410 protein-coding genes and 6 tRNA genes (1 of these 416 only partly in view) are annotated in these 444673 nt (G+C 65.1%); 234 read left to right on the forward strand and 182 right to left on the reverse strand.

The window, feature by feature from the left end; translation table 11 throughout:
• Positions 1 to 164 precede the first annotated feature (164 nt).
• On the reverse strand, positions 165 to 518 hold the full coding sequence (locus ACSQ3Q_RS01820; RefSeq protein ID WP_436132735.1) for an antibiotic biosynthesis monooxygenase family protein: 354 nt from the start codon (positions 516 to 518) through the stop codon (positions 165 to 167).
• Between the two features lie 74 nt (positions 519 to 592).
• Positions 593 to 2305 carry a GMC family oxidoreductase gene (locus ACSQ3Q_RS01825; RefSeq protein WP_436132736.1) on the reverse strand — a complete coding sequence of 571 codons (1713 nt, stop codon included), beginning with the start codon at positions 2303 to 2305 and terminating at the stop codon, positions 593 to 595.
• 277 nt (positions 2306 to 2582) lie between these two features.
• Between ACSQ3Q_RS01825 and ACSQ3Q_RS01830 the strand changes: the two genes are divergently transcribed.
• The 5 genes from ACSQ3Q_RS01830 to ACSQ3Q_RS01850 all read left to right on the forward strand — a co-directional run bounded on the left by ACSQ3Q_RS01830 (position 2583) and on the right by ACSQ3Q_RS01850 (position 7628).
• Positions 2583 to 3710 (forward strand): MlaE family ABC transporter permease, encoded by a 1128-nt coding sequence (locus tag ACSQ3Q_RS01830; protein WP_436132737.1) that lies wholly within the window; start codon positions 2583 to 2585, stop codon positions 3708 to 3710.
• Between the two features lie 147 nt (positions 3711 to 3857).
• Entirely contained in the window at positions 3858 to 4757 is a 900-nt protein-coding gene (locus ACSQ3Q_RS01835) for an ABC transporter ATP-binding protein (protein WP_436132738.1), read from the forward strand.
• Complete coding sequence (locus ACSQ3Q_RS01840; protein WP_436132739.1) at positions 4757 to 5725, forward strand: MlaD family protein; 969 nt, start codon at positions 4757 to 4759, stop codon at positions 5723 to 5725. Before ACSQ3Q_RS01835 ends, ACSQ3Q_RS01840 begins: the two co-directional genes overlap by 1 nt.
• 103 nt (positions 5726 to 5828) lie before the next feature.
• Positions 5829 to 6533 (forward strand): ABC-type transport auxiliary lipoprotein family protein, encoded by a 705-nt coding sequence (locus ACSQ3Q_RS01845; protein ID WP_436132740.1) that lies wholly within the window; start codon positions 5829 to 5831, stop codon positions 6531 to 6533.
• Positions 6534 to 6845: 312 nt separating this feature from the next.
• On the forward strand, positions 6846 to 7628 hold the full coding sequence (locus ACSQ3Q_RS01850; protein WP_436132741.1) for a hypothetical protein: 783 nt from the start codon (positions 6846 to 6848) through the stop codon (positions 7626 to 7628).
• Positions 7629 to 7717: 89 nt separating this feature from the next.
• On the opposite strand, the gene ACSQ3Q_RS01855 is transcribed toward ACSQ3Q_RS01850, so the two are convergent.
• The 3 genes from ACSQ3Q_RS01855 to ACSQ3Q_RS01865 form a co-directional block, all read right to left on the reverse strand.
• Entirely contained in the window at positions 7718 to 9103 is a 1386-nt protein-coding gene (locus tag ACSQ3Q_RS01855; RefSeq protein ID WP_436132742.1) for an NAD(P)/FAD-dependent oxidoreductase, read from the reverse strand.
• Positions 9104 to 9288: 185 nt separating this feature from the next.
• Positions 9289 to 10743 carry a DUF1501 domain-containing protein gene (locus ACSQ3Q_RS01860; protein ID WP_436132743.1) on the reverse strand — a complete coding sequence of 485 codons (1455 nt, stop codon included), beginning with the start codon at positions 10741 to 10743 and terminating at the stop codon, positions 9289 to 9291.
• Between the two features lie 22 nt (positions 10744 to 10765).
• Positions 10766 to 12775 (reverse strand): DUF1800 domain-containing protein, encoded by a 2010-nt coding sequence (locus ACSQ3Q_RS01865; protein WP_436132744.1) that lies wholly within the window; start codon positions 12773 to 12775, stop codon positions 10766 to 10768.
• Positions 12776 to 13134: 359 nt separating this feature from the next.
• Here ACSQ3Q_RS01865 and ACSQ3Q_RS01870 point away from each other — a divergent pair, with 359 nt between their 5' ends.
• Together ACSQ3Q_RS01870 and ACSQ3Q_RS01875 are read left to right on the forward strand one after the other, a co-directional pair.
• Positions 13135 to 13353, forward strand: coding sequence for a CsbD family protein (locus tag ACSQ3Q_RS01870; protein ID WP_226446469.1), 219 nt, complete (start codon positions 13135 to 13137; stop codon positions 13351 to 13353).
• An 82-nt stretch (positions 13354 to 13435) separates the two neighbouring features.
• A complete protein-coding gene (locus tag ACSQ3Q_RS01875) occupies positions 13436 to 14017 on the forward strand; it encodes a hypothetical protein (RefSeq protein ID WP_436132745.1) in 582 nt (193 codons plus the stop codon).
• Positions 14018 to 14205: 188 nt separating this feature from the next.
• Here the strand turns inward: ACSQ3Q_RS01875 and ACSQ3Q_RS01880 are convergent, their stop codons facing one another.
• Together ACSQ3Q_RS01880 and creD are read right to left on the reverse strand one after the other, a co-directional pair.
• Positions 14206 to 14583 (reverse strand): hypothetical protein, encoded by a 378-nt coding sequence (locus ACSQ3Q_RS01880; protein ID WP_436132746.1) that lies wholly within the window; start codon positions 14581 to 14583, stop codon positions 14206 to 14208.
• Positions 14580 to 16082 carry a cell envelope integrity protein CreD gene (gene creD, locus ACSQ3Q_RS01885; RefSeq protein WP_436132747.1) on the reverse strand — a complete coding sequence of 501 codons (1503 nt, stop codon included), beginning with the start codon at positions 16080 to 16082 and terminating at the stop codon, positions 14580 to 14582. Before creD ends, ACSQ3Q_RS01880 begins: the two co-directional genes overlap by 4 nt.
• Before the next feature lie 237 nt (positions 16083 to 16319).
• On the opposite strand from creD, the gene ACSQ3Q_RS01890 reads away from it, so the two are divergent.
• Positions 16320 to 16694: a phosphopantetheine adenylyltransferase gene (locus ACSQ3Q_RS01890; RefSeq protein ID WP_436132748.1), complete on the forward strand. Its 375-nt coding sequence runs from the start codon at positions 16320 to 16322 to the stop codon at positions 16692 to 16694.
• 57 nt (positions 16695 to 16751) lie between these two features.
• Here ACSQ3Q_RS01890 and creC read toward each other — a convergent pair whose 3' ends face one another.
• The 5 genes from creC to ACSQ3Q_RS01915 all read right to left on the reverse strand — a co-directional run bounded on the left by creC (position 16752) and on the right by ACSQ3Q_RS01915 (position 22202).
• Positions 16752 to 18239, reverse strand: a complete 1488-nt coding sequence (gene creC, locus ACSQ3Q_RS01895) for a two-component system sensor histidine kinase CreC (RefSeq protein ID WP_436132749.1) — start codon at positions 18237 to 18239, stop codon at positions 16752 to 16754.
• Positions 18240 to 18318: 79 nt separating this feature from the next.
• Entirely contained in the window at positions 18319 to 19677 is a 1359-nt protein-coding gene (locus tag ACSQ3Q_RS01900) for a hypothetical protein (protein ID WP_436132750.1), read from the reverse strand.
• Between the two features lie 123 nt (positions 19678 to 19800).
• Positions 19801 to 20496, reverse strand: a complete 696-nt coding sequence (creB, locus tag ACSQ3Q_RS01905) for a two-component system response regulator CreB (RefSeq protein ID WP_436132751.1) — start codon at positions 20494 to 20496, stop codon at positions 19801 to 19803.
• Between the two features lie 148 nt (positions 20497 to 20644).
• Positions 20645 to 21280 (reverse strand): MarC family protein, encoded by a 636-nt coding sequence (locus ACSQ3Q_RS01910; RefSeq protein WP_226446489.1) that lies wholly within the window; start codon positions 21278 to 21280, stop codon positions 20645 to 20647.
• Positions 21281 to 21446: 166 nt separating this feature from the next.
• Complete coding sequence (locus ACSQ3Q_RS01915; RefSeq protein WP_436132752.1) at positions 21447 to 22202, reverse strand: SDR family oxidoreductase; 756 nt, start codon at positions 22200 to 22202, stop codon at positions 21447 to 21449.
• Between the two features lie 169 nt (positions 22203 to 22371).
• Between ACSQ3Q_RS01915 and ACSQ3Q_RS01920 the strand changes: the two genes are divergently transcribed.
• Positions 22372 to 23061 carry a dienelactone hydrolase family protein gene (locus ACSQ3Q_RS01920; RefSeq protein ID WP_436132753.1) on the forward strand — a complete coding sequence of 230 codons (690 nt, stop codon included), beginning with the start codon at positions 22372 to 22374 and terminating at the stop codon, positions 23059 to 23061.
• A gap of 181 nt (positions 23062 to 23242) precedes the next feature.
• Positions 23243 to 24169, forward strand: a complete 927-nt coding sequence (locus ACSQ3Q_RS01925; RefSeq protein ID WP_436132754.1) for an amidohydrolase family protein — start codon at positions 23243 to 23245, stop codon at positions 24167 to 24169.
• Positions 24170 to 24265: 96 nt separating this feature from the next.
• On the opposite strand, the gene ACSQ3Q_RS01930 is transcribed toward ACSQ3Q_RS01925, so the two are convergent.
• The 3 genes from ACSQ3Q_RS01930 to hemB all read right to left on the reverse strand — a co-directional run bounded on the left by ACSQ3Q_RS01930 (position 24266) and on the right by hemB (position 27319).
• Positions 24266 to 25051 carry a DUF72 domain-containing protein gene (locus ACSQ3Q_RS01930; protein ID WP_436132755.1) on the reverse strand — a complete coding sequence of 262 codons (786 nt, stop codon included), beginning with the start codon at positions 25049 to 25051 and terminating at the stop codon, positions 24266 to 24268.
• A gap of 66 nt (positions 25052 to 25117) precedes the next feature.
• Positions 25118 to 26251 (reverse strand): magnesium transporter CorA family protein, encoded by a 1134-nt coding sequence (locus ACSQ3Q_RS01935; protein ID WP_436132756.1) that lies wholly within the window; start codon positions 26249 to 26251, stop codon positions 25118 to 25120.
• Between the two features lie 60 nt (positions 26252 to 26311).
• A complete protein-coding gene (gene hemB / locus ACSQ3Q_RS01940) occupies positions 26312 to 27319 on the reverse strand; it encodes a porphobilinogen synthase (RefSeq protein ID WP_436132757.1) in 1008 nt (335 codons plus the stop codon).
• 523 nt (positions 27320 to 27842) lie between these two features.
• Between hemB and ACSQ3Q_RS01945 the strand changes: the two genes are divergently transcribed.
• From ACSQ3Q_RS01945 to ACSQ3Q_RS02045, 21 genes are all read left to right on the forward strand, one after another.
• Positions 27843 to 28271: a CopD family protein gene (locus ACSQ3Q_RS01945; protein ID WP_436132758.1), complete on the forward strand. Its 429-nt coding sequence runs from the start codon at positions 27843 to 27845 to the stop codon at positions 28269 to 28271.
• Positions 28272 to 28288: 17 nt separating this feature from the next.
• Positions 28289 to 29383, forward strand: a complete 1095-nt coding sequence (locus ACSQ3Q_RS01950; RefSeq protein ID WP_436132759.1) for a VanZ family protein — start codon at positions 28289 to 28291, stop codon at positions 29381 to 29383.
• A gap of 44 nt (positions 29384 to 29427) precedes the next feature.
• Positions 29428 to 29787, forward strand: a complete 360-nt coding sequence (locus tag ACSQ3Q_RS01955) for a (2Fe-2S) ferredoxin domain-containing protein (RefSeq protein ID WP_436132760.1) — start codon at positions 29428 to 29430, stop codon at positions 29785 to 29787.
• Between the two features lie 97 nt (positions 29788 to 29884).
• Entirely contained in the window at positions 29885 to 30541 is a 657-nt protein-coding gene (locus ACSQ3Q_RS01960) for an alpha/beta hydrolase (protein ID WP_436132761.1), read from the forward strand.
• A gap of 98 nt (positions 30542 to 30639) precedes the next feature.
• Complete coding sequence (locus ACSQ3Q_RS01965) at positions 30640 to 31809, forward strand: D-alanyl-D-alanine carboxypeptidase family protein (protein WP_436132762.1); 1170 nt, start codon at positions 30640 to 30642, stop codon at positions 31807 to 31809.
• Positions 31810 to 32191: 382 nt separating this feature from the next.
• Positions 32192 to 32569: a 30S ribosomal protein S12 gene (gene rpsL, locus ACSQ3Q_RS01970; protein ID WP_007851137.1), complete on the forward strand. Its 378-nt coding sequence runs from the start codon at positions 32192 to 32194 to the stop codon at positions 32567 to 32569.
• A 169-nt stretch (positions 32570 to 32738) separates the two neighbouring features.
• The gene (gene rpsG, locus ACSQ3Q_RS01975; RefSeq protein WP_005798541.1) at positions 32739 to 33212 is read left to right on the forward strand and encodes a 30S ribosomal protein S7; all 474 of its coding nucleotides are present in this window, start codon (positions 32739 to 32741) and stop codon (positions 33210 to 33212) included.
• A gap of 153 nt (positions 33213 to 33365) precedes the next feature.
• Complete coding sequence (gene fusA, locus ACSQ3Q_RS01980; protein WP_436132763.1) at positions 33366 to 35468, forward strand: elongation factor G; 2103 nt, start codon at positions 33366 to 33368, stop codon at positions 35466 to 35468.
• A 222-nt stretch (positions 35469 to 35690) separates the two neighbouring features.
• Positions 35691 to 36881: an elongation factor Tu gene (gene tuf / locus ACSQ3Q_RS01985; RefSeq protein WP_436132764.1), complete on the forward strand. Its 1191-nt coding sequence runs from the start codon at positions 35691 to 35693 to the stop codon at positions 36879 to 36881.
• Positions 36882 to 36908: 27 nt separating this feature from the next.
• Entirely contained in the window at positions 36909 to 37220 is a 312-nt protein-coding gene (gene rpsJ, locus ACSQ3Q_RS01990) for a 30S ribosomal protein S10 (RefSeq protein ID WP_005796953.1), read from the forward strand.
• Positions 37221 to 37434: 214 nt separating this feature from the next.
• Positions 37435 to 38109: a 50S ribosomal protein L3 gene (gene rplC, locus ACSQ3Q_RS01995; protein WP_436132765.1), complete on the forward strand. Its 675-nt coding sequence runs from the start codon at positions 37435 to 37437 to the stop codon at positions 38107 to 38109.
• A complete protein-coding gene (rplD, locus tag ACSQ3Q_RS02000; RefSeq protein WP_010467171.1) occupies positions 38109 to 38729 on the forward strand; it encodes a 50S ribosomal protein L4 in 621 nt (206 codons plus the stop codon). Before rplC ends, rplD begins: the two co-directional genes overlap by 1 nt.
• Positions 38726 to 39040 (forward strand): 50S ribosomal protein L23, encoded by a 315-nt coding sequence (rplW, locus tag ACSQ3Q_RS02005; RefSeq protein ID WP_010467173.1) that lies wholly within the window; start codon positions 38726 to 38728, stop codon positions 39038 to 39040. The genes rplD and rplW overlap by 4 nt, the downstream gene beginning before the upstream one ends.
• Positions 39041 to 39042: 2 nt before the next feature.
• Positions 39043 to 39867, forward strand: coding sequence for a 50S ribosomal protein L2 (rplB, locus tag ACSQ3Q_RS02010; RefSeq protein WP_010467175.1), 825 nt, complete (start codon positions 39043 to 39045; stop codon positions 39865 to 39867).
• A 10-nt stretch (positions 39868 to 39877) separates the two neighbouring features.
• Entirely contained in the window at positions 39878 to 40153 is a 276-nt protein-coding gene (rpsS, locus tag ACSQ3Q_RS02015; RefSeq protein WP_099739882.1) for a 30S ribosomal protein S19, read from the forward strand.
• 9 nt (positions 40154 to 40162) lie between these two features.
• Complete coding sequence (rplV, locus tag ACSQ3Q_RS02020) at positions 40163 to 40495, forward strand: 50S ribosomal protein L22 (protein WP_005796970.1); 333 nt, start codon at positions 40163 to 40165, stop codon at positions 40493 to 40495.
• 15 nt (positions 40496 to 40510) lie between these two features.
• Entirely contained in the window at positions 40511 to 41395 is an 885-nt protein-coding gene (rpsC, locus tag ACSQ3Q_RS02025) for a 30S ribosomal protein S3 (protein WP_436132766.1), read from the forward strand.
• 2 nt (positions 41396 to 41397) lie between these two features.
• The gene (gene rplP / locus ACSQ3Q_RS02030; RefSeq protein WP_007847799.1) at positions 41398 to 41814 is read left to right on the forward strand and encodes a 50S ribosomal protein L16; all 417 of its coding nucleotides are present in this window, start codon (positions 41398 to 41400) and stop codon (positions 41812 to 41814) included.
• A gap of 16 nt (positions 41815 to 41830) precedes the next feature.
• Positions 41831 to 42025 carry a 50S ribosomal protein L29 gene (rpmC, locus tag ACSQ3Q_RS02035; RefSeq protein ID WP_008906429.1) on the forward strand — a complete coding sequence of 65 codons (195 nt, stop codon included), beginning with the start codon at positions 41831 to 41833 and terminating at the stop codon, positions 42023 to 42025.
• Positions 42026 to 42034: 9 nt separating this feature from the next.
• The gene (rpsQ, locus tag ACSQ3Q_RS02040; protein ID WP_024813780.1) at positions 42035 to 42304 is read left to right on the forward strand and encodes a 30S ribosomal protein S17; all 270 of its coding nucleotides are present in this window, start codon (positions 42035 to 42037) and stop codon (positions 42302 to 42304) included.
• 283 nt (positions 42305 to 42587) lie between these two features.
• Complete coding sequence (locus ACSQ3Q_RS02045) at positions 42588 to 43094, forward strand: peroxiredoxin (RefSeq protein ID WP_436132767.1); 507 nt, start codon at positions 42588 to 42590, stop codon at positions 43092 to 43094.
• A gap of 81 nt (positions 43095 to 43175) precedes the next feature.
• Here ACSQ3Q_RS02045 and ACSQ3Q_RS02050 read toward each other — a convergent pair whose 3' ends face one another.
• Together ACSQ3Q_RS02050 and ACSQ3Q_RS02055 are read right to left on the reverse strand one after the other, a co-directional pair.
• Positions 43176 to 43667 carry a GNAT family N-acetyltransferase gene (locus tag ACSQ3Q_RS02050; protein ID WP_436132768.1) on the reverse strand — a complete coding sequence of 164 codons (492 nt, stop codon included), beginning with the start codon at positions 43665 to 43667 and terminating at the stop codon, positions 43176 to 43178.
• A gap of 48 nt (positions 43668 to 43715) precedes the next feature.
• Positions 43716 to 44402, reverse strand: a complete 687-nt coding sequence (locus ACSQ3Q_RS02055) for a cytochrome b/b6 domain-containing protein (protein WP_436132769.1) — start codon at positions 44400 to 44402, stop codon at positions 43716 to 43718.
• Between the two features lie 281 nt (positions 44403 to 44683).
• On the opposite strand from ACSQ3Q_RS02055, the gene ACSQ3Q_RS02060 reads away from it, so the two are divergent.
• Positions 44684 to 45139: a c-type cytochrome gene (locus ACSQ3Q_RS02060; protein WP_436132770.1), complete on the forward strand. Its 456-nt coding sequence runs from the start codon at positions 44684 to 44686 to the stop codon at positions 45137 to 45139.
• A gap of 309 nt (positions 45140 to 45448) precedes the next feature.
• Here ACSQ3Q_RS02060 and ACSQ3Q_RS02065 read toward each other — a convergent pair whose 3' ends face one another.
• Positions 45449 to 45952: a peroxiredoxin family protein gene (locus tag ACSQ3Q_RS02065; RefSeq protein ID WP_436132771.1), complete on the reverse strand. Its 504-nt coding sequence runs from the start codon at positions 45950 to 45952 to the stop codon at positions 45449 to 45451.
• A gap of 168 nt (positions 45953 to 46120) precedes the next feature.
• On the opposite strand from ACSQ3Q_RS02065, the gene ACSQ3Q_RS02070 reads away from it, so the two are divergent.
• The 6 genes from ACSQ3Q_RS02070 to ACSQ3Q_RS02095 all read left to right on the forward strand — a co-directional run bounded on the left by ACSQ3Q_RS02070 (position 46121) and on the right by ACSQ3Q_RS02095 (position 52097).
• Positions 46121 to 46666, forward strand: coding sequence for a hypothetical protein (locus ACSQ3Q_RS02070; RefSeq protein ID WP_436132772.1), 546 nt, complete (start codon positions 46121 to 46123; stop codon positions 46664 to 46666).
• On the forward strand, positions 46663 to 47934 hold the full coding sequence (locus ACSQ3Q_RS02075; protein ID WP_436132773.1) for an MFS transporter: 1272 nt from the start codon (positions 46663 to 46665) through the stop codon (positions 47932 to 47934). Before ACSQ3Q_RS02070 ends, ACSQ3Q_RS02075 begins: the two co-directional genes overlap by 4 nt.
• Positions 47931 to 48383 (forward strand): PTS sugar transporter subunit IIA, encoded by a 453-nt coding sequence (locus ACSQ3Q_RS02080; protein ID WP_436132774.1) that lies wholly within the window; start codon positions 47931 to 47933, stop codon positions 48381 to 48383. Before ACSQ3Q_RS02075 ends, ACSQ3Q_RS02080 begins: the two co-directional genes overlap by 4 nt.
• Positions 48352 to 48621 (forward strand): HPr family phosphocarrier protein, encoded by a 270-nt coding sequence (locus ACSQ3Q_RS02085; RefSeq protein ID WP_436132775.1) that lies wholly within the window; start codon positions 48352 to 48354, stop codon positions 48619 to 48621. Before ACSQ3Q_RS02080 ends, ACSQ3Q_RS02085 begins: the two co-directional genes overlap by 32 nt.
• A gap of 210 nt (positions 48622 to 48831) precedes the next feature.
• Positions 48832 to 50601: a phosphoenolpyruvate--protein phosphotransferase gene (ptsP, locus tag ACSQ3Q_RS02090; protein WP_436132776.1), complete on the forward strand. Its 1770-nt coding sequence runs from the start codon at positions 48832 to 48834 to the stop codon at positions 50599 to 50601.
• 257 nt (positions 50602 to 50858) lie between these two features.
• Positions 50859 to 52097: an MFS transporter gene (locus tag ACSQ3Q_RS02095; protein WP_436132777.1), complete on the forward strand. Its 1239-nt coding sequence runs from the start codon at positions 50859 to 50861 to the stop codon at positions 52095 to 52097.
• A 110-nt stretch (positions 52098 to 52207) separates the two neighbouring features.
• Here the strand turns inward: ACSQ3Q_RS02095 and ACSQ3Q_RS02100 are convergent, their stop codons facing one another.
• The 6 genes from ACSQ3Q_RS02100 to ACSQ3Q_RS02125 all read right to left on the reverse strand — a co-directional run bounded on the left by ACSQ3Q_RS02100 (position 52208) and on the right by ACSQ3Q_RS02125 (position 56787).
• The gene (locus ACSQ3Q_RS02100) at positions 52208 to 52846 is read right to left on the reverse strand and encodes a class I SAM-dependent methyltransferase (protein ID WP_436132778.1); all 639 of its coding nucleotides are present in this window, start codon (positions 52844 to 52846) and stop codon (positions 52208 to 52210) included.
• A gap of 111 nt (positions 52847 to 52957) precedes the next feature.
• Positions 52958 to 53791, reverse strand: a complete 834-nt coding sequence (locus ACSQ3Q_RS02105; RefSeq protein ID WP_436132779.1) for a DMT family transporter — start codon at positions 53789 to 53791, stop codon at positions 52958 to 52960.
• A 204-nt stretch (positions 53792 to 53995) separates the two neighbouring features.
• A complete protein-coding gene (locus ACSQ3Q_RS02110) occupies positions 53996 to 54718 on the reverse strand; it encodes an AraC family transcriptional regulator (protein ID WP_436132780.1) in 723 nt (240 codons plus the stop codon).
• Between the two features lie 31 nt (positions 54719 to 54749).
• Positions 54750 to 55730 (reverse strand): lipoyl synthase, encoded by a 981-nt coding sequence (gene lipA, locus ACSQ3Q_RS02115; protein WP_436132781.1) that lies wholly within the window; start codon positions 55728 to 55730, stop codon positions 54750 to 54752.
• A 24-nt stretch (positions 55731 to 55754) separates the two neighbouring features.
• Positions 55755 to 56453, reverse strand: coding sequence for a lipoyl(octanoyl) transferase LipB (gene lipB, locus ACSQ3Q_RS02120; protein WP_436132782.1), 699 nt, complete (start codon positions 56451 to 56453; stop codon positions 55755 to 55757).
• A 13-nt stretch (positions 56454 to 56466) separates the two neighbouring features.
• Positions 56467 to 56787 carry a YbeD family protein gene (locus tag ACSQ3Q_RS02125; protein ID WP_436132783.1) on the reverse strand — a complete coding sequence of 107 codons (321 nt, stop codon included), beginning with the start codon at positions 56785 to 56787 and terminating at the stop codon, positions 56467 to 56469.
• A 276-nt stretch (positions 56788 to 57063) separates the two neighbouring features.
• On the opposite strand from ACSQ3Q_RS02125, the gene ACSQ3Q_RS02130 reads away from it, so the two are divergent.
• The 9 genes from ACSQ3Q_RS02130 to ACSQ3Q_RS02170 all read left to right on the forward strand — a co-directional run bounded on the left by ACSQ3Q_RS02130 (position 57064) and on the right by ACSQ3Q_RS02170 (position 64273).
• Positions 57064 to 57537, forward strand: a complete 474-nt coding sequence (locus ACSQ3Q_RS02130; RefSeq protein WP_436132784.1) for an ATP synthase subunit I — start codon at positions 57064 to 57066, stop codon at positions 57535 to 57537.
• A gap of 19 nt (positions 57538 to 57556) precedes the next feature.
• Positions 57557 to 58435 carry a F0F1 ATP synthase subunit A gene (gene atpB, locus ACSQ3Q_RS02135; protein ID WP_436132785.1) on the forward strand — a complete coding sequence of 293 codons (879 nt, stop codon included), beginning with the start codon at positions 57557 to 57559 and terminating at the stop codon, positions 58433 to 58435.
• Positions 58436 to 58498: 63 nt separating this feature from the next.
• Entirely contained in the window at positions 58499 to 58768 is a 270-nt protein-coding gene (gene atpE / locus ACSQ3Q_RS02140; protein WP_007847749.1) for a F0F1 ATP synthase subunit C, read from the forward strand.
• A 34-nt stretch (positions 58769 to 58802) separates the two neighbouring features.
• Positions 58803 to 59273, forward strand: a complete 471-nt coding sequence (locus tag ACSQ3Q_RS02145) for a F0F1 ATP synthase subunit B (RefSeq protein ID WP_007847746.1) — start codon at positions 58803 to 58805, stop codon at positions 59271 to 59273.
• Positions 59274 to 59283: 10 nt separating this feature from the next.
• Complete coding sequence (locus ACSQ3Q_RS02150; protein ID WP_436132786.1) at positions 59284 to 59826, forward strand: F0F1 ATP synthase subunit delta; 543 nt, start codon at positions 59284 to 59286, stop codon at positions 59824 to 59826.
• A 42-nt stretch (positions 59827 to 59868) separates the two neighbouring features.
• A complete protein-coding gene (atpA, locus tag ACSQ3Q_RS02155) occupies positions 59869 to 61422 on the forward strand; it encodes a F0F1 ATP synthase subunit alpha (RefSeq protein ID WP_436132787.1) in 1554 nt (517 codons plus the stop codon).
• Between the two features lie 18 nt (positions 61423 to 61440).
• Positions 61441 to 62307 carry a F0F1 ATP synthase subunit gamma gene (gene atpG / locus ACSQ3Q_RS02160; RefSeq protein WP_436132788.1) on the forward strand — a complete coding sequence of 289 codons (867 nt, stop codon included), beginning with the start codon at positions 61441 to 61443 and terminating at the stop codon, positions 62305 to 62307.
• Positions 62308 to 62342: 35 nt separating this feature from the next.
• Positions 62343 to 63773 (forward strand): F0F1 ATP synthase subunit beta, encoded by a 1431-nt coding sequence (gene atpD / locus ACSQ3Q_RS02165; RefSeq protein WP_436132789.1) that lies wholly within the window; start codon positions 62343 to 62345, stop codon positions 63771 to 63773.
• 83 nt (positions 63774 to 63856) lie between these two features.
• Entirely contained in the window at positions 63857 to 64273 is a 417-nt protein-coding gene (locus ACSQ3Q_RS02170; protein ID WP_409778031.1) for a F0F1 ATP synthase subunit epsilon, read from the forward strand.
• Positions 64274 to 64324: 51 nt separating this feature from the next.
• Here the strand turns inward: ACSQ3Q_RS02170 and ACSQ3Q_RS02175 are convergent, their stop codons facing one another.
• From ACSQ3Q_RS02175 to ACSQ3Q_RS02200, 6 genes are all read right to left on the reverse strand, one after another.
• Positions 64325 to 65164 (reverse strand): hypothetical protein, encoded by an 840-nt coding sequence (locus ACSQ3Q_RS02175; protein ID WP_436132790.1) that lies wholly within the window; start codon positions 65162 to 65164, stop codon positions 64325 to 64327.
• A 190-nt stretch (positions 65165 to 65354) separates the two neighbouring features.
• Complete coding sequence (locus ACSQ3Q_RS02180) at positions 65355 to 65648, reverse strand: DUF4148 domain-containing protein (protein WP_436132791.1); 294 nt, start codon at positions 65646 to 65648, stop codon at positions 65355 to 65357.
• A 95-nt stretch (positions 65649 to 65743) separates the two neighbouring features.
• A complete protein-coding gene (locus ACSQ3Q_RS02185; RefSeq protein WP_436132792.1) occupies positions 65744 to 66031 on the reverse strand; it encodes a DUF4148 domain-containing protein in 288 nt (95 codons plus the stop codon).
• 417 nt (positions 66032 to 66448) lie between these two features.
• Positions 66449 to 66997, reverse strand: a complete 549-nt coding sequence (locus ACSQ3Q_RS02190) for a TPM domain-containing protein (protein ID WP_436132793.1) — start codon at positions 66995 to 66997, stop codon at positions 66449 to 66451.
• On the reverse strand, positions 66997 to 67959 hold the full coding sequence (locus ACSQ3Q_RS02195) for a TPM domain-containing protein (protein ID WP_436132794.1): 963 nt from the start codon (positions 67957 to 67959) through the stop codon (positions 66997 to 66999). The genes ACSQ3Q_RS02190 and ACSQ3Q_RS02195 overlap by 1 nt, the downstream gene beginning before the upstream one ends.
• Positions 67960 to 68000: 41 nt before the next feature.
• Positions 68001 to 68600, reverse strand: coding sequence for a LemA family protein (locus ACSQ3Q_RS02200; RefSeq protein ID WP_436136916.1), 600 nt, complete (start codon positions 68598 to 68600; stop codon positions 68001 to 68003).
• A gap of 219 nt (positions 68601 to 68819) precedes the next feature.
• On the opposite strand from ACSQ3Q_RS02200, the gene ACSQ3Q_RS02205 reads away from it, so the two are divergent.
• From ACSQ3Q_RS02205 to ACSQ3Q_RS02215, 3 genes are all read left to right on the forward strand, one after another.
• Positions 68820 to 69269, forward strand: a complete 450-nt coding sequence (locus ACSQ3Q_RS02205; protein ID WP_436132795.1) for a YybH family protein — start codon at positions 68820 to 68822, stop codon at positions 69267 to 69269.
• Between the two features lie 66 nt (positions 69270 to 69335).
• A complete protein-coding gene (locus ACSQ3Q_RS02210) occupies positions 69336 to 70385 on the forward strand; it encodes a YheT family hydrolase (RefSeq protein WP_436132796.1) in 1050 nt (349 codons plus the stop codon).
• On the forward strand, positions 70378 to 70944 hold the full coding sequence (locus ACSQ3Q_RS02215; RefSeq protein ID WP_436132797.1) for a DUF2946 family protein: 567 nt from the start codon (positions 70378 to 70380) through the stop codon (positions 70942 to 70944). The genes ACSQ3Q_RS02210 and ACSQ3Q_RS02215 overlap by 8 nt, the downstream gene beginning before the upstream one ends.
• Positions 70945 to 71023: 79 nt before the next feature.
• Here ACSQ3Q_RS02215 and ACSQ3Q_RS02220 read toward each other — a convergent pair whose 3' ends face one another.
• The 4 genes from ACSQ3Q_RS02220 to ACSQ3Q_RS02235 form a co-directional block, all read right to left on the reverse strand.
• Entirely contained in the window at positions 71024 to 71884 is an 861-nt protein-coding gene (locus tag ACSQ3Q_RS02220; protein WP_436132798.1) for a c-type cytochrome, read from the reverse strand.
• Between the two features lie 328 nt (positions 71885 to 72212).
• Positions 72213 to 73634 (reverse strand): efflux transporter outer membrane subunit, encoded by a 1422-nt coding sequence (locus tag ACSQ3Q_RS02225; RefSeq protein ID WP_436132799.1) that lies wholly within the window; start codon positions 73632 to 73634, stop codon positions 72213 to 72215.
• On the reverse strand, positions 73627 to 76782 hold the full coding sequence (locus ACSQ3Q_RS02230; RefSeq protein ID WP_436132800.1) for an efflux RND transporter permease subunit: 3156 nt from the start codon (positions 76780 to 76782) through the stop codon (positions 73627 to 73629). The genes ACSQ3Q_RS02225 and ACSQ3Q_RS02230 overlap by 8 nt, the downstream gene beginning before the upstream one ends.
• A 13-nt stretch (positions 76783 to 76795) precedes the next feature.
• A complete protein-coding gene (locus ACSQ3Q_RS02235; protein ID WP_436132801.1) occupies positions 76796 to 78103 on the reverse strand; it encodes an efflux RND transporter periplasmic adaptor subunit in 1308 nt (435 codons plus the stop codon).
• A gap of 180 nt (positions 78104 to 78283) precedes the next feature.
• On the opposite strand from ACSQ3Q_RS02235, the gene ACSQ3Q_RS02240 reads away from it, so the two are divergent.
• The 21 genes from ACSQ3Q_RS02240 to ACSQ3Q_RS02340 all read left to right on the forward strand — a co-directional run bounded on the left by ACSQ3Q_RS02240 (position 78284) and on the right by ACSQ3Q_RS02340 (position 99140).
• Positions 78284 to 78949 carry a TetR family transcriptional regulator gene (locus ACSQ3Q_RS02240; protein ID WP_436132802.1) on the forward strand — a complete coding sequence of 222 codons (666 nt, stop codon included), beginning with the start codon at positions 78284 to 78286 and terminating at the stop codon, positions 78947 to 78949.
• A 72-nt stretch (positions 78950 to 79021) separates the two neighbouring features.
• A tRNA-Arg gene (locus tag ACSQ3Q_RS02245) sits at positions 79022 to 79097 on the forward strand.
• 83 nt (positions 79098 to 79180) lie between these two features.
• Positions 79181 to 79266: transfer RNA gene (locus ACSQ3Q_RS02250), tRNA-Tyr, on the forward strand.
• A gap of 65 nt (positions 79267 to 79331) precedes the next feature.
• A tRNA-Gly gene (locus tag ACSQ3Q_RS02255) sits at positions 79332 to 79405 on the forward strand.
• Between the two features lie 61 nt (positions 79406 to 79466).
• A tRNA-Thr gene (locus ACSQ3Q_RS02260) sits at positions 79467 to 79541 on the forward strand.
• Between the two features lie 74 nt (positions 79542 to 79615).
• Positions 79616 to 80806 (forward strand): elongation factor Tu, encoded by a 1191-nt coding sequence (gene tuf, locus ACSQ3Q_RS02265; RefSeq protein WP_436132764.1) that lies wholly within the window; start codon positions 79616 to 79618, stop codon positions 80804 to 80806.
• 18 nt (positions 80807 to 80824) lie between these two features.
• Positions 80825 to 80900, forward strand: a tRNA-Trp gene (locus ACSQ3Q_RS02270).
• An 89-nt stretch (positions 80901 to 80989) separates the two neighbouring features.
• On the forward strand, positions 80990 to 81376 hold the full coding sequence (gene secE, locus ACSQ3Q_RS02275) for a preprotein translocase subunit SecE (RefSeq protein WP_436132803.1): 387 nt from the start codon (positions 80990 to 80992) through the stop codon (positions 81374 to 81376).
• Positions 81373 to 81969 (forward strand): transcription termination/antitermination protein NusG, encoded by a 597-nt coding sequence (nusG, locus tag ACSQ3Q_RS02280; RefSeq protein WP_436132804.1) that lies wholly within the window; start codon positions 81373 to 81375, stop codon positions 81967 to 81969. The genes secE and nusG overlap by 4 nt, the downstream gene beginning before the upstream one ends.
• A 153-nt stretch (positions 81970 to 82122) precedes the next feature.
• A complete protein-coding gene (gene rplK / locus ACSQ3Q_RS02285; RefSeq protein WP_007850051.1) occupies positions 82123 to 82554 on the forward strand; it encodes a 50S ribosomal protein L11 in 432 nt (143 codons plus the stop codon).
• Between the two features lies 1 nt (position 82555).
• Complete coding sequence (gene rplA / locus ACSQ3Q_RS02290; RefSeq protein ID WP_436132805.1) at positions 82556 to 83254, forward strand: 50S ribosomal protein L1; 699 nt, start codon at positions 82556 to 82558, stop codon at positions 83252 to 83254.
• Positions 83255 to 83491: 237 nt separating this feature from the next.
• Positions 83492 to 84016, forward strand: coding sequence for a 50S ribosomal protein L10 (rplJ, locus tag ACSQ3Q_RS02295; protein WP_092746154.1), 525 nt, complete (start codon positions 83492 to 83494; stop codon positions 84014 to 84016).
• Between the two features lie 39 nt (positions 84017 to 84055).
• Positions 84056 to 84430: a 50S ribosomal protein L7/L12 gene (gene rplL / locus ACSQ3Q_RS02300; protein ID WP_436132806.1), complete on the forward strand. Its 375-nt coding sequence runs from the start codon at positions 84056 to 84058 to the stop codon at positions 84428 to 84430.
• 339 nt (positions 84431 to 84769) lie between these two features.
• Positions 84770 to 88882: a DNA-directed RNA polymerase subunit beta gene (gene rpoB, locus ACSQ3Q_RS02305; protein WP_436132807.1), complete on the forward strand. Its 4113-nt coding sequence runs from the start codon at positions 84770 to 84772 to the stop codon at positions 88880 to 88882.
• Positions 88883 to 88903: 21 nt separating this feature from the next.
• Complete coding sequence (gene rpoC / locus ACSQ3Q_RS02310; protein ID WP_436132808.1) at positions 88904 to 93139, forward strand: DNA-directed RNA polymerase subunit beta'; 4236 nt, start codon at positions 88904 to 88906, stop codon at positions 93137 to 93139.
• Positions 93140 to 93285: 146 nt separating this feature from the next.
• On the forward strand, positions 93286 to 93867 hold the full coding sequence (locus ACSQ3Q_RS02315; protein WP_436132809.1) for a LemA family protein: 582 nt from the start codon (positions 93286 to 93288) through the stop codon (positions 93865 to 93867).
• Between the two features lie 158 nt (positions 93868 to 94025).
• Positions 94026 to 95354 carry a 16S rRNA (cytosine(967)-C(5))-methyltransferase RsmB gene (rsmB, locus tag ACSQ3Q_RS02320; RefSeq protein ID WP_436132810.1) on the forward strand — a complete coding sequence of 443 codons (1329 nt, stop codon included), beginning with the start codon at positions 94026 to 94028 and terminating at the stop codon, positions 95352 to 95354.
• Positions 95296 to 95970 carry a DUF4390 domain-containing protein gene (locus ACSQ3Q_RS02325; protein ID WP_436132811.1) on the forward strand — a complete coding sequence of 225 codons (675 nt, stop codon included), beginning with the start codon at positions 95296 to 95298 and terminating at the stop codon, positions 95968 to 95970. The genes rsmB and ACSQ3Q_RS02325 overlap by 59 nt, the downstream gene beginning before the upstream one ends.
• A gap of 47 nt (positions 95971 to 96017) precedes the next feature.
• Positions 96018 to 98273 carry an ATP-binding protein gene (locus ACSQ3Q_RS02330; RefSeq protein ID WP_436136917.1) on the forward strand — a complete coding sequence of 752 codons (2256 nt, stop codon included), beginning with the start codon at positions 96018 to 96020 and terminating at the stop codon, positions 98271 to 98273.
• A gap of 43 nt (positions 98274 to 98316) precedes the next feature.
• A complete protein-coding gene (locus ACSQ3Q_RS02335) occupies positions 98317 to 99000 on the forward strand; it encodes a response regulator (protein WP_436132812.1) in 684 nt (227 codons plus the stop codon).
• A 64-nt stretch (positions 99001 to 99064) separates the two neighbouring features.
• Positions 99065 to 99140, forward strand: a tRNA-Phe gene (locus tag ACSQ3Q_RS02340).
• 404 nt (positions 99141 to 99544) lie between these two features.
• Here the strand turns inward: ACSQ3Q_RS02340 and ACSQ3Q_RS02345 are convergent.
• A complete protein-coding gene (locus tag ACSQ3Q_RS02345; protein WP_436132813.1) occupies positions 99545 to 100867 on the reverse strand; it encodes a type II toxin-antitoxin system HipA family toxin in 1323 nt (440 codons plus the stop codon).
• Positions 100867 to 101376: a helix-turn-helix domain-containing protein gene (locus ACSQ3Q_RS02350; protein WP_436132814.1), complete on the reverse strand. Its 510-nt coding sequence runs from the start codon at positions 101374 to 101376 to the stop codon at positions 100867 to 100869. Before ACSQ3Q_RS02350 ends, ACSQ3Q_RS02345 begins: the two co-directional genes overlap by 1 nt.
• A gap of 238 nt (positions 101377 to 101614) precedes the next feature.
• Between ACSQ3Q_RS02350 and ACSQ3Q_RS02355 the strand changes: the two genes are divergently transcribed.
• From ACSQ3Q_RS02355 to ACSQ3Q_RS02365, 3 genes are all read left to right on the forward strand, one after another.
• The gene (locus ACSQ3Q_RS02355; protein ID WP_436136918.1) at positions 101615 to 102823 is read left to right on the forward strand and encodes a DUF1624 domain-containing protein; all 1209 of its coding nucleotides are present in this window, start codon (positions 101615 to 101617) and stop codon (positions 102821 to 102823) included.
• A gap of 43 nt (positions 102824 to 102866) precedes the next feature.
• On the forward strand, positions 102867 to 103619 hold the full coding sequence (locus ACSQ3Q_RS02360; RefSeq protein ID WP_436132815.1) for a DUF4198 domain-containing protein: 753 nt from the start codon (positions 102867 to 102869) through the stop codon (positions 103617 to 103619).
• Positions 103620 to 103761: 142 nt separating this feature from the next.
• Complete coding sequence (locus ACSQ3Q_RS02365) at positions 103762 to 105024, forward strand: Hsp70 family protein (protein WP_436132816.1); 1263 nt, start codon at positions 103762 to 103764, stop codon at positions 105022 to 105024.
• A gap of 183 nt (positions 105025 to 105207) precedes the next feature.
• Here the strand turns inward: ACSQ3Q_RS02365 and rsmI are convergent, their stop codons facing one another.
• Complete coding sequence (gene rsmI, locus ACSQ3Q_RS02370) at positions 105208 to 106170, reverse strand: 16S rRNA (cytidine(1402)-2'-O)-methyltransferase (protein ID WP_436132817.1); 963 nt, start codon at positions 106168 to 106170, stop codon at positions 105208 to 105210.
• Between rsmI and ACSQ3Q_RS02375 the strand changes: the two genes are divergently transcribed.
• The 3 genes from ACSQ3Q_RS02375 to ACSQ3Q_RS02385 all read left to right on the forward strand — a co-directional run bounded on the left by ACSQ3Q_RS02375 (position 106170) and on the right by ACSQ3Q_RS02385 (position 108228).
• On the forward strand, positions 106170 to 106580 hold the full coding sequence (locus ACSQ3Q_RS02375) for a YraN family protein (RefSeq protein WP_436132818.1): 411 nt from the start codon (positions 106170 to 106172) through the stop codon (positions 106578 to 106580). The two genes, rsmI and ACSQ3Q_RS02375, sit on opposite strands and share 1 nt — an antisense overlap.
• A gap of 368 nt (positions 106581 to 106948) precedes the next feature.
• Positions 106949 to 107551: an SIS domain-containing protein gene (locus ACSQ3Q_RS02380; RefSeq protein ID WP_436132819.1), complete on the forward strand. Its 603-nt coding sequence runs from the start codon at positions 106949 to 106951 to the stop codon at positions 107549 to 107551.
• On the forward strand, positions 107548 to 108228 hold the full coding sequence (locus tag ACSQ3Q_RS02385) for a BON domain-containing protein (RefSeq protein ID WP_436132820.1): 681 nt from the start codon (positions 107548 to 107550) through the stop codon (positions 108226 to 108228). Before ACSQ3Q_RS02380 ends, ACSQ3Q_RS02385 begins: the two co-directional genes overlap by 4 nt.
• Before the next feature lie 229 nt (positions 108229 to 108457).
• Here the strand turns inward: ACSQ3Q_RS02385 and ACSQ3Q_RS02390 are convergent, their stop codons facing one another.
• The 4 genes from ACSQ3Q_RS02390 to ACSQ3Q_RS02405 all read right to left on the reverse strand — a co-directional run bounded on the left by ACSQ3Q_RS02390 (position 108458) and on the right by ACSQ3Q_RS02405 (position 112441).
• Entirely contained in the window at positions 108458 to 109372 is a 915-nt protein-coding gene (locus ACSQ3Q_RS02390) for an NAD(P)-dependent oxidoreductase (RefSeq protein ID WP_436132821.1), read from the reverse strand.
• A 122-nt stretch (positions 109373 to 109494) separates the two neighbouring features.
• Positions 109495 to 110631 (reverse strand): PilT/PilU family type 4a pilus ATPase, encoded by a 1137-nt coding sequence (locus ACSQ3Q_RS02395; RefSeq protein ID WP_436132822.1) that lies wholly within the window; start codon positions 110629 to 110631, stop codon positions 109495 to 109497.
• Positions 110632 to 110704: 73 nt separating this feature from the next.
• Complete coding sequence (locus ACSQ3Q_RS02400; protein ID WP_436132823.1) at positions 110705 to 111340, reverse strand: cyclic nucleotide-binding domain-containing protein; 636 nt, start codon at positions 111338 to 111340, stop codon at positions 110705 to 110707.
• A 57-nt stretch (positions 111341 to 111397) separates the two neighbouring features.
• Positions 111398 to 112441: a type IV pilus twitching motility protein PilT gene (locus ACSQ3Q_RS02405; RefSeq protein WP_226446631.1), complete on the reverse strand. Its 1044-nt coding sequence runs from the start codon at positions 112439 to 112441 to the stop codon at positions 111398 to 111400.
• A gap of 37 nt (positions 112442 to 112478) precedes the next feature.
• Between ACSQ3Q_RS02405 and ACSQ3Q_RS02410 the strand changes: the two genes are divergently transcribed.
• The gene (locus ACSQ3Q_RS02410) at positions 112479 to 113186 is read left to right on the forward strand and encodes a YggS family pyridoxal phosphate-dependent enzyme (RefSeq protein WP_436132824.1); all 708 of its coding nucleotides are present in this window, start codon (positions 112479 to 112481) and stop codon (positions 113184 to 113186) included.
• Between the two features lie 175 nt (positions 113187 to 113361).
• On the opposite strand, the gene ltaE is transcribed toward ACSQ3Q_RS02410, so the two are convergent.
• The gene (gene ltaE, locus ACSQ3Q_RS02415) at positions 113362 to 114429 is read right to left on the reverse strand and encodes a low-specificity L-threonine aldolase (protein WP_436132825.1); all 1068 of its coding nucleotides are present in this window, start codon (positions 114427 to 114429) and stop codon (positions 113362 to 113364) included.
• A gap of 218 nt (positions 114430 to 114647) precedes the next feature.
• On the opposite strand from ltaE, the gene ACSQ3Q_RS02420 reads away from it, so the two are divergent.
• The 3 genes from ACSQ3Q_RS02420 (at position 114648) to ACSQ3Q_RS02430 (ending at position 120713) form a co-directional block, all read left to right on the forward strand.
• On the forward strand, positions 114648 to 117932 hold the full coding sequence (locus ACSQ3Q_RS02420; RefSeq protein WP_436136919.1) for a carboxyl transferase domain-containing protein: 3285 nt from the start codon (positions 114648 to 114650) through the stop codon (positions 117930 to 117932).
• Between the two features lie 267 nt (positions 117933 to 118199).
• Positions 118200 to 119342 (forward strand): aminotransferase class V-fold PLP-dependent enzyme, encoded by a 1143-nt coding sequence (locus ACSQ3Q_RS02425; protein ID WP_436132826.1) that lies wholly within the window; start codon positions 118200 to 118202, stop codon positions 119340 to 119342.
• Between the two features lie 51 nt (positions 119343 to 119393).
• On the forward strand, positions 119394 to 120713 hold the full coding sequence (locus ACSQ3Q_RS02430) for a DUF445 domain-containing protein (protein ID WP_436132827.1): 1320 nt from the start codon (positions 119394 to 119396) through the stop codon (positions 120711 to 120713).
• Positions 120714 to 121179: 466 nt separating this feature from the next.
• On the opposite strand, the gene ACSQ3Q_RS02435 is transcribed toward ACSQ3Q_RS02430, so the two are convergent.
• From ACSQ3Q_RS02435 to ACSQ3Q_RS02465, 7 genes are all read right to left on the reverse strand, one after another.
• Positions 121180 to 121614: a hypothetical protein gene (locus ACSQ3Q_RS02435; RefSeq protein ID WP_436132828.1), complete on the reverse strand. Its 435-nt coding sequence runs from the start codon at positions 121612 to 121614 to the stop codon at positions 121180 to 121182.
• Between the two features lie 121 nt (positions 121615 to 121735).
• Positions 121736 to 122497 (reverse strand): hypothetical protein, encoded by a 762-nt coding sequence (locus ACSQ3Q_RS02440; protein WP_436132829.1) that lies wholly within the window; start codon positions 122495 to 122497, stop codon positions 121736 to 121738.
• A gap of 150 nt (positions 122498 to 122647) precedes the next feature.
• Positions 122648 to 124156 carry an FAD-linked oxidase C-terminal domain-containing protein gene (locus ACSQ3Q_RS02445; RefSeq protein ID WP_436132830.1) on the reverse strand — a complete coding sequence of 503 codons (1509 nt, stop codon included), beginning with the start codon at positions 124154 to 124156 and terminating at the stop codon, positions 122648 to 122650.
• Between the two features lie 165 nt (positions 124157 to 124321).
• A complete protein-coding gene (locus ACSQ3Q_RS02450) occupies positions 124322 to 126349 on the reverse strand; it encodes a UvrD-helicase domain-containing protein (RefSeq protein ID WP_436132831.1) in 2028 nt (675 codons plus the stop codon).
• A 169-nt stretch (positions 126350 to 126518) separates the two neighbouring features.
• Entirely contained in the window at positions 126519 to 127424 is a 906-nt protein-coding gene (locus ACSQ3Q_RS02455) for a LysR substrate-binding domain-containing protein (RefSeq protein WP_436132832.1), read from the reverse strand.
• A 19-nt stretch (positions 127425 to 127443) separates the two neighbouring features.
• Complete coding sequence (gene purU / locus ACSQ3Q_RS02460; protein ID WP_436132833.1) at positions 127444 to 128298, reverse strand: formyltetrahydrofolate deformylase; 855 nt, start codon at positions 128296 to 128298, stop codon at positions 127444 to 127446.
• 251 nt (positions 128299 to 128549) lie between these two features.
• Positions 128550 to 129347 (reverse strand): ChaN family lipoprotein, encoded by a 798-nt coding sequence (locus ACSQ3Q_RS02465; protein WP_436136920.1) that lies wholly within the window; start codon positions 129345 to 129347, stop codon positions 128550 to 128552.
• A gap of 244 nt (positions 129348 to 129591) precedes the next feature.
• Here ACSQ3Q_RS02465 and ACSQ3Q_RS02470 point away from each other — a divergent pair, with 244 nt between their 5' ends.
• Together ACSQ3Q_RS02470 and ACSQ3Q_RS02475 are read left to right on the forward strand one after the other, a co-directional pair.
• Entirely contained in the window at positions 129592 to 131562 is a 1971-nt protein-coding gene (locus ACSQ3Q_RS02470) for a type IV pili methyl-accepting chemotaxis transducer N-terminal domain-containing protein (protein WP_436132834.1), read from the forward strand.
• Entirely contained in the window at positions 131559 to 132302 is a 744-nt protein-coding gene (locus tag ACSQ3Q_RS02475; protein ID WP_436132835.1) for a response regulator, read from the forward strand. Before ACSQ3Q_RS02470 ends, ACSQ3Q_RS02475 begins: the two co-directional genes overlap by 4 nt.
• Positions 132303 to 132348: 46 nt before the next feature.
• Here the strand turns inward: ACSQ3Q_RS02475 and ACSQ3Q_RS02480 are convergent, their stop codons facing one another.
• Positions 132349 to 133455 carry a helix-turn-helix transcriptional regulator gene (locus tag ACSQ3Q_RS02480; protein ID WP_436132836.1) on the reverse strand — a complete coding sequence of 369 codons (1107 nt, stop codon included), beginning with the start codon at positions 133453 to 133455 and terminating at the stop codon, positions 132349 to 132351.
• A 442-nt stretch (positions 133456 to 133897) separates the two neighbouring features.
• On the opposite strand from ACSQ3Q_RS02480, the gene ACSQ3Q_RS02485 reads away from it, so the two are divergent.
• The 16 genes from ACSQ3Q_RS02485 to ACSQ3Q_RS02560 all read left to right on the forward strand — a co-directional run bounded on the left by ACSQ3Q_RS02485 (position 133898) and on the right by ACSQ3Q_RS02560 (position 155044).
• The gene (locus ACSQ3Q_RS02485; protein ID WP_436136921.1) at positions 133898 to 134344 is read left to right on the forward strand and encodes an IPTL-CTERM sorting domain-containing protein; all 447 of its coding nucleotides are present in this window, start codon (positions 133898 to 133900) and stop codon (positions 134342 to 134344) included.
• A 195-nt stretch (positions 134345 to 134539) separates the two neighbouring features.
• Positions 134540 to 134902 (forward strand): hypothetical protein, encoded by a 363-nt coding sequence (locus ACSQ3Q_RS02490; protein ID WP_436132837.1) that lies wholly within the window; start codon positions 134540 to 134542, stop codon positions 134900 to 134902.
• Positions 134903 to 135147: 245 nt separating this feature from the next.
• Positions 135148 to 136437: an MFS transporter gene (locus tag ACSQ3Q_RS02495; protein WP_436132838.1), complete on the forward strand. Its 1290-nt coding sequence runs from the start codon at positions 135148 to 135150 to the stop codon at positions 136435 to 136437.
• 28 nt (positions 136438 to 136465) lie between these two features.
• Positions 136466 to 137875 carry a NarK family nitrate/nitrite MFS transporter gene (locus ACSQ3Q_RS02500; protein WP_436132839.1) on the forward strand — a complete coding sequence of 470 codons (1410 nt, stop codon included), beginning with the start codon at positions 136466 to 136468 and terminating at the stop codon, positions 137873 to 137875.
• A gap of 70 nt (positions 137876 to 137945) precedes the next feature.
• Positions 137946 to 141764: a nitrate reductase subunit alpha gene (locus ACSQ3Q_RS02505; protein WP_436132840.1), complete on the forward strand. Its 3819-nt coding sequence runs from the start codon at positions 137946 to 137948 to the stop codon at positions 141762 to 141764.
• Positions 141761 to 143293: a nitrate reductase subunit beta gene (narH, locus tag ACSQ3Q_RS02510; protein ID WP_436132841.1), complete on the forward strand. Its 1533-nt coding sequence runs from the start codon at positions 141761 to 141763 to the stop codon at positions 143291 to 143293. Before ACSQ3Q_RS02505 ends, narH begins: the two co-directional genes overlap by 4 nt.
• Before the next feature lie 3 nt (positions 143294 to 143296).
• On the forward strand, positions 143297 to 144004 hold the full coding sequence (gene narJ / locus ACSQ3Q_RS02515) for a nitrate reductase molybdenum cofactor assembly chaperone (RefSeq protein WP_436132842.1): 708 nt from the start codon (positions 143297 to 143299) through the stop codon (positions 144002 to 144004).
• Complete coding sequence (gene narI, locus ACSQ3Q_RS02520) at positions 144001 to 144765, forward strand: respiratory nitrate reductase subunit gamma (protein ID WP_436132843.1); 765 nt, start codon at positions 144001 to 144003, stop codon at positions 144763 to 144765. The genes narJ and narI overlap by 4 nt, the downstream gene beginning before the upstream one ends.
• 16 nt (positions 144766 to 144781) lie before the next feature.
• Complete coding sequence (locus ACSQ3Q_RS02525; protein ID WP_436132844.1) at positions 144782 to 145687, forward strand: peptidylprolyl isomerase; 906 nt, start codon at positions 144782 to 144784, stop codon at positions 145685 to 145687.
• Between the two features lie 14 nt (positions 145688 to 145701).
• Positions 145702 to 146409 carry a carbonic anhydrase gene (locus ACSQ3Q_RS02530; RefSeq protein WP_436132845.1) on the forward strand — a complete coding sequence of 236 codons (708 nt, stop codon included), beginning with the start codon at positions 145702 to 145704 and terminating at the stop codon, positions 146407 to 146409.
• Between the two features lie 538 nt (positions 146410 to 146947).
• Complete coding sequence (locus ACSQ3Q_RS02535) at positions 146948 to 150556, forward strand: LAGLIDADG family homing endonuclease (protein WP_436132846.1); 3609 nt, start codon at positions 146948 to 146950, stop codon at positions 150554 to 150556.
• A gap of 43 nt (positions 150557 to 150599) precedes the next feature.
• On the forward strand, positions 150600 to 151919 hold the full coding sequence (locus ACSQ3Q_RS02540) for an NnrS family protein (protein WP_436132847.1): 1320 nt from the start codon (positions 150600 to 150602) through the stop codon (positions 151917 to 151919).
• 25 nt (positions 151920 to 151944) lie between these two features.
• The gene (locus ACSQ3Q_RS02545; RefSeq protein ID WP_436132848.1) at positions 151945 to 152628 is read left to right on the forward strand and encodes a nitroreductase family protein; all 684 of its coding nucleotides are present in this window, start codon (positions 151945 to 151947) and stop codon (positions 152626 to 152628) included.
• 54 nt (positions 152629 to 152682) lie between these two features.
• Positions 152683 to 153096: a ribonucleotide reductase subunit alpha gene (locus tag ACSQ3Q_RS02550; RefSeq protein WP_436132849.1), complete on the forward strand. Its 414-nt coding sequence runs from the start codon at positions 152683 to 152685 to the stop codon at positions 153094 to 153096.
• A gap of 7 nt (positions 153097 to 153103) precedes the next feature.
• A complete protein-coding gene (locus ACSQ3Q_RS02555; protein ID WP_436132850.1) occupies positions 153104 to 153703 on the forward strand; it encodes a hemerythrin domain-containing protein in 600 nt (199 codons plus the stop codon).
• Positions 153704 to 153955: 252 nt separating this feature from the next.
• Positions 153956 to 155044 (forward strand): AbrB family transcriptional regulator, encoded by a 1089-nt coding sequence (locus tag ACSQ3Q_RS02560; protein ID WP_436132851.1) that lies wholly within the window; start codon positions 153956 to 153958, stop codon positions 155042 to 155044.
• A gap of 100 nt (positions 155045 to 155144) precedes the next feature.
• On the opposite strand, the gene ACSQ3Q_RS02565 is transcribed toward ACSQ3Q_RS02560, so the two are convergent.
• From ACSQ3Q_RS02565 to ACSQ3Q_RS02575, 3 genes are all read right to left on the reverse strand, one after another.
• The gene (locus ACSQ3Q_RS02565) at positions 155145 to 155444 is read right to left on the reverse strand and encodes a BTH_I0359 family protein (RefSeq protein ID WP_436132852.1); all 300 of its coding nucleotides are present in this window, start codon (positions 155442 to 155444) and stop codon (positions 155145 to 155147) included.
• Positions 155445 to 155820: 376 nt separating this feature from the next.
• Complete coding sequence (locus tag ACSQ3Q_RS02570; RefSeq protein ID WP_436132853.1) at positions 155821 to 156993, reverse strand: DUF3108 domain-containing protein; 1173 nt, start codon at positions 156991 to 156993, stop codon at positions 155821 to 155823.
• 20 nt (positions 156994 to 157013) lie between these two features.
• On the reverse strand, positions 157014 to 157796 hold the full coding sequence (locus tag ACSQ3Q_RS02575; protein ID WP_436132854.1) for an IclR family transcriptional regulator: 783 nt from the start codon (positions 157794 to 157796) through the stop codon (positions 157014 to 157016).
• Between the two features lie 102 nt (positions 157797 to 157898).
• Between ACSQ3Q_RS02575 and ACSQ3Q_RS02580 the strand changes: the two genes are divergently transcribed.
• Together ACSQ3Q_RS02580 and ACSQ3Q_RS02585 are read left to right on the forward strand one after the other, a co-directional pair.
• Positions 157899 to 158912 carry a fumarylacetoacetate hydrolase family protein gene (locus tag ACSQ3Q_RS02580; protein WP_436132855.1) on the forward strand — a complete coding sequence of 338 codons (1014 nt, stop codon included), beginning with the start codon at positions 157899 to 157901 and terminating at the stop codon, positions 158910 to 158912.
• A 323-nt stretch (positions 158913 to 159235) separates the two neighbouring features.
• A complete protein-coding gene (locus ACSQ3Q_RS02585; RefSeq protein WP_436132856.1) occupies positions 159236 to 160213 on the forward strand; it encodes a Bug family tripartite tricarboxylate transporter substrate binding protein in 978 nt (325 codons plus the stop codon).
• 105 nt (positions 160214 to 160318) lie between these two features.
• Here ACSQ3Q_RS02585 and ACSQ3Q_RS02590 read toward each other — a convergent pair whose 3' ends face one another.
• The 3 genes from ACSQ3Q_RS02590 to ACSQ3Q_RS02600 form a co-directional block, all read right to left on the reverse strand.
• The gene (locus tag ACSQ3Q_RS02590; protein WP_436132857.1) at positions 160319 to 160870 is read right to left on the reverse strand and encodes a hypothetical protein; all 552 of its coding nucleotides are present in this window, start codon (positions 160868 to 160870) and stop codon (positions 160319 to 160321) included.
• Between the two features lie 57 nt (positions 160871 to 160927).
• Entirely contained in the window at positions 160928 to 161341 is a 414-nt protein-coding gene (locus ACSQ3Q_RS02595; RefSeq protein WP_436132858.1) for a VOC family protein, read from the reverse strand.
• A gap of 141 nt (positions 161342 to 161482) precedes the next feature.
• The gene (locus ACSQ3Q_RS02600; protein ID WP_436132859.1) at positions 161483 to 162505 is read right to left on the reverse strand and encodes a zinc-binding alcohol dehydrogenase family protein; all 1023 of its coding nucleotides are present in this window, start codon (positions 162503 to 162505) and stop codon (positions 161483 to 161485) included.
• A gap of 222 nt (positions 162506 to 162727) precedes the next feature.
• Between ACSQ3Q_RS02600 and ACSQ3Q_RS02605 the strand changes: the two genes are divergently transcribed.
• The 6 genes from ACSQ3Q_RS02605 to ACSQ3Q_RS02630 all read left to right on the forward strand — a co-directional run bounded on the left by ACSQ3Q_RS02605 (position 162728) and on the right by ACSQ3Q_RS02630 (position 167984).
• The gene (locus tag ACSQ3Q_RS02605) at positions 162728 to 163696 is read left to right on the forward strand and encodes a LysR substrate-binding domain-containing protein (RefSeq protein ID WP_436132860.1); all 969 of its coding nucleotides are present in this window, start codon (positions 162728 to 162730) and stop codon (positions 163694 to 163696) included.
• A 182-nt stretch (positions 163697 to 163878) separates the two neighbouring features.
• Positions 163879 to 164208: a hypothetical protein gene (locus tag ACSQ3Q_RS02610; RefSeq protein ID WP_436132861.1), complete on the forward strand. Its 330-nt coding sequence runs from the start codon at positions 163879 to 163881 to the stop codon at positions 164206 to 164208.
• Positions 164209 to 164211: 3 nt separating this feature from the next.
• Positions 164212 to 164565: a hypothetical protein gene (locus ACSQ3Q_RS02615; protein WP_436132862.1), complete on the forward strand. Its 354-nt coding sequence runs from the start codon at positions 164212 to 164214 to the stop codon at positions 164563 to 164565.
• A gap of 185 nt (positions 164566 to 164750) precedes the next feature.
• A complete protein-coding gene (locus ACSQ3Q_RS02620; protein WP_436132863.1) occupies positions 164751 to 165914 on the forward strand; it encodes an iron-containing alcohol dehydrogenase in 1164 nt (387 codons plus the stop codon).
• Positions 165915 to 166011: 97 nt separating this feature from the next.
• The gene (locus ACSQ3Q_RS02625) at positions 166012 to 166692 is read left to right on the forward strand and encodes a type 1 glutamine amidotransferase domain-containing protein (protein WP_436132864.1); all 681 of its coding nucleotides are present in this window, start codon (positions 166012 to 166014) and stop codon (positions 166690 to 166692) included.
• 218 nt (positions 166693 to 166910) lie between these two features.
• Positions 166911 to 167984 (forward strand): alpha/beta hydrolase family protein, encoded by a 1074-nt coding sequence (locus tag ACSQ3Q_RS02630; RefSeq protein ID WP_436132865.1) that lies wholly within the window; start codon positions 166911 to 166913, stop codon positions 167982 to 167984.
• Positions 167985 to 168294: 310 nt separating this feature from the next.
• Here ACSQ3Q_RS02630 and ACSQ3Q_RS02635 read toward each other — a convergent pair whose 3' ends face one another.
• Positions 168295 to 169197, reverse strand: coding sequence for a LysR family transcriptional regulator (locus ACSQ3Q_RS02635; protein WP_436132866.1), 903 nt, complete (start codon positions 169195 to 169197; stop codon positions 168295 to 168297).
• Between the two features lie 185 nt (positions 169198 to 169382).
• Here ACSQ3Q_RS02635 and ACSQ3Q_RS02640 point away from each other — a divergent pair, with 185 nt between their 5' ends.
• The 5 genes from ACSQ3Q_RS02640 to ACSQ3Q_RS02660 all read left to right on the forward strand — a co-directional run bounded on the left by ACSQ3Q_RS02640 (position 169383) and on the right by ACSQ3Q_RS02660 (position 175072).
• Positions 169383 to 170111: a pirin family protein gene (locus tag ACSQ3Q_RS02640; RefSeq protein WP_436132867.1), complete on the forward strand. Its 729-nt coding sequence runs from the start codon at positions 169383 to 169385 to the stop codon at positions 170109 to 170111.
• 145 nt (positions 170112 to 170256) lie between these two features.
• Positions 170257 to 170949, forward strand: a complete 693-nt coding sequence (locus ACSQ3Q_RS02645; RefSeq protein WP_436132868.1) for a hydrolase — start codon at positions 170257 to 170259, stop codon at positions 170947 to 170949.
• Between the two features lie 160 nt (positions 170950 to 171109).
• On the forward strand, positions 171110 to 173011 hold the full coding sequence (locus tag ACSQ3Q_RS02650) for an amidohydrolase (protein ID WP_436132869.1): 1902 nt from the start codon (positions 171110 to 171112) through the stop codon (positions 173009 to 173011).
• 14 nt (positions 173012 to 173025) lie between these two features.
• Complete coding sequence (locus tag ACSQ3Q_RS02655) at positions 173026 to 173424, forward strand: DoxX family protein (protein WP_436132870.1); 399 nt, start codon at positions 173026 to 173028, stop codon at positions 173422 to 173424.
• Positions 173414 to 175072 carry an MFS transporter gene (locus ACSQ3Q_RS02660; RefSeq protein ID WP_436132871.1) on the forward strand — a complete coding sequence of 553 codons (1659 nt, stop codon included), beginning with the start codon at positions 173414 to 173416 and terminating at the stop codon, positions 175070 to 175072. Before ACSQ3Q_RS02655 ends, ACSQ3Q_RS02660 begins: the two co-directional genes overlap by 11 nt.
• A gap of 44 nt (positions 175073 to 175116) precedes the next feature.
• Here ACSQ3Q_RS02660 and ACSQ3Q_RS02665 read toward each other — a convergent pair whose 3' ends face one another.
• The 3 genes from ACSQ3Q_RS02665 to ACSQ3Q_RS02675 form a co-directional block, all read right to left on the reverse strand.
• Positions 175117 to 175536 (reverse strand): Hsp20/alpha crystallin family protein, encoded by a 420-nt coding sequence (locus tag ACSQ3Q_RS02665; protein WP_436132872.1) that lies wholly within the window; start codon positions 175534 to 175536, stop codon positions 175117 to 175119.
• A gap of 50 nt (positions 175537 to 175586) precedes the next feature.
• Positions 175587 to 176024, reverse strand: a complete 438-nt coding sequence (locus ACSQ3Q_RS02670) for an Hsp20/alpha crystallin family protein (protein ID WP_436132873.1) — start codon at positions 176022 to 176024, stop codon at positions 175587 to 175589.
• A 290-nt stretch (positions 176025 to 176314) separates the two neighbouring features.
• Positions 176315 to 178447 (reverse strand): molybdopterin-containing oxidoreductase family protein, encoded by a 2133-nt coding sequence (locus tag ACSQ3Q_RS02675; protein ID WP_436132874.1) that lies wholly within the window; start codon positions 178445 to 178447, stop codon positions 176315 to 176317.
• Positions 178448 to 178602: 155 nt separating this feature from the next.
• Here ACSQ3Q_RS02675 and ACSQ3Q_RS02680 point away from each other — a divergent pair, with 155 nt between their 5' ends.
• Complete coding sequence (locus tag ACSQ3Q_RS02680) at positions 178603 to 179751, forward strand: ABC transporter substrate-binding protein (protein ID WP_436132875.1); 1149 nt, start codon at positions 178603 to 178605, stop codon at positions 179749 to 179751.
• A gap of 146 nt (positions 179752 to 179897) precedes the next feature.
• On the opposite strand, the gene argE is transcribed toward ACSQ3Q_RS02680, so the two are convergent.
• On the reverse strand, positions 179898 to 181070 hold the full coding sequence (gene argE, locus ACSQ3Q_RS02685) for an acetylornithine deacetylase (protein WP_436132876.1): 1173 nt from the start codon (positions 181068 to 181070) through the stop codon (positions 179898 to 179900).
• Positions 181071 to 181146: 76 nt separating this feature from the next.
• Here argE and ACSQ3Q_RS02690 point away from each other — a divergent pair, with 76 nt between their 5' ends.
• The 5 genes from ACSQ3Q_RS02690 (at position 181147) to ACSQ3Q_RS02710 (ending at position 186706) form a co-directional block, all read left to right on the forward strand.
• Complete coding sequence (locus tag ACSQ3Q_RS02690; RefSeq protein ID WP_436132877.1) at positions 181147 to 182358, forward strand: M20 aminoacylase family protein; 1212 nt, start codon at positions 181147 to 181149, stop codon at positions 182356 to 182358.
• Positions 182359 to 182467: 109 nt separating this feature from the next.
• Positions 182468 to 183565 (forward strand): M14 family metallopeptidase, encoded by a 1098-nt coding sequence (locus tag ACSQ3Q_RS02695; RefSeq protein WP_436132878.1) that lies wholly within the window; start codon positions 182468 to 182470, stop codon positions 183563 to 183565.
• Between the two features lie 265 nt (positions 183566 to 183830).
• Positions 183831 to 184118 carry a hypothetical protein gene (locus ACSQ3Q_RS02700; RefSeq protein ID WP_436132879.1) on the forward strand — a complete coding sequence of 96 codons (288 nt, stop codon included), beginning with the start codon at positions 183831 to 183833 and terminating at the stop codon, positions 184116 to 184118.
• 39 nt (positions 184119 to 184157) lie between these two features.
• Positions 184158 to 184862 carry a response regulator transcription factor gene (locus ACSQ3Q_RS02705; protein ID WP_436132880.1) on the forward strand — a complete coding sequence of 235 codons (705 nt, stop codon included), beginning with the start codon at positions 184158 to 184160 and terminating at the stop codon, positions 184860 to 184862.
• 200 nt (positions 184863 to 185062) lie between these two features.
• A complete protein-coding gene (locus ACSQ3Q_RS02710) occupies positions 185063 to 186706 on the forward strand; it encodes a tannase/feruloyl esterase family alpha/beta hydrolase (protein ID WP_436132881.1) in 1644 nt (547 codons plus the stop codon).
• Between the two features lie 66 nt (positions 186707 to 186772).
• On the opposite strand, the gene ACSQ3Q_RS02715 is transcribed toward ACSQ3Q_RS02710, so the two are convergent.
• A complete protein-coding gene (locus tag ACSQ3Q_RS02715; protein WP_436132882.1) occupies positions 186773 to 187762 on the reverse strand; it encodes a tripartite tricarboxylate transporter substrate-binding protein in 990 nt (329 codons plus the stop codon).
• Positions 187763 to 187801: 39 nt separating this feature from the next.
• Complete coding sequence (locus ACSQ3Q_RS02720; RefSeq protein WP_436132883.1) at positions 187802 to 188968, reverse strand: mandelate racemase/muconate lactonizing enzyme family protein; 1167 nt, start codon at positions 188966 to 188968, stop codon at positions 187802 to 187804.
• 108 nt (positions 188969 to 189076) lie between these two features.
• Between ACSQ3Q_RS02720 and ACSQ3Q_RS02725 the strand changes: the two genes are divergently transcribed.
• Entirely contained in the window at positions 189077 to 190000 is a 924-nt protein-coding gene (locus tag ACSQ3Q_RS02725) for a LysR family transcriptional regulator (RefSeq protein WP_436132884.1), read from the forward strand.
• A gap of 91 nt (positions 190001 to 190091) precedes the next feature.
• Here ACSQ3Q_RS02725 and ACSQ3Q_RS02730 read toward each other — a convergent pair whose 3' ends face one another.
• Entirely contained in the window at positions 190092 to 190472 is a 381-nt protein-coding gene (locus tag ACSQ3Q_RS02730) for a tautomerase family protein (RefSeq protein ID WP_436132885.1), read from the reverse strand.
• 95 nt (positions 190473 to 190567) lie between these two features.
• Here ACSQ3Q_RS02730 and ACSQ3Q_RS02735 point away from each other — a divergent pair, with 95 nt between their 5' ends.
• Positions 190568 to 191425 carry a LysR family transcriptional regulator gene (locus tag ACSQ3Q_RS02735; protein WP_436132886.1) on the forward strand — a complete coding sequence of 286 codons (858 nt, stop codon included), beginning with the start codon at positions 190568 to 190570 and terminating at the stop codon, positions 191423 to 191425.
• Positions 191426 to 191450: 25 nt separating this feature from the next.
• Here the strand turns inward: ACSQ3Q_RS02735 and ACSQ3Q_RS02740 are convergent, their stop codons facing one another.
• Both ACSQ3Q_RS02740 and ACSQ3Q_RS02745 read right to left on the reverse strand, forming a co-directional pair.
• Positions 191451 to 192017, reverse strand: coding sequence for a DUF922 domain-containing Zn-dependent protease (locus tag ACSQ3Q_RS02740; RefSeq protein ID WP_436132887.1), 567 nt, complete (start codon positions 192015 to 192017; stop codon positions 191451 to 191453).
• A gap of 14 nt (positions 192018 to 192031) precedes the next feature.
• Positions 192032 to 193669 carry a wax ester/triacylglycerol synthase family O-acyltransferase gene (locus ACSQ3Q_RS02745; protein ID WP_436132888.1) on the reverse strand — a complete coding sequence of 546 codons (1638 nt, stop codon included), beginning with the start codon at positions 193667 to 193669 and terminating at the stop codon, positions 192032 to 192034.
• Positions 193670 to 193829: 160 nt separating this feature from the next.
• Here ACSQ3Q_RS02745 and ACSQ3Q_RS02750 point away from each other — a divergent pair, with 160 nt between their 5' ends.
• Entirely contained in the window at positions 193830 to 194084 is a 255-nt protein-coding gene (locus tag ACSQ3Q_RS02750; protein WP_436132889.1) for an acyl-CoA-binding protein, read from the forward strand.
• A gap of 86 nt (positions 194085 to 194170) precedes the next feature.
• On the opposite strand, the gene ACSQ3Q_RS02755 is transcribed toward ACSQ3Q_RS02750, so the two are convergent.
• Complete coding sequence (locus ACSQ3Q_RS02755) at positions 194171 to 195403, reverse strand: CaiB/BaiF CoA transferase family protein (RefSeq protein WP_436132890.1); 1233 nt, start codon at positions 195401 to 195403, stop codon at positions 194171 to 194173.
• Positions 195396 to 196328: a hydroxymethylglutaryl-CoA lyase gene (locus tag ACSQ3Q_RS02760; protein WP_436132891.1), complete on the reverse strand. Its 933-nt coding sequence runs from the start codon at positions 196326 to 196328 to the stop codon at positions 195396 to 195398. Before ACSQ3Q_RS02760 ends, ACSQ3Q_RS02755 begins: the two co-directional genes overlap by 8 nt.
• Before the next feature lie 165 nt (positions 196329 to 196493).
• Here ACSQ3Q_RS02760 and ACSQ3Q_RS02765 point away from each other — a divergent pair, with 165 nt between their 5' ends.
• Positions 196494 to 197234, forward strand: coding sequence for an IclR family transcriptional regulator (locus ACSQ3Q_RS02765; protein WP_436132892.1), 741 nt, complete (start codon positions 196494 to 196496; stop codon positions 197232 to 197234).
• Positions 197235 to 197388: 154 nt separating this feature from the next.
• Positions 197389 to 198477 carry an ornithine cyclodeaminase gene (locus ACSQ3Q_RS02770; protein ID WP_436132893.1) on the forward strand — a complete coding sequence of 363 codons (1089 nt, stop codon included), beginning with the start codon at positions 197389 to 197391 and terminating at the stop codon, positions 198475 to 198477.
• A 297-nt stretch (positions 198478 to 198774) separates the two neighbouring features.
• Here ACSQ3Q_RS02770 and ACSQ3Q_RS02775 read toward each other — a convergent pair whose 3' ends face one another.
• The 3 genes from ACSQ3Q_RS02775 to ACSQ3Q_RS02785 are packed head-to-tail and all read right to left on the reverse strand — an operon-like array spanning position 198775 to position 201082.
• Positions 198775 to 199497: a nitroreductase gene (locus ACSQ3Q_RS02775; protein ID WP_436132894.1), complete on the reverse strand. Its 723-nt coding sequence runs from the start codon at positions 199495 to 199497 to the stop codon at positions 198775 to 198777.
• A gap of 24 nt (positions 199498 to 199521) precedes the next feature.
• Positions 199522 to 199932, reverse strand: a complete 411-nt coding sequence (locus ACSQ3Q_RS02780; RefSeq protein ID WP_436132895.1) for a polyhydroxyalkanoic acid system family protein — start codon at positions 199930 to 199932, stop codon at positions 199522 to 199524.
• Entirely contained in the window at positions 199925 to 201082 is a 1158-nt protein-coding gene (locus ACSQ3Q_RS02785) for an aminopeptidase (protein ID WP_436132896.1), read from the reverse strand. Before ACSQ3Q_RS02785 ends, ACSQ3Q_RS02780 begins: the two co-directional genes overlap by 8 nt.
• A 276-nt stretch (positions 201083 to 201358) precedes the next feature.
• Between ACSQ3Q_RS02785 and ACSQ3Q_RS02790 the strand changes: the two genes are divergently transcribed.
• Entirely contained in the window at positions 201359 to 202006 is a 648-nt protein-coding gene (locus ACSQ3Q_RS02790) for a DNA-3-methyladenine glycosylase I (RefSeq protein ID WP_436132897.1), read from the forward strand.
• 60 nt (positions 202007 to 202066) lie between these two features.
• Positions 202067 to 202426, forward strand: coding sequence for a hypothetical protein (locus ACSQ3Q_RS02795; protein WP_436132898.1), 360 nt, complete (start codon positions 202067 to 202069; stop codon positions 202424 to 202426).
• Positions 202427 to 202468: 42 nt separating this feature from the next.
• On the opposite strand, the gene ACSQ3Q_RS02800 is transcribed toward ACSQ3Q_RS02795, so the two are convergent.
• The 5 genes from ACSQ3Q_RS02800 to phnF form a co-directional block, all read right to left on the reverse strand.
• Entirely contained in the window at positions 202469 to 203674 is a 1206-nt protein-coding gene (locus ACSQ3Q_RS02800) for an MFS transporter (protein WP_436132899.1), read from the reverse strand.
• Between the two features lie 62 nt (positions 203675 to 203736).
• Positions 203737 to 204162 (reverse strand): arsenate reductase (glutaredoxin), encoded by a 426-nt coding sequence (gene arsC / locus ACSQ3Q_RS02805; RefSeq protein WP_436132900.1) that lies wholly within the window; start codon positions 204160 to 204162, stop codon positions 203737 to 203739.
• On the reverse strand, positions 204159 to 204821 hold the full coding sequence (phnN, locus tag ACSQ3Q_RS02810) for a phosphonate metabolism protein/1,5-bisphosphokinase (PRPP-forming) PhnN (protein WP_436132901.1): 663 nt from the start codon (positions 204819 to 204821) through the stop codon (positions 204159 to 204161). The genes arsC and phnN overlap by 4 nt, the downstream gene beginning before the upstream one ends.
• Positions 204818 to 205540 (reverse strand): DUF1045 domain-containing protein, encoded by a 723-nt coding sequence (locus ACSQ3Q_RS02815; RefSeq protein ID WP_436132902.1) that lies wholly within the window; start codon positions 205538 to 205540, stop codon positions 204818 to 204820. The genes phnN and ACSQ3Q_RS02815 overlap by 4 nt, the downstream gene beginning before the upstream one ends.
• Entirely contained in the window at positions 205530 to 206312 is a 783-nt protein-coding gene (phnF, locus tag ACSQ3Q_RS02820; protein ID WP_436132903.1) for a phosphonate metabolism transcriptional regulator PhnF, read from the reverse strand. The genes ACSQ3Q_RS02815 and phnF overlap by 11 nt, the downstream gene beginning before the upstream one ends.
• Before the next feature lie 75 nt (positions 206313 to 206387).
• Here phnF and phnG point away from each other — a divergent pair, with 75 nt between their 5' ends.
• From phnG to ACSQ3Q_RS02880, 12 genes are all read left to right on the forward strand, one after another.
• Positions 206388 to 206897, forward strand: a complete 510-nt coding sequence (phnG, locus tag ACSQ3Q_RS02825; RefSeq protein ID WP_436132904.1) for a phosphonate C-P lyase system protein PhnG — start codon at positions 206388 to 206390, stop codon at positions 206895 to 206897.
• Positions 206894 to 207565 (forward strand): phosphonate C-P lyase system protein PhnH, encoded by a 672-nt coding sequence (phnH, locus tag ACSQ3Q_RS02830; RefSeq protein WP_436132905.1) that lies wholly within the window; start codon positions 206894 to 206896, stop codon positions 207563 to 207565. The genes phnG and phnH overlap by 4 nt, the downstream gene beginning before the upstream one ends.
• Entirely contained in the window at positions 207556 to 208680 is a 1125-nt protein-coding gene (locus ACSQ3Q_RS02835) for a carbon-phosphorus lyase complex subunit PhnI (protein WP_436132906.1), read from the forward strand. The genes phnH and ACSQ3Q_RS02835 overlap by 10 nt, the downstream gene beginning before the upstream one ends.
• Positions 208677 to 209603, forward strand: a complete 927-nt coding sequence (locus tag ACSQ3Q_RS02840; protein WP_436132907.1) for an alpha-D-ribose 1-methylphosphonate 5-phosphate C-P-lyase PhnJ — start codon at positions 208677 to 208679, stop codon at positions 209601 to 209603. The genes ACSQ3Q_RS02835 and ACSQ3Q_RS02840 overlap by 4 nt, the downstream gene beginning before the upstream one ends.
• Positions 209600 to 210061, forward strand: coding sequence for a GNAT family N-acetyltransferase (locus tag ACSQ3Q_RS02845; protein ID WP_436132908.1), 462 nt, complete (start codon positions 209600 to 209602; stop codon positions 210059 to 210061). The genes ACSQ3Q_RS02840 and ACSQ3Q_RS02845 overlap by 4 nt, the downstream gene beginning before the upstream one ends.
• The gene (gene phnK / locus ACSQ3Q_RS02850; protein WP_436132909.1) at positions 210058 to 210846 is read left to right on the forward strand and encodes a phosphonate C-P lyase system protein PhnK; all 789 of its coding nucleotides are present in this window, start codon (positions 210058 to 210060) and stop codon (positions 210844 to 210846) included. The genes ACSQ3Q_RS02845 and phnK overlap by 4 nt, the downstream gene beginning before the upstream one ends.
• Positions 210843 to 211562, forward strand: a complete 720-nt coding sequence (gene phnL / locus ACSQ3Q_RS02855) for a phosphonate C-P lyase system protein PhnL (protein WP_436132910.1) — start codon at positions 210843 to 210845, stop codon at positions 211560 to 211562. Before phnK ends, phnL begins: the two co-directional genes overlap by 4 nt.
• Positions 211559 to 212713, forward strand: a complete 1155-nt coding sequence (locus tag ACSQ3Q_RS02860; protein ID WP_436132911.1) for an alpha-D-ribose 1-methylphosphonate 5-triphosphate diphosphatase — start codon at positions 211559 to 211561, stop codon at positions 212711 to 212713. Before phnL ends, ACSQ3Q_RS02860 begins: the two co-directional genes overlap by 4 nt.
• A 102-nt stretch (positions 212714 to 212815) precedes the next feature.
• Positions 212816 to 213679, forward strand: a complete 864-nt coding sequence (gene phnC / locus ACSQ3Q_RS02865) for a phosphonate ABC transporter ATP-binding protein (RefSeq protein WP_436132912.1) — start codon at positions 212816 to 212818, stop codon at positions 213677 to 213679.
• A 60-nt stretch (positions 213680 to 213739) separates the two neighbouring features.
• On the forward strand, positions 213740 to 214684 hold the full coding sequence (gene phnD / locus ACSQ3Q_RS02870; RefSeq protein WP_436132913.1) for a phosphonate ABC transporter substrate-binding protein: 945 nt from the start codon (positions 213740 to 213742) through the stop codon (positions 214682 to 214684).
• A gap of 27 nt (positions 214685 to 214711) precedes the next feature.
• The gene (gene phnE / locus ACSQ3Q_RS02875) at positions 214712 to 215518 is read left to right on the forward strand and encodes a phosphonate ABC transporter, permease protein PhnE (RefSeq protein ID WP_436132914.1); all 807 of its coding nucleotides are present in this window, start codon (positions 214712 to 214714) and stop codon (positions 215516 to 215518) included.
• A gap of 24 nt (positions 215519 to 215542) precedes the next feature.
• Entirely contained in the window at positions 215543 to 216106 is a 564-nt protein-coding gene (locus ACSQ3Q_RS02880; RefSeq protein WP_436132915.1) for a phosphonate degradation HD-domain oxygenase, read from the forward strand.
• 48 nt (positions 216107 to 216154) lie between these two features.
• Here ACSQ3Q_RS02880 and ACSQ3Q_RS02885 read toward each other — a convergent pair whose 3' ends face one another.
• Positions 216155 to 216616, reverse strand: a complete 462-nt coding sequence (locus tag ACSQ3Q_RS02885) for an Lrp/AsnC family transcriptional regulator (RefSeq protein WP_436132916.1) — start codon at positions 216614 to 216616, stop codon at positions 216155 to 216157.
• A gap of 97 nt (positions 216617 to 216713) precedes the next feature.
• On the opposite strand from ACSQ3Q_RS02885, the gene ACSQ3Q_RS02890 reads away from it, so the two are divergent.
• Entirely contained in the window at positions 216714 to 217661 is a 948-nt protein-coding gene (locus ACSQ3Q_RS02890) for an EamA family transporter (RefSeq protein WP_436132917.1), read from the forward strand.
• 57 nt (positions 217662 to 217718) lie between these two features.
• On the opposite strand, the gene ACSQ3Q_RS02895 is transcribed toward ACSQ3Q_RS02890, so the two are convergent.
• The 6 genes from ACSQ3Q_RS02895 to ACSQ3Q_RS02920 are packed head-to-tail and all read right to left on the reverse strand — an operon-like array spanning position 217719 to position 224722.
• Positions 217719 to 218123, reverse strand: a complete 405-nt coding sequence (locus tag ACSQ3Q_RS02895) for a RidA family protein (RefSeq protein WP_436132918.1) — start codon at positions 218121 to 218123, stop codon at positions 217719 to 217721.
• Positions 218123 to 219787 carry an AMP-binding protein gene (locus tag ACSQ3Q_RS02900; RefSeq protein ID WP_436132919.1) on the reverse strand — a complete coding sequence of 555 codons (1665 nt, stop codon included), beginning with the start codon at positions 219785 to 219787 and terminating at the stop codon, positions 218123 to 218125. Before ACSQ3Q_RS02900 ends, ACSQ3Q_RS02895 begins: the two co-directional genes overlap by 1 nt.
• Positions 219788 to 219791: 4 nt before the next feature.
• Positions 219792 to 221009 (reverse strand): acyl-CoA dehydrogenase family protein, encoded by a 1218-nt coding sequence (locus ACSQ3Q_RS02905; RefSeq protein WP_436132920.1) that lies wholly within the window; start codon positions 221007 to 221009, stop codon positions 219792 to 219794.
• A gap of 4 nt (positions 221010 to 221013) precedes the next feature.
• A complete protein-coding gene (locus tag ACSQ3Q_RS02910) occupies positions 221014 to 221868 on the reverse strand; it encodes an enoyl-CoA hydratase family protein (RefSeq protein ID WP_436132921.1) in 855 nt (284 codons plus the stop codon).
• The gene (locus ACSQ3Q_RS02915; protein ID WP_010462889.1) at positions 221865 to 222356 is read right to left on the reverse strand and encodes a MarR family winged helix-turn-helix transcriptional regulator; all 492 of its coding nucleotides are present in this window, start codon (positions 222354 to 222356) and stop codon (positions 221865 to 221867) included. Before ACSQ3Q_RS02915 ends, ACSQ3Q_RS02910 begins: the two co-directional genes overlap by 4 nt.
• A 2-nt stretch (positions 222357 to 222358) precedes the next feature.
• Complete coding sequence (locus ACSQ3Q_RS02920) at positions 222359 to 224722, reverse strand: bifunctional salicylyl-CoA 5-hydroxylase/oxidoreductase (RefSeq protein ID WP_436132922.1); 2364 nt, start codon at positions 224720 to 224722, stop codon at positions 222359 to 222361.
• A 122-nt stretch (positions 224723 to 224844) separates the two neighbouring features.
• Here ACSQ3Q_RS02920 and ACSQ3Q_RS02925 point away from each other — a divergent pair, with 122 nt between their 5' ends.
• The 3 genes from ACSQ3Q_RS02925 to ACSQ3Q_RS02935 all read left to right on the forward strand — a co-directional run bounded on the left by ACSQ3Q_RS02925 (position 224845) and on the right by ACSQ3Q_RS02935 (position 227057).
• Entirely contained in the window at positions 224845 to 226113 is a 1269-nt protein-coding gene (locus ACSQ3Q_RS02925; RefSeq protein ID WP_436132923.1) for a class I SAM-dependent methyltransferase, read from the forward strand.
• 26 nt (positions 226114 to 226139) lie between these two features.
• On the forward strand, positions 226140 to 226457 hold the full coding sequence (locus ACSQ3Q_RS02930) for a DUF1840 domain-containing protein (protein ID WP_436132924.1): 318 nt from the start codon (positions 226140 to 226142) through the stop codon (positions 226455 to 226457).
• A gap of 210 nt (positions 226458 to 226667) precedes the next feature.
• The gene (locus ACSQ3Q_RS02935; protein WP_436132925.1) at positions 226668 to 227057 is read left to right on the forward strand and encodes a nuclear transport factor 2 family protein; all 390 of its coding nucleotides are present in this window, start codon (positions 226668 to 226670) and stop codon (positions 227055 to 227057) included.
• 58 nt (positions 227058 to 227115) lie between these two features.
• Here ACSQ3Q_RS02935 and ACSQ3Q_RS02940 read toward each other — a convergent pair whose 3' ends face one another.
• From ACSQ3Q_RS02940 to ACSQ3Q_RS02980, 9 genes are all read right to left on the reverse strand, one after another.
• The gene (locus ACSQ3Q_RS02940; protein WP_436136922.1) at positions 227116 to 228135 is read right to left on the reverse strand and encodes a Bug family tripartite tricarboxylate transporter substrate binding protein; all 1020 of its coding nucleotides are present in this window, start codon (positions 228133 to 228135) and stop codon (positions 227116 to 227118) included.
• A 306-nt stretch (positions 228136 to 228441) separates the two neighbouring features.
• The gene (locus tag ACSQ3Q_RS02945; RefSeq protein WP_436132926.1) at positions 228442 to 229431 is read right to left on the reverse strand and encodes a tripartite tricarboxylate transporter substrate-binding protein; all 990 of its coding nucleotides are present in this window, start codon (positions 229429 to 229431) and stop codon (positions 228442 to 228444) included.
• Between the two features lie 457 nt (positions 229432 to 229888).
• Positions 229889 to 231136, reverse strand: coding sequence for a phenylacetate--CoA ligase family protein (locus ACSQ3Q_RS02950; RefSeq protein WP_436132927.1), 1248 nt, complete (start codon positions 231134 to 231136; stop codon positions 229889 to 229891).
• Between the two features lie 225 nt (positions 231137 to 231361).
• Positions 231362 to 232171 carry an ABC transporter ATP-binding protein gene (locus ACSQ3Q_RS02955; protein WP_436132928.1) on the reverse strand — a complete coding sequence of 270 codons (810 nt, stop codon included), beginning with the start codon at positions 232169 to 232171 and terminating at the stop codon, positions 231362 to 231364.
• A gap of 235 nt (positions 232172 to 232406) precedes the next feature.
• Positions 232407 to 233735, reverse strand: a complete 1329-nt coding sequence (locus ACSQ3Q_RS02960; protein ID WP_436132929.1) for an ABC transporter substrate-binding protein — start codon at positions 233733 to 233735, stop codon at positions 232407 to 232409.
• Positions 233736 to 233781: 46 nt separating this feature from the next.
• Positions 233782 to 234858: a branched-chain amino acid ABC transporter permease gene (locus ACSQ3Q_RS02965; RefSeq protein WP_436132930.1), complete on the reverse strand. Its 1077-nt coding sequence runs from the start codon at positions 234856 to 234858 to the stop codon at positions 233782 to 233784.
• A gap of 150 nt (positions 234859 to 235008) precedes the next feature.
• Positions 235009 to 235938, reverse strand: a complete 930-nt coding sequence (locus ACSQ3Q_RS02970) for a branched-chain amino acid ABC transporter permease (RefSeq protein WP_436132931.1) — start codon at positions 235936 to 235938, stop codon at positions 235009 to 235011.
• Between the two features lie 19 nt (positions 235939 to 235957).
• Complete coding sequence (locus ACSQ3Q_RS02975; RefSeq protein WP_436136923.1) at positions 235958 to 236743, reverse strand: ABC transporter ATP-binding protein; 786 nt, start codon at positions 236741 to 236743, stop codon at positions 235958 to 235960.
• Between the two features lie 35 nt (positions 236744 to 236778).
• Complete coding sequence (locus ACSQ3Q_RS02980) at positions 236779 to 238725, reverse strand: AMP-dependent synthetase/ligase (protein ID WP_436132932.1); 1947 nt, start codon at positions 238723 to 238725, stop codon at positions 236779 to 236781.
• Between the two features lie 395 nt (positions 238726 to 239120).
• Between ACSQ3Q_RS02980 and ACSQ3Q_RS02985 the strand changes: the two genes are divergently transcribed.
• The gene (locus ACSQ3Q_RS02985; RefSeq protein ID WP_436132933.1) at positions 239121 to 240914 is read left to right on the forward strand and encodes an AAA family ATPase; all 1794 of its coding nucleotides are present in this window, start codon (positions 239121 to 239123) and stop codon (positions 240912 to 240914) included.
• Positions 240915 to 240917: 3 nt separating this feature from the next.
• Positions 240918 to 241823 (forward strand): general secretion pathway protein GspB, encoded by a 906-nt coding sequence (locus tag ACSQ3Q_RS02990; RefSeq protein ID WP_436132934.1) that lies wholly within the window; start codon positions 240918 to 240920, stop codon positions 241821 to 241823.
• Positions 241824 to 242218: 395 nt separating this feature from the next.
• Here ACSQ3Q_RS02990 and ACSQ3Q_RS02995 read toward each other — a convergent pair whose 3' ends face one another.
• Positions 242219 to 243409 carry an ABC transporter substrate-binding protein gene (locus tag ACSQ3Q_RS02995; RefSeq protein ID WP_436132935.1) on the reverse strand — a complete coding sequence of 397 codons (1191 nt, stop codon included), beginning with the start codon at positions 243407 to 243409 and terminating at the stop codon, positions 242219 to 242221.
• Between the two features lie 168 nt (positions 243410 to 243577).
• On the opposite strand from ACSQ3Q_RS02995, the gene ACSQ3Q_RS03000 reads away from it, so the two are divergent.
• Positions 243578 to 244324, forward strand: a complete 747-nt coding sequence (locus tag ACSQ3Q_RS03000) for a Crp/Fnr family transcriptional regulator (protein WP_436132936.1) — start codon at positions 243578 to 243580, stop codon at positions 244322 to 244324.
• 43 nt (positions 244325 to 244367) lie between these two features.
• Here ACSQ3Q_RS03000 and ACSQ3Q_RS03005 read toward each other — a convergent pair whose 3' ends face one another.
• Complete coding sequence (locus ACSQ3Q_RS03005; RefSeq protein WP_436132937.1) at positions 244368 to 246101, reverse strand: methyl-accepting chemotaxis protein; 1734 nt, start codon at positions 246099 to 246101, stop codon at positions 244368 to 244370.
• A gap of 397 nt (positions 246102 to 246498) precedes the next feature.
• Here ACSQ3Q_RS03005 and ACSQ3Q_RS03010 point away from each other — a divergent pair, with 397 nt between their 5' ends.
• From ACSQ3Q_RS03010 to ACSQ3Q_RS03035, 6 genes are all read left to right on the forward strand, one after another.
• Positions 246499 to 247389, forward strand: a complete 891-nt coding sequence (locus ACSQ3Q_RS03010; RefSeq protein ID WP_436132938.1) for a DUF4394 domain-containing protein — start codon at positions 246499 to 246501, stop codon at positions 247387 to 247389.
• Between the two features lie 53 nt (positions 247390 to 247442).
• Positions 247443 to 248033 (forward strand): methylamine utilization protein, encoded by a 591-nt coding sequence (locus ACSQ3Q_RS03015; RefSeq protein ID WP_436136924.1) that lies wholly within the window; start codon positions 247443 to 247445, stop codon positions 248031 to 248033.
• Positions 248033 to 250384 carry a putative bifunctional diguanylate cyclase/phosphodiesterase gene (locus ACSQ3Q_RS03020; protein ID WP_436136925.1) on the forward strand — a complete coding sequence of 784 codons (2352 nt, stop codon included), beginning with the start codon at positions 248033 to 248035 and terminating at the stop codon, positions 250382 to 250384. Before ACSQ3Q_RS03015 ends, ACSQ3Q_RS03020 begins: the two co-directional genes overlap by 1 nt.
• Before the next feature lie 424 nt (positions 250385 to 250808).
• Positions 250809 to 251594: a pseudouridine synthase gene (locus ACSQ3Q_RS03025; RefSeq protein ID WP_436136926.1), complete on the forward strand. Its 786-nt coding sequence runs from the start codon at positions 250809 to 250811 to the stop codon at positions 251592 to 251594.
• Between the two features lie 275 nt (positions 251595 to 251869).
• A complete protein-coding gene (locus tag ACSQ3Q_RS03030) occupies positions 251870 to 253171 on the forward strand; it encodes an esterase/lipase family protein (protein WP_436132939.1) in 1302 nt (433 codons plus the stop codon).
• 113 nt (positions 253172 to 253284) lie between these two features.
• Positions 253285 to 254220: an exopolyphosphatase gene (locus ACSQ3Q_RS03035; RefSeq protein ID WP_436132940.1), complete on the forward strand. Its 936-nt coding sequence runs from the start codon at positions 253285 to 253287 to the stop codon at positions 254218 to 254220.
• Positions 254221 to 254281: 61 nt separating this feature from the next.
• Here the strand turns inward: ACSQ3Q_RS03035 and aqpZ are convergent, their stop codons facing one another.
• Positions 254282 to 254977, reverse strand: coding sequence for an aquaporin Z (gene aqpZ / locus ACSQ3Q_RS03040; protein ID WP_436132941.1), 696 nt, complete (start codon positions 254975 to 254977; stop codon positions 254282 to 254284).
• A gap of 321 nt (positions 254978 to 255298) precedes the next feature.
• Here aqpZ and htpG point away from each other — a divergent pair, with 321 nt between their 5' ends.
• Entirely contained in the window at positions 255299 to 257278 is a 1980-nt protein-coding gene (gene htpG, locus ACSQ3Q_RS03045; protein ID WP_436132942.1) for a molecular chaperone HtpG, read from the forward strand.
• Between the two features lie 161 nt (positions 257279 to 257439).
• On the opposite strand, the gene ACSQ3Q_RS03050 is transcribed toward htpG, so the two are convergent.
• A complete protein-coding gene (locus tag ACSQ3Q_RS03050; protein ID WP_436132943.1) occupies positions 257440 to 257748 on the reverse strand; it encodes a hypothetical protein in 309 nt (102 codons plus the stop codon).
• A 308-nt stretch (positions 257749 to 258056) separates the two neighbouring features.
• Here ACSQ3Q_RS03050 and ACSQ3Q_RS03055 point away from each other — a divergent pair, with 308 nt between their 5' ends.
• The 3 genes from ACSQ3Q_RS03055 (at position 258057) to ACSQ3Q_RS03065 (ending at position 262980) form a co-directional block, all read left to right on the forward strand.
• Positions 258057 to 261542, forward strand: a complete 3486-nt coding sequence (locus ACSQ3Q_RS03055; RefSeq protein WP_436132944.1) for an IPTL-CTERM sorting domain-containing protein — start codon at positions 258057 to 258059, stop codon at positions 261540 to 261542.
• Between the two features lie 149 nt (positions 261543 to 261691).
• Positions 261692 to 262318, forward strand: a complete 627-nt coding sequence (gene xrtH, locus ACSQ3Q_RS03060; RefSeq protein ID WP_436132945.1) for an exosortase H — start codon at positions 261692 to 261694, stop codon at positions 262316 to 262318.
• Between the two features lie 41 nt (positions 262319 to 262359).
• Positions 262360 to 262980 (forward strand): exosortase H-associated membrane protein, encoded by a 621-nt coding sequence (locus ACSQ3Q_RS03065; RefSeq protein ID WP_436132946.1) that lies wholly within the window; start codon positions 262360 to 262362, stop codon positions 262978 to 262980.
• A 36-nt stretch (positions 262981 to 263016) separates the two neighbouring features.
• Here the strand turns inward: ACSQ3Q_RS03065 and ACSQ3Q_RS03070 are convergent, their stop codons facing one another.
• From ACSQ3Q_RS03070 to ACSQ3Q_RS03115, 10 genes are all read right to left on the reverse strand, one after another.
• A complete protein-coding gene (locus tag ACSQ3Q_RS03070) occupies positions 263017 to 263709 on the reverse strand; it encodes a response regulator transcription factor (RefSeq protein ID WP_436132947.1) in 693 nt (230 codons plus the stop codon).
• A gap of 212 nt (positions 263710 to 263921) precedes the next feature.
• The gene (locus tag ACSQ3Q_RS03075; RefSeq protein WP_436132948.1) at positions 263922 to 264995 is read right to left on the reverse strand and encodes a serine/threonine protein kinase; all 1074 of its coding nucleotides are present in this window, start codon (positions 264993 to 264995) and stop codon (positions 263922 to 263924) included.
• 156 nt (positions 264996 to 265151) lie between these two features.
• On the reverse strand, positions 265152 to 266249 hold the full coding sequence (locus tag ACSQ3Q_RS03080) for a DUF2855 family protein (RefSeq protein ID WP_436132949.1): 1098 nt from the start codon (positions 266247 to 266249) through the stop codon (positions 265152 to 265154).
• A gap of 299 nt (positions 266250 to 266548) precedes the next feature.
• Entirely contained in the window at positions 266549 to 267994 is a 1446-nt protein-coding gene (locus tag ACSQ3Q_RS03085; protein ID WP_436136927.1) for a serine/threonine protein kinase, read from the reverse strand.
• Position 267995: 1 nt separating this feature from the next.
• Positions 267996 to 268754: a metallophosphoesterase family protein gene (locus tag ACSQ3Q_RS03090; protein ID WP_436132950.1), complete on the reverse strand. Its 759-nt coding sequence runs from the start codon at positions 268752 to 268754 to the stop codon at positions 267996 to 267998.
• Positions 268755 to 268949: 195 nt separating this feature from the next.
• Positions 268950 to 269333, reverse strand: a complete 384-nt coding sequence (locus ACSQ3Q_RS03095) for a DUF1304 domain-containing protein (protein WP_436132951.1) — start codon at positions 269331 to 269333, stop codon at positions 268950 to 268952.
• A gap of 76 nt (positions 269334 to 269409) precedes the next feature.
• On the reverse strand, positions 269410 to 269826 hold the full coding sequence (locus tag ACSQ3Q_RS03100) for an organic hydroperoxide resistance protein (RefSeq protein ID WP_056409762.1): 417 nt from the start codon (positions 269824 to 269826) through the stop codon (positions 269410 to 269412).
• Positions 269827 to 269897: 71 nt separating this feature from the next.
• A complete protein-coding gene (locus ACSQ3Q_RS03105) occupies positions 269898 to 270362 on the reverse strand; it encodes a MarR family winged helix-turn-helix transcriptional regulator (protein ID WP_056409759.1) in 465 nt (154 codons plus the stop codon).
• A gap of 170 nt (positions 270363 to 270532) precedes the next feature.
• On the reverse strand, positions 270533 to 271351 hold the full coding sequence (locus ACSQ3Q_RS03110; protein ID WP_436132952.1) for a crotonase/enoyl-CoA hydratase family protein: 819 nt from the start codon (positions 271349 to 271351) through the stop codon (positions 270533 to 270535).
• Positions 271352 to 271570: 219 nt separating this feature from the next.
• Positions 271571 to 272113, reverse strand: coding sequence for a PadR family transcriptional regulator (locus ACSQ3Q_RS03115; protein ID WP_436132953.1), 543 nt, complete (start codon positions 272111 to 272113; stop codon positions 271571 to 271573).
• A gap of 146 nt (positions 272114 to 272259) precedes the next feature.
• On the opposite strand from ACSQ3Q_RS03115, the gene ACSQ3Q_RS03120 reads away from it, so the two are divergent.
• Genes ACSQ3Q_RS03120 through ACSQ3Q_RS03130 form a run of 3 tightly spaced genes read left to right on the forward strand, consistent with a single transcriptional unit; the run spans position 272260 to position 276551 of the window.
• Positions 272260 to 274359 (forward strand): FAD-dependent oxidoreductase, encoded by a 2100-nt coding sequence (locus ACSQ3Q_RS03120; protein ID WP_436132954.1) that lies wholly within the window; start codon positions 272260 to 272262, stop codon positions 274357 to 274359.
• A 31-nt stretch (positions 274360 to 274390) separates the two neighbouring features.
• Positions 274391 to 274831 carry a nuclear transport factor 2 family protein gene (locus tag ACSQ3Q_RS03125; RefSeq protein ID WP_057204680.1) on the forward strand — a complete coding sequence of 147 codons (441 nt, stop codon included), beginning with the start codon at positions 274391 to 274393 and terminating at the stop codon, positions 274829 to 274831.
• Positions 274832 to 274868: 37 nt separating this feature from the next.
• Positions 274869 to 276551, forward strand: coding sequence for an AMP-binding protein (locus ACSQ3Q_RS03130; protein ID WP_436132955.1), 1683 nt, complete (start codon positions 274869 to 274871; stop codon positions 276549 to 276551).
• A gap of 45 nt (positions 276552 to 276596) precedes the next feature.
• On the opposite strand, the gene ACSQ3Q_RS03135 is transcribed toward ACSQ3Q_RS03130, so the two are convergent.
• The gene (locus tag ACSQ3Q_RS03135) at positions 276597 to 277445 is read right to left on the reverse strand and encodes a 3-hydroxybutyryl-CoA dehydrogenase (protein ID WP_436132956.1); all 849 of its coding nucleotides are present in this window, start codon (positions 277443 to 277445) and stop codon (positions 276597 to 276599) included.
• Positions 277446 to 277562: 117 nt separating this feature from the next.
• On the opposite strand from ACSQ3Q_RS03135, the gene ACSQ3Q_RS03140 reads away from it, so the two are divergent.
• Positions 277563 to 279152 carry a GMC family oxidoreductase gene (locus ACSQ3Q_RS03140; protein ID WP_436132957.1) on the forward strand — a complete coding sequence of 530 codons (1590 nt, stop codon included), beginning with the start codon at positions 277563 to 277565 and terminating at the stop codon, positions 279150 to 279152.
• 195 nt (positions 279153 to 279347) lie between these two features.
• Complete coding sequence (locus ACSQ3Q_RS03145) at positions 279348 to 280085, forward strand: hypothetical protein (RefSeq protein WP_436132958.1); 738 nt, start codon at positions 279348 to 279350, stop codon at positions 280083 to 280085.
• Positions 280086 to 280180: 95 nt separating this feature from the next.
• Here ACSQ3Q_RS03145 and ACSQ3Q_RS03150 read toward each other — a convergent pair whose 3' ends face one another.
• Positions 280181 to 281047, reverse strand: coding sequence for an ABC transporter permease (locus ACSQ3Q_RS03150; RefSeq protein ID WP_436132959.1), 867 nt, complete (start codon positions 281045 to 281047; stop codon positions 280181 to 280183).
• 130 nt (positions 281048 to 281177) lie between these two features.
• On the opposite strand from ACSQ3Q_RS03150, the gene cynS reads away from it, so the two are divergent.
• Positions 281178 to 281621: a cyanase gene (cynS, locus tag ACSQ3Q_RS03155; RefSeq protein WP_436132960.1), complete on the forward strand. Its 444-nt coding sequence runs from the start codon at positions 281178 to 281180 to the stop codon at positions 281619 to 281621.
• 32 nt (positions 281622 to 281653) lie between these two features.
• Here the strand turns inward: cynS and ACSQ3Q_RS03160 are convergent, their stop codons facing one another.
• Positions 281654 to 282226, reverse strand: coding sequence for a DUF3455 domain-containing protein (locus ACSQ3Q_RS03160; protein WP_436132961.1), 573 nt, complete (start codon positions 282224 to 282226; stop codon positions 281654 to 281656).
• Between the two features lie 370 nt (positions 282227 to 282596).
• On the reverse strand, positions 282597 to 283532 hold the full coding sequence (locus ACSQ3Q_RS03165) for an ATP-binding cassette domain-containing protein (protein ID WP_436132962.1): 936 nt from the start codon (positions 283530 to 283532) through the stop codon (positions 282597 to 282599).
• A 144-nt stretch (positions 283533 to 283676) separates the two neighbouring features.
• On the opposite strand from ACSQ3Q_RS03165, the gene ACSQ3Q_RS03170 reads away from it, so the two are divergent.
• Positions 283677 to 284480: a helix-turn-helix domain-containing protein gene (locus ACSQ3Q_RS03170; RefSeq protein ID WP_436132963.1), complete on the forward strand. Its 804-nt coding sequence runs from the start codon at positions 283677 to 283679 to the stop codon at positions 284478 to 284480.
• Between the two features lie 72 nt (positions 284481 to 284552).
• Entirely contained in the window at positions 284553 to 285176 is a 624-nt protein-coding gene (locus ACSQ3Q_RS03175; protein ID WP_436132964.1) for an FMN-binding negative transcriptional regulator, read from the forward strand.
• Positions 285177 to 285214: 38 nt separating this feature from the next.
• Here ACSQ3Q_RS03175 and ACSQ3Q_RS03180 read toward each other — a convergent pair whose 3' ends face one another.
• The 21 genes from ACSQ3Q_RS03180 to ACSQ3Q_RS03280 form a co-directional block, all read right to left on the reverse strand.
• Positions 285215 to 286351, reverse strand: a complete 1137-nt coding sequence (locus tag ACSQ3Q_RS03180) for a GGDEF domain-containing protein (protein ID WP_436132965.1) — start codon at positions 286349 to 286351, stop codon at positions 285215 to 285217.
• Positions 286352 to 286398: 47 nt separating this feature from the next.
• Positions 286399 to 287880, reverse strand: a complete 1482-nt coding sequence (locus ACSQ3Q_RS03185; protein WP_436132966.1) for an AMP nucleosidase — start codon at positions 287878 to 287880, stop codon at positions 286399 to 286401.
• A gap of 79 nt (positions 287881 to 287959) precedes the next feature.
• The gene (locus tag ACSQ3Q_RS03190; RefSeq protein ID WP_436132967.1) at positions 287960 to 290278 is read right to left on the reverse strand and encodes a S41 family peptidase; all 2319 of its coding nucleotides are present in this window, start codon (positions 290276 to 290278) and stop codon (positions 287960 to 287962) included.
• A gap of 41 nt (positions 290279 to 290319) precedes the next feature.
• Entirely contained in the window at positions 290320 to 293097 is a 2778-nt protein-coding gene (gene tssH, locus ACSQ3Q_RS03195; protein ID WP_436132968.1) for a type VI secretion system ATPase TssH, read from the reverse strand.
• 57 nt (positions 293098 to 293154) lie between these two features.
• Positions 293155 to 294261, reverse strand: coding sequence for a type VI secretion system baseplate subunit TssG (gene tssG, locus ACSQ3Q_RS03200; protein ID WP_436132969.1), 1107 nt, complete (start codon positions 294259 to 294261; stop codon positions 293155 to 293157).
• Entirely contained in the window at positions 294258 to 296132 is a 1875-nt protein-coding gene (gene tssF / locus ACSQ3Q_RS03205) for a type VI secretion system baseplate subunit TssF (protein ID WP_436132970.1), read from the reverse strand. The genes tssG and tssF overlap by 4 nt, the downstream gene beginning before the upstream one ends.
• 16 nt (positions 296133 to 296148) lie before the next feature.
• Complete coding sequence (tssE, locus tag ACSQ3Q_RS03210; protein ID WP_436132971.1) at positions 296149 to 296673, reverse strand: type VI secretion system baseplate subunit TssE; 525 nt, start codon at positions 296671 to 296673, stop codon at positions 296149 to 296151.
• A gap of 12 nt (positions 296674 to 296685) precedes the next feature.
• The gene (locus ACSQ3Q_RS03215) at positions 296686 to 297471 is read right to left on the reverse strand and encodes a type VI secretion system accessory protein TagJ (RefSeq protein WP_436132972.1); all 786 of its coding nucleotides are present in this window, start codon (positions 297469 to 297471) and stop codon (positions 296686 to 296688) included.
• Between the two features lie 410 nt (positions 297472 to 297881).
• Positions 297882 to 299378, reverse strand: a complete 1497-nt coding sequence (tssC, locus tag ACSQ3Q_RS03220) for a type VI secretion system contractile sheath large subunit (protein ID WP_436132973.1) — start codon at positions 299376 to 299378, stop codon at positions 297882 to 297884.
• Between the two features lie 26 nt (positions 299379 to 299404).
• Positions 299405 to 299953: a type VI secretion system contractile sheath small subunit gene (gene tssB, locus ACSQ3Q_RS03225; protein WP_436132974.1), complete on the reverse strand. Its 549-nt coding sequence runs from the start codon at positions 299951 to 299953 to the stop codon at positions 299405 to 299407.
• Positions 299954 to 300257: 304 nt separating this feature from the next.
• The gene (gene tssA, locus ACSQ3Q_RS03230) at positions 300258 to 301250 is read right to left on the reverse strand and encodes a type VI secretion system protein TssA (RefSeq protein ID WP_436132975.1); all 993 of its coding nucleotides are present in this window, start codon (positions 301248 to 301250) and stop codon (positions 300258 to 300260) included.
• 47 nt (positions 301251 to 301297) lie between these two features.
• Positions 301298 to 302038 (reverse strand): type VI secretion system-associated protein TagF, encoded by a 741-nt coding sequence (gene tagF, locus ACSQ3Q_RS03235; protein WP_436132976.1) that lies wholly within the window; start codon positions 302036 to 302038, stop codon positions 301298 to 301300.
• Entirely contained in the window at positions 302020 to 305658 is a 3639-nt protein-coding gene (tssM, locus tag ACSQ3Q_RS03240) for a type VI secretion system membrane subunit TssM (protein ID WP_436132977.1), read from the reverse strand. The genes tagF and tssM overlap by 19 nt, the downstream gene beginning before the upstream one ends.
• Positions 305655 to 306992, reverse strand: coding sequence for a DotU family type VI secretion system protein (locus ACSQ3Q_RS03245; protein ID WP_436136928.1), 1338 nt, complete (start codon positions 306990 to 306992; stop codon positions 305655 to 305657). The genes tssM and ACSQ3Q_RS03245 overlap by 4 nt, the downstream gene beginning before the upstream one ends.
• Before the next feature lie 15 nt (positions 306993 to 307007).
• Positions 307008 to 308342, reverse strand: coding sequence for a type VI secretion system baseplate subunit TssK (gene tssK / locus ACSQ3Q_RS03250; protein ID WP_436132978.1), 1335 nt, complete (start codon positions 308340 to 308342; stop codon positions 307008 to 307010).
• 4 nt (positions 308343 to 308346) lie between these two features.
• Positions 308347 to 308925 carry a type VI secretion system lipoprotein TssJ gene (tssJ, locus tag ACSQ3Q_RS03255; RefSeq protein ID WP_436132979.1) on the reverse strand — a complete coding sequence of 193 codons (579 nt, stop codon included), beginning with the start codon at positions 308923 to 308925 and terminating at the stop codon, positions 308347 to 308349.
• 15 nt (positions 308926 to 308940) lie between these two features.
• Positions 308941 to 309729 carry a PP2C family protein-serine/threonine phosphatase gene (locus tag ACSQ3Q_RS03260; RefSeq protein WP_436132980.1) on the reverse strand — a complete coding sequence of 263 codons (789 nt, stop codon included), beginning with the start codon at positions 309727 to 309729 and terminating at the stop codon, positions 308941 to 308943.
• Positions 309726 to 311933 carry a type VI secretion system-associated FHA domain protein TagH gene (gene tagH, locus ACSQ3Q_RS03265; RefSeq protein ID WP_436132981.1) on the reverse strand — a complete coding sequence of 736 codons (2208 nt, stop codon included), beginning with the start codon at positions 311931 to 311933 and terminating at the stop codon, positions 309726 to 309728. The genes ACSQ3Q_RS03260 and tagH overlap by 4 nt, the downstream gene beginning before the upstream one ends.
• Before the next feature lie 29 nt (positions 311934 to 311962).
• On the reverse strand, positions 311963 to 312463 hold the full coding sequence (locus ACSQ3Q_RS03270; RefSeq protein WP_436132982.1) for a TssQ family T6SS-associated lipoprotein: 501 nt from the start codon (positions 312461 to 312463) through the stop codon (positions 311963 to 311965).
• Entirely contained in the window at positions 312444 to 313262 is an 819-nt protein-coding gene (locus tag ACSQ3Q_RS03275) for a PEGA domain-containing protein (RefSeq protein ID WP_436132983.1), read from the reverse strand. Before ACSQ3Q_RS03275 ends, ACSQ3Q_RS03270 begins: the two co-directional genes overlap by 20 nt.
• Before the next feature lie 33 nt (positions 313263 to 313295).
• Complete coding sequence (locus tag ACSQ3Q_RS03280) at positions 313296 to 315377, reverse strand: protein kinase domain-containing protein (protein WP_436132984.1); 2082 nt, start codon at positions 315375 to 315377, stop codon at positions 313296 to 313298.
• Between the two features lie 610 nt (positions 315378 to 315987).
• On the opposite strand from ACSQ3Q_RS03280, the gene ACSQ3Q_RS03285 reads away from it, so the two are divergent.
• The 10 genes from ACSQ3Q_RS03285 to ACSQ3Q_RS03330 all read left to right on the forward strand — a co-directional run bounded on the left by ACSQ3Q_RS03285 (position 315988) and on the right by ACSQ3Q_RS03330 (position 330511).
• Positions 315988 to 316470 carry an Hcp family type VI secretion system effector gene (locus tag ACSQ3Q_RS03285; protein ID WP_409882931.1) on the forward strand — a complete coding sequence of 161 codons (483 nt, stop codon included), beginning with the start codon at positions 315988 to 315990 and terminating at the stop codon, positions 316468 to 316470.
• A gap of 200 nt (positions 316471 to 316670) precedes the next feature.
• On the forward strand, positions 316671 to 319004 hold the full coding sequence (locus ACSQ3Q_RS03290) for a type VI secretion system Vgr family protein (RefSeq protein ID WP_436132985.1): 2334 nt from the start codon (positions 316671 to 316673) through the stop codon (positions 319002 to 319004).
• Positions 319005 to 319085: 81 nt separating this feature from the next.
• On the forward strand, positions 319086 to 319574 hold the full coding sequence (locus ACSQ3Q_RS03295; RefSeq protein WP_436132986.1) for a hypothetical protein: 489 nt from the start codon (positions 319086 to 319088) through the stop codon (positions 319572 to 319574).
• Positions 319575 to 319635: 61 nt separating this feature from the next.
• Positions 319636 to 320940, forward strand: a complete 1305-nt coding sequence (locus tag ACSQ3Q_RS03300; protein WP_436132987.1) for a hypothetical protein — start codon at positions 319636 to 319638, stop codon at positions 320938 to 320940.
• Between the two features lie 18 nt (positions 320941 to 320958).
• On the forward strand, positions 320959 to 322143 hold the full coding sequence (locus ACSQ3Q_RS03305) for a DUF2169 family type VI secretion system accessory protein (RefSeq protein ID WP_436132988.1): 1185 nt from the start codon (positions 320959 to 320961) through the stop codon (positions 322141 to 322143).
• A gap of 136 nt (positions 322144 to 322279) precedes the next feature.
• Complete coding sequence (locus ACSQ3Q_RS03310) at positions 322280 to 323383, forward strand: hypothetical protein (RefSeq protein ID WP_436132989.1); 1104 nt, start codon at positions 322280 to 322282, stop codon at positions 323381 to 323383.
• Between the two features lie 10 nt (positions 323384 to 323393).
• Positions 323394 to 328121, forward strand: coding sequence for an RHS repeat-associated core domain-containing protein (locus ACSQ3Q_RS03315; protein WP_436132990.1), 4728 nt, complete (start codon positions 323394 to 323396; stop codon positions 328119 to 328121).
• On the forward strand, positions 328102 to 328602 hold the full coding sequence (locus tag ACSQ3Q_RS03320) for a hypothetical protein (RefSeq protein ID WP_436132991.1): 501 nt from the start codon (positions 328102 to 328104) through the stop codon (positions 328600 to 328602). Before ACSQ3Q_RS03315 ends, ACSQ3Q_RS03320 begins: the two co-directional genes overlap by 20 nt.
• Before the next feature lie 80 nt (positions 328603 to 328682).
• Positions 328683 to 330113, forward strand: a complete 1431-nt coding sequence (locus ACSQ3Q_RS03325) for an RHS repeat-associated core domain-containing protein (protein WP_436132992.1) — start codon at positions 328683 to 328685, stop codon at positions 330111 to 330113.
• Positions 330110 to 330511 (forward strand): hypothetical protein, encoded by a 402-nt coding sequence (locus ACSQ3Q_RS03330; protein WP_436132993.1) that lies wholly within the window; start codon positions 330110 to 330112, stop codon positions 330509 to 330511. Before ACSQ3Q_RS03325 ends, ACSQ3Q_RS03330 begins: the two co-directional genes overlap by 4 nt.
• 237 nt (positions 330512 to 330748) lie before the next feature.
• On the opposite strand, the gene ACSQ3Q_RS03335 is transcribed toward ACSQ3Q_RS03330, so the two are convergent.
• On the reverse strand, positions 330749 to 332827 hold the full coding sequence (locus ACSQ3Q_RS03335; protein WP_436132994.1) for a putative bifunctional diguanylate cyclase/phosphodiesterase: 2079 nt from the start codon (positions 332825 to 332827) through the stop codon (positions 330749 to 330751).
• A 94-nt stretch (positions 332828 to 332921) separates the two neighbouring features.
• Here ACSQ3Q_RS03335 and dbpA point away from each other — a divergent pair, with 94 nt between their 5' ends.
• Positions 332922 to 334340: an ATP-dependent RNA helicase DbpA gene (gene dbpA / locus ACSQ3Q_RS03340; RefSeq protein WP_436132995.1), complete on the forward strand. Its 1419-nt coding sequence runs from the start codon at positions 332922 to 332924 to the stop codon at positions 334338 to 334340.
• Between the two features lie 241 nt (positions 334341 to 334581).
• On the opposite strand, the gene ACSQ3Q_RS03345 is transcribed toward dbpA, so the two are convergent.
• The 4 genes from ACSQ3Q_RS03345 to ACSQ3Q_RS03360 all read right to left on the reverse strand — a co-directional run bounded on the left by ACSQ3Q_RS03345 (position 334582) and on the right by ACSQ3Q_RS03360 (position 338287).
• Positions 334582 to 335274 (reverse strand): ankyrin repeat domain-containing protein, encoded by a 693-nt coding sequence (locus tag ACSQ3Q_RS03345; protein ID WP_436132996.1) that lies wholly within the window; start codon positions 335272 to 335274, stop codon positions 334582 to 334584.
• Positions 335275 to 335318: 44 nt separating this feature from the next.
• Positions 335319 to 335816 (reverse strand): GlcG/HbpS family heme-binding protein, encoded by a 498-nt coding sequence (locus ACSQ3Q_RS03350; RefSeq protein ID WP_436132997.1) that lies wholly within the window; start codon positions 335814 to 335816, stop codon positions 335319 to 335321.
• A gap of 261 nt (positions 335817 to 336077) precedes the next feature.
• The gene (locus ACSQ3Q_RS03355; protein ID WP_436136929.1) at positions 336078 to 336707 is read right to left on the reverse strand and encodes a response regulator transcription factor; all 630 of its coding nucleotides are present in this window, start codon (positions 336705 to 336707) and stop codon (positions 336078 to 336080) included.
• Positions 336704 to 338287, reverse strand: coding sequence for a sensor histidine kinase (locus ACSQ3Q_RS03360; protein ID WP_436132998.1), 1584 nt, complete (start codon positions 338285 to 338287; stop codon positions 336704 to 336706). Before ACSQ3Q_RS03360 ends, ACSQ3Q_RS03355 begins: the two co-directional genes overlap by 4 nt.
• Before the next feature lie 111 nt (positions 338288 to 338398).
• On the opposite strand from ACSQ3Q_RS03360, the gene ACSQ3Q_RS03365 reads away from it, so the two are divergent.
• The 3 genes from ACSQ3Q_RS03365 (at position 338399) to ACSQ3Q_RS03375 (ending at position 341250) form a co-directional block, all read left to right on the forward strand.
• On the forward strand, positions 338399 to 339346 hold the full coding sequence (locus ACSQ3Q_RS03365) for a cation diffusion facilitator family transporter (protein ID WP_436132999.1): 948 nt from the start codon (positions 338399 to 338401) through the stop codon (positions 339344 to 339346).
• Positions 339343 to 339804 (forward strand): D-aminoacyl-tRNA deacylase, encoded by a 462-nt coding sequence (gene dtd, locus ACSQ3Q_RS03370; protein ID WP_436133000.1) that lies wholly within the window; start codon positions 339343 to 339345, stop codon positions 339802 to 339804. Before ACSQ3Q_RS03365 ends, dtd begins: the two co-directional genes overlap by 4 nt.
• 249 nt (positions 339805 to 340053) lie before the next feature.
• Positions 340054 to 341250 (forward strand): MFS transporter, encoded by a 1197-nt coding sequence (locus tag ACSQ3Q_RS03375; RefSeq protein ID WP_436136930.1) that lies wholly within the window; start codon positions 340054 to 340056, stop codon positions 341248 to 341250.
• Positions 341251 to 341270: 20 nt separating this feature from the next.
• Here ACSQ3Q_RS03375 and ACSQ3Q_RS03380 read toward each other — a convergent pair whose 3' ends face one another.
• The 3 genes from ACSQ3Q_RS03380 to ACSQ3Q_RS03390 form a co-directional block, all read right to left on the reverse strand.
• Complete coding sequence (locus ACSQ3Q_RS03380) at positions 341271 to 342011, reverse strand: sulfite exporter TauE/SafE family protein (RefSeq protein WP_436133001.1); 741 nt, start codon at positions 342009 to 342011, stop codon at positions 341271 to 341273.
• 143 nt (positions 342012 to 342154) lie between these two features.
• The gene (ybeY, locus tag ACSQ3Q_RS03385; protein ID WP_436133002.1) at positions 342155 to 342613 is read right to left on the reverse strand and encodes an rRNA maturation RNase YbeY; all 459 of its coding nucleotides are present in this window, start codon (positions 342611 to 342613) and stop codon (positions 342155 to 342157) included.
• Positions 342614 to 342677: 64 nt separating this feature from the next.
• Positions 342678 to 343634: a PhoH family protein gene (locus tag ACSQ3Q_RS03390; RefSeq protein ID WP_436133003.1), complete on the reverse strand. Its 957-nt coding sequence runs from the start codon at positions 343632 to 343634 to the stop codon at positions 342678 to 342680.
• 243 nt (positions 343635 to 343877) lie between these two features.
• Between ACSQ3Q_RS03390 and ruvA the strand changes: the two genes are divergently transcribed.
• The 4 genes from ruvA (at position 343878) to ACSQ3Q_RS03410 (ending at position 348549) form a co-directional block, all read left to right on the forward strand.
• Positions 343878 to 344453, forward strand: a complete 576-nt coding sequence (gene ruvA / locus ACSQ3Q_RS03395; RefSeq protein WP_436133004.1) for a Holliday junction branch migration protein RuvA — start codon at positions 343878 to 343880, stop codon at positions 344451 to 344453.
• Between the two features lie 70 nt (positions 344454 to 344523).
• Positions 344524 to 346470 carry a trypsin-like peptidase domain-containing protein gene (locus ACSQ3Q_RS03400; RefSeq protein ID WP_436133005.1) on the forward strand — a complete coding sequence of 649 codons (1947 nt, stop codon included), beginning with the start codon at positions 344524 to 344526 and terminating at the stop codon, positions 346468 to 346470.
• A 39-nt stretch (positions 346471 to 346509) separates the two neighbouring features.
• On the forward strand, positions 346510 to 347571 hold the full coding sequence (gene ruvB / locus ACSQ3Q_RS03405; RefSeq protein ID WP_436133006.1) for a Holliday junction branch migration DNA helicase RuvB: 1062 nt from the start codon (positions 346510 to 346512) through the stop codon (positions 347569 to 347571).
• A 66-nt stretch (positions 347572 to 347637) separates the two neighbouring features.
• Entirely contained in the window at positions 347638 to 348549 is a 912-nt protein-coding gene (locus tag ACSQ3Q_RS03410) for a hypothetical protein (protein ID WP_436133007.1), read from the forward strand.
• Here the strand turns inward: ACSQ3Q_RS03410 and ACSQ3Q_RS03415 are convergent.
• From ACSQ3Q_RS03415 to ACSQ3Q_RS03445, 7 genes are all read right to left on the reverse strand, one after another.
• A complete protein-coding gene (locus tag ACSQ3Q_RS03415; protein ID WP_436133008.1) occupies positions 348491 to 350332 on the reverse strand; it encodes a lysoplasmalogenase family protein in 1842 nt (613 codons plus the stop codon). The genes ACSQ3Q_RS03410 and ACSQ3Q_RS03415 overlap by 59 nt on opposite strands.
• Before the next feature lie 38 nt (positions 350333 to 350370).
• The gene (locus ACSQ3Q_RS03420) at positions 350371 to 351540 is read right to left on the reverse strand and encodes a DSD1 family PLP-dependent enzyme (protein WP_436133009.1); all 1170 of its coding nucleotides are present in this window, start codon (positions 351538 to 351540) and stop codon (positions 350371 to 350373) included.
• Positions 351524 to 352162 (reverse strand): histidine phosphatase family protein, encoded by a 639-nt coding sequence (locus ACSQ3Q_RS03425; protein WP_436133010.1) that lies wholly within the window; start codon positions 352160 to 352162, stop codon positions 351524 to 351526. The genes ACSQ3Q_RS03420 and ACSQ3Q_RS03425 overlap by 17 nt, the downstream gene beginning before the upstream one ends.
• Positions 352163 to 352261: 99 nt before the next feature.
• Positions 352262 to 352900, reverse strand: a complete 639-nt coding sequence (locus tag ACSQ3Q_RS03430; protein ID WP_436133011.1) for a DUF4136 domain-containing protein — start codon at positions 352898 to 352900, stop codon at positions 352262 to 352264.
• Positions 352901 to 352958: 58 nt separating this feature from the next.
• On the reverse strand, positions 352959 to 353912 hold the full coding sequence (ttcA, locus tag ACSQ3Q_RS03435) for a tRNA 2-thiocytidine(32) synthetase TtcA (protein WP_436133012.1): 954 nt from the start codon (positions 353910 to 353912) through the stop codon (positions 352959 to 352961).
• A gap of 48 nt (positions 353913 to 353960) precedes the next feature.
• Positions 353961 to 354335, reverse strand: a complete 375-nt coding sequence (locus tag ACSQ3Q_RS03440; RefSeq protein ID WP_436133013.1) for a dihydroneopterin aldolase — start codon at positions 354333 to 354335, stop codon at positions 353961 to 353963.
• A gap of 29 nt (positions 354336 to 354364) precedes the next feature.
• Positions 354365 to 355150 (reverse strand): SDR family oxidoreductase, encoded by a 786-nt coding sequence (locus ACSQ3Q_RS03445; RefSeq protein WP_436133014.1) that lies wholly within the window; start codon positions 355148 to 355150, stop codon positions 354365 to 354367.
• A gap of 24 nt (positions 355151 to 355174) precedes the next feature.
• Here ACSQ3Q_RS03445 and ACSQ3Q_RS03450 point away from each other — a divergent pair, with 24 nt between their 5' ends.
• Complete coding sequence (locus ACSQ3Q_RS03450; protein ID WP_436133015.1) at positions 355175 to 356293, forward strand: class I SAM-dependent methyltransferase; 1119 nt, start codon at positions 355175 to 355177, stop codon at positions 356291 to 356293.
• Positions 356294 to 356400: 107 nt separating this feature from the next.
• Here the strand turns inward: ACSQ3Q_RS03450 and ACSQ3Q_RS03455 are convergent, their stop codons facing one another.
• The 3 genes from ACSQ3Q_RS03455 to ACSQ3Q_RS03465 form a co-directional block, all read right to left on the reverse strand.
• On the reverse strand, positions 356401 to 356856 hold the full coding sequence (locus ACSQ3Q_RS03455) for a GFA family protein (protein ID WP_436133016.1): 456 nt from the start codon (positions 356854 to 356856) through the stop codon (positions 356401 to 356403).
• A 78-nt stretch (positions 356857 to 356934) separates the two neighbouring features.
• Positions 356935 to 357714, reverse strand: a complete 780-nt coding sequence (gene eutC, locus ACSQ3Q_RS03460) for an ethanolamine ammonia-lyase subunit EutC (protein WP_436133017.1) — start codon at positions 357712 to 357714, stop codon at positions 356935 to 356937.
• Complete coding sequence (locus ACSQ3Q_RS03465; protein WP_436133018.1) at positions 357711 to 359120, reverse strand: ethanolamine ammonia-lyase subunit EutB; 1410 nt, start codon at positions 359118 to 359120, stop codon at positions 357711 to 357713. Before ACSQ3Q_RS03465 ends, eutC begins: the two co-directional genes overlap by 4 nt.
• Before the next feature lie 209 nt (positions 359121 to 359329).
• Between ACSQ3Q_RS03465 and ACSQ3Q_RS03470 the strand changes: the two genes are divergently transcribed.
• The 5 genes from ACSQ3Q_RS03470 (at position 359330) to ACSQ3Q_RS03490 (ending at position 363608) form a co-directional block, all read left to right on the forward strand.
• A complete protein-coding gene (locus tag ACSQ3Q_RS03470; protein ID WP_436133019.1) occupies positions 359330 to 360256 on the forward strand; it encodes a TauD/TfdA dioxygenase family protein in 927 nt (308 codons plus the stop codon).
• 86 nt (positions 360257 to 360342) lie between these two features.
• The gene (locus ACSQ3Q_RS03475; protein ID WP_436133020.1) at positions 360343 to 361398 is read left to right on the forward strand and encodes an ABC transporter substrate-binding protein; all 1056 of its coding nucleotides are present in this window, start codon (positions 360343 to 360345) and stop codon (positions 361396 to 361398) included.
• A 14-nt stretch (positions 361399 to 361412) separates the two neighbouring features.
• Complete coding sequence (locus ACSQ3Q_RS03480) at positions 361413 to 362432, forward strand: ABC transporter ATP-binding protein (protein WP_436133021.1); 1020 nt, start codon at positions 361413 to 361415, stop codon at positions 362430 to 362432.
• Positions 362429 to 363304: an ABC transporter permease gene (locus tag ACSQ3Q_RS03485; protein ID WP_436133022.1), complete on the forward strand. Its 876-nt coding sequence runs from the start codon at positions 362429 to 362431 to the stop codon at positions 363302 to 363304. The genes ACSQ3Q_RS03480 and ACSQ3Q_RS03485 overlap by 4 nt, the downstream gene beginning before the upstream one ends.
• 109 nt (positions 363305 to 363413) lie before the next feature.
• The gene (locus ACSQ3Q_RS03490) at positions 363414 to 363608 is read left to right on the forward strand and encodes a DUF2905 domain-containing protein (RefSeq protein ID WP_436133023.1); all 195 of its coding nucleotides are present in this window, start codon (positions 363414 to 363416) and stop codon (positions 363606 to 363608) included.
• 55 nt (positions 363609 to 363663) lie between these two features.
• Here ACSQ3Q_RS03490 and otsA read toward each other — a convergent pair whose 3' ends face one another.
• Positions 363664 to 365043: an alpha,alpha-trehalose-phosphate synthase (UDP-forming) gene (gene otsA, locus ACSQ3Q_RS03495; RefSeq protein WP_436133024.1), complete on the reverse strand. Its 1380-nt coding sequence runs from the start codon at positions 365041 to 365043 to the stop codon at positions 363664 to 363666.
• 130 nt (positions 365044 to 365173) lie between these two features.
• Positions 365174 to 365920, reverse strand: coding sequence for a trehalose-phosphatase (otsB, locus tag ACSQ3Q_RS03500; protein WP_436133025.1), 747 nt, complete (start codon positions 365918 to 365920; stop codon positions 365174 to 365176).
• A gap of 209 nt (positions 365921 to 366129) precedes the next feature.
• Here otsB and trxC point away from each other — a divergent pair, with 209 nt between their 5' ends.
• Positions 366130 to 366576, forward strand: coding sequence for a thioredoxin TrxC (gene trxC, locus ACSQ3Q_RS03505; protein ID WP_436133026.1), 447 nt, complete (start codon positions 366130 to 366132; stop codon positions 366574 to 366576).
• A gap of 9 nt (positions 366577 to 366585) precedes the next feature.
• Here the strand turns inward: trxC and ACSQ3Q_RS03510 are convergent, their stop codons facing one another.
• Genes ACSQ3Q_RS03510 through ACSQ3Q_RS03525 form a run of 4 tightly spaced genes read right to left on the reverse strand, consistent with a single transcriptional unit; the run spans position 366586 to position 369050 of the window.
• Positions 366586 to 367062: a DoxX family protein gene (locus ACSQ3Q_RS03510; RefSeq protein ID WP_436133027.1), complete on the reverse strand. Its 477-nt coding sequence runs from the start codon at positions 367060 to 367062 to the stop codon at positions 366586 to 366588.
• A complete protein-coding gene (locus ACSQ3Q_RS03515) occupies positions 367059 to 367856 on the reverse strand; it encodes an HvfC/BufC N-terminal domain-containing protein (RefSeq protein ID WP_436133028.1) in 798 nt (265 codons plus the stop codon). The genes ACSQ3Q_RS03510 and ACSQ3Q_RS03515 overlap by 4 nt, the downstream gene beginning before the upstream one ends.
• The gene (gene bufB / locus ACSQ3Q_RS03520; protein WP_436133029.1) at positions 367847 to 368719 is read right to left on the reverse strand and encodes an MNIO family bufferin maturase; all 873 of its coding nucleotides are present in this window, start codon (positions 368717 to 368719) and stop codon (positions 367847 to 367849) included. Before bufB ends, ACSQ3Q_RS03515 begins: the two co-directional genes overlap by 10 nt.
• 34 nt (positions 368720 to 368753) lie before the next feature.
• Positions 368754 to 369050 (reverse strand): BufA1 family periplasmic bufferin-type metallophore, encoded by a 297-nt coding sequence (locus ACSQ3Q_RS03525; RefSeq protein ID WP_436133030.1) that lies wholly within the window; start codon positions 369048 to 369050, stop codon positions 368754 to 368756.
• Between the two features lie 216 nt (positions 369051 to 369266).
• Here ACSQ3Q_RS03525 and ACSQ3Q_RS03530 point away from each other — a divergent pair, with 216 nt between their 5' ends.
• Positions 369267 to 369806 (forward strand): sigma-70 family RNA polymerase sigma factor, encoded by a 540-nt coding sequence (locus tag ACSQ3Q_RS03530; RefSeq protein WP_436133031.1) that lies wholly within the window; start codon positions 369267 to 369269, stop codon positions 369804 to 369806.
• Positions 369806 to 370447: an NrsF family protein gene (locus ACSQ3Q_RS03535; RefSeq protein WP_436133032.1), complete on the forward strand. Its 642-nt coding sequence runs from the start codon at positions 369806 to 369808 to the stop codon at positions 370445 to 370447. Before ACSQ3Q_RS03530 ends, ACSQ3Q_RS03535 begins: the two co-directional genes overlap by 1 nt.
• An 18-nt stretch (positions 370448 to 370465) precedes the next feature.
• Here ACSQ3Q_RS03535 and ACSQ3Q_RS03540 read toward each other — a convergent pair whose 3' ends face one another.
• A complete protein-coding gene (locus ACSQ3Q_RS03540) occupies positions 370466 to 370942 on the reverse strand; it encodes an N-acetyltransferase family protein (RefSeq protein ID WP_436133033.1) in 477 nt (158 codons plus the stop codon).
• A 283-nt stretch (positions 370943 to 371225) separates the two neighbouring features.
• Positions 371226 to 372488 (reverse strand): multifunctional CCA addition/repair protein, encoded by a 1263-nt coding sequence (locus tag ACSQ3Q_RS03545; RefSeq protein ID WP_436133034.1) that lies wholly within the window; start codon positions 372486 to 372488, stop codon positions 371226 to 371228.
• A gap of 45 nt (positions 372489 to 372533) precedes the next feature.
• Here ACSQ3Q_RS03545 and ACSQ3Q_RS03550 point away from each other — a divergent pair, with 45 nt between their 5' ends.
• Positions 372534 to 372989 (forward strand): hypothetical protein, encoded by a 456-nt coding sequence (locus ACSQ3Q_RS03550; protein ID WP_436133035.1) that lies wholly within the window; start codon positions 372534 to 372536, stop codon positions 372987 to 372989.
• A 16-nt stretch (positions 372990 to 373005) separates the two neighbouring features.
• Here ACSQ3Q_RS03550 and ACSQ3Q_RS03555 read toward each other — a convergent pair whose 3' ends face one another.
• From ACSQ3Q_RS03555 to ACSQ3Q_RS03575, 5 genes are all read right to left on the reverse strand, one after another.
• Positions 373006 to 373299: a type II toxin-antitoxin system RelE/ParE family toxin gene (locus ACSQ3Q_RS03555; protein WP_436133036.1), complete on the reverse strand. Its 294-nt coding sequence runs from the start codon at positions 373297 to 373299 to the stop codon at positions 373006 to 373008.
• Complete coding sequence (locus ACSQ3Q_RS03560) at positions 373296 to 373571, reverse strand: type II toxin -antitoxin system TacA 1-like antitoxin (RefSeq protein ID WP_436133037.1); 276 nt, start codon at positions 373569 to 373571, stop codon at positions 373296 to 373298. Before ACSQ3Q_RS03560 ends, ACSQ3Q_RS03555 begins: the two co-directional genes overlap by 4 nt.
• A gap of 72 nt (positions 373572 to 373643) precedes the next feature.
• The gene (locus tag ACSQ3Q_RS03565) at positions 373644 to 373952 is read right to left on the reverse strand and encodes an NIPSNAP family protein (RefSeq protein WP_436133038.1); all 309 of its coding nucleotides are present in this window, start codon (positions 373950 to 373952) and stop codon (positions 373644 to 373646) included.
• Positions 373953 to 373965: 13 nt separating this feature from the next.
• Positions 373966 to 374658, reverse strand: coding sequence for a glutathione S-transferase family protein (locus tag ACSQ3Q_RS03570; protein WP_436133039.1), 693 nt, complete (start codon positions 374656 to 374658; stop codon positions 373966 to 373968).
• 177 nt (positions 374659 to 374835) lie between these two features.
• Positions 374836 to 375408, reverse strand: coding sequence for a 5-formyltetrahydrofolate cyclo-ligase (locus ACSQ3Q_RS03575; RefSeq protein ID WP_436133040.1), 573 nt, complete (start codon positions 375406 to 375408; stop codon positions 374836 to 374838).
• Between the two features lie 14 nt (positions 375409 to 375422).
• On the opposite strand from ACSQ3Q_RS03575, the gene ACSQ3Q_RS03580 reads away from it, so the two are divergent.
• The 7 genes from ACSQ3Q_RS03580 to ACSQ3Q_RS03610 all read left to right on the forward strand — a co-directional run bounded on the left by ACSQ3Q_RS03580 (position 375423) and on the right by ACSQ3Q_RS03610 (position 380775).
• Positions 375423 to 377405 (forward strand): transglycosylase SLT domain-containing protein, encoded by a 1983-nt coding sequence (locus ACSQ3Q_RS03580; protein ID WP_436133041.1) that lies wholly within the window; start codon positions 375423 to 375425, stop codon positions 377403 to 377405.
• 113 nt (positions 377406 to 377518) lie between these two features.
• Entirely contained in the window at positions 377519 to 378115 is a 597-nt protein-coding gene (locus tag ACSQ3Q_RS03585) for a DUF4124 domain-containing protein (RefSeq protein WP_436133042.1), read from the forward strand.
• Positions 378116 to 378198: 83 nt separating this feature from the next.
• The gene (locus ACSQ3Q_RS03590) at positions 378199 to 378597 is read left to right on the forward strand and encodes a nucleotidyltransferase family protein (RefSeq protein WP_436133043.1); all 399 of its coding nucleotides are present in this window, start codon (positions 378199 to 378201) and stop codon (positions 378595 to 378597) included.
• Positions 378581 to 378793 (forward strand): nucleotidyltransferase family protein, encoded by a 213-nt coding sequence (locus tag ACSQ3Q_RS03595; RefSeq protein WP_436133044.1) that lies wholly within the window; start codon positions 378581 to 378583, stop codon positions 378791 to 378793. The genes ACSQ3Q_RS03590 and ACSQ3Q_RS03595 overlap by 17 nt, the downstream gene beginning before the upstream one ends.
• 290 nt (positions 378794 to 379083) lie before the next feature.
• Entirely contained in the window at positions 379084 to 379410 is a 327-nt protein-coding gene (locus tag ACSQ3Q_RS03600; protein WP_436133045.1) for a hypothetical protein, read from the forward strand.
• Between the two features lie 558 nt (positions 379411 to 379968).
• The gene (locus tag ACSQ3Q_RS03605) at positions 379969 to 380313 is read left to right on the forward strand and encodes a hypothetical protein (RefSeq protein ID WP_436133046.1); all 345 of its coding nucleotides are present in this window, start codon (positions 379969 to 379971) and stop codon (positions 380311 to 380313) included.
• A 114-nt stretch (positions 380314 to 380427) separates the two neighbouring features.
• Entirely contained in the window at positions 380428 to 380775 is a 348-nt protein-coding gene (locus tag ACSQ3Q_RS03610; RefSeq protein WP_436133047.1) for a VOC family protein, read from the forward strand.
• 58 nt (positions 380776 to 380833) lie between these two features.
• On the opposite strand, the gene ACSQ3Q_RS03615 is transcribed toward ACSQ3Q_RS03610, so the two are convergent.
• From ACSQ3Q_RS03615 to ACSQ3Q_RS03655, 9 genes are all read right to left on the reverse strand, one after another.
• Positions 380834 to 381769, reverse strand: a complete 936-nt coding sequence (locus tag ACSQ3Q_RS03615) for an MBL fold metallo-hydrolase (RefSeq protein WP_436133048.1) — start codon at positions 381767 to 381769, stop codon at positions 380834 to 380836.
• A gap of 149 nt (positions 381770 to 381918) precedes the next feature.
• Positions 381919 to 382311, reverse strand: a complete 393-nt coding sequence (rbsD, locus tag ACSQ3Q_RS03620; RefSeq protein ID WP_436133049.1) for a D-ribose pyranase — start codon at positions 382309 to 382311, stop codon at positions 381919 to 381921.
• Positions 382308 to 383261 carry a ribokinase gene (gene rbsK / locus ACSQ3Q_RS03625; protein ID WP_436136931.1) on the reverse strand — a complete coding sequence of 318 codons (954 nt, stop codon included), beginning with the start codon at positions 383259 to 383261 and terminating at the stop codon, positions 382308 to 382310. Before rbsK ends, rbsD begins: the two co-directional genes overlap by 4 nt.
• A 44-nt stretch (positions 383262 to 383305) precedes the next feature.
• Positions 383306 to 384325 carry a LacI family DNA-binding transcriptional regulator gene (locus ACSQ3Q_RS03630; RefSeq protein WP_436133050.1) on the reverse strand — a complete coding sequence of 340 codons (1020 nt, stop codon included), beginning with the start codon at positions 384323 to 384325 and terminating at the stop codon, positions 383306 to 383308.
• A 40-nt stretch (positions 384326 to 384365) separates the two neighbouring features.
• Positions 384366 to 385358: an ABC transporter permease gene (locus ACSQ3Q_RS03635; protein WP_436133051.1), complete on the reverse strand. Its 993-nt coding sequence runs from the start codon at positions 385356 to 385358 to the stop codon at positions 384366 to 384368.
• A complete protein-coding gene (locus ACSQ3Q_RS03640; protein WP_436133052.1) occupies positions 385355 to 387034 on the reverse strand; it encodes a sugar ABC transporter ATP-binding protein in 1680 nt (559 codons plus the stop codon). Before ACSQ3Q_RS03640 ends, ACSQ3Q_RS03635 begins: the two co-directional genes overlap by 4 nt.
• A 161-nt stretch (positions 387035 to 387195) precedes the next feature.
• Positions 387196 to 388149, reverse strand: a complete 954-nt coding sequence (locus tag ACSQ3Q_RS03645; RefSeq protein ID WP_436133053.1) for a sugar ABC transporter substrate-binding protein — start codon at positions 388147 to 388149, stop codon at positions 387196 to 387198.
• A gap of 541 nt (positions 388150 to 388690) precedes the next feature.
• The gene (locus ACSQ3Q_RS03650) at positions 388691 to 390373 is read right to left on the reverse strand and encodes an AMP-binding protein (RefSeq protein WP_436133054.1); all 1683 of its coding nucleotides are present in this window, start codon (positions 390371 to 390373) and stop codon (positions 388691 to 388693) included.
• 93 nt (positions 390374 to 390466) lie between these two features.
• The gene (locus ACSQ3Q_RS03655) at positions 390467 to 391264 is read right to left on the reverse strand and encodes an FFLEELY motif protein (RefSeq protein WP_436133055.1); all 798 of its coding nucleotides are present in this window, start codon (positions 391262 to 391264) and stop codon (positions 390467 to 390469) included.
• 148 nt (positions 391265 to 391412) lie between these two features.
• On the opposite strand from ACSQ3Q_RS03655, the gene ACSQ3Q_RS03660 reads away from it, so the two are divergent.
• Positions 391413 to 392333 carry an esterase/lipase family protein gene (locus ACSQ3Q_RS03660; protein ID WP_436133056.1) on the forward strand — a complete coding sequence of 307 codons (921 nt, stop codon included), beginning with the start codon at positions 391413 to 391415 and terminating at the stop codon, positions 392331 to 392333.
• 978 nt (positions 392334 to 393311) lie between these two features.
• On the opposite strand, the gene phhA is transcribed toward ACSQ3Q_RS03660, so the two are convergent.
• From phhA to ACSQ3Q_RS03685, 5 genes are all read right to left on the reverse strand, one after another.
• Positions 393312 to 394151, reverse strand: a complete 840-nt coding sequence (phhA, locus tag ACSQ3Q_RS03665; RefSeq protein WP_436133057.1) for a phenylalanine 4-monooxygenase — start codon at positions 394149 to 394151, stop codon at positions 393312 to 393314.
• A 65-nt stretch (positions 394152 to 394216) separates the two neighbouring features.
• Complete coding sequence (locus tag ACSQ3Q_RS03670) at positions 394217 to 395188, reverse strand: Bug family tripartite tricarboxylate transporter substrate binding protein (RefSeq protein ID WP_436133058.1); 972 nt, start codon at positions 395186 to 395188, stop codon at positions 394217 to 394219.
• 75 nt (positions 395189 to 395263) lie between these two features.
• The gene (gene hppD / locus ACSQ3Q_RS03675) at positions 395264 to 396376 is read right to left on the reverse strand and encodes a 4-hydroxyphenylpyruvate dioxygenase (RefSeq protein WP_436133059.1); all 1113 of its coding nucleotides are present in this window, start codon (positions 396374 to 396376) and stop codon (positions 395264 to 395266) included.
• Positions 396377 to 396610: 234 nt separating this feature from the next.
• Entirely contained in the window at positions 396611 to 397606 is a 996-nt protein-coding gene (locus tag ACSQ3Q_RS03680; RefSeq protein WP_436133060.1) for a lipase secretion chaperone, read from the reverse strand.
• Between the two features lie 3 nt (positions 397607 to 397609).
• Positions 397610 to 398551 (reverse strand): esterase/lipase family protein, encoded by a 942-nt coding sequence (locus ACSQ3Q_RS03685; RefSeq protein ID WP_436133061.1) that lies wholly within the window; start codon positions 398549 to 398551, stop codon positions 397610 to 397612.
• A 164-nt stretch (positions 398552 to 398715) separates the two neighbouring features.
• Here ACSQ3Q_RS03685 and ACSQ3Q_RS03690 point away from each other — a divergent pair, with 164 nt between their 5' ends.
• From ACSQ3Q_RS03690 to fabB, 9 genes are all read left to right on the forward strand, one after another.
• Complete coding sequence (locus tag ACSQ3Q_RS03690; protein WP_436133062.1) at positions 398716 to 399198, forward strand: Lrp/AsnC family transcriptional regulator; 483 nt, start codon at positions 398716 to 398718, stop codon at positions 399196 to 399198.
• 52 nt (positions 399199 to 399250) lie between these two features.
• Entirely contained in the window at positions 399251 to 400150 is a 900-nt protein-coding gene (locus ACSQ3Q_RS03695) for an ATP-binding cassette domain-containing protein (protein ID WP_436133063.1), read from the forward strand.
• A complete protein-coding gene (locus ACSQ3Q_RS03700) occupies positions 400147 to 401013 on the forward strand; it encodes a hypothetical protein (protein ID WP_436133064.1) in 867 nt (288 codons plus the stop codon). The genes ACSQ3Q_RS03695 and ACSQ3Q_RS03700 overlap by 4 nt, the downstream gene beginning before the upstream one ends.
• Positions 401013 to 402017, forward strand: a complete 1005-nt coding sequence (locus ACSQ3Q_RS03705) for a hypothetical protein (protein WP_436133065.1) — start codon at positions 401013 to 401015, stop codon at positions 402015 to 402017. The genes ACSQ3Q_RS03700 and ACSQ3Q_RS03705 overlap by 1 nt, the downstream gene beginning before the upstream one ends.
• A 235-nt stretch (positions 402018 to 402252) precedes the next feature.
• Complete coding sequence (locus ACSQ3Q_RS03710; protein WP_436133066.1) at positions 402253 to 402990, forward strand: N-acetyltransferase family protein; 738 nt, start codon at positions 402253 to 402255, stop codon at positions 402988 to 402990.
• A gap of 94 nt (positions 402991 to 403084) precedes the next feature.
• The gene (locus ACSQ3Q_RS03715; protein ID WP_436133067.1) at positions 403085 to 403972 is read left to right on the forward strand and encodes an HlyC/CorC family transporter; all 888 of its coding nucleotides are present in this window, start codon (positions 403085 to 403087) and stop codon (positions 403970 to 403972) included.
• Between the two features lie 4 nt (positions 403973 to 403976).
• Entirely contained in the window at positions 403977 to 405602 is a 1626-nt protein-coding gene (gene lnt / locus ACSQ3Q_RS03720) for an apolipoprotein N-acyltransferase (protein WP_436133068.1), read from the forward strand.
• A gap of 159 nt (positions 405603 to 405761) precedes the next feature.
• A complete protein-coding gene (fabA, locus tag ACSQ3Q_RS03725) occupies positions 405762 to 406295 on the forward strand; it encodes a 3-hydroxyacyl-[acyl-carrier-protein] dehydratase FabA (protein WP_436133069.1) in 534 nt (177 codons plus the stop codon).
• Positions 406292 to 407506, forward strand: coding sequence for a beta-ketoacyl-ACP synthase I (gene fabB / locus ACSQ3Q_RS03730; protein ID WP_436133070.1), 1215 nt, complete (start codon positions 406292 to 406294; stop codon positions 407504 to 407506). The genes fabA and fabB overlap by 4 nt, the downstream gene beginning before the upstream one ends.
• 90 nt (positions 407507 to 407596) lie before the next feature.
• On the opposite strand, the gene ACSQ3Q_RS03735 is transcribed toward fabB, so the two are convergent.
• Entirely contained in the window at positions 407597 to 408520 is a 924-nt protein-coding gene (locus ACSQ3Q_RS03735; protein ID WP_436133071.1) for a LysR family transcriptional regulator, read from the reverse strand.
• Between the two features lie 162 nt (positions 408521 to 408682).
• Here ACSQ3Q_RS03735 and ACSQ3Q_RS03740 point away from each other — a divergent pair, with 162 nt between their 5' ends.
• From ACSQ3Q_RS03740 to ACSQ3Q_RS03770, 7 genes are all read left to right on the forward strand, one after another.
• Complete coding sequence (locus tag ACSQ3Q_RS03740; protein ID WP_436133072.1) at positions 408683 to 409753, forward strand: type II asparaginase; 1071 nt, start codon at positions 408683 to 408685, stop codon at positions 409751 to 409753.
• Between the two features lie 506 nt (positions 409754 to 410259).
• Entirely contained in the window at positions 410260 to 411165 is a 906-nt protein-coding gene (glyQ, locus tag ACSQ3Q_RS03745) for a glycine--tRNA ligase subunit alpha (RefSeq protein WP_409782608.1), read from the forward strand.
• Positions 411166 to 411176: 11 nt separating this feature from the next.
• Positions 411177 to 413318, forward strand: coding sequence for a glycine--tRNA ligase subunit beta (gene glyS, locus ACSQ3Q_RS03750; protein ID WP_436133073.1), 2142 nt, complete (start codon positions 411177 to 411179; stop codon positions 413316 to 413318).
• Between the two features lie 52 nt (positions 413319 to 413370).
• Positions 413371 to 414000, forward strand: coding sequence for a D-glycero-beta-D-manno-heptose 1,7-bisphosphate 7-phosphatase (gene gmhB, locus ACSQ3Q_RS03755; protein WP_436133074.1), 630 nt, complete (start codon positions 413371 to 413373; stop codon positions 413998 to 414000).
• Positions 414001 to 414055: 55 nt separating this feature from the next.
• Positions 414056 to 414877: a lysophospholipid acyltransferase family protein gene (locus tag ACSQ3Q_RS03760; protein WP_436133075.1), complete on the forward strand. Its 822-nt coding sequence runs from the start codon at positions 414056 to 414058 to the stop codon at positions 414875 to 414877.
• 9 nt (positions 414878 to 414886) lie between these two features.
• Entirely contained in the window at positions 414887 to 415900 is a 1014-nt protein-coding gene (locus ACSQ3Q_RS03765) for a M48 family metallopeptidase (RefSeq protein WP_436133076.1), read from the forward strand.
• Positions 415901 to 416006: 106 nt separating this feature from the next.
• A complete protein-coding gene (locus ACSQ3Q_RS03770; protein ID WP_436133077.1) occupies positions 416007 to 416426 on the forward strand; it encodes a rhodanese-like domain-containing protein in 420 nt (139 codons plus the stop codon).
• 255 nt (positions 416427 to 416681) lie between these two features.
• On the opposite strand, the gene lysM is transcribed toward ACSQ3Q_RS03770, so the two are convergent.
• Positions 416682 to 417170, reverse strand: a complete 489-nt coding sequence (lysM, locus tag ACSQ3Q_RS03775; RefSeq protein WP_436133078.1) for a peptidoglycan-binding protein LysM — start codon at positions 417168 to 417170, stop codon at positions 416682 to 416684.
• Between the two features lie 214 nt (positions 417171 to 417384).
• Here lysM and ACSQ3Q_RS03780 point away from each other — a divergent pair, with 214 nt between their 5' ends.
• Positions 417385 to 418152, forward strand: a complete 768-nt coding sequence (locus ACSQ3Q_RS03780; RefSeq protein ID WP_436133079.1) for a type III pantothenate kinase — start codon at positions 417385 to 417387, stop codon at positions 418150 to 418152.
• A gap of 302 nt (positions 418153 to 418454) precedes the next feature.
• On the opposite strand, the gene ACSQ3Q_RS03785 is transcribed toward ACSQ3Q_RS03780, so the two are convergent.
• The 3 genes from ACSQ3Q_RS03785 to ACSQ3Q_RS03795 form a co-directional block, all read right to left on the reverse strand.
• The gene (locus tag ACSQ3Q_RS03785; RefSeq protein WP_436133080.1) at positions 418455 to 419231 is read right to left on the reverse strand and encodes a tetratricopeptide repeat protein; all 777 of its coding nucleotides are present in this window, start codon (positions 419229 to 419231) and stop codon (positions 418455 to 418457) included.
• Between the two features lie 73 nt (positions 419232 to 419304).
• On the reverse strand, positions 419305 to 419970 hold the full coding sequence (locus tag ACSQ3Q_RS03790) for a TetR/AcrR family transcriptional regulator (RefSeq protein WP_436133081.1): 666 nt from the start codon (positions 419968 to 419970) through the stop codon (positions 419305 to 419307).
• A 252-nt stretch (positions 419971 to 420222) separates the two neighbouring features.
• The gene (locus ACSQ3Q_RS03795; protein WP_436133082.1) at positions 420223 to 420819 is read right to left on the reverse strand and encodes a phasin family protein; all 597 of its coding nucleotides are present in this window, start codon (positions 420817 to 420819) and stop codon (positions 420223 to 420225) included.
• Between the two features lie 216 nt (positions 420820 to 421035).
• On the opposite strand from ACSQ3Q_RS03795, the gene ACSQ3Q_RS03800 reads away from it, so the two are divergent.
• From ACSQ3Q_RS03800 to rfbC, 6 genes are all read left to right on the forward strand, one after another.
• Positions 421036 to 423021, forward strand: a complete 1986-nt coding sequence (locus ACSQ3Q_RS03800; protein ID WP_436133083.1) for an SDR family oxidoreductase — start codon at positions 421036 to 421038, stop codon at positions 423019 to 423021.
• Between the two features lie 102 nt (positions 423022 to 423123).
• Complete coding sequence (gene rfbB, locus ACSQ3Q_RS03805) at positions 423124 to 424215, forward strand: dTDP-glucose 4,6-dehydratase (RefSeq protein ID WP_436133084.1); 1092 nt, start codon at positions 423124 to 423126, stop codon at positions 424213 to 424215.
• Complete coding sequence (rfbD, locus tag ACSQ3Q_RS03810) at positions 424212 to 425102, forward strand: dTDP-4-dehydrorhamnose reductase (protein ID WP_436133085.1); 891 nt, start codon at positions 424212 to 424214, stop codon at positions 425100 to 425102. The genes rfbB and rfbD overlap by 4 nt, the downstream gene beginning before the upstream one ends.
• Before the next feature lie 12 nt (positions 425103 to 425114).
• Positions 425115 to 425999 (forward strand): glucose-1-phosphate thymidylyltransferase RfbA, encoded by an 885-nt coding sequence (gene rfbA / locus ACSQ3Q_RS03815; RefSeq protein ID WP_436133086.1) that lies wholly within the window; start codon positions 425115 to 425117, stop codon positions 425997 to 425999.
• The gene (locus ACSQ3Q_RS03820; RefSeq protein WP_436133087.1) at positions 425999 to 427834 is read left to right on the forward strand and encodes an O-linked N-acetylglucosamine transferase family protein; all 1836 of its coding nucleotides are present in this window, start codon (positions 425999 to 426001) and stop codon (positions 427832 to 427834) included. The genes rfbA and ACSQ3Q_RS03820 overlap by 1 nt, the downstream gene beginning before the upstream one ends.
• 17 nt (positions 427835 to 427851) lie before the next feature.
• Entirely contained in the window at positions 427852 to 428400 is a 549-nt protein-coding gene (gene rfbC, locus ACSQ3Q_RS03825; RefSeq protein ID WP_436133088.1) for a dTDP-4-dehydrorhamnose 3,5-epimerase, read from the forward strand.
• Here the strand turns inward: rfbC and ACSQ3Q_RS03830 are convergent.
• Positions 428351 to 430330 (reverse strand): hypothetical protein, encoded by a 1980-nt coding sequence (locus ACSQ3Q_RS03830; RefSeq protein WP_436133089.1) that lies wholly within the window; start codon positions 430328 to 430330, stop codon positions 428351 to 428353. The two genes, rfbC and ACSQ3Q_RS03830, sit on opposite strands and share 50 nt — an antisense overlap.
• 165 nt (positions 430331 to 430495) lie before the next feature.
• Between ACSQ3Q_RS03830 and ACSQ3Q_RS03835 the strand changes: the two genes are divergently transcribed.
• From ACSQ3Q_RS03835 to ACSQ3Q_RS03895, 13 genes are all read left to right on the forward strand, one after another.
• On the forward strand, positions 430496 to 432226 hold the full coding sequence (locus ACSQ3Q_RS03835) for a GspE/PulE family protein (RefSeq protein WP_436133090.1): 1731 nt from the start codon (positions 430496 to 430498) through the stop codon (positions 432224 to 432226).
• A complete protein-coding gene (locus ACSQ3Q_RS03840; RefSeq protein ID WP_436133091.1) occupies positions 432219 to 433475 on the forward strand; it encodes a type II secretion system F family protein in 1257 nt (418 codons plus the stop codon). The genes ACSQ3Q_RS03835 and ACSQ3Q_RS03840 overlap by 8 nt, the downstream gene beginning before the upstream one ends.
• A 21-nt stretch (positions 433476 to 433496) precedes the next feature.
• Positions 433497 to 433955 carry a type II secretion system major pseudopilin GspG gene (gene gspG / locus ACSQ3Q_RS03845; RefSeq protein WP_436133092.1) on the forward strand — a complete coding sequence of 153 codons (459 nt, stop codon included), beginning with the start codon at positions 433497 to 433499 and terminating at the stop codon, positions 433953 to 433955.
• Positions 433956 to 433987: 32 nt separating this feature from the next.
• Positions 433988 to 434440 carry a pilus assembly FimT family protein gene (locus tag ACSQ3Q_RS03850; protein ID WP_436133093.1) on the forward strand — a complete coding sequence of 151 codons (453 nt, stop codon included), beginning with the start codon at positions 433988 to 433990 and terminating at the stop codon, positions 434438 to 434440.
• Positions 434437 to 434850 (forward strand): type IV pilus modification PilV family protein, encoded by a 414-nt coding sequence (locus ACSQ3Q_RS03855; protein ID WP_436133094.1) that lies wholly within the window; start codon positions 434437 to 434439, stop codon positions 434848 to 434850. The genes ACSQ3Q_RS03850 and ACSQ3Q_RS03855 overlap by 4 nt, the downstream gene beginning before the upstream one ends.
• The gene (locus ACSQ3Q_RS03860) at positions 434847 to 435518 is read left to right on the forward strand and encodes a prepilin-type N-terminal cleavage/methylation domain-containing protein (protein WP_436133095.1); all 672 of its coding nucleotides are present in this window, start codon (positions 434847 to 434849) and stop codon (positions 435516 to 435518) included. Before ACSQ3Q_RS03855 ends, ACSQ3Q_RS03860 begins: the two co-directional genes overlap by 4 nt.
• A 44-nt stretch (positions 435519 to 435562) precedes the next feature.
• Positions 435563 to 436372 (forward strand): type II secretion system protein GspK, encoded by an 810-nt coding sequence (locus tag ACSQ3Q_RS03865; RefSeq protein WP_436136932.1) that lies wholly within the window; start codon positions 435563 to 435565, stop codon positions 436370 to 436372.
• A gap of 18 nt (positions 436373 to 436390) precedes the next feature.
• Positions 436391 to 437707 (forward strand): PilN domain-containing protein, encoded by a 1317-nt coding sequence (locus ACSQ3Q_RS03870; protein ID WP_436133096.1) that lies wholly within the window; start codon positions 436391 to 436393, stop codon positions 437705 to 437707.
• A 7-nt stretch (positions 437708 to 437714) separates the two neighbouring features.
• Complete coding sequence (gspM, locus tag ACSQ3Q_RS03875; RefSeq protein WP_436133097.1) at positions 437715 to 438275, forward strand: type II secretion system protein GspM; 561 nt, start codon at positions 437715 to 437717, stop codon at positions 438273 to 438275.
• Between the two features lie 800 nt (positions 438276 to 439075).
• Positions 439076 to 441481, forward strand: coding sequence for a type II secretion system secretin GspD (gene gspD, locus ACSQ3Q_RS03880; protein WP_436133098.1), 2406 nt, complete (start codon positions 439076 to 439078; stop codon positions 441479 to 441481).
• Positions 441482 to 441593: 112 nt separating this feature from the next.
• The gene (locus tag ACSQ3Q_RS03885; RefSeq protein ID WP_436133099.1) at positions 441594 to 442007 is read left to right on the forward strand and encodes a hypothetical protein; all 414 of its coding nucleotides are present in this window, start codon (positions 441594 to 441596) and stop codon (positions 442005 to 442007) included.
• 187 nt (positions 442008 to 442194) lie between these two features.
• Positions 442195 to 443925: a cell surface protein gene (locus ACSQ3Q_RS03890; RefSeq protein WP_436133100.1), complete on the forward strand. Its 1731-nt coding sequence runs from the start codon at positions 442195 to 442197 to the stop codon at positions 443923 to 443925.
• Positions 443926 to 444010: 85 nt separating this feature from the next.
• Positions 444011 to 444673, forward strand: the 5' portion of a protein-coding gene (locus ACSQ3Q_RS03895; protein ID WP_436133101.1) for a peptidylprolyl isomerase. 267 nt of this gene lie beyond the right edge of the window; only the first 663 of its 930 coding nucleotides appear in the window; the start codon lies at positions 444011 to 444013; its stop codon lies beyond the right edge, outside the window.

The following is a 444673-nucleotide window of genomic DNA, read 5'->3' on the forward strand; positions in this document are numbered from 1 at the left end:
AGAGTCTGCACCTCGTTGGGTGCTTGAAAATTCGTTGTTGGTAGAAAGATGTCTCCTCGGGCCCCTCGCTTGGCACACCGAAGCGCGCTTTCGAGTGCCGTGACTGTAACGGCCGCACCCGGCTGGTGCATTGGGGGTTTCCCGCCCCCCAAATTGGGGTGGTGTCAGTGGGCGGCAGGGCCTTGTTGCGCAAACAACCCGGCCGTGGGCAGCAGCCCGGCGAGCTTGTCGTCGCCATAGGTTCGCAGCACCTGCGAGATCACCACCTGGTAGCCGTTAAGCCACTGCGCCTGCGCCGCCTTGGCCTCCCGATGGGCGGGGTGCTGCATCAGCGCCTGCAGGGCTTCGAGCGACTGCCAGTAGTACACGTTGGAGACCAGGCCCTTGGCTGTGTCTTCCCACGACTCTTCGCCCAGATAGCCGTCGATGGACCGCGCTGCGGTGGCGATGGCCTCGTCCAGGCGGTGGAACGCGTCGTCGAACTGCCGGGTGGCAAAGATGAAGGTAGAGGAGTACATGGGGCGCGATGGTAATCACCTCGCCCCCGTATTCCCATGGGTACCCGCGAATCCCGCGGACGACCGCGCGGAGATCAGGCCGCCACGGCCACCTTGCGCGTCTGAAGAATCCACTCCGCCGCCTTTTCGGCCAGCATCAGCGTGGGCGAATTGGTGTTGCCGCTCACGATGGTGGGCATGGCGCCCGCGTCCACCACGCGCAGGCCGGCCACCACGGCGCCGGGACCGTTGCGCGGGTCGCGCACGCGCATTTGCGAATCCAGCACCGCCATCGGGTCGCCATCGCGGCCCATCTTGGTCGTGCCCACGGGGTGGAAGATGGTGGTGGCAATGTCGCCGGCCAGGCGCGCCAGGTCTTCGTCGCTTTCAAACTGCACGCCGGGTTTCCATTCCTCGGGCTGGTACTTGGCGAGGGCCGGCTGCGCCACGATGCGGCGCGTGACGCGCAGGCTGTCGGCGGCCACCTGGCGGTCTTCGGGCGTGCTCAGGTAATTGGGCGAGATGGCGGGGGCGGCCGTGAAATCTGCATTCTTGATCTGCACCGTGCCGCGGCTCGTCGGGTTGAGGTTGCACACGCTGGCCGTGAACGCCGGAAAGCTGTGCAGCGGGTCGCCAAACGCGTCGAGCGACAGCGGCTGCACGTGGTATTCGATGTTGGGGTAGGGCTGGTCGGGGCTGCTGCGGGTGAAGGCGCCCAGCTGCGACGGCGCCATGCTCATCGGGCCGCTGCGCTTGGCCATGTACTCGAGCCCGATCTTGGCCTTGCCCCAGAGCGAGCTGGCCATGGTGTTGAGCGTGGGCACGCCATTGACCTTGAACACCGCGCGGATCTGCAGGTGGTCCTGCAGGTTGGCGCCCACGCCAGGCAAGTCGACCGCCACGTCGATGCCGTGCTGGCGCAGCAGCGCCGCAGGGCCGATGCCCGAGAGCTGCAGCAGCTGCGGCGAATTGACTGCGCCGGCGCAGAGGATCACCTCGCTGGTGGCGTGGGCGGTCACCATCTCCTGGCCGTCCCACACCTGCACGCCCTTGCAGCGCCGGCTGCCGTCAGGCGCTGTCTCGATGATGAGCTTGGTGGCCTGGGCGCTGGTCCACATCTCGAAGTTGGGGCGGCCGTAGCAGGTGGGCCGCAGGAAGGCCTTGGCGGTGTTCCAGCGCCAGCCGCTTTTCTGGTTGACCTCGAAGTAGCCCACGCCCTCGTTGCTGCCGCTGTTGAAGTCATCGGTGGCGGGGATGCCCGCCTGCTGCGCCGCTTGGGAAAAGGCGTCGAGCACGTCCCAGCGCAGGCGCTGCTTCTCCACGCGCCACTCGCCGGTGCTGCCGGTGGATTTGTTGCCGTGCAGGCGCTTGAAGTTTTCATTCGCGCCACCGGGCTGGTCCAGGCGCCAGTGGTCTTCGTGGCGGCGAAAGTAGGGCAGGGTGTTGTCCCAGCGCCAGCTGCTGTCGCCGGTCAGCTCGGCCCACTGGTCGTAGTCGCGCGCCTGGCCGCGCATGTAGATCATGCCGTTGATGCTGCTGCAGCCGCCCAGCGTTTTGCCACGCGGGTAGCGCAGCGTGCGGCCGTTCAGGCCCGCGTCGGGCTCGGTGTTGTACAGCCAGTCGGTGCGCGGGTTGCCGATGCAATACAGGTAGCCCACGGGGATGTGGATCCAGTGGTAGTCGTCCTTGCGGCCCGCCTCGATCAGCAGCACGCGGTGGCGGCCGTCCGCGCTCAGGCGGTTGCACAGCAGGGCGCCGGCGGTGCCGCCGCCGATGATGATGGTGTCAAACGTGGTGTGGTCGCTCATGGGCTCGGGGCGGGAGGTTGCTAAGGTGGGAAACGCAGGCCATTGTGCGGATGGCACTGTGCGTGTCGAGAGGGTCAGTGCCTATTGCTATGCATGTGATAGCAACAAGCGTTTGCCAATCAAGCGCTGGAGCCTTGTTTGATATTAATTTCACGCATTTCGCGCCCGTCTGTGCTTGGCGCCACGTTCTGGCGGGCAGAAATCCTACGTGCCCCCTGGGCGGGGCTCCGCTACCATGCACGCTCTCTTTCATCTTGGCGGCTGTGCTGCCCAGTCCATGACCGACCACACCCCCCGCATTGTTCGCGCCGACACGCCCCAGGGCGTGAGTGCGCAACTGCATGGGCGCTGGGGAGCCGCCGAGCTGGGCACCCGGTCGCAGTGGAAGATGGTCTCTGACGAGTTGCGCGCCAGCCCCGCCGGGCCCGACCTGGGCTGGGACCTGACGCCATTGCAGTGGCTGGACCACGTGGGCGCGCAGCTGTTGTGGAACCACTGGCAGCGCGCCTGGCCCGAGCGCCTTGCCTGCACCGACAGCCAGCGCGACATGTTCGAGCGCGTGGCCGAGTTCACCACCGCGCCGCCGGAACCGCGCGAGGCCTGGAGTCTGGCCGAGCAGGTGGACCACCTCGGGGTGCTGGTGCTGCACGGCGTGAGCCATGCGCGCCACATGGTCGAGATGGTCGGCCAGCTGGTGCTGGACCTCGGCCGCCTGGTGCGCGCACCGCGCCGCGGCCCGTGGCGCGACATGTCGGGCCACCTGTACCGCATGGGCGCCACCGCGCTGCCCATCACGGCGCTGGTGGGATTCCTCATCGGTGTGGTGCTGGCCTACCTCATGAGCCTGCAGCTGCGCCAGTTCGGCGCCGAATCATTCATCGTCAACATCCTCGGGATCTCGCTGATCCGCGAACTCGGTCCCATGCTCGCGGCTATCCTGGTGGCGGGGCGTTCGGGCTCGGCCATCACCGCGCAGATCGGCGTGATGCGCGTGACCGAAGAGCTCGACGCCATGCGCGTGATGGGCATCCCGCACGGCTTTCGGCTGGTGATGCCGCGCACCCTGGCGCTGGCGGTGGCCATGCCGCTCATCAGTGTGTGGACCACGCTGGCGGCGCTGGCCGGCGGCATGCTGGCCGCCGACATTGCCATGGACATCTCGCCCGCGTACTTCGCACAGGCGCTGCCCGCAGCGGTCAAGGTGGGCAACCTCGGCATCGCCATGGCCAAGTCGGTCGTGTTCGGCGCGTTCATCGCCCTCATTGGCTGCCACTGGGGCCTGCGCGTCAAGCCCAACACCCAGAGCCTGGGCGAAGGCACGACGGCGTCGGTGGTCACGTCGATCACCATGGTCATCATCGTGGACGCGCTGTTTGCGGTGGCGTTCAAGAACATCGGAATATAGCGATGCATCCCCCTGTGTCGCTTCGCTCCTTCCCCCTTCTCTCGAACTGCTGCGCAGTTCGGGAAAGGGGACGCCGCCAGCGCGGCGGGGCGGCCCTTGCGCGGCGGCCGCTGGTATGGGCTGCGACAGTTTCCAAGGGCGGTGACCATGGCTGAGCGCATCGCCAAACCTGAAACCATCGCCGTGGCGCCCGACGCGCCGCCCATCGTGGACGTGCGCGGGCTGTGGTCGGTGTTTGGCAAGGGCACCGAGGCTTTTGCCGTGCACCAGGACCTCGACTTCAGCGTGCAGCGCGGCGAGATGCTGTCGCTGGTGGGTGGATCGGGCACGGGCAAGACGGTGCTGCTGCGCCAGATCCTGGGCCTGACCAAGCCGGCGCGTGGCACGGTGACGGTGCTGGGGCGGCCCGCGTCGGAGATGGGACGTGAGGGCGCGGCCAGCCGCGTGGGCATGTTGTTCCAGCACGGCGCGCTGTTCTCGGCCTTCAACGTGCTCGACAACGTGGCCTTTGCGCTGCGCGAGCAGGGTACCCTGCCCGACGACCTGGTGCGCGATGCCGCCCTCGTCAAGCTGCAGATGGTGGGCCTGGAACCCGAGCACGCGAGCCGCATGCCGGCCGACCTGTCCGGGGGCATGGTCAAGCGCGTGGCACTGGCACGCGCGCTCATCATGGACCCGCCGCTCTTGCTGCTCGACGAGCCGACCGCCGGGCTCGACCCCAACAGCGCCGACGAGTTCTGCACGCTGCTGCGCGAGCTGCGCGCCGCGCTCGGGCTCACGGTGATCATGGTGACGCACGACCTCGACACCCTGTTTGCGCTCAGCACGCGCGTGGCGGTGCTGGCCGATAAAAAGGTCATCGTCACCGGCCCGCCGCACGAGGTGGCGCATTTCAAGCACCCGTTCATCGAACACTTCTTTTTGGGCGAACGCGGCCAGCGCGCCATGGCGCCCGTGCAGGCCTCAGAGACACCACCGCCCCCGCCGACCACCGCGCCGGACATCGCGCACGCGCCTGCGCCCCAGCCAGACAAGGAACACACCTGATGGAAAACAAATCCCACGCGCTTGCCGCAGGCATCTTCGTGCTGGTGGTGGCCGCCCTGCTGGCCGGCCTGGCCTTCTGGCTCACGCGCGACAGCGCCAGTTACGAGCAGTACGAACTCTCCACCAAGGACGCCGTGGGCGGGCTGCAGCCCCAGGCGGCGGTGCGCTACAAAGGCGTGGCCGTGGGCAAGGTCACGCGCATCGGGTTCGACCCCCAGGTCAGCGGCAACGTGCTCATCCGCATCGCCGTGAACGAACAAGCGCCCATCAGCCCCACCACCTTTGCCGTGCTGGGCTACCAGGGCGTCACAGGCCTTGCACACATCCTGCTGGACGATGCCGACAAGCCCTACCCCGAGCTCCCGCCCGGGCCGAGCGGCCTGCCGCGCCTGCCCATCAAGGCCTCGCCCTTTGGCAAGATCGCCGAGCAGGCACCGGCGATCCTCAACCAGGTGGAAGAAGCCTCCCGCCGCGTCAACCAGCTGCTGGGCGACGCCAACCAGCAAAAGCTGAGCGAGGCGCTTGCCAACATTGCCCAGGCCGCCGGCAGCGTCAACACCCTCACGCAGCGCCTGGACGCCACCGTGGCCCAGCGGCTCGACCCGGCTTTGGCCGCGATACCCCCGCTGGCGGCCGACGCGCGCAAGACCCTGCAGTCGCTGCAGCAGGCTGGCACAAGCGTCTCGGCCCTGGCGGCTGACGTGAGCAAGACCACCCAGCGCCTGGGCGCAGACGGCGGGCCCATCGACCAGATCACCATCGGCACGCAGTCACTGGCGCGCGCGGCCGACCAGTTCAGCACCACCACGCTGCCGCGCCTGAACCGCGCCGCCGACGACACCTCGCGCGCGGCGCGCACGCTCAGCCGCACGGCGGGCGGTGTGTCGGACAACCCGCAGCTGTTCCTCTACGGTTCGGGCCGCATCCCGCCCGGGCCCGGCGAGGCAGGTTTTGGGGGCGCGCCCTGATGTGCGAGTCCGCGCGGGCTGTGGTCGCCCGAGCCCGCAACGCTCCGGTGCATGCCAGTTTCGCGGTGCGCAGCCCTGCACCGACCGATTGTGAGGAATGAGTATGAATGCTACTAAAAACATAGCTAATAGCGCTTATCCATCCAGCGCTAGAGGCATTTTTTGCTTGATTTTGGCGGCAGGCGCGATCGGTCTGGCTGGCTGCTCGGCCCTGCCCACGCCGCCCACGCGCCCCGTGCTCTACGACTTTGGTCCCGGCGCGCTCGCACCCGTGCCCACCGACCGCCGCGCGCCGTTGCCCCCGCTGGCGCTGGCCGACGTGGACGCGCCCGGCGTGCCCGATGGCAGCAATGCCGTGAGCTACCGCCTGCTGTACGCCGACACCCAGCAGCTGCGCCCCTACAGCCAGGCCCGCTGGAGCCAGCCGCCCGCACAGCTGGTGCAGCAGCGCCTGCGTGAACACCTGGGCCAGCGCCGCGCCATCCTCAAAACCGACGACGCCGCCGCCCACGCGCGCGACGCCACCGAGGGCAACCGCCTGCCGTCGGTGCTGCGCGTGGAGATCGAGGAGTTCAGCCACATCTTCTCCAGCCCCGCCGACAGCGCCGGCGTGGTGCGCCTGCGCGCCACCCTGGTGGACCTGACACTGAACGGCGAGGCGCTGCGCGGCCAGCGTGTCTTCATCGCCCGCACGCCGGCCCGCAGTGCCGATGCCTCCGGCGGGGTGGCAGCGCTGGCGGAAGCGTCCACCCAGGTGGCGCAGGAGCTGGCGGAGTGGGTGGAGCAGGTGGCCAACGCCCGCCCGTAGTCTCTGGAAGTGAAGTGCAGCCCGGGCGGTGGGCTGCACCGGCTGGCCACAGGCCCCCGGCCGCCCGGGCACAGGCGCGCGGGGCACGCTGCGGCCATTGATGCTGGCGGCGTTCGGCAGGCGCCGTCGCTCACAGTGGTGAGCTCGCGACCCTGCCGATCCGAACACCGTTCCCCCGCGCCCTCCCGGCACGAGGTGCGCCGGCCCACCGCAGCGCAATGACGGTGTAGGACCCATCATCGGCGCCCCGCAGTGCGTACCATCGGGCTTCCCGTTTCCAAAAAATCACACAACACATCGAGAGGGACACCCATGTTCATCGTCTGGGGGAAGAAGCTTGTCTACCGCAAACTGGGCCATGTGGCCGATTTCTGTCCCATCTGCCGCAAGCCGCGCGCCTTTGTGCTGCGGCGCCTAGGGTCTGCGGGGCACCTGTACTACATCACGGTGAGCCAGGGCGAGCTGGTGGGCTACGACCGGACCTGTGTGCAGTGCGGCACTTCGTTCAACGCCGAGCCCACGCAGTACGCCGCCGTGGCGCCGAAGCCAGCGCCCTTGCCCGAGCTGGCGCGGCAGACCTTTCCGGACCTGGAGCAGGCCTGGAAGGAGCGGCTGGACCTGGAGCGGCAGTTGCGCCAGGACCCCCGGGCCCTACACGCCGACGACCGCAAGGCGCTGATCCGCAGCCCGTTCCTGCTGCTGTCGCCCAAGGTGGAAAAGCGATTTGCCTCCACCCATTTCGACAAGGAGGTCGGCATCTCCGCCCTGGTCGCCCTGGGTTTGATGATTGCGGGCCCGGCCCTGGTGCGCAAGGTCGCCCCAGACTCGGCCGAGCTGGCGGTGCTGGTGTTCATGGCGCTGGGGGTGTTGCTGGTGATCGTGCAGATGGCGCTGGCGGGCGGGCGATTCATGCGGCGCGAGGTGGTGCCCGTGCTGGCCAAGTGCCTGCGGCCCCTGCAGCCGACGCCCGGCGAGCTGCAGACCGTGATGGCGGAGCTCAAGACCCTGCGGCACAAGATGGCCAGCAAGCTCCAGCTCGCTGAGCTGATCGCGCAGATCACCGGGCAGGACGCCGCCGCCCGGGCGCGCCGCTGACAGCGGGCCCAGAGGCTGTAGGGATGGGGCTAGGCAGCGCTGCGGCACGGCTGGCTGCGTGTCCTGCGTCGAGCGCGCCGCGCAGGCCCCTAGAGTCGGGAGGCGCTCTTCGCAGCCACCGAAGGCTGCCCTTCAATCCCCGTCACCACCCGCGCATAACGCGCAAAGCTCCAGTACGCCCAGGCCCAGTCCAGCAACACCACCAGCCGGTTGCGAAAGCCGATCAAAAAGTACACGTGCGCAAACAGCCAGAACAGCCACGCGAAGTAACCTGAAAACCGCACCGGCCCGGCGGGCGAGGTAAGGTCCACCACGGCGGAGTTGCGGCCGATGGTGGCAAGGTTGCCGTAGTCGCGGTAGCGAAACGGCTCGGTGGGCTCGCCGCGCAGCCGGTGCAAGATGTTGGCTGCCACGGCGCGGCCCATCTGCTTGGCGCCGGGCGAAACGCCGGGAACGGGCTGGGGCGGCTGGCCGGGCACGTGGCTCTGGGCGGCGGCCAGGTCGCCGATGACGCTGATCTCTGGGTGGCCGGGCAGGGAGAGGTCGGGCGCGACGACCACGCGGCCCGCGCGGTCGGTGGTGGCACCGGTGGCCTCGGCCAGGTCACGCCCCAGCGGGGACGCTGCGACACCTGCGGCCCAAATAATGCATTTGCTCTTGATTTGATAGCTATTGGCGCTTATGGATCCGGCGCTGGCGGGCGTTTCGACCATTAAACCTTCGCCGTCAATGGCAGTGACGCGGGCCTGCAGGCGCACTTCGACCCCCAACTTTTCCAACTGCTCCTGGGCGCGCTGGCTCAGTCCGTCGGGCATGGCCTGCAGCACGCGCGCGCCGCCTTCGAGCAGGATGATCTTGGCGCTGGCCGGGTCGATGTGGCGGAACTCGCCGGGCAGCGTGTGCCGCGCAATCTCGGCCAGGGTGCCCGCCATCTCCACGCCCGTCGGGCCGGCGCCCACCACCACGAAGTTGAGCCAGTCGGCGCGGCGCTGCACGTCGGGCTCCTTCTCCGCGGCCTCGAAGGCCAGCAGGATGCGGCGGCGGATCTCGAACGCGTCGTCCAGCGTCTTGAGCCCGGGTGCGTGGGTGGCCCAGGCGTCCTTGCCGAAGTAGCTGTGCGTGGCACCCGCCGCGACGATGAGGTGGTCGTAAGGCAAGGGCGCCGATGGGTTCGGCCCCTCCTTCAGGTGCACCGTGCGCGCCGCCACGTCGATCTGCGTGACCTCGCCCAGCAGGGTGGTGGCGTTGGGCTGCTGGCGAAACAGGTGGCGAATCGGCGCCGCAATCGCCGGGGCCGACAGCCCGGCCGTGGCCACCTGGTAGAGCAGGGGCTGAAAGAGATGGTGGTTGGTCTTGTCGACCAGCGTGATGTCTACGGCTGCGCCGTGCAGCGCTCGGGCGGCTTCAAGGCCGCCAAAGCCGCAGCCGATGATGACGATGCGGGGGCGGGGCGAGGAGGCAGGTGGGTGGGTCATGCCGCCATTATTGGGGAGGGGGCGGCATGGGGCGGGGCCCGCGGAAGAAACGATGTCAACCACTGCGCGGCCGAGGGGCTCACGCCCTGTCGCCGCGCCGGCGTCGTATCACCGTTGCGGCGCAGGCCGGCACCAGAATGTCGCCGCCCCGGCGGACAAGCCTGGCGCACAAGCCTCAGCGCGGATCACAGAAAGCCGAGGTCCACCGGGTAGTCCGGCCGCCCGGCTGCCGCGCCAAAGTGCGTGATGTTGGGCAACACACCCGCCATCTCGCTATCGGCAACGCCAAACCACTTGGCCAGTGTGGCCGCGTACTGGTCGACTGACGTGGTGGGCAACAGGCGGCCCTGGCCCACATGCCACTGGTCTTCAGGCGCGGCGGTGTTGGTGATGCTGACGGGTGGCGCGCTGCCGTAGAACGCCTTGCCCTTGACGGCGCCACCCACCACCAGATGGTGGCTGCCCCAGCCGTGGTCGGAGCCGTCGCCGTTGGAGCTCAGCGTGCGGCCGAAGTCCGACGCGGTGAACGCCGTCACCTTGTCGGCCACGCCCAGCTCCACGGTGGCGTTGTAGAACGCGGTCATGGCCTCGCTCAGGCGTTGCATCAGCACGGGCTGCTGCGAGATCAGGTTGTCGTGCAGATCGAAACCGCCCAGGGAGACCATGAACACCTGGCGTTTGCTGCCCAGGGTGCTGCGCGCACCGATGAGGCGCGCCACCATCTTCAGCTGGTCGGCCAGCGAGTTGCTGGCGGGGAAGGGCGTGGCCAAGGTGACACCGGAGATGCCCGTGGTGATCTGGCTTTCTGCGGCGATGGCGCGCGTGGTGATGCGGTTGTATTCGTTCTCCAGGGTCTGCGTACTGCTTTTCTGAATGAGCGAAGTGAGTGCCGCACGCACGGCGGTGGAGCCGTACACGCCGTTCTTGACGCCGTTGATGGGCACCGCACCGTTGGTGCTGACCTGGTACTGCAGAGCCGAATCGCCGGAGAGGAACACGGCATTGCCCGTGACCGAAATGCAGGTGAACAGCGAGTTCCCGTTGGACGACAGTGCCAGGTCGCCGACATTGCCGCCCCAGCCCACGGTGGAGCCCTCGGGCGATGAGGATTGCCACACCGATTGCTGGTCGTTGTGAGAGAAAAGCTTGGGTGGCAGCGGGTAGGTGTTGCGGTCGGGGCTGTTGTACTGCGCGCGGGTCAGCGGCACCACGAGCGGGCCGACGTTAAGCTGCACGGCCGCCTTACCGCCGTTGAACAGGCCGGCCAGGCCGGTCATGGCAGGGTGCAGCGCGTACTGCCGCCCGTTGGGCAAGGGCGTCGTGGGGTTAAGCACGGTGGTGGCAAGGTCGGCCTTGGCCAGCGCAATACCGCCAGCCGACTGCCCGCCGCCGCCACCGCGGATGGTGTTGTAGCGGTTGTAGCTGGGGTCGTCGTACGTGACAACGGTATTGGCGTAGTCGTTGCCGCCGTACAGGAAAACGCAGACCAGCGCCTTGTAATCTGTGGCGCTGAACGCGGCGGCCTCGCCCATGGCGGCCAGGTTGATGGCAAAAGGCATGGCCGTGCCAGCCAGGCCCAGCTGGGCGGAGCGGCGCAGAAAAGCGCGGCGTGAGTGGAGTTCGGGCTGAAGCAGATGCATGGGAATCTCTGTGCTGTCGGGCTTACTTTTGGACGAGGTACTCGGCGGACGCCATCACCAGGAAGATGGCCGCGGCCACGCGGTCGAGCTTGGCGTTCTCGGTGCTCGCTGCCGTGATGTTGGTGGCCTTGAGCGCATCGGTGATGAGCTTCACCGTCGCCGCGGACAGCTGCCCTGCGCACATCAGAAGGTTGATGCGCGCCACCAGCGCGTCGGGATCAGTGACAAGGGCCAGCTCGCTGACGTACGACGGCTTGATGTCATACCCGTTGCCGGCGGTGCTGGCGTTTTGTGGCACCTCGGGTGCATTCACAAAGATGCCGTTGCGGATGACACCCTGCATGTAGTTCAAGTAGCCGCCCACGCTGCTTTCATTGACCAGCTGGAACTCCGGCGCCACCGCGCCGCTGGACGCCAGCGCGGTCGAGGGGGGCACGTAACCGGGCCGGAAGAAGTTGAACACCGACGGGGACCGCAGGGGGCTCTGGCTCAGGCGCGAGCCGGGGTCGCTCAGATTGCCGATCTTCCAGCTGCCTTGCGCGGAGTTCAGGCCGAAGGTGCGGCCCCACTGCACGTAGCGAAGCATGGGCTCGCGCAGCTTGCCAAAGCCGGGCTGCGTAAGGCCTGCCGGGGAGCGCGCTTCGTCGTCCAGAAGAATGGCCTTAACCACGGCGCGCAGGTCACCCCGGACACCGACCCCGTTGTTGTTGAATGCCCCGGCCACGCGGGAGACATAGGCGGGTGATGGGTTGCTCGTGACCAGGCGCTGGATGAGCTGCTTGCCGATGAAGGGGCCAACGTTGGGGTGATTGAAGATCGTGTCGAGCGCCGTCTTGAGCGCAGCAGCGCCCGGAGTGCTCGCCGCAATGGTCGTACCTAGGAAGGTCACCGCCAGCGTGGAGTGGCGCGATTCGGTCAGCGCCATGGGGAGCCGGGCGAATGTCGTGCTGGGCACAACGCGGCTTGTCCCTGGCACCGTGGTGGGTGCGTTCTGTGACTGGTCGTAGTCGTAGCCTGTGAACACCCGTGCCAGGTTGGTGACGTCGCTTTGCGAGTAGCTGTCGATGGCCTTGCCGGCGCCATCGCGCTGGGCAGTGCCATCCTGGTTGAGCTGCGACAGCCCGATGGACATGAGCTGCAAGACCTCGCGCGCATAGTTCTCGTCGGGGAGGCGGCCCGTGGCTGGGTTTTCCTTCTGGTTGCCGCGTGTGTTGAGGTAGTACCCCATGGCCGGGTTGAGCGTCACGTCTTCCAGCACCTTGCGGTAGTTCCCGAAGGCGTTACCCACCAGTTGATCCCAATAGTGCGCCATGCCGTGGCTGCGCCAGTTGAAGTCAAGCCCCGAGAGCGACACCACACAGATCTCGGACAGCGCCAGCGCTACGCGCTTGCGCAACCCGTCGGGTGACTTCATGAGCTGGTACCAGATCATGTAGTCGCCTTGATAGCTGTTGTCGTAGTAGGACGTGTCGTTGCTGATGTTGGCGTAGCCGCGCTGGTTCAGCCAATCCCATCCCGTGATGCCGGTGCCGGCGTTGAACTGGCTCTCCAGCCACTCCGAATAGGTGGTGGAGCGCAACGCCGCGATGTCGGAGGGCGTGGCCGAGAACTGAGCATGCAGCAGGAATCGGGCAGCCTCCGCATCGGTCGTGGCTGCCGGGTGCGCGTAGTTGCCCAGGGTGGGGGTTGCGGGTGACGGCGCGGGTGCCGGCGAAGGGCCTGGGGCGGGGGTGCCAGGGGATGGGGCCGCAGCGGGCGGCGCGGGCGTGGGCGAAGGTGCGGGAGCTGTGCCCCCAGGAGCGGGCGCGGGGGAGGGCGTGGGGCTTGGCGACGGTGCCGGAGTGGCGCCGGTGTCGGTATCTCCACCGCCGCCACCGCAGGCTGCCAGGGCCGCCGCCGCAAACAGCGCGCTCAACAGGGGCGCGGGGGCGCTTCCTGGGGGCGAGCCAAGCGCCTCCACAGTGGGCGATGCGCTGGTTTCGTCCTCTGCGGCAACCATGGTTGCCTGAGGCTCCTCGTGTGTGTATTGCATGGGGTTTCTGTATGTAACGCGCGCCACTGAGGGGCGCTGAGATGAACTAGAGCACACCGTGGACCGGCTGAGGAATACAAGCGTTACCAAACGAAACTTGCTGCTGGGAGGGAGTCGCGTGTAACAAAGAGCTAATGAGGGCAATTTGCAACACTTTGTGGCCGCCAACGTGGCCCCGGCGCTAGTCAGCTTTTCCCAGTTTGTCTGTCAGCCACAGTAGTCCTGAACTGACGCGCGCAGCACGGCATGGACTACGGGTGGCGCGCCAATTCATTTCTAGAGTCAACCCCATCGCATCAAGCACAGGTTCCACGCATTCCGGGTGGATGGCTGACGCGACATCTTTCGAGGATGACGCCATGAATGAAGACACCGTCAAAGGCAACTGGAAGCAGTTCAAGGGAAAAATGGTCGAGCAGTGGGGCAAGCTCACGAACGACGACTTTGATGTCATCGACGGCAAACGCGAACAGTTCCTTGGCAAGCTGCAGGAGCGCCAGGGCATTGCCCGCGACGCCGCCGAGAAGCAGCTCAGCGACTGGCAGGCCCGCCACCCCGACTTCCGCTTCAACGACTGAAGGCCCTGCGCGCTTCCGGGCGCGCAGCTTCTAACCCGTTCCCCCCATTCCAATTCTTATCAAAGCACCGAGGAGAAAAACCATGAAATTCACACGCACTCTGATCGCTTCTGTGGCCGCCGCCCTGATGGCCACGTCCGCCTTCGCCCTGACCGACGCCGAGTTCAAGACCGGCAAGGAACGCATCTCTGCCGACTACAAGGCCGCCAAGCAAAAGTGCGATGGCCTGAAGGACAACGCCAAGGACATCTGCCAGAAGGAAGCCAAGGGCGCCGAAAAGGTTGCCAAGGCTGAACTCGACGCGCAGCACAAGCCCAGCGCCAAGGCCACCCACAAGGTCGCTGACGCCCGCGCCGACGCCACCTACGACGTCGCCAAGGAAAAGTGCGACGACCTCAAGGGCAATGAGAAGGATGTTTGCGTGAAGGATGCCAAGGCAGCCCACGTGAAGGCCAAGGAAGACGCCAAAGTCGCCGCAGTCCAGGCCAAGCCCAACGACAACGCTGCCGACAAGAACGCTGCCGTGGCAGATGCCAAGAAGGACGCCAACGCCGAGAAGAACGACGCTGCGTACAAGGCTGCCAAGGAACGCTGCGATGCGATGTCGGGCGATGCCAAGTCCAAGTGTGTGGACGACATGAAGCGCGCCTACAACAAGAGCTGATCGTGACGCCTGGGCCGCAAGCCCATGCTGACACCGAGCCCCGCCCTGAGCGGGGCTTTTTTATTGGGACGGGGGATGTCGGCGGGGTTAGAGCCCTGCGTGGCTTTGCTATGAATCTAATAGCTATGACTGCATTCTGAATCACCGCAAGGGCCAGTTTTTGATCAAATTCCAGTCCCTGGCCTTGTTCAGTGCCGCGCGCCGCGCGGTAGCAGCAGCCCTGCCATGCGCCAGGACAAGTCCCGCAGCGCGCGGCGCAGGGCCGGTGAATCCGCAGCGCCGACCGCGCCGGTCAAACTGGGCGTGGGCGGGGGGCTGAACGCCGCCAGCAGCACCTCCTGCTTGGCACACAGCAGTGCGCACCGGTCCTGCGCGCGCAGGGCGGCCATCAGCTGGTCGCGGTGGCGCTGCACGCGCGCGGCCTCGGCTTGCGTGAGAGCTGGCGACGGGGCCGCAGCGCCCGCGCCCAGATCGGCGCCACTGCCGGCCAGATGCTGCGCCCACAGCGACACGGCCGAAGCGTTTCCTGCCCACGGCGCGGAGCCGGGCGCGGGTTGCGTGCTCATGCGCCCTCCGTGCGGGGTGTGGCGGACGGCGCGCGTGGCAGCGGGGGCGAAGCCGGAGGCGTGGTCGGCGGTGGTGCCGTGGGGCGCGCAGGCGGTGGGGTGGGGCGGCCTGGGGTGCTGCCACCTTGCGTCAGCCCGTACCAGTTCACCTTGCGCGTGAGCACCATCACCGCGGCCAGCACCAGGAAGAGCGCGATGGCGCCCACGGCCAGCGCGGTCTGCTCCAGCTGCAGCAGCACGTACAGCAGCCCATACAGCAGCGCGGTGCCGGCCCCGAGCGGTAGGCCACGCGCCAGGCTGCCCAGCATGTGGCTGGCGTAGTAGGCCAGCAGCAGCACGCAAGCCGTGGCCGCCACCGCATACGAAATGCCGAACGGCAGGTGCTCCGACAGGCTCACCAGCAGCAGGAAGAAGCTGCACAGCGCGCTGCCCACCAGCAGGTACTGCACCGGGTGCACGCGCAGCTTCTTCATGAGCTCGAACAGGCCCACGGCCACGAAGGTGAGGGCAATGAACAGCACACCGTATTTGGTCGCGCGGTCGCTCAGCGAGTAGGGGTTGACCGGGTCGACGAACGCCACGCTGAAGCTGTCCGCGCAGTCGCCCTGCGCCGTGCTGTCCGCGCCGTACTCGTTGCCTGGCATGCCGCTGTCCGCGCGGGCCACACACACGGGCTTGCCGTTGGCGATGTCGGCCTGTGCCGTGGTGGCCAGCGACGACAGGCGCCACTGGGCCGAAAAGCCGGTGTTCTTGACCTCGCGCTCCGACGGGAGAAAACGCCCCGCAAACGACGGATGGGGCCAGCTGCTGGTCATCAGCACCTCGGTGTTGCCGCCCAGCGGCACGATGGCCAGTCGCTCGGTGCCCACCAGTTCCAGGTCCAGCGTCGCGGTCAGCCCGTCGGCCTTGCCGCGCACCGATTCGGGCAGCGCGGCATGCAGGCCGCGGGTGTATGTGGGGTGAAAGGTGCCGGGCTTGAGGGCCAGCGCCTGGCTTTCCATCGTGAGCTGCGCGGTGCGGATCCCGCGGGCATCGCCCACGGCCATCATCACGATGGGTACGCCGCAGTGCATGCGCGAATTTTTCACGCTGCTTTGCGGCACCAGGCTGGCCAGCGAACCCCATTGCGCCGTGACCTGGGTCTTCAAATTGAAGGTGTTCACCTTGTGCAGCCCGCGTGCACGTTCTTCCATCGCCGCGCCGGTGTTGAGCTTGAGCTGCTCGGGCATGGCCGTGAGCAAAAACTCGCGCCGCTGCTCCACCATGCGGCGCTCGTCGCCCTTGCCAGTCTCGACCTCCCAGGTTTCCACGCAGGCGCTGTGGATCAGGGGGCCCATCAGCGTCTGCGGCCCGGCCAGGCTGTCGGCCACGCTCTGCGCAGTGAGGCTGCGGTAGCGCAGGCGGTCGCGCACCACGCTTTCAATCATGGAAAGGCCAAAAAGCAGCAGCAAGGCGATGGCAGCGAGCGCAGCCAGTTTGGTGAACAAGGGGTGTTTCAAGGGGTCCTCCGCAAGTGAATGTGCAGGGGAGTGTTGGGCGCGGTTGTGAGCAGGCCATGAAGTTTGTGAGGCCAGTGTGAAGTTGCTGCCCGGTGAAGAACGGGTGGTGGTCCGATGCCCAGATCCATGCGTTGCGCGCCGTCCATGACCTCCGAGGTCATCGACGGCAGGCCGGTGCGGCCCTACAAACGAGTCCTTGGCCTGCTCAGCAGGCGCTCTGTTTCGAAAGGTGTGTGCATGCGCTGGATCGTCCCTGGGGTTCTGGTTTTGGTGGCTGTGATCCATGCCCTGCCGCTGGCAGGCGTGCTCGGTGCGGGGAAGTTGCTGCAGCTGTATGGCGTGCCGGTACCCGACCCCAACACCGAGTTGCTGCTGCGCCACCGCGCGGTGCTGTTTGGCCTGCTGGCGGCGCTGCTGGGCTATGCCGCTTTCCGCCCGGACTTGCACCGGCTCGCGCTGGTGGCGGGCCTCGCCAGCGTGGTGTCATACCTCGGTCTGTGGGCTGCCATGGCCGGGACCAATGCGGCGCTGGCCGTGGTGGCGCGGGTGGACGGGGTTGCGCTGGTGCTGCTGTTGGTGGCGGGCGCCGTGCACCTGAAAGGCGTGCGCTAGATCTCCCAGAGAAACTGTGATTGATATCGCCGCGAGACCGCGAACAGGTGCGATGGCTCAGCCCAGCGCCCCCCGGGGCGCAAACTCCAGCACCACCCGCAGGCCCGGCGTGGTGTTGTGCACCAGCATCTGCCCGCCATGCAGCGCCATCACGCGCCGCACGATGGCCAGGCCCAGTCCCGATCCGCTGCGCTCCCCACCCGGTCGCGCGGTGGTGAAAAAACGCTCGCCCAGGCGCGGCAGCGCGTAGTCGGGCACGCCCGGGCCGCTGTCCTGCACGGCGACGGTGCTGCCCTCCACCTGCACCACCACGGCGCTGCCCTCCGGCGCGAAGTCAATCGCGTTGTCCAGCAGGTTGGTCAGCGCCAGCGTCACGAGCTCGGCCTCCCACGGGCCGCTGCCACCGGTGCTGCCAGACAGGGCCAGCGTGATGCCGCGCTGCGCTGCGCGGCCGCGCGTCTGGCCAATGGCGGCCTCGGCGCAGTCGTGCAGCGCCACGGGCGCGCGGCCTTCGGCGTGGTGGCGCTGCTCCAGTTTGGACAGCTCCAGCAGCCGGTCGATGATGCGCTGCAGGCGCTCGCTTTGCAGCACCACCTGGGTCGCAAACTCGGCGCGGTCGGCGGCGGGCAGGTCGTCCTGCAACAGCTCGCCCGCACCGCGGATGGCGGCTACCGGGCTTTTGAGCTCATGCGTCAACGCGCGCACATAGCCTTCGATGTAGTCATGCCCCTCCAGCCGGGCGCGCATGCGGTCCATCGCACGGGCCAGGTCGCCCAGTTCGCCCGGCACCTGGGGCACGGCCAGCGCGGCGGTCGGCGGTGCGTCCGGGTCGTGGCGCTCGCCATCGGCCGGGCCCTGCACGCTCAAAGCGTAGTCGCGCAGGCGGCGCACGTTCCATACCATCCACAGCGTCACCGCCACACCCACCGCGGCCGACAGCGCCAGCAGCAGCAGGCCGCCCATGAACACCTTGCGCTCGGCGCGGTCGATAAAACGCTGCACCGTGCGCGTGGGCTTGGCCACAGTGAGCACGCCCGCGATCTCGCCCTTCACATAGATGGGGGCCGCCACGTGCATCACCCCGGTGGTGTCGTCGCTGTCCACGTCGCGCGTGGAGCGGGCGCCGTACTCGCCGCGCAGCGTGCGCGCCACGTCGCGCCACTGCGAATAGTCGGCACCGATGGCGCGATTTTCCGAATCGAAAAGCACCCGCCCCTGGCGGTCGGTGACGTAGATGCGGTAGTCGAGCGACTGCTTGGAAAACCCCCAGATCGCCGCATCGATGGGCCGCGTGGCGTAGCGGCGCACATGCTGCGCAAATGGGCTGGCGCTGCCGTTGTTATTGGCCGCGCTGGCCGCTAGCCGCCCCGTGGCCAAGTCGTCACTGGCCAGCTCGGCCAGGATGTTGGCCGTGTCCACCATCATGTCTTCCATCACCTCGCGCACGCTGGGCTTGATCTCGGCCATGAACACGCGCAGCACAAAGAACGCGGCGATGCCGTTGATCAGAAAAAACGCGAAGAGCAGGCGGATGCCAAGGCGCATGGGTCAGCGGAGCCCTTCAGTAAAAACAATAGCTGCTAACAATTGCTGGTCGAACGCAGAAGGCCTTTTCAAGCCCATATCAACCTCGCACGCGAATGCGGTAGACCGGGGACTGGTCAGGGTTTTGGTTCTGTTTCTCGCGCCCTTCAAACATGAGGCTGTTGGTGGCCGCGTCCCATTGCATCGGCTGCAGGGTGTAGGGATTGCACAGCTCCTGGGGTGACTGCGCCAGCCAAGCGGGCATGTTCGCCAGTGCGATCCGTTGAGCAGTTGCACGGTGTTGCAAGAGGACCAGGCGACGATAGCCATCGATGTCTGCAATCCGCCGGACATATCCCTGATAGCTGGGGATACCGACAGCCGCCACGCAAATGCCTGCCGCGTTGCGCAAACGCTTCCAAGGCGAACAAGCCTCGCCTTCGTCCCAGTGCCGCATTGCAGCAGAAAACGCAGTCTCCAGCTGGTGCGCGGGCAGGCTGCTGATGGCTTGAATCTGCTGGAGATATCCGAGAGACAGATTGAGAGTTTGTCTGGGGAGAAAGGCCCAATTGCAAGCTCTGTGGAAGGTTCGCTGCCACCATGCGGGGTGCTCATCCCAGGGCGCGGCGAACAAGCCAGCGTCTTTCACTGAATAGAGGACACTCGCGACGTAGTGCTTTTCGCCTTCCAGAGCCTGGTGTAAGGAGCTCGGCGGTGTAGAGAGCAGTTCGTCGACTTCTTTGGATACTGCCACCGATGTCTGCGGCTCTATGCGTGCACTTGCGTCGCTGAGCCAGTGCAGCCCGCGGTACTGCATGGCCAGCGCAATCATGGAAGCAATCAAGCTGTTGGAGCTGCTTGCGACGCGGCTGCGCAGTTGAGCGGCCTGGCGGGCTATGTCCATGGCCTGCTGCGGCCGCCCGCGCATCCACTCCAGCGCGGCCTGGGCCAGCCAGAGTTCATGGGCGCGCACCAGGAGCCCATAGGGTGGAAATTCGGCCAGCAGGTAAAAAGGTGCGGGGTTGCTGAACTGCGGAGCACTGGCCGCTGCAGCCAGCCGTTGCAGCAGGGCCTGGTGCGTCTTCGCCAAGGCCTGTATTTCATCGCCATGCTTCACAAACCAGGCAAAACAATCCGGTTCTCCGACTGGGCAGCGCAGTCGATCCGGAAGTACGTCACCAGTCGCAGTCTCGCTTGCAATGGACGGAGGCATCCCTTCCTGCCCGTCGCCATGGGCCTCCACCCAGCGCCTGCGCTCGACTTCGCGCGCCAGGCGCTTGCGGCCCAGTGTCACAGCATCGCCGATAGCATCGCCCTCAGCCGGCGCGTCCAGCCCCATCAGGATCAGATAGCCGTTGCCCTGCAGGGCCTGCTCGGTGGGCGGCTTGTACTGCAGGGCCTGCTGCGCTGGCTCACTCAAGGCGTCATCGTTCCAGTTGGCAACGATCAGTGCGGTCATCCCCACGCCGGCCAATGCCCCCAGGGCGACCGCCAGCCAGCCCAATACCTTGAGGCAAGCGCGCAAATGTTTCATAGAAATGATAGCTATCGAATCAGGTTGAGTAAGCGCCAGGGCCGATTCTCATGACACATCGAGGCAATACCCCATGCCCCGGTGCGTGCTGATGTACTCCCGCGCCGGGTCCACCTCGCGCAGCTTGGCGCGCAGGGTCTTGATGTGGGTGTCCACCGTGCGGTCGGTGCTTTCACTGTCGTCGCCCCAGGCGGCGGCCAGCAGCGCTTCGCGGGAATGGATGCGGCCCGCGCCGCGCAGCAGGCACGAAAGCAGCCGGTATTCGCGCCGGGTCAGCGCCAGCGGCTGGCCCCGCAGGCTGATGCGCTGGCCGGCCTCGTCGTCGTGGAACAGTGTGGCTGCCGAAGCGGCGGGTGCCGCCGCGTGGCCGTTGCCCGCCCGGCGCAGCAGCGCCTTCACGCGGGCGGCCAGTTCGCGAGGGCTGAAGGGCTTGGCCAGGTAGTCGTCCGCGCCCAGCTCCAGGCCCAGCACGCGGTCGATCTCCTCGCCGTGCGCGCTGAGCATCAGCACGGGCAGCGTGGCCGTGCGCGGAGCGTGGCGCAACTCGCGCAGCAGATCAAGGCCACTGCCGTCGGGCAGACCCACATCCAGCACCAGCAGGTCAAAGTGGTGCGAGGCCATCTGCTGGCGCGCGTCGTGCACCAGCAGGCTGTGCGTGACTTGCAGTCCATCGCGCTCCAGCGCATAGGCCACGGTGCGGGCGATAGCGGGGTCGTCTTCAAGCAGCAGAAGGCGCGCAGACATATCTCAGTCATCCCTTGCGCTAAGCGTCATCCGCAGCGCATGAAACTGGCACGGCCCAGGCGAGAGATGCCAAGCAAGGGCCGCCCCGCAGCGAGGGTGGCGTCCCCCTGGGGGGGAAGGCGCCGAAGGCGATTCAGGGGGGAACATCTCATCGTGCGATCAGGATAGGGAACAGCTTGCCCAGTCCATCGGCCATTACTTCCACCGCTAGCGCCGCCAGGATCAGCCCCATCAGCCGGGTCATCACGTTGATGCCCGTCTTGCCCAGCACGCGCGCAATCGGATCGGCCAGGGCAAAACATACGGCGGTGGCCAGGGCGATGACCACGCCGTAGCCCACCAGCGCCAGCGTCTGCCACACGCCCTGCGCGCGGTCGGCATAGATCACCACGGTGGACATGCTGGCCGGCCCGGTGAGCAGCGGGATGGTGAGCGGCACCACGGCAATGCTGCTGCCGGCGGCGGCTTTTTCGGCGCCTTCTTCGTACTCGTTGGTGGTGGGCTTGGCCTCGGCGGGCTGGGCGTTGAGCATGTTCATCGCGCTGATGAGCAGCAGCATGCCGCCGCCTACCTGAAAGCTCTGCAGCGAGATGTTGAAGAAATCCAGGATCTGCAGGCCCAGCAGCGCGCAGGCGGCGATGACGCAGAACACGCTGAAGCTGGCGACCTGGATGGTGCGGCGCCGCTGCGGGTACGAGAACCCCTGCGTGTAGTGGATGAAGAAAGGGACGATGGCCAGCGGGTTGACGATGGCCAGCAGGGTGATGAGGGGTTTGAGGTCCATCAGGGCGCTCCGAAAGGCGAGGGACTAGGCGTGGGTCGACAGGGCTTGAGGCGGCGCGGCGAGAAGTCGGCGGCGCTCGGCTGTGCGCGAGTATGCGGTGTTTTCAGCGTGCTCCAGGCCCTCAATGCATGCTGCGCTGCAGCGCTTTGAGACTGCGCGGAAGGGGCTACCGCCCGCCCGACACATCCATCAGCGTTGCCGTGGTGTAGCTTGCGGCGGGCGACATCAGCCACACGATGGCCTCGGCCACCTCGTCGGCCGTGCCGCCGCGCAGCATGGGCACCTGGTGCGCCAGGTCGCGCACGCGGTCGGGCAGGCCGCCGCTGGCGTGGATGTCGGTCTCGATCAGGCCCGGGCGCACGGCGTTCACGCGGATGCCGTCGGCCGCCACTTCGCGCGCCAGGCCCAGCGTCATGGTGTCGATAGCGCCCTTGGCCGCCGCGTAGTCCACGTACTGCCCGGCCGCACCGAGCCGCGCCGCGGCGCTGGACACGTTGACGATGCTGCCGCCCGCGCCGCCATGGCGTGTGCCCATGCGCAGCACGGCCTCGCGGGCGCAGATGAAGCTGCCGATCACGTTGATGTCGAACATGCGTTTGAGCCGCGCGACTCCCATCGCCTCCACCCGCGCGGGCACGTCCACCACGCCGGCGTTGTTGACCAGGGCCGAGAGGCGGCCGAGCTGCGCGTCCACAGCGGCAAACATGGCCAGCACCTGGGCTTCGTCGGCCACGTCGGCTTGCACGGCCATGGCGGTGCCGCCCGCCGCGGTGATGGAGGCGACCACGGCGTGGGCAGCGTCTTTGTCGTGCGCGTAGTTGACGGCCACGGCCCAGCCCTGGCGCGCCGCGAGCCTTGCCGTGGCCGCGCCGATGCCGCGCGAGCCTCCGGTGATCAATGCGATGCGTGGCGTGTCGGTCATGGCAGGGCTCCTCACCAAAAGGCCCGCATTTGAACAGACCTGCGCGCAGCGGCCAGAATGGCGCGCTAGCCCGGCGCAGTGTTGGGGGGAGGGTGCTGCAACCGCAGCGTTCCCTGCCGCCCCCGGCCCGGTCCTTTCCAACAGTTCAACGCAGCAAGGAGTCAAAACCATGGGTCAATTTGTCCATCTGACATCAAGCGATGGTCTCGCCGTGCCCGCCTGGGTGGCGCAGCCCGATGCCGCGCCGCGCGGCGCGATCGTGGTGCTGCAGGAAATTTTTGGCGTGAACTCGCACATCCGCGCAGTGGCCGACCGGTTTGCCGCGCGCGGCTACCTGGCCGTCGCACCGTCCACCTTCCACCGCGTGCAGCAGGACGTGGACATGGGCTACACCGGCGACGACATGAAGGCCGGCATGGGCCTGAAGGCCGCGGTCGAGGCCCTGCCCGCGCCGGGCGTGATGCCCGACATCCAGGCCGCCATCGACTACGCCGCCGAGCAGAGCGGCCGCAAGGTCGGCATCGTGGGCTTTTGCTGGGGCGGCCTGTTGACCTGGCGCGCGGCCTGCACGCTCAGCGGGCTGTCGGCGGCCGTGCCTTACTACGGCGGCGGCATGACCTCTGCGGACGAGGCGGCGCGCCACCCGCAGGTGCCGGTGCTGGCGCATTTTGGGCAGCGCGACCACTACATCCCGCTCGACACCGTGCAGGCATTTGCCCGCGCCCATCCCGAGGTCGAGGTCCACATCTACGACGCCGACCACGGCTTCAACTGCGACCAGCGCGGCAGCTACGACGAGCCCTCGGCCATGGCTGCGCGGGACCGGACGCTGGCGTTCTTTGACAAACACCTCGCCTGAAATTGAATCCCCCCTGAGTCGCCTGCGGCGCCTTCCCCCAAAGGGGGACGACGCCCTCGCTGCGGGGCGGCCCTTGCTCGGCGTCTCTCGCGAGGTCTCGCCCATTGCAGGCGCGAGGGGGTCGCGACGGACTGCTCAGCGTTTGGAGGTTGCCATGGTGAATTCGACTTGTAACCCGGTTATGAAGCCTTTTTGGCCGCTGGCGCTTACTGGTAAAGCGCTATTAGCTAGCGTTTTGATAGCGTTCGGGGCCCAGGCCCGTGCGGTCGACTACCCTGGCCCGCTGTTCGACGCCCACCTGCACTACAACGAGGAGGCGTGGGACGGCAAAACCGGCCCGCACCCGCCGGCCGATGTGCTGGGCCGCATGCAAAAAAGCGGTGTGCGCGCCATCGTGGCCAATTCGCGGCCCAACACCGGCTCGCTCACGCTGGCGGGGCTGCGCGAGACGCGCGAGGCCGGCGTGACGGTGGTGCCCTTTGTGCGGCTGTACCGCAACCGCGCGGACTATTCCGGCTGGTTTGCCGACGAGAGCATCTACACCATGGTGCAGACCGAACTTGCGCGTGGCACGCCGGCCGGGCCGTACCGGGGCATTGGCGAGTTCCACCTGTACGACAGCGCCAACGCCGATGGCCCGGTGGCCAAAAAGCTCATGGCGCTGGCCGAGGAGCGCGACCTGGTGGTGCTGGCGCATGTGGACGATGCGGCCATCGATCTGCTGATGGCCCACACGCCGTCCAAGGGCCGCAAGCTGCGCCTCATCTGGGCGCACACGGGCATTGGCGGCGCGCCGGTAGAGCGCGTGGACGCGCTGATGGCGCGTTACCCGGGCTTGGTGGGTGAGCTGTCGTACCGGCCGGGCCTGGTCTGCGATGACAACCAGCTGTGTCCCGCGTGGCGCACGCTGCTGCTCAAGTACCCGGCGCGGTTTGTGATCGGATCGGACACCTGGGTGAACCAGCGCTGGCAGCACTACGAGGGCCTGATGCAGGGCTACCGGCAATGGCTGGGCGGCCTGCCGGCGGATGTGGCGCGCAAGGTGGCGTGGGACAACGCGGCGGGCCTGTTCGGGCTGCCAGCGCCGGCGCCCGCGCCTGCTCGCTGACCCCCCGGGCCCTTACACGCGGCCGATCAGTTCGGCCGGGCGCGTTAGGGGCCTGGCTGCCGGCGTGGGCCTGCTGGCGCCACGCCGGCCCCTGCATCAGCCCCGCAACAAAGCTTCGTGCAGATCCAGCGCGTTGCCCGTGGCCGCGCCGCTGGCCGTGTTGTCAAAGATGCACCAGATGCTCTGCGCTTCGTTTTGAGCGGCCTCGATGCGGCGCGCCAAGGCGTCGATCAAAGTTGGTTCGTACGCCGAGTAGTAGATGCGCGGCGATCCGTGCAGCCGGCAGTACACCAACCCGGGCCAGCCGCCGGGTGCGCGGCCAGGTGCGTGCAGCACCGGGTCGGCCAGCACGCGGCCGGCCTGCCAGTGGGCCAGCAGCGCGTCGCCCTCGGGCGTGAACCAGCTCGCGTGGCGCGGCTCGACGGCGATGGGGGTCTTGGCATGCAGGGCTCGCAGGCTGGCAAAAAACGCATCGGCCACCACCGTATCCAGCGCCAGGCTGGGCGGCAGCTGCACCAGCAGGCATCCCAGCCGGTCGCCCAGGCCCGCCACTTCGTCCACAAAGGCCTGCAGCAGCGGCGCGGTGTCCACCAGCCGCGCCGTGTGCGTCACGCTGCGCGGCAGCTTCACCGAAAAACGAAACCCCGGCGGCGTGGCCGCGGCCCAGCGCTCGTATGTGCTGCGCTGGTGCGGCCGGTAAAACGACGAATTGATCTCCACACCCGGCAGGTGCTGCGCATAGCGCATGAGGTGCGAGTCCGCCGGATCGGCCGTGGCAAACCTGTGCTGGCTGGCGCGCGGCAGGCTCCAGCCAGCGGTGCCGATGCGAACAGTGGCATGCGCGTGTGGCGCGGTGGCGCCAGCAGGGGGTGGCGTATTCATCCGGGCGCTCCTGTTTTTTGTGCAGAAGCGATGCTGGCCCCAACGCCGCAGGGCGCAGGTAGGAAATTACCGCCGGGTGCGTGACAGATATTGCTTGCGCCAGAACACGCCGACCAGCGTCAGTGCGATGAACCCCATCGACCCCAGCGCCCACCAGAACCCGTGCGCCTTGTGGATCAGCGGCAAAAACTCAAAGTTCATGCCAAAAATCCCTGCAATCAGGTTGAGCGGCAGGAACACGGCGGTGAGCGCCGTGAGCGTGCGCATGATGTCGTTGGTGCGGTTGCTCTGCACCGAGAAGTGCATCTGGACGGTGGTTTCGGTGCTCTGCTCCAGCCGGCGCACGTGGTGCACCACCCGCTCGATGTGTTCGAGCACGTCGCGGCTGCGCACCTTGAGCAGGTCCAGCTCGCGCATCCCGAGCGGTGTGTCGGGCAGGGCCCAGGTTTCCAGCGCGTCGATCCAGTCCTGCACGGCGGTGCGCTGGTCTTCGCAGATTTCGTCGAGCTTGTGCAGCGCCAGGCGCGCTTCAAGCAGCGAGCTCCAGTTCACATACCGCGCGCGCGGCTTGAGCAGCTCGGTTTGCCAGTGGTCGAGCTGGCGGGTGAGCTCGCGGCGCAGGTCCAGGTAGCGGTCGACCATGAGGTTGACCACGCGCAGCATCAGGTCGGCCGGGCTGGCCGGCACGCGCGCGCCGGGCACGGGGCTGGTGCGGCCTTCTACAGGGCTGGCGGGAAGTGCGGCGAGCAGACGCTCTGCGTAAGCGTCGCGCACGGCGCAGTCGGTGGGATGCACCGTCAGCAGCAGGCGGTCGAACACGGCAAAACCCACCGGGCTGGTGTCGATGCGCCGCAGCACCGGCGGGCCGCCAAGCTTGCGCAGGGGGGTGGCGTCGTCCGCTGCCGCCGGCGCGGCTTCGGGCTCGCCGCCCTGCGCCGTGGCCAGCCGGCGAAACACCAGCAGGTCGTACTGGGAGGTGTAGTCGTAGTGCGAGGGCAGCTGCGCGTTGAGCAAGTCGGACACGTGCAGCTCGACCAGCTGCAGCCCCACCAGCGCCTGCAGGCTGGCCTGGATCTCGGCGAGCCGCGCCTGGAAGGCGGGGCGCGAACAGGCGATCCAGACAAAGCCCTGCGCGGGCATCTGCGCGGGCAGGTCGGACAGCTCCTGCACCCCGCCGCTGTGGATGTGAAAGATGCGCATGGCGCCTCAGTTTGGGATTAAAAATGGCCCTAGCGCTTGTTGTATAAGCACTGATAGCTATTATTTTTGTAGCAAGCGGGCGGCGTCGCGGGCAAAGTAGGTCAGCACGCCGTCGGCGCCCGCGCGCTTGAAGGCGAGCAGGCTTTCCATCATCACCGCGTCGTGGTCCAGCCAGCCGTTGGCGGCCGCAGCCTTGATCATGGCGTACTCGCCGCTCACCTGGTAGGCGAAGGTTGGCACCTTGAACTCGTCTTTCACGCGGCGCACGATGTCCAGGTACGGCATGCCGGGTTTGACCATCACCATGTCCGCGCCTTCAGCGATATCGAGGGCCACTTCGCGAAGCGCCTCGTCGCTGTTGCCGGGGTCCATCTGGTAGACGTTCTTGTCGGCCTTGCCCAAAGCACCGCGCGTGCCCACCGCGTCGCGGAAGGGGCCGTAGAAAGCGCTGGCGTACTTGGCGCTGTAGGCCATGATGCGGGTGTGGATGTGGCCCTGCACCTCCAGCGCATCGCGGATCGCGCCGATGCGCCCGTCCATCATGTCGCTGGGCGCCACGATGTCCACGCCCGCCTCGGCATGGGTGAGCGCCTGGCCGGTGAGGATCTCCACCGTCTCGTCATTGATGATGTAGCCGGTGTCGTCCAGCACGCCGTCCTGGCCGTGGCTGGTGTAGGGGTCGAGGGCCACATCGGTCATCACGCCCAGCGTGGGGAATTCATTCTTCAGCGCCCGCACCACACGCGGAATCAGGCCGTCGGGGTTCAAGGCCTCTTTGCCGTCGGGCGTCTTGAGCGACGGGTCGATGGCCGGGAACAGCGCCATCACCGGGATGCCCAGGCGCACACAGTCTTCGGCCACGGGCAGCAGCAGATCCAGGTTCAGGCGGTCCACCCCGGGCATCGAGGTGACTGCCTCGCGCAGGTTCGTGCCTTCGTGCACGAACACGGGGTAGATCAAGTCGTCGACGGTGACGGCGTTCTCGCGCACCAGGCGGCGGGTGAAGGCATCGCGGCGCAGGCGGCGCGGGCGGTTCTGGGGGAAGGGGGCGGGGCTCGGGAGGTGCATCACTGAATTATGAAGCCCCCCTCTGCGCTGCGCGCCTTCCCCTGGGGCCCTCAGCATGCATCGAGCGGTAAGTGGGCACTGCGGATCGGGATGGCCTGCAAGGCGACAAGCGGAGCAATAGCCGCAGCTATTGCGAGCATTGGCTTGCGGAGCAGGCCGCCCGAGTCCGTAGGTGCCCACGGCGCGACGGTGCGTGCTGAGGCTCCCGTGGGGGACGCACCCCCTGGACCGGCGAAGCCGGATCCACGGGTGCACTGGTATGGGGCGCGCCCTTTGTCACCGCTGGGCCGCTTCACGCGAGTGGGAAAAGCCGCTTGTAACAGGCTTTTCGCGGTGCTAAATTGGCGCCGGGCGGCATGCCGCCCCCCGCTTTCCCTCCCTGAGCGGGGGCCTCGAATTGCAGCGATGCAAAACAGGCTTTCTCGGCCCGGCGGATTTGCCGGGCTTTTTTTTGGCGGCGCCCTGGCGTGCCGCGGCCGATGCGCCTTCTACCGCGCAGGCTCCCAGGCCCTAAACTGCGGCCATGCTCTGGGTCAAAGCCTTTCACATCGTCTTCGTGGCCAGCTGGTTTGCCGGCCTGTTCTACCTGCCGCGCATCTTCGTCAACCTGGCCATGGTCGCGCCGGGTTCGGCCGCAGAGCGCGACCGCCTGCTGCTCATGGCCCGCAAACTGTTGCGCTTCACCACGCTGCTGGCTGTGCCTGCCTTGGCGCTGGGCGCGTGGCTGTGGCTGGGATATGGCATCGGCCGCGGCCCTGGCAATGGCTGGATGCACGCCAAGCTGGCCGTGGTGGTGCTGGTGATTGGTTACCACCACGCCTGCGCCGTGCTGCTGCGCAAGCTGGCCGACGGCACCAGCCAGCGCACCCACGCGTGGTTCCGCTGGTTCAATGAAGTGCCCGTGGCGCTGCTGCTGGCCGCGGTGGTGCTGGTTGTCGTCAAGCCGTTCTGACCTCGGGGCCCCCGCCAGTGCACAAGACCTCCGCCTGGCCCCTGGCGCTGATCTACGCGGTGCTGGTCGTTTTTGCCAGCCTGTTCCCGTTTGACGGCTGGCGCGCCCAGGGCATCGATCCGCTGGTGTTTCTGCTGGCGCGCATCCCGCCGCCGTACTGGTCCGGGTTTGATCTGGCCACCAACGTGGTGGGGTATGCGCCGCTGGGATTTTTGCTGGTGCTGGGCATGCTGCGCTCGGGCGGGCCGCGCGGCGCCGTGTGGCTGGCCACGCTGGCGGGTGGGTTGCTGTCGCTGTGCATGGAGTTCTTGCAGATCTACCTGCCGCGGCGCGTGCCGTCCAACCTGGATTTGCTGCTGAACATCGGCGGCACGCTGGCCGGGGGGCTGATCGCGGCGCTGCTGGAGCGCCTGGGCGCCATCGACCGCTGGAGCGATTTCAAGGGCCGCTGGTTCGTGCAGGACGCCAGCGGCGCCATCGTGCTGCTGGCCCTGTGGCCGCTGGCGCTGCTGTTCCCCGCGGCCGTGCCGTTTGGCCTGGGGCAGGTGCTGGAGCGGCTGGAAGCGGCGCTCACTGAGCTGCTCGCGGACACGCCGTTTCTCGAATGGGTGCCGCTGCGCGAGGTGGCCCTGGACCCGCTCTCGCCCAGTGGCGAGGTGCTGTGCGTCACGCTCGGCCTGCTTACGCCGTGCCTGCTCGGCTATTGCGTGATCCGTTCGCTGGGCCGGCGCGCGCTGTTTGCGCTGGGCGTGGTGGCGGTGGGGATCACACTCACCGCGCTGTCGGCCGCCCTGAGCTGGGGCCCAGTGCATGCCTGGGAATGGATGGGCGTGCCGACGCGCGTGGGCGTGTGGGCCGCGCTGGCGCTGGCGCTGTTGATGCTGGCACTGCCGCGCCGCGCCTGCGCCGCCGTGCTGCTGGTGGCCTTGGCCTGGTACCTCGTGCTGCTCAACCAGGCGCCCACCAGCGCGTACTTTGCGCAGACCCTGCAGATCTGGGAGCAGGGCCGGTTCATCCGGTTTTATGGGCTGGGCCAGTGGCTGGGCTGGCTCTGGCCGTACGTGACGTTGCTGTATGTGCTGTTCCGGGTCTCCCGGCGCGAGGTGCATTGACCTCAGCGCGGGCGCCGCGCGCTGTGGAAACCTAAAATCGCGGAATGAGCGATACCTCCCCCGCACCGGCCGCCGCGCCCGGCTACTACCAGCGCCACATCTTTTTCTGCCTGAACGAACGCACCAACGGCGAGGACAGCTGCGCTCACCACAACGCGCAGGCGGGCTTTGACCGCTGCAAGGCCCAGGTCAAGGCCGCGGGCCTGGCGGGTGCTGGCAAGGTGCGCGTGAACAAGGCCGGCTGCCTGGACCGCTGCGCCGGCGGCCCGGTCGCCGTGGTCTACCCCGAAGGCACCTGGTACACGTATGTCGACGCATCCGACATCGACGAGATCGTGGAGTCGCACCTCAAGAACGGCCAGGTGGTGGAGCGCCTGGTCACACCGCCAGAGGTCGGGCGCTGAGCACCGGGCCTACCCCATTCGCCTGTTTTTTTGAATGTTTTTGGCCGCCAGCGCTTGATGGATAAGCGCTGGTAGCTATCAATTTGGTAGTAAATCAGTGAATGCCCAAACCGAACGCCTGACCCTGTCCGGCCCCGCCGGCGCCATCGAGGCCGTGCGTGACACCGCCGCCGCCATGGCCGACGGCGCCGCGCCCCGCGGCGTGGCCATCATCGCCCACCCACACCCGCTGTTTGGCGGCACCATGGACAACAAGGTCGTGCAGACGCTGGCGCGCGCTTTTGTGCAGTGCGGCTGGACGGCGGTGCGCTTTAACTTTCGCGGTGTGGGCGGCACGGCGGGCGTGCACGACGAAGGCCGGGGTGAGCTAGAGGACCTGCTGGCCGTGGTGGAGCAGGTCGCGCCCGGCGGCGCCAGCGGGCCGCGCATTGCGCTGGCGGGCTTTTCGTTTGGCGCGTTTGTCACCAGCCACGCGCTGGCCCAGCTGTGGCCCGAGGGCCGCGTCGACCGGGCCGTGCTGGTGGGTACTGCCGCCAGCCGCTTCACCGTGGCGCCGGTTCCGGCAGAGGCGCACCTGCAGACGCTGGTCGTGCATGGCGAAGCCGACGACACCGTGCCGCTGTCCGCTGTCATGGACTGGGCGCGCCCGCAGATACTGCCTGTCACAGTGATTCCCGCAGGCGGGCATTTCTTTCACGGACAATTGCCGCTTCTCAAGAACCTGGTGGTGCGCCACCTGCAAGCGGGCGCCTGAAGGCTGCCCGCCGCTGCGCCAGCGGGGCCTTTCCCGCGTGGCGCTTTCCCATTTTTTCGCTCGCCCAGTCGCGAGCCTTCCAGCCCTCCTACCCATCCATGACACGAATCCTGCCCGCGCTGCGATCCCTTGCCGTCTTTGCCGCAGTGGCTCCGGCCGCCTTTGGCGCTTTCGCCCAGGCGCCCCAGCCGCCCGAAATCGCCGCCCGCACCTACATGCTGGTCGACATCACCGCCAACCAGGTGCTGGCCGCCAAGGACATCGACGCACCCGTCGAGCAGGCCTCGCTCACCAAGCTCATGACCGGCTACCTGGTGTTTGACGCGCTGCGCGCCAAGAAAATCACCCTCGACCAGAAGCTGCCCGTGAGCGTGCGCGCCTGGAAGATGCCCGGCTCGCGCATGTTCATCGATCCCAAGATGCAGGTGCCGGTCGAAGATTTGATCAAGGGGATGATCGTCCAGTCGGGCAACGACGCCACCATGGCCCTGGCCGAGGGCGTGGGCGGCACGGCCGAGAACTTCGTCAAGCTCATGAACGACCAGGCCAAGGCCTTGGGCATGAAGGGCACCAGCTACAAGAACCCCGAAGGCCTGACCGAACCCGGCCACACCACGACGGCGCGCGACCTGTCGGTGCTGGCCACGCGCCTGATGAAGGACTTCCCGGAGTACATGCATTACTACTCCACCAAGCAGTACAGCTACCCGGGCACCCCGGCGTCGAACGGCAGCAACCGCAATTCGCTGCTGTTCCGCGACCCGACGGTCGACGGCCTCAAGACCGGCCACACCGCCGCTGCGGGCTACTGCCTGGTGGCCACGTCCAAGCGAGACTTCCCCGGTGTCGGCCAGCGCCGCCTGCTGTCCATCGTGTTGGGCGCCTCCAGCGAGAACGCGCGTGCCAATGAAAGCCAGAAGCTGCTCAACTGGGGCTACACCGCGTTCGAAGCCGTCAAGCTGTTCGACGCCGGCAAGCCCGTGGCCACGCCCGCGGTGTGGAAAGGCACCGAGGACGTCCTCAAGATCGGCCGCGAGGATGCGATCGTGGTGACCGTGCCTTCGGGCAGCGCTGGCAAGGTGACGACTGCCGTCGTACGCCCGGATCCGCTGGTCGCGCCTTTCGCCAAGGGGCAGGCGGTGGGCACGCTCAAGGTCACGCTGGGCGAGCAAACCCTGGCCGAGGTGCCCCTGGTGGCCCTGGAAGAAGTGCCACAAGCAGGCATCCTGGGCCGCGCGTGGGATGCGATCCGCCTGTGGATTAAATGAGGTTCTTCCCCTTGAGGCGCTTCGCGCCTCGGTGCCACGGCCAGAGGCGGCGGCTCTTCGGGCACGTCCAGGCCTGCGCAGGCAGGCGTGGAGCCGCGGCCCTCAGCCCCTGCTCTCGAATGGCTGCGCCGTTCGGGAAGGGGGACGGCAGCCAGTGCGGCGGGGCGGCCCTTGCATGGCTGCCCTGGTGCTGGGTCCTGCGTTTTCGACGGTCGCCGACAATCGTTGATCCAAGCCATTCTTGTGGCGCGGCTGTTCGGGAAAACCGCGCGCAGCTTGCCTCCTTACCCCCTTGCTGCTACATTAGAAGGCTTTTCGGAATTTCCGAAGGGATTCACGTTTTCGCTTTCACGAAGCAAGTTCACGTTTAGGGACGTATTTCATGCCAACCATCAATCAATTAGTCCGTCAGGGGCGCGAGGTCGAAAAGATCAAGTCCAAGAGCCCTGCGATGGAAAACTCTCCCCAGCGCCGCGGCGTGTGCACCCGTGTGTACACCACGACGCCTAAGAAGCCTAACTCCGCTCTGCGGAAGGTCGCCAAGGTTCGCCTGACCAACGGTTTCGAAGTCATTTCCTACATCGGCGGCGAAGGCCACAACCTGCAAGAACACAGCGTCGTGCTGGTTCGCGGCGGTCGTGTCAAGGACTTGCCCGGTGTGCGTTACCACATCGTGCGCGGTTCGCTCGATCTGCAAGGCGTGAAAGACCGCAAGCAATCGCGCTCCAAGTACGGTGCCAAGAAGCCCAAGGCCAAGTAAGCCCTGCGCTTTTGCACAAGATTTTCGGTGCTGTCTCCCGCGTGGCGCGGTAGTTCAGCGTAGTGGCCCCAAACGCAGGTGTTCTGCGCGGGTCGAGTAAGTGGGAGTCCTTCATTGGCTCTCGCGGTGTCTGAAAAGATGCCAACTGAAGCAAAGATAGAGGTGAAAAATGCCACGTCGTCGCGAAGTCCCCAAACGTGAAATCCTGCCGGATCCTAAGTTCGGCAATGTAGAGCTGTCCAAATTCATGAACGTGATCATGGAAGGCGGCAAGAAGGCAGTTGCAGAGCGCATCATTTATGGCGCCCTGGAACTGATCGAAAAGAAGCACCCTGACAAGGACCCTCTGGAAGCTTTCACCGTTGCCATCAACAACGTGAAGCCCATGGTCGAAGTGAAGTCCCGCCGTGTGGGCGGTGCCAACTACCAAGTGCCAGTCGAAGTGCGTCCTGTCCGTCGCCTGGCCCTGTCCATGCGCTGGATCAAGGAAGCTGCCCGCAAGCGCGGCGAAAAGTCGATGGCCCAACGCCTGGCCAACGAGCTGCTCGAAGCGACCGAAGGCCGTGGCGGCGCCATGAAGAAGCGTGACGAAGTTCACCGCATGGCCGAAGCCAACAAGGCGTTCAGCCACTTCCGCTTCTAAGCGAATCGACGAATTGCTTCGTCGTCAAGCGCAAGGCTGCCGGCATTTTTGCCTGCAGCCTTGTGGCGATTGAGGCGGTCACAAAATTGACGGGTTGCAGCGCCAGAATGCTGACCCGCCCCCTGAAAAACACGACCCATCCAAGGATCTACCATGGCTCGCAAGACTCCCATCGAGCGCTACCGCAATATCGGTATCTCGGCCCACATTGACGCTGGCAAGACCACGACGACCGAACGCATCCTGTTCTATACCGGTGTGAACCACAAGATTGGTGAAGTGCATGATGGCGCGGCGACCATGGACTGGATGGAGCAAGAGCAAGAGCGCGGCATCACGATCACTTCGGCTGCTGTGACCTGCTTCTGGAAGGGGATGGACCTGTCCTACCCCGAGCACCGTTTCAACATCATCGACACCCCCGGCCACGTGGACTTCACGATTGAAGTCGAGCGTTCCATGCGCGTGCTTGACGGCGCCTGCATGGTGTACTGCGCCGTGGGCGGCGTACAGCCCCAGTCGGAAACCGTCTGGCGCCAAGCCAACAAGTACAAGGTGCCACGTCTGGCCTTTGTGAACAAGATGGACCGTACCGGTGCCAACTTCTTCAAGGTCTATGACCAGATGAAGCTGCGCCTGAAGGCCAACCCTGTGCCCGTGGTGATCCCGATCGGTGCCGAAGAAAAGTTCACCGGCGTGGTCGATCTGCTGAAGATGAAGGCGATCCTCTGGGACGAAGCGTCGCAGGGCATGAAGTTCGACTACGCCGAAATCCCCGCGGATCTGGTGGAGTTGGCCAAGGAATGGCGCGAGAAGATGGTGGAAGCTGCGGCTGAAGCCTCTGAAGAGCTGATGAACAAGTACTTGGAAGAGGGCACGCTCTCCGAAGAGGAAATCAAGTTCGGCCTGCGCACGCGCACGATCGCCACTGAAATCCACCCCATGTTGTGTGGCACGGCTTTCAAGAACAAGGGTGTTCAGCGCATGCTGGACGCCGTCATCGACTACCTGCCTTCGCCCGTGGATATCCCGGACGTGACGGGTACGGATGAAGACGAGGCACCCGTCACCCGCAAAGCGGATGACGGCGAAAAGTTCTCGGCTTTGGCGTTCAAGCTGATGACCGACCCGTTTGTGGGCCAGTTGACCTTTGTGCGCGTGTACTCGGGCGTGTTGTCCAAGGGCGACACGGTGTACAACTCCGTCAAGGGCAAGAAAGAGCGCATCGGCCGTATCGTGCAAATGATGGCCAATGACCGTGTGGAAGTCGACGAAATCCGTGCAGGCGACATCGCTGCTTGCGTGGGCTTGAAAGACGTGACCACGGGTGAAACGCTGGCCGACGTGGGCTCGCCCATCATCCTGGAGCGCATGGTGTTCCCGGAGCCTGTGATTACCCAGGCTGTGGAACCCAAGACCAAGGCCGACCAGGAAAAGATGGGCATCGCCCTGCAACGTCTGGCTGCTGAAGATCCATCCTTCCGCGTGAAGACCGATGAAGAGTCGGGCCAGACGCTGATCGCCGGTATGGGCGAGCTGCATCTGGAAATCATTGTGGACCGCATGAAGCGCGAATTCGGCGTGGAAGCCAACGTGGGCAAGCCCCAGGTCGCTTACCGCGAAACCATCCGCAAGACGGTGGAAGAAGCCGAAGGCAAGTTCGTGCGCCAGTCCGGCGGTAAGGGCCAGTACGGCCACGTTGTGCTCAAGATCGAACCCAACGAAGTGGGCAAGGGCATCGTGTTCGTCGACGCGATCAAGGGTGGTGTGGTTCCTCGCGAATACATCCCTGCGGTTGAAAAGGGCATCAACGAAGCCGTGACGCAGGGCGTGCTGGCCGGCTACCCCGTGGTCGACGTCAAGGTCACGCTGCACTTCGGTTCGTACCACGATGTGGACTCGAACGAACTCGCGTTCAAGATGGCTGCCATCTTTGGCTTCAAGGAAGGCTGCCGTAAGGCTGGCCCGGTCATCCTGGAACCCATGATGGCTGTGGAAGTCGAAACGCCTGAAGACTACGCCGGCAACGTGATGGGCGATCTGTCCAGCCGTCGCGGCATGGTGCAAGGTATGGAAGACATTCCCGGCGGTGGCAAGGCCATCCGCGCTGAAGTCCCGCTGTCGGAAATGTTCGGCTACTCGACCACGCTGCGTTCTGCAACGCAAGGTCGCGCCACGTACTCGATGGAATTCAAGCACTACAGCGAAGCGCCGCGCAACGTGTCCGAAGCCATCATGGCTGCACGCGCCAAGTAAGCGCGTCGAGTGAAAGGTCTGCCATGGGCAGGCCTTTCCTCTTTGTTTTTGAATCAAATTGGCTGCTGGCGCTTGTCTATCAAGTGCTAGTAGCTATAAAAACAGTAGCAAGATTCTTGCAATCTGCGACCCGGTGCCGTCCTGTTGCCCTGTGCGGGACGAATCAGCAATCGGGTGCAGACGTTAAACCTCAACACAGGCATTGCTCTTTGGAGATTGAAAATGGCAAAAGGTAAGTTCGAACGTACCAAGCCCCACGTCAACGTGGGCACGATCGGCCACGTGGACCATGGCAAGACGACGCTGACGGCGGCGATCGCCACGGTGCTGTCCGCCAAGTTCGGCGGCGAAGCCAAGGCATACGACCAGATCGACGCAGCACCTGAAGAAAAGGCCCGCGGCATCACGATCAACACCGCCCACGTGGAATACGAAACGGCCAACCGCCACTACGCCCACGTGGACTGCCCAGGCCACGCCGACTATGTGAAGAACATGATCACCGGCGCAGCCCAGATGGACGGCGCCATTTTGGTGTGCTCGGCCGCTGACGGCCCCATGCCCCAGACCCGCGAACACATCCTGCTGGCCCGCCAAGTGGGCGTGCCTTACATCATCGTGTTCCTGAACAAGTGCGACATGGTCGACGACGAAGAGCTGCTCGAGCTCGTCGAAATGGAAGTGCGCGAACTCCTGGACAAGTACAGCTTCCCAGGCGACGACACCCCCATCGTGCGCGGTTCCGCCAAGCTCGCCCTGGAAGGCGACAAGGGTGCCCTGGGTGAAGAAGCCATCATGAAGCTGGCTGACGCCCTGGACAACTACATCCCCACGCCAGAGCGCGCTGTGGACGGCGCCTTCCTGATGCCCGTGGAAGACGTGTTCTCCATCTCGGGCCGCGGCACCGTGGTGACCGGCCGTATCGAGCGCGGTATTGTCAAGGTCGGCGAAGAAATCGAAATCGTCGGTATCAAGGACACCGTCAAGACAACCTGCACCGGCGTGGAAATGTTCCGCAAGCTGCTGGACCAAGGCCAAGCTGGCGACAACGTCGGCCTGCTGCTGCGCGGCACCAAGCGTGAAGACGTGGAACGCGGCCAAGTGCTGTGCAAGCCCGGCTCGATCAAGCCACACACCCACTTCACGGCTGAAGTGTATGTGCTGAGCAAGGACGAAGGCGGCCGCCACACCCCGTTCTTCAACAACTACCGCCCACAGTTCTACTTCCGCACGACCGACGTGACTGGCGCCATCGAGCTGCCAGCCGACAAGGAAATGGTCATGCCTGGTGACAACGTGTCGATCACTGTGAAGCTGATCAACCCCATCGCCATGGAAGAAGGCCTGCGCTTCGCTATCCGCGAAGGCGGCCGTACCGTGGGCGCTGGCGTCGTGGCCAAGATCCTCGCGTAATCGTTCTTAGTTGCACAAGGAATCGCCATGTCCAAGCAAAAAATCCGCATCCGCCTGAAGGCGTTTGACTACAAGCTGATCGACCAGTCCGCTGCCGAGATCGTCGACACCGCCAAGCGCACCGGCGCCATCGTCAAGGGCCCCGTGCCCCTGCCCACGCGCATGAAGCGTTTCGACATCCTGCGCTCGCCCCACGTCAACAAGACGTCGCGCGACCAGCTGGAAATCCGCACGCACCAACGTCTGATGGACATCGTGGACCCTACCGACAAGACGGTAGACGCCCTGATGAAGCTCGACCTGCCTGCGGGCGTGGACGTCGAAATCAAGCTGCAGTAATTGCCGCACCGCGGTGGGCTTGCCCGCTGCGGAGTGTCTGAAATAACGCGAACTTGCTTGCAAAAGCAGTTCGCGTTATACTTTAGGGCTTCGCTCAATTTGCGCCTGTGAAAGGGTGTGAATTGAGCGAAGTTTTATTAACCTTCTTTCATGCACGCAAGTGCAACGCCCCAGCCAATTGAAGTTGAGGCGGTGAAAGTTTTGGAGAAAACCAATGAGTCTGAGCAACTCCCTCGGGTTGCTGGGTCGCAAAGTGGGCATGATGCGTCTGTTCACCGATGATGGGGACGCAGTGCCTGTCACGGTGGTAGATGTATCTAACAACCGCGTTACCCAGATCAAAACCCAAGAGAACGATGGCTACGTGGCCCTGCAGGTCACGTTCGGTTCGCGCAAAGCATCGCGTGTGACCAAGCCAGAAGCCGGCCACCTTGCCAAGGCAGGTGTGGAAGCCGGTGAAATCATCCAGGAATTCCGCGTGACTGCCGATACCGCTGCCCAGTACCAAGCTGGCGCATCGGTGGCTGTGACGTCCGTGTTCTCCGTGGGTCAAAAAGTCGACGTGCAAGGCACCTCGATTGGTAAAGGCTACGCCGGCACCATCAAGCGTCACAACATGAAGTCGCAGCGCGCGTCGCACGGTAACAGCCGTTCGCACAACGTGCCCGGCTCCATCGGTATGGCGCAAGATCCAGGTCGCGTGTTCCCCGGCAAGCGCATGACGGGCCACCTTGGTGACGTCACCAAGACCACGCAGAATCTCGATGTGATCCGCATCGACGAAGCACGTCAACTGATCTTGATCAAGGGCGCAATCCCGGGCTCCAAGGGTGGGTTCGTGACCGTGCGTCCCGCAGTCAAGGCCAAACCTACCAAAGGAGCGAACTAATGCAGCTCGAACTCCTGAATGACCAAGGCCAAGGCGCGTCCAAGCTGGACGTTCCTGAAACCGTGTTCGGTCGTGAATACAACGAAGATCTGGTTCACCAGATCGTGGTGGCCTATCAGGCCAACGCACGCCAAGGCACTCGCGCCCAGAAGGACCGCGAGCAAGTCCGTCACTCGACCAAGAAGCCTTTCAAGCAAAAGGGTACGGGTAACGCACGTGCAGGTATGACGTCTTCGCCTCTGTGGCGTGGCGGCGGTCGGATTTTCCCGAACATGCCTGACGAAAACTTCACGCAGAAGATCAACAAGAAGATGTACCGCGCCGGCATGTCTGCGATTTTGTCGCAGCTGGCCCGCGAAGGCCGTCTGGCGGTGGTCGACTCGCTGAAGCTTGACTCGCCCAAGACCAAGGTCCTGGCCGACAAGTTCAAGGCGATGAACCTGCAATCGGTGATGGTGATCGCCGAGGAAGTGGACGAAAACCTGTACCTGGCTTCGCGCAATCTGGTGAACGTGCTCGTCGTTGAGCCCCGTTACGCCGATCCCGTGTCGCTGGTCCGTTTCAAGAAAGTGCTCGTCACCAAGGGCGCAATCGACAAACTCAAGGAGATGTTCGCATGAGCACACTCAAGTTTGACGAAGGTCGTCTGATGCAAGTGCTGGTCGCTCCCATCGTGTCCGAAAAGGCCACCATGGTTGCTGAAAAGTCCAATGCTGTGACGTTCAAGGTGCTGCAGAACGCAACCAAGCCAGAAATCAAAGCCGCTGTGGAATTGATGTTCAAGGTCGAGGTCAAGGGCGTCTCTGTGGTGAACACCAAAGGCAAGACCAAGCGTTTTGGCAAGACCATCGGCCGCCGCGACAACGTTCGCAAGGCTTATGTCACGCTGCAGCCTGGTCAAGAGCTGAACCTCTCTGGGGAGGCCGCGTAATCATGGCTGTCATCAAGATGAAACCCACTTCGCCCGGCCAACGTGCCGTGGTGAAGGTCACGCGTGACCACCTGTACAAGGGTGAAGCGTACGCCCCCCTGCTGGAACCACAATTCCAGAAGGCCGGCCGTAACAACAATGGTCACATCACGACGCGCCACAAGGGCGGTGGTCACAAGCACCACTACCGCGTGGTCGACTTCAAGCGCAACAAGGACGGCATTCCAGCCAAGGTTGAGCGCATTGAGTACGATCCAAACCGTACGGCCCACATCGCTCTGGTGTGCTATGCCGACGGCGAGCGCCGTTACATCATCGCTCCCCGCAACCTGGAAGTGGGCGCAACCCTGCTGTCTGGTTCGGAAGCCCCGATCCGCGCTGGCAACACGCTGCCTATCCGCAATATCCCCGTGGGTTCGACCATCCACTGCATCGAGCTCAAGCCCGGTGCCGGTGCACAGATCGCTCGCTCGGCTGGTGCTTCGGCAACCTTGCTGGCCCGTGAAGGCGTCTATGCCCAGGTGCGTATGCGCTCGGGTGAAGTCCGCAAGATCCACATCGAATGCCGCGCCACCATTGGTGAAGTGGCCAACGAAGAACACAGCCTGCGCCAACTCGGCAAGGCCGGTGTGAAGCGCTGGATGGGTATTCGTCCTACGGTTCGCGGCGTTGCCATGAACCCAGTGGATCACCCTCACGGTGGTGGCGAAGGCCGCACCGGCGAAGGCCGTCATGCAGTCGATCCTTGGGGCAATCTGACCAAGGGTTATCGCACCCGTAACAACAAGCGCACACAGATCATGATCGTGTCGCGTCGCAAGAAGTAAGGGGTAACAGATGACTCGCTCTCTTAAAAAGGGTCCATTTGTTGACCATCACTTGCTGGCCAAGGTCGAAAAGGCCGTTGCCACCAAGGACAAGAAACCAGTCAAGACCTGGTCGCGTCGCTCCATGGTTCTGCCCGATTTCATCGGTCTGACCATTGCCGTGCACAACGGCAAGCAGCACGTACCTGTCTATGTCACCGACCAGATGGTGGGCCACAAGCTGGGCGAATTCGCCCTGACGCGCACCTTCAAAGGTCACCCCGCTGACAAAAAAGCGAAGAAGTAAGGAACGACCATGTCTGAAACACGTGCAGTCCTCCGGGGCGTCCGTCTGTCGGTCGACAAGGGCCGTCTGGTCGCTGACCTGATCCGCGGCAAGAAGGTGGACCAGGCTCTGAACATCCTGACTTTCACGCAGAAAAAAGCTGCGGGAATCGTCAAGAAGGTTCTGGAGTCGGCCATCGCCAACGCCGAACACAACGATGGCGCTGACATCGACGAACTGAAGGTCAAGACCATCTACGTCGAACAAGGCACCACGCTCAAGCGCTTCACCGCGCGCGCCAAAGGCCGCGGCAACCGCATCAGCAAACCCACGTGCCATGTGTACGTGACGGTTGGCAACTAAAGGCTCGGGAAGACTATGGGACAAAAAATCCATCCTACCGGCTTCCGCCTTGCGGTCAGCCGCAACTGGTCCAGCCGTTGGTACGCCAGCAACCGCGATTTCGCGGGCATGCTGGCCGAAGACATCAAGGTGCGCGAGTACCTGAAGGCCAAGTTGAAGAACGCCGCCGTGTCGCGCATCCTGATCGAGCGCCCTGCCAAGAACGCCCGCATCACCATTTACTCGGCACGTCCGGGCGTGGTGATCGGCAAGAAGGGTGAAGACATCGAGAACCTCAAGAAGGAACTCGCTCTTCGCCTGGGCGTGCCGGTCGCAGTGAACATCGAAGAAGTGCGCAAGCCCGAAATCGATGCCAAGCTGATCGCCGACAGCATCACGCAACAGCTGGAAAAGCGGATCATGTTCCGCCGCGCCATGAAGCGCGCCATGCAGAACGCCATGCGTCTGGGTGCCCAAGGCATCAAGATCATGTCGTCCGGCCGTCTGAACGGTATCGAAATCGCTCGCTGCGAGTGGTACCGCGAAGGCCGCGTGCCACTTCACACGCTGCGTGCGGACATCGACTACGGCACCTCTGAAGCCAAGACCACCTACGGTGTGATCGGCGTCAAGGTCTGGGTCTACAAGGGTGACACGCTGGGTCGTAACGACCTCCCAGCTGTGGAAACTCCTCGTCCAGACGAAGAGCGCCGCCCACGCGGTCCACGCCGTGATGGTCGCCCAGGTGGCGATCGTCCAGGCGCAGGCCGTGGAGCCCCACGTCGTCCAGTCGGTGGTAACACCGCTCCGGCCGACGGCAGCGACAAGCCAGCGGAAGCTGGTGGCGCTGATAACACCGCCGTTAAGCGCGTACGCAAAGTCGCCGCGCCCGCTACAGCAGCGGACGGAAAAGGAGAATAAGTATGCTGCAACCTGCTCGCCGCAAGTATCGCAAGGAGCAAAAGGGCCGTAATACCGGTGTCGCAACGCGGGGTGCCTCCGTTGCGTTCGGTGATTTCGGTCTGAAGTGCACCGATCGGGGCCGTCTGACGGCCCGCCAGATCGAAGCTGCACGCCGTGCGATTTCCCGTCACGTCAAGCGTGGCGGCCGTATCTGGATCCGCGTGTTCCCGGACAAGCCAATCTCTACCAAGCCCGCAGAAGTGCGTATGGGTAACGGTAAGGGCAACCCCGAGTACTACGTGGCTGAAATCCAGCCCGGCAAGATCGTTTTCGAGATCGTCGGTGTGCCCGAAGAACTGGCCCGTGAAGCGTTCCGCCTGGCTGCTGCCAAGCTGCCGCTGCGCACCACGTTCGTCAGCCGTCACATTGGCTCGTGATTCAGGAGAACAAGCAATGAAGACTACTGAACTGCGCCAAAAAGACGTCGCCGGCATCGAAGCCGAAATCAAGGCTCTGCAAAAGGCCCATTTCGGCCTGCGCATGCAAAAGGCTACGCAGCAATTGGGTAACACCAACACGCTGCGTACCACCCGCCGCGATATCGCCCGTGCTAAGACCATTCTTGCTGAAAAGCAAGCCGCCAAGTAAGGAGCCCACATGACGGAACCTAAAAAATCCCTCAAGCGCACCTTGGTTGGCAAGGTGGTCAGCGACAAGCGTCAAAAGACTGTGACCGTGCTGGTCGAGCGCCGTGTGAAGCACGAGCTCTACGGCAAGATCGTTGGTAAGTCGAGCAAGTACCACGCCCATGACGAAAATGGCGAGTACAAGCTGGGCGATACGATCGAAATCACCGAGAGCCGTCCGCTCTCCAAGACCAAGAACTGGGTTGCTACCCGCTTGGTTCAAAAGGCCGGCCTGCTCTAAGCCCTCGCGGCTGATTGGCAGCACTGCCCTCCAAAACGACCCACAATGTGGGTCGTTTTGCTTTTGGGGCCCACAAAGCTCCATGGCACGCGAGGGCGGAGGTACACCGTGCCTTGTTGCCGCGGCTCACGCCCATCACCACCGGGGGTGCTGGCGGGCGGGGGGCGGCTGACGCCGAGACGTGGGCCACGCAGTGGCACCCTCACCCCGTCGCGCTACAGCGCAGCGGCTTCAAGCCGAGTCCTTTTTCAACGATTCACTATTCACCCAAGGAGAGAACACCATGATCAAAGTTGGCGACACCCTGCCCACAAGCACGCTGATGGAATATTCCGAAGTCGAGGGCGAAGGCTGCAGCCTCGGCCCGAACCCTGTGCCCGTCGACAAGGCCACGTCGGGCAAGACGATTGCACTGTTCGCGCTGCCCGGCGCCTTCACGCCGACCTGCTCGGCCAAACACGTGCCTGGCTACCGCGACAAGGTCGAAGAGTTCAAGGCCGCCGGCGTGGACGAGATCTGGTGCGTGAGCGTGAACGATGCTTTTGTGATGGGCGCCTGGGCGCGCGACCAGAAGACCGACGGCAAGGTGCGCATGCTGGCCGACGGCGACGCCGTGTTCGCAAAGGCTACTGGCCTCACGCTGGACCTCAACGGCAAGGGCCTGGGGCTGCGCAGCAACCGCTACTCGATGCTGGTCAAGGACGGCAAGGTGGTCACGTTGAACGTGGAAGCGCCCGGCAAGTTTGAGGTCAGCGACGCCGACACGCTGCTGGCGCAAGCCAAGGCCTGACTTTTACCCCCCGAAGGGTTGTTGCTATATTAATAATAGCTAACGATGCTTATACAACCAGCGCTGGAGCCCAAGAATGCCTCAAGAAATGTCGACCTTGAGGTAGTGGGCTCCCGCAATGGGGCTGTGGTAGTACGGGGGGATCTCCTCGAACCCCAGGTCCGTGTAGAGCGCGCGGGCCGATTCCATATCGTCCAGCGTGTCGAGCAAGACGCAGGCATAGCCGGCCTGCCGTGCACGGTCGAGCATCGCCTCGGCCAGCTCGCGCCCCAGGCCAAAGCCGCGGAAGGCTTTGCGCACATACAGGCGCTTCATTTCGCTGGCGTTGGGGTAGTCGGCCGTGTCCAGCGGCCGCAGCGCGCAGCATCCAGCCACCGCTCCCTCGACACGCGCCAGCAGCAGCGCGCCGCGTGGCTCGGCGTAGTCGCCGGGAAGGTGGGCAAGTTCGCTCTCAAAATCCTGAAAGCACAGGTCCACGCCGAGGGTGCGGGCGTATTCCTGGAAGATGTCGCGGACCTCCTCCATCTCGGCGTCCGAGGTGGGGGTCAGCAGGGTGACAGAGGGTTTGTCCAAAACGTGGGTTTTGCAAAACGACGGAAGCGGCAGTGTAGCGAGTCCGGCTCAGAACGCCGGTGCGCCCGCCAGCGTCGAGACCCACCAGGCCAGGCCCGCGCTGCCCGCCAGCACCACCAAAGCCACAGCCCGGCTTGTCCAGTCGTCGCGTGATGGGGCAGCGGGCGCGGCCAGTTCCTTGTCGCCATGGACCATGGGCGCGACCAGGCGATGGCGCCGCACCAGCACGTAAAACCCGATGGCCAGCAAGTGCAGCACCACCAGGCCGATCACCAGGTACTGGCCGATTTCCTTGTGGTAGCTGGTGGCCTGGCCCACCACGGCGTTGGAGACAAACCGGGTGAGCGGCCCGGCAAACGCGATTTCATCGTCGCTGAGCAAGCCCGTCGTCACCTGGGCCACCAGCACCGCCAGCAGGCCAAACACCGACAAAGCGCCCAGTGGGCTGTGGCCGATGCCGTCTTCGGCATGGGCAGAGCCCTTGAGGTAGCGCACCACGCGACTTGGCGAATACAAGAAAGCCGTGAAGCGCGACCAGCGTCCGCCAACGAGCCCCCACACGATCCGGAACACCAGCAACGCCAGCACCACATACCCAAGTCGGAAGTGCCATTCCATCGCATTGCCACCCACCTTGGCGGTGACGACCAGCGCGATCACGCAGGCGGCCAGCGCCCAGTGGAACAGGCGGATGGGAAGGTCCCAGATGCGTACGGTGTGCTGTGGCTGCGTCATGGTGGTTGCGGCGGCTGAAGGTGGATAGGAAGGGCCGGGCGGATGGCCGGCGGGCAAACAGGTGAATCGCCGCATTGTGAGGGAGACGGGGTAAACCCGGAAGCAGGCCGCGCCCGCGGCTGCAGCGAAAACCGCGCCGAGGCGGCATACTGCCTGCGCTGGGATCTCATCGCGATCGATCTCGCCCGGGCCAGACGACGCAGGCGCAGGCACCGCAAGATCGCTGGTCGGTTCCGAGCCGCCGATTCTCATTCCAACCCCACGACAAGAAGGAAGTTTCCATGAAAACAATCGCCGCGTTCGCCCTGGCTGCCGCTACCCTGACCCTGTCGGCACCGGCCTCTGCCCAGTTCGCCAAGGCCGAGGACGCCATCAAGTACCGCCAGAGCGCGCTGTTCGTGATGGGCCAGCACTTCGGGCGCCTGGGCGCCATGGCCAACGGCCGCATCCCGTTCGACGCCAAGGCCGCGCAAGAGAACGCCGACGTGGTGGCCCAGATGGCGAAGCTGCCCTGGGCTGGCTTTGGCGCCGGCACCGACAAGGGCGCTCCGACCAAGGCCCTGCCCGAGATCTGGACCGAGCAGGCCAAGTTCAAGGAACATTCCGACAAGCTGGAAGCTGAGTCGGTGAAGCTTGCCGCCGCTGCCAAGACGGGCAACCTGGACAACCTCAAGACCGCCTTCGGCGCTGCAGCCGGCACCTGCAAGGCTTGCCACGACAACTATCGCGCGAAGTAACGTGCATCCCCCTGAGCGGCTTTGCCGCTCGGGGCTGGTCGCCAGAGGCGACAGCTCTTCGGGCCGTCCAAGCCTGCGCAGGCAGGCTTGGAGCCGCGGCCCTCAGCCCCTTCTCTCTGCGCGCTACGGCTCCGGGAAGGGGGACGACGTCAGCGCGGCGGGGCGGCCCTTGCGCGGCGTCCGCTGGTCTAGGCCGCAGCCGTTAGAAGCGTTTGCTATCAATAAAATAGCTTCCAGCGCTTCTCACATAAGCCAAAAGGCCGATTTCTCAGGAAATCGGCCTTTTGTTTTTGGAGATGCAATCGCGCTTCAAGTCTCAGCCAACAGCTTCTCGATCAGCTGGTGCAGCTCGGGAAAATTCGGGGCGCCGACGTAGGTCTTCACGATCTCGCCGCGTTTGTTGACGATGAAGGTCGAGGGCGTCAGGCGCACATCGCCCCAGGCCTTGGCAACGTTGCCGGTGTTGTCGATCGCGACCTTGAAGGGCAGCTTGCGCGTCTCGGCAAAGTTCACCACATAGCTCGGCGGGTCGTAGCTCATGGCCACGGCCAGGGTGTCGAAGCCTTTGGCGTTGTACTTGTTGTAGGTGGCCACAATCTCGGGCATCTCGGCCACGCAGGTGGTGCAGCTCGTGGCCCAGAAATTCACCAGGGTGACCTTGCCCTTGAGGTCTGTGGTGGACTGGCGGCTGCCATCGAGCAGCACAAAGGTCGATTCGGGCGCGGCGGAGCGGCCCGTGTCCAGGTACACATAGGCGCCCACGGCCGCAAACGCTGCTACCGCCACACCTGCCGCCCAATGCTTGATTGCCATGACTCTTGTTTCCATCCACCTGAACCAGTGCCCGGATTGTGCCGGACGGGAGCCCGGCGGCGTCGGCCGCGGGTTTTGTTGTGCTTGGGTGGAGCCAGGCAAAGGGCAAAAGTTCTGCGCAGCATCCCACCTGCAGCCAATCCGCGCCACCCTGCCGATAATCAAGCGATGAACAGGACACTGACCCGGGCCGCCGTCGCCCTCCCGCTCGGGCTGCTGCTGGGCTGCAGCCCGGCGCTCAACTGGCGCACCGTGCCGCTGCCCGAGGCCGCCATCACCATCACCTTGCCCTGCAAGCCCGACCAGGCTACGCGCATGGTGGAGCTCGCCGGCACCCCCGTCGAACTGGCCATGACGGGCTGTGATGCGGACGGCGCCACGCTGGCCGTGTCGCACGCGGCGCTGGCCGACCCGTCGCAGGCGGGCGCTGCGCTTACGCACTGGCGCGCGGCGGTTCTCGCCAACCTGGGGCCCGGTGCGGTCTCAGCGGCCACCGACACGCAGTACGCGCCACCCGGCGTGCTGCCCCTGCCGCAGTCGGTGCGCACGGTGGTGCAGGGCCAGCGTGCTGATGGCAGCGCGGTCAGTGTGCAGGGCGTCTGGTTTGCGCGCGCCGTGGGGCCGCAGGTGCGGCTGTACCACGCCGTGGTCTACACGCCCAAGCCGCGCGCCGAGGTGGCCGAGCCGTTTTTCTCCGGGCTGGCGTTCCAATGATGGGCTCGCACCTGTTGCCCCGGCGGGCGGCCGTGGTGGTTTTTCTCGCCTTTGCGTTCGCGTACTTTCTGTCCGCACTGGTGCGGGCCGTCACGGCCACACTGGCACCCACGTTGGCGCAGGAGTTTTCGCTGCACGCCAGCGACCTCGGGCTGCTGGCGGGCGGCTACTTTTTAGGCTTTGCGGCCACGCAGCTGCCCCTCGGCACCTGGCTCGATCGCCACGGCCCGCGCAAGGTTGCGTTGGGATTTCTGGGCGTGGCCGTGGTCGGCAGCCTGGTGTTTTCCATGGCCACGGGCTTTTCGGGCTTGCTGGCCGGGCGCGTGTTGTGCGGCGCAGGTGTCAGCGCCTGCCTCATGGCACCGCTCACCGGCTACCGCCGCTGGTTCGAGCCCACCACGCAGATGCGCGCCAATTCCTGGATGCTCATGACCGGCTCGCTCGGCATGGTCGCGTCCACGCTGCCGGTGCAATGGGCGCTGCCGCTCGTGGGCTGGCGGCCGCTGTTCTGGGGGCTGGCCGCGCTGATCGCGCTGTCGATGGTGGTGATCGCCATCTGGGTGCCGCGTTGGGCTGACGCAGGCCCGGGCAAGCAGGATTCGGCCGCGGACTCCAGTGCTGCGCCGCCTCCAGTGCCGGGGTACTCGGTGGTCTGGAACCACGCTTACTTCCAGCGCCTGGCGCCGCTGGGTTTTTTTGTCTACGGCGGCATGGTGGCCATGCAGACCCTGTGGGCCGGGCCGTGGATGCAGCGCGTCGCGGGCTACACACCGCTTGAGTCAGCCACCGGGCTTTTCTGGATCAACGTGTCCATGCTGTGCACGTTCTGGACCTGGGGCATGGTCAACCCGTGGCTGCTGCGCAAGGGCCTGGGGCCTGATCGGCTGATGGCGGCGGGCCTGCCGTTCTCGCTGCTGATCCTGCTGGGCATCATCGTCGCCGGCCCCCGCGCTGGCGGTGGGGCCTGGGCGCTGTTTTGCGTGTCCTGCACTTTTGTGTCGCTGTCGCAGCCTGCAGTGGCCATGGCGTTCTCGCAGTCGCTGGCGGGGCGGGCGCTGTCGGCCTACAACCTGGTGATCTTTGCGGGCGTGTTTGTCGTGCAGTGGGGCATCGGCCTGGCGGTGGATGCGTTCGCCGCGCTGGGGCTGCCCACCGTGGCGTCCTTCCAGGCGGCGATGGGGTTGTTCCTCGCGTGCAACGCCGCAGCGTATGCGTGGTTTGTGCTGCGGGGCCGGCGCCATAATGTGTTGCAAACCTCTGCGCCATGAGCACCACCAGCATCCTCCTTATTGCCCACTCCCCGCTGGCCCATGCGCTGCGCGAGTGCGCCCTGCACGTGTTCCCTGATTGCGGCAACAGCGTGACGGCGCTGGATGTGCTGCCCAACCAGCCGCCGGAAGAGTCGCTGGCCCAGGCGCGCATCCTTCTCGAGCAGCTGGGTACCGACTCCACCCTGGTGCTCACCGATGTCTTCGGTGCCACGCCCTGCAACATTGCGCAGCGCCTGACCGATGGCGTGCAATCGCGCCTGGTGACGGGCGTCAATCTACCGATGCTGCTGCGCGCAGTGAGCTACCGCAACGAGCCGCTCGATTCCGTGGTCAACCGCGCCGTGGTGGGTGGCACGCAGGGTGTGATGCAGGTGGCGATCTCCGCGCCACAGAACCAGAACCGCCGTAACACCCATGATCAAGACACGCACGACCATCAACAATAAATTGGGGCTGCATGCCCGCGCCTCGGCCAAGCTCACCAAGCTGGCAGGCAGCTTTCCCTGCGACGTGTTCATGAGCCGCGGCGACCGCCGTATCAATGCCAAGAGCATCATGGGCGTGATGATGCTGGCCGCCGGCATGGGCACCGAGGTCGAGGTCGAGACCAGCGGCGACCGCGAGCAGGAAGCCATGGACGCACTCCTGGCCCTCATCGCCGACAAGTTTGGCGAAGGTGAATGAACATGGCCCCCACGGTCGCGCACTGCGTGTCGCTCCCTGCCCCCCGAGGGGGCCCAGCCTGCCTTCGGGCGGCCGGGCGGCTGGCTGGATGTGGCCCCACGGTCGCGCACTGCGTGTCGTTCCCTGCCCCCGAGGGGGCTCAGCCCGCCTTCGGGCGGCCGAGCGGCGGGCTGATGCGCTCTCTGCGATCCTGTACTGGATAACTCCACCATGACCTTCTCCGTCCACGGTCTCGCAGTCGCCCGCGGCATTGCCATTGGCCGTGCCGTGCTGGTGGCGTCGAGCCGCGTGGACGTGGCGCACTATTTCATCCAGGCCGAGCAGATTCCGGCCGAGATCGAGCGCGTGCGCCAGGGCCGCAACGCGGTGGTGGACGAGCTGCAGCGCTTGCAGACCGACATGCCCGCCGACGCGCCGCACGAGCTGACCGCGCTGCTCGACGTGCACCTGATGCTGCTGCAGGACGAGGCCCTGACCGGTGGCGTCAAGCACTGGATCACCGAGCGCCTGTACAACGCCGAGTGGGCGCTGACCACGCAGCTCGAAGTCATCGCGCGCCAGTTCGACGAGATGGAGGACGAGTACCTGCGCGAGCGCAAGGCCGACCTCGAGCAAGTGGTCGAGCGCATCCTGCGCTACATGAAGGGTGTGGCCAGCCCCGTGGCCCCGCCGCCCAGCAGCCCGCGCCGGCACAAGCAACTGGGCCTGCAGCAAGACCTGATGCCGGGTGGCACGGTGGACGTGCCCCTGGTGCTGGTGGCGCACGACCTCTCGCCAGCCGACATGCTGCAGTTCAAGCAGAGCGTGTTCGCCGGCTTTGTGACCGATGTGGGCGGCAAGACATCGCACACCGCCATCGTGGCGCGCAGCATGGACATCCCCGCTGTGGTGGGCGCGCGTGCGGCCAGCCAGCTGGTGCGCCAGGACGACTGGGTCATCATCGACGGCGACGCCGGCGTGGTCATCGTCGACCCTTCGCCCATCATCCTGGCCGAGTACGGCTTTCGCCAGCGCCAGGTCGAGCTCGAACGCGAGCGCCTGGCCCGGCTGCGCCACACCCCCGCGATCACGCTCGACGGCCACAAGATCGAACTGCTGGCCAACATTGAGCAGCCCGGCGACGCCGCGGCCGCCGTGCGTGCCGGTGCCGTGGGCGTGGGGTTGTTCCGCAGCGAATTTTTGTTCATGGGCAAGACCGGCAACCTGCCTGGCGAGGACGAGCAGTACCGCGCCTACTGCGAGGCCATCGACGGCATGCAGGGCCTGCCCGTGACCATCCGCACCATCGACGTCGGGGCCGACAAGCCGCTCGACAACAAGGCCCACAAGGACAGCTACCTCAACCCGGCGCTCGGCCTGCGCGCCATCCGCTGGAGCCTCGCCGACCCGTCCATGTTCCGCACCCAGCTGCGCGCGGTGCTGCGCGCGGCGGCGCGTGGCAAGGTCAACCTGCTGTTCCCCATGCTGGCCCACACGCATGAGATCCACCAGACGCTGGCCCAGGTCGAACTGGCCCGCGCCGAGCTGGACGCCCGCGGCGAGCCCTACGGCCACGTGGAGCTGGGCGCGATGATCGAAGTGCCGGCCGCCGCGCTCATGGTGCGTACCTTCCTCAAGTATTTCGATTTCCTGTCCATCGGCACCAACGACCTGATCCAGTACACCCTGGCCATCGACCGCGCCGACGAGGCCGTGGCCCATCTGTACGACCCGCTGCACCCCGCCGTGCTGCGCCTGGTGGGCGATGTGATCGCCGAGGGCCATCGCCAGGGCAAAAGTGTGTGTGTGTGCGGCGAGACCGCCGGTGATGTGACCATGACGCGCCTGCTGCTGGGCTTGGGCCTGCGCAGCTTCTCGATGCACCCCGCGCAGATACTTGCGATCAAGCAGGAGGTGCTGCGCGCCGACACGCGCAAGCTGGCACCCTGGGCGCAGCAGGTGCTGGAGGGCGATGAGCCGGGCACCTTGCTGGCGTCCTAGAGTTCGCGACATCCGGTCGATCGGTTGTTTGCTATTTAATTAATAGCATCAAGCGCTTGATAGACAAGCGCTAAGGCTCTTTTTTATTCAAGAATCAGAGATCCGTAGCTCGCTCGCTCGCTCGCTTGTATGCCTGTTGGCTTGTAGTTCTTCCTGATCCTCAGTGTGCCGAACCTCATCGCTCGATCACACGGACACCGTGCCGCCATCCACACGTTCCGCGCCTGAGCGCGGCGACCCTGAAAACCCCACGCCCCATGCACGCAGCCCCTGCCGACCCCTCTCTCATCGACTCGCCCCAGGCGCTTCGCCGTCTGTTCGCGACGCTGGGCCTCGTCGTGCTCGGCAACAGCAGCATGTACGTGGTGTCGGTGGTGCTCCCCACGGTGCAGAACGAGTTCGGCGTGGGCCGCGCCAGCGCCTCGCTGCCCTATACGCTGATGATGGTCTGCCTGGGCCTTGGCGGCTTGTGGACCGGTCGGCTGGCAGACCGCCATGGCCTCACGCCCGTGATGTGGCTGGGCGCCTTGGCCGTGTTCGGCGGCTTCCTGGGCGCGAGCCTGTCGGGAAACATCTGGGCGTTTGGCCTCGCGCACGCCGTGATGGGGTTCATCGGAGGGTCGGCCACGTTTGCCCCGCTGCTGGCCGACACCGCACTGTGGTGGAACCGACGGCGTGGCATTGCGGTGGCGGTTTGCGCCAGCGGCAACTACGTGGCAGGTGCGATCTGGCCGCCCATCGTGCAATACGGCATCGACTCCATCGGCTGGAGGCCGACCTACATGGCGCTGGGCGCTGTTTGCGGCGTGGGCATGCTCGCCCTGTCGCTGCGCATGCGCCAACGCCCGCCGGCCATCCCCGCGCCAACGGCTGGTACACAGGCCTCGGCAGTAGACCGCGCCCGACCCTTCGGCCTGGCACCCAGCCAAGCCATGGCGCTGCTGTGCATGGGGGGCGTGGCCTGCTGCGTGGCCATGGCCATGCCGCAGGTCCACATCGTGGCCTACTGCACCGATCTGGGCTTCGGCGCCGCCCAGGGCGCGCAGATGCTGTCCCTCATGCTGGCCTGCGGCATCGTGAGCCGGCTGGTCTTCGGGCTGATCTGCGACCGCATCGGCGGCATCCGCACGCTGCTGCTGGGGTCGGCGCTGCAGGGCATCGCGCTGCTGCTGTTCTTGCCCTACGACGGCCTCGTGCCGCTGTATGTCATCTCCGCGCTGTTCGGCTTGTTCCAGGGCGGCATCGTGCCGACCTACGCCATCATCGTGCGCGAACACTTTGCGCCGAGCCAGGCCAGCGCGCGGGTGGGTGCGGTGATCATGGCCACGCTGATCGGCATGGCGCTGGGTGGCTGGATGTCGGGCTGGATCTTCGACGTGACGGGGAGCTATCACGCAGCGTTTATCAACGGCATTGGCTGGAACCTGCTGAACCTGTCGATCACCGGCTGGTTGTACCTGCGGGTGCGCAGGCAGCGCGCTATCACCGTGGCTTAAACCTGTTCATGGACTGCGGCCAGATCAAGGCCGACGCACCGTGGATTTGCAATGGCCAGGGCTGCGTCCGTCAGACTCTGAAGCCGTCCCGGGCCCGGGCCTGGGCGCGGTCAGGGCTTGCGCAGCGCCAGCACGCTCCATTGCACGTCCGCGCGCCCCTGCGCATCGTCCCTGCCGCCGTGGTGGACCAAGGCCAGGCCGTGCTGCGCGGCCAGGGCGATGGTTTCCTCGGCCGAGACATCGAACATGCGCCGCCCCGTGGGGATCGGCCCGTGCCGCAGCGATATCGCCAGCAGCGCGCCCGGCGCCATCAGCTCGGCCACGTGCGGCAGGGCGGCGGTGCGCTCAGACGCGTCCAGGTGCATCCACACGGCAGTCAGCAGGATGAGGTCAAACCGCCGGCCACTGGCGCGCAGGCCGGCCAGCGCGGGCAGGTGGTCGTCCACCCATTCGATGGGCACGCCCGCGTGGATGCGCTGCCCCTCTTGCCGCAGCGCAGCCGTGGGCTCGTCGGCCACCACACGGTGGCCGGCACAGGCCAGCGCCGCAGCGTCGCGGCCCGAGCCGGCGCCGATGTCGAGCACGCGGCTGGGCGCCGTCGGGTACAGGTGCAGCAGGGCGGCGTGCACGTCGGCAAAACGAATGCTCTCGTACTGCGCGGCTAAGGCCGCAGCGTGCGCGCCGTAGCCCGCAGTGCCGGGGATCGCTGCGTCGCCTGGCGCGGGCGGGTGGAGCGTGGGGTGGGTCATGCGGCGGTCGGCTTTGTGCGTGGCGGTTTTGCGCTTGACCGATATTGCTATCAAATTTGCAGCTGTAAGTGCTTATGGAATAAGCGCTAGAGGCTATTTTTTATTCAAAATTCACCGCGCCCGCATGCCAATGACGGCCGCACTGATGATCATGGCCGTGGCCAGCGCAATGCTCGCGCTGAACGGCCGCCCGCTCACCACGATCAGCAGGCCGGTGGATGCCAGCGGCGTGATGTAGCTCAGGATGCCGATGTGCCGTGCATCGCCCAGCTTGAGTGCCTTGTCCCACATAAAAAATGACGCACCCAGCGGACCGAGGCCGAGCACCGCCAGCAGCGCCCAGTCGCGCGGAGCGAGCGCCACAGCAGGCTCCAGCGTCACATGGCACAGCAGCGACAGCACACCCGACACCAGCCCGAACAAACCGATGGCCGTGGTCGGGAAGGCGGCCACCCGCTTGGTCATGAGCGAATAGGTAGCCCAGATGAACGCCGCCGCCAGCGCGGGCAGGTAGCCCCAGGCCAGGGTGCCGCTCAGCTCGCGCCCACCCGCCATGGCAATGGCCGCGCCGCCAAAACCCAGCAGCGCCGCCAGCACATGCGGCAGGCGCAGCGCCACACCGGGCAGCACCACGGGCGAGAGCACAACGATGAACAGCGGCCAGAGATAGTTGACCAGGTTGGCCTCCACCGGCGGCGCGTGGCGCAGCGCGATGAACAGCAGGAAGTGGTACGCAAACAGGCCGTACACGCCCAGGGCGAGCGTGCGCAGCGGAATGCGCCACTGCAACGGATCGCGCAGCACAAACGGCCACGCTGGCACGCTGCCGATCATGAGCGCGATGCCGGTGAGCAGGAACGGCGGGACATGGGTGAGCGACACGCCGAGCGAGGCGAGGGAAGCCCACAGCGCGATGGCGCCCAAGGCGTAGAGATTGGCTTGCATGGAGCCGACTGTATGCGCGCCAGGCCGGGGTGATCGTCGCGCAACGACGGAACGTCGTCGCGCAATGCGGGTGGTGGCTGCAAGAGCGCAAGGGCTCCGTGGAGCCACGGGCTGTGCATCCAGATCAAATCCGAATTGAAGGTAAATCCGAATCGAAGGCAAGGCCGAAGCGGGGCCGCAGCGCCCCCGCCCGCCCCATGCTCTTCAGGCGTCAGACCCAGCCTGCCTCGCTTCGCGCCGCAGCGCCGCAGTCAACGCCGACGGTGATCGGTAGCCCGTGCGCCGCGCGACCTCGGCCACCGCCATCCCCGTGCCGCGCAGCAGCCGGGCTTGCACCAGGCGCTGGCTGCGCAGCCAGGCCATGGCGCCCATGCCGTGGTCTTCTTGGCAGCGGGCGGCAAACTGGCTCGGGCTCAGGTGCACCTGAGCGGCCAGGTCGGCCACGGTGAGTTGGCGATGCCACTGCTCGGCGACCCACTGCTGTAACGCAGGCCAGTGGATGGCGCGGCGGTGCGCGGTGCCAGGCGGCGGGGTGTGTGCACCGGCGCCGCCCAGCCAAGCCTCCAGAAGGAGTGCCGGGCCCTGGGCTTGCGCGAGGGGGCGGCCTTGTTGCAACGCCCTGGCGAGGTAGTGAACAAGCGGCAGTGCGTCGGCGGGCAGTGAGGTCGCGCTGTAGTGTGCGCACCGGGCCCACTCGGGGTGTTCGCTGTCGAGCACCAGGCACACGCTGCCACGGTGAGATTCGAAGTCGTGGCGATCTCCCGGCGCAATCACGCAGCCACCGCCGGGCGCAACACGCACGCCACGGCCGGCGACTTCCAGGTCCAGGGTGCCCGAGAGGCCCAGCAGGATCTGAAAATGGTCGTGGCTGTGGCTGCCCGGCGATGCGCCGTAGTGCCGCAGCGAGAGCGCGCCTGCCGGGGCCATCAACGCTCTGCGGCCTGTCGCTCTCGTTGGCTTACACGCCAGCGGCGTGCGCCTGCTGATCGGCGTGGTAGCTCGAGCGCACCATGGCACCCACGGCGGCGTGGCTGAAACCCATCTTGTAGGCCTCTTCCTCGAACATCTTGAAGGTGTCGGGGTGCACATAACGGCGTACGGGCAGGTGGCTGTTGCTGGGCGACAGGTACTGGCCAATGGTCAGCATGTCGATGTGGTGCGCGCGCATGTCGCGCATCACCTGCAGGATCTCTTCGTCCGTCTCGCCCAGGCCGACCATGATGCCGCTCTTGGTCGGCACCTTGGGATGCAGGGCCTTGAACTTCTTGAGCAGGTTCAGGCTGAACTGGTAGTCGGAACCGGGGCGCGCTTCCTTGTACAGGCGCGGCGCGGTTTCGAGGTTGTGGTTCATCACGTCCGGCGGCGCGGCCTTGAGGATCTCGAGCGCACGGTCGTCGCGGCCGCGGAAGTCGGGCACCAGGATCTCGATCTGCGTGAGGGGCGACAGCTCGCGGATGTTCTGGATGCACTCGACAAAGTGGGCGCTGCCGCCGTCGCGCAGGTCGTCGCGGTCCACGCTGGTGATCACCACGTATTTGAGGCGCAGCTGGGCGATGGTGCGGGCCAGGTTCAGCGGCTCGTCCTTGTCCAGCGGGTCGGGGCGGCCATGGCCCACGTCGCAGAACGGGCAGCGTCGCGTGCACTTGTCACCCATGATCATGAAGGTGGCCGTGCCCTTGCCGAAGCACTCGCCGATGTTGGGGCAGGAGGCCTCTTCGCACACCGTGTGCAGGTTGTTCTGGCGCAGGATGTCCTTGATCTCGTAGAAGCGCGTGCTGGGCGAGCCCGCCTTCACGCGGATCCATTCGGGCTTCTTGAGCACTTCGCCCTGTTCCACCTTGATCGGAATGCGCGACAGCTTGGCCGCGGCCTTCTGCTTGGCCAGCGGGTTGTACGTTTCGGTGGATTGCGCTTCGCGGACGACTTCAGGGGTGCTCATGGCGTGTAGGCAGCGTGTTGGAGGTCAAGGCGCGAGGCGGGTGCTGAGCTGCTGGCCCAGCACCTGCGCGGCTTCTTCCCAGGTGGTGTGGACCCCGATTGTAGAAAGGTCCACCGTTTGCAATCCTGCGTAACCGCAAGGGTTGATGCGCGCAAAGGGCGCGAGGTCCATCGCCACGTTGAGCGCCACGCCGTGGTAAGTGCAGTGCCGGCTGACCTTGATGCCCAGGGCGGCGATCTTTCCCAGGCCGTCGAAGTCGGGCTCCGCTGCCGCGTCTTCGGCCCCGCGTTTCTGCGGGCGCTGGGGCAGCATGGCGTGGCTGTGCGGATCGTCCAGGCGCACATAAATGCCTGGCGCGCCCCCCACGCGGTGCCCGGTCACGCCAAAGTGGGCGAGCGTGCGGATCACGGCTTCCTCGACCCGGTAGACATACTCCTTGACGAAATAGCCTGCACGCCGCAGATCGATCAATGGGTAGGCCACCACTTGGCCCGGGCCGTGGAACGTGACCTGGCCACCGCGGTTGGTCGCGATGACGGGGATGTCGCCGGGGTGAAGAACGTGATCGGCCTTGCCTGCGAGCCCCTGCGTGTAAAGCGGTGCGTGCTCGCAGAGCCAGAGTGCGTCAGGGCTGGTGTCGGTGCGCGCAGCGGTGTAGTCCTGCATGGCCTGCACGGTGGCGGGATAGTCCACCCGGCCCTGCGTGCGGATCTCGATGGTCATGCGGGGCTTTCGTTCAGAGCACGATCTTCACGAGCGGGTGCGAGGAGAGTGCGTTGTACAGGCCGTCCAGCTGCTCGCGGCTGGTCGCCGTGATGGTGATAGTTACTCCAAGGTAATTGCCGGCCCGGCTGTCCCGCAGTTCAATGGTGGCAGCGTCAAAGCTGGGATCAAACTGGCGGGCCAGCTCCGTGACCGCATGCACAAAGCCATCCACCTTGGCCCCCATGACTTTGATCGGGAAACTCGAAGGGTATTCGATCAACGAATCCTTGCGCGCATCGCTAGGCTGAGAGGTGTCGGGGCCATTCGCTGGAGGCTGGGAAGAGGAGGTCATGGTGAAAAGTGCTTCGGTTTCAATAGCAGGAAAGGCGTTCCCATTGTGCGGCAAGGCCATGGCGGGTACCCAAGATGGTGCGCACACAGGACGCGCCAAATCGGTGCATTCTTGTCAAAGCGGGCCGCAAAACACGTTGGCCCACGGCCACATGTGCGCGCGCTCATCGGCCCGTTTTGGGGCGCGTTTGCGGGTTTTTGCGGACTGCCATGGGTTTTTACTTATAATTAGAGGCTTTGTGAAAGTTTCGGTCTGTAACGCGGGCGTCATCCAACAATGAAAACAATCGCGCCTGAGACCGAAATTGAGGCTGAAGAATCTGACTTCAACCCCTTGACGGCCGAAGAGGCCGAGCAGTGGCGCCGTCGCAATCCTCCCATCTCGGTATGGAAGGTGGTGATTGGGCAGGTTCTGGCGGGCGTGGTGGTGGCCCTGGTGGCTTGGGCTGTAACAGGTAGGGCATCAGTGGGTTGGTCTGCAGCCTACGGTGCGCTGGCAGTGGTGGTTCCGGCGGCCTTGTTTGCTCGCGGCGTACTGCGCCACAAGGTGTCCGTCAACGCGCGGGCCGCCATGGTCGGGTTCTTTGGCTGGGAGATTGCCAAGATTGCATTGACGGTGTCGCTGCTTGCAGTGGCGCCCCGGCTGGTGCCAGGCTTGAGCTGGATTGCTTTGCTCGTGGGCATGGTGATCACAATGAAAACGTACTGGGTTGCACTGTTGGTGCGGCCTGGTGTCCGAAAAACCGATTGATATAGAGAAGAGTTGTCCGATGGCCGCAGAAGCGCACGCTCCGACTGCAAGTGAATACATCGTTCACCACCTGCAGCATCTTCAAAACATCAACCAGACCAAGATCGTTGACTTCACGGTCATCAACTATGACTCGATCATTGTGGGTCTGGTTCTGGGCGCTCTGACCCTTTTGATCCTGTGGTCCGCGGCCCGCAAGGCGACTTCCGGCGTTCCCGGCCGCTTCCAGGCGGCAGTGGAAATGCTGGTCGAGATGGTGGACAACCAGGCCAAGGCCAACATCCACAACGCCGAGAGCCGCAAGTTCATCGCGCCCCTGGGCCTCACGGTGTTTGTCTGGATCTTCCTGATGAACTTCATGGACATGCTGCCCGTCGACCTGCTGCCCGCCATCTGGGCCCAGATTTACGGTGCTGCCGGCCACGACCCGCACCACGCCTACCTGCGCGTCGTGCCCACGGCTGACCTCTCCACCACTCTGGGCCTGGCATTCGCCATCCTGATCCTGCGCTTCTGGTACAGCGTGAAGATCAAGGGCGCTGGCGGCTGGGCGCATGAACTCGTGTCGGCTCCATTCGGCACCAGCAAGAATCCCATCTTCGCCCTCATCCTGGGCGTGATCAATCTGCTGATGCAGATCATTGAATATGTCGCCAACACCGTATCGCATGGCATGCGGTTGTTCGGCAACATGTACGCCGGCGAACTGGTGTTCATGCTGATCGCCCTGATGGGTGGTGCGGCTGCACTGTCGCTGTCGGGTGTGCTGCTGCCTGTGGGCCACGTCATCGCTGGCACCATCTGGACGCTGTTCCACATTTTGGTGATCTCGCTGCAAGCGTTCATCTTCATGATGCTCGCACTGATCTACCTGGGTCAGGCGCACAACGCGCACTAAACGGTTCTCCTTTTTCGTTTCCCTTTTTCTTTTCAACCTTTCTTTTTTAACTCAGGAGTCATCATGGAAAACATTCTCGGTCTCGTCGCTCTGGCTTGTGGTCTGATCGTTGGCCTCGGCGCTATCGGCGCTTCCATCGGTATCGCACTGATGGGTGGCAAGTTCCTCGAATCGTCGGCACGTCAGCCTGAACTGATCAACGAACTGCAAACCAAGATGTTCATCTTGGCCGGTCTGATCGACGCTGCGTTCCTGATCGGTGTGGCTATTGCTCTGCTGTTCGCTTTCGCCAACCCCTTCGCTTCGACTTTCTTGGCCAACCTGCCCAAGTAATTCCCGTTCAACGCCACTCTAGAAAGGTGTTGCCGTGAGTATCAACGCGACCCTGTTCATTCAGGCCATCGTCTTCTTGATCCTGGTGTGGTTCACGATGAAATTCGTGTGGCCCCCGATCGCGAAGGCGTTGGATGAACGAGCCCAGAAAATCGCCGAAGGCCTCGCTGCTGCCGACCGTGCCAAGTCCGAACTGACCGCTGCCAATCAGCGCGTCGAGAAGGAACTGTCACAGGCACGCAACGAAACGGCCTCGCGTCTTGCGGACGCCGACCGACGTGCCCAGGCCATCATCGAAGAAGCCAAGGCACGCGCCACGGAAGAAGGCAACAAGATTGTTGCTTCCGCCCGTGCCGAAGCCGAGCAGCAAACGGTGCAAGCCCGCGAAGCCCTGCGTGAGCAGGTAGCAGCGCTGGCCGTCAAGGGTGCTGAGCAGATTCTCCGCAAGGAAGTCAATGCCGGCGTTCACGCCGACCTGCTCAACCGCCTGAAGACCGAGCTGTAAGGGGACACACATGGCTGAACTCGCCACCATTGCCCGCCCTTACGCGGAAGCCCTGTTCAAGGCCGCTACTGCGGGTGCGGGCATGGACCTGGCCAGCACCGCTGACTGGGTCGATGAACTGGCGGCCATTGCCGCCAACCCGCAGCTGCGCCAACTGGCGGACAGCCCCAAGGTAACGGCAGACCAAGTGTTTGCTGTCGTCACGGGGGTTGCGCGTTCAGTGCTGTCCGATACGGCCAAAAACTTCCTGCGCACGGTCATCGACAACGGTCGCCTCGAGGCGCTGCCGGAAGTCGCCGCGCAGTTTCGTGCCCTCGTGAACCGCCGCAGCGGCTCTTCGGATGCCGTGGTGCACAGCGCTTTCGCGATGGATGCCACAGCACTGGCTGAGGTCGGCTCTGCGCTGGAAAAGCGCTTTGGCCGCAAGCTCAACCTCACCGTTCAGCTGGACCAATCCCTGATCGGTGGCATTCGCGTAGTGGTGGGTGACGAGGTGCTGGACACTTCGGTCAAGGCCCGTCTTGAACAAATGAAAGCGGCCCTCACCGCGTAACGCGCGGCGAGGACAGCGAACCAAAGAAAGAAGGAAAGAGTCATGCAACTCAATCCCGCAGAAATTTCTGAACTCATCAAGAGCCGCATCGAAGGTCTGGCCGCCAGCAGCGATATCCGCAATCAGGGTACCGTGGTGTCCGTGTCCGACGGTATCGTGCGCGTGCACGGCCTGTCGGACGTGATGGCAGGCGAAATGCTGGAGTTCCCCGCCACCAAGGACGGCCAGCCCTCCTACGGCCTGGCCCTGAACCTCGAGCGCGACTCCGTCGGCGCCGTGATTCTGGGTGAGTACGAACACATCTCCGAAGGCGACACCGTCAAGTGCACGGGCCGCATTCTGGAAGTGCCGGTCGGCCCCGAGCTGATCGGCCGCGTGGTGAACGCCCTGGGCCAGCCTATCGACGGCAAGGGTCCCATCAACGCCAAGCTCACCGACGTGATCGAAAAGGTCGCTCCCGGCGTGATCGCCCGTAAATCGGTGGACCAACCCCTGCAGACCGGCCTGAAGTCAATCGACTCCATGGTGCCTGTGGGCCGTGGCCAGCGCGAGCTGATCATTGGTGACCGCCAGACCGGCAAGACCGCTGTGGCCATCGACGCCATCATCGCCCAGAAGGGCCAGGGCGTGACCTGTATTTACGTTGCCATCGGTCAGAAGGCTTCGTCGATCAAGAACGTGGTGCGCGCTCTGGAACAAGCCGGTGCCATGGACTACACGATCGTGGTGGCCGCGTCGGCTTCCGAATCCGCTGCCATGCAGTACGTGTCGGCCTACTCGGGCTGCACGATGGGCGAGTACTTCCGCGACCGCGGCCAGGACGCCCTGATCGTTTATGACGACCTGTCCAAGCAGGCCGTGGCCTACCGCCAGGTATCGCTGCTGCTGCGCCGCCCACCAGGCCGCGAAGCCTATCCCGGCGACGTGTTCTATCTCCACAGCCGCCTGCTCGAGCGCGCAGCCCGCGTGAACGCCGACTACGTCGAAGCCTTCACCAAGGGTGAAGTCAAGGGCAAGACCGGTTCGCTGACCGCACTGCCCATCATCGAAACGCAAGCTGGCGACGTGTCCGCTTTCGTTCCGACCAACGTGATCTCGATCACGGACGGCCAGATCTTCTTGGAAACCAGCCTGTTCAACGCCGGTATCCGCCCCGCCATCAACGCCGGTATCTCGGTGTCGCGCGTCGGTGGTGCTGCCCAGACCAAGTTGGTGAAGAACCTGTCCGGCGGTATCCGTACCGACCTGGCCCAGTACCGTGAACTGGCTGCGTTCGCGCAGTTCGCTTCCGACCTGGACGAAGCCACCCGCAAGCAGCTGGACCGCGGTGCCCGCGTGACCGAACTGCTCAAGCAGGCACAGTACAGCCCGCTGCCCATCTCGCTGATGGGCGCCACGCTGTTCGCTGTGAACAAGGGCTTCATGGACGACATCGACGTCAAGAAGGTTCTCGACTTCGAACACGGCCTGCACCAGTTCCTGAAGACCAGCCACGCCGCACTGCTGGCCAAGCTGGAGCAGGCCAAGGCCATGGACAAGGACGCTGAAGCCGAACTGACCGCTGCTGTCGCTGCGTTCAAGAAGTCGTTCGCTTAAACCGGACGAGGAGCGATCATGGCAGCAGGCAAGGAAATACGCGGCAAGATCAAATCGGTGGAAAACACCAAGAAGATCACCAAAGCCATGGAGATGGTGGCTGCATCCAAAATGCGCAAGGCGCAGGAACGGATGCGGGCCGCCCGCCCTTACAGCGAGAAGATCCGCAACATTGCAGCCAACCTCGGTCAAGCCAACCCCGAATATGTGCACCCGTTCATGAAGGTGAACGATGCCAAGACGGCCGGCGTGATCGTGGTGACGACCGACAAGGGCCTGTGCGGTGGCATGAACACCAACGTGCTGCGCATCGTGACGGGCAAGCTGCGTGAGTTGCAGGGCGCTGGCGTGTCCACCGAGGCGGTTGCCATCGGTAACAAGGGCCTGGGTTTCCTGAACCGTGTCGGCGCCAAGGTGGTTTCGCACGTGACGGGCCTGGGCGACAAGCCCCATCTGGACAAGCTGATCGGCCCGGTCAAGGTGCTGCTCGACGCTTACGCGGAAGGCAGGATCAACGCGGTGTACCTGAGCTACACCAAGTTCATCAACACCATGAAGCAGGAATCGGTGGTGGAGCAGCTGCTCCCGCTGTCGTCTGCGCAGATGCAGGCCGAAAAGACCGAACACGGCTGGGACTACATCTATGAGCCCGATGCACAGACCGTGATCGACGATCTGCTGGTCCGCTATGTCGAGTCCCTGATCTACCAGGCCGTTGCGGAGAACATGGCGTCCGAGCAGTCGGCACGCATGGTGGCCATGAAGGCCGCCACCGACAACGCCGGCAGCGTCATTGGCGAGTTGAAGCTGGTCTACAACAAGACGCGCCAGGCAGCGATCACGAAAGAACTTTCGGAAATCGTGGCTGGCGCCGCTGCTGTGTAAACAGCTCAACCAACATCTAAATTGGAGCGAGAAAAATGGCTCAAGAGAATTCCCAAGTGAACGCAGGCGTTCAGGGCAAGATTGTTCAATGTATCGGCGCTGTGGTGGACGTGGAGTTCCCGCGCGACCAGATGCCCAAGATTTACGACGCTCTCAAGCTCGACGGTTCGACCCTGACGCTGGAAGTGCAACAGCAGCTGGGCGACGGCGTGGTCCGTACCATTGCGCTGGGTTCGTCCGACGGCCTGCGCCGCGGCATCATGGTGACCAACACCGGCAACGCCATCACCGTGCCCGTGGGCAAGGCGACGCTGGGCCGCATCATGGACGTGCTGGGTGCGCCCATCGACGAGCGCGGCCCCGTGGACCAGGCTCTGACGGCCTCCATCCACCGCAAGGCTCCTGCGTACGACGAACTGTCGCCATCGCAAGAGCTGCTGGAAACCGGCATCAAGGTGATCGACTTGGTCTGCCCGTTCGCTAAGGGTGGCAAGGTGGGCCTGTTCGGTGGTGCCGGCGTGGGCAAGACCGTCAACATGATGGAACTCATCAACAACATCGCCAAGGCCCACAGCGGTCTGTCGGTGTTCGCTGGTGTGGGCGAGCGGACCCGCGAAGGGAACGACTTCTATCACGAAATGGCCGATTCCGGCGTGGTGAATCTGGAGAAGCTCGAAGAGTCCAAGGTCGCCATGGTGTACGGCCAGATGAACGAGCCCCCAGGCAACCGTCTGCGCGTGGCGCTGACCGGCCTGACCATCGCCGAGTCCTTCCGTGACGAAGGCCGTGACGTGCTGTTCTTCGTGGACAACATCTACCGCTACACACTGGCCGGTACCGAAGTGTCTGCTCTGCTGGGCCGCATGCCTTCCGCCGTGGGCTACCAGCCTACGCTGGCCGAGGAAATGGGCCGTCTGCAAGAGCGTATTACGTCGACCAAGGTCGGCTCGATCACGTCCATCCAGGCCGTTTACGTGCCAGCCGATGACTTGACCGATCCATCGCCCGCCACGACGTTTGCCCACTTGGATTCCACCGTGGTGCTGTCGCGTGACATCGCTTCGCTGGGTATCTACCCTGCCGTGGATCCTCTGGATTCCACCAGCCGCCAGCTGGACCCGAACGTTGTGGGCGAAGACCACTACGCCACGGCCCGCGCGGTGCAAGGCACGCTGCAGCGCTACAAGGAACTGCGCGACATCATCGCGATTCTGGGTATGGACGAACTGGCTCCTGACGACAAGCTGGCCGTGGCCCGCGCGCGCAAGATCCAACGTTTCCTGTCGCAGCCTTTCCACGTGGCCGAAGTGTTCACGGGTTCGCCAGGCAAGTACGTTCCTCTGTCGGAAACCATCCGTGGTTTCAAGATGATCGTGGCCGGCGAATGCGACCACCTGCCGGAACAGGCGTTCTACATGGTCGGTACCATCGACGAAGCCTTCGAAAAGGCCAAGAAGGTGGCCTGATTGCCCGGCGGCTGAGTCGCGGTCCACCGCTGCTCAGCCATCACAAGCAATCAAGCAACCCATCCCTTTTCCTAGGAGCAATGATGAACACCATCCACGTTGATGTGGTCAGTGCCGAAGAGTCCATCTTCTCCGGTGAAGCACGTTTTGTCGCGCTGCCTGGTGAATCTGGCGAACTGGGCATCTTTCCCCGCCACACCCCGCTGATCACGCGCATCAAGCCGGGCTCGGTGCGCATCGAAATGGCCGACGGCAGCGAAGAATTCGTGTTCGTGGCCGGTGGCATTCTGGAAGTGCAACCCAACTGCGTGACCGTGCTGTCCGATACCGCCATCCGCGGCAAGGACCTGGACGACGAGAAGGCCAACGCTGCCAAGGCATCGGCCGAAGAAGCCCTCAAGAACGCCAAGAGCGAGATTGACCTGGCCCGGGCCCAGTCCGAGCTGACCGTCATGGCAGCGCAGATCGCGGCGCTTCGCAAGTTTCGCCAGAAGAAATAATCGAGTCACCCGATTCGACATCGCTCAAGAAACCCGGCTTGCCGGGTTTTTTTACGCCTGGTCGTTCGTACCCGGCCCTCCAGGCTCGACCAAGCGGATGTTCAAGCCTGCGCAGTCCACGGAAAGCACATTTCCCGTGTCGCCCGCGAGCAACTGGCGACTGGCTAGAAATCCACGAGCTTGAGCGAGTGAGCGCACGCTGAACGACAGCGACTGGATGCGCAGGTGGTCCCCAGGAACCAGTTCCAGTGAGATCTCCGGTGTGAGGGCGATGGCCTCGCCGTGCGCCGGCCCGGCGAGCGCCTCCCAGTGGCACCTGTGTTCCGCCAGGTCAGGCGTTTCCATGCGCATCGCGTTCAACCCGATCAACCCCAGCGGGCCACCTCCGCAATCTCGCAGTGCCCGCCTGTGCCGGGCTCGGCGTTGTGCGGGCGTGAGCGCCTCGTCCCACGGGTAGATCGCCGCACCGGGGTCCCATTCGCAAAAGAACACGCAGCAACTTGGTGCAGACACATCCAACAGCGCAGCATTGGTGAAGTTTGTGACCACTTCCCCTGCAGCATTCAGGGACTGGTAGGAACGCGCAGGCTGGGTAGCAATGCCAGAGGCATTGGCGCTAGCGAGCGCCAGCGACAAGGGCAGAGCGGGCTCCAAGGCGAAGCCGTGCACCAGCGGTGCCGGCGCATGGCTGGGCAGGTCCGAGTTATCGGTGGCGGCCCAGAACTCCAGATCGGTGTTGCCCACATGCACCCAGCCATAGGTCGCAAAACCTGCGCGCTGCAGCGGCCACGCAACCGGCAGCTCGAAAACGCTGCTGAAGAGATCAAACAGGGGCTCGGCTGCGGGCAGGCGCAGCATGATGTGGTCGATGGAGCGGTAGCAGGGCAGCATTCCGGCGGGTGAGCGAGTCAGCGGTCGACCATTGTCCGCCCGAAGGTGGTCAAGGAGGCGAGACACAAGCAAGCTGGAACATACCCTGCCCAACGCTTGAATCCACCCGTCCATGCAAAAGGCCGGGGCCCCCTAAGGAGCCCCGGCCTTTTTGGCTGAGTCTGCAGTGCGATCTGCAGACCCCGCGCAATTACATCGCGCTGAATTCGCCCGATGGAATCTGGCCCGTGCGCAGGGCTTCAGCAGCCTGGGCGCGTACCGCAGCGCGGTCGGCCGTGGACTTGTAAGTCACCACACGCGAACCTGCTGGCTCGATGCTGCGGGTCTGGGCCACGGTGGCGGCTTCTGCAGCCACTTCAGCCCGGGTGCGGTTGGTTTCAAACTTGGTGGCGAATTGCGAAGCATCGGCTTCGTCGGCTTGAGCGCCAAAAGAAGCGAAGGCAGCCACAGCGGCGATAGAGATGAAACGTGCGGTCTTGTTCATGGTGAAACTCCAGTGAAATTCAAATAAAAAGAAGAGGGCGGTTGTTGGTACCTAGGTACCTGCAGATACGGGGAGGCTGAATCCGTGGATTCAGATCAGCCCTGCTCACCCGAAGGAATTTGGCCGGTGCGCACAGCGTCCGCTGCCTGGGCACGCACTGCAGCGCGGTCAGCCGTGGACTTGTAAGTCACGACACGCGAACCAGCAGGCTCAATGCTGCGGGTCTGGGCCACGGTGGCAGCTTCTGCGGAAACTTCAGCACGGGTGCGGCTGGTTTCAAACTTGGTGGCGAATTGCGAAGCATCGGCTTCGTCGGCTTGGGCACCAAAAGAAGCGAAGGCAGCGACAGCGGCGATGGAGAGGAAGCGTGCAGTGTTGTTCATGATGAAGGTCCTTGAAGTTTAAAAAGCGTCTCAAAAAAACCGGAGCGGGGCAGAAAACCAGGAGTTGCCTCAGACCGGGTTCGGTGAGTCGCCTTGCGGGTTCGGCTCATCGATGGGTTGAACTGTACGCGTCGGGGGAGGGGAGAAAAACCCCCTGGTCGCAAACTAACTGTTCCAGTATTGGAAACAATGGGCGCGGAACTTAGCCGCCTTGCATGGAGTTTGTTGGTGGAAACCCCTGCAATCCAGTCGCGAATCCAGGAAAACCCTGCGGTGACTTTGGAACAGTGCGCGAAGCGTTGAGGCCCCGCTAAGCAAGGGAGCCGCGTCAATGCGCAGGGCGCTCGGTGCGTGCGCTGCTGCAACGTAGGGCAGGGGCAATTGCAGCCTCAATGCACCACAGGTGCGGCCGAAGAATCAACGCACCACAGGCGCGTCGGGCAGCTCGTTCGGATACCCCGCCGCGCCGGGCGTGCGCGGGAAGTGATCGGCCAGCCGTGCGGACACTGCTTCCACAGCCCCGGCCAAGCCTTCCTCGTACTGCGATTGGCGGAAGCTCGAGGACATCTGCGCGATGACATCGCGCCATTCGTCGGCGGCCACACGGTGCGCGAGCCCCCGGTCGGCCACGATTTCGATGGCGTGCTCGGGCATCAGCAGGTAGATGAGCACGCCGTTGTTGTGCTCGGTGTCCCACACCCGGTACTTGCTGAACAGCATGATGGCGCGCTCGCGGGCGCTGGCGTGGCGCCGCAGGTAGCTCCAGGGCAGGCTGGCTTCGGCGACGATGCGGATCTGGCCCGTGTGCTGCAGCTCGCTGGCGGCCACCCGCAGGCCCAGGCGCTCCAGGGTGTCGCCGGGCAGCGCGCGGCGCGACTGCGATTCGCTCCAGCGATGGCGCACCAGGCGCCACAGGGCGCTGGGCAGACCGGCAAAGGACGATGTTGTGGTTTCCACTCGGTCCATTACCAGTCTCCTGACGCGCCGCCGCCGCCAAAATCCCCGCCGCCACCCGAACTGAATCCGCCGCCCCCACCGCCGCCGCTGCCGCCCCCCCAGCCGCCGCCTCCGCCCCAACCCCCGACCACGCCGCCACGGCGTGCGCGCTGGCGGGTGCTGGTACTGCCGCCTCCGCCCCCGCCGCCAAAGATCCAGGTGTAGAGCAGTGCGATCAACCCCGCGCCGCCCGCCGCCAGCAGGCTGGTGGTGACTACAAAAGCCAGGATGCCCACGCCCCCGCCCAGCAGCAAGCCACCCCACCAACCGCCAAAAATGCTGCGGGCAATGGGGCCGGCCACCATCACGCCGAAGAACAGGAAGATCGCCAGGTCCGTCCAGTCGAAGCCGTTGCCGGTGCTTTCGCTGGAGGCCGCGCCATCAATCGTGCCCAGCTCGCCCGTGGCGTCAGCGGGTGCGGGCAATGTGGTCTCGCCCGCAATGCGCGCGGCCAATTGGGTGACCGCAGCGCTGAGGCCGCCGGCGTAATCGCCTTGCTGAAACCGCGGCTTCATCGCGCTGTCGATGATCCGCGCGGCGGCGATGTCCGGGATCGCGCCCTCCAGCGTTTTGGCGACTTCGATGCGCATCTTGCGGTCGTTCTTGGCCACGATCACCAGCACGCCATCGCCCACGTCCCGGCGGCCGATCTTCCACTGGTTGCCCACGCGGTTGGCGTAGGCCGCAATGTCTTCGGGCGCGGTGGACGCCACCATCAGCACCACCACCTGCGCGCCGCGGGTGCGCTCCAGCGTTTGCAGCTGTGCCTCCAGCGCTTGGGTGTCGGTAGCGCTCAGGGTGCCGGTCTGGTCGATGACGGCACGGGTGAGGGCAGGGATGCTCTGCAAGCCGCCCGTGCCCTGCGCCCATGCGGATGCAAATGCTATTAAAACAATAGCTACAAACGCTTGTTTAATAAGCGCTAGGGGCATTTTTTGCATCAAATCGACCCACCTTGCGTACAGCGCCGAGATCAGGGCTTGGGCTTGGAGGCCGAGAAGTCCACTGCCGGCGGGGTGGAAATTTGTGCCTCGTTGGCTACGGCGAAGCTGGGCTTGGGCTCATAGCTGAAGACCATGGCCGTGAGGTTGGTCGGAAAGCTGCGCGCCAACACGTTGTATTCCTGAACGGTCTGGATGAAGCGGTTGCGCGCCACCGTGATGCGGTTTTCGGTGCCTTCCAGCGTCACGCGCAGGTCGCGGAATCCCTGGTTGGCCTGCAGCGTGGGGTAGCGCTCCGACACCACCATCAAGCGCGACAGTGCACCCGACAGCTCGCCCTGCGCCTGTTGGAACTTGCTGAATGCCTCGGGGTTGTTCAGCGTCTCGGGCGTGACCTGGATGGACGTGGCCTTGGCGCGCGCCTCGATCACGCGGGTGAGCGTTTCCTGCTCGAAGTTCGCCTCGCCCTTGACCGTGGCAACGATGTTGGGCACCAGGTCGGCGCGGCGCTGGTACTGGTTGAGCACCTCGCTCCAGGCGGCCTTGGACTGCTCGTCCAACCGCTGAAAGTCGTTGTAGCCGCAGCCGGTGAGAGCGAGCACGGCAGCCAGAAGGGCAAGAAGGCGTTGGATCATGGTGGTGTGGCCAAAGAGGGGGCGTGGGCAAAAAAGGTCGGGCTGCCAATGTGCCAGAAAGCGACAGCACGGCAAATTCTGCAACAACTGCCGGGTGCGGGCGCCGGTTACCGGGCGGCTGGCATGGCTTAGGGGGAAGGCCGCACAATAGCAGCCTGTTCGGGCCGGCCGCCCCGCCGCCCCGTCTGCCTACCACCCCCATCCACGCTTTCCACCATGCCCCGTGCCCGCTCCCATGTCGCCACCCTCGGAGGTTCGTCTGACGACATCGAAGCCAAGTTCTACGAAGCGCTGCAGCGTGGCGACATTGATCTGTTGATGTCGTGCTGGGCCGATGAGGATGAGATTGTCTGCGTGCACCCCGGCGGCCCCCGGCTGCTGGGCGCGGGGGCCATCCGCGCAGCGTTTGAAGGCATGTTTTCTAACGGCACCGTGCGCGCCCGGCCGGTGCAGGTGCACCGCGTGGTGGCGCTGACCAGCGCCGTGCACAGCGTGGTCGAGCAGGTGGAGGTGATGCTGCCCGACGGTCTGCACCAGGCCGTGGTACTGGCCACCAATGTTTATCACAAGACCCCCGAGGGCTGGCGCATGGTGGCGCACCATGCCAGCCCGGGCTCCGCGCCAGACACCCAGGTGGTGGACGCGCAGCGGCCGGTGCTCCACTGAGCGAGCCCCATGCCGGTTATTAAGCCTTTTTGCCGTCTGGCGCTTATCTCATAAGCGCTATTAGCTATGAAATATATAGCGCCACGCTGGTTGCCCGGTGGACACCTTCAGACCATCTGGCCCGCACTGTACTCACGCCGCGGGTTCGGCCCCCCACCTGAATACCGCCGCGAGCGCTGGGACACGCCCGACGGCGATTTTGTGGACGTGGATTTTCTGGCCAATGCGGGCGTGGCCGCGCAGCCTGCCGCCGATACGCGCCCGCTGCTCGTCGTCTTCCATGGGCTGGAGGGTTCATCCCGCAGCCACTATTGCGAAGCGTTCGCTGACTTCGCGCGCGAGCGCGGCTGGGCGTGCGCGCTGCCGCATTTCAGGGGCTGCAGCGGTGAGATCAACCGCGCGCCGCGGGCCTACCACTCGGGCGACCACGCCGAGATCGGATGGATGCTGCAGCGCCTGCGTGCCGCCCATGCCGGGCCGATCATGGCAGTGGGCGTTTCGCTGGGCGGCAATGCACTTTTGCGCTGGGCGGCCGAAGTGGGCGAAGACGCTGCGCAGAGCGTGGGTGCGGTGGCCGCCGTGTGCTCGCCCGTCGACTTGGCCGCGGGCGGGCACGCCATCGGCAGCGGTTTCAACCGGCAGGTCTACACACGGATGTTCATGCGCTCGCTGGTGCCCAAGGCGCTGCAAAAGCTCGCACAGCACCCGGGGCTGTTCGACCGCCAGGCGCTGCTGGCCGCGCGCGACCTGTACGCCTTCGACAACATTTTCACGGCGCCCCTGCACGGCTTTCGCAACACCGAGGACTACTGGCTGCGCGCGTCGGCCAAGCCGCTACTGCACCGCATCCGCGTGCCGGCGCTGGTGGTCAATGCACGCAACGACCCCTTTGTTCCGGCCGCAAGCCTGCCGCTGCCCCACGAGGTGGGCAGCAGCGGGCACGTGACGCTGTGGCAGCCACCCCACGGTGGCCATGTCGGCTTTGCACGCGGCCGCCTGCCCGGACACGTGCGCGCCATGCCCGACGCCGTGGGTGGCTGGCTGGCCGAGCACGCGGGTGCCAACGGCGCCCCAGGTAGCGCGCGGCAGCAGGGCGCACAATCACCGCATGGATGACATCGTCAAACAGGCGCTGGCCAAATGGCCCAACGTTCCCGACTGCTACGGCTGGCTGGGCCTGGACGCGCGGGGCCGGTGGTACCTGCGCGACGACGCGGTGCAAGTGGCGGGGCCGTTTCCGCAAAACAAGGGCTCGCTGCTGCAGCACGAAAAGCTGCTCGATTTCATCGCGCGCAATTACGAGTGCGACGCCGAGGGGCGGTGGTTTTTCCAGAACGGGCCGCAGCGGGTGTATGTAGAGCTGGAAACGACGCCTCTAGTCTGGCGTATTCAACCTGACTTTTCGGTCGCCTCGCACACCGGGCGCGAAGCCGCGGTCACGGACTGCCTGATAGACGGGGAGGGGCGCTTGTACCTGGTGTCTGCGCAGGGTCTGGGCCTGGTGCACACCCTCGACGTGTTGCTGGCCGCAGAAGCCGTCGAAGCGGGGCGCTGGTCACCGCGGGAGGTGCAGGCCGCGGAACTCCCCGCCCGCTACGGGTTCATCATGAGCCCGCAGCGCCACTGGGAGGCGCAGGGCAAGCCCAAATCGTCCACGGGTTCAAAGCCGCAATAAAAAAGCCGGTCGAAAGACCGGCATTTTTATGGAGCCTGTGCACCGCGCCAAGTAAGCGCCTTGCGCAGGAACGACAGAGTTACTTGACAGCGGCCATCATGAATTCGACGGCAGCGCGCAGGTCAGCATCAGAGGCCTGCGCAGCACCGCCACGGGGAGGCATCGCGCCCTTGCCCTTGACCACGCTGGCATGCAGCGCGTCGAGGCCGGCGGGCAGGCGGGCCGACCAGGCGGCCTTGTCGCCAAACTTGGGGGCACCGGCTACACCCGCTGAGTGGCAGACCTGGCACGCTTGCTTGTACAGGGCTTCGCCAGCACCGGCAGCAGCGGCGGTGGCAACCACCGGGGCGGCGGGGGCTGCGGCCTCTGGCGCGGCGGCTGCAGGTGCCGCAGCTGCAGTGGGGGCGGCTGCCGGAGCTGCTGCCTCAGCGGCGGCTGGCGCCGCAGGGGCTGCGGGTTCGGCAAACTTTGCGCCAGCGGAATTGGCCATGTAGGCGACGGCACGGGCGATTTCCGTGTCGTTGAAGTCGCCGCCACCCTGGGGGGCCATCGCGCCCTTGCCCTTCAGGGCGGATTGCACCAGCGCATCAAAGCCGGTCTTGATGCGGGCCGACCAGGCAGCGGCATCGGCCAGCTTGGGAGCGCCCGCGGCGCCGGTGGCATGGCAGGCTGCGCACTGGCCCTTGAATACTGCTTCACCGGTCGCCAACGGGCGGTTGGCGTCTCGGATTTCCACGAGGCCCACCTTCTGGATGCGCTCGGCAATGGCCTTTTCAGGGTTGGCGGCACCAGGAGCGGGTTTGTTGCCCGATGTGACGTACATCACCAGGCCAATGATGGCAAAGATCGGAACCACAAACGAGAAAAAACTCGCCAGCAGCAGTTGCTTGGGGCTCTTGATCGGGCCGGTGTGCGCTTCTTCGTGGTGGTTGTCGCTCATGACTTCCTCTGGTGTATCGGGGGGCTTTGATCAAATCAACCCTCAATTATATCTGTGCCCTTGGGACCTAGGGATGGCTCGCATGACCCTGGCGGGGCTGTGATAGTGCGGATTGGGTGGGGTTAGAAGACACCTTTTTGCAGCCCATAGCCGGCTATTGGCAAAAAAAGCAACGCAGTGGTACTGCCGAGGCCGCGCTGTCACGGACCGCAGGGGGTTATGCAGGCCATCCCCAGGCCCTCCGGCCCAGTGCGTACCCCCCCAAGCCACAGGGCCCCGCGCAGCCCTGCCCGGTCACAGCCAGTAGCGCACTGGCCGCGCGCTGTCGTCAGGAGCGTACGTCGGCGGGGGCGGGCGCCCCGCCGCCCAGTGCCTTGTACAGCGTGACCTGGTTTTGCAGCTGCGCCAGCCGCACCTGGACCACGGCCTGCTGGGTGGCAAACAGCGAGCGTTGTGCATCCAGCAGGTCGAGGTAGCTCGACACGCCGTTGCGATAGCGCAAATCGGCCAATTGCAGACGCGCGCTTTCAGCTTCTGCTTGCCGTTGCTGGGCCAGCGCCTGTTCGCCCAGCGTGGCCTGCCCGGCCAAAGCGTCCGACACCTCGCGGAAGGCGGTCTGGATGGTCTTCTCGTATTGGGCAATGGCGATGCCCCGCCCGGCGCGTGCGCTCTCCAGGTTGGCCTGGTTGCGGCCCGCATCAAAGATCGGCAGCAGCAGCGACGGCGCGATCGAGAAGCCCCATGAGCCGCTCTTGAACAACCCTGACAGCTCGTTGCTGGCGGTGCCCGCCTGCGCCGTGAGGGCAATGCGCGGGAAGAACGCCGCCCGCGCCGCGCCGATGTTGGCGTTGGCCGCGATCAGTTGCTGCTCGGCCTGGCGGATGTCCGGGCGACGCGTGAGCAGCTCGGACGGCAGACCGGCCGGCAACTGCGCCATCGCCGGCGCGTTGGCCAGCCGGCTGCCCGCCAGACTGGCGCGCACGTCGTCCGGCAGGGCCTGGCCCAGCAGCAGGGCCAGGGCGTTTTCGTCCAGCGCACGCTGGCGCTGCTGTTGTGCCAGCGTGGCGCGGGCGGCCTGCGTCAGCGATTCGGCCTGGCGGAAGTCCAGCTCCGAGGTGACGCCTGCATCGAGCCGCATCTTGGTCAGGCGCACCGATTCTTCGCGCGAGGCGAGGGTCTGGCGCGACAGCTCCAGCAGCTCTTCGTCGGCCAGCAGGTTCAGCCAGCCGTTGGCCACGGCAGCCACCAGGCTCACCTGCGCGGCATTGCGGCCTTCTTCGGTGGCCAGGTACTGCGCCAGCGCCTGTTCCTTCAGGCTCGCGATGCGGCCGAAGAAGTCGATCTCCCAGGACGAGATGGCCAGGCCGACGCTGAATGAGTTGGTCAGGTCGCCGGTGCCTGCGGCGGGTGCGCGGCTTGCATTGGCGGCCAGCCCCACGCCCGGGTACTGGTCGGCACGGCGCACCTGGTACGTGGTGCGGGCCTGCTCGATGTTGAGCACCGCCACGCGCAGGTCGCGGTTGTTGGCCAGCGCTGCTTCGATGAGTTGGCGCAGCCGGGGCTCGGCAAAGTAGTCCTGCCACGGGGCGGCGGCCGTGCCTTGCGCGCTGGCGGTGGTGGTGTCTGCGCCGAGCGTCGTGTACGCCGACGGCACGGGTGCCGCGGGGCGCTCGTAGGTCGGGATGAACGAGCAGCCGGCCAGCAGCGCAGCCGCGGCCAGGGCGGTGAGGGTGCTGCGGTGATTAGTCATGGGTTCCAACTCCTGCTTCTTCTGCATGGCGGCGGTTCATTTCCTGCTGGCGCGCGCTGCCCTTGAACAGGCTGCGCACCACGACGAAGAACACGGGCACGAAGAACACGGCCAGTGCCGTGCCGGTGATCATGCCGCCGATCACGCCGGTGCCGATGGCGCGCTGGCTGGCAGAGCCTGCGCCCGTTGCGATGAACAGCGGCACCACGCCCAGGCCGAACGCCAGCGATGTCATCACGATGGGGCGGAACCGCAGGTGCGCGGCCTCCAGCGCGGACTCGACCAGCCCCTTGCCCTGGGCGTGCAGGTCCTTGGCAAATTCGATGATCAAGATCGCGTTCTTCGCAGACAGGCCAATGATGGTGATCAGGCCCACCTGGAAGTACACGTCGTTGGCATACCCGCGCAGCAGCGTGGCCAGCAGCACGCCCAGCACACCGAGCGGCACCACCAGGATCACGGCCAGCGGGATGGTCCAGCTCTCATACAGCGCGGCCAGGCACAGGAACACCGCCAGCACGGCAAAGCCGTACAGGATGATCGCTTGCGAGCCGGCCTGCTTTTCTTCGCGCGACGTGCCCGTCCACTCGAAGCCGAAGCCCGGCGGCAGCTGCGCTGCAAGCTTTTCCATCTCGGCCAGTGCCGCACCGCTGCTGTAGCCCCGGGCAGGTTCGCCGCTGATGCGCATGGCGGGATAGCCGTTGTAGCGCACCGTCTGCTGCGCGCCCTTGACCCACTTGGTGGAGGCAAAGGCCGACAGCGGCACGGGCTGGCCCTGTGCGTTGGTCGCGTTCAGGCGCAGCAGGTCGTCGGGCTGCATGCGGCCTGGCGCGTCGGACTGCACCACCACGCGCTGCAAACGGCCCTTGTTGGGGAAGTCGTTCACGTAGCTCGAGCCCAGTGCGGTGGAGATGGCGCTGTTGATGGCGTCAAAGCCCACACCCAGGGCCTGCGCCTTGTCGCGGTCGATGTCGATCTGCAGCTGTGGAGCATCTTCCAGTCCATCGGGGCGCAGGCCCGTCAGCACCTTGCTCTGCATGGCCATGCCCAGCATCTGGTTGCGGGCGTTGACCAGCGCGTCGTGACCCAGGCCCGCGCGGTCCTGCAGGCGGAACGAGAAGCCGCTGCCGGTACCCAGTTCGGGAATGGCCGGGGGGCTCAGTGGGAAGATGAACGCGTCGCGCACGGTAGACAGCGCGCCAAACGCGCGGCCCGCCAGGGCGCTGGCGGATTGGCCGGCATCCTTGCGCTCGTCCCAGTCCTTGAGCGTCACGAAGGCAATGCCTGCGTTCTGCCCCTGGCCCGAGAACGAGAAGCCCAACACGCCCACCATGCTCTGCACTTCGGGCTGCTTGAGCATGAAGCTTTCGACCTGCTTCATCGCATCGAGCGTGCGCTCTTGCGTGGCGCCAGGGGGCAGTTGCACGTTTACCAGGATGTTGCCCTGGTCTTCCTGCGGCAGGAACGCCGTGGGGATGCGCGTGTACACCACGCCCACCACGAGCAGGATGGCGCCGTAGATGACGAGGTAACGCGCCGCTTTGCGCAGGATGCGCGACACCAGGCCCTCATAGCCCTTGGCGGTGCGTGTGAACACGCGGTTGAACCAGCCGAAGAAGCCGCGCTTGTCGTGGTGGTGCCCCGCCTCGACCGGCTTGAGTAGGGTGGCGCACAGCGCCGGCGTGAGCGACAGCGCCATGAAGGCCGAGAAGGCGATCGACGCGACCATCACGGCTGAGAACTGGCGGTAGATGTTGCCTGTGGAACCCGAGAAGAAGGCCAGCGGGACAAATACCGAGATCAGCACCACGGTCACGCCAATGATGGCGCCCGAGATCTGGCGCATGGCCTTGCGCGTGGCCTCCAGAGGGGAAAGCCCTTCCTCGCTCATGATGCGCTCGACGTTCTCCACCACCACGATGGCATCGTCCACCACGATACCGATCACCAGCACCATGCCGAACATGGTCAGCACGTTGATCGAGAAGCCCAGGGCCAGCAAAGTGCCGAATGTGCCCAGCAGGGCAATCGGCACCACGATGGTCGGGATGATGGTGTAACGCCAGTTCTGCAGGAACAGGAACATCACCAGGAACACCAGGACCACGGCCTCGACCAGGGTCTCGGCCACTTGCGAGATCGAGATCTTCACAAAGCGCGAACTGTCGTACGGGATGGAATACTTCACGCCTTCAGGGAAGAACTTCTGCAGCTCGTCCATCTTCTCGCGCACCAGGCGCGCCGACTCCAGCGCATTGCCGCTGGGCGACAGCTGCACACCCAGGCCCACGGCGGGCGCGCCGTTCAGGCGCGCGGAGGTGGCGTAGCTCTGGCCACCCAGTTCGAGGCGTGCCACGTCTTTGAGGCGCACCGACGAGCCGTCGGTATTGGCGCGCAGCACGACGTTGCCGAACTGCTCCACGCTGGACAGCTGGCCTTTGACCACGACCGTGGCGGCAATGCCCTGGCCGGTGATGTTGGGCAAGTCGCCCATCACACCGGCGGACACCTGCGCGTTCTGTGCGCGGATGGCCGCTGTCACATCGGCTGCAGACAGGTTGAAGCCGCGCAGCTTGTCCGGGTCGATCCAGACACGCATCGCGTTTTCGCTGCCGAACAGCTGCACCTGGCCGATGCCCTTGACGCGCTGCAGCTCAGGCTGCAGGTTGCGGGCGGCGTAGTCGCCCAATTCCACCGGGGTGTACTTGGGGTTGTCGGAGGCCAGCATGGCAAACAGCAAAAAGTTGCTGCGGGCCTTGTCGACGCGCACGCCCTGCTGCGTCACGACGGACGGCAGGCGCGGCGTGGCGCGCGACAGGCGGTTCTGAACATCCACCTGGGCAAGGTCCGAATTGGTGCCAGGCTGGAAGCTCAGCGTGATGCTGCCGGAGCCATCGGCCTGGGCCACGGATTCCATGTAGAGCAGGCCCGGCGAGCCGTTCATTTCGCGTTCGATGACCGACAGTACGCTGTCCTCAAGTGTCTGGGCGGAGGCGCCTGGGTAGGCGGTGTTGATCACAATCGATGGCGGTGCCACCGGTGGATACTGGGCGATTGGCAACTGCGTGATGGCGACGCCGCCCATCACCATGATGAACAGCGCAATCACCCACGCGAAGATGGGGCGGTCGATAAAGAATTTGGCCATGCTGGGCTGCCTTTTATGGCTTGGAAGCCGCGGCGGATTCGCCTGGCTCAGCCGGTGCGGCTGGCGCCGGCGGAGTCGCGGCTGAGGCGCCTGGCTGTGCGGGCGCGGCGCCCGGCGCTTGCCACGGCACGGGCTTCACTGGCGTCCCGGGCGGCAGCATCTGCAGCTTCTGGAAGCCGTCCACCATGACCTTCTCGCCAGCCTTCAGGCCGTCGAGCACCACCCAGCGGTTGTTCTGTGCGGCGCTGATCTTGATGGTGCGCTGCGAAATCTTGCCGTCATCGGACACCACGCTGATGGTGTCGCCCTGCTGGGTGCGCGTGACCGCCTGCTGGGGCAGTGTGATGGCGTTGGTAGCTTGGGCCTGCTCAATGCGCACGCGCAAGTACAGGCCTGGCAGGAGTTCGCCCTTGGGGTTGGGCACTTCAGCGCGCAGTGTGACTTGGCCGGTGGTGGAGTCCACCGACAGATCGGTGAACAGCAGTTTGCCCGGCTGCGCGTATTCGGTGCCGTCGCTGAGCACCAGCTTGACGCTGGCAGCCTCTCCATTGGCGGCGCGCTTGAGCTGCCCCTTTTCCATGGCGCGGCGCAGCTGGAACACATCACTGGCCGATTGCGTGAAGTTCACATACACCGGGTCGATCTGCTGGACCACGGCCAGGGCCGTGGCCTCGCCCTGGCCCACCAGCGCGCCTTCAGTGACCAGCGCGCGGCCAATGCGACCAGAAATGGGGGAGGTCACGCTGGCGTAGCCCAGGTTGATCTCTGCGGTGCGCACAGTGGCCCGGCCGACCGCCACATCGGCCTGCGCTTGCTTCTCGGCCGCTTCGGCGTTGACAAAATCCTGTTTGCTGATGGCGTTGGCGCTTACCAGCGGGCGATAGCGTTCGACTTGGGCGCTGGCCTGCGCGAGGTTGGCCTGAGCCTTCGCCAGGCTGGCGCGCGCGCTTTCGGTCGCTGCAGCGTAGGGAGCGGCGTCTATGCGAAACAGCGGCTGCCCAGCCTTCACGTCGCTGCCTTCCTTGAACAGGCGCTGCTGCAGGATGCCGGCGGCCCGTGCGCGCACCTGAGCAATCCGCGAGGCCTCTACACGTCCTGGCAGTTCGGTGACCAACCCCACATCTCCGGGTGTAGCCGTGACCACGCCGACCTCTGGGGGTGGCATCTGCGGCGGTGCGCCGCCTCCCGCCTTGCCCTCGGGCTTGCCGCACGCTGCGAGCAGGATCGCCGCTGCGCTCACGGCCACGAAAGCGCGGGTTCGTCGGGACGTAAGGGGGTGGAGCGATGGGGAAGTAGCGGATGGGTCACGCAGTATGGGCATGAGAGTCCTTCTGATTTGCATCAAGGATTGGTTGTAGGGGTACCTGAGGGAGGGCGTGTCGCCGCCAGCATAGAGCCCGACAAAATGAGTGCGCGATTATACATACAAACATGAATGTATAATTGTGACAGCTATGCCCTACGGTTTTGAAAGGGGCATCTGGAATGAGGAGACACAGGTATGGCGCGTCGGACCAAAGAAGATGCCATTGCCACGCGCAACAGCCTCATTGATGCTGCGGAGCAGGTATTTGGTGAAAAGGGAGTTTCGCGGGCATCGCTCAGTGACATTGCCCAAGCTGCAGGCGCCACGCGAGGCGCCATCTATTGGCATTTCAAGGACAAGGTTGATCTTTTCGGCGCCATGATGGACCGTGTCACGCTGCCGCTCGAGCAAGGGTTCGGCGAGTTTGAAAGCAGCACCTGTCCTGACCCGGTTCAGCGGCTGCGCGCTGTGATGGCCATGGTGCTGCGCAGTGTCGCGTCGGACGAGCGCACGCGCAGGGTGTTCGAGGTGGCACTCTACAAGGTGGAATACGTAAGTGAGATGGTCGGAGTGCGCGACCGCCACATGGCGGCGTCCGAGGCCTTTACGCGCCAGCTGGCGCGGGATTTCGAGCTGGCAGCTGAGGTCCAGCATGTTGTGCTGCCGATGACGGCAATGGAGGCGGCTACCAGCCTTCACGCACTGTTCGATGGCTTGATTCGGAACTGGATACTTGGTGAGGGGGGCTTCGACCTGGTGCGGGTGGGGCGGGTGGGTACAGATGCTTTTCTGGTGGGGCTTGGGCTGGCCCTCCCTGTGGGTTCGCCTGGCGAGTCCATTGATGGAGGGGTGGACCCTTGAATTCGCGGGGGGGCGGTCTCTTTGGGATCCCCGCGCTGCGTGCGATAATCGGGGGCTGTTTGATTCAGTGATGCGGCTGTAGCTCAGTGGATAGAGTATTGGCCTCCGAAGCCAAGGGTCGTGGGTTCGATCCCCGCCAGCCGCACCAGACTTTGCCCTCGTCGTCTGGACAGTGAACGAGCACGAGTTTTCTGATGTGCTAAAAAACAGTGCTATAATTCGAAATTCTCCGGAGGGGTGCCCGAGTGGCTAAAGGGGGCAGACTGTAAATCTGTTGGCTTACGCCTACACTGGTTCGAATCCAGTCCCCTCCACCAGTAAGTTAGTGTTGTGAGTTACCGCTCTGCTGGTGTGGAGTGGTCGCAAAGGTTGGTCGACCGATGCGGGAGTAGTTCAATGGTAGAACCCTAGCCTTCCAAGCTAATGACGCGGGTTCGATTCCCGTCTCCCGCTCCATTGCTTGTTTGGCTGGTTAGAGAGTTTGGAAATTTTGATGTCGCGCGAGCGGTGTCATGCTGCCCATGTGGCTCAGTGGTAGAGCACTCCCTTGGTAAGGGAGAGGTCGCGGGTCCGATTCCCGCCATGGGCACCACTTTCAGGTGCGTCCGATTCTGGTTGCGCCTAGATCCTGTTGTGTTGATTTAGATTTTTTTCGGAGTCGGAAAAATGGCAAAAGGTAAGTTCGAACGTACCAAGCCCCACGTCAACGTGGGCACGATCGGCCACGTGGACCATGGCAAGACGACGCTGACGGCGGCGATCGCTACGGTGCTGTCCGCCAAGTTCGGCGGCGAAGCCAAGGCATACGACCAGATCGACGCAGCACCTGAAGAAAAGGCCCGCGGCATCACGATCAACACCGCCCACGTGGAATACGAAACGGCAAACCGCCACTACGCCCACGTGGACTGCCCCGGCCACGCCGACTATGTGAAGAACATGATCACCGGCGCAGCCCAGATGGATGGCGCCATTTTGGTGTGCTCGGCCGCTGACGGCCCCATGCCCCAGACCCGCGAACACATCCTGCTGGCCCGCCAAGTGGGCGTGCCTTACATCATCGTGTTCCTGAACAAGTGCGACATGGTCGACGACGAAGAGCTGCTCGAGCTCGTCGAAATGGAAGTGCGCGAACTCCTGGACAAGTACAGCTTCCCAGGCGACGACACCCCCATCGTGCGCGGTTCCGCCAAGCTCGCCCTGGAAGGCGACAAGGGTGCCCTGGGTGAAGAAGCCATCATGAAGCTGGCTGACGCCCTGGACAACTACATCCCCACGCCAGAGCGCGCTGTGGACGGCGCTTTCCTGATGCCTGTGGAAGACGTGTTCTCCATCTCGGGCCGCGGCACCGTGGTGACCGGCCGTATCGAGCGCGGTATTGTCAAGGTCGGCGAAGAAATCGAAATCGTCGGTATCAAGGACACCGTCAAGACCACCTGCACCGGCGTGGAAATGTTCCGCAAGTTGCTGGACCAAGGCCAAGCTGGCGACAACGTCGGCCTGCTGCTGCGCGGCACCAAGCGTGAAGACGTGGAACGCGGCCAAGTGCTGTGCAAGCCCGGCTCGATCAAGCCACACACCCACTTCACGGCTGAAGTGTATGTGCTGAGCAAGGACGAAGGCGGCCGCCACACCCCGTTCTTCAACAACTACCGCCCACAGTTCTACTTCCGCACGACCGACGTGACTGGCGCCATCGAGCTGCCAGCCGACAAGGAAATGGTCATGCCTGGTGACAACGTGTCGATCACTGTGAAGCTGATCAACCCCATCGCCATGGAAGAAGGTCTGCGCTTCGCTATCCGCGAAGGCGGCCGCACCGTGGGCGCTGGCGTCGTGGCCAAGATCCTCGCGTAATTTAAGCAAGGTAAATACAGGGGTATAGCTCAATTGGCAGAGCGTCGGTCTCCAAAACCGAAGGTTGTAGGTTCGATTCCTACTGCCCCTGCCACTTGAATGTGGCCTTAACAAGCCCGCCAGAATCTGGCGGGCTTCGGTGTCTTAAGCGACGCCGGGACTCGAAGCAGGAATTACTCAAACATGGCCACTTCCCAGGTTGAAACCGTCAGCTCCGGCGCTGACAAAGCCAAGCTCGCAGCAGTAGCGGCGTTGGTGATTGCGTCGGTCGCTGGTTTCTATTTGCTGAGCAAGCAGGGTGCGATTGTCCAGTGGGCGGCTCTGATCGTCGGGTTGATCGCTGCGGTAACCGTGTTCTTGGTGTCTGAGCCAGGTCGGCAGTTTGTTGCCTTTGCCCGGGATGCCTGGCGCGAAGTCAAAAAAGTCGTCTGGCCCACTCGCAAAGAAACATTGCAGATGACCGCGTACGTGTTTGTCTTTGTGGTCATCATGGCGCTTTTCTTGTGGTTCACCGACAAGACCCTTGAGTGGGTTCTGTACGACTTGATTTTGGGATGGAGAAAGTCATGACGAGCGCTGCGGAAATCACTGGGGCTGAGGCTCCTTCTGGCGCTTCTGCTCCAACCAACCCGGATCTGCGCTGGTACATCGTCCATGCTTATTCGGGCATGGAAAAGGCGGTTGAACGCAATATTCAAGAGCGCATTGCCCGCTCGGGCATGCAGGACAAATTCGGCCGCATCCTGGTCCCCACCGAAGAAGTGGTGGAAATGAAGAACGGCCAGCGCAAGACGACGGAACGCCGTCTCTTTCCTGGTTATGTGTTCGTCGAAATGGTTATGGACGACGACACTTGGCATTTGGTGAAGCACACCAGCAAGGTGACTGGCTTCGTCGGCGGAGCTAAAAACCGTCCAGCCCCCATCTCTGAAGACGAAGTGCAAAAGATCGTCAGCCAGATGCAGGAAGGCACGGAGAAGCCCCGCCACAAGGTCGAGTTCATGGTCGGCGAACTGGTGCGTGTCAAGGAAGGTCCTTTCACGGACTTCAATGGCTCGGTCGAAGAAGTCAATTACGAAAAGAGCCGCGTCCGCGTTTCTGTCATGATTTTTGGCCGCTCTACCCCGGTGGAGCTGGAATTTGGGCAGGTAGAGAAGACCTGACCTCTGGTCTGGTCCTAGCTTAGTCCAGGCGAAGAAATTTGGATCCCGCACTTTCGACTCGGTGCGGTGATCGTCAGCAAAGAGTCTTAACCCCCGGGGAGCCAATCCTGCATGGTGCAGTGGCTGGCGTTATCACCCGCAAGGAGCAAAACCATGGCGAAAAAAATCGTCGGTTTTATCAAGCTGCAAGTCCCAGCTGGTAAGGCCAACCCATCCCCACCGATTGGCCCCGCACTGGGTCAACGCGGTCTCAACATCATGGAGTTCTGCAAGGCATTCAATGCGCAGACCCAAGGCGTTGAGCCAGGTCTGCCATTGCCCGTGGTCATCACGGCGTTTGCGGACAAGAGCTTCACCTTCATCATCAAGACGCCGCCAGCGACGACTCTGATCAAGAAGGCCATCAAGCTCGACAAGGGTTCTTCGAACCCATTGAAGACCAAGGTTGGCAAGATCACGCGCGAACAGCTCGAAGAGATCGCCAAGACCAAGATGAAAGACATGAACGCTGCCAACGTCGACGCCGCTGTGCGCACGTTGGCTGGCTCTGCACGCTCGATGGGCGTGACGGTGGAGGGTTTGTAATATGGCCAAGCTGACCAAAAAGCAAAAAGCCCTGCAAGGCAAAGTCGACAGCAACAAGCTGTACGCGTTCGCCGATGCAGTCGTGATCGTGAAGGAAGCCGCTACGGCCAAGTTCGACGAATCCATCGATGTGGCTGTTCAACTTGGCATTGACGCCAAGAAGTCCGACCAAGTGGTTCGTGGCGCCGTGGTGCTGCCCAACGGTACCGGCAAGACGACCCGCGTGGCCGTGTTCGCCCAGGGCGCCAAGGCTGAAGAAGCCAAGGCTGCTGGCGCCGACATCGTGGGTATGGACGATTTGGCCGCCATGGTCAAGGCCGGTGACATGCCTTTCGACGTGGTGATCGCTGCCCCTGACGCGATGCGCGTTGTGGGTACGCTGGGCCAGATCCTGGGCCCACGTGGCCTGATGCCTAACCCCAAGGTGGGCACCGTGACGCCTGACGTCGCTACGGCTGTGAAGAACGCCAAGGCGGGTCAAGTGCAGTTCCGCGTCGACAAGGCCGGCATTGTGCACAGCACGATTGGCCGCCGCTCGTTCGACAACGACAAGCTGCAAGGCAACCTGGCTGCACTGATCGACGCCCTGACGAAGGCCAAGCCTGCAACCAGCAAGGGTGTCTACCTGCGCAAGGTGGCAGTGTCTTCCACGATGGGCCTGGGTGTCCGCGTGGATACGCAAACCATCGCTGCAGCGTAATTGCAAAAAATCTTCGGGCAGGTCTTCACGGGTAGGCCCGATGTGGTGGGCTGGGGCTGCTTCGGTAGCCACAGGCCATCCAAGACCGTTGGTGCGCGATCCGGTCGCGCTTAAAGCCAGACAAGGCACCAACGCAGATGGCGATCCCGCTGCAGATGGAATTTTCCAGAACAGTTGGTCGCTGCAACAAGAGCGCGCATGAGGCAACCGCCGAGTGCGCATTTTAAGGAGTAGACCTTGAGTCTTAATCGCAGTGAGAAAGAAGCGGTCATCAGTGAAGTGACCAGCCTCGCCGCTAAAGCTCAAACGCTTGTGATCGCGGAATACCGTGGCATCACGGTCGCCGACATGACCAAACTGCGTGTTGATGCTCGCAGCAAGGGCGTGACCCTGAGTGTTCTGAAGAACACCCTGGCTCGCCGTGCTGTGGCAGGTAGCGCATTTGACGTGGTGGCAGACCAGATGACCGGCCCGCTCATCTATGGCTTCTCTGAAGACGCTGTGGCCGCCGCGAAGGTGGTGGCCGATTTCGCGAAAACCAACGACAAGCTGGTGATTCGCGGTGGCGCTTTCGGTGGCAAGGCCCTGGATGTCAACGGCGTTAAGCAACTGGCTAACATTCCTTCCAAGGAAGTTCTGTTGGCTCAGATTTGCGGCTTGCTTATGTCCCCCATCTCGCGTACGGCCGTTGTGCTGGGCGCATTGGCGGCGAAAAAAGGCGAAGGCGCAGCCGAAACGGCCGCCGAACCTGTTGCGGCTTGATAGCCCGGCAGACAACCAACTAATTGTTAGGAAATAAAAATGGCATTCGATAAAGACGCATTTTTGACCGCTCTGGACAGCATGACGGTTCTGGAACTCAATGACCTGGTGAAGGCCATTGAAGAGAAGTTTGGCGTGAGCGCTGCAGCCATGGCTGCACCTGCTGCCGGCGGCGGCGGCGCTGCTGCAGTGGCCGAAGAAAAGACGGAATTCAACGTTGTGCTGCTCGAAGCTGGCGCCAACAAGGTGTCTGTCATCAAGGCTGTGCGCGAAATCACCGGCCTGGGCCTCAAGGAAGCCAAGGATCTGGTGGACGGCGCTCCAAAGAACGTCAAGGAAGCTATTGCCAAGGCTGACGCCGAAGCAGCAGTCAAGAAGCTGGTGGAAGCCGGTGCCAAGGCTGAACTGAAGTAATTCAGTCCCCTTCAAGGGCTGGAGTGCTCCTCGCGGGCCTCCAGCCTTTGGTGCTTTCAGAGAGCACTTGAAAACCGGCTTGGCCGGTTTCCCGGCGGCCCCGGCCGACGGAAAGCCCAGAGCGGGTTTCCCGAAGGCCCGAGGCCTACGGAAAACCTAAGCCGGTTTTCGAGTGTCTTCTGTCAATCCCGACAGCAGAAGATGCCTTGGTTCGGGTGATGTGCAACGCATCACCGTCCGCCATGGTTGGTAGTGGCCAACCGCCAAGCCCGCACGGAAACCTCTCCATGCGGGTCAGTCGTCGAAGACCCAGGACTCACGTCTTTGCCCGGAGATCTCATGGCCTATTCCTACACCGAACGCAAGCGAATCCGCAAGAGCTTCGGCACCCGCGATAGCGTGCTCGAAGTTCCTTATCTGCTGCAGATGCAGAAGGACGCATACACCGCATTCCTGCAGGCAGATAAAGCACCGCAGAAACGCACCATTGAAGGCCTGCAGGCTGCGTTCGACGCCGCCTTCCCCATCGTCTCCCACAACGGTTTTGTGGAGATGAAATTCATCGAGTACAACCTGGCCAAGCCCGCCTTCGACGTGCGCGAGTGCCAGACCCGTGGTCTGACCTTCGCCTCGGCCGTGCGTGCCAAGGTCCAGCTGATCATCTATGACCGTGAGTCTTCGACATCGCAGTCCAAGGTGGTCAAGGAAGTGAAGGAGCAAGAGGTCTACATGGGCGAAGTGCCTTTGATGACCGACAAGGGCTCGTTCATCATCAACGGTACCGAGCGCGTGATCGTGTCCCAGCTGCACCGCTCGCCAGGCGTGTTCTTCGAACACGACAAGGGCAAGACGCACAGCTCGGGCAAGCTGTTGTTCTCGGCTCGCATCATCCCTTACCGCGGCTCTTGGCTGGACTTCGAATTCGATCCGAAGGACATCCTGTATTTCCGCGTGGACCGTCGCCGCAAAATGCCGGTCACGATCCTGCTCAAGGCCATCGGCTTGAACCCAGAGTCGATCCTGGCGAACTTCTTCGTCAACGACAACTTCCGCCTGATGGACAGCGGTGCGCAGATGGAGTTCGTCTCCGAGCGCCTGCGCGGCGAAGTGGCCCGTTTCGACATCACCGACAAGTCCGGCAAGGTCGTCGTGGCCAAGGACAAGCGCGTCACCGCCCGTCACACGCGCGAACTGGAGCAGTCGGGCACCACGCACATCAGCGTGCCCGAAGACTTCCTGATCGGCCGCGTCGTGGCCCGCAACATCGTGGATGCGGACACCGGCGAAATCATCGCCAAGGCCAATGACGAGCTGACCGAAGCACTGCTCAAGAAGCTGCGCACTGCTGGCGTACAGGACCTGCAGGTCATCTATACCAACGAACTCGACCAAGGCGCCTACATCTCGCAGACGCTGCGCATCGACGAAACGGTGGACGAGTTCGCCGCACGTGTGGCCATCTACCGCATGATGCGTCCTGGCGAGCCGCCAACCGAAGACGCAGTGCAGGCCCTGTTCCAGCGCCTGTTCTACAACCCCGACACGTACGACCTGTCGCGCGTGGGCCGCATGAAGTTCAACGCCAAGATCGGCCGCGACGAATCCACCGGCCCCATGGTGCTATCCAACGAAGACATCTTGGCCGTGGTCAAGATTCTGGTGGACCTGCGCAACGGCAACGGCGAAGTCGATGACATCGATCACCTGGGCAACCGCCGCGTGCGCTGCGTGGGCGAGCTGGCCGAAAACCAGTACCGCACCGGCCTGGCGCGTATCGAAAAGGCAGTGAAGGAGCGTCTGGGCCAGGCTGAGCAAGAGCCGCTGATGCCGCACGACCTGATCAACAGCAAGCCGATTTCGGCCGCGCTGAAGGAATTCTTCGGTGCGTCGCAGCTGTCACAGTTCATGGACCAGACCAACCCGCTCGCCGAAATCACGCACAAGCGCCGTGTTTCCGCACTGGGCCCGGGCGGTCTGACCCGCGAACGTGCAGGCTTCGAGGTGCGTGACGTGCACGTGACCCATTACGGCCGCGTCTGCCCTATCGAAACGCCCGAAGGCCCGAACATCGGCCTGATCAACTCTCTGGCCCTGTACGCCCGCCTGAACGAGTACGGTTTCATCGAGACCCCGTATCGCCGCGTGGTGGACGCCAAGGTCACGAACGAGATCGACTACCTGTCGGCCATCGAAGAAGGCAAGTACGTGATCGCGCAGGCCAACGCCGTGCTCGACAAGGACAACCGCCTGACGGGCGAGCTGGTCTCTGCCCGTGAAAAGGGTGAATCCATCCTGTGCGGTGCGGACCGCGTGCAGTACATGGACGTGTCGCCCGCACAGATCGTGTCGGTGGCTGCATCGCTGGTTCCGTTCCTGGAGCACGACGATGCCAACCGCGCGCTGATGGGCGCCAACATGTCGCGCCAGGCCGTGCCTGTGCTGCGTCCTGAGAAGCCTCTGGTGGGCACGGGCATCGAGCGCGTGGCGGCTGTGGACTCGGGCACCGTGGTTACAGCCACCCGCGGCGGCATCGTCGACTACGTTGACGCCACCCGCATCGTGGTGCGTGTGAACGACGCAGAAGCACTGGCCGGTGAAGTGGGTGTGGACATCTACAACCTCATCAAGTACCAGCGTTCCAACCAGAACACCAACATCCACCAGCGCCCCATCGTCCAAAAGGGCGACATGTTGGTCAAGGGTGATGTGATCGCCGACGGCGCATCGACGGACTTCGGCGAAATCGCCATTGGCCAGAACATGCTGATCGCGTTCATGCCTTGGAACGGCTACAACTTCGAAGATTCGATCCTGATCTCCGAACGCGTGGTGGCCGAAGACCGCTACACCTCGATCCACATCGAGGAATTGGTGGTCATGGCCCGCGACACGAAGTTGGGCGCTGAAGAAATCACGCGCGATATTCCAAACCTGTCGGAACAGCAGCTGAACCGCCTGGACGAGTCCGGCATCATCTATGTGGGCGCCGAAGTGCAACCCGGCGATACGCTGGTCGGCAAGGTCACGCCCAAGGGCGAGACCACCCTCACACCTGAAGAGAAGCTCTTGCGCGCCATCTTCGGCGAGAAGGCTTCTGACGTGAAGGACACTTCGCTGCGCGTGGACCAGGGCTCGCAAGGTACTGTGATCGACGTGCAGGTGTTCACCCGCGAAGGCATCCAGCGTGACAAGCGCGCCCAGCAGATCATCGATGATGAACTCAAGCGCTTCCGCCTGGACCTGAACGACCAGCTGCGCATCGTTGAGGCCGACGCCTTCGACCGTATCGAGAAGCTGCTGAACGGCCGCGTGGCCAACGGCGGCCCGCAAAAGCTGGCCAAGGGCACGAAGATCGACAAGGCCTACCTGGCTTCGGTCGAGAAGTTCCACTGGTTCGACATTCGCCCTGCGGAGGACGAAGTCGCCACGCAGCTCGAGTCCATCAAGAACGCTCTGGAGCAGACGCGCCACAGCTTCGATCTGGCCTTTGAAGAAAAGCGCAAGAAGCTCACGCAAGGCGACGAGTTGCCCGCTGGCGTGCTCAAGATGGTCAAGGTGTACCTGGCCGTCAAGCGCCGCCTGCAGCCTGGCGACAAGATGGCCGGCCGCCACGGTAACAAGGGCGTGGTCTCCAAGATCGTTCCGGTCGAAGACATGCCTTACATGGCCGACGGCACCCCTGCCGACATCGTTCTGAACCCGCTGGGCGTGCCTTCGCGGATGAACATCGGTCAGGTGCTGGAAGTCCACTTGGGCTGGGCGGGCAAGGGTATCGGTCAGCGCATCGGCGACATGCTGCAGCAGCAGGCCAAGGCGTCCGAGCTGCGCACGTTCCTGGAAGAGGTCTACAACTCGCGCGGCCGCAAGGAAGACTTGTCTCAGCTGAGCGACGAAGACTTGATGGCCATGGCTGCCAACCTCACCACCGGTGTGCCTTATGCCACCCCCGTGTTCGATGGTGCTTCGGAAGAAGAAATCAAGGACATGCTGAAGATCGCCTATCCGGACGACATCGCCGAGCGCAAGGGCCTCACGCCTACCCGCACGCAGGCGTACCTGTTCGATGGCCGCACGGGCGAGCGCTTCGAGCGCCCGACGACCATCGGCTACATGCATTACCTGAAGCTGCACCATTTGGTGGACGACAAGATGCATGCCCGCTCGACCGGACCTTACTCGCTCGTCACGCAGCAGCCGCTGGGCGGCAAGGCCCAGTTCGGTGGCCAGCGTTTCGGGGAAATGGAAGTGTGGGCGCTGGAAGCTTATGGCGCCGCTTACGTCCTGCAGGAAATGCTGACAGTGAAGTCCGACGACGTGGTGGGTCGTACCAAGGTGTACGAATCCATCGTCAAGGGCGAACACGCGATCGAAGCCGGCATGCCGGAATCGTTCAACGTGCTGGTCAAGGAAATCCGTTCGCTGGGCCTGGACATCGAGCTGGAACGCTCCTAAGCAGAAAAGGAAAGAGTCACTATGAAATCGCTACTCGACCTGTTCAAGCAATTCACGCCGGACGAGCATTTCGATGCCATCCGTATCGGCATGGCTTCGCCCGAGAAGATCCGTTCGTGGTCTTTCGGCGAAGTGAAGAAGCCCGAGACCATCAACTACCGCACGTTCAAGCCCGAGCGCGATGGTCTGTTCTGCGCCAAGATCTTCGGCCCCATCAAGGACTACGAATGCCTGTGCGGCAAGTACAAGCGTTTGAAGCACCGCGGAGTGATCTGCGAGAAGTGCGGCGTTGAAGTCACGCAGACCAAGGTGCGTCGCGAGCGCATGGGTCACATCGACCTGGCCGCGCCTTGCGCACACATCTGGTTCCTGAAGTCGCTGCCATCGCGTCTGGGCCTGGTGCTCGACATGACGCTGCGCGACATCGAACGCGTGCTGTACTTTGAAGCCTACGTGGTGACCGACCCCGGCATGACCCCGCTGAAGAAGTTCAGCATCATGTCCGAGGACGACTACGACGCCAAGCGCAAGGAATACGGCGACGAATTCATCGCCAAGATGGGCGCTGAAGGTATCAAGGACCTGCTGGAATCCATCGACATCGACCTGTCGATCGAACGCCTGCGCGGCGACCTGACCGGCTCCGAAGTCAAGGTCAAGAAGAACGCCAAGCGCCTTAAGGTGTTGGAAGCGTTCAAGAAGTCGGGTATCAAGCCCGAATGGATGGTGCTCGAAGTGCTGCCCGTGCTGCCACCGGACCTGCGTCCGCTGGTGCCGCTCGATGGCGGCCGCTTCGCCACGTCCGACCTGAACGACCTGTACCGCCGCGTCATCAACCGCAACAGCCGCTTGCGCCGCCTGCTGGAGCTGAAGGCCCCTGAAATCATCGCCCGCAACGAAAAGCGGATGCTGCAGGAAGCCGTGGACTCGTTGCTGGACAACGGCCGCCGTGGCAAGGCCATGACGGGTGCCAACAAGCGTGCCCTGAAGTCGCTGGCCGACATGATCAAGGGCAAGTCAGGCCGTTTCCGCCAGAACTTGCTGGGCAAGCGCGTGGACTACTCCGGTCGTTCCGTGATCACCGTGGGCCCAACGCTCAAGCTGCACCAGTGCGGCCTGCCCAAGCTGATGGCCCTGGAGCTGTTCAAGCCTTTCATCTTCTCGCGTCTGGAAGCCATGGGCATCGCGACGACGATCAAGGCCGCCAAGAAGGAAGTCGAATCCGGCACGCCGGTGGTGTGGGACATCCTGGAAGAGGTCATCAAGGAACACCCCGTGATGCTCAACCGTGCGCCTACGCTGCACCGTTTGGGTATCCAGGCCTTCGAGCCCATCCTGATCGAAGGCAAGGCCATCCAGCTGCACCCACTCGTCTGCGCGGCCTTCAACGCCGACTTCGACGGTGACCAGATGGCTGTTCACGTACCTCTGTCGGTAGAAGCGCAGATGGAAGCCCGCACGCTGATGCTGGCCTCCAACAACGTGCTGTTTCCGGCTTCGGGCGAACCCTCCATTGTTCCGTCGCAAGACGTGGTGCTGGGTCTGTACTACGCCACCCGTGACCGTATCAACGGCAAGGGCGAAGGCCTGGTGTTCGCCGATACCGGTGAAGTGCAACGTGCTCTGGACGCAGGCGAAGTCGAACTCGCCGCCAAGATCACGGTGCGCATGACCGAGTGGACCAAGAACAAGGAAACGGGCGAATTCGTTCCGTCCACCTCGCTCGTGGAAACCACTGCGGGCCGTGCCCTGCTGTCCGAGATTCTTCCCAAGGGCTTGCCGTTCTCCAACATGAACAAGGCGCTCAAGAAGAAGGAAATCTCGCGCTTGATCAACGTGTCCTTCCGCAAGTGCGGTCTGAAGGAAACGGTCGTGTTCGCCGACAAGCTGCTGCAAAACGGCTTCCGTCTGGCCACGCGCGCTGGTATTTCGATTGCTATCGACGACATGCTGGTGCCTCCACAAAAGGCCGGCATCATCGAGCGCTCCGAGAAGGAAGTGAAAGAGATCGAACAGCAGTACGTGTCCGGTCTGGTCACCTCTGGCGAGCGCTACAACAAGGTGGTGGACATCTGGGGCAAGGCCGGCGACGAAGTGTCCAAGGTGATGATGGCCCAGCTGTCCAAGCAAAAGGTCATCGACCGCCACGGCAACGAAGTGGACCAGGAGTCCTTCAACTCCATCTACATGATGGCCGACTCCGGCGCCCGCGGCTCTGCTGCCCAGATCCGCCAGGTGGCCGGTATGCGGGGTCTGATGGCCAAGCCTGACGGCTCGATCATCGAAACGCCTATCACCGCGAACTTCCGCGAAGGTCTGAACGTGCTGGAGTACTTCATCTCCACCCACGGTGCCCGTAAGGGTCTGGCCGACACGGCGCTGAAGACGGCCAACTCCGGTTACCTGACCCGCCGTCTGGTGGACGTGACGCAGGATCTGGTCGTAACCGAAGAAGATTGCGAAACCACCAACGGTTCGCTGATGCGCGCCATCGTCGAAGGCGGTGAGGTGATTGAATCGCTGCGCGACCGTATCCTGGGCCGCACGGCGGCTGAGGACGTGCTGCATCCAGAGAACCGTTCGGTGCTGGTCCAGGCGGGCGTGATGCTCGACGAAGACATCATCGAAGGGCTCGAAATTGCCGGCGTGGATGAGGTGAAGGTGCGCACGGCACTGACCTGCCAGACCCGCTACGGTCTGTGCGCTCGATGCTATGGCCGCGATTTGGGCCGTGGCGGCCAGATCAACCTCGGCGAAGCCGTGGGTGTGATTGCTGCGCAGTCCATCGGTGAACCCGGCACGCAGCTGACCATGCGTACGTTCCACATCGGTGGTGCCGCTTCGCGTGCCGCCATCGCATCGAGTGTGGAAGCCAAGTCCAACGGCGTGATCGGCTTCAACGCCACGATGCGCTACGTGAGCAACACCAAGGGCGAGCTGGTGGTGATTGCGCGTTCGGGTGAAATCGTCATCCACGACGAGCATGGCCGCGAGCGCGAACGCCACAAGGTGCCTTACGGCGCGACGCTGACCGTCAAGGCCGACCAGCAGATCAAGGCCGGCACCATCCTGGCCAACTGGGATCCGCTGACGCGCCCCATCATCACCGAGTTCGCCGGCCAGACCAAGTTCGAGAATGTCGAAGAAGGCCTGACGGTGGCCAAGCAGGTCGACGAAGTGACCGGCCTGTCCACGCTGGTGGTGATTGACCCCAAGCGCCGCGGCGCTGCCAAGGTCGTTCGCCCACAGGTGAAGCTGATCGATGCCCAAGGCAACGAAGTGAAGATCCCTGGCACCGACCACTCGGTGACCATCGGCTTCCAGGTCGGCGCTCTGATCCAGGTGCGCGACGGCCAGGACGTGGGCCCCGGCGAAGTGCTGGCGCGTATTCCGGTCGAAGGTCAGAAGACCCGCGACATTACCGGCGGTCTGCCCCGTGTGGCCGAGCTGTTCGAAGCCCGTACCCCGAAGGACAAGGGCACGCTGGCCGAGATGACCGGTACCGTGTCGTTCGGCAAGGAAACCAAGGGCAAGGTCCGCCTGCAGATCACTGATCCTGAAGGCCACGTGTTCGAAGAACTCGTGCCCAAGGAAAAGAACATCCTGGTGCACGAAGGCCAGGTGGTGAACAAAGGCGAATCGATTGTGGACGGCCCTGCCGACCCACAAGACATCCTGCGCCTCTTGGGTATCGAAGAGCTGTCGCGCTACATCGTGGATGAAGTGCAGGACGTGTACCGCTTGCAAGGCGTGAAGATCAACGACAAGCACATCGAGGTGATCGTTCGCCAGATGCTGCGCCGCGTCGTGGTCGAGAATGTCGGCGAGTCGAACTACATCGCCGGTGAGCAGGTCGAGCGCTCCGAGATCCTCAACACCAACGATGCACTGCAGTCCGAAGGCAAGATTCCTGCGACCTACAGCAACTTGCTGCTGGGTATCACGAAGGCATCGCTGTCGACCGACTCGTTCATCTCGGCGGCTTCCTTCCAGGAAACCACCCGCGTGCTCACCGAGGCTGCCATCATGGGCAAGCGCGACGAGCTGCGTGGCCTGAAGGAAAACGTGATCGTGGGTCGTCTGATCCCTGCCGGTACCGGCATGGCCTACCACCAGGCCCGCAAGGCCAAGGACGCCATGGACGACGCGGAGCGCCGTGCCATCGCCGAAGCTGAAGCAGCCGAAATGGAAGCCCAGGGCGAAGCGACCGAAGTTGAAGCTAGCACCTCGACGGCGACTGACGCAGCCGCTGACTAAGCCCTCGGGCCGTCACCGAAAGGCTCCCGCCCTGTCTCGGCAGGCCGGGGCCTTTTTTATTGCACGCGTTTCGCTCCGTATAGTGAGCCCCTGTTCGTTTATTTCATCCGGCCAGCGCGTGGGTTCCTGCGTGAAGGCAGCTGTGTATGTGGTCATCGCCCCTTTTCTGGATCGTTGTTGCCGTCGCCGTGTTCTGGGCGTTGGGCGCCTACAACCGCCTGATGCGGCTGCGCTCGGCCGTGGTGCAAGCGTTTGGCAGCTTCGACGCGCACATGGTGCGGATGGTGGCGCTGCTCGGCGAGTTTGGCGCTGCGCATCCCGCGCAGGAGAACGCGATTGGCGGGATGGAGCAGGAGATGGCCGCGCTGCAGGGCGCGACCACGCAATTGAGCGCGTCGCTTGCGGTGGCTCGAGCGCGCCCCTTGCGCCCGAACGCGATTGCAGCGCTGGGCGCCGCGCGTGACGTGTTGCACACCTGCTGGCAAAAAGCGGCACCTAAGGCGCACGTCACCACAGTCGACCCTGTGCCGACCGAGGACGCGGCGCTGCAGGCCACCGCGGTGGCCGCGTCTGCCTGGCAAACCCGATGGGACGAACACGTCCAGCAAAACGATCAGGCCATCCGTGTCTTCAACGACGCGGTGGCGCATTACAACGAGGCCATTGCGCAGTTTCCGGCGAACTTGCTGGCCTGGGTGTTCGGCTTTCGCGCCGCTCGCGCGCTGTAGGTCGGCTTCAAGAAAAGATCCCTATGAATCAGCCACCACGACGCCTAGCGTCTCCCTTGGGCGGCCAACGGCAAGGCACGCTGGGTGCCGAGCGCGTACCGAGCCGCCCGCCCGCCTCGCACGGTGCCAAGCCCCTCGCGGCGTCAGGCCCACAGTCTGTGGCGCTGTGGCAGCAACTGACTGCGGTAGCAGTCGCCCTGCAGGCTATCCGCGGAGGCCAGTCCGGCACGGCGGCGCTCGCGGCGGTGGACTCCCATCTACGCCCCGGCGTGCAGGCTTTGCTGTTCCAGGTTCTGCGTCAAGCCGGGCGCGCCGAGGCATTGCGCCGCCTGATGGTGTCCCGCACGCCGCCCCCTGCGGCGGACGCCTTGCTGTGCACGGCCCTGGCGCTGTGCTGGAACCCGGACGAATCCCCCTACGAGCCCTTCACCCTGGTGAACCAGGCGGTGGAAGCGGCTAAGAACGATGTGGCGACCCGTGCGCAATCGTCATTCATCAACGGGTGCCTGCGCCGCTTCCTGCGCGAGCGCGAGGAGCTGGTCGCCTACACCAATGACGATCCGCTGGCCCGGTGGAACCATCCGCTGTGGTGGATCAAGCGGCTGCGCAAGGACCACCCCCAGCACTGGGAGCAGATCCTGCGGGCAAACAATGCCCACGCGCCGATGGCGCTGCGAATTAACAAGCAAAAATGCACTCCAGCGCTTTATCTACAAGCACTTAATGCTATTAATTTAGAAGCAGACGCATCGGGCGATGCCGGCTTGGTGCTGCGCCACCCCGTCCCGGTCCCCGCCTTGCCGGAGTTTGAAAACGGCTGGGTGTCGGTGCAGGACCCCGCCGCCCAGATGGCGGCGCCTTTGTTGCTTAACGGCCTTGATCTCACCCAGCCGCTGCGCGTGCTGGACGCCTGTGCGGCCCCCGGCGGCAAAACCGCGCATCTGCTTGAGATGGCCGGGCAGGGCGCTCCCCTGCAGGTCACAGCGCTGGAGATCGACGCGTCCCGCAGCATCCGCATCGGCGAAACCTTGCAGCGTCTGGGCCTCCAAGCCCAGGTCTTGGTGGCCGACGCCGCCCGACCCCAGGACTGGTGGCAGCAGCACTGCGGCGGAGTGCTCTTTGACGCCATCCTGCTCGATGCGCCTTGCACCGCCTCCGGCATTGTGCGGCGCCACCCCGATGTGCGCTGGCTGCGCCGCGACAGCGACATTGAGCAGCTGGCCGCCCTGCAGGCTCGGCTGCTCGCCGCGCTCTGGCCGCTGGTTCGCGCGGGCGGGCGCCTGCTCTATTGCACCTGCTCGGTCTTCCGGGCGGAGGGCGATGCGCAGGTTCAAACGTTTCTTGCGCGCAACACCGACGCGCAGTTGCTGCCGTCGCCCGGCCATTTAATCCCCGGCAACCGGGACAAGGCGGGGCCTCTCCCGGACAATGAACCGCGTGACCACGACGGATTTTTTTACGCACTGTTTCAGAAATCGCCGCAATGAGCCCGCCGAGGCTCGTTGGGTGACCATCTGTGCGTCCTATTTTTTGCTGGCGTGCGCACTCTTGGTGCTTCAGCCTGCATTGGCACAGGCTGTCACACCCGACGCCAGCGAACTGCGGCTAGACCGGGCTGAAGATGGCCTGTACCTCAGCACGACCTTGCAGTTTGCGATGCCCGAACTCGCGGAGGACGCCTTGTACAAAGGCATCCCGATGTTCTTCGTGGCAGAGGCACAGGTGGTGCGCGACCGTTGGTATTGGTCAGATCGCCAAGTGGCCGAAACCACCCGCTATCTGCGCTTAAGTTATCAGCCTTTGACGCGCCGTTGGCGCTTGAACGTCTCTCCCACGCCTTTTTTCAATAGCGGATTGGGTGTTGTGTTGGGGCAAAATTTTGACGATTACGAGGACGCGGTGTCGGCCATTCAGCGCATTTCCCGCTGGAAGATTGCCGAACCCGGGGTGATCGACGCTGATGTCGTGCACACGGTCAATTTCCGGTTCCGCCTGGATATGTCCCAATTGCCCAGACCTTTCCAAATCGGAGCCGTGGGCCGGTCTGGCTGGAACTTGCTTGTGTCGCGTAGTCAGCGCCTGGCGCCAGAGCCCACGAAGTGACCCACCACACTTCAAGGCCTGCCACTCCGGCGCCGACATCCGCGTCGATCCACGCTGCTGCACGGCAGTCACGGGCGGTGCGGTGGGCGGTGGGCGTGGGTGCGGCCATCATGTCGGCCATCGGCCTGGTGCTGCTCTTCTTGCTGACGCTGGCCACCAACAACCGCGCGCTTTACGAACGCAACTACGCCTGGCTCTTTGGCGTGAACGTGCTGGTGGCGCTGCTGCTGCTGGCCGTGTTGGCCTGGGTCGCGGTGCGCTTGGCCATGCGCCTGCGCAAGGGGCGGTTTGGCAGCCGGCTGCTTGTCAAACTGGCGGCCATTTTTGCGCTGGTCGGGCTGATGCCCGGGTTGCTGATCTACGTGGTGTCCTACCAGTTCGTCACCCGCTCCATTGAAAGCTGGTTCGACGTGAAAGTGGAGGGCGCGCTGTCGGCGGGCGTGAATCTGGCACGCGTGTCGCTGGATTCGCTGGCCACCGACATGGCGGCCAAAACCCGCAACGCGAGCGTGCAGGTGGCTCAGGTGCCCGATGCTGCGGCGGGGCTCGTGCTGGAGCGCATCCGCGATCAACTGGGTGCCACCGATGTCGTGCTGTGGAACGCTGCCGGACAGGCGGTCGCCAGCGCAGGGCAGTCCCGCTTCAGCCTCAATCCCGAGCGGCCCGGGGCGGCGTTGCTGCGCACCGTGCGACAGCAGCGCGCAACGTCGCAGATTGAGGGCTTGGACGACATTGCCGACCCCGCCGCCGCGCAGAACGCGCGGGTCAAGGTGCTGGCGCTGGTCAGCAGTCCGAGCGTCGGGCTACTGATGGAGCCGCGCTATTTGCAGGCCACGCTGCCACTGCCGCCCGCGCTGGTGGCCAATGCGATCGCCGTGCAGGAAGCCAACCGCGAATACCAGGAGCGTGCGCTAGCGCGGGGTGGTCTGCGCCGCATGTACGTTGGCACCCTCACGCTGAGCCTGTTCCTGGCGGTATTCGGCGCCGTGCTGCTGGCAGTGTTGTTGGGCAACCAGTTGGCCCGCCCCCTGCTGGTGCTGGCCGAAGGCGTGCGCGAGGTGGCGGCGGGCAACCTCAGCCCCAAAGCCGCGCTGCAAGGCAAGGACGAACTCGGGGGGCTCACGCGTTCCTTCGCCCTGATGACCCAGCAACTGGCCGATGCGCGCCAGGCGGTGGAGCAAAGCATGGGGGAGGTCGATGCGGCACGCGCCAATCTGCAGACCATCCTGGACAACCTGACTGCGGGCGTCATCGTGCTGGACGCGCAGGGCCTCATCCGCTCCTCGAACCCCGGCGCTACCCGCATCCTGCGCGCGCCCATGGCCGCGTTTGAAGGGCGCCCGCTGTCAGAAGTGCCGGGGCTCGCCGAATTTGCGGCGTCGGTTCAGGGCCACTTCGACGCTTTCCTGGGCGACACTGACCGCCATGGGCTGGACCACTGGCAGCATCCGTTTGAGCTGCATGCGTCTTCCGTGGGGGCTGGGCAACACGCCACGAGCCTGGTGGCCCGTGGCGCGGAGTTGCCCGATTCGGCCAGACTGTTGGTTTTTGACGACATTTCGGAAATTGTTTCGGCCCAGCGCGCGCAGGCCTGGGGCGAGGTTGCGCGGCGCCTCGCGCACGAAATCAAGAACCCGCTCACCCCCATCCAGCTGTCTGCCGAGCGGCTCGAGATGAAGCTCACCGGCAAGCTCCCAGACCCCGAACAAGCCATCCTGACCAAGTCGGTCAAGACCATCGTGGACCAGGTCGACGCCATGAAGCGGCTCGTCAACGAGTTCCGGGACTACGCGCGTTTGCCAGCCGCCGAGCTGCATTCGCTGGATCTCAATGCGCTGGTGGCAGACGTCCTTCATCTGTATGGAGAAGAGAACGCCGCGGTGCCCGTGCAAGCCGAACTGGACCCCCGCTGCCCCTCGATAGCGGGCGATGCGCAGCAGTTGCGCCAAGTCGTGCACAACCTGCTGCAAAACGCCCAGGATTCCACCGAGCAGGCCCGGGCAGACGCCGCACAACCTGCGCCCCCCGTGCGCATCACCACCCGCTGGAGCGAGTCCTCGCGGCGTGTGCGCCTCACGGTATCTGACAGCGGCGGCGGGTTTCCGACGCACATCCTGCAGCGGGCGTTCGAGCCCTACGTAACCACCAAACCGCGGGGTACCGGGTTGGGCCTGGCCGTGGTCAAAAAGATCGCCGACGAGCACGGCGCGCGCATCGAGCTGTCCAACCGCACCGAAGATGGCGTGGTGCTGGGTGCCCAAGTGTCGTTATCATTCGCCCCTGAACCAGCGGTGGCGTCATAACAACACCGCCCCGCAGCACCTCCTCCAAGGCTTTTCAACACACATGGCAAACATTCTGGTGGTCGACGATGAGCTCGGCATTCGCGATCTGTTGTCGGAAATCCTGAACGACGAAGGTCACAGCGTCGACCTCGCGGAAAACGCCACCCAGGCGCGCACCGCCCGCGCGGGCAACACGTATGACCTCGTGCTGCTGGACATCTGGATGCCCGACACCGACGGCGTGTCGCTGCTCAAGGAATGGGCCACGGCCGGCGTGCTCACCATGCCCGTGATCATGATGAGCGGCCACGCCACCATCGACACCGCCGTCGAAGCCACCCGCATCGGTGCGTTTTCGTTCCTTGAGAAGCCCATTACCCTACAAAAACTGCTTAAAGCCGTAGAGCAGGGCCTGGCCCGCAACGCGGCCCATCAGTCGGCACCGCCGGCCGCAGCGCAGGCCCCGGTGCACGCCCCCGCCGACCCCACGTTCTCGCAAGCGCCCCCTGTCTCGGCTGTGATGGCCAGCGTGGACCCGGGGCCCCACGCCCATCAGGGTTTCGACCTGGACCGCCCACTGCGCGAGGCGCGCGACGGCTTCGAAAAAGCCTACTTTGAATTCCACCTCGCCCGCGAAGGGGGTTCCATGACGCGCGTGGCGGAAAAGACGGGGCTGGAACGCACCCACCTCTACCGCAAGCTGCGCCAGCTGGGCGTCGACCTCGGACGAGGCAAGCGCAGCTAGGCTGGCAATAAATTCTGCCTCGCTTTTCAGAACGCCAGATTTTCTGGCTATAATTTGAGGCTCAGGCCCGGTAGCTCAGTCGGTAGAGCAGAGGATTGAAAATCCTTGTGTCGGTGGTTCGATTCCGCCCCAGGCCACCAAATCAAAGCCCTTGGTTCTTTACGGAGCCAGGGGCTTTTTGTTTGGCGGGTGCCCAGTCGACTTGTTGAGGTTGAAAGAGGGCAAGTCTTCAGCACGGTTCGGTTCAATCAGGCTGATCACCATCTTCCAGTTCGGCCACGCGTTGCACGTGGCGAGGGCATGAAGTACTGCGTGGAACAAGTGCGGTAACCTGAACTAAATGTACTGACCACGGCTGCACGCCTGGGTGCGGTGCAGGAGTTTGGGCCGCCGATTGCCGCATCTGCGCGCCTCCCGAGTTGAGGGCGGTAGGGCATCTGCGCATTGCCGTTCTTGTGCGTATTCTCGGAGCGGAGAAGACGCGGCCTCCTGGCGCAGCGGCATTGGCGGTCGCTGGGAAGACCGCGAACTGTCTGCGTCCTCGTCAGGAGAGGGTGGCCGCCTCTGAGAGGAACTTCTCCGCCTGGCTCCGCATGCCTTTCGAGATCGGCTCCCAGATGCGTTCGGGAAAGTCCTGGGGTAGTTGTGCCTCGACGGCGTCGAGGGTCTGCGCGACGCCGTCGACCAAACCCTGCATCGCTTCCCAGACCAGTGGGCCGCCGTTCTTTATTGCCAGGTCATGCCAGTGGCGGGCGCGGATGGTGTGGATCTCGTAGTGCGTGTTTTTCGAACGCAGTGCCATCGCCAGGCGCACTTCGCGCAAGTGCAGTTGTCCCCGGCCCCTGCCCACGTAGGGCCACACGGACAGGACGTCGTACAAAGGCGCCATTTCGTAGGCATTGCCTTGGCGCAGGAAGATCGAATAGTTCTTGGCGTGGCCATCGGGTGCCGCCATGAGCCAGAAGGCCAACTGGACGAGTTGGAACGCCATCCGTTCTGTTTCTGCATCCACGCTCCCGGCCAGCAGCGTGAGCCCGGCAGCGGTGGACGGCCCGCCATCGTCTTCGTATTTCAGGCGTGGGGGCAGGCCCAGCGCCTGGCAGAAGTCTTCCTGAGGAAGTCGGGCGATCCATTTCCCGCCTTCCATCCATTCGCGGTCGAAGCGCTCGACGATCAGCGCGCGCTGGTCGCCGAACGTGGCCATCTCGGTGTGTGCCATGGGCAGGCCGAGCGCCTGGATGATCTGAGCGCAAAGCCATTCGTTCTCGACGGAGTCGAACATGTCCACTCGGGTCGTGTTGGCGATCACGCCGAGCGGAAGCTCGAAGATGTGCGTGCTCGGAGTGGCTCCGACGGGGCTGCACCACTGCCCGTTGAACCGCACAAAGGCGGTCTTCTCCTGGGCTCCCGCCAAGGAAATTCGGAACGGCGGAGCTCTGTTGATGTGGCGCGCGACCGGGTCGTCGGGCACAGCGCGAAGTGCATCGGCGACCTGTTCGTCGGTCAGAGGCTCGCATGCCACGCGGTTCCACCCGTCAGGTGTCGTTCCTTCCGGAAGCAACTGCACCGCACCGACGCAGTCACGGCCAATGGCCTCCAGCAAGGCGAAGGTATCGAGTGCCCTGGTCTTGAATCGTCGGCCGATACGCTCGCGGATCCGCTCGTTGTCAGGCAGCAGGTTGTCGAAGTAGTTCGCAACGACCTCTCCCTTGACCTCCAGTGTGCGGGTGAGTGGCAGCGACAAGGAAAGTGGCCGGGACTTCTCGGACTCCAGCCATGACGGGGCGTACGAAAAGGTGTGGGCTCCGCGGTGGACCTGCCAGGCTCCGACGAATTCGCCATTCATCCACGCGTTGAGCGCCACCATTACCAAGAGCCTTTCTTGGGCCGGATGACGAAGTTGCGCCTGGGTGTCGGGATGACATCCGAGTCCGGGTTCGTGTCCCGCAGCGCTTGCCCGTCCGATGGGGTCTTTGCATCACTGCGGCTTTCGAGCACCGATGCCTCCTGGCCCCGGCCGCTGCCAGTCAAGGGCTGGCCGCGCCACTGGCCTGTCGGCGGGATGTTGCCCGACGGTTGCTTGGCTGGCTTGCGGGGTTTGCTCCCAGGAGGGGAAAGGTGCGAGGTGATCGCATTCGGTTGATTCGCGGTCCCTTCGATCACGTCATCCCTCAACAGCAGGGACGCGCGCAGCGCCGAGAGCACTTTCATTAACTGGTCGACGCTCACGGCGCCCGGATTGCTTTCGATCTCGGCAATGCGGGCCTGTCCCACGCCGAGCAGCCGCCCGAGAGCGGCCTGGGTCAGTCCGCGCGTTTTCCTGAGCGCGCGCAGGTGCTCGCGAAGCTGGCTGGTCAGGTGGATCGGGAAGTCCATGCAATGTTCTCTATCGGGGAATACCAATATATATGCCAAACCCAGTTTTTGCAACATACTGGCTTTGGTATATGAGTGCAATGTATCGGAGATTGCCAATGTTTTGCACACGACATCAGCAGCGCAACGGGCGAGAGAGAGCCTTCAATCCTGTGAAGCCTGCACTGGCTGCCCTGCCTGCGGCCCAACGGTGAGTCGGGATAATCCACGACCTTTGTCCGCCGCCTCCTTCTCGCTCATGTACTCATCACCGCCCCCGCAGAGCCCCAGTCTGTCTGCACAGCCGCCCGCTGGCGCGCAGCCAGCCACGTCGTCCCGCCTTGGCTCCATCGACGCGCTGCGTGGGCTTGTGATCGTGTTCATGCTGGTCGACCACGTGCGTGAAACCTTCTTTCTGCACCACCAGGTGCCCGACCCCATGGTCGTGGCAGACACTCCGCCGGCACTGTTCGTGAGCCGGCTGCTGGCCCATTTGTGTGCGCCCGTGTTCGTGTTCCTCACCGGGCTGTCGGCGTTTCTCTACGCCTCCAAACATGGCGATGGCCGCGGCGCGGCGGCGTCGTTTCTTTGGAGGCGGGGCCTGTTCCTGGTGGTGCTGGAGCTCACGGTCATCAATTTCGCCTGGACCTTCCAGTTCCCGCCCACCAAGGTGTTCCTGCAGGTGATCTGGGCGATTGGCCTGAGCATGCTAGCGCTGGCGGCCCTGGTCTGGGTGCCGCGCACGCTGCTGATCGTGCTGGGCGTTGCCCTGGTTGCGGGCCACAACCTGCTGGACGGTGTGCACTTCCCCCTGGGGCACGCGTTGCACATTCCTTGGGCCATCCTGCATGACCGCGGCTGGATTGACGTCAGTGATGCGCTCCGCTTGCGCACGTCGTACCCCGTGCTGCCATGGATTGGTGTGATCGCGGTGGGCTACGCAGCCGGGCCGTGGTTTTTGCCTGCGGCAGACGTAGCGCAGCGCCAGCGCCGTCTGTTGGCGTGGGGCTGGGGCCTGCTGGTGGGCTTTGTGGTGCTGCGCGCCCTCAACGTGTATGGCGACAGGCCGTGGGTGGCGGGCGAGACGGCCATCACCACCCTGATGGGCTTTTTCAACGTCACCAAATACCCGCCCTCGCTGCTGTTCATCGCGCTCACATTAGGAATTGGCCTGCTGCTGTTGCGAGCGTTCGAGCGCCGCGACGGCACCTCGGCGCTTGGTTGGCTGGCCGCATTCGGCGCGGCACCGATGTTTTTCTATGTGCTGCACCTGTATGTACTCAAGCTTTTGTACCTTGCAGCGCACGCGGTGTGGGGTGCCAATCAGGGCGCGTTGTTCGGTTTTGAGGCCGTGTGGATGGTGTGGTTGTGCGCGCTGGTGCTGGCGGTTGTGCTCTATCCTGCCGTGCGCGCCTTTGCAGCGTTCAAGGCCCGGCGCCGCGACATTGCCTGGCTCAAATACCTCTGACGACACCGATTTCACGGCCTATCGCCAACCCATTCCAATGACCATGACTTTTCTCCCATCGCATTCCCTGTTGCGCGCCGCCGTGGTGGCATCGCTGGTTCTGGCTGCAGGCACCGCGGCCCACGCACATGGCATCTGGTTTGCGCAGCGCTCGGGCGATCTGGCGCTGATCTACGGCGAAGGCGGCGAGGACCTGGACGCCGCCAAGCGCCTGCCCCTGGTCACCACCGTGGCCGGCTACGACGCGGCGGGGCGCCCGTTGCGCACGGCGCTGGAAGCCGCGGGCAAGCTGGCGCTGGTCGATGTGCGCGAGCAGCCGGCCGTGGTGGCCGCCGTGCTCGACAACGGCATCTGGACCAAGGCGGCCGACGGGCGCTGGTTCAAGAAACGCAAGAGCGAGGTGCCGGGCGCCGTCACCAGCGGCCACAACCTCAAATACGCGGTGCACCTGCGCGCGCCGCTGGAGCGCCCGCTGGCGGCGCTGCCCGCGCACACGCTGCAGATCGTGCCTGTTGACGCCGCCTTGCCCGCCACCCTGGGCCAGCCGCTGCGCCTGCGCGTGCTCTACCGCGGCCAGCCGGCGGCGGGAGTGCCCGTGCTGGCCGATCTGGTCAACGACCCTGACGGCACGCCGGTCACCACCGCGGTAGATGGCACGGTGACCATCGCCGTGCGCAACCAGGGGCTCAACGTGATCGCCGCCAAGCTCGATGCGCCGCCGCAAGACCCCGCGGTCACCGACAAGACCGAGCACTTGGCCACGCTGTCGTTTCGCCTGGCACACGCGCCGGAGTAGGGCGTGTGCCGATGGGCTGGCATGCGACAATCCGGGCCGCGAAACACTCTTTGACGGGACCGCACAGGGCCCTTGATTTGACAAGAATCAAGGGCCTTTTCCATTGCGCACAGCAATCGGTGCGGTCCCCAGCCTGATCCCCATGACCCTCCTGCAGGACACCACCCTCGGCATCGACTTTGGCACTTCCAACTCCGCAATGGCCGTGCGCCAGGGTGCGGGCTTGGCACGGATGATCGCGCTGGAAGGCGACGCCCACACGCTGCCCACGGCGCTGTTCTTCAACGCCGAAGACCACCGCACGCACTTTGGCCGGGATGCGGTGGCGCACTACCTTTCTGGGGTCGAAGGGCGGCTGATGCGCTCGCTCAAGAGCCTGCTCGGCAGTTCGCTGCTGCAGGACAAAACGGCCGTGCACGGCAAGATGGTGAGCTACCAGGACATCATCAGCCTGTTCTTGCGCATGCTGGCGCAAAAGGCGCGTGACGAGCTCGGCGGTATGCCGGCGCGCGTGGTGATGGGCCGGCCCGTGCACTTTGTCGACGGCGACGCCGAGCGCGACCAGCAGGCCGAGGATGCGCTGCGCCAGGCCGCGCTGGACGCCGGTTTTGCCGAGGTCTCGTTCCAGCTCGAGCCCATCGCCGCAGCGCTCGACTACGAGCAGCGCATCGCGCACGAATCGCTGGTGCTGGTGGTGGACATCGGCGGGGGCACGTCGGACTTCACGGTGGTGCGCCTGGGGCCAGACCGCATCGCGCGCGCTGAGCGCAGCAGCGATGTGCTGGCCACCACCGGCGTGCACGTGGGCGGCACCGACTTCGACCGGCGCCTTAGCCTGGATCTGCTCATGCCGCTGCTCGGTTTCCGCCACACCGGGCCGTCGGGCCGAGAGGTACCGAGCCGCGTGTTCTTTGATTTGTCGACCTGGCACTTGATCCAGTGGCTGTACGCGCCGCGCGCGCTGCGCGACGCGCAGAACCTGCGCACTGACTACGCCGATGCTCGCCTGCATGCGCGGCTCCTGCATGTGCTGCAAGAGCGGCTGGGGCACCGCATGGCCAACACGGTGGAGCAGGCCAAGATCGCGGCGTCACTGGCCGACGCCGAGGCCGCCATGCCGCTCGACTGGATCGAAGCCGGGCTGGCCGCAGCCGTCACGCCAGACGGCTTGGCGGGGTCGTTGCAGCAGCCGCTGGAGCAGGTCGTGGCCTGCGCGCGCGAATGTGTGCAACTGGCCGGCCTGGACGGGGCGGGCGGGCGGCAGCTTGAGGCCATCTACCTGACCGGCGGCTCGTCGGCCCTGCGGCCGCTGCGGCACGCGCTGAAGGGGGCGTTCCCGGCGATACCGCAAGTGGAGGGCGATCTGTTTGGCGGGGTGGCCGCCGGGTTGGCGGTGTCGGGGTAGTTGCAGCACCGTGACCGCAGCACCCACGGGATGTGCGGGCTAACCGGAATTGAAGGTGTGATGCCGCGCGGCGGGCGGGAGCAAGCGCCCATATTCTTGCAAAAGCATTTGCTATAAAAATAATAGCTATCAGCGCTTATAGATCAAGCGCTAGAGGCCAATTTGGCCATCAATTCAAGCGACTCAGTCGCTGTCGCCGTCCTCAGCACCCTCAACGCCACCACCGTCCGCGCCGCTGCGCTTCCACGCCAGCGCGGTGTCATACAGCACATTGCGCGATGCTCCCGTGATCTCCGCGGCCAGGCGCACGGCGGTCTTGAGGGGCAGCTCCTGCACCAGCAGGCGCAGCACGCGCAGGCTGGCGCCGTCGTCGCTGGCCACAGGCACCGGGTGCAGCAGCACCACAAACTCGCCGCGCGACCGCTGCGGCGCGCCATCAAGCCACGCCGCGAGCTCGCTCGCCGGGCGCGTGGTCACTTCCTCGAACTGCTTGGTCAGTTCCCGCGCCAGCGTGACGGGGCGCGCCCCCAACACCGCCAGGGCCTGGGCCAGCTCTCTGATGCGATGGGGTGCCTCCAGCAGCACCACGCAGCGGGGCTCGGCGGCCAGCTGCTGCGCAATCACGGCCGCACGCTCGGCGTTCTTGACCGGCAGAAATCCCGCAAACACAAAACCGCCGTGCTCTGCACTGTGCGCCACGGCGCCAGCCACGCTCAACGCGGTGGTGATGCTGCTCGCACCGGGCAAGGGCAGGGCGCGCAGGCCAGCTGCCTGCACTGCCGCCGCCAGGCGCGCGCCCGGGTCGCTCACGCCGGGCGTGCCCGCGTCGCTCACATACGCCACGCGCTGGCCCTGCTGCAGGCGCAGCACCACGTTCTGCGCGGCCTCGGCCTCGTTGTGCTGGTGCACGGCCAGCAGCTGCGCAGCGGGCTTGTCGATCCCATACGCGCGCAGCATCGATTGGGTGTGGCGCGTGTCCTCGCATGCGACGGTGTCGGCCATCTGCAGCACATGCAGCGCGCGCAGCGTGATGTCGGCCAGATTGCCGATGGGCGTGGCCACGACGTACAGGGCACCCTCGGGATAATGCTGGTGAGCCGCCGCTTCGCGCGCGGCGCCCAGGGCTGAAGCGAAAGATGCGCTCAATGAAATTCCTTGCGAAAAGAAAGCCGGCGGGGGCGCCAGAAGCTGCCGCCGCAAAAACCACCACGCGCGATCGCGGCAATGCGGCCGAGGACCAGGCCCTGGCCTATCTGCAAGCCCAGGGCCTGCAGCTGGTGGTGCGCAATTATCGGACGCCCGGGCGCGGCGGTGGCGAGATCGACCTGGTGATGCGCGAGCGGGACGGCACGCTGGTCTTCGTCGAAGTGCGCGCCCGCGCCAGCAGCGCCTTTGGCGGCGCGGCGGCCAGCATCAGCGCCACCAAGCGGCAGCGCATCGTGTTTGCCGCGCGGCACTACCTGCTGCGCCTGCCGTCGCCGCCGCCGTGCCGCTTTGACGTGGTGCTGGTCGAAGAATCCGTGCAGTGGCTGCGAGCAGCGTTTGATGCCCAATAGGCGTGCCGCCAGCTTCATAGTCCATCAGGCCGCTAGCGCACGACAGGCCGCAACCGTTTGCTACAAAAGCTCTGAGCCTGTTCAAAGTCTTTTCATGGGGTCCGTTGCCCCGCAAAGGCAGTGGATGCAAGGCGCCCACCGCAAGCCGCACTGGTGTGCGGCGAGGATGGGCAACGCCGCAGACGCTGCCTTTGCGGGGCAACCCGAAGGGCATGGCAGCCAACGGCCACGCTCGTCGTTGCCCACCTTGCCCAGGCCGCCAGCATGGGCTGCGGTGGGTGCCTAGACCGTGGCCGTTGGCTGCCATGCGGACCCCATGAAAAGGCTTCGAACAGGCTCAAACACCCGGCGGGTATCATCGGGCCCTCATGCTTGAGCAACGCATCCAACAGCATTTCATCGACAGCGCCGACCTGAAGTACCAGGCCGCGCAAGCCCTGAGCCACCCCATCGCTGCTGCCGTGCAGGCCGTGCTGGCCTGCGTGACCAGCGGTGGCAAGGTGCTGGCCTGCGGCAACGGTCCTTCAGCCGCCGAGGCGCAGCAGTTTGCAGCGTTCTGCGTGACGGGCTTTGAGCGCGACCGGCCCGAGTTGGCCGCCCTGGCCCTGTCGTCCGACAGCGCCTTGCTCACCGCCGCTGCAGGCACCGGCCACGACACCGCCCAGCAGTTCGCACGCCAGGTGCGCGCCCTGGGCCAGGCGGGCGATGTGCTGATGGCCCTCTCGGTCACCGGCAACGACCCCAACCTGCTGGCCGCCACCGAAGCCGCGCACGAACGCGACATGACCGTGATCGTGCTCGCAGGCCGCACCGGCGGCAAGCTGGCCGCCCTGCTGCGCGAGACCGACGTATTGATCAGCGTGCCCCACGACCGCGCCGCGCGCGTGCGCGAAGTCCACGCCCTGGTGCTGCATTGCCTGAGCGACGGAGTGGACGCCCAGTTACTTGGTGAACAGGAGATTCCGCTATGAAGCAAACGACCATGAACCCCATCTTGCACCGCGCATCGCGCGGGGTCTGCACCGTGCTGGCCGCCGCCGCGCTGGCTGCGGGCCTTTCGGCCTGCGCACCCCTCATCGTGGGTGGCGCCGTGGTGGGCAGTGTGATGGCCATCGACCGCCGCACCGCCGGCACACAAATCGAAGACGAAGGCATCGAGCTGCGCGCGGCCCAACGCATCCGCGAAACCCTGGGTGACCGCGCGCACGTCAACGTGACGAGCTACAACCGCCAGGCGCTGCTCACCGGCGAGGTGACCACCGCCCAGGACCGCCAGGCCGTCGAGCAGATGGTGTCGCAGGTGGAGAACGTGCGCTCGGTGGTCAACGACATCGCCGTCACGTCCCACAGCACTCTGAGCAACCGCTCCAACGACACCTTCATCACCGGCAAGGTGCGCGCCAGCCTGGTGGATGCCAAGGACGTCTCTGCCAACTCGTTCAAGGTCGTGACCGAACGCAGCGTCGTGTACCTGATGGGCCGCGTCTCGCAACGCGAGGCCAACCGCGCCACCGAGATCGCCCGGGGCGTGAGCGGTGTGAGCAAGGTCGTGCGCGTGTTCGAGATCGTCTCTGAAGAAGAGCTTCGCCGCATTGCGCCGCAGCCCGCGCCTGTTACCACGGACAACTCCAGGCCTGCAGGGGGCTGAACATCGGCCAGCAGGCTCGACAGCCTGTACAAGCACTGAATCGAAAAATCCCGGCTCGCACCACGCGCCCCGGGATTTTTTCTTGCAGCCTCTGCATCGCGCACTGTGCATGAAACGCTGTGAATGAAACTGGCGCGGCCCACGCCAGCGCCCCCGCGCAAGGGCCGCCCCGCCGCGCTGGGGGCGTCCCCCCCCAGGGGGGAAGGCGCGTAGCGCTTCAGGGGGGAGCCTAAGCCAGGCGTTTGATCAAGCTCGACGTATCCCAGCGATTGCCACCCATCGTCTGCACGTCGGCATAGAACTGGTCCACCAGCGCCGTCACCGGCACGCGCGAGCCGTTGCGGCGGGCTTCGTCGAGCACCAGGCCCAGATCTTTGCGCATCCAGTCCACGGCGAAGCCGAAGTCGAATTTGCCGTCCACCATGGTCTTGCCTCGGTTGTCCAGCTGCCAGCTCTGGGCGGCGCCCTTGCCAATCACATCCAGCACCTGCTTCATGTCCAGGCCGGCGTTCTGGCCAAACGCAACTGCCTCCGACAGGCCTTGGACCAGGCCTGCGATGCAGATCTGGTTGACCATCTTCGCCAGCTGGCCCGAGCCACTGTCGCCCAGCAAGGTGAAGGCGCGCGAGAACGCCATGGCCACCGGTTGCGCCGCGTTGAACGCGTCCGCGTCGCCGCCACACATCACGGTGAGCAGGCCGTTCTGCGCACCGGCCTGGCCGCCCGACACCGGGGCGTCGACGAACTGCAGGCCCTTGGTCTTGGCAGCGGCATACAGCTCGCGCGCCACTTCAGCGGACGCGGTGGTGTGGTCCACAAAGACCGCGCCGGGCTTCATGCCGGCAAAGGCACCGTCGGCACCCAGGGTGACGGAGCGCAAGTCGTCGTCGTTGCCCACGCAACAGAACACGATGTCCGCACCGGCCGCCGCCTCACGCGGCGTTGCAGCATGTTTTGGGGCCTTGGCGCTTGAATACTCTTCACACCATGCTATTGATTTGGTAGCGGTGCGGTTGTAGACCGTGACCTCGTGCCCGGCGAGCGCAAGGTGCCCAGCCATCGGGTAGCCCATCACGCCCAGGCCCAGGAAGGCGACTTGGCGGGAAGGGGTGGCGTCGTAGTTGCGGGGGTTGGTGCTTGGCATGGGAAGGTAGGTAAAAAGGGGTGAGAGATGGGCGAATGGTGCGTCGAAACGAAAAACCCGCCCAGAAGGGCGGGCGAACGAAGCGGGGGGGCAAGAACGCGAAGGCGCAGTGCTGAAGTGGCTTAGACGATCGCGAAGTGCTCGGTGCCGGAAGCCAGATCCGGTGATTTGGCGCGCTGGCTGTTGAGCTTGATCTGCAGCCGCAGATCGTTGAGCGAGTCGGCATTGCGCAGCGCGTCTTCGTAGCTGATCACGTTGGCCTCGTAGGCATCGAACAGCGCCTGGTCAAACGTCTGCATGCCCAGGTTGCGGCTCTTCTTCATGATCTCCTTAATCTCATGGACGTCGCCCTTGAAGATCAGGTCCGAGATCAGCGGGGTGTTGAGCATGATCTCCACCGCCGCGGAGCGGCCCTTGCCGTCCTGCTTGGGAATCAGCCGCTGGGAGACCAGGGCGCGCAGGTTCAGCGACAGGTCCATCAGCAGTTGGGGGCGGCGCTCTTCGGGGAAGAAGTTGATGATCCGGTCCAGCGCCTGGTTGGCACTGTTGGCGTGCAGCGTGGCCAGGCACAAGTGGCCGGTTTCGGCAAACGCCACAGCATGCTCCATGGTCTCGCGGTCGCGGATTTCGCCCATCAGGATCACATCCGGCGCCTGGCGCAGCGTGTTCTTGAGCGCCGCTTCCCAGCTGTCGGTATCGAGGCCCACTTCGCGCTGCGTCACCACGCAGTTCTTGTGCGGGTGAACAAATTCGATAGGGTCTTCCACCGTGATGATGTGGCCGAACGAGTTCTCGTTGCGCCAGTCCACCATGGCGGCCAGCGTGGTCGACTTGCCCGAACCCGTGGCACCCACCAGGATGCACAGGCCACGCTTGGTCATCGTGACTTCTTTGAGCACCTGGGGCACGCCCAGGCCATCGATGGTGGGCAGTACCAGCGGAATCGTCCGCATCACCATGCCGACCTTGCCCTGCTGGATGAAGGCATTTACCCGGAAGCGGCCGATGCCGGCGGGCGAGATCGCGAAATTGCACTCCTTGGTGCGCTCGAAATCCGCCACCTGCTTGTCACTCATCACGGCGCGCGCCAGGGTGAGCGTGTGGTTGGGCGTGAGCGGCTGCGGCGACACCTTGGTCACCTTGCCATCGACCTTGATGGCCGGCGGAAACTCCGCGGTGATGAACAAGTCGCTGCCGTTGCGGCTCACCATCAACTTGAGCAGGTCATTGATAAATTTACTGGCCTGATCGCGTTCCATCAGAATTTCTCCCCGGGGTGTCCGCCGATCGGGCGGACATTGGTCTTTTCGATATTCGCCATGGCGGCGCGCTTCACTTTTGGTTGTCGCTCAGGCGCGCGCTCACGACGCGCAGGCGCAGCGACAGCTTGCGCGCGAGCAGGGCCACCAGGCTGGCAGCCAGCTGCGGGTCCTTCGACATCATGTCGTCCATGGCCTCGGCAGACAGCACGGCGATCTCGCAATCAGTGAGCGTGGTGCAGGCCGAAAAGCGGATGCCGCTGTCCAGCAGCGACATCTCGCCCAGGATATCGCCCGGCCGCGTCTCGGCCAGGCGCAGTTGTTCGCCCCAGGGCTGTACGCGGTCCACGGCAATGGTGCCGGTGAGCAGCACCACCATGAAGTTGCCGTACTCGTCCTGGCGGATCACGTCGCGGTTGGATGGAATGGCCGCAAATTCGAAGAAGCGCTCCATGCGCTCCACGGCGTCCTTGTCCAGGTGCGCCATGTATTTGTCTTTGGCCCACAGGCCCTGCAGCAGCTTGCCGCCGCGGCTGGTGGGCAGGCGCTTGGCCCCGACTTCCACGGCACGGGCCTCCCAGGGCACCAGCATGGAATCGTCCACACCCTGGCCGGCAAACGCGGTGGAGAACAGCACGGAATCCGTATGCTCTTCCGCGGGCTTGCCGCCCCGGGTGTTCATTTTCAGAAGGCTGAGAATGCCTTTCATACAGTGCTCCGGTGTGCGGCAAGTCATAGCGCCGCAAGGTACATGGGTGCGCGCGGGCTAGCCCGGGAAGTTCTCGGGGATCTTCGCCTTGCCGCGTGCTTCGGCCGGGCTGATGATGTTGCGCCGCACCAAGTCGGTGAGATTCTGGTCCAGCGTCTGCATGCCGACGCTGTTGCTGGTCTGGATGGTGGAATACATCTGCGCCACCTTGGCCTCGCGGATCAGATTGCGGATGGCACTCGTGCCCAGCATGATCTCGTGCGCGGCCACGCGGCCCGAGCCGTCCTTGGTCTTGCACAGGGTCTGCGAGATCACGGCCTGCAGCGACTCCGACAACATGGAGCGGACCATTTCCTTTTCTTCGGCCGGGAACACGTCGATGATCCGGTCAATGGTCTTGGCGGCGCTGGAGGTGTGCAGCGTGCCGAACACCAGGTGGCCCGTTTCGGCGGCCGTCATGGCCAGGCGGATGGTTTCCAAATCGCGCATTTCGCCCACCAGGATGGCGTCAGGGTCTTCGCGCAGCGCGGATTTCAGCGCGGCGGAGAAGGACAGCGTCATCGGGCCGACTTCACGCTGGTTGATCAGGCACTTCTTGGACTCGTGCACGAACTCGATTGGGTCTTCCACCGTGAGGATGTGGCCGTACTCGGTTTCGTTCAGGTAGTTGACCATGGCGGCCAGCGTGGTGGACTTGCCCGAGCCCGTGGGGCCCGTCACCAGGACCAGGCCACGAGGTTTGAGGGCCAGGTCGCCGAAGATCTTGGGCGCGTTGAGCTGCTCCAGCGTCAGGATCTTGCTCGGGATGGTCCGGAACACGGCGGCCGCGCCGCGGTTCTGGTTGAAGGCGTTGACACGAAAGCGTGCCAGGCCTTCGATCTCGAACGAGAAGTCGACCTCCAGAAACTCTTCATACGTCTTGCGCTGCGAGTCGCTCATGATGTCGTACACCATGGCATGCACCGTCTTGTGGTCGAGCGCATCGACATTGATGCGGCGGACATCGCCGTGGACCCGGATCATCGGCGGCAGGCCGGCCGAAAGGTGCAGGTCGGAGGCCTTGTTCTTGACGCTGAACGCGAGCAGTTGGGTGATGTCCACGGAATCCCTCTAATCGTTTGATACGCTAACAAACATTATGACCACGATTGCTAACAACCTCCAACAGGTTCTGGGCAGGATGGCACAGGCGTGCCAAGCCGCCGGGCGGGGCCCGGACACAGTCCAATTGCTGGCGGTTTCCAAGACCTTCGGGGCGGATGCCGTGGCCGATGCCGTGGCCGCTGGGCAGCGCGACTTTGGAGAAAACTACATCCAGGAAGGCGTGGACAAGATCACTGCGCTGCGCGCCGCCATGCCGGGCGTAGAGCTGCAGTGGCACTGCATCGGCCCCATCCAGAGCAACAAGACGCGCCTGGTGGCCGAGCATTTCGACTGGGTCCACACGGTCGACCGTTTGAAGATCGCCGAGCGCCTGTCGGCCCAGCGCCCCGAGCACCTGGCGCCGTTACAACTATGTGTGCAGGTCAACATCGACGGCGGCCCGACCAAGTCGGGCGTGGCACCCGCCGACACGCTGGAGCTGGTGCGCGCTGTCGCGAAACTGCCACGGCTGGTGGTGCGTGGCCTCATGAGCATTCCAGACCATGCTCCTGATTTTGAACCGCAGTTGGCAATCCACACCAGCGCCAGAAGGCTTTTTGACCAGATATTGGCACTGAAGGAGCCAAGCTTGGAGCAATTCGACACCCTGTCGCTGGGCATGACCGCTGACCTGGAAGCCGCGATTGCAGCGGGCAGCACGATGGTGCGCGTAGGCACTGGGATCTTCGGCGGCAGAAACTAGAGGGCTACCCCCTGTGGCGCTGCGCGCCTTCCCCCTTCACTCGAATTGCTGCGCAATTCGGGAAGGGGGACACCGCCAGCGCGGCGGGGCGGCCCTTGCGCGGCGGTCACTGGCTTGAAGCGCGCCTGTATTGAACGGCGTTGGAAGGGGCGAACGTTTGGGGTGCCGCTCCTGCCTACTTGCCGGTGAACCGCGCCACGCAATCCAGCGCCGCCGTCACATCCGCCTCGCTCACATCCAGGTGCGCCACCCAGCGCAGGCGCGTATTGCCGCCGTACAGGCTACTGGTCACGCGCACGCCGTGCTGGGCCAGCCAGGCGCTGAAGGCCGGTGCCACCTCGGGGTGCAGGTCGGTGAACAAAATGTTGGTCTGCCAGGGCTGCACGGTGATGCGGCCTTTGAGCACCGGATGGCTCTGATTGGCTTCGTTCAGCCCTTGCGCCAGCTGCGCCAGATTCGCATGGTCGTCGGCCAGGCGGCGGACGTGGTGCTCGAGGGCGTAGTGGCCCGCAGCGGCCAGCACACCCGCCTGGCGCATGCCGCCGCCCAGAATTTTCCGGGTGCGGCGCGCCTGGCGGATGAAGTCGCGCGAGCCCAGCACCAGCGAGCCGACCGGGGCGCCCAGGCCCTTGCTCAGGCACAGCGATACCGAATCGAAATGCCCGCATAGCGCACGCGCTTCGTCATACACATCGGTGCCGTGGCGCGCCGCGTTGGCCGTGGCGGCGTTGAACAAACGCGCGCCGTCCAGGTGCAGCGCCAGCCCCCGGCTGCGCGCCAGCTGGGCGACCTCGGCGATGTAGGCGGGTGGCAGCACTTGGCCACCGGTCGTGTTCTCCAGCACCACCAGGCGGGTGCGCGCAAAGTGCGGGTCGTCCGGCTTGATGGCGGCGGCGATGTCGGCCACGCGCAGCGTGCCGTCGGGCTGGGTCTCGACGGGCTGCGGCTGGATGGAGCCCAGCACCGCCATGCCGCCGGCCTCCCAGCGGTAGGTGTGCCAGCTTTGGCCCACGATGGCTTCGTCGCCGCGCTGGCAGTGGCCCCACAGCGCGATCAGGTTGGTCTGCGTCCCCGAGGGCGCAAACAGCGCAGCCTCGAAGCCCAGCAGCTGCGCCGCATGCTCCTGCAGTGCGTTCACCGAGGGGTCGTCGGCAAACACATCGTCGCCCAGCGGGGCCTTGAACATGGCCTCGCGCATGGCGGGCGTGGGCTGGGTGACGGTGTCGCTGCGAAAGTCGGGCATGGGCGTCCTGTGGGCAAAAAGATGCAAAAGGCGCATCGTAGCGGCGCCTGCGGGTGGGGCGGAACCCAGGGGTTTTTGCGGGGCGGTGTGCACGGTACGGGTGGCGTGCCACGGTGATAACCGGGCTGTCGCTTGCATGCCACCTGCGCCCGCCGCTGCCCGCCAGAATGCACGGCAACTTCACCCCCCTTGGGTACATCTGCATGACCGACCGCCCCCTGTTCGCCAAAGTCCTGGTTGCCAACCGCGGCGAGATCGCGCTGCGCACCGTGCGCGCGCTGCACGACTTGGGGCTGCCCAGCGTGGCTGTGTTTGCCGACGACGATGCCGCCAGCCCCCATGTGCACGCGGCCAATGCCGCGGTGGCGCTGGGCGCGACCGGACCTGCTGCCTACCTGGACGGTGCGCGCCTCATCGCCATTGCCAAGGCCCAAGGCTGCGATGCCGTACACCCGGGCTACGGCTTCTTGAGCGAGCGCGCCGACTTTGCCCGTGCCTGCGCCGACGCCGGGTTGCGCTTCATCGGCCCCACGCCCGCGCAGCTGGCGCTGTTCGGTGACAAGGCGCAGGCCCGCGCGCTGGCGCAGCAGCAGGGCGTGCCGCTGATGCCCGGCACGCAGGCGGCGGTGTCGCTGGATGAGGCCCAAAACTTCTTTGCGCAGCACGCCTCTGCCGGCATCGTGATCAAGTCCATCGGCGGTGGCGGCGGGCGGGGCATGCGCGCGGTGGCGTCGGCCGATGACTTGCCCGTGGCCTACGCGCGCTGCCGCAGCGAGGCGCAGGCCGCCTTCGGTGTGGACGGCGTGTACGTGGAGCGCCTGATGGGCAACGCGCGCCACATCGAAGTGCAGGTCCTTGGCGATGGGCGCGAGGTGATCGCGCTGGGCGAGCGCGAGTGCACGCTGCAGCGGCGGTTTCAGAAGGTGGTGGAGATCGCCCCCAGCCCCTCGCTGCCTGCAGCGCTGCGCTTGTCGCTCACCACCGCCGCCCTGTCCATGGCGCGGGCGGTGCAGTACGAAGGCCTGGGCACGTTTGAGTTTCTGGTGGACCTCGCCTCCAGCGATCTGCCTTTCGTTTTTATCGAATGCAACCCGCGTCTGCAGGTGGAGCACACCATCACCGAAGAAGTCACCGGCGTGGACCTGGTGCAGGCGCAGATCGCGCTGGCGGCGGGCCGCACGCTGCAGGACATCGGCCTCAACCCAACGGCGCCGCCTGCCGTGTCGGGCTTTGCGATCCAGTGGCGCATCAATGCCGAAACGCTGGATGCGCAGGGGGGTGCGCTGCCCGGCAGCGGCACGCTCAGCCGATTCGATTTGCCCACGGGCCCTGGCGTGCGCGTGGACACGCACGGCGCAGCGGGCGCCGCGCCGTCGCCGCACTACGACACGCTGCTGGCCAAGCTCATCGTGCACACGCGCAGCCCGCGCTTTGCCGATGCGCTGCGCCGCTCGCAGCGCGCGCTGTCCGAGTGCCGCATCGAGGGCGTGGCCACCAACCTGGCGCTGCTGCAGGCCATGGCCGCGCGGCCTGAAATGGAAAGCCAGCAGGTGCACACACGCTGGCTGGAGTCCGCATTGCCCCAGCTGCTTGATGCTATTGAAAATATAGCTATAAACGAATATAGATCAAGCGCTAGCGGCCAAAAACACTTGAAACCTGCCTTGACCGAGCCCGCGCAGGCACCCGAGGGCGCCGTGCTTGCGCCCATGCCTGCGCGACTCGTCCAGATCAGCGTGGCCGCGGGCGATGTGGTGGCGGCGGGCGCCGAGCTGGCAGTGCTCGAAGCCATGAAGATGGAGCACGTGCTGCTGGCCCCGCATGCGGGCCGGGTGGGCGCGCTGCTGGCCGTGGCGGGCGGTTACCTTGCGCAGGGGCAGCCGCTGTTGGTGCTGGATGCGGTGGACGATGCGGCGGATGTGGAGGTGCAGTGCAGCGTTGCGCACGACCCCGACCACATCCGCGCCGACCTGCAGCGCGTGATCGACCGCCACGCCTTCACGCTCGACACCGCGCGCCCCGAGGCGATGGACAAGCGCCACGCACAAGGCGGCCGCTCCGCGCGCGAGAACATCGCCGACCTGTGCGACGACGGCAGCTTCATCGAATACGGGGCGCTGGCCATCGCCGCGCAGACGCGCCGCCGCAGCCTGGACGACCTGATCGCCAACACGCCGGCCGACGGCATGGTCACCGGCATCGGCGGCATCAACGGCGCACTCTTCGGGCCCGAAGCATCCCGCGCCGTGGTCATGTCGTACGACGCCACCGTGCTGGCCGGCACCCAGGGTGCGCGCAACCACGCCAAGACCGACCGCATCCTGGGCATTGCCCTGGCGCAAAAACTCCCGGTGGTGCTGTTTGCCGAAGGCGGCGGCGGCCGCCCGGGCGATACCGACATGCCCATCGTGGCGGGGCTGCACGTGCACACGTTTGCCAGCTACGCCGCGCTGTCGGGCCAGGTGCCGGTGATCGGCATCGCGGCGGGGCGCTGCTTTGCCGGCAATGCGGCGCTGCTGGGCTGCAGCGACGTGATCATCGCCACGCGCGGCAGCAACATTGGCATGGGCGGGCCGGCCATGATCGAAGGCGGCGGGCTGGGCGTGTTCAAGCCCGAGCAGATCGGCCCGAGCCGCGTGCAGCATGCCAATGGCGTGATCGATGTGCTGGTGGAGGACGAGGCGGGAGCGGTGCAGGCCGCGCGCCACTACCTGTCGTTCTTCCAGGGCCGCACACCGCAGTGGTCCGCACCCGACCAGCGCCTGCTGCGCGCCGTGGTGCCCGAGAACCGCCTGCGCGTGTACGACACGCGCACCGCGATGGCGGGCCTGGTGGACGAGGGCAGCCTGCTGCTGCTGCGCACCGGCTTTGGCGCCGGCATCCACACGGCACTGGCGCGCATCGAAGGCCGCCCCGTGGGCATCCTGGCCAACAACCCGCTGCACCTGGGCGGCGCCATCGATGCCGATGCGGCCGACAAGGGCGCGCGCTTCATGCAGCTGTGCAACGCGCATGGCTTGGCCTTGGTGAGCCTGGTGGACACGCCCGGCTTCATGGTCGGCCCCGAGGTCGAAGTCACGGCCCAGGTGCGCCACGTGAGCCGCCTGTTCGTCACCGCCGCCAGCCTGCGCGTGCCCACCTTCAGCGTGGTGCTGCGCAAGGGCTACGGCCTGGGCGCCATGGGCATGACGGCCGGGGGCTTTCATGCGCCCGTGTTCACGGTGGCCTGGCCCACGGGCGAGTTTGGCGCCATGGGCCTCGAAGGCGCGGTGCGCCTGGGCTTTCGCAAAGAGCTGGAGGCCCTGCCCGAAGGCGCCGAGCGCGATGCGCTGTTCGCCAAGCTGCTGGCCAAGTCGTATGCCAACGGCGAAGCGCTGCACATGGCGGCCACGCTGGAGATCGATGCGGTGATCGACCCGGCCGAGACGCGGGCGTGGCTGGCGCGCGGGTTGGCGTCGGCGAAGGTGGCGCCGCTGGGGCATCGGTTTGTGGACACGTGGTGAAACCAGGTACCCCCTGAGTCGCTTCGCGCCTTCCCGCCCCATGGGGACGCCGCCAGCACACGCAAGTGCAGTGCCGCACGTGCAGCATTGCGCCCTTGCGCGGCGGCCGCTGGCCCTGGCCGCGCCAGCCGCTGCGGGTGCGGGCGTTTTGTGGTGCGCGCTGGGAGTCTTGGTGCCGCAGGGGCCGTGCTAAGCTGATTTGCTGACCCCGCGGTTCACGTCGCCGCCCACGGTGCGTGCCGCAGAACCCTGCTACGGAGAACCTTCATGCCCGGACTGCTGCCCGATATCGACCCCGATGGTTTGCTTGAATTTTCGGTGGTTTACACCGACCGCGCGCTCAACCACATGTCCAAGCGCTTTACTGGCGTGGTGCAGGACATTCTGGGCACGCTGAAAGAGGTCTACCACGCCCACACTGCCGTGCTCGTGCCCGGCAGCGGCACCTTCGGCATGGAGGCCGTGGCCCGCCAGTTCGCCAACCGCGAGAAGGTGCTCATCGTGCGCAACGGCTGGTTCAGCTACCGCTGGACGCAGATCTTTGACGCCGACAAGGGCCTGGGCGGCGGCTCGGTCGTCTGCAAGGCGCGCCAGCAGGGCAGCGGCCCGCAGGCGCCCTGGGCCCCATGCCCGGCCGATGAAGTCGCAGCCACCATCCGCGCCGAAAAGCCCAAGGTAGTGTTCGCCCCCCATGTGGAGACGGCCAGCGGCATCATCTTGAGCGACGACTACCTTCGCACCGTGGCGGCTGCGGCCCACGATGTGGGTGCACTGTTTGTGCTCGACTGCGTGGCCTCCGGCGCCATGTGGGTGGACATGCAGGCCACGGGCGTGGATGTGCTCATCAGCGCGCCGCAAAAGGGCTGGAGCGGATCGCCCTGCTGCGCCATGGTGATGCTGAGTGAAGGCGCGCGGCAGGCCATCGACGGCACCACGAGCAGCAGCTTCTCATGCGACCTCAAGAAGTGGATGCAGATCGCCGAGGGTTATGAAAAAGGCCAGCACGCGTACCACACCACCATGCCCACCGACGCGCTGGTGCGCCTGGCCGAGGTGATGGCCGAGACGCGCGCCTACGGCTTTGCCAAGGTGCGCGACGAGCAAATCGAACTGGGCGCCAAGGTGCGCGCGCTGCTCGAGTCGCGCGGCTTCCCCAGTGTGGCGGCCGATGGCTTCAAGGCCCCTGGCGTGGTGGTGAGCTACACCACCGACCCCGGCATCCAGAACGGCAAGAAGTTCATGGAAGTCGGTCTGCAGACCGCTGCCGGCGTGCCGCTGCAGTGCGATGAAGGCCCGGATTTCAAGACCTTCCGCATCGGCCTGTTCGGCCTGGAAAAGTGGCACAACGTGGACCGCACCGTGGGCCACTTGTCGAAGGCGCTGGACCAGATTGCCGCGGCAGCGGCCTGACATGCGTTGTGGCGCGGCGCTGGGCGTCGTGCCCCAGCGCGCCTTGTTGGCATGAACAGCAGTCCGACACCATCTCCCTCCGACGCCACCGAAGACCCGGCGCGCGCCCTGCGGCGCGCCAAGCAGCAGGCCCTGGGCTTGTTGCTGCTGGTCACCGCGGTGTTCATCGCCACCAGCGTGGTCGACCGCGGCCTGTGGCTCAATTGCGTGAAGGCCATGGCTGAGGCCGCCATGGTGGGTGCGCTGGCCGACTGGTTTGCGGTGGTGGCGCTGTTCCGCCGACCGCTGGGCCTGCCCATTCCGCACACAGCGGTCATCGCGCGCAACCAGGCGCGCATCGGCCGCAACCTGGCCACCTTCGTTCGCGACAAGTTTCTCGATGTGCCGTCGCTGGTGGCGCTGATCCGCCGGCACGACCCTGCCGAGCGGCTGGCGCAGTGGCTCACGGCGCCCGGCAACGCCGCTCTGCTGGGACACCAGGCCACGCGTTTGGCATCGGCCGCGCTGGAGACGGTGCAGGACGCGCAGGTGGAGCGCTTTATCCAGAAGGCTGCGCGCACGCTGATCGGGCAGGTGGACATGTCGCGCGCCCTGGCGGCGGTGCTGGACACGTTGACCCACAACGGCCGCCACCAGGCGCTGCTGGACGACGTGCTGGCCAAGCTCACCGAGCTGCTGCACAACGAAGACACACGCGCCTGGGTGGCGCAGACCATCGTGGCCTGGCTCAAGAAGGACCACCCGCGCACCGAGAAATTGCTACCCAGCGACTGGCTGGGCGACAAGGGCTCGGCCTTGCTGGCCCGCGCGCTGGAGAGCGTGATGGCCGACGTCGCCGCCAACCCGCAGCACGCCTTGCGCGCGCAGTTTGATGCGGCGGTGCAGCGTTTTATCGAGCGCCTGCGCAGCGACCCCGAGTGGGTGCACAAGGGCGAGGAGATCCGGACCTGGTTGCAGACCGATGCCACGGTGGGTGGCTATGTGCAGACCTTGTGGCAGGACCTGCGCGGCGCCTTGCAGCGCGACCTGGCTGATGCCGATTCTGTCGTGGCGCGGCAGGTGCGCAACCTGGGGCAGTGGCTGGGCCAGTCGCTCGCGGGGGATGCGGCGCTGCGACAGTCGCTGAACGAGCGGCTGGAGCATTGGGTGCAGGGCCTGGCGCCTGATGTGTCGCAGTTTGTGGCGCAGCATATCGAGGACACGGTGCGGCGGTGGGATACGGAAGAGATGACGCAGCTGATCGAGCTGAACATCGGCAAGGATCTGCAGTACATCCGCATCAATGGCACCGTGGTGGGGGGGCTTATTGGACTGGTGCTGTTTGCGGTGTCGCACGCGGGGGAGATTTGGCGGGCGTTGGTGGGTGGCTGACCGCCCGTTCGGGCTGAGCTTGTCGAAGCCTGGGCGCATTGGTCCCGGACCGTTCGGGTTGAGCTTGTCGAAACCTGGGCGCGCTCGCATGCTCGCGGAATGGGGCCATGCCTTTGCAAAGGGCGGGAGCCGGGAGTCGCCCGGCATGCGAGTAACTTTCTTTTGCGTCGCCAAAAGAAAGTCACCAAAGAAAAGGCGACCCCCAGTCTGCGACCCCTGCGCTTCGCTACGGGGCAACCTGCGTCGGGGCGCTTGCGGGGTGCGCCGTGGAACTCGCTTTGCGCTGGCGCGCGCCGCTCGGACAGCCACGGCGAATCAGATTACGAAGCACGCGCGCTCCGACGCGCGTGCCACCCCGCAACCGCCCCGCCGCAGGCGCAGCCAGCAGGGGTGGGGAGCCGAACAGCCAACAGCCGAACCGCCACACGGGCCATCGCGTTGCTCGGCCGCGGCGGGGCTGCGTCAGCTAGCGTGCTGCCTCATCCGCCGCCATGTTGGCCGCGTGTTCTTCCTGCAGATGCTGCGCAATCTGCGCCCAGGCCTGCTTGGCCGCCGCGTCTTGTGCCCAGGCGTAGCAACTGGCGATGTGCATGGCCGTCACCGCATGGTGCGGGTCGAGCGCAAAGGCCACCTCGCACTGCAGTGCCGCCTGTCGCCACATTGCGGTCGCATCCTCTGATCCTTCTTTCTGCAGCGCATGGGCTTCTGCGACCCACGCCTGACCCAGGCGAAACGCTGCCGCGTGCTGCCCGGGGTCTGCGTCATGCGCGCGTTGAAACAACACCCCCGCCTCACGCCACAACGCGCGTGCTGCTGCAAAGTCTTGCGTGGCTACGGCCTGTGCTTGTGTGACGAGGGCGTTGCCGGATTGGAGGAGCGTGGTGGCGAGGTCGCTGGGCATGGTACGAGGAGAAAGATGGCAGGAGGGACTGTGGATTGTCGGTCGCTATACGACACAAGAGACACGGCTACTCAATGCGTAGGTAACAGCACTGCCATGGGCGACCACGTGCATCCGCAAGTTAGGTAGTGTGCTTCGACTCATTGCCAAGGTTCGCACCCACGAAATCAATGAACTCCAGAATCGTCGTTGAGGCTGCCTGCACGTATGTCATATCTGTGTCTACGTGCTTCATTTTTCCTCTGAAACCAGTCGCAGATCGATAAATGTCATTGATGACACCTCTATTGTGAACAAGTAGGTTTCGGCGATAAACGATTTCTCTCGTGGACTGCCAACTGGGGAAGTTTGAAAGGCGTACGTCGAACTTCTTATGTAATGCCTTTTCTACCTCGTCAATGCTTTTGTACCCAAGAGCTTCAGCCTCTCGCTCAGCCAGAGCTCGACGGAGAGCAGGCATGCTGGGGTAGCGCAATGCCTCTTCGTAGGTGAGTTGAGTACTACTACGCAGACGCCGGGGATCTTGAAGCAGCATTGCTTGCAGGTAGTCCTTCAAAAATGCCTCGAGCCGGGATACGAGATAGACCAATGCCATCTCAGAGAAAAAAGTACGCTGCTTAATAGAGCCAGCGAAGTGCAACATAGTGTCCGCCACATTCTTGGATTCAATGCGAACCGTGCGTTTCACTCCTATTTTTTTTGGCTCTTGGAAAATTTCTCCGATTGAGCGAAGTTCAGCTACCTCCGTCGTTGATAGAGCAGTGGGCGGCGTATTCGTCTTGGTTTCGAAAAATCCGTCGCCCTCCCTTGCTAAGTCCCGAATTAGCCTGATGTCCGAGCGCGCAGCCTTTAGGACATCATGCAAGGAGTCTGAGTGCTTCATTGGTGCAATCTAATTTTGATGTAGCCCCAAAGTTGCTTAATGTGGCCGTTTGCTGATGACGCCATATATCGCAATGGAACTTGCAGTGTTTCAACGGGTGGTACGAAGGCTATCTAGGACTCAATGTGAGTGTTGTCAGTTGGCCACCCCTCAAAACCTCGGCAAATCCGGATGCTTGATCTGCCCCCCGCGCACCAGCATCTTCCCGTACTCCGCGCACCGGTTCAGCGTCGGAATCACCTTCCCCGGGTTCAACAACCCCGCCGGGTCAAACGCATGTTTGAGCCCAAACATCTGCGCGTTTTCCTCGGCCGTGAACTGCACGCACATGCTGTTGAGCTTCTCTACCCCCACGCCGTGCTCACCCGTCACCGTGCCGCCCATCGCCACGCTGGTTTCCAGAATGTCCGCCCCAAACAGCTCGCAGCGGCGCAGCTGGTCGGCATCGTTCGCATCGAACAGGATGAGCGGATGCAAATTGCCGTCGCCCGCGTGGAACACGTTGGCGCAGCGCAGTTGGTACTTCTTTTCCATGGCCTGGATGGCCAGCAGGATGTCGGCCAGGCGCTTCCTCGGGATGGTCGAGTCCATGCACATGTAGTCGGGGCTGATGCGGCCGCTGGCAGGGAAGGCGTTCTTGCGGCCGCTCCAAAAGCGCAGGCGCTCGGCCTCGTCATTGCTGACCGAGATGGCTGTCGCGCCAGCCGCGCACAGCACGTCGCTCATGCGGCCGATTTCTTCTTCCACCTCTTCGGGCGTGCCGTCGCTCTCGCACAGCAGGATGGCTTCGGCGGTGAGGTCGTAGCCGGCTTTGACGAAGTCTTCCACGGCGGCGGTCATGGGCTTGTCCATCATCTCCAGGCCCGCGGGGATGATGCCGGCGGCGATCACCGCGGCCACGGCGTCGCCGGCTTTGCGCACGTCGTCGAAGCTGGCCATGATGCAGCGCGCCAGCTGGGGCTTGGGGATCAGACGCACTGTCACTTCGGTGATGACGGCGAGCATGCCTTCGCTGCCGACCACGGCGGCCAGCAGGTCGTAGCCAGGGGTGTCCAGCGCCTGGCTGCCAAATTCGACGGGTTCGCCGTCCACGGTGAATCCCTTCACAGCCAGCACGTTGTGCACTGTGAGGCCGTACTTCAGGCAGTGCACGCCGCCCGAGTTCTCGGCCACGTTGCCGCCGATGGTGCAGGCGATCTGGCTGCTGGGGTCGGGCGCGTAGTACAGGTTGTAGGGCGCCGCGGCCTCGCTGATCGCCAGGTTGCGCACGCCGCATTGCACCTGGGCCGTTCGGCTCACCGGGTCCAGGTCGAAGATGCGGTTGAACTTGGCCAGCGACAGCGTGACGCCCAGCGCATGCGGCATGGCGCCACCCGACAGCCCCGTGCCGGCACCGCGCGCCACCACCGGCACCTGCAGCTGGTGGCAGGTCTTGAGCACGGCCTGCACCTGCTCATACGTTTCGGGCAGGCACACGACCAGCGGGCGCTGGCGGTAGGCGGTGAGGCCATCGCATTCGTAGGGCGTGGTGTCCTCGGCATTCCACAGCAGCGCGTGGGCGGGCACCACGCGGCCCAGGGCTTGGACGACCTCGGCCTGGCGGGCCGCTCGTTCGGTGGGGCTGGGGGCTGGGGACTGGGCGAGGGTGGCGGTGCTCATGCCGTGCACTGTAGAGGAAGGCTGCGTGCGGGGGCGTGAGTTTTATTGCAGCCGCGTGTGAAATGGCGTGCAGAAGCCATTTGCTATTAATAAGTGAGCTACTACCGCTTATTAATCAAGCGCTGGAGCCCTGTTTGGCTTGATGCCCCCCGCTGCGCAGCCCGCTCACACCGGCCCGGGGCTGACCGGCCGCTGGCTGCCTTCCAAAAGCCACAGGCGTTTGCTGGCCCGCGTCATGGCGACGTAGAGCATGTTGCGCTCCCGATAAGCCTCTTGCCGGGCGGCACTGCGCGGAAAGCGCCCGCGCTCTACCAAGGGCACCGCCACATAGTCGTACTCGTGCCCCTTGCAGCGCTCCACCGTCAGCAGTTGCAGGCTCGAGGCTTCCTGCTGCGTGTGCTGCTCAATGCTGGCCTGGACCATGAGCGCGAGCCGGCCCAGGAATTCGTCCACCGACAGCCCGGCGCAAATGCGGGCCAGTGCGCCGAGGCTGTCTGTGCAGTAGCGCAGCTCGTCGGGGCTGATGGGCGCCTGTGCAAAGAACTGACGCACCAGCGGGTGCCCGCACAGTTGCCCGGCGTCGGCACAGGCCTCGGGGGGCAAGGCCAGCAATTGTTCGCACAGGGGCGAAGCCACCGGGGCCTGGGGGTTGAAGCTGGCGCGCACCAGAAACCGGCGCATCAGGTCCTGCTTGCCGATGAGTTCTGCGGCCACGGCGCGGGTGTCGACTTCGACGGGAGAGTCTTCCGTCAGCGCCTGCATGTCGAAGGTGCCGTTGGCCAGCACATCCTGGTCGGGCTGGCTGCCGCGCCGCACGTAGCGCAGCAGGCCTTCCATCGCGCTGCTCAGGATGCCCTGAGTCAGCCGCACCCCGTCGCCGCAGCCCTGCATGGCGCCCATGATGGCCAGCACCAGGGCGATCTCGCGGCGCTGGTAGAAGCGCTTCATGCCTTTGCAGGCGTAGTGCACGCCTTCGTGGGCAAACATCCATTCGAGCAGGATCGAGTCTTCCGGTGACCGCAGCACCACGTTCAGGCACGGTGCCGTGGGGCTACCTGGCGACTGGGACGACTGCGACAGTGGGGGCAACTGGTGCAGCACGGTGTCGTGGATCGCCAGCAGTTGCCGGGCGCAGTCCTCGTCGTCGGTGTAGCTGCGCTGCTCGAAGGTGGAAGGCTTGGTGGGGTAGTGCGCAGAAAACTCCACGCCGAACAAGGGGTTGAGCCCCTGGCAGATGGCGTTGCCGAAACGGTAGGTGGTGTTGAGGGCGACGACCTGCGTGTCTGCAGGAAACTCTTGCCGGATACGGGCCAGGCTGTCGCCAAAGACGGAGAACGCGCCGGGCAGGATGTGCTGGTTGAAGTCTCCCGCGCCGACAAACAGGCCATTGCCGCCCTGCACCAGCGTCCGCAGCACCCGCATGGCGGCCTCGTCCAGGTCCTGCAGTTCGTCGAACAACACCGCATCAAAGCGCCCCTGTAGCGGCGCAAAGGCCTCGCCAAAATCCAGCTCCCCGAGCTGCGTGGCGATTTCATACGTGCAGTCGCCGGGGGCGTAAAACTGCGGCTCGTTGTTCAGCCCCCTGCGCAGGCGCTCGTACTTCACCAAGAGCTGGTAGAGCCCGTAGTCGAGCTGGTGCTCACGGCAGTAGGGCCGGGCGCCCAGCTCCGACTGGGCGATGGCGCGCAGCAGCAGCCGCTGCTTGGCCTGGGCTTCAAAGTCGATGAAGGCCTGCACGTCCAGATCGCGCGAGCGGAAGTCGCCGAATTGGGGCGCGCTGTCCAGGTCGCCGTCCAGCGTGTCGTCCTGCAGCAGCGCGGCGTGGGCCTGGCGCACCAGCAGGCTCTTGTGCAGGGGTTCGGTCACGCGCACCAGGGGGTCGCCCTGTTCCTTGAGCACGGTGGCGCACAGCTGCTCCACGGTCATGATCTGCACCTGGCGGGGAATGGTGGGGACGAGCTTTTCAAGCCGCTGCGCGATGGCCGCCAGCCCCGCATCCGAATACGCCAGCATCAGGATGCGGCTCGCGCCCTTGGTGCGGATCAGATCCGCCGCCTTGATGGCCAGGGTGGTTGTCTTGCCCGTGCCGGCCAGTGCGTTGACCAGCACCGCGCTGGCCGTGGCGTTGAGCACCGCGTTCTGCTCCAGCGTGGGGTATCTCTTTTTGAAGTGAGCGTCTTGCGGCACGGCCATGGCGGGGTTTCAGGTGAGGAGCGGCGCTGCCTGGTGGCTGCGGCTTGCGGTGTGAATCGAAAGGGCTGGGTCGCGGCCGAGGCGGGCTCTCGCCGAGTCGCTATTAAAAATATAGCTATTAGCGCTTGATGCACCAGCGCTAGGGGCCAAAAACGTCAATGTTCGAGGCCTACACCATGGTCTTGCGCAGCCACTCGGCAAACGCCGCGCACTCCCAGCGGTCCATGGTGCCGGTGCGCCAGCACAGGTAATGGGCGTGCGGGCTGGTCGTGTCGGTGTCGAACAGCCGCACCAGCGTGCCGTTCTCCAGCCAGGGCGCACCCAGCTTCAGGCGCACCAGCGCCACACCCATGCCGGCCGCGGCGGCGTCGCACATCAGGCCGATGTCGTTGAACTGCGAGCCCTCGTTGGGCTCGGCCCAGTCCAGGGCCGTGGCGGCAAACCAGGTGCGCCAGGGTTCCAGCGGGCTGCGCAGCAGCGCCACGCCCTCCAGGTCTTCCGGTCGGTCGAACGGGCCGTGCTCGCGCACAAAGGCGGGCGAGGCCAGGGGCGTGACCACATCGCGCGCCAGCTCCACATGCTCCACGTCGGCATAGTGGCCGGGGCCAAAACGCACCATCAGGTCGGCGTCCTCGGCCACCACGTCCAGGAGCGGGATGGACACCTGCAGCGCCAGATCGATCTCCGGATACGCCTCGGTGAACTGCCGCAGGCGCGGGATCAGGATGGTGCGCGCAAACGTGGGCGTCACGGCCAGCTTGAGCCGACGCCGCCCCGGCGCTGATGCCGCACCCGGAAACCGCTGCAGGGCACCCAGGCCCTCGCGCACATGGGCCAGGTACGCGCTGCCTTCGGTGGTCAGCGAAAAATCCGCCCGGCCAAACAGCCGCACGCCCAGGATCTGCTCGAGCTGCTTGACGCGGTGGCTCACGGCGCTGGGCGTGACGCACAGCTCCTCGGCGGTCTGCGTCACGCTGCGCAGCCGGGCGAGGGCTTCGAACGTCAGCAGGCACTGGATGGGCGGGATGCGCCGCGCTGCGCTGCTGAGGAAGGACGAAGGGGCTGCGGTGGCCATCTGCGGACGGAACGAACGGCTACCGGAAGACGACCGTCTTGTGCCCGTTCAGGATCACACGGTGCTCGCTGTGCCACTTCACGGCGCGGGCCAGCACCAGGCTTTCGGTGTCGCGGCCGCGGGCGGTCAGGTCTTCCACCGTGTCGGTGTGGTCCGCGCGGGCCACGTCCTGTTCGATGATCGGGCCTTCGTCCAGGTCGGCCGTCACGTAGTGGGCCGTGGCGCCGATGAGCTTCACGCCGCGGTCGTGCGCCTGGTAGTACGGCTTGGCGCCCTTGAAGCTGGGCAAAAAGCTGTGGTGGATGTTGATTGCGCGGCCCGCCAGCTTTTGGCACAGGTCCTGCGAAAGCACCTGCATGTAGCGCGCCAGCACCACCAGTTCGGCCCCTTCGGCCTCGATGATCTCGAACTGCTTGGCCTCGGCCTGTGGCTTGGTGGCAGCGGTGACCGGGATGTGGTGGAACGGCACGTTGTAGCTGGCTGCCAGCTGATAGAAGTCGCGGTGGTTGCTGACGATCGCGCGGATGTCGATGGGCAGCAGGCCGCTCTTCCAGCGGAACAGCAGGTCGTTCAGGCAATGGCCTTCCTTGCTGACCAGGAGCACCGTCTTCATCGGCGCCGCCGTGGCGTGCAGCCTCCAGCGCATGGCGTAGGGCTCTGCAAAGCTGGCCAGGCGGGTCTTGAGGGTGGCGTGGTCATGCTGGTCGCAGGCGAACTGCACGCGCATGAAGAACAGGCCGGTGTCGTGGTCGTTGTACTGCGCGGCTTCTTCGATGTTGCCGCCGTGCTCCAGCAGAAACCCGGACACGGCATGCACCAGCCCCAGGCGGTCGGGGCAGGACAGGGTAAGGATGTAGGCGTTGGTGGTCGTCATAGCTGCGCGATTGTCGCAGCATGGCCCGCGCGGCAGCCGAGCAGGGAGATCCCTGGTTTGCCAAGCGGCCTGTGGTGCAAAGCCTCGCAGGGGGCTGTGGAACGGGGTGGTCGATGGTGGATTGGTGCTGGCGGATGCCGATCTGCGGGCTGGCCTTGGCGGTGTGAACCGCCTTTCCGGATCAGGCCGACATGCTCTGAGGCATTCCTAGGCTGCCTGCGCAACCCATGCTTCTTCTGACGCGCAGGCGCCTAACCGCCCGAACGCATCCCCTGGCCCCACTGCTGGCGCAGTTCCGCGCAGTGGTCCTTGGCGGGCAGGGCGGGGGTGGCAATCACGGCATCTGCTTCGGTATTGATAGCTAATGGCGCATGTCCCGCCTGCGCCAGGGCCACTTTTGAATTGAAATCGGCCGGCCAGTGCGTCGGCACACCCACGCTGCGCTGCACGTGGCCGCCGCCGGCGATCAGCAGCACGGTCTGGCCGCTCTTGCGCGCCGCCTGGGCGGTGCGGGCCAGGCTGGCGTCGCGCGCGATCTGGATGCGGGCCATGGGCGCGATCTGCGATTCAGGCAGCAGGCCGCAGTGGCCGTCGCGCAGCGCTTGGTATTGCCGCTCCAGCGCGGGCGCGGGCAGGTGCTGGTCCCATCGGGTGTCGGCCATCGCGGCACGCATGTCGGCGCGGGGCAGGTTGCCGCCCAGCACGGGCACGCCGGCAGCTACCGCGGCCATGACCACCGGGCCGTAGGCCTTCCAGGGCCAGGCCGCGTCTTTCAACTGCAGGGCTGCCTGCGCCTGGGTTTCAGTGGCGTCGCGCGGCAGGCCGGCGGTGCCGTGCCCTTGCTCGGCCATTTCCATCACCACGGCGGCCAGCTGGCCCCGTGCGGCGAGCCACAACACGGTGTCGCGCTGCAGGCGCTGGTGCTCGGGTGCGTCGTGCTGTTCGCCCAGCAGCAGCACATCGGTGGGCAACAGGGCCGCCAGGCGCGCGGGCCAGGCGTCGGAGGGCACCGCAGCCTTGGGGCCAGCGCCAGCGCAGGCGGTGAGCATGACCAGAGCGGCCAGCGCCGCGCAGGCCCCCCATCGGCGGTGTGTGGGGCAGGGGTATGGGGGGCGGTGCGCTGGGGTGTCGTCGCCGGAAGACCTGGCGGTAATGCGGAGCGTTGGGTGCATGGCCGGGATGCTACGCGGCCTCCGGCCCGCTGGCGCGGCGGGGCCACCGGCAGCCCAAGGGGATAACCACGCCTTGATGCAGGTCAAGGGAGTGCAGCGACCCGAGGCCTAAACTGGTCCGATGCGCACCCAGCCCACGTTGACGACCAAGCTCCTGGCCCTGGGTGCGGGGTTCCTGCTGGTGGCGCTGGTGTCCATCAGCCTCACACTGTGGGTGACCTGGAAGCTTGAGGGCGGCGCGGCCGCCGTCAACGAGGCCGGGCGGCTGCGCATGAACATGCTGCGCATGGTGCTGGTGTCGCAGACCGAACCTGCAGGGGCGATGCTGGAGCGCGTGCGGGCCTTTGACGCAAGCCTCCATTTGCTGCGCACGGGCGACCCGTCGCGCCCGCTGTTTGTGCCGTGGAGCAAGGACACGCGCGCGCGGTTCGACGCAGTTCGCGCGCAGTGGGCCGCGGCGCGCACGGGCTGGACAGGCGCGCAGCCGCCAGAGCGGGCGCAGACCCTGGCGCAGGCCGATGCGTTTGTGCGGCAGGTGGACGCCTTCGTGGATGCCATCGAACTGCAGATCGCCGGCTGGACGGCCGCGCTGCACGTGTTTCAGCTTTTCATGATGGCGCTGGCCGTTGTGGCTGCGGTCACCTTCATGGCAGTGAGCTACCTGCTCGTGATCAACCCGGTGGCGCGGCTGCAGCTGGCACAGGCGCGCCTGCGCCAGGGGGAGCTGGGCACGCGGCTGCCGGTGGACACCGACGACGAATTCGGCCAGCTGTCGGCGGGCTTCAACCTCATGGCGCGGGCACTGCAGGCGTCGCACGATGACCTGGAGCACAAGGTGCACGAAAAGACCGCCAGCATCGCGGTAAAAAGCCAGCGCCTGGCTGCGCTGTACGAGGTGAGTGAGCTGGCCGCGACCGCCAGCAGCCTGGAGCTGCTGGCCCAGGGCTTCGTGCAGCAGATCCGCCGTGTGGCGGGCGCGGACGCCGCGGCCGTGCGCTGGTCCAACGAAGCCAACGAGCGCTACGTGCTGCTCGCGGCCGACGGCCTGCCCCGCACGATGTCCGAAGGCGAGCAATGCCTGCCCACCGGCAGCTGCCTGTGCGGGCAGCCTCAGGCAGTGGCGCGCACGCGGGTGATTCCGATCACGCCGGACACCGAGGTCGCCTTGCCCCATTGCCGCGAGGCCGGGTTCGAGACCATGGTGACGATCCCGGTGCAGATGCAGCTGCGCGTGCTGGGCGAAGTCGACCTGTTCTTCCGTTCGCCGGTTGAGCTGACCGACGAACTGCGCGAGCTGCTCGAAGCCATGACGCGCCACCTGGCCAGTGCCATGGAAGGCCTGCGCGCCCACGCTCTGGAGCGTGAAGCTGCCGTGGCCGAAGAGCGCGGCATGTTGGCACGCGAGCTGCACGACTCCATCGCCCAGTCGCTGGCCTTCCTGAAGATCCAGACGCAGCTGCTGCGCGATGCCGTCAACCGTGGCGACGAGGCCAAGCGCGACCGCAGCATGGGCGAGCTCGATGTGGGCGTGCGCGAGTGTTATTCCGATGTGCGCGAGCTGCTGGTGCACTTTCGCACGCGCACCAGCGACGAGGACATTGAATCCGCGCTGCGCGCCACGCTGTCGAAGTTTGAGCACCAAAGCGGCCTGGCCACCACGCTGCACATGGTGGGCTACGGGCTGCCGCTGCCGTCTGACCTTCAGATCCAGGTGCTGCACATGGTGCAGGAGGCGCTGTCAAACGTGCGCAAACACGCCAAGGCCACGCGGGTCGACCTGCGGGTACACCGCCACCCCTGGCATTTTGAAGTGCAGGACAACGGCATCGGTTTTGATGTGGCCGGCGTGCCACCGGACTCGCTGCACATCGGCCTGGGCATCATGCGCGAGCGCGCCCAGCGCGCCGGGGCCGCATTGGAGGTGCATTCGGCCCCCGGGCAGGGCACGCGCGTGTGCATAGCGATGCCCCAGGGGGCTGGCGACGCATCGACCGCGCCCCGCAATCCGAACGACGGCGCCTCAAAGAATTCTTCCCCCGCCAAAGACGCACCCGCCACATCCGAGCCCGCCGTGGAGATGGACGCGGCATGACCACCACGCTGTCCCCTGTGCGGCTGTCCGCTGACGTCGACACGCTGGCTCCCATCGCGCTGCTGGTGGTGGACGACCACCCGCTGTTTCGGCGCGGGCTCGTCGCGCTGCTGGAGCAGCATCCAGGCCTGCAGGTGATCGGCGAGGCGGGCGACGCGGGCGAAGCCCTGCGCTTGGCGCCGCAACTGCGGCCCCAGGTGATCCTGCTGGACAACCACCTGCCCGGCGTGAAGGGCGTGGATGCCATCTGCGGCCTGCGTGAGGTGGCGCCCGCGTCGCGCGTGCTGATGCTCACCGTGAGCGAGGACGCGCAAGACCTGGCCGCCGCGCTGCGCAACGGCGCGCAGGGCTATTTGCTCAAGACCATCGAAGGCGACCTGCTGGCCGAGGCCATCCACCGCGCAGTGCGCGGTGAGCCCGTGGTGAGCCCGGAGCTCATGGGCAAGCTGGTGGCGGCATTCCAGTCGCAGGGCGCGCCGCCGGCCGCAGAGCTGTCGGCCGTGCCAACACCGTTGCCGGCGCAGGCCGATGTGGCCAGCACTGTGCCGCCGCTGTCGCCGCGCGAGGAAGACGTGCTGCGCGAGATCGCCCGCGGTGCGAGCAACAAGGAAATCGCGCGCACGCTGGACATCGCCGAAACCACGGTGAAGATCCACGTGCAGCACATCCTGCGCAAGCTGGGGTTGTCTTCGCGCGTGCAGGCGGCCGTGTTTGCGTCAGACCGCCAGCGCGCAGAGTGAGCCCGCGTGCACCGTCCGGCGCAGTGCGCCCGGGTGCGCTCGTTGACTACCGCTTTTCCAACAACAGGTCCTGCAGCTCCAGCCGGTTCTGCACGCCCAGGCGGGTGTAGATCTGGCGGCGGTGATAGGTCGCGGTATGGGCGCTGATGCCCATGCGTGCGGCGATCTCCGGCTCCGGCAGTCCGCGTGCGAGCCAGTACGCCAGCTCGTGCTGACGCTGCGGCAGGCCCAGCGCGCGCAGTGCGGGCAGCAAGCGCGCCACACGCGGCACCCTGTGTGTGATCTGGATGCCCACCGCCTGGCCTTCGCCCGCCGCGTCCGCCATCTGTGTGGCGCGCAGCGAGAACCAACCGCTGGCGTTGTGCAGTTCAAGTTGCGGTGGGGCAGGTGCAAAGCCCCCGCGGGGATGCCCGTTGCGGGCGGCAAACTGCAGGTTCTGAAGCAACATCTCCAGCTGTGCAGGCAAGGCCGAGCGGTGGTGCCAGCGCGGTCCGAACGCTTGCGCCATCAGAAGATCGGCCTGCGGCGACGTCCAGAGCATCCGCCCCTGAGGAGTGACGAGCAGCATCGCGCTTTCGTTCACGACACTGTCCTGCGCGTCCAGTTCGCCGGGCTGAAGGATCCGCGCCAGCAGAGCCTCCAGCCGCCCGAACACGGCCACGTCGTCCGCATCAAAGCGTGGGGACGCGCTACCCCGATACAACTTGAACGAGCCCACGCCCTGGCCCTGCGGTGTGCGCAGCACCAGGCTCAAGCAATCGAACAGTTCAGCGGGCCGCAATGCCAGGTTGTAGAAATCGCTGCGCAGCAATTCGCTCACCGGCACGGTGATGAGCTGCTCCAGGACCTGCGGGCCATGCTCGCAGCGTACGGCCTCGGCAAAGTCGTGCGCACTGCGCCGTACCACCTTGCGCTCGCTGCGCTGTACCGCACTGTCGAAGTACGTATGCATCAGGTCGCGCGCGGGTGAGGGCTCTACATAGGCGTCCAGGGCTCCACCGCTTCCGGGATAGAAATATCCGCTGGTGTCGAAGCCGATCAGCTGGTGAAGCTCGTGCAAAACCGGTTCGATGAGCTGGGGCCCATTGACGTCGAGGCAAGCCATCTGGTGCAGGCGTGCAGTGGCTTGCAGCTGAATGCGGGTGGGGGGCATGAGTGGGTGTTTGTTGCCGCAGCGAACCGATATGGAGTTGGAGCAACGTAGCACAGCGTGCGCCTGCATTGCCCTACCCCCTGGGGTGGGGCGGCACGTATTCAGGATTTCTACACTGGTTCCCAGACCTCGGGCAGCGTGTCATCGACAGCCGCCCGTGTAGCGCCATCTTTGTTTGACTGCTCAAAACGTGTCCCGAACTATGAAAAGAATCCACTTACTGCTGGCGTGTCTGTGCGCTTTTTTTCAAGGCAGTGTGTGGGCTGCTACGTATACCTATACAGGACCCAATTACGTAGCCGCTCAGCTACACAACTTCACTGCCTGCCCGCCAGGTTCTGGCAACTGCGGGGCTTACACCCCAGCGCTCTCTCAAACGGGTTCATTCACAACCGCCGCCCCGCTGCCCGGCAACCTCAACAATCAGGACATCACCGCCTTGGTGACCTCGTTTTCCTTCTCGGACGGGCTCACGACCTACGCCAGCGGCGACCCCCAGGTGACGATGATCTCGGCCCAGGCCACCACCACAGGCGGCGTGCTTGATATCTCGATCAGATTGCTGCGTTGGCAAACACCTGCGCCCCACGTCGCTGGAGACCATCTGGACACGGTCACCGTGCAGGAACACGGCCAGCACAATGCCGTGTGCACCGCCGGCATACAACAAATTCCGCAGGGGTATTTTTGCGGCGCCTCCAGCGCCGGCGGCGTGTTCTCCAGTTGGACCGACTCGCCGCTCACGTTGGGCACCTGGGCTGCGGCTGGGGTACCGCCAGTCGCGGGCGTCCAGTCCGTGCCCACGCTGGGCGAATGGGGCGTGCTGCTGCTGGCCTGTTTGATGGCAGGGGCGGGCTCATGGCACGTACGACGCCGTTTGACAATCTGACGCAGGGCTCCCTCAGTGCGTTGTTCTAAGGCGATCTGGCGCAGCAAGGGCGCCTGCTGATGACGATGCTGAACGCTGCGGTCAACGGCCTTGCGCGGCTTGATGCCGTGGTTCCGGTGGTGCGCAAGCTGGGTGTGCGCCACTTGCAATACGGTGTGCGTGAGGAGAAACTTGCCTGAGCAACCGGAGAACCCCATGAAAACAACACCGCACCGTCTCACCAGTGCTGCCGCCTGGGTTGCCGCCGCATTGACCTCCTTTTCGCTGAGTGCCATGGCGGACACCTCCACACCCCTGCTGTTCAAGATCGTCACCGCGCGCGACGAAGTTGTCGTCGCCGTGCCCACGGACGAGCCCGGGGCCCCGCGACCCGAGGCCGCCGCCATCGGCCAGGCCCTGGCTGCCAAGGGCGCGCTGACCCTCTGGCAATTCGCGCCACGCAAAGGGGGCGACGGCGTTCTGGAATGGGCGCCGCGGGCCAAGATCAGCGTGCTGTCAAACGACACCCTGCGGGTGGAACCCTACATGCCGGGCTTGCGCGTGGTGCCCGTGCAGTAGGCCTTCTCCCTCTACCGCAAGCAGTTCGCATCTGCATGCGCTCGCGCGCCCTCGGTGAAGAGGCCGCGTGGGCCGCGCGCCTGTGCTCCACACGCCATCCTCGGCATGGCCATAGTCCTTTCGGACGATGCCTGCCGCGGCCGGGCTAGTCCTTCTGCCGCGTCCCGGCTAGCCGGGCGAAGGATGTGCAGACACTGCCATCCGCGCGACCATCTCTCTCACACAAAAGAGAGAGGAATTGCGCAATGGCACCCCCCGCTTTGCCTCTGGGCGACAGCCCACAGCGCACCCGCCAGGCCTGGTCGGTGCTGATCGTCAGCACGTTCGCCTTCACCGTCTGCTTCATGGTCTGGATGATGTTTGGCGTCATCGGCATCCCCATCAAGAAGATGCTCGACCTGAACTCCACGCAGTTCGGGCTGCTCATGTCGATGCCCGTGCTCACGGGATCGCTGGTGCGGGTGCCGCTCGGCATCTGGACCGACCGCTTTGGCGGCCGCATCGTGATGACCGCCGTGATGGCCACCACCGTGCCCGCCATCTGGATGATGAGCTACGCCACCGCGTACTGGCACTTTCTCACCATCGGCCTGTTCGTGGGCCTGGCCGGGGGCTCGTTCTCGGTGGGCACGCCGTATGTGGCGCGCTGGTTTCCCAAGGCCCGCCAGGGCACTGCCATGGGCGTGTACGGCGCGGGCAACTCGGGCGCGGCGGTCAACAAGTTTGTCGCGCCGGTGCTGCTCGTCGCGTTTGGCTGGGCCATGGTGCCGCAGGTGTACGCGGCCATCATGCTGGGCACGGTGGTGCTGTTCTGGCTCTTCAGCTACAGCGACCCGGCCCACCTGGTGCCCAGCAATGTCAAGTTCACCGATCAGCTCAAGGCATTGAAGGACCCCAAGGTCCTCAAGTACTGCCAGTACTACAGCATTGTGTTCGGCGGCTATGTGGCGCTGTCGCTGTGGATGGTGCAGTACTACGTGGGCGAATACGGCCTCGATATTCGCGTGGCGGCGCTGCTCGCGGCCTGCTTCTCGCTGCCAGGGGGCGTGTTGCGCGCCATCGGTGGCGTGCTGTCTGACAAGTACGGCGCGCACAGCGTGACCTGGTGGGTGATGTGGGTGAGCTGGATCTGCCTGTTCCTGCTGTCTTACCCGCAGACCGACTTCACCGTGCTCACCGTCAACGGCGCCAAGACCTTCCACGTCGGCCTGAACGTGTATGTGTTCACCGGCCTCATGTTCCTGCTGGGCATCTGCTGGGCTTTCGGCAAGGCCAGCGTCTTCAAATACATCAGCGACGACTACCCGCAGAACATCGGCGCCATCAGCGGCATCGTCGGCCTGGCCGGTGGCATGGGCGGCTTCGTCCTCCCCATCCTGTTCGGCGCGTTGATGGACCTCACCGGCGTGCGCTCGAGCGCTTTCATGCTGATGTACGGCGTGGTGTGGGTCTCGCTCATCTGGATGTACTTCACCGAAGTACGCCGCACCGATCTTCTGGCCGACCAGGCCACACCGGCCGCCGCAGGCCGCTGAAACCGTCCCTTCTTTCAAGGAATCACCGATGTCTGCCACCCCCACCCGCGGGCGCCAGGGGCGCCTGCTCACCCTCTGGACGCCCGAGGACAAATCGTTCTGGGAGCGGGAAGGCGAAGCCGTCGCCAAGCTCAACCTCTGGATCTCGGTGCCCGCACTGTTCCTGGCTTTTGCCATCTGGCAGGTCTGGAGCGTGGTCGCCGTGAGCCTGCCCGGCCTGGGCTTCAAGTATTCGAGCAACCAGCTGTTCTGGCTGGCAGCAGCACCGGCACTCAGCGGCGCCACGCTGCGGATCTTTTACTCGTTCATGGTGCCGATGTTCGGTGGCCGACGCTGGACCGCGATTTCCACCGCATCGCTTTTGATCCCGGCGCTGGGCATTGGCTATGCGGTGCAGGACAACACCACCAGCTACCCGACGATGCTGATCCTGGCGCTGCTGTGCGGGTTTGGCGGCGGCAACTTCAGCTCCAGCATGGCCAACATCAGCTTTTTCTTTCCGAAAGAGCGCAAGGGTTCGGCGCTGGGCGTGAACGCGGGCCTGGGCAATCTGGGTGTGTCGGTGGTTCAGTTTCTGAGCCCGCTGGTGGTGACTGCGGGCATCTTTGGCATCTTCGGCGGCGAAGGCCAAACGATTGTCAAGAACGGCAACAGCATGCAGGTGTGGACGCAGAACGCTGCATTCATCTGGGTGCCTTGGATTGTGCTGGCGTCGCTGGCCGCCTGGTTCGGAATGCACGACATTGCGGATGCAAAGGCGTCCTTTGCCAGCCAGGCCGCCATCTTCCGGCGCAAGCACAACTGGCTGATGTGCACGCTGTACCTGGGGACTTTCGGTTCGTTCATCGGGTATGCCGCCGGGTTTCCGCTGCTGATCAAAAGCCAGTTCCCCGACATCAACCCTCTCGCTTATGCGTGGCTGGGCCCGCTGGTGGGCGCCGTGGTGCGGCCCTTCGGTGGATGGCTGGCAGACAAGGTGGGCGGCGCACGCGTCACGTTGTGGAACTTCATCGTCATGGCGATTGCAGTGGTCGGCGTGATCCAGTTCCTGCCGCAGGCAGGCGCGGGCGGCAACTTTGCCGGTTTCTTTGTCTGCTTTCTGGTGCTGTTCCTGACCACCGGCATCGGTAACGGTTCGACCTTCAGCATGATCCCGGTCATCTTTCTTACCGAAGCCATGCGGGGTGTGGATGTCAACGCGCCGGGTGCCCTGGCCCATGCTCAAAAGGAAGGCAACACCTTGGCTGCGGCCACGCTGGGCTTTACGGCAGCGTTTGCAGCCTACGGCGGATTTTTCATCCCCAAGAGCTATGGCAGCTCGATTGCGCTGACCGGCGGACCCGAGTTTGCGCTCTGGACCTTCGCAGTTTTCTATGTGCTGTGCATCGGGCTGACCTGGTGGTACTACGCACGAAAAAACGCTGAGATGCCTTGCTGAGCAAGCGCGCTATGCGCACCACTGCCTTCACGCCCCTCACGACTCTCAAGACCCGAAAAAGGAGCCCCCGATGAGCCATTTTCTTGATCGCCTGAACTACTTTTCCAACCCGCGCGAACCGTTTTCTGGCGACCATGGTGTCACCACCGCCGAAGACCGCACCTGGGAAGACGCGTACCGAAACCGCTGGGCGCACGACAAGATCGTGCGCAGCACACACGGCGTGAATTGCACGGGTTCGTGCTCGTGGAAGATCTATGTCAAGGGCGGCATCGTCACCTGGGAAACCCAGCAGACCGACTACCCGCGCACCCGTTGGGACATGCCCAACCACGAGCCGCGTGGCTGCTCGCGCGGTGCCAGCTACAGCTGGTACCTCTACAGCGCCAACCGGGTCAAGTACCCGATGATCCGCGCCCGGTTGCTCAAACACTGGCGCGAGGCGCGCCTGACGCTGGCGCCTGTCGAGGCCTGGGCGGCCGTGGTGCAGGACGAGGCCAAGCGGCGCGACTACCAGAGCGTGCGCGGCCTGGGTGGCATGGTGCGCTCGACCTGGGACGAGGTGAACGAGCTGATCGCGGCTGCCAACATCTACACCATCCAGCAGCACGGCGCGGACCGGATCATTGGCTTCTCGCCGATCCCGGCGATGTCGATGATCAGCTATGCCGCCGGCTCGCGCTACATGTCGCTGATCGGCGGCGTGAACATGAGCTTCTACGACTGGTACTGCGACCTGCCGCCCTCCAGCCCGCAGGTCTGGGGCGAGCAGACCGACGTGCCCGAGTCGGCCGATTGGTACAACTCGGGCTTCATCATTGCGTGGGGCTCGAACGTGCCGCAGACGCGCACGCCAGACGCGCATTTCTTCACCGAGGTGCGCTACAAGGGCACCAAGACGGTGGCCATCACGCCCGACTATTCCGAAGTCGCCAAGCTGTCCGACCTGTGGCTGCATCCCAAGCAGGGCACCGACGCAGCCGTCGCCATGGCGATGGGCCATGTGATCCTGAAAGACTTCTACTTTGGCGGCAATGGCCAGCCGCGCTCGGCCTACTTTGACGACTACGCGCGCCGCTATACCGACCTGCCGATGCTGGTGATGCTGAAAGAGCATCGGCTTGAAAACGGCAGCACCTGCCTGGTCCCCGACCGCTATGTGCGGGCCAGCGACTTTGCCGACCAGATGGGCCAGGACAACAACCCTGACTGGAAGACCGTGGCGCTGGACGCGAGCGGCGACGTGGTGGTGCCGCAGGGCGCCATCGGTTTCCGCTGGGGTCCGGACGGCCGCGCCGACACTGGCCAGTGGAACCTGGAAGCCAAGGAAGCGCGGGATGGCAAGGCCGTCTCGCTCAAGCTGTCAGTCATGGAAGGCGAGGGCGGCGTGGAGAACGCGGCCACCGCCAGCGTCAAGGTGGGCTTTCCGTACTTTGGCGGCATCCACCACGAGCACTTTCCCAATAACGAGCAGGGCGATGTGCTGGTGCGCACCGTGCCCGTGCAGCGCATCACCATCGGCAGCGGCGAGGTGCTGGTGTCCACCGTGTTCGACCTGCAGGTGGCGCAGTACGGCATTGCCCGTGGCCTGGCCGGCGAGCTGGCCGCGACCGGCTTTGACGACAACACGCCCTATACGCCCGCGTGGCAGGAGCAGATCACCGGGGTGCCTCGGGACCAGGTCATCACCGTGGCGCGCCAGTTTGCCGAGAACGCGCACAAGACCGAAGGCCGCTCGATGGTCATCATCGGCGCGGGCATGAACCACTGGTACCACAGTGACATGAACTACCGCGGCGTCATCAACATGCTGATGATGTGCGGCTGCATTGGCAAGAGCGGCGGCGGCTGGTCGCACTACGTAGGCCAGGAGAAACTGCGCCCGCAAACCGGCTGGACGCCGCTGGCCTTTGCGCTCGACTGGATCCGCCCACCACGGCAGATGAACTCGACCAGCTTTTTCTATGCCCACACCAACCAGTGGCGCTATGAAAAGCTGGGCGTGGACGAAGTGCTGTCGCCACTGGCCGACAAGAGCCGCTACACCGGCAGCATGATCGACTACAACGTGCGCGCCGAGCGCATGGGCTGGCTGCCGAGCGCGCCGCAGTTGCAGACGCACCCGATGCAGGTGGTGAAAGACGCGCAGGCGGCGGGCCTGGACCCCAAAGACTACGTGGTGCAGTCTCTGAAGGACGGCTCGCTCAAGCTGAGCTGCGAAGACCCTGACCACCCCGCCAATTGGCCGCGCAACATGTTTGTCTGGCGCTCCAACATCATTGGTTCGTCGGGCAAGGGGCACGAGTATTTCTTGAAGCACCTGCTCGGCACCGACAACGGTGTGCAGGGCAAGGACCTGGGACCCGAGGACGGCAAGCCCGAAGAAGTGGTGTGGCACGCGAAGGCGCCCGAGGGCAAGCTGGACTTGCTGGTGACGCTCGACTTCCGCATGAGCACCACCTGCCTGTACTCCGACATCGTGTTGCCGACCGCGACCTGGTACGAGAAGAACGACCTCAACACCAGCGACATGCATCCCTTCATCCACCCGCTGTCCACGGCGGTGGACCCGGTGTGGCAATCCAAAAGCGACTGGGAAATCTACAAAGGTTTTGCCAAGCGCTTCAGCGAGCTGTGCGAAGGCCACCTGGGTGTGGAAAAGGAAATGGTGCTCACGCCCATGCAGCACGACTCGCCCGGCGAGCTGGCGCAGCCTTTTGACGTGAAGGACTGGAAGCGCGGCGAATGCGATCTGGTTCCGGGCAAGACCGCGCCGCAGATGCAGGTCATCGAGCGCGACTACCCGAACGTCTACAAACGCTTTACCGCTGTCGGGCCGCTGCTCAACAAAATTGGCAATGGCGGCAAAGGCATTGCGTGGGACACCAAGACCGAAGTGACGCAACTGGGCCAGTTGAGTGGCGTGGTGACCGAACCCGGCGTCACGCTGGGCATGCCGCGCATCCTGAGCGACATTGACGCCTGCGAAATGGTGCTGCAGCTGGCGCCAGAGACCAACGGCCATGTGGCGGTGAAGGCCTGGGCAGCGCTGGGCAAGCAAACCGGGCGCGATCACAGGCACCTGGCGCTGCACCGAGAGGACGAGAAGATTCGCTTTCGCGACATCCAGGCGCAGCCCCGCAAGATCATCAGCTCGCCCACCTGGAGCGGCATCGAGTCGGAGACCGTGTCGTACAACGCCGGCTACACCAACGTGCACGAGTACATACCGTGGCGCACGTTGACCGGCCGCCAGCAGTTCTACCAGGACCACCCGTGGATGATTGCCTTTGGCGAGGGCTTTGCCAGCTACCGTCCGCCGGTGAACCTGAAAGCCACGGCAGGTGTGCACAACATCCGCAGCAACGGCAACAGCGAGATCCTGCTGAACTTCATCACGCCGCACCAGAAGTGGGGCATCCACTCGACCTACACCGACAACCTGATCATGCTCACGCTCAGCCGTGGCGGGCCGATCATCTGGCTGAGCGAGGACGACGCCAAAACCATTGGCGTGGAAGACAACGACTGGATCGAGGCCTACAACGTCAATGGCGCCATCGCAGCGCGTGCGGTGGTCAGCCAGCGCGTCAAGCCGGGCATGGTGATCATGTACCACGCGCAGGAAAAGATCGTGAACACCCCTGGCTCGGAAATCACCGGCACACGCGGCGGTATCCACAACTCGGTCACGCGCATCGTGCTCAAGCCCACCCACATGATTGGTGGCTACGCACAACTCTCCTACGGCTTCAACTACTACGGAACCATTGGCACCAACCGCGACGAATTCGTCGTGGTGCGCAAGATGGACAAGGTGGACTGGCTGGACACCCCACGCGATGACGACCGCGCCTTTGCGGTGCAACAACAGGGAGAGTCGGCATGAGAGTACGCGCGCAAATCGGCATGGTGCTGAACCTGGACAAGTGCATCGGCTGCCACACCTGTTCGGTCACCTGCAAGAACGTCTGGACCAGCCGCCCCGGCATGGAATACGCCTGGTTCAACAACGTCGAGACCAAGCCCGGCATCGGCTACCCCAAGGAATGGGAGAACCAGGACAAGTGGAACGGCGGCTGGGTGCGCCGCGCCGACGGCTCCATCGTGCCCCGCCAGGGGGGCAAATGGTCGATGCTGATGAAGCTGTTCGCCAACCCGAACATGCCGCAGATCGACGACTACTACGAACCCTTCACCTTCGACTACGACCACCTGCAGTCGGCGCCCGAGATGAAGGCCACGCCGACCGCCCGCCCGCGCAGCCTGATCACCGGCAAGCGCATGGAGAAAATCGAGTGGGGTCCGAACTGGGAAGAAATCCTGGGCGGTGAATTTGCAAAGCGCAGCAAGGACGCCAACCTCGACAGCTTCGACCAGGTGCAAAAGGACATGGTGGGGCAGTTCGAAAACACCTTCATGATGTACCTGCCGCGCCTGTGCGAGCACTGCCTGAACCCGGCGTGCGTGGCATCGTGCCCGTCTGGCTCGATCTACAAGCGCGAGGAAGACGGCATCGTCCTGATCGACCAGGACAAATGCCGCGGCTGGCGCATGTGCGTCTCGGGCTGCCCGTACAAGAAGATTTACTACAACTGGAAGAGCGGCAAGGCCGAGAAGTGCACCTTCTGCTACCCGCGCATCGAAGCCGGCCAGCCGACCGTGTGCAGCGAGACCTGCGTGGGCCGCATCCGCTACCTGGGCGTGGTGCTGTATGACGCCGACCGCATCCAGGAAGCGGCCAGCGTGCCCGATGACAAGGACCTGTACCAGGCGCAGCTGGACATCTTCCTCGACCCCTACGACCCCGAAGTGATTGCGCAGGCGCGCCGCGATGGCATTCCTGAAGCCTGGCTGGAAGGCGCGCGCAAGAGCCCGGTCTACAAGATGGCGGTGGACTGGAAAGTGGCGCTGCCGCTGCACCCCGAGTACCGCACGCTGCCGATGGTCTGGTATGTGCCGCCGCTGTCGCCCATCACCTCAGCGGCCAACGCCGGCAAGATCGGTGTCAACGGCGAACTGCCCGACATTTCGCAGATGCGCATTCCGGTGCAGTACCTGGCCAACTTGCTCACTGCCGGCGACACCGCCCCCGTGATGCGCGCCCTGCAGCGCATGATGGCCATGCGCGCGTACCAGCGCAGCAAGCATGTGGACAACGAGCAGAACCTGGCGGTGCTGGCGCAAGCCGGCCTCAGCGTGGCGCAGGTCGAGGACATGTACCACATCATGGCCATTGCCAATTACGAAGACCGCTTCGTCATCCCCACCACGCACCGCGAGTACGCCGAAAACGCGTTCGATGTGCGCGGTGGCTGTGGCTTCACTTTTGGCAACGGTTGCTCTGAAGGCAGCAGCGAAGTCAGCCTGTTTGGTGGCAGCAAGAAGCGCACCATCCCGATCAAGATGGAGGTCTAGGCCATGGCGCTGTTCAACACCCTTCCGCAGGCCAGCAAAAGCCTGCGCGTGCTCGCGTTGCTGCTGGGCTACCCCGACGCCGACATGCGCGCGCATTTGAGCGACATGCGCACTGCGCTGCACGCAGAGCGCGCGCTGTCGGCATCGCGCCTGGCCGAGCTCGACGCGCTGATTGCAACGCTCGGCCGCAAGGCCGTGCTGGAGGTCGAGTCCGACTATGTCGAGTTGTTTGATCGGGGGCGCGCCACGTCGCTGCACCTGTTCGAGCATGTGCATGGCGATTCGCGCGACCGCGGCCCCGCGATGATCGACCTGACCAAGACCTATGAGCAGGCGGGCCTGTTTCTGGGCGAGGACGAAATGCCCGATTTCGTGCCCGTCGTGCTGGAGTTCACATCCACCCTGCAGCCGCGCCAGGCGCGCGAGTTTCTGGGGGAGATGGCACACATCTTCAACGCCATATTCGCCGCCCTGCAGCAGCGCGAAAGCCCTTACGCCTGCGTGCTGGGTGCGCTGCTGGAACTGGCTGGCGAAAAATCTTCGCCGGTGGAAGTCGTCGTTGACGAGCCCATTGATGCCATCTGGGAAGAGCCGGTCGTGTTCGACGGCTGCTCGTCCAAGGGCCAGGCGCGCCCCGACCAGGCGCAACCCATCCACATCGTGCCCCGTGCTGCGCGTGCAGCCGGTTCTTCCACAGGAGCACAGCCATGACTTCACTGCACGGTTTCCTTTTTGGCGTCTATCCCTATATCTGCCTGACGGTGTTTCTGCTCGGCAGCCTGCTGCGTTTTGACCGAGACCAGTACACCTGGAAAAGCGACTCTTCGCAGATGCTGCGCACGGGATTGCTGCGCTGGGGCAGCAACCTGTTCCACATCGGCATCCTGTTCCTGTTCTTTGGCCACCTGGTGGGCCTGCTGGCGCCGCACGCCTTCTACGCGCACTTCATGGAAGCCTCATTCAAGCAGCGCGTGGCCATCTATTCGGGCGGTTTCTTTGGTGTGGTGTGCTTCATCGGCCTTTCGATGCTGATCTACCGCCGCATTTTTGATGAGCGCATTCGCTACACCAGCCACCGGACCGACCTGGCGATCTTGCTCATTCTGTGGGTGCAGCTGGTGGTGGGGCTGATCACCTTGCCGTTCTCTTGGGCGCATTCGGACGGCAGCGTGATGTTGATCCTGGCCGACTGGGCGCAGCGCATTCTGACGCTGCGCACGGTGGATGCCGAAGTGCTGGCGGGACTGCCTTGGCCCTATTTGTTCCACATCGTGTTTGGCATGACGATCTTCCTGCTGTTCCCCTTCAGCCGACTGGTGCATGTATGGAGTGGTTTTGCTTCGGTGGGCTACCTGTTCCGCCCGTACCAGGTGGTGCGCAGCCGCCGCCTGGACGTGGGCAAGACCACCACACGTGTTTCACCGGTGCCGCCGCAGCCGGTACACGGCAGTGACCGCAGCGCCAAGCATTGAACCCGGGAAACTTCACATGAACTCAAACTCTGTTTCCCTGAGCACGGGCTGCGGCAGCGGCGGTGGCGGCTGTGCCTGCAGCACGGGTGCCGTATCCGCCACCGCTGCCGCCACGGCTGCGGGCATCGCTCCCACCTCTGCCCCGCAAGAGGTGCCCACCGCGCGCATCAACGGCATTGCGCTGCACCCCGAAGGCCATCGCCCGCTGGAGGAGGAACTGCGCGAGCGCGCGTACGCCGAGCTGCTGCGCCAGCGTGCCGTGTCGCAGGGCTTGCTGGCGCCGCAGGGCGGTGACCTGGCCCCCGAGCCTGGCGAGGCCGAGCGCCAGGTGCTGGAGGCCATGGTCGACGCTGAAGTCCACAGCCCCGAGCCGCACGAGGACGAATGCCTTCGCTACTACCAGGCCCACACCGCAGAGCTCACGGTGGGGCAGGCGCTGCATGTGCGGCACATCCTGTTTGCCGTCACGCCCGGCATCAACGTGCAGGCGCTGGCGGTGCATGCCGAAAAAGCGCTGCTGGAGCTGACCCACAAGGACACCCCGCCCGCGCGTTTTGCCCAATTGGCCGGTGAGCTGTCCAATTGCCCCACCAGCGCGCAGGGCGGCGATCTGGGCTGGATCAGCCCCGATGACTGCGCGCCAGAACTTGCCAAGGAACTGTTCCACCAATCGCACCATAAGGGGACTATCGGCATCCACCCGATGCTGGTGCACAGCCGCTTTGGTTTTCACATTGTCGAAGTGCTGGAGCGCCGCGCTGGTACCGTGCCTGCGTACGCAGACGTGCAAGAGCGCATTGCGCGCCAACTGGCCATGCAGTCGCGTGGCCGCGCATTGCACCAGTACATGTCGCTGTTGGCCGGCGAGGCGGAGCTGGAGCACATCACCCTGGATGCAGCCGGCTCGCCGCTGGTGCAGTAGCAGCCTGTGGCTTTATGGAGCACCCGCTGTTTCCTGCCAACACCGACGCTGCGGAGTTGCTGGTCAAGCTGCGCGCCTTCAAGTCCGACTACTTCCCGCTGCACCAGCAGCGTTTTCAGGACCTGGTGGCGCAGGGCCAGCACCCCAAGACCCTGTTCATCGGCTGCTCGGACTCGCGTCTGGTGCCTTACACGCTGACCGGCACGGGGCCAGGCGAGCTGTTTCTGGTGCGCAATGTCGGTGCCTTTGTGCCGCCCTACGATGGGTCACAAGGCCACCACGGCACGGCGGCAGCGATTGAATTTGCGGTGCTGAGCCTGGAAATCAGCCGCATCATCGTCTGCGGCCACAGCCACTGCGGCGCCATCAAGGCGCTGTATGGCGAAGTGCCTGCCGAGGCGCAGAACCTGCAGCGCTGGTTGGATCTGGGGCGCGAAGCCGTGCTGCCGGTGCAGCCCTGCGCCGAAGCGCTGCGCCGCACCGAGCAGCGCGCGGTGGTGCTGCAACTGGGCCGGCTGATGGAGTTTCCGATGGTGCGCAGCCGCGTGCTGGCCGGCAAGATCAGCCTGCACGGCTGGCACTACGTCATCGAGGACGGTGAAGTGAACGTGTTTGATGTCGCCACCGGCCATTTCGTGGCTGCCTCCGCCACGACCCATGGCACCGCCGATCCGCGTGCGGCGCCCTATGTAGAGCATGACGGCCAGGTCATTGGCGATTGAATTGGAGACAGGCAGAGGCAGAGGCAGAGGCAGCGCGCAGCAGGCAAGACTTGTGCTGAGCCACGCTGCGGCGTGTGTGGCGACCGGTTGTAGTGGGTGTGTGGACCTTCAGAGCGCAGATCGGTAAGGACAGGTAAGTACCAGCGTTGCAGGCCACCGCAGTGGTGGCACCAGGTCCTCCAGTCAACCCCCACCGCTTGGCTCAAAAAGATCGCCTGCCCAAATTTTTAATGCTATTAAATTGATAGCTATTAGTGCTTTATAGATAAGCGATATAGCCGGTTTTGATCAAAATTTATGGACACTACAACCCCTGGCACCGCGGCATCTCGACGGCGCTGTGCACCGAGTTTGCGCTGCGTCATAGACGCTGCTCTAAGCACCACCGTCAGGGCGGACATGGGTCCCAAAACGCCCGAAAAGGTCTATTCTTGCTGTCTGCGCAGCGCCGTTCTCCAGGCGACGGTTCCACTGCAATACCCGTCCAGATGGCTGAGCGTGCTCTGCGCCGCGCAGCCCTTCCCTCAAGGCAGACCCCATGATTCGTGAAGGCCTCGGCCATCCCGCCGACATGACCGCCCCCCAGCCCATCAGCATGGATGTGCTGAACGAGAAGTACCTCAAGCCCGGCGAATCCTCCGTCGAGGAGTTGTACGCGCGCGTGGCACGTGCCTTGGCGTCGGTCGAACTCCCCGAACTGCGCGCCAAGTACGAGGCGCTCTTCCTGGCCAATCTCAAGGCCGGTGCCATCGGCGCGGGCCGGATCATGAGTGCCGCGGGCACCGACATCCAGGCAACGCTGATCAACTGCTTTGTGCAGCCCGTGGGAGACTGCATCCAGGGCGTCGACGACGAAGGCTTTCCCGGCATCTACGAAGCGCTGCGCGAGGCCGCCGAAACCATGCGCCGCGGCGGCGGCGTGGGGTACGACTTCTCACGCATTCGCCCCCGGGGCGCACACGTCAAGGGCACGGCCTCCATGGCTTCGGGCCCGTGCAGCTACATGAACGTGTTTGACCAGTCGTGCTCGACGGTGGAGAGCGCAGGCGCGCGCCGCGGCGCGCAGATGGGCGTGCTGCGCATCGACCACCCCGACGTGCAGGAGTTCATCACCGCCAAGCGCACGCCCGGCCGCTGGAACAACTTCAACGTGTCGGTGGGCGTGTCGGACGCGTTCATCCAGGCGGTGCAGAACGATGCGCCCTGGGAGCTGGTGCACAAGGCGCCCCCTGGTCCCACGCTGCAGGGCCAAGGTGCCCGCCAGCGTGCCGATGGCCAATGGGTCTACGCCACCGTCCAGGCCCGCGCACTGTGGGACACGATCATGAAGTCCGCCTACGACTTCGCCGAGCCGGGCATCTTGTTTTTGGGGCGCATCAACGAAGACAACAACCTGCAGTACTGCGAAGAGATTGCAGCTACGAATCCCTGCGTGACCGCAGACACCTGGGTGATGACCACCGAAGGCCCTCAGCAGGTGGCCGACCTGGTGGGCAAGCCGTTCGCGGCCGTGGTGGATGGCCGTGCTTACCGTGTGGAAAGCCAGGGCTTCTTCAAGACAGGCACCAAGCCCGTGCTTGCGCTGCAAACCCGAGAGGGGCACAACCTGCGCTTGACGGCGGACCACCGGGTGCGGCGTGTGGCGCGCAAGACCCGCTACTGCCTGGAGGTGGAATGGACCGAGGCAGCGCACCTGCGCCCCGGCGACGAAGTCATGCTGCACGACCACCGTGCTTTTGCAGGCTGGAGCGGCGCAGGCACGCAGGCCGAGGGCTATCTGCTCGGGCTGCTGATTGGCGACGGCACCCTGAAGGCCGACAAGGCCGTGATTTCGGTGTGGGCGCCGGAGCTCAAGGCCGTGGGGCAGGGCGCAACGGCCTATGCGGCGTCCGGGGCGGACGGCATCATGCGTGCTGCCACGGCCGCTGCGGCCACACTGCCGCACCGGGCAGACTTCAAAGGCTTCCAGAGGCCCGTAGCAGGGCGCGGCGAGGCTCGCATGGCCAGTGCCGCGCTGTGGCAGCTGGCACACCGGCTGGGCATGGCACCGGGCCGCAAGACCATCACGCCCGAGATGGAGCGGCAGTCTTCGGCCTTCATACAGGGCCTGCTCAGCGGCCTGTTCGATGCGGACGGCTCCGTCCAGGGCGCACAGGACAAGGGGCTCAGCGTGCGGCTGTCGCAAAGCAATGCTGACGTGTTGTGCACCGTCCAACGCATGCTGCTGCGCATGGGCATCGCATCCACGCTGTACTGCGAGCGGCGGCCCGCATCGTCGACACAGCTGCCCGATGGCCGCGGCGGTATGCAGAACTACCCCACCCGCGCCCAGCACGAGCTGGTCATCAGCGGCGACAACCTGCGGGAGTTCGCCGATCGCGTCGGCTTTTGCGATACCGACAAGGCCGCGCGGCTGGAGGAGGGCCTGTCGAACTATCGCCGCGCCCTCAACCGCGAGCGCTTTACCGCCACCGTGCAGTCGCTAGCCGATGCGGGCGTTCATGATGTCTATGACGTGACGGTGGCCGACGTCCATGCATTCGATGCGAATGGGCTGGTGGTCCACAACTGCGGCGAACAGCCACTGCCCTCTTACGGCTGCTGCGACCTCGGCCCCATCATCCTCACGCGCTTCGTGCGGTACCCGTTCGGTTTTGGTGGCGTGGCGGCGTTCGAATTTGGTGCGTTCAGCCAGGCGGTGGCGCTGCAGGTGCGGGCACTCGACAACGTACTGGATGTGACCTATTGGCCCTTGCCCCAGCAGCGCGACGAGGCCATGGCCAAGCGCCGTATCGGGGTGGGTTTTACCGGCATGGGCAACACGCTGGCGATGCTGTGCCTGCGCTACGACCAACCCGAAGGGCGCACCATGGCCGCGCGCATTGCCGAATGCATGCGCGATGCGGCGTATGCGGCGTCGGTGGACCTGGCGCAGGAAAAAGGGGCGTTCCCGAAGTTTGACGCTGCAGGCTATTTGGCGGAGGGCACGTTTGCCAGCCGCCTGCCCGATTCGCTGAAAGCCACCATCCGCGAGCACGGCATTCGCAACAGCCACTTGCTATCGATTGCGCCCACGGGCACGGTGAGCCTTGCGTTTGCCGACAACGCCTCCAACGGCATCGAGCCGCCGTTCTCCTGGATGTACAAGCGCAAGAAGCGCGAGTCGGACGGCAGCACCAGCGAGTACGCGGTGGAAGACCATGCCTGGCGCCTGTACCGTGAATTGGGGGGCGATGTGAATGCGCTGCCGGACTATTTCGTGTCGGCGCTGGCGATGTCTGCACAGGAGCACATTGCCATGATGGAGGCCGTCCAGCCCTTCGTCGACACGGCGATCTCCAAGACCGTCAACATCCCTGCGGACTACCCTTACGAGGATTTCAAGGACTTGTACCTGCAGGCCTGGCGCGCACGCCTCAAGGGCCTGGCCACCTACCGGCCCAACAGCATCCTCGGCTCGGTGCTGGAGACGCATGCAGAGCCCGCCGCGCAGCCCGTGGCGGCGCTGCAGGTCCCACAGGCGACCACCCCGGCCGCACCGGTCGACCCCATGCGCACCGTCATCGAGAGCCGACCGCAGGGCGGCCTGTCGGCGGTGGCAGAAAAGCTGGAGTACTGGACGCAAGAGGGCCACAAGACGCTGTACCTCATCGTGTCTTTCCTGCCCGTGCCCACGGGCGTGGGTGGATCGGGCAGGGGTGGCACGGTCGACCGGGCCATCGAGTTCTTCATGCCCGTGGGCCAGAGCGGCGAGTCGCAGCAGTGGATCACCTCCAGCATGCGCATGCTGTCGCTGGCGGCGCGCGGGGGGTTTCTGGAGCGTGCGCTGTCGGACATGCGCAAGGTGGCATGGGACCGTGGCCCCGTGCGGCTGGGCACGCACCGCAAGGACGACGGCACGGTGGTGCCGATGTGGCACGACTCGGAAGTGGCGGCCATGGCCTTCGCCATCCAGAACATCCTGGCGCGCAGGGTGGCGGACCCGGTGCAGCAGCTGCTGCCGCTGGACGAGCCTGCACCGCCCGCTGCCGGTGTGCCGCAGGCCATGGCCGGCAAGAAGTGCAGCGAATGTGGTGCGCACGCGGTGATCCGCAAAGATGGCTGTGACTACTGCACCCAATGTGGGCACCTGGGGAGCTGCGGATGAATCCTTGCCTCAACCTCAACCAACCTCCTTCAGGCCAACCAGCATGAGCAAGGTCATCCCGGTCCCTGCAGGCAAGCCCTCTGTGCAGGCGATTGCGCAGCTGGACCCGCGCTGGCGCTGGCAGTACCTGATGCTGGCGCCGCACCGGCTGGGGTTTTTCCTCGCGATGGTGGTGCTGGTGGCGTCGGGCGCGTGGTGGGCGCTGGTGCAGGTGGCGCGGTCGACCGGGTGGTGGGGCATGTACTACGCGATGTCGCCTACCCTGGTCCACGCAGCCGTGATGGTGCTGGGCTTCATCCCGCTGTTCTTTGCCGGGTTCCTCTTTACCGCCGGGCCCAAATGGCTGGGGGTGGATGCGTTGCCAGTGCGGGCGTTGCGCGGGCCGCTCATCGCGCAGGCGCTGGGCTGGTTGCTGTGGCTGGTGGGGGCGCACTGGCGCATCGGGGCGGCGCTGGCGGGGCTGGCACTGGCGGGTGCCGGCCTGGCGTGGATGACGGCACTGTTTGCCGGGCGGGTGCGGCTCAGCCGCGCCGATGACCAGTTGCATGCCCGAACGATTTTGGTGGCCTGCGTTGTGGGATGCCTGAGCGTGGCGGGGCTGTGGCTCAGCCTGGCCATTGGCACGCACGCGTTGGCGCGCGCCTTTGTGTACACAGCCTTGTGGGGCTTTGTGGTCGTGGTGTACGTGACCGTGGCGCACCGCATGATCCCGTTTTTCACCTCCAGCGCGCTGCCGATGGTGCCAGCGTGGCGGCCGTTGTGGGCGCTGTGGCTCATGCTGGGCGCCGCGGTGATGCAGGTCACTGCGGTGTGGCTTGAATGGGCGGGCGTTCCGGCCGTGGGCGCGGGGTCGCCGTGGACGCTGGTGCTCGGTACGCTGCAACTCGCCGTGGGTGGCGTGCTGGTCTGGCTGGCCTGCGTCTGGGGCCTGGTGCAAAGCCTCAAGAACCGGCTCTTGGCCATGCTGCACATCGGGTTTTTGTGGCTCGGCGTCGCGTTCCTGTCGGCGGGTGCATCGCACTGGTTGGCATGGCGCTTTGGCATGGGGGCGCTGGGCCTGGCGCCGCTGCATGCGCTGACCATGGGGTGCCTGGCTTCGCTGATGCTGGCCATGGTCACCCGCGTGTCGTGTGGCCACAGCGGGCGCGCGCTGGTGGCAGACAGCGGGGCCTGGACGTTGTTCTGGATGCTGCAGGCCGCCACGGTGCTGCGCATCGCCGCCGAGGTACCGGGGATGTTTGGCGTGGCCTGGGCGTGGGTGCTGCCCGTTACCGCGTGCCTCTGGGCCGCCACGATGGGCGTCTGGGGCATTCGCCTGGCCGGCTGGTACGGCCGGCTGCGGGCCGATGGCCGGCCCGGATGAACGCACGCGGTCCCAAGGAACTGCTATGGCTGTCATCCCCTGGCCCCTGACCCCCCGCATTGCTGCCAAGCCGCCGGCGCTCGCAGTGGCGCGGCAGAGCGCGTCCGACGAAGTGGCGGCCATTGCTGCGGCGCTGATCCAGTCGCGCCAGACCATTCTGCCCAAACGCCTGGGTGCGCCCGGCCCCGATGCGGAGGAGTTGGCGCAGATCCTCAACGCCGCCGCCCATGCGCCGGACCACGGCCAACTGGTGCCTTGGCGGTTTGTGCTGGTGCCCGTGTTGGCCCGTGCGGCGCTGGCCGAGGTGTTTGCCCAAGCGCTGCTTGAGCGCGACCCTGCCGCCACCGCCGAGCAGGCGGCCCAGGCGCGTGAGAAAGCCCATCGCGCGCCCGTGCTGATGCTGGTCGTGGTGGATGCGCAGTGCGGCGACCCGGCCATCGATGTGGCGGAGCGCCTGGTTTCTGCCGGCTGTGCGGTGCAGAACATGCTGCTCATGGCCACCGCCCAGGGCTACGGCTCGGCGCTGACCAGTGGCAAGGCCCTCCAGTCGCCCCATCTGCGCCAACTTTTTCGCCTGCTGGATTCAGAGCAGGCGCTGTGTTTCCTCAGTGTCGGCACGGTGCAGGCGCGCAAATCCGCGCGTGCGCGGCCGGCGGCTTCCACCTACGTGAGCACCCTGGACATACGCCAAGCCGGGGTGCCCACGTAGTAGCGGCCCCTGTGGGTCGCCTCTTTTTTTTCACGATCCATAGAAATTCTTGCCATGCAAATTTCAAGTTTTGATGACCTGCTGCAGGCAGCCTGCCAACAGCCCGAGCCGCAGCGCCTGCTGTTTGTGTTTGCCGCGGTTGAGCTGCCCGAAGACGCGACCGCAGACCAGCGCGCCAAGTTTGAAGCCGGGGCAGGGGGTGCCCTGGTGCCGCTGATGTGCGTCGACAAGGCGCCGCAGGAGCTGCCGTCGTTCACCGCGCTGGTCGACGAGGCGCGCCAGTTCACCGCGCCCGGCCATGACTGGACCATGGTGTTCGCCGCGGCGATGTCCGGCACCCTGGACAAACCACCCACCAGCGCCGACGCCGAGGAGCCGCTGCAGCGCATGGTGGACGCCATCAAGGGGGGATCCCACAGTGCCTACATTCCCTTTGACCGCCAGGGCGAGCCGGTCCAGTTTGGCTGAGACAGCGATGACGAGCAGGGCTGCCACCCCGGCGCCGACCCCCACCTCCACGCGCCAGATTCCCGGCTTCAGCACCCCTGGTGTGGGCTTCGAGCAGCCCTTTGCCATGCTCGAGGCCTGCCATGAACGTGTGCAGCGCACGCTGACTTTGCTGGGGCGGCTGCGTGATCATGTGCGGGACCATGGCGCCGATGGGCCTGCCCTTCAGGCCGCCCGCGACGTGCTGCGCTACTTTGATATTGCCGCGCCATTGCACCACCAGGATGAGGAGCTGCATGTCTTTCCGCCGCTGCTGGCCGAGGGGCAAGCCGATGTGGTGGCATTGGTGCAACGCCTGCTGCAGGACCACCACGACATAGTGTCGGACTGGGCGGCTGCTCGGCAGCCCCTGCAGGCGCTGGTCGATGGGCGCGCCAGCATGTTCAGTGCCGGCGACCTCGCGGTCCTAGACCGCTTTGCCCAACGCTATGCCCGCCACATCGACGATGAGGAGCGCATCGCCTATCCGGCGGCGCAGGGGATCTTGCCCGAAGCCGCGCTGGAATCCATGGGGCGTGAGATGTCGGGGCGACGCCAGTCTCCCGTTCCGCAACGGCACGGGAGCTAGCGCCGCGCCCGCCGCTGCTTAACTGGTAGGGCGGTGGCGCTGCAGCATGCCGCGTCGCCAGACAACTCCTCTGAGCCTGTCCGCTGGTCCACGCCCGCGCTTTGCTCAAGCCAGCGGGATCTGGCGCGCCCGTGGCCCATGCAATGCACCTTTCGCGATGCCGGCCATGCGCCATAGGCAAGGCCGCCGGTTGCTGTGAGGGCGATACTTCGGAGCCCTCCGTCGGTCGCTTTTGTCTATCTGCCTGCCCGCATGCCTTCCCGCATTCATTTCTTTCTGCGCGTCATCGCCACGCTGCTGCTGGCCTGGGGCGCGGCCGCTGCCTGTGTGGCCCTGCACACCCCGCTGCCCTGGATGATTGGTCCGCTGCTGGCCACCTCGGTGGTGTCCATCTTGGGCGGGCCCACGGAAAGCTGGGGACCGTTGCGCAATGCCGGGCAGTGGACGATTGGCGCGGCCCTGGGCCTGTACTTCACGCCCCAGGTGGTGGCGCTGGTTGGCGGGCTCTGGTGGGCGATTGCGCTGGGCATCGTCTGGGCACTGTTCCTGGGCTGGCTGTTTGGGGCTTGGCTGTACCGGGTGCATGCCCCGCGCATGCACGGTGTACCCGCGCCGATGATGCGCGCCACCAGCTATTTTGCAGGGGCTATCGGCGCCGCTTCGGAGATGACGCTGCTGGCCGAGCGCGAGAACGCCCGCACCGACCTCGTCGCGGCCAGCCACAGCCTGCGCCTGCTCATCGTCACCGTCACGATCCCGTTTGCGCTGCAGTGGAGCGGCCTGCACGGGCTGGATGTGTTGCCGCCCAGCGTGGCGCGCGTGGTGGACTTGCCCGGTCTGGCGTTGATGGCGGTGCTCACCGGGGCGGGCGCGTTGTTGATGGACAGGCTGGGCCGCGCCAACCCCTGGTTCATGGGCGCCATGCTGGTGTCGATGGGGATCACGATGGCCGGCATCACCCTCTCGGCCGTTCCGCAGGCGCTGGTGAACGCCGCGCAACTGGTGATTGGCGTCAGCCTGGGCGTGCGTTTTCGCGCAGATTTCTTGCGCACCGCACCCCGCTGGATGGCATCCGTGGCCCTGGGTACGCTGGTGCTGATGGGGGTGTGCGCCGTTTTCGCCGGGGTGCTGGCCTGGGCCACCGGACTGCCCTGGGTCACGCTGCTGCTGAGCTCATCGCCGGGAGGCATCACGGAAATGGCCATCACGGCCAAGGTGTTGCAGCTGGGGGTGCCCGTGGTGACTGCGTTCCAGGTGTGCAGGCTGATCGCAGTGCTGATGCTGGTGGACCCGCTGTATCGGCGGATCTATCCGTCCGAGGAGAAGCCGACCAACCTTTGAGCCCGCGCTGCGCCAACGCCAGCGTACCCGTGGAACCGGCTATGCCAGGCCACCGGGTGCGTCCCCCTCAGGGGGAAGGCGCGCAGCGCCTCAGGGGGAGCTAGTGAACCACCACCGGGTTTTGCGCCAGGCCCGCATAGCGGTCCAGCGCATCTTCCACTTCTTCCTGCGTGGGCGTGTCGCGCTGCCAGGCCAGGATCTGTTCCTGGAACATTTCGGCCCAGGAGCCGTCCAGGTAGACCTCTTTGCCGGATCGCTTGTCCACGATTTCAAAACCATGGCGGGCCAGCTGGGGAAGAGCGGGTGCAGTGTCGTTGAGCACCTGGGTGCTGCTTTTCTCCACGGCGTCGGGCAGCATGTGGACCACCACGAAAGATTCTGAGTCGTAGAGCATGTGCATCGTGTTCCCCTTGTCGATATAGATGTCAGATGACAGCGGGTGGACAGAGTTCAAGCCCTGGAGCAGCTTCCATCAAACGCTGGCAGCGCGCTAACGTCTTGTCCTACTTGGCGGGCCGCAGGGGATTCCGGTGGTGCCTGCCAGCGCGCCTGCGGTAGAGAGGGGGAACCGCTTCAGGGCGTGAGGCCCTGCTGCGGTCCAGTATTTCATGAAAAAGGAGGGCGGCCGGGCTGGTCCGGGTTTTTTACCGTTCAGGTCTGTAGGTGGTGTTCGGGCACAACACTTTGATACGAATGGAGGGCGGGTACCCACTAGCCCTGGAAGATCCGCCGTTCAATGGGACCCCCCAGGGGGGCCGATTCGCCAGAACCGCGCGTCAAGGTGGCCCGCTGCTGCGCAGCTGCAGATCGGCAAAGTCACCGTTGGCCTGGGTCAACTTGATGCGCACTGGCAGGTAGTTCAGCGAGGGCGCCACCCACAACTCGGCTTTCTGGTCGTATTCCTTGCGCGGCAGGCGCTGTAATTTGAGCGCGGGCGTGGGCCCCGCCGGCAGGTCCAGCGTCTCCGGGCCCTCGACGGTGAAGGTCCAGCGGTCGGCGGTGCGGGCGCTTACGGTGGTGAGCGTGACTTGGGTGCCCGGCACAAAGCGTCCCGGGTCGGCGGCCAGCATGGCACCGAGCTGGATGAACAGGCTCAACCGGTCCTGCGCGCCGGGGCCCACGGCGGCCTCGGGGGTGTTGGCGCTGAAAGTGGCCCGGCCCTTGGCGTGGTCAAAATGCGCGGCCTGCTCGCTGCGGGATTTGTCGGAGAACTTCTCAGGCAACAGGCCCTGGGCCGTGATGGCGCCCACGCTGCGCTGGGTGCGCGTCCCCATGAGAAAAGCGCCGGCCTCCTGGCGCGCCTCGTAGCGGCTGCCGTCGTGCTGCCAGAGCAATTCGGCACGGGCGTTGTACGGGAGCTTCTTGAACTCGCCCCTCACGTCGAAGGCTAAGCGCGTGGGTGACGGGATGCGCACGGGCGGCGGCGGGGCGCTCGCGTTGCGGCCGGTACCGGAGCCGGGGGACGCGATGTCGATCCCGGCGGCCGTGGTGGGTTCTTCAACGCCGGGTGCTGACGCCACGGGTGCAGGGGGCTCGGCCTGGGGTGCGGACGCTGCAGCGGTTGGAGCCGTTGCAGCGGTCGCAGCGCTGGTGGTTTCTTCCGCGGCGGCGGCTGTGCTCGCGTCCCCATCGCTGCCGGCCGCCTGCACCGGCCCTTCGGCTGGGCGGGCCACAACCTCTGCGGTGGCCTGCGATGGGGCAGGGCGGGTGCCGCGCGCGGGTGATGGGGGTTTCTTGCGCGCCGGGGATTTGGGTGCCGCGGTCGCTGTTGGCGCTGCGGCCGCTGCAGCCAGCGCCGGTGCGGGGGCGGGTGCCACAGTGCGGGTACTGAAGGCGCGGCCCGCTGCCGGCGGCTGCGGGCTGTCCCACGCCAGCGGCACGCCGTGCAGCACCAGCCAATGCAGGGCCAGCACCAGGGCGGTGATAAGAAACAGCGCGCGCCGTGGCATGGCCAGCGTGCCCGGCGCCGTCAGGCGCTGCCCGCGCCCAGGTCGCTCGACAGCTGCGCGGCCGCCGCGCGCAAGGGCGCGTCCACGGCGCCGGCCCATTCGGGGTCGAACGTGGCAATCGAGCCCAGCGTGGTGATGCCCAGTTCCAGATGGCCGTCAGAGTCGAACACCGGGGCGCAAAAGGCCACGATGCCGGGCAACAAGGTGTCGACCACGCGGGCGGCGCCGCGTGTGCGCACTTCGGCCAGCAGGGCGTTCACTTCGGTCATGGTCGAAGGCAGGTCGGTGCGCCGTGTCTTGACGGCACGGGCCAGCTCATCTTTCAGCAGCGGCGCCACCACTTCGGGCGCCATGTGGGCCGCAAAGCAGCGGCCGGTGGCCGACGACAGCAGCGGCATCACGTCGCCCAGGCGCAGGTTGGCGGTCACGGCCTGGGGCGATTCCTCCCAGTGCACGATGGTCGGGCCGTGGTTGCCCCACACCGCCAGCGCCAGCGTGTGCCCGATGCTTTCCATCCATTCGGGCATGCGTTCGCGCGCCAGCCGCACGGCATCGAGCCGGGCCAGCGACGCCAGCCCCAGCTTGAGGGCGGCGGGGCCCAGGTCGTAGCGGGCGTTGCGCGGGTCCTGCGTGACCAGGCCCAGGCGCTGAAAGCTCACCAGATACCGGTGCGCCTTGGCTGCGCTCATGCCAGCCGAGGCCGCCACATCCTTGAGCATCAGCGGCCCGCGCGAGCGTGTCAGCCCTTCCAGCAAGGCAAAACCCACCTCGACCGATTGAATTCCTGCACGTTCTTTGTCCATGTGCACTAAAATTTGGGAGTTTTGTTTAGTTAAATCAATTTACCCAAGCGTAATTCGTGTTGGGTGAAGACTTCAACCCCTTGAGACAAAGGTCCTCCCAACATGAAACTCGCTACCTACAAAGACGGCTCGCGCGACGGCCAACTGGTTGTTGTCTCGCGCGACCTGGGCACGGCCCATTATGCGACCGGCATTGCCAGCAAGCTGCAGCAGGTGCTGGACGACTGGGGCTTCCTTTCGCCCCAGCTGCAGGACCTGTACGACCAGCTCAACAGCGGCCGCGCGCGCCATGCTTTCCCCTTCGACCCGACCCAGTGCATGGCCCCGCTGCCCCGCGCCTACCAATGGGCTGACGGCTCGGCCTACATCAACCACGTCGAACTGGTGCGAAAAGCGCGCAACTCCGAGGTGCCCGAAAGCTTCTACACCGACCCGCTGATGTACCAGGGCGGCAGCGACGACTTCATCGGCCCGCGCGACGACGTGGTGGTCCCGAGCGAAGCCATGGGCATCGACTTCGAGGCCGAGATCGCCGTCATCACCGGCGACGTGAAGATGGGCACCAACGCCGACCAGGCGCTGGACGGCATCCGCCTGGTGATGATTGCCAACGACGTGAGCCTGCGCAACCTGATCCCCGCCGAGCTGGCCAAAGGTTTCGGCTTCTTCCAGTCCAAGCCCGCCACCGCTTTCAGCCCCGTGGCCGTCACGCTGGACGAGCTGGGCGACACCTGGGACCACGGCCGTGTGCACCTGACCGTGCAGTCCACCTGGAACGGCCGCAAGGTCGGCATGTGCGACGCGGGCCCCGAGATGACCTTCCACTTCGGCCAGCTGATCGCCCACGTCGCCAAGACGCGCAACCTGCGCGCCGGCTCCATCATCGGCAGCGGCACCGTGAGCAACAAGGGCATCACCGACACCAACGGCCGCACCGAATGGCCCAAGGGCTACAGCTGCATCGCCGAAAAGCGCTGCATCGAGACCATCCAGGACGGCAAACCTAGCACCGAGTTCATGAAGTTCGGCGACACGATCCGCATCGAGGTCAAGGGCAAGGACGGCGCAAGCATCTTCGGCGCCATCGATCAGACGATTGCAGCGCCTGAAGCCTGAGCCTAAGCCGTGACGGCCACTGCAACTGCAACTGCAACTGCAACCGTCACCGCAGCCAGTGGCTGCTGGTAGCGGGCGCATGTGCAGCGGCCTTGTCCGGCAGGGCGGGCCCCGCGCACCGCTCGTTCTACAGGTCGCGCCTGCCAGCCCACCCCTCACCCGTTCGGGCTGAGCCTGTCGAAGCCGGGGCCGAGCGATGGAACACCGTGTTCAGCCCCCAGCCTCCCGCAGCAGGTGCAAAATATCAATAAAAACAGCCTCTACCGCTTGCTAGTAAAGCGCTAATAGCTATCAAATTAATAGTAATCTCTAGGAGGCACCCCATGCAACGCAGAACCCTCTTGTCCGCCCTGGCAGCCGCAGGCGCCACCTCCGCCGCCCCTTGGGCCGCTGCCCAATCCGCCTGGCCTGACCAGCCCCTGCGCTGGGTCGTGCCGTACCCAGCCGGCGGCGGCACCGACGTGCTGGCGCGCACCGTAGCCGAAGCCATGCGCCAAACCCTGGGCCAGCAGATCATCGTGGACAACCGCCCCGGCGCGTCCACCAACATCGGCGGCCAGGCTGTGGCCACAGCCAAGCCCGATGGCAACACCTTCATGTCGGCCGACAACGCCATCCTGGCCTACAACGAGCACCTGTTCACCAAGCTGCCGTTCAACCCCGAAAAAGACTTCACCTACGTGGGCGGCATCAGCCGCTTTCCGCTGGCGCTAGTGGTGCACCCGGCCTTCGAAGCCAAGACGCTCAAAGACTTCCTCGCCTATGCGCGCGCCAACCCCGGCAAGCTCAACTACGCATCGCCCGGCAACGGCTCGCCGCACCACCTGGCGATGGAGATGTTCAAAAACCGCACCAAAACCTTCCTCACCCACATCCCCTACCGCGGCGCAGCACCCGCGCTGCAGGACGTGATGGGCGGACAGGTGCCCTGCATGTTCCTGGACCTGGCCGCCGGCCTGCCCGTGATCACTTCGGGCAAGGTGCGCGCCCTGGCCATCGGCTCGGCCAAGCGCGTGTCCGCATTGCCCGACGTGCCTACGCTGGCCGAAGCCGGCGTGCCCAACACCGAGGTGTTCGCGTTCCAGGGCATCCTGGCGCCCGCCGGCCTGCCAGCGGCCATCACCGCACGTTTAAATGCGGACCTGAACAAGGCCCTGCTCAACCCCGCCGTGGTCAAACGCATGGCCGACTTCGGCATGGAAGCCCTGCCCGGCACGCCGGAGCAGTTCCGCGCCATGGCGCGGGCGGAATCCAAGCGTTGGGGGGAGATCATCAAATCGGCCGGGGTGAAGCTGGACTGACGACGGTGCGCCGCGCAAACCGGGGCCTGTCTCCGGTTTGCGTGCGCAGCATCAAAGCCAATACCGTAGTGGGATTGGCGGCACAACTACGTCGTCGCCGGTTTTTTAATCTTTGTCGTTGTCGTTGTCGTCCGCATCCGGGTCCAGCGATGCATAAAAACCCGCGAACGGTCGAGTAAACGGCGTGCCATTGAAGGTGTGGGTGCAGCACTGGCACCGGGGCACCAGGCTGGACGGGCCGACCACCCGGTCTACCAACTGCAGCACCCCTGCGTCATCCACGTACAGGCCGTTGTAGTAACTCGATTCACCGACCAGCACGTACCGCCGCCGCTCGTGCGGGCGCCGCGCCACCAGCCAGAAGATCGGGTCGGGGCGGTCCAGCCGCGCCAGCGCCTCGCTGTACACGCCGTCCCACTGTGCGCCCGCCTTCGAGATCAGGAATCTGAACAGCGGTGTGTAGTCCAGCCCAAGCTGGCGGCGCCCGTGCATGGGGCTGCGCACCGCTTCATCGGACTGGGTGGCCCGCGCATTGCGGCCATCGCTGAAGTCGCCACCCCGGCCGTGGTGCACACGGTACGCGGTGGTGTTCACCTTGCGGTAGAGCGGCTCCTTCCTGCGCGGGCGCCTCTCTGCGATTCTCTCGTCGGGGTTCATGGCAGATTCTTTTCCGGGTGGGTGCCGTTCGCGCCGCCGATTTTGCCCTGTGCCTGCCTACTCCGGCAGGTGGCACACCGCTTCCACGTTGTTGCCTTCGGGGTCGATAACAAAGGCGCCGTAGTAGTGCTCGTGGTAGTCGGTCCGCAGGCCGGGGGCTCCGTTGTCCTTGGCGCCAGCGGCGATGGCTGCGGCGTAGAAGGCGTCCACCTGCGCCCGGTTTGCTGCCCGCCAAGCCAGGTGGCAGCCCGTGGTGGCTGGTGGGCCGCCATACGGAGAAGGGCCATCGATAAACCACACATCGGCTTTTTTGCCGTCGGGCTCCGACGCATCGGGGTAGGCAAAGCCCAGCATGTTCGAGCCGTAGTTGCCTTCAAAACACAGGCTGTAGCCGAGGGGTGCAAGGGCTGCACCGTAAAAGGCCTTGGCGCGGCCGATGTCGGTCACGCGGAAAGTCATGTGGTCAATCATTGAGGGGAATCCTTTGGTTATGGCGTGCACGTCTCTGCTCTCTTCATGCACAGCAAATACTGTAGTTGTATACAGTATTTATGGCAAGGGGCAAAAATGCGCAAGCTAATGCGGCGGCCGCTCACCGCATGGGGCGCCCCGTCAGTTCCACCCCTCCAGCACAAGCTTTCCGCGGGCCTTGCCGCTTTCAATCAGCGCGTGCGCGCGCTTCAGGTTCTCGGCGTTGATGGCACCAAACCGCTGGTCCAGCGTCGTGCGGATCAGCCCCGCGTCCACCAGTTGCGCCACCTCGGTCAGCAGCCGGTGCTGGCCGATCATGTCGTCGGTGCCGAACAGCGCGCGTGTGAACATCAGCTCCCAGTGCACCGACACCGACTTGCGCTTGAATTTGGTCACGTCCAGCGACACCGGGTCGTCGATCAGCGCGAACCGGCCCTGCGGCGCAATGGCCTCGACGATCTGGTCGAAATGCGCGTCGGTCTGCGTGAGGCTCACGATGATGTCCACCGTGGGGTGGCCGATGCGGGCCAGCTCCTGCGTCAGGGGCTTGCTGTGGTCGATGACGTGGTGGGCGCCCAGATCGCGCACCCATTGCTGTGTTTCGGGGCGTGACGCAGTGCCGATCACCGTGAGGCTGGTCAGCCGCGCTGCCAGCTGCGTGAGGATGGAACCCACGCCGCCGCTCGCGCCGATGATGAGCAGCGTCTTGTGGGTCGGCTGCTTGCCGGGCGCCACGCCCAGGCGGTCGAACAGCAGCTCCCACGCGGTGATGGTGGTCAGTGGCAGCGCGGCGGCTTCGGCAAAGTCCAGCGACTTCGGGGCGTGGCCGACGATGCGCTCGTCCACCAGGTGCAGTTGGCTGTTGGTGCCGGGGCGGGCGATGGAGCCCGCGTACCAGACGCGGTCGCCGGGTTGGAAGAGTGTTACGTCCGGGCCCACGGCGCGCACGATGCCGCTGGCGTCCCAGCCCAGCACCTTGTGGTCGGGGCCGTCGCCGCTGCGCGCGCTGCTGTTGCGCACCTTGGTGTCCACGGGGTTGACCGATACGGCATGCACCTCCACCAGCAGGTCGCGGCCGGTGGCCACGGGGTCGGGCAGGGTGATGTCGAGCAGGGCGTCAGGGCGGTCGATGGCGCCGGGGTGGGTGTAGCCGATGGCTTTCATGGGAGGGTGCTTTCTGGGTGGAACAAACGGTGCACCAATGGTCGGTCTTCCGGCTGCGGGTGCAAATGCCTGCGCGGTTGAATCAATCTTCAAGGAAAATTTGAAGATGGCAATGCGGTTGTGTCCCGCGCACGCCGGTCCACCAGCACCGACACCACCACCGATTCAGTTGCGCGCTCCCTGCAAGCACCGCCACCACACCATCTTCCACGCCCCCACCCCATGAAAAGCCTGCAAGACCTCGACATCTTCGTGCGCACCGTCGGCAGCGGCAGCCTGTCGGCCACCGCGCGGGCGCTGGATCTCACGCCCGCTGCGGCCAGCGCCGCCCTCAAGCGCCTGGAGGCCGAGCTGGGTGTGGCGCTCTTCGTGCGGTCCACCCGCAGCCTGCGGCTCACGCAGGAAGGCGAGCTGCTTCTCGAACACTGCCGCCCCGCGCTGGCCGCGCTGCACCAGGTGCGCGGCCAGTTGCAGGGCGGGCGCGCCAGTGCATTCGAAGGAACGCTGCAGCTGGCGGCGCCGTCCGACCTGGGGCGCAATGTGCTGCTGCCGTGGCTGGACGCATTCCAGTCGGAGCACCCGGGCGTCGACATCCGCCTGCAGCTGTCCGACCGCGTGGCCAATGTCTACAGCGAGCCGGTGGACGCGGCCTTTCGCTACGGCAAGCCGCAGGACTCGGGCCTGGTGGCGCTGCCGCTGGCGCTCGACCACCGGCGCGTGCTGTGCGCCGCACCGGCCTATGTGCAGGCCCACGGCGCGCCCGACTCGCCAGAGGCGCTGGACGAGCATGAATGCCTGTGCTTCATGCTCGGCGGCGACGTGCACGACCGCTGGCGTTTTTGGGACCCGGAGGGCCAGGAGGTGCTGGTGCGCGTGCGCAGCCGCAACGTGGCCAACGACGGCGACGCCGTGCGCCGCTGGGCCGTGCTCGGGCGGGGCATCGCCTACAAGTCGTATTTCGACGTGGCCGACGACCTGGCCGCCGGGCGCTTGGTGCCGCTGTGCCCGGGCTTTGCGACCGAAGCCGTGCCGCTGTACCTAGTGGCACCCAGCCGCCACCAGATCACGCCGCTGGTGCGAGCGCTGCGGGACTTCATGGCGGAGCGGTTGCAGGGGCTGCAGGGGCAGACACCTGCGGGCCCGGGGTACGGGGGCCATATCGATGGCGCGGCGCGCGGCGCTGAGGATTGATCGGGGCAGGCGGCTGGCAGCGCTACTCCTCGTGCAGACGGCGTTGAGATTGCGGTGCGCGCAGTCAGAAAGCGGATCTGTACTGCAGCCTGGGCATTACCCGCGCCGGTGCAGCTACAGTCAGCACCGCTCGCCCCAGCATCGCGGCGCGACATCCCATCCCTACAAAGCTCCTGTTCCCCATGCCCGTTCCCGCCCCGTCCGAATGGACCGACGCACTGCGCGGTGCCCTGCCACTGGCCGCCCTGGCGCCGGGCCAAGTGGACTACTTTTTTGTTAGCCCAGCCGGGCGCTATGTGGCCTGCACAACCCACGCCCTGCACACGGTGCTGATCGACACCGCGCAGCGGCGCTACGCCGTGCTGGCCGACTGGAGCGTGCGCGGGCTTGACGATGCATCGGTCGAGCTCGAATCGGACGAGACCCGCAGGCAGGCGTTCCCGGTCTATGCCGACCTGTGGCAGCCCGCATTCACCGACCCGGCGCTGCAATGGCAGTCGGCCAAGGATTGACCCATGGCGCATGTCACCCCTTCAGCGTTTCGCGTGCCCGGCTCGGTATGGGCGGGGTGGGGCGCGCTGGCCGTGGGGCTGGGCGCTTCGGTGGCCATGGCCAGCGGTTTTGGACAGTCCATGGCCTGCGGCACGTTTGGCCTGGACTGCGTGGCGATGGCTTTTGGCATGCTGCTGTTCACTCTGTGCGTCACGCTCGTCCTGCTGCTGCGGGGCTGGAGCGCCCTGCGCCGCCATGGCGCGCAGGGCGGCGCGTGGGCCTTGCTCGTCAAGGTCTTGACGGCAGGCAGCGCAGGCGTGGTGGCACTGGCGATCTTGTTTCTGCTGGGGTTCGTGGTGTTGGTGGTAGTGCGATAGGTCGTCAGGGGTGAGAGGGCAGAGCTTGAGCGCTGGGGGGTGTTGGCGGTAACCACAGCTCGCCCGCCATCGCAGGGCCGTCCCGAAGTGCCCCCGGGCCTTGCCGTGTTGTTGCCAAGGCGACCGGCAAGCCAGGACCGCCAGCGACACAATGCGCACCCCACCCAAGGATTGACAGGACTGCCATGCTGAACTTCGACTTCCACAACCCCACCCACATCGCCTTCGGCCAGGGCCGCATCGCCGACCTGGACAAGCTCGTGCCCGCCGCCGCCAAGGTGCTCATCCTGGTGGGCGGCGCCAGCGCCGAGAAGACCGGCACGCTGGCCGAGGTGCGCACGGCGCTGGCCAGCCGCCAGCACGCCACCTTCAGCGGCATCGAACCCAACCCCAGCTACGAAACCTCGATGAAGGCCGTCGCGCAGATCCGTGAGGGCGGGTTCGACTTTCTGCTCGCGGTGGGCGGCGGCTCGGTGATCGATGCAGTGAAGTTCATCGCCGCGGCCGTCAAGTTCGAAGGCGGCGACCCCTGGGCCATCCTGGAAAAGCACGGCCGCAACGTCACCGCCGCGCTGCCCTTCGGCGCCGTGCTCACGCTGCCCGCCACGGGCTCCGAGATGAACAACGGCGGTGTCATCACGCACCGCGCCAAGGGGGCGAAGCTAGCCTTCGGCAGTAACCACACCTACCCGGTGTTCTCGGTGCTCGACCCCACCAAGACCTACACCCTGCCGCCCCAGCAGCTGGCCAACGGCGTGGTCGATGCCTTCGTGCACACCGTGGAGCAGTACCTCACCTACCCGGTCAACGCGCCCGTGCAGGACCGCTTTGCCGAAGGCATTTTGCAGACGCTGATCGAGATCGGCCCGCGCCTGCTGGCCTCCCCCGAGCCCGTGTACGACGACCGCGCCAACCTCATGTGGACGGCCACCATGGCGCTCAACGGGTTGATCGGCGCGGGCGTACCGCAGGACTGGGCCACGCACATGATCGGCCACGAGCTGACCGCGCTGCACGGCATCGACCACGCGCGCACGCTGGCCATCGTGCTGCCCGCGCTGCTGCACGAGCGCCGGGGCCCGAAGCGCGCCAAGCTGCTGCAGTACGGCGAGCGCGTGTGGGGCATCACCACCGGCACCGACGACGAGCGCATCACCGCCGCCATCGACCGCACGCGCGGTTTCTTTGAAAGCATGGGCATCGCCACGCGCCTGTCGGGCTACGGCCTGGGCGCCGACACCGTGGGCGCCGTGGTGGCGCAGCTGGAGGCGCACGGGATGCTGCAGCTGGGCGAGCAGCGCGAGATCACGCCCGCCGTCAGCCGGCGCATTCTCGAAGCCGCGCTGTAAGCCAACGCCGCAACCTGCGCCGCACCAGGCGCATCTGCGCGGATTGCGGGTACGGTGAGCGGCTTTACGTTTCACTCACCCCCAGAAAGGGATCGCTATGGCCCACATCCTCATGGTTCTCACGTCCCACAGCGAGTTGGGCGACACCGGCAAGAAAACCGGCTTCTGGCTCGAAGAGTTTGCCGCCCCGTACTACGTGTTCAAGGATGCGGGGGCCGAGGTGACCCTGGCATCGCCCCAGGGCGGCCAGCCCCCGCTGGACCCCAAGAGCGATGCGCCCGATGCGCAGACCGATGCCACGCGCCGCTTCAAAAGCGATGCCGCCGCCCAGGCGTACCTGGCCAGCACCCTGAAGCTGTCCGAGGTGAACGCGGCCCAGTTCGACGCCGTGTTCTACCCCGGCGGCCACGGCCCGCTGTGGGACCTGGCGTACGACACGCAGTCCATCGCCCTGATCGAGGCCACCCTGGCCGCTGGCAAACCCCTGGCTGCCGTATGCCACGCGCCCGGCGTGCTGCGCGGCGTCAAGGCGGCAGACGGGACGCCGCTGGTGCGCGGCAAGAACGTGACGGGCTTCACCAACGGCGAGGAGGCCGCTGCGGGCCTGACGGATGTGGTGCCCTTCCTGGTGGAGAACATGCTCATGTCGCACGGCGGACTGTATACAAAGCAGGCCGACTGGCAGCCGCACGTGGTCACCGACGGGCTGCTGATCACCGGACAGAACCCGGCGTCGTCGGAGCCGGCGGCGCAGGCGCTGCTCAAAGCGCTGGGTTGACGCCCACGGGGTGGCTGGGAAGCCGGCCACCCGCACGGGCCACCACCCGCCAACCCAGCGCACGGCTCGCGCCCCTCGCCTGCCGTTTCGCGCCACGCCCTTGCATTTCGTCGCATGCCGCTGCCCCTGCCGGTCCGCGGTGCCTACAGTGCCGCCATGCCGCACCGATCATCACCCCACGGTCGCGGCCCCTGGCACTCCAAGACGAAAGGCGCACCGTGATCCTCCTCATTGCTCTTCTTTCCCTCGCCCTGCGGTGGGCGGCGCGGCACGTCCGGCCCGTGGCGGCCACCGCGTTCTTGGCGCTGGCCACGTTGTCCGGCGCCGCATCGGCCCAGCACGCCGGCCTGCGTACCCTGGTCGTGCCGGGCGACGAGCCTATCAACGTCGCGCTGTTCTACCCCACCGTGCGCAGCGCGGGCGTGGTGCAGCTGGGCCCCTGGCGCCCGGTGGTCGGCCTGGGCGCGCCGGTGTCGGCCGAGCCGCTCAAGGGGCTGATCCTGGTGTCGCACGGCACGGGCGGCAATGAACTCGCGCACCACAACCTGGCCACGCGCCTGGCGGCGGAGGGCTACCTGGTGGCCGCCGTGCGCCACCCCGGCGACAACTGGCAGGACCGCTCCATGATCACCTCGGGCCGCTACTTCGGCGAGCGCCCGCGCCAAGTCAGCCGCGTGCTCGACGCGTTGCTGGCCAGCCCCGAGTGGGGCGCCCGCATCCCCGCAGGCCGCGTCGGCGCGCTGGGCCATTCGGCCGGCGGCTACACCGTGCTGGCCCTGGCCGGCGCCCAGGCCGAGCCCGCCCGCGCCGCTCAGCACTGCCGCAGCGTGCAGGACGACCCCGGTTTCTGCGGCCTGGCCCAGGGCCCCAAGGCACCGCAGCCGACCGCCGCTGCCAACACGGCCGCGCCCGCCAACGTGGTGCCGGACGGCGCCCTGGTCTCCGTGCCCGACCCGCGCATCCGCGCCATCGTCGCCCTGGCACCCATGGCCGTGGTGTTCACCCCCGAGAGTCTGAAAGCCGTCACCGTGCCGGTGCTGCTGCGCGTGGCCGAGCAGGACGCCGTGCTGACGGGCAAGTACCACGGCGGGCTGGTGGCAGCCAATCTGACCACCGCGCAGGCGGACACCGTGCCCGGCGCAGGTCACTTCGCCTTCATGGCCCAGCCTGTCCAGAGCTTGCCGTCCGACGCAGGCGACGCCGCCGCCAACCCGGCGGGCTTCGACCGGGTGGCCTACCACGCGGTGCTGGAGGCGGAGGTGGTGCAGTTCTTCGCGCAGCAGTTGAAATGAGCGAGGAACGTGGGCGGCGGCGTTCTGACTAAAAATGGCCGCTACCGCTTGTTGATTAATACTTTTTTGCTATAAATATAATAGCAATATGGCAAAGCCAAGTATCGTCTATGGCGGAAGTCGCTACGTAGCGCCGCTTCAGTTGTTATCCAAGGCGCAGCGCGTTCCCCGCGATGCTTGAAACTGGCGCTGCCCAAGCCAGTGCTCCCGCACAAGGGCCGCCCCGCAGTGCTGGGAGCGTCCCCCTCCCGTAGCGCGCAGCGCGTAGAGAGAGGGGGAAGGCGCGAAGCGACTCAGGGGGTGTTTCATCTCAATATGGCAGGATCCCGGGCAGCAGCGGCCTGGCCAGCCGCTCGCACCACCACTTGAGCGCCTCGCCCCGGTGCTCGGGCTTCCAGGCCAGCCAGAAGGTCTCATCGGCCCGGGGCTCTTCCACCGGCACCTCCACCAGGATGCCGTTTTCCAGCTCCACCCGCACGCAGGCGCGCGGCACGAAGCCGTGGCCCAGCCCGGCGGCCTGGCAGGCGATCTTGGCCTGCATCGACGGCACGGTGATGCGCCGCTGGCCCGACAGCAGGCCTACCGTGCGGTCCGACAGCGTGCGCGCGCCGTCGCCCACCACCACGGCCGTGTGCTCCAGCAGATCGCTGCGCGTGAGCGGCCGGCCCATGCGCGCCAGCGGGTGCGACGCGGTCACGCAGAACACGAAGTCCAGGCTGCCCACCGCCACGGCCTTGTAGCCGCCGCCGGCGGGGCCTTCGCCCGCCGCCACGATGATGTCGGCGCGCCCGTCGCGCAGCGCCTCCCAGGTGCCCGTCAGTGCCTCGCAGCCGATGCGCAGGCGCGTGCCGCAGTTCAGCCCCTCAAAGGCCGCGATGTCTTCGTTGAACGCGCTGGTGGGTATCAGCGAGTCGTGCACCAGCCGCAGCTCGGACTCGAACCCGGTGGCGATCTGCCGCAGGCGCGATTCGAGCTGCCGCGCCGAGGCCAGCAGCCAGCGGCCCTCCTTGAGCAGCTCGTGCCCCGCGGGCGTGAGCGCCACGCGCGGCCCGTTGCGGGTGAACAGGGCCAGGCCCAGTTGCTCCTCGAGCTTGCCCACGGCGTAAGAGATGGTGGACGGCACCTTGTGCAGCCGCTCCGAGGCGCCCGCGAACGAGCCGTAGCGGGCAATCGCATCCACCAGTTCGATGGCTTCGAGGGAGAGTTTCAGCATGGCAAAAGGCCCGAAATTTTAATCATCGAAATTATCGATGATTGAATGCCAAACCTTTCAACCTGATGCCCCGCCATGCGCCGGATACTTCATCCATCGCAGCACTGAAGCCCAATGAAATCGGGCAGATTTCAAACCGGACACCCAGTGTGAAATTCATCGACAGACATTGAAAGGAAGACACCATGCTCGACATCCGCAAAGCCCAACACCGCGGCAACGCCAACCACGGCTGGCTCCATTCGCGCCACACCTTCTCGTTCGGCCACTACCACGACGCCCACCAGCAAGGCTTTTCCGACCTGCTGGTCATCAACGACGACCGCGTGGCCCCGGGCAAGGGCTTCGGCACCCACCCGCACCGCGACATGGAAATCTTCTCGTACGTGCTGGAAGGCGCGCTGGAGCACAAAGACTCCATGGGCACCGGCTCGGTCATCCGCCCTGGCGACGTGCAGATGATGAGCGCCGGCACCGGCGTGCGCCACAGCGAGTTCAACCACTCGGGCGAAGAGCCCGTGCACTTCCTGCAGATCTGGATCGTGCCTGGTGCCCGCGGCGCCGCACCCCGCTACCAGCAGGTGCACTTCAGCGAGGCCGACAAGCGCGGCCGCCTGCGCCAGATCATCTCGCCCGAAGGCGCCGACGGCTCGCTGGCCGTGCACCAGGACGCCCGGGTCTACGCCGGCTTGTTCGACGGCAGCGAAGAGTCGGCCGATCTGGACGTGGGCCCGGGCCGCAACGTGTATGTGCACGTGGCCCGCGGCAGCCTGGAGGTCAACGGCGAGCGCCTGTCCGAAGGCGACGGCGCCCGCATCCGCGACGCCGGGGCCCTGCGCTTTGCCAACGGCGAAGACGCCGAGGTGCTGGTGTTCGACCTGCGGCCCAACGAGCTGCCCACGATGCCGCATTGAGCGCACTGAGCGAATGGGGAGCCCTGAGGCGCAGGTGGGGGGGCGATGCCGCCCATCCCCTGCGCCCCGGCCCGCCGCATTGCCTCGTCTCGTTTTTGTTCCTCTCGACCTACTACCTCATCTTCAAAATTCCAGGGAGCTCACCATGACCACCGCCAACACCACGACTGCCAAAGCCACCGCCGCCCGCCCCGTCGCCTACGCCAAGCCCGGCGCCTCGCTGCTGAACGCCGACGACCACACCCTGGTCATGATCGACTTCCAGTCGCAGATGGCCTTTGCCACGCACTCCATCGATGCGATCACGCTGCGCTCCAACGCCGGCCTGGTGGCCAGCGCGGCCGCAGGGTTTGGTGTGGACACCATCCTCACCACCGTGGCTGAGAAGAGCTTCAGCGGCCCCATGTTCGAGGAAGTGACCGCACCCTTCCCCGGCCAGGCCCTGCTGGACCGCACCTCCATGAACACCTGGGAAGACGAGGCCGTGATCGCCCGGGTCAACGCCATCGGCAAGCCCCGCATCGTGCTGGCCGGCCTGTGGACCAGCGTGTGCATCGTGGGCCCGGCGCTGTCGGCGCTGGACCAGGGCTTTGAGGTGTACGTGATCGCCGACGCCAGCGGCGACATCTCGGCCGAAGCCCACAACCGCGCCATGGAACGCATGGCGCAGGCCGGCGCGCGGCCCATCACGGCACTGCAGTACCTGCTGGAGCTGCAGCGCGACTGGGCGCGGGGCGAGACGTACGACATGACGACGGGCATCGCCAAGAAGTTCGGCGGCGGCTATGGCCTGGGCATCACCTACGCCAAGACCATGTTCAACGCCCACGAAGGCTAAAAAAGGGTGCATTGGCCTACTGCGCGACCCGATCCCGCACCTGTGGTCCTCACCGTACGAGAGTACGGTTGCGGTCCTCGGCGCAGGCTTCGGCCGCTCGCTACGGCTGCTGCACCCTTTTTGCGCTCTGCCATTGCTGAAATTTCGAAGCCAGAAGACCATGACACAACCCGCCCAAACCCCCGACCTCATCCTGCGCAACGGGCGCTTCACCACGCTGGACCGCGCCAACCCCACGGCCAGTGCGGTCGCCATTGCGCAAGGGCGCTTCACCAAGGTGGGCGATGACCTCGAGGTGATGGCGCTGGCCGGTGCGGGTACGCGGGTCATCGACCTGGGCGGGCGCAGCGTGCTGCCGGGGCTCATCGACAACCACCTGCACATCATCCGTGGCGGTCTCAACTTCAACATGGAGCTGCGGTGGGACGGGGTGCGCAGCCTGGCCGACGCCATGGCCATGCTCAAAGCCCAGGTGGTCGTGACGCCCGCGCCGCAGTGGGTGCGCGTGGTGGGCGGCTTCACCGAACACCAGTTCGTGGAAAAGCGCCTGCCCACGCTCACCGAGCTGAACGCCGTGGCGCCGGACACGCCCGTGTTCATCCTGCATTTGTACGACCGCGCGCTGCTCAACGGCGCCGCGCTGCGCGCCGTGGGCTACGGCAAGGACACGCCCGCGCCGCCCGGCGGCGAGATCGTGCGCGACAGCGCGGGCAATCCCACGGGCCTGCTGCTGGCCAAGCCCAATGCGGCCATCCTGTATGCCACGCTGGCCAAGGGCCCCAAGCTGCCGCACGACTACCAGGTCAACTCCACGCGCCACTTCATGCGCGAGCTCAACCGTCTGGGCGTGACCGGCGCCATCGACGCAGGCGGCGGCATGCAGAACTACCCGGATGACTACGACGTGATCCAGGAGCTGGCCGATGCCGACCAGCTCACCATCCGCCTGGCCTACAACCTGTTCACGCAAAAGCCCCAGCACGAGAAGGAAGACTTCCTGAACTGGACGGCCACCTCGCAGTACAAGCAGGGCACGGACTACTTTCGTCACAACGGCGCGGGCGAGATGCTGGTGTTCTCTGCCGCCGACTTCGAGGACTTCCGCCAGCCCCAGCCCGAGCTCGCGCCCGGCATGGAAGGCGAGCTGGAAGAGGTGGTGCGCATCCTCGCGCAGAACCGCTGGCCCTGGCGCATGCACGCCACCTACGACGAGACCATCGAGCGCGCGCTCAACGTGTTCGAGAATGTCAACCAGGACACGCCGCTGGCCGGCCTGAACTGGTTCTTCGACCACGCCGAGACCATCTCGGAAAAGTCCATCGACCGCATCGCCGCCCTGGGCGGCGGCGTGGCCGTGCAGCACCGCATGGCCTACCAGGGCGAGTACTTCGTCGAGCGCTACGGCGCCGCGGCGGCCGAGGCCACGCCCCCGGTCAAGCGCATGCTGGAGAAGGGCGTCAATGTGTCCGCCGGCACCGACGCCACCCGCGTGGCCAGCTACAACCCCTGGGTGTCGCTGTCCTGGCTCGTCACCGGCAAGACGGTGGGCGGCCTGCAGCTCACCCCGCAGCGCAACTGCCTCACCCGCGACCAGGCCCTGCGCATGTGGACCGAGAACGTCACCTGGTTCAGCAACGAGCAAGGCAAGAAGGGCCGCATCGAAGCGGGCCAGCTGGCCGACCTCGTCGTGCCCGATCGCGACTTCTTTGCCTGCCCCGAGTCCGACATCGCCGACACCACGGCCCTGCTCACCGTGGTGGGCGGCAAGGTGGTCTATGGCGTGGGCGACTTCGCGCGCTTTGACGACGCGGCCCCGCCGCCCGCCATGCCCGACTGGTCGCCCGTGCGCACCTTCGGCGGCTATGGCGCCTGGGGCGCCCCGGGAGGGCCGGACGGTGCGCCGTTGCAGGCCGTGCTGCGCAACGCGGCGGCGAACTGCGGCTGTGCCAGCAACTGCAACCTGCACGGCCACGCCCATGCCGCGGCCTGGAGCAGCAAGCTGCCCGTGTCCGACCTGCAGGGCTTTTGGGGTGCGCTCGGCTGCGCCTGCTGGGCGGTGTGACGGTGCAGCACGCATTGCAAACCGCCGCCACCGCGCCCTGGGTGCAGACGCTGGCGCTGCTGTGCCTGTGCGCCGCGTACCTGCAGGGCGGCATTGGCAAGGCCCGCGACTTTGCGGGCGCCGTGTCCGAGGTGCGCTCGCTCGGCCTCGCGCCCGCCGCGCCCATCGCTGCTGCCACGCTGGTGCTGCAGCTCGGAGCCTCGGCGCTCATCCTGTCGGGCTGGTACCGCTGGATCGGGGCGCTGGCCCTGGCGGGCTTCACCGTGCTTGCCGCCTTGCTGGCAGACCGCTTCTGGGCCGCGCCGCCGGCTGATCGACAGCGCAGCGCCAACGCATTTTTTGAACATTGGGGCCTGGTGGGCGGCATGCTGCTCGTCGCCTGGCACGACCTCGGAGGCCACCATGCCGGATAACCCACACGATCACCACCACCACACCTCTGCTGCTGCAGCGCCCGCACCTGCGGCACCCGTCGCATCCGGCAGCTTCGCGCCGCTGGCCATCCCCGTCTTCGCGGTGCTCTGGGCCGCCACCGTGCTGGGCAATATCGGCAGCTTTATGCGCGACGTCGCCAGCGCCTGGATGGTGACCGAGCTCTCTTCCAGTCCCACCGCGGTCGCGCTGATCCAGACCGCCGCCACGCTGCCCGTCTTTCTGCTCGCCATCCCAGCGGGCGTGCTGTCGGACATCCTGGACCGCCGCCGCTTCCTCATCGGCGTGCAGGTGCTGCTCGCGGCCGTCAGCGGCACGCTGCTCATCCTGGCCAACACCCACACGCTGACGGTGGAGTGGCTGGTGGCCCTGACCTTCGTGGGCGGCATCGGTGCTGCGCTCATGGGCCCCACCTGGCAGTCCATCGTGCCCGAGCTGGTGCCGCGCAGCGAGCTCAAGAGCGCCGTGGCGCTCAACTCGCTGGGCATCAACATCGCACGCGCCATCGGCCCGGCGGTGGGCGGCCTGCTGCTGGCCAGCTTCGGCGCGGCGATGGCCTACGGCCTGGACGTGCTGAGCTATGTGTTCGTGATCGCCGCGCTGCTGTGGTGGAAGCGCCCCCAAGCCGAGGCGTCGGGTTTGAACGAGCAGTTCTTCGGCGCCTTCCGTGCCGGCGTGCGCTACGCCCGCGCCAGCCGCGAACTGCATGTGGTGCTGCTGCGCGCGGCCGTGTTCTTTCTGTTTGCCAGCTCCGTCTGGGCGCTGCTGCCGCTAGTGGCGCGCCGCATGCTGGGCGGCTCGGCAGGCTTTTACGGTGTGATGCTGGGCGCCGTGGGCGCGGGCGCCATTTTGGGCGCCGTGCTGCTGCCCCGTTTGCGCAAGCGGCTCGACACCGACGGCCTAGTGCTGCTGGCATCCCTGCTCACCGCCGCCGTCATGGGCGTGCTGAACGTGGCCCCGCCCCAGTGGGCCGCCGTGGCGCTGATGCTGGTGCTGGGCCTGGGCTGGATCATCGCGCTGACCACCCTCAACAGCGTGGCCCAGGCCGTGCTGCCCAACTGGGTGCGCGGCCGAGGCCTGGCCATCTACCTCATGGTCTTCAACGGCGCGATGGCCGCCGGCAGCCTGGGCTGGGGCCTCATCGCGGGGCAGGCCGGCTTGCCGGTCACGCTGCTGATGGGCGCAGCCGGGCTGGTGGTGGCGTCGCTTATTTTTCACCGCGTGAAGCTGCCCACCGGCGAGGCCGACCTGCAGCCGTCCAACCACTGGCCCGAGCCCCTGCTAGCCGAACCCGTGGCGCACGACCGCGGGCCGGTGATGGTGCAGATCGAATACCGCATCGCCAAACCCGACCTGCCCGCCTTCCTGCAGGCCATGCAGCACCTGTCCCAGGAACGCCGCCGCGACGGCGCCTACGCGTGGGGCGTGGCCGAACACACCGGCGAGCCGGGCCGCGTGATCGAGTGGTTCCTGGTCGAGTCCTGGGCCGAACATTTGCGCCAGCACCACCGCGTGTCGAAGGCCGATGCGGACCTGCAGGCGGAGGCACTGCGGTTTCATCAGGGGGCGGAGCGGCCCGTGGTGCACCACTTCCTGGCCCTGAACGCGCAGAGCGCCACCACGCCATAAGGCATGGGCAGCGCTCTGCGGCGCGGGCAGGTTGCCTCTGGCCCTCAGGCCGCCTGCACCTCGATGCGCCGTGGCTGCGCGTGTTGCGCCTTTGGAATGCGCAGCGTCAGCACGCCTTGCGCCAACTCGGCAGAGACGCGTTCGGTGTCGAGTTCCTTGCTTAGCGTGAACACGCGGCGAAAGCGCGCGAGGCCCACTTCGGTGTGGCTGGACGTCAGGCCCTCGGGCACGCTGATGTCGGCCTGGGCTTCGATGGTGAGCGTGTCCGACTCGACCTGCAGGTGGAGCTTGTCGCGGTTCACGCCCGGCAGGTCGGCATACAGCGTGATGCCGTTGGCGTCCTCGATCACATCCACGGGCGGGGTCAGGGTCGCGTCGCTGTAGCGCGAAGTGTCCTGGCGCTCTGGGGTGCTGGGGGAGGTGCCTGGTGAGGTGCGTTGTGAAGTCTGTACATCGTTGCGCATGGCAATGCTCCTTGTGGGGTGTCCTTTCTCTGGGATGTCTGGCGTGCCGGTCACTGCACGGCAATGCGCCGCGGCTGGGCCGACGCGCGGCGCTGCACCGAGATGCGCAGCACGCCGTCGCGCAACTGCGCATCGACCGCGTCGGGGTCGGCGTCGTCGGGCAGGGTGATCGCGCGGCGGAAGCGCCCGTCAAAACGCTCATTGATGTGCGCCGTGGCCTTGGCGTCGGCGCTGGCCAGCGGGCTCTTGCGCTCGCCGGCAATGCTCAGCAGCCCGCGCTCCAGGTTCACTTCGAGCGTGGCCGGGTCGACGCCTGGCGCAAACGCGTAGATCTCGATGCTCTGGGGCGTGCCGCCGACATTGATGGCGGGAAAGCCGTTGCGGGCCAAGCCGCGGATGGTGGGAGACAGATCGTAGGCCTGCTGCATCTCGCGTTGCAGGCGATCCATCTCGGCGAACACGTCGCGCGGGAACAGGGATCGGTACATGGCGAAACCTCCGTAAGTGGTTCAACTACAAAACGGAGCGCCGAAGGCGTTGTGCTTGAGGTCCCCAGCGCTTCCGGTTCCTGAACTGGAATCGGCGCGCAGGTTTTCAAGAGGGGCGTTTGCAAAATTTAGTGGGCGCGCTGGAACGCGCGGGCAACCCCCGCAGCGGCCGCGAGTGGTGCGGACACCGGCTGTACCAGAAAAATCAAGTCAAAATGGCCGCCAGCGCTTAATCCATAAGCGCTAACAGCTATTAAATAAATAGCAATTTGCTGCGGGGCGGCTGCGACTTAAACCAACGGTGCAGCCGACAGCGGCGCCCCGGCCACGGCGGTGGCCGGCGCCTGCACAGCTTCCACCTCCACCAGGCAGTCATAAAACGTCGGCGCCCGCCCCAGGTCCGTCAGTGCCTGGCTTGTCACTTCGTTCACGTTCGTCCCATCGAGCCCCAGCTTGCGCCACCAGATGCCCAGGCCGTTGACCACGCCGGGCCGTGCGCGGCGGGAGACGGTGGCGTGGCACAGGTAGCTGCCGCGGTCGTTGAACACGCGCACCACGGCGTCGTTGGCGATGCCGCGCGCTTCGGCGTCGTCGGGGTGGATCTCCAGCAGCGGGCGGCCTTCGATGTTGCGCAGGCTCGTCACGTTCACGAAGGTGGAGTTCAAAAAGTTGCGCGCGGGCGGCGAGATCATGGCCAGTGGGTAGCGTGCGTCGGTGCCCTGCAACTCGTAGTTGGGCAGGTGGTCGGGCAGGCCGTCCAGGCCCTGGGCGGCCAGGCGGGCGCTGTAGAACTCGCACTTGCCCGACGGTGACGGGAAGTTGCCCTCGGCAAACAGCGCATCGGGAATGGCTATGGTGGCAAAGCCCTGGGATTCGAGCAGCGCGTAGTCCACGGCATCGCCAAAGGCCTGGCGGCACAGTGCCTCGTCGGTGTCGGCAAAGCAGGGGTCGGCAAAGCCCATGCGCGCGGCCAGGTCGCGGAAGATCTGGGCGTTGCTGCGGGCCTCGCCCAGCGGCTCGATGGCGGGGCGGTTGAGCACCACGTCGGTGTGGCCGTACGACAGGTGCACGTCCCAGTGTTCGAGCTGCGTGGTGGCGGGCAGGATGTAGTCCGCGTAGTCGGCGGTGTCGGTCTTGAAGTGCTCCAGCACCACGGTGAACAGGTCTTCGCGCGCAAAGCCCCGCACCACCTTGCCCGAGTCCGGGGCCACCGCCACGGGGTTGCTGTTGTAGACCACCACGGCCTCGACCTTCGGGCCGAAGGCGGGCGACGCTTCGCGCAGCAGGTCGTCGCCGATGGTCGTCATGTTGATCGTGCGCGGCACGCGCCCTGAGGCCGCCTGGGGCATCAGATCGGGCCGCTGCAGCACCGCGCGCTGTGCGGGGAACTGGCCGGAACTGGACAGCAGCAAGCCGCCGGCGCGGTGGCGCCAGGCGCCGGTGAGGGCGGGCAGGCAGGCCACGGCGCGCACCGCGTTGCCGCCGCCGCGCACGCGCTGCATGCCGTAGTTCAAGCGGATGGCGGCGGGCTGGGTGGTGCCGTAGTCTCGGGCCAGCTGGCGGATCTGCTCGACCGGAATGCCGCAGACCTCGGCAGCGCGCTCGGGCGGCCACTGCAGGGCGCGTTCGCGCAACTGGTCCCAACCCAGCGTGTGGCGCGCGATGTAGTCGTGGTCCAGCCAGTCGTGGGCGATCAGCTCGTGCATCAGCGCCAGGGCCAGCGCGGCGTCGGTGCCGGGGCGCAGGGCGATGTGCTCGTGGCACTTGTCGGCGGTCTCGCTCTTGCGCGGGTCGATGCACACCAGCTTGGCGCCATTCCTCTTGGCCTGCTGCGCATAGCGCCAGAAATGCAGGTTGCTGCCGATGGAGTTGCTGCCCCAGATCAGGATGAGCTGCGATTCGGCGAAGAACTCCACCTTCATGCCCACCTTGCCGCCCAGGGTCTGCGTCAGCGCCTCAGCCCCGGCCGATGCGCAGATGGTCCGGTCCAGCAGCGATGCGCCCAGCTGATGGAAGAAGCGGCGGTCCATGCTCTCTCCCTGCACCATGCCCATGGTGCCAGCGTAGCTGTAGGGCAGGATGGCCTCGGGGTTGCGGGTGGCGATGGTCTTGAGGCGCTGGGCGATGTCGGCCAGGGCCTCGTCCCAGCTCACCGGGGCAAACTGGCCGCTGCCTTTGGCGCCCGTGCGCTTGAGCGGGGCGAGCACACGCTCGGGGTGGTAGCTGCGTTCGGTGTACTTGCTCACTTTGGCGCACAGCACGCCGTCGGTGTGCGGGTGCGCAGGGTTGCCCTGCACGCGGGTGGCCACACCGTTTTCCACCGTGGTCAGCAGCGCGCAGGTGTCGGGGCAGTCATGGGGGCAGGCGCCACGCACCTGGACGGGGATAGCTGGCGGCGAAATCGTGGCGGAAGGCGTAGACATGTGTGGAGCGATCGTTAAACTGCCGAAACGTTGGAAATGGCGTGCATATCTCCTGTCACAACAAAAAATCGTGCGCGCCGTTTTTCCAGCAGGCTGCTCACCGGCAGCGTCGAGGGGTCAACCTCGTTGTGTTTGACAAGAAGAGAGATTTCACCATGAAGCAAACAGCATTGGGGCGCAGGCAGTTTTCCATCGGCGTCGGCGCGGCTGCGCTGGGCGGCTTTCAGGTGGCGCAGGCGCAGGGCGAAGGCCGCATTGTGCTGGGGCAGTCCGCCGCCTTCACCGGCCCGGCCGCCCAACTGGGCCTGCAGTTCAACCTGGGCGCCAAGCTGTTTTTCGACCAGCTCAATGCCCAGGGCGGCGTGGGCCGGCGCACGGTGGAAATCCGCACCATGGACGACGGCTACGAGCCCGACCGCTGCGCCGAAAACACCAAGAAGCTGATCGCGGACGAAGTGTTTGCGCTGTTCGGCTACATCGGCACCCCCACCAGCCTGGCCGCCCTGCCGCTGTTCACCCAGGCCAAGGTACCGTTTTTTGGCCCGTTTACCGGCGCCGAGGCGCTGCGCCAGCCGTTCAACCGCCTCATCTTTCATGTGCGCGCCTCGTACTACGAGGAAACCGCGCTGATCGTGCGCCAGCTCACCAACCTGGGCCTCAAGAAGATCGCGGTCTTCTACCAGAACGACGCGTACGGCAAAGCGGGGCTGGACGGCGTCACCAAGGCCCTGACCGAGCTCAAGCTGGCACCCGTGGCCACGGCCACGGTGGAGCGCAACTCGGTGGACGTGAAGGCTGCGACCGAAAAACTCGTGGCCGCCAAGCCCGACGCCGTGGTGCAGATCGCCGCGTACGCCGGCAGCGCGGCGTTTGTGCGCGCTGCCCGCAAGGCGGGTTTTGGCGGCACGTTCTACAACGTGTCGTTCGTAGGCACCCAGGCCCTGGCCGACGAGCTGGGCAAGGACGGCGCCGGCGTGGTGGTGTCGCAGGTCGTGCCCTCGCCCTACCAGCCCTCGCGCCAGATCACGCGCGAGTTCCTGGAGGCCATCAAGAAAGGCGGCGACAAGGTCCAGGCCAACTACTCCAGCATGGAAGGCTACGTGGCCGCCCGCGTCTTCACCGAAGGCCTGCGCCAGGCCAACGGCAACGGCAAGATCACGCGCGACAGCCTGATTGGCGGGCTCGAAGGTTTGGGAACGCAGACCATCTCGGGTTTTCAGGTGTCCTACGGCCCCAACGACCATGCGGCGTCGCATTTTGTCGAGATGTCGATGCTGACGGGCGACGGCCGCGTCAGGACTTGATACCCCCCCTGAGCCGCGCTTCGTGTCTTCCCCACAAGGGGCGCCACCGGTAGCCTGGCAAAGCCAGTTCCACGGGGGCCCTGGCGGGGCCGCGCCAGGGGCCTGCGATGGGGCTGGCGTACCGATAACCCCGTAGCCATTCCAGGTCAGTCGATGGACGTGGTGCGCGCCAACCCCTGCATGAAGGCCTCGCAACGCGCCAGCTGCGCCAGGCTCACGTATTCATCCGGCTGGTGCGCCTGCTGGATGCTGCCGGGGCCGCAGACCACGGTGGAGATGCCAGCGTTCTTGAACAGGCCGGCTTCGGTGCCGAAGGCGACCAGGGTGGTGCTCTTTTCGCCCGACAGGGTCTGCGCCAGGCGCGTCACCGGGTCGTCCTTGCTGCCCAGAAAGCTCGGGATCTCGCAGATGGTTTCAAACGAGAAGCCGGCCGCAGGCGCGACCTGCTGCATGCGCGGCTCCAGTGATTTGGCGTACGCCACCACCTCTGACTGCATCTGCGCGGCGTTGGCCGTGGGCAGGTCGCGGAATTCGTAGCGGAACTCCGCGTCGCGCGGCACCACGTTGTCGGCGATGCCGCCGTGGAACTGCCCCACGCTGGTGGTCGAGAACGGCACATCGAAGCCTTCAAAGCGAGGCTCCTCGCGCTCGAAGCCCTCACCCATGTCGCGCAGGCGGCTGACCACGCGAGCGGCCATTTCAATGGCGTTGACCGAGTAGGGCGTGAGCGAAGAGTGCGCTTCCTTGCCGCGCACGCAGCACTTGTAGCGGTACACACCCTTGTGGGCGATGGCGGGCACCATGCTGGTGGGCTCGCCCACGATGCAGGCCAGGGGTTTGATGTTTGCGCCCTTCAGATCGGCGATGAGTTCCTTCACGCCAAAGCAGCCGATCTCTTCTTCGTAGCTGAACGCCAGGTGCACTGCAAAGGGTGCGTTGCTGTTTAAAAACTGCTCGGCCTGCGACACGGCGATGCCGATGAAGGCTTTCATGTCGGCACTGCCGCGGCCATACAAGCTCGGGCCCTCGGGGCCGTCTTTGATCAGCGCGCTCAGCGGGTCCATGGTCCAGTCCTGGCCGTCCCACGGCACGGTGTCGGTGTGGCCCGACAGGATGATGCCGGCGGGCTTGCCTTCGCCCAGCGTGGCAAACAGGTTGGCCTTGGTCTTGTCTTCGTTGAAGGTCAGCCGGCTGGCTACGCCCAGCTTGGCCAGATAGTCGCGGATGAAATGGATCAGCTCCAGGTTGGAGTGGTGGCTGACGGTGTTCATGCGCACCAGGGTTTGGGCGAGTTCGAGGGCGTGGGGGGAGAGCTTCATGTTGCAGTGCAAATAAACCCCGGGTGGCGTCGGGCTGGCCAGCGGGCTAGACTGTGAGATCGTAAGGATGCATATCATGAACGTTATCGATTCCATCGTCACGCAGGCGGCCAGCATTGCCGCGGTGCGCAAGGACATTCACGCCCACCCAGAGCTGTGCTTTGAAGAAGTGCGCACGAGCGATGTGGTGGCGCAAAAGCTCACCGAATGGGGCATCCCCATCCACCGCGGCATGGGCAAGACCGGTGTGGTGGGCATCGTCAAGGGCCGTGACGGCGGCGCCAGCGGCCGGGCCATCGGCCTGCGCGCCGACATGGACGCCCTGCCCATGCAGGAGTTCAACACCTTCGCCCACGCCAGCAAACACCAGGGCAAGATGCACGCCTGTGGCCACGACGGCCACGTGGCCATGCTGCTCGCGGCGGCCCAGCACTTTGCCAAGCACCGCAACTTCGACGGCACTGTGTATTTGATCTTCCAGCCCGCCGAAGAGGGCGGCGGCGGTGCCCGCGTGATGATCGAAGATGGCCTGTTCGAGCAGTTCCCCATGCAGGCCGTGTACGGCATGCACAACTGGCCGGGCATGCCGGTGGGCACCTTTGCCGTGAGCCCCGGCCCGGTGATGGCATCGACCAGCGAATTCAAGATCACCATCCGGGGCAAGGGCGGCCACGCCGCGCTGCCCCACACCGGCATCGACCCGGTGCCGATTGCCTGCGGCATGGTGCAGACCTTCCAGACCATCATCAGCCGCAACAAGAAGCCGGTGGATGCGGGCGTGATCTCGGTCACCATGATCCATGCGGGCGAGGCCACCAACGTGGTGCCCGACAGCGTTGAGCTGCAGGGCACCGTACGCACGTTCACCGTCGAGGTGCTCGACCTGATTGAAAAGCGCATGCGGCAGATCGCCGAGCACACCTGCGCCGCGCACGATGCCACCTGTGAATTCGAGCTAGTGCGCAATTACCCGCCCACCATCAACTCGCCCGCCGAGGCCGAATTTGCCCGCAAGGTCATGGCCGGCATCGTGGGCGAAGAGCGTGTGCTGCCCCAGGAGCCCACCATGGGGGCGGAAGACTTTGCCTACATGCTGCAGGCCAAGCCCGGCGCTTACTGCTTCATTGCCAACGGTGACGGCGCGCACCGCGAGATGGGCCATGGCGGCGGCCCTTGCATGCTGCACAACCCGAGCTATGACTTCAACGACGACTTGATCCCGCTGGGCGCCACGTACTGGGTCAAGCTGGCCGAGGAGTGGTTGGCGCAGCCGACGACGGCGGCCTGAACTCCATCGCGCTACAGCTGCAGATTTTGGTTCTGTCTTGAAACCCTGGGCGCCTCGTGTGCCCCGGGTTTTCTTTTGTCCCCTTCCCGACCCCTTGAAAGCCCCGCCCATGATCGGCATCCCCAGCGCCTTTTCCGCGAGCTACGCGCAGGCCCGCACCAAGTTTCTGGAGGGCGCCGCCGCAGCCGGCCTGCCCATCGAATCGCACGCTCACCCACTCAAGGGCCGTGACGGCGAAGACCTGGCGATGGACGTGGTGCGCGATGGCCCGTTGGACGCCACCCAGCTGCTCATCGTGAGCAGCGCTTGCCACGGCGTGGAAGGCTACTGCGGCAGCGGCGTGCAGGTGTTTGCGCTGCACGACCAAGAGTGGCGCGACAAGGCCCACGCCGCCGGCGTGGCCACGCTGTACATTCACGCGCTCAACCCGTACGGCTTCTCGCACGTGCGCCGCTTCACGCACGAAAACGTGGACCTGAACCGCAACTTCCAGGACTTCAGCAAACCCCTCCCCGTGAACCAGGCCTACCGCGAGGTGCAGCCCCTGCTGCTGCCCGAGCAATGGCCGCCCTCGGCCGAGAATGCCGCAGCCCGGCAGCAGTACATCGACGCCCACGGAGAGGCCGCCTGGCAGGCCGCCATCTCGCAGGGCCAGCACGAGTTTCCGCAGGGCGTGTTCTTTGGCGGCACCGAGCCGACCTGGAGCAACCGCACGCTGCGCCAGGTGCTGCGCCAGCACGGCGCCCGGGCATCGCACATCGCCTGGATCGACCTGCACACGGGCCTGGGCCCCAGCGGCCACGGCGAGCGCATCTATGCCGGCAAGGACGACGCGCGCTCGGTGGCCCGCGCCCGCGCCTGGTGGGACGGTGGTGGCGCCACGCCCGTCACGTCCATCTACGACGGCTCCTCGACGTCGGCCTTCCTCACCGGGCTGATGTGGAACGCGATCTACGACGAGTGCGCCCATGCCGAGACCACGGGCATTGCGATGGAATATGGCACCGTGCCGGTGCTGGAGGTAATGGACGCCATCCGCGCAGAGCAGTGGCTCAACCTGCACCCCGAGGCACCGGCCGAGCAGCATGCGCAGATCAAGGCGCAGATGCTGGCCGCGTTCTACACCGACACCGATGTGTGGAAGGGCCAGATCGTGAGCCAGGCGCGGCAGTCCATGTTCCAGGCGGTGGATGGATTAGCGAGCTGATTTGGCATCAAATAGGGCGCCAGCGCTTGATTGATAAGCGCTTATAGCTATAAAAATAATAGCATCGGCGTCCTGTGAGGACAGCGCCGCGGGTGGGCCAGCGGCCCAGCTGCGCATGTGCAAGGCGTGCCGTGGCGTGGCCCTGGGCGCGGTGGGTGCCTGCGCCGCGGGCTACCATCGCCTGAAAAATCAGGAGACACACCATGGCCCCTGTCCACGTCTTTGGGCCCGATGAACACGGGGCCCAACAATCGGCGCAACCCGCATGCCCATAAGCCCGCCCGAGTCCGCCGCGGCGCGTGGGGCGCCGCCCGCGCAACCTCCGTCTGGTGGTCCATTGCGCGCCCTGAGCCGCGGTCTGCTGCGCCTGTCGGACCTGGCCCAGCAGGCCCAGCCGCAAGACATGCTGCACCAGGCCCTCGACGTTCTGCGTGCGCTGGTCCCGTTTGATTCCGCCTGGTGGGGTGAGGTGTCCGCGGGCGACGTGCATGTGGCACCGCGCAACTGGCTGCACGGCAGCATTGGCTTGAGCCAGAGTTTTGCGCAGGAGTGAAATGAACTCGCGGCCGAGGACGAGTTTGCGCGGGTCTCCATGGTGCGGCTTGGGGTGGTGATCCGCGAGCGCGATGTGATCGGCGACCTGCCGGCGCACCCCGAGGTGATGGCCTTCAGCCAGCGCCACGGCCTGTACCACTGCATGGCCATCACCGCCGAATTGCCGCACAGCGGATTGATGTTTTTCGTCTCGATCTACCGGCCGCCCACACGATCCGAATTTACGCAGGAAGAGACCGTGTTGTTTGGCGAGTTTGTCGTGCACCTGCTGCAGCACTGGCACCACGTGCTGCAGCGCTTGCAAAGCGATTCGCCCACCCGGCCGTGGGGCAGTTTCGCGCTGGCCGAGCCGTCGGGCGAGCTGTTGTTTGCGGGGCTGCGCATCAGCGTGGCGCTGAGCGAAGCGTGGCCCGAGTGGGCGGGCACTCGCCTGCCGCCCGACGTGATCGAGGCGCTGGCGCGCGCGCCGTGCAGCCTCACGGTCGGAAAGTCCAGCCGCCTGCAGCTGGCACCCTGCGGCCCGCTCGTGGCCATCAGCCTGGCGTCGCGCCACCAGCGGTCGCCGCTGGCGCCGCGCGAGCTGAGCGCGGCCACGCTGTACGCCCACGGCCGCTCGCACAAGGACATCGCCACGACGCTGGGGCTCACGCCCGCCAGCGTGCGCACCTACCTGCGCACCGCGTACGCGGTGCTCGGCGTGCGCAACAAGCTCGAGCTGGTCGCGGCACTGCGCAAGGTGTAGCGGCAGCGGATTTGCGCCTTGGCGCGCCTGGCTCGCGGGGTGCTGCGGCGCTTGGTAGTTTCCCGCTCCCTCTGCATTTGCAGAGGCTGCAGCGGCGCCTGTTTTTCCTATCGTGCCCACCGGAGCCGCAAGGCCTGCGGTGGCTTTGTTCCCGCACGGGCCGGGCTTCTGAAGCACCAACACAACAGGAGACTTCCCGCATGATCCCGAGCACATCCACCGCCGCCCTGGCGCCCTGCCCACCAGCACCCCGCCTGGCCTCGGAAGGGCGCAGCGCTGTCCACGCCCTGTGCGCCTTGTCCGCAGCCCTGACCCTCACCGCCTGCGGTGGCGGCAGCAGCGGCAGCACCGCGCCGCTGGCCAGCAAACCGCTGGCCGAAGCCTGCGCGGCCTACACCACCGCCGCCTTGCCCCACGGCGCAAAAATCACGCGCACCGAGGTCCGCAAGGCCGAGGGCAGCCTGCCCGAGGTCTGCATCGTGCGCGGGCAGATCGTGTCCTCGCCCGACTCCACCATCCAGTGGGCGGTGGAGCTGCCCACGCTGAGCCTGTGGAACGGCAAGACGCTCACCATCGGCGGCGGGGGGCTCGATGGCTTCATCCCGACCGACGACCCGTGGTACCAGCAACTGGTGGGGCCGTCGGCCAACCCGTACTTGAAGATCAGTTCGGACTCCGGCCACCAGAGCCGCGGGTTCGAATGGGCCAAAAGCGATGTCGCCCTGCGCAACCACGCGTTCGACGCCAACCATTTCGTGCTGGAAGTGGGCACCGCCATCGCGACCGAGTTCTACGGCAAACGCCCGGTGCGGCGCTACCACATGGGGCATTCCAACGGCGGGCGCTCGGGCCTCATATCCACCCAGAAGTACCCCAAGGACTACGACGGCGTGGTGGCCATGGAGCCCGCCATCAGCCAGCAGGCGCACCAGGTCAACCTGGGGCCCAACGTGGTCCGGCACATCTTCCAAAACCGCGACAACTGGCTCAGCCCCGCCAAGGTCGCGCTGTACGCCAAGGCCGAGACCGCGGCGTGCGATGGCCTGGACGGCCTGAAGGACGGCATCATCGGCAACGTCGAGGCCTGCAGCTACGTGCCTACTGACCTGCTGTGCAAAGGTGCTGACAGCGACAGCTGCCTGACCGCCGGGCAGATCGAATCCATCCGGCGCATCTACAGCGACCACAAAACGCCCGTGACCCTGTCGCGCGGCGCGGTGGGCTACCCGCGGTTCGGACGCGGCGGCGCGGCGACCTCGGACTGGCAGTCGTACATGTTCGGCACCAGCTTCGAGGCGCGCGACTCGTTCAACCACATGGCCGTGACCGAGGCCGCGAAGGTGGTCGAAGGCAACCCTGCCGCCGACGTGCTGAGCCACGACCCGACGCAGTACCCGGCGCAATATCTGCGCCTGGCCGAGATGATCGACGCGACCGACCCCGACATCGGCGCCTTTGCCGACAACGGCGGCAAGCTACTGATCTGGTACGGGCTGTCGGACACCTGCGTGTCGTTGTACCGCACGGCGGAATACTTCGACTCTGTGAAGCAGCGTCTGGGCGCGGGCAAGGTGCAGGGCTTTGCCCGCATGCTGACCTCGCCATCCATCGGCCACAACCTGGATGGCCCGGGAACGAACCCGCTGTCGATCGACCTGCTGGCCGCCATGGATGCGTGGGTCGAAAAAAGCACCGCGCCCGACGCACTGGTCGCCACGCAGTTTGGAGCAGATGGCACCACCGCCATGGCCAAGCGCCCGGTCTGCGAGTTTCCGAAGTTCCCGCGCTACAACGGCGCGGGCGACCCGAACAAGGCGGAGAGCTTCACCTGCTCTGCGACTTGAGCGATCGTTGAAGGTTGGGGCAAGGGCGTGCCACAGGGCGTGTCCTTGCCATTCCTGGCAGCACCATCAATCGGCCGTATCGCCGGAGTCCTTGATGATCTTGCCCCAGCGGTTCATTTCGCTCTCCACGTACTTCTTGTGTTCTGCGGGCTCCAGCCGCGCATCCGTCACCATGCGCACACCCAGGGCCTCCTGGCGCTGGATGAGTTCGGGGTCTTTGAGCGCGGCGCGGATGGCCGCGTTCAGCTTGGCGAGCACGGCGGGCGGCGTGCCCCTGGGGGCATACACCCCATGCCACACCGACATCTCAAAGCCCGCCAGCCCGGCCTCGGCCAGCGTGGGTGTCTGCGCCAGCGAAGGCAGTGCCATCCGCTGCTTGCTGGTCACGCCAAACACCTTGACCTTCTTGGCCTCGATCTGGGGCACGGCGTTGGTGGCCTGCTCGCACATCAGGTCCACCTGCCCACCGACCAGGTCGGTCATGGCGGGTGCCGTTCCCTTGTAGGGCACGAAGGTCATCTTTGATTGCAGGCTGGCCTGCAAGACCAGTCCGCACAGGTGGGAGGCCGAGCCTACGCCCGCATTGGCCATGTTGACCTTGCCATCGTTGGCGCTGATCCACTTGCGCAACTCTGCGAAGTTGGTGGCCGCCAGCCCCGGCTTGCCGATCAAGGTCGAGGGCGCTTCATTGATGAGCCCGAGGTACTCAAAATCCTCCAGCGTCTTGTAAGGCAGCTTCTTGTAGAGCGCGGGCGCGGTGGAGATGCCAATGTGGTGCACCAGCAGGGTGTAGCCATCCGCCGTGGCGCGTGCCACACGGGCTGCGCCAATCGTGCCGCCCGCTCCCGCCGTGTTGTCGACGATGACGGTCTGCGCCAGAGGCTTGCGCAGCGCCTCGGCCAGGTCACGGGCGATCTTGTCGCTGGGGCCGCCCGCGGAGAACGGAACGACCAGCGTGACGGGTTTCTCCGGAAACTCCGCCCACGCGCTGGTGCAGCTGCTGGCGGCGATCAGCCCCATGGCTGCGGCTACCGTCCCTTGTTTCAAAATGCCCATGACTTGTCTCCTTCAGGTGGTGTTTTTATGGGGCGCAGATCAGGCGGACAGCGCCTGCATCTGTGCGTACAGATCGGCCTTGCCTTCGAAGCCAATGCCGGGCAGGTCGGGCAGCGTCACGTGGCCGTCCACCACCTGCACGCCGTCCGGGAAGCCGCCAAAGGGCTGGAACAGGTCGGGGTAGGACTCGTTGCCGCCCAGGCCGAGGCCGGCCGCGATGTTCAGCGACATCTGGTGCCCCCCGTGCGGGATGCAGCGGCTGGCCGACCAGCCGTGTTCCTTGAGCATGTCGAGCGTGCGCAGGTACTCCACCAGGCCATAGCTCAGGGCGCAGTCGAACTGCAGCCAGTCCCGGTCGGCTCGCATGCCGCCATAGCGGATGAGGTTGCGCGCGTCCTGCATCGAGAACAGGTCCTCGCCCGTGGCCATGGGGTTCTTGTAGTAGTTGCGCAGCGTGGCCTGCAGCTCGAAATCGAGTGGGTCACCGGGCTCCTCGTACCAGAACAGGTCGTACTGCGAGAGCGCCTTGGCGTACTGGATGGCCGTGTCCAGATCAAACCGGCCGTTGGCGTCCACGCACAGCTTCTGGCCGTCCTGCAGCACCTCCATGATGGAGTCGATGCGGCGCAGGTCTTCGTCCAGCGAGGCGCCACCGATCTTCTTCTTGACCACGGTGTAGCCACGGTCGATGTAGCTCTTCATCTCGTCCTTGAGCTTGCCGTGGTCCTGGCCCGGGTAGTAGTAGCCGCCAGCCGCATACACAAAGATCTTGCGGTTGGGTGTGCCGTTCCCGTAGCGGTCGGCCAGCAGCTGGAAAAGTGGCTTGCCCTCAATCTTGGCCACGGCGTCCCACACGGCCATGTCGATGGTGCCGATGGCCACCGAGCGCTCGCCATGGCCGCCCGGCTTCTCGTTGGTGAACATGGCGTTCCAGATCTTGTGCGGGTCCAGGTTCTTGCCGCTGTCGTCGATCAGTGAGTCGGGGTTGGCTTCGAGCACGCGCGGAATGAAACGCTCGCGCATCAGCTTGCCCTGGCCGTAGCGGCCGTTGGAGTTGAACCCATAACCCACCACCGGCTTGCCGTCACGGACCACGTCGGTGACCACCGCCACCAGGCTCAGCGTCATCTTGCTGAAGTCGATGTAGGCGTTGCGGATGGGCGAACTGATGGGGATGGTCTTCTCTCTGATCTCAACGATTTTCATGCGGTGCTCCGGGTGTCGAAACGAATGTCGGGATCGGTATGATCCGCAGCCGCGCAGCGTTTGACCAATGCCGTTTTTCTTCTCTTCAATGCTTTCAAGGCACCAGCTATGCACATCTCCTGGCTCGAAGATTTCCTGGTGTTGGCGGCGGTCGGAAACTTCTCGCGCGCGGCGGAAGATCGCCATATGACGCAGCCTGCCTTCGGTCGCCGTGTGCGGGCGCTGGAGGAATGGCTAGGCGCCGAGCTGTTTGACCGCAGCACGCAGCCGGTCAAGCTCACGGAGGCGGGGTTGTGGTTCCAAGGCGTGGCGCCCGAGCTGCTCGCCGAAGTGGCACGCCTGCCCGGCGCCGCGCGCGCGGTGGCCGAAGCGAACTCCAGGAGCCTGCGGTTTGCTGCAACACACGCGCTGTCACTCACCTTCATGCCGGGGTGGCTGCGCAGCTTTGAAGCACACACCATGGCGGGCACCCTGCAATTGGAGTCCGACATGCTGCACCGCTGCGAGGCGCTGCTGGCCCAGAGCAAGGTGCAGTTCGTGATGTGCCATGCGCATGCGTTGGTGCCGGGGCCGCTGCAGGTGCAGGGCTACCCGTCCCTTTGCGTTGGCACCGATGTCCTGATCCCCGTGTGCGCTGCTGGGCCAGACGGCCGGGCCCAGCACAGCCTGGAGCATTCCGCGGCAATGGCGCCGCTGCTGGCCTATAGCGTGGAGTCCGGGCTGGGCAATATCCTGCACAAAACCATCGACCATGCGCTCCGGGGCGAGCGCACCCAGACGGTCTTCACGGCGCATCTTGCCTCCGTGCTGCGGACCATGGCGCTGGAAGGGCGGGGCATCGCGTGGCTGCCCCGCAGCCTCATCGAAGCAGACCTTGCGGCGGGCAAGCTGGTGGCCGCTGCGGCAGCCGCATGGAATGTCGATCTGGAGGTGCGGTTGTACCGGGCCCATGCGCCGCTGGGGCAGGCAGCACAAGCGCTGTGGGATGCCGTGGCGCTGTCGTTGGAATGCGGGGCTGCAGCGCGCTCGTAGCAATGGGACCGGCGCGCTGTGCGATGCCGGAGGAGATGGCGGCGCTGCTGTCCGCGTTGCTGCGGCCGTACATGCAGCAAGGCGCGCAACCCTACGCGTACTGCGCCAGGCCGTGCCCGAAGGACCAGTTCTCCTTGGCCACTTCCACGATGTTCACGAACACATCCTCGGGCCTGAGGCCCGGGCTTTCGCCCAGCAATTGGGCGATGCGCGCGAACAGCGCCTTCTTCTGCTCCAGGCCGCGCGTGTTGTTGGCGGTGATCTGGATGAACACCACGTCGTCGCTGCGCGCCACGCCCAAGTAGGTGGGGCTGTAGCGGAAGTTCGCGGCGTCGTGCTCGGTGATGGTCATGAACTGGTCGTCCTCGGGCACGTTGAAGGTCTCGCGCATTGCGCGGTACAGCGTATCGAAGATTGCTTGGCGGTAGGCCGCGGGCTTGCCGGCGCGCATGGCAATGTGGATGAGGGGCATCGCAAGGTCCTTTCTGAACAACAAAAGAAGAAGCTGGCGAAATGCTATCCATATGGATATGCTATGGATATCTATTTCAGAAATATTGAAATCAAATGGTTGAGCGATCCCTGGACCTCGATGCCGTCGAGGCCTTTGTCCGCATTGCCGAGCTGGGCAGCTTCACCCGTGCGGCCGAGGCCATGGGCACGGCGCAGGCGGCGGTGAGCCTCAAGCTGCAGCGGCTGGAAGCCCGACTGGGCTGCAGGCTGGTCGAGCGCACCCCCCGGCATGTGGAGTTGTCGGCCCGGGGCGCGGCCTTTCTGGAGCATGCGCGCGGGCTTCTGGCCGCGCACGACCGGGCGCTGGCCACGTTCGCGCAGGCCCGCCAGCGCCTGACCCTCGGCATCAGCGACCACGTGGCTGGGCCGGAGCTGCCTGCGCTGATCGCCCGCATGAATGCGCAAGACCCGCAGCTTCTCATCGAGATCCGCATCGGGTCGTCGGGCGACCTGCTGCAAGCCTACGACCGGCGCGAGCTCGATGCGGTGCTGGCCCGCATGCATGTGGGCCGCAGCGACGGCGAACTGCTGGCCGAAGAGCCCTTTGGCTGGTTTGCCGCCCCCGGGTGGCAGCACCGCGCCGGCGAGCCTTTGCCCCTGGCCACGCTGGCCGAGCCCTGCGGTGTGCGGGCGATGGCGGGGCGGTCGCTGGATGCTGCCGGCATTGCGTGGGCCGAAGTCTTTGTGGGCGGTGGCGTCGCTGCCGTGGCTGCGGCCGTGATGGCCGGGCTGGGCGTGGCGGCGCTGGCGCCGCGCATGCTGCCGCTGGGGGCGGTGGACGTCGCTGCGCGCCTGGGTCTGCCCGAGTTGCCGCGCCTGCCGGTGCTGCTGCACACACGGGTCACGGACGGCCGGCCGCGCGCTGCGCTGGCAGCGCTGTCGGCGGCGTTTCGCAGCGCAGTGCGGGGATAGCAACGGCGAGCGGCTATCCCCAGAACTACTCCAGCTTCGCGCCCTGCGATGCGCCGTGGCGCGTGTCCCGGTCGTACTGCTTCTCGCGCTCGGCGTGCTCGCGCAGCAGGCGGTGGCCGAGTGCATTGGCCTCGCGCTCCAGCGTGGCGCAGTCGGGCGCGGTGGGCAGCTGTGCAATGCCCTCATCAATCGCGCGGGCGGCATCGCGCCCGAACTGCACATGGCCCTGCTCGTGGTGGGACAGGGCCGAGAGGTAACGGTCAAACAGCGCGCGCTGGTCTGGTGCGGCGTTCTGCAGCTCGGGTAATTGCACCTCGGTGCGCAGCCGCGTGGTGACTTCGGTGATCCGGCAGCGGCCCGACGAAGGCTCCGGCCGCCAGCGAAAAGTCCAGCGCACGTTCCAACGTGTGTACCCGTGAAATCGTTGGCCGCCCACGGTGATGGGCGAGGCCGCATTGAGCGCCTGGCGCAGGGATTCCGTGGGCTGCGCGTGCACGGTGTAGGGCCGCGCGTGGTGCTCCTCGATCACAGCCGCCTGCGCACCACAGACCGCCCCTGCGCACAGCGCCGTGAGCAGGGGAATGGCGTTCACCGTGGGCAGTCGCTTCATTCGCCCCAGGGCAGCATCAGCGTGAGGAGCGAGAGCTGGGCAAATTCGGGCGTGAACGCATCGATGATGCGCTGCGGCTCGGGGCAGAGCGTGGTGTCGGTGATCACCCCAAACTGCACCCCGCCGCCGTAGCTCAGGATGGAAACCCCCAGGCCAATGTCGCCCGACTGCGGCACCCAGAACATGCACTGCGTGACGCGCGATCCGCACAGCGTGAGCTGCTCCTTGGGGCCCGGCACATTGGTCATCACGGCGGTGGTCTTGCGGCCAAAGAGATTGAGCAGCGCGTCCTGCGCGGGCTTGATCATCAGCCCCGCCACGGCCAGCATCGCAAACGCCAGGATGGGCTGCGTGCTGCCTTTGAGGGCATTCATGCGCCGGCGCACTTCGTACACCCGCTCCACCGGGTTGGCCATGCCAATCGGCAGCACCAGCGGCACCAGGCCGAAGCGGTTGCCCAGTTTCCAGGCCTCCTCCATGGGGCGCAGGTTGACGGGGATCATCGCGCGGATCTCCTGGCCCGTGGGGTCGTCGCCCTCGCTGCGCAGGTAGCCGCCGATGGCGCCCGCCACACACGACAGCAGCACATCGTTGATCGAGCAGTTGAGCGCCTTGCCGACCGCCTTGACCTCTTCGAGCGGGATGGGCGCGCACCAGGCCACGCGCTTGGCCTGGCCGGGCTGGCCCTTCAGGCGCGTGGGCGAGTCGTCGGGCATGAGCGCCAGAGCCGCCGCATCGCTGACCAGCTGGTAGGCCACGCGCGCCATGTCCAGCGTGCCCGACAGGCCGCTTTGCATCGTCTTCTCGGGGTCGCCCAGCATCTGCAGCGATTTGGCCGCGCTGTCTCCGGCCAGGTCCAGCGCCTTCACCGTCATTCCGGTGAAGGGCTTGATGAGCGTGTCAGCGATCCAGTCCTCGGCGGTGGCTGCCTGTTCGCGCTCTTTGCGGCTGCGCTTGGGCGGCTCGGCGCCGCCGTCCACGATGGACATCGTGACCGAGATCAGCGCGATGCCGTCGGCGATGCAGTGGTGGATGCGCACGATGAGTGCGCTGCCCTTTTGGCCATCGTCGCCGGTGAAGTCTTCGATCAGGTGCATCTGCCACAGCGGGCGGCGCGGGTCCAGTGGCTGCATGGCCAATTCGCCGACGCGGTCTTGTAGGGCACGCTGCATGCTCTCGCCCTTCTTCCCTCCAGGCAGCTTTTCGCGCAGCACATGGGCCGCGATGTCGAAGTTCCGGTCTTCGACCCAGGTGGCGCCCGCCGCGTCTTCCACCACGCGCTGGCGAAACCGCGGGTACTGCAGCAGGCGCTGCTGCACGCGCTCGCACAGGGCCTCCCACCCGATGCCCGGCGAGAGCGTCCACACGCCGTTGATCATCATCAGGTTGCTGGCCGAGTCCATGCGCAGCCAGGCGGTGTCGACCTTGCTCATGCGCTCGCCCGACAGGCCCAGCATGCCGGTGGCGGCGCGGCGCACGTTTTTTTGCACCACGGTGGCCGCCTTGCGGGCGGCGGGCGGCAGGGCCTGCGCGGCGCGGCGCGCCACTTCAGGCGCCTGGGCGCGCACCTTGCGTAGGGGGCTGGTGGCGCCTTCAGGGGCGGGGGCGCTGGGGGCGGAGATGCGGGTCACCATCAGATGTACACCTGTTGTGGTTGTTTTTGGGGGCTTGCCTCTATGGATGGCACCGCTGGGCGCAGTGACAAGACCGTAAGATACAACGCAGCAAACCCTTGCCAACACCGTTCTTTCCCTCCCCCATCCCCTTTCGTTTTTCCATCCAGGAGCAACCGACATGGCCGATCTGAACGCCACCTTCGAAGCCGCTGTGGCCAATTCCAAGAACCTCAGCGAGCGCCCCGACAACGCCACGCTGCTCAAGATCTACGCGCTGTACAAACAGGCGACCACCGGCGACAACACCGAAAAGAAGCCCAGCTTCACCGACATGGTGGGCCGCGCCAAGTGGGATGCGTGGAACAACCTCAAGGGCACCGAGGCCGATGCAGCCAAGCAGCAGTACATCGACCTGATCACGTCCTTGAGCTGACCCGAAGCGGGGCGGCATTGCCCAAAAAAGAAGCGGCCTTGGCCGCTTCTTTTTTTTGCCCGCGTTGAAGCGAAATATGAATGAAATCAGGCCCCAGCGCTTGATGGATAAGCGCTAAGCGCTTCTATTTTTATAGCATCGTAGCCCAGCTCTGCCAATAGTTCCGCGTTGTGCTCACCCACCTGGGGCGGCGACAGGCGCACGCCGGGACGCTGGCCATCCAGGGCCAGGGGCAGCAGCACCGTCTGGGTGGCGCGGCCGTCGGGCAGGGTCATGGGGGCCAGGGCGCCGGTGGCGTTCAGGTGCGGGTCGGTGAGCAGGTCCTCTGGCCGCGTGATGGGCGCAAAGGGCAGGGCGTGGCGCTCGAACACGTCGGCCAGGTGCGCGGCGCTGAAGGGCGCAAGCCGCTCACGCAGCAGCGGCATCATCCACGCGCGTTCGCGCACGCGGTCGTTGTTGCTGGCCAGGCGCGGATCGGCCTTCAGGTCGGCAAAACCAAAGGCATCGCAGAACAGCGCCCAGGCGCCGTCGCTGACCACGGCCAGGAAGATCTGCTCGCCGTCCTTCACCTGGAACACGTCGTAGATCGCCCAGGCCGAGATGCGCGCGGGCATGGGCGCCGCAGGCTGGCCGGTGACGGCGAACTGCATGATGTGCTGCGCGACGAGGAACACGTTGTTCTCGAACAGCGCGCTCTGCACCTCCTGGCCGCGCCCGGTTTTTTCGCGCTGGGCCAGCGCGGCCATGGCGCCGATGGCGCCGAACATGCCGCCCATGATGTCGTTCACGCTGGTGCCCGCGCGCAATGGGTCGCCGGGCCGGCCGGTCATGTAGGCCAGGCCGCCCATCATCTGCACCACCTCGTCGAGCGCCGTGCGGTGGTCGTACGGGCCGGGCAGAAAGCCCTTGTGGCTCACGTAGATGAGGCGCGGGTTCAGGGCCTTCAGGCTCGCGTAGTCCAGGCCCAGCTTCTGCATGGTGCCGGGCTTGAAGTTCTCGCTCACGATGTCGGCCGTGGCGATCAGGCGCAGCATGGCCTCCTTGCCCTCGGGGGTTTCCAGGTCCAGCGCCAGGCTCTTCTTGTTGCGGTTGAACAGCGGGAAGAAGCCCGCCCCCGACCCGCGCAGCTTGCGCGTGGCATCGCCCTCGCGGCCGTGGCCGATGGGCTCGACCTTGATGACCTCGGCCCCCAGGTCGGCCAGCACCAGGCCGCAGGTGGGGCCCATGACCATGTGGGTGAACTCCACCACGCGGATGCCGGCGTAGGGCAGGTTGGTTTGGCCCTGGCTCGGGGCGGTTCCCTCATCGTTCTCAAGCATGTGTTGTCTCCTGCGTCCAGCCTTTGGGCAGCCCCGCCTCGGGCGTCATGCCGTACACCGGTTCGCCGGGCAGCCCGGCCTGCAGGGGGATGCGCGCCGCGAACAGCCGGGCCAGGTCCACGCCGGTGGTCACGCCCATGGCCTCGAACATGAACACCAGGTCTTCGGTCACCACATTGCCCGAGGCGCCCGGCGCATAGGGGCAGCCGCCCAGGCCGCCCAGCGATGCGTCGAAGGTGCGCACGCCCACGTCGTACGCGGCCAGGCAGTTGGCCAGGCCCAGGCCGCGCGTGTTGTGCATGTGCGCCGCGCCCGCGTGTGTGCCGATCTCGCTGCGCAGCCGGGTGAACAGGCGGCGCACCTGCGCGGGGTTGGCCATGCCGGTGGTGTCCGACAGGCCCACTTCGTCCACGCCCGCCGCCACGCAGGCGGCGGCCAGGCGGATCACATCGTCCTCGGGCACCTCGCCCTGCAGCGTGCAGCCGAAGGCAGTGGAGATGCCCACCTCCACCAGCACATGGGGCGCGGTGTCGGCCCGCAGGCGGGTGATGGCGCGCAGCTCGGCCACCATCTCTTCGGGGCTCTTGCGCACGTTGGCCTGTGAATGCGCCGCGCTGGCCGACACCGGCAGGGTGATCTTGTGCACGCCGCTGGTCAGCGCCGCCTCGGCGCCGCGCAGGTTGGGCACCAAGGCCATCACGGTGATGCCCGGGTGGGTAAGCGCGTGGCGAACCACCTCGGCCACGTCGGCCATCTGCGGCAGCAGGCGTGCGGGCACAAACGAGCCGACCTCGATCTCGCGCAGGCCTGCGGCGACGAGCGCGTCGATCCAGCGCAGCTTGTGCGCCGTCGGCATGGTGGCCTTCACGGACTGCAGGCCATCGCGCGGGCCTACTTCGCTGATGAGGATGTCGGGGGTTGCCATGGTGGCCTTTCTATTGCAGCAGAGGCGGCTTTTGGGGCTTGACGCTGTGGGGGTACGTTGTTCTAATAGATAGAACACTATTCCTTCTATTGAAATGATTGGCGTTTTGGCCCGCGCCGTCAAGTCCGGTGTTATGGCCCCTGGCGTCCGAAAGCTTTCTCAACCATGCCCCGCAAATCCGCCCACGAATCCCTGGCCGATGCCGATGCTGCGCCCGGCGGGGTGGCCGCCGTAGACCGCGCGCTCACACTGATGGCTGCTTTCCGCCCGGGGGAAGATGCGCTCGCGCTGGCTGACCTGGCCACGCGCACGCAGTTGCACAAAAGCACCGCGCTGCGGCTGCTTGCGTCTTTGGAGCATGCACGCTGGGTGCAGCGCCTGGCCGATGGCCGCTACGCCCTGGGCTCGGAAGTGGCGCGGCTGCACGCGCTCTATGCCGCTTCGTTCTCGCTTGACCGCGTGGTCCTGCCGGTGCTGCGCGACCTGGTCGCCGCGACAGGCGAGAGTGCGGCCTACCACGTGCGCCAGGGGCAGGGCGCAGACGCGGTGCGGCTGTGCCAGTTCCGAGTCGATTCGCCGCACCCCGTGCGCGACCACATTCGCGCGGGCGATGTGCTTCCTCTCGGCCGGGGCACCGGCGGGCGCGTGCTGGTGGCGTTCGACCCGGCGCTCAGCCGCTCACTGGGCGCCAAGGACCGCGCGCTGTACGCCCGCATCCGCGCAGACGGCTACATGGCCGGCGTGGGTGACCGGCTGCACGAGGTGGCAGGCATCTCGGCCCCTGTGTTCCATGCGGACGGTACCGTCGCTGCATCGGTTACGCTGACCATGCCTGCGCACCGCTATGACGAACGCTATGTGAAGGCTGTTCTGGAGGCAGCGCGACGCCTGAGCGGCCAGGTGTAGGCAGTTGCCGGCGCAGGGGAAAAACGCGGCGACCGGTCAGAAAGCCAGTTTGTCCTGCCACTTCGCCAAAGTGGCCTGCAATATGCGGCAGTTCTGACCATTCCCATTGCTGCAGTGCTCCGGGAGACTTGTCTCATCCTTCCGGAGACACAACATGGCGCATCCCAACAGCCCCACCACAGCGACCTTTTCCACCCTGTACCTCAGCGCACCCGCGGTCATCGAACTGGTGCGGCGCAAAGGCATCGAAGCCTGCCTGCGCGGTATTGCCGACAACATCCATGCCGACTTCCTGCGCTGGGAGTCGTTCGACAAATCGGCGCGCGTGGCCTGCCACTCCAAGGACGGCGTGATCGAGCTCATGCCGATTGCCGACGATGCAACTTACGCCTTCAAATACGTCAACGGCCACCCGCGCAACACGCGCCATGGCCTGTCGACGGTGATGGCGTTTGGCGTGCTGGCCGACGTGGCGACCGGCGCGCCGGTGCTGCTCAGCGAACTCACGCTCACCACCGCGCTGCGCACCGCCGCCATGTCGGCCGTGGCCGCGCGGGCGCTGGCGCGACCCGGCAGCCGCACCATGGCGCTGATCGGCAACGGCGCGCAAAGCGAGTTCCAGGCGCTCGCCTTCCACCACCTGCTGGGCATCACGACGCTGCGGCTGTTTGACACCGACCCAGCCGCCACCGCCAAACTGCAGGCCAACCTGCAGGGCACGGGCATCACCGCCATCGCCTGCGCCAGCACGGCCGACGCGGTGCGTGGCGCGGACATCGTGACCACCGTGACGGCGGACAAGACCAACGCCACCATCCTCACGCCTGCAATGCTTTCGCCCGGCATGCACATCAACGCGGTGGGCGGCGACTGCCCCGGCAAGACCGAACTGCATGCCGATGTGCTGCGCGCTGCCCAGGTGTTTGTGGAGTACACGCCCCAGACGCGCATCGAAGGGGACATTCAGCAGCTGCCCGCCGACTTTGCAGTGACCGAGCTGTGGGAGGTGCTGGCCGGCCGGCTCCCAGGCCGCGGCGGCCGTAGCTCCGATGAGGCCATCACCGTGTTCGATTCCGTGGGTTTTGCGCTGGAGGATTTCTCGGCCCTGCGCTTCATGCGCGACACGGCGCAGGCGCTGGGCGTGGGCGAGCGCATCGAGTTGATTCCCGCACTGGCCGACCCCAAGGATCTGTTCGGCGTGCTGCACGCGCGCAGCAGCCCCTTGCTGCGCGCAGCGGCCTAAGAACCTGTTCAAGATCTTTTCGGGGTCGCATTGGAGTGCCATCGGGATGAGTGGATGCTTCGGATGCGCCGCGTGGGCTCATGCCCATGCAAGCAGCCGGGGCGCCACGCACTACCAAGTTCATCGGCCCGATTTCACTCCAACCCTTCGGGCAAGTGCCTTGCCGGGCGGTCTGCGGCGTTGCGGCGCTTGCCAATAGCACAGGCTATTGGCTGCGCACCGCGCCTTGCATCCCATCCTTGCAAGGTACTTGTGCGACCCCGAAAAGACCTTGAACAGGTTCTAACAACGGCCCCGTCAGTCGCGCCACACCACGCTGTCGGCCGGGTCGGCCCGCGTGGTGCGAAAGTGGTTGGCGGGGTGTGAAAGGTCTGCCAGGCCAAACGAGATGCCGCAGACAATGGTGCGGTCGTCGCCAATGCCCAGCACCTCGCGCAACACCCCCGGATAGGACGCGAGCGCGGCCTGCGCGATCGAACCCACGCCCAAGCTGTGCGCCGCCAGCATGAAGCTCGACACATACGCACCGCAATCGACGGCGCCGTAGGTGCCCAGCGCCTCGTCGCTGGTGACGATGGCCACGTGCGGCGCGCCGAACATCCTGAAGTTCTGCGCCGCCTGGCGGGCCGACGCTTCCCGGTCGCCCTTGGCAATGCCCAGGGCTTCGTACAGGCCCCAGCCGCATTCACGGCGGCGCTCCTGGTACACGCCGCGGTACTCGCGCGGCCAGGGCAGGTCGGGCACGGGCCGCGTGGTGGGGGCCACTGCCGCAAACGCTTCACGCAGGCGGCTGAGCGTGGCGCCGCTGGCGATGTGCACCTGCCAGGGCTGCGCGTTGCACCAGGAGGCGGTGCGCTGCGCGGCGGCCAGGATCTGCTCGATGGTGGCGCGCGGCAGCGGCTCGGGCTGGTACGCGCGGCAGCTGTAGCGCGTGTGCAGCAGGGCCTGGAGCGTGTCGAACGCCGTGGCGCCAACGGGTGGCAGGACAGCGGCGCTGGCCGAGGTGGTGGACGTGGTCATGGGGCAGGAGGCCGCGGCGTTGCCTCAGGCCTTCTTGGGCTTGGCCGCCGTCTTTGCGGCGGCTTTGGGGGCGGCCTTGGCACTGGCCTTTTCCTTCTTCGGCTCCTCGCCACCCGCCGCCTTCTTGCCCGCAGCCTTCGCCGGCTTGCCGTTCAGCAGAGCGTCGAGCTGCTCGCCGATCTCGGACTCGATGCGATCCTTGAAGGCGCCGAACAGAAAGCCGAGCTGCGCCTTCATCTCGAACTGCTTCGCGTCCACCAGCAGCGTGCCCTTGACGCCCGAACGTGTGAAGGTGAGCGTGTCTTCGGTGTCGCCCTCTTCGTAGACACATTCCATGTCGAATTTCTCTTCGGCCTTTTCGGCCCACGAGAAGGCAATCTTGCGGGCCTCTTTCAGGCCCAGTTGGTGTTCGCGATGGATGTGAATGTCAGGCACCGGATGTCTCCTTCGGGGTTACCAGTGCACGCAGCGCCTCGTGGCGCCCGGGCAGCGGCTGGCGGGTCAGTTGTCGAACGGCATCATAAAACCGGGGCCAGTCCCGGCCCTGCTGCTCGAACAGGGCCTCGAACGCGGGCACCAGTTCGTCGTAGGCGGCCTGCGCAGCAAAACTGGCGTTGTTGGCCTTGGCCACCCAGCGGTCGTACCCTGCCACCTGGGCCGTGGTGACCTGCGCCACGGCGCCGGGTGTGATGCCCAGCCACTGCGCACGCAAGCGGTCGTAGCTGGCGCGAAAATCCTGCATTGCTACTATTTTCATAGCATGTAGCGCTTGTTGATCAAGCGCTAGGGCCTCTTTTTGTTCATAAATGGCCGCAAGGCGTGCCCGCGTGGCCCGCGTCAGTGCGCGGAAGGCCGCGCGCCGCGCCTCGCTGGTGGCGTAGGCCTCGCGCGCGGCGGGTGTCGAGTTCTCGGCCAGCCACCGTGCCACGCCAATGCGCTCGACCGCGGTGGCAAAGGATTCGTTGAAGAGCGTGTCGCCCTCGGCATAGACCACCTGGTGCGCAAGTTCGTGGAACAGCAGGCGCACGAAGTCGCCCTCGGGCCAGGCGATGAAGGTGTTCAGCAGCGGGTCGCCGCCGGCCCAATTCATGTAGCCGAGCGTGGAATACGCGGGCACGCCGTAGACCTCCACCTCCAGGCCCTGTGCGGCCAGCTGGTCGGCCTCGGCTTGGGCATCGGCCTGCGTGAAGTAGCCGCGGTAGCCGATGCAGCCAGTGACCGGAAAACACCAGGTGTGCAGCTTGAGTGCATAAGGCGGCGCGGCCACCACGTTCCACACGGCGGCGGGGCGCTTGAGGTCCGCGTACCGGCGGTAGCTGGCGTTGTCGGGCAGGCCCAGCTCGGCCGCCGCAAAGGTCCGCGCCTTCTGTGCCAGTTGCAGCCGTTCTCGCAGCGCGGGGTTGATATCGGGCCGCGCGAGCCAGTGGTCGATGGGCTCGGCGGCCTGCAGCAGCTGCACATGGCCGCGCACCGATTGCCAGTAGTAGCCCAGCGAGCTGCTGGTGCTGGCGCAACCGCCCAGCAATGCGGCGCAGGTGAGGGTGAAGGTCAGCCACAACGTGGGGCGAACGGGTGTGGGGCGCATGCAGTCGTGGGGCGAGGCAGTGGAACGGGGGGCGGGATGGGCTGGGCGGCTGGCCGCCGCGTCATCAGTCAGTTTATAGACCAATGTCGGCGGGTCAGGACGGCCCCGTGCCCAGCGCCTGCCGCCGTCCAGGGCCACGGAACTTCTGCACCCACCCGTTGCTGGGGCATCTGGGGCCCCGGGTTGTCCGCCGCGTGATTCACGCACGCCATCGCTGCCGACCCGCCGACGTTTTTGCCGCTCGGCGCGCACAGAGCATCCCTAGAATCCGCTGCCATGACCCCAGCCACCCCCGCCTTGCCCGAAGGCCTTTTCGCCGACGACACCCATTGCCCACGCTGCGCCTGGTGCCAGGCCACGCCGCTGTACCGCCACTACCACGACAACGAATGGGGCTTTCCTGTGGCAGACGACCGGCGGCTGTTTGAAAAGCTGTGCCTGGAGGGTTTTCAGTCGGGCCTGAGCTGGCTCACCATCCTGAACAAGCGCGAGGGCTTTCGCGCCGCGTTTGCAAATTTCGACGCCGAGAAAATCGCGGCGTTTGGCGACGACGATATCGAGCGCCTGGTGCAGGACGCCGCCATCGTGCGCCACCGCGGCAAGATCGTCTCGACCCTCAACAACGCGCGCCGCGTGCTGGAGCTGCGCAGCGAGTTCGGCTCGCTGGCGCACTATGCGTGGCGCTACGAACCCGCGGCGGGAGCGCGCCCCGAACGCATCACGCGCGAGGTGGCGCGCTCGCTGTCCACCTCGCCCGCATCGGTGGCCATGTCCAAAGACCTCAAGAAACGCGGCTGGAGCTTTGTGGGGCCGACCACGGTATATGCCTTCATGCAGGCGATGGGGCTCGTCAACGACCACCTGGAAGGCTGCCACTCGCGCGCCCCGGCGCTTAAGGCGCGGGCGGAGTTTGTGGTGCCTTGAAAGGATGGTGCGCCCGAGGTCTATAGTGGTACTGGTACGCCAGGAACCCGGAGGCCGACCATGAAACACATCTGCCCGCATTGCCAGAAGCCAGGAGTCAGCAATGCCGCGTTGCGCTGGGCATCGCGCGAGTCCCCAGCGCAGTGTGCGGCGTGCGGAGGCTTGTCCCATGTGCTGGCCAGCACCTCCAGCGCCATCAACACCTTCACCTGCCTCACCTTGCTGGTGAGCGTGGTGCTCGGGCTGGCCTTTGGATCCCTGCTGGGCGCGACGGCTTGTTTGATCGCCATGGTTGTCGGCAACGTGTGGATGTGGCGGCGGTGCGAGCTGTTTCCCATCGATCCCAAAACGGCGCAAACCGCGAACCGCGTGGGCTGGGCCGTGACGATTTCTTCGATGGTGTCCGTGCTCTTCTTGTAGTTCTAAGAAGAGGCGCCGGTCATCGGCAGCCGGCCCACTGGTCTACCGCCCGGGCGACCGCAACACCATCAGCGCCCCCAGCGCCGCCACACCCAGCAACGCAGTCACCCACACGGCCTGCGCACCGATGCCATCGATCAGCATGCCGAACAGCACCGGCGCAAAGGCCTGCGCCACGCGGGCGGGCACCATCATCAAACCCTGGCGCGCACCATAACCGGCGGCGCCAAACAGCACCAGCGGCAGCGTGCCTTTGGCGATGGTCAGAATCCCGTTTCCCGCGCCATGCAGCACAGTGAAGAGCGCCGCTGCCGGGCCGCCCACCACCATCAGGATGGCCGCGCCCACCGGGTGGGCCGCAGCGGCCAGTTGCGCCGACACCAGGGGGTGCAGGCGGCGCAGCAGGCCGAATTCGAGAAGGCGTGCCACCACTTGCGCTGGCCCCACCAGGGCCGCAGTGGCCACCGCTACCTGCAGTGAGGTACCACTGGCCTGCAACAGCCGCGGCAGGTGCGCCGCCATTGCGGTGCTGGTGAACCAGGTGACCGCAAAGACGAACGACAGCAACACGGTAGTGCGCAGCGCATGGCGCGCATCGGCGGGTGCTGGCTGCGCTGCGGGCTGTGGGGCGGCGGTGGTTGTTGGTGCGGCCGGCGGTGTGGCCTGCTCCAAATCCAACGCGTTGCCGATACGGGGCAGCCAGGCATTGAGCGGCACGCCCAGCAGCAGGTGCAACGCCGCCCACCCAACACACGCACCGCGCCAGCCCCACTGCACTTCCATCCACGCCGACAGCGGCCACCCCACCGTGCTGGCAAACCCCGCAATCAAAGTGATGCCGGTGATGGCGCTGCGCGCGCCCTGCCCATACAGGCGCACCAGCGTGGCAAACGCCGCTTCGTACAGGCCCGACCCCATCGCCACGCCCATCAGCACCCAGGCAGCGAACAAACCCACCGGGCCCTGGGCCATCCCCATGGCCACCAGGCTCGCGGCAAACAGCAGGTTGGTACCCACCAGCACCGGCCGGCCACCATGCCGGTCGATGGTCCGGCCCGCCAGCGGGCCCAGCAGGGCCGACACCACCAGCGCCACCGAGAACGCGGCAAACACCGTGGGCGTGGCCACACCCAGGTCGCGCGCCATGGGCTCGGCCAGCATGGCCGGCAGGTAGTAGGACGAGGCCCAAGCCAGTGTCTGCGCCACACCCAGGCGCGCCACCGCGCCGCGCTGTGAGCGTGTGGTCATGGGGCGGGTGGCATCACGCCGGTTTCACAGCGAGCAGATGCTGCACCCCGCCGAGCAGGCCGTCAGACACGCTGTCCCTGCGCGTTGACCACCGCTTCACCGTCTTCCTTGGTGAAAGCGCCTTGCTGCGGAGCGGGCAGGATATCGAGTACCAGCTCGGATGGACGGCACAACCGCGTGCCCAGCGGCGTCGTCACCAGCGGCCGGTTGATGAGGATCGGGTGGGCCAGCATGGCGTCAATCAGCTGCGCGTCGGTCACGCCCGGCGCGCCCAGTTGCAGTTCGGCAAACAGCGCCTCCTTCGTGCGCACCGCATCAATCACCGGCGCGCCCGTGGCCGCGATCAAAGCGGCCAGCGTGGCGCGGTCTGGCGGGGCCTTCAGGTACTCAACGACTTCGGGCTCCACGCCGCTGTTGCGGATCATGGCCAGTGTGTTGCGCGACGTGCCGCACTTCGGGTTGTGATAGATGGTGACAACAGGGCTCATGGCAGGGTCGGCTGCGCTGCAGCGCGAGGTTGAAGGCTGTGGATCGAATCGGCCGCCAGCGGTGGCAGGGGCCGCGGGGGCGCCAGTGTGCCATTGCCGTCTGGCCAGCCCGGCAGTTGCGAGAGGGCTTTCAGGAGTTCGCGGCCCGCGTCGTCGAGCGCGCCATTGTTGTGCACCGCGATGCCCGCCACCCCGGCCGGCACCTGAAAGGCCAGCGCGCGCTGCACGCGGGCCTCCACCTGGTCGGCAGGCTCGCGGCCGCGCGCCAGCAGGCGGCGGCGCAGCACCTCGGGGCTCGCCGTGATGTGCACGGCGGTCATCTGGGGAAAACGCTCCAGCGCCTGCGGCAGGTAAGCGCGCGAACCGTTGAGCAGCACCCAGCCACCCGCCATCTGGGGCGACAGCTCCTCGTGCCGGATGCCGTAGCACAGGCCGTTGGCCTCCCAGTGCAGCGCAAACGCCGCTGCCTCGCGAAGCGCCACGAACTCTTGGGGCGTGACGCTCTCGTGCGCCTCGCCGCCGGGGTCCATCGGCCGGCTGACGGTGCGGCGCGCCCAGCGCAGCAGCAGGTGGCCCGGCAGCTGCGCGCGCAGCCAGTCGAGAAGGCTGTCCTTGCCCGCGCCGGACGGGCCCATGAAGTAGACCAGCCGCTGTGTCATGCGCCCAGCTCCAGGTGGTCGAGCAGCATGAAGTCGGCGCCGGCTGTGGGCTCGGCAAACAGTGCCAGGCTGTTGAACTGGAGGGGCGGCAGGTCCGAGAAGAACTCCTGCGCCGCGTCAAAGACCAGCGCCTGCACCTCGGGCGATACCTGCGACAGGCTGCCCGTGATCGACATGTGGAAGCGGAACTCGTCGAGCACGAACGGGTATCCCCAGCGCTGCAGCAGTTCGTCTTGCCGGGGCGTGAGGCCCGCGACGCGCCGGCGCGCGAGGGCGGCTTCGGACAGCGGCGCTGCCAGGGGTTGGAGCTGTGTCACGCAGGCCGCGGCCGCATCGCGCAGCGCCGCGTTGCCCGGGTGGGAGGGCGCTGGAGTGAGCGCGAGGAAATCGTCGATGCGCTCCACCTGCAGCGGGGGCAACGGAAAGGCGCGCAGGCTTTGGGCCAGCTCTTGCACGGCGTGGTGCAGCGTGAGCCAGTCCACGCCGGGGGCCAGCGCAAACGGGGCCTTGAGCGTGCCGTGCCAGCCGTAGCGGCGCGGCGCGGCGGTCAGCCGCTCAAGTTCGTCAGCGGCCACGCCTTCGATGTCGAGTTGGTGCAGGGGCTGCAGCAAGGCGGCGCAGCGCCCCAGCCAGTGGCTGCCCGCCAGCCAGCCCAGGCTGCCCGGGTTGGGTGCGAAGTACACCGCGTAGCGGTGGGCGGAGGTGGCATCAGTGTTCATCGTGGGCAATGGTCAGTTTCACGCGGTCACCCGCAAACCAGGCGCGAGCCCATTCGATGGGCTCGCCGGCCAAGTCGACGTTCAGGCTCTCTACCAGCAGCACCGGGCGCGATGCCGGCTGGCGCAGCTGCGCGGCGATGTCGGCAGTGGGCAGCTCTGCGGTGATGCGGCTCTCGCGCCGCGTGTAGTCGGCCACGCCGTGCGCGGCAAAGCCGGCGGTGATGGAGCCGGTGTCGCGCACCACCTGGGCCAGGCCTTCAAAGCGCGGCAGGGGAAAGTAGCGCTCGCTCAGGTGCAGGGGCTGGCCCTCGGCCTCGCCCAGCACATGCAAAGCCAGCACGGTGCTCCGGGCCGGGATTTGCAGCGCTGCAGCCAACAGCGCGGTGGCCCGCATTTTCTGCTCGCTCAGCACCACCAGGCTGCCGCGCAGCCCGGCCTGGGCCAGGCCCTGCTGGTGGCGTGTGCGCCGGCCCAGCACCAGGTCCACCGCAAAGTCTTCTACATAGGTGCCGCTGCCCTGCGTCACGCGCACCAGCCCCTGGCTGCTCAGGCTGGCCAGCGACCGGCGAATGGTGTGGCGGTTCACCCCGTACTGCTCGGCCAGCGCATGTTCAGACGGCAGGCGCTGGCCGGGTGGGTAGATGCCGCTGCCGATGGCCTCGGCCAGTTCGGCCGCAATGCGGGTCCAGAAACTGTCGCGGGCTTGCCGTGTGGGCGGGGCCGCTGCTGCGGGCAGCAGGGCGGTGGAAAAAGTGGATGTGCTGGCTGTCATGAAACCTACATGCGCGCTCTTTAATCTTGCGCCAGTTGTTCAATTTGTCTATACAACTTTCAGGGTATCACGTTCATGTTTCAAGCCTTTGACAACCCCGGGCCCGGCCGTGCGCTGCAGCGGGCGGACTGGATGGCGCTGCTGGCGCGGGCGCCGGTGGGTCTGCTCGAATCCGGCCTGCGCGGACAGGCCACACGGCCATCGCACTGGCTGCGGTCTCCCGAAACCGGTCTCATGATGGTGCAGGGCCGCGCAGGGGGCACGGGCGAACGCTTCAATCTTGGCGAGGTCACGGTCACCCGCTGCGCGCTGCGGGTCGAAGCCGAAGGCGCGCCCGTGTCCGTGGGTGTGGCCTATGTGCTGGGACGCTCGCGCCGCCATGCCGAGCTGGCGGCACTGGCCGACGCGTTGCTGCAAGACGTTGCGCAGCAGCCCGCGCTGGATGCGGCCGTGCTGGAGCCTATCCGCACGCACCTGAAGAGTGCCCGCCAACAGCGCCAGGAGCGCGCTGCCAGCACGCGGGTGGACTTCTTCACCGTGGCCCGCGAGAGCGGCGGCGCGGACGACGAGGAGGACGCTGCATGACCGCCCCAGCAACGACCCCTGATCTGACGGCCCTGGCCGCCGGTTTCTCGAACGAGTCGCTGGGCAGCCAGGCCGTGTTCCGCGCGGTGCTGCAGGCGCTTTCGCATCCAGGGAGATGGGTCGAAGTGCCGCACGACGCCCAGCACCCGACGGTGGGCAGCGCTGCGGGCGCCGCCGCACTGCTGGCGCTGCTCGACAGCGACTGCGCCGTCTGGCTGTCGCCTGCGCTGCTGGCGGGCGGTGCCGGCCAGTGGCTGCGATTTCACACGGGCTGTGCGCTGGTGGCCGACGCCGCCGAAGCACGTTTTGTCTGGCTGGCGCACGGGGATGAAATGCCCCCGCTCGCCACTCTGGCCCAGGGCAGCGACATCTACCCTGACCAATCCGCCACCTGCGTAATCGATGTGCAAGGGATCCACAGCCCCGCAGATGCAACGGCTACGGGCTGGACGCTGCGCGGCCCGGGCATCCAGGGCGCGACCACGCTCCAGGTTCAAGGCTTGCCGAGCGACTTCGAGCATCAGTGGGCTGCCAACCAGGCTGTCTTTCCGTGCGGCGTGGACGTGCTGTTGTGCACAGGCCACCAGGTGGTGGGTTTGCCGCGCACCACGCACCTGTCCGCCCGCCCCCTCCAACCCTCTGCTGCGGAGCACGAAGCATGTATGTAGCCGTCAAAGGCGGCGAAGCCGCGATTCTCAACAGCTATCGTTTGCTGGCAGACCAGCGCCGCGGAGATTCCGCGCTGCCCGAGCTGTCGGTGGCGCAGATCCAAAGCCAGCTCAAGCTGGCGGTGGACCGCGTAATGACCGAGGGATCGTTGTACGACCCGGAACTGGCCGCGCTGGCGATCAAGCAGGCTGCCGGTGATCTGGTCGAAGCGATTTTTTTGCTGCGGGCCTACCGTGCCACGCTGCCGCGCCTGGGCGTGACCCGTGCGCTCGACACCGCACGCATGGTGCTGGACCGCCGCATCTCTGCCACGTTCAAGGACCTGCCGGGCGGGCAGGTGCTGGGGCCCACGTACGACTACACCCAGCGCCTGCTTGATTTCACGCTGCTGGTCGAAACCGAGGGCGCTGGTGTGCCAGCGGGCAAACCTGCCGAGCCTTCCAGCGCTGCACCTGCGCCGCGCGTGGTTGACCTGCTCAACCAGGAGGGCCTGATCGAGACCCGGCCGGTGCCGCCCGGAGACCCTGCGCCGACCGACCTCACCCGCGAGCCCCTGCGTTTTCCAGCAGACCGGGCGACGCGGCTGCAGAACCTGGCGCGGGGGGATGAAGGGTTTCTGCTGGCGATGGCGTACTCCACCCAGCGCGGATATTCGCACTCGCACCCTTTTGTGGGCGAAGTGCGGCTTGGAACGGTGGCGGTGGAACTCGAGCCCGAAGAGCTGGGCTTTGCGGTCTCGATCGGCGACATCGAAATCACCGAGTGCGAGATGGTGAACCAGTTTGCAGGCAGCAAGACCCAGCCACCTCAGTTCACTCGCGGCTACGGCCTCGCGTTTGGGCACAGCGAGCGCAAGGCGATGGCGATGAGCCTGGTGGACCGCGCGCTGCGCTGTGACGAGCTGGGCGAGCCGGTGGAGTCCCCCGCGCAAATGCAGGAGTTCGTCCTTGGGCACAGCGACAGCCTGGAGGCATCGGGATTTGTGCAGCACTTGAAGTTGCCGCACTACGTGGACTTTCAGTCTGAGCTGGAACTGGTGCGCCGCATGCGGGCCAGCGCCGATGCCGCCGCCCGCGCGGCTGCGGCCACACCCGCCGAAGGAGACCGTCCATGAACGCACCGCGCGAACCGATTTCGATGGAGGCCGCCACCGAAACGGCCTCAGCCGATGGAAACTTCAATTTCGCCTACCTGGACGAGCGCACCAAGCGGATGATCCGCCGGGCCATCCTCAAGGCGGTGGCCATTCCCGGCTACCAGGTGCCGTTTGGCTCGCGCGAAATGCCGCTGCCCTACGGTTGGGGCACGGGGGGTATCCAGGTCACGGCCGCCATCATCGGCCCAGACGACCGCCTCAAGGTCGTCGACCAGGGCTCGGACGACACGGTCAATGCCGTCAACATCCGCCGCTTCTTCGAGCGCACGACGGCCGTCGAGACCACGACCCGCACCACACAGGCCACGCTGATCCAGACGCGCCACCGCATCCCCGAGACGCCGCTGGCCGAAGGCCAAGTCATCGTCTACCAGGTGCCGGTGCCCGAGCCCATGCAGCGCCTGGAGCCGCGCGAGACAGAAACGCGCACGCTGCACGGCCTGGCGGAGTACGGCCTGATGCATGTGAAGCTGTACGAAGACATTGCGCGCTATGGCCACATCGCCACCACGTACGACTACCCGGTGCTGGTCAATGGCCGCTACGTGATGGCGCCGTCGCCTATCCCCAAGTTCGACAACCCCAAGATGCACATGAACCCGGCCTTGCAGCTCTTCGGCGCAGGCCGCGAAAAGCGCATTTACGCCGTGCCGCCCTACACCGCTGTGGAAAGCCTGGGTTTTGAAGACCATCCTTTCGAAGTGCAGCGCTGGGATGCCGCCTGCGCGCTGTGCGGCGCCACCAAGAGTTTTCTGGACGAAGTCATTACCGACGACCAGGGCGGGCGCATGCACGTGTGTTCGGACTCGGACTATTGCCAGGAGCGCCAAGCGCAGCAGACCCAGCAGCCGTTGCCCGGGCGCACCGAGGTCGCCCCATGAGCGGCATCACCCTCCGCGAGGCCGTGGAGGCCGATCTGGACGATGTGCTGGCGTTGTACGCGACCATCGAAGACAGCCCGCAGGATGTCCTGGCCCTGCCGCAAGCGCGCGCCGTGTGGGGGCAGTTTGCCCACTACCCGAGCTACCGGCTATGGGTGGCAGTGGACGCAGCGGCGCGAGACGCGGTGGTGGGCACCTATGCGCTGCTGGTCATGCACAACCTCGCGCACCGCGGCGCGCCCTCGGCCATCGTGGAGGACGTGGTGGTCGCGCCAGCACGGCAGGGGCACGGCATCGGCCGCCAGATGATGGCGCACGCCATGGAGCGTGCCCGCGAGGCCGGTTGCTACAAGCTGGCCCTGTCCTCCAACGCCCGCCGCACCGGCGCGCACGCCTTCTACGAGTCGCTGGGCTTTGCACGCCATGGCATCAGTTTTGTGATGGACACCCTGACATGAATACTCTTGAGATGCCGGCGCCGCTGCTGAGCGTGCGCAACGTGGGCAAAAGCTATGGCGAGCGCGTGGCGCTGCAGGACACGTCGTTTGACCTCTGGCCCGGCGAGGTGCTCGCCGTAGTGGGTGAGTCGGGCTCAGGCAAGTCGACCCTGCTCAATACGATTGCTGCGCGCAGTGCGCCGGATGCGGGCTCGGTGCAGTTTCGCCAGCGCGACGGCACGGTGCAGGACGTGTTTGCCATGTCGCAGGCCCAGCAGCGGCTGCTGGCGCGCACCGATTGGGGCTTTGTGCACCAAAACCCCGCGGACGGCCTGCGCATGGACGTGTCCGCCGGCGCCAATGTGGGCGAGCGCCTCATGGGGCTGGGCGAGCGCCACTACGGCCGCCTGCGCAACACCGCGGTGGAGTGGCTGCAGCGCGTGGAGATCGACGCCGCGCGCATCGACGATGCCCCGCGCACGTTCTCGGGCGGCATGCGCCAGCGCCTGCAGATTGCGCGCAACCTCGTGACCCAGCCGCGCCTGGTGTTCATGGACGAGCCCACGTCCGGCCTGGATGTCTCGGTGCAGGCGCGGCTGCTGGATCTGCTGCGCCAGCTCACGCGGCAGATGCAGCTGGCTGCAATCGTCGTCACGCACGACCTGGCGGTGGCCCGCCTGCTGGCCCACCGCATGGTGGTGATGCAGCGCGGCCGCGTGGTGGAGTCGGGCCTGACGGACCAGGTGCTCGACGACCCGCAGCATCCCTACACCCAACTTCTCGTCTCTTCGGTACTGCAGCCATGAACCAGCCCATTCTTCAATTGAAAGGGGTGGCCAAGCGCTTCACCCTGCACCACCAAAACGGCGTGGAGCTGCCGGTGCTCAGCCGCGTGGACCTGTCGGTGCAACCCGGCGAGTGCGTGGTGCTGGACGGCCCTTCGGGCATGGGCAAAAGCACCTTGCTCAAGATGGTCTACGCCAACTACCGCGCCAACGAGGGCAGCATCGCAGTGCGCACGCAATCTGGCGACGTGGTGGACGTGACCCAGGCCACCCCGCGGGCGCTGGTGCAGCTGCGCCGCGAGACCATCGGCTACGTGAGCCAGTTCCTGCGTGTCATTCCCCGGGTCAGCGCGCTCGACGTGGTGGCCGAACCCTTGTCCGAGGACGCCGGCGACGACGCCGTTGCGCTGGAGGCCGCGCGCGAAGCGGCGCGCCAGTGGCTCACGCGCCTGCGCATTCCCGAGCGGCTGTGGCACCTGCCGCCCGCCACCTTCTCAGGCGGCGAGCAGCAGCGCATCAACATCGCGCGCAACATGATCAAGTCCAAGCCGCTGCTGCTGCTGGACGAGCCCACCGCATCGCTGGACGCGGCCAATACCGAGACAGTGATCACGCTGATCCGCGAGGCCGTGGCGCGGGGCGCAGCGCTGGTCGGCATCTTTCACGACGCGAAGGTGGGTGCGGCGGTGGCCACTCGCCGCGTCAACGTCGGCGACTTCCGCGGAGGTGCCGCATGAGCGCAGCCGTCTTCCGAAACGCCCGCATGGTGCTGCGGGACGAAGTGGTGCAGGGCTCTCTGCAGGTCGAGGGCGGGCGCATTGCCGCGGTGAGCAGTGGTGCGACCTCCGCATTGCAGGGCATCGACCTGGGGGGCGATTATTTGCTGCCCGGCCTGGTGGAGGTACACACCGACAACTTCGAGCGCCACCTGATGCCGCGGCCCAAGGTGCAGTGGGCCGAGATGCCCGCGCTGCTCGCGCACGACGCCGAGATTGCCGCCGCTGGCATTACCACCGTGCTCGACGCCCTGGGGGTAGGAGAGGCCGATGTGGACAGTTTGCGCGGCAGCGCCTGGAACCGCGTCCTCAGCACCATCGATACCTGCACCGAGCGCAACCTGCTGCGCGCGGACCACCACCTGCATGTGCGCTGCGAGCTGCCGGCGCCCAATACCATCGACCTGTTCGGCCCTTTCCACGGGCACCCGCGCCTGTCGCTGATCTCGCTCATGGACCACACGCCCGGCCAGCGGCAGTGGGAGGACCTTGAGCAGGCGCGCACCTACTACACCGGCAAGAAGGGCTGGAGCAGCGAGAAGTTCGAGCGGCAGGTGCAGCTTGCCGCGACGCTGCAGGCGCAGTACGCCGAGCCGCACCGCGCGTACTTTGTGGACTACTGCCGCACGCACGGCATATCGCTGGCCAGCCACGATGACACCACTGTGGCGCATGTGGAGCAGGCCCATGCCGAGGGGGCCGGCATGTCCGAGTTCCCGACCACCCTGGCGGCGGCCCAGGCGGCGCACGAGCGTGGCCTGCTCACCGTGATGGGCGGGCCCAACGTCGTGCGCGGCGGTTCGCATTCGGGCAACGTTGCTGCAGCCGACCTGGCGCGCGCCGGCCTGCTCGACATCCTCTCGTCGGACTATGTGCCCGGCAGCCTGCTGAGCGCCGTGATGCGGCTGGTGGACGACGAGATCCTGTCGGTGCCCCGGGCCGTGGCGACTGTCACCTGCAATCCTGCGAAGGCCGCGGGCATGGCAGACCGGGGCGAGCTCGCAGCCGGGCTGCGCGCCGACCTGATCCAGGTGCACATGGCCGATCTGCCCGATGGGTCGCGCCAGGCGGTGGTGCGCGGCGTGTGGCGCGAGGGGCAACGGGTGCTCTGAAGGGCTGCCCGCACCGACATCCAAACTTCCCGCAACTGTCAAAGCACTGTCACGCGTGCCCGCCACACTGCGGTTGTCTAGACGACTTTCAAGGAGCCGGCCATGTCCGCTGCACTTCACATCCATCAGCTGAACAAGCGCTTTGCCAATGGCAAACACGCGCTGCGCGACATCAACCTGACCATCGAGCGCGGGGAAATGGTGGCGCTGATCGGGGCCTCGGGCTCCGGCAAATCCACGCTGCTGCGGCACGTGGCGGGGCTGGTGGCGGCCGATGCCTCCAGCGCGTCGCTGATTGAGGTCGACGGCCTCTGCGTGCAGCAGGGCGGTCGCATTCACCGCGATATTCGCAAGGTGCGCTCGCAGGTCGGCTTTGTGTTTCAGCAGTTCAATCTGGTAGACCGCCTGCCGGTGCTCATGAACGTGCTGGTGGGGCTGCTGCACCGCACGCCCTGGTGGCGTGGCTGGCTGCGCATGTTCAAGCCCCACGAGCGCGCGCTGGCGCTCGACGCCCTCGCGCGGGTGGGCATTGCCGACTGCCATGCGCAGCGCGCTTCCACGCTGTCGGGCGGGCAGCAGCAGCGCGCCGCGATTGCGCGCACGCTGGTGCAGGGCGCCAAGGTGGTGCTGGCCGACGATCCCATCGCCTCGCTGGACCCGGAATCCTCTCGCAAGGTCATGGAGATCCTGGCCCGCATCAACCGCGAAGACCGCAGCACCGTCATCGTCTCGCTGCACCAGGTGGACGTGGCCATCCGCTATTGCCCCCGCGTGGTGGCGCTGAACCAGGGGCAGGTGGTGTACGACGGGCCGTCGTCTGCGCTAACGCCCGCCTTGCTGCGCGAGCTGTACGGCATGCAGGCCGATGAAATCCTCGGCGGCGCATTGCCCGCCCAGCCACTGTCGACCGCGCCGACATCCATGCCGGTGCCGCAATGGGCACCCGCGCTGGCGCAGGCGGCCTGAAGCCTTTCCATTGCTCTCTCCGCGTTCCTCTTTCGTCTCACTCTCTCAGGAGTACTTCTCATGTTCAAGAAATTGTGCGCCGCCCTGGCGCTGGGCCTGGGCCTGTCCGCGGCCCACGCCCAGGACATCAACTTCGGGATGATCTCTACCGAAGCCTCGCAGAACCTCAAGGCTGACTGGCAGCCCCTGCTCGACGACATGGCCAAGCAGACCGGCCTGAAGATCAACGCCTTCTTCGCATCTGACTATGCGGGCCTGATCGAAGCCATGCGCTTCAACAAGATGCAGGTTGCATGGCTGGGCAACAAGTCCGCCATGGAAGCCGTGGACCGTGCCAACGGCGAAGTATTCGCGCAGATGGTCAACGCCGATGGCACGCAGGGCTATTACTCGCACCTGATCGTGCACAAAGACAGCCCCCTGGCGACGCTGGACGACGTGCTCAAGAATGGCAAGTCGCTGAGCTTCGGCAACGGTGATCCCAACTCCACCTCGGGTTTCCTGGTGCCCGGCTACTACGCCTTTGCACAGAACAAGATCGACGCCAAGACCCATTTCAAGATTGCGCGCAGCGCCAACCATGAAACGAATGCACTGGCCGTGGCCAACAAGCAGGTCGACGTGGCCACCAACAACAGCGAAAACCTCGAAAAGATCAAGGAACGCCAGCCCGAGAAGTTCAAGGACATCAAGATCGTCTGGACCTCGCCGCTGATTGCGCTCGATCCTCTGGTGATGCGCAAGGACCTGCCCGAGCCGCTGAAGACCAAGATCAAAGACTTCTTCTACAACTACGCCAAGACCGATGCGCGCGAGAAGGAGATCGTGATGAAGATCTCCAAGCTCTCGGGCTTCAAGCCGTCGACCAACGCACAGCTCACCCCCATCCGCCAGCTCGACCTGTTCGGCAAGCGCAACAAGATCGAAGCCGACGCTACGCTGGCCGACGCTGACAAGAAGACCCGTCTGGCAGAAATCGACCAGCAGCTGGCGTCGCTGAAGTAACCACGTACCGGCCAGCCCGATATCCCTATGTCCTCTGCTCTGAACCCTTCGCTTGCGGCCCTGGCCGGAACCGCCGCGCCCAAGCGCAGCCTCGTCTGGTATCTCTCGTGGGGCATCCTGCTGGTGGTCCTGGCCGCATCGTGGAAGGGCGCCGACATGCGCCCGCTCGACCTCATCAAGGATTCGGGCAACATGGCCCAGTACGCGGCCGAGTTCTTCCCGCCCAACTTTGCGCAGTGGCAGATCTACGTTCAGGAAATGCTGGTCACCCTGCAGATCGCCTTGTGGGGCACGGCGCTGGCGGTGGTCACCGCCGTGCCGCTGGCGCTTCTGGCGTCTTCGAACATCGCGCCATGGTGGGTGAACCAGCCGGTGCGCCGCGTGCTCGATGCGTTTCGTGCCATCAATGAAATCGTGTTTGCGATGCTCTTCGTCGTGGCGGTGGGCCTGGGCCCGTTCGCCGGCGTGCTGGCGCTGTGGATTCACACCACGGGCACGCTGGCCAAACTGTTCTCCGAGGCTGTGGAAGCCATCGACCCGCAGCCGGTGGAAGGCATCCGCTCCACCGGCGCGAGTGCGCTGCACGAAATCATCTATGGCGTCATCCCGCAGGTGATGCCGCTGTGGATCTCGTTCACGCTGTACCGCTTCGAGGCCAACGTGCGTTCGGCCTCGGTCGTGGGCATGGTGGGTGCCGGCGGCATTGGCGTGGTGCTGTGGGAGATCATCCGCGGCTTTCAGTACGCCGAGACCTGCGCGGTGATGCTCATCATTGTGGTCACCGTGAGCGTGATCGACTTGGTGTCGGCGCGCATCCGCAAGGCCCTGGTGTAGAGCCCAGCCCGCAAGGAAAAGGCCATGGCGCTCACGATTGAAGACATCGGCCACCTGCTGGCGACCCGCGGCATCAATCAGTACGGCCGCGAGGCCGTGAGCCAGCTCGAGCATGCGCTGCAGTGCGCGCAGCTGGCCGAGCAGGCCGGGGAAGACCGCGCCACCGTGGTGGCCGCGCTGTTGCACGACCTGGGGCACCTGCTGGCACCGGGGGGCGATACGGCCCAGCAAGATGACTTGCACCAGTACGTGGCGCTGCCGTTTTTGCGCGGGCTGCTGCCCGACGCAGTGCTCGCGCCCATCCGCATGCATGTGGACGCCAAGCGCTACCTCTGCGCGACGGAGCCCGGCTACTGGGCCACGCTGTCTCCTGCGTCGCAGCACAGCCTGGTGCTGCAGGGCGGCCCGTTCACGCCGCCACAGGCGCTGCGTTTTGCCGCGCAGCCCTTCGCGCAGGAGGCCGTGCGTGTGCGGCGCTACGACGACCATGCCAAGGTGTCCGGCCTGGCCACACCATCGCTGGCCCACTACCTGGCGCTGCTGGAGGCCGAAGCGGTCGAGCGAACGGCCGGCGTTTCAGCGGCCTGAACCGCAAACCACCCCTTCCGGTCCGAGCGGAGTGGGGCACCTCGGCGTTCAGACGCCTTTGCCGGCGCTCATCCAGCCCAGGTTCAGTGGGCGGTCCTCAAACTCGGTGTTGAGCACCACCGTGCTGGTGGTGCGGGCCACGCCCTCGATGGCCTTGATCTGGTAGAGCACGTCTTCCAGCGCCCGCGCATGGGTGGTGCGGACCTTGGCCAGAAAGTCGTATTCCCCCGCCACGCTGTGCAGCTCCTCGATCTCGGGCATGGCCTGCAGGCGCGGGGCGATGTCGCGGCAGTGCGCGCCGCCGTCGTTGCGGATGGCCACGAAAGCCGTGAATGAGAGGCCCACCCGCTCGGGCTCGACGCTGATGGAGAAACGGCGGATCACGCCCTTGTCGAGCATCTTCTTGACCCGCTCGTGCACCGCGGCGGTCGACAGTCCCACCTCGGCACCCACCTCGGCGTACGAACGCCGGCCATCTGCCCCCAACGCCGAAATAATTCTGGCGTCCATGTCATCCGTCTGAATATTTGCTTGCATAGCCGCCTATTTTTGGTAAAAATTCCGAAAACGTCGTGGTTTCCATAAATTATTCGGTGAGGAGGAGAATATGCCGGCAAATTTCAAGGCGCAAGCCCGTCGTCCCGCCCCGTGGGCCTTGGCGTTGGCCCTGCTGCTGGTGTACGTGGTGTGGGGCACCACGTACTTTGCCATTGGCATCGCTTTGCAGACGATGCCGCCGCTTTGGATGAACGCGGTGCGGTTTTTGTGCGCCGGGGGCGTGATGCTGCTCATCGCACTGTGGCAGGGCCATGCGTTGCCGACAGCCCTGCAGTGGCGCAATTCGGCGCTGGTGGGCGGGCTGATGGTGTTCGTCGCGATGAACCTCATCGGCTTTGCGCAAAAGCTGGGCATCGGCTCCGGCCTGATGGCCACGGTGGTGACCACCATGCCCATGTGGCTGGCGCTGTGGTCTCGCTGGGGCGGCGAGCGAGTACCGGCGACCAGCTGGATCGGGCTGGCCCTGGGTGTGGTGGGGGCGCTCTTGCTTGCGCTGGAGGGCGACTTTTCGGCGACATGGCTGGGTGCGCTGCTGGCCTTCGGTGCGCCGCTGTGCTGGAGCATTGGCTCGTACGCGTCGCGCCGTCTCTCATTGCCGGCGCCGGCCATGGCGTCGGCTGCGCAATGGTTGGTGGGTGGTGCACTGGGCCTGGTGGTGGCAGCGTGGTTCGAGCCGCTCCCTGCGTTGGATCAGGTCAGCGCCAAGTCGTGGGCGGCGTGGGTGTATCTGCTGGTGTTTGGCACGCTGGTGGCGCTCAATGCCTATCTGTGGCTGCTGCAGAACACGTCGGCCGCGTTGGCGGGGAGTTATTCGTTTGTGAATCCGGCGGTGGCGTTGCTTGTGGGCGTGGCACTGGGCGGCGAGTTGCTGACGGGGTGGGTGTTCGCGGCGTTGCCGTTGATTGGGACGGCGTTGGTTTTGATCTTGTATGGCAAGCAGTTGCAGGCTTGGTGGGCCGACCGGCGAGCAACGTGGGCGGGGCAGCGCGCGGGCTAGCTACGTGGTGTTTTGAGAAGGTGCGTTGAGACTCGACTCGGACGCCTCAAGCCCTCGTCAAACCGCGTCCGGCACCACCGCCGTGGCCTCGATCTCCACCTTTGCGCGTTCCTCCATCAGGCCGGCCACCTGCACACACGCCATCGCCGGAAAGTGCTTCCCCAGCACCTCGCGGTACACGGCGCCCAGCTCCTTCAAGCGCGCGTTGTATTCCTTGCGGTCCACCACATACCAGGTCAGCCGCACCAGATGCTCGGGCCCTGCACCACCGGCCTCCAGCACCGCACGCACATTCAGCAGGGTCTGCCGCGTCTGGTCGATGAAGTCATCGCTCTCAAACTGCTGCTGCGCGTTCCAGCCGATCTGGCCGCCGGTAAAAACCATCGTGCCGCGTGCGGCCACGCCGTTGGCGTAGCCCTTGGGCGCGAGCCAGCCCTCGGGTTGCAAAAGGGTGTTTTTCATCATATTGCTTTTGTCGAGGAAGAAGGAGCGTGCGCCGCACCCTGGCGCAGCTTGAAGCGCTGCAGCTTGCCCGTCTCGGTGCGGGGCAAGGCCGTGACAAACTCCACCACGCGTGGGTACTTGAACGGGGCGATGGTCGCTTTCACATGGTCCTGCAGCGTCTTGACCATGGCCGCATCGCCCGTATGGCCGGGCTTCAAGACGCAGATGGCCTTGACCACCATGCCGCGCTCCTCGTCGGGCACGCCGATCACGCCGCATTCGGCCACGGCCGGGTGGCGCAGCAGGGCGTCTTCAACCTCGGGACCGCCCACGTTGTAGCCGGCGGTGATGATCATGTCGTCGTCGCGCGCCTGGTAGAAGAAGTAGCCGTCGGCGTCCTGCGTGAACGCATCGCCGGGGTAGTTCCAGCCGTCCTTCACATACTTGGCCTGGCGCGGATCGTCCAGGTACTTGCAGCCCGTGGGGCCGACGACGGCGAGCTTGCCCACGGTGCCCAGTGGCACCTCATGGCCATCGTCGTCCACCACCTTGGCGGTGTAGCCGGGCACGACCTTGCCGATGGCGCCGGGGCGTGTTTCGCCGCCTGCCGACGAGACAAAGATGTGGAACATCTCGGTGGCGCCGATGCCGTCCGTCATGTCGATGCCGGTGGCGTTCTTCCATAGCTGGCGCGTGGCGTCGGGCAGGCCCTCGCCGGCGCTCACGCTGATGCGCAGCTGCGGCAGGCCGATCTGCTGGGCGAACGGCGCCATCTGCCGGTAGAAGGTGGGCGCGGTGTAGCAGATGGTGACGCCCGCGTCGCGCATGAGCGTGACCATGGTCTCGGGTGTGTAGGGCTGGTCCGGGAAGTACACGCTGGCCCCGGCCCACATCGGGAACACGAGCAGGCCGCCCAGCCCGAAGGTGAAGGCCAGCGGCGGCGATCCGGCCACGATGTCGTCGGGCGTGGCCTTAAGCACGTGGCGCGGCCAGGCCTCGCAGGCGGCCAGCACGTCGCGGTGGGTGTGCACCGCCGCCTTGGGCGCGCCCGTGGTGCCCGAGGTAAAAGCCATCAGCGCGATGTCGTCGGCCGATGTGGGACAGGGCGGTGTAGTGCCCGGCTTGGCCTGGGCGCGCTGGACCAGGTCGGCGGCGTCGGGCGCGGTGTGAAAGGTCACGGCGGTGGTCAGCACCGGTTGCTGCGCCTGCGCCGCCTGCAGCTCGGCCAGCAGGCGGCCGTCGCACAGTGCTAGCGTGGGTTGCGCGCGTTCGATGATGCTGGCGAGCTCGCCCGCGCGCAGCAGCGGCATGGTGGCCACCGCGACCAGGCCGGCGTAGACGGTGCCCAGCCAGGCCAGTGCCATCTCCACCGTGTTGCCGCCGCGCAGCAGCACGCGGTTGCCGGGCACGAGGCCATGGTCCTGTGTGAGCACTTCGGCAATGCGCGCGGCCTCGGTCCAGGCGTCGCGGTAGGTGTAGGTGCGGTGCGGGCCGCGCAGCAGGGGCCGGTCGTTGTGGCCGGCGCGCTCGGCCTGTTCGAACAGGGCGAGCACCAGGTTGGCCTGGTCTGCGATCTGCAGTTCGGGCAGGTCGTAGCGCATGGTCGGCAAGGCGGATGCGGGTGGCAGGCGGTCGTGCACGAAATGGTCGGGCTGGGCGGAGGGTGCGGAAGAGGCTTTCATGGGATCACTCCTGCAGGACGGCCTTGCCGATGATGAGTTGCTGCACTTCGGTGGCGCCTTCGTAGATGCGCAGCGAGCGGATGTCGCGGTACAGCGACTCGACCTTGCTGCCGACTTCCACGCCGCGCCCGCCGTGCAGTTGCAGTGCCATGTCGATGACACGCTGGGCGTTTTCGGTAGCTGTCATTTTTGCCATCGCCGCTTCGGCCGTGACGCGGGTGCCGCCACGCTTTTCACCCTCGTCGCGCAGCCAGGCCGCGCGGTAGGTCAGCAACGCGGCGCTGTCCACCAGCGCGGCCATCTCGCCAATCTTGGCCTGCGTGAGCTGAAAGTCCGCCAGCGTCTGGCCGAACATGCGGCGTGTTCGTGCGTGGTGCACCGCCTCGGCCAGTGCACGGCGCGCCATGCCCAGCGCGGCGGCGGCCACCGATGCGCGGAAGATGTCGAGCGTGCGCATGGCCAGCTTGAAGCCGCCGTTCTCTTCGCCGAGCAGCGCATCGCCACGCACTTTGCAATCGGTGAACTGCAGCGTGGCCAGCGGGTGCGGCGCCATCACGTGGATGTGGCGCGAGGCGTCCAGCCCCGGCGTGTCCGCGTCGACGATGAAGGCGCTGATGCCCCGCGTGCCGCCGGCCGGGTCGGTCTTGGCGAACACGCAGTAGAAGTCGGCGATGCCGCCGTTGCTGATCCAGGTCTTGGTGCCGGTGAGGGAATATAAGTCTTTTTGGCCGCTAGCGCTGGATGGATAAGCGCTAGTAGCTATTGTTTGCATAGCACCCACGTCGGACCCCGCTTCGGGTTCGCTGAGCGCGAACGCCGCGATCAGCTCACCGCGCGCCACGCCCTGCAGGTAGTGCGCCTGCTGCGCCGGGCTGCCCGCCAGCGTGATGGCGCCACTGCCCAGCCCCTGCATGGCAAACGCAAAATCCGCCAGCGGCGAGTGGTAGGCCAGTGTCTCGCGCAGCAGCACCAGCGCGCGCGAGTCGAGTGCGGGCAGTGCGCCGCCGTGTTCTGCGGGCACGCAGTAGCGCAGCCAGCCGCCTGCACCCAACCGTTTCACCCACTCACGGCAAGCAGCGCGGTCGTCGGTTTCATCGACCTGCTGCGCGCCAACCCAGGGCACCAGGCCCTCGGCCAGCGCGCGGTGGGCGTCGTCAAAGAAGGGCAGGGCCAGGTGCGCCGTCGATGGCGGGCGGGGGGCGGGGGGCGTTGCTACGTGCATCTTCTCAGTCCCCCTGGAACACAGGCTTTTGCTTGGCAGCAAACGCCTCGTACGCACGCCGAAAGTCTTCGGTCTGCATGCAAATCGCCTGCGCCTGCGCCTCGGCCTCGATGGCCTGCTCGATGGTCATGCTCCACTCCTGGCTCAGCATGGTTTTGGTCATGCCGTGCGCAAAGGTGGGGCCGTCGGCCAGCGTGCGCGCCGTGGCCTGCACGTTGGCCAGCAGGTCGGCGCTGTCGAACAGATCGTTGAAGAAACCCCAGGCCAGGCCCTCGTGCGCCGTCATCGCGCGGCCGGTGAACAGCAGTTCGCTGGCGCGGCCCTGGCCGATCATGCGGGGCAGCAGCGCACAGGCGCCCATGTCGGCACCTGCCAGGCCCACGCGGGTGAAGAGAAAGGCCGTCTTGGTCGCCTCGGTGCCGTAGCGCATGTCGCAGGCCAGCGCCATCATCGCGCCCGCACCGGCGCAGATGCCGTCGATGGCGCCCAGGATGGGCTGCGGGCAGGCGCGCATCGCCTTGATCAGGTCGCCGGTCATGCGCGTGAACTCCAGCAGCTCGGGCATGGTCATAGTGGTCAGCGGGCCGATGATCTCGTGCACGTCGCCGCCGGAGCAGAAGTTGCCGCCCGCGCCGGTGACGACGATGGCCTTCACGTCGGTGGCAAAGCGCAGCGCGTAGAAGAAGTCGCGCAGCTCCGAATAGCTCTGGAAGGTGAGCGGGTTCTTGCGGTCCGGCCGGTTGAGCGTGACGGTGCCCACGCCAGCATCGAAGCTCCAGGCAAAGTGTTCAGCGACGTAGCCGGCCTGGGGGTTGAACTGCTCGCGCATGGGGTTGCTGGCCCCGATGAAGTGTTTCATTCGGCTGTCTCCAAAGAGTTGTCTTGTGTGTGTTCTTTCACCTTGCCCAGCAGGCGGTGCAAGGTGGCAATGTCACGTTCGCCCAGCGTGGCAAACGCTTCCACGATCCACTGCTCGTGCTGGCGCGCCATGTCGTTGAACTGCTGGCGGCCTTGTGGCGTCAGGCGCACTAGGTACGCGCGGCGGTCGCCCTCTACGTCCAGGCGCTCCACCAGGCCCTCAGCTACCAGCTGGTCGGTGATGCCGGTGATGTTGCCGCTCGTCACCATCATGCGGCGCGAGAGCTCTTTCATCTTCATACCGTCCGGCGCGCGTTCGAGCTGCGCCATCAGGTCGAAGCGCGGCAGCGTGGTGTCGAACTGCGCGCGCAGGTTGCTGCGCACCTGTTTTTCGATGAGCTGCGTGCAGGTGAGCAGGCGCAGCCACAGGCGCAGCGCTTCTGGGTGTTCGCTGGGGGCCGCTCCGTGCAGGCGGGCTTCGAGGTCCATGGTCAGCCTTCTTCCTCGGATGCTCTGTTTTTAGTAGCTGAAAGTGCTTGTGCAGCTAGCGCTGCGACCTGTTTTTGCTTTGAAATCTCGCGCAGCATCTGGTCGCGGCCGCTGGCGTACTGCACGGGCCAGTCGGTGTGTGCGGCGGCCACAGGGCTCAGCTGAGCGGCGGCGTGCAGCGTCCAGGCCGGGTCGGCCAGGTGCGGACGGGCGATGGCGCACAGGTCGGCGCGGCCGGCGGCAATGATGCTGTTGGCGTGGTCGGCCTCGGTGATCGCGCCCACGGCCATGGTGGCAATGCCCACCTCGTTGCGGATGCGGTCGGCAAACGGCGTCTGGTACATGCGGCCGTACACGGGCTTGGCGGCGCGTGTGGTCTGGCCGGACGACACGTCGATCAGGTCGGCTCCGGCGGCCTTGAACAGGCGGGCAATCTGCACTGCATCGTCCGGCGTAGTGCCGCCCGGCGCCCAGTCGTGGGCCGAGATGCGCACGCTCAGCGGCTTGTCAGCAGGCCACACGGCGCGCACGGCGGTAAACACTTCGAGCGGGTAGCGGCAGCGGTTGTCGATGCTGCTGCCGCCGTATTCGTCCGTGCGCTGGTTGGTGATGGGGCTGATGAAGCTGGCCAGCAGGTAGCCGTGTGCGCAGTGCAGTTCCAGCCAGTCGAAGCCGCAGGCGACTGCGCGCCGTGCGCTGTCGACAAACGCGGCGGTCATCCGGTCCATGTCGGCGCGGGTCATCGCGGCGGGGGCCTGGTTCTGCTCGCCGTAGGCCAGCGCGCTGGCGGCGAGCAGGGGCCAGTTGCCCTCGGGCAGAGGCTCGTCCGTGCCCTCCCAGCCCACGCGGGTCGAGCCCTTGGGCCCGCTGTGGCCCAGCTGCAGGCCGATCCTGGCGGTGCTGCTGCCGTGCACGAAGTGCACGATGCGCGCAAACGCGGCCTGCTGCGCGTCGTTCCACAGGCCTGTGCAGGCGGGGGTGATGCGGCCCTCGGGCGTGGGGCTGGTCATCTCCACCATCACCAGCGCCGCGCCGCCGAGGGCCCGCGCGCCCAGGTGCACCAGGTGGAAGTCTTGCGGCACGCCATCGACCGCGCTGTAGGTGGCCATGGGCGAGACGACGATTCGGTTCTTGAGCGTGATTCCCTTGAGCGTGAACGGTGTGAGCATCGGGGGAATGGCCGCTTTGCCCCCGGCGAGCCACGCCTCGTAGCCTTCTAGCCACGCCGCATCGCGCAGCCGCAAGTTCTCGTGGCTGATGCGCTGGCTGCGCGTGAGCAGCGAGTACGCGAACTGCTCCACCTCCATGCCGGTGTAGCGGTTCACGTTCTCGAACCACTCGGTGGAGTTGCGCGCGGCGTTCTGGATCTTGAGCACCTCCACGCTGCGGCGCGCCTCGTAGTGGGTGAGCACCTCGTCGATGGGCAGATCGGTGGCGAATTCGTTGGCCAGGTCGATCGCGTCTTCCAGCGCCAGTTTGGTGCCGCTACCAATCGAGAAATGCGCGGTGTGCGCCGCGTCGCCCATCAGCACGATGGGCACACGCTTGCCGCCCACGGTCTCGCGGTGCACCCAGGTGTTGCAGATCACGCGCGGAAAACGAATCCAGTTGGCCGAGCCGCGCAGGTGCGTGGCGTTGCTGATGAGGGCGTTCCCGTCGAGGTACTTGGCAAACAGCTTCTCGCAGAACGCAATCGCCTCGGGTTGCTCCATGGCGTCCAGGCCGTGCGCCTTCCACACCGCTTCGGGTGTCTCGATGATGAAGGTGGAGGTGTGGGCGTCGAACTGGTAGGCGTGCGCCTGAAACCAGCCGTGCTCGGTCTGCTCGAAAGCAAAGGTAAAAGCGTCCAGTTTTTTGTGTGTGCCCAGCCACACAAATCGGCACTGGCGCAGGTCGATGTCGGGCTGGTAGGTGGCGGCGTAGCGGGTGCGGATGCGGCTGTTGAGGCCATCGCTGGCGATGACCAGGTCGGCGTCGTACTGCGCGGCCAGCGCCTGCTCGTCGGCCACATCGGTCTCGAACACCAGCTCCACGCCCACTGCCAGGCACCGGTCCTGCAGGATATTGAGCAGCCGCTTGCGCCCGATGCCGCAAAAGCCGTGGCCCGAGGAGCGCACGCTGCGGCCCTTGAAAAACACCTCGATGTCGTCCCAGTGGTTGAACGCATCGCCGATGAGCACGGCCGAGGGCGCATCGGCCGCGCGCAGGTTCTCCAGCGTCTGGTCGGACAGCACCACGCCCCAGCCGAAGGTGTCGAAGGGCCGGTTGCGCTCCACCACCGTGACCCGGTGGGCAGGGTTTTGCTGCTTCATGAGCAGTGCGAAGTACAGGCCTGCGGGCCCGCCGCCAATGCAGAGGATGTTCATGGGAAAATAGTTTAGGCCTAAACAAACTGCTGTCAATGGGGCCTTCCCGGCGCCCCTCGGCGGGGCCAAGGCCCAAGGCGCTGCGGTTGACGCAGTGCAGCAACCCGCCAAGAATGAAACGCATGAAGCAGCTTCTCGACACCCTGGAGGGACGGCTGGCGGCCCTGCCGGTCCCCATGGCCGTGCAGTTGCCCGCTGGCCAGCAGCTGGGTGCGCGCGACCCCGCGGTGCTGCTGCGGTTTCGGGACCGCCTGGCGCTGGTGGCCCTCGCCACCGGCGAGATCGGCAACGTAGGCGCAGCCATCGTCGAAGGGCGCGTTGCGCTGGAAGGAGGCATGCGCGACCTGATGGCGGCGGCTGCGGGCCTGCTCACGCGCGACCCGGCGCGGGACCAGCACCACAGCTGGTGGCAGCGCGTGCTGGCCCGCGCGCGGTCGATGGCGGCGCACACGCTGGTGCACGACGCGCGCCAGGTGCAGTTCCACTACGACCTCTCGGACGACTTCTATGCGCTTTGGCTGGACCCGCGGCGGGTGTATTCGTGTGCGTACTTCCCCGATGCCGGCATGTCGCTGGACCAGGCGCAGGAGGCCAAGCTCGACCACATCTGCCGCAAACTGCGCCTGTCGCCCGGCGAGCGTTTTCTGGACATTGGCGCGGGTTGGGGTGGCCTGCTGCTGTGGGCTGCCGAGCATTACGGTGTGGATGCGACGGGCATCACGCTGTCACGCAACCAGCACGCGCATGTGCAGCGTCTCATTGGGGAGCGGGGGCTGCAAGACCGGGTGCGCGTGCTGCTGTGCGACTACCGCGAGCTGCGGCCCGACGCCCCCTTTGACAAGATCGCCTCGGTGGGCATGTTCGAACACGTGGGACGCGCGCAGATGGGCCGGTACTTCGGCACCGTAGCGCAGCTGCTGCGGCCCGGCGGACTGGTGCTGAACCACGGCATCACCGCCGGCGCGGTGGACAACGCGCACCTGGGCGCGGGCATGGGCGAGTTCATCGAGCAGTACATCTTCCCGGGCGGCGAGCTCATTCACGTGAGTGCGGTGCTGCACGATATGGCGCGTGCGGGCCTGGAGATGGTCGACACCGAGAACCTGCGACCGCACTACGCGCGCACGCTGTGGGCGTGGTCCGACGCGCTCGAGGCCCGGTTGCCGGCGGCGCGCGAGGTGCTCGCCGCACAGTCGGGCGCAGACCGGGGCGATAAGGTATTGCGTGCGTACCGCCTGTATCTCGCGGGCAGTGCGCTGGGGTTCGAGCGGGGCTGGATGGCCCTGCACCAAATGCTGGCCACCAAGCCCGACGGCGACACGGCCACCGGGGCCATGCCCGGCGCACAATCTGCCTACCCTTTCACCCGCGGGTACATGTACCCGCACTGACCCGACAACCCAAGGAACGTCTCGACATGCTCTACAAATTCAAGTCCCGCGCCGCCGCCGATCTGATCATGCTGGAGCCGCAGGGCCGGCAGATCGTGACCATCATGGGCAAGGCGCCGGGTGCCAGTGGCATCGTGACCGCTGCGCAGATCCCTGCCGCCATTGCCGCGCTGGAAGCGGCTGTGGCCGCCGAAGAAACGCAGCCGCCATCCGACGACGGCGCAGAGGAGACCACGGCCGAGGAAAGCACCGAGGCGGTGCGCCTGCGCCAGCGGGTCACGCCGCTGATCGACATGCTGCGACGCAGTGCGGCAGAGAATGTGGACGTCGTCTGGGGAGTGTAGGCGCCGCACTGCCGCTGGCCAGCCCGGACAAGCACCGCTGGACGCTGGCGTGTGCTGCCGGCGGGGCGGTGACTTGCCGGCGCATGCCGGAGCCGCCGCGCCGGCGCAGGTAGCCGGACCCGCTTCCTCAATCCCGTCGCTTCGTATCCTTCGCTCTGAGGCCTGGCTCTATCGAAGTAGCCTCGCCCCGTCCTGTTTCTCCGAACATCCATGATCGATCACACATCGCCGCTTGCCGTGGTGCAGGCGCAGCTCGATGCCTACAACGCCAAGGATATCGAGGCCCTGCTGGCCACCTATGCCCCCGACGCGCAACAGCACGTGCTGCATGGCGAACTGCTCGCCCAAGGCCACGCAGCCCTGCGGCCGCGTTTTCTCGCGCGGTTTGCAGAGCCCGACCTGCGGGCCCGGCTGCTGTCGCGCACGGTGATGGGTAGCGTGGTGGTGGACTTCGAATTGATCACGCGCAACTTCCCGGAAGGCCTCGGGACGCTGGAGATGTTGTGCGTGTATGAGGTCGCCAGCGGGCGGATCCAGCGGGCCTCGTTCGCCACGGGCGAAAAGCGCCTGCTGCGCAAGGCTGGTGCCACCGCGGCCTGACCCACAACAGGCCCCCGATGGCTGGCGGCTGGGGCCGTAGCTTGCGATCCCCCGCGCGTCAGTCGACCTTCGCCCCCGACGTCTTCACCACCTGCGCCCACTTCTTGTGTTCGCTGTCGATGTGCTTGGCAAAATCGGCCGGTGTGTTGCCGCCAGGGATGGCGCCCTGGGCCACCAGCCGTTCCTTGATCGCTGGCGTGGCCAGCGACTTGGCGACTTCCTGCTGGATGCGGTTCACGATGTCCTGCGGCGTGCCGGCGGGGGCCAGCAGGCCGAACCAGGAACTGGCCTCATAGCCCTTCAGGGTGGGCCCGCCGGCCTGCTCCACCGTGGGCACATCGGGCAGGGCGCTGGATCGTTCCGAGCTGGTCACTGCCAGCGCAGTGAGCTTGCCCGCCTTGATCTGCGCCATGGATGACGGCAGGTTGTCGAACATCACGTCGGCATTGCCCGCCACCATGTCCAGCAGCGCAGGGCCCGATCCGCGGTAGGGCAGGTGCAGCATGAAGGTGCCCGTCATGCTCTTGAACAGCTCGCCCGCCAGATGGATCGATGTGCCGTTGCCGCTCGACGCCATGTTCATCTTGCCCGGGCTGGCCTTGGCCACACGGATGAAATCCTGCACGTTGGTGATGCCCTGGGCCTTGGCCTTGTCCGCGTTCATCACCATCACATTGGGCACCGCAGCCACCATGGTGATGGGCACAAAATCCTTGATGGGGTCGTAGGGCAATTTGGCATACAGCGCGCGGTTGATGCCGTGGGTGCCCACCGTGCCCATGAGCAGCGTGTATCCGTCGGCAGGCGACTTGGCCACGATATCGGCGCCGACGTTGCCGCCTGCGCCGGCACGGTTGTCCACGATGAATTGCTGGCCAAACGCGCGGCTCAACTCCGGCGCCATGGCGCGGGCCAGGATGTCCGTGGTGCCCCCGGGCGCAAACGGCACAACAATGCGCACGGGCTTGGTGGGCCAGCCGCCGGACGCCTGGGCATGGGCTGAGCGCGGGGCCAGCAGCGACCCCGCCGCAGCCAGCGCCAGGGCGCCGACGGCACTGAGGGTGAACGCCAGCGCCATGGCTTTGCGGCGGCTGCGCGCGGACGCGCGGGCCTGAACTTGGGCGCTGGTGCGTGCTGCGTGGTGGGGGGCTGATTGCGGGTGCGCCATGGGCGGGCTTTCGTGTGGGTGTGTGGGCGCAGCGAAATGCTGTCGTACCCCTTTTTTACGCGCGCTGGCGCGCAGGGTTCACATGGATTACCCGCAGCGCGCGCACTGCAATGCGGATGGAAGCGGCAGACGCAAAAAAGCCACCGGGCCAAGGGCGCGGTGGCTGGTGCGTGGCAACCCGCCAAGTTGCAGGCGGGCAGGCGGTCAGTGCGCAGATCAGTCGGCGTACGACCCTGCAGCCTTGATCGCGACGCCGAATTTCTCGGTCTCGGCCAGCACAAACTTCTTGTGCTCGGCGGGCTCGACGCGCTTGTCGTTGGCGACCACGGCGCCCAGGCCTTCCTGCTTCTTGATGAAGTCAGGGTCCTTCAAGGCGACCTTGAGGGCGTCGTTGATCTTCTTGAGCACGTCGGCGGGCGTGCCCTTGGGCGCATACAGGCCGTGCCAGATGGTCACGTTGAAGTCCTTCACGCCGGATTCGGCCAGCGTGGGCAGGTCCTTCAGGGCCGGCGTGGTCAGGCGCTTGCTGGTGGTCACGGCATAGGCCTTGACCTTCTTGGCTTCGATCTGCGAGGTGGTGTTGGTGGTCTGGTCACACAGCACGTCGATCTGGCCGCCGATCAGGTCGGTCATGGCGGGTGCGGTGCCCTTGTACGGCACAGCCGTCATGTCGATCTGCAGTGCGCTCTGGAAGATCAGGCCGCACAGGTGCGAAGCCGAGCCCTGGCCGGCGTTGCCCAGGTTGATCTTGCCCTTGTTCTGCTGCAGCCAGGCAGCCAGTTCCTTGTAGTTGTTCGCGGGCATCGACGGGCGCGCGATCAGCGTCATGGGGACGTCATTGATGACGCCCAGGTATTCGAAGTCGTTGGCCACGTTGAAGGCCAGCTTGCGGTACATCGTGGGCATGGTGGCCATGCTCACGTGGTTGAGCAGCAGGGTGTAGCCGTCGGGTGTGGCACGGGCCACCTTGGCAGAGCCGATGGAGCTGCCGGCGCCGGCGGAGTTGTCCACCACCACGCTCACGCCGCCCAGGGGCTTGCGGATGGCCTCGGCCAGGTCGCGCGCCACGCGGTCGGTGGGGCCGCCTGCCGCGTAAGGAACCACGATGGTGATGGTCTTGTCCTTGGCGGGGAACTCTTGGGCGCTGGCGCCAAAGGCAGCGGCTGCAGCGGCAGCGATCAGCGCGAGTTTCAGCATCTTCTTCATGGTCTCTCCTGTAAATGACGGGCCATGATAGCCAGGGGGATTTGCCGAAACATTGCGGATATTACGTAGCCCACCACTGGCATGGTCTTTAAGTGAAACAGGCCGGTAACGCTTATGGATAAAGGGCTTGGTGCTACTAAAAATAGAGCAATGATTAGGGTAAATACTGCAGTTCCCGGTCTCGGCAAATGGGCATGTGGAGCGCAGAAACACGCTCGCAGAACGCCCGAGAGCGGGTCCAGTCGCCTGGGCTGCGCCCGGCGTGCCAACGTCCTCGTGTAAAGCACTTGCGCTGGGCAGGCGCACCGCAGCCGCTTCGCCAGCGGGCCCAGCGCGCCCCAGCTGGTCCCCCGAGGGCGGCGCTTATGCCAGCCGCTGCAGACTTGGAATGAGGCCGTGCCCCTCACGCCCGCGGTCCGCGAAGCCTGCGCGCGCTGCGGCAGGGCCCCCGGCGCGGCTACTTGTAGCTGCGCGCGTCCTCGATCACCTTGCCGTCGTTGGGCAGGGTTCCTGGCGCCACCATCTGGACCTCGCCGCGCAGCTTGGTCACTTCGCGGATCGCATCGCCCAGCTGGCGCGCCAGGCCCTCGGCCGTTTCCGCAGTCTCCACCTGCAGCACCATCTGGTCGTTGGCCATCTCGCCGCTGACCACCAGCCGCGCGCGCAGCACCTGCGGAAAGCGTTTGGCGACCGCAGCGACCTGGCCGGGGTGCACGAACATGCCGCGCACCTTGGTGGTCTGGTCCGCGCGGCCCATCCAGCCCTTGATGCGCGTGTTGGTGCGGCCGGTGGGGCAGGTGCCGGGCAGCACGGCCGAGAGGTCGCCGGTGCCAAAACGGACCAGCGGGTAGTCGGGGTTGAGCGTGGTGACCACCAGTTCGCCCACCTCGCCCTCGGGCACCGGGTCGCCGGTACCAGGGCGCACGATCTCGACGATCACGCCTTCGTCGAGCACCAGGCCTTCGCGGGCGGGGGTCTCATACGCAATCAAGCCCAGGTCGGCCGTGGCGTAGCACTGGTAGCCCGCGATGCCGCGCTCGGCAAACCAGTCGCGCAGCGAGGGCGGAAAGGCTTCGCCGGAGACGAGCGCCTTGGTCACGCTGGGCAGTGGCACGCCCATCTCGGCAGCCTTCTCGACAATGATCTTGAGGAAGCTGGGCGTGCCGACGTAGCCCGCAGGCTGCAGCTCGGCCATCGCGTGCACCTGCTGCTCGGTCTGGCCCGTGCCGCCCGCAAACACCGTGCAGCCCAGCGCATGTGCGCCGGTTTCCATGATCGACCCTGCGGGCACGAAGTGGTAGCTGAAGCTGTTGTGGATCAGCTCACCGGGCCGAAAGCCAGCCGCGTAGATCGCACGCGCCATGCGCCAGTAGTCGCGCCGCGTGCCCTCGGGTTCGTAGATGGTGCCGGGGCTGGCAAACACGCGGGGCATGCCCGCTCCAAAACTCAGCGCGGAAAAGCCGCCAAAAACGTTGGAAGCGCGCCGTGCCTGCTGCCGTTCCAGCAACTCGTATTTGCGGGTGACAGGCAGCTTGGCCAATGCCGCGCGGCCCGTCACGGCGTGGGCGTCGACGCCCGCCAGGATGTCGGCGAACGCAGGGCTGGCCTGCTGCGCATGGGCAATCTGCTGGGGTAGCGCCGCCATCAGCGCGGCCTCGCGCTCCTGCGGGCTGCGGGTTTCCAGGGCGTCGTAAAACGTGCTCATGCCATGGGTCCTCTGCGATGTTTTTGAATGAAATTGGCCTCTAGCGCTTGTCTATCAAGCACTGATAGCTATGAAATCAGGAGTAATGAACGACATGGTCTTGTTTGCGGCACCACGACAAAAACTGCCACTGCCCGTCCCAGCGCACCCGTGGAACTGGCTTTGCCAGGCCACCGGGTGCGTCCCCCCTCGGGGGGGGGAGGCGCCGAAGGCGACACAGGGGGGCTACGCCAGCCAGCGCTTGCGGCGCTTGTAGCTCTTCACATCCTTGAAGCTCTTGCGCTCCCCGCCCCCCACGCCCAGGTAGAACTCCTTCACGTCCTCGTTGTTCGCCAGGTCCCTCGCGGCGCCGTCCATCACCACGCGGCCGCTTTCCATGATGTAGCCGTAGTCCGAATACTTGAGCGCCATGTTGGTGTTCTGCTCGGCCAGCAGGAAGGTGACCTTCTCCTTGGTGTTCAGGTCTTTCACGATGTTGAAAACCTCCTCCACGATCTGCGGCGCGAGGCCCATCGAGGGTTCATCGAGCAGCACCATGCTCGGGTTGGCCATCAGCGCGCGGCCGATGGCGCACATCTGCTGCTCGCCGCCCGACGTGTACGCCGCCTGCGAGGTGCGCCGGGTCTTGAGGCGCGGAAAGTAGTTGTAGACCTTCTCCAGGTTGGCCGCGATCTCGGCCTTGCTGGTGCGGGTGTAGCTGCCCGTCATCAGGTTCTCTTCAATGGTCAAGTGCGCAAAACAATGCCGTCCCTCCATCACCTGCACCACGCCGCGATTGACGAGGTCGGCAGGCGACAGGTTTTCGATGCGCTCGCCGCGCAGCTCGATGCTCCCCTTGGTGACAGCGCCGCGTTCGCCCTGCAGCAGGTTCGAGATGGCGCGCAGTGTGGTCGTCTTGCCCGCCCCGTTGCCCCCCAGGATGGCCACGATGGAGCCCTGCGGCACCTGCAGCGAGACGCCCTTGAGCACCAGGATCACGTGGTTGTAGATGACCTCGATGCCGTTGACGTTGAGAACGATGTTTTTCGGTTCCATGATGTTGCCTTCGCTGTGCCAATCCAAAGAGCTGCGGTAGCTCGCAATGCTTTGGATTGGCGGCTGCCCCGGTAGAGGCAACCGCTGACCACTGGCCGTGAAAACTGTCGCGGCTGAGGCCAGGAACGCCGCGCAAGGGCCGCCCCGCCGCGCTGGCGTTGTCCCCCTTCCCGAATCGCAACGCGATTCGAGAGAAGGGGGAAGGCGCGTCAGCGCCTCAGGGGGATGTACCGAATCAAGACTGGCAATCAGCTGGCGTGCGTGGCGTCAGCTTCTTTTCCGCTGCGTACTTGGCGGCGGCGGCCTTGACCATCGGCTTGATGATCTGCTCGTCGCCCTGCATCCAGTCGCTGGTGATCTTCCAGGCCTTGCCGTCCCAGGTTTGCATGCGTGCCCAGTACGCGCCCATGTGGTCCTGGCAGGAGGTGCTGATCGGGCGCAGCACGCCCGCAAAGCCCAGTGCGTCCAGCTTCTTCTGGTCGAGGTTCAGGTTTTCCAGACCCCAGCGGACCTGCTCGCCGGTCATGACCTTGCCCTTGCCGAAGCGCTCCTGCGCAGCGCGGATGCCTTCGATGGTGAGCATGGCGCTCATCGCACCGCGCAGCCACAGCACCTGGCCCACTTCGTCCTTGGAGCCCGTGCCCTGGCCCTTGCCATACACCTTCTCCAGGGTTTCCTTGACGACCTTGGCGTCGTAGTCCGCGCTGTTTTGCAGGGCCACCGAGTTGTAGCCCTTGGCGCCATCGCCCACGTCGCGCACGTCCGGCTCGGCACCCGACCACCACACGCCGTACATTTTTTCCCGGGGATAGCCGGTGGCCTGCGCTTCTTTGAGCGCGGTGGAGTTCATCACGCCAAAGCCCCACAGGATCACGTAGTCAGGGCGGTTCTGGCGCACCTGCAGCCAGGTGGCTTTTTGCTCTACGCCCGGTGCCGTGACGGGCAGCTCCTGCAGCGTGAAGCCGTGCATCCGGGCACGCTCGTGCAGGATGGGCAGGCTCTCCTTGCCGAAGGGGCTGTCGTGGTAGACCAGCGCGATCTTCTTGCCCTTGAGCTTGTCCAAGCCACCTTCGGCCTTGCCGATGGCCTGCACCAGCACATCACCGGCGACCCAGTAATTGCCGGCCACGGGGAAGTTCCACTTGAACACCGTGCCGTCGGCGCTTTCGCTGCGGCCATAGCCCAACGTGACCAAGGGGATCTTGTCCGTGGGCGCCTTCTCGGTGATGGCGTAGGTGGCGCCGGTGGACCAGGGCTGGATCACCGCCGCGCCGCCATTCTTGTTCTTCAGGCGCTCATAACACTCCACGCTGCGCGCGGTGTCGTACATGGTTTCGCATTCCTCGATCAGCAGCTTCACGCCGTTGATGCCGCCGCGCGCATTGACGAGCTTGTAGTAGTCCACGATGCCGTTGGCAATGGGGTTGCCGTTGGGCGCGTAGGGGCCGGTGCGGTACGACAGCACTGGCATGTATTGCTGCTTTTCCTGTGCCAGGGCGCTCGTGGCCGGAACCGCCGCCGCGAGGGCGACGGTGGCTACGATCATGAGTTGAGATAGCTTCATGGTTGTCTCCTTGTGAACGGGTTTATGGTGTGAAGCACGGGGGAAATCAGTGGGGGAAAGGCCAGATGCGCAGTTTCTGCTTGCCCATCGACCACAGCTTGGCCAGGCCGTGGGGCTCCACGATCAGGAACCACACGATCAGTGCGCCGAAGATCATCAGCTCGGTGTGCGAGGCGGCGGTGGTGGTGATGCTGCGGCCTACAAGGCCGGCCAGGAAGGGCAGGAACTGATTGAGCGCAATCGGCAGCACCACGATGAAAGCGGCGCCAAAGAAGCTGCCCATGATGGAGCCCATGCCGCCGATGATGACCATGAACAGCAGCTTGAACGACAGGTCCACGTTGAACGCGCCCGGCTCCCATGCGCCCAGGTAGATAAAGGCCCACAGCCCACCTGCCACGCCGATGATGAAGCTGCTTACCGCAAAGGCCGTGAGCTTGGCGTACATGGGGCGGATACCGATCACGGATGCGGCCACGTCCATGTCGCGGATGGCCATCCACTCGCGGCCGATGGCACCGCGCACCAGATTCTTGGCCAGCAACGCGACGACCACGAGCAGCGCCAGGCAGAAGACGTACTTGCTGACGGCGCTCTCAATGGGCAGGCCCAGCAGCTGCAGCTTGGACACGGAGGCTGAGCCCGACGCGTTGTCCAGCGTGAACCATTTGATGCGCAGAAACATCCAGTCGCTGAAGAACTGTGCGGCCAGCGTGGCCACCGCCAGGTACAGGCCCTTGACGCGCAGGCTGGGCAGGCCGAACAGGATGCCGAACGCTGTGGCACACAACCCGCCCAAAATCAGCGCAGGGATGAGTGGCATGCCCGGCACGCGCATGAAGAAGTTGTAGGCGCCATACGCACCGACGGCCATGAACGCACCCGAGCCCAGCGAAATCTGGCCGCAGTAGCCCACCAGAATGTTCACCCCCAGTGCCGCCATCGACATGATGACAAAGGGGATCAGGATGGCGCTGTAGATGTAGTCGCTGGCCATCAGCGGCACGCCGACGAACGCCAGGGCAAGGATCAGCGCGATGGCGATGCGGTCCTGCGCGATGGGGAAAATCTGCTGGTCGGCGCGGTAGCTCGTCTTGAACTGGCCGTTTTCGCGGTAGAGCATGGAAGTCTCCTGTTGTTCTTGTGATGGGTTAGGCGCGATCGATGATCTTTTGCACGGGGGTGCACCTGCGGTGCCACGCGGCGCCTTCGGCCCCGCGGACAACGCGCGGTGCGCGTTGTGCCTCCTTCGAAAAATTAACGGTCGCGTATTTCATACGCGATCAATAATTTTTTCGCCGAACAGCCCTTGGGGCCGGAACAGCAGGAACACGAGCGCCAGCACATAGGCGAACCAGATTTCGATGCCCCCGCCCACGAACGGCCCCAGGTACACCTCGGAGAGCTTTTCGCCCATGCCGATGATCAACCCGCCGATGATGGCGCCGGGCACCGAGGTGAGCCCGCCCAGGATCACCACCGGCAGCGCACGCAGCGCCACCGTGGTCAACGAGAACTGCACGCCCAGCTTGCTGCCCCAGATCATCCCGGCCACCAGGGCCACGATGCCGGCCACACACCACACCACGACCCAGATGCGGTTGAGCGGAATGCCGATGGATTGCGCGGCCTGGTGGTCATCGGCCACGGCGCGCAGCGCGCGGCCGGTGCTGGTCTTTTGAAAGAACAGGCTCAGCGCCACGACCAGCGCTGCGGCGATGGCGGCGGCGATCATGTCCTCCTGGTTCACCATCACACCGCCCTGGAACATGGACTCCAGCAGAAAAACGGGGTCCTTGGGCATGCCGATGTCTATCTTGTAGATCTCGCTGCCAAACAGCGTCTGGCCCAGGCCCTCCATGAAGTACGTGATGCCCAGCGTTGCCATGAGCAGCGTGGCGCCTTCCTGATTGACGAGGTGGCGCAACACCAGCCGCTCGATGACCCAGGCGGACACGAACATGACAACGCCTGCGATCAAAAACGCCAGCACGTTGGCGACGATCTTGTTGTCCAGTCCCGTCCATTGCGGAATCCATTCAGAAAAGCGCGCCATCGCCAGCGCCGCGAACAACACCATCGCACCCTGCGCGAAGTTGAAGACGCCCGAGGCCTTGAAGATCAGCACGAAGCCCAGCGCGACCAGCGCATACAGCATGCCGGCCATCAGGCCGCCCATGAGTGTTTCCAGAAAAAATGCCATGTTGTCTGTCTCCTGGATTTCAGTGGCTGGTGCCCAGATAGGCACTGATCACGTCTTCGTTGTTGCGCACTTCGTCGGGTGTCCCGTCGCCGATCTTCTTGCCGTAGTCGAGCACCACCACGCGGTCACTGATGTCCATCACCACGCCCATGTCGTGCTCGATCAAAACGATGGTGGTGCCGAACTCGTCGTTCACGTCCAGGATGAAGCGGCACATGTCCTGCTTTTCTTCGACGTTCATGCCGGCCATGGGCTCGTCGAGCAGCAGCACCTGCGGCTCCATGGCCAGGGCCCGGCCTAGGTCCACGCGCTTTTGCAGGCCGTAGGGCAACTGGCCCACGGGGGTCTTGCGAAAGGCCTGGATTTCGAGGAAATCGATGATGTGCTCGACCTTCTCGCGGTGGGCGATCTCCTCGCGTTCGGCAGGTCCCCAGCGCAGCGCCTGCAGCAGCAGGTTGCTTTTGATCTTGAGGTTGCGGCCGGTCATGATGTTGTCGATCACGCTCATGCCCTTGAACAGCGCGAGGTTCTGGAACGTGCGGGCCACGCCCATCTCGGCCACCTGGCGCGAGTTCATGTGCGAGAAGGTCTGGCCGCGGAAGGTGATGGAGCCGTCCTGCGGCGTGTACACCCCATTGATGCAATTGAGCATGGAACTCTTGCCGGCGCCGTTGGGCCCGATGATGGCGCGGATCTCGTGCTCCTTGACGTTGAACGAGATGTCGGTGAGCGCCTTCACGCCGCCAAACCGGAGGCTGATGTTCTTGACGTCCAGGATGACGTCGCCGATCTTCTTGGTGGTCATGGCGTGTGGCTTCTCGGGCGGGTAGAGCGCGGGCTTCATGCGGCGCTCTTGACGGGGGTGAAGGTCTTGGTGTCTGACAGCTTGAGCGTGGCGCTCACGCTGCCGGTGCGGCCGTCCTCGAACTTGACCTGGGTCTCGATGAACTGCTCGGTGCGGCCCGCGTACAGGGCTTCGACCAGCACGCCGTACTTGTCGGCAATGAAGCCGCGGCGGACCTTGTTGGTGCGTGTCAGTTCGCCGTCGTCGGCGTCCAGCTCTTTGTGCAGCACCAGGAAGCGGCTGACCTGGCTGCCTGCCAGCATGGTGTCGGTGGCGAGGTCGGCGTTGACCTTCTCCACGCACTCGCGGATCAGCTCGTACACCTCGGGCTTTTGCGCCAGGTCGGTGTATCCGGCATACGGCAGGTTGCGGCGCTCGGCCCAGTTGCCCACGGCGTCGAAGTCAATGTTGACCATCACGCACACCTTCTCGCGGCCATCGCCCAGGGCGACCACTTCCTTGATGTGCGGGAAGAACTTGAGCTTGTTCTCCACATACTTGGGCGCGAACATGGCGCCGTCGTTGGCGCCGCCCTTGATGCGGCCCACGTCTTTCACGCGGTCGATGATCTTCAAGTGCCCCTGCGCGTCCAGGAAGCCCGCGTCGCTGGTGTGGTACCAGCCGTCGGCCGTGAGCACCTCGGCCGTGGCCGCGGGGTTCTTGTAGTACTCCTTGAGCAGGCCGGCGGACTTGACGAGGATCTCGCCGTTGTCGGCGACCTTGATCTCCACGCCGCGGATGGGCACGCCCACCGTGTCGGCACGGGCCTGGTTGTCGGGCTGCAGGCAGACAAACACGGCGGTCTCGGTGGAGCCGTAGAGCTGCTTCAAATTGATGCCGATGGAGCGGTAGAAGGTGAACAGGTCCGGGCCAATGGCCTCGCCTGCGGTGTAGGCCACGCGCACGCGGTTGAACCCCAGGTTGTTGCGCAGCGGCCCGTACACCAGCACGTTGCCCAGCGCGTACTTGATGCGGTCCAGGGCGCCCACGGGCTCGCCGTCCATCAGGGCAGGGCCCACGCGTTTTGCCACGGCCATGCAGGCCTCGAACATCTTGCGTTTGATGGTGCCCGCGTCTTCCATGCGGATCATCACGCTGGTCAGCAGGCCTTCAAAAATGCGGGGTGGGGCGAAGTAGTAGGTCGGGCCCACTTCCTTCAGGTCGATGGTCACCGTGCTGGCCGACTCGGGGCAGTTGACCACGTAGCCGCAGGCCAGCCACTGGGCATAGCTGAAGATGTTCTGCCCGATCCAGGCGGGTGGCAGATAGGCCAGCACTTCTTCGCTGCTGGTGAGCTTGTCGAACTCGGCACCGGCCGAGGCGCGGTCCAGCAGCGTGCTGTGGGTGTGGACCACGCCCTTGGGGTTGCCCGTGGTGCCGGAGGTGAAAAACATCGCCGCTACGTCGTCGGGGCGGGCCTTGGCCACTTCGGTGCGGAACCACTCGGGGTGTTCGGCCACGTAGGCTGCGCCGGATTCGATCAGGGCGTCGAGCGAGCCCAGCCCCTGCTCGGCATAGTTGCGCAGGCCGCGCGGGTCGTCGAAGTAGATGTTCGAAATCTGCGGGCACTGCTCGCGGATCTCCAGCATCTTGTCGACCTGCTCCTGGTCTTCCACCAGGCAAAAGCGCACCTCGGCATTGTTGAGCGGGAAGATGCATTCCGCAGCCACCGCATCCTGGTACAGCGGCACCGGGATGGCGCCCAGCGACTGGGCGGCGAGCATGGTGGCGTACAGGCGCGGGCGGTTGGCGCCGATCACCACCATGTGCTCGTGGCGCTGAAGGCCCGCCTGGTGCAGTCCGGCGGCCACCTGTTCCACCAACTGCGCCAGGGCTGCCCAGGTGTGGGTCTGCCAGATCCCGTACTCTTTTTCACGCAGGGCCGGCGCCGTGGGGCGTTCGGCGGCGTGCTGGAGCAGCAGTTGGGGGAACGTGGTTTTCATTCCGGTCCTCGGTGTGAAAAGGGCGACAAGGGAAGCCTGTGGCGGCGTCAATCCAGTGACGGTGAGCCGGGTTCGCTGTGGTGAAACAGTGCACAGGGCAGCGCGTTGAGACCAATGCTAGGACCCACTTTGACGTCATCTTGTCTTGCCGACGACAATTTACGGGAAACTCCTCACTGGGTGAAACCCTCCCCTCTGCGCGAGAGGCGGTTTGCGGGTGCTACCCACGGCCGAAACAGCGCAGTGCGGCCGGTGCCGGCCCGCGCCGTTTTGCGGAGTGACGGGAGGTGCGCGCTTTTGCAGACGCGGCGCTGCGGGCGGCTCGTTCTGCCCCTCGCAAGGGACCGGCCGCCACCCCCAGCGGCTGCTTCATCCCACGGCGGTATCCTCAAGCCATGTACGCCCCGTTTTTCGGTCTTCAGCATCCCCCGTTTTCCATCGCACCAGACCCGCGCTATCTGTTCATGAGTGAGCGACACCGCGAGGCGCTGGCCCACCTGCTGTACGGGCTGGACGCAGGGGGCGGCTTTGTGCTGCTGACCGGCGAAGTGGGCACGGGCAAGACCACGGTGTGCCGATGCTTTCTTGAGCAGATTCCGGCCAATTGCAACGTGGCCTACATCTTCAACCCCAAGCTCACCGTCGGCGAGCTGCTGCGCTCGATCTGCGACGAGTTTGGCGTGCCGCACAAGCCGGCGGTGCCGGGCGTGGAGACGGTCAAGGACTGCATCGACCCGCTCAACGCATCGCTGCTGGCCGCGCACGCCTCGGGCCGCAACAACGTGCTCATCATCGACGAGGCACAGAACCTGGCGGCCGACGTGCTGGAGCAACTGCGCCTGCTCACCAACCTCGAGACCAGTGAGCGCAAGCTGCTGCAGATCATCCTCATCGGCCAGCCCGAGCTGCGGGCCATGGTGGCGCAGCCGTCGATGGAGCAGCTGGCGCAGCGCGTGATTGCGCGCTTTCACCTCGACGCGCTGACGTCGGCGGAAACGCAGCAGTACATCGCCCACCGCTTGGCGGTTGCCGGGCTCAACGGGCCGCTGCCATTCGACCGGCGCGCCATCCAGCGCGTGCACACGCTCTCGCACGGGGTGCCGCGGCGCATCAACCTGCTGTGTGACCGCGCGCTGCTCGGCGCCTACGCCGCGGGCGCGCGCCAGGTCACGCGGGCCATCGTAAACCGCGCGGCACGCGAGGTGTTTGATGCGCCGGCGTCGGCCCAGGCTCTGCGCGACGCGCGCACCTCGGTGATGCCGCGCTGGGCGTCGGCCGGGCTGGGCGCAGTGGCGGGCGCTGCGGCGGTGGCTGTGGCCGGCTGGGCGCTGGGCTTGTGGCCCGTGCCACCCGTGGGTGGGGCCGGTGGCGGAGTTGCGCCTGTGGCGCAAGGCACTGCGTCCGCGCCGGGCGCTGCCAACGCGCGGCCGGGCGCGCCGGCTGCGGCCATCGCTGCCGCTTCGGGTGCGCGGCCCGGCGGGCTTGCGTCGCCGGCGGCTTCACAAGCCAGCACGCCTGCGCAAGGCGCTTCGGCAGCAATGGCCGCGTCGGCCGCTGCGACGCCCACCGCACTCGAACAATTTGTGCTGGCCCAGCCGGCGGGTGACACTGGCGCCTGGCAAGCCCTGGCCTCGGCCTGGGGCGTGAGCCTGCCGGCCAGTGCCGACGCCTGCGCCACACTGCCGCGCGAGGGCCTGCGCTGCTACCGCAACCGCCGCGCCGGCCTTAACCTCGTGCGCCAGATCGACCGGCCCGTGCTGCTGGCGCTGTACGCAGCTGAAGATGCCGAAGCGCCGGTCTCTGTGGTGCTGCGTGGCCTGGACGCCGACACCGCCACGCTGGAGGGCGCGGGCCGCACGCTGCGCGTACCGGTCGCCGAGCTGGCGCAGGTCTGGCGCGGCGAGATCGCCACGCTGTGGCGCACGCCCGCCGGCATGCCGGAGCGGGGCGACATTGCGGATTCGCCCACCGGCGCAGCCTGGCTCGACGAGCAACTGGCCAGCAAGGCCGCGGGCGGCACGGGCGCTGCGCCCGCGCGCGCGGTGACACCTGCACTGCGCCAGTCGCGCATCCACCGCTTTCAGCTGGCCCAGGGCGTGACGCCCGACGGCCGCGCTGGACCCCTGACCCTCATGCTGCTCAACCGCGCCACCGGCGTGAACGAACCACGCCTGCGCAACGGAAACTGATCTATGTCCTACATCCTTGATGCGCTGCGGCGCGCGGACGCCGAACGGGGCCGGGGCGCTGTGCCCGGCCTGCACACCCAGGCCGCGCCCGCGGGCGGATCCACCCCGGTGGCGGGCCGCGCGGGGCTGTCGGGCCTGTCTGGTCTCGGAATTGGCGTGGCCTCGGCCGCGGCGGTGGCCGTCGTGGCGGTGGCTGGCACCTGGTGGGTGATGCAACGCGATGCACCCACGGCGGTGGTGGCGGCGGCGCCTGCACCGGGCGCGCAGCCTGTGGCCGTGCCAGCCCAGCCGACTCCAGTGGCGCCCGCCCCGGTTGTCACTGCACAGGCGCCGGTTGCGGCCACCAGCCCCGCCACTTCGGTTGCGCCCTTGGCCCCCCTCGCGCCGGCCGTGGTGTCGCCTGCACCCGCCGTTGTTGCTCCGCAGACCTTGCCAGAGCCGCCGCGCGCGGCCGACAAGCGCCCGCCGCCGCCACCGCGCGAGCGGCCTGCCGCAGCCCCTCCCGCGCAACCCCCCGCCGCGCGCAATGCACCACCCGAGCCACCTCGCCAGCGGCCCGAGACTCCCGCACGCGCCGCGGCCGCCGCGCCCCATGCCGGGTCCGCCAACGCGCCCGCAGGCTCGGCCGCGCCCGGCTCGGCAGCCGAGCCACCTGCCGCCGCCGCTCCTCCGTCCAGCCCCGTGTTTGCACAGGGCGACCTGCCCGAGTCCGTGCGTTCGCAGCTGCCCGCCCTCAAGGTGTCGGGAGCCACGCACTCCAGCAACCCGGTGTACCGCATGGCCATCGTCAACGGACAGGTGCTGCACGAAGGCGACCAGGCCGCGCCGGGCCTGCTGCTGGAAAAGATCGAACCGGGCCGCACGGTCTGGACGTTCCGCGGCTACCGGTATGCGGTGGCCTCGCAGTAGCCAGAATTTAAGCCAAATTGGCCTCTAGCTCTTGTTTGGTAGGCGTGAGTAGCTATCAAAAAGTGAGTGATGTGCAAAGTCTCTTTGCGCACCTACGCGCCCGCCGTGCACGCAGCGCACCAGCGTGACTAACGCCACGGCTACCGTACCGCCGTTTGTCACGGCAACGTGTGGGGGAGCGGGGGTGGGGCAAACAACGGCAAATCAAAACGCCCGCTACCGCCCGCACATCAATCGCTTGAAGCCATCAAATAAGCAGCGGCCTTGAAGGGGCCACTACTCCCACACCCTCCAAACCCGCACGCCGCCAACGCCAGTGCACGCGTGGAACCGGCTTCGCCGGGCCACCGGGTGCGTCCCCCCACGGGGGAAGCCGCGCAGCGGCTCAGGGGGGGCTACCGAATAAACCGCCCATCCCGCCCCACCAGCGTCAGCTCCACAAAACGCGAGGCGTTGCGGTCCGGCGTGCTGGCGTTCACCTCAAAGCCCCCCAGGTCCCATTTCTTGAGGTTCCAGGTCGCGTCGATGAACGCCGCACGCGTGGGGTTGCGGCCCGCGCGCTGCAGGGCTTCGGCAAACACGCGGGCGTTGATGTAGCCCTCCAGCGCCAGGTGCGAGGGCTCGGCCGTGGCGCCGGAGGCTTTCCACGCAGTCTGAAAATCGCGCACCACGGGCATCACGGCGTTGGACGGCAGCGGCACGACCTGCGAGATCGCCATGCCGGTCGCGTCTGCGCCCAGCGCCTTCACGGTGGCGGGCGTGCCCATCACCGACAGCGCATACAGCGTCACGCCGCGCTTGAGGGCGCGAAAGGCTTTCACGAACTCCAGCGTGGGTTTGCCCGCCAGCCCGATCACGATGGCCTCAAGGTTGCCGGCGGCCAGCTTGGCGGCGGCGCTGCCGGCGTCGGACGCGTTGTTCTCCACCGTCACGGTGATCGCCTCGGGCAGCTTGAGCCGGTCCATCGACTGCTTGGCCGCACCAAACACCTCTTTGCCGAAGGTGTTGTTCTGGTAGACGATGCCGATGCGCTGGATGCCGATGGTGGACAGGTGCTGCACCAGCTTCTCGGCCTCGTCGGCGTAGCTGGCGCGGATGTTGAACACGTTGCGCGCGTTCTTGGTGCGGCTGAGCTGCGCGCCCGTGAACGGGGCGAAAAACGGGATGCCGGTATCGACCACCTTGGGCAGCATCGCGTCGATCATGGGCGTGCCCATGCAGTTGAACAGCGCAAAGGTGTCGCGGTCGGCCAGAAACCGCTCCACGTTGGCCAGCGCCTTGGGCACGTCGTAGGCGTCGTCCAGCGTCGCCAGCTCGATGGTGCGGCCGTGCACGCCGCCGCGCGCGTTGATGCCCGCAAACGCCGCCTTGGCGCCCTGGTGCATGGCGGAGCCCAGATCGCCCAGCGGGCCGGTGAGCGCGGTCGACTGCGCGATCTTGATTGCCCCGTCTTGCGCGCTCGCTTGGCCGGCAACGCCCAGCCAGGGCAGGGCCACGGCCGTGGCCAGAAGCTGGCGCCGGCCCAGGCCGGTGCGGGGTGGGGGGGCGCCGGCGGCATTCCGCCCGGTGGATGGCTTGTGGTTCATGTGTTGTGTCTCCTCGGTGGGCCCCAGGGCCGTGGGGAGGGAGCATCATCCGGTGCTGATTGGCATTTTTTTGTCTTTCTGACGACAATTCGGCTCAGGATTTCCCGTAGCCCGCCGCCCGCGTGGGCCGCGATTTGCCCCGTACCCGCCCACCTTCCAGGCCATCCCATGGACCCGCGCATCAACCAGGACCTGTCGCTGCACCAGCGGCGCAGATCGCCCACCGCCGAAGAGCTGGATGGCATCCCGTGGCTGCCCCTGCTGCTGCCCGCCGAGCGCGAGCGGGCCGTGGCATCGCTGCTAGTGGGCGATGCCCAGGCGGGCGATTACGTGTGCCGCGTGGGGCGCCCGGTGACCTACTGGTTCGGGGTGGTCGAGGGGCTGCTCAAGATGAGCACCGACAACGCGCAGGGCCAGACCATGACCTACGCCGGCCTGCCACCGGGCGGCTGGTTTGGCGAGGGCACCACCATCAAGCGGGAGCCCTACCGCTACAACATCCAGGCCCTGCGCAAAAGCGTGGTGGCGGGCTTGCCTCTCGACAGTTTTCACTGGCTGCTGGACCACTCCATAGGCTTCAACCGCTTTGTGATGAACCAGCTCAATGAGCGGCTGGGCCAGTTCATCGCCGCGCGCGAGATCGACCGCCTGAACAACCCCGAGGTGCGGGTGGCACGCAGCCTGGCGTCACTGTTCAACCCGGTGCTGTACCCGGGCGTCGGCGAGGTGCTGCGCATCACGCAGCAGGAGCTGGCGTACCTGGTGGGGCTGTCGCGCCAGCGGGTGAACGAGGCGTTGACCACGCTGGCCGCGCAGGGCGCGATCCGCGTCGAATACGGTGGCCTGCGCGTGCTGGATCTGGCGGCCCTGCGCTCCAGCATCTTTCAGTTGCAGGGCAAGCAGGCCGGCGGCTGAGGCTCCGGCCGCTGAGGGCGCGCAGGCTCCTGGCGTGTTCGCGTCAGCTGCGTGGCAACGACCGCACCGCGGGCCGCGCCGCCGACAGGCCACGCTGCGCGGCGCCGGGCGCACGTGCGGCCGGAGCGGGCACTGGCGCGTGGGGGAGGCTGGCGAGCGCGGAGATAACCGGTGGCTCCCAGTTCTCGGCGTCGCCGCCGGTGCGCGTGAGGCGGAAGGCGCCCACCATCTGCGTGAGGCGCCCGGCCTGGTCCTTGAGGCTGTCGGCCGCGGCGGCGCCTTCTTCAACCAGCGCGGCGTTCTGCTGCGTCATCTCTTCCAGCGCGCCCACCGAATGGCTCACGTGGCCGATGCGCTGGCTTTGCTCCTGCGTCGCGGCGGTGATCTCGCCCATGATGTCCGACACCCGGCGCACCGACAGCACGAGTTCTTCGATCGTCTTGCCGGCGTGGTTCACCAGGGTGCTGCCCTCTTGCACCTGGTCGACGCTGGTGCCGATCAGTGCCTTGATCTCGCGCGCCGCGTTGGCCGAGCGGCCCGCCAGGTTGCGCACCTCGCCGGCCACCACCGCAAAGCCACGGCCTTGTTCGCCCGCGCGGGCCGCTTCGACGGCGGCATTCAGCGCGAGGATGTTGGTCTGGAAGGCGATGCCATCGATCACGCTGATGATGTCGGCGATCTTGCGCGAGCTGGCGCTGATGGTGTCCATGGTGCGCACCACCTGCGACACCACCTCGCCGCCGCGCGTGGCGGTCTCTGACGCCGTGGATGCCAGCTGGTTGGCCTGGCGTGCCGAATCCGCGCTTTGCGCCACGGTGCCCGTCAGGTCCACCAGCGACGAGGCCGCGCTTTGCAGGTTGTGCGAGGTCTGCTCGGTGCGCTGGCTCAGGTCAAGGTTGCCCGAGGCGACTTCGGAGCTGGCCACCAGGATGGAATCGGCCGTCTGGCCGATCTCGCCCACCAGGGTGCGCAGGCGCTCCTGCATCGCTGCGATGGCTTCGAGCAGGCGGCCGGTCTCGTCGTGGATGCGCACCTCGACCTGCGAGGTGAGGTCGCCGCGTGCAATGCGTTCGGCCACCACCACGGCGCGGCCAATCGGCGCGGTGATGGTGTTGGTGATGCGCCAGGCGATCAGCGCGCCCAGGCCAATGGCCAGCAGCACCAGCAGGCCGCCCACCAGGCGCGCCTGGCTCTGCGTGTCCTTGGCCGAGGCGGTGGCTTCGGCGTTGAGCTTGTTCTGCAGGTCGATCAGTTCGGCAAGCTTGCCGCGCCAGGCGGTTTCTGCCGGGGCCACGCGGGTCATCAGCGCCAGCGTGGCGCTCACGGTGTCGCCGTCGTCGGCGGCCTTGATCGCGTTGGCGAGTTCGGGGCGGGTCTTTTGGCCCAGCGCCTGCACTTCAGCGAGGAGCTTGGTTTCGGCCGGTGAGGCGTTGGCGGGTGTGAGCAGCTCGGCCAGCGCGGCTTCCTGGCGGGTGTATTCCTTGAGCGTCTTGGCCACGGCCTCGATCTGCTCGCGCGCCTGCTTGGGGTCGATGTCATTGAGCATCGCGGCCGAGCGGCTCTGGATGCCGATGGCGCTCACGCTCTCCAGCATGCCGTTGACCAGCTTGGATTTGCTCGCCCCCACGCCGGTGATCTGCTGCAACTGCTCATGCACCTTGCCGACCGACAGCTGGCCCACCGCGGCCACTGCCACCAGCAGCACCAGCATGCAGCCAAAGCCCAGGGCCAGCCGGCTCGAGATCGACAGGGATTTAAGTGACGAAGCGGCCGGCATGGTGTTCCTTGAAGTCTCGGGGGACGTAGATAAATCGGGTGATGGGGCCAAGCAAGTACGGTGCCCGTCTCAACCTGCGGGCCGGTATGGCATTGGCCCCAAGTCCAGCGCAGTGTAGGCACTAATTACAAAATGTGTCATGACGCTTGCGGATAGTGGTATGCCCGATGTGCATGGGCCATTTTGTTACAAATCAGGGGCGGGCAGTCGTTGTGTTGTCGACACCTGTGTCACACGGCGTGAATGCAAGAATACAAGGTAAAAATGCCGCTAGCGCTTGTATTGATTGCATCTATTGCTATAAAAATAGTAGTAAATCAAGGCGCGCAAAACGCTGTGTGGCATGCACAGGAATTGGTCCATCAGTTATAACCCCGTTACAGATGTGAGGCTTCCCATGAATCCGTTTTCCATCCCCCAGGTACGCCGTACGGCTGTGGCCGCGCTGGTGGGCGCTGCGCTCGCTGGCTGCGCCACCCCACCCGCTCCCGAGCAGCGCGAGCTCGTCGTGGCCGTGACGGCTGCCCACGAGCTCATCACCTTCAACGCCGGCCAGCCAGAACGCATCCTCGAGCGCCGCCCCGTCACCGGCCTACCCACGGGCGAGCGGCTGGTGGGCATCGACTTTCGCGTGGCGCGCGGCGTGTTGTATGCGCTCTCGCAAGCGGGCCGGCTGTACACGCTCGACATCCCCACCGGTGCCCTGCGCCCGGTGGGGCCGGCGCCAGCGGTGCTGGCGCTCAGCGGCTCGGCGTTTGGCTTTGACTTCAACCCGGCCGCAGACCGTATCCGCGTGGTGTCGAACACTGGCCAGAACCTGCGCCTGCACCCCGACACCGGCGCCGCGGTCGACGGCGACCCCGCTGCCGACGGCGTGCAGCCCGATCCCAGCCTGCGCTACGCCTGGAGCGACGTGAACGCTGGCCGCACACCCAACATCGCAGGGGCCGCCTACACCTACAACACGCAAGACAGCAAGCTCACCACCAACTACGCCATCGACCGTGCGCTCGGCGTACTGGTCATGCAGGGCTCGCGCGAAGGCACCACGCCGGTGGTGTCGCCCAACACCGGCCAGCTGCGCACGGTGGGGCCACTGGGCCTGGGCCCGCTCACCGATGTTGCGTTCGATATTGCAGATGTTGGCAACACCGCGCTGGTGGCGGTGCGCACTCCTGCCGACAGCCAGACGCGCCTGCACTTGGTGAACCTGGCCACCGGCACCGCCCGGCCGCTGGGTGTGGTGGGCGAGGGCGTGCCACTGCTGGGCATGGCCATCGAGCCGTGAGCATGCGCCGCGCACCTGCCCCGATGTCGGCGCGCCCAGTGGCAGCCCTTGCCATGGCCGCTGCGTGCTGCCTGGGCTGTGGGGTTGCACAGGGCGCCACGGTGCAGGTCGATGTGCTCGATGCCGCCGGCAAGCCGCTGGCCGACGCCGTGGTGTTCCTCGAATCGGCCGAGGCAAGCCGCCAGGTCCGGCCGCTGGCCGGCGCGGAGATGGCGCAGGAGAAGCGGCAGTTTGTGCCCGGCGTGCTGGTAGTGCCTGTGGGTACCGAAGTGCGTTTCCCCAACCAGGATTCGGTGCGCCACCACGTCTATTCGTTCTCGCCGGCCAAGAAGTTTGAACTCAAGCTTTACACCGGCACACCCTCCAACCCGGTGTTGTTTGACCGCCCCGGCGTGGTGGCGCTGGGCTGCAACATCCACGACCAGATGGTGGGCTGGATTCTGGTGGTGGCCACGCCGCATTACGCGCGCAGCGCTGGCGCCGCGGGCCGGGCGCAGATCGACAACGTGCCGCCCGGCAACTACACCTTGCGCGCCTGGCACACGCGGCTGCCGGTGGGTGCGCCCGCGCACGAGCAGGCGCTGACGGTGCCGGCCACTGGCGGCGCGCCGGTGCCCGTGCGCGTGGCGGGGCTGCAACCTTGATCCGGCTGCGGCTGCTGCGGCGCAGCCTCATCCTGCGGCTGGTGGGGCTGTCGCTGCTGCTGCTGCTCATCGTGCAGGCGGCGGGTTTTGCGGTGGTGCAGGGCACCATCGAGCGCAATGCCCGCGCGCAGATCGCCCAGGCGCTGGACCTCGACGAGAACGTCTGGCGCCGGTTGCTGGAGCAAAACGCCGACAAGCTGCGCCAGGGCTCGGCGCTGCTTGCGGCCGACTACGGCTTTCGCTCGGCCGTCAATTCGGGCGACGAGGACACGATCCAGTCGGTGCTGGAAAACCATGGCAGCCGCATCGGCGCCACGGTGACCGCGCTGCTGGGCACTGACATGGCGCTGCGTGCCGTGAGCCTGTCGGGCAGCATGGATGCATTCCCGGCCACCCTGCAGCAACTTGTACCGCCGCTGGCCGCCGCGCCGCAGGGCAGCCAGATCGCCGTGATGCAGGGGCAGCCCTACCAGTTTGTGATGGTGCCGCTGCGCGCGCCGGTGGTCATCGGCTGGGTGCTGATGGGCTTTCCGATTCACCAGCCGCTGGCCGACGAAATGCGGCAGCTCCTGTCGGTGCATGTGGCGCTGGTCGTTAAAGGAGCCGACGGCAAGACCCTGGTGCCGGTAAGCACGCTGCCGCCCGGCCCGCTGGCCATGCTGCAGCGCCAGGGCGTGCCCTCGGGCGAGCTGCAGACGCCCGAAGGCACCCTGCTGGCGCGGGCGATCCCGCTGGCCAGCGTGGGGGGCGAGGTGCAGGCGCTGCTGCTGCGCTCGGTCGATGAAGTGCTCGCGCCCTACCGCCAGCTGCAGGTGCTGCTGGCCATCATCACCGTCGCCGGCGTGTTGCTGTTTGCCGTGGGCACGGGCCTAGTGGCGCAGCGCCTGACGACCCCGCTGCGTTCGCTGCTCGCCGCCACGCAGCGGCTGTCGCGCGGCGAATACGACGTGCCGCTGGAGCACACCGGGCGCAGCGACGAGATCGGCAACCTCGCGCGTTCGTTCGACCACATGCGCGTGGACATCGGCACGCAGCAATCCGAGATCCGCCGTCTGGCGTATTGGGACCGTCTCACCGGCCTGCCCAACCGGGAGCGCTTTCGCGAAGCCGTGGTGCAGGCGATTGCTGGCGCCGCGGACGGCACTGGCGCAGCCGCACATCCGTTGCCCCTGGCCGTGCTCACGCTCGACCTGGACCGCTTCAAGCATGTGAATGACGTGCTCGGCTACGCCTTCGGCGACCGCTTGCTGCAGGCCGTGGCCGAGCGGCTGCGCCAGCAGGTGCCGTCGCCCGACAACATGGTGGCCCGGCTGGGCGGCAACGAATTTGCCATCCTGCTGCAAGGCGCTGACGCGGCCGCCGCGCACGCCACGGCGTTGCGCATCACGCAATCGTTCGAGGAGGCCTTGGCCTTCGAGGACCAGACGGTGGACCTCAGCGCCGGCATCGGCATCGCCTGCTGGCCGGGCGATGCGGATGACGCCGACACGCTGCTGAGCCGCTCGGAGATCGCGATGTACGCGGCCAAGCGGCGCCTCAGCGGGGCGCTGCAGTACGACGCGTCATTCGACTCGGCGAGCAGTGAGACCCTGTCGCTGCTCACCGAGCTGCGCCATGCGGTCGAGCACCACGAACTGCGCCTGTACCTGCAGCCCAAGGTGGCGCTGCACGGCCAGCCGGGCCTGGCCGCCGAGGCCCTGGTGCGCTGGCAGCACCCGCAGCGCGGCCTGGTGCCGCCCATGCAGTTCATTCCGTTTGCCGAGCAGACGGGGTTTGTGCGCCAGCTCACGCTGTGGATGCTGGAAGCGGTGGCGCGGCTGCTGGCCGACCCGCGTGCGCAGGGGCTGCCGCTCAGGGTGTCGGTCAACCTGTCCACGCGCGACCTGATGGACCCCGAGCTCAGCGCACGGCTCGCCGACATCCTGGTGCGCCACGGCGTGGCGGCCAGCGCGTTTTGCCTGGAGATCACCGAGAGCGCGATCATGGACGACCCGCTGCGCGCCGAAGCCATGCTCAACCGGCTGTCCGAGCAGGGCTTCAAGCTGTCCATCGACGACTTCGGCACCGGGTATTCGTCGCTCGCTTACCTCAAGCGCCTGCCGGTGGATGAGCTCAAGATCGACAAGTCGTTCGTGATGGGCATGGAGGCCGGCGAGGACGACGCGATGATCGTGCGCTCGACCATTGACCTGGCGCACAACCTGGGCCTCACGGTGGTGGCGGAGGGGGTGGAGACTGCGGCCATCCTGGAGCGGCTGCGCGCGCTGAACTGCGACGAGGCCCAGGGTTATCACATCGCCCGCCCGCTGCCGGTCGATGACTTTCTGGCTTGGCAGGCACGCCAGGGGTAAGCTTTCTTCGTTGTGATCGGGCCGCGTCCGCGCAGGCTGCGCCCACCGGTTTTTCATCCTTGGCAAGAGCGGCCCCCGGCCACAAGCGAAAATACGCGCAATGTCTTCTTCCAGTCCCCGTCCGCCCGCCGGCCCCGCAGCTACCCCCTCCTCGGAGGGCGGTGGCGCGCCCGCCAACACCCCCGGTGCGCCGCCCGCATCACGCCCGGTGCTTCGCCGTCCCACCGTGGCTGCCAAAGCAGCCCCCGCGCGGCCTGCACCGCCGCCGCGCCCGTCCAGGGCGCCTGCACCGTCCACCTACCGCACGGCCACGGGCGGCGGATTTGTGGCACCGGTTCGCCAGGCGCCCGCGCCGGCCGCACGCATCGTGGCCCCCAATGGCCTGGTCAGCTCCCGCCTGAACAAGCGCATGGCCGAGCTCGGAATGTGCTCGCGGCGCGAAGCGGACGAGTGGATCGCGCTGGGCTGGGTCAAGGTCAATGGCCAGGTGGCCGAGATGGGCGTGCAGGTGCTGCCCACCGACCGGATCGAGGTGGACAAGGCAGCCCAGGGGTTCCAGGAGCAGCGCGTCACCATCTTGCTGCACAAGCCCATGGGCTACGTGAGCGGTCAGGCAGAGGATGGCCACACGCCCGCCGTGGCGCTCATCAACCCCCGCACGCACTGGCGCGACGACCCGAGCCGCAACCGCTTTTCTCCGCCGCAACTGCGCGGGCTGGCGCCTGCAGGGCGGCTGGACATTGATTCGGTGGGCCTGCTGGTACTCACGCAGGATGGCCGCGTGGCGCGCCAGCTGATTGGCGAGGATTCCACGGTGGACAAGGAGTACCTGGTGCGCGTGGTGTACCAGGCACCCGGCCAGGCCATGCCACGCCATCCCAGTGAGCGATCCGCGCCGCTGCAGGAAATCGACGAGCGCGACCCTGTCAGCACGAATGTGCAGGCGGTGTTTCCGCCCGAACTGCTGGATCGCCTGCGCCACGGCCTGAGCCTGGACGGCCAGCCGCTGAAACCCGCCAAGGTCGATTGGCAGAACCCCGAGCAACTGCGGTTTGTTCTCACAGAAGGCAAGAAGCGGCAGATCCGCCGCATGTGCGAGCTGGTGGGGCTGAAAGTGGTGGGGCTCAAGCGCATCCGTATTGGCCGCGTGACGCTGGGCAACTTGCCGGTGGGCCAGTGGCGGTACCTGTCTTCCCATGAACAGTTTTAAGAGCTTGTTCAACGTCTTTTTTGGAGATCGAATTGGAGGCAATCGTCCGATTGCACTCCAGCCCTTCGGGCAAGTGCGTTGCGGGGCGGTCTGCTATGTTGCGGCGCTTGCCAACAGCACGGGCTATTGGCAGCGCACAACGACTGTCGCGAGCTCCGGGTACGGCAACGGCCAAGCCTTCTTCGGCGCGCGGAGCCTATGTGCATCCCAACGCCGCTTGCCGCTGAGCGCGTAGGCACCGCGTCGCGCAGCCCTCTCTGAACGGACCCCAGACCATGCCTGCATCCAAGCGCCGCGGCCCCAGCGCTGCTCTCCCCAGCCCCGAGCGCACCGCCAAGGGCAACTCCCAGCCCGCCAAAAAGAACCCTCTGCAGCAGTTGCGTGTGTCCGACCTGCGCGGCGCGGCGCGTCTGGCCGCCAAGGCCACCACGGGCATCAGCCGCGTGGCTGAAGGGGTGCACCAGTCGGTGCTGGGTACGCTGGGCTTGCCCGGCGGCGCGCAGCCGGGCCAGGCACGCGGGCTCACGGGGCTGGTCTACCAGAGCATCCGCGGCGTGACGCGATTGGTGGATGCGGGTCTGCAGGCCGGCCTGGCCCGGCTGGAGCCGTTTTTTGAGCCCACGCTGCCAGCGACGGCGGTGCAGTGGGAGCGCGAGGCCGTGCTGGCCGCGCTGAACGGCGTGATGGGCGACCGCTTGCTTCGCGACGACAACCCCCTGTGCACGCGCATGGGCTTCTACCAGCACGGGCTGCCGCTCGACCTGCCAGCTCTGGCCCGCCGCGGCGCCGCCACGGGCAAGGTGCTGGTGCTCGTGCACGGCCTGTGCATGAACGACCTGCAGTGGCTGCACGAAGGCCACGACCATGGCGCCCACCTGGCGCAGGCGCTGGGCTACACGCCCGTTTACCTGCGCTACAACACCGGACTGCACACCTCCACCAACGGCGCGGAACTGTCGGCCCAGCTCGAATCATTGCTGGCCGCCTGGCCCGTGCCCGTCACCGATCTGTCGGTGCTGGCCCACAGCATGGGGGGGCTGGTCGCCCGCAGCGCCTGCCACCAGGCCGCTGCGGCAGGGCAGGGGTGGCTGGCGCACCTGCGCCACCTGGTGTGCCTGGGTACCCCGCACCACGGGGCGCCACTTGAGAAAGCCGGCCACTGGGTGGACGCGCTGTTGGGTAGCACCGTGTATTCACGCCCCTTTGCGCGGCTGGCCCAGCTGCGCAGCGCCGGCATCACCGATCTGCGCCATGGCCATGTGCTGGAGGCCGACTGGCACGGACGAGACCGCTTTGGACCGCACGCGGATGTGCGCATCCCGGTGCCGCTGCCTGCCGGGGTGGCCTGTTATGCGGTGGCCGCCACGCTGGCTGCACGGCGCAGCCGGGCGGCTGAGCGGCTGGTGGGGGACGGGTTGGTGCCATTGCGCAGTGCCCTGGGCATCCACGATGATCGGGCGCTGACCCTGGGATTTGCCAAAGGCCAGCAGGCCGTGTTCCACCGGCTGGGGCACCTCGGGCTGCTGGGTGACGCCGAAGTGGCGCAGCAATTGGAGCAATGGCTTCGCCCCGCGTGAACAAAACGAACGAAAGCGGCCCAATGGCGCGCTTTTTCCATGCCAACGGCCTTGCCCGGCGTTGGCCCACGGCTACGATGTGGCCACGAATTGACTGAGACAAGGAGACAGTAGTGAGCGACGTGAAATACCGCCTGGTAACCCGCAGCGACTTCGACGGCCTGGTGTGCGCCGTGCTGCTCAATGAGCTCAACCTCATCGACGACATCACCTTCGTCCACCCCAAGGACATGCAGGACGGCAAGATCGCCATTACCAGCCGCGACATCACCACCAACCTACCCTACGTGCCCGGGGCCCACCTGGTGTTCGACCACCACGAGTCCGAAACGGTGCGCAACTCGGGCCGGCGCGACGAGAACCACATCATCGAGGCGCATGCCCCCTCGGCGGCGCGTGTGGTCTACAACTACTACGGTGGCAAGGCGGCCTTCCCGCGCATCACCGAGGAGATGATGGCGGCCGTGGACCAGGCCGACTCTGCGCAGTATTCGCGCGAGGACATCCTGGAACCCGAGGGTTGGGTGCTGCTGAACTACATGATGGATTCGCGCACGGGCCTGGGGCGCTTTCGCGACTTTCGCATCAGCAACTACGCGCTGATGATGGACCTGATCCAGTACTGCCGCGACCACACCATCGAAGACATTCTGGCCCTGCCCGATGTGCAAGAGCGAGTGACGCTGTACCGCGAGCAGGCGGCCAAGGCCAAGGACCAGCTGCAGCGCTGCGCCATCCGCATCGGCAAGCTGGTGGTGCTGGACCTGCGCGACGAAGACACCATCTGGGCGACCAACCGCTTCATGATCTATGCGCTGTTCCCGGATTGCAACATCTCCATCCACGTGATGTGGGGCCTGCAAAAGCAGAACACCGTGTTCGCCACGGGCAAGTCCATCCTGGACCGCAGCAGCCAGGTGCACATCGGCAACCTGATGCTCGAGTTTGGCGGCGGCGGCCACGCTGCGGCAGGCACCTGCCAGGTGGGCAACGACAAGGCCGACAAGGTTTTGCAGACTCTGGTGCAGCGCATCACCACCGAAGGCTGATCCGGCGCCTTAGGCCGCAACGGCTTTGGCTTGCACGCTGCCGCTGCCACCGGTCAGGTGCTCAGTCTTCGCTGAACAGGGCGCGGTAAATGGCTGCACCCAGCAGCGCGCCGGCGATTGGCGCGGCCCAGAACACCCACAGCTCCGACAGCGCGTAGCCGGGGCCCCACAGCGCGGGGCCGGTGCTGCGTGCGGGGTTCACCGAGGTGTTGGTCACCGGGATCGAGATCAAATGGATGAGCGTGAGGCACAGCCCGATCGCCATTCCGCCAAAGCCACCGGGCGAGCGCCGGGCCGTGGAGCCCAGGATCACGATAAGAAACACCGCTGTCAGAATGACTTCGATCACCACAGCGGACATCAGACCGTAGCCGCCGGGCGAGTGCTCGCCAAAGCCGTTGGTGGCAAAACCGCCGATCTCCGCACCCGGCTTGCCGGTGGCAATCAGGTACAGCGCGCCGGCCGCCGCAATGGCACCCAGCACCTGGGCCACGACGTAACCGGGCATTTCCGACCACCTGAACCGCCCCGCCAGCGCCAGGCCCGCAGATACCGCAGGGTTGAAGTGCCCGCCCGAGATGGGCCCCAGGGCATAGGCCGCAGTGAGGACGGTGAGGCCAAACGCGAGGGACACCCCCACAAAACCAATGCCCAGCTGTGGAAACGCCGCAGCCAGCACGGCGCTGCCGCAGCCGCCGAAGGTGAGCCAGAAGGTGCCGATGAATTCGGCGGACCATTTTTGAAGAGGGGTGTGCATGTGGCGTTCCAGCAAAAGTCAGTTCAGGACGAGGCACGCACTCTGCCGAGCACCTGCCGCCGGCGATCTTATGGCGCCAAATTGGCGGCAAATGACGCCAACTGTGCCGCAATTGTCAACAATGTTCATGTGGCCCGCGAGCGCAAAGAATGCCGTACATCAGTCCCCGTGACATCCCGCTTCGACCCGGCGCATGGACAGCCCTTGAAAAACCGCCGGCTTGCCCCGAGTTGACACGCGCGACCGCCTTCCCTTGCCCACAGGCTTTCAGCGGCAGGAGAAGTCGGCTCCCCGCATCCATACAGCCAACATCAAGACACCATGAGCAACAACAAACAGACCCTGTCTTTCCAGGCCGAAGTGGCCCAGCTGCTGCACCTTGTCACGCACTCGCTGTACTCCAACCAGGAAATCTTCCTGCGCGAGCTGATTTCCAATGCGTCGGACGCCTGCGACAAGCTGCGCTTTGAAGCGCTGAACAACAACGCCCTGTACGAAGACGCACCCAACCTGGAAGTGCGCGTGAGCTTCGACAAGGCCGCCAAGACACTCACCATCACCGACAACGGTATCGGCATGAGCCAGCAGGAGGCCATTGACCACCTGGGCACCATTGCTAAGAGCGGTACCAAGGACTTCATGGGCAAGCTCTCGGGCGACCAGAAGCAGGACGCCCAGCTCATCGGCCAGTTTGGCGTGGGTTTCTATTCGGGCTTTATCGTGGCCGACAAGATCACGGTCGAATCGCGCCGCGCGGGCCTGCCCGCCGACCAGGGCGTGCGCTGGGTGAGCGGTGGCACGGGCGACTTCGAGGTCGAAGCCATCACCCGCGCGCAGCGCGGCACCAGCATCATCCTGCACCTGCGCGACGATGCCGAGGAATACCTCAACGCCTGGAAGCTCAAGCAGGTCATCGCCAAGTATTCGGACCACATCAGCCTGCCCATCCTGATGGAAAAGGAAGAGTGGAAAGACGGCGAGCTGATCACCCCCGGCGACGAAGCCGGCGGCCGCCAACCCGGCGGCATGGTCAAGACCGGCGAGTGGGAAACCATCAACAAGGCCAGCGCCCTGTGGACCCGCCCCAAGAAGGACGTCACCGAAGAGCAATACGCCGAGTTCTACAAAACCATCAGCCACGACCACGAAGCCCCGCTGACCTGGGCGCACAACCGCGTGGAAGGCAACACCGAGTACACGCAACTGTTGTACATCCCCGCCAAGGCGCCGTTCGACCTGTGGAACCGCGACAAGAAGGCGGGCGTGAAGCTGTATGTGAAGCGCGTGTTCATCATGGACGACGCTGAGGCGTTGATGCCCACCTACCTGCGCTTCGTCAAGGGCGTGATCGACTCGGCCGACCTGCCGCTGAACGTGAGCCGCGAGCTGCTGCAGGAAAGCCGCGACGTGCGCGCCATCCGCGAAGGCTCGACCAAGCGCGTGCTCAGCATGCTAGAAGACCTGGCCAAGCATGACAAGCATGAGGCCACGGCGGGCGACGACGGCGTGACCGATGTGGTTGACGCCGACGACAAGGCCAAGGAAGGCAAGTACAGCCAGTTCTACGCTGAATTCGGCGCGGTGCTGAAAGAAGGCCTGGGCGAAGACTTTGGCAACCGCGAGCGCCTGGCCAAGCTGCTGCGTTTCGCCAGCACCACCAGCGACGCCGTGACGGTGGGCTTTGCCGACTACAAAGCACGCATGAAGGAAGGCCAGGAGGCGATTTACTACATCACCGCCGACACCCTGGCCGCCGCCAAGAACAGCCCGCAGCTCGAAGTCTTCAAGAAGAAGGGCATCGAAGTGCTCTTGATGACGGACCGCGTGGACGAGTGGGCGCTGAACTACCTGCACGAGTTTGATGGCACCCCGCTGCAAAGCGTGGCCAAGGGCGCGGTCGATCTGGGCACGCTGCAGGACGAAGCCGAGAAGAAGGCCGCCGAGGAAGCCGCCGAAGCCTTCAAGCCCGTGCTGGCCAAGCTCAAAGAAGCGCTGAAGGACAAGGCCGAAGACGTGCGCGTGACCAGCCGCCTTGTCGATTCACCGGCCTGCCTGGTGGTGCAAGACGACGGCATGAGCACCCAGCTGGCGCGCATGCTCAAGCAGGCTGGCCAGCAGGCCCCCGAGACCAAACCCGTACTGGAAGTGAACGCCGAACACGCGCTGGTCAAGAAGCTCGACGGCAGCGTGCATTTCCACGACCTGGCGCACATCCTGTTCGACCAGGCGCTGCTGGCCGAAGGCGGCCTGCCCGAAGACCCTGCGGCCTATGTGCGCCGCGTGAACGCGCTGCTGGTCTGAGGGGGTGCTGCGGTAGCGGCCCTTTTTTAAGCGAAAAATGCCTCTAGCGCTTATTCCATAAGCGCTAGTAGCTATAAAATAAATAGCAAATCCGGCAATGCCTTCGCGCTGCCGGTTTTTTATGGTTTCTGGTATCGCTCGGATGCTGCCCGCTGGCCGGTTCAGTCCTCGGGCTGGGCCTGCTCCAGCACGCGGCTGTGCGCGCGGTTGCGCTCCTGCGGGTTGGCGTCGATCAGTTGCCTGAGTGCGCCCTGCGGAGCTTGAAGTCCCTTGCGCCGATCCGTCTTGACCGGCAGATTGCGCCAGCCTGAAAGCACCAGCCAATCCCACAGCTCACGCGGCACGGGCTCGGTCACAGCCATCTTCACAGGCCCGCGCTGAATAAAACTGCCCACCGCCGGCAACGGCCCCACCGGCGGAGCCCGGCGCTTTTGACGGATGGACAGGAGATTGCGAAACAAATCCTTCATGGGCGGGCCGTTTTGGCGAAATGTAAGGGAGCTGGCAGCATAGCCGAGCAGCCCACGGCAGGCCATTTCATTTTGGCGGTGCTGGATGTCGCGCAAACGATACGCACTCTCGTTCACGAACGTCAACGATTGTCACCGCTCGTCATACATCTCACATCTGTCGCATAGACTCGCCTCCAACCTTTGCCACTGGCGGCGAAGGCTCGTTCACGTAACTCCCCCTGCAGGTGTTTTTCTTGCAGGTCCAACGGGACCTGGTGGGGTCGCGGCGTGGCCGGATGTCGGAGCCATTCATTCAGGAGAATTCAATGCTTTATCGTTTGACGCGACTGTGGTCGGGCGCAGGCTCTGCCTGGCGTGCGCTGACCCGCGGTGGGTCGGAACAGCCTGCAGGCTGTCCTGCCTCTGAAGTCGCAGCCCAGGCTTCGCGCCCGGCACAAAGCGTCGTTGGGCGCTTTCGCTGGCTTCTCCTCGCCGGCGGCATGTTTGCCGGGGCCGCGTTTGCACAGTCTGCCGATCTGGTCGTGAACCATGCCGACTCCCCAGACCCAGGTCCAGCGGGCGGCATCTTCACGTACACGCTGCGCATCGATAACAATGGCCCCAACTTGGCAAACGCCGTCACCCTGGCAGATACCCTGCCCCCAGGCTCGACATTCGTCGATGTCAACACCACGGCCGGTACCTGCAATCCCCCTGCGGGTGGAATCGTCAACTGTGCGCTGGGCAACATTCCGTTCAACAGCAACCAGACCGTAACGATCCGCGTCATACTGCCAACCGCTGGCGTGTGGACCAACACTGCCACGGCCGGCAGCGCCACGACGGACCCTAACACCAGCAACAACGTCAACAGCATCCAGCCCACCACGGCCACTGCGGCCGCGGACTTGTCAGTGGTGGCAACGCCTTCGGTGGCCAACGTCGTCGCCGGGCAAAACTACAGCTACTCGGTGCAGGTTGCCAATGCGGGCCCGGACTCCGCTGACGGTAGCCAGACCGTGACGTTCACGGTGCCGGCGGGAGCCTCCATCCGGTCGGTTCCCACGGGTCCGGGTTGGTCCTGCACGCCGTCGAGCGGCTATCCGCTGAGCAGCGGCAACATCACCTGCACCAGGGCTTCCGCGCTGGCCAGCGGGGCGTCCGCTGGGGTTCTGACGGTGCCTGCCGTCTCCAATACCAACGGCACCGTGACAGCCGCGTTTGCCGTGGCGGGCCTCAAGCCCGACAACTCGGCAATGCCGGACGGTGATTCGTCCAACAACACCACGTCGGTGGATGTGACCTCCACCGCAGGTGCTGATGTTTCGATCACCAAAACTACCGCTCTCTCCAACGTTGGCCAGGGGGACAACGTCGTCTACACGCTGACCCCACGTTTGAATGGTGGAAATTTGCTGGTGGGCCAGCCCATTACCGTGACCGACACCCTGGGCGGCGGACTGACCTTTGTTTCGGCCACCGGAGCCGGGTGGACCTGTGACGCGACGATCTCGTGCACTCGCACCGAGTACACCGGAGCCAATTTCACCAACATGCCTGTCATCACCGTGACGGCGACTGCGACCGGTGCGGGGGCATTGTCGAACTCGGCCGACATCGCCACCGCATTGACCGACCCTGACCTGGCGAACAACACCAGTTCCGCCAATGTCACCTCCAGCACGGAGTCGGACCTGTCGTTGACCAAGACCGCCAGCCTCAACCCCGTGGTGCCCAACCAGGCCTTCAACTACACGTTGACGGCGCGCAACAACGGTCCAGCCGGGGTGCCCGGAACCCAGTCCATCACGATCACCGACAACGTTCCCGCAGGTGTCACGCTCACGAGCTTGGTCAGCGCCACGGGATGGGCCTGCGACGCGTTGCCAGTCACAGGACCGGCAGCCTGGAGTTGCACTCGCACCTCTGCGTTGGCCGCCAATGCGAACGCGCCTGTCGTGACTGTGTCCGCAGTGCTGGCCGGTACCGGCACCGCCACCAACAATGCCTGCGTGGCCTTGGGCGTCGGCGCTCGGTCCGACTCGAACAACGCAAACAACTGCGTTGGCGTTGCCGTGTCCTCCACCGTTGCCCAGGCAGACCTGCGCGTGGTGTCCAAGACGGCCGCTCCTGACCCCGTAGTGGCGGGCCAGAACCTGACCTACGTGATCACGATCAGTAACGACGGCCCGGACCCTGCCACCAACGTGGTGGTTTCAGACACGCTGGCCAGTCTGGTGAATACCGGCGGTTTCCAGTCTGCCGCTGCGTCGCAAGGCACCTGCACTCCGAACGGCGTGACCAACGGAACCTCGCAAAACCTCAGTTGCAATCTGGGTACGCTGGCCTCTGGTGCCCAAGCGACCGTGACAGTGGTCGTCCGACCGAATATCGCCGTGACCGGTCCCCGCACCAACACGGCGACCGTGCGCTCTAACGACGTAGGTGATCCGGTGCAGGGCAACAACAGTGGCAGCGTGACCAGCCAGGTCACCGCCATCGTCGATGTGACAGCCGCCAAGACCGCAACGCCGGCCACCGTGCCTGCGGGCGCCCCGATTACGTACGTGGCAACCATCGGCAACACAGGTCCATCGACGGCCCAAGCGGTGCAGATGGTGGACACCCTGCCCGCCAACGCAGCCTTCATGAACCTGGTCTCGGTAAGCGGCGGCGGCACTTGCTTGCCCATCACTGCCGGTGCGGTAGGTGGCACGCTCACTTGCAACTGGGCCAGCATTGCCTCCGGCGTCCAGCAGACCGTGACTTATCGGATGCGGCCCCTGGGAACTGCGGCAGGCGGTACGGTGGTTAACAGCATCGCTGCGACCACGACCACTGCAGAGTCGAACGCCGCCAACAACAGCGCCACGACGACCACGCCGGTCACCGCAGCGCAGTTGGATATCCTGATCAACAAGGTCGACAGCGCCGACCCGGTTGATCTGGGGTTGCCCACCACGTACACGATCACCATCAATAACAGCGGACCGTCGTTCGGCACCAACGTGGTGATGACGGACATCTTTCCGGCGCCAGGGTCCGCGCCTACGGCCACCTTCAGCTACCAGGGTGCCTTGACGGTGAATGCTGGCGGCGCATGCACGCAACCTGCCATAGGCGCGACCAGCGGTACGCTGCAATGCACGTTCCCTGGTTTGAACAGTGGCCAGACCGCGACTGTGACGTATGTGATGAACGCCGAAACCCTGACCGTGGCTGGCGCGACGAGCGGAACGGCGTTCAACCGGGCCAGCGTGACGGTGGACGAAACGGAGACGACGTTGGCCAACAACGTGGTCACCCACGACACCACAGCCCGTCGCTTCACAGTGGCAACGGATGTGGCTATCGTGAAGACGGCACCCGCCGGACCGCTCGCACCCGGGGCTGCGCTGGCCTACACGCTGGTCGTCACCAACAACGGCCCGCTGCCCAGCGACGGAGCACAGGTGGTGGACGCATTGCCTGCGGGCGTGACCTTTGTGTCTGCGCCAGGTTGCGTGAATGTCGCGGGTACCATCAGCTGCGGCATTGGACCTCTGGCCGTGGGAGCGACCCGCACGTTCACGATCAACACGACCTTGACATCACCGTACACCGGTACGAGCCCTCTGGTGAACACCGCCACAGTGGATGCTCCGGGGGATACCAATCCTGCGAACAACACCTCCAACGCCACCACTACCGTAACTGGCCCTCCTGGTGGCACGGCTTCCATCCCGACACTGTCGGAGTGGGGTTTGATCATCTTGTCGGCTTTGCTGGGCTTGCTGGCGTGGCGGCACGCCGCGGTGGGCCGCCGCTGGTAAGCAGCAGCAGGAGCTAGCCATCGGTGCTGGCTCCCGTTGCCTGCATGCAAAAGGCCAGAACGCACCGCGTTCTGGCCTTTTTTGCTGTGTATCGATAATCCGTCCCATGCCCGCGCTGCGGGTATCGTCACGATCTCAGGACAACCTTCATGCTGCGCTTCTTCATCACATTCTTGGTCCTTCAACTGGCACTGTTCGGGATCAACATGCTGAGCGCCGTGCAGCAGCACGTGATCCTGCCGTGGACGGCCCTGCTGGCGCGCGTGTGCGTCGCGTTGGTCACGCTGTTCGATTCGACCGCGGCTGCCGCTGGCAAGGTGCTGTGGAACACGGCCACCGGGTTCGGCGTGTCCATCGAGCCCGGCTGCAATGGGGTGGAGGCCTGCATCGTATTGTTTGCCGCAGTGATCGCTTTTCCGTCGACCTGGCGGCACAAATTGCTGGGACTCGCGGCCGGCTTCGTGGCGGTGCAGGGGCTCAATGTGGTGCGGGTCATCAGCCTTTTCTACATCGGCCAGTGGAACACGCAGGTCTTCAATTTCGCGCACGAGTACCTGTGGCAGGCGCTCATCATGCTGGACGTGTTGGTCGTCTGGCTGCTGTGGGTACGTGCCGGGGCCAAGGCTGAGCAACCTCCACAGCCACCGTCTCCTCCCGACGAGCCACCAGCCCCGCCCGTCCAGCCAATGCAGCCACAGCCCGCGCCATTGGCGCCCGCGCAAGGGTTGGTAAGTTCGTCGCTCGACCTGTCCCCGCCTGTGCGGCCGTCGGTGTGATCGCGCCACGACCCCACAAAACGAAAACGAGCTGAACGTCCATGCGCCGCCTTTCACCGTTGACTGTCTTCGTCCTTTCCGCGTTCGGCTGGATCATTGTGCTCACGGGCCTGTGGTCCCAGGTGTCGGCCTGGACCTCTTATCCCGTGGGCGTGTTGTCGCACATCGCGCTGGAGCAGGGCGCTCCCATGTGGGTGCGCGAGGTGCACTTCAAACCCGACAACATGGAGGTGGACACCACCGTGGCGATCCCTGTGCCGCAGTCGGGCGGGCGCTGGGCGGAGATCACGGTGGAGGCCAGCCCAGCGCGCTATGCCTACGGCTTGCCCATCTTTCTGGCATTGCTGCTGGCAGCCCGCGGCAAGGGGCGCGTACCCCGGGCCGCGGCAGGCTATTTGCTGCTGCTTCCGGCGCAGGCTTTCAGTCTCTCGATGTCCCTGCTGATGCAGATTGTCATGAACGGGCAGCTCAACCTCCGCTATCTGCGCGTGTCGCAGTGGCAGATGGAGGCGATCGTGTATGGCTACCAGATGGGGTCGCTGATCGTGCCCACGCTGGTGCCGATCCTGCTGTGGCTGTGGCTTGACCACAAGTTCGTCAGCGACGTGTTGGTCAAGGGGTGGCGTGCGTCGCTCGCCCCTTCTGCGCCGCCGCCGCGTTGAATTCCGCAGGCCCGGCGGGCCCCGCGGAGCGAGGCGTCACTGCGATTCAGGGGGATCCAGCCGATACCCCATCCCATACACCGCCGTGATCGTGAACCCGTTGTCTTTCGTCAGCTGCAGCTTTGTGCGGATGCGCGAAACGTGGGTGTCCAGCGAGCGCGAGGGGATTTCGTCGGATTCGCCCCAGACCACTTCGCGCAGGTGGGCGCGGGATAACAGGCGGCCCGCGTTGCGGAACAGGAAGAGTGCGAGCTCGTACTCGCGGTTTTTAAGCGCGAGGGGGGCATCGTGCAGAAACAGCTGGCGCTTTTCGGGGTCGAACCGGTAGGGGCCGAACGTCAGCTGCTCGGCCATGGCCTCGGGGTAGGCGCGTTGCAGCAACGCGGACGTGCGCGCCACCAGCTCAGCCGTGCGCAAGGGGTGGACCACAAAATCGACCACGCCGTGGCGCAGCGCCTGCACCATGCCCAGCTCATCGCCGCGGCGCACCGCCAGCAGGATGGGCAGGTGCTGGCCGCGCACGTCGCGCATGCGCTGCATCACCTCGATGCCTTCAGCGCCGCACAGATGCCAGTCGGCAATCAGCAGATCAAACGTTTTCTGGCGTGCGCTTTTGAGCAGGCCACCGACGCTGGAATAAAAGTGGCACGCGTGGCGCAAGTGGTGTTCGAGGGCGCCGCGGACCGTGCCGGGCACGAGGGGGTCGTCGTTGAGGACGGCAATGCGCATGGTGTGGAGTCTTCGGGCACGGGGGCCCTTCGCAGGTCAGAGAAGACGCCCTCTTGAGAGTGGCGTTTGACTGATGTTGCGCGACATCGCACCCGTGTGCGCACGGGTTGACAATCGTTTGCAAAACGCGGCGAAAGCGCATCGCGCGCCGGGCCCGGGGCTTTTGTGCCCGGCCTGATGGCCAACGTGCCGGTGGCCTCCCCGCAGACTGGCTACGCCGCCAGCGGCTCTTCCTGCATCGCCTCGATTTGCTCGATCAGCATGTCCACCTGACCGCGCCAGTAATCGCTGCTGCCAAACCACGGGAAGTTGGCCGGGAAGATCGGGTCCTGCCAGCGGCGGGCGAGCCAGGCGCTGTAGTGGATAAGGCGCAGCGTGCGCAGGGGCTCGATCAGCGCCAACTCGCGCCGGTCGAAACTACGGAACTGCTCGTACCCGTCGAGCAGCGCGCTGAGCTGGTGGGTACGCTGGCGGCGGTCGCCGGACAGCAGCATCCACAGGTCCTGCACGGCGGGGCCCATGCGGGCGTCGTCCAGGTCGACGAAGTGCGGGCCGCCGCGGCCGTATTCGTCCAGCGGTGTCCAGAGGATGTTGCCGGGGTGGCAGTCGCCGTGCAGGCGGATGGGCGTGGCATTTTTCAACCCAAATGGGGCCCCAGCGCTTGTATCTAGTGCGCTGTTAGCTATCAATTTAATAGCGATATCGCATTGCGCCTTCCAGGTGGCCTGCATGTCCAGGGGAATGATCTCGTGCGTGAGCAGCCAGTCGCGGGATGCAATAGCGAAGGTCTCGACATCCAGCAGCGGCCGGTGCGCAAACGGCTGCGCGGCCCCCACGGTGTGGATGCGCGCGAGGAAGCGGCCGATCCACTCCAGCACCTCGAAATCATCCAGTTCGGGCTGCCGCCCACCGCGCCAGGGGCTGACCGAAAACGCGAACTCCTCATGCTGGTGCAGCGTTCGGCCGTGGAGCACCATCGGGCCCACGGCAGGCACCTCGGCGGCCATCAAATCGGCGGCAAACCCGTGCTCTTCCAGGATCTGCGACTCGCTCCAGCGGTCGGGGCGGTAGAACTTGGCCACGACGCGCTCGCCGTCTTCGAGCGTGACCTGGTACACACGGTTTTCGTACGACGACAGGGCCATGAGGCGGCCATCGCCATACAGGCCCACGCTGGCCAGGGCGTCGAGCACGTGGTCGGGCGTGAGCTGGGCGTAAGGGTGGAGTTTGTTGGCGGCGGGGGTGTCAGCGTCGGCGGGCAGATTGTCGGGGGACGGGAGGGTCATGCCCCATTGTCGCCGTCTGCCGTCCCCGTCTCCTAGCCGTTCGGGCTGAGCTTGTCGAAGTCTTGGGCGCTCCGTACAAGAACCCTTCGACCGGCGCAGTGCGGGCGGTGAGAACGGTGGCGCGAATGGTGAGCGAGCGGCCGCTCGGCCGCCGGATTAGCCCGCCTGCAACGTCGCGATATGCCCCGCGCGCGGGTCGCCGCTGCCGGCCAGCATGCGGGTGAAGAGCACCTGCGTGGCCTCGGGCCCGGCGTGGTGCTGCACCGTCAGCCAGGGCTGGGGAGCAGTCTGCACCGCGGCGCTGAAGTGGTTCCATGCCGCGACCAGCCGCTCGCCCAGGCCCTGGGCGCCCCAGTCGCCGTTGCGCTTCTTGACCTGCGCAGGCGCGAAGAACATCACCGGGCGCGGGCCGGGCAGCTGGCCGGCGCCGCCCAGGTCCTGCACATGGCTGGCGCCCACCGCGCAGCTATAGGCCAGGCCGGTGACATGCGCGTGGATGCGCTGGCGCAGGCCCACGCTGCCCGCAAAGTCGATGTAGACGCTGGGCGTGGCGCCGTCCAATTGCGATTCCAGCGCGTCGTACGTGACGACACGGTCATAGCAGCCCAGGCTTTCGCAGAACGCCACATTGCCTGGCGAGGTGAGGCCGACGACCTCGATGCCGTCGCGCTGGGCCAGCTGGAAGGCCGTGCCATACGCTGTCTTGCTCGATGCGCTGGACAGCAGCATGCGCTTGGCGCCAAAGAACTGCTGGTCGTCGAGAAAGTCGTCGATAAGCCATGAGGTAACAAACAGGGGCCGCAGCAGCGCCTGCACGTCCTCGGTGTCGGCGCGGTAGAACGGATCGGCCGCGGTGCGCAGGTACTGGTTGTAGACCGCGTGCAGGGCCGCTCGGTGGGGCGCGCCATCGCTGAAGCCCGCGGCGGTCACGCGGTGGGGCGACAGCACGGCCTGGCTGGCCATGGGCCAGTAGCCGTACAGCCGCTCGCCCACGGCGACATCGGCGTGCTGCGACTGCACTACGGTGCCAAAGCCCCACACGGGCACGACGCCCCAGCCGGGCTCGCCGGCTGGGAAGAACTGCCAGTACTGCAGCATCTCGCCCATGGCCGCGTAGGTGATGTTGTTGGCGGTCAGTGCGAACTGCTCGACCCGCACGCGGACCTGGCCCTCGGTGAGGGGTGCATCTTCTGCAGTGTGCAGGCGGGTGGTGGCCAGCTGGTCCTGGCGCACGAGGAGGGTGGTGGTGTGCATCCCAACACGCTAAACGAAAGCCCGGCCCGGCTCAAGAGGGCGCGCGGCACCTGGGCGACAGCCGCGCCGCGCCGCGGCGGGGGTGCTGTGTGCGCTCGCTCCTCCACTGCACGGAAAGGGAGGCGCGGCCGGCAAGGGGTTCAAAGAATCACAAGGGCGGCGAACGATGGCAGCGCGTATGCGCGCCGTGACGGCGATACAGAACGGCTGGCAGCCTGGTCGACTGCGAAAGGGTGCGCAGCGCATGGGCTGGGCGGTGGCGCAATGCCCGTCACTGCCGACGTCAACGTGCTTCTTCGTCAACCCGAAAACGACTGCGCCAGCTGCTCGAACGGCAAGGCCTGCTTGACCAGGATGACGGTGCAAGGCGCGTCGCGCGCCACGCGCATGGGCACTGTGGCGATGAAGCGCTGCATGTGCAGCCCGTGTGTGGCGGCGCCCAGCACCATCATGCTCACGTGGTTGCTGGCGGCGTAGCGCACCAGGGCTTGCGCCACGTCGCTGGCCTCCAGCACGTGGTAGCTCACGGGGTGCCGGGCCAGGTCCAGCCCCTGGGCCCACTGGCGCAGGCGCGCGATGTGCTGGCGGTGCAGCGTGGTCTCGCTGCGTTCGCTGTCGCTGGTGCTGCTGGCCGATGGTGAGATCACCGTCACGCAGGCCAGGCGCGCGCCGGGGCGTATGCCCAGCGATCGGGCCACGGCCTGTCGCAGCGAGTACAGCGTGGCGTCCGTCACGTCCTCGTGCGGCACGGCGACCATGAGGATGGGGGTTTCCTCGATCTGCTGGGCGGGCAGGGGGCTCGGCCGGTAGTGCATGCCGGCCGCGCGCAGCCAGCGGCGCAGGTGGGTGGAAAGCGGTGTGCGCTGCGTGCGCTCGCCGCGCTCGGTGATGAGTACCTGCGCCGGGTGGGTGAGGTCAAACGCCAGGTGGGCTGCCGAGGGATAGCGGAGCGCGGCCTCGGGCTCCAGGCTGCGCAGGATGACCTCCTGCAGCCAGGGCGGCACATCGGCGCGGTGCTTGCGCGGCGGCGTGGGTGTCATCCACAGCCGCTGGCGCAGGCCGCCGTTCGTGACCGGTGCGCCAAAAGGCAGCTCGCCGGTGGCCGCTTCGTACAGCATGACCCCGATGGCAAAGATGTCGCTGCGCGGGTCGCCGCGCACGCCCACCACCTGCTCGGGGGCGATCCAGGTGGGCGAGCCGACGGCATTGCGCATCTCCTCGGCCAGCAGGTCGGGGTAGTGCGCGTGGCACGACAGGCCAAAGTCGAGCAGCACCGCGTTGCCATCGCTTTGGACGAGCACGTTGGCGGGCTTGAGGTCGAGGTGGCAGACGTTCTGCTGGTGCAGGCTGTGCGCGGCGTGGGCAACGGCCGCGCCCAGGCGTGCGATGGTCTCCGCGGTGCGGGTGGGGAGTGGCGTGGTGTCCAGCCAGTGCTGCAGCGTCTGGCCCGGCACGTACTCCATTACCAGGTAGGGCAGGCGCATGAGGTCGCCGGCCGCCACAAAGCGCGGCACGTGCGGGCCGGTGAGCACAGAGAGGATCTGCTGCTCGACCTCGAAGCCGACGATGTTTTCAGCGCCATCGCCGGCCGTCATGCGCGGGATCTTCATCGCCATCGCAAAACCGGGCCCTGCGCGGCCTGGCTTCGCGTAGTCGACCACGTAGATGTGCGCCATGCCGCCGGCGTGGATGCAGTCGCCGATGCGAAAGCCGTCGATCTCGGTGCCGGGCGCGAGCAGCTTCATCTCATTGCCCGTGTTCCAGACGGTCTGCATAGAAGGCCGGGAGCCCCGCTGCGCGGATGGCGGCAGCGGCAGCCAGGTGGTCGTAGGGCACGCGGTAAAAGGTGATCAACTTGTCCGCATCGTCGAACAGCGCGTACATGGCGCGGGCATCGCCATCACGCGGCTGGCCCACCGAGCCGGCGATGGCCAGCCACTGGCGGTGCGGGGGCACAGGCACGGGCACACCGGGCTCGGGCGCAAACCGCATGAGCTTGGCCGTGGGCGTGAGGAAATACAGCGCCTGCGCATGCACATGGCCACCGAACACGTAGCGGATGGCGGGGTCGATGGCCTGCGCGGCCGCCATGCTGCGCTCGGCGGCGTTCCCGTCTTCCACATAGCGCCACTGCTCGGGCGCGTCGGCGCTGGCGTGCACCAGCAGGGCGCTTTGCCCCAAGCGCGCGGTGAGCGGCAACGATTGCAGAAACGCGTGGTGCGCCTGCGCAAGCCGGTCGTGTGTCCACCGCGCGCCCAGCTCGCCGCGGTTACGTGGCGATGCCGGGGGCTCGAGTGCCAACGCATCGTGGTTGCCCAGCACACACAGCGCGCCGCGCTGCACCAGCGCCATCACATGCTCGACCACAGCCACGGGCTCGCCGCCGTAACCGACCAGGTCACCCAGCAGCGCAAACTGCTCGGCGCCCTGGGCGCGGGCGTGCTGCAGGCAGGCCTCCAGGGCCTGGCGGTTGGCGTGGATGTCGGACAGGAGGGCGATCTTCATGGTGTGAGAGCCTGTTCAAACGGCCGAAGGGGCCGTGAACAGGGTCCGGTTTTGCGCACCATCATCGCGCGCATCGCTGAACGCCAGCTTTCAGCGGGCTCGGCGCAGCCGCCGGCGGCCAAAATACAAGCAAAAATAGCTGCCAGCGCTTGTTGTATAAGCGCTGGCAGCTATCATTTTTGTGGCTAATTGTGTTTACAGGCTGCGCTTTTCGGCGGGCTTGTCGAGCGCAAGCACCAGGGCCAGAGCGATGATGGCCGGCAGCGCCTGGGTGAAGAAGATCTTGGGCACGGCGGTGACGCCGCCAAACACGCCGGCCACGATCACGCAGGCCAGGAAGAAGATCTTGAACAGCCGGTTGTTGGTGAACAAACCCCAGAACAGGCCGGCGGCCAGGAAGCCGTTGTACAGCCCCTGGTTGGCCGCCAGCGTGACGGTGGCGTCGGCCAGCTCCTGGGTCAGGTTGAAGGTCTTCAGGCCCAGGGGCTTGTTCCAGAAGAACATCTCCAGCACCAGGATGTATGCATGTTCGATGGCCACAAGGGCCACCGCAATGCGGGGAATAAGTAAGAGGCTCATGGCGAGACCTGGCAAGCGCATGTCAACCACCCCGCGCGGCCGCCGTGCGGCCACCGAGGGGTCGTCGGCACGGTCTTTACACCAGCGTGATCGTCACGTCGATGTTGCCGCGCGTGGCGTTGGAGTAGGGGCAGACCTGGTGGGCTGCGTCCACCAGCTTCTGGGCCGTTTCCTTGTCCAGGCCGGGCAGGCTGATGGCCAGGCGGGCGGCGATGCCGTAGGCGTTCGGGATGGGGCCCAGGTCGACTTCGGCGTCGATGGACACGTCCTGTGGCACCGGGATGCCGATCTTGCCGCCCACGGCCTTCATCGCGCCGATGAAGCAGGCTGCGTAGCCCGATGCGAACAGCTGCTCGGGGTTGGTGCCCGTGCCGGACGTGCCAGGCGAGGACAGCTTGACGTCCAGGCGGCCGTCGTCGGTCTTGGCTGCGCCATCACGGCCACCGGTCACGTGGGCCTTGGCGGTGTACAGGACTTTTTCGAGTTGCGTCATGGTGTCTTCCTTTGAGGTTGTTGCCCACAGGCGGGCGGGGAGGGAATCGATGAAAAACGGGGCCGGTGCTGTCAGCGCTGGCCGAGCCGGTCGCGCAGTTGCTTGAGTTCAGTGGTCAGGGCCGTGAGCTCGGGGATGGTGCACTGGCTGCTTTCCAGTACGCAGGGCGGAATGGCCTCTGCGCCCTGGCGCAGGGCGCGGCCGGCGGGGGTGAGGGTGATGCGCACGCGGCGTTCGTCCTGCACGTCGCGCAGGCGGGCAATCAGGCCCGAGGCTTCCAGGCGCTTGAGCAGCGGCGTGAGCGTGCCAGAGTCGAGGAACAGGCGCTCACCCAGCTCGGACACGGTGACGCCGTCGCGCTCCCAGAGCACCAGCATCACCAGGTATTGGGGGTAGGTCAGGCCGATGGCTTCGAGCAGCGGCTTGTACAGCTTGGTCATCGCCAGCGAGGCGGAATACAGCGCGAAGCACACCTGGTTGTCCAGGCGCAGCAGGGCTGGGCTGGGGGTGTCGGTGGTGGGTTTGCTGCGGGCCATGGGGTGAATTGTGCGGGGAAATTGAATTGTGTGCAATTCAATTGTGTAATCTATTGTTGCCGGTGCGGGTTTGCGTCCGGGTCTGCCGGTGGGCGAGCGAAGGTGCTATTCACGCACGGCGCGCGTGCGGGTGCAAGCCGCCAATGGCCAAGGCCAGGGCTGTGGGCTGTTCAGCGGCCGGTGAAGCGGGCGGGGCGCCGCTCCACGAACGCGAGCACCCCCTCGGCCGCGTCTTCGCTGTTGGCCAACTGCTTCTGCACAGGGATGAAGTCAGCCACCGCGGCGGCCTGCCCCTGCTCGATGGCCTTGAGCACATTGAGCCGCGTGGCTACCACGGCCCGCGGCGCCTGCGCCTCGATGCGCTGGGCGATGGCGATGGCTTCATGGAGCACCTGCGCGGCGGGCACCACCTTCTGCACGAAATTCAGGCGATAGGCCTCGCTGCTGCCGAACTCGTCGGCTGTCAGCAAATGCAGCAGGGCGTTGCCCGTGCCCGCGCGTTCGGCCATGCGCAGCGTGGCGCCGCCCGTGGCCATGATGCCGCGCTGCACCTCCATCTGCGAGAAGCGGCAGTCGTCGCCTGCGACCACGATGTCCGCGCCCAGCATGAGCTCGATGCCCACGGTGAAGCAGATGCCCTTGACGGCCGCCACCATGGGCTTGGTGCGGCGCCGGTAGCCGGGCAAGCCGTAGTCGTGGGGCTCCACCAGTCCTTCAGGGATGGCCTTCTCGCCGCGCTGCATGTAGGCGCTCACGGCGGGTAGGTCCAGGCCCGCGGTGAAGTGGTCGCCGAACGCGTGCAGCACGCCGACACGCAAGTCGGGGTCGTCGTCCAGCCGCGTATAGGCCTCGGCCAGCTGGCGGAACATGGGCGGCGTCCAGCCATTGCGCTTGGCCGGGCGGTTGATGCCGATGAGCAACACGTGGCCGAGCACCTGGGTGTCGATGCAGCCTTCGGGTGGGGGCGGGTTGGCGGTGAGGGTTGGCATGGCGCGGATGTCTCCTTGCCACGATTGAAATCGCAACGCCGGGCGTGCACCGTCTCCAGCGGGACAGAGCAGGCGCCGCACGGGACGGCCTGGCCCGTCGTGGTTGCTGCGCGGTGCCGGCGTCGCGCTCCCCGCCAGATCGCGCCACGGCTTTGCGGTGGTCGTTGCGGGCGGCCTCGTGGCCGTTCACATCGGTGGGGGGCAGCCGGCAGGGGTCCTTCACTTCCCTTTCAATGGGTCGCCCAGGATTTGCAGGGCTTCCTTCGAAATAGCCAGCGACAGTTCCTCTTGCAGGATGCCTGCCCTGAGGACGAGGTGCTGCAGGCGACGCTCCCGGCTGAGGTCGCGGCCCACAAAGTCGCGTTGCTCGATGTGCTGGTAGAGGGCACGTTTGTGCTCGTGCAGGGCCATCCGTCGCGCGATCTCTTTTTCGAGCCCCGTCGGGCCAATCGCTGCGTCGGCGCGCAGCCGCACCATGAGCGCATCGCGCAGGGGGACCGGGTCTTCCTGCTGCGCTGTCCAGCGGCGCAACTCCTTGCGGCCAGCGGGCAGCAGACGGAACTGCCGTTTGCGGCCGCGCCCCGTCTCTGCGGGCAGCGCTTCGATCCAGCCAGCCTCTTCCAGCCGCGCGAGCTCACGATAAATCTGCTGGTGTGTGGCGTGCCAGAAGTAGCCGATGGATCGGTCGAACCGCTCGGCAAGTTCCGATCCAGAGCAGGGATGCTCGACCAAGGCGGTAAGGAGGGCGTGGGGCAGAGACATCGGAGAAACGGGCGGGCAAGGGACATTCCAGACGCCCAATCTTGCCTGAAGCGCACTTCCTCCCTTTTCTATGCAACCAGTTGCGCAAACGCTGGAATGAAACTACATTCGTGCAACTGGTTGCATAAACAATAAGGAGACCTGCGATGGATGCCCATGTTTCTCATTCGCCTCGCCTGGCTGGCGGCAAGGCGACCGCGCCTGTAGCGGTGCGGGCCGACGCGGCAAGCCCCTATCCGCACCTTCACGCGCCGTTGGACCTGGGCTTCACCACCCTGAAAAACCGCGTCCTCATGGGCTCCATGCATGTAGGGCTGGAGGAAGTGGCCAACGGCTTCGAGCGCATGGCCGCCTTCTATGCCGAGCGGGCGCGCGGCGAGGTGGGGCTCATCGTCACCGGCGGCATCGCGCCCAACGAGCGCGGCCGGCCCATGCAGGGCGGGGCCATGCTGGTCAACGAGCATGAGGCGCAGCAGCACCGCAAGGTGACTGCCGCCGTGCATGCCGAGGGCGGCAAGATCGCGATGCAGATCCTGCACTTCGGCCGCTATGCCTACCACCGCGACCTGGTGGCCCCGAGCGCCTTGCGCGCACCCATCAACCCCCACGTGCCGCACGCGCTGACGGGCGACGAGGTGGAGCAGACCATTGCCGACTTCGTGCGCTGCGCCGCGCTGGCCCAGCATGCGGGCTACGACGGGGTGGAGATCATGGGCTCCGAGGGGTATCTGATCAACGAGTTCATCGCGGCGCGCAGCAACCACCGCGACGACGCATGGGGTGGCAGCTATGCCAACCGCATGCGCTTCCCCGTCGAGATCGTGCGGCGCACGCGCGAGCGGGTGGGGCCGAACTTCATCATCATCTACCGCCTGTCCATGCTCGACCTGGTGGAGGGCGGCTCCACGCTGGCCGAGGTGATTGCGCTGGCCCAGGCCATCGAGGCGGCGGGCGCCACCATCCTGAACACCGGCATCGGCTGGCACGAGGCGCGCATTCCCACCATCGCCACCAAGGTGCCGCGCGCGGCCTATGCTTGGGTGACGAAGCAGGTGATGGGCCAGGTGGGCATACCGCTGATCACCTCCAACCGCATCAACACGCCCGAGGTGGCCGAGCGCCTGCTGGCCGAGGGCTGCGCCGACATGGTCTCGATGGCACGGCCGCTGCTGGCCGATGCCGACTTCGTGCGCAAGGCGCGCCAGGGCCGGGCCGACGAGATCAACACCTGCATCGCCTGCAACCAGGCCTGCCTGGACCACACCTTTGGCGGCAAGATCACCAGCTGCCTTGTCAACCCGCGTGCCTGCCACGAGACCGAGCTGGTCATTGCCCCGACGGCGGCCAAAAAACGCATCGCGGTGGTCGGCGCCGGCCCTGCAGGGCTGAGCTTTGCCGTGACGGCTGCGCAGCGCGGCCATGCGGTGGTGCTGTTCGACGCGGGCAGCGAGATCGGCGGCCAGCTCAACATCGCCAAGCAGGTGCCGGGCAAGGAAGAGTTCTACGAGACGCTGCGCTACTACCGCCGCCAGTTGGAGCTGCATGGCGTGGAGGTGCGTATGAACACCCGCGTGGCCGCGCACGAGCTGGCGGGCCAGGGGTACGACGAGGTGGTGGTGGCCACAGGCATCCGCCCGCGCACGCCCGACATCGAGGGCATTGCCCACCCCAAGGTGCTGAGCTACCTCGATGTGCTGCGCGACAAGAAGCCCGTGGGCCAGCGCGTGGCGGTGATCGGCGCGGGTGGCATCGGCTTCGACGTGGGCGAGTACCTCACGCACGAAGGCGAGAGCGGGGCGCTCGCGCCTGAGAAATTCAATGACGAATGGGGCATCGACACCGGCTATGCCCACGCTGGCGGCCTGCGCGCTGCCCAGGTGGAGGCGCCCACGCGTCAGGTGCACCTGCTGCAGCGCAAGGCGAGCAAGGTGGGCGACCAACTGGGCAAGACTACGGGGTGGATCCACCGCACATCGCTGAAGGCGCGCAACGTGGACATGAGCTCGGGCGTGGCCTACGAGCGCGTGGACGACGCCGGCCTGCACATCACCATCGATGGCCAGCCGCGCGTGCTCGATGTCGACCACATCGTCGTCTGCGCCGGCCAGGAGCCGCTGCGCGAGCTGTACGACGCGCTGCTGGCCGCGGGCCAGAGCACGCACCTCATCGGCGGTGCCGACGTGGCAGCCGAGCTCGATGCCAAGCGCGCCATCCTGCAGGGCACGACGCTCGCCGCCCGCATCTGATTTCTTTCAATCCACTCAGAGGAGACATGCCATGACCGAAGCCCCGAAGAACATCCACCCCGCTGTCGCCCGCTCGCTCGACACCTGGCACCACATGGTGGCCAGCCGCGACCTGTCGAACCTGCTGTCCATCGTGCATCCGGACGCGGTGTTCCGCTCGCCCATGGCCAACACGGCCTACACCTCGGCCCCGGCGCTGATGCTGGCCCTGTCCACCGTGATCCAGGTGTTCGAGGACTTCACCTACCACCGGCAGCTGGCCACCGACGACGGCCTGAACATCGTGCTGGAGTTCAGCGCGCGCGTGGGCGACAAGCAGCTCAAGGGGATCGATCTGGTGCGCTTCAATGAAGAGGGTCAGATCACGGAGTTCGAGGTCATGGTGCGCCCCCTGAGCGGCCTGCAGGCGCTGGGCGCCGAAATGGGCGCGCGGCTGGGTGACAAGTTGCCTGCGTTCAAGGCCAAGACCTGACGCGTTCGTAAAAAAGAAAAGACAGGAGACAAAGCCCATGACCGCCACCACCGCGCCGCCAGCATCGATGCCCTGGGAGGGCTCCTACCCCGAGGCCCTGCACGACTACCAGCTCGACCTGGCGGCGCTGCCTGCCAATGCCGCGCAGCTGGCCGCGCAGGCCGCTGCCGACCATGGGGACCAGCCGGCATTCACCTTCGTGCTGCCCACGGGGGCCAACGTGGTGCGCAGCTTCAGTGAGGTCGATGCCCTGTCCGACGCGTTTGCCGCCTGGTTGGTGCGCGAGCAGGGGCTGCAGGCGGGCGAAGTGATCGCGCTGCAGATGCCCAACTGCCTGCATTACCCCATCGCCGTGTTCGGTGCGTGGAAGGCCGGGCTCATCGTGACCAACGTGAACCCGCTGTACACCGGGCGCGAGCTGCGCCTGCAGCTCGAAGACAGCGGCGCGCGCTTGCTGCTGGTGTGCGACATGTTCCTGCAAGTGGGGCGGCCCGTGGCCCAGGCGCTGGGCGTGCCGGTGCTCACCGCCAGCCTGTGGGACTTTTTCGAGGAGCCCGTGGCGTCGGCCATCCGCGCCAAGATGGCGGGGCCTGCCGATGCGGATGCAACGCCGCTGCCGCGCATGGCCGATGCGCTGGTGCGCGGGCAGGCACTGGCAACCATCGACCGGCGCAGCCACCCCGTGGCGCTGTACCAGTACACGGGCGGCACCACCGGGCGCAGCAAGGGCGCAGTGATCACCCATGGCAACATCCTGGCCACCTTGCGCATCACGCGCGATTTTCTCGATGCCTACGATGGGCCCAAGCGCGGCGAGACCATGCTCACCATGCTGCCCATGTACCACGTGTTCGCCTTCATGGTGAATTTTCTGGTGTTCTTCCAGGTCGGCGCGCGCAACCTGCTGGTGCCCAGCCCGCGCCCCATGTCCAACCTGCAAAAGACCTTCGAGCAGTTCGAGGTGCAGTGGACCGCCGGCGTGGACACGCTGTTCGCCGGCCTGCTGGCCGAGCCCTGGTTCCAGGCCAAACCACCGAAGCTGCGCTACGCCTTCTCTGGCGGCACGGCACTGCGCACGTCGACCGCACAGGCCTGGCAGGCCGTGGTCTGCCCCATCCTGGAGGGCTATGGCATGACCGAAACGTCGTGCATCGTCTCGTGCAACCCGCCCTCGGCCACGCCGCGCCTGGGCACCGTGGGCGTGCCCATGCCGGGCTGCCGGGTGCGCGTGGTCGATGACCAAGGGTGCGACCTGCCCCAGGGCGAGCGCGGCGAGTTGCTGGTGCAGGGCCCGCAGGTCGTGGGCGGTTATCTGCATGCGCAGGAAGACAGTGCCAGCGCGATCCGGGATGGATGGCTGCACACGGGCGACATCGCGCAGCTGGAGGAGGGCGGTTTCATCCGCATCGTGGACCGCAAGAAGGACATGATTCTCGTCTCGGGCTTCAACGTCTACCCCAACGAGGTGGAAGACGTACTCGCCGCCCACCCCGACATCACCGAGGCCGCCGTCATCGGCGTGCAGGACGCTGACACGGGGGAAGCCGTGCGCGCCTTTGTCGTGCCACGCAACTCGGCCCTCACGGCCCAGGACGTGGAGCGCCACTGCCGCACCCAGCTGACTGCCTACAAGGTGCCCCGGCAGATCATCTTTCGCGAGCAGTTGCCGAAGTCGCCGGTAGGGAAAATTCTGCGCGCAGCCCTGCGCGAGCCCACCTGAGCGCCGCCGCCCTGCGGCAGCACGTCGGGCCGGCGCTCAGTAGCCTCAGTAGCTATAGACGCCGCGCCCGGTCTTGCGGCCCAGGCGGCCCGCGGCCACCATTTCCTTGAGCAGCGGGCAGGGGCGGTACTTGCTGTCGCCGAACTCGGTCAAATACACGTCCATCACGGCCAGGCACACATCCAGGCCGATCATGTCGGCCAGCGCCAGCGGGCCGATGGGCTGGTTGCAGCCGAGCTTCATGCCAGCGTCGATGTCTTCGGGAGTGGCCAGGCCTTCGGCCAGCACGAAGAAGGCCTCGTTGATCATGGGCACCAAGATGCGGTTGACCACAAAGCCAGGTGCGTTCTTCACGGTGATGGGGCTCTTGCCCAGCGCCTCGGCCAGCGCCTTCACGGCGTCGTGCGTGGCGTCAGAGGTCTGCAGGCCGCGGATGATTTCTACCAGCGCCATCATGGGCACGGGGTTGAAAAAGTGCATGCCGATGAACTTGTCGGCGCGGCTGGTGGCGGCGGCCAGCTTGGTGATGGAGATCGAAGACGTGTTCGATGCGATCAGCACCTCGGGCGCCACGATGGCGTCCACCTGCTTCAGGATCTTGAGCTTGAGCTCGTAGTTCTCGGTGGCGGCCTCGATCACGAGCTGCGCGGCCTTGAGGTCGTCGTAGCTGGTGGAGGTCTTGATGCGCGCCAGGGCCGCATCCTTGTCGGTGGCGCTGATCTTTTCCTTCTTGATCAGGCGGTCCAGGCTGCCGGCCACGGTGGCCAGGCCCTTTTGCACTGCAGCATCGGAGATGTCCACCATCACCACATTGATGCCGGACACCGCGCAGGCCTGCGCAATGCCGTTGCCCATGGTGCCCGCGCCGATGATGCCAACGGTCTGAATCGTCATATAGAGAGCCTTCTTCAAAGTGAAACGGATGGGCGCGATGGTAAGACGAAAAGCACGCCCGTTCGGTTATGGTGGCGCCAGCCCGCTCACCAGACGGGCGCTGGAGGCAACACAACCATGTTCGACTACATCGTGATTGGCGGCGGATCTGCGGGCTCAGTGCTCGCAGGCAGGCTGACCGAAGACCCCGCCGTGCGCGTGTGCCTGCTGGAGGCCGGCCCTGCCGACAGCAGTGTGCTCATCCATTGCCCGGCGGGCCTGGCCGTGATGGCCAAGTTCGAGCTCAATGGCTGGGGTTTGAACACCACGCCGCAGGCCGCGCTCAACAACCGGCAGGGCTACCAGCCGCGTGGCAAGGTGCTGGGCGGTTCCAGCTCGATCAACGCCATGGTCTATGTGCGTGGCCAGCATGCGGACTACGACCACTGGGCTGCGCAGGGCAATCCGGGATGGGGCTGGGAGGACGTCAAGCCCTACTTCCTCAAGGCCGAACACAACGAGCGCGGTGCCGATGCCTGGCACGGCCAAGGCGGGCCGCTGAATGTGGCAGACCTGCGATCACCGCACCGCTTCAGCCACCTGTTCACCGAAGCGGGCGTGCAGGCGGGCCACCAGCACAACACCGACTTCAACGGCGCCACGCAAGAAGGCGTGGGCCTGTACCAGGTCACGCACAAGAATGGTGAGCGCCACAGTGCCGCCAAGGGCTATCTCACGCCGCACCTGTCGCGGTCCAACCTGAAGTTGATCACCGGCGCGCATGCCACGCGCATCCTGTTCGAAGGCCAGCGCGCGGTGGGCGTCGAATACCGGCAGGGCGGCGCGCTGCACCAGGTGAAGGCTGCACGCGAAGTTCTGCTGAGCGCGGGCGCGCTGCTGTCGCCCCAACTGCTCATGCTTTCCGGCGTGGGGCCGGCTGCTGAGCTGCAGCGGCACGGCATCCCGGTGCTGCACAACCTGCCTGGCGTGGGCGCGCACCTGCACGACCACCCGGACGTGGTGCAGGTGCTCGATGCGCCCAACCACCGCGACCTGTTTGGCCTGTCGCCCACCGGCATGCTGAGCGCGCTGCGCGGTATTACCGAATGGCGCAAGCACCGCACCGGCATGCTCACCACGAACTTCGCCGAGGCAGGGGGCTTCATCAAGAGCGACCCGGGCGAGCAGGAGCCCGACCTGCAGCTGCACTTCGTGATCGGCAAGCTGGTGGACCACGGCCGCAAGACGGTGCTGGGCCACGGCTACTCGGCCCACGTGTGCTTGCTGCAGCCCAAGAGCCGCGGCGCGGTCACGCTGGCCAGCAAGGACCCAATGGCGCTGCCGCTGGTGGACCCGCAGTTCCTGACCGACCCCGACGACATGCAGCGCATGGTGCGCGGCTTCAAGCGCCTGCGCGAGATCCTCCAGCAGCCCGCCCTTGCGCAATACGGCGCGAAGGAACTGGCCGCTTCGGCCGGCGCGCAGACCGATGCGCAGATCGAGCAGTTCATCCGCCAGTACGCTGACACCATCTACCACCCCGTGGGCAGCTGCCGCATGGGGCCCGGCGCGATGGATGTGGTGGACAGCGAATTGCGCGTGCACGGCCTCACGGGCCTGCGCGTGGTGGACGCATCCATCATGCCGCGTATCGTGAGCGGCAATACCAATGCACCTACGGTGATGATTGCGGAAAAGGCGGTGGACCTGCTGCGCGCCGCGGCGTGACGGATGTCACGGACTACCGCGTGAATGCGCTGTGCAGGCGTCGCAGGGGCTTCGATCAGGAAGTTTTTCACAGCCGGCGACGCCGTTGATTCATAGACTTCATTTCATGGAAGCGGGCACATGGTGTGCCCGGCCCGGTGCCCGCGAAAAGCGGGGCCGACCAGGCCTTGAAGGCCATGAAGAAAGAAGAATCCCATGAAGATCGACCCCCGCGAAATTGCCGCCCTGGCCAGCGCCCAACCCGCCGCCCCGCGCATGGACATGTACGCCGGTATCCACAAGGCCCTCCGCGCCTACATGGCCGACACGCTGCTGGGCCTGGGCCGCATGGATGTGGATGACGATCTGGAGTTTGCCCACACCTGCGACCGTGTGATGCAGATGCTGGATTTGTGCCGATCACACCTGCACCACGAAAACCATTTTGTGCACGCCGCGATGGAAGCGCGCGAGCCCGGCGCGTGCGCGGGCGTGGAGGCTGAGCATGGCGAGCACGAAGCGGCAATCGCCGCGCTGGCCGACGGCGTCTCGCACCTGCTGGCCTGCGCCCGGCCGGCCCGCGCAGCCACCGCGCATGCGGTGTACCGGCAGCTGGCGCTGTTCATCGCGCACAACTTCGAGCACATGGACGAGGAAGAAACGGCGCACAACCGCGTGCTGTGGGAGCACTACTCTGACGAGGAGCTGGTGCGCATCCACGACGCGCTGGTCGCGTCCATCCCGCCGCACGAGATGATGGCCACCGCCCGCTGGCTGGTGCCCTTCATGTCGCCGGCCGAGCGCACCGCCCTGTTGTCCGACATGCAGCAACACGCCCCGGCGCCGGTGCTCGCGGCCGTGCTGGCCCATGTGCAGCCCCACCTCACGCAGGCCGAATGGGCCAAGCTGATGCGCAGCCTGGGGCTGCCGCCCCTGCCGGGCTTGGTGCATTAAGGGCTGAGGCGCCGGCGTCCTCAAGATGGTGCTGCGAAGTGGCGCTTAGGTGGCTCGTCAGCGAGAAGGCCCGTAGCAATTCGAAGGGCGTTTCCTCAGGCCTTGAATCGCTTGCGCGTGAGCGCCAACGCCACCCAGAAGGCCACGACCGTTGTAACGATCAGCACCAGCCCGTGGCGCCATGGGTGGGCGGGCCATTGGTCCATGAACAGCGGCCGCACCAGCTCCACCGCGTTGGTCAGGGGCAGCCAGTCAGAGATGGCGCGCACCACGGGCGGCAGCTGCTCGCGCGGGAAGAACACGCCCGAGAGAAACATCATTGGCGTGAGCACCAGCGTGAAGTAGTAGGTGAAGAAGTCGTATCCCTTGGCCAGCGCGTTGAAGATGAGCGCGATGCTGGAGAACATCACGCCCACGAACAGCAGCACCGGCCAGGCCACCAGCAGCTTGGGGCTGTGGCTGATGCCCAGGGCCAGCATCACGCACAGGATGGCCGTCACGGTGAACACCGCCTTGAACGCCGCCCACAGCATCTCGGCCAGCACCACGTCGTCCAGGCTCACGGGCGCGTTCATGATGCCGTCCCAGGTTTTTTGCACATGCATGCGCGAGAAGGCCGAGTAAAGCGCCTCAAAACTGGCCGCGTTCATCGCGCTCATGCAGATCGAGCCGCTGGCCAGGAACAGGATGTACGGCACCTGCGTGCTCGTGCCCCCCGCACCGGCCACGTTCAGTTGCCCCACCAGCGCCCCCATGCCATAGCCAAAGGCCACCAGCCACATCAGCGGCTCGGCAATATTGCCCACCAGGCTGGGGATGGCCAGCTTGCGCCACACCAGCAGGTTGCGCATGAACACGGGCCACCAGCGGGGAGAAAGGTGCGGCGCGCGCCACACGGAGGGCGATGCGGGCGCGTCGGCGAGGGCCGGCGCGAGGGATGCGGAGGAGGGGGTGGTCTGCATGCACCTATTGTGCGGCGTCGCCCTTGCGGCCGCCAGCACTTGAGGGGCAGGGCGGCGTGGGGCGCAGGCATGGGCATTGCTTGCTGCTTGGCGTCCCGATCCTTGACTGTTCAACACCCCAGGAAACCGCATGAACCGCACCGACGTCACCGAAAAAATCATCAGCACCAAGGTCGCCAAAGGCCTGCAGTGGAGCGCCATCGCCAAGAAGGTGGGGCAGTCCAAGGAATGGACCACCGCCCTGTGCCTGGGCCAGATGACCGCCACGCCCGAGCAGGCCAAGGTGCTGGGCAAGATCTTCGGCCTCACGGCCGAGGAGCAGAAGTGGCTCCAGGTCGTGCCCTACAAAGGCTCGCTCCCCACGCCCGTGCCCACCGATCCGCTGATCTACCGCTGGTACGAGATCGTGAGCGTGTACGGCACCACCATCAAGGAGCTGATCCACGAGGAGTTCGGCGACGGCATCATGAGCGCGATCGATTTCAGCATGGACATCCAGCGCGAGGCCGACCCGAAGGGCGACCGCGTGAACGTGGTGCTGTCGGGCAAGTTCTTGCCATACAAGCAGTACTGACTGAGCGGGGCTCGCCCGCTCATCGCGCCGCCTTACGCGGCCTTCCAGAAGATGTAGTCGGCCTGGTACTTCACGATCTCGCGGGCGCCCTTGTTGGCCGTCGTGCAGGCCGTGGCCGGCGCCACGCCACCCTTCAAGGCGACGCGCTGGATGTAGGTGACGCCCATCATGGCGCCGGAGCCCATGGCCGGGTTGGCCTTGACCAGCTGGTACGGGAGGTTGCCCATGCCCGACGGCGCCACGGCCAGCTGCGTGGCGGTGAGCTTGGAGCCGTCTTGTGATTCCCAGGTGGCAGGTGGGCCGTAGTAGGTGCCCACTTGTTTGCCGCTGCGGTCGTTCAGCACCGCCTTGGGGCCTACAAACACCCACTCGGTCTGGCCGGGGGCATTGGCCTTGTCGCGGCATTCATAGGTGATCTCGCCCACGCCCACGGTTTCCATGGCGACCTTGTTGCCGGCGGGCACCTTGATCGAGTCGGGCAGGCTGTCTTGCGAATACATGGGGCCGGCGGAGGGCTTCATGGCGCCGCAGGCCGCGAGCAACGTGGCTGCTGCCAACGTGCAGGCCAGAGGGCCGAGGCGGGAGCGCATAGGCTGGGTGTTCATGGTGTTTCCCTTTACTTCAGTGCGGGTTGGAAAAGCGACAGCACCAAAAAAGCGGGCTGCAGCAGGTACTACGCATGAAGTGGCGGCCTGGATGTGGGCAGGAGAAATCTCTTCTTTGCGAAAGGGTTATCGCGGCGCTGCGGGCGGGGGCGTGCCTGGGCGAATGGCTGAGGGCGGTGCACATGCTGCTCCGGAACGCAGCAGCGCGCCGGCGGGCAGCGAAAGCTCTTTGCCCACGGGCGTGTAAGCCCAATTTTTAGCCAAATAGGCCTCCAGCGCTTATTTTATAAGCGCTAGTAGCTATTAATTTAGGAGTAATGCCTTTCGGGCCCGCATACCGCCGCACCCGCCCGCGCAGCCCCCGGTGGATTCACTCCCTAATCTGCCGCCCCGTGAGCTTGAGGAACAGATCCTCCAGATTCGCTGGCCGGTGCAGCGTGCGCAGGTGGCCGTGCTGGGCCAGAACCTGCAGCAATGGCTGGGCGTCCTGGGTATAGAAAAACACGGTCTCGCCGCTGACCTCCACGCGCGCGGCCAGGTGGCGCAGCGCGTCGTCGTGCGCCAGGGCCACAGCACCCACGCCGAACACCTCCACCACATCCGGCTCCAGGTGCTGGGCGATCAGCTCGCGCGGGCGGCCCTCGGCGATTTTCTTGCCGTGGTCCAGCACCAACAGGCGCGAGCACAGGCGCTCGGCCTCGTCCATGAAGTGGGTGGTGAGCAGGATCGACTTGCCCTGCTGCAGCAGCAACTGCAGCCGCTCCCACATCAGGTGGCGGGCCTGCGGGTCCAGGCCGGTGGTGGGCTCGTCCAGCAGCAACAGGCGCGGGTTGTTGACGAGGGCGCGTGCCAGCGACAGGCGCCGCTTCATGCCGCCCGACAGCTCGCCGGGCTTGGCATCGGCCTTGTGGGTGAGGGCGGCAAATTCCAGCAGCTGGGGCACACGCTCGTCCATCACCGCGCCCTTGAGGCCAAAGTAGCGGCCGAACACACGCAGGTTCTCCGCGCAGGTGAAGTCCGGGTCCAGCGTGTCGAACTGCGTGACCACGCCCAGTTGCGCCTTGATGGCCAGCGCATCGCGCGGCATGTGCAGCGGGGCCGCATCCGCCCGGGGCGTGAAATGCACCGCCCCCCCGTCGGGCGCCGCCTGGCCCAGGCACATGCGGATGGTGGTGGTCTTGCCCGCGCCGTTGGGGCCGATGACGCCCAGACATTCGCCCGGGGCAATGGCAAAAGAGACGTCGTCCACCACCGTGGTTTCGCCATAGCGCTTGCGCAGATTCAGAACTTCAAAAAGTGCGGTCATGCCTGATTGTGTGCCATGCTGGTGCCTCAGCGGGCTCAGCAGAAGCGCCGCGGACGGCGGCGGTGGTCTTGCGCAGCCGCTCTGCAGGCAGATCACCCCGCATAGTGAATAAGGCTGAATAAAACCCTGCAGCCTCACGGCACCATGAACCTCAAACCTGCGCAAACCGGCTACGTCGAGCTGCCACTGGGCGCCCTGGACGCCACACGGATCGAAGCGGTGTGGCGCTACGACGCCATGGCGCGTGGCAGCCAGCTGGTGCTGCCGGACGGCCGGATGGACCTGGTGGTGCATTGCGCCTTGCATCCCGACGGCTCGGTAGCCACGGTCTGGCCTGTGATTGCAGGCCCCGCCGATCAGCCGGCGCTGGTAAACACGCGCTTGGCAACCGTCATCTTCGGAGTGCGCTTTCACATGGGCTGGGGTGGTGCCTGCCTGGGCACGTCGCCCGGGGCGCTGCGCAACCGAACCGCGGTGGGATCAGAGGCCGCCCATATCCTGGGGCCCCTGGCCTTGCAGCCTTTAGTGCAAGCCCGCACGGCGCAGGGCGTGGAGCAGGCATTGCGCTGCGCCGCCCGCGGGTTGGCCTCGCGGGCCGCCGTGGCCCCTGCCCAGGGCCGCGCACTCGCAGCCATCGAGCGGATGGTGCGCCAGGGGCACGCGTTGGAGGAAGGCGGGGGGCGCTGGGCCGGGCCATCGTCGCGCACCCTGCGCCGGGATATGGCTGCGGTGGCGGGCTTGCCGCTTCGAACCTTGGCGGGCATTCTGCGATTTCAGCGCGCCATGGGCTTGCTGCAAGCCGCCGACACATCGTTGGGGGAGGTTGCCGCGATGGCGGGGTACGCCGACCAGGCGCACATGACCCGCGAGTTCCGCCGCTTTGGCGGCTTCACGCCCGCAATGCCCACACCGGCGCCTGTGGTCCAAAGGACACCCTGCCAGCGCTGACGGGCGTGGCCGAAACGTTCAAGACGCGCGCACCTTCAACCGAGAGACTGGCCTTTTTTCTTAGCGCGTGCGATGTATATCCAATCCCTTTTTGCTATCGAAGACTTCCAGGAGCTCTATGACCTGGCGCGGTCCTATCCCTTGGCCACCGTAGTTGCGGCCACATCCGAAGGGATGGAGGCGAACCTCCTTCCGCTGCAGATGGCCGAGGGCGCCGGCCCGGCGCTGCTGAAAGGCCATGTGGCGCGTGCGCATTCGTTGGCGCGGTCAGTCAAAGAGGGTGCGCAGGTCCTCGCCGTGTTTCAGAGTCCGAATGCCTACATCTCCCCGCGGTGGTATGTGAACGGCCAGCGCAGCGGACGCCTGGCGCCGAGCTGGAACTACGTCGCGGTGGAAGCGAGGGGTTGCATCCGCTTTGTCGAAGACCCGGACTGGATGCGGGAGCACCTCGCGGGGCTCGCAGCATCGCAGGAGGCGCACCGCGATCAGCCGTGGTCTCTGCAGGACGCTTCGCCCACGTTCGTTGACGAGGCTGCGCGGCATCTGCTGGGTTTCGAGATCGATGTGGTCCAGATCACGGGCAAGCGATTTCTCTCCCAGCAGCGCACGCAGGCGGACCGCTCAAGCGTCGTCAAACATCTGGCGTTGGAGCGGTCGGGAGCCGCCCACGATGTCGCGGCGTTGATCATTCCCTGAGGGCTTGCCCGCGCAGCGCAGAGCGCGCCGGGCAGGCGTCAGGCCGCCGCCATCAACCGCCCCCGGCCCGATGTCTTGGCCTCGTACAGTGCGCCGTCGGCCCGGGCCATCAACATGGCCAGGCTGGCTTCTCCGGGCTGCAGGACGGCCATGCCGGCGCTGTAGTCCAGCACAAAACCCAGTTCGGCGGCGCTGGCGTCGTGCAGGCGGTGGCGCAGGCGGCGGTCGAACGAAGCGCCAGCGGCAGCCGCGTTGTGCAGCATCAGCACCCCAAACTCTTCGCCGCCCAGACGCGCAATCAGGTCGCCACTGCGGCAAGTGTCGTTGAGCAGCCGCGCAAACAGCTGTAGCGCGCGGTCACCGGTGTCGTGCCCGTGGGTGTCGTTGATGGATTTGAAATGGTCCAGGTCCAGCATCAACGCGGTCAGCGGCAGGCGGTGGCGCCAAGCGTGCGAGAGCAGGTTTTCGCCCTGGCTGGAAAAGCCCCGGCGATTGAGCAAGCCAGTGAGCCCGTCGGTCATCGCCAGCGTGCGCAGCCTTTGCTCGGCCTCGTACCGCCAGGCCACAAGCACGGCCACCGTGCCCAGCACCAGGCTCACATTGGTGGCCAGCGCGGCGGCCAGATTGACCGGGTGGGGCGTGCGAAAGCTGGGGTACTGGTCGGTAAACGCGCCCAGCAGGCCCCGCGCCAGTGTGAACACGGCGGAGGTGGCCAGGCAGCCCAGGAGCAGGCTGCGCCAGCGCAGATCGGCGAGCACCAGCGGGTACAGCGTGGCCCGCGCCACGATGGCCAGGATCAGCGCCATCAACCCGTTGGCCCAGCCCACGCGCCAGGCGTAGTGGTCGAAACCCAGCGTGTAACCCAGGGGCGCCGCCACCACCAGTGCCAGCAGAACCCGCCGCAGCGGCCGCGGGCCCAGCCATTCTTCGAGCGCGCGGTACAGCATCCACTGGGCTGCAGCGTTGCAGGCAATCGACAGTGTGGACAGCGCCTGGTCCCACAGCGACGACGACGCGATGATGGCCGCCCAGGCCAGCGCCTGCAGCAGCAAGCTGGCCTGCACATGGCGGGCCGCACGGCTCAGGTCCCGGCCCATGATGAGCGGCAGGACTGCCGAGATCATGAACAGGTTGGCCGCCATGACTGCCATGAGCGTGAGGAAGTCGAGGGACATGGCGCGCAGGACCGCGTGAATCTTCTTGCTGTGAGTCTCGTGCTGCTTTACTGAAACGCGACTTCGGCAAAACTGCGTAGCTTGCGGCTGTGCAGTCGGTCCACACCCCCCTTGCGCAGGATCTCGATCGCGCGCATGCCGATGCGCAGATGCTGGTCCACGCGCTCGCGGTAGAAGTGGTTGGCCATGCCGGGCAGCTTGATCTCGCCATGCAGCGGTTTGTCAGACACGCACAGCAGGGTGCCGTAGGGCACGCGGAAGCGGAAACCGTTGGCCGCAATCGTCGCGCTCTCCATGTCCAGCGCCACGGCGCGGCTCTGGCTGAAGCGCAGCTGGGGCATGTTGTCGGGCAGCAGCTCCCAGTTGCGGTTGTCGGTGCTGGCCACGGTGCCCGTGCGCATGAAGCGCTTGAGGTCAGCCTCGGGCACCTGGGTCACATCGGCCACCGCCTGTTGCAGCGCCAGCTGGATCTCGGCCAGCGCCGGAATCGGCACCCACAGCGGCAGCTCTTCGTCGAGCACATGGTCCTCGCGCACGTAGGCGTGGGCCAGCACATAGTCGCCCAGCTGCTGGCTGTTGCGCAGGCCCGCGCAGTGGCCCAGCATCATCCAGGCATGCGGGCGCAGCACGGCAATGTGGTCGGTGATCGTCTTGGCGTTGGACGGGCCCACGCCGATGTTGACCATCGTGGTGCCACTGCGGTCGGCGCGCACCAGGTGGTAGGCGGGCATCTGCGGCAGGCGCGGCGGCGCGGCGCCCAGCTCGTCGCCCGCTTGCGCCGGCAGGCCCTTGCGCCGGGTGACCACGTTGCCCGGCTCGATGAAGGCCACGTACTCGCTGTCCTCCTTGGCCATCTCGGCATGGCCCAGGCGCACGAACTCGTCGATGTAGAACTGGTAGTTGGTGAACAGCACGAAGTTCTGAAACCACTCGGGTGCCGTGCCGGTGTAGTGGCGCAACCGGTGCAGCGAATAGTCCACGCGCGGCGCGGTGAACAGCGACAGCGGCTGCGCCTCGCCCGGTCGCGCCTGCCAGGTGCCGTTGGCAATGCCGTCGTCCATGGCGGCCAGGTCGGGCAGGTCGAAAACGTCGCGCATCAGCATGCGGCGCTCGGCCGTCAGCGTGCCTTCGATGTGGTCGTGCTCGGCGAACGAGAAATGGATGGGAATCGGGTGCGCGCTGGTGCCCACTTCCAGCTCCACGTTGTGGCTGGCCCGCAGCAGCCGGAACTGCTCTGCGTAGTAGTTGGCAAACAGGTCGGGCCGGGTCAGCGTGGTTTCGTACCGGCCGGGGCCCTCCACAAAGCCATACGCCAGCTTGGAATCCGCCCGCGCCACCGTGGTGGTGTGGACACGCACAAAGGGGTAGAAGGCCCGCACCGCACTCTCCGGCGTCTCGCCCCCCACGAAGCGATGCATGGCATCGCGCAGGTGGCCAATCTGTTGCTGATAGATGCGCTGCACCTGGGCCAGCGCGTCGGCCGGATCGGTGTGGCGAGTGGGGGCGATGAAGTCAGGGACGAGGGGCATGCGCTATTTTCGCTTGCCCGCATGACCGCAGGCGGACGAGTCGATTTTTTGAAGAAATGCCGGGGGCGCAACGCCCCGTTTAGCGTGCCTGGGGTCGGCTGTCCAGCCACTGGACGGCGGCATCCAGCACCGGATCGCCTCCACTCAGCGCGCGTTGCACGAGGCTGGCATCGACAGGCACGCGCAGATCGGGCTCGACGCCTTTGCCAAACACGTAATGCTCACCATTGGCACCCAGTTCCGCCACGGTGGGGGCGTGCACGACCAGATCGCCGGGCAGCAGGATGCGAGTCGTCATCCCGACGGCGCCAGGGGTGGCCTCTGTCGCCACGACATGCGCCCGCCCAGCTTTTTGCAGCCAAGCGGAGAACAGTTCGCAAGGCCCCGTGCAATCCTGACCGATCAACAGTACCAAGGGTGCGCCGTAGAACCCGTTGCCCTGCGTGAACAGCGGCAGCTGCGGCGGAAGGCCCAGGCTGCCCCGGGTGCGCCATACCTTGGCGGTAGCATCCACTTGGCGTTGCGCATAGCCCTGCAGCCGCAGTGGTCGGTCGTATGAAAAGAAGGACGCCGCGTAGTGCGGAACCAGTTGGTACGTGCCATGGTTGGCGCCGCGCAGGTCCACCACCAAGCCCCGCAGTCTCGACTGGTTCGCTGCCGCTAGGTTGCGCTCCCACAAATCGAGATTGCCGCCCCCGTCTGCAAAAGAGTTGATCGCGATGTAGCCATACTGCCTGCCCGATTGGCTGCGCAGTTGAAATGCAGACAGCGATTCATTGTTGGGCGCTGTACCTGCCGGTTGCGGCCGATCGGCAAAGCGCTGGCGCAGGTCGATGGTTTGGTCCCTGCCGTCCTGCCGGATCTTGAGGACCATGGCGTCGCGTTCATAGGCCATGAGTTTGAGCGCATCGTGGCGCCGTCCGGCCTCGGTAGGCCGGTTGGAATAGCGCGATACCCGCCCCAGGTAACGCGCAATGCCCTCGCCATTCACCTCCACAATTTCCGCTCCCGGGCGCAGGCCTGCCAGATCCGCGGTGGAGCCTGGCGCCACGCTGCCAACCATGGCGCGGGCGTCCGACAGCCACCAAACACCCGGCACGGGCACGGGTGTGATTCCGCGTGGCTGCCACTGTCCCCCTAAGCCGGTGTCCAGACCAGGGATGAGCCCCTTGGAGCTGCTCGCACCGCGCATGTCGACCCGAAAAAGGCCGTCTTGCAGGCGGGTACCGATCTCGGCATAAATCTGTGCAAGCGCCTGTCGATCCTTGTGGTCGCTCACCTGGCGAATCCGGTCCATCAGCTCTGCTTGCAGCCTGCCCCAGTCCATCGGAGGGTTGCCCCGAAAAGGATAGCGCTCTTGCATCACACTGGTGAATGCCTTGAAGGCATCGCCAGGCGCGAGCCGAGACAAGTCGATGTCGGTAGTGGATTGCACGCTGTATTGCGAGAGCGCGATTTCGCGGCTGCGGTCGAAGCTGAAGCCACGGCTGTCCAGCGTCACCACCGTATAGCCGCGCGGCAGCCGCACCATCGGGTCGTCGGCTGTGAAGAGCCGGCCATCGGGGCCAAAGCCCGAAGGAAAGGGGGCGCCCGCTTCGTTCGCCCACACCAGCAGCTTGCCGCCCACGGGCTCCATGGCCAGCTCGGGCTGCAGCGGCCATTCCATCTGCACCGAGCTGGTGGTGAGCATGGCGTGCTGCTCGATCGGGTCGAGCGACCGGCGGCCGGCGCGGCGCGGCAGATTGGCATGGACCGACAGCGCAAAAATCTTCACGCCAGGGCCCGACGCGCGCGCACGGCCCGAGCCCAGGTCGAACAGGGCGCCCGGGGGCGACGACGGCAGGTCGATGGACACGGCCGAGCTGTCCGCGCGGGGCGTGGCCAGCAGCTGGTCTTGCGGGGCGGTAACGTGCGCGGCCTGCCGCTGTATGAAGTAGGCGCCCTGGTCCAGCAGGGCCACGAGGGTGCTGCTGGCGGCCATGGGGTCGCCGGCGCCGCGCTCCAGCGCCGCGATGAGCCGCAGGGGGCCGCCTTCGTCGCGGGCCATCACCGCAGGTCCGGTGGGGGCCTGAAAGGGCGTGCCGTTGCGGTTGTTCCAGGCCTGGCGACCGGCGTCCATGACCTGGCCGCCGGTGGACATCACCTGCTGGCCCGTGGACACCGCGCTTTCACCACGGCTCATCACCTCGCCCGCGCGGCCGAGGTTGCCCAGCATTCCGCCTTGTGCCAGCGCCCAAAGGGGCGTCAGCGTCAAGGCCACCAGCACCACGGCGGCCTGCGCGCGGCGGGTTCGCGCACGACGGCCACCGCGCACCGTGCGGTGCTGCGGCGCAGCGCCCGGCAGAGGTCCCGCAGCGCGGTGGGTGAACGGGTCACAGAGCAGGCGGATGATGAACATGGTGGCGTGGGCGTTGAGTGGGTGCGAGCGTGCGGTCGGACTCAGGCGTAGCGGATGACGAAGTCGTTGTCGGCAGCGCTCACGTCGATGGTGCCGATGGTCTTGGCATCCACCGAGGCCTGCAGGAGCTCCATGGCCAGGCGGGGCAGCAGGTTCTGAGTCAGGATCGCGTCGATCATGCGGGCGCCGGATTCGACCTCGCTGCAGCGCTCGCGGATCAGCTGCACCGCGCTGTCGTTGAAGTTGAACTGCGCGCCGTGGTTGGCTTCGATGCGTTTCTGGATGCGGCGCAACTGCAGGCGGATGATCTGCTCGAGCATGGCGTCGGAGATCGGGTAGTAGGGCACCACCGTCAGGCGGCCCAGCAAGGCGGCCGGGAACTTGTCGAGCAGGGGCTGGCGCACGGCCTTGGTCAGTGCCTCCGGCCCGGGGATCAGGTCCGGGTCGTTGCACATGCCTGCGATCAGCTCGGAGCCCACGTTGGAGGTCAGGATGATTACCGTGTTCTTGAAGTCGATGTAGCGGCCTTCGCCGTCTTCCATCCAGCCCTTGTCGAACACCTGGAAGAACATTTCGTGCACGTCGGAGTGGGCCTTCTCGATCTCGTCGAGCAGCACCACGCTGTAGGGCCTGCGGCGCACGGCCTCGGTCAGCACGCCGCCTTCGCCGTAGCCCACGTAGCCGGGCGGAGCGCCCTTGAGCGTGGACACGGTGTGTGCCTCCTGGAACTCGCTCATGTTGATGGTGATGAGGTTCTGCTCACCGCCATACAGCGCCTCGGCCAGGGACAGCGCGGTTTCCGTCTTGCCCACGCCCGAGGGGCCTGCGAGCAGGAACACGCCGATGGGCTTGCCCGGGTTGTCGAGCTGCGCGCGCGCGGTCTGGATGCGGCGCGTGATGGCCTCCAGGCCGTGGCGCTGGCCGATCACGCGCTTTTCCAGCGTCTGGGTGAGCGTGAGGACGGACTGCACTTCGTCGCGCACCATCCGGCCCACGGGGATGCCGGTCCACTCGGCCACGACGGCCGCCACCACGCCCGCGTCGACCACGGGGTGCAGCAGAGGGTCGTCGCCTTGCAGGGCCAGCAGCTCCTTGCGCAGTGCGTCCAGCTCTGCCGGGGTGACGGTGGGCTGGGCGGGGGCCGCAGCGGTAGGAGCAGCCGGTGCAGCCGCGCTGCTTTCGGTTCTGGTTGAGGAGGTCGCGGTGGTGGCGGCGCCCGCACCGGCGGATGTTGCTGCCTTTGTGCCGGAATCGTTGGGCAAGCGCGCGGGTCGTGCGGCCATCAGTGCAGCTTCTGCATCGACGATGCGCTGGGCCAGGCCGCTTTCGCGGGTCAGCCGTTCGGACAGCGCGTCGTGTTCCTGCTGCAGGCGCTCGAGCGAGGCCGCCAGTTCATCCAGGCGGCCGGCATCGGCGACGCCCAGGGCGGCTTCGCGCTCCACCACGTCCAGCTCCACCCGGATCGCCTCTTGCTGGCGGATCACGGACTCCAGGCGTGCCGGGGTCGCGGTCAGCGCCATCGCCACGCGCGAGCAGGCCGTGTCCATCAGGCTCACGGCCTTGTCGGGCAGCTGGCGCGACGGGATGTAGCGGTGCGACAGGCTCACCGCCGCCACCACGGCCTCGTCCGCGATCCGCACCTTGTGGTGGGTTTCCAGCTTGGCGGCCACGCCGCGCAGCATGTTCACAGCCTTGGGTTCGTCGGGCTCGAGGATGTGCACCAGCTGGAACCGGCGTGTGAGTGCCGGGTCTTTCTCGATGTACTTCTTGTACTCGGCCCACGTGGTGGCGCCGATGGTGCGCAGCACGCCGCGCGCGAGCGCAGGCTTGAGCAGGTTGGCCGCGTCGCCGGTGCCCGCCTGGCCGCCCGCGCCGATCAGCGTGTGGACTTCGTCGATGAACAAAACGATGGGTGTCGTGCTGGCCTGCACTTCGTCCAGCAGCGAGCGCAGGCGGTTTTCGAACTCGCCCTTCATGCTGGCGCCAGCCTGCAGCAGACCCACATCCATCACGCGCAGTTGCACGCCCCGCAGCGGCGGCGGCACGTCGTCCGCGGCGATGCGCAGCGCCAGGCCTTCGACCACCGCCGTTTTGCCCACGCCCGCCTCGCCCACAAGGATGGGATTGTTTTGCCGCCTGCGCATGAGGATGTCGATCATCTGGCGCACTTCCTCGTCGCGCCCGGTCACGGGGTCGAGTTCGCCATTGCGGGCACGCTCGGTCAGATCGACGGTGTAGCGCTGCAGGGCTTCCTGCTTGCCCCCGCCCAGCGGCGACGTCGCGCCGCTCGCCTCGCCGGGCGTGCCTTGCAGGCCGGAGCCGTCCGCTGCCTGCAGCTTGGCCTCTGGCGACAGGGGCAAGACCTTGGGGAACGCGTCGCTCAGGCCCGGCTCGCTGAGTTTTTCGAGCTCCTTGGAAATGGAGCGCAGCTCGTTGGCCAGGGTGCGGGTGCGCAGCATGCCGGACAGCCAGTAGGCGCTGCGGATCTGCGACTCGTTGAACATCAGTGTGGCGTATACCCAGCCGCGTTCAATCGACATCTCGATTTGATCCGAGAAGTCGGAGATGGAAGTGGCCCCGCGCGGCAGCCGGTCGAGGCTGCGGAGTACGTCAGCGGCGAGTTGCTCTGCATCCACCTCGAAGTGGCGAAAGAGCCTCAACAGGTCGGAGTCGTTCTCTTGCAGCAGCTGGTGCAACCAGTGCACCAACTCAACATAAGGATTGCCCCGCAGCTTGCAGAACACCGTGGCGCCCTCCAGCGACTTGAAGAGCAAAGGATTAAGTTTTCCAAACAGGGCAAGGCGGCTGATCTCTGACATGGGCGTGAAGGCGGTGCGTTGGAAGAAATATGTGAACGGGATGTGGTTTGGCGGTGCTTATTGCTTCGTCGGGTGCGGTTCCCGGTGGGCGCGGACCCGGTGGCCGCGCAGCTGGAGCCAGTTTTCGGGATCAAGGCGGAAGTCGTCAGCGTCGCGTGGCGCAGGCTCGTTGAGCATCCAGCTGGTCCAGCCCAGGCGGGTTGTGCCACCCAGGCGCGTACCGGGCACTTCCTCGCGTTGGAGCACCAACTCAAAGTCCCAGGCGTATTCGATTCCCAGGTAGCTCCGCACCCAGTCCACCAGCGCCTTGAAATCCGGCTGCCCTGGCAAGAAGCGCTCGTACTGGGTCAGCGTCATCGGGCCGATGCGCAGCCGGAACTTGCTTTGCGCGTCCGGGACGCGCGATCCCACTACTGTGTCCACACCCAGTTGGGAGTTGCTAGGGTGCCGCGATAGGCGTGTCTGCTGCGATGGTTCAAGTTCCAGGAAGTGCAGACAGTATTCCTGCAGGACAACAGGCACACCGAAGTAGCTGCCGATGGCGCGCTGCAAGCCCTCGGGATTGCGGGTGGCGCGCGTAAGGTGCCCTGCCATGTGCAGCTTGGCGTGGTCCTCCACCGCGTCGCGCCGACGTGAAGAAGGTTCGCCGATGCCGATGATGCTCGCCAGGTGGCGTCCGAACATGTCATCGCCTGGGCGGTCCAGCGAGACGGTGGGCTGTGCGTCCGCCCACGCACGAAAAAACAGCAGCAGCAGGCGGTGATGGAAGATGTCGGAGAACCGCGCCAGCGCCGGATCGTCGTATTGGCGCTGCCGCTCCCGGACGTATTCCGTCAGGTGGGTCGGCATGGGCCCGTTTGGCCCGTACAAGCCGAAGTTCCAGACCGTCAGCCGTTCCGGCTGCCCTGCCACTGGCGGCAGCAGTTCCGCAATGGTCGCGGGGGCAAAAGCGAGCGACGGGTCTTGACCCAGGCGAATCGGTTCAGCCTGCGGACGCGCGGCGCGGCCCAGAAGCGGTTGGTCAGAATTGCGGGCTTGCAGCCAACGGAGCGCGAAGAAGAGGTCAAAGGCATGCGGGTCGCGGCGCAGCCGCTGCCAAAAGTCTGCGGTTTCGCTCGGCCGCTGCGCTGCCTGAGATGTCGAGGAAGTCGCTGCGCGGCTCATGTATTGGGTCTCTGCCCCGGGCGAACGCTCCACTTCGCGACCGGGCCGCGTTGCCGCGAGTGCAACGACAACTCAGTGAAGCTGTTGACGCCCACATGGCGTGCGAAGAAGCGTTCGAGCACACAGGCCAAAGGCCAGGCGCTCACGCCCGCGAATGACGACTCATCCACTGTGAGTGCAACGCCAACCCCGCGGCCATACACCAGTTGCCTGTGCTGGGCCAGGCGCCGGGTGATGGGCCGAATGTTGACCTCTTTGAGTCCCGCGACCTGGCCTGCCAGGGCATGGTTGCCCAGCGCCAAATAGAGGTTCATCAGCTCGCGCAATGTCGCTGCGCCTTCCTGGTCGGAAAGGTCGGTCATGGCCAGGTAGTTCAGCGAAAGGTGCGAGATGAGTCGCCACGTGATTTCGTTCTCTGCCACGCTGCCCATCGGCCGCGAAGGCCCAGCAATGGTGCGGATGGCGCCGATAGGTGCGGAGTCAAGCGTGTTGAAGTCGCCCTCGGCCTGGTTGGTCGGCATGAGCAGGGGCAAGTCGCGGTTTGTGCACAAAGTGCGTACGGACAGTTGCTTGAGGTCGTCGGAAAAGGGGGCTGCGCGTTGGTCTACCAGTGAGAGAAAAACTTCGCTGCCCAGGTACTGGGTGCGGGGGCCGAAACGCACCGCGTGCTCCGAGAACAGCCTCGGCTCACGCCGCACTGCGAAATAGGCTTGATCATCCGAGCGTATGCCGTGCACGGATGCATACAGCGGGACGAACTCCCGATCGTTCACCTGCCCTTCTTGATGCCCCGTCACGCTCAGGACGCTGTACACCTCGAAGTCACGCGGGCGGGTGCGCTCCATGACCACGTGATATTCGTTCATGCCAGCTGACACATGAATCCGGTCTGCCATGCGTTCGAAGAGGTTGACCGCAGGGGTGCAATGCAGCAGGAAGTTCTGCTGATCTACGACAGGCTCTAAATCCGGGCTGGCTTTGCGCAGCAGCAAGGTCAGGGCCAGGCGTTTGGAGGGAACCTGGCGCAATAAGGTAGACAAGCCCTGGATGGAAAAGAACCGGAATCGGGGCGGGAACGCGAAGTACTCGTGCAGCAGCCGATGGCCCTGGAAGGCCCTGTGGGAGTAGGGCAGCAGCGCTTGGCGCTGCTCGTACCCCTCTGCCTGAAGCGCCTCAGCCGGCAGGTACCCGTACACCCTGGTCGGGTCTTGCACGTCGTGCAGCACGATGCCGAGAAGCGACTCATGCAACAACTCCTGCAGGTGTGACGCGACAGCGTCCGTCGCGTGAACGTAGAAGTCCAGCCGGTCCATCGGTAGGTGCGCGAAGTCTTTAGCGCCCTGGATGTCGAGCTCCAGACGCAAATGCCCTGCAGGCTCATGCGGCAGGCCGAAGCGCGCGAGCGGAACGTCCAGGGGGGGGCCACCAAGCGTCGCGCGTGTCAGACTCACCGGCCACAGCGTAACGTCGTGGCCGGTGCGGAAGTCGCAAGGCGTCTGGTCATCGGTGGTCTTGCGGGACCGCAGCATGCTGCCTGCAGGCAAGCAGTACCCGTCTGCTACGTTGCCTTCAGTTTCGCTGGGCGACATTTGCACGATGACCATCGCAGGTGTGGGCGCCAGATAGTGGGGACACACCATCTCCAGGATGCGCTGGGACAGCCTCGGGAACTCCGCGTCCATCTTCATCTGCACCCGCGCGGTCAAAAAGCTGAAGCCTTCCAGCAGGCGCTCGACGTACGGGTCGGCCACGTCCAGGTCGCGCAGTGCGAGGCGGCCCGCCACTTTCGGAAATGCTGCAGCGAACTCGGCGCCCAGCTCACGCAGGTAGGCCAGCTCGCGGTTGTAATACTCCACCAGACGCGGGTTCATCGGTAATTTCCCACTGTCAGCCTCTCAAATCCGATACCACCACCTGGCCTGTTTCCAGGTCCAGGCTGGTCTTGAGGAGCAGTTCCAGGGGGTAAGGCATTGACCAGAACTGGCAACGGATCTCGAACTGCAGTGTGTTGTGGTGATTCAGCGAATCGAAGGAGGGCAGCAGGGTCACGGCCAACGACTGCGGCAGAACGCGGGGCTCGAAGGCCAGGATCGCGCGGCTGACGTTGGCCTCCACATCTTTCCAGTCCAAGTCTGAAAGCAGCTTGCCCGCGAGAGGCGTCATGCCGTAGTTGAGCGTAGACCGCTCGGCATGCGCCAAACCGTCGAAGTCTATGTGCCCGGACGCATTGCTGGCATTGAGCAGCCAGCCCAGATCACGCAGCAGGGCGGCTCGAAGACGTGATTCGGTCACGTAGACCGCGTCCGCCTGTTCGGTTCTTTTGCTGGGTTCGTGGTCGGTAAGCCGGTCCAGTAAGGCCGGTTGCAGGCGGTCCTTCTCGGTCCCGAACCCGCTCAGTCGCCTGGAAAGCATGGCAGTGCTACGTCACGCGTTGAATGCAATGGTGCGGACGTCCAGCACTGCATGGTCGCCGAGCTCGGAGCTCAGTACCCGCTGTCCCCGACCTGCGACATGCTCGCCTCCGATGTCCGTCCATTCGGTACGCCGCGCCAGGCGCAGGCTGTCGTCATCGCTTGCATGGGCGGGGTAGCGCGCAGGAACCAGACCTTGCAGAGTGCTCTCGTTTACCAAAGTCAGCTCGGCAGGTTGCCAAACGAGATCCCGCAAATCCTGTGGCTTCTCTAGTGCAATGCTCCGCACGGCGGAGAAAGGAACCCAGTAGTAGCAACCGTTGGTATAGAGTTCGAAAATGGGCCCGAGGCGTGAGTCCGAATCGCACAGCCATTCGAAAGGTTCGCCGTTGATTTCACCCGGGGACGCGGGGGCCATGTCCAGCGCCTGGGTGCGCAGCTTCAGGGCTGCTTCTTGCGACCCTTCAGACTGGGCCTTCAATGCATCCACCATGTAGCTCAGCCACTGTGGGGGTTCGCCCAAAATGTAGGGAGTGCGTCGGCCTTCGAATACCTCGCTGCGCAGCAATTCGCAGCGCATCGCTTCCCGGTAAGCCTGAGCCATTGGCACGGCCTTGGGGTCCAGCTGGGCGCACACCTGCAGTTGTGCCAGCGCCTTGTTCCAGTCGCCCAGAACAGCCAGCAGCTGGAAATAGAAGGTGCGCAGCGACGCTCTGGCGGGCTCTTCGCGGATCGCATCCCTGACGCGGCTCAGTTGCACGTCTAAGGGGCTATGGGAATCAAAAAGAACAGCAGTCACGTTAAAAACTCATGGAAGGCTGTGGCGCAAAAGCGTCCACGGCGGTTGTAGCGGACTGTCACGTAAAAGCCGGCTCAAGGAGGACGGGGCTGGCGAAGATGTCCATTCCCGTTCTCATGTTTGCCTGTTGCATTCGCCGCCCCTCTGTACCGCACTGCATTGACGGTGCGGAGCCTCGTCATGCAGCCGCGTTCATTGGACGGCGAAGTTGGTGGCATTGCCTGCCCTGCAATGGGTGGATGGGTGGATTCCGGTGCCCAGCATTAGGACGCCTGCTCGCCAGTCGGGCATCGGGCGCCTGTCCCAGGGCAACGGCGCAACCTCCGCGTCGCCGTCACTGCCCGGGCGAGCAGGTGCAACGCTGGCCGACACAGCATTTCAGCGGCTGAGCAACGGCAAACTTACCGGACTCAGTTGCCCGCTTCCTTGACGGAGGGCAGCTTGGACACCAGGCGCAAGGACACCGTCAGGCCTTCAAGCTGATAGTGCGGACGCAGGAAGAACTTGGAGGTGTAGTACCCCGGATTGCCTTCCACTTCGTTCACTTCGACCTCGGCAGCGGCCAGAGGTTTGCGTGCTTTGGTTTCTTGCGACGAGTTCGAAGGATCTCCATCGACGTAGTTCATGATCCAGTCGTTCAGCCAGCGTTCCATGTCGCTGCGCTCCTTGAACGAGCCGATCTTGTCGCGCACGATGCACTTGAGATAGTGCGCGAAGCGGCAGCAGGCGAACATGTAGGGCAGCCGCGCCGACAGGTTGGCATTGGCCGTGGCGTCTGCGTCGTAGTACTCGGCAGGCTTGTTGAGCGACTGGGCGCCGATGAAGGCCGCCACGTCCGAGTTTTTGCGGTGCACCAGCGGCATGAAGCCGTTTTTGGCCAGCTCTGCCTCGCGGCGGTCGCTGATGGCGATTTCTGTGGGGCACTTCATGTCGACGCCACCGTCGTCGGTGGGGAACGTGTGCGCAGGCAAGTTTTCCACGGCGCCGCCGGATTCGACACCGCGGATAGACGTGCACCAGCCGTAGTACTTGAAGGACCGGTTGATGTTCACCGCCATGGCGTAAGCCGAGTTGGCCCAGCAATACTTGCTGTGGTTGCCGCTCGCCGTTTCTTCTTCGAAATCGAACTCGTCTACGGGGTTGGTCTTGGCGCCATACGGCAGACGCGCCAGGAAACGTGGCATGGCCAGTCCGATGTACTTGGAGTCATCCGACTCGCGCAGGCTGCGCCACGCAGCGTACTCGGTGTTGGTGAAAATTTTGGTCAGGTCGCGCGGGTTGGCCAGCTCTTGCCACGAATCCATCTGCATCAGCGCAGGGGAGGCGCCAGAAATGAATGGGCAGTGGGCAGCCGCAGCCACCTTGGCCATTTCACCCAGCAGTTCCACGTCGGGTGGGCTGTGGTCGAAGTGGTAGTCGCCCACCAGGCAGCCGAAGGGCTCGCCGCCGAACTGGCCGTATTCTTCTTCATAGACCTTCTTGAAGATGGGGCTCTGGTCCCAGCCGACACCCTTGTAGCGGCGCATGTTGCGGTGCAGCTCCTTCTTGGAGATGTTCATGACGCGAATCTTGAGCATCTCATCCACCTCGGTGTTGGTCACCAAGTGCTGAAGGCCGCGCCAGGCGCCCTCTAGCTTCTGAAACTCCGTGTGGTGGATTACCAAATTGACCTGCTCGGAGAGCTTGCGGTCAATCTCCGCGATGATCGCCTGGACGGTCTGGTACGCATCATTGGAAATGGTGGTGACCGAGGCCAGTGCTTGTTGTGCCAGGGTCTGGACAGCGGCTTCCACCGCGTCACGGGCCTGATCCGTCTTGGGTTTGAATTCCTTGTTCAGCAATGCCGCGAAGTCGTGACCTTCCAACGACTGGGCGGTAGATGATTCAGTGATGGCTACTGCGCTCATGGGTAATCTCCGTTCGCTGGGGCGTCTCAGACGGCGTCGTTTTGAACTGGGCCTTCGGCAGGCTCAGTGGCGGGTTTGGCACTGGCGGCCAGCGACTTGAGCAGCGCGGGGTCCTGCAGCACCTTGCGGATCAGCTCCTCGGCACCTTGTTTGCCGTCCATGTAGGAAAGCAGGTTGTGCAATTGAGTGCGTGCTTCCAGCAGCGTGTTCAGTGGGCCGATGTTGCGGGCAACTGCCGCCGGCGAGAAATCATCCATGCTCTCAAACGTCAGATCTACGCTGAGATAACCTTCCCCAGTGAGCGTATTCGGTACCAAGAACGAGGCCCGGGGTTTGATGGACTTCATGCGGGCATCGAAATTATCGATGTCGATGTCCAGGAACTTGCGGTCGGCAATTTCCGGCAGGTTTTCAAGAGGCTTTCCGGAGAGGTCTGCCATTACGCCCATGACGAAAGGGATGTGCACCTTTTTCTCAGATCCGTAGATTTCTACGTCATATTCGATCTGCACGCGCGGTGCCCGGTTTCTGGCGATGAACTTCTGTCCGCTTTTGCCCACTTTGGTGATTGACATGGTTACCTCTCTCAAGTTGTCTGGCCTGCTGAACCGGACACCGTCCAACCGACGGTTGCTCGTTCAAATGCTTACAAAGTTGTGTGAATTCGCTACGGTTTGTGGTGCCCGAAACGAATCGTTCCTCTCGGTCACGCCGTCACCGATTCGCTAGGACATGAAACCGCGGTACCTTGAATCCCCAATGCCCTCAAAACGCCCATCCATTGCAGGTGTTCTCTGGGAGTTTTCAGTTTGAGAATCTGGTTGACCGCAGTGGTTCAGTATCCAATTCGGAAACGACTCGACTGTTACAGTTCGTAGTTCAAGAGGGTTGTTCGGGTTGCACCCCGGTGATCACTTCAATCTGCTGAAGGCTCTGCGGAGCAAGCTCGCGCAGGATGTCGATGAAGCTCATCCCCATCAGCTTGGCTGACCTCCGAATGAGGAGAGAGGCGGGATTCGTGGGCTCCGTAGACTCGAGGAACTCGGCAATCCTGACCAACTGCCGAATGGCATCGTCGCGAGTGCGGATCTCGAGCGATCCCGGCTTGATCGCCTGGGATGCAGGCAAGTCCGTGGGGATATCAGGGGACTCTGAAATGCTCTCCTGTCGGGGCAACAAGGTGTTCAGCAGCGATATCAGGGTCTGGATGTTTCCCAGGTCGGGCTGCTGGTGGTGGGGCAGATTTTCGGCGCAGACACGGATCAATTTTTCCAGTGCTTCTTTGGCTCGGGACACCGCCAGCAAGAGAGAGTCTGCGCGTTCCCAGGCGCTGTCCATGCCCAGTCGTAATTGATCGAGTGTTAACTGTGCGTTGGATTCGGCACGTTGACCACGCGCAAGCAACTCTGCATCGCGGACTGTGAAGCTGCCAAAATTGGAAGTTAGAAGCTCCGTCTGCCGCAGTTCACGGAGCACCCCGGTGAGATCGTTGAGCATGGCCACGGCATTCATTCGCATGAAATAGTCGTCGTCTTCCGGCTGAGGATGTATGCGATCCCAATAGCTCTCCAGCAAGGTCCCCATCAGGTCCAGCCCGCGAGCCAGCCCCACGAATCCCTCCACATTGGTCCAAGACCTGCACAGCAGGCCGGCGACTCGCATGTCCTTGCTTTGCCGTAATAACAGCGAGGCCGCGTTTTCCACGGCCTGCCAGTCGGGCTCTTCCGCCGGAATGATGGTGTCGCCGTACTGCTGCTCGAGTTTCCCGCGTGCCAATTGTTCCAGCGCCAGAAACTCCGCCGCATACGTCATATCCGGCCCACAGGGCGGGCTGGCCGATGCTGCACTGAGGAGTTCTTCGATGTCGGTCATGGTGCAATTCCTGGGGATGCGCTTACAACGGGCCGATGGTCCATCTGTCAGTTGTTGGTGAACAATTGGGTGAAAAGCCAGCGGTCGCAGGCACCCTGGTGCAGCAACTCCTTGTAGCCTAGCCGGATGGTGGGAGATATCCACCAAAGGCTCTGTTCGCGCGGGTCCGCGGTCTGTCTCCTCCAATCGAGGGTCGGGAGCAGCACGTTGTCTCCGTGCTCGGCTGCATTGGACAGATGGACGAGTGAGGCTCCGCTGAGATCCGACAGGATGTCGTCAATGAGCGAAGGTTCACGCTCGGCCTGCGGGTAAGGCTCAAATGGGTTGGGCAATCGATTGACCCGCAGATCCAGCTCGTCGACGGACAGTGTCCTGCGCCGGGCTTCCACGATGGCCGAGCGGGCGCCCGCAAGGAAGGCCTTTACCGCGGCGTCTTCTCCAAAAGAGCTGCCTGGACGAGTGGCAGTAGCCATCACCGTGAGCGGGTAATAGCGCCCGACCCGGTCCATGCTTGGGGCCAGGGCGCCAATCACCGGTGAGCCCGATGCTGCGACATGGGCGACAAAAAACCACAAAGGAGCACTGACGAAAGTCTCAGGCCAGTTCGTGTCATCTGCTCGGCGCAATTCATCCATGCCCGCGCGAAGCCATGCGTCCCATTCCCCGGTCAGTGCGTGTGACATGCGCCGCCCCGCGAAGTCCCCAAGGCTCGGGAGTTTTCCGTACCACGCAATGGATGCCTGTGCAGGCACTCCGCGGGAATCGATGCCTATAGGTTGTTCGGACATTCGAACTCTTCCATCGCCTTGAGCCGGAAAGGATTGAAGACGCTGCTGGTAGTGACCTCAAATCGAACCCTGCGCCCCTCCACATTGAAAACCGCCGTGAATTTCTCAGGCGCATTGCCGGGCAGAATTTGTGCTCGGTCGAAGAGTCTGTGGAGCGCCCAGGGCCCCTCCGTGACCAAACCGGAGTTTTCTCCGCCAGCGGCGGTGATCTGGAGCCTGACTTGGCCTGTGCCACGGGTACCGGGCCAGTTCATCGACTTCGGAATTTGCGGGCCATGTTGGTAGCGCAGCACGTCGCCGTCGACATCCAGCACCATCTGAGAAATGGTCGCATCCATTTCGATGGGCTTGATGTCCAGGCGGATTCCTGGCGCCTTGCCGCCCGCGCGGAAGTAGACGTCGCGGATAGTGGCGGCTTTCTGGAACGATGCCAGCGAAGCAGATCCGCCGACTGGGGTCCCATCCACCCCTTGCTTGAAGGACCAGGTGGCCGCCGAAATATCGACCATCGGTTGCAGCGTGCTGCGGAAGAACTCGTCCATGACGCCGCCCACCGCAAACAACTTGGCGAAGTCGTCCGCAGTGACGTCGCGTCCAGCGCTGCGTGTGAAGGGGTACCGGCCCAGGATGGCACGGCGGCAGAAATCTCCGATGGTGGCATTCAGGTTGCCACCAATGGTGCTGCGAACGTCCCGCCCTACCATGGTGGAGGTCGCTTCGGCCAAGTCGGTGTACATGAGGTTCAGGGGCGGGGGCAGGCGTTTTGCCTCTGCACGCACCCGCTCCAGCGTCGATGACAAGGTGGGAGGGACGGTGCCGCCGGACTTGACCTGCTGCCGGGCCGATGCAATCACAGTCGAGGCTTCGTTGAGCACCTGCAAGCTTTGCGTCAGAGGCGAAGGGCCTGAGCCGTTGCTGGTGGCCAGGCGCCGGTATTCCCGGAAGCGGAAGTCGACGATGTCCGCTTCGAGCGTGCCGCTAGCCGCCAGGCCGCCCACGTTGACCTGCTTGCCGGTCAGCCGGCTGAGCTGCCGCTGTTCTTCGCGGATGCGGTTGAGCTTTTCGCCCAGCCAGCTGCTGGTGCTGGCCCCGCTGTCCGCGTCCGCATCAGGGCGGCGTGCCAGCGTTGTCTCTCTGGACACAGCACGAATGAACTGCTCCAGGCTCGAGTTGGCGGAGGAGTAAAGGCGCGCCTGTTCTCCAGCCTGGTCAAGTGACGCGATGCGGGTGGGGCGAACGTCGCCCAGGTAGTCTTCCCACAGCTTGGCGTACTCCATGAGGTACAGACGCTTGACTTCGTTGGCAACCTGGCCCGTCAAGACTTCCTGGGCAGTGCTGCGCTTGCCGTCTGCCTGTCCCAAGATCCAGCCCTCTTCCTTGGAAAGCAGCGTAGTGACCTTGGGGAGTTCGTGAAGAAAAACGCCATGGTAACCGTCGTAGGTGAACAGCCCAGATATACCCTGGGTGAGCGGTCGTCCGCTGCGGCGGCTGAATACCTGGGGGGCCTCTGGTCCGCTGGCGCGCACGACGCTGAACTCTGCAGGCAGGTTGTTGCCTGTCGTCAGCAGTTGCTTTAGCCGGCTGTAGGCCCGTTGGGCAGGGGACATCTGCGCCAGGCGCTGCCGAACCTCCCCCACGAGCGCAGTGTCGACAGGCGTGGGCGACACGAGAACGCGGCCGTCCATCAAGCGGTCCAGATGATGAGAGAGCCGGTCACTGACCCCGGCTTGAACCAGCTGTGGAGTGAGGCTCGCGTCCCACTCGTGACGGATCCAGGCCTTGACGGTTCGCGCATCAAAACGCTCAGCGTCGTGGACCATGAGATACGCCTTCAGCGCCTCGTAACTTGCTTCTGGATTGCTGGTCGAGGTCTGTTGCAGCGAGCGCCGCAGTTGGCGCACGATTCCAGGCAACCAGGCATCCTCCAAGAGACGCAGGTAAGTAGTGTCGGCCGCAGTCTCCACCTTGGGCACCTGCAGTAACCCCCAGCGCCAACTGATGGGGGGCGATCCTGTGTACCGCTCACTGGCCGCCAACGCTTCCGCGTGGTCCAGCAGTGGCAGCAGAGCCATCAGGTTTTCGGGGTCGGCCGTCTTTGCGTCTGCCACCGCTAGGCGCAAAGTGGCCGCGCTCGACTTAACCTCATCCAGGTATGCCAGGTTGTTCTGGTGGCTGATGCCCCACGCCAGCGCGGCGCCGCCCAGGGCAAGTGCCAGCCCGATCAAACCGCCGGCCTGCAGTAATTTGAGCTTTCGCTCCTTCTTGGCGTTACGGCCCGTAAGGCCCGCCTCGTTGAACATCACGCCCTTGAAAAGCGTCTCGATGAAGAAGCTTTTGCCCTGCTGTCCGGCACCAGGCTTTACGTTGGTAGCGATGGAAAAGCGTCGCTTGAGTGCTGACAGTACGCGGTCAAACGGCATGCCCTCCTGCGTGCCGCTGGTGAAGTACACGCCCCGAAACAGCGGCTTTTCCTTGAAGCGAGATGACGAGAAGGCCTCTTGCAGCGTCTGGTTCACCACTTCGCGAAGCCCGACGAACTGCTGAGGCAGAGCGTAGATCAAGCCGCGCCGCCCGAGATCGGGTTCTGCAAGCAGTCGCTGGGGCAGCAACCGATTGATCTGCCCAACGAGTGCGTCGAACTCTGCGGTGAACTGCGCAGTCGGGTCAACGGAAGGCGCGTTTTCCTTGAATTGCTGCGTGAACCCCCAGACCTGGGACCGTTCGTCGCGGGTCATTTGACCAAAGAACTCGTTGAAGCCCGCCAGCAGGTCGGCCTTGGTGATCAAGACGTAGACAGGAAACTTGATGGCGAGTTCGTCGCAGAGCTCACCCAACCGGGCTCCGATGGTTTTTGCCAAGCGCGCTCGCTCTGTATCTGTACTGCTCAAAAGCTCCTGCACACTCAACGTGACAATCACGCCATTGATAGGCTGCCGGCCGCGAAAGCGTTTGAGTAGCTGCAGGAAGCCCGACCACGCTGCTTTGTCTTGAACGGCGTCGCTCTCTTGGGTGGTGTAGCGGCCTGCGGTGTCCAGAAGCACCGCCTGGTCAGTAAACCACCAATCGCAGTTGCGTGTGCCACCAACGCCCCGGATTGAGCCTTTGCCAAACTGATCCGCGAGGGGAAAATCGAGGCCGGAGTTGACCAATGCGGTCGTCTTGCCAGACCCGGGCGAGCCGATGATTAGGTACCAGGGCAGCTGGTACACATACCGTTTGGTAAAACGGCCGAAGAGGCCGCTCTCAGTCGCGCCGAAACGTGTCTTGGCTAGTACTTCGACCGCTTCCTTGAAGCGGCCTTCCAGCTCGGCGACTTCTTCCTGGCCGGGCGCCAACTCGTGCGGTGCGTCGCGACCGGCCGTGATCCGCGCAAGCTGGCCCAGCAGCTTGTCGTTCATCCGCTTGGCGCGCCACCAATGGAAGATGAGCTTGATCACCCAAATGGCGAACAAGGCCGCAATCAGAGTCCAGCGGACGTTCTCACTCTCGAGTGGTTGGTAGGGTTTGATGTAGACAAGAGGGCCGATGAACCAGATCACCAGACTCAACAGCACCAGTCCGATAAAAGCCAAAGTGAAGCGATTGAACAGCAGCGCTGCCATGTTTCTCAGCATGCTCATTTCTTGATGCCCTCAGTGCGTGGGGCATTGCCACTGAGTTGTAATTCGTTATCGCGCACTTGGGGTGCGACCAACAGAACGATCTCCACACGCCGGTTCTTTGCCTTGCCTTCCGTGGTCGTGTTGGGCGCCACCGGGTCAGCTTCTCCGCGGCCCTCCGCATGGACACGTTGCCCATCGCGGACCGTGCGTAACAACATCTCGGACACTGACTTGGCACGGTCCTGGGACAAGTGCCAGTTGGATGGGAAGCGGGCCGTTCGAATGGGCGAGTTGTCGGTATAGCCGTTAACAACCACCTTACCGGGCACTTCGTTCAGGGCGATGGCAATGCGCTCAATCACCTGGACATAGCGGGGCTTGACAGCCGTCGAGCCAAGGTCGAACAGCCCATCCCCGCGGAGAATGATTGTGCTGCGGTCTGCCTGGTCGATGACCTCGACCAAGCCTTCCCGAATTTCTGGCTCTAGGAACTGCCGCAACCTGGGTTTGTCCATGCTGGCCACAGCAGCGATGGCTTTCGGGAAGCGAATCGCATTGATCGCGGCAAACAGGTCGTCAGACTGCGCTGCCAATCGGTAGTTGAACCAAAGAAACAGAGCGAAAGCCAGGAGCAGTGCCAAAGCCGTCGCCACCCACAGGGGCACCATCGTCCATGGAGGTGCAGCCTTGCGCTCCTCGCCCTTCCATCGGATCGATAACGCTCCGCTGCGGTCGCCACGCGTGGTCTCGATCAGCGCAAGCAATCGAGCCTTGAGCGTCTCCAGCTGGCTGCGGCCGTTCTCGATGACCCGATAGCGGCCCTCAAAACCTAGCATCAGGCAGAAGTACATCAGCTCGATCAAGTCGATGTGCTGGTGGGGTGTCTGAACCAGCTTGGCCAGCAGCTGGAAGAATTTTTCTCCGCCCCAAGTTTCGTTGTGCAGTGCCACCAGAAGACTGAACTTGGGCCAAACTCCCGATCCGCCCCACGGGGTCTGCGCCGCAGCTTCGTCAACGACGGTACACAGACAGTACCGCGCGCCGATCACGGTCTCTATGGGGACTCCTGCCACGCCTGCGCTGCGTTCAAATTCACGTATGTTTGTGAGCAGCAGTCGCTGGAAACCCTCAGGGTCCGCATTGGATGCCATTGCCCGAATTTGCGGAATGAGATTGAGGAGCACGTTGGCGGACGCGACCAGCGGGTTGCCGCCGCTGACCACATCCGGCAGGCTCGTGCGGGGCAAGGTACTGGCCCCAGGCGAAGGCATAGATGTGTCCAGGAAACCTGGAGTGCCCTGCACGGTGTGGTCGCTGGCACTAAAAGCGAAGACGTTGTCCGTCGTTTGCATCGTCATGGGTGTTTCTTATCTGCGAATCGCCCAGAACTCCAGTTGGAGCTCTGGGAATTCGCCGGAGACGTGCATAGCCAAGCCGCCAGAATTGTTCAACTGGCGCCATAGGTCGTGCGTGGTGTCGACCTCGAAATAGGAATAGCCTGCGTGGTACGGAATCTCGCGGGGCGCAACAGAAAGTGGCCGCAGGATGACGCCCGGAAGGTGCAAATTGACGAGGTCCCGGATTTTTTCGACCGGCCCCAGCTTGGTCTGCGTAGGAAAGTGGGTGCGCAGGAATTCCACCGTGGTCTGGGCATGCACCGCGAGTACAAAGTCGCACGTGCTGAGCAGTTCCGTAGAGGGAATGAGTGCCACACGCACACCGTACTGCCGCTCCTGAAGCTCGATCTGGATGGCGTTCTGCTCGAGCACGGAAGACAGCCCGCGCCGCAGTTCCAGCATCAGTGGCGGAAAGCAGCTGCGAAGGTCGTCGTGATCGTAGGCCGGCAGGGGCGCGGGGCGCCGCTGTTCGCGAGTGAAGGTGGCAAGTTCTCCTGCCATCTTCAACAGGTCATCAAACAGCCGTTCAGGATGAATCGTACGGACGCGCACCCAATGCTCCACCGCAGGCTCCCAGCGGTTAATGAACTGCAGCATCAGGAAGTCGCCTACTTCGCCCACTCCGCCCCGTCCTGGCTGGATCAGACGCTCTTCCAGCGCAGCGCCCCGTTGGCGCAGAAGGCCGTGAAGCTCGCGGCAAAAGGCAAAAAGCGCTGAGATCTCGGAGTTGTTCACCACCGTAGGGATGAATGTCTTGTCCAGCAGCACCGAGCCATCGGCCTGGCGTTCCACTACGTGCGCGACGGGCAGAGACACCCATCCATCGGACAAGTCCTGTGACATACGAAGGCTGAAGCGGGCAATGCCCAGTTGCACCTCAGCCGCCTGCGCGCCCACATCATTGACGTCGGACACCTCCAAGACCTGTGTGTGATAGCGCGTCATCCCAGACTCGACTTCGCCGAGGGTGACTTCTGCTCCGCTGCGCCGCCGCAATGGGAGCGATAGATATACAAGGCCATCCTTGGCGTCCTTGCCCACCTCCAGCGGCGGGGGAGCGTCGTCCACCTGCGGAATTCGGAATGGCGTGCCGTCGGGCAGCACGCCGTGTGCCGATATCAAGGCGATCTTGCCCAATCCCAGCATTTGCGCGTCGAGGGTAATTTCTGAAAACCCCCAATAGAACGGCTGTGCGGGCAGTGCGCGCCCCTGCACCAGAAAGTCCACGTACCGCTCTTGCTGCTGAAAGTGCTGCGGGCGCAGGAACATCCCCTCCGCCCACACCACCTTGCGTTGCCAAACCATGGTTCTACCTTGAAGTTATTTGATGCTGCACCCGAACGGCGTCCCGCGAGACCGTGACCAGGTAGTGAACCGGCTTGAGCCGCTCCGTCTGGCCCAGCCCCCACCAACGGCGGCGCATTTCCACCGAGTTGGGGGCATCTGTAGACGCCCGCCAGGTACTGCGCTCCAGATCTCTGTAGCTGGCAAAAAAACCGAAGGCTCGGACGTCTGGATTTCCTTTGCGCTCAATGATTCGACGCTCGCCCGGGGCGACCAGTATTTCCTCGCGCCGGACAAAGTCCCCCCCCAGTTGGCTTTCATCCTTGTCCAGCAGATCAAAAAAGCTCGAGCGTTCAAAGGTCACCGCAGTGCGCAATTCATAAATGCGCAGCAGCACGGGTTTGGGCATGCCGTCGACATCGGGGTTCAGGCTCCGCTCGGCAACGATCTCGATGACGGCTGTCGGGACCGCGGTAGGCGCCTCGCTAGGGCGGTTGAGGGTATTTACGACGCCGCAGCCAGAGAGAGAAACCCCAGCGATCGACAGAAAGGGTGCCGTCTTCAGGATCGCGCGCCTCGATAGGGTGTTGTGGGTCATGCTCATGCCAGCATCCTTGGTTCAGTTGACTGCGGGGTTGGCGGACACCCACACCGCGAGCGCGCTGAGGTTGTCCTGGTGAGGGCGGCCTTTCGACATGACGGCGCCCGCCATGTCCTGCAGCCACACGTCGGGTCGCTCCGAGGCTTGCAGCGTCTGCTCCATGGCCGATTCGTGAAGGTTCTCCCACAGCCCGTCGGAGCAAAGGAGAAAAGCATCTCCTTCCATCAGCTCCATCGATTCATGGAGCACCGTCGGAGGCACCTGCGACTCCGCGCCGACCGCGCCGGCCAACACGCTGCGATTGGGCAATGAGCGAGGGTCGCCATTGGCGTACATGCCCGCGTGCAACAGTTGCTGCACCACACTGTGGTCCTCAGTCATGCGATGAACCTTGCCCTCGCGAAACCAGTACAGCCGCGAGTCGCCCCAGTGGGCCCAGAGCGCCCGACCGGTGACGGGATCAATGCACAAAAGCACAACCGTCGCGCTCATGTGCATCCGCGAGACGGACGTTGGCTGCTCCTCGGAGACAGTGTGTTCTGCACGGAAAATCAATGACGCCAGGCTTGCAGGCGCAAACATCGGATTCTCCCGATAGCCTCCCAGCACCGCGTCTACCGTGAGCCGTGCCGCCAATGCGCCGTTGCCATGGCCTCCGGCGCCGTCTGCGAGCGTGCAGCAGAAGCCTTTGGGACCCAGGTCGATCATCCCCAGGTAGTCCTCATTCGAGGCGCGGCCCCCTTTTTCGGTGAGGGCTGACACTGACAACTGCAACCGGTGCGCCTCGCCTGCAATGTGCGCGATCACAGGCTTCCTTTCGCTGCGTGAGCAGCGGCTTCATACGCATCCACAAATGTTTGGCCCGAGAACGCCATCAGGTCATCCTCAGCGTTGCGGCGGATGGCCTCGTAACGCTGTTGAAAATCATCCCAAAGCGCTGCTTTGCGGTGGGCGGATGAGATTTTGGCCAGTACGCCTGAGGCTGCCGCGGCGTCTTTTTCCAACTCGGCGGGGCTTAGACGCGCCACCGCCTCCGCGTAGGCTGCACGGATTCCGGCCATCAGCGCAATCTGGTGCACTGCCAGGTCGTTGTAGGCCTCTTTCATGGCGGGAACGGGCTTCATAAATCCAGGAAACATTTGGCCCGCTAACTGCAGCATCACGCCATCGGCGGTGGGGAGGAATTTGAGCGGATTGTTTGCACCAGAGGCAATGATGGTGACGTCCGCGCGGAATTCACGCTTGATCTCCGAGCGAGCAGAAAGCAAATCAATCGAGCCTTGCACAGCAACACGCAGCGCCTCGCCGAACGCGCGCATAAAGTCGGGTGTGATCGCGATATTGATCTTTCCCGGCTCTATCGCCGCGCCTTCGAGAAATGCCGCAGCCAACGTATCCAGTGGGATGGGGCTGCTTGCCATCTGCTGGAGCGGTACGGTTGCCTGCGGAGTGGCGGTTGGCGGAACGTTGGGTGAAGCGGTCACAGCGCCTCGGTGCAACTGAGGAGGAGCTGTAGACAAGCCTGCGGCGGAGTTGCCGGAGAGAATGTTGTGATTCCGCGCTAGTTCAAATGGAGAGCTTGATTGCGGAGAGGCAAGCACGTCAAGTGCATGTGGTGCCATACCTTCTGGGGTTGGTTGCACCGTACCTATGCCATGCGCGCCGGGGCCGCGTTCCAGCGCCTGAGCGGGGTGCTTCACCCACAACTCCGCAGTGGTTGACGCGCCCTGGGAAACACCGTCAAACAGCGCGAGATCCAAGCCTTGCATAGCTAGCAGTCCGGCTTGAATTACCTGCTCGGCAGGGAGCGCCGCCTCGGATTGAGGCGCCGTTGCCGCGGGTACTGCGTTTGATGCGTTGTTGGTCGCGCGATGCTGAACGTCGCGAGGCATGCTAAACACCTGAGCCAAGTCCGAACCGCGGGACATGCCATGGTCCTCAGTCTCCACGTACATCGACTCGCCCGGCTCGCGAAAGAGCTTTAGCGGGTTGAGTTCAATGGTCGGGTTCAGTTGCTGAGGAAGTCCGGTGTGCGCAGCGTTGTCCATTTCTCCTGCGAACTGGCCGGTCCGGGGCAGGGCCTGCAAAAGATCATCGTGCTTGAGTTGAGCGACCTCGGTCAGGCTCTTCGCGACGAGATCCCCGCTCCACGGATCTTGTTGACTCGCAAGTTCCTTCGGGTCTGCAGCAAACGGGTCGAAGTCGTCGGGTATCACCATAGCCCGATGCGCAGCAGGCGGGGTCGGTATGCCGCTAGTTGCGGGGCGCTGGCCCTCGAACAGATTGGGCAGCATCGGCGCCACTGTGCTGGGGCCGGTGATCAAATCAGCTGTGGAAGTAGCCCCCGCGCCTGAAGGAAATGGCAGATCAAGCGCAGAAAGCGTAGCGTGGGAGTCTTCCACACGGCCCAGCATTGCAAACGGATTGGCGTCCGGCGAAACGCGTGTCCCCGACGGTGAAAGCGCGGCTGGAAGACAGGCACGAACGAGATCCGACGCATACGGATCCCTGCCCTCAATGGGCGGGATGTCTGCCCACGGGTTGGGCAGCGAGGCCAGATCTAATGATGAGGCCAGCACCTCTGGGACGAGCACTTGCGCGTTCGAGGTTGCGGGCGGATTTTGTGTGCCCTCATCCGAGAGCGCCGAGCTTGCAGAAGCCTTTGCGGGTGCCAACGCCCTGGACTGCTCACCGGGAAGGCATGCCCGAAGCCGGTACGGCCCGATTCCAATTTCTGCACCGGGTACGAGAGGAACTTCTTGGCCCGACAGGACTTCCAGTCCGTCTACCTGAACGGAGCGGCGCTCGCAGAGATTCGCAATATAGGCCTGATCTGAGTCGAGGCGAACCATGGCGTGCACTCGCGCGACCATTGCATCGTCATCGGGCAGAACGAGCTTGTTCTGGCCAGCTCGCCCAACAGTCCCGCCAGCCATGCCAAAGATGGCAGACCAATGACGGCCCACTGGGCCGTCTGGTTGGTGCGTTACCACCAGTTCAATCTTGTCCATTGCATTCGGCTCGCGTTGTCTCGGGCAGGTCAGGATGATTTGCGTGTGCCGCGTTTGTTGCGGGCAGCATTGCGGGCATTGATGAACTCGCGTCCCCATACCGGATGGCCCTTCTCCGCTTCAGTGAGCTGAAATGTCGGGTCCTGCTCCAACGCGAGTTCAAACTGCTGCCTGCAAGGACGAGGTCGGCCCGCAGCGCAATGGCTGAATGCCATGAACTTCCGCGCCTTGATCTGTGAGGTCAGCGGGAGTTCTGCGGCATCTGCCAGCGGTGTGAGCTTGGTGATCGCCTCGTCAAACTGGCCCTCGGCGTAGACATTCAGCGCTTCGGTGAGCAGCGCCTCTTTCTGGGCACGCGGGTCCACAGGCGCAACGGGCTCCGGGATCGGCGGCGCAGGCTGTGATGCTTCCACCTTAGGCTCCGGCGCTTTTGGCGCGGTCTCGCAAGCAGTCAGAAGCAGGCCGGCGCAGCCAATGATGAGGGCGCTCCAATAGCGGTTTCGCATGGATTTATCTCGCGTCAAAGTCATGGGTGATCGTGATCGTTTGGTCCGACTCGACATGCAGCGTCTTGCGTACGGTCTCAAAGCCGGGGTTGCTGAAGTCGATGCTGTGGGACCCGGGTGGGAGCTTGAGCTCCGTGATGGGCGGGGTCACCCCTAGGCGTTTGCCGTTGAGGGTCACGTTCGCCCAAGGCGATACGCGCAGCTGAACATTGTTTTCCGTGCGCAGTGGCATGCGCGCCCCAAAAGCATTCGATCGCGCCCCATCTACGGACGCTGAGTGATTGCTGGTCGCCGGAAGCAATGGGGAGATGGCCGTTATCACGGTGCTGTTGAGCGAAAAAATGAGCGGACCGGCGTTTGCTGCATTTTGACGATCATTGCCGAGGCTCGCCAATGGTCGACTGCACTGCCAACCACGCTTGCCTTGGGCTTTCACGTAGGCGTCTCGCCACGGTGTGTTTTGCAACTCGTACTCTTCAAGAGAAAACGATGGCCGTGCTTCAAACGCCGCATCGAAGGCTGCGTCGCACCGAGCCCATTCTTTGTTGGTGCAATACACAAACGCCAGATATTTGTGCGCGGTGGATCGCTCGCGCCGATCGGGCAGGCCAGCGAACAAAGACGCTTGCAAGGCTTTTTCTGCCAAGTCCAGCTTTCGCGAGTCATAGAGCGAGATTCCTTGGCCCAGATACTGGCGACCTGCTGCGGCATCCGACCCGCGCGTGTCCCCTGCTGCCACCGGTTCATTGCAGTCGATGGCGGCAATCGCTGCTCCCGCGGCAAGGGAGAGACAAAACGCGACCCATCGCAGTAAAGCGTTCATTGGCATGTCGGCAGCTGTCGGCAATAGGCTGGGCTACTCGAACTGATGGCTGATCACCACCGGTTCACCTTTTTTTACCTGCACGGTCTTGATGACAGGCGATGCGGCCGGGTTGCTCACTTCGATGCGATGTGATCCTTCCGGAAGCTCAATATGAGTCAGGGGAGGCGTTGTTCCCAGAGTGTTGCCGTTTACTGAGATTCTTCCCCACGGACTGATCCGCAGTACCACGCGCCCTACGTCACCTACCGGCTTGGCTGGCACTTTTGGGGCAACCGGCTCTGCTGTGGCAGCGGCTGTAACAGCGGCGGGAGCTTCGGCCTTCGCGGCGACTGGGGGCGGCGCAGGGACGGCGGGCAAGGTCGGCGCTGGAGTTGACATGGCGCCTGGCGAGGCGGACCGCTCAGGGGTTGCATTGGCGGCAGCCACCACCTCGGCGGATGCGGACGCTTGCGGCCTGGCTACTGCTGGCTCCTGGACTTCCATCCGATTTATTAAGTCCATTGCCTCGCTGCGATGCTTGCCTGCGGGGTGGGAGTTCAGGTATGCGTCCAGCGCAGCGACCGTTCCGGCGGTCTGTGCCTCTTTCCAGCGCTGATCGTCCAGGTTCAGTGCAGCCTCCGCATTTGGCAGATTTGTGGCGCCGCCTTGCACCCCCCACCACACAGTAAGCGCTGTTGCCGCGGCGAGTGCTACGGCGACGGCAGCCCACCGCATGGGTGATACGCGGAACGACGTCGGGGGCGTCGCACCACCCGCTGGCGCTTTACCGTGGGCTTGTCCCGACAGTGGGGGGGCGGTGGGCGTCGGATGCGCAGCCGGCGCCTCGGAAGGCGCGATAGACGGCTCGGCAAGCTGTTCCACCGGTTGGAGCCTTGCCACTGTGCTGCGATTGACGGACTGGGTTTGGCTTGGCAATAAGACGCCATCGGCGTCTGTGCCGGCTTGTGTTGGCAACCATGGCATGGCTGAGCCAATTGCGTGTGCGGGATTCGCTGGCGCAGGGTCTGGGACTATCGAACTGCCAACCGAAGAAATTCCATCGAGATTCAGTCCTACCGGCCCTGTACTGGCGGCCGTAGTAGTGTTTGCAGAGGCATCGATGCGTGTCGATTGAACCGGTGTCACAGTGTCGGGCGTGATATGCGTCCGCGCAACGCTCGATACTGTGGCGGTCGCGGCAGGCTCTGCGGGCCCCGCCCACGACGCAACCATTGGCATCGTGAACGTGGTGATGCCCAACAACTCCTTGAGCTCGGCGATGGTCTGGGGCCGCTCTTGCGGTTTCACTGCCAATGCGCGGTCCACCCCGTGAAGGAACTGGGCGGAATACCCCGGATAGGCTGCAGTTGACAATGCTGCCACGGGGTCATTGATCATTCTCGCCACGGACGTGGCTGGGGGCTTGCCGGTGATTGCCAGATAAAGCATCGCGCCGATCTGATAGATGTCCGTCCATGCTCCCTGGGGCATTGCGCCGTCATCTACGTACTGCTCTATGGGAGCGAAGCCCGGCTTGAGGACCATTGTCAGGGCCTGCGTCATGTCGCCGATGATGCGACGTGCGGCCCCGAAGTCGAGTAGCACAGGCATCCCCGAGTTCTGCAAAAAGACGTTGTCCGGTGCAATATCGCGGTGGTAGCAATCTGCTGCATGCAGCATCTCGACAACATCAAGAATCGGACCAACGATGGCGGCCAGCATGCGCTGGTTCATCCGGTCGTGTTGGGCCGTGAGAAACGCTCGGAATGTTTGGCCTTCGTAATGGCGCATCACCATGTAGGCGGTGCCATTGAACTCGAAGAATCGATAGACATGCACCAGCGCGGGGTGCGAGAACTTCGCAAGCAACCGCGCTTCGTTGATGAAACTGCGCAAGCCGGCATCGAACGCCCCGCGGTGCTGGGAGCGGATGTGTATCTCGTTAGAAGATTTCCGCCCTGCCAGTGTGGCTGGCATGTATTCCTTGATGGCCACTATCCGGTCCAGGCTGACATCCCGAGCCCGGTACACGATTCCAAAACCACCTTCGCCAATGACATCGAGAAGGCGGTATTCGCCGACTTGAACGCCCGGCGCCAAGCAATTAGCAGATCCCCCTACGGTGTCCAACATGGAGCAGGCCCTCAGCTTTCGTTCTTGAATACAGCTCGACTCATCTGCTGGAGAACCCAGGTCTATGGTGCGTGGCTTGTTGCAGACTGCCGAAACTAGCCAGTCTGTCGTTGCAAAAAATCGTCAATCCCGTGTTCCGTATCGAAGTCTGCACGGAGCGCCATCGGCGCAGCGCTTGTGATGCTTGATCGCCCAACCTGGGTTCGTAGCGTGGTCGGTTCCGTCATCAAAGCGCGGGCGAGTCTACCGTGTGGAAATTGCAAAAGACGTCACAAAACCCCGCTTTAAGGGCATAGACACAGACTGTTTCCAATGTTGCCCGTGCGCGCTCATTTGCTGTCACTTGAAACCCTTTTATCTGTGCAGCACCCGTAACATCCGCCCGCAAATAAGTTCATGAGGGAGGGAGCGATGCAAGCATTTCAATCGGAGCTTCGAGGACGTACCTATGCCAACTTGGCGGTGGGCCCCGCTCGTTTCCACGCACTGCGAAGTGCTCGAGTCTGTTTCTTCAACCAAGTGTTTTTGTAGATCCCCGTAGTTGCAGGGGGCAAGGTGAGCGTCGCCCGTTGCAGGGCGGTTGCATTTTTTGAACCAAGAAAGGTAGCTGATGACAGTCGCAATTTTTATGAAGGTGGAAGGTGCTAGTGGCGAGTCGAAAGACGCGGCGCACAAGGATTGGACCGACGTCGAGTCGTTCACCTGGGGCGTGACCCAGCCGCACTCGATGGCCAGCGGAGGCGGTGCCGGTGCGGGCAAGGCGGATTTTCAGAACCTGAACATCGTTGCCAACATCGACAAGTGCTACCCCGCCGTGCTCAAGCATTGCGCCACAGGTAAGCATTTGGGCCAAGTGGAAATCTCGATGTGCAAGGCCGGCGGCACGCAGATCGAGTTCGGCAAGATCACGCTGACCGACGTCATGGTGACCAACGTCACCGTTAGCGGTACCAGCTCTGGTGACACCGTGGTGGTGAACTACGCGTTCCAGGCTGCCAAGATCAAGACCGAGTACTCCGAGCAGACCTCGCAGGGCGGCAAGGGTGCTACGAGCCAGATGGGCTTCAGCATCAAGGAAAACAAGGAAGCCTGATTGCCGGGGTTTCGCCCCCTGACTGCTTTCTTCGATGCGCGGCGCTGCCTGCGCATCCCAAGAGCCGCGTCTACGGATGCGGCTCTTTTTTGCCCGCTTGACGGCAGGCCCACCGACTTCACCCAGCTGAACCGGCGCCACGCGTTGCACTCCCTCAGTGCGGCTGTGACTGGTGACCGCCAAGACACTCCCCATTTGCCATGACCCGCCGCGTCACTATCCAAACCCCGCTGGGCGAACAACTGCAGTTTCGCAAACTCGACGGCACCGAGACGCTGAGCGAGCTTTACTCGCTCGACATCGACCTCGTGAGCCAAAGCAAAAGCATCGACCCCAAGGCACTGCTGGGCAAGAGCGCGAGCGTGGTGGTGGAAATCGAAGGGCTGGGCAAACGCTACCTCAGCGGCCTGGTCACGCACTTTGGCATGCAGGGCCAGGACCACCGCTGGGGGTCCTACAAGATGCGCCTGCGTCCCTGGCTATGGGTGGCAACGCGCAAGACCGATTTCAAGATTTTTCAGCACATGACTGTGCCGGACATCATCATGGAAGTGCTGGGAAAGTACGGTTTTGCCATCGAGAAGAAACTCACCCGCACCTATCGCACGTGGGACTACTGCACCCAGTATGGCGAGAGCGACTACAACTTCGTGGCGCGCCTCCTGGAGCACGAAGGCGCGTACTACTACTTCACGCACAGCGCCGGCAGCCACACCCTCGTGCTGGCAGACGACATCGTGGGCTCGCACAGCCCGCTGCCGGGTGGCCACGTCATACCGTTCTATCCGCCCGGCAAGGCGGCCGTTGCCGAAAAGGAGCACTTTCACGCTTGGGAGCTGACCCAGGAAGTGCAGCCGGGTCGCCACTATAACGACGATTACGACTTCAAGAAGCCGCGTGCCGACCTTTCTAACATGCGCCAAAACCCACCGGGGCACGAGCATGACAAATACGAAATCTACGAATGGCCCGGCGGCTACACGGAGTTCCCCGATGGCGAGACCTACGCCAAATTGCGCCTGCAGGAACATCTGGCCAAGCAAAACCGCGTGCTGGGCCGCGCCAACAGGCGCAACCTCGCCCCCGGCTACACCATCAACCTGGAAAACTACCCCCGCGAAGACCAGAACCGCCAGTACCTGGTGCTCAGCGTGCACTACCACTTCGAAGAAAACCCCGAAGTTAGCAGCAGCAAGGTAGGTGGCGCCACGTCCACCAAGAACACGCAAGAGGCAGGCTCCATTCAGCAATTTGTGATGCGGGCACAGCCCACTAACACAGACTACCGCCCAAAGCGCACCACCCCCAAGCCCCGCACCCGCGGCCCGCAAACTGCAGTGGTAGTGGGCCCGCCCGGCGAAGAGATCTGGACCGACAAGTACGGCCGCGTCAAAGTGCAGTTCCACTGGGACCGCATCGGCGCCATGGACGAGAACTCCAGCTGCTGGGTGCGTGTCTCCACCAGCTGGGCCGGCCCGCAGTTTGGCGCCGTGTTCATTCCCCGCATCGGCATGGAAGTCATCATCGACCATCTCAACGGCGATCCTGACTACCCTATCCTCACTGGCTGCGTCTACAACGCCGTCAACATGCCCCCGTGGAGCCTGCCGGGCAACGCCACACAAAGCGGCATCCTGACGCGATCAAGCAAAGGAGGCGCCGCGGGCGCTGGCATGAAGAACGGCCCGGGTGACGCCAACGCCCTACGCTTTGAAGACAAGGCCGGGCAGGAGCAGCTGTGGCTGCACGCACAGAAAGACCAGCTCACCGAAGTCGAGAACGATGAAGAAAAGTGGGTGGGCAACGACCGCAAGAAGACCATCGACCGGGACGAGACCAACACCATCCACCGGGACCGCACCGAGACGGTGGACCGCAACGAGAAGATCACCGTGCATGGCTGGCGCACGGAAGAGGTCGATGGCGACGAGATCATCACCATCCACAGCAACCGCAAGGAGCGGGTGGACCACAATGAGACCGTGGACATCGGCGACAACCAGACCTTCAAGATCGGCATCAACCGCACCAAGATGGTGGGCAAGAACGAAAAAGACCAGATCGGCAGCAACTGGTCCGTCAAGGTGGGTAAGTTCAAGACCGAGACAGTGGGCATTGCCTACATGCAGAACGTGGGCGTGGGTCGGATGGAAAACGTGGGCGTGGCCTACAACCTGAACGTGGGCGCGATCATGGCGACGGTGGTGGGCAAGACACAGACCACCAAAGTGGGCAACGACCAAAGCACCGCTGTGGGAACCAAATACGCCCTGACAGTGGGTGGAGGTAGCGCAAGCGGAGGAGCAGCAGGTGCCGGCGGCCCAATGAACGTAGTCGCGCCATCGGGTGGGGACGGTGGAGGTGGAGGGGGTGGCTCCAGCATCACCATGGACGCCGAGACTATCAACTTGAATGTTGGCAGCAGCACTCTCACCCTTAAAGCCGACGGAACTATCACCGTCAATGGCAACAGCATCAACCTCATCGGGTCGAGCGATGTCACCACATTGTCGGGTGCCATCAACGAAAACTGACCGATACATCGGACTCACTTTTCATATCACTAGGCGACCACCAAGATGACAGCATTGTTTCGACCCAAAGTCACTCCATCCATGGCCGTTGCCATGGCTCCCAATCCGGCGTGCAGGTTCACCTCAGCGACCGTGGCTCGGCTTGAAGACGATGGTCAAGTCGTCGTTCTCCACGACGGTTCAGAGTTTTATGCGGCCCTCGCGTCGCACATACCCGGTCTTGTGGAGGGTCAGACGGTTTTGTTGGCAGTAGTGGTGGCGCAGGATCAAGCACCAGAAGCTCCAGTAAAGCCAGATCCGGGTACGGAATCGCTTCCCCTGGTCATTGCTGCTTGGCCCGCACCTGGGGCACCAATAACGCCTCCTTGGCACTTTGATCGCAGTACCGGCACCTTGGCTCTCGCGGCGAACAACCTTGAGCTTGGCGCGGTAAACAGCGTGCTGCTCAACTGCGGCGAAGCTCGGATGCAGTTCACCCGCGATGGGGTCATGGAACTGCGCGGTCAAAGCATCACCTCTGCGGCTATCGAAACACATCGTATTGAAGGTGGATCGATTGAGCTCAACTGATGATGCAACTGCTTCCCAGATTCTGCAGCAACAGCTAACGCCTCCAACGCCACTTCCCCGGTTGGCTGAACAACTACTGGGATCGGCCATCCGCGCATACGCTCGCCGTTCAGGCAATTTGGCCTCTAGTTTGAGTCTGCGCGGTCTTAAAGCGGTTGACCAGAGACTTCAGGCGTTGATGCACGCGGCGCGCTACTACGGACCGGCGCTGTTGCAGGACCTGCAGAGCCTCGCACCCAAAGTCACTCGTCAGGAGGAAGTGGGTTTTGCCTTCGTGCACGTGGCGCTGAGCCAAATGTTGGAGGTTTCGGCGACCGATAAAAGACGCGTCCTCGCCCATTACGGTACGACCTTCCCGGTGGCCATCAAAGATGCATTGTGGTTCTTCGGAAACTCAAGCACCTGCGTTGCGCTGCTGCAAGACGCCGGCTTGAGCTTCGTCCGCCTCGGTGTGGAGTTGGCCGGGCGCATGAGCTTGCCCCAGCTATTGCCACAGGTTTACGAGGCTGCCAACCGGGGTATTCACACAGACGAATGTTTGCTTGCCTGCGCCCGCATCGGCCACTTTCCAGAAAACGCCGAAGGACATATCAAAGAGGTGCTGCATGGCCACGATCTGGCCCGGCAAATTCCGATTCTGGAAGTGCTCGCATGCATAGGAAAAAGCCTCGTCCATTCGGAGCTACACCGGTACATAGAAAGGCTTACTGCATCCGATGGACCGACCGAAGCCAGTCACCCTGGCGCGTGGGCGTCTGTGGTCGACACCGCTATGGCAATCTGGGCGGCGCGCGATCCGCAACAAGCGCTCAATGGGGTGATCAAAGGTCTGCGCGTCCCCACCGACACCGCCTTGCGCGTTGTGGCGGTGGCAGGCCACATCGATGGTCTCCTGCCAGTCCTGGCGCATTTCGATAGCTTGGACCGCGCCCTCAATGGTTCTGAGCAAGACGTAGTTCGTTTGGTCTTCGGGCACGTCCCTGGTGAGTTGAGCAACGCGTTGGGTGACCAAACCACACGCCGCTTGGCGATGCGGGGACTCGCCTGTGGCGTCTTTTCAGCCAACGGTTGTGCGGGTTTGAAGCCTGAGCACATCACCTCCTGGACCGATGCCTCCGTTAAAGAACGCCTGTGGGCGTTGGCGCCAATTCGCTTGCGCCACGGCCAGCCTCTAAAAGCTCAGCACCTGCTCGATGAGTGTTTTGATCTCAGCCATGCACTTCGTAGATGGTTGTATGTAGCTCATGCCCACCAAACCGGGTACCCATTTGCGCTATCGCATGAGGACCTTGCGATGCGGCAAATGGAAGCGGTTGAGTCGCTGTTACTCCTGCGCAGTTTGGAAGCCGAAGATGACGCCTTTTAACGCGCGTCTGACACATCTATGACGGGCTTCTTGATCAACCATACCCCATTTCACGCCGACCTTTTCCCTCACACCTCGGGGGATGGTCAGCACAGCGTGGTTGTTGTGGTCAAAGGCACTTGGACGCTCGGCAACTCTGCAACCGACTCTCCCTCGTTGGCGACCTATGACCAACAAATGCCGATCTTTCGGGTCCCGCCACTGGAATCGCTCCACCAGCTGAGTCAAGGCATGGCCTTGAGCAAGATGCAAGCCGAGATCGTTCGCGAATTGCCAGCCCAGCCTTGGGCGCAGCACGAATCAGATTTCTGTCCGCCCAAACCGCAGTTCGACGTCATCGTCAATGCGTGGGCTAACCACCCGGATCGTCAAGCCTTCTTGCAGACGGAAGCTGCTGTCGACCATGTCAACGAGCGGCAGCAAGTTCAGCGTCTGATCCAACTGCGTGCCCATGCTCCAAGACGCTGGATGGCCCGCCTTGGCGGCTTGGGTGACCCCGTGGCCGAATATGTCGATCCAGTGCGCCGCGTTCCCTTGTTTCGACGCTTCGCATTCGGAGGCCAAGCTCTGCAGGCCAACGGGGATACCACTTCGTTCGAGCAAAACCCTTCCGGGATGGGCTACCACCTGCAACGCGAACTGGCTAATGGTGCGCCGCTGCCTTGGGTCGAATCGACCCTTGATCCTTTGCGGCATTGGAAAGACACACCGGAGCCCGTCGCTTTGGGTACCGTGCCAGTGCACCACCTTCCCCGTCGTGCTCTGCAAGGCTCTTACGACAACCAATGGGAGCAGCAGCGGCTGCCAAAGCCGCCGGTCGATTCAGACCCGCGACAGTACAACGCCGCGCCGGACGCGCTGCAGTTGAAGGTAATGCCCGTGGCGGGCGAGGCTCTGGTTTTGCACAACATGGGCGACGAAGCCCAACTGCACTTCAGGTGGCCCACCATCGCAATAAGCGCTTCCCCAGAAACCGCTGGCGGTACGCGCTTGCCTGTTCAGGAGCTGACTTGGGACACCGTCGTCCTTGACGCCGCCTGCCTAACGGCCACCCTCGTTTGGCGCTGCCAGATGCCTCTTCCTCCACTCGAAAAACTTGGGGCCATCAGCTTATTTGCGCATGCTCGCTCGCCGAAGGCTCCAGCCCCCTTGATGGGATTCACTTTTCATGACCCAAGTTTCAATTCCTGCACGCGTGAGTAGTCCGCCCGCTAACCTCTGGCGGATCGAACACGCCGGAGCTGTCACGGCCGTGGGCAGCAGCGCATGGCAATCCGCCGCGTCTTGGGTTGGTCTGCAAAAGCGGTTTAGAAAGGCCGCTGTACCTGGACTGGGCGATGTGCCCATCACCTCTTCAGCCTGCCCAGAGGTGGCGGGTCGTTGGCCTGAAGAATCTGCCCTCAGCGTATCCAATGCAACCGGCGATGCAATGCTGGCGTCGCGTCGGATCACTCGCCTGTTGGGCGCGGCCTTGATTGACATGCTCACTGGTGCTCAAAGCCTATCAAACGCGGCGCCTGCACCTCTCACCACGGTTTTACGGGAGCCCTGGCCTCAGATGATTGTTCTGGCCTTGCCAGTGTGGCTCAGTGCTGATCAGGGCCAGACCTTGTGGAAACAGAGTCTGGAATTGGTACGGCAGCAACGGGGCGCACAGCAAGCTAATGCACTCTCGGAACTTCCGTTAAGCGTCTGTCATTCAAGCCACACTGCCGCATTCGAAGGCTTGGAGCTGTTGAATCGGGCCGACCCCCACGTAACTGCCGCGTTGCTTCTGGCCGCTGACAGTTGGATGGACCTTTCTCTGCTGCAGCCCGAGGCGATCGCCGCCCGGTTGATCACTGACAGGAATCAAGAAGGGTTTGTGCCAGGCGAAGCCGCTGCAGCACTTTGGTTGCGCCGTGTTCCCAACACCGCGGCTTCTGATGGGCCGCACTTGGTGTTGCATCCTCCCGCCGTGGCTCGATCTTCCTTTGCCCACCGTGACATCACGCGCGAGCCCGACCCCGATGGCCTGACCCAGGTGTTTCAAGACGCCCTGAGCAAAGCAGGATGGAAGCCCGAGCATGTGGGCAACACACTCAGCGACAGCGACGGCTCTGCATGGCGTGCGTCCGCTGAAATTGCCGCGACGGCACGTGTCCTGAAAGGACAAAACCCTGGCGAATGGCAGCCCGCCACGGTGCTGGGCCAAATTGGTGCGGCCACTGGTGCTGTGCACTGGGCCTTGGCCGCGCAGCGACTGCGCCACGACAAAACCGCACCTAACTCGTTTCTCAGCTGGGCACTGGATGCGGGCGAGCTTGCGGCCGCAGTGGCGATAGAGAAAACCATCCACGACGAGACCCTGGCGGCCATAGAACAACAAAACCGCCTGCAACGCCGCAGTCACGTCGAGACTGCCAGAACCTTCTCGGCCCGATTTTTAAACAAAAAACCCTGAAGAGAATTCAATGGGAACTCACATCTTCAGCGGCGGTAATGGCGAAGTCAGCCAGGTCGCCAGCGCATGGACCTTTGACCCGGCAGCCAACGTCAAACTCAAGACCAAAGGCAAACCGGGCACTGATTGGCACAAGAACAGCAGCGCCAAGCTGTTCATACCGCTGGGCACCATCAAAGAGCACGGCACAGAAGTCGTCAATCGCTATGGTGCGATGGACACGGGTCTTCATAACCCGGTAACCGTATTGGTGGGTCTGTTCACCAATGTGGCCGACAAAGTCAATCGCTACCAGACCTTTGTCAAAACCGTAACCCAGGAAGCCGGGGAGATGGTGGTGCACGGCGTGACCACGCTCACCAATGCGATCCTGACCCAACTCTCCCCCGCTCTGGCTCAGACAATCCAGAACGGCAGTGACGTGCTTGGAGGCATGACAGCCGAGCACCTCAAAGGCGCGGCGCTGGAAGAAGTTGAGCAGATGATGGCCATGCTCAAGGATCCTTCTACTTACACAGGCATTGCTGTCTCGATGGCCGCTACAGCCGTGCAGGGCGTACCGGTGATTGGCCAAGTGGTAGGCGGAGCCGTGGCGGCTGACCGCGTGATTGGGATGGGCCAAGCTGCTGTGGACGCGACCGCTGAGCTGCAAGACATCATGAAAGACTGGGGCAAGCCTATGACCCCCGATCAACAGGAGGCGGCCCGCAAGCGCCTAGCAGCGTGGATGGTGGGTGGTGGCATGGCACTGCTTGCCGCGCTTGCTGGCAAGAAGTGGAAAAGAAGTACCAAGTCCACCGACCAGAACGACAAATCCAAGACACCCCAAAACAGCGACCAAAGCCAGCATGGGAAAGGCCCATGCGACCAATGCGCCCTGCCTCGGCCGGTGATCATCTCGAGCGGCGAGAAACTTCTGGACGAAATCGACTTCCAGTTGCCAGGGCCCATTCCGATCCAGTGGCGACGGCGCTACCGCTCTGGCCATAGAGAAGCAAGTCCCTGGGGGCAGGGCTGGACCCATCCCTTTGCCGTGGAACTGCGCTTAAGTGCGCAAGGCATGGTGCATGTCAATGACGAAGGCCGATACATCGAACTCCCCCACGTGCTTGTGGGGCAAACCCATTTCCACAAATTTGAGAAATTCACCCTTCACCACCCCAGCGACAACGCCTGGGTGATCGAATACAAGGGCGGCTTGAGCCACCACTACCGTCGCGCCAGTCCAGAGCAGTGGCGGCTTCAGCTCTTCGGCATCAGCGACCGCAACGGCAACGCAGTGCGCCTGCTATGGTCTGCGCCCGGCGCCTTGCAACACGCGGGCGCCGGACGTACCTGGAGCGCAAACCTGTATGGCCCGGCGGCGGCCGAGATGCCAGCGCCTGCGGACCCCTTTGTAGTCGCGCGGCTGGTGGGTGTGATCGACAGTGCTGGGCGCGAGTTGCGCCTGCGCTGGGCCTCAACAGGCGATGCTGACAGCGGCGATACCCAGGCGCACGAGGACGCTGCGCGGAGCGCCCGGATCGTGTCTGTCGAGCTGATGGAGCAGGAGCGATACCGCCCCCTGGCCACCTACCAGTACGACTCAGAGGGCCAGCTCATTGCCACCCATCATGCCGGCGAGCCATACCGCCAATATGCATGGCGCTCTGGTGTGCTGGTGGGTTATCGCAAAGCCAGTGGGCACCGGTTTTTTGCGCAGTATGACCAGGAAGGTCCGCAAGGCCGCGTGCTGCGATCCTGGTGCGCCGACGCACCCGTGCCCGGGCAGGATGACGACCGCTTTGAATACAGGCCTCAGCAGCGCGTCACGCTGCACCGTGATGGCTTGAATCGCGTCACCCGTTATCACTGGGATGAGCGATTCAACATCATCTCCACTGTCGTGGCTGCAGGCACAGCCGAAGAAACCCGCATTCAGACACCCCTGGATGCCAACGCAAATCCCAGCGGTTCGGTGGACCCCATGGGCCGCCGCACCACCTACTTGTACGACCAGCGTGGCAACCTCACGCAGCTGATCAACCCCCTGGGCCACAGCACCCAGTTGAGCTACAACCACCTGGACTTGGTGGTCAGCCTCAAAGATGCGCTGGGCCATGCGTGGCTGCGCGAGTATGACGACCAGGGCAACCTGATTCGCGTGATGGACCCGTTGGCACAAACCACGGATTACTCGTACGACAAGCGTGGGCTTCCTGTCGAGGTGATCGACGCCAAAGGCGGCAAGAAGACCTTGGGTTGGGACGAGGCTGGCAACCTCACTGCTTATACCGACTGCTCCAGGCGGACCACGAGGTTCGAATACAACCCGCTGGGCCAGCTGACCGTGCGCACGGATGCATTGGGCCAATCCACGCAGTACCACTATGATGGGGTGGGGCGCCTCGTGCGTGTGAGCGAGCCTGATACAGCCAACGGCGCGCCAGTCGTGCACCAGTACGCATGGAACGGCGAAGGCCAACTGCTGGCCTACACTGACCCACTCGGTGGTTCCACCCGCTACACCTACGACGGGGATGGCCGGCCGCTCACCCGAATGGACGCTGCAGGCCGAACCCTGGCCTACCACTACGACGCAGGCGGGCGGCTCATCGCCCTCGTCAACGAGAACGGCGCGCAAACTACCTTTCGATACGATCTGCGCGATCAACTCACGGACGAAATCGGGTTCGATGGCCGCTGGCAACGCTACGTTTATAACCCGGCAGGCGAACTCACCCATGTCATTGAGGTGGGCGGTTGCGAAGCGGGGCCGGGGAAAGTCACGCAGCTTGAGCGTGATGCGTTGGGGCGTTTGCTGACCAAGCGAGCCCACGCCGAGCGGAACGATGCCGGCAAGATCTCCCCGCAAGAAACCACCTATGCATACGATGCACTGGGCCGCCTGACCCAGGCCGACAACGGCGCAGCTCACTTGCGCTTTGCGTACGACCCGTTGGGCCAGTTGATCAGCGAAACCCAAACGCTGATCGGGCAGGGTGGCTCCAGCCCAAACCGCGCAGGCCGTCCCCCCTCCAACCATCTGGTGCGCACACTGGACCACGGCTACGACCCGTTGGGCAACCGCACGGACACCACGCTGCCTGATGGACGCACGCTGAACTGGCTGTTCTACGGCTCTGGCCACCTGCACCAGATCAACATCGCGCAGCCGGGGCAGGACGGCGCACACCAGGTCGTTGCAGACATCGAGCGCGATGCACTGCACCGCGAAGTAGGCCGCAGCCAGGGCCACTTGGCCAGCAGCTACCAGTACGACCCTGCGGGGCGGCTCACACGCCACCGCGTGGCGCGAGCGGGCAGCGGTCCTGCAGTCGATGTGCGCGGGCAGACACTTGGCTCTGCATTGCTGGAGAGGGCCTATGCCTACGACGCGGCAGGCCAGCTCATCGCCCGCGCCGACAGCCTGCGAGGTCGCCAGGACTTCCGCTACGACCCCACCGGCCGCATACTGGCGGCGATACCTGGTGCATTGCCGGGCGGCAGAGCGGCCGGCAGCTACAACACCGAGCTGTTCGCGTTTGACCCGGCAGGGAATTTGCTACCCGAGAGCAGCACCAGCCCGGGCAGAACGGGCGAAGGTGTCATCTTCGACAACCGGCTGCGGTTCTATCAGGACCTGCACTTTGAATACGACGTACACGGCAACGTGATCCGTCGCACCCGGGGCAACCAGAAAGCGGGCCACCAGGAAGTAGTCGAACTGCGCTGGAATGCTGACCACCAGCTGATCGAATCGACAAGCACGCGCCACGGAGTCAGCCAAACCACTCGGTATGCCTACGACGCGTTGGGCCGCAGAGTGAGCAAGAGCGACGCCTTTGGCAGCACATGCTACCTGTGGGATGGCGATCTGATGATCCACAGCCAGCGTGGGGTCAAGCAAGCGCTGTATGTCTACGAGACTGACAGCTTCATTCCGTTGGCGACCGTGCAAGGGGCTGCGAACGACGCCGCCAGCGAGCAAACCTACTGGTATCAGTGCGATCAGATCGGGTCGCCGCAGGAGTTGACTGACGAGCGAGGCCACATTGCCTGGGCGGCGGATTACAAGGTGTGGGGGGAGGCCAAACTCAGAAAACTGGATTGGCCCAGAACCGGCACTGATGGTGGGCCTGCGCGGGGTAGCAGCGCTTGGCCCGTAGGCGCATCGGGTTCATCATCACCTTGTGATGCGGCGGCATCGCCGCTGGTCGAGCAGCCGTTCCGCTTTCAGGGGCAGCAGTTTGATGAAGAGACGGGGCTGCACTACAACCGCTTCAGGTACTACGATCCAGGAGTTGGTCGGTTTGCTTCTCAAGATCCAATTGGTTTATTGGGTGGTTTTAATTTGTTTCGTTATGCAACAGACCCGCTAATTCAGATAGATCCGCTGGGCCTTGCTGGAGCAGAAGGAACAATCAGTTCGCCTAATATACCGGGAGGGCAGCAAACAGGCTTAAGTACTGGAGAGGGAGGGGGCGGGATTAATAATCCAGCGGTCAAAGAAGCTTACGACAAAGTACCCGGGAATTCTAGATCTCCATATCACGGGCATTGTGCTGAGGCTGATGCGATGAGCAAAGCCGCGAATGCTGCAGGAGTAACTACTTTGGAGCAGCTAAAAGTACTTATGAAAGACTCTGTTTCAAAAGTCTGGCGTAGGGATGGGAAGATGCGGCCGATGTCTGCCTGTCCCTCATGTTCACATGTTCAAGAGCAATTGGGTATAAAAGATGACTGCAAGCTCAAATAATATTCAAACAGATTTTAAAAAAAAATACTTTGAGATATATAGGGATCTAAATCAAAATGTAGATTTTGATGCGATTGATTTTGAATTGGCTTTGGATTTGTTGAGGGTATTCTTAAGGGATGTCGTTCTGTCGCCTGAATGGTCTTCTAAGTTCCATGTTTCTGCTGAGGTTAAAGATCAAGTTGAATACTGTATCTTGGCATGCCAAAATTACATTGATGGAAGTTTTTCTGCTGAGCAGGAAAGGCGTGCTAATTTGATTTGGAGCTATTGTGACGAGCTTAAAGGTGCTGATAGAGATATGTTGAGGTTGGCAGTTGTTTGCCTCTCAAAAAAAGAATTGGCGATGTTCGATGAGTATGGGGCCAGTCTATTTTTTGATTCTGTAATTTCAACTTGCTATAGTTTAGGCGGTGACAGGCTGTGTGAAAGGTTGGCTGAGTTTGTCATAAATTGTCCTCGAACTCCTAAGAGAGGTTAGTTCAACAATGAACTTGGGTAACGAGGCTTGCACCTAAAGTAGCAGATGCGACCCCTGCGGGGCGGCTCACACGCCACCGCGTGGCACAAGCTGGCAGCGGTCCTGCAGTCGATGTGCGCGGGCAGACACTTGGCTCTGCATTGCTGGAGAGGGCCTATGCCTACGACACGGCAGGCCAATTGGTGGTGCGTGCCGACAGCCTGCGAGGTCGCCAGGACTTCCGCTACGACCCCACCGGCCGCATCCTGGCGGCAATACCTGGTGCATTGCAGGGCGGCAGAACGCCCGGCAGCTACAACGCCGAACTGTTCGCGTTTGACCCGGCGGGGAATTTGCTACCCGAGAGCAGCACCAGCCCGGGCAGAACGGGCGAAGGTGTCATCTTCGACAACCGGCTGCGGTTCTATCAGGACCTGCACTTTGAATACGACGTACACGGCAACGTGATCCGTCGCACCCGGGGCAACCAGAAAGCGGGCCACCAGGAAGTAGTCGAACTGCGCTGGAATGCTGACCACCAGCTGATCGAATCGACAAGCACGCGCCACGGAGTCAGCCAAACCACTCGGTATGCCTACGACGCGTTGGGCCGCAGAGTGAGCAAGAGCGACGCCTTTGGCAGCACATGCTACCTGTGGGATGGCGATCTGATGATCCACAGCCAGCGTGGGGTCAAGCAAGCGCTGTATGTCTACGAGACTGACAGCTTCATTCCGTTGGCGACCGTGCAAGGGGCTGCGAACGACGCCGCCAGCGAGCAAACCTACTGGTATCAGTGCGATCAGATCGGGTCGCCGCAGGAGTTGACTGACGAGCGAGGCCACATTGCCTGGGCGGCGGATTACAAGGTGTGGGGGGAGGCCAAACTCAGAAAACTGGATTGGCCCAGAACCGGCACTGATGGTGGGCCTGCGCGGGGTAGCAGCGCTTGGCCCGTAGGCGCATCGGGTTCATCATCACCTTGTGATGCGGCGGCATCGCCGCTGGTCGAGCAGCCGTTCCGCTTTCAGGGGCAGCAGTTTGATGAAGAGACGGGGCTGCACTACAACCGCTTCAGGTATTTCGATCCGGCGGTAGGTCGGTTCGTGTCACAGGATCCGATTGGACTGTATGGTGATATTAATTTGTTTGCGTTCGCGACGAACACGACGAATTGGGTTGATCCACTGGGCCTAAATCCATCCTGTCCCGCGGTACCGAAAAAAGAAATAGAAATTGAAGCAAAATCATATGAAGAGGCTAGAAATATTGCTTTAGAGAAGATGGGCTCTATTGATCCCAGTACCAGAGCCCCGCAAACGGGAAGATTGGGTGCCGGAAAAGGAAGGCGAACAGGATTTACTGGTATGGGTAAAGATGGAGAATTTAAAAGAATGCGGCTTGACTATGATCCGACAAAAGGCCCTCATATTAATGTAGAGGTAGGGAAGGGGGCTTGCGCAAAAAAATGGGCAATTAAATTTCGAGGAAATGAAAAAACCTTTGAAAAGCTCCTCAAGAGAAACACATGAAAAACTCGCCTAAATTTATCACAGATGCCTTAAAAGGTGAATTCAACATAGTTTATTTGGATGTTGATTTGGAAAAAATGATAACAAATAGGGGGTTGAAGATTCATTCCTGGGGGAGGATCAATCATGATTCTAGGTCGAAAAAGGAAATATATGAATTTAATAATGACGATGAGGCTGCGAGGATAGTGAGTAATTTGATAAATGAGAAATCTCTGAGTGGCGAGGTTGAGGTTGTATGGGGAAATGCGGAGGTTTCATCAATTAAATGTAAAATTGATTTTTTGAAAAATTACTCGAATGAAGTTGTGTGCGAAGATTGGGATGTTTGGATATTTGGAGGCGAGCAATGGGTGATGGAGAAATATCATGGAGGTGAACTTGTTTTCTTGGAGTAGAACTCAAGCGCCATTGGCAGAGGTTGTTTTGAATCATGATGCTGGCTGAGAAGATTCAGCGGTATTTTTCCGAGGCGTGTTGCGTAGGAGACTGCTAATTTGGGGGCTGCAAGGGTCATGGTTAAGAAGCGAGCGCATGCAGAGCCAAACGATGTCAGCAACAAACCATTTATGGGACGTGAAGTTCCTGGGCATTTGGCGTGGAGTCAGCCGCCTCGCCGCTGGCGCATCGTCAGCTCACTGTCTGGGCCTGACGCCCCGCAGCCATCGCAACATAGCCTCCCTCTCAAGCGGCACACACACCACAAACCCCTGGATCATGTCGCACCCCAACCCCTTCAGCAGCTCCACCTGTTCCGGTGTCTCCACCCCCTCTGCCACCGTCCTGAGCTGCAGGCTGCGGCCCATCTGGATGATGGCGGTGACGATGGCGACGTCGTCGACGTTGCCCGGGGTGTCCACGACGAAGGACCGGTCGATTTTGAGCTTGTCGATGGGGTAGCGCTTGAGGTAGGCCAGCGATGAGTACCCGGTGCCGAAGTCGTCGATGGAGATGCCTACTCCCAGCGCACTGAGTGTGTTGAGCGTGTCCAGCGCCTGGCCGGTCTGGTGCATGAGGACGGATTCGGTCAGCTCGATCTCAAGGTACTGGGGCGCCAGGCCGGTTTCGGCCAGCACTGCGGCGATCTCGCCGGCCACGTCGCGCTGGCGGAATTCCAGGGCCGACAGGTTGACCGCCACGGGCACCATGGCCAGGCCCTGGTCCTGCCATTCCTTGAGTTGGCGGCAGGCCTCGCGCATCACCCAGCGGCCGATCGGGGTGATCAGGCCGCGGGATTCCGAGAAGGTGATGAACTCGTCGGGCCCCAGCAGGCCGCGCTGGGGGTGGCGCCAGCGCACGAGCGCTTCGAAACCCATCAGGGACCCGTCGGCCAGGCAGATCTGCGGCTGGTAATGCAGCACGAAGGCGTTCTCGGTGATGGCCTCGCGCAGCAGGCGCTCGTGCTGCAGCACGTCGATGGCGCTGGGTTCCATGCTGGGTTGGTAGAACTGGCGGTTGCCCCGGCCGCTTTCTTTGGCGTGCTGCATGGCTGCGTCGGCGCAGCGCAGCAGCGCGTCGCCGGTGGCGGCATGCTCAGGAAACAGGCTGATGCCGATCGAAGGGGAGACCGTCAGCGGCACCTGGCCGAGCGTGAACACGCCGTGCATGGAGGCGAGCAGCTTGTCGGCCACGGCGGCGGCGTCGTCGGCGTTTTGCACATCCGTGAGCACGACCACAAACTCGTCCCCGCCCAGCCGCGCCACCACGTCGGCATCGCGCACGCCCTGGCGCAGGCGCTCGGCCACGTTGCACAGCAGCTGGTCGCCCGCGTGGTGGCCCAGCGAGTCGTTGACCGTCTTGAAGTGGTCCAGGTTCATGAACAGCACGGCCGCGCGGCCGTGGCGCCTGCGCGCCAGCGACAGCACCTGCGACAGCTGCTCCATCAGGAAATGCCGGTTGGGCAGCTGCGTGAGGGTGTCATGCAGCGCGATGAAGGCCTCGCGCTCCTGGGCCTGCTTGCGCGCGGTGATGTCGCGAACGACGACGATGCGGTAGTCCGCGTGGTGAAGCGGCATGGTCTTGCCCACCACTTCCACCGGGATGGCATGGCCGTCCTTGTGGCGGATGGTGACTTCGTAGGGGTCCTCACGTCCGCTGCGGGTGTAGTCCAGCGCGATGGCGCGCCACTCGGGATTGATGAAATGGAAGATCGAGACGCCCATGACCTCCGTCAGCGCATAGCCGGTCAGGCGGGTGAGCGCTTCGTTGCCGTCGGTGATGATGCCGTCGCGGTGGAACACGATGGCTTCTTCCGTTGCCTCGGTGAACTTGCGCATGCGCTCTTCGCTCTGGCGCACCTGGCGTTCCGCGCGCCAGCGCTCGGTGATGTCGGTGATCAGCACGAACGACCCCAATTGCTCCGAATGTTCGTCGAAGTGCGGAATCAGGTTGACCTCGATCATGCGCGCCTCGCCGTTGGGCAGGGTCTGCTCGCGGGTGTACTTCACGTGTTCGCGGCGGGTGGAGCGCTCGACATGCGCCTGGATGGCCTGCCACGCCTTCTCGCCGATGGCTTCCTCCACCGTGAGGCCGAGGATGGACTCGGTGGTGTGGCCGTTGTAGGCGGCATAGCCCTGGTTGGCGAAGCGGCAGCGCAGGCCGGGCAGGTCGAAATACGCCATCAACGCGGGCACGGAATCGGCGATGAGGCGCAGCAACGCATCGCTGGAGCCCCCCTGGCCCGGCCCGTTGGCTGCGTTGATTGAATCTGGCATGTCCCCACCCGATGCTTGTCGTTTGGTTATATCCGATACACCTGACGCATGCGTAAGGTAGTTGCCCGGATACCCCGGGCCGGATAATCGGCCCATGACCTCCAAAGAAAACCAAGCCAGCACTGATTTCAGCGCGCTGGCCCTGAACCCCGCCACGCTGGCCAACCTGCAGCAGCTGGGCTACACCACGATGACGCCCATCCAGGCGGCCAGCCTGCCGCCCGCGCTGCTGGGCAAGGACCTGATCGCTCAGGCCAGCACCGGCAGCGGCAAGACCGCCGCGTTTGCCCTGGCCCTGTTGGCCAACCTCAACCCCCGCCGTTTTGCCGTGCAGGCCCTGGTGCTGTGCCCCACGCGCGAGCTGGCCGACCAGGTGGCCACCGAAATTCGCCGCCTGGCCCGGGCCGAAGAGAACATCAAGGTCGTGACCCTGTGCGGCGGCGTGCCGCTGCGCGCACAAACGCTGAGCCTGGAGCATGGCGCGCACATCGTGGTCGGCACCCCCGGCCGCGTGATGGACCACCTGGAGCGCCAGCACCTGAGCCTGGAGGCCCTGAACACCTTGGTACTGGACGAAGCCGACCGCATGCTCGACATGGGCTTCTTCGACGACATCGTGGTGGTGGCCAAGCAGTGCCCCAAGGAGCGCCAGACGCTGCTGTTTTCGGCCACCTACCCCGAGGGCATCGCCAAGCTCAGCGCCCAGTTCATGAAGTCGCCCGTGCAGATCACGGTGCAGGCCCAGCATGCCGAAGGCAAGATCGAGCAGCGCTGGTACGAGGTGAAAAACAGCGACCGCCTGCACGCGGTGTCGCAGTTGCTGAGCCACTTCCGGCCTGAGTCGTCCATCGCTTTTTGCAATACCAAGCAGCAGTGCCGGGACCTGGTGGGCGTGCTGCAGGCGCAGGGCTTCAGCGCGCTGGCGCTGTTCGGCGAGCTGGAGCAGCGCGAGCGCGACCAGGTGCTGGTGCAGTTTGCCAACCGCAGCTGCTCGGTGCTGGTGGCCACCGATGTGGCCGCGCGCGGGCTGGATATTGCCAACCTGGCTGCCGTGATCAATGTGGACGTGACACCCGATGCCGAAATTCACATCCACCGCATCGGCCGCACGGGCCGGGGCGATGCCGAGGGCCTGGCGCTCAACCTGGCCAGCCTGGACGAGATGGGTTTTGTCGGCAAGATCGAAGTGCTGCAGGGCCGCGAGTCGCGCTGGTTCCCGGTGGCGGACCTCACGCCGACGGGCAGCGGCCCGCTGGTGCCGCCCATGGTCACCATCCAGATCATCGGCGGCCGCAAGGAGAAGATCCGCGCGGGCGACGTGCTGGGCGCGCTGACCGGTGAGATGGGCTACACCCGCGAGCAGATCGGCAAGATCAACGTGAACGACTTCTCGACTTACGTGGCGGTGGACCGTGCCATCGGCGCGCAGGCCGCGCAGCGCCTGAACCAGGGCCGCGTGAAGGGCAAGACCGTGAAGGCACGGCTGGTGACGGGGAACCAGGAATTTGAATGAAATTGGCTGCCAGCGCTTATCTATCAAGCGCTGGTAGCTATTAATTTTGTAGTAAATGGCGGCAGGTCGAGTGCACCGCATTACCCGATGCCGCGGCTTTTGTGTGGGGCGGGTGTCGGATTGCACCCTTGCGAACTCACCCGATCTTCAAAGGCTGCAGGTCGAGAATTTGAATGAAATTGGCCGCCAGCGCTTGCCTGGTAAGCACTAGCAGCTATCAATTTTGAATCTGTGCCTGCGCTCAGCGTTTGGCGCCTGCCGCGCTGAGCATCTGCACCATCTCGTTAAAGCCCCGCTGGCGCGCCAGTTGCCGTGGCGTGTTGCCCTGCCGGTCGGTCAGCGCATGGCTCGCACCCGCCTGCAGCAGGGCCTGCAGGGTGGCCTGGTGGCGCGGGCCGCCGTTGCCCAGCACGATGGATTCGATCAGTGCTGTCCAGTGCAGGTTGTTCACATGGTCCAGCGGAGCGCCGGCGGCAATCAGCTGCTGCACCACGCCGTCGTGCCCCAGGTGCGCGGCCGCAATCAGGGCGGTACCGTCGTAGCGGCTGGTCACCTGCTTGGCGCTGGCGCCCAATTGCAGCAGCAGCCGCAACGTGGCCTCGTCGTCGGCCACGGCGGCAATGGTCACGGCGTCGTAGCGGTCGTTTTCCAAGAGGTCCAGCTGGGCGCCGGCTTTGGCGAGGGCGCGGACCGCTTCAGCCTGCCGTGCGTACGTAGCCACATGCAGCGGCGTGCGGCCGTGCGCGTCGCGGACGTTCAGATCACCCTTTGCGGCCATCAGCTTGTTCAAAGCGGGCAGGTCGCCCCGGGCAGCAGCAGCATGCAGGCCTTGATAAGCCGCTGCTTCGGCGGCCGTCGGAGGCACCTGGGCGATGGCGGGGCCCGCGCAGGCCAGCGTTGCGGCGAGCGCGAATGCAAGGTTCCAGTGCTTCATAGGTGTCTCCTTCGGGGTGGGTGCGTGGTGCTGCGTGTTGAAAATTACTTCAAAAGGTCCTGCACCTTGGCGATGCCCGCCACGGCACATTGCTCGTCCAGGTGACCGCCGGGCGCGCCGCCCACGCCCACAGCGCCAATCACTTCGTTGCCCACCTTTACCGGCACGCCACCGCCCAACAGCAGGTAGCCGGGGATCTGGCCCAGGTTGGCAGCAGCGGGGTTCTTCTGCGAACCTTCCATGATCGCCAGCGTGGTGTTCTTCGCCGATGCCGAGGTGTAGGCCTTCAGGCGGCTGGCTTCCAGCGTGTGCGGGCCCGCGTTGTCGGCGCGCTGCACGGCGCGCACGGTGCCGGCGCGGTCCACCACGGTGGCCGTCACTGCGTATCCGTTGGAGGTGCAGGTGGCCACAGTCTGGGCGGCGATCTGCGTGGCCAGGTCCAGCGAGATGTTCTTTTCGGTGCGCACGCCTTCGGCGTGGGCTGCGGCGCTGGCGATGAGCGAAAGGGTGAGGGCGGCGACGGTGGCGAGGCGGTTTTGCATGGTGTTCTCCGGTGTTGTGGTGTCGGTGCCACCGGTTGTGGCGCCGTGGGAGAACTGTAGAAAACGCCGCTGTTTTCAGCCATTCGTGCGGCTACGCGCGGCACTCCGTAGAACTACGCAGTGGCACGCCGCCCATGTCCCTGCGCACCCCTCAGCCAAGAACCGTTCGTGCTATGCCTGTCGAAGCATGGCGCGGCGCTTCGGCAGGCTCAGCGTGATCGGTTTGTTGAATCGATTCGCTGGGATGCGCAAGCGTGGGCATCAGTGCGCATCCACCAGCGCCGCATACCGCCGGATGAGTTGCGCCAGGGACTCGGCCCCGAGCTTGCCAAACAGGTTGGCGCGGTGCGTCTCCACCGTGCGGGGCGAAAGCTCCAGCGCCCGGCCGATCTCCTTGTTGGTCAGCCCTTCAACGATCAGGCCCAGCACCTCGCGCTCGCGGGCTGACAGCTGGGCAAAGCGCTCGCGCGCCTGCTGGTCGGCCTGGTGGCGTTCGCGTGAGCGCACATGCTGGCGCACAGCGTTCTGCAGGGCTTCGATCAGCACTTCGTCATCCACGGGTTTTTCCAGAAACTCCGCCGCCCCGGCCTTGAACGCGCGGCGGCACATCTCCACCGTGCCGTGCCCGGTCAGCAAAATCATCGGTTGGTCCACACCCTGCGCCAGCAACTGCTCCAGCACCGTGAGGCCGCTGATGCCGGGCATGCGCACATCGAGCACGATGGCGCCGATGCTGGCGCGGTCAAACCCCGCCATGAACGACTGCGGGTCGGACCAGGTCTGCACGCGCAGGCCCACGGTGCTGATGAGCAGGCCCAGACTCTCGCGCACGGCGGCGTCATCGTCCACGAGGTGGATCAGCGGGGACAGCGAAGTGGCGTGGTCGGTCATGGCGGAGGCGGTGTCCAAGGCGCGGGTGCTGCGGGCTGCGTGTCTGGCGCTGCGGGCAAGGTCAGTACAAACTCTGCACCCCGTTCTGGCGCGGCGGTCGAGGTCGGAACCCCGGGCGCCAGCACCAGGCTCGCGCCCATGGCCTGGGCCAGGCTCTCGCACAGCGTCAGGCCCAGCCCCAGGCCGCCCGAGCGCGTGGTGTAGAACGGCTCGAACAAGTGCGCGCGCGCCTCAGGCGGCACGCCCGGGCCGTGGTCGCGCACCGACAGCGCCACATGCGCGGCGTCCGGCATCCACAGGCGCAGCGCCAGCTGGCGTTCGGCGGGCGGCACCTGGTCCAGCGCCTGCAGTGCATTCATCAGCAGGTTGTGCACGATCTGCTGCAGGGCCACGGGCTCGGCCAGCACCGCGGCCAGATCGGGTGCGACGGACACCGTGTGCAGGATGCCGCGCTGCGCGATCTCAGGCTCCAGCAGGTGCAGCACGTCTTGCACCGCCGCAGCTAAGGGCAGTGGCTGGGCCTGCGCTGCCAGGTCCGGGCGTTCGACGAGACGGCGCAGGCGGCCGACTACGGCCGTGGCGCGGCGCGCTTGTTCCACCGCGCGCGCCATGGCCGTCTGCGCGGTGCCAAGGTCGGGCGGGTCGTCCGCCAGCAGGCGCTGCGCTGCCTGGGTGCTCGACAGCAGTGCCGTGAGCGGCTGGTTCAGTTCGTGCGCCATGCCGGCGGCGAGCTCGCCCAGGGTGTTGAGCCGCGCCACCTGGCCCAGGCGCAGAAGCTCCTCGGCCCGCTGGCGCGCCACGCGCTGGCGCCACCAGGCCATGCCGCCGCCCCAGAGCGCGGCCGTCAGTACGCACCAGCCCAGCATGGCCCACCACGGCAGCTCGGCCCAGCCCACCTTGCGCTGCGCCACCACATCCAGCGGCTGGCTGGGCGCGGCCAGAACCTTGTGGAATTCGTATGACCAGCCCAGGCCGTCGGGCAGCCGCCCTGGCTGCACGACAAACGCCGCGCCGCCGTGTTCAAGCGTGACCCGCACCGGGCTTGTGGCCATGTCCATGGGCCATTCGTCCTGTGGCACGGTGGCGCGCAGGTCGATCTGCAGTGCGTGGCTGGACGGGGTGCTGGCCAGCACGAGGTAGAACCGGCCGGCGGGCAGGTCCGGCAGCGCCATCTCGGGGTGGCCCGAGCGGCGCGAGGCGGCCTCCGCTGCAGCTAACGAGGCTTGCAGCGCAGCAGGCCAGGCGCCGTCTGCCGGCCGCTGCAGCACCGACAGGATCTGCGGGTACACGGACGGCAGTCGGGGGAGGGCGGCGGCTGCCGAGGTGGCGCCGGCATCGGGCAGCGCGCCCTGCACTGCTGTGGGCTGCAGCAGCGCCAGGGTGGACATCACCGCATCGTGCTGCACCACGCGCTGGCTCAGCAGGCGGTGCACGATCCGGGCATCGGTCTCGAAGGCCGCGTGCAGTTGCTGCAGGCGCGCGGATGCCAGCCATACCGAGCCCGAGCAGGCGAGCAGCGCCCACAGCACCAGCCCGGCGAGATGCAGTCCTGCGATGTGGCGGCGCCATGCCTGAGTCATGAGGCCGATTCTGGCATGGGGGTGGGCGTGGCCACCCGTGCGCAAGCGTTGCTTAAGGTGGCTCTGGTGTAATTCCGGGCCAGGCCCTCCGGGCCTTGATACGCGCAGTCCATGTCCTCGCCCCCGCCACAATCTTCCGCCTTCCACCTCTGGCTGCAGCCCCGCAACCTGCTCTGGGCGTCGGTGGCCTTGGCGGTGGTCACCATCGCCCTCAAGACCTTGGCCTGGGAGGTGACGGGCTCGGTCGGGTTGCTGTCCGATGCGATGGAGTCGTTCGTGAACCTGGCCAGTGCCATGTTTGCGCTGGCCATGGTGACGGTGGCAGCGCGGCCGGCCGACGACGACCACCCCTACGGCCACCACAAGGCCGAATACTTTTCGTCGGGGTTCGAGGGCATTCTCATCGTGGGCGTGTCGGCCGGCATCCTGTGGGCAGCGGGGCACCGGCTGGTGGAGCCGCAGCCCATCGAGCAGATCGGCTGGGGCCTGGGCCTGTCGGTGATCAGCTCGGCGCTCAACGGGTTGCTGGCCTGGGTGATGTTCCGTTCGGCGCGCGAGCACCGCTCCATTGCGCTCGAAGCCGATGCTCGCCATCTGGTCACCGATGTGTGGACCTCGGCAGGCGTGCTGGTGGGCATCGTCGGCGCGGCCTTCACCGGCTGGCTATGGCTCGATGCCGTGGCGGCTATCGCCGTGGCGCTCAATATCCTCAAGGAAGGCGTGGAGCTGGTCTGGCGCTCGTCCCAGGGGCTTATGGATTCCGCGGTGGAGCCCGAAGTGCAGACCACCATCGACGCTACCCTGCGCCAGTTTGTGAAAGCCCAGCCGCCCGGCGCGGTACGCTTTGACCATGTCTCCACCCGCCGTGCGGGCCAGCGCCAGTTTGTGGACATGCATCTGCACATGCCTGCCCACTGGACCCTGGGGCACGCCGCCGAACTGCGGGGTCAGGTCGAACGCGCGCTGATGGCCGCCGTGCCGAGCTTGCGTGCCACCATCGAGCTGCTGCCCACCGATGTGGAAGCGCATTTTGACGACCCGAAGGATGAAGTGAAGTGATCAGTGTCTTGCAGCGCGTTCGCGAAGCGCGCGTGGAGGTGGAAGGCCGCACGGTGGGCGCCATCGGCGCGGGCCTGTTGGTGCTGGTGTGCGCCGAGCGCGGTGATACCGAGCTGGAGGCCGACAAATTGCTCGCCAAGATCCTGAAGCTGCGCATCTTTTCCGACGCGGGCGGAAAGATGAACCTGAGCGTGCAGGACATCGCCGGTGGCCTGCTGCTGGTCAGCCAGTTCACGCTGGCCGCCGACACCACGGGCGGCAACCGCCCGAGCTTCACCCAGGCTGCAGCACCGGACGAAGGCCGCCGCCTGTACGACCACGTGGTGGCCCGGGCCCGCGCCGCGCACCCGCAGGTGGCCACCGGCCAGTTCGCTGCCGACATGCAGGTGCACCTGGTCAATGACGGGCCCATCACGATACCGCTGCGGATTGCGCCTGCGGTTGCGGTCGGCGGCTGAGTTTGCTGGCGTCGCGCTTCGGTCTGTCGCCCGCCGCCCTGCCGCTCCAACTGCTCGGAGTCGACCGTGGGGGTGTCCACGCTGCGACGGCGCGAGCGCTGCAAATTCTGTAGGCTCGGGCGAGCGCTCTCCCCTTCTCAGCGCCATCGCCACTCCCCCTCCGCGCTCTGTCGCAATCCCCTCGTGACCCAAGCCACCGCTACTGTTGTGCCCCCCGATCTGCCGCCGCCGCCCCGTGCCTTGTGGGTCATGTACGTGTGCCTGTTGTCGGCCTTTGCGCTGAGCCAGGCCTACCGCACCGTGACCAGCATCATCGCCACCGGCCTGCAGGCCGACTTTGGCATTTCGCCGGATTCGCTGGGGGCGTTCGCTGGCTTGTTTGGCCTGTCGTTCGGGGTGGCGCAGCTGCTCATGGGCATCGGCATGGACCTGTATGGCCTGCGGCGCACCGCGCTGACGGCGTTTCCGCTGGCGGTGGTGGGCGCCACGGTGTCGGCCCTTGCGCCCAGCTATGGCTGGCTGATGCTCGGGCAACTGCTCATCGGTGTGGGCTGCTCGCCCGCTTTCTTGGCCAGCACCGTTTTTATCTCGCGCCACTTTCCCGCGCAGCGGTTTGCCTTCTTTTCGGGCCTGGGCATGGGCCTGGGTGGCCTGGGACTGCTGTTCACCGGCACGCCGCTGGCCTGGATGGTCCAGCACTGGGGCTGGCGCACAGGCTTTGCAGCGCTGGCGGCACTGTCGCTGCTGTCGTGGCTGCTGATCTTTCTGCGTGTGCGCGAACCCGCTTTGCCGCAGGCGGCGGAGCGCCCGCGCGAATCCTGGGCACAGGCCGCCAGGCGCTTTGGCGCACTGTTCAAGGTGCCGCACACCTGGGGCATCCTGATACTGGGCATGTGCTGCTACGCGGCCTTTCTGGCATTGCGCGGCTTGTGGCTGGGGCCCTTGCTGATGGGGCGGTATGGGTTCTCGCTGATCGAAAGCGGGAACGTCGCGCTGGTGCTGTCGTTGATTTCGCTGTTCATGCCCGCGATGTTCGGGCGCATGGACCCGGGCCCCGCGCGGCGGCGCCGGTGGATCACCAATTTTTCATTGCTGATGGGCGGCCTGTTTTTGCTGATGGCCTTTTTGCACCATGCCGCGGCCAATGTCGTGCTCATCCTCCTGATGGGGCTGCTGTCCGGCTACGGCGTCTTGCAGTACGCGGACGTGCGTTCGTCGTATCCCGCGGAGATGACGGGGCGTGCGCTGTCGCTGTACACCATGTCCATGTTCATGGGTGTGGCACTGATGCAGTGGCTCACGGGCCTGCTGGCCGCCTGGGCCCAGCGCCACGGCCATGAGCCGTACCAGGCCGTCATGATCTGCATCGCGTGCATGCTGGCTGCAGCGTCGACCGCGTTTCGCTTCTTGCCGCGTTCGCCCTTGCTACAGCGCAGCGCCGCGTGATCGCGGCCGGCGTCCCAGGATCAGCCACGCAGGAAGAACAAGCCCGCCATCACAAGCCCGGTGGCCACGATGCCCCAGCGCAGCCAGTGCGCCGGAATGCGCCGCGCCACCCGCGCGCCGCCGTAGCCACCGGCCGTGGCGGCCACCATCATCCACAGCGCCTGGGGCCACAGCACCACACCGCCGGCGGCGTAGATCACCACTGCCATCGCGGTGAGCAGCGCTGACACCCAGTTTTTCAGGCCATTCATGGCATGGAGGTGGGTCTGCCCCAGGAGGCCGAACAACGCCAGCAGCAAGATGCCCAGCCCGCCGTTGAAGTACCCGCCATACGCCGCCACCGCCAGCACACCCACGGTGGCCCAGGCTGTGGACGGCTTGCCGCCCGCGAGCCGCAGGCGCAACTGCGGCCCGAACGCAAACAGCGCCGTGGCCGCCAGCAGCAGCCACGGCACCACGCGGCGGAAGGTGGCGTCGGGGGTGACCAGTAGCAGCGCCGCCCCGGCCGCGCCGCCGATGAGCGAGAGCACCACCAGCAGCCGCATCGACAAGCCCGGCGGTGGGGATGTGTCCTCTCGGAATCCCCAGGCGCCCGCGATGTAGCCCGGCAGCAGCGCCACGGTGCCGGTGGCATTGGCCACCACCGGCGGCACGCCGGTAAAGACGAGGGCCGGCAGGGTCAGGAAGCTGCCGCCTCCGGCAACGGCGTTGAGGGCGCCGGCCAGGAAGGCGGCGGTGAGCAGCAGGGCGGTGTCGAGCATGTCTCCCCCCGTGGGCGCGTCACCGCGGCCGGGGTCTTGTCATTGGATTGGCTCGATCTTAGGTGCGCAGAGTCCGGTTTCCGGCGCGGATTAGAGCGGAAAAAGGTTGGATAGATGTGCGGCTGGGGACCGTCTGGCAGCGGCTACTTGGCGTACGGGTCTTCAAATCCTAGCTCGCGCAGGATGTCGGTTTCGTACGCTTCCATCTCGTCGGCGTCCTGGGCGCTGGTCTCGTGGTCCCAGCCCTGCGCATGCAGCGCGCCGTGCACCAGCATGTGGGCGTAGTGCTCTTCCAGGGTCTTGTTTTGCTCATTGGCCTCGCGCTCGATCACCGGTGCGCACAGCACCAGGTCCGCCGTCACCACGGGCTCTTGCGTGTAATCGAAGGTGAGCACGTTGGTGGCGTAGTCCTTCTTGCGGTACTCGCGGTTGAGCTGCTGGCCCTCGTCGGTGCCAACGATGCGAACGGTGATCTCGGCGTCAGTCGCCAGGGCGTGGCGAATCCAGCGGGCCACTTTGTGGCGGGGCAGTGCGGCCCGGTGGGCTGCCAGTTCGTCAAAGCGGCCGAACTGCAGCGACAGGGAGAGTTGGTTGAGGGGCATTTTTGGTTATTTTTGGCCGCTAGCGCTTGATATATAAGCGCTGATAGCTATCAAAAAAGGAGCATCACTCCCGACCGCGCGAAGCCGGTGCGCGCCGCGGTGCGTCGTAAGCGTCCACGATGCGTGCGACCAAGGGGTGGCGCACCACGTCGGCGGTGGTGAAGCGGGTGATGGAGATGCCCTTGGTCCGTTTGAGCACCCGCTCGGCATCGATCAGGCCGCTCATCGAACCCTTGGGCAGGTCGATCTGGCTTACGTCGCCGGTGACCACGGCCTTGGCGCCAAAGCCGATGCGGGTGAGGAACATCTTCATCTGCTCGGGCGTGGTGTTCTGCGCTTCGTCCAGGATCACAAACGCGTTGTTCAGCGTGCGGCCGCGCATGAAGGCCAGCGGCGCGATCTCGAGCGCATTGCGCTCAAACGCCTTCATCACCTTGTCGTAGCCCATCAGTTCGTACAGCGCGTCGTACAGCGGGCGCAGGTACGGGTCCACCTTTTGTGCCAGGTCGCCGGGCAGGAAGCCCAGCCGCTCGCCCGCCTCCACCGCCGGGCGGGTCAGGACGATGCGCTGCACGGCACTGCGTTCGAGCGCATCCACCGCACTGGCGACAGCGAGGTAGGTCTTGCCGGTGCCCGCCGGGCCGATGCCGAAGGTGATGTCGTGGCTGGCGATGTTTTCAAGGTACAGGCTCTGCGTGGGCGTGCGGCCGCGCAGATCGGCGCGGCGGGTGTTGAGCACGATGGCACCCTCGGGCGCCTCCACCAGCGCCGTGTCGCCCGCGAGCATGAGCTGCAGGTAGTCCTCGGTGACAGGCCGGTCGGCGATTTCATACAGCGCCTGCAGCAGTTCCATGGCCTGCGTGGCCTTGGCCTTGGGGCCGTCGACCTTGAACTGCTCGTGCCGGTGGGCAATGCTCACCTGCAGCGCGATTTCGATGGTCCGCAGGTGCGCATCAGACGGGCCACAGAGGTTCGTGAGCCGGGTGTTGTTGTGGGGGGCGAAGGTGTGGCGCAGGATCACGCGGATAATTCCAGTCTGAAGGTGTGAATGCGCCGTGCAGTGCCCCGAGGGCGGCCGCAATGCGGTCGATTGCAGTGCAAGGCACGGCCATAGTTTGGGCTTGGGCGCGCATTTACAACGGCGGGCAGGCAAAGCTGGGCGCGGCGAGTGGACATGGCGGATGGATTCACAGCTTTACAGGCGCCCGGGCAATGGATAGTAAGACAGCGCCGCGTCTGGGCCAGGCGCCGGCAAAGGACATCAATGATAGGCAAATTGACCGGCACCCTGCTGGAGAAGAATCCCCCCGAAGTGCTGCTGGACTGCCACGGCGTGGGGTACGAGGTGAACGTGCCCATGAGCACGTTCTACAACCTGCCGGCAGTGGGCGAGCGCGTGAGCCTGCTCACCCAGTTCATTGTGCGGGAGGATGCGCAACTGCTGTATGGTTTCGCCACCGCCCCTGAGCGCCAAGCCTTTCGCGAGCTGATCAAGATCTCCGGAGTGGGCCCGCGCACGGCGCTGTCCGTTCTTTCGGGGATGGGGGTGACTGATCTGGCACAGGCGATTTCGCTGCAGGAGGCGGGGCGTCTGGTGAAGGTGCCCGGCATCGGCAAGAAGACGGCCGAGCGCCTGCTGCTGGAGCTCAAAGGCAAACTGGGCGCCGACATGGGGGCGACCCCCGGCGCAGCGACCAGCGATGCCCAGGCGGATATCCTCCAGGCGCTGCTTGCGTTGGGGTACAACGACAAGGAAGCTGCGGCGGCGCTTAAGGCATTGCCTGCAGAGGTGGGGGTGAGTGATGGGATCAAGTTGGCGCTGAAGGCGTTGGCGAGGTAGCGTTTCGTTGGTTGATGAGGCCCCGGGCTGTCCCGCCCGGAAGGTGGATGGGTCAGTGGCCTGTGGGTCGATGCATGACCTGATCGATAGCAGTGAGGAAAAAATGGAAAAAAGCTTTTTCGCGCGTGGGGTCGTATCGTTCATTGGAGCGATGCTCCTTCTCGCAGGGTGCGGCGGTAGCCAGGACGGCGGTACGGTGGCCTCAGGCCAAGCGCCGGCCATTACCAAAGTGGACGGCTGGGTGCAGCCTGTGAGTACAGACCAGGGTGTAGCCAGCATCAAGTCGCGCAGTGTCTTGGATGTGCCGAAACCCGCACGGGTCGTTCTGGGCGAGCTGGCGCAGGCGAAGACCTCGGCGATGGCGTCGGCTGTCGGACCGCGGCAGGTGGGTGCCGCGCGCGACGTGAGTGCGACCAAAGATTCTGCGTCGACCCTGCAGCAGCTGAAATGGAAGCCTTCGGCGACCGGTGGCCAAGTGGCGGCCATTAGTTTCGTGGCAGATGGCGCACATGGCTTGCGTCTGGGTGTGGTTGTCAAGCAGCTGCCCGGCAGTGCGCAGTTGCGCGTCTACAGCCAAGCCAAGGCCGACACGGTGTTCCAGACCTCGGGCCAAGACATCCTTCAGCGCATCCAGCGCAACATCCAAGCCGGCGAAACCGGTGTCGATGGCCAGACTTGGTGGACCCCCGATCTTGGATCGAATGAGGTCACGCTGGAGGTGGAGTTGCCGCCGGGCACGCCTACAGGCACGGTCGATATATCGGTGCCCCGTGTTTCGCACATCTTTGAAAACCTCTCCATCCCCACAGATGAAGAGCTGCAATCCACCAAAATCAACGAGTCCGCTTCCTGCCAATTGGATGCGAGCTGCTACGAAACGTATGCAAGTCAGCGCAACGCCGTTGCGCGCATGATTTTTACGTCTGGGGCCAGCACCTATGTTTGCACCGGGACACTGCTCAACGACAGCCAATCCTCGGGAACACCTTATTTTCTGAGTGCCAACCATTGCATCTCCACCCAGGCAGAGGCGTCGACCTTGCAGACCGACTGGTTCTATCGCGCACCTACCTGCAACTCGCGAACGCTGTCGAGCACGACAGCCAAGCGGGTCAACGGCGCCACGCTGCTGTATGCATCCGACACCACTGACACGGTATTTCTCCGGCTCAACGACACGCCCCCGGCGGGCGCTTTCTTTGCCGGCTGGGACGCTGGTACGCAAGCCATCGGTGCATCAGTGGTGGGCCTCCACCATCCCAGGGGCGATCTGCTGAAAGCCAGCTTCGGCACGCTGAACAGCCTCTCCACATGTACCACGGCTGGGGGCACTCAGTTCCAATGCAGCGGCACGACGGGGAACTACTACCGCGTGAACTGGAGCCAGGGAACCACCGAGGGTGGCAGCAGCGGATCTGCCCTGTTCAAAGGAGGGACGCATGTTGTCGGCACGCTGTATGGCGGCAGCGCCAGCTGTACCTCCATTGCGTCCCCCGAGTTCTATGGCCGCTTTGACGTCGCGTACAACGCAGCGCTCAAGAATTGGCTGGCCAGCGGCGCGGCGACAGCGGCACGTACTGCGGTTTATCGCTTCTACAACGGCAAAACGGGTGCCCACTTCTACACAGCCAGTCCGTCAGAGCGCGACTACGTCATACGCACATTTCCAGAGTTCGGGTACGAGAACATTGCGTTCTATGCGTACGCGGATGCCAGCTCCGGCAAGGACCCCGTTTTCCGCTTTTACAACGCCACATCGGGCGCACATTTCTATTCTGGAAGCGCTGCGGAACGAGACTATGTAATTGCGAACTTCCCGCAGTTCCGCTACGAGGTGGTCAGCTGGTACGCACAGACCAATGCAGGCAACGGAGCGTCTCCGATATTCCGGTTCTACAACGACAAGACCGGGGCGCACTTCTACACCATCAGTGCGGCCGAGCGCGACTTTGTGATCCAAGTGCACAAGGACTTCCGCTACGAAGGCCCGATGTACTACGCGTGGACCAGCCTTTAATGCACCGCGTGCCCTGCTTGCCTCGCGTCTGACGACCGCATGACCATCCAAACCGACGACTTCGCCCCTGCGCCCACCAAACGGGTCATCTCCGCCGCCCCGGCCTCTCCGCAAGAAGAAGCCATTGAGCGCGCGCTGCGCCCCAAGCTGCTGCAGGAGTACGTGGGCCAGGCCAAGGCGCGCGAGCAGCTGGAGATCTTCATCGGGGCGGCGAAGAAGCGCGGCGAGGCGCTGGACCATGTGCTGCTCTTTGGCCCGCCGGGGCTGGGCAAGACCACGCTGTCGCACATCATCGCGGCCGAGTTGGGGGTGAACCTGCGCCAGACCAGCGGGCCGGTGCTTGAAAAGCCCAAGGACCTGGCCGCGCTGCTGACCAACCTGGAGAAGAACGACGTTCTTTTCATCGACGAGATCCACCGCCTCTCGCCCGTGGTCGAGGAAATCCTCTACCCGGCGCTGGAGGACTACCAGATCGACATCATGATCGGCGAGGGGCCGGCCGCGCGCAGCATCAAGCTCGACCTGCAGCCGTTCACGCTGGTGGGCGCCACCACACGCGCGGGCATGCTCACCAATCCGCTGCGCGACCGTTTTGGCATCGTGGCGCGGCTGGAGTTCTACACGGCTGAAGAGCTTGCGCGCATCGTCAAGCGCAGCGCGGGCCTGCTCAATGCGCCCATGGACGACGAGGGCGGATTCGAGATTGCCCGGCGTTCGCGGGGCACGCCGCGCATTGCCAACCGGCTGCTGCGGCGCGTGCGCGACTATGCCGAGGTCAAGGGCGATGGCCATATCACCAAGCCCATAGCCGACAAGGCGCTGGCCATGCTGGATGTGGACCCTCAGGGTTTTGACGTGATGGACCGCAAGCTGCTCGAGGCCGTGATCCACCGCTTTGACGGCGGCCCCGTGGGGCTCGACAACATTGCGGCCAGCATTGGCGAGGAGGCCGGCACCATCGAAGATGTGATCGAGCCTTACCTCATCCAGCAGGGCTTTCTGCAGCGCACGCCGCGCGGGCGTATTGCCACCCTGGCGGCGTTTCGGCACCTGGGTGTTACGCCGCCCAGCGCCGGGGCGCCGGGGCTCTTCGGGGCCTGACAGGTTTCCTTTCACCTACCCGAATCCCCGTCTTGCGCGTCGCCGCCAAGGCCACGCAAAGCTGCCATGGCATCACCGCGCAAACCGTCTAAGAAGAACGACCGCCGCCGCCAACTCCGCGCAGACGCCCGTGCGCGCGCTGCGCGCGGCTGGGCCGGTTCAGCGGGGCCAGCGATCACGCCAGAGCAGCAATTCCTTCGGTCGTGCGCACTGACATTGGCCGCGGGTACGGTGGCGTTGCATGCGCTGGGCGCACTCGTGTACGGCCAGCTCTCCGTGTTCGTGCTGGAAGGCTTTGCCGACCTGCGCGGCCGCGTGGCCGTGTGCGGTGCCGTGGCCGAACTGGCGTTGGCGGTGGCCCTGGCGTCGCACTTGATCGACTGCGACCAGCGCGACGGGACCCCTGCCGTGTGGTCGCGCCGCCTGCTCGTGTGGCGCGGCAGCGCTTATGTCGTGTTTGCCGCGCTGGTGCCTGTGACGTTCGTCCTGTCGATGGTGGACAGGCCGAGCTTCTCCATGGACCTGCCTGTGCAGCGCTGGCCGGGGCTGGGTCCGCAATCGGAATGGTTGCTCACGCCTTTGCCCTGGGCTTGGCACTGGCTGCTGCCTGCCGCCAGCGACCGCCTGCAGGGCTGGTGGCTGGCCGGTGCTGTGCTGGCTTTCTGCCTGGGCGTGTGGTGCACGGCAGGCACCATCAAACGCTGGCGCACCGGGTATGCGTTCTATGGCGTCGCGCTGGTACTGACCGGGTTCTGGGCGTTGGGAGGCGCCGTGTACCACTACGCCGCGGGGCGAAGTCTTATTGCGGTGCAGGAAACGCCCATGCTCGCCCTGCTGCAGGCACGCCCTGGCTGGTACAACGCCGACACGCTGCTGTGGCTGCTGAGCGCCGGCTCGTTCACCCTGGCCGGCGTGCTGTTTATTGCGGCTGCGGCGTATGTTCCGTCTGCAGCGCTGGCCCGCTCGTGGTCGCGGTAGCTCCGGCGACCGGCGGGTAGGAGAAGTCCTGTGCTCTGTGCTCAGGCACCCACGCCGCTGCAGACTTGAGCACTCCCGCCACGATCAGCGCCTGCGCCGCGTAATACGTCGCCAGCACCCACACCTGCGACAGCGGCAAGGGCGAGACAAAGCGGTGGGTGGCCAGCAGGGAGTCGCTGAGCATGAAGAACCCGGCGCCGATGGCCACCAGCAGTGAAGATGCGTCGCGCAGCACGGTGGCCCGCCCGATGGCCTGTGCGGCCATGAGGGCAATCACCAGCACGTAGGCCGCCACCGGCGCACGCAGCGCGGCGGGCAGCCCGCCCGCCCACAAAAAGGCGTACATCGCCACGCCAACGCCCAGCGTACCCACCAGCGCGCCGCGGTGCGGAAACCACTGTTGGCCCTGCTTGAACAGCGCCACGTAAAACAGGTGCGCCACCAGAAAGCTGACCAGCCCGGGGATGAAGTAACCCTCGACCATCAGGAACACATCGCCCACCAGCGACCCGGCCAGCGCAGCACCCAGCAGCCAGCGTGTTTTTGAGTTAAATAGGCCTCCAGCGCTTGATGTATGAGCGCTATGTGCTACCAAAATAATAGCAAACACCATGGTCAATGGTTTGAACAACCAATGCCACTGCACAAACCCCAGCGCGCTGGTGGCCGTGGCCAGCGCACCGCTTTGCAGCATCAGCGCCATCAGCATGCCGATGCGCCCCTGCATCACCGCGCCCAGCGCCCACTGGGCCACCAGCAGCGTGGCGAACCAGATGGCGTTCTCGGCCAGCGGCGCGCCGTCGGCTTGCCACAGAAAGGCCGCCACGCCCGCGAGCATCAGCGCAAACTGCACCAGCGCAAACCATTGCACCGCGCGCGACATCGCCGGGTGGTAGGTCACCATCTGCGCCATGCTGAAGGCGGGTTTCGGAAAACGCTCGGCCACATCCGCCGGCCGCCAGCCGGGGGGCTTGAGCCATATCCGGACCTTGTCGAGCCAGTTGCGCGCATGCCAGCTGTCGTGCGCCAGGCCCGCATACACCTGGGCATTGGCCCACAGCGGGTCCCAGCTGTTGAGCAGGCCCCGTGTGCCGTACACGCATTTCTCTTGGGCATCCTCGTCCTTGAAGGTGCCAAACAGCCGGTCCCACACGATGAGGATGCCGCCGTAGTTCTTGTCGAGGTAGGCGTCGTTCACTGCATGGTGCACGCGGTGGTTGCTGGGGCTGCAAAACCAGCGGTCAAACCACGAAAGGCGTCCGACCTGTTCGGTGTGCACCCAGAACTGGTAGAGCAGATCGATCAGCCCCACCACGGCAAACACCAAGGGTGGCACTCCCGCCAGCGCCATGGGCACGTAGAACACCCAGCCCAGCAGCGCGCCCGAACTGGTCTGGCGCAACGCGGTTGACAGGTTGTAGTCCTGGCTCTGGTGGTGCACCGCGTGCGCGGCCCACAGCACGGCCGACTCGTGCCCCATGCGGTGCAGCCAGTAGTAGCAAAAGTCGTAAAACACCAGGGCCAGCAGCCAGCCCGGGAGGCTGGTCCAGAACGCATCGTTGCGCCACAGGGCCACGTGCTCGAACAGCGCGGTGTAGATGCCCACACGCAGCAGCCGCGTGAACACGGCGCTGGTCTGGCTCAGCATCCCCAGGCTGATGCTGCTGACCGCATCGGCCAGCCGGTATGTGTTGCGCTGGCGCTTGTAGCCGATCGCCAGCTCGATGGCGATCAGCAAAAAGAAAACGGGGGTGGCAAGGACAATGATCTGGCTGGGGCTCATGGCGACGAGGAGAAAGCTCTCGCCGATTCTTGCCCCAATCAGGTCAGGGCGCCCCTGGCATCAACCCGGATGATCCGCTCCACGACGCCACTCACCAGGCCGCCGCGCACGCCGATCATGAAGTCGTGCAGGTTCACCGTCGGGTCGCAGTGGCCCGGGATCAGCCACAGCATCTGGCCCAGTGTGGGCAGGCGGGCTTCGGTGCCTTGTGCGTAGAGCAGGCCGTGCTCGTCACCCGCATTGGCGTAGCGCAGGGCCAGCTCGGGCGGCAGCAGGGCCACGGTGGGCAGTCCTGAGTCGATGGCGTGGCTCTTGTGGCCCGCATCGCAGACTGCATGGCTCTCTTGCACCGAGATCACCTGCGTCTTCACGTACAGCGCATGCTCAAACTGCGGTTGCGCCGGCTCGCGCTCGTTGCGCGCGTAGTCGGCGTCCATGAACAAAAAGGAGCCTGCTTGCAGCTCGCCAAACACGCCGCTGGCGGCTTCGTGCACCAGCGTGCCGGTGCCCGAGCCCGTGACCAGCGGCACCGGCAGCCCGGCGGCCTCGATCAGCTCGCGCGTGTGTTCAGCGGCGCGCACCACGGCAGCAATGGCCTGCTTGCGGCCCACGGTGCTGGCCAGGTGCTGGGCGCGGCCATGGTAGGCCTGCAGGCCCGCAAAACGCAGCCGCGGGCTGCGCGACACCGCCAGGGCCAGCGGCACCGCCGCCTCGCCCGGCGGCACGCCGCAGCGGCCCTGGCCCACGTCGATCTCCACCAGCACGTCGATGCCCGCGTCGCTGCCAAACTGCGCCATCGCCTCGGCCAGCCGCTCCACGCCCTGGAGGTGGTCTACGGCAATCGCCAGGCGGCCACCTGCGGCCGCCAGCTGCGCAGCCAGCCGCGCCACACGCTGCAGCTTGGGCATGGCGACCACCTGGTTGGTGATGGCGATGTCGTCCACGCCGCCCGCGGCCAGGGCCTCGGCCTCGGCGACTTTCTGCACGCACACGCCTTGTGCGCCAGCGCGTTGCAACTGCAGCGCAATGGCCGCACTCTTGTGCAGCTTGGCGTGCGGGCGCCAGCGGACCTGGTGCTTGCGCGCAAAGTCGGCCATGCGCTGGATGTTGCGGTCCATGGCGTCCAGGTCGATGACCAGGGAGGGCGTGTCGATCAGGTCCACCCGTTGACCGATGGTGCTCTTGAGAATCTCAGGAATGGGCTTCATCGCGTTGTGCGTTGTCCAGATGTTGGGTATCGGCCCACCCGACCAGGGTCAGGCCGTCGGGTGTCCACAGCAGCCGGTTGACCGCTGCGTTGGAGAGCTGCCAAGTGCGCGGCGCCTGGGTGTCCTGCCGCGTGGCCAGGCGGTAGAGCACGTCGAGCACGCCGCCATGCGCCACCAGCAAGATCTGCTCACCCGCGTGCGGTGCGGCCAGGGCCGTCACCGTGCGCTCGACGCGCTCGCGCAGCGTGACCAGCGACTCGCCACCCTCGGGCGTGTAGTCTGGGTCGCGCTTGCGCCAGCGCAGGGCGTCTTCGGGCATTTCCGACTCGATCTGCGCCCAGGTGCGGCCCTGAAAGTGCCCAAAGCTGCGCTCACGCAGCCCGATCACGGTCGACAGTGGCGCGCCCGTCGTGCGCTGCACCGCCTGTGCGGTGGCATGGGCGCGCTTCAGGTCGCTGGTGTAGATGGCGGCAAAACTCTCGCCCGCCAGCGCCTGGCCCAGTTGCTCGGCCTGCCACAGGCCAGTGTCGTTGAGCGGAATGTCCAAGTGGCCCTGGATGCGGGTGTCCACGTTCCAGGCGGTTTCTCCGTGGCGGACGGCAACGATGCGGGTGGCTTGCATGCGGCGTGTGGGTGATGGTGGGTGAGTGGGTCGAAAGTCGTTGAAAGTGGACGGCGAAGAAGCTGTGGCGGCGACGGATTGGCGTGCGGGGCAGTGCGGTCAGCGCACCACGCCCGGCACGGCATCAGGCGCCGCGGCCAGGGGCAACCGCACTTGCCGCGGGCCTTGCGGCGGCTGCGGAAATCCCGTCAGCGCGGCGTCGAACAACACGCCGTAGACGCCAGGGTCGGCCACCCACACATCTTCGTGCACGGCCGAGGTCTCGTACACCACGGCCTGCGTGGCGGCGTCGCGCAGCACGATGCTGACGGCGCGGCGGTGCAGCGGCGTGGGCTCATAAAAGCCCCAGGCGCCATGAAACCCCCAGCCGCGTCCGTGCCAGCCGCCAAAGCCCCAAGGGCCGCCATAAGGTGCATTGAAGGGCGCAAAAGGATCGCGCCGCGGCACGGTGTCGGCCTGCACGCCGATCTGCGCCAACAGCTTCGGCGCGGCGTCGTCGCGCTGCAGGCCGGCCCGGCCGAGGGCCTGCTCTGCCAGCGCCGCGATGGGCGCAAAGGATGGCATCTGCTGCGAAGGCAAACGCTCGATGCGGTAAGTGGCGGGCGCGGGCACGGCCGCCAGGGTCGAGAAACTCTGCACCTGGCCTTCGACCAGGCGCGGGCCGGTGCTGCAGCCCGCCAGCGTGGCGGCCGCTGCGCACAGCAGCAGGGTGGTGGTGGGGATCAAGCAGCGCTTCATGGTGACGGTCTCCTGAACTGACAACAGACCCCTCAGAGTGCGCCCAGGCCCGCGAGGTTCACGACGACAACTGAACGACTTGCACCACACCCACGCCGGGCAGCGAGGGCGACGGCGCGGTGAACTCTTCCTTGTCAAAGGCCTTGTCGCCGTCTTCGCTGGCCACGCCCGTGGCCCGGGCGTTCTTGAAGTCGTACAGGCCGGCATCGAGCAGGTGCGAGGGCACGACGTTCTGCAGCGCGTTGAACATGTTCTCGACGCGGCCGGGGAATTTCTTCTCCCATTCGCGCAGCATCTCGCCCACCTGCTTGCGCTGCAGGTTTTCCTGGCTGCCGCACAGGTTGCACGGGATGATGGGGAAGTTGCGGTGCGCGGACCAGCGGGCGGTGTCCTTCTCGGCCACATAGGCCAGCGGGCGGATCACCACGTGCTTGCCGTCGTCGCTTACCAACTTTGGCGGCATGCTCTTCATCTTGCCGCCAAAGAACATGTTGAGCAGCAGCGTCTGCAGGATGTCGTCGCGGTGGTGGCCCAGCGCGATCTTGGTACAGCCCAGCTCGTCGGCCACGCGGTACAGAATGCCCCGGCGCAGGCGGCTGCACAGGCTGCAGGTGGTCTTGCCCTCGGGGATCAGCTTCTTGACGATGCTATAGGTGTCCTCGTTCTCGATGTGGAACGGGACGCCGGTGGTGGCCAGGTATTCGGGCAGGATGTGCTCGGGGAATCCGGGCTGCTTCTGGTCCAGGTTCACGGCCACCAGGTCAAAGTGGATGGGCGCGCGGGCCTTCATCTTGAGCAGGATGTCCAGCAGGGTGTAGCTGTCCTTGCCGCCGGACATGCACACCATGACCTTGTCGCCTTCTTCGATCATGTTGAAGTCGACAATCGCCTTGCCCACTTCGCGGCACAGGCGCTTTTCCAGCTTGTGGGTTTCGCGCTCGATCTTGACGTCGCTGCGCGGCGCGGCGGCGGCAACGGAGGGGGCTTCGGCTTCTGTCCAGACGGTACTCATGCCGCCGATTGTCTCATTGGTGCCTTTTGGCGGGCCCGGGCGCTGCGCTCACCACTGCCCGGTTTCGACGCGGATCGCCACTTCGCAGTCGTCAAAAATCTCCAGCTTGGCGATCTTCACGCGCACGCCCAGCACGCCGGGCAGCTGCATCAGCCGGTTGGCGAGCTTGCCGATCAGGCTCTCGAGCAGGTTGACGTGTTCGGCCGTGCACTCGTCGATGATGATCTGGCGCACGCGGCGGTAGTCGAGCACATGGCCGATGTCGTCGTCGCGCGGGGACAGGGGCTGCACGCCCAGGCTCAGCTCGGCATCCACCTGGATGGGCTGGGGGGCGGTCTTCTCGTGCGAGAGGATGCCCAGGTTGGCGTCAAAACGCAGGCCGGTCAGGGTCAGGATCTGGGTGCCAACGGCGTTGTGTTCCATGGGTGAAGGCTTTCGTCGTGAGCGGGCGCTCACATCATTGAAAAATCGCGCTCGAACTTCATCAGGTGCTGGCCACCGTCCACCAGCAGTGTGGTGCCGGTGATGGAGCGGTTCTCCAACGCAAACTTGACCGCGCTCGCCACGTCCTCAGCCGTGGAGGAGCGGCCCAGCGGGCTCAGTGCGTGCAGCTGCTGGAACTTCTCCTCTGCCAGCATGTGGCTGGTGAGCGTGAGCCCCGGCGCCACGCCCACCACGCGCACGCGCGGCGCCAGGGCCAGGGCCAGCATGGTGCCCGCGGCTTCCAGCGCGGCCTTGGACAGCGTGTAGCTCATGAAGTCGGGGTTCTGGTTCCAGAGCTTCTGGTCCAGCAGGTTGACCACCGCGCCCTGCGCATCGGCCTCGCCGGCCGCCGCGCGTTCGCCCACGTGCTGGTGCAGCGCCTGCGCCAGCAGCACGGGGGCGGCGGTGTTGCTGCGCAGGTGTTTTTCGAGCGCGGCAAAACCAAAGGTCTGGGCGGTGTCGTGTTCGAACAGCGAAGCGCTGTTGACCACCGCATCCACACTGCCGAAGTGCGCCACCACCCGGGGCAGTAGCCCGCGCACGGCGGCTTCATCGTCAAAATCAGCACCAAAATGGGCGCTAGCGCTTGATAGTCGTGCGCATTCAGCTACTGTTTCGATAGCATCCTGCTCGGACGAGCGGTAGTGCACCGCCACCTGCCAGCCGCCCTCTGCCAGTGCCAACGCAATGCTGCGCCCCAGGCGCTTGGCGGCGCCGGTCACGAGCACGGTGCGGGGGCGGGTGGGGGCGGTCATGGCGGGGGGGAAGGGTGGGGGACAATGCGGGCCGTGACCCAAGAACCCGACAGTTTAACGACCGCCCTGGCGGCGCACATCCACCAGACCATCGCCGCCGAGGGTGGCTGGATCGGCTTTGACCGCTTCATGGCGCTGGCCCTGTACAGGCCCGGCCTGGGCTACTACGCCAACGACAGCGCCAAGTTTGGCGCCATGCCCCAGTCCGGCAGCGACTTCGTGACCGCGCCCGAACTCACGCCCTTGTTTGGCCAGACGCTGGCCGTGCAGGTCGGCGAGGCTCTGCAGGTGACCGGCACGGACGAAGTGTGGGAATTCGGCGCCGGTTCCGGCGCGCTGGCCCTGCAATTGCTGGATGCCCTGGGCGACCAGGTGCAGCGCTACACCATCGTCGACCTGTCGGGCAGCCTGCGCGCGCGCCAGCAGGCACGGCTGGCGGCGCATGCGCACAAGCTGCGATGGGTAGATGCACTGCCCGACCACTTCAGCGGCGTCATCGTCGGCAACGAGGTGCTCGACGCCATGCCCGTGCAACTGCTGGCCCGCCACGGCGGCCACGCAGACGGGGTGTGGCACGAGCGCGGCGTGGTGGCCGAGGACGACGGCAGCTTTGCCTGGGCCGACCGCCCCACGGCGCTGCGCCCGCCTGTCGACATCGAAGGCCCGCAGGACTACCTGACCGAGATCCACGCCCAGGGCGAAGGTTTTATCCGCATGCTGGCCGACCGGCTCGTGCGCGGCGCGGCCTTTCTGCTCGACTACGGTTTTGGTGAGAGCGAGTACTACCACCCACAGCGCCACATGGGCACCGTGATGTGCCACCAGGGCCACCTGGCCGACGGCGACCCGCTGGTGGCGGTGGGACGCAAGGACATCACCGCCCACGTCAACTTCACCGCCATGGCCCTGGCCGCGCAGGAGGCGGGGCTGCACGTGCTGGGCTACACCACGCAGGCGCATTTCCTCATCAACTGCGGTTTGCTCCCAAAAATGGAGCAGCTACCCCAGTTGGAACGTGCGGTAGCGGCCAAATTGATCATGGAACACGAGATGGGCGAGCTCTTCAAGGTGCTGGCCCTGGGCGCGGGTGAGCCGTGGGAGCCGATGGGGTTTGCGCACGGGGATCGCTCGCACCGGTTGTGATGCGGCGCTGCAGGCCGTGTGGCTCCGTCGCCTGCATGCCTTTTTGCTCTTCCAGCGCCAAGGCGGGTGCCAGTCCAGCTGGAGCCATGCAGCCGCACGCAGACGCTTCAAATGTCGGGCGCCAGAGGGTTGGCTTCATAGCGCAACCAGCCCGCGGTGACTGAAGCGCCGTCGGCACGGTCCTTGGGGTGGATTCGGCCCTCGGAAACCGGAACCTCTGCAAAATCGAAAGGGCTCACGCCCTCGATGCACGCGACATTGACTCCGTACTGGTGGGGGTTGGAGCGGCGCTGGTGGAAGGTGTAGATGCCGCACTTCGCGCAGAAGTAGTGCTTGGCCTCGCCCGTGTTGAACTGGTAGAGCGTGAGCGACTCTTGCCCCTGGGCCACGTGGATGTCATCCAGGTCCGCCGAGACCGCCACCGCCCCGCGCATCCTGCAGTAGGAGCAGTTGCACCGCCGCGCGGTCCGCAGGCCATTGGACAATCGCAGAGTGAACCGGACAGCCCCACAGTGGCAGGCCGCTTGATGGACAGGGCGATCGTCTGGGTTTTTTTCGGTCATGACGGCGGATTTTCATGGATGGCCTGCCGTGGCACCAGCGGAAAGCTCTTGCCACCGGCCAGGGCAGCGACGGCATGTCTATGAGGCGCCGATGGACAGTGCATCGCTGTGGTCCTTGAGCTGCACGCCCGTGAGCTGCAGGCGCCGGGCCTCCTGGCACAGCCACCACAGGCGCGTGGCCGCTGCCGACGGCGCCAGCCCCTCGGCCCGCACGTTGGAGATGCAGTTGCGCTCGGCGTCGCTGCGGCCCACCTGCGGGTGCCAGGTGAGGTAGATGCCCAGGCTGTCCGGCGAGCTCAGGCCCGGGCGTTCGCCGATCAGCACCGCGACCATGCGTGCGCCCAGCAGCGCGCCCACCTCGTCCCCCAGCGCCACGCGGGCCTGTGTGGCGATGACCACGGGGCCGATGCGCCAGCCCTGCGGCGCGGTGCGCAGGATGGTTTCCACAAGGGGAACGGCGTTGCGTTCGACGGCCAGGGACGAGAGCCCGTCGGCCACGACCAAAAGCAGGTCGCAGTGTGTGTGGCCATCCCCCAGGCCGCGCAGCCGCTCCGCATCCGCATCGCCCAGCCGTCGGCCGAGGTCGGGCCGCAGCAGGTAGGTGGCGCGGTCGGGCGCGGCGCTGGCCACTTGCAGCGTGCTGCAGCCCAACGCCCTGAGTTGCGCCGCCAGCGCGTCCGCGTCGAGCTGCAGGTGCACGGCATCGCGCGCCTGGGCGTGGGCCAGGCCAAAGCTGAGCAACTCGCGCGTGGGGACGGCCGTGCCCGCGCGGCCCAGCGCCAGCCGCGCGGCGGTGTGGGCGCGCAGGTCATCCCAGGGGTCGGGCAGAGGGCCGGTGACAGGGGCTGACTCGCTCATCTCTGCATCCCGATCTGCCGCAGCTGCGCAATGGCTGCCTGCTGCTGCGCGGCGGGCAGCAGCCGGCCCGCGCCATCGGCCAGGTGCATGCGCTGCAGCCAGGCTTCAAACTCCGGGGCGCGTTTCAAACCCAGCACTTCGCGTAGGTACAGCGCATCGTGGAACGAGGTGCTCTGGTAGTTGAGCATGATGTCGTCGGCCCCCGGAACCCCCATGATGAAGGTCAGGCCCGCCACGCCCAGCAACGTCATCAGCGTGTCCATGTCGTCCGAATCGGCCTCGGCATGGTTGGTGTAGCAGACGTCGCAGCCCAGCGGCACGCCCAGCAGCTTGCCGCAGAAGTGGTCTTCCAGGCCGGCGCGGATGATCTGCTTGCCGTCGTACAGGTATTCGGGCCCGATGAAGCCGACCACCGTGTTGGTGAGCAGCGGCGAGAAGGCACGCGCGACCCCGTAGGCACGTGCTTCGCAGGTTTGCTGGTCCACGCCGTGGTGGGCGTTGGCCGACAGCGCGCTGCCCTGGCCGGTTTCGAAATACATCACGTTGTTGCCCCGGCCATCGCCAAAGTCCATGCCGCGCTTCAGGGACAGGGCGGCCTCGCGCGCCTCCTGCAGCAGGGCCAGGTTCACGCCGAAGCCGGCGTTGGCTTTTTCGGTGCCGGCGATGGACTGGAACACCAGGTCCACCGGCGCGCCCTGCTCGATCATCTGCACCGTGTTCGTCACGTGGGTCAGCACGCAGGCTTGCGTGGGGATCTGCAGCTTGGTGATCACCTCGTCCAGCATGTGCACCAGCCCCGTGAGGGCCGTGATGCTGTCCGTGGCCGGGTTGATGCCGATCACCGCATCGCCCGCGCCGTACAGCAGGCCGTCGACCATCGACGCCGCGATGCCGCGCAGGTCGTCGGTCGGGTGGTTGGGCTGCAGTCGCACGGCCAAGTGGCCCGGCAATCCGAGGGTGTTGCGAAAGCGCGTGACCACCCGGCAGTTGCGCGCCACGGCGATCAGGTCCTGGTTGCGCATGAGCTTGCTCACGGCGGCCGCCATCTCGGGCGTCAGGCCCGGTGCCACGGCGGTCAGGGCGGCCGTGTCTGCGGCCAATAGCCAGTCACGCAGCGCGCCCACGGTGAGGTGGGCGATGGGCGCAAACGCTGCGGCGTCGTGCGTGTCGATGATGAGCCGCGTGACCTCGTCGCTTTCGTAGGGCACCAGCGCTTCGCTCAGAAAACGTGGCAATGGCACATCCGCCAGGCACATGCGCGCGGCCATGCGCTCCACCGCCGAGCCGGCCGCGATGCCAGCCAGTGTGTCGCCCGAGCGTGCGGGCGTGGCCCTGGCCACCACCTCGCGCAGGTCGCAGAACGACCAGCGCTGGCCGCAGACGGTGTGGTGATAGGTCGCAGGCATGGTGGGCAAAAGGGGTGAGAGCCAGTGGCCATGATGCACGGGCAAGCGCCTGCGCGCCATGCCGGCCCGGCGTCCAACAGGTACTCAGCTGTTTTGGTTGTTAACAAGTGAAAAAACCGTCGTTCCCAGAATAAGCGGCGCCGCCTAGAGTGCGGACCTCAGGGCCACTACGCCCCTTTCCTCCTTGCCCACCTACCCACGAGGTTCCCATGTCGGCTGTTCTGTCTTCTCCGCCCCCTACCGCCAAAGCCACCGATGGCGACGCGCGGCCGCAAGGTCTGGTGATCCGCCCCGTGGCGGGCGCCGCCGGCCCGCTGGGCGCTGAGGTGCTGGGGCTCGATCTGTCGCACCCGCTGGGCCGCGAGGACTTCGCCAGCATCCACCGCGCGCACCTCACCCACCACGTGCTGGTGTTCCGCGACCAGCGCATCACGCCGCAGCAGCACATCGATTTCAGCCGCCTGTTCGGGCCGCTGCAGATCCACGTGCTCAAGAACTTCCAGCTCGCGGGCCACCCCGAGATATTGATCGTCTCCAACATCAAGGACGCTGCGGGCCAGCCCATTGGCCTGGGCGATGCGGGCCACTACTGGCATTCGGACCTGTCGTACAAGGACAAGCCCAGCCTGGGCTCGCTGCTGCACGCGCAGGAGCTGCCGGGCGAGGGCGGTGGCACCTTGTTCGCCGACCAGCACGCCGCGTACGACGCCCTGCCCGAAGCCCTCAAGGCGCGCATCGCGCCGCTCAAGGCCGAGCACAGCTACCTGGCCAAGTACGAGGAGCTGCGCGCCAGGAGCCCCTGGCGCCCGAAGCTCACCCAGGCGCAGATCGACGAGGTGGCGCCCTCCATCCACCCCGTCGTGCGCACCCACCCTGAGACGGGCCGCAAGGCGCTGTTCGTGAGCGAGCACTTCACCACGCGCATCGTCGGCCTGCCGGAGGCCGAAAGCCAGGCCCTGCTGGCCGAACTGTTCGCCGCCAGCGTGCGCCCCGAATTCACCTACCGCCACCAGTGGCAGCCGCACGACCTGGTGTTCTGGGACAACCGGTCTGTCATGCACCTCGCTGCGGGCACGCCAGACACCGAACGCCGCAAGCTGTACAGGACAACGATCGAAGGCAACTTGCCTTTCTGAGTTCGCTCTGTTTTTGATAGCTATCAGCGCTTAATGGATAAGCGCTGGGGCCATATTTTGTTTGATTTTTGACTTGAAGGGCTTCCATGACGACCTCCACCCACCACCGTTTTGACCGACGAAGCCTCGGCCGCAAGACCGCCGGATGGCTCACGGCCGCGGGCCTTGTGCTGACAAGCCTCGGTCTTTCTTCCCCGGCCCACGCGGCCGAAGGGCAACTGCGCATCGCCCAGCAGTTCGGCATCGTCTATCTGCTGCTCAACGTGGCGCAGGAGAACAAGCTCATCGAGAAGCACGGCAAGGCCGCGGGCGTGGACATCAAGGTGGAGTTCCTGCAGCTGTCGGGCGGCTCGGCCGTCAACGATGCGCTGCTGTCGGGCAACATCGACATCGCCGGTGCCGGCGTGGGTCCGCTGTTCACGCTGTGGGACCGCACCAAGGGCCGCCAGAACGTCAAGGGCGTGGCCTCGCTGGGCAACTTTCCCTACTACCTGGTGAGCAACAACCCGGCCGTGAAGACCATTGCCGATTTCAGCGACAAGGACCGCATCGCGCTGCCGGCCGTCGGTGTCTCGGTGCAGTCGCGCGTGCTGCAGATGGCCTCGGCCAAGCTCTGGGGCGACAAGGAGTTCAACCGCCTGGACAAGAACCAGGTGGCGTTGCCGCACCCCGATGCGGCGGCGGCCATCATCAAGGGCGGCACCGAGATCACGGGCCACTTCGGCAACCCGCCCTTCCAGGAGCAGGAACTGGCGGGCAACCCCAAGGCGAAGATCGTGCTCAACTCGTACGACGTGCTGGGCGGCCCGGCATCGGCCACCGTGCTCTACGCCACCGAGAAGTTCCGCGCCGAGAGCCCCAAGACCTACAAGGCCTTCGTCGATGCGCTCGATGAAGCCGCGAAATTCGTCGCCGCAAACCCCGAGAAAGCGGCCGACATCTACCTCAAGGTATCGGGCGGCAACACCGACCGGGGCCTGCTGCTCAAGATCATCCAGAACCCCGAGGTGCAGTTCAAGGTGCGCCCCGAGAACACACTGGGCATGGGCCAGTTCCTGCACCGCGTGGGTGCCATCAAGAACCAGCCGACCGCGCTCAAGGACTATTTCTTCGAAGACGCGCACACGGCGTCGGGCAACTGAGTGGGCCTCCTGGCATGAGCGAGCACACCATCCGCCTGGGCCCCTTCTCGCCGCCGCTGCAAAGCGAACGCACGGCGCTGGAGGCCGAGGCGCAGGCGCTGGGCCTGGCTGCGGGCGAGGGCCGTGCCGCCGCCGTGTCCACCCACCCAGGCGCCGCGTTGCTGCAGGTGCAGGGCGTGAGCATCGACTACCGCACGCGCGAGCGCGTGGTGCGTGCCACGCACCGCGTGGGTTTCGACGTGTTTGCGGGCGACCGCTTCGTGCTGCTCGGTGCCTCGGGCTGCGGCAAGTCCACACTGCTCAAGTCGATTGCCGGCTTCATCGCAACGAGCGAAGGGCAGATCCTGCTGAACGGCCGCGCCGTCACGCGGCCAGGGCCCGATCGGGTGGTGGTGTTCCAGGAGTTCGACCAGTTGCCGCCCTGGAAGACGGTGCGCGACAACGTGATGTTCCCGCTGCTGGCCTCGCGCAGCGTGGGCCGCAAGGAGGCGGCCGAGCGCGCTGCGCTCTACATCGACAAGGTGGGTCTCACGAAGTTCGCCGACGTGCACCCGCACCAGCTCTCGGGCGGCATGAAGCAGCGCGTGGCCATTGCGCGCGCGCTGGCCATGCAGCCCCAGGTGCTGCTGATGGACGAACCCTTTGCCGCGCTCGACGCCCTCACGCGCCGGCGCATGCAGGAGGAGCTGCTCTCGCTGTGGGACGAGTTCCGCTTCACGCTGATCTTCGTCACGCACTCCATCGAAGAGGCGTTGGTGGTGGGCAACCGCATCGCCATCCTCTCGCCGCATCCGGGGCGGCTGCGCGCCGAGCTCAACAGCCACCAGTTCGGGCTGCACAGCCTGGGCGGTACCGAGTTCCAGGCCACGGCCCAGCGCATCCACCGCCTGCTGTTCGACGAACCCACCACCGGCGCCGTGCCGGGATCGGTGCAGGCCGACGCAGAGGCCCTGGCGCCCGGCCGCCAAGGTGGCGTGCCGCTCATCTCCCCACAGCGGCCCACGGGTTCGCTGCCTTTCCAGATTTCCGTATGAGCGCCTCCTTGCTGACCCCTCCCGTACGCCCCGAGTTCGAGCGCAGCCTGGAGCCGCTGGGCGGCATCACGCCCGTGCAGCCGCTGCCGCTGGGGGCGCGCATCTGGCAGCAGGCCTCTTTGCGCAAGCTCGTGATCCTGGCGGTGCTGGCCGTGCTGTGGGAGGTGGTGGCGCGCTGGCAGGACAACGACCTGCTGCTGCCCACCTTCCTGCAGACCGCCAAGGCGCTGGTGGAGGGCCTGGCCTCGGGCGAGCTGATCGGCAAGACGGCGATCTCGCTGTCGGTGCTGCTCAAGGGGTATCTTGCGGGCATCTTCGGGGCCTTTGTGCTCACCACGCTGGCCGTGTCCACGCAGTTTGGACGCGACCTGCTGTCCACGCTGACCTCCATGTTCAACCCGCTGCCGGCCATCGCGCTGCTGCCGCTGGCGCTGCTGTGGTTCGGCTTGGGGCAGGGCAGCCTGGTGTTCGTGCTCATCCACTCGGTGCTGTGGCCGCTGGCGCTCAACACCTACGCGGGCTTTCAGTCCGTGCCCGAGACGCTGCGCATGGCCGGGCGCAACTACGGCCTCACCGGCATCCGCTACGTGCTGCAGATCCTGGTGCCGGCCGCGCTGCCCTCCATCCTCTCGGGCCTGAAGATCGGCTGGGCTTTTGCCTGGCGCACGCTGATCGCGGCCGAGCTGGTGTTCGGCGCTTCGTCGGGCAAGGGCGGTCTGGGTTGGTACATCTTCCAGAACCGCAACGAGCTCTATACCGACAAGGTGTTCGCGGGCCTGGTGATGGTGATCCTGATCGGGCTGGCGGTGGAGAGCCTGGGCTTTCACACGCTCGAGCGCTTGACCGTGCGGCGTTGGGGCGTGCAGCGCTGAGGGCAGGCGCCTGTTCGCGGGGCAAGAGGCGCGCTGCGGCGGCTGAGCGTGGACTACAGCGTCCGGCCGCAGGCGGTTCGCGTGAGTCGCTGCGTTCTACACTCCCCGCATGATCCGCTGGCTCCTCGTCATCTTCCTGGCCCTCATGCTGCTGAGCTGGCTGTCGCCTTTTCTGCGGCGTCTGGGGTTTGGCAGACTGCCGGGGGATTTTCGGTTTCGCTGGCTGGGCCGGGATTGGGATGTGCCGCTGGCGTCCACGCTGCTGCTGAGCTTTGTGGTGAGCCTGTTGACCAAACTGCTGTGAGAGTGTTGCTGCGCCCCATGCCACGCGCAGCGCGACAGCAACCACAGCCAAAGCGTTACTCGTCCGCGTTCTCCAGCGCCTTCAAGAACGACTTGCGCCACCAGTGCACGTCGTGCTCGCGGATGCGGGCCATCAACTTCTGGTGCCGGGCCTTGCGCTCGGCCAGTGGCATCTGCAGCGCGTGCTGGATGCAGTCGGCCGTGCCCTGGGTGTCGTAGGGGTTCACCAGCAACGCTTCCTTGAGCTGCTCAGCAGCGCCCGCAAACCGCGACAGCACCAGCACACCGGGGTCTTCCGGGTCTTGCGCCACCACGTATTCCTTCGCCACCAGGTTCATGCCGTCGCGCAGCGGCGTAACCAGCCCCACGGCGGCCGCGCGGCACAGGCCGGGCACGCGTTTGCGGGCCACCATGCGGTGGATGTAGCGCACGGGCATCCAGTCGAGCTCACCGTAGTCGCCGTTGACCGAGCCGCACAGCCCCTCCAGCTCCTGGCGCAGGTCGCCATAGGCGTGCACGTCGTCGCGCGAGGGCGAGGCAATCATGATCATCGTGGCGCTGTCGCGGTTTTCCGGGTAGCGGTCCAGCAGTTCGCGGAACGCGCGCACGCGGTGCGGGATGCCCTTGGAGTAGTCCAGCCGGTCGATGCCCAGCAGTAGCCGCCGTCGCGAGTATTCATCGCGCATGTTCTCGTAGGTCTCCACGGCCTCGGGAGCATGGGTGAGGCGGGTGAACTCGTCCACGTCAATGCCAATAGGGAAGGCTTGCACGAGCACGGTGCCGCCAAACGCGCGCAGGCGCTGGGCGTCCACCTCTTCGGCGCTGCCCTCGGCGCGCACATAGCGGGTGAAGTGCGAGACATCGGCCTCGCTCTGCAGGCCCACCAGGTCATAGGCGAACAACGACCGCATGAGCCATTCGTGCTGCGGAATGGCCGCCATGATCAGCGGCGGCGGAACGGGGATGTGCAGGAAGAAACCGATGCGCTGTTTGCAGCCCATGGCGCGCAGTTCGGCGGCCAGGGGAATCAGGTGGTAGTCGTGCACCCAGATGATGTCGTCGTCGCGCAGCAGGGGCAGCAGCTTGCGCGCAAACATCTGGTTCACGCGGCGGTACCCGGCGATGTAGCGGGCGTTGAAGTCCGCAAGGTCCAGCCGGTAGTGGAACACTGGCCACAACACGCTGTTGCTGTAGCCGTGGTAGTAGGTGTCGTGGTCTTCGCGGCACAGGTCCACGGTGGCCAGCGTCACCGCGCCAGCATTTCGGGTTTGGAGTTCGCATTCACCGGGCGTGCCGTCTTCGGCCACGGTGCCGCTCCATCCAAACCACAGGCCCCCGGTCCGGTTAAGGGCGTCCCCCAGGGCGACAGCCAGGCCGCCAGCAGCGGGTTTTCGGGGGTCGGCAATGCGGTTGGATACAACAACGAGTCGGCTCATGCGGCGATCATCAGCGCGCACCGGGGTGCAGGCCTGTCGGACACGGCCTCAAAACGAGCAAGGTCACGGGCGCGCCATATCGCACGTGGCGGCAGGTACCCCAGCGGGTACCCCGTGTGCGGAGAGCTGGCTAGCGGTTCAGCGCTTCGCGGTCCCAGGTCGTGCGCGCGGCGGACAGCCATCCCCGCAAAGCGGCGGGCGTCATGCAGCGGTACTGCGCCATGGTGGGGCCTTCGCCCACCTTGATACCCCACCCGCCCAGCGCCTGCACGGCAGCGAAGGCGGATTCGTCGGTCACGTCGTCGCCCACGAACACTGGCATGCGGCCGGCAAACGGCGGCTGGGTCATGAAGTCCATGATCGCCTGGCCCTTGTGCACACCGCGCGGCTTGACCTCGAAAACGAACTTCCCGCGCAGCAGCTCGACGCCTTCCATGCCTTGCATCGCCCGCAGCAAGGTGTCGAGGCAGCGCGTTTCCATGTGCGGAGCCAGGCGGTAGTGCAGCGCCACGCTGGCGCGCTTGGGCTCGACCAGCAAGCCCGGGTGGCGCTGCACGAGGTCGTAGGCGGCCTGCAGCACGGGCGTCAGGTCGGGCGGGGCCACCGCGGGGTGCGAGGTGTCGTGCAGGCGGTATTGCGCGCCATGCTCGCTGGCCAACGGCAGACGCAAGGGTGCCAGGAACCCATCGATATCCACTTCCGGCCGGCCCGTGACGATGGCCAGCGCACCGCCCAGGTGGGCGTGCAAGGAAGCGAGGGTAGGAATCAGCCCGGATGCTATGCGCACAGCTTCAGGGCGCGACGCCAGCTCGGTGAGCGTGCCATCGAAATCGAGAAAGAGTGCGTGGGCAGTTGTCAGTATCGGGAGCAGCTGCATGGGTGGGCACCTTAGCAGATGCGGCCCGGGGCCTCATGGCGGAAACGGGCCCGTACGCCGGTAAACATCCGTAACTTTTGCGCATTGCTGATCGGCCGCTTGTCTGTGTCCCCTCGGCATGGCAAATCAGGCACGCCGACTTGAAACCATGTAAGTTGACCGCCAAATCACAGCGGAGCAACCCCGCTTTTCCTACCCACCTCTGCCGCATGACCGAAGCCCTGCACATCGTCTGTCCCCATTGCCACACCACCAACCGCGTCCAGAGCGCGCACCTCGCGAGCGCGCCCGACTGCGGCAAATGTCATCATCCGCTGTTCATCGGGGCGCCGCTGGAGCTGGACGCAGGGGCGTTTGAGCGCCACGTGGGCCGCAGCCACATTCCGGTGCTGGTGGACTTCTGGGCACCCTGGTGCGGGCCCTGCCGGCAGATGGCACCAGCGTTTGCCCAGGCCGCGCGCGAGCTGGAGCCTACCGTGCGCCTGGCCAAGCTCAACACCGAAGAGCACCAGGCGCTGGCGGCGCGCCATGCGATCCGCAGCATCCCGACCATGGTGCTGTTTCAGCAGGGGCGCGAGGTGGCTCGCCTTTCGGGTGCACTGGGCGCGGCGGACATCGTGCGCTGGGTGCGCACCGCGGCACCGGCCAGCCTGTGAACTGAAGCCTTAGCGCAGGCCCAGCGCGCGGTCCAGCGACACACTCCCTGCGCCGCGGCCCACCAGGTACAGCAGCAGCCCGGCCCACGACAGGTGGGTGGGCCACGCATCCGGGTAGACGAACACCTGTATCACCAGCGTCATGCCCAGCAGCGCCAACGCGGACAGGCGTGTGCACAGGCCCAGCACCAACAGCACGGCGAACAGGTGCTCCGCCACCGTGGCCATCTGTGCGGCCAGGTGCGGTGCGATGAGCGGTAGCTTGTACTCGTCGCGGAACAGCGCATAGGCACTGTCGGAGATGGTGAACCAGCCTTCGACCTTGGTGCGCGCCGACAGCCAGAAGATGCCGGCCAGGGCCACGCGGTGAATCAGCGCCAGCAGGCTGTGGGGCGTGAGCCAGGTGGCAGTGTCTGCGAGCCGGGCCGCCCAGGCGCGCGGGCCGACTGCGGTTAGGGAGAGTATGGGGATGGTGTTGGGGGTCATGGTGTTTCCTTTGAACATGGGGCCGGTGCATCAGCATCGGCATCGGTGAACGCCCCTGCATCCAGCAACAGCACCAGCAGCGCCGCGATGTCGGTGCCCGGCTCGGCCGTCAGCGCCTGCGTGGCGGCCGCCTCCAGCGGCAGGCCTTGGGCGCAGGCGTCCATGAATGCAATCCCTGCATGCGGCAGCGCGCACCACGCTACGGCGGACTCTGGCCGCGTGAGCAAACCTGCGTCGCCCGTCCAGGGCAGTTCCACATCCACCGGCAACTGATCGCGGTGGCGCTGCCACAGCGCGTAGGCGGGGTGCGCATCGCACCAGCTCCAGCGTGCGGCAGGGTGGGGCCGCAGGTACAGCAGTGCCAGCGTGCCCGGCGGCTGGCAGCCCAGCCAGGTGGCGTCTAGCGCCGGAGCGTCTGCCGCCAAGTGGCTTTCCGTCCAGCACCGGTCGAGGTGCGCAACGGCGGGCAGGTAGGGCAGCGCGGCGGCTGGCGCGAACTGCTGCAAAAAGCCGGCAAAGCCCGCGCCATAGCCCATGAGACGCCCGTCGGCAGGCGGCTGCGCGTGGGCGAACACGCCCGCCGCGGCACGGAACCAGTCGGCACCCACCAAGCTGCACACGGTGGGGTAGTTGGCCTGCAGCGCGTCGATGCAGGCGCTGAGCACGGTGTTGCGGTACACGGCAAATCCGGGCTGGGCGGCCAAGGCTGCGAGCCACGCAGGCGTGTGTGCCGCAGCGGGGGGCGAGGGCAGCAGGGCGGCGGACAGTCCGTCCTGAAAATCGCTCAGGTGCATGGCGCCACCTCGCGGTGTTCGTGATGTTCGCCCTGCTGTTCGCATGCAGCCAGGGCTCGGTGTGCCCCGTCGCGCTCGGCCATAAGCTCCGGCAACGCAGGCACGTTGCCATCCCTTTCGATGAGCGTGGGGACGGGGCCTGTGCGCGCCAGCACGCGCTCGTACAGCGCCCACACGGCGGGGTCGATGGGCGCATCGTGGCTGTCGATGAGCAGCGCCTCGCCCAGCGCCGGGTCGGCGTGGTGGCCGGCCAGGTGGATCTCTGCGACGGCGTGCAGCGAAAAGGCATCGATGTAAGCCCGCGCATCCGTGCCCAGGTTGTGGGCGCTCACGTGCACGTTGTTCACGTCCAGCAGCAGCGCGCAGCCGGTGCGCCGCACCAGCTCGGCCAGGAAGTCGGTCTCGCACCAGTCGTGCCCGTCGATGTGCAGGTAGTGCGTGGGGTTCTCGATGGCAATGGGGCGCTGCAGGGCATCCTGCGTGCGCGCGATGTTGTCCGCGACGCGCGCCAGCGCCGCGTGGGTGCGCGGAAACGGCAGCAGGTCGGGCAGGTATTGGCCGCGCCACGCGGACCACGCCAGGTGCTCCGACACGATGGCGGGCTCGATGCGATGCACTAGCGCAGCCAGCCGGGCCAGGTGGTCGGCATTGGGCGGTGCATCGGCCGCGAGCGACAGCGACACGCCGTGCAGCGCCACCGGGTGCCGCGCGCGGATGGCTTCGAGCCACGCCAGCCGCGGGCCGCCAGCGGCCAGGTAGTTTTCGGGATGGACCTCCCACCACAGGCCGGGGGCACTGCAGTGCAGCGCCTGGGCGTAGTGCTGGGGCTTGAGGCCTAGGCCGGCAGTCAGCAGCGATGGCATGGCAGCGGTCAGCGCGGGCGATGCGGGTGCGTGATCAGGACTTGATGGGCATCAGCGAACCCATGCCCTTCGGGGTTTTGAGCGTGGCGCAGGTGCCTGCAGGCACGTACTTCCAGGCATTGCCCTGGTAGTCCATCTTCGACGTGCCCGCACAGGTGGTGCCGGCGCCTGCAGCGCAGTCGTTCTTGCCGGCCATCGACACGCCGTAGCATTTCTCCATGGCCGGTTTGGCGGCGTCGCCCATGGGCTGGGCGGGTGCCTGTGCCAGGGCGGAGGTGCAGGCAATGGCCGAGAGTGCGAGGGCGCCGAGGCTGAGGGTGCGGTGGGTCATGGTGAAGTTCTCCAAAGGTTGGTAAGTGATCAAAGTGGACCGGTGGCGGTGGGGCACGGGCCAACAGCCCGCACCCTGCAACCCCCGATCTGCGCTGTAATTCGCGCTGGCGGCGCTGCGGGTTACGCGGCGCTGCCATCCCACGCGCTTTTTTATTTTTTGCACCCGCTGTAACCGGAGGGCCCGCTGTGACGAATACCTCAGCAGGGAGACGCCATGGACATTGAAGAGCGGCTGCGCGGATTGCTGCTGCAGGGGCTGGACGCCGACGCAGCGGCGTACCAGCGATTTCTGAAGGAGCTGAGCGCACACCTGCGCGCCTTTTTGCGCCGCCGCCTGGCGCAGCGGCCCGATGAGGTGGAGGACCTGGTGCAGGAGACCTTGCTGGCGGTGCACAACCAGCGCCACACCTACCGGGCCGACTCGCCGGTGACGGCCTGGGTGCATGCCATCGCACGCTACAAGCTCATCGACTGGCTGCGCTCACGCGCTGCCAAGGAATCGCTGCATGTGCCGCTGGACGCTACCTACGACCTGTTCGCCAGCACCGACAGCGATGCGGCCGAGGCGCGGCGCGACCTGGGCCAGTTGCTGCAAATGCTGCCCGAGCGCCAGCGCCTGCCCATCGTGCACATGAAGCTCGAGGGAATGTCGGTGGTGGAGACCGCACAGCTCACCGGCCTGTCGGAGTCGGCCGTCAAAGTCGGCGTGCACCGGGGCCTCAAGGCCCTGGCCGCCAAGATCAGGGGAATGTGATGAAAACCGATGAGTTGATAGAGCTGCTGGCTTCCGATGCGCACCCGGTCGCCCGGCACACCGTGGAGCAGCGCCTGGCGGTGGCGGCATTTGCCGGCATTGCTGGGGCCACCGTGCTCATGCTCGTCCTTTTCGGCCTGCGCAGCGATCTGGCGGCCACGTTGGCGATGCCGATGTTCTGGGGCAAGCTGGCTTTTGCGGGCACGTTGGCCGCGGCCGGGGTGGTGGTGCTGCAGCGCATGGCACGCCCCGGCATGCCTGCCGGGCGCGCGGCGCTGTGGCTGGCACTGCCGCCGCTGGTGATGTGGGGGCTGGCACTGGCAACGCTGGCGCAGGCGGCGCCGGCCGAGCGTGTGACGCTCGTCCTGGGCAGTACCTGGCGGACTTGCCCCTTCAACATCGCCGTGCTGTCGGTGCCGGCCTTTGTCGCGGGCTTCTGGGCGCTCAAGGGGGCGGCGCCCACGCGCCTGGCCTGGGCCGGCGCGGGTGCTGGCCTGCTGGCCGGGGCGCTGGGGGCGCTGGTGTATGCGCTGCACTGCCCCGAAATGGCCACGCCGTTTCTGGCGGTGTGGTACCTGGCTGGCATGGCTATTCCCACCGCGCTGGGCGCCGTGTTGGGGCCGCGCTGGCTGCGCTGGTAAGCGGGCCTTAAATAGGCTTTACGCCACCCGCTGGCTATAGGCGCGAAACACCGTGTCTTGTACCCAGCCCAGCGATTCGTACAGCGACTGGGCGGTGGTGTTGGTGTGGGCGGTGGTGAGGTCCATGCGCACCTTGCCTTGCGCGCGCGCATGGTCGCGGGCCGCGATCAGCAGGCCGCGGCCTGCCCCGGTTTTGCGTGCTGAGGGCGACACGAACAAGTCGTACAGCGTGTAGATCGGTGCTGACTCGACCGAGCAGAACGTGGGGTACAGCTGGCAAAAACCGATGGCGTTGCCTGCCGGTGTATCTGCTGCAGCCGCAGCGTCGAAGGCGATGAGGATGCAGGACTCGCCGCGCGTGAGCCGGTCGGCGATGAAGCGCTGGGCGCCCGCAAGATCAGGCGCCTGGTCATAGAACTGCCGGTAGGCGTCGAACAGCGGGGCGATGGTGTCTGCGTCGGCCGGAGTGGCCAGGCGGATGTGCAAATGATTCATGGCGTTGTTGTGAATGACAAGGGGCGGTCGGTCGCTAGAAGCGGCGTGGTCACTGCGCGCAGGCTGGGCAAAAGGAGGCGGATTCTAGGGGGTGGGCGGGGCGTCCCGCTCAATCTTCCGTGGCCCGAAACCTGTTGGGGGTTTGCGCACGGCGTGCCCCGGCTTCGACAAGCTCAGCCCGAACGGTAAGGGGCGGCTTCTTCCTCCCGGTGCGGGGCTTTTCCAGGAAAGTCCTGCGGCCGGGCGGTGGAGGCATGGCGGTGTGGAACCGGGCCTTCTATGTCTACCCCTGCTCTTTCTCTTGCTTCTCTTGCTGCAGCCACTGCGCCACAGCCTGCACACGCGCCTGGTGGATCAGCGCACCTACCTGCAGGCCCGACTGGCCCCGGCTGGCAGCCTGCGCGGCGATGTCGCGCGTGACCACGGACTGCGCGGCAGCCAGCACCGCCAGCAGGCGCGGGCGCTGCGGGTAGGGCGTTTCTTCGAAGTGCAGCCGCCCGCGCGCATCGCACTCGCAGGCCAGCAACACGTCGGCAAAGCGCGCGGGCTTGCGGATCGCGTCGCAGCGCTCCAGCAGGCGCATCAGGGCCGCGGCCGACAGCTCGCCGCTGCGGTGGATGTGGCCGTGCTCGCGGGCCACCACGTCAGCGGTCTCGCGGCAGTCCACCGGCACACGCAGCCGCTCGGCCACGTCCTGCAGCAGCTCGGCGCTGCGCTGCTCGTGCTCGATGTGGCGCGGCAGCATCTCGGCGGGCGTGGTGCCCTTGCCCAGGTCGTGCGCCAGGCAGGCAAACCGCACGGCCAGCGGGGCACCCAGCCGCGCGGACATGTCCAGCACCATCATCAAGTGCACGCCGGTGTCCACCTCGGGGTGGTATTCGGCGCGCTGCGGCACGCCCCACAGCCGCGCCACCTCGGGCAGCAGCACGGCCAGCGCGCCGCATTCGCGCAGCACCTCGAACATGCGCGAGGGCTTGGCCTCCATCAGGCCGCGGGCCAGCTCCTGCCAGACGCGTTCGGGCACCAGGTGGTCCACCTCGCCGTCGGCCACCATCTCGCGCATGAGCTGCATCGTCTCGGGCGCCACGGTGAAGTCGGTGAAGCGCGCCGCAAAACGCGCCACGCGCAGGATGCGCACCGGGTCTTCGCGGAAGGCATCGGTCACATGGCGCAACACGCGCGCTTCGATGTCGCGCACGCCATGATAGGGGTCAAAAGGGCCTCCAGCGCTTGATCCATCGATACTTTCTGCTATGGAATTAATAGTAAGGTCGCGGCGCGAGAGGTCTTCCTCCAGCGTCACGTCCGGTGCGCTGTGCACCGCAAAGCCCCGGTAGCCGTGTCCGCTCTTGCGCTCGGTGCGCGCCAGGGCATATTCCTCGCGGGTCTCGGGATGCAGAAAGACGGGGAAGTCGCGCCCCACGGGCAGGTAGCCTTCGGCCAGCATCTGCTCGGGCGTGGCGCCCACCACCACCCAGTCGCGGTCGTTTACCGGGCGTCCCAGCAGCTTGTCGCGGACGGCGCCGCCCACCATGTAGATTTGCATCGGCGTAGTTTAGGACGACCCCTCGGCCGTATATTCCAGCCCACCATGTCCCTATCGTCCGACCTCACCATTGCCCAGCTGAACCCCGACGGCAGCGTGCCCGTGCCCACTGCGCCCGATGCAGCGGCCAACGCTGCGGCCGAAGCCCTGCAGCGCGAGGCGCAGTTTGAAGCGCTGAAGGCCAAGGTGGATGACTTGCAGGAGATTCTGGCCAAGCCGCTGAACGAAATCCTGGCCGACCGCGACAAGTTCAAGGAAGCAATGGCCGCGTGGGATGCCTTTGGCGCGATGTGGATGCTGTCGCAGCGCGCCATGAAACGCGTGGCGCTGGACCTGGCCGCGCAGCAGGGTGTGAGTGACGAGGACGTGGTGGCACGTGCGCTGGCCTATGCCAACCAGGTGCTCAATGCGGAAGACGAAGACCTGGGCGGCACCGTCGCCCCCGCACAGTTGGCGCACATCGCGAGGCACAAGGCGTTTTTGCGCAAGCAGTTCCGGTAGTGGGTGGTGCGGGACTTCAGCGCTTGAACCCTGCTTCCCGCTGGTTGCGCACCGCCAGCACAAAAACGGTGTCGATAGCCGCCACATAGTGGTACAGGGCGACATATCCGCGAGAAGCCCGACCAATCACCAGCTCACGCTTTCCACCTTGCACAGGCCGACCGATCTGGGGGCTGTGCGACAGGATCTGCAGGGCGTCCATGATGGCGCCAATGCGCTCGGGGGCACTGCCCTGGTCGTACTGGGCGATGTGGTCGAAGAAGCGGTCAAAGTCTTCCAGCACCTCTGGCGCCAGCTCGATGCGCGTCATGCCTTGGCGGCGGGTTTGCGAGGCTTTTCGCCGTTGGCTCGGGCCGCCAGATAGGCTTTGGCATCGTCCCAGGCCACCGTCTTGCCCGTAGCGCGGATGCGCGCCCAGCGCTCGTCGGCCAGGGCGTGAAACGCGTTGTCCTGCTCCACTTGCTCCACCTTCTGGGCCAAGGCATCCAGGATGAAGGCGTGGGCTGTCTTGCCCACTTGCGCTGCCGCGGCATTGATGCGGCTTTTCATCTCATCTTCAAGGCGGATGGTGGTGGTGGACATGGGGGGCTCCTGTTGGAACAGGCAATGTAGCACAATGGTGCTACATGTAGCCCTCTGCCTCTCTCAGTCCAATCAATCAAACACCGGCCTGAAGAAACTCCGCTCATAGCTCACGATGCAGCCTGTCTCCTCGGCATAGCGGAACGCCACCAGGCACTCCGCATCCTGCATCGACTGCTGGCGGTACACCTCGTAGGCCCCCAGGCTCTCGAAGGTGAACAGCGCCAGCGCGATGTTGTTGGCGCCTTCGCTGGGCATGAAATAGCCGTGGTGCTGGCCGCCGAACTTCTCGACCAGGGGAATCCACAGCTTGCCGTAGTGCTCAAACTCCTTGAGCTTGCGGGTGTCGAGCACGTAGCGCAGGTAGATGGTGACTGCCATGGGCCTGTGCTCCTCAGCGCTTCGCGGGGGCCAGGCGGTAGGGCTCCTCGAAGTCGAGGAAGTCCTTTTCAGCCAGCGCGTCGTCGATCCAGGCCTTCACGCCCGGCAGGGCGCGCACGCGCTGCGCGTAGTCGGCGATGTGCGGTGGCAGGGGCAGGGCGTAGGTGATGAGGCGCATGCATACCGGCGCAAAGTACGCATCGGCGATGGAGAACTTGCCAAACAGCATCGGGCCGCCGTGTTCGCTCAGCAAGGCACTCCACATGCTCACCAGGCGCTCCACGTCGGCGCGCACACCAGCCTGGTCGCGCCAGAGCAGGGCGCCGGTGTCGGCCAAGCTCGCCTCGATGTTCATGGGGCAGTTGCCGCGCAGGTTGGTGAAGCCGCTGTGCATCTCGGCGCAGATGCTGCGCGCGCGCGCGCGTGCCTTGGGGTCGGCGGGCCAGAGCTGCTTGTCGGGGTGGGTTTCGGCGATGTACTCGGCAATGGCCAGCGTGTCCCAGACCACCAGGTCACCGTCCACCAGCACGGGCACCTTGCCGGTGGGGTTGACCGCGCCGATGGCGCGCTTGAATTCGGAGTCGGCGTCAAAGCTGTCGAAGCGCACACGCACTTCGTCAAAGGCGATGCCGGCCTGGCGCAGCAGCACCCAGGGGCGCATGGACCACGATGAATAATTCTTGTTGCCGATGTAGAGCTTGGGCATGGGACACCTGTCGATGGAACGCGCAGAGAAAAGAGCGTGTGTGGAAGAAGGAAGCCCGCCATGCTAGCGGCAGTCGCGCAAAACACCGATGCCAAAACGCCGCCTGACTGATGCGGTCTGCGCATCAACGGGCGAAGCGACAGCCAGCGCGGCCGCTCCGCCCAGGTCACCGCCACATCACACCGGCCAGACCACCCCGTTGTCGTTCAGGATCGCGTCAAGTGGCAGATCGAATTCTTCGGGCTCAAAATCATCCAGGTAGCCGTGGGTGAAGCCCAGGCCTACGGTGAACGGCTTGGGCTGCAGCGTGGCCAGCGTGCGGTCGTAAAAACCGCCCCCGTAACCGAGGCGGTAGCCGCCCGGGGCGTAGCCCACGCAGGGCACAAACAGCAGGGTGGGCACGATGACCTCAGTGTCCTTGGGCTTGGGGATGCCGTAGGCGTCCTCTTCCATGGGGCAGCCGGGGTGCCAGGCGTGAAAGGTGAGGGTCTTGTGCACCTTGTCGACCACCGGCAGGCCGATGCGGCGCCGTTGGGGTTCGTCCAGCAGCTCACCGTCTTCCTTCCAGCGGTGCAGGGCGGGCAGGGGGTCAAACTCGCCCTTGATGGGCCAGTACGCGCCGATCACGGTGTCGGGCCGGTTCACCAGCCAGATGCGCATCACCTGCTGTAACAGGTCGGACCGCTGTAGGCGGTCGGGCAAATTGAGGCGTTCTTCTATCAACGCGCGCCGCAGGGCTGCTTTGTCCATCAGATAATTCCCCCATGCAATTGTTTCGAATTCTGACACCGCTTGTTGCTGGCGCTCTGCTGGCCACCGCAGCGCCCCTGGTCCAGGCGCAAAACCGTGGTGACGATACCCTGCTGGAGATGCAGCAGGCGTTCCGCAAGGGTGATCGCAAAAAGCTTGAGCAGCTTTTGCCCACCGCACGCGGCCACGCTCTGGAGCCCTGGGCGGCGTATTGGGAGATCAAGCTGCGCTTGGCGGAGGCCTCGCCAGCCGAGATCCAGTCCTTCATGCAGCGCTACGCCGGCAGCTACCAGGAAGACCGCCTGCGCAACGACTGGCTGCTGCTCTTGGGCCAGCGCCGCGATTGGGCGCAGTTTGCGGAGCAACACCCCAGCTACCGCATGTCCGACGATCGCGAAGTGCGCTGCTACGCCCTGCTGATCGACCAGATCAAGGGCACCGCGGCCGCCAATGTGGCCGAAGACGTGCGCAGCAACTGGTATGCCCAGCGCGATGGCGACGATGGCTGCACCCACGCCGCGCGCGAGCTGTACGGCTACAAAAAGCTCTCGGCCCTCGATGTCTGGCGCAAGGCGCGCCTGGGTGTGGAGGCCAACCGCCCCCGGGTCGTGCGCACGGCGGTCGAGATCGTCTCGCCCGAGTCGCTGCCCCAGGTCAAGGACGTGCTGGACGCACCCGCCAAATACCTGCTGTCGCAAGCCACGGCCAGCGGAAAGGCCCGGCAAGAGCTGGTGCTGCTGGCGTTGATCAAGCTCGCCACTGGCGACCCGGACGGCGCGGCCCACCAGCTCGACAGCAAGTGGAGCGTGCACCTCTCGGCCGAGGAGCGCAACTGGGCCTGGGCCGTGATCGGTAAGACCGCTGCGCAAAAGCTGGCCAGCAATGCCCACAGCTACTTTGCCAACGTGACCAAGGACAGCGACCTCAACGACGACCTGCTGGGCTGGAAGGTGCGCGCCGCCCTGCGCGCCGGCCAGTGGAAGGCCGTGGGTAAGGCCGTGGATGCCATGGGCCCCGAAGCCCGCCAGGACAGCACCTGGGTGTACTGGAAGGCGCGCTCGCTGCTCGCGGGCCGAGTGACCGACGCTGAACGCGCCGAAGCACGCCAGCTGCTCGAAACCATTGCCAGCACGCGCGGCTTCTACGAGCAACTGGCTCTCGAAGAGCTCGGCCAGCGCATCACCACGCCACCCGCGCCCGCCCCCCTCACCGCCGAAGAAAAGGCCGCGGCCCGCGCCAACCCGGGCCTCAACCGCGCGCTGTATGCCATCCTGCTGGGCCTGCGCAGCGAAGGCGTGCGCGAGTGGAACTACACCACCAACCTGCACCAAAGCGGCGGCATGCCCGACCGCGAACTGCTGGCCGCTGCCGACTTCGCCTGCCAGCGCGAGGTATGGGACCGCTGCATCAACACCAGCGAACGCACCAAGAGCGTGGTGGACGTCACGCAGCGTTTCCCCACCCCCTTTCGCAACACGGTGGTGGAACGTGCCAACGGCATCGGCCTGGACCCGGCCTACGTCTACGGCCTGATCCGCCAGGAAAGCCGCTTCATCATGGACGCGCGCTCCCACGTGGGCGCCTCGGGCCTGATGCAGGTCATGCCCGCCACCGCGCGCTGGACGGCCAAGAAGATTGGGTTGAACAACTTCACCGCCGACCAGATCAACGAACGCGACACCAACATCACCATCGGCACCGCGTACCTCAAGCTCGCGCTGGATGACTTTGCGGGCTCCATGCCCATGGCCGCCGCCGCCTACAACGCCGGCCCTGGCCGCCCGCGCAGCTGGCGCAACGGTCCGGTGCTCGACGCCGCCATTTGGGCCGAAAACGTGCCGTTTGCCGAAACGCGCGACTACGTGAAGAAAGTGCTGGCCAACACCACCAACTACGCCGCCATGCTCACCGGCCAACCCCAATCGCTCAAGAGCCGCCTGGGCACCATCGGCCCACGCGATGCGGCGGCGCCTGAGGTGAACAAAGACCTGCCTTGAACGGCGGGCGAGGCCGGGCTAGATTGGCTTAGTTGCTATAAAAATAAGAGCTACTAGCGCTTTATGAATAAGCGCTAGAGCCTGATTTGGCTAAAAATTCGGGAGGGGTGGAGATGAAAAAATGGTGGTGGGCCGCGGCGGCGGCGTGGGGGATGCTGTGGTTCGGTGCCGTCGCGCAGGCCCAGCCCGTCTACAAATGGGTGGATGCCGATGGCAAGACACACTACGGCTCCCAACCGCCTCCGTCCAAGGCAGATGCCGAGCCGCTGAAGCTGCAGAACAACAACGGCACCAGCAAAAGCGCCTCTTCATCATCGCCCTCAGGCAAGACGGGCAGCGCCGCCCAACAGTACAACGCCGACGGCACCAAGAAAATCCCCAAAGACGTGGAAGAGCTTGGCCAGGGCATGAAGAAAGCGCTGGAGACGGTGGACAGCAAGCAGGCCCCGCTCAACTGCGCGGCCGCCGTGGACAACATCCACTACCAGGCCGACCAGATGCTGGAGGTGGGGCAGAAAAACATGCGCGACGGCTACGTCTCCAAGGCCGACTACGACAAGATGGCCCCCAAGATCCGCGAGGCCCGGGGCAAATACAGCGTGTCGGATTGCCAGGGTGCATCGGGCAACAAGAAGTCGTTCTACCAATGCATGTCGAGCAGCAAGAACCATGTGATGGGGTGCGACAAGCAGTTCAAGCAGGGAGAGTAGGAAGCCTTTCCCGAAGCCGGCTGGCGGGCAGGCCGTTTGCCAAAGGCTGCGACCGGAATCTCCGCCAAAACGCCAGTAAAGCCATGCACCGAAACCACATTGCAGGACCGAAGCTGGAACGAAGACTTGTTGACATGGTGCGCTCTTCAAGCAACTTGATGGCAGCGCTCACAACGGTCCGTTCTCTTGGCTTGACCTCTTGGTGCATCGGTGCCGGCGCCGTGCGGTCTCTGGTCTGGGACACCCTTCATGGGTTCGAAACCCCCTCGGTTTTAGAGGACGTGGATGTCGTCTACTTCGACAGCGAAACCGATGGTCCAGAGCAAGACACCCGCCTCGAAGAGCGCCTTCGCTCGCTCATGCCGGCGTTGCAATGGGAAGTCACCAATCAGGCCGCGGTGCATCACTGGTTTGCCAGCCATCTAAGGCAGGTGGTGCCTCCCCTTGGCTCCCTCGAGAGAAGGCGTGTCGACGTGGCCTGAATTTGCTACCTGTGTCGGTGTTTACCTTGGCGATGACGAGTCCATTGGGGTTGTCGCCCCGCATGGGCTTGATGACCTCTTCGCGCTTCGCGTTCGACACAACCCGCTCAGGGCGAGTTTGGAGGCCTACCGTCAACGTGTGGAATCGAAGCGGTTTGGCGAGCGGTGGCCGCTGGTGTCGATAGCCGGATACTGAAGGCAGCGTGCGGCCACGAGCAATCAATGACGGTTAGTGAAAGCGGACGCTCAACGAATGACTTATGTACTTGCAATTTGACGTATGCGGCTCGAACGCGCTTTTCAGTTTCGACGACGCCTCTCACCGCGCTAAGGCATGCCCCACATTCAAGACAGCGCCTTGAAAGCACAGCGCGCCAAGGCTCCGTGATCGTCGTAGTGGGCGTGATGCTGCCCCTTTGGCTGGTCTCAAGTCAAGGGCTGGCTCTGAGCCCTACACTGTGTTGGAGCAATGTTCCGGAGAGCGCCATGTTCCCATCGAGACTGAGCAAGCAAGTGGCCGCGAAGGCTTTTCTCGCCACTATCCTCTTGTCTGCGCTTGCAGGATTGGCTGGCGCTCACATCGCACCGCAAGTACCACTGCAAATGGTCTTGCTCTATAGCGCGGCAGGCGCCGTACTGGCGTTCACCGTCCTAGTGATCGCTACGGTTGCCGTAATTACGCTCATGCAATTCATCTTGCGCAAGGGCGGCACCGACCCTCAATGGTTCTGGTTTTCCGCAGAGCCACCGGGCTTGGTCCAGCTGCGACAGCAGGCCTCCCGAGGCACGGTATCAAAAGCACCTGAACACTGATCTTCACGTAGCGAGGTATTGTTCAAATGCGCGTGCGAGCGTAGGCTAAGGAGTTAGAAGCTCTCTGCTGGAGGCGGGGCATCAGCTATTCAAGGCACTCGTTATAGAAGCCCCCCGTAACCTTTGCTCCGCTGCGCGCTTGCAGCTCAGTGCTGAATTGGAGCACTTTCGCATTGGGCGTTGAACGGCACATCGAAAGGTGAACCCTTTCAGGTTTGAGGCGAACTACCTCGTCCACCACAGGGGTGGCGAGAGCCGATCTCACATTCCCCGTTTTGTACTCTGTCGGCAAGATCTGAACGTGTACGGTTTCAGGAGTGGCGCTGCATCCGGCAAGCAGCGCAACCGAAAAAAGCAGTGTTCGTTGAAGCATGGCAATCGGGAGCGCGCAGCGCATCTCGTTGTGAGGCGCCAAAGGATAGTCATCTGTCGCGTGCGCCGCTGTAAGCAGTCGTCACCCCGAGTAGACCAGTGGCACCGACCAGTCTGCCCAGCAGCATGCCCATCACAGTGGCTATGCTTCGTGTACGGCCGCACTCGCAACGAACGGACATCGACTTGACTCCCCAACCAAACCCATCCGTCTGGCGCCTGACAATCATCGGCGCTTTGGCACACGCATTCTTCACAGCGTTCTTTTGGATGGTCCCACTCATGTACGCGGGCTTGGGGCTTGGCTTCAAAGATCGCGCCCAGTGGACATGGCTCGATAGCAGCATGGCAGAGTGGGCGCAGCCCCTTGCGAACTTGCTGACTTCTCCCGGGCGCAGCCTGACCTACAACGGCATCGGTGGTTTCGTCATCCCGGCAGTTTTAACAAGTGCGATATGGGGCGGGGGAATTGCCTTGTTGTTCTCTGGCCTGAGCCGCTTGCGGCAAGGGGCGAAAGCTTGGCCGCCCTGAACGGCCGGTAGCGGCGATTCTCGAGGACTGTGTCGAGCCGGATGCTGCAGCACCCTGAGCTGAACCATAGGGCGCGGAACCGGCCAACCACCAACGTTGCTTTCTGGAGTAAACATGACTTTGTCTATTCTGTTGCGATGCTTCGAGATCGAGCAGACGAGAAACTTTTACGAATCTGTGCTTGGGTTCAGCGCCATTTCAACCGCCGACAGCACGATCACGGTCTCGAAGGATGGCGCCCGACTCGTTTTCACGGACCGAGATTTGTGGCACGCGAATCCCATCCTTTCAGGGACGATTTACCTCACGGTCGCAGATGTGGACGAATATTTTTCTATCATCAAAGACAAAACGTCTATTGCTTGGCCTCTACAAGACATGACCTATGGCAGCAGAGAATTTGCCGTGGCTGATTGCAACGGGTATCTGATCGCGTTCCAACAGGCAATGGGCGGGCAATAGACTGAAATTCCGCTTCGGGTGGCAGATTAAAGCGTGGCCATGCACGCACCCCGCCTACTCACGCGTTATGCAGCATCTCCCCCTCGCGCAGCGCCGCCCCAGAGCGCACTAAATCTTCCGCCAGGCTCTGCAGCCACTCCCCCTGCGCCTGATCGCCAAAGTGGCGTTCGTGCAGCATGCCGAAATACGGCGTGGCCTGGGCCCAGGCGGTGAGGTCGGACATGCTGATCTGCTGCCATTCGAGCAGCTTGTACTTGAGCAACACCTTGGCCGCATAAAGCGCGTGTTTCTGCGGGTTGCGCACAAAGCCCTCCAACCTGCGGCGGGCTCCTTCGATGGCGCGGGGTGCGTCGGCAAACACCGGCCCGTGGCCCGGGATGACGACCTTGGGCGCCAGTGACTCGATCACGTCCAGCGTGGCTGACACCTCGGCGAAGGCGCTGTCGCCCTCCAGCTCGGGGAAGACCACGCCAAAGCCGTTTTCCCACAGGGCGTCGGCCGAGATCAGCACGCCGTCCTGTGCGTTGAACAGCACCACCGAATGCGGGTCGTGCCCCGGGGCCGCATGCACGTGCCAGGGCTTGTCGCCGAGCAACACGCAGGAGCCGGGCTCGAGCAGCGTGTCGGCGCGAAACTGCGGGCATTCCTGGCCGGTGGGGGTGTAGCTCAGCGCGTAGGCGTTCCACTGCCGCACATGGCGTGCCTGCCCGGGTGGGATGGCCGTCAGCACGCGGGGCCAGGCCTTTTGCAGGGCTGCGTTGCCGCCGCAGTGGTCGCTGTGCAGATGGGTGTTGAGCACCCGGTCGAGCGTTCGGCCTGCCAGCGCATCCTGCACCAGGGCCACGGTCTGGTCGGCGTGGCTGCAGTAGCCGGTGTCGACCAGCGCGGTGTCGTGGTGGCCGATGAAGAGGATGTTGTTGGCAGAGAGCCAGCCGCGCTCCAGGACGGTGATCTCAGGCGGAAGCAGGTCGTGGGGCGCGGGGCTGTGGGGCATGGAGGGCGGGATGGGGCTGGCGGCGGGCCTTGGCCTTCGTCATGCCATGGCCGCCCGGGGCGGGCTGCCGACCAGCGTAACCCAGCCTGATGCACGCGCAGGCTATGCAAAACCCGTAAACGGCACCACTCTGCGGTGCCGATGTTGTTTCAGAACGTGACGCCAGCCACCAGGATCACGTTCGCATATGGCGTGCATTCCCCCGTGCGCACCATCACACGCGCGTTGTACGTGCGGCGCTTGAACTCTTCATGCGCAATGGGTGTGGGCGCCACAGGCAGGCCGGTGCACCACACGGGCGGGGCACCTGCGCTGCGCTCCACGGCTTCGGTGGCGATGAAGGCGTGCTCGACCTGCATCTCGGACAGCACCACGCGCAGCACCTCGGCCACGGTAGGGATGCCGGGGGTCAGGGCCAGGTCGATGCGGCGCGGGCCGTCGGGGATGGGCAGGCCTGCGTCGCCGATCACCAGCATGTCGCCATGGCCCAGGCTGGCGATGGCGTGGGAGAGTTCGGCGTGCAGCAGGGTGGTGCGTTTCACAGGGCGATCCAGTCGGGCGGTTGGGGGCTTTGCGCCACGGCGGCGCGGGTGGGGATGGACGGCTGCGCGCCGTGCTGGGTGACACACAGTGCCGCGGCGCGGATGCCATGTCGGACGCCTGCATCCAGGCTCTCGCCGCGCGCCAGGGCCACGGCGAGCGCGCCCAGAAAAGTGTCGCCGGCGGCGGTGGTGTCCACCGCCCGCACCGACATGCCAGGGTGGTGGCGGCAGCCGTCGGCATCGGCCGCCACGGCGCCAGCGGCACCGAGCGTGACCACCACCTGGGCGGGCCCGCGGCCGCGCAGGGCTTGTGCGGCCGCGGCGGCATCTTGCGGGGTGTCGACGGCAACGCCGGCCAGGGCGGCGGCTTCCACCTCGTTGACCACCAGCGTGTGCAGCAGCGGCCAAAGGGTTTCGGGCAGGGGCTGGATGGGCGAGGGATTGAGCACGACGGGGCAGTCGGCGGCGTGTGCGCGTTCTGCGGCAGCCAGCACCTCGGGCAGTGGTATTTCAAACTGCAGGACCAAGCCGGCAGCGCCGTGCAGCGCACCGTCCAGCGCGCTGGCATCCAGCACAAAGCGGCCATTGGCGCCCGGCACCACGACGATGCGGTTCTGGCCCGTGGCTTCCACAGTGATGGCGGCCACGCCGGTCGTGGTGCCCAGGTCGGTCTGTACGCCGGTGTGGTCAATGCCGTCGGCCTTGAGCGCCGCGCGCAGCGTGCGGCCGTAGCCGTCGTCGCCCAGGCGGCCGAAGAGGTGCACGCTGGCACCCTGGCGCGCGCAGGCCACGGCCTGGTTGCCGCCCTTGCCGCCGGGCACCAGGTGCAGGCCGTCGGCCAGCACGGTCTCGCCGGCCTCGGGCGCGCGGGCGACCTGGAGCACCAGGTCCATGTTCAGGCTGCCGACGACGGCAATGCGGGGTGCGGGCCCTGGGGCCGAGTCGGTCATCGCGGTCGTTGCCGGACCGGCGCCTGTTGCGTTCACTGCCGTGCTCATGCGCGGTCTTCCGGCGCGCGCGCGGTCGATGAGCGCACGCGCAGCTCGGGCTGCAGCATCACCTTGCGCACGTCCTGGCGCTTGCCATCGATGCGTTCGAGCAGCATGTCCACCGCCAGCGCGCCGATGCGCTGCTTGGGCTGGGCCACCGTGGTGAGCGGCGGGCTGGTAAAGGCGGCCAGCTCGATGTCGTCAAAGCCGACGATGGACAGCGCCTCGGGCACGCGCAGGTTGCGTTCGTGCGCGGCGCACAGCGCGCCCATGGCCATGAGGTCGTTGCAGACGAAGACCGCGGTGGGCGGCGTGGGCGCGCGCAGCACGGCGTGCATGGCGTCGTAGCCGCCCTGGCTGGTGAAGTTGCCATGCCACAGCAGGCCGTCGCCATCGCCGCAGCCGGCGTCGGCCAGCGCGGCGCGCCAGCCGGCGATGCGCTGCTCGCTGGGCACCAGTCCGGCCGGTCCGCCGATGCAGGCGATGCGGCGGTGGCCCAGCTCCAGCAGGTGGCGCGTGGCCAGTTGCCCGCCCTGCATGTGGGCGGTCTCGACCAGGTCGCAGGGCAGCTCGGCGATCTCGATCTCGCGGTCCACCAGCACGGTGGGGATGGACAGGCCCGCCAGCTGCGTGGGCAGCGTGGCGTCATGGCCGGTGGAGACGACGATCAGCCCGTCGATGCGGCGCTCGGCCAGCACCTGCAGGTAGCTGCCCTGGCGGTGCGCCTCGTCGTTGGTGTTGCACAGGATGACGTTGTAGCCCGCGCCGAAGCAGCGGTCTTCCACGCTGTGCACGATCTCGGCGAAGTAGGGGTTGGAGCTGTTGGGGATCAGCATGCCCAGCGTGCGCGTGTTGTTGCTCTTCAGGCTGCGTGCGATGGCGCTGGGCACGTAGCCCAGGGCGCGGATGGCTTTTTCGACGCGCTCGCGGCCCTCCGGGCTCACGCGGCGCGTGCCGTTGACCACGTGGGACACGGTGGTGACCGATACGTCGGCGTGGCGCGCAACGTCCTTGATAGTAGCCATGGGGTGGGGAAGCGGATTCGGTAGTTAGTGGTCAGTGTTTTTAAACGGCGGCGCGGCGCTGGCGCAGCGTGTCCACGATGACGGCGGCCACGATCACGCAGCCCGTGATGATGCGCTTGCTCGGCTCGCTCGCGCCCACCTGGGCCAGGCCCGCCTCCAGCACCGCGATGATCAGCACGCCGAACGCGGTGGTCACCACCGAGCCGCGCCCGCCCATGAGGCTGGTGCCGCCAATCACCACCGCGGCGATGACCTGCAGCTCCATGCCCGAGCCCGCGTTGGGGTCGGCCGCTTCAAGGCGTGCCGACTGCATGAGGCCCGCCAGGCCCGCGAGCAAGCCGGTGAGCGCGAACACGATGATGCGCACCGGGCGCGGGTCCACGCCCGCCAGGCGCATGGCCTCTTCGTTGGTGCCGATGCCCACGACCGAGCGGCCGAACACCGTGCGCGTGAGCACCAGTTGCGCCACCACCACCAGCACCAGTGCGATCAAAAAGGCCACCGAGATGCCGCCGAAGAACGGCGCGGCCAGCCACGAGATCGCATCGCCCACGTACTGCGTGCGCGAGTCGGTGACCAGGTAGGCGCTGCCACGCACGGCTTCGAGCATGCCCAGCGAGACGATGAACGAAGGCAGCCGCCAGGCCACCGAGATGGAGCCCGTGATGGTGCCGCACACCAGGCCCGTGGCCAGCGCCAGCGCGGCCGCGGCCGGCACCGTCCAGCCCCACTGCAGGATGGCGGCCGCGGACGTGGCGGCCGACAGCGCCATCACCGAGCCCACCGACAAATCAATGCCCGCGATGATCAGCACGAAGGTCATGCCCACCGCCATCACGGCCAGGGCCGGGATCTCGTTGGCGATGGTGATGAAGGTCGCGGGGCTCCAAAAGTATTCGGACATCCACGAGAACAGGCCCACCATGCCGGCCAGCACGGCCAGCAGCCCGAGGTAAGTGCCGAGCTGGCTGCGCCACACCGGGGTTGAGCGCGGGGCGGGAGGTGTGGTGGGGGAGGGGGCTGCGGCGTTCATGCGATGGCGGAAGAGGGTGCGGACGAAGGCCCGCGGGAAGAAGAGGGTGCGGCGGCGGCCGGCTCCGTGGCGCGTCCAGCCGTGTCAGAAAACGCGGCGGCCAGCAGCGACTGCTCGGACCACTCGCCGCGCTCGAACACGGCCACCAGGCGGCCGGCGCTCATCACGCCGATGCGGTCGGCCATGGCCATGAGCTCGCGCAGGTCGGACGACACCATAAGCAGCGCGCGGCCTTCGTCGGCCATGCGGTCCAGCTCGGTATAAATCTCGGCGCGTGCGCCCACGTCCACGCCGCGCGTGGGCTCGTCCAGCAGCAGCACGCGCACCGGGCGGTGCAGCCAGCGGGCAAAGACGACCTTTTGCTGGTTGCCGCCCGACAGCTGGCCCACGGGCTGCTCGCCATCTTTGCAGCGGATGCTGAGCGTGCGCACAAAGCCCTGCACCAGCCGGTGCTCCAGCGCACGCTGCAGCCAGCCACCGCGCGACACCGCCGACAGGTCGGACAGCGTGGCGTTGATGCGGATGGGCTGGGCCAGCAGCAGGCCCTGCGACTTGCGGTCTTCGGTGACCAGGCCGATGCCGGCGCGGATGGCCTGCAGGGGAGAGGCAAAACCTCTGTCAATCTTGTTTGCTATTAAATTAGTAGCTATTATCGCTTGTGTATCAAGCGCTGGAGCCTGTTTTTGCTTTAAATCCGGTGCATGCAGCGTGATGCTGCCCTCGTCTGCACGGTCCGCACCGAACAGCAGGCGGATCAGCTCGGTGCGGCCCGAGCCCACGAGGCCCGCCACGCCGAACACCTCGCCTGCGCGCAGGCTGAGGCTCACGTCCTGCACGGCCGTGCCCCGGCCGATGCCGTTGACTTCCATCACCACCGGCCCGGCCGTGCGGCGCGGGCGGTGTTCCAGGTCGTTGACCGATCGCCCCACCATGCGCTGCACCAGCGCGTCTTCCGACAAGCCGGCCATGGCCAGCACGTCCACCAGCCGGCCGTCGCGCAGCACAGCGACACGGTCGGCGATGCGGCGCAGTTCTTCAAGCCGGTGCGATACGTAGACGATGGCCACGCCCCGCGCGGTCAGCCGCGCGATCTGGTCGAACAGGTAGGTGGTCTCGCGCGGCGTGAGCATGGCGGTGGGTTCGTCCAGCACCAGGATGCGCGTGTCGTCCTGCAGGTTGCGGGCGATCTCCACCATCTGCTGCTGGCCGATGCCCAGTTGCGACACCGGCGTGGCCGGGTCGATGGATTCGAGGCCGATCTTGGCCAGCTGCGTGCGCGCCGCGGCATGCAGCACGTCACGTTGCAGCCAGCCCGCGCGGTTGGGCAGGCGGCCCAGCAGCAGGTTCTCGGCCACAGTGAGCGTGGGCACCAGGCCCAGCTCCTGCATCACCATGCGCACGCCGTGCTGCTCGGCCTCGCGGCGAGAGGCCGGGGCAAAGGTCTGCCCGGCCAGCCGCATGCCGCCACGCGTGGCAGACGTGAGTCCGCAGACGATCTTGGACAGCGTGCTTTTGCCTGCGCCGTTCTCGCCCGTCAGCGCCAACACCTCGCCCGCGTTCAGCGCAAGCGTCACCCCGTCGAGCACGGTGGTGGCGCTGTAGTCCTTGCCGACCGCGTCGATGCACAGCAGCGGGGTGGGCGGCGCGGGCGGGGTGGATGTTGGCGTCTGGGGCATGGTGTGGCTGGGTTGTTGTGGCGATTGAACCGCACCCCCCATCTGTTCGGGCTGAGCTTGTCGAAGCCAGGGCGCCTTGGGGCTGCCCTTCGACAGGCTCAGGGAGAACGGGTAAAGAAGGGCGGGCGGAAATCGCTGAGTGCGTCGTGCGGGTGCTGGGGTTACTTGCTGCCCTTGGTCACCAGGACCACGTCGGTCTTCACCGCAGCGGGCAACTGGTTCTGCGGCGTCTTGGCGGCGATGGCCTTCTGGGCCAGCTCGATGCCGAACACGGCCTGCTTGGCGGCGTACTGGTCGGCGGTGGCCAGCACGCGGCCGTCGGCCAGCATGGGCTTGATGGCGCCGATGTTGTCGTAGCCCACCACCTGCACCTTGCCGGCCTTGCCCGCGGCCTTCACGGCGGCCACGGCACCCAGTGCCATGCTGTCGTTGCCGGCCAAGAGGGCCACGAGGTCAGGGTGCTCGCGCATCATGCCGGCTGCCACGGTGTTGCCTTTTTCGATCTCCCAGTTGCCGGACTGCACGCCCACCACGGTGATGTTGGCGGCCTTCATCGCGTCCTGATAGCCCAAGGTGCGCTGCTGCGCATTGAAGGTGGTCGACACGCCTTCGATGATGCCCACCTTGTCGCCGGCCTTCAGGCTCTTGGCCAGGTGGTCGCCCACCAGCTTGGCGCCTACGCGGTTGTCCGGGCCGACGAAGGGCACGGTGATGTTCTTTTCCTTCAGCGCATCGGCATCGAGCTGGTTGTCGATGTTGATCACGATGACGCCCTTGTCGATGGCGGCCTTGACGGCGGGCACCAGGGCCTTGGAATCGGCCGGGGCGATCACGATGGCGCTGGCTTTTTGGGCCACGGCCTGCTCGACCATCTTGATCTGGGCTGCCGTGTCGGTCTCGTTCTTGATGCCGTTGGCCACCAGCGTGTACTCGCTGGCGTGCGCCTTCTGGTGCGCCTTGGCGCCGTCTTCCATGGTGCGGAAGAACTCGTTGGCCAGCGATTTCATGACGAGCGCGATCTTGGGCTTGTCTTGCGCCAAGGCGGGGCTGGCGAGCAGGCCGCCCAAAACGGCAAGGGCGGCGGCGGTTTGAACGGAACGGCGGGTGAACTGCATGGTGTCTCCTGTTGGAATAGTGAAAGCAGGCAACCGACAGCGGCGTGAAAAATCCGGACGTCGCCCGCCAGTGTGGTGTTGCACGCTACCCGGCACTTCAAACCGCGTCTTTTCGGCCAGGGCTGCGTTGCAAATCCTCGCGATACCTACCGGTATGGCTGTGGTTTGCGCCTTGCCCTGACCAAAAATCCATCGGCTTTAATGTGCCGTCAAGCATGCAACACCACCCTAGGGGCCACGGTGGATTCCAGGTGCGTGAACCCTGGGCTTGGAGCCTGGATGCGCGCACCGATCGCCTTTGTCGCCCGCGGATCATATCGAAAGCAAACGTTTGCGCAAACGTTTGCGGGTTGGTGAAAACCCGAAGAATTGTGGGAATGTCATGAATTCCCAGTTGACGGTTTTCCACAGACGCCGCGGTGCAATTCAGCTCGCCGGCGCGATCCAAGGGAACAGAGCAGGCAAAGAAAAAGGCGCCGAAGCGCCCTTGGTGTGTGGGGTTCAGTGGGCCAATCAGTGGCCGCGCCTTGAGCCCAACTCCCTACGCCTTGCGAAGCTCGCGCCGCAGGATCTTGCCCACGTTGCTCTTGGGCAGCTCATCGCGGAACTCGATGTACTTGGGCCGCTTGTAGCCCGTCAGGTTCTCCTGGCAGAAGCGGGCCACGTCCTCTTCGCTCAGGGTCGGGTCGTTCTTGATGATGAACACCTTGATCGCCTCGCCCTGCTTCTCGTCCGGGATGCCGATGGCCGCGCATTCCACCACGCCGGGGCACAGGCTGATGACCTGCTCCAGCTCGTTGGGGAACACATTGAAGCCGCTCACCAGGATCATGTCCTTCTTGCGGTCAATGATGCGGGTGTAGCCCTGCGCGTCCATGATGCCGATGTCGCCCGTGCGCATGAAGCCGTCGGGTGTGAAGGCCTTGGCGTTCTCTTCGGGCTGGTTGTAGTAGCCGACCATCACATTGGGGCCGCGGATGCAGATCTCGCCCGATTCGCCCTGGGCCACGCTGTTGCCCGCGTCGTCCTTGATGGCAATGTCGATGCCCGGCAGCGGCAGCCCGATGTTGCCGCTGAAGGTGGTGCTGAGCACCGGGTTGTTGGTGCCGATGGCGCAGGTCTCGCTCATGCCCCAGCCTTCGATCATGGTGCTGCCGGTCACCTTCTGCCACTGCTTGGCCGTGCCTTCGCTGGCCGCCATGCCGCCGGCCTGCGACACGCACAGGTGCGAGAAGTCGAGCGCCCGGAACTGTGGGTTTTGCAAGAGGGCGTTGAACAGCGTGTTCACCGCGGGCAGCATGTGGAAGGGGCGCTTTTTCAGCTCGGCCACAAACTTCGGAATGTCGCGCGGGTTGGGGATCAGTGTCATGCTGGAGCCCTGGCGGATGGCCAGCAGGCACAGCGTGAGCGCGAAGATGTGGTACAGCGGCAGCGCGGCAATGGAGTTGGCCTTGCTCACGTCGCCCACCTTGGACAGCGCCGGCGTGAACCAGGCCTCGGCCTGCAGCGTGGCGGCCACGATGTTGCGGTGGGTAAGCACCGCCCCCTTCGACAGGCCCGTGGTGCCGCCCGTGTACTGCAGGAAGGCAATCGAGTCGAGCGTGGCCTGGCTCGGTGCCAGCGACTTGTGCTCGCCCAGCGACAGCGCCTTCTTGAAAGAAACCACCTTGCGGCCGTGGGTCAGCGGCAGCTCGTACGCGGGCACCATCTTGGCCAGGTGGCGCACGGCGAACGTGATCCAGGTGCCGAACGCGGCGCCCAGCAGGTCGCCCATGGCGGTCATCACCACATGCTTGACGGCAGTGCGGTCCACCACCTCGGCCAGCGTGTGCGCAAAGTTCTCCAGGATCACGATGGCGGTGGCGCCGGAGTCCTTGAGCTGGTGCTCCAGTTCGCGTGCGGTGTACAGCGGGTTGACGTTGACGCAGGTGTAGCCTGCGCGCAGCACGGCGGCCATGGTCACGCCAAACTGCGGCAGGTTGGGCAGCATGATCGCCACGCGCGCGCCGGGCTCAAGGCCCAGGCTCTGGAGGTAGGCGCCCAGGGCGGCGGAGCGGCGCTCCAGCTCGCCGTAGGTCATCCAGCGGTCCATGCAGACCGAAAACGGGCTCGATGCGTGTTTGCGGAAGGACTCTTCCAGCAGGTGGGCTACAGAGCGGTATTGCTCGGGCTGCACGTCATGCGGTACGCCCGGTGGGTAGCTCTTGAGCCAGATCTTTTCCATGCGCTTGGTTCCTTAGCTGTGTTCGCTTGTTTTCGCGTGCGCTCGGCGTCGAGCGGCTGGGCACAGATTGTGGGAGCGCAGGGGGTGGATCAGCTACCGGGCTTGTCCTAGGGTGCGGAGTAGCTGGGTCTCGCAGGCGACACGTTCGGTATCAAAGAGATCGGCCATGAGCGCACGCTCGCGCGCCTCGATGGTGGCCAGGAACTGCTCGACACCGCCGCGCTGGCGCGCCAGCTGGCCAAAGGTGTCGAAGCCCGCTTCCAAAAACTGCTGCAGCGCGCCCATGCCGGCTGCGTGGGCCGGTGCCCGCATCATGCGCAGCATCATGCGAAGGCCGGGCGTGCGCGTCAGGCGCGCGAGGTCTGTGCCCATGGACAGCACACGCTGAAGTTGCAACGCGCGCCCAGCGCGGTCGCCCACGGCGCGCCAAGCGGCCACGTAGCGGGTGGCATCGCTGGCAGCATCGCTCGCAGTGCCCGCCACGCCTGCCGTGCCCGCAGTGCTGGTGGTGGCGGAGTCGGGCTGTGCGCTGGCCCACGCCTGGCCCATCGCTTGGTCCAGCGCTTCGGTCTGCGCATGCAGCACGGCCAGGGCCACTGCGGTGGCCACCACCGCTTGGGGAAACATGGACTGCAGCGTGCCCGCAATGCGGCCAAACTGCTGGTCGCGGGCGCTGTAGTCGGAGTCGCTGTACAGCTCTTCCAGAAAGAAGCGGGCGGCGGGGCCAAACGCTGGCGATGCCATCAGGTCCGCATAGGTGCCCCGAAAACGCTGCGCCTGCAGCGTCTTGACCCGGCCCACCGCTGCGCCCAGCGCCGGGTCGCCCGTGCGGTGCAGCCGCAGGGCGGTGACCTCGGCAATGCGATCGCGGATGGTCTGGGCTGCGTTCATGGTGTGAGGCCTTTGCTGAGGTGGCACCGGTGTTGTTGCTGCTACTGCTCCCGCGCGCCCCGGGCCTCTTAGGCCAGGCCGCACAATGCGGTGAACTGGTCGTCAATTACACCATCCCCCTGTCCATTTCCCTCCCCCGCACAGAACCATGATTGCGCGCTGGCAACGAGCTTTTCTTCTCTTCATCCTCACGGCCATGGCGGCCTGGCTGGCATGGCAATGGCCCCGGTCCCCCGGGCTTGCGCTGCTGGGCGCGTTGATCCCGCTGGCTGTGTACCTGCTGGTGATGGCCATCGAGTTCGTGCTCATGCATGTGACCAACCGCACCGACGCAGCGCCCCGCGCACGGCTGTTTCAGGTGTTTGTCGCGTGGTGGGCCGAGGTCTGGGTGGCGCTGGCGGTGTTCGGCTGGCGCCAACCGTTTCGCCACCAGTCGTTACCTGACTGGCTGCCCGCTGAGCCCACGGGCCGGCGCGGCGTGGTGCTGATCCATGGATTCATGTGCAACCGGGGGCTGTGGCTGCCGTGGTTTGCGCCTCTGCGTGAGCGCGGGCATGCGTTTGTGGCGGTCAATCTGGAGCCCGTGATGGGGTCCATCGATGAGTACGTGGACACCATCGACGAGGCCGTGGCGCGCGTGACGGCGGCCACGGGGCAGGCTCCGGTGCTGGTGTGCCACAGCATGGGAGGGCTGGCTGCGCGGGCGTGGCTGCGGGCTGGTGCTGCTACTGCTGCTGCTGATCACCAGAAGGAGAGGCGGGTCCACCGCGTGCTGACGCTCGGCACGCCGCATGGGGGGACGTGGCTGGGGCGGTTTAGCCGGGCGGTGAATGGGCGGCAGATGAGTCTGGCGGGGGAGTGGGTGGGGGCGTTGCAGCGGGCCGAGCCGGCGGGGCGGGCTGCGTTATTCACGTGCTGGTATTCGAACTGCGACAACATTGTTTTTCCGGCGACTACGGCTGCGTTGGCGGGGGCGGATAACCGGTTGGTGGAGGGGGTGGCGCATGTGCAGATGGCGTTTCATCCGGGGGTGATGGGGGAGTGTTTGGATGAGGTGGGGCGGGGGTGATGTTTTGTTTGAAATTGGTTTCTAGCGCTTATTCATAAAGCATTAGTAGCTATTGTTTTTATAGTGAACAGTTACTCCTTCAACAGCCGTTCGGGCTGAGCTTGTCGAAGCATTGGCGTGCTGGTTGGGAAAGCTTGCTCGTGTTGAGGGTGGAGGCCGGGAGTCGCCCGGCATGCGAGTAACTTTCTTTTGGGTCGCCAAAAGAAAGTCACCAAAGAAAAGGCGACCCCCAGTCTGCGACCCCTTCGCTTCGCTGCGGGGCAACCTGCGTCGGGGCGGTTGCGGGGCGCGCCGTGGAACTCGCTTTGCGCTGGCGCGCGCCGCTCGGACAGCCACGGCGAGCTAGATGACGAGGCATGGGCGCTCCGACGCCCATGCTCACCCCGCAACCGCCCCGCCACAGGCGCAGCCAGCAGGGGTTGGACAGCCGAACCTCCGAACAGCCAAACATCCACACGGGCCATCGCGTTGCTCGGCCGCGGCGCGAAGCGCCCGCGCGTTCGGGGCCGAGCGAAGCAATGGCCCGTCTGGATGTCCGATCCCTGGGTGCCCTTCAGGATGCGCCGAGGAGCGCAGCGGCCAGCGGATCAGGGCTCGCGATTGTTTGAGCGCAACGCAGTGAAGCGAGTTCGAGCGAGACCCCGCTGGACGTGAGCACCGCAGGTTTCCCCACTCGCCCGAAGGGCGGGTGGGGACGCAGCGTGTAGGGTCGCCTTTTCTTTGGTGACTTTCTTTTGGCGACCCAAAAGAAAGTTACTGCGCCGCCGGGCGCACACCCCGGCTCCCGCCCTCTGCATGGGCAAATCGCCCAGACTGGCGAGCGAGCGTGCCCCGGCTTCGACAAGCTCAGCCCGAACGGGAGGAGCAGCACCCCAACTTCGACAAGCCCGTTCAAGTGGATGAGTGGAATGTTGGCTATAAAAATAATAGCTACTAGCGCTTGTTGGGAAAGCGCTAGAGCCCAATTTCACTCAAAAATCAGGCCGCCACCCCATCCCGCTCATCCGCAGCAAACTCCGGCAACCCCCGCAGCCGCTCATAAATCGGCGCAAAGTCCTTCGCCGTCATCTCAAACAGCTGCTCAAAACTATCGATCACAAAATACGTCTGCTGGTACGTATCAATCTTGTACTTCGTGCGCATCGTCCTCTCCAGCGCCAGAGGAATCCGCTGCGGCTCGGGACTCTGCACCGAATACGCGAGCTCCCCCGACGAGCTCAAAATCCCCGCACCATACGCCCGCAACTCCCCCGCCTCACGGATCAACCCGAACTCGATGGTGTACCAATACAGGCGGCTCAGCATCTCGCAAGACCCCAGCCCCTGGGCCTTCAGCCCGCCTTGCCCATACCGCTGCACGTAGTCCGCAAACACGGGGTTGAACAGCAGAGGCACATGCCCGAACAGGTCATGAAAAATGTCCGGCTCGACGATGTATTCAAACTCCTCGGGCTTGCGGATCCAGTCCGTCACCGGGAACTTGCGGTTGGCCAGCAGGGTGAAAAACGGTACTTCGGGGATCAGTCCGGGTACGCCCACCAGCTCCCAGCCGGTGGCTTTGACCAGGCGCTCGTTGACCTCTTCAAAGCGCGGAATGCGGTCACTCGCGCCCAGGGAAGGCAGGGCGTCAATGAACGCCTGGCTCGCCAGGCCGGGCAGCAAGGCACGCTGGCGCTCGTACAGGCGCCGGTAGGTGTCGTGATCGGCGGCGGTGTAACTCGCGTAATCCTGCGGGCAGGTGTAGTCCTCGCTGGCGCGCGAGTAGTCGCCCCGGGGTGGGCGGGTGGATTGACCATAGACGACGGGGGCTTGTCCCATTTTTTTCTCCTTTGCCGCCATGGTCGGCGCACCGTGACAGTGGCGCGCACCAGCCCACGCGGCTGCTAATCGATCTTGATTTTTGCGGCCCGGATCAGGAACTCGTACTTGCTGTTTTCCGAACGCACAAACTGCGCAAACCCGTCGAGCGTCAGCTCTTCGGGCGTGATACCCATCTTCTTGAACTTCTCCTTGCCAGCCGGCGAGTGCATGGCGGCGGTGAACGCGTTGGCGTAGCGGCGCGCGTCGGCGTCGGGCAGCGATGCGGGGGCAAACAGGCCGAACCAGGTCGACACGTTGAAGCCCTGCACGCTGTCGTTGATGCTCGGCACGTTGGGCAGCGCCTCGTTGCGGCTCAGGGTCGTCACGCCCAGCGCCAAGAGCTTGCCCGACTGGATCTGTGGCAGCGCCGACGCGAGGTTGTCGAACACCATCAGCACCTGGCCGGATTCGAGTGCTGCGAGCGCGGGCTTGGAGCCCTGGAACGGCGTGTGGCCCATCTTGGTGTTGGTGAGCGACTTGAACATCTCGGCCGAGATGTGGCCGATGCTGCCGTTGCCGCCCGAGCCGTACTTGGCCTGGTCCGGATTCTTCTTGAGGTACTGCACCAGCTCCGGCGTCGTCTTGATGCCCAGCTTGGCGGCCTGCTCGGCGTTGACCACCAGCACGTTCGGCGTGCGGGCCACGAGCGCGATGGGTTTGAAGTCCTTGAGCGCGTCGTACGGGAAGTTCTTCTTGTAGAGCCAGGGGTTGACCGCATGCGTGGCCACGGCGCCCATCAGCAACTGATTGCTGGTCTTGGGAGATTTGGCGACCTGGTCGGCACCGGTACTACCACCCGCCCCCGGTTTGTTCTCCACGGTGATGGAGCCAAGCTGGGCTGCGGCACCTTCGGCCACGATGCGGGCCGAGATGTCCAGCGGACCACCAGCGGGGTAGGGCACCACGATGGTGAGCGGGGCAGAGGGGCTTTGGGCCATGGCAATGGTGGCCGCACAGGTCAGGCCAACACTGAACAGGGTGCTACGGAGCGACATCGGGATCCTTTTGAGTTCCGGGGAGCGCGCAGTATAGGCACCTGTGTACAGGGTTTACCCAGGATGTCTGATGTCTTATGTGTTCAACACCCCACGGCGGATCTGGTCGCGCTCCAGCGATTCGAACAGCGCCTTGAAGTTGCCTTCGCCAAAACCGTCGCGGTAGTCGCCTTCGCGCTGGATGAATTCAAAGAACACCGGCCCCAGCATGGGGGTGGAGAAAATCTGCAGCAGCAGGCGCGGCGTGCCGTCGGCGGTGGTGCCATCGAGCAGAATGCCGCGCGACTGCAGCTCAGGCACCGGCTGGCCATGGCCGGGCAGGCGGGTGTCCAGCATTTCGTAGTAGACGTCGTTGGGCGCGGTGGCCAGTGAGACACCGGCCATGCCCAGCTTGTCCACCACGTCCTGCAGGTTGTCGCAGATCAGCGCGATGTGCTGGATACCTTCACCATTGAACTGCATCAGGAATTCTTCGATCTGGCCGCCGCCCTGCTTGGACTCTTCATTCAGCGGGATGCGGATCTTGCCATCGGGCGCGGTCATGGCCTTGGACGTGAGGCCCGTGTATTCGCCCTGGATGTCGAAGTAGCGGATCTCGCGGAAGTTGAACAGCTTCTCGTAGAAGTTGGCCCAAAAGCCCATGCGGCCGCGGTACACGTTGTGCGTGAGGTGGTCGATGAGGTTCAGGCCGTGGCCCACGGGGCGGCGGTCCACGCCTTCGATGAATTCGAAGTCAATGTCGTAGATGGACTTGCCGTCTTCAAATCGGTCGATCAAATACAGCGGCGCGCCGCCGATGCCCTTGATGGCGGGCAGGCGCAGCTCCATCGGGCCGGTGGGGATCTCGATGGGCTGGGCACCCAACTCCAGCGCGCGGTTGTAGGCCTTGTGGGCGTCCTTCACGCGGAAGGCCAGGCCACAGGCCGAAGGGCCGTGTTCGGCGCCAAAGTAAGCCGCCTGGCTCTGGGGTTCTCGGTTGATGATGAAGTTGATGCCGTTCTGGCGGTACAGCACCACGTCCTTGGAGCGGTGTTTGGCCACGAGCGTGAAGCCCAGCTTTTCAAACACACCTTCCAGGACGCCGGGGGTGGGCGAGGTGAATTCGATGAACTCGAACCCCATCAGGCCCATGGGGTTGTCCCAGGCTTCGACTTGGGCGGCGGCTTGTGCGGGCAGGGCGGCGTTCATGGGTGTCTCCGGCATTCGTTGAGGAATGTCATGGACTGTAGGCGCGCCTTGCCTCATGTTTCTGGCGAAATCAAGACAGTCTGTGCTGGGATTTGCAGGAATCTTGCGAATGGTCAAAGCACCGCGCAAAACCTGCGCGCGATGGGCCGCGCGGGCGGAGACATGGGTGCGTGCCCGGAGTGCGAGCAGGGGCGGAAGGGCGAAGCGGTGTGGCCGAAAGCGGAGAAGGCCCGGTCACGACCCGCGTGCGGGTGGCTGCGCAGCGCGCAGCGCCAGGGCGGCATCGATGCGCTGCTGCTCTTCGGCACTAAAGAGCTGCTGGCGCAACTGCTGCAGAGCGGCGGCATCGTTTTGCTGCGCCCGGGCCTGGCTGTACTGGTCCAGCCGCTGCTGCCAGTTCTGCTCTTCACGATCGAGCTGGGCCATGGCGTGGGCGGCGGTCTCGCCGTACTGCGCGCTGCGGGCGGCGTGGCGGGTGCGTTCGTCGGTGTTCTGGGCGTTGAACGCGGCGGTCTGGGCGGCGGCGTTCACGTGTTCGGAGGCTGCGGCGCGCTCGGCGCGGCGGGCTTCAGGCAGCTCGTTCTCGGCATCGCGCAGGGCTTGCGCGCGCTGCTCGGCCGTGAGCTGGGTGTTGCGGGCGATCTCCAGGCGGGCCAGTGTGTAGCGGTCCAGGTCGGCCTCGCGCGCGAAGAGGGCGTCGTGCTCGGCGCTGTCAAAAAACTGCTGGCGCACTTTGTGTCGCGCCTCCAGGGCGTTGCGCAAGGCCGCGGGGTCTGTCGGGTCCTTGGGCGTGCGCAGTTGCCCGAGTGCCACGCGGTAGTCCACGTAGCGCTCGGCCAGTGCCAATGCCCGGGTGACCAGCGCGGCGGGGAAATGCTTTCCTACCAGCGCGGCCAGGCGCTGCTTGAGCGCCGCGGGGTCGGCTGCGTCCTCGGCCCCGGCTTCCATCAGCAGGGCCTCGATGGTGTCGCGCAGGCCGTGGACCAAGAGCGGGTCGGCACTGTGCTGCGCGTCGCTGGCGCGGCGGGCGGCGAAGAAGCTGCTTTCGAGGGCCTGCGCCGCGGGTTGTGGCCCCGCACCCGCTCCCTGCAGGGAGCCGGCACGGGGTGAGAAGAACGAGTCCCCCGCGCCCGGCGGGCCTTGCAGCGGGCCCAGCCACCAGACCACGGCGGCCGTGGCAGCGGCCAGGGCGACCGCCCCTGCAGCGAAGGCGCGGGATCTCGTCTTCACGGCTTACAGGCCCTGCGCCTTGAGGCGGGCGGCGTGCTGGCGGTACAGCGTGACCGGGTCGGTCGAGAACCAGTCGCGCAACCCCACCAGCTGATTCACTTCATCAAGGTGGTTCTGGCGGTAGTCGCCCAGGTGTGTGCCCAGGCGCGAGGAGCAGGCGGACACCAGGCCATCGTTGGCCTCACCGAAGACCAAGCCCAGCACGCCCAGCAGTGCGTCGCTGGCATCGAGCACATTGGTCAGGGTCTTGGTCCCTGTCCAGGAGTAGTAGCGCACGCCGTTGACGAGTTCTGCGCCGTTGCCGCAGCCAGACGTGGGCACGCCTTGTGGAAAGCGGCGGTTGAAGGCGGCGGAGCCGGCGGTGGTGAGCGAGTCCAGCGCTGCGGTGGGCATCTGCGGCAGGCCGGAGCCCCCGGAGGTCAGGTTGATCAGCGCGACCAGCGCCGATGCCGCCCCGCTGGCGATGGTTTCAGACACCGACCCGGCGGGTGCCACGCCACGCATAATGTCGGCCACCCGCGATCCACGATTGACGCCGCCGACCGAAGTCACCGAGGCGATCTTGCCCGGTGCCACGCCCGCCACGTAGCGCGCGGTAGGCCCGCCGTGCGAATGGCCCACCAGGTTCACCTTGGCCGCGCCCGTCATGGCGAGGATCGTGTTGACCTGCGCCAGCAGCTGCTCGCCCCGCACCTCGGTGCTGTTGGCGGCCGAGACCTGTGCCACGTAGACCTTGGCGCCGCCCTGGCGCAGCGCGTCGGGGATGCCGTAGAAGTAGTCGACGCCCAGGGCCGAGTCAAAGCCGAAAAGTCCGTGCACGAGCACGATGGGGTAGCGGGTCTGGGTCGTGCCCGTCTGGGCCTGCGCGCTGGCGCCGACGAGCAACAAGGCGGCCGTTGCGGCCAGAACAAATCGCCGCAAAAAGCGGCTGAGGAATCCGGTCATGCAGTTGTCTCCGTTAGTGTGATTTTTTATGCTTGCAAAAAAGAACGGTCGTTCGTTTTTGCAGCGTTTATTCTTCTTTTCTTCAATCTGAGTCACTATCGGGACATACCCCAGCCTGCAATCTGGGAAGCGCAAAAGCCTAAAACTTCATAAAATCTTGCGCTATGCAAGGTTTAAGCGCACTCGACAAGCTGGACAGGGCCATCCTGCGCCGTCTGCAAGAAAACGGCCGTGAGACGTACGACGTCATCGGAGAGCAGGTGGGCCTGTCGCCCAGCGCGGTGCTGCGCCGCGTCAAGCGGCTGGAAGAGAGCGGCGTGATCGACCGTTACGTCGCGCTTGTCCCGCCCGAAGCTGTGGGGCTCGGGCTTACGGCGTATCTCAATGTGCGGCTCGAAAAACACACCGAGAGCCACAAGCGCAACCCCATGGATCTGTTCCGCGCGAGCGTGCAGACGTGGCCCGAGGTGGTGGAGTGCGCATCACTGACCGGTGAGATGGACTACCTGCTGCGTGTGGTGGTGGCCGACATGGCGCACTACAGCCGGTTCATCATGGACACGCTGCTCAAGCACCCCAGCGTGCAGGACTGCAAGACCAGTTTTGTGCTGGATCGGGTGAAGGCGACGACGGCAGTGCCGGTATAAACCGTGTGTGACAATCCGCGCGCCCTCGGCCCCGGGGTGTTACGGATTGTTCATGATCGCTATCGATAACCTGCAGTTCGGCTATGGCCGGCATGTGCTGTATGACGGCTTTGCCGCCCGCGTGGAGCAGCCCGGCATCTACGGTCTTTTCGGGCGCAACGGTAGTGGCAAGTCCACGCTGCTCAAGCTGATCTGCGGCCTGCTCACGCCCTGGGCCGGACAACTGCAGGTGCTGGGGCGCAACCCCCGGGCACGCGTAGCCGACCTGCTGGCGTCCATCTACATCGTGCCGGAAGAGTTCCACCTGCCCAACCTCACCTGCACGCAGCTCGCGGCCACGCAGGGCGTGTTCTATCAGCGCTTTTCTCCCGACTTGTTCGGCGAGTATCTGGCCGAGCTCGAGGTGCCGGTGAAGGAACGCTTCGAGTCCATGAGCCTGGGCCAGAAGAAGAAGGCAGCGATTGCCTTTGCGCTGGCCACCGGCACGCCGCTGCTGCTGATGGACGAGCCCACCAACGGCCTCGACATCGTGGGGCGCGCGCAGTTTCGCAAGCTGATGCAGCGCCCCGAACACGCGCACCGCGCCGTGCTCATCAGCACCCACCAGGCGCACGACCTGGAAAGCATCCTGAGCCACATCTGGTTCATCGACCAGGGGCGGCTGGCGCTATCGGCGCGCATGGAGGACCTGGCGCGCCTGCTGCACATGGGCGTGGCGCACGACGAGGAGGCGGCTCGTGCACAGGGAGGTGGCGCGCTGCTGTACCAGGAGCGCATCGGCCCTCAGCTGGCCTTTGTGGCGCTGCGTGCCACCGCGCCGTCGGCATCTGCTCCGACAGGCAGCTCAGTGCAACTGGAGCTTTTGTACAAGGCGCTGAGCCTGAACCGCGACCAGATGCTGCAGGCGCTGGCACCGCTGCAGCTGGCCCCCTCGGCCACGGAGGCCGCATGAGCGTCATCCCCCCACACACATCCACACCCTCGGTGAGCGCAGGTACCGGCGCAGACGCAGGCTCCGCGGCGTTCTCGTTGCGCCGCTTCACTCTGCTGACCCGTGCCCACTGGGCCGAGCACAGGCGGCAGTACCTTGGCCACCTGCTGGTGACAGGCATCCTGTACTGCGTGCTGCTGGTGTTCGTCCTGGCCCTGTCAAACGGGGACGTGTTCACCACAAGCGGGCAATCGGCCCTCTATTTCTGGGGTCTGTACCTCACCGGGTTCGTGTTTGCCGGGCGGTACTTCGACGGCATGTCGCGGCGCGAATCCGCGTTGCTGGCGTTGATGCGGCCGGCCTCGGTGCTTGAAAAGTGGTTGTTGTGCGTGGCCGTGGTGGTGGTGGCGTACCCGCTGTGCTACACGTTGCTGTTCCTGGCCATCTCGTGGCCTGCCCAGGGCATGGCGATGGCACTGCGTGCGATGCGGCTGGATTCTTCGTCCGTCAGCACCCAGGACTATGGCCTGTTCGTCCCGCTGCTGCGCCAGCCGGTTCGGGATTCCTTGCTGACCATTGCGCAGCAATGGGGCTTCTTCATTGCCGCCTGGGCCCTGCAGGCGGTGGCTGTAACGGGCTCGCTCTACTTTCGCGGGGCAGCCATGCTCAAGACGCTGGTGCTGGGCGTGGCGCTGTCCGTCGTGACCGCTTTGATCGCAGCGCTGGCGGACTCCCGGCACGAGGTGTTTTTTGCTTGGTGGATGGCTGGGGCGGGGTCGGCCGGGACCTCGGTCAACGTCTTGAATGCCTGCTTGTGGGTGGTGCTGCCGGTGCTGCTGTGGTGGCAAACCTACCAGCACCTGCGCGAAAAGGAGCTGACGTGATGGCGCGGCTTCGCTCCCGTGCGGGTGCGCCGCGCAAGCTGGGTCCATGGCTCTTTGCCGGAGTGCTCGTCATTTTTTGGGCGCTGCTGGCCATCAGCGGGATGGACCGCTTCAAGGCCAAGGACGACAGGCGCCAATACACCGTCCCTGCGGCACAACTGCAAGGCGTGACGCGGCTGCGCATTGAAGGCGACCCTGGCGACGCGCGGGGCTACGTGTCCACGACACGGGTTGTGCTCCAAAGCACGAGCGACGTCACGCTGAGCCTGCACCGGCGCCGCGAGGGGCGGCGAAAGGGCGCCCGCGCGGCCGCGCCGGCGTCGGGCTCAGAGCCGCCGCTGGTGGCGGTGCGCGAAGGCGACACGTTGGTGCTGCGCTGGTTGCCACGCGAGCCTTCGCCAAACGCAGGGTCCGACGACCTTCGGGACCAGTGGCTTGGTGAGATCGTGCTGCCCGCGCGCTTTCAGCACCTGGTGCTGTCGCACGCGCTGGTGGAGGTGCTGGAGCCAGTGGAGCAACTGCACGTCTCGGGCCGTACGGTCGAGGTCCGCGGACTGGCGGCGCATCTGGACCTGCAATCGACGCAGTGCCAGCGCTGTGCTGACACCGGGGCTGCAGCGGCTCCGGATGACAGCAGCGCGTGCGACGAGAAGACGCACCCAGGGCGGGACGCTGTGCTGGAGGTCAATGCCAAGAACATGCAGTCCGTGCGCGTCGTGGCCGGTGTGGGCAACGTCAAGCTCAACGAAACGCGGCGCCTGCGGCAGCTGGACTTGCAGCTGGGCGACAGCGTCGGGCTGTTGGTCGACCGGGCGGCCGTGCTCAGGCTGTGGCGCGGCGGCACTGGCGGTGGGGTAGTAGGTGCGGCGCAAGAGCCGGTGGTGGCGCGGGGCGACTGCGCTGCACCGCCAGCCGCCGGGCGCGATCCGGTGCCGTCTGTGCCGCTGGACCTGGTCCGCGTGGCAGAGCGCTCGCAGCCGGGCCACCCGTCAGCTTCCGAGTGAGTACCCGCGCGCTACGGCGGTCAGTATTCCCGCGCGCTCCAGGGAAGGGCGCGGGTCGCCTCGGGGACGGCGCGGCATGATGTGCTGTGGCGGTTTGCTATTGATTTCATAGCTGCTGGCGCTGGCACAGAAAGCGTTGAAGTGTGATTGCGCAGGGTTTGGAGTTGCCCCACTATTTTGCTGCATCGCAACAAAAGGTATGGAAATAATGAGGGGAAACCCTTATATTCGATCCATGTTCGCAACGAAAGACTGGCTCAAGGCATCCTGGTACGCAGGCAGGGACATGCTGCGTCCGGTGACGGGTGCCCCATCTGCGGCTGAACGCCGCGTCAAGCAGGAGGTGCCCGTGATGGTTCCAATCCGCGCCCTGGGCCCCTCGTACCGCGAGCGCATCACCCAGCATTTGCTGCAGCTTGAGCCCGCGGACCGCTACCTGCGGTTTGGCTACGCCGCCAACGACGAGCAAATCCGCCGCTATGCCGAGCAGCTCGATTTCAACCGCGACGAAATTTTCGGCATCTACAACCGGCGCCTCGAACTCATCGCGATGGCGCATCTGGCTTTCTCGGAACACCCGGAGCACAAGGACTGCGCAGAATTTGGCGTGTCCGTACTCAAGCAGGCCCGGGGCCGCGGGTTTGGCGCGCGGCTGTTCGAGCGCGCCATAATGCATGCGCGCAATGAGGGAGTGAACATGGTCTTCATCCATGCACTGTCCGAGAACACCGCCATGCTCAAAATTGCACGCAACGCCGGCGCCACAGTACGCCGCGATGGTTCGGAGTCCGAGGCCTACCTGCAGATCCCGCGCGCCAGCTTCGACACCCGCATGGCCGAGATGGTCGAGCAACAGTTTGCCGAAGTGGACTACCAGATCAAGAAGCAGGCCAAGCAGTTCTGGGACTTTCTGGCCAACGTGCAGGAAGTGCGCAGCGGCGTGCAGGACGCACGCCACCAGTCGGCTGAATAAAAGCTGCTGGCTGGCAACGTTGCGTACGGCTCGCGCGGGCCGTCACAACAATCCGCTATCCTAGGGGACTGATCCACTACCGCACGTCAAGACAGTGTCTGACCCGCACCCCGCGCACCCCGGGCGCCCGCCCGAGAGGGAAGACAAGCGCACCTTCCTGCAGAAAGTGGTCGAGTTCATCCACCCCGGGCCCGACTCGCGGGAAGAACTCATCGAGACCCTGGCCGAGGCCGAAGACAACGAAGTCATTGGGGCCGACTCGCGCGTGATGCTGGAACGCGTGATCCGCATGGCCGACATGACCGCGCGGGACGTGATGGTGGCGGCACCGCGGATGGACCTCGTCAACATCGACGCGCCGTTCGATGAGCTGCTGCACCTTGTGATCAACACCGCGCACTCGCGCTTTCCGGTGTACCAGGGCGAGCGCGAAAACATCATCGGCATCCTGATGGCGAAGGACCTGCTCAAGCTGCAGCGGGCGCCGGAGCTGAACATCCGCGCGCTGCTGCGGCCGGCGGTGTTCGTGCCCGAGAGCAAGGGCCTCAATGACCTGCTGCGCGAGTTCCGCGGCAACCGCAACCACCTGGCCATCGTGATCGATGAATTCGGTCGCGTGGCGGGCATCGTCACCATCGAGGACGTGCTCGAGCAGATCGTGGGCGAGATCGAGGACGAGTTCGACATCCCCGAGGACGACGGCGACATCTTTGGCCTGGCCGACCGCACCTACCGTGTGAGCGGAGACACCTCCATCGAACGCGTGTGCGAGGCGTTCAACGTGCTCATCCAGCCCAGCGACCCGGGCGAGCACTTCGACACCATCGGCGGCTTGATCGCGCACGAGATGGGCCATGTGCCCAAGCGGGGTGAGCAGTACCAACTGGGCGGCCTGGACTTTGTGGTGCTGCACACCAAGGGCGGGGCGGTGCGCTGGTTCAAGGTGTCGCCGGCCGCAGAGCCTGCCCACGACGGCGATTGATTTGATGGCGCGCGTTCGTGCACCCGCGGGACTGCCGCTGGTCCCGCAGGTGCTGCTCGCGGTGGCCGCGGGCCTGGCCCAGGCGGCATCCCTGGCGTGGCCCTGGAGCGGAAAGCCGCTGTGGTGGCTGCAACTCCTGTCGATGGCCGTGCTCGCTTGGCTGGTCCGGCCCACCCCGATGCAGGCCATCACCTGGCGGCGGGGCGCGCTGGTCGGAAGCGTGTTTGCCACGGCCTGGCTGGCGGGCACCTTCTGGTGGCTGTTCATTTCGATGCACACCTACGGCGGCCTCGCCGCCCCGCTGACCGTGGCCGCGGTGCTGGGGCTGGCGGCATTCCTCGGTAGCTACTACGCGCTGGTTTTGGGCATTTTTTGCCGCCTAGCGCTTACCAGTCGTGCGCTGAGTGCTATATTTTTCGGAGCGGTGTGGCTGCTGGCCGAGCTGGCGCGCGGAACCTTGTGGACGGGCTTTCCCTGGGGGGCTGGCGGCTACGCCCACGTGGACGGACCCCTGGCGGCACTCGCGCGCTACATCGGCGTGTACGGCGTCGGGGCCGTGGCGGCAATGCTGGCGATGTATGCCGTGCAGTGGCGCGGCGCCGATCTGGCCCGTTGGCGCACCTGGGTGGTGCCGTTGATGGCCGCCGCGGTGCTGGCCACCGCTGCCGCCGATCGCTTCTGCGCGGTAAACCTCTGCCATACGCCCGCCCAGCGTGCCGCCAAACCCCTGAGCCTGGAGCTGCTCCAGGGCAATATTCCGCAAGACGAGAAATTCCTGAGTGGCAGCGGCGTGCCCCTGGCGCTCAAGTGGTATGCCGAGCAGCTGCAAGCCGCCCAGGCCGACCTCGTGGTCGCGCCAGAAACGGCGATTCCGTTGCTCCCCCAGCAGCTTTTGCCGGGCTACCTCGAGGACATCCAGCAGCGCTACGCGCAGGGCTCCCAGGCTGCGCTCGTGGGCATTCCAATGGGCGACGAGGCCATTGGCTACACCAACTCGGTGCTGGGCATGGGCGGCGCGGCGGCGCCCGGCAGCAGCGCCTACCGCTACGACAAGCACCACCTGGTGCCGTTTGGCGAGTTCATCCCGCCCTTTTTCAAATGGTTCACCGCGATGATGAACATCCCGTTGGGCGACTTCAACCGCGGCGCGGTGGGCCAGCCATCGTTTGCCTGGGCAGGGCAGCGCATTGCGCCCAACATCTGTTACGAAGATTTGTTTGGCGAGGAACTGGGCGCGCGCTTCATCGACCCGGCGCAGGCCCCCACCGTGTTTGTGAACTTCAGCAACATCGGCTGGTTCGGCAACACGGTCGCCATCGACCAGCACCTGCACATCAGCCGCATGCGGTCGCTCGAATTTGAACGCCCGATGGTGCGTGCCACCAACACCGGGGCCACGGCCATCATCGACCACCGCGGGGTGGTCACCCATGCGCTTGAGCGCCACACGCGCGGCGTGCTGCGGGGCGAGGTGCACGGTCGCGGGCTCAATGCGGCCCAGGGGTGGGCGATCACCCCGTTTGCCTGGTGGGTGTCGCGCTGGGGGCTGTGGCCGCTGTGGGGCTTCGGGGCGGCGGTGCTGATTTTTGCCATGGTGGCCCGGCGGCTGCATGCGGTGCGCGGTGTTTGATCCGCGCCATTGCGCAACAAGGAGCCCTGGGACCCCACTGGGCCAAAACGCAGCACGCCGGCCGGTGCCTTGATAATGGAGCCCTACAAGCGGGGGCTTGTGTTTGCATACAACGATGATTTGAGGCGGGCCAACCGCCGTTCTGGAGCACGACTGAAGATGGCTGATTCCTTTTCCTACGAACAACTGATCGCCTCGGGCGAAGGCCGGCTGTTTGGCGCCGATAGCGGCCGCCTGCCGCTCCCGCCCATGCTGATGTTCGACCGCATCACGCACATCGACAGCGATGGTGGCGAGCACGGGCTGGGAAAGATCCGCGCCGAGCTCGATGTGCGCCCTGATCTCTGGTTTTTTGCCTGCCACTTCCAGGGCGACCCGGTCATGCCCGGTTGCCTGGGGCTGGATGCCATGTGGCAGCTCATCGGTTTTTACCTGACCTGGCTGCGCCTGCCGGGCAAGGGCCGCGCCCTGGGGGCTGGTGAAGTCAAGTTCACCGGCGAAGTGGGACCCAACGTGAAACTCGTGACCTACGAAATCGACATCAAGCGCGTGATCAAGCGCAAGCTGGTCATGGCGATTGGCGATGCACGCCTTTTGGCCGACGGCCAGGAAATCTACGTGGCCAATGACCTGCGCGTGGGCTTGTTCAAGCGCGAGGAACAGGCTCCGGGGGCACAAGGAGCAGCAGCATGAAGCGGGTAGTCATCACCGGCGCGGGCATCGTCTCGTGCATTGGCAACGACCTGGCCACGGTGGAGGCCTCGCTGCGCGCCAGCAAGAGCGGCATCAAGGCCGTTGAAAAGTTCAAGGAACTGGGCCTGCGCAGCCAGGTGGGCGGCGCACCCGAGATCGACATCGAGTCGCGCATCGACCGCAAGCAGCTGCGCTTCATGGGCGATGCCGCGGCGTACGCGCAGATCGCCCTGGAAGACGCGATTGCCCAGGCCGGCCTCACGCCAGAGCAGGTCAGCCACCCGCGCACCGGCCTCATCATGGGCTCGGGCGGCGGCTCGCCCAACAACCAGATCGAGGCGGCCGACACGCTGCGCGAAAAGGGCATCCGCCGCGTGGGGCCCTACCAGGTCACGCGCTGCATGAGCTCCACCGTGTCCGCGTGCCTGGCGACCAATTTCAAGGTCAAGGGCATCAACTACTCCATCACGTCTGCCTGCTCCACGTCGGCGCACTGCATCGGCGCGGCCGCGCAGCAGATCGCCTGGGGCATGCAGGACGTGATGTTCGCAGGCGGCGGCGAAGAGCTGTCCTGGGGCATGTCGCTGCTGTTCGACGGCATGGGCGCCATGTCCAGCAAGTACAACGACACGCCCGAGAAAGCCTCGCGCGCCTACGACGCCAACCGTGACGGTTTCGTGATTGCCGGCGGCGGCGGCGCGGTCGTGCTGGAGAGCCTGGAACACGCCCAGGCACGCGGCGCCACCATCCTGGCCGAAGTGGTGGGCTTTGGCGCCACCAGCGATGGCGAAGACATGGTGGCCCCGTCGGGCGACGGCGCCATTGCCTGCATGAAGCAGGCGATGGAGGGCCTTGATGTCCCCATCGACTACATCAACACCCATGGCACCTCCACGCCCGTGGGCGACATGCAGGAAGTGCGCGCCATGCAGGCGCTGTTCGGCGACAAGGTGCCGCCGTTCTCGTCCACCAAGTCGCTCACCGGCCACTCGCTGGGCGCCACCGGTGTGCAAGAGGCGATCTACTGCATGATCATGCTGAACAAGGGTTTCATTGCCGGCTCGGCCAACGTGGACACGCCCGACCCTGCGCTGGGCTCCATGCCCCTGGTCACGCAAACGCGCGATGCAGACCTGACCACGGTGCTGTCCAACAGCTTCGGCTTTGGCGGCACCAACGCCAGCCTGGTGCTGCGCCGCTGGGCCGACTGACGCTGCGGCCCGGTCGCCGCGCCACACCAGCCTGCCCGTCTTCGGACTCGGCGGGCTGTTTTGTTTTTGGGGCTAAGCAACGCGCGACGGTCAGCGCCTCTGCGCCTTGGCCGCCGCTGCGGGCGACAGGGCGCCGTGCAGCGCTTCGGGCAGCATGGACAGCATGCGCGTGGCCTGAAGGCCCGGCGGCGATGAACGCGCGTGGTAGCTGTACAGCGAAATCGGCGGCAACTCGTGCAGCTCCAGCGTCACCATGGTGGCGGGGTCGAGCCGCGTGGCGGTCAAAAAGTCCACCACCGTCCAGCCCATGCCCAGGCGCACCAGTTCCAGCGCCAGGCGGGAGGTCTGCACCTGGATGCCCGGCCCCACAGGTGTGCCCAGGCGCTGCGCGATCTCGTCAATCGACTGCCGCATCGGGTCGTCGCCCACCAGCCGGATCACCGGCACCTGGGCCAGCCGCGCGCTGCGCGAGGTGGCGCGTGGCGCGCGCATCCACACCGTCTGCGCTACCGCCAGGTACATGCGCCCGCTCACCAGCAGGTCGCTGCGGATCTGCGGGTGCGGGTGCTTGTAGAACCCCAGGCAGAAGTCCACGCTGCGTGTGAGCAGCGCCTGCGTCATCTGGTCCTGGTGGATGGTGCGCACCTCCACGCCCACCTGCGGATAGCGCACCGCATGCTGCTGCAGCAGCAGCGGCAGAAACTCGTGGCTCACGGCAGGGATCGCAGCCAGCCGCACATCGCCCGTGTCGCTGGCCGCCAGGTTGCGCGCGGTGCGCCGCAGGGCATCGAGCTGGCGGTGAATGCCCGATGACTCGGTAGCCAGCACCTGGGCCTCCGGTGTCGGGGTGAGGCCCGCGGGGGTGCGCAGAAAGAGGCGGTAGCCCAGCTGCAACTCGGTGTGCGCCACTGCCTTGCTGATGGCGGAGGGCGTGATGCACAGCAGCCGCGCCGCCGCGCTCATGTTGCCGGTTTGAAGCACCGCCTGAAAAACCTCCAGCTGCCGCAGGTTCATACCCAAGTCCTTGTTGTGGGGTGTGACTCAAATTCACAGGGGAGCGCTGATTATTCCGCATCAGTGTGCGGTGATCTCCCATAGGATGCGCCACCGCTAGAAAGCGGCGCGGCGTCCGCTGAGGCACCGCGGACACACAACACAGTTCAGGAGACTTTCATCATGCGTATTTCCCAACCCGCCAATCGCTGGCTGGCCGGCCTGCTGCTGTCGGCAGCCTCTGCCGTGGCCATGGCCCAGGCCGCCAAGCCCCATGTGGTCGTGTTGGCCACGGGCGGCACGATTGCTGGCGCTGGCGCCTCGGCCGCCAACAGCGCCACCTATGCCGCAGCCAAGGTGCCGGTCGACAAGCTCCTGGCCGGCTTGCCCGAACTGGCCAGCGTCGCCAAGGTGTCTGGCGAACAGGTGTTCCAGATCGCGTCCGAGAGTTTCACCAACGAGCACCTGCTCCGCCTTGGCCAGCGTGTCTCCGCTTTGTCCAAGCAGGCCGATGTGGACGGAATCGTGGTCACCCACGGCACCGACACGCTGGAAGAAACCGCGTACTTCCTGAACCTGGTGGTGCGCACCATGAAGCCCATCGTGGTTGTGGGCTCCATGCGCCCCGGCACGGCCCTGTCGGCCGACGGCGCGCTGAACCTGTACGACGCCGTGAGCGTGGCGGCCAGCAAGGATGCAGCCGGCAAGGGCGTGCTCGTCACCATGAACGACGAAATCCAGAGCGGCCGTGACGTCAGCAAGACCATCAACATCAAGACCGAGGCCTTCAAGAGCCAGTGGGGCCCGCTGGGCATGGTGGTGGAAGGCAAGAACTACTGGTTCCGCGCGCCCGTCAAGCGCCACACCACGGGTTCGGAGTTCAACATCGACGATATCAAGGCACTGCCTGCCGTGGACATCGTGTACAGCTACGGCAACATGAACACCACGGGCATCGAGGCCTACGGCAAGGCGGGCGTGAAAGCGCTGATCCACGCCGGCACCGGCAACGGTTCGGTGGCCGCCCAGGCGGTCGATTCACTCAAGGCCCTGCGCGGCCAGGGTGTGCAGATCATCCGCTCGGCCCGCGTGCCGGACGGTTTTGTGCTGCGCAATGCCGAGCAGCCCGACGACAAGTACGACTGGGTCGTGGCCCACGACCTGCGCCCACAGAAGGCCCGCATCCTGGCCATGGTGGCCCTCACCAAGACCAATGACAGCAAGGAACTGCAGCGCATCTTCTGGGAGTACTGATCCCCCCTGAGGCGCTGCGCGCCTTCCCCCCAGAGGGGGGACGCACCCGGTGGACTGGCAGAGCCAGATCCACGGGTGCGCTGGCTTGAAGGCATTCCCTCTGGATGCGCCATAGGCGGTGAATCACGCAGCGACTATTTGAAACGAGACTTTGGCGCACAACTTGTGCGCCGACGGGCTGCCCGCAAAGGTGGTCACTGGCACGCAATGGCTTACTGGCCGCGTGGCTGGTTGGGAAGGCTGGGGCTCCAAAAGGGCTCTGGCCTTTTTTCATGGCGCGGCGGTCCGAATGCTCCGAACCGGGCGCAACACTGGCGCCCCTTTCGCAGCTGTGGCTGGACCTGGTGCTGTTTACACGGGCCGCCTGCCGCTGCGCCGTAAAATCACTGGTTTGCGCGTGCAATGCCCGCCCCAGCTGCTATTGGCGGCGCGGACTGGCCTCTGTCGACGCCCCATCCCTTTCTCTTCCTACTTGCCTGCCCTGGCTTGCCAGTGCCACAGACGCCATGTTGACATTCCAGCAAATCATTTTGAAGCTGCAGTCCTACTGGGACGCGCAGGGCTGCGCCCTTTTGCAGCCTTACGACATGGAAGTGGGCGCCGGCACATCGCACACCGCTACTTTCCTGCGCGCTATCGGCCCTGAGCCCTGGAAGGCCGCGTACGTGCAGCCCAGCCGCCGCCCCAAGGACGGCCGCTATGGCGAGAACCCGAACCGCCTGCAGCACTACTACCAGTACCAGGTGGTCTTGAAGCCCGCGCCGGCCAACATCCTGGAGCTGTACCTGGGTTCGCTCGAAGCCCTGGGCTTTGACCTCAAGAAAAACGACATCCGCTTTGTGGAAGACGACTGGGAGAACCCCACGCTCGGCGCCTGGGGCCTGGGCTGGGAGGTCTGGCTCAACGGCATGGAGGTGACGCAGTTCACCTACTTCCAGCAGGTCGGCGGCATCGACTGCAAGCCCGCCACGGGCGAGATCACCTACGGCCTGGAGCGCCTGGCCATGTACCTGCAGGGCGTGGACAACGTCTACAACCTGAAGTGGACCGATACGCTGAGCTATGGCGATGTGTACAAGCAAAACGAGGTGGAGCAGTCCACCTACAACTTTGAGCACAGCGACGCGGACTTCCTGTTCACCGCCTTCAATGCGCACGAAAAGCAGGCCAAGTACCTGATGGAGCAGCAGCTGGCGCTGCCGGCCTACGAGCAGGTGCTCAAAGGCGCGCACAGCTTCAACCTGCTGGACGCACGTGGTGCTATCAGCGTGACCGAGCGCGCCGCGTACATCGGCCGCATCCGCAACCTGGCCCGCGCCGTGGCGCAAAGCTACTACGAGAGCCGTGAGCGCTTGGGCTTCCCCATGGCACCGCGCGAGTGGGTGGAACAGATGACGAAGAAGGCTGCGTGAGAGAAATGACGATGACAACCCAAAACCTCCTCGTTGAACTGTTTGTCGAAGAGCTGCCGCCCAAGGTGCTGCAGAAGCTGGGCGATGCCTTTGCCACCGTGCTGGGCGACCAACTCAAGGCCCTGGGCCTGGCATCCGCCGCGTCCGTGGTCACACCGTTCGCTTCGCCCCGCCGCCTGGCTGCGCATGTGACCGCCGTGGCCGACAAGGCGGCCGACAAGGCAGTGCAGCAAAAGCTCATGCCCGTGACCGTGGGGCTCGACGCCAGCGGCAATGCCAGCCCGGCACTGTTGAAAAAGCTCCAGGCCCTGGGAGCCGATGTGTCCGACCCGGCAGCCGCCGTGGCGGCGCTCAAGCGCGCGCAGGATGGCAAGGCCGAGGCCCTGTTCTACGACAGCGTGGTGCCCGGCGCCACGCTGCAGGAAGGCCTGCAAAAGGCCTTGCTCGAAGCGCTTGCCAAGCTGCCCATCCCCAAGGTCATGAGCTACCAGCTCGAGACCGACTGCGAGCTGCCCGGCTGGACCAGCGTGAACTTCGTGCGCCCCGCGCACGGCCTGGTCGCGCTGCATGGCAGCACCGTGGTGCCGGTGAAGGCGCTGGGCCTGTCGGCGGGCAACAGCACGCAAGGCCACCGTTTTGAAGCCGCCGCGTCGCCCGTGGTGCTGGCAGACGCCGACAGTTATGCCGCCACGCTCAAGAAGGACGGCGCCGTGATCGCGTCCTTTGCCGAGCGCAAGGCCGAGATCGTCCGCCAGCTGGCCGCTGCTGCCGCCCAGGTGGGCAACGGCGCGCGCCCCATCGAAGACGAGGCGCTGCTGGACGAAGTGACCGCGCTGGTCGAACGGCCCAACGTGGTCACCTGCTCGTTCGAGACCGAATTCCTCGACGTGCCGCAGGAGTGCCTCATCCTCACGATGAAGGCCAACCAGAAGTACTTTCCGCTGCTGGACGCCTCGGGCAAGCTCACCAACAAGTTCCTGGTGGTCAGCAACATCAGCCCCGAAGACACGAGCTTCGTGACGGGCGGCAACGAGCGCGTGGTGCGCCCGCGCCTGGCCGACGCGAAGTTCTTCTTCGACCAGGACCGCAAGAAAACTCTGGCTTCGCGCGTTGAAGGCCTCGGCAAGGTGGTCTATCACAACAAGCTGGGCACGCAGGGCGAACGCGTGGAGCGCGTTAGGTCAATAGCCAAAGCCATTGCCATGCAATTGGGCGATGCTGCTCTGGTCGCTGATGCCGACAAAGCCGCTCAACTGGCCAAGACCGACCTCGTGACCGACATGGTGGGCGAGTTCCCTGAGCTGCAGGGCATCATGGGCGGCTACTACGCCCTGAACGACGGCCTGGGCGAAACGGTGGCGCACGCCATCGAAGACCACTACAAGCCCCGTTTTGCCGGCGACACGCTTCCGCGCAACACCGCCGGCGTGGTGGTGGCGCTGGCCGACAAGCTGGAAACCCTGGTGGGCATGTTCGGCATCGGCAACCTGCCCACGGGCGACCGCGACCCGTTCGCGCTGCGCCGCCATGCGCTGGGCGTGATCCGCATGCTGGTCGAAAAGGACCTGCCACTGCAGCTCAACGACCTGCTGGCCGGTGCCGTGCCCGCCTTTGGCGACAAGATCACCGACGCATCGGCGCCGCTCGCCGACTTCATCTACGACCGCCTCGCCGGCAGCCTGCGCGAGCAGGGCTACCGCGCCCAGGAGGTCGACGCCGTCATGGCCCTGCGCCCGCAGCGTCTGGCCCTGGTCGAAAAGCAACTGGCCGCAGTGCGCGCCTTTGCCGCACTGCCCGAAAGCCCGGCCCTGGCCGCGGCCAACAAGCGCGTGGGCAACATCCTGAAGAAGGCCGAGGTCGAAGGCGCTGTGGACCCGCACGTCAACCCCGACCTGCTGCAGGAAAAGGCCGAGCAGGACCTCTACGCCGCGCTGCAGCGCTTTGTGCCCGAGGCCAATGCCCAGTTCGACGCGGGCGACTACACCGCGAGCCTGCAGACCCTGGCCGTGCTGCGCGCGCCGGTGGACGCGTTTTTCGACGACGTGATGGTCAATGCCGAGCAGATGGACCTGCGCTTGAACCGCCAGGGCCTGCTCAAGAGCCTGCACGACGCGATGAACCGCGTCGCGGACCTTTCCCGTCTGGCGGTTTGACCGGATGGCCCAAGCTGATAGGCTGGCGATTCTCACAAGGTAATCAAACCCCATGAAACTCGCCATCCTCGACCGCGACGGCACCCTCAATCCGATGGGGGAGGATTTCATCACCACCGCCGACGAGTGGACTGCCGTGCCAGGCGCGCTCGAAGCCATTGCGCGGCTCAACCACGCGGGCTGGCATGTGGTGGTGGCCACCAACCAGTCGGGACTGGGCCGGGGCTTGTTCGACGTGCTGGCGATCAACGCCATCCACGCCAAGATGCACCGCCAACTGGCCGCCGTGGGCGGGCGCATCGATGCGGTGTTCTATTGCCCCCACGCGGCCGACGAAGACTGCGCCTGCCGCAAGCCAGCACCGGGCCTGCTTGAGCAAATCTGCGACCGCTACGGTGTGGAACGCCACGACGTGCGCGTGGTGGGCAGCTGCGCCGTGCACCTCCAGGCGGGCGCTGCGGCCGGGGCCCAGCAACTGCACCTGGTGTGCACGGGCCAGTCGGCGCTGGTCGACCCCCGCGGGGCGGTGCCTGAAGGGCTGCCGGCGGGCACCGTGCTGCATGCGAGCCTGACGGATTTTGTAGACCGGCTGCTGCCTGCCGTGCCGGTGCCTGCGCCGTCCGCCCACGCCAGCGCTGCGCCTTTGCCAGCTGCAGCGGCTTCACCGTCTGGTGCTATCTAAATAATAGCTGCCGGCGCTTGCTGATCAAGCGCTGGCGGCCAAAAACACTTCAAAAATGGCTTTTCTCCGCTCCTTCTTGCATCTTCTCTTCATGGGCATCACCGTGGTGCCCTATACGCTGGCGATCATGCTGGGCTCGTTGTTCGGGCTGCGCGGGCGGCCCCTGTACCGCATTGCGCGGGCTTGGCTGGCGCTGTGCATCAGCAGTGCCCGGGTGATGCTGGGTGTGCGCGCCAACGTGATGGGCATGGAGAACCTGCCGCAGGGCGAGAACGCCGGGGCGGTGCTGCTGGTCAAGCACCAGTCCACGTACGAGACATTCTTGATGCCGGCGATCATGCCGCGTCCCCTGGCCTATGTGTTCAAGAAAGAGCTGCTGCACGTGCCGTTCTTTGGCTGGTCCATCGGCCGGCTGGACATGATCCACATCGACCGCAACCAGCGCACGCAGGCCTTCAACAAGGTGGTGCAGCAAGGCAAGAACCTGCTGGCCAAAGGTATGTGGATCATCATGTTCCCTGAAGGCACGCGCATCGACCGTGGCCAGAAGGGCAACTACAAGACCGGCGGCACGCGCCTGGCCATCGACACCGGCGCGCCGGTGGTGCCGATCGCCGTGACGTCCGCCAAGGTCTGGCCGCGCAAGGCGTTCATCAAGCGGCCGGGTGTGGTGGACGTGTCCATCGGCAAGCCCATCCCCAGCGCGGGCCGCCAGCCCGAAGAGCTGATGCGCGAGGTGGAGGCCTGGATCGAGGCCGAGATGCGCCGCCTGGACCCCGAGGCGTACCCCAAAGCTGTGGCCCCGCACGCCTCGGCAACCGCCACGACCACTGCCACTGCCGCCGCGCCAGCCGATGCGGTGACGCCCGGAAAGTAAACGCCTGTGATGCAGCGGCTCGTGCAAATGGCGCTCGACCTGTTCGACCCGCCCAGCGCACCAGCGGTGGTGGCCGTGCCGCCGCCTGCCCCCAAAATTGAATCAAAAAGCCCCCTGGCGCTTGATACACAAGGGGTTGATGCTATTGAAGAGGTAGCAAAAAAGATCGCGCCATCCGCAGCGCCCGCCGTTCCGCTGGGCTCCTTGCTATCCCCTGCCGAATTCCGCCACCCCGGCGCCAACCGCGAGGTGTTGCTGGGCGACGCCGTGGTGGGTTATGCGCTCACGCGCGCGCGGCGCCGCACCATCGGCTTCACCGTAGGTGCGGATGGCCTGTCGGTGCGCGCGCCAAGCTGGGTCACGCTGTCGGCCGTGGACGCGGCGCTGCGCGAGAAATCGGACTGGATTTTGCGCAAGCTGTCGGAGGCGCGGGAGCGCCAGCAGCGCATGGAGGGCGGGCGCATCGTCTGGGCCGCGGGCGCCGTGCTGCCGTACCTGGGCGAGCCGCTCACGGTGGTGCTGGACCCGAGCCATGGGTTTGCCGGCAAGGGCGGGGCGCTGATGCCGGCCGTGCCCTCCGCATCGCCTGTGCCTTCCTCCGCACCGGGAGAAGAGGGCTCTGCCGTCTTTGCCGCGCAGAGCCTGCACATCGGCCTGCCCCACAGCGCCAGCCCCGCGCAGATCCGCGATGCGGTGCAGGCTTGGCTCATGCGCGATGCGCGCCGCCACTTCACCGCGCGGCTTGACCACTTTGCGCCGCTGCTGGGCGTGCGCTGGGCCAGCCTGCGCCTGTCGAGCGCGCAGACCCGCTGGGGCAGCGCCAAGGCCGACGGCTCCATCCGCCTGAACTGGCGCTTGCTGCACTACCGCCCAGCCATCATCGACTACGTGGTGGCGCACGAGCTGGCCCACCTGCGCGTGATGGACCACAGCCCGCGCTTCTGGGACACCGTGGCCACGGTAGTGCCGGACTACGCGCAACTGCGCAGCCATTTGCGCGACGAGCCTGCGCCTTTGTGGTGAATCCGCCGGAATCGCCTACCGCGCCCGTGCGGCCCCTGGCTTGCTGCGCTCGCCTGGGCAGCGTCGATGCAAACGCTTTGCCGAATGCCATGAAAGGATTGAACTGATGACCCCACAACAACCCCCCCACGCCGCCGAGGGCTACGCCGGCGATATCACGCCCCAGCAGGCCTGGCAGTGGGTGCAGGCCGGCCAGGCGGTGCTGGTGGACGTGCGCAGCGATGCCGAGCGCGACTGGGTCGGCCAGGTGCCGGGTGCAGCCGCCGTGGCGTGGAAGCAGTGGCCGGGTATGGCCATGAATGCAAACTTTGATGCCCAACTGAGTGCCGCGGCTCCGGCGGGCGGCACGCTGGTGTTGCTGTGCCGCAGCGGCGTGCGCTCCATCGCCGCTGCGCGCCGCGCCACCGAGCTGGGTTTCAAGGCCTATAACATTCTTGAGGGCTTCGAGGGTGACGCGGACGGCGAAGGGCAACGGGGCAAGCGCGGCGGCTGGCGCTTTCACGGACTGCCTTGGCGGCAGAGTTGAGGAGCGGGGGTTGGGCGCCTGCTGAGGGCGCCCATCGCCCATCGCCCATGCGGCGCTTTTTGCCCGCGCGGTCATTGCCCACGGGCGGGGCATGAAAGGTTGATCTCGCTCGCAGCAGCAGTTGCGCAAAGGCCCTGACGGCCCTGACCCCCTGCCATTGACGTGAGAACGTCTGGGCGATTCGCTATCAGAAAAAGAGCTGCTACCGCCCTGTTATCAAGCGGTAGCAGCTCTTTTTGTTTGAATTTCCGAAGCTTACTTGGCCTGCGGAGGAATGCGCAGTTTCTGGCCAGGATAGATCTTGTCAGGGTGGGTCAGCATGGGCTTGTTGGCCTCGAAGATCGCGGGGTACTTGTTGGCGTCGCCATAGAACTTCTTGGCGATGGCCGAGAGCGTGTCGCCGCGCACCACGTCGTGGTACTGGGCTTCGGGCTCGGGGTTGGTCACGTCCATCAGGTTCTCGACGCTGGTCACGTGGGCCACGTTGCCGCAGCACAGGGTGACCTTCTCTTTCGCCGACTGCGTGGGGGCCGTGCCCTTGACCGTGACCTTGCCGGCCGTGCCGTCAAAAGCCACCTGCACGTTGCTGGCGCCGAGGTTCTGCGACGCGATGTAGGTCTCGATGGCGTTGGCGGCCGTGGCGTTGAGTTCATCCTGCGTGGGGGCGGCTGCCGTGGCGGCCTGGGCTTCCTTGCCGCCAAACAGTTTTTCGCCGGCTTCCTTGATGAAACTGAAAAGACCCATGGGGTACCTCCTGGAGTGAAACAAAAACGGGACCGTTCAATGTAGTGGCAAAGCCCGGGGGCAGTGTGTCAGACAGCAGCGTGAAACGATTTTTGACATTGTTGACCGGTGGGCCGCATGGAATGCAGGCCTGTCGCGCGCTGCTCGTGGCTCACGAGCCGTCCATGTCGCCGCTGAATCAGGACGTGTTTCAAAACTCGGGATAATCCGCCGCATGACTTTTCTGGCCATCGATGTCGGCAACACCCGCCTCAAGTGGGCGTTGTACGACGCTCCCCGTCCCGGGGCTGCGCTGCTGGCCCATGGTGCCGAATTTCTGGACCACATCGACCGTTTGGCCGAGGGCAGCTGGGCACCACTGCGCCACCCCGAGCGCATGCTCGGCTGCGTGGTAGCCGGTGACGCGGTCAAGCGCCGCGTGCAGGAACAGATGGAACTGTGGGACGTGCAGCCCTCGTGGGTGGTTTCGTCCACCGAAGAGGCGGGCCTCGTCAACGGCTACGACCATCCTTCGCGCCTGGGCTCGGACCGCTGGGTGGCGATGGTTGGCGCGCGCCACCATGTGCTGCGCCAGGGCCCTGCGCGGCCACTGGTGGTGGTGATGGTGGGCACGGCCGTCACCGTGGAATGCATTGACGCCGACGGCCGATTCATGGGCGGGCTGATCCTGCCCGGGCACGGCATCATGCTGCGGGCGCTGGAGTCCGGCACGGCCGGCCTGCATGTGCCCACCGGCGAGGTGCGCCTGTTCCCCACCAACACCAGCGATGCGCTCACAAGTGGCGGCACCTATGCAATTGCTGGCGCCGTGGAGCGCATGGTGCAGCACGTGATCCAGCACTGCGGCGAAGAGCCGGCCTGCCTGATGACCGGCGGCGCGGGCTGGAAGATGGCACCCAGCATGACCCGGCCTTTCGAGCTGGTGGACAACCTGATCTTTGATGGCCTGCTGGAGATCGCCACGCGGCGGTTCGGAGGCTGAGGGCTGCCGCTGCAGGTGCTGTGCGTGAGAGGCTTGTGAAAATTGCGTGAGATCTTGCCGCAGGCATCCACGGGGCCGGCGCAATTCACACCCATCGTTCGACGGCGAAGTTTTCAAAAAGAGCACTTGTTCCGGCACGGACTGCCGAAACTGTCGCTGCCCCACACCAGCGACCGCCGCGCAAGGGCCGCCATGCAGCGCAGCCGGCACTTTGCAGGCGTGCGCTGACGGTGGCCCCCTTCCCGAATCACGCAGTGATTAGAGAGAAGGGGGAAGGCGCGAAGCGCCTCAGGGGATGCCCTTTACTCTTCTTCCAGCTCCGCGCGGGCCATCTCGATGTCCAGGCGCTCCATGGCATCGGCTGGTTCGCTCGCGGCGGCCTTTTCGTACAGCTGGGTGGCTTCCTTCATCTTCTTGTCACCCTCCAGCATGACCAGTGCGTTGGCATATTCGATCATGCCGATGGCCGAGCCCGGGTTGAGCTTGAGGGCTTCCTGGAACAGCTTGAGGCCCGTGTCCTTCTTGGCGCCGTAGGTCATGCCGCCGATCAGCGAGCCGACCTTGTCGATCACCTCGGCATGGAAGGCGCCCAGAGCAATGCGAGCGTCCGCATGTTTGGGCGACAGCGCAATCGCCTTCTCCAGCGACTCCTTCACCTTGCCGCCCAGCCCCTGCGCCAGCGCCTTGGCCACGCTGATGCCCTGGCTGTAGCGGCCCAGGGCGTACGCGTGCCAGTACCAGGCGTTGGCGTTGCCGGGCTCTGCGGCAGCCTGCGCCTCGGCGCGTTCCGCGACCTGCATGAAGAGGTCCAGCCGGGTCTTTTCTTTTTGCTCCAAATAGTTGGCGTAGATCGCCGTCGCCTTGTTGGCCACCGTGGTGCCCGCGCTGCCCGCCGCGATCCCGGCGGCGGCGGCCTTCTCGAAATCACCGCTGTGGAACAGCGCCCAGGCGTCGAGCACCGCCGGCTCCTTGGGGCAGGCCTCGGCGTCGCCCGCGTGCAGGCGGGCCCATTGCTTCTTGACGCTGGCGGCATCAAACGGATATTCACCAGCGTGAGGGAAAGATGTCCACTTGGCCATGGTGTGTGTCTCCTGAAGTTCTTGTTGGTGAGGAAGAGGGTGGCGCGCGGTGGCAGGGCTCCTGGTGGCGCCGTCAGTGGGCCGCCCGGGTGGCGTAGGCGCCGACGAGCTCCAGCAAATGTGCGCGCTGGCTGGTCTCCAGGTACGGCATCAGCAGGTTGAGCACGTGGTGTGCGCCACGCAGGAGCGCGGCCTGCGCGCTCTCGGGCTCCAGCGCCCGGCGCGGGTCGCGCACGTACTCGAAGCTGAGCCAATACGTGAGCACAACCACCATGCTGGTGGCGGTGGCCTCCAGTTCGCGTGTGTCGATGTGCAGCGCATCCGCGCGGCCCATGCCGTCGAGCATGGCGCGCACGGCGCGGGTCTTGTTCTTGAGGATGGCCTGGAAGTGCGTCTCCAGGCGCCGGTTCTTGGACAGCAGATCGTTGAGGTCGCGGTACAAAAAGCGGTACTGCCAGATCAACTCGAACAGCGTGTGCATGAAGAACCAGGCGTCCTCCACATTGCGCACGCCGTCGGCCGCGGCCAGCAGTTCGTTCAGCGACTGCTCGTAGCGATCAAACAGCGCGTTGATCAGCTCGTCTTTGGCCGGGTAGTGGTAGTACAAATTGCCGGGGCTGATGCGCAGCTCGGCAGAGATCAGAGTGGTGGAGACGTTGGGCTCGCCAAACCGGTTGAACAGCTCGAGCGTCACTTCCAGAATACGTTCTGCGGTGCGGCGTGGCGCTTTCTTCACCATGTCTGCAGGCCCCTTCGCGTCGTTTGACGTTGTTGTTTGCGTGTCTCTTGGGGGCTACTCTAACCCACGCTGGAATGCTGCACTGCGGCATGAATACGCCGCCGCGGTGCGGCGGCGCAGGTGCAATGGGGCACGTGCCCGGCGGGCTGCAGCATGGCCCTGCCCAAAGAAAAGCGGCCGAGGCGCATCAGATGCACATCGGCCGCGAGGAGAGGCTGGCAGCGTGCGCTGCCGCTCATCCGGGTGCGGGTATCAGTTGGCCGACGACGCGCTGGAGGCGGCGTCCGCTGCTTTGCGTGCGGCAGGCTTGCGGGCTGCGGCCTTCTTGACAGGAGCTGCCTTGGCGGTGGGCTTGGTGGCTGCCTTCGCAGGAGCGGCCTTCTTGGCGGGGGCCTTCTTTGCAGGGGCCGTGGCGGCAGGCTTGGCTGCGGCCTTGGCGGGCGCTGCCTTCGTGCCCTTGGACAATGCGTCCACGCGGGCGCTCAGGGCTTCCAGATCACGGGCGGAGGGTACGCCCAGCTTGGCCAGGGCCTTGGCCACGCGGTCTTCAAAGATGTTTTCGAGCTTGTCCCATTGGCCCTGGGCCTTGGAGCCGATGTCGCTGGCCATGTTGGTCACGCGGCTGGTGGCTTCGGAGATCTTTTCTTCGGCCACGGCCTGGGTCTTGCGCTGGATGGTGAGGCCTTCCTTGACCAGGGCTTCGAACACCTTGCCGCCTTCTTCCTGTGCCTTGGAGAAGGCTCCCAGGCCAGCCAGCCAGATCTGCTGGGCGGAGTCCTTCACGGTGCCGGACAGTTGGGCGTTGCTCTTTTTGTTGTCGGCGCTGAGTTTTTGCAGTTTCTTGACCATGGGGCCTCCGTCATTGAGATGGGTTTGGTTTGCCAGGGCAGGCTGCCTCTGACGCATGGCCGGACTGTACGCGGCACGGCGCGCCAGGTGTAGGCGCGGGCTCCTAAAAGTGTAGAGCGCGCTATCTAGGGCGCGCGCCGCATCGGCGCGGGTTTCTGCTGAATCGGCGGTTGCAGGCCCTGCGCAAGAATGAAGCCATTACAAAAGGAGTCATCCATGCAGTATTTCGTGACGGGGGCAACGGGGTTCATCGGCAAGCGGCTAGTCAAGAAGCTGCTGGAGCGCAAGGGGGCGGTGGTTCATTTCCTGATCCGCCGCGAAAGCGCTGACAAGGTTGCCGACCTGCGGAGCTTCTGGGGCGTGACTGCCGCCCGCGCCGTGCCGGTGTTCGGCGACCTCACCGCCAAGAAGCTGGGTGTGGCCGCGGAGGACATCAAGAAGCTCAAAGGCCAGATCGATCACTTCTACCACCTCGCGGCGGTGTACGACCTGGGCGCCGACGAGGAAACGCAGGTGGCGGTGAACATCGAAGGGACGCGCAATACGGTGGACCTGGCCAAGGCCGTCGACGCGGGGCAGTTCCATCATGTCTCGTCCATCGCTGCGGCCGGCCTATACGAGGGCGTTTTCCGCGAAGACATGTTTGAGGAAGCCGAAGGCCTGGACCACCCGTACTTCCAGACCAAGCACGAGAGCGAGAAGATCGTGCGCCAGGACTGCAAGGTGCCCTGGACCGTGTACCGGCCCGCCATGGTGGTCGGCGACAGCACGACCGGCGAGATGGACAAGATCGATGGTCCGTACTACTTCTTCAAGCTGATCCAGCGCCTGCGCCAGCTGCTGCCTCCCTGGATGCCCACCGTGGGGCTGGAAGGCGGGCGCGTGAACATCGTGCCGGTGGATTTTGTGGTGAACGCTCTGAACGTCATCAGCCACCAGAAGGACATCGCCAAGAAATGCTTCCACTTGGTGGACCCGGTAGGCTACCGCGTGGGGGACGTGCTCGACATCTTCAGCCGGGCTGCGCATGCGCCGCGGATGAACCTGTTCATCAACGCGGCTTTGCTGGGCTTCATCCCGAAGAGCGTCAAGAAGAGCCTGATGGCCATGGCCCCGGTACGCCGGGTGCGTAATGCGGTGATGAAAGACTTGGGCTTGCCCGAGGACATGCTGACCTTTGTGAACTACCCCACGCGCTTCGATTGCCGCGAAACTCTGGCAGCGCTGAAGGGTTCGGGCGTGGCCTGCCCGAATCTCAAGGATTACGCATGGCGCCTGTGGGACTACTGGGAGCGCAACCTGGACCCCGAGCTCTTCATCGACCGTTCGCTCAAGGGTACGGTCACTGGCAAGGTGGTGCTGATCACCGGGGGGTCATCGGGCATCGGCCTCGCTGCCGCGCACAAGTTTGCCGAGGCAGGCGCCACCACCATCATCTGCGGCCGTGACCAGGACAAGCTGGACGAGGCCTGCGCGGAAGCCAAGGCCAAGGGCTATAGCTTCATCGCCTACTCGGCCGATATTGCGGACATGGCCGATTGCGACCGGTTCGTGCAGTTGCTCATCGACAACCATGGCGGGGTGGACTTTCTCATCAACAACGCGGGCCGCTCCATCCGCCGTGCGATCGAGTCGAGCTACGACCGCTTTCACGACTACGAGCGCACCATGCAGCTCAACTACTTCGGCTGCCTGCGCGTCACCATGGGCTTCCTGCCCGGCATGGTGGCCAAGCGCAAGGGCCATGTGGTGAACATCAGCTCCATCGGCGTCCTGACCAACGCGCCGCGCTTTTCAGCCTACGTAGCCAGCAAGGCGGCGCTGGATGCCTGGACACGCTGCGCATCAAGCGAGTTTGCCGACCAGGGCATCACCTTCACCACCATCAACATGCCGCTGGTGCGCACGCCGATGATCGCGCCAACCAAGATCTACAACAACGTGCCCACGCTGAGCCCCGAGGAGGCGGCCGACATGATCGCCCAGGCCTGCATCTTCAAGCCGGTACGCATCGCCACGCGCCTGGGCATCACCGGTCAGCTGCTGCACGCATTGGTGCCGCGGGTGGCGCAGATCACGATGAACACGAGTTTTCGGATGTTCCCGGATTCCACTGCTGCCAAGGGCGACAAGAGTGCCAAGCCACAGCTGTCTGCGGAGGCGGTGGCGTTGCAGCAGATGATGCGTGGTATTCACTTCTGAGCTGCGGCGTTGCACCCTGCTGTTAGAGCCTGTTACGCATCCAGGAAACCCGGGTGGGATAATCACGAGCTTTGCCGCAAGGCATTTTCAGACGGCTTACCCATGATTCTGGTTACCGGCGGCGCAGGGTTCATCGGCGCCAATTTCGTTCTTGACTGGCTTGCCGCCTCCAGCGAGCCCGTGGTCAACCTCGACAAACTCACCTACGCAGGCAATCTGCACAACCTGGACAGCATCCAGGGTGATGCGCGCCATGTGTTCGTCCAAGGCGACATCGGCGATAGAGCATTGATTGCCCGTCTGCTGGCCGAGCACCAGCCTCGCGCGGTGGTCAACTTCGCGGCCGAGTCCCATGTGGACCGCTCCATCCATGGGCCGGAAGACTTTGTCCAGACCAATATCGTCGGCTCGTTCCGCCTGCTCGAAGCCGTGCGTGCCTACTGGGGCGCATTGCCCGAGGGGGAGCGCGAGGCGTTCCGCTTCCTGCACGTCTCCACCGACGAGGTCTACGGCTCGCTCGCCCCCACCGACCCGGCCTTCACCGAGACGCGCGGTTTCGAGCCCAACAGCCCCTACAGCGCCAGCAAGGCCGCCAGCGACCACCTGGTGCGCGCCTGGCACCACACCTACGGCCTGCCAGTGCTCACTACCAACTGCAGCAACAACTACGGGCCGTATCACTTCCCCGAGAAGTTGATCCCGCTGATGATCGTCAACGCCCTGGCCGGCAAGAACCTGCCGGTGTACGGCGACGGCATGCAGGTGCGCGACTGGCTGTACGTGAAGGACCACTGCAGCGCCATCCGCCGCGTGCTGGAAGCGGGCGCCCCCGGCGAGACCTACAACGTGGGCGGCTGGAACGAGAAGCCCAACATCGAGATCGTGAACATGGTCTGCAGCCTGCTCGACGAGCTGCGCCCCCGCGCCGACGGCCAGAGCTACCGCACCCAGATCACCTATGTGAAAGACCGCCCCGGCCACGACCGCCGCTACGCCATCGACGCGCGCAAGATCGAACGCGAGCTGGGCTGGAAGCCCGCCGAGACCTTCGACACCGGCATCCGCAAGACGGTGCAGTGGTACCTGGACCATGCCGACTGGGTGGCCAGCGTGCAGACCGGCTCCTACCGGGACTGGGTGCAGACCCAGTACGCGGCACAGGATCCGGCAGCCGTGGCGGACGCCAGCGCATGAACATCCTGCTCTTTGGCAAAAGCGGCCAGGTCGGCTGGGAGCTGCAGCGCAGCCTGTCGGTGCTGGGTACGGTGACGGCGCTGGACTTCGACAGCACCGAGCATTGCGGTGACTTCTCGAACACCGTTGGCGTGGTGGAGACGGTGCGCACCCTGCGCCCCGACGTCATCGTCAATGCCGCAGCCCACACCGCCGTCGACAAGGCCGAGAGCGAGGCCGACTTTGCGCGCACGCTCAACGCCACTACCCCCGGCGCCATCGCGCAGGAGGCCGCGAAGCTCGGCGCCTGGCTGGTGCACTACAGCACCGACTACGTGTTCGACGGCAGCGGCAGCCGCCCCTGGGTGGAGACCGATGCGCCCGCGCCCTTGAGCGTGTACGGCCGCACCAAGCTCGAAGGCGAGCAACTCATTGCACAGGCGGGCGCCAAGCACCTGATCCTGCGCACCAGCTGGGTCTATGCCGCACGCGGTGGCAACTTCGCCAAGACCATGCTGCGCCTGGCCCAGGAGCGCGAGCACCTGACCGTGATTGATGACCAGTGGGGGGCGCCCACCGGCGCCGACCTGCTGGCCGATGTGACAGCGCACGCCATCCGCCACCTGCAGCAGCGCCCGCAGGATGCCGGCCTGTACCACTGCGTGGCCGCGGGCGAGACGACCTGGAATGCGTACGCCAAATACGTGCTTGCGCAAGCCCAGATTGCACAACCTGCTATCGAAATAAAAGCAAAAGAGGTGGCGCCAGTGCCGACAAGTGCATTCCCGACCCCCGCAGTGCGCCCGCACAACTCGCGCCTCGATACCGGCAAGCTGCAGGCCACCTTCGGCCTCAAGATGCCGCACTGGCAAGCTGGCGTGGCACGCATGCTGGCTGAAACTCTCTGAACGGCACCGACCATGACGCAACGCAAAGGCATCATCCTCGCCGGAGGATCCGGTACCCGGCTGCACCCGGCCACCCTAGCCATCAGCAAGCAACTGCTGCCGGTGTACGACAAGCCCATGATCTATTACCCGCTGAGCACGCTGATGCTCGCGGGCATCCGCGACATTCTCATCATCAGCACGCCGCAGGACACGCCGCGGTTCGAGCAACTGCTGGGCGACGGCAGCCAGTGGGGCATCCGCCTGGAATATGCGGTGCAGGCCAGCCCGGACGGCCTGGCCCAGGCTTTCGTCATTGGCGAAAAATTCCTGGACGGCGCGCCCAGCGCGCTGGTGCTGGGCGACAACATCTTCTACGGCCACGACTTTCATGAGCTGCTCGGAAACGCGATGCAGCGCACTGAAGGCGCCAGCGTGTTCGCCTACCACGTGCACGACCCCGAGCGCTATGGCGTGGCGGAGTTCGACGCGCAGGGCAAGGTGCTGTCGCTGGAAGAAAAGCCTGCGCAGCCCAAGTCGAGCTATGCCGTCACCGGCCTGTACTTCTACGACAGCAGCGTGGTGGAACTGGCCAAGAGCCTAAAGCCGTCCGCACGAGGGGAGTATGAAATCACCGACTTGAATCGCCTATACCTGGAGAAGGCGCAGCTTAATGTCGAGATCATGGGGCGCGGCTACGCGTGGCTGGATACCGGCACGCACGAGAGCCTGCTGGAGGCGGGTCAATTCATCGCGACGCTGGAGCACCGGCAGGGCTTGAAGATTGCGTGCCCTGAAGAGATCGCTTGGCGATCAGGCTGGATCGACGCGCAGCAGCTCGAGCACCTAGCAAAGCCGCAGGCCAAGAGCGGGTACGGCGTTTATCTGATGCGCCTTCTCCGCGACGTGGTCTATTGATGATTGAAGGAAACCGGAAGGGTGGGGTGGGCGTGGTTGATCCCTGGTTCGAGGCGGTCAAGCGCGGGCTGGACTTACAAAAAGCGGGTAACAAGGCCGGGGCGCAGGCGTTGTACCAACAAGTCCTTGCACAGAATCCGCAGCATGCGTTGGCACTGCATTTGTCTGGCGTGCTGGCTGGTCAGTTCGGCCGGCTGAGGGAGGCTGTCGAACTCCTTCAGCGCAGTGTGATGCTCAACCCTGCAGACCCACTGGCCTGGAATAATTTTGCAAATGCCTTGCAGGACTTTGGTGCGATGCAGGACGCTTTGGCTGCGATCTCGCGGGCCGTGGAGATTGCCCCGGGCTATGCGACAGCATGGGTGACGCGCGGCACTATCTTGCAGACACTCTCGCGGCACGAGGAGGCTGCAGACGCGTTTCGTGCTGCCTTGAGTCTGGCACCAGAGAAGGGGGCTGTATGGGCGAGTCTTTGGCGGGTCTCAATGGAGTCATGCCAATGGGGCGAGCTGGCGGACATTGTCCCGAAGATTCAGATGGACTTGGCGCAGGGCAAACCGACCCTTTTGCCCTTCGAGGCGTTGTCTTTCTGCGAGGACCAAGCTGTCCATCAGAAGTGCGCCAGGGCATACGGCGAGGGAATTTTGACCAGAGAAGATATATCCCCTTTCCGTCATCTCCCTCGCCCCCGAAACAGCCGGATCAAGGTCGCATATCTCTCGTCAGATTTTCACGAGCATGCCACTGCGCATCTGACCGCGGGCATGTTTGAAGCACATGACAGGTCGCGCTTTGAGACGTTTGGTGTGTCATTTGGGCCGGATGACGGCTCACCCATGCGTATTCGCCTCTCTAAAGCGTTCGAGCATTTTCTGGATGTCCGCGAGTGGACCAATGAAGCCATTGCGGAGCATCTGAGGGCGCTTCAAATCGACATTGCAGTTGACCTGAAAGGCTACACCAGGGATGCGAGGGCTTCTGTGCTCCTTCGCAAGCCTGCGCCGGTCGTAGTGAACTACCTCGGGTACCCGGGGACCCTGGGTCTTCCGATTTATGACTATGTGATTGGCGACGCCACCGTCACGCCTTTTTCCAACCAGAGTGACTATGCCGAAAAGCTCGTGCATATGCCCAACTGCTATCAGGTGAATGACAACCGAAGAAACATTGCGGTTGACACTCCTTCACGCGAGGATGAGGGGCTGCCAAGCAACGCCTTCGTGTTCGCGGCATTCAACAACTGCTACAAGATAACGCCTGCTTTCTTTACCGTTTGGATGAGGTTGCTGCGCGAAGTGCCGGGCGGCGTCCTGTGGTTGATCTGCGAGTCTAAAACCATTCAGGACCGGCTCAGGGCAGAGGCTAGCAGTTGTGGTGTCGCCGCAGAGCGGCTTGTTTTTGCGCGGCGGTTGCCACTCGCGCAGCATTTAGCCCGCCATGCGCACGCAGGGTTGCTGCTGGACACATTGCCCTACAACGCTCACACCACGGCCAGCGATGCGCTGTGGGCGGGGGTGCCCGTCATTACTTTGCAGGGCCGGGCATTTGCGGGGCGGGTGGCGGCCAGCCTGCTTCACGCCGCGCAATTGCCCGAGCTGATTGCGCACTCGCTTGACGACTACCTCGAACTGGCAAAAACGCTCGCTAACGACGCCGAACGCTTGAAAGGATTGAAGCGGCATCTCTCGAACAAGCGAATGAGCCTTCCCTTGTTCGATACGGGGGGCTTCACCTCTGCCCTTGAGCAGGCGTTTCTGGTCATGCATGACCGGTGGCATGCTGGGTTGCCGCCTGAACAGTTTGCGGTGCCAACGCTGCTAACCTCTTCCCAGTAATATGCAATTGAATCGATATGCGCGTTATCCCCACATCTATTCCTGAAGTCCTCGTCATTGAACCCAAGATTTTTGAAGATTCGCGCGGGTTCTTCTTTGAGAGCTTCAACCATCAGCGGTTTGAAGACGCCGTTGGTCAGAAATGTGTTTTTGTTCAAGACAATCACAGCCGTAGCTCTAGATCCGTGCTGAGAGGCCTTCATTACCAGATTCGCCAACCGCAAGGAAAACTTGTCCGTGTTGTCTCCGGGGCTGTTTTTGATGTGGCGGTGGATATGCGCCGCTCTTCATCCACCTTTGGAAAATGGGTGGGGGAGCTGCTGAGCGCAGACAACAGGCGACAGCTCTGGGTGCCCCCGGGTTTTGCCCACGGGTTTGTGGTTCTCAGTGACAGCGCCGACTTTCTATATAAGACTACGGACTACTATGCGCCCAGTTATGAGCGGTGCGTTGTGTGGAACGACGAAATGCTTGGAGTCGATTGGCAACTGAATGGATTGGTTCCACAAGTCTCAGTCAAGGATACCGAGGGCTGCCCCTTCGCTTTGGCAGAGACTTTTGATTAATTCCGCCGCGGAGTTCAGGGTTGCTGCCGTCTGCTTTCTGTTGGGAAATGACTTTTTGAAGGGAGTGATAAAGCACATCTGATCCAAATTTCGGATTGTCTGGATCAAACGAAAAGATATTGTGATTTCTTGGGGTCGCGGCTCCTTGCCAGCGTGGCTCTAAGAAGAACGACAGAAATCTCGCACCGCTGCGGCGATGTGCTTCGATCACGTTTTCCATGGTCTGAGCATCTAGCGGCTTCAATGGATGAAACTCAGTAATTCCGTAGGGCTGGCGCGGACTTCGTTGGTGCCACGATAGATAGGAATTGCCGTAGGTGGTGTCCCCGTACAGACTGACACCAGGAAGCGTCGATTCGCCTGCTTTCAGTGACAAACCCACCGAGAACTTGTTGGAATCCCAACTGGGGTTGGCATAGGGGAATATCTGGTGCGTGTATCGTGGGACGTGTGAAAGACATGACTCAGCCAGCAAACGGCCGAAGAAGTCAATGTAATCTTTGACCTGCTTTTCACGAAATTCGAGCCATAGCGGTACCAACGGGTTGTAGTAGTAGGAGTACAAATCCCGGGGTTGATCCAGATGGAAGGGGAATGAGGAAGTGGCCTGGTGGGGAGGAAGCTCCGTCATCGATTGTTCCCGTGGTGTTGCTTGACTCCTGTCCATCAGCACGATGCGCCGAGAACCCAAGCGCACAAATTTTTCTGCTTCAGTCTCTAGAAAAATATCCAGCTTATGGATGCCATGGGGTAGCCGGCGAAAGTCCATGTCCATTCTCCAGCCCGTATCCGCGTGCGCCATCTCAGGATGGGCCTCCAAGACATCCTGACGCCGCTTGTTGACGGTGGTTTTGCCCCAAAATTTTCCATTGAGGTAAATGTGAATTCGGGGAGAGGAGCTATCGTTTCGGTGACTGGCAGGAGCGTAGACCCACCCGGACAGGGGGAGCACGCCGTGGGCAAACGAGTCGATGTGCTCAGTAAATGTGTTGAGTTCTTCCGATCGGATATCTTTTGCTGGTGGATTGATGTCACTGAATGACAAATATTCGGCGCCTACGCTTCGGTTTAAAGCGTCGATACTGATGAACTTTCGGGCGAGAAATGACTGGAACCCCGCCACAGATCGTTGACCGTAGTCCGTGACCAAGTACGGTAAATCAAAACCCATTCCGGTTTCGAAGTTGGGGAAATAATGGTGGGTCTCGCCCAGTAAAGTAATTCCTCTGATCTTTTCTCGATCTTTTGGGGGAAGTTGGCAAATTTGGTCAAGCAATACACTGATGGTTTGCGTCCTCCAATATGTGATGGAGTTTTGTGTCGATGCTGTGGACCAGTGATACACCGGCTCGCCGTAGTAGCTGCCAGTACTCAAATAGCCTTTTGGGGTGGACGCTATGTTCTCGGGGTCGGAAGCGAGAGTTTTCTCGATCGGCGCTCCGGTCGAGAAATGTGACGAGAACAGGTAAAGAATGAGAGGCCGTTGATTGTCGCGAATGGTTCTCGCAAACCTACCTGCGAGATCGGCATCAACATCCCATCCACCCGGCGTTTGCTTGGTCAACTGCAGCAACGGTACCGGTAGCGTATAGCCCACCTCCAACCCGCCCAAGCGGCCAGGGGAGTGGGGAGCTAGTGTGGAAAGCGTGGATTCCACCAGCGTCGCAGCTGAGCCTTGCTCTCCATCGCACACCTGGGACAGGGCATTGCTACGCGGTGCGCTGCCGTCGTATGGACGCAGAATGCAATTTTCAATGACACCGATCATTGGAGCGAGCAGTAGCGAACTCTTTTCCGGATGCGGAGCGTTAGGGCTTGAAGCAAACTGCCACCATCCCCAAGCGCCAGCGCCCAGCGTTAGCGCTCCAACGCTCAGGTACAGCGCCACATGTTGGGAGGATCTGCAGATGTAGGACGGAATTGGTTGCATGTGATGTGCATCGAAGAAGCGGTGATCGCAAGGCAATCAGCCCGCCGTGAACACGCACTGGAATGTAAGTGATCGACAGGAGTGTTCTGGTAGCCCGGATACACTCACGCCTTCGCGCCTCGCAGGGCCGTTCCCAAGACTTGCACAGACTTGGGCATTGCGTACATGACCACAGAACCCATTTTGTTATCCATCGAGCCAGACAGTTTGCCCGACACCCCGCATTTGCGAATCGGCGAAACGCTGGTCCGCTCCGGCAAGTTGAGTGCCCGTGACCTTGAGCGCGCCCTTATGGCGCAGCAGGAAATGGGCGGGCTGTTGGGGCGTGTTTTGGTTCGGCTTGGTGTTGTTTCCGACCTGGATATCGCCACGGCGTTGTCGGCTCAGTTGCGGTTGCCACTTGTGCAGGCGCCCGATTTCCCGGATTTGCTACCTGAGGTAGATGGGCTGCTGCCTGAATTTCTCCATGCCAATGGCGTGTACCCCCTGCGGGCTGAGGGCACTGTGCTCTATGTGGCCATGTCAAAGCCCCAGGACGCATTTGTCATCAAGGCGCTCCATCTCGCTACAGGCATGGAAATCCGGCCCTTTCTGGCGCTGGACAGCGACATTGAGAGGGCTTTGGCCGGGCCCGTTGAGGAGGCTTCCGATGCTGACGACGGACTTGAAGATACTGCAGACGGAGGTGACTTCGTCGAGCACCTCAAGGATCTTGCCAGTGAGGCCCCGGTCATACGGTTGGTCAACTCCATCATCGGACGAGTAATCGACCTGAGGGCGTCTGATATCCATCTCGAGCCGTTTGATGACGGATTGCATGTGCGGTACCGGGTCGACGGCGTCATTCACCCGGGCGAGCTTGTTGCCCCCAGGTTGAGTGCTGCCGTCAGTTCTCGGGTCAAGCTTTTGGCGCACCTGGATATCGCGGAGCGCCGATTGCCCCAAGATGGTCGCATCAAGACACGTGTGAAAGGGCGCGAACTTGATTTGCGCGTCTCCACGGTGCCTACAGTCCACGGCGAAAGCGTTGTGATGCGTGTGCTGGACCGTGCCAGCGTGCGACTCGACCTTGAGAAAATGGGGTTTGAGAAAGATACCCTGGCGCGGTTCAATGCGTTGTTGGCCAGGCCCCACGGCATCATGTTGGTCACCGGACCTACTGGCTCAGGAAAAACCACCACACTCTACGCCGCACTGGCCAAAATCGATGCGAGTGAGCAGAAGATCATCACTGTGGAAGACCCGGTGGAGTATCAGCTCGATGGCATCAACCAGATCCAGGTGCACGCCCAGATCAACCTCACCTTTGCAAACGCATTGCGCTCCATACTGCGCCAGGACCCCGACATCATCATGATCGGGGAAATGCGAGACGGGGAGACCGCGCAGATCGCTGTGCAGTCGGCACTTACCGGGCACTTGGTTTTGTCAACGCTTCATACCAATACTGCCGCGGGGGCAGTGATTCGCATGCAGGACATGGGTGTGGAGCGGTATCTGATCACGTCATCGGTTAACAGCGTATTGGCTCAGCGGCTAGTGCGCACGCTGTGTGGTGTCTGCAAGGAAACGTATGAACCCGAAGCTACTGTGATGGCGGGTTCTGGACTCCATCGCTTCATGCCGACCGGCCAGCGTTCGATCTACCGGGCCGTAGGTTGCTCCGAATGCCGACAGTCGGGGTACAAGGGCCGCACAGGTATTCATGAGTTACTGATGTTGGATGAGCCCGTGCGTCGAGCAATTCTAGAAGGCCGTGACGCAAACGCTTTGCACAGCATTGCTGCGGGTAATGGGATGTTAAGCCTGTATGAAGATGGCCTTCGTAAGGTCGCCGCAGGCGTTACATCGCTTGACGAGTTGGCGCGAGTGACCCAGGACCAGTCCGATGCCTGATTTCTCCTGGCGGGCTGCTTCCGCGCAGGGGCACATTCAGCAGGGTGAAATGTCTGCTGCCAGCCCGGTGGCGGTCATGAAGCTTCTTCGTGACAAAGGTCTTACGCCTCTCACGGTGGAGGAGGTAGGCTCAACCAGCGGCGCTACGGTTTCGGCTGTGCCTACCGGCAATGCCGTGGCTGGGCGTACGCGCAAGGGCCGCGTGGACAAAAGCGCCGTGAATTCAGCAGATGTGTTGGCGCTGACATCCGAGCTGGCGATCATGCTGCGGGCGGGTCTTGCGCTCGACAACGCCCTGCGTGTACTTATTGATATGAGTCACAAACCGAGCGTATCCGAATTGGTGAGTTCGACCTTGGGTGCGGTCAAGGGTGGTACCCCGTTGAGCAAGGCCTTAGCGCGCCATGGCGCACTGTTCGGTGACTTCTACATCAATATGGTGCGGTCGGGCGAAGCCAGTGGCCAGATGTCGGCAGTGCTGGACAGGTTGGTCGAGCATATGGAGCGCCAGCGTGCATTGCGCGACAGCGTCATATCCGCCACCATTTACCCTGCGATTCTGCTGGGTGTCGCCGTGCTCTCGTTAATTGTGATGCTGGGCTTCGTTGTGCCCCAGTTCGAAAAGCTCTTCGTTGATATGGGAGACGCTTTGCCCACGCCCACGCGCTTGGTAATGATGTTGGGGCAGATATTCACACGCTACGGCCTTTTTCTCGGTGTGGGGGCGGTGCTGTTGTGGCTTGCTATGTCACGGTGGCTCAAGGCGCCTTCAGGTAGACGTTGGTGGCAGGTCAGGCTGCTGCGCGTACCACTGGTGGGGCCATTGGCGTTGAAGTATCAGCTCACCTTGTTTTCCCGTTCGCTCGGGACCTTGCTTGGCAACGGCGTGCCGCTGTTGACGGCTCTGCACATTGCCACGGAAACCGTTAGCAACACTGTATTGAGGCGGGAACTGCTCAAGGTTGCGCCTATGGTCAAGGAAGGCGGAAAGATGGTGCAGGCAATCTCTGCCACCGGAATTTTCGAACCGCTTGCCATCAACCTGATTCGAGTGGGCGAGGAAACTGGCCGGACAGGCCCCATGATGCTGGAGTTAGCAAACATATTGAACCGGGAAGTAGAAACCGGCATCAAACGCCTGCTCACCTTGGTAGAGCCTGCGTTGATACTGATCCTTGGCGTTTTGATTGCCGCCATCATCGTTTCTATCCTGCTTGGCATTCTGTCCGTGAATGACCTCGCTGTTTAATTGTGAAGGAATCATTTTCCAATGACGAGTACACCTACTTCCTATGCCGGCCATGTGGTGCGCGCTAACGCCCGCGTCCAGCGGGGCTTTACCCTGATCGAGTTGCTGGTTGTACTGGCCATTCTCACGCTCCTCGCCGGCTTGGTAGGACCGCGTGTTCTGAATCAACTAGGAGGTGCAAAGTCCAAAACGACGGGGGTCCAAATTTCGGATCTCGACAAGTCCTTGGAGCTCTTCAAGCTAGATGTGGGGCGGTACCCCACCACGGAAGAGGGGCTCGACGCTTTGGCAAAACGTCCTGGCAATGCGGCGAGTTGGTCGGGGCCCTACATTAAGGGCAACGTCCCTCAGGATCCATGGGGTCGCCCGTACCGCTATGCCAATCCGGGCCCCAACGGCGGCATCGAAATTCTTTCGCTAGGTGCCGATGGCGCTCCTGGGGGCGACGGTGAAAATGCCGACGTTCGTAATACTCCCTGATCGGCCCGCGGTTGATTGAACGGCCTGGGCAGATGATGCGCGAGAGTGGCTTCACGCTGATGGAGCTTTTGGTGGCTTTTGCCATCGTTGGGCTTGTCATCGGCATCACGCCCATTGCCTATCAGAAGATGCGCGAGACCGCGCAGTATCGGGATGTGCTTCGCACCATGCTCTCCGAGTTGCGAGGGGCGCGCCAGCGGGCAGCTGCAGAGCGGACCGAGACTAGGTTTAGCGTCAATCTGCAGCAGCGCAGTTTTGGAATTCAGGGCGGCACCATGCACTCACTTCCGGACTCGCTTACCGTGCGTGCAACGGTGGCTGGTACTGAGCTGTCATCTGATGGTGTCGCGGCAATTCGCTTTCTCCCAGACGGAGGGGCCACTGGGGGCAGCATCGACGTACTGCGTGCGTCCAACAGTGGTGGTGTGCGGCTTCGTGTTGACTGGCTGTCGGGCCGCGTCAGCCAAGAGGCTGTGGGACCATGATTAAAAGCGGACATGTGGCTCGGCAAAGCGGCTTTTCTCTGCTGGAGTTGCTGGTGGCCTTCGTGATCATGGCGATCTCCCTAACCATGCTGTTCCGTGCCAGCGGTGGAAGTGCCCGTGCAGTGGGGGTAGCGGAACGCCAGCAGGGCGCAGTACTCCTGGCCGAGTCTCTGCTCTCCATGCGAGACAGTGTTTCGCCCGCGGGTTGGCAGGACGCAGGCAATTCTGGCGGATATGCGTGGCAAGTCCGTAGCGCGCCCTACGCCACACCAGTAGAAGGCCCCTCAGTGCCCAAGCTTCACGAGGTGGAGTTTGTTGTGAGTTGGCAAGAAGGTACGGCAGCGCGAACACTCGCCATGACGACGCTGATCCCCGAGCGAAAAGTCGAAGGCTTGGGGGCACCCAGGTGAAACCCGTTACAACGCATTCATCACGTGGCTTCACCCTTGTAGAGGTGCTGGTGGTAATGGCGCTGCTCTCGCTTATCGTGCTGGGGATGGGTTCCGCCCTGCGAACTACGGCCCAGACTGGTGAGAGGATAGACGCCCGGCTATTGCAGACCGATGAGCTTCGGATTGCTTCAGGATTCCTCCGCTCAGCCATGGGGCGTACCTATTTGCAGCGACCCAACGAGCCTTCGACGGTGGGGCAAGCTCCTTACTTTTTTGAAGGATCCCCCACCACGTTGACCTGGATCGGCATCATGCCTGCCCGGCACGGCGTCGGTGGCCGCTACTATTTCCGGCTTGCGTTGGGGCAGTCGGAAGGGCAGTCCGGCGTGGTGCTCAGTTTCGTGCCTTGGGTAGGCGAAGTGGCCGTGCCGGACTGGTCCCAGGCACAGAATCGCTTGCTGGTGCCAGGGGCCACGGCCCTCGCCTTGCGATATACCAATACCAATCTTGAGCCCGTACAGTGGGGCGGTGGCTGGAATCACCCCGAACTGCTGCCGGACAGGGTGGCCATTACTGTGGGGACCCAGGCTGGGGAGTGGCCCATGTTGGTGATTCCCATGCGCTCTACCCCGCGCGGCGCTCGGGGTTCTGGTGGTGATGCGGTTTTTGGCGGTGGACGCTCATGATGCGTCCCTTTCTGTCGCGTGCCCGACGAGCCTCTGGCGTGGCCATGATTGCTGTGTTATGGGTCGTGGCCGCGCTTTCGATTCTGGTGACAGGGATGAGCCGGGTCACCCGTGGCGAAATACGGGTTGTGGCTGCCCAGCGGCAAGCCGTTCAATCGCAAGCCATCGGCGATGCAGCAATCACGCTAGCGCTGCAGGAGTTCGTATCCAGTGCAACCCGTGTTTCCAAGGTCATTGCGGGAACAATTAACTACCGAGGCTTGATAGTTCCGGTTCAATTGGTCCCCCTCAATGGTTGGATTGACTTGAATGGCGCCTCCATTCCGTTGTTGGCGCGCCTGTATCAAGTCGCTGGAGGGCTAGCGCCAGACGCGGCGCAGCAACTGGCGCAATTGACGGTAGAGGCCCGGGAGCGCAAGGACTTGAGAGGGCAGGCTGAGCGGTTTGAAGCCCCTGAGGATCTGCTGCGCATACCAGGGGTCGGCTATGACCTCTATGCTAGACTTTCCCCGCTTGTGACTGTGTACGGAACATCGGGAGGCGGCGCACGGATCAATCCCTTGGCGGCTCCCATGGGTGTTCTCACGGTGCTTGCCAATGGCGATGAAGCGGTGGCTCGCCGCATTGTCCAGCAGCGTGAAACGGGCGCGGAAGGGATCGATACCACCTCTCTGGATGCGTCTTTGGTTTCTGTTTCCTCCACACGCCGATACCGTGTGGAAGCTGTGGTGCCGCTTGCAGACGGAGGATTCGTCCGCGTTGCCCGTATCGTCGATGTGGGTGCCAGCGCCCGGGATGGGCTTGCTTGGCGAACGCTCCAGACGGAACGCAGTATTGAAATCACGTCACCCTGAGTGACCCAAATACCCAAAATGCCAACCCTCTCTTCTGATGCCCGCTTTCTAGGCGTGGACCTCCATGCCGCGTGGCGTACCGTAGTCAAGGGTTGGCAAGGGTTGCAGAAACGTCGACCGCTGTCATGGCTTGCCCCGGCGGTGCCCGTGCGTCTGATTCAAGTGGATGGGCAAAAAACCCTGTGGCTCAACGGCACGCTGGTGTCTGAACGCGGGGGGGCGAGCGCATCGGTGGCACGTTGCGTCGCGCTAGAGTTGCCCGAAAGCATGGTCCTGCGGCGAACGCTTAACTTGCCGTCTATGTCCGAGCAGGACACCGCGAGTGCGGTGGCGCTTGATGTGAAATCGTCCAGTCCCTTTGGCCCGCAGGACCTTATCTGGGGCTACTCCGTTGCGCGCAGTAGCACAGGGTTGGTACATCTGGATGTTGCACTGGCATCCCGAAAGCAAGTCGAGCACTACCTGGTTTCACAGCAAGAGCGGCTGGTGAGTGAGCCCGCGCCTGAGATTTGGGTAAGGTCTGTTCTGGGCCCCGCCATCGTGATGACCGGGTATGGTGAAACGTTGCGTGCGCAGATAGAAAACCGTTGGCGGGCGGTGGGGTACGGTTTGTTGCTCCTCGCCTTTTGTTGGCTGCTGGCTATGGCCATCACACCTACATCGCAACTCCGGCTGCGGGCCATCGAGGCAGTAAATGCTTATGGCGATGTATTCGAGCGCGCTCGCCCCGTGGTAGCGCAGCGGGAAGAATTGCTTCAGGCGGTAGAGAAGCTGAGTCTCCTGTCGGACATCATGGGCAACCGCATCGAACCGCTGAGGCTCATGGAACGTTTGACCAAGGCTTTTCCAGACGACACTGCCTTGCAAAGCATAAAGTTGCAAGGAGACAAGGTCACTGTCGTGGGGCTTACGAGCAATGCGTCCGCATTGATGCAGATTTTGAGTGACCAACCGGGCGTACGGGACGTACGGGCCCCCTCAGCAGCGACGCGCATGCCTGGGGCGGCTAAAGAGAATTTTATGATCGAGTTCACACTTGATCCCAAGCTTTTCGGCGTGCTGATGGTGCCACCGCCCGTCGTGCAGTCTGCGACGCTGCCGTTGTCCTCCGCGTCTGGGGCAACGCCAAGCGGCGGTGCGTCTTCACCGGCGCCTGCCGCTGTAACTATTCCTGCCGGCAGCGCGTCTGTGGCCTCAGTTGTCAAGCCGGCCGATGTCATCAAGAACAATCCGTCGCCTGGCGCGGCAACTTTCGGGGGCGCGACGTTTGGTGGCTCCCCAACCCGACCTGCCCAGCCCAGAGAGGGTGATTCCTCCCCTGCCAAGAAGCCATGATATTCATATGAAGAGCCAAAAATCCGCCGAGATTCTGGCATTCGCCTGTATTGCACTGGTAATCCTTGCCACCGTGGGCGCCGCGGGGGCATATGTCTTGCACAAGCACCAGTGGGCGGAAGGCCGGCTCCAGGAATTAGAGCCCAGGTACTCCCGCTTGTTGGGGCTTGATGCCCAGCGCGAAGACATCGCAGCGGCGCTGGTAAAGGCCCGCGCCGCACGGCTGAAGTATGTCTATCCGGCGTCCCAAGAAGCGACTCAGGCTGGCAATGCGGCGCAACAACAGATCCGGGATGTGCTAACCAGCGCGGGGCTTCAGATTAGCAGCAGCCAGGTTCTCCCGCTAAAACCGGGCAAGGGCTATGACCGTATTCCCATTACCGTTCGCGCTGAAGGCGAGTGGCTTGCAGTGCAGAGTGCGCTTGCCGTATTGTCTAGCCAGGCGCCCATCATTGTGATCGATGAGTTTGAGGTGCAGATCATTGGCGGCTTGGGAAACACCATTCCCAAGTTCCACCCAAAACTGGCGGTGAACTTCGCCTTCAGTGCCTTGAAAGAGCACCCATGAGGCGAACAGTACTGCTGACTTTGCTGGCAATCAATGTTGCACTGGTGACGGTGCTCGTGTGGCTCTGGGTCACGCCAAAGGGACAGCTGCGTAACGTGCACTGGGAGGCTCCGCCTGCTCAGAAGGCGGACTATGGCGCAATGCTCCCCCCCCTGTCCGACGCTGCGCCTGTAGACACGGGGCTTTTCGTGGCAATACTGGAGCGGCCGCTGTTTTCTGTGACGCGCCGCCCCCCTCCACCACCGCCCCCGCCGGAGCCTACGACTTCCGTATTGGTAGACAACCTCAGTACGGCGCGGATATCCGGGATCTTTCAGGGCCCCTCGGGTGCAAGCATCATTATCAATGTGGCCGGAGTTGATCGGAGAGTCCGGCTTAATGAATCCATCGATGGCTGGGTGCTTCAGTCCGTCTCGGGCATGACGGCCACATTTACCGGTTCCGGGCAAACACGCACATTGACACTGCCGCGTGCTGCGCTGACCAGCTATACGGGCCAGCCAGCGGCCGTGTCGGCACCTCCCCCGCCCACGCCCGTTGCTGTGCCTCCCGATGCTGGTGCAGGCGGCGCGCCATCCAACCGGCCGGATCCCCGGCGGGCTACCTTTGGGGGTAGCCGCTAGCTATGCAGGCAACCTGTGTCCGCCGCACGCCCGCTTTAAGCGACTGTGTCTCGTCATCACCCGCCTTTGCGTATTCCTGCCCCATTGCGCGCGTCGCTGCTTTTGCAGTGACTTCGTTGCTGACCACCGCAGGTGACAACACGCGCAAAGACGCTCCGCTCCAGACAGATATCTAGTATGAAAAGACTCCAATACGCCTTCACCGCCTCAGCACTTGCCGTATGCCAACTGTCGAATGCGCAGCAGGCACCAGTCCCGTCGCCCGCGCCGGTAGCTCCGGCGACTGTGTCGGCAAGTGATGGTGCAGCTGCCGCCAAGACGAGCGAGCGCGCCAGCGCTCCTGCTGCATCCGACGGCGAGCCCGCGGTCAACCAGCCTCGCATCATTCGCGGCAACGATATGGTATTGGGTGCTCCCAAGGCGGCCCCTCGCCTGGATGGCCCGCCGGTTTCGCTCAATTTCGAAGAGGCCCCGGTCGCGCAGGTGGTGCGCACAGTGCTCGGCGACATCCTTAAGGTGGACTATGTTCTCCACCCTCCGCTGACTGGTACCGTGACGTTGGCCACTCGCAGTCCCGTGACGCCAGACCAGGCTGCCTTTCTTCTGGAAAGTGCCCTTCAAGCCAATGGCCTTGGCATGGTACGGGATGCCCGTGGGTCTTATCACGTGGGGCGGCCTGACGCATTACGCGCCATTGGTGGCTCTGTGCGCCAGGTGGGTGCCGGCCCGTTAGCACCAGGGCAGGGCGCTATCGTGGTTCAGCTGCAGTACATCGGTGCGGCTGAAATGGCGGCCATTTTGCGCCCGATGATGCCTGCGGAATCTTTGGTGCGCGTTGACAACCTGCGCAATCTCCTCGTGCTGACCGGCACGCGTACACAGGCCGAAGGCTGGCTCGACATGATCAGCACCTTCGACGTAGACCTGTTGAAGGGAATGTCTGTGGGGGTGTTCCCCCTCAAGTACGCCAGCATCAAGGAAGTGGAGGCTGCGCTTGCCTTGGTCAGCGGCGGCAGTCCTGGTGCAAGCCAGGGGCAAGGTGCGCCCACGGGAGCCACTTCGGCGGCCCGTCCTGGTTCCGCAACGGCAAGCACCCCTGCGGCGGGTGCCTCAGCGCTGGGCGAAGCCAACCCACTGTTTGGCGCCCTGCGCATTATGCCTATTGAGCGGCTCAACAGCATCCTGGTGGTCACGCCCCGTGCGTCGTATTTGGAGGAAGCGCGCCGCTGGATCGAAAAGCTCGATCAGCCCAGCGACAACGGGGCCGAGGCCCAGTTGCACATCTACAAAGTGCAGAACGGCAATGCGCGCCACTTGGCATCGGTGCTGAGCGGCATTTTCGGCGGTGCCGCCAGCCCTTCCACCACGAGCGCCAATACCGGCATTGCACCGGGTTTGTCGAGTGTTACGGGTAATTCGTTTGGGCAAACGGTCCCCAACGCGTTTGGCAACACCGGTAGCCTGGCGGGTGGCGGTATGCAGGGGAACCGAGGCGGCCTGAGCCTGGGTGGTGGGGGAACCACGGGGTCCTTGGGTCGTACCAACCAGGGCGGGAGTGGCTTCGGAACTCAGCAGCAAGGCACACCGGCTGCCGGTCAGGCGGTAGCAACCATCGGCAATATCCGCGTGATGGCCGACGAACTGAACAACTCCATCCTGGTATGGGGCACTAAGTCGGAGTACTCCAAGATCGAAGCTACCTTGAAGCGGCTGGATCTGCCGCCCACACAGGTGTTGATCGAGGCCACCATCGTCGAGGTCACTCTCACGGACGACCTGGAGTACGGCTTGCAATGGGCCTTCAACGACATGCACAGCCTCAATGGCCGAAACTATTCCGGCACCGGCGTGCTCGGCAACAGCGATACGGGCACCTATAAAAACCCTGGTAGTGGCTTTTCCTACACGCTGAGCAACGGTAACGTACGTGCTACCTTGCACGCTCTTGCGAGCAAGTCGCTGGTCAAGGTCATCTCGAGCCCGTCGTTGATGGTCCTCGATAACCACACAGCCAGTATCACCGTGGGGAACCAGCAGCCCATCACCAGCAGCATCACAACGCCGAACACGGATGTCACCAGCAACACCACAACCAGTTCCATCCAATACAAGGACACTGGAGTGGGGCTTTCGGTAACCCCGTCCGTAAACTCCGGCAATCTGGTCACGATGCAGATAGATCAGACGGTGACAGACGTTGGAGCGCAGATTCCTGAGGCCAACAACCAACGCGCTTTCTTGCAGCGGCAGATCAGCAGCAAGGTCGCGGTGCGCTCGGGCGACGCCATCGTGCTGGGCGGCCTGATCAAGGACAACTCGAGCAATGGCAAGTCTGGTGTGCCTCTGCTTCAGGACGTGCCCCTGCTGGGCAAGCTGTTCAGCACCAACACGGCCAATGGCGGTCGCACCGAGTTGCTCGTCGTCATCACACCGCGGGTGGTCCGCACGGACATCGACATCCGCGAAGTGAGCGAAGACTTGCGCGACCGGCTCAAGGGCCTGAAAGGCATCGACAACCTCGGCCTGGGAACCAAGGCAACCCCGTTGCAATCAGTCCCGCAGTCCACCAATACCTCCAACTGACTTGGCGGATAGACGGCCTGGTTCGGCGGCAAGATGCAGCACACGTGACTGGTGTGTGTGGTTTTAAGCCCACGCAGGCCCCACAATCACTTTCTTAGGATTTCTAGACACTATGGCTAAATCATTCGTCTCTTATCGGCTGGGCGCTTTTGCTTTGGCGGCTTCCATTCTGGCTGGCTGCGCATCCATGACTCCTTCAACGCCAGAAGCGACTGTAGAACAGCGCGCCACTGCTTACTGGAAGGCGCGGCAGGCAGGCCAGGTCGACAAGATGTACGCATTGGCTGCGCCCTCGTACCGCAAGGTCCGCACTTTCGATCAGTTCAGGCAAGCACAGGGCACTGCTGCGGCGGTGGTCAGCGCTGAAGTGACAAAAGTCACATGCGAGGCAGAAAAGTGCACGGCGCGTCTCAAGCTGGGTGTAACACCCGCCTTGGCAGGACTGAAGATCGGTAATATAGAGACGTACTTGGATGAGATCTGGCTGCTCGAGGACGGCCAGTGGTGGCACCATCAGGATCTGTGATGGGTGCAGCCCGGAACCGTTTCGAAGGGGAGATGTGCCGCCGTTTTATCAGTGTTGCATTTCTTCAACAAACGGGTTTTTTACGGTAGCAACGTGATGGAACGTCTCGAGACGCTGTGCTACCATCCCTCAGCGTAATCAATCGTGGTAGTTGCGCTTACAAACTTTTTTAACTGGAGTTCTTGATATGAAGAAAAATGTTCTGGCCCTGAGCATTGCTGCCATGATTGGTGGCCTGGGCTTTGCCAACATCGCTTCTGCTGATGTGGTGCGTGGCACTGGCGCGCCTGGCGCTGGCGGTGTCTACGTGACCGACCGCACGCTGCTGACTGCAACCGACACTGTCGACTTGGCTGTCACTCAAGGCGGCACGGGCCACTCGCTGGTGGTGCCTTACTTCAACGCGCAAAACGGCAACATGACCGTTCTGCACGTGGTCAACACCGACACGGTGCACGGCAAGCTGGCGAAGGTGCGTTTCCGTTCCGCTGCCAACTCTGACGACATTCTTGACTTCCAAGTGTTCCTGTCGCCTGGCGACACGTGGACTGCTGCTGTCACTGCTGCCGCTAGCGGCGTTGCTCAGCTGACCACTGCTGACGGCACCTGCACACTGCCTGCGCTGGCCAAGAATGTTCCCCAGTCGTTCGTTACTGATCGTCTGAGCGACAAGGTTGGTGATATCGCTAACCAAACCCGCGAAGGCTACGTTGAAATTTTCAACATGGCTAACATCGATGCGTCCAAGATTTATGGCGCGACCAACAACGCCAACAGCACGCTGTACACGGCTATCAAGCACGTGAATGGTGTTGCACCTTGCACAAGCGCCGCACTTGACGCGACTCTGGTCAACTTGGCAGCTCAAGCTGATGCTCGTGCTCTGGGTCTGGATACGCCTACCACAGGTCTGATGGGTGACTGGTACATCATCAACGTTGCTCAGTCGACCACGTTTGCTGGTGCTGCCACTGCGCTGACGGCTGTGACTACCGCCGGTGGTGCTACTGCAGGTCGCGGTAACTTTGTGCACTTCCCACAAAATGCTACTGCAGCTCCTACGCCTGAAACCTTCTCGTCTGATCCCTTGTTCCGTGTGAACTTCACGCGTAACAACGTCAACGCTCCGGTGACGACTGCTGCAATCCGCGCTGCAAACTATGACCTGCCTGATCTGTCCACGCCTTACACGCTGAATGCTGCCGCTGCGGCTGTGGTTGACACGCGTGTCCAGGCTTACAACCTGACCAAGGCACTGGCTGTCACGTCCATCACCAACCAGTACGCCAACGATCCTACGATCACGGCCAAGACTGACTGGGTGTTCTCGATGCCTACCCGCCGCTACAGCGTTGCTGCTAACTACGCAGCTACCACCACGACGGCTGACAACTATCGTCTGTACACCACGCTGGATACCGGTGGTGGTGCTTACGCTACGTGGTTTGCTCCTGAGAATACCGCCCTTCAAGGTGGTCTGATCTGCGTGAACTCCACAGGTCAGTCCTTCTGGGATCGTGAAGAAACGTCGCGTACTGCCGGCGCAGTGTTCTCGCCAGGTTCCGTTTCGCAGACTCGCTTCTGCGGCGAAACCAGCGTGCTGAGCTTTGCTGATACCGGTAATTCTGTTCTGGCTGCCTCCGTGGCACGTCAAAACGTGGCTGCCGGCGCCGCTTCCGGTCCGTTCACCAACGGCTGGAGCGTGATCGGTACGGGCAATGCATTCAACACCACCCTGGGCGGTACGTACAGCGCTCCTGGCACGACCAACTCCGTGGTGCTCGCATCCGTTGCATACGCTTCGCAAGCTGGCCTGCCAATCCTGGGCTCTTCGTTCATCAAGCTGACGAACCCTCAGGCTGCTGCTGGTACCGTTGGCACCTACGGCATCACTTGGCCACATCGCTTCACGAAGTAATTCGTGGGCACTTAATCGCAGCAATGCGATCAGAAAAGGCGGGGGGCTTCCCCCGCCTTTTTTTTTAACTGCTTGAATCTGGCTGATGACAAATCCAATCATGAACCGCTGTTTTTCTGTTCGAATCCGCCGCGTTGCGACGACCACCGTGACTGCAGTTGCGCTGCTGGGAGCACCTCTGCTCGCTGGTGCTGCCGATGCAGACAACGCCGCGCTGATCACAGGCGAATCCGCCGTTAGTGTCCTGGACATGCAAGCTGATTCGTTGCGCATGCCGGTGGAGATGCGCAACATCGTGCTGCAAAAGCCCGACACGGTGCTTCAGGTCGCAAATAATTTATACATTCGCCGCGTCTTTGCCGAACGCGCGGCTGCTGAAGGTCTGGAGAAAGACCCACAAGTCGCCGCTGCACTGAAGGTTGCCCGCGACAAAGTGCTTTCTGATGCCATGCTGGAGCACATCGATAAAAAAGCCGTGCCTACCGGTGCGGCCTTGGAGGCCTTAGCGCGTAACGAGTACCGCGCAAAGCCAGAACGATTCAAGGCAGAGGAGGAAGTCAAGATCCGGCACATTCTGCTGGCAGAGAAAACTCCCGAATCCAAAGCCAAAGCCGAAGAGGTGCTGGCGCAGCTGAAGAAGGGCGCGGACTTTGCCACGCTGGCCAAAGAGCGTTCGGCGGACACCGGCAGTGCGCCCAAGGGCGGTGAACTAGGCTATTTCGCCAAGGGTCGCATGGTGCCGGAATTT

The organism is Acidovorax sp. LjRoot129 (assembly GCF_964253765.1).
GTDB lineage: Bacteria > Pseudomonadota > Gammaproteobacteria > Burkholderiales > Burkholderiaceae_C > Acidovorax.

What these genes read in the sequence shown, in the direction of transcription:
- ACSQ3Q_RS02700 (WP_436132879.1), top strand. Translation starts at nt 183,831, where the DNA reads ATGCCCATAAGCCCGCCCGAGTCCGCCGCGGCGCGTGGGGCGCCGCCC.
- lnt (WP_436133068.1), top strand. Translation starts at nt 403,977, where the DNA reads ATGGCGCGCGTTCGTGCACCCGCGGGACTGCCGCTGGTCCCGCAGGTG.
- ACSQ3Q_RS02095 (WP_436132777.1), top strand. Translation starts at nt 50,859, where the DNA reads ATGCACGCAGCCCCTGCCGACCCCTCTCTCATCGACTCGCCCCAGGCG.
- ACSQ3Q_RS02205 (WP_436132795.1), top strand. Translation starts at nt 68,820, where the DNA reads ATGCCCCGTGCCCGCTCCCATGTCGCCACCCTCGGAGGTTCGTCTGAC.
- ACSQ3Q_RS03065 (WP_436132946.1), top strand. Translation starts at nt 262,360, where the DNA reads ATGCGCCGCCTTTCACCGTTGACTGTCTTCGTCCTTTCCGCGTTCGGC.
- ACSQ3Q_RS02335 (WP_436132812.1), top strand. Translation starts at nt 98,317, where the DNA reads ATGGCAAACATTCTGGTGGTCGACGATGAGCTCGGCATTCGCGATCTG.
- rfbC (WP_436133088.1), top strand. Translation starts at nt 427,852, where the DNA reads ATGCGCGTTATCCCCACATCTATTCCTGAAGTCCTCGTCATTGAACCC.
- ACSQ3Q_RS02465 (WP_436136920.1), bottom strand. Translation starts at nt 129,347, where the DNA reads ATGCTCACCGCCTGCGCTGGCGCTGGCCCCAAGGCTGCGGTGCCCTCC.
- rbsK (WP_436136931.1), bottom strand. Translation starts at nt 383,261, where the DNA reads ATGACCGACTCGGCCCCAGGGCCCGCACCCCGCATTGCCGTCGTCGGC.
- rpmC (WP_008906429.1), top strand. Translation starts at nt 41,831, where the DNA reads ATGAAGACTACTGAACTGCGCCAAAAAGACGTCGCCGGCATCGAAGCC.
- rplP (WP_007847799.1), top strand. Translation starts at nt 41,398, where the DNA reads ATGCTGCAACCTGCTCGCCGCAAGTATCGCAAGGAGCAAAAGGGCCGT.
- ACSQ3Q_RS03835 (WP_436133090.1), top strand. Translation starts at nt 430,496, where the DNA reads ATGACCACAGAACCCATTTTGTTATCCATCGAGCCAGACAGTTTGCCC.
- ACSQ3Q_RS02895 (WP_436132918.1), bottom strand. Translation starts at nt 218,123, where the DNA reads ATGAAAAACACCCTTTTGCAACCCGAGGGCTGGCTCGCGCCCAAGGGC.
- ACSQ3Q_RS03335 (WP_436132994.1), bottom strand. Translation starts at nt 332,827, where the DNA reads ATGCCAGATTCAATCAACGCAGCCAACGGGCCGGGCCAGGGGGGCTCC.
- ACSQ3Q_RS02960 (WP_436132929.1), bottom strand. Translation starts at nt 233,735, where the DNA reads ATGAAGCTATCTCAACTCATGATCGTAGCCACCGTCGCCCTCGCGGCG.
- ACSQ3Q_RS02745 (WP_436132888.1), bottom strand. Translation starts at nt 193,669, where the DNA reads ATGGTGACCCGCATCTCCGCCCCCAGCGCCCCCGCCCCTGAAGGCGCC.
- ACSQ3Q_RS02975 (WP_436136923.1), bottom strand. Translation starts at nt 236,743, where the DNA reads ATGACCACCAAGAAGATCGGCGACGTCATCCTGGACGTCAAGAACATC.
- ACSQ3Q_RS02070 (WP_436132772.1), top strand. Translation starts at nt 46,121, where the DNA reads ATGAACAGGACACTGACCCGGGCCGCCGTCGCCCTCCCGCTCGGGCTG.
- ACSQ3Q_RS02840 (WP_436132907.1), top strand. Translation starts at nt 208,677, where the DNA reads ATGAACGCACCGCGCGAACCGATTTCGATGGAGGCCGCCACCGAAACG.
- ACSQ3Q_RS02995 (WP_436132935.1), bottom strand. Translation starts at nt 243,409, where the DNA reads ATGAACCACAAGCCATCCACCGGGCGGAATGCCGCCGGCGCCCCCCCA.
- ACSQ3Q_RS02450 (WP_436132831.1), bottom strand. Translation starts at nt 126,349, where the DNA reads ATGGCCGTGCCGCAAGACGCTCACTTCAAAAAGAGATACCCCACGCTG.
- ACSQ3Q_RS02610 (WP_436132861.1), top strand. Translation starts at nt 163,879, where the DNA reads ATGCCCGTTCCCGCCCCGTCCGAATGGACCGACGCACTGCGCGGTGCC.
- lysM (WP_436133078.1), bottom strand. Translation starts at nt 417,170, where the DNA reads ATGGGTCTTTTCAGTTTCATCAAGGAAGCCGGCGAAAAACTGTTTGGC.
- dbpA (WP_436132995.1), top strand. Translation starts at nt 332,922, where the DNA reads ATGACCTCCAAAGAAAACCAAGCCAGCACTGATTTCAGCGCGCTGGCC.
- ACSQ3Q_RS03670 (WP_436133058.1), bottom strand. Translation starts at nt 395,188, where the DNA reads ATGTCGCTCCGTAGCACCCTGTTCAGTGTTGGCCTGACCTGTGCGGCC.
- ACSQ3Q_RS03800 (WP_436133083.1), top strand. Translation starts at nt 421,036, where the DNA reads ATGCAGTATTTCGTGACGGGGGCAACGGGGTTCATCGGCAAGCGGCTA.
- creC (WP_436132749.1), bottom strand. Translation starts at nt 18,239, where the DNA reads ATGCGCCTTGGCATCCGCCTGCTCTTCGCGTTTTTTCTGATCAACGGC.
- ACSQ3Q_RS03590 (WP_436133043.1), top strand. Translation starts at nt 378,199, where the DNA reads ATGCACCGAAACCACATTGCAGGACCGAAGCTGGAACGAAGACTTGTT.
- ACSQ3Q_RS03770 (WP_436133077.1), top strand. Translation starts at nt 416,007, where the DNA reads ATGACCCCACAACAACCCCCCCACGCCGCCGAGGGCTACGCCGGCGAT.
- ACSQ3Q_RS03135 (WP_436132956.1), bottom strand. Translation starts at nt 277,445, where the DNA reads ATGACGATTCAGACCGTTGGCATCATCGGCGCGGGCACCATGGGCAAC.
- ACSQ3Q_RS02940 (WP_436136922.1), bottom strand. Translation starts at nt 228,135, where the DNA reads ATGGCGCTGGCGTTCACCCTCAGTGCCGTCGGCGCCCTGGCGCTGGCT.
- phnG (WP_436132904.1), top strand. Translation starts at nt 206,388, where the DNA reads ATGTTTCAAGCCTTTGACAACCCCGGGCCCGGCCGTGCGCTGCAGCGG.
- narJ (WP_436132842.1), top strand. Translation starts at nt 143,297, where the DNA reads ATGGCGCTGTTCAACACCCTTCCGCAGGCCAGCAAAAGCCTGCGCGTG.
- ACSQ3Q_RS02615 (WP_436132862.1), top strand. Translation starts at nt 164,212, where the DNA reads ATGGCGCATGTCACCCCTTCAGCGTTTCGCGTGCCCGGCTCGGTATGG.
- ACSQ3Q_RS02675 (WP_436132874.1), bottom strand. Translation starts at nt 178,447, where the DNA reads ATGTCTACGCCTTCCGCCACGATTTCGCCGCCAGCTATCCCCGTCCAG.
- ACSQ3Q_RS03430 (WP_436133011.1), bottom strand. Translation starts at nt 352,900, where the DNA reads ATGAAGCGCTGCTTGATCCCCACCACCACCCTGCTGCTGTGCGCAGCG.
- phnN (WP_436132901.1), bottom strand. Translation starts at nt 204,821, where the DNA reads ATGACACAGCGGCTGGTCTACTTCATGGGCCCGTCCGGCGCGGGCAAG.
- ACSQ3Q_RS02570 (WP_436132853.1), bottom strand. Translation starts at nt 156,993, where the DNA reads ATGCCACGGCGCGCGCTGTTTCTTATCACCGCCCTGGTGCTGGCCCTG.
- ACSQ3Q_RS02935 (WP_436132925.1), top strand. Translation starts at nt 226,668, where the DNA reads ATGATCGATCACACATCGCCGCTTGCCGTGGTGCAGGCGCAGCTCGAT.
- ACSQ3Q_RS03295 (WP_436132986.1), top strand. Translation starts at nt 319,086, where the DNA reads ATGGCCGTTGCCATGGCTCCCAATCCGGCGTGCAGGTTCACCTCAGCG.
- ACSQ3Q_RS01925 (WP_436132754.1), top strand. Translation starts at nt 23,243, where the DNA reads ATGAAGCCTTTTTGGCCGCTGGCGCTTACTGGTAAAGCGCTATTAGCT.
- ACSQ3Q_RS03515 (WP_436133028.1), bottom strand. Translation starts at nt 367,856, where the DNA reads ATGCACCTGAGCGATTTTCAGGACGGACTGTCCGCCGCCCTGCTGCCC.
- nusG (WP_436132804.1), top strand. Translation starts at nt 81,373, where the DNA reads ATGACGAGCGCTGCGGAAATCACTGGGGCTGAGGCTCCTTCTGGCGCT.
- ACSQ3Q_RS03140 (WP_436132957.1), top strand. Translation starts at nt 277,563, where the DNA reads ATGTTCGACTACATCGTGATTGGCGGCGGATCTGCGGGCTCAGTGCTC.
- ACSQ3Q_RS03190 (WP_436132967.1), bottom strand. Translation starts at nt 290,278, where the DNA reads ATGTTCATCATCCGCCTGCTCTGTGACCCGTTCACCCACCGCGCTGCG.
- ACSQ3Q_RS03005 (WP_436132937.1), bottom strand. Translation starts at nt 246,101, where the DNA reads ATGCCGGCCGCTTCGTCACTTAAATCCCTGTCGATCTCGAGCCGGCTG.
- ruvB (WP_436133006.1), top strand. Translation starts at nt 346,510, where the DNA reads ATGACCATCCAAACCGACGACTTCGCCCCTGCGCCCACCAAACGGGTC.
- ACSQ3Q_RS02425 (WP_436132826.1), top strand. Translation starts at nt 118,200, where the DNA reads ATGCCCGGACTGCTGCCCGATATCGACCCCGATGGTTTGCTTGAATTT.
- ACSQ3Q_RS03560 (WP_436133037.1), bottom strand. Translation starts at nt 373,571, where the DNA reads ATGTCCACCACCACCATCCGCCTTGAAGATGAGATGAAAAGCCGCATC.
- glyS (WP_436133073.1), top strand. Translation starts at nt 411,177, where the DNA reads ATGACAACCCAAAACCTCCTCGTTGAACTGTTTGTCGAAGAGCTGCCG.
- ACSQ3Q_RS02625 (WP_436132864.1), top strand. Translation starts at nt 166,012, where the DNA reads ATGGCCCACATCCTCATGGTTCTCACGTCCCACAGCGAGTTGGGCGAC.
- ACSQ3Q_RS03585 (WP_436133042.1), top strand. Translation starts at nt 377,519, where the DNA reads ATGAAAAAATGGTGGTGGGCCGCGGCGGCGGCGTGGGGGATGCTGTGG.
- ACSQ3Q_RS02720 (WP_436132883.1), bottom strand. Translation starts at nt 188,968, where the DNA reads ATGAAAATCGTTGAGATCAGAGAGAAGACCATCCCCATCAGTTCGCCC.
- ACSQ3Q_RS02880 (WP_436132915.1), top strand. Translation starts at nt 215,543, where the DNA reads ATGGCGCTCACGATTGAAGACATCGGCCACCTGCTGGCGACCCGCGGC.
- secE (WP_436132803.1), top strand. Translation starts at nt 80,990, where the DNA reads ATGGCCACTTCCCAGGTTGAAACCGTCAGCTCCGGCGCTGACAAAGCC.
- ACSQ3Q_RS03550 (WP_436133035.1), top strand. Translation starts at nt 372,534, where the DNA reads ATGTCCCTATCGTCCGACCTCACCATTGCCCAGCTGAACCCCGACGGC.
- tssA (WP_436132975.1), bottom strand. Translation starts at nt 301,250, where the DNA reads ATGACCGACATCGAAGAACTCCTCAGTGCAGCATCGGCCAGCCCGCCC.
- ACSQ3Q_RS02605 (WP_436132860.1), top strand. Translation starts at nt 162,728, where the DNA reads ATGAAAAGCCTGCAAGACCTCGACATCTTCGTGCGCACCGTCGGCAGC.
- rplD (WP_010467171.1), top strand. Translation starts at nt 38,109, where the DNA reads ATGCAGCTCGAACTCCTGAATGACCAAGGCCAAGGCGCGTCCAAGCTG.
- otsA (WP_436133024.1), bottom strand. Translation starts at nt 365,043, where the DNA reads ATGAGCCGACTCGTTGTTGTATCCAACCGCATTGCCGACCCCCGAAAA.
- purU (WP_436132833.1), bottom strand. Translation starts at nt 128,298, where the DNA reads ATGACGACCACCAACGCCTACATCCTTACCCTGTCCTGCCCCGACCGC.
- ACSQ3Q_RS02055 (WP_436132769.1), bottom strand. Translation starts at nt 44,402, where the DNA reads ATGACGCAGCCACAGCACACCGTACGCATCTGGGACCTTCCCATCCGC.
- ACSQ3Q_RS03305 (WP_436132988.1), top strand. Translation starts at nt 320,959, where the DNA reads ATGACGGGCTTCTTGATCAACCATACCCCATTTCACGCCGACCTTTTC.
- ACSQ3Q_RS02215 (WP_436132797.1), top strand. Translation starts at nt 70,378, where the DNA reads ATGGATGACATCGTCAAACAGGCGCTGGCCAAATGGCCCAACGTTCCC.
- ACSQ3Q_RS03650 (WP_436133054.1), bottom strand. Translation starts at nt 390,373, where the DNA reads ATGGAAAAGATCTGGCTCAAGAGCTACCCACCGGGCGTACCGCATGAC.
- ACSQ3Q_RS03510 (WP_436133027.1), bottom strand. Translation starts at nt 367,062, where the DNA reads ATGACCCCCAACACCATCCCCATACTCTCCCTAACCGCAGTCGGCCCG.
- ACSQ3Q_RS03580 (WP_436133041.1), top strand. Translation starts at nt 375,423, where the DNA reads ATGCAATTGTTTCGAATTCTGACACCGCTTGTTGCTGGCGCTCTGCTG.
- ACSQ3Q_RS02585 (WP_436132856.1), top strand. Translation starts at nt 159,236, where the DNA reads ATGCAACGCAGAACCCTCTTGTCCGCCCTGGCAGCCGCAGGCGCCACC.
- ACSQ3Q_RS03270 (WP_436132982.1), bottom strand. Translation starts at nt 312,463, where the DNA reads ATGACTTTGACGCGAGATAAATCCATGCGAAACCGCTATTGGAGCGCC.
- ACSQ3Q_RS01935 (WP_436132756.1), bottom strand. Translation starts at nt 26,251, where the DNA reads ATGCGCATCTTTCACATCCACAGCGGCGGGGTGCAGGAGCTGTCCGAC.
- ACSQ3Q_RS02210 (WP_436132796.1), top strand. Translation starts at nt 69,336, where the DNA reads ATGAAATATATAGCGCCACGCTGGTTGCCCGGTGGACACCTTCAGACC.
- ACSQ3Q_RS03820 (WP_436133087.1), top strand. Translation starts at nt 425,999, where the DNA reads ATGATTGAAGGAAACCGGAAGGGTGGGGTGGGCGTGGTTGATCCCTGG.
- ACSQ3Q_RS02060 (WP_436132770.1), top strand. Translation starts at nt 44,684, where the DNA reads ATGAAAACAATCGCCGCGTTCGCCCTGGCTGCCGCTACCCTGACCCTG.
- ACSQ3Q_RS03640 (WP_436133052.1), bottom strand. Translation starts at nt 387,034, where the DNA reads ATGCCCCAGACGCCAACATCCACCCCGCCCGCGCCGCCCACCCCGCTG.
- phnK (WP_436132909.1), top strand. Translation starts at nt 210,058, where the DNA reads ATGAATACTCTTGAGATGCCGGCGCCGCTGCTGAGCGTGCGCAACGTG.
- ACSQ3Q_RS02445 (WP_436132830.1), bottom strand. Translation starts at nt 124,156, where the DNA reads ATGAGCACCGCCACCCTCGCCCAGTCCCCAGCCCCCAGCCCCACCGAA.
- ACSQ3Q_RS01825 (WP_436132736.1), bottom strand. Translation starts at nt 2,305, where the DNA reads ATGAGCGACCACACCACGTTTGACACCATCATCATCGGCGGCGGCACC.
- ACSQ3Q_RS02905 (WP_436132920.1), bottom strand. Translation starts at nt 221,009, where the DNA reads ATGCACGTAGCAACGCCCCCCGCCCCCCGCCCGCCATCGACGGCGCAC.
- ACSQ3Q_RS02765 (WP_436132892.1), top strand. Translation starts at nt 196,494, where the DNA reads ATGCCCCGCAAATCCGCCCACGAATCCCTGGCCGATGCCGATGCTGCG.
- ACSQ3Q_RS02635 (WP_436132866.1), bottom strand. Translation starts at nt 169,197, where the DNA reads ATGCTGAAACTCTCCCTCGAAGCCATCGAACTGGTGGATGCGATTGCC.
- tuf (WP_436132764.1), top strand. Translation starts at nt 79,616, where the DNA reads ATGGCAAAAGGTAAGTTCGAACGTACCAAGCCCCACGTCAACGTGGGC.
- ACSQ3Q_RS02970 (WP_436132931.1), bottom strand. Translation starts at nt 235,938, where the DNA reads ATGGCATTTTTTCTGGAAACACTCATGGGCGGCCTGATGGCCGGCATG.
- ACSQ3Q_RS02665 (WP_436132872.1), bottom strand. Translation starts at nt 175,536, where the DNA reads ATGCGCAACGATGTACAGACTTCACAACGCACCTCACCAGGCACCTCC.
- ACSQ3Q_RS02230 (WP_436132800.1), bottom strand. Translation starts at nt 76,782, where the DNA reads ATGGCCAAATTCTTTATCGACCGCCCCATCTTCGCGTGGGTGATTGCG.
- ACSQ3Q_RS02695 (WP_436132878.1), top strand. Translation starts at nt 182,468, where the DNA reads ATGATCGGCATCCCCAGCGCCTTTTCCGCGAGCTACGCGCAGGCCCGC.
- ACSQ3Q_RS03095 (WP_436132951.1), bottom strand. Translation starts at nt 269,333, where the DNA reads ATGAGCCTCTTACTTATTCCCCGCATTGCGGTGGCCCTTGTGGCCATC.
- ACSQ3Q_RS03855 (WP_436133094.1), top strand. Translation starts at nt 434,437, where the DNA reads ATGATTAAAAGCGGACATGTGGCTCGGCAAAGCGGCTTTTCTCTGCTG.
- gspD (WP_436133098.1), top strand. Translation starts at nt 439,076, where the DNA reads ATGAAAAGACTCCAATACGCCTTCACCGCCTCAGCACTTGCCGTATGC.
- ACSQ3Q_RS03480 (WP_436133021.1), top strand. Translation starts at nt 361,413, where the DNA reads ATGAGCGAGCACACCATCCGCCTGGGCCCCTTCTCGCCGCCGCTGCAA.
- ACSQ3Q_RS01865 (WP_436132744.1), bottom strand. Translation starts at nt 12,775, where the DNA reads ATGCAATACACACACGAGGAGCCTCAGGCAACCATGGTTGCCGCAGAG.
- ACSQ3Q_RS03085 (WP_436136927.1), bottom strand. Translation starts at nt 267,994, where the DNA reads ATGAAGCTGCTCGCGCCCGGCACCGAGATCGACGGCTTTCGCATCGGC.
- ACSQ3Q_RS03245 (WP_436136928.1), bottom strand. Translation starts at nt 306,992, where the DNA reads ATGCAAACGACGGACAACGTCTTCGCTTTTAGTGCCAGCGACCACACC.
- ACSQ3Q_RS03765 (WP_436133076.1), top strand. Translation starts at nt 414,887, where the DNA reads ATGCAGCGGCTCGTGCAAATGGCGCTCGACCTGTTCGACCCGCCCAGC.
- ACSQ3Q_RS02190 (WP_436132793.1), bottom strand. Translation starts at nt 66,997, where the DNA reads ATGGACCGAGTGGAAACCACAACATCGTCCTTTGCCGGTCTGCCCAGC.
- ACSQ3Q_RS03010 (WP_436132938.1), top strand. Translation starts at nt 246,499, where the DNA reads ATGAATCCGTTTTCCATCCCCCAGGTACGCCGTACGGCTGTGGCCGCG.
- ACSQ3Q_RS03575 (WP_436133040.1), bottom strand. Translation starts at nt 375,408, where the DNA reads ATGGACAAAGCAGCCCTGCGGCGCGCGTTGATAGAAGAACGCCTCAAT.
- ACSQ3Q_RS03645 (WP_436133053.1), bottom strand. Translation starts at nt 388,149, where the DNA reads ATGCAGTTCACCCGCCGTTCCGTTCAAACCGCCGCCGCCCTTGCCGTT.
- ACSQ3Q_RS03795 (WP_436133082.1), bottom strand. Translation starts at nt 420,819, where the DNA reads ATGGTCAAGAAACTGCAAAAACTCAGCGCCGACAACAAAAAGAGCAAC.
- ACSQ3Q_RS02375 (WP_436132818.1), top strand. Translation starts at nt 106,170, where the DNA reads ATGAAATTCCTTGCGAAAAGAAAGCCGGCGGGGGCGCCAGAAGCTGCC.
- ACSQ3Q_RS02470 (WP_436132834.1), top strand. Translation starts at nt 129,592, where the DNA reads ATGCGCACCCAGCCCACGTTGACGACCAAGCTCCTGGCCCTGGGTGCG.
- rpsS (WP_099739882.1), top strand. Translation starts at nt 39,878, where the DNA reads ATGACTCGCTCTCTTAAAAAGGGTCCATTTGTTGACCATCACTTGCTG.
- ACSQ3Q_RS02390 (WP_436132821.1), bottom strand. Translation starts at nt 109,372, where the DNA reads ATGCCAAGCACCAACCCCCGCAACTACGACGCCACCCCTTCCCGCCAA.
- ACSQ3Q_RS03630 (WP_436133050.1), bottom strand. Translation starts at nt 384,325, where the DNA reads ATGGCTACTATCAAGGACGTTGCGCGCCACGCCGACGTATCGGTCACC.
- ACSQ3Q_RS03030 (WP_436132939.1), top strand. Translation starts at nt 251,870, where the DNA reads ATGCCTGCATCCAAGCGCCGCGGCCCCAGCGCTGCTCTCCCCAGCCCC.
- ACSQ3Q_RS03185 (WP_436132966.1), bottom strand. Translation starts at nt 287,880, where the DNA reads ATGCCCCTCGTCCCTGACTTCATCGCCCCCACTCGCCACACCGATCCG.
- ACSQ3Q_RS03885 (WP_436133099.1), top strand. Translation starts at nt 441,594, where the DNA reads ATGGCTAAATCATTCGTCTCTTATCGGCTGGGCGCTTTTGCTTTGGCG.
- gspG (WP_436133092.1), top strand. Translation starts at nt 433,497, where the DNA reads ATGACGAGTACACCTACTTCCTATGCCGGCCATGTGGTGCGCGCTAAC.
- ACSQ3Q_RS03350 (WP_436132997.1), bottom strand. Translation starts at nt 335,816, where the DNA reads ATGCAAAACCGCCTCGCCACCGTCGCCGCCCTCACCCTTTCGCTCATC.
- ACSQ3Q_RS03110 (WP_436132952.1), bottom strand. Translation starts at nt 271,351, where the DNA reads ATGCCAACCCTCACCGCCAACCCGCCCCCACCCGAAGGCTGCATCGAC.
- ACSQ3Q_RS03345 (WP_436132996.1), bottom strand. Translation starts at nt 335,274, where the DNA reads ATGAAGCACTGGAACCTTGCATTCGCGCTCGCCGCAACGCTGGCCTGC.
- ACSQ3Q_RS03050 (WP_436132943.1), bottom strand. Translation starts at nt 257,748, where the DNA reads ATGAAGGATTTGTTTCGCAATCTCCTGTCCATCCGTCAAAAGCGCCGG.
- phnL (WP_436132910.1), top strand. Translation starts at nt 210,843, where the DNA reads ATGAACCAGCCCATTCTTCAATTGAAAGGGGTGGCCAAGCGCTTCACC.
- cynS (WP_436132960.1), top strand. Translation starts at nt 281,178, where the DNA reads ATGAACCGCACCGACGTCACCGAAAAAATCATCAGCACCAAGGTCGCC.
- ACSQ3Q_RS03545 (WP_436133034.1), bottom strand. Translation starts at nt 372,488, where the DNA reads ATGCAAATCTACATGGTGGGCGGCGCCGTCCGCGACAAGCTGCTGGGA.
- ACSQ3Q_RS02705 (WP_436132880.1), top strand. Translation starts at nt 184,158, where the DNA reads ATGGTGCGGCTTGGGGTGGTGATCCGCGAGCGCGATGTGATCGGCGAC.
- ACSQ3Q_RS03870 (WP_436133096.1), top strand. Translation starts at nt 436,391, where the DNA reads ATGCCAACCCTCTCTTCTGATGCCCGCTTTCTAGGCGTGGACCTCCAT.
- ACSQ3Q_RS02130 (WP_436132784.1), top strand. Translation starts at nt 57,064, where the DNA reads ATGAAAACAATCGCGCCTGAGACCGAAATTGAGGCTGAAGAATCTGAC.
- rpsC (WP_436132766.1), top strand. Translation starts at nt 40,511, where the DNA reads ATGGGACAAAAAATCCATCCTACCGGCTTCCGCCTTGCGGTCAGCCGC.
- ACSQ3Q_RS02770 (WP_436132893.1), top strand. Translation starts at nt 197,389, where the DNA reads ATGGCGCATCCCAACAGCCCCACCACAGCGACCTTTTCCACCCTGTAC.
- phnD (WP_436132913.1), top strand. Translation starts at nt 213,740, where the DNA reads ATGTTCAAGAAATTGTGCGCCGCCCTGGCGCTGGGCCTGGGCCTGTCC.
- ACSQ3Q_RS02435 (WP_436132828.1), bottom strand. Translation starts at nt 121,614, where the DNA reads ATGCCCAGCGACCTCGCCACCACGCTCCTCCAATCCGGCAACGCCCTC.
- ACSQ3Q_RS03540 (WP_436133033.1), bottom strand. Translation starts at nt 370,942, where the DNA reads ATGAATCATTTGCACATCCGCCTGGCCACTCCGGCCGACGCAGACACC.
- ACSQ3Q_RS02795 (WP_436132898.1), top strand. Translation starts at nt 202,067, where the DNA reads ATGAAACACATCTGCCCGCATTGCCAGAAGCCAGGAGTCAGCAATGCC.
- fabB (WP_436133070.1), top strand. Translation starts at nt 406,292, where the DNA reads ATGAAGCGGGTAGTCATCACCGGCGCGGGCATCGTCTCGTGCATTGGC.
- ACSQ3Q_RS02645 (WP_436132868.1), top strand. Translation starts at nt 170,257, where the DNA reads ATGACCACCGCCAACACCACGACTGCCAAAGCCACCGCCGCCCGCCCC.
- ACSQ3Q_RS03290 (WP_436132985.1), top strand. Translation starts at nt 316,671, where the DNA reads ATGACCCGCCGCGTCACTATCCAAACCCCGCTGGGCGAACAACTGCAG.
- ACSQ3Q_RS03865 (WP_436136932.1), top strand. Translation starts at nt 435,563, where the DNA reads ATGATTGCTGTGTTATGGGTCGTGGCCGCGCTTTCGATTCTGGTGACA.
- gmhB (WP_436133074.1), top strand. Translation starts at nt 413,371, where the DNA reads ATGAAACTCGCCATCCTCGACCGCGACGGCACCCTCAATCCGATGGGG.
- ACSQ3Q_RS03145 (WP_436132958.1), top strand. Translation starts at nt 279,348, where the DNA reads ATGAAGATCGACCCCCGCGAAATTGCCGCCCTGGCCAGCGCCCAACCC.
- ACSQ3Q_RS02325 (WP_436132811.1), top strand. Translation starts at nt 95,296, where the DNA reads ATGAACCGCGTGACCACGACGGATTTTTTTACGCACTGTTTCAGAAAT.
- ACSQ3Q_RS02755 (WP_436132890.1), bottom strand. Translation starts at nt 195,403, where the DNA reads ATGCTTGAGAACGATGAGGGAACCGCCCCGAGCCAGGGCCAAACCAAC.
- ACSQ3Q_RS03330 (WP_436132993.1), top strand. Translation starts at nt 330,110, where the DNA reads ATGAAAAACTCGCCTAAATTTATCACAGATGCCTTAAAAGGTGAATTC.
- ACSQ3Q_RS03015 (WP_436136924.1), top strand. Translation starts at nt 247,443, where the DNA reads ATGGCCGCTGCGTGCTGCCTGGGCTGTGGGGTTGCACAGGGCGCCACG.
- ACSQ3Q_RS02945 (WP_436132926.1), bottom strand. Translation starts at nt 229,431, where the DNA reads ATGAAGAAGATGCTGAAACTCGCGCTGATCGCTGCCGCTGCAGCCGCT.
- ACSQ3Q_RS03655 (WP_436133055.1), bottom strand. Translation starts at nt 391,264, where the DNA reads ATGAACGCAGCCCAGACCATCCGCGATCGCATTGCCGAGGTCACCGCC.
- ACSQ3Q_RS02955 (WP_436132928.1), bottom strand. Translation starts at nt 232,171, where the DNA reads ATGGAACCGAAAAACATCGTTCTCAACGTCAACGGCATCGAGGTCATC.
- ACSQ3Q_RS02500 (WP_436132839.1), top strand. Translation starts at nt 136,466, where the DNA reads ATGTCTGCCACCCCCACCCGCGGGCGCCAGGGGCGCCTGCTCACCCTC.
- ACSQ3Q_RS03525 (WP_436133030.1), bottom strand. Translation starts at nt 369,050, where the DNA reads ATGACCCACCGCACCCTCAGCCTCGGCGCCCTCGCACTCTCGGCCATT.
- ACSQ3Q_RS03690 (WP_436133062.1), top strand. Translation starts at nt 398,716, where the DNA reads ATGCAAGGTTTAAGCGCACTCGACAAGCTGGACAGGGCCATCCTGCGC.
- ACSQ3Q_RS03355 (WP_436136929.1), bottom strand. Translation starts at nt 336,707, where the DNA reads ATGACCGACCACGCCACTTCGCTGTCCCCGCTGATCCACCTCGTGGAC.
- ACSQ3Q_RS02860 (WP_436132911.1), top strand. Translation starts at nt 211,559, where the DNA reads ATGAGCGCAGCCGTCTTCCGAAACGCCCGCATGGTGCTGCGGGACGAA.
- ACSQ3Q_RS02575 (WP_436132854.1), bottom strand. Translation starts at nt 157,796, where the DNA reads ATGGACAAAGAACGTGCAGGAATTCAATCGGTCGAGGTGGGTTTTGCC.
- ACSQ3Q_RS02560 (WP_436132851.1), top strand. Translation starts at nt 153,956, where the DNA reads ATGCCTTCCCGCATTCATTTCTTTCTGCGCGTCATCGCCACGCTGCTG.
- ACSQ3Q_RS02195 (WP_436132794.1), bottom strand. Translation starts at nt 67,959, where the DNA reads ATGCCCCTAGCGCTTATTAAACAAGCGTTTGTAGCTATTGTTTTAATA.
- ACSQ3Q_RS03120 (WP_436132954.1), top strand. Translation starts at nt 272,260, where the DNA reads ATGGATGCCCATGTTTCTCATTCGCCTCGCCTGGCTGGCGGCAAGGCG.
- ACSQ3Q_RS03315 (WP_436132990.1), top strand. Translation starts at nt 323,394, where the DNA reads ATGGGAACTCACATCTTCAGCGGCGGTAATGGCGAAGTCAGCCAGGTC.
- ACSQ3Q_RS02075 (WP_436132773.1), top strand. Translation starts at nt 46,663, where the DNA reads ATGATGGGCTCGCACCTGTTGCCCCGGCGGGCGGCCGTGGTGGTTTTT.
- ACSQ3Q_RS02400 (WP_436132823.1), bottom strand. Translation starts at nt 111,340, where the DNA reads ATGAAAGGCATTCTCAGCCTTCTGAAAATGAACACCCGGGGCGGCAAG.
- tuf (WP_436132764.1), top strand. Translation starts at nt 35,691, where the DNA reads ATGGCAAAAGGTAAGTTCGAACGTACCAAGCCCCACGTCAACGTGGGC.
- ACSQ3Q_RS02980 (WP_436132932.1), bottom strand. Translation starts at nt 238,725, where the DNA reads ATGAAAACCACGTTCCCCCAACTGCTGCTCCAGCACGCCGCCGAACGC.
- ACSQ3Q_RS03890 (WP_436133100.1), top strand. Translation starts at nt 442,195, where the DNA reads ATGAAGAAAAATGTTCTGGCCCTGAGCATTGCTGCCATGATTGGTGGC.
- phnE (WP_436132914.1), top strand. Translation starts at nt 214,712, where the DNA reads ATGTCCTCTGCTCTGAACCCTTCGCTTGCGGCCCTGGCCGGAACCGCC.
- ACSQ3Q_RS02785 (WP_436132896.1), bottom strand. Translation starts at nt 201,082, where the DNA reads ATGCGCCCCACACCCGTTCGCCCCACGTTGTGGCTGACCTTCACCCTC.
- ACSQ3Q_RS02660 (WP_436132871.1), top strand. Translation starts at nt 173,414, where the DNA reads ATGCCGGATAACCCACACGATCACCACCACCACACCTCTGCTGCTGCA.
- ACSQ3Q_RS03840 (WP_436133091.1), top strand. Translation starts at nt 432,219, where the DNA reads ATGCCTGATTTCTCCTGGCGGGCTGCTTCCGCGCAGGGGCACATTCAG.
- ACSQ3Q_RS03080 (WP_436132949.1), bottom strand. Translation starts at nt 266,249, where the DNA reads ATGCACACCACCACCCTCCTCGTGCGCCAGGACCAGCTGGCCACCACC.
- ACSQ3Q_RS03470 (WP_436133019.1), top strand. Translation starts at nt 359,330, where the DNA reads ATGTCGGCTGTTCTGTCTTCTCCGCCCCCTACCGCCAAAGCCACCGAT.
- ACSQ3Q_RS02565 (WP_436132852.1), bottom strand. Translation starts at nt 155,444, where the DNA reads ATGCACATGCTCTACGACTCAGAATCTTTCGTGGTGGTCCACATGCTG.
- rfbD (WP_436133085.1), top strand. Translation starts at nt 424,212, where the DNA reads ATGAACATCCTGCTCTTTGGCAAAAGCGGCCAGGTCGGCTGGGAGCTG.
- ACSQ3Q_RS02525 (WP_436132844.1), top strand. Translation starts at nt 144,782, where the DNA reads ATGAACTCAAACTCTGTTTCCCTGAGCACGGGCTGCGGCAGCGGCGGT.
- ACSQ3Q_RS02410 (WP_436132824.1), top strand. Translation starts at nt 112,479, where the DNA reads ATGACCACGATTGCTAACAACCTCCAACAGGTTCTGGGCAGGATGGCA.
- ACSQ3Q_RS02225 (WP_436132799.1), bottom strand. Translation starts at nt 73,634, where the DNA reads ATGACTAATCACCGCAGCACCCTCACCGCCCTGGCCGCGGCTGCGCTG.
- ACSQ3Q_RS02360 (WP_436132815.1), top strand. Translation starts at nt 102,867, where the DNA reads ATGACTTTTCTCCCATCGCATTCCCTGTTGCGCGCCGCCGTGGTGGCA.
- ACSQ3Q_RS03410 (WP_436133007.1), top strand. Translation starts at nt 347,638, where the DNA reads ATGGCATCACCGCGCAAACCGTCTAAGAAGAACGACCGCCGCCGCCAA.
- narH (WP_436132841.1), top strand. Translation starts at nt 141,761, where the DNA reads ATGAGAGTACGCGCGCAAATCGGCATGGTGCTGAACCTGGACAAGTGC.
- ACSQ3Q_RS03635 (WP_436133051.1), bottom strand. Translation starts at nt 385,358, where the DNA reads ATGAACGCCGCAGCCCCCTCCCCCACCACACCTCCCGCCCCGCGCTCA.
- ACSQ3Q_RS02690 (WP_436132877.1), top strand. Translation starts at nt 181,147, where the DNA reads ATGAACGTTATCGATTCCATCGTCACGCAGGCGGCCAGCATTGCCGCG.
- rpsL (WP_007851137.1), top strand. Translation starts at nt 32,192, where the DNA reads ATGCCAACCATCAATCAATTAGTCCGTCAGGGGCGCGAGGTCGAAAAG.
- ACSQ3Q_RS02835 (WP_436132906.1), top strand. Translation starts at nt 207,556, where the DNA reads ATGTATGTAGCCGTCAAAGGCGGCGAAGCCGCGATTCTCAACAGCTAT.
- aqpZ (WP_436132941.1), bottom strand. Translation starts at nt 254,977, where the DNA reads ATGCACACCCCTCTTCAAAAATGGTCCGCCGAATTCATCGGCACCTTC.
- phhA (WP_436133057.1), bottom strand. Translation starts at nt 394,151, where the DNA reads ATGGGACAAGCCCCCGTCGTCTATGGTCAATCCACCCGCCCACCCCGG.
- ACSQ3Q_RS03375 (WP_436136930.1), top strand. Translation starts at nt 340,054, where the DNA reads ATGTACGTGTGCCTGTTGTCGGCCTTTGCGCTGAGCCAGGCCTACCGC.
- atpA (WP_436132787.1), top strand. Translation starts at nt 59,869, where the DNA reads ATGCAACTCAATCCCGCAGAAATTTCTGAACTCATCAAGAGCCGCATC.
- ACSQ3Q_RS03280 (WP_436132984.1), bottom strand. Translation starts at nt 315,377, where the DNA reads ATGTTGGACACCGTAGGGGGATCTGCTAATTGCTTGGCGCCGGGCGTT.
- tssC (WP_436132973.1), bottom strand. Translation starts at nt 299,378, where the DNA reads ATGAGCGCAGTAGCCATCACTGAATCATCTACCGCCCAGTCGTTGGAA.
- ACSQ3Q_RS02715 (WP_436132882.1), bottom strand. Translation starts at nt 187,762, where the DNA reads ATGGGCATTTTGAAACAAGGGACGGTAGCCGCAGCCATGGGGCTGATC.
- atpD (WP_436132789.1), top strand. Translation starts at nt 62,343, where the DNA reads ATGGCTCAAGAGAATTCCCAAGTGAACGCAGGCGTTCAGGGCAAGATT.
- ACSQ3Q_RS02065 (WP_436132771.1), bottom strand. Translation starts at nt 45,952, where the DNA reads ATGGCAATCAAGCATTGGGCGGCAGGTGTGGCGGTAGCAGCGTTTGCG.
- atpG (WP_436132788.1), top strand. Translation starts at nt 61,441, where the DNA reads ATGGCAGCAGGCAAGGAAATACGCGGCAAGATCAAATCGGTGGAAAAC.
- rplW (WP_010467173.1), top strand. Translation starts at nt 38,726, where the DNA reads ATGAGCACACTCAAGTTTGACGAAGGTCGTCTGATGCAAGTGCTGGTC.
- ACSQ3Q_RS03700 (WP_436133064.1), top strand. Translation starts at nt 400,147, where the DNA reads ATGAGCGTCATCCCCCCACACACATCCACACCCTCGGTGAGCGCAGGT.
- ACSQ3Q_RS02495 (WP_436132838.1), top strand. Translation starts at nt 135,148, where the DNA reads ATGGCACCCCCCGCTTTGCCTCTGGGCGACAGCCCACAGCGCACCCGC.
- ACSQ3Q_RS03170 (WP_436132963.1), top strand. Translation starts at nt 283,677, where the DNA reads ATGAACCTCAAACCTGCGCAAACCGGCTACGTCGAGCTGCCACTGGGC.
- ACSQ3Q_RS02925 (WP_436132923.1), top strand. Translation starts at nt 224,845, where the DNA reads ATGAAGCAGCTTCTCGACACCCTGGAGGGACGGCTGGCGGCCCTGCCG.
- rplA (WP_436132805.1), top strand. Translation starts at nt 82,556, where the DNA reads ATGGCCAAGCTGACCAAAAAGCAAAAAGCCCTGCAAGGCAAAGTCGAC.
- ACSQ3Q_RS02900 (WP_436132919.1), bottom strand. Translation starts at nt 219,787, where the DNA reads ATGAAAGCCTCTTCCGCACCCTCCGCCCAGCCCGACCATTTCGTGCAC.
- ACSQ3Q_RS02985 (WP_436132933.1), top strand. Translation starts at nt 239,121, where the DNA reads ATGTACGCCCCGTTTTTCGGTCTTCAGCATCCCCCGTTTTCCATCGCA.
- ACSQ3Q_RS02180 (WP_436132791.1), bottom strand. Translation starts at nt 65,648, where the DNA reads ATGAACAAGACCGCACGTTTCATCTCTATCGCCGCTGTGGCTGCCTTC.
- tssF (WP_436132970.1), bottom strand. Translation starts at nt 296,132, where the DNA reads ATGAACCCGCGTCTGGTGGAGTATTACAACCGCGAGCTGGCCTACCTG.
- rpoC (WP_436132808.1), top strand. Translation starts at nt 88,904, where the DNA reads ATGAAATCGCTACTCGACCTGTTCAAGCAATTCACGCCGGACGAGCAT.
- ACSQ3Q_RS03785 (WP_436133080.1), bottom strand. Translation starts at nt 419,231, where the DNA reads ATGGCCAAGTGGACATCTTTCCCTCACGCTGGTGAATATCCGTTTGAT.
- ACSQ3Q_RS02550 (WP_436132849.1), top strand. Translation starts at nt 152,683, where the DNA reads ATGCAAATTTCAAGTTTTGATGACCTGCTGCAGGCAGCCTGCCAACAG.
- ACSQ3Q_RS03485 (WP_436133022.1), top strand. Translation starts at nt 362,429, where the DNA reads ATGAGCGCCTCCTTGCTGACCCCTCCCGTACGCCCCGAGTTCGAGCGC.
- ACSQ3Q_RS02600 (WP_436132859.1), bottom strand. Translation starts at nt 162,505, where the DNA reads ATGAAAGCCATCGGCTACACCCACCCCGGCGCCATCGACCGCCCTGAC.
- ACSQ3Q_RS03555 (WP_436133036.1), bottom strand. Translation starts at nt 373,299, where the DNA reads ATGACGCGCATCGAGCTGGCGCCAGAGGTGCTGGAAGACTTTGACCGC.
- ACSQ3Q_RS03850 (WP_436133093.1), top strand. Translation starts at nt 433,988, where the DNA reads ATGATGCGCGAGAGTGGCTTCACGCTGATGGAGCTTTTGGTGGCTTTT.
- ACSQ3Q_RS02545 (WP_436132848.1), top strand. Translation starts at nt 151,945, where the DNA reads ATGGCTGTCATCCCCTGGCCCCTGACCCCCCGCATTGCTGCCAAGCCG.
- ACSQ3Q_RS02085 (WP_436132775.1), top strand. Translation starts at nt 48,352, where the DNA reads ATGATCAAGACACGCACGACCATCAACAATAAATTGGGGCTGCATGCC.
- ACSQ3Q_RS03465 (WP_436133018.1), bottom strand. Translation starts at nt 359,120, where the DNA reads ATGCCTGCGACCTATCACCACACCGTCTGCGGCCAGCGCTGGTCGTTC.
- ACSQ3Q_RS01840 (WP_436132739.1), top strand. Translation starts at nt 4,757, where the DNA reads ATGGAAAACAAATCCCACGCGCTTGCCGCAGGCATCTTCGTGCTGGTG.
- lipB (WP_436132782.1), bottom strand. Translation starts at nt 56,453, where the DNA reads ATGACCATCGAGATCCGCACGCAGGGCCGGGTGGACTATCCCGCCACC.
- ACSQ3Q_RS01845 (WP_436132740.1), top strand. Translation starts at nt 5,829, where the DNA reads ATGAATGCTACTAAAAACATAGCTAATAGCGCTTATCCATCCAGCGCT.
- ACSQ3Q_RS02530 (WP_436132845.1), top strand. Translation starts at nt 145,702, where the DNA reads ATGGAGCACCCGCTGTTTCCTGCCAACACCGACGCTGCGGAGTTGCTG.
- ACSQ3Q_RS02730 (WP_436132885.1), bottom strand. Translation starts at nt 190,472, where the DNA reads ATGCCCCTCATCCACATTGCCATGCGCGCCGGCAAGCCCGCGGCCTAC.
- rpsG (WP_005798541.1), top strand. Translation starts at nt 32,739, where the DNA reads ATGCCACGTCGTCGCGAAGTCCCCAAACGTGAAATCCTGCCGGATCCT.
- ACSQ3Q_RS02620 (WP_436132863.1), top strand. Translation starts at nt 164,751, where the DNA reads ATGCTGAACTTCGACTTCCACAACCCCACCCACATCGCCTTCGGCCAG.
- ACSQ3Q_RS02650 (WP_436132869.1), top strand. Translation starts at nt 171,110, where the DNA reads ATGACACAACCCGCCCAAACCCCCGACCTCATCCTGCGCAACGGGCGC.
- creB (WP_436132751.1), bottom strand. Translation starts at nt 20,496, where the DNA reads ATGTCTGCGCGCCTTCTGCTGCTTGAAGACGACCCCGCTATCGCCCGC.
- ACSQ3Q_RS01900 (WP_436132750.1), bottom strand. Translation starts at nt 19,677, where the DNA reads ATGACCGCACTGATCGTTGCCAACTGGAACGATGACGCCTTGAGTGAG.
- ACSQ3Q_RS02890 (WP_436132917.1), top strand. Translation starts at nt 216,714, where the DNA reads ATGCCGGCAAATTTCAAGGCGCAAGCCCGTCGTCCCGCCCCGTGGGCC.
- phnC (WP_436132912.1), top strand. Translation starts at nt 212,816, where the DNA reads ATGTCCGCTGCACTTCACATCCATCAGCTGAACAAGCGCTTTGCCAAT.
- ACSQ3Q_RS02555 (WP_436132850.1), top strand. Translation starts at nt 153,104, where the DNA reads ATGACGAGCAGGGCTGCCACCCCGGCGCCGACCCCCACCTCCACGCGC.
- ACSQ3Q_RS03320 (WP_436132991.1), top strand. Translation starts at nt 328,102, where the DNA reads ATGACTGCAAGCTCAAATAATATTCAAACAGATTTTAAAAAAAAATAC.
- rpoB (WP_436132807.1), top strand. Translation starts at nt 84,770, where the DNA reads ATGGCCTATTCCTACACCGAACGCAAGCGAATCCGCAAGAGCTTCGGC.
- ACSQ3Q_RS01830 (WP_436132737.1), top strand. Translation starts at nt 2,583, where the DNA reads ATGACCGACCACACCCCCCGCATTGTTCGCGCCGACACGCCCCAGGGC.
- ACSQ3Q_RS03440 (WP_436133013.1), bottom strand. Translation starts at nt 354,335, where the DNA reads ATGGAACACAACGCCGTTGGCACCCAGATCCTGACCCTGACCGGCCTG.
- tssJ (WP_436132979.1), bottom strand. Translation starts at nt 308,925, where the DNA reads ATGAGCATGACCCACAACACCCTATCGAGGCGCGCGATCCTGAAGACG.
- ACSQ3Q_RS02725 (WP_436132884.1), top strand. Translation starts at nt 189,077, where the DNA reads ATGCACATCTCCTGGCTCGAAGATTTCCTGGTGTTGGCGGCGGTCGGA.
- ACSQ3Q_RS01875 (WP_436132745.1), top strand. Translation starts at nt 13,436, where the DNA reads ATGAAATTCACACGCACTCTGATCGCTTCTGTGGCCGCCGCCCTGATG.
- tssM (WP_436132977.1), bottom strand. Translation starts at nt 305,658, where the DNA reads ATGAGCATGCTGAGAAACATGGCAGCGCTGCTGTTCAATCGCTTCACT.
- ACSQ3Q_RS03740 (WP_436133072.1), top strand. Translation starts at nt 408,683, where the DNA reads ATGCGTATTTCCCAACCCGCCAATCGCTGGCTGGCCGGCCTGCTGCTG.
- ACSQ3Q_RS02815 (WP_436132902.1), bottom strand. Translation starts at nt 205,540, where the DNA reads ATGAACACTGATGCCACCTCCGCCCACCGCTACGCGGTGTACTTCGCA.
- ttcA (WP_436133012.1), bottom strand. Translation starts at nt 353,912, where the DNA reads ATGAGTACCGTCTGGACAGAAGCCGAAGCCCCCTCCGTTGCCGCCGCC.
- ACSQ3Q_RS03100 (WP_056409762.1), bottom strand. Translation starts at nt 269,826, where the DNA reads ATGACGCAACTCGAAAAAGTCCTGTACACCGCCAAGGCCCACGTGACC.
- ACSQ3Q_RS03025 (WP_436136926.1), top strand. Translation starts at nt 250,809, where the DNA reads ATGTGCTCGCGGCGCGAAGCGGACGAGTGGATCGCGCTGGGCTGGGTC.
- ACSQ3Q_RS03070 (WP_436132947.1), bottom strand. Translation starts at nt 263,709, where the DNA reads ATGCGCATTGCCGTCCTCAACGACGACCCCCTCGTGCCCGGCACGGTC.
- rfbA (WP_436133086.1), top strand. Translation starts at nt 425,115, where the DNA reads ATGACGCAACGCAAAGGCATCATCCTCGCCGGAGGATCCGGTACCCGG.
- ACSQ3Q_RS03055 (WP_436132944.1), top strand. Translation starts at nt 258,057, where the DNA reads ATGCTTTATCGTTTGACGCGACTGTGGTCGGGCGCAGGCTCTGCCTGG.
- ACSQ3Q_RS02885 (WP_436132916.1), bottom strand. Translation starts at nt 216,616, where the DNA reads ATGGACGCCAGAATTATTTCGGCGTTGGGGGCAGATGGCCGGCGTTCG.
- ACSQ3Q_RS01930 (WP_436132755.1), bottom strand. Translation starts at nt 25,051, where the DNA reads ATGAATACGCCACCCCCTGCTGGCGCCACCGCGCCACACGCGCATGCC.
- ACSQ3Q_RS01945 (WP_436132758.1), top strand. Translation starts at nt 27,843, where the DNA reads ATGCTCTGGGTCAAAGCCTTTCACATCGTCTTCGTGGCCAGCTGGTTT.
- glyQ (WP_409782608.1), top strand. Translation starts at nt 410,260, where the DNA reads ATGTTGACATTCCAGCAAATCATTTTGAAGCTGCAGTCCTACTGGGAC.
- tssK (WP_436132978.1), bottom strand. Translation starts at nt 308,342, where the DNA reads ATGGTTTGGCAACGCAAGGTGGTGTGGGCGGAGGGGATGTTCCTGCGC.
- ACSQ3Q_RS02455 (WP_436132832.1), bottom strand. Translation starts at nt 127,424, where the DNA reads ATGGCCACCGCAGCCCCTTCGTCCTTCCTCAGCAGCGCAGCGCGGCGC.
- fusA (WP_436132763.1), top strand. Translation starts at nt 33,366, where the DNA reads ATGGCTCGCAAGACTCCCATCGAGCGCTACCGCAATATCGGTATCTCG.
- tssG (WP_436132969.1), bottom strand. Translation starts at nt 294,261, where the DNA reads ATGAGCCGCGCAGCGACTTCCTCGACATCTCAGGCAGCGCAGCGGCCG.
- ACSQ3Q_RS03685 (WP_436133061.1), bottom strand. Translation starts at nt 398,551, where the DNA reads ATGACCGGATTCCTCAGCCGCTTTTTGCGGCGATTTGTTCTGGCCGCA.
- ACSQ3Q_RS02950 (WP_436132927.1), bottom strand. Translation starts at nt 231,136, where the DNA reads ATGAGCACGTTTTACGACGCCCTGGAAACCCGCAGCCCGCAGGAGCGC.
- ACSQ3Q_RS01855 (WP_436132742.1), bottom strand. Translation starts at nt 9,103, where the DNA reads ATGACCCACCCACCTGCCTCCTCGCCCCGCCCCCGCATCGTCATCATC.
- rplK (WP_007850051.1), top strand. Translation starts at nt 82,123, where the DNA reads ATGGCGAAAAAAATCGTCGGTTTTATCAAGCTGCAAGTCCCAGCTGGT.
- ACSQ3Q_RS01880 (WP_436132746.1), bottom strand. Translation starts at nt 14,583, where the DNA reads ATGAGCACGCAACCCGCGCCCGGCTCCGCGCCGTGGGCAGGAAACGCT.
- ACSQ3Q_RS03535 (WP_436133032.1), top strand. Translation starts at nt 369,806, where the DNA reads ATGAAAACCGATGAGTTGATAGAGCTGCTGGCTTCCGATGCGCACCCG.
- ACSQ3Q_RS03760 (WP_436133075.1), top strand. Translation starts at nt 414,056, where the DNA reads ATGGCTTTTCTCCGCTCCTTCTTGCATCTTCTCTTCATGGGCATCACC.
- ACSQ3Q_RS03175 (WP_436132964.1), top strand. Translation starts at nt 284,553, where the DNA reads ATGTATATCCAATCCCTTTTTGCTATCGAAGACTTCCAGGAGCTCTAT.
- ACSQ3Q_RS02965 (WP_436132930.1), bottom strand. Translation starts at nt 234,858, where the DNA reads ATGCTCTACCGCGAAAACGGCCAGTTCAAGACGAGCTACCGCGCCGAC.
- ACSQ3Q_RS02535 (WP_436132846.1), top strand. Translation starts at nt 146,948, where the DNA reads ATGATTCGTGAAGGCCTCGGCCATCCCGCCGACATGACCGCCCCCCAG.
- atpE (WP_007847749.1), top strand. Translation starts at nt 58,499, where the DNA reads ATGGAAAACATTCTCGGTCTCGTCGCTCTGGCTTGTGGTCTGATCGTT.
- ACSQ3Q_RS02920 (WP_436132922.1), bottom strand. Translation starts at nt 224,722, where the DNA reads ATGAACATCCTCTGCATTGGCGGCGGGCCCGCAGGCCTGTACTTCGCA.
- ACSQ3Q_RS03360 (WP_436132998.1), bottom strand. Translation starts at nt 338,287, where the DNA reads ATGACTCAGGCATGGCGCCGCCACATCGCAGGACTGCATCTCGCCGGG.
- ACSQ3Q_RS02045 (WP_436132767.1), top strand. Translation starts at nt 42,588, where the DNA reads ATGATCAAAGTTGGCGACACCCTGCCCACAAGCACGCTGATGGAATAT.
- ACSQ3Q_RS02175 (WP_436132790.1), bottom strand. Translation starts at nt 65,164, where the DNA reads ATGCTGCCCTGCTACCGCTCCATCGACCACATCATGCTGCGCCTGCCC.
- ACSQ3Q_RS02790 (WP_436132897.1), top strand. Translation starts at nt 201,359, where the DNA reads ATGACCCCAGCCACCCCCGCCTTGCCCGAAGGCCTTTTCGCCGACGAC.
- hemB (WP_436132757.1), bottom strand. Translation starts at nt 27,319, where the DNA reads ATGCACCTCCCGAGCCCCGCCCCCTTCCCCCAGAACCGCCCGCGCCGC.
- ACSQ3Q_RS02475 (WP_436132835.1), top strand. Translation starts at nt 131,559, where the DNA reads ATGACCACCACGCTGTCCCCTGTGCGGCTGTCCGCTGACGTCGACACG.
- ACSQ3Q_RS03780 (WP_436133079.1), top strand. Translation starts at nt 417,385, where the DNA reads ATGACTTTTCTGGCCATCGATGTCGGCAACACCCGCCTCAAGTGGGCG.
- ACSQ3Q_RS01860 (WP_436132743.1), bottom strand. Translation starts at nt 10,743, where the DNA reads ATGCATCTGCTTCAGCCCGAACTCCACTCACGCCGCGCTTTTCTGCGC.
- ACSQ3Q_RS02910 (WP_436132921.1), bottom strand. Translation starts at nt 221,868, where the DNA reads ATGAAACACTTCATCGGGGCCAGCAACCCCATGCGCGAGCAGTTCAAC.
- ACSQ3Q_RS02380 (WP_436132819.1), top strand. Translation starts at nt 106,949, where the DNA reads ATGCTTGAGCAACGCATCCAACAGCATTTCATCGACAGCGCCGACCTG.
- ACSQ3Q_RS02315 (WP_436132809.1), top strand. Translation starts at nt 93,286, where the DNA reads ATGTGGTCATCGCCCCTTTTCTGGATCGTTGTTGCCGTCGCCGTGTTC.
- ACSQ3Q_RS02595 (WP_436132858.1), bottom strand. Translation starts at nt 161,341, where the DNA reads ATGATTGACCACATGACTTTCCGCGTGACCGACATCGGCCGCGCCAAG.
- ACSQ3Q_RS02395 (WP_436132822.1), bottom strand. Translation starts at nt 110,631, where the DNA reads ATGGAACGCGATCAGGCCAGTAAATTTATCAATGACCTGCTCAAGTTG.
- ruvA (WP_436133004.1), top strand. Translation starts at nt 343,878, where the DNA reads ATGATAGGCAAATTGACCGGCACCCTGCTGGAGAAGAATCCCCCCGAA.
- ACSQ3Q_RS03565 (WP_436133038.1), bottom strand. Translation starts at nt 373,952, where the DNA reads ATGGCAGTCACCATCTACCTGCGCTACGTGCTCGACACCCGCAAGCTC.
- ACSQ3Q_RS02150 (WP_436132786.1), top strand. Translation starts at nt 59,284, where the DNA reads ATGGCTGAACTCGCCACCATTGCCCGCCCTTACGCGGAAGCCCTGTTC.
- ACSQ3Q_RS02480 (WP_436132836.1), bottom strand. Translation starts at nt 133,455, where the DNA reads ATGCCCCCCACCCGCATTCAGCTGCAAGCCACTGCACGCCTGCACCAG.
- rplC (WP_436132765.1), top strand. Translation starts at nt 37,435, where the DNA reads ATGAGTCTGAGCAACTCCCTCGGGTTGCTGGGTCGCAAAGTGGGCATG.
- ACSQ3Q_RS03615 (WP_436133048.1), bottom strand. Translation starts at nt 381,769, where the DNA reads ATGCCCCACAGCCCCGCGCCCCACGACCTGCTTCCGCCTGAGATCACC.
- phnH (WP_436132905.1), top strand. Translation starts at nt 206,894, where the DNA reads ATGACCGCCCCAGCAACGACCCCTGATCTGACGGCCCTGGCCGCCGGT.
- ACSQ3Q_RS02680 (WP_436132875.1), top strand. Translation starts at nt 178,603, where the DNA reads ATGAAGCAAACAGCATTGGGGCGCAGGCAGTTTTCCATCGGCGTCGGC.
- ACSQ3Q_RS02590 (WP_436132857.1), bottom strand. Translation starts at nt 160,870, where the DNA reads ATGAACCCCGACGAGAGAATCGCAGAGAGGCGCCCGCGCAGGAAGGAG.
- rfbB (WP_436133084.1), top strand. Translation starts at nt 423,124, where the DNA reads ATGATTCTGGTTACCGGCGGCGCAGGGTTCATCGGCGCCAATTTCGTT.
- tssB (WP_436132974.1), bottom strand. Translation starts at nt 299,953, where the DNA reads ATGTCAATCACCAAAGTGGGCAAAAGCGGACAGAAGTTCATCGCCAGA.
- ACSQ3Q_RS02235 (WP_436132801.1), bottom strand. Translation starts at nt 78,103, where the DNA reads ATGCCCATACTGCGTGACCCATCCGCTACTTCCCCATCGCTCCACCCC.
- narI (WP_436132843.1), top strand. Translation starts at nt 144,001, where the DNA reads ATGACTTCACTGCACGGTTTCCTTTTTGGCGTCTATCCCTATATCTGC.
- ACSQ3Q_RS02345 (WP_436132813.1), bottom strand. Translation starts at nt 100,867, where the DNA reads ATGGTGGCGCTCAACGCGTGGATGAATGGCGAATTCGTCGGAGCCTGG.
- ACSQ3Q_RS02185 (WP_436132792.1), bottom strand. Translation starts at nt 66,031, where the DNA reads ATGAACAACACTGCACGCTTCCTCTCCATCGCCGCTGTCGCTGCCTTC.
- tagH (WP_436132981.1), bottom strand. Translation starts at nt 311,933, where the DNA reads ATGGACAAGATTGAACTGGTGGTAACGCACCAACCAGACGGCCCAGTG.
- ACSQ3Q_RS01915 (WP_436132752.1), bottom strand. Translation starts at nt 22,202, where the DNA reads ATGACCGACACGCCACGCATCGCATTGATCACCGGAGGCTCGCGCGGC.
- ACSQ3Q_RS02670 (WP_436132873.1), bottom strand. Translation starts at nt 176,024, where the DNA reads ATGTACCGATCCCTGTTCCCGCGCGACGTGTTCGCCGAGATGGATCGC.
- arsC (WP_436132900.1), bottom strand. Translation starts at nt 204,162, where the DNA reads ATGAGCCCTGTTGTCACCATCTATCACAACCCGAAGTGCGGCACGTCG.
- ACSQ3Q_RS03165 (WP_436132962.1), bottom strand. Translation starts at nt 283,532, where the DNA reads ATGACCGCACTTTTTGAAGTTCTGAATCTGCGCAAGCGCTATGGCGAA.
- ACSQ3Q_RS02750 (WP_436132889.1), top strand. Translation starts at nt 193,830, where the DNA reads ATGGCCGATCTGAACGCCACCTTCGAAGCCGCTGTGGCCAATTCCAAG.
- argE (WP_436132876.1), bottom strand. Translation starts at nt 181,070, where the DNA reads ATGAAGCTCTCCCCCCACGCCCTCGAACTCGCCCAAACCCTGGTGCGC.
- ACSQ3Q_RS03115 (WP_436132953.1), bottom strand. Translation starts at nt 272,113, where the DNA reads ATGTCTCTGCCCCACGCCCTCCTTACCGCCTTGGTCGAGCATCCCTGC.
- ACSQ3Q_RS03790 (WP_436133081.1), bottom strand. Translation starts at nt 419,970, where the DNA reads ATGGTGAAGAAAGCGCCACGCCGCACCGCAGAACGTATTCTGGAAGTG.
- ACSQ3Q_RS03425 (WP_436133010.1), bottom strand. Translation starts at nt 352,162, where the DNA reads ATGCAAGCCACCCGCATCGTTGCCGTCCGCCACGGAGAAACCGCCTGG.
- ACSQ3Q_RS03830 (WP_436133089.1), bottom strand. Translation starts at nt 430,330, where the DNA reads ATGCAACCAATTCCGTCCTACATCTGCAGATCCTCCCAACATGTGGCG.
- ACSQ3Q_RS02430 (WP_436132827.1), top strand. Translation starts at nt 119,394, where the DNA reads ATGAACAGCAGTCCGACACCATCTCCCTCCGACGCCACCGAAGACCCG.
- rpsJ (WP_005796953.1), top strand. Translation starts at nt 36,909, where the DNA reads ATGTCCAAGCAAAAAATCCGCATCCGCCTGAAGGCGTTTGACTACAAG.
- ACSQ3Q_RS03660 (WP_436133056.1), top strand. Translation starts at nt 391,413, where the DNA reads ATGATTGCGCGCTGGCAACGAGCTTTTCTTCTCTTCATCCTCACGGCC.
- ACSQ3Q_RS02365 (WP_436132816.1), top strand. Translation starts at nt 103,762, where the DNA reads ATGACCCTCCTGCAGGACACCACCCTCGGCATCGACTTTGGCACTTCC.
- ACSQ3Q_RS01870 (WP_226446469.1), top strand. Translation starts at nt 13,135, where the DNA reads ATGAATGAAGACACCGTCAAAGGCAACTGGAAGCAGTTCAAGGGAAAA.
- ACSQ3Q_RS03125 (WP_057204680.1), top strand. Translation starts at nt 274,391, where the DNA reads ATGACCGAAGCCCCGAAGAACATCCACCCCGCTGTCGCCCGCTCGCTC.
- ACSQ3Q_RS03000 (WP_436132936.1), top strand. Translation starts at nt 243,578, where the DNA reads ATGGACCCGCGCATCAACCAGGACCTGTCGCTGCACCAGCGGCGCAGA.
- ACSQ3Q_RS03475 (WP_436133020.1), top strand. Translation starts at nt 360,343, where the DNA reads ATGACGACCTCCACCCACCACCGTTTTGACCGACGAAGCCTCGGCCGC.
- ACSQ3Q_RS02440 (WP_436132829.1), bottom strand. Translation starts at nt 122,497, where the DNA reads ATGAAGCACTCAGACTCCTTGCATGATGTCCTAAAGGCTGCGCGCTCG.
- ACSQ3Q_RS02735 (WP_436132886.1), top strand. Translation starts at nt 190,568, where the DNA reads ATGGTTGAGCGATCCCTGGACCTCGATGCCGTCGAGGCCTTTGTCCGC.
- hppD (WP_436133059.1), bottom strand. Translation starts at nt 396,376, where the DNA reads ATGAACGCCGCCCTGCCCGCACAAGCCGCCGCCCAAGTCGAAGCCTGG.
- ACSQ3Q_RS02915 (WP_010462889.1), bottom strand. Translation starts at nt 222,356, where the DNA reads ATGGACCTCGAAGCCCGCCTGCACGGAGCGGCCCCCAGCGAACACCCA.
- ACSQ3Q_RS03695 (WP_436133063.1), top strand. Translation starts at nt 399,251, where the DNA reads ATGATCGCTATCGATAACCTGCAGTTCGGCTATGGCCGGCATGTGCTG.
- ACSQ3Q_RS02240 (WP_436132802.1), top strand. Translation starts at nt 78,284, where the DNA reads ATGGCGCGTCGGACCAAAGAAGATGCCATTGCCACGCGCAACAGCCTC.
- ACSQ3Q_RS03090 (WP_436132950.1), bottom strand. Translation starts at nt 268,754, where the DNA reads ATGAAGATCGCCCTCCTGTCCGACATCCACGCCAACCGCCAGGCCCTG.
- ACSQ3Q_RS03530 (WP_436133031.1), top strand. Translation starts at nt 369,267, where the DNA reads ATGGACATTGAAGAGCGGCTGCGCGGATTGCTGCTGCAGGGGCTGGAC.
- ACSQ3Q_RS03455 (WP_436133016.1), bottom strand. Translation starts at nt 356,856, where the DNA reads ATGACCGAAAAAAACCCAGACGATCGCCCTGTCCATCAAGCGGCCTGC.
- ACSQ3Q_RS03075 (WP_436132948.1), bottom strand. Translation starts at nt 264,995, where the DNA reads ATGACCCTCCCGTCCCCCGACAATCTGCCCGCCGACGCTGACACCCCC.
- ACSQ3Q_RS03705 (WP_436133065.1), top strand. Translation starts at nt 401,013, where the DNA reads ATGGCGCGGCTTCGCTCCCGTGCGGGTGCGCCGCGCAAGCTGGGTCCA.
- ACSQ3Q_RS02385 (WP_436132820.1), top strand. Translation starts at nt 107,548, where the DNA reads ATGAAGCAAACGACCATGAACCCCATCTTGCACCGCGCATCGCGCGGG.
- fabA (WP_436133069.1), top strand. Translation starts at nt 405,762, where the DNA reads ATGGCTGATTCCTTTTCCTACGAACAACTGATCGCCTCGGGCGAAGGC.
- ACSQ3Q_RS02100 (WP_436132778.1), bottom strand. Translation starts at nt 52,846, where the DNA reads ATGACCCACCCCACGCTCCACCCGCCCGCGCCAGGCGACGCAGCGATC.
- ACSQ3Q_RS03365 (WP_436132999.1), top strand. Translation starts at nt 338,399, where the DNA reads ATGTCCTCGCCCCCGCCACAATCTTCCGCCTTCCACCTCTGGCTGCAG.
- ACSQ3Q_RS03105 (WP_056409759.1), bottom strand. Translation starts at nt 270,362, where the DNA reads ATGGCCCGCAGCAAACCCACCACCGACACCCCCAGCCCAGCCCTGCTG.
- ACSQ3Q_RS02760 (WP_436132891.1), bottom strand. Translation starts at nt 196,328, where the DNA reads ATGGCAACCCCCGACATCCTCATCAGCGAAGTAGGCCCGCGCGATGGC.
- ACSQ3Q_RS03380 (WP_436133001.1), bottom strand. Translation starts at nt 342,011, where the DNA reads ATGCTCGACACCGCCCTGCTGCTCACCGCCGCCTTCCTGGCCGGCGCC.
- ACSQ3Q_RS03570 (WP_436133039.1), bottom strand. Translation starts at nt 374,658, where the DNA reads ATGCCCAAGCTCTACATCGGCAACAAGAATTATTCATCGTGGTCCATG.
- tssH (WP_436132968.1), bottom strand. Translation starts at nt 293,097, where the DNA reads ATGTCAGAGATCAGCCGCCTTGCCCTGTTTGGAAAACTTAATCCTTTG.
- lipA (WP_436132781.1), bottom strand. Translation starts at nt 55,730, where the DNA reads ATGAGCACCCCTGAAGTCGTCCGCGAAGCGCAATCCACCGAAACGTAC.
- rplV (WP_005796970.1), top strand. Translation starts at nt 40,163, where the DNA reads ATGTCTGAAACACGTGCAGTCCTCCGGGGCGTCCGTCTGTCGGTCGAC.
- ACSQ3Q_RS03285 (WP_409882931.1), top strand. Translation starts at nt 315,988, where the DNA reads ATGACAGTCGCAATTTTTATGAAGGTGGAAGGTGCTAGTGGCGAGTCG.
- trxC (WP_436133026.1), top strand. Translation starts at nt 366,130, where the DNA reads ATGACCGAAGCCCTGCACATCGTCTGTCCCCATTGCCACACCACCAAC.
- ptsP (WP_436132776.1), top strand. Translation starts at nt 48,832, where the DNA reads ATGACCTTCTCCGTCCACGGTCTCGCAGTCGCCCGCGGCATTGCCATT.
- ACSQ3Q_RS02930 (WP_436132924.1), top strand. Translation starts at nt 226,140, where the DNA reads ATGCTCTACAAATTCAAGTCCCGCGCCGCCGCCGATCTGATCATGCTG.
- ACSQ3Q_RS03735 (WP_436133071.1), bottom strand. Translation starts at nt 408,520, where the DNA reads ATGAACCTGCGGCAGCTGGAGGTTTTTCAGGCGGTGCTTCAAACCGGC.
- ACSQ3Q_RS02080 (WP_436132774.1), top strand. Translation starts at nt 47,931, where the DNA reads ATGAGCACCACCAGCATCCTCCTTATTGCCCACTCCCCGCTGGCCCAT.
- ACSQ3Q_RS01965 (WP_436132762.1), top strand. Translation starts at nt 30,640, where the DNA reads ATGACACGAATCCTGCCCGCGCTGCGATCCCTTGCCGTCTTTGCCGCA.
- ACSQ3Q_RS02800 (WP_436132899.1), bottom strand. Translation starts at nt 203,674, where the DNA reads ATGACCACACGCTCACAGCGCGGCGCGGTGGCGCGCCTGGGTGTGGCG.
- ACSQ3Q_RS02640 (WP_436132867.1), top strand. Translation starts at nt 169,383, where the DNA reads ATGCTCGACATCCGCAAAGCCCAACACCGCGGCAACGCCAACCACGGC.
- ACSQ3Q_RS02355 (WP_436136918.1), top strand. Translation starts at nt 101,615, where the DNA reads ATGTACTCATCACCGCCCCCGCAGAGCCCCAGTCTGTCTGCACAGCCG.
- ACSQ3Q_RS01850 (WP_436132741.1), top strand. Translation starts at nt 6,846, where the DNA reads ATGTTCATCGTCTGGGGGAAGAAGCTTGTCTACCGCAAACTGGGCCAT.
- bufB (WP_436133029.1), bottom strand. Translation starts at nt 368,719, where the DNA reads ATGCCATCGCTGCTGACTGCCGGCCTAGGCCTCAAGCCCCAGCACTAC.
- ACSQ3Q_RS02170 (WP_409778031.1), top strand. Translation starts at nt 63,857, where the DNA reads ATGAACACCATCCACGTTGATGTGGTCAGTGCCGAAGAGTCCATCTTC.
- ACSQ3Q_RS02505 (WP_436132840.1), top strand. Translation starts at nt 137,946, where the DNA reads ATGAGCCATTTTCTTGATCGCCTGAACTACTTTTCCAACCCGCGCGAA.
- phnF (WP_436132903.1), bottom strand. Translation starts at nt 206,312, where the DNA reads ATGACAGCCAGCACATCCACTTTTTCCACCGCCCTGCTGCCCGCAGCA.
- xrtH (WP_436132945.1), top strand. Translation starts at nt 261,692, where the DNA reads ATGCTGCGCTTCTTCATCACATTCTTGGTCCTTCAACTGGCACTGTTC.
- ACSQ3Q_RS01820 (WP_436132735.1), bottom strand. Translation starts at nt 518, where the DNA reads ATGTACTCCTCTACCTTCATCTTTGCCACCCGGCAGTTCGACGACGCG.
- ACSQ3Q_RS02845 (WP_436132908.1), top strand. Translation starts at nt 209,600, where the DNA reads ATGAGCGGCATCACCCTCCGCGAGGCCGTGGAGGCCGATCTGGACGAT.
- ACSQ3Q_RS03400 (WP_436133005.1), top strand. Translation starts at nt 344,524, where the DNA reads ATGCATGACCTGATCGATAGCAGTGAGGAAAAAATGGAAAAAAGCTTT.
- ACSQ3Q_RS02775 (WP_436132894.1), bottom strand. Translation starts at nt 199,497, where the DNA reads ATGACCACGTCCACCACCTCGGCCAGCGCCGCTGTCCTGCCACCCGTT.
- ACSQ3Q_RS03130 (WP_436132955.1), top strand. Translation starts at nt 274,869, where the DNA reads ATGACCGCCACCACCGCGCCGCCAGCATCGATGCCCTGGGAGGGCTCC.
- ACSQ3Q_RS01835 (WP_436132738.1), top strand. Translation starts at nt 3,858, where the DNA reads ATGGCTGAGCGCATCGCCAAACCTGAAACCATCGCCGTGGCGCCCGAC.
- ACSQ3Q_RS03710 (WP_436133066.1), top strand. Translation starts at nt 402,253, where the DNA reads ATGTTCGCAACGAAAGACTGGCTCAAGGCATCCTGGTACGCAGGCAGG.
- ACSQ3Q_RS03180 (WP_436132965.1), bottom strand. Translation starts at nt 286,351, where the DNA reads ATGTCCCTCGACTTCCTCACGCTCATGGCAGTCATGGCGGCCAACCTG.
- ACSQ3Q_RS02580 (WP_436132855.1), top strand. Translation starts at nt 157,899, where the DNA reads ATGAAACTCGCTACCTACAAAGACGGCTCGCGCGACGGCCAACTGGTT.
- htpG (WP_436132942.1), top strand. Translation starts at nt 255,299, where the DNA reads ATGAGCAACAACAAACAGACCCTGTCTTTCCAGGCCGAAGTGGCCCAG.
- ACSQ3Q_RS03150 (WP_436132959.1), bottom strand. Translation starts at nt 281,047, where the DNA reads ATGCAGACCACCCCCTCCTCCGCATCCCTCGCGCCGGCCCTCGCCGAC.
- ACSQ3Q_RS02350 (WP_436132814.1), bottom strand. Translation starts at nt 101,376, where the DNA reads ATGGACTTCCCGATCCACCTGACCAGCCAGCTTCGCGAGCACCTGCGC.
- ACSQ3Q_RS03450 (WP_436133015.1), top strand. Translation starts at nt 355,175, where the DNA reads ATGCGGGCCGTGACCCAAGAACCCGACAGTTTAACGACCGCCCTGGCG.
- ACSQ3Q_RS02220 (WP_436132798.1), bottom strand. Translation starts at nt 71,884, where the DNA reads ATGAGCGACAACCACCACGAAGAAGCGCACACCGGCCCGATCAAGAGC.
- ACSQ3Q_RS01890 (WP_436132748.1), top strand. Translation starts at nt 16,320, where the DNA reads ATGCGCTGGATCGTCCCTGGGGTTCTGGTTTTGGTGGCTGTGATCCAT.
- rplL (WP_436132806.1), top strand. Translation starts at nt 84,056, where the DNA reads ATGGCATTCGATAAAGACGCATTTTTGACCGCTCTGGACAGCATGACG.
- ACSQ3Q_RS02990 (WP_436132934.1), top strand. Translation starts at nt 240,918, where the DNA reads ATGTCCTACATCCTTGATGCGCTGCGGCGCGCGGACGCCGAACGGGGC.
- ACSQ3Q_RS03610 (WP_436133047.1), top strand. Translation starts at nt 380,428, where the DNA reads ATGACTTTGTCTATTCTGTTGCGATGCTTCGAGATCGAGCAGACGAGA.
- tagF (WP_436132976.1), bottom strand. Translation starts at nt 302,038, where the DNA reads ATGTCCGAACAACCTATAGGCATCGATTCCCGCGGAGTGCCTGCACAG.
- rpsQ (WP_024813780.1), top strand. Translation starts at nt 42,035, where the DNA reads ATGACGGAACCTAAAAAATCCCTCAAGCGCACCTTGGTTGGCAAGGTG.
- ACSQ3Q_RS03445 (WP_436133014.1), bottom strand. Translation starts at nt 355,150, where the DNA reads ATGACCGCCCCCACCCGCCCCCGCACCGTGCTCGTGACCGGCGCCGCC.
- ACSQ3Q_RS03420 (WP_436133009.1), bottom strand. Translation starts at nt 351,540, where the DNA reads ATGAAGCCCATTCCTGAGATTCTCAAGAGCACCATCGGTCAACGGGTG.
- ACSQ3Q_RS03600 (WP_436133045.1), top strand. Translation starts at nt 379,084, where the DNA reads ATGTTCCCATCGAGACTGAGCAAGCAAGTGGCCGCGAAGGCTTTTCTC.
- atpB (WP_436132785.1), top strand. Translation starts at nt 57,557, where the DNA reads ATGGCCGCAGAAGCGCACGCTCCGACTGCAAGTGAATACATCGTTCAC.
- ltaE (WP_436132825.1), bottom strand. Translation starts at nt 114,429, where the DNA reads ATGCCCGACTTTCGCAGCGACACCGTCACCCAGCCCACGCCCGCCATG.
- ACSQ3Q_RS02125 (WP_436132783.1), bottom strand. Translation starts at nt 56,787, where the DNA reads ATGACCTCCTCTTCCCAGCCTCCAGCGAATGGCCCCGACACCTCTCAG.
- ACSQ3Q_RS01920 (WP_436132753.1), top strand. Translation starts at nt 22,372, where the DNA reads ATGGGTCAATTTGTCCATCTGACATCAAGCGATGGTCTCGCCGTGCCC.
- ACSQ3Q_RS03490 (WP_436133023.1), top strand. Translation starts at nt 363,414, where the DNA reads ATGATCCGCTGGCTCCTCGTCATCTTCCTGGCCCTCATGCTGCTGAGC.
- tssE (WP_436132971.1), bottom strand. Translation starts at nt 296,673, where the DNA reads ATGCTTTCCAGGCGACTGAGCGGGTTCGGGACCGAGAAGGACCGCCTG.
- ACSQ3Q_RS02110 (WP_436132780.1), bottom strand. Translation starts at nt 54,718, where the DNA reads ATGGCCCCGGCAGGCGCGCTCTCGCTGCGGCACTACGGCGCATCGCCG.
- ACSQ3Q_RS02105 (WP_436132779.1), bottom strand. Translation starts at nt 53,791, where the DNA reads ATGCAAGCCAATCTCTACGCCTTGGGCGCCATCGCGCTGTGGGCTTCC.
- ACSQ3Q_RS02710 (WP_436132881.1), top strand. Translation starts at nt 185,063, where the DNA reads ATGATCCCGAGCACATCCACCGCCGCCCTGGCGCCCTGCCCACCAGCA.
- rplB (WP_010467175.1), top strand. Translation starts at nt 39,043, where the DNA reads ATGGCTGTCATCAAGATGAAACCCACTTCGCCCGGCCAACGTGCCGTG.
- ACSQ3Q_RS03415 (WP_436133008.1), bottom strand. Translation starts at nt 350,332, where the DNA reads ATGAGCCCCAGCCAGATCATTGTCCTTGCCACCCCCGTTTTCTTTTTG.
- otsB (WP_436133025.1), bottom strand. Translation starts at nt 365,920, where the DNA reads ATGCAGCTGCTCCCGATACTGACAACTGCCCACGCACTCTTTCTCGAT.
- ACSQ3Q_RS03275 (WP_436132983.1), bottom strand. Translation starts at nt 313,262, where the DNA reads ATGAACGCTTTACTGCGATGGGTCGCGTTTTGTCTCTCCCTTGCCGCG.
- ACSQ3Q_RS01955 (WP_436132760.1), top strand. Translation starts at nt 29,428, where the DNA reads ATGAGCGATACCTCCCCCGCACCGGCCGCCGCGCCCGGCTACTACCAG.
- ACSQ3Q_RS01910 (WP_226446489.1), bottom strand. Translation starts at nt 21,280, where the DNA reads ATGGACCTCAAACCCCTCATCACCCTGCTGGCCATCGTCAACCCGCTG.
- ACSQ3Q_RS03160 (WP_436132961.1), bottom strand. Translation starts at nt 282,226, where the DNA reads ATGAACACCCAGCCTATGCGCTCCCGCCTCGGCCCTCTGGCCTGCACG.
- ybeY (WP_436133002.1), bottom strand. Translation starts at nt 342,613, where the DNA reads ATGCCCCTCAACCAACTCTCCCTGTCGCTGCAGTTCGGCCGCTTTGAC.
- ACSQ3Q_RS02540 (WP_436132847.1), top strand. Translation starts at nt 150,600, where the DNA reads ATGAGCAAGGTCATCCCGGTCCCTGCAGGCAAGCCCTCTGTGCAGGCG.
- eutC (WP_436133017.1), bottom strand. Translation starts at nt 357,714, where the DNA reads ATGAGCGAGTCAGCCCCTGTCACCGGCCCTCTGCCCGACCCCTGGGAT.
- gspM (WP_436133097.1), top strand. Translation starts at nt 437,715, where the DNA reads ATGAAGAGCCAAAAATCCGCCGAGATTCTGGCATTCGCCTGTATTGCA.
- ACSQ3Q_RS02490 (WP_436132837.1), top strand. Translation starts at nt 134,540, where the DNA reads ATGAAAACAACACCGCACCGTCTCACCAGTGCTGCCGCCTGGGTTGCC.